General features: G+C 58.4%; 407 protein-coding genes, 3 tRNA genes, 1 other RNA gene and 10 pseudogenes (2 of these 421 running past the window's edge). 209 read left to right on the top strand and 212 right to left on the bottom strand.

What is annotated here, in order from left to right:
* Window positions 1–821 carry the 5' portion of a 5-guanidino-2-oxopentanoate decarboxylase gene (locus tag ACA064_RS06020; RefSeq protein WP_497672567.1) on the bottom strand. Its footprint begins 817 nt before the window's first position, so 821 of the gene's 1,638 nt are visible here — the first part of the coding sequence; it begins with the start codon at window positions 819–821; its stop codon lies off the left edge, out of view.
* Between the two features lie 157 nt (window positions 822–978).
* Here ACA064_RS06020 and ACA064_RS06015 point away from each other — a divergent pair, with 157 nt between their 5' ends.
* Entirely contained in the window at window positions 979–1,857 is an 879-nt protein-coding gene (locus ACA064_RS06015; protein WP_497672566.1) for a LysR substrate-binding domain-containing protein, read from the top strand.
* Between the two features lie 208 nt (window positions 1,858–2,065).
* Here the strand turns inward: ACA064_RS06015 and ACA064_RS06010 are convergent, their stop codons facing one another.
* Complete coding sequence (locus ACA064_RS06010; protein WP_497672565.1) at window positions 2,066–2,950, bottom strand: MBL fold metallo-hydrolase; 885 nt, start codon at window positions 2,948–2,950, stop codon at window positions 2,066–2,068.
* 114 nt (window positions 2,951–3,064) lie between these two features.
* Between ACA064_RS06010 and ACA064_RS06005 the strand changes: the two genes are divergently transcribed.
* Window positions 3,065–3,970, top strand: a complete 906-nt coding sequence (locus tag ACA064_RS06005) for a LysR family transcriptional regulator (protein ID WP_497672564.1) — start codon at window positions 3,065–3,067, stop codon at window positions 3,968–3,970.
* 137 nt (window positions 3,971–4,107) lie between these two features.
* Window positions 4,108–4,287 carry a hypothetical protein gene (locus ACA064_RS06000; RefSeq protein ID WP_497672563.1) on the top strand — a complete coding sequence of 60 codons (180 nt, stop codon included), beginning with the start codon at window positions 4,108–4,110 and terminating at the stop codon, window positions 4,285–4,287.
* An 8-nt stretch (window positions 4,288–4,295) separates the two neighbouring features.
* Here ACA064_RS06000 and ACA064_RS05995 read toward each other — a convergent pair whose 3' ends face one another.
* The gene (locus ACA064_RS05995; RefSeq protein ID WP_497672562.1) at window positions 4,296–5,192 is read right to left on the bottom strand and encodes a helix-turn-helix domain-containing protein; all 897 of its coding nucleotides are present in this window, start codon (window positions 5,190–5,192) and stop codon (window positions 4,296–4,298) included.
* A gap of 239 nt (window positions 5,193–5,431) precedes the next feature.
* Here ACA064_RS05995 and ACA064_RS05990 point away from each other — a divergent pair, with 239 nt between their 5' ends.
* A complete protein-coding gene (locus tag ACA064_RS05990) occupies window positions 5,432–6,943 on the top strand; it encodes an MDR family MFS transporter (RefSeq protein ID WP_497672561.1) in 1,512 nt (503 codons plus the stop codon).
* 20 nt (window positions 6,944–6,963) lie between these two features.
* On the opposite strand, the gene ACA064_RS05985 is transcribed toward ACA064_RS05990, so the two are convergent.
* The 3 genes from ACA064_RS05985 to ACA064_RS05975 all read right to left on the bottom strand — a co-directional run bounded on the left by ACA064_RS05985 (window position 6,964) and on the right by ACA064_RS05975 (window position 9,914).
* Window positions 6,964–7,821: an ATPase gene (locus tag ACA064_RS05985; protein WP_497672560.1), complete on the bottom strand. Its 858-nt coding sequence runs from the start codon at window positions 7,819–7,821 to the stop codon at window positions 6,964–6,966.
* Between the two features lie 105 nt (window positions 7,822–7,926).
* Window positions 7,927–8,919: an NAD-dependent epimerase/dehydratase family protein gene (locus tag ACA064_RS05980; protein WP_497672559.1), complete on the bottom strand. Its 993-nt coding sequence runs from the start codon at window positions 8,917–8,919 to the stop codon at window positions 7,927–7,929.
* Window positions 8,920–9,002: 83 nt separating this feature from the next.
* Window positions 9,003–9,914: a LysR family transcriptional regulator ArgP gene (locus ACA064_RS05975; RefSeq protein ID WP_497672558.1), complete on the bottom strand. Its 912-nt coding sequence runs from the start codon at window positions 9,912–9,914 to the stop codon at window positions 9,003–9,005.
* 96 nt (window positions 9,915–10,010) lie between these two features.
* On the opposite strand from ACA064_RS05975, the gene ACA064_RS05970 reads away from it, so the two are divergent.
* The 10 genes from ACA064_RS05970 to ACA064_RS05925 all read left to right on the top strand — a co-directional run bounded on the left by ACA064_RS05970 (window position 10,011) and on the right by ACA064_RS05925 (window position 24,188).
* The gene (locus ACA064_RS05970; RefSeq protein ID WP_497672557.1) at window positions 10,011–10,412 is read left to right on the top strand and encodes an ACT domain-containing protein; all 402 of its coding nucleotides are present in this window, start codon (window positions 10,011–10,013) and stop codon (window positions 10,410–10,412) included.
* A gap of 5 nt (window positions 10,413–10,417) precedes the next feature.
* Complete coding sequence (locus ACA064_RS05965) at window positions 10,418–11,020, top strand: LysE/ArgO family amino acid transporter (RefSeq protein ID WP_497672556.1); 603 nt, start codon at window positions 10,418–10,420, stop codon at window positions 11,018–11,020.
* Between the two features lie 175 nt (window positions 11,021–11,195).
* Window positions 11,196–11,792 carry a superoxide dismutase gene (locus ACA064_RS05960; protein WP_497672555.1) on the top strand — a complete coding sequence of 199 codons (597 nt, stop codon included), beginning with the start codon at window positions 11,196–11,198 and terminating at the stop codon, window positions 11,790–11,792.
* Window positions 11,793–12,246: 454 nt separating this feature from the next.
* Window positions 12,247–14,298, top strand: a complete 2,052-nt coding sequence (locus ACA064_RS05955; RefSeq protein WP_497672554.1) for a putative bifunctional diguanylate cyclase/phosphodiesterase — start codon at window positions 12,247–12,249, stop codon at window positions 14,296–14,298.
* A 177-nt stretch (window positions 14,299–14,475) separates the two neighbouring features.
* Window positions 14,476–15,822 (top strand): imelysin family protein, encoded by a 1,347-nt coding sequence (locus ACA064_RS05950; RefSeq protein WP_497672553.1) that lies wholly within the window; start codon window positions 14,476–14,478, stop codon window positions 15,820–15,822.
* Window positions 15,823–16,114: 292 nt separating this feature from the next.
* A complete protein-coding gene (locus ACA064_RS05945) occupies window positions 16,115–17,542 on the top strand; it encodes a di-heme oxidoreductase family protein (protein ID WP_497672552.1) in 1,428 nt (475 codons plus the stop codon).
* 41 nt (window positions 17,543–17,583) lie between these two features.
* Window positions 17,584–18,648, top strand: coding sequence for an imelysin family protein (locus tag ACA064_RS05940; RefSeq protein ID WP_497672551.1), 1,065 nt, complete (start codon window positions 17,584–17,586; stop codon window positions 18,646–18,648).
* Window positions 18,649–18,662: 14 nt separating this feature from the next.
* The gene (locus tag ACA064_RS05935) at window positions 18,663–19,760 is read left to right on the top strand and encodes a DUF1513 domain-containing protein (protein ID WP_497672550.1); all 1,098 of its coding nucleotides are present in this window, start codon (window positions 18,663–18,665) and stop codon (window positions 19,758–19,760) included.
* A 236-nt stretch (window positions 19,761–19,996) separates the two neighbouring features.
* Window positions 19,997–21,148 carry an efflux RND transporter periplasmic adaptor subunit gene (locus tag ACA064_RS05930; protein WP_497672549.1) on the top strand — a complete coding sequence of 384 codons (1,152 nt, stop codon included), beginning with the start codon at window positions 19,997–19,999 and terminating at the stop codon, window positions 21,146–21,148.
* Between the two features lie 13 nt (window positions 21,149–21,161).
* Window positions 21,162–24,188, top strand: a complete 3,027-nt coding sequence (locus ACA064_RS05925; RefSeq protein WP_497672548.1) for a multidrug efflux RND transporter permease subunit — start codon at window positions 21,162–21,164, stop codon at window positions 24,186–24,188.
* 232 nt (window positions 24,189–24,420) lie between these two features.
* Here ACA064_RS05925 and ACA064_RS05920 read toward each other — a convergent pair whose 3' ends face one another.
* The 4 genes and pseudogenes from ACA064_RS05920 to colR form a co-directional block, all read right to left on the bottom strand.
* Complete coding sequence (locus ACA064_RS05920; protein ID WP_497672547.1) at window positions 24,421–24,648, bottom strand: hypothetical protein; 228 nt, start codon at window positions 24,646–24,648, stop codon at window positions 24,421–24,423.
* Window positions 24,648–24,758, bottom strand: a pseudogene (locus ACA064_RS05915) (lipopolysaccharide kinase InaA family protein); the annotation flags it as partial. The pseudogene ACA064_RS05915 and the gene ACA064_RS05920, both read right to left, overlap by 1 nt.
* Window positions 24,759–24,984: 226 nt before the next feature.
* Window positions 24,985–26,265, bottom strand: a complete 1,281-nt coding sequence (locus ACA064_RS05910; RefSeq protein WP_497672546.1) for a sensor histidine kinase — start codon at window positions 26,263–26,265, stop codon at window positions 24,985–24,987.
* Window positions 26,255–26,938: a two-component system response regulator ColR gene (gene colR, locus ACA064_RS05905; RefSeq protein ID WP_497672545.1), complete on the bottom strand. Its 684-nt coding sequence runs from the start codon at window positions 26,936–26,938 to the stop codon at window positions 26,255–26,257. The genes ACA064_RS05910 and colR overlap by 11 nt, the downstream gene beginning before the upstream one ends.
* Window positions 26,939–27,145: 207 nt before the next feature.
* Here colR and ACA064_RS05900 point away from each other — a divergent pair, with 207 nt between their 5' ends.
* Window positions 27,146–27,889 (top strand): phosphatase PAP2 family protein, encoded by a 744-nt coding sequence (locus ACA064_RS05900; protein ID WP_497672544.1) that lies wholly within the window; start codon window positions 27,146–27,148, stop codon window positions 27,887–27,889.
* A gap of 176 nt (window positions 27,890–28,065) precedes the next feature.
* On the opposite strand, the gene groL is transcribed toward ACA064_RS05900, so the two are convergent.
* The 4 genes from groL to ACA064_RS05880 form a co-directional block, all read right to left on the bottom strand.
* On the bottom strand, window positions 28,066–29,709 hold the full coding sequence (gene groL, locus ACA064_RS05895; RefSeq protein ID WP_150643677.1) for a chaperonin GroEL: 1,644 nt from the start codon (window positions 29,707–29,709) through the stop codon (window positions 28,066–28,068).
* Between the two features lie 49 nt (window positions 29,710–29,758).
* Window positions 29,759–30,052 (bottom strand): co-chaperone GroES, encoded by a 294-nt coding sequence (locus tag ACA064_RS05890; RefSeq protein WP_429545740.1) that lies wholly within the window; start codon window positions 30,050–30,052, stop codon window positions 29,759–29,761.
* Between the two features lie 255 nt (window positions 30,053–30,307).
* Window positions 30,308–30,781, bottom strand: a complete 474-nt coding sequence (locus ACA064_RS05885) for an FxsA family protein (RefSeq protein WP_497672543.1) — start codon at window positions 30,779–30,781, stop codon at window positions 30,308–30,310.
* Window positions 30,782–30,847: 66 nt separating this feature from the next.
* Window positions 30,848–31,579: a HugZ family pyridoxamine 5'-phosphate oxidase gene (locus ACA064_RS05880; RefSeq protein ID WP_497672542.1), complete on the bottom strand. Its 732-nt coding sequence runs from the start codon at window positions 31,577–31,579 to the stop codon at window positions 30,848–30,850.
* A 165-nt stretch (window positions 31,580–31,744) separates the two neighbouring features.
* Here ACA064_RS05880 and ACA064_RS05875 point away from each other — a divergent pair, with 165 nt between their 5' ends.
* On the top strand, window positions 31,745–32,503 hold the full coding sequence (locus tag ACA064_RS05875) for an SDR family oxidoreductase (RefSeq protein WP_497672541.1): 759 nt from the start codon (window positions 31,745–31,747) through the stop codon (window positions 32,501–32,503).
* Between the two features lie 100 nt (window positions 32,504–32,603).
* On the opposite strand, the gene apbC is transcribed toward ACA064_RS05875, so the two are convergent.
* Complete coding sequence (gene apbC, locus ACA064_RS05870) at window positions 32,604–33,698, bottom strand: iron-sulfur cluster carrier protein ApbC (RefSeq protein WP_150643673.1); 1,095 nt, start codon at window positions 33,696–33,698, stop codon at window positions 32,604–32,606.
* A 291-nt stretch (window positions 33,699–33,989) separates the two neighbouring features.
* Between apbC and metG the strand changes: the two genes are divergently transcribed.
* The 8 genes from metG (at window position 33,990) to ACA064_RS05830 (ending at window position 40,878) form a co-directional block, all read left to right on the top strand.
* The gene (gene metG, locus ACA064_RS05865) at window positions 33,990–36,035 is read left to right on the top strand and encodes a methionine--tRNA ligase (RefSeq protein ID WP_497672540.1); all 2,046 of its coding nucleotides are present in this window, start codon (window positions 33,990–33,992) and stop codon (window positions 36,033–36,035) included.
* A 136-nt stretch (window positions 36,036–36,171) separates the two neighbouring features.
* Window positions 36,172–36,759 carry an Rnf-Nqr domain containing protein gene (locus tag ACA064_RS05860; protein ID WP_497672539.1) on the top strand — a complete coding sequence of 196 codons (588 nt, stop codon included), beginning with the start codon at window positions 36,172–36,174 and terminating at the stop codon, window positions 36,757–36,759.
* Window positions 36,756–37,760 carry an electron transport complex subunit RsxB gene (gene rsxB, locus ACA064_RS05855; RefSeq protein WP_497672538.1) on the top strand — a complete coding sequence of 335 codons (1,005 nt, stop codon included), beginning with the start codon at window positions 36,756–36,758 and terminating at the stop codon, window positions 37,758–37,760. The genes ACA064_RS05860 and rsxB overlap by 4 nt, the downstream gene beginning before the upstream one ends.
* Window positions 37,747–38,736 carry an RnfABCDGE type electron transport complex subunit D gene (locus tag ACA064_RS05850; protein WP_497672537.1) on the top strand — a complete coding sequence of 330 codons (990 nt, stop codon included), beginning with the start codon at window positions 37,747–37,749 and terminating at the stop codon, window positions 38,734–38,736. Before rsxB ends, ACA064_RS05850 begins: the two co-directional genes overlap by 14 nt.
* Window positions 38,733–39,344, top strand: coding sequence for an RnfABCDGE type electron transport complex subunit G (locus ACA064_RS05845; RefSeq protein WP_497672536.1), 612 nt, complete (start codon window positions 38,733–38,735; stop codon window positions 39,342–39,344). Before ACA064_RS05850 ends, ACA064_RS05845 begins: the two co-directional genes overlap by 4 nt.
* Window positions 39,337–39,927, top strand: a complete 591-nt coding sequence (locus ACA064_RS05840; protein ID WP_497672535.1) for an Rnf-Nqr domain containing protein — start codon at window positions 39,337–39,339, stop codon at window positions 39,925–39,927. The genes ACA064_RS05845 and ACA064_RS05840 overlap by 8 nt, the downstream gene beginning before the upstream one ends.
* Before the next feature lie 25 nt (window positions 39,928–39,952).
* The gene (gene nth, locus ACA064_RS05835) at window positions 39,953–40,591 is read left to right on the top strand and encodes an endonuclease III (protein WP_497672534.1); all 639 of its coding nucleotides are present in this window, start codon (window positions 39,953–39,955) and stop codon (window positions 40,589–40,591) included.
* Between the two features lie 107 nt (window positions 40,592–40,698).
* On the top strand, window positions 40,699–40,878 hold the full coding sequence (locus ACA064_RS05830) for a PA3496 family putative envelope integrity protein (protein WP_497672533.1): 180 nt from the start codon (window positions 40,699–40,701) through the stop codon (window positions 40,876–40,878).
* A gap of 257 nt (window positions 40,879–41,135) precedes the next feature.
* Here the strand turns inward: ACA064_RS05830 and ACA064_RS05825 are convergent, their stop codons facing one another.
* The gene (locus tag ACA064_RS05825; protein ID WP_497672532.1) at window positions 41,136–41,762 is read right to left on the bottom strand and encodes a response regulator; all 627 of its coding nucleotides are present in this window, start codon (window positions 41,760–41,762) and stop codon (window positions 41,136–41,138) included.
* A gap of 572 nt (window positions 41,763–42,334) precedes the next feature.
* Between ACA064_RS05825 and ACA064_RS05820 the strand changes: the two genes are divergently transcribed.
* A complete protein-coding gene (locus ACA064_RS05820) occupies window positions 42,335–43,081 on the top strand; it encodes a hypothetical protein (protein ID WP_497672531.1) in 747 nt (248 codons plus the stop codon).
* Window positions 43,082–43,180: 99 nt separating this feature from the next.
* Here the strand turns inward: ACA064_RS05820 and ACA064_RS05815 are convergent, their stop codons facing one another.
* Both ACA064_RS05815 and ACA064_RS05810 read right to left on the bottom strand, forming a co-directional pair.
* Window positions 43,181–44,398 carry an argininosuccinate synthase gene (locus tag ACA064_RS05815; RefSeq protein WP_497672530.1) on the bottom strand — a complete coding sequence of 406 codons (1,218 nt, stop codon included), beginning with the start codon at window positions 44,396–44,398 and terminating at the stop codon, window positions 43,181–43,183.
* A 128-nt stretch (window positions 44,399–44,526) separates the two neighbouring features.
* Window positions 44,527–45,435, bottom strand: coding sequence for a flagellar protein MotY (locus ACA064_RS05810; protein WP_497672529.1), 909 nt, complete (start codon window positions 45,433–45,435; stop codon window positions 44,527–44,529).
* Between the two features lie 172 nt (window positions 45,436–45,607).
* On the opposite strand from ACA064_RS05810, the gene pyrC reads away from it, so the two are divergent.
* Together pyrC and rnt are read left to right on the top strand one after the other, a co-directional pair.
* Complete coding sequence (pyrC, locus tag ACA064_RS05805; protein WP_497672528.1) at window positions 45,608–46,654, top strand: dihydroorotase; 1,047 nt, start codon at window positions 45,608–45,610, stop codon at window positions 46,652–46,654.
* Window positions 46,651–47,328: a ribonuclease T gene (gene rnt / locus ACA064_RS05800; protein WP_150643661.1), complete on the top strand. Its 678-nt coding sequence runs from the start codon at window positions 46,651–46,653 to the stop codon at window positions 47,326–47,328. The genes pyrC and rnt overlap by 4 nt, the downstream gene beginning before the upstream one ends.
* 75 nt (window positions 47,329–47,403) lie before the next feature.
* Here rnt and ACA064_RS05795 read toward each other — a convergent pair whose 3' ends face one another.
* Complete coding sequence (locus ACA064_RS05795; protein ID WP_150643660.1) at window positions 47,404–48,006, bottom strand: peroxiredoxin; 603 nt, start codon at window positions 48,004–48,006, stop codon at window positions 47,404–47,406.
* 311 nt (window positions 48,007–48,317) lie between these two features.
* Here ACA064_RS05795 and ACA064_RS05790 point away from each other — a divergent pair, with 311 nt between their 5' ends.
* Together ACA064_RS05790 and bfr are read left to right on the top strand one after the other, a co-directional pair.
* Window positions 48,318–48,536 (top strand): bacterioferritin-associated ferredoxin, encoded by a 219-nt coding sequence (locus ACA064_RS05790; RefSeq protein WP_497672527.1) that lies wholly within the window; start codon window positions 48,318–48,320, stop codon window positions 48,534–48,536.
* 199 nt (window positions 48,537–48,735) lie between these two features.
* A complete protein-coding gene (gene bfr, locus ACA064_RS05785) occupies window positions 48,736–49,206 on the top strand; it encodes a bacterioferritin (RefSeq protein WP_497672526.1) in 471 nt (156 codons plus the stop codon).
* A 144-nt stretch (window positions 49,207–49,350) separates the two neighbouring features.
* Here the strand turns inward: bfr and grxD are convergent, their stop codons facing one another.
* The 3 genes from grxD to plzR all read right to left on the bottom strand — a co-directional run bounded on the left by grxD (window position 49,351) and on the right by plzR (window position 52,353).
* The gene (grxD, locus tag ACA064_RS05780; RefSeq protein ID WP_150643657.1) at window positions 49,351–49,692 is read right to left on the bottom strand and encodes a Grx4 family monothiol glutaredoxin; all 342 of its coding nucleotides are present in this window, start codon (window positions 49,690–49,692) and stop codon (window positions 49,351–49,353) included.
* A gap of 124 nt (window positions 49,693–49,816) precedes the next feature.
* Complete coding sequence (locus ACA064_RS05775; RefSeq protein WP_497672525.1) at window positions 49,817–51,925, bottom strand: molybdopterin oxidoreductase family protein; 2,109 nt, start codon at window positions 51,923–51,925, stop codon at window positions 49,817–49,819.
* Between the two features lie 137 nt (window positions 51,926–52,062).
* Window positions 52,063–52,353, bottom strand: coding sequence for a PlzR type 4 pili assembly inhibitor (gene plzR / locus ACA064_RS05770; RefSeq protein ID WP_497672524.1), 291 nt, complete (start codon window positions 52,351–52,353; stop codon window positions 52,063–52,065).
* A gap of 416 nt (window positions 52,354–52,769) precedes the next feature.
* Here plzR and argF point away from each other — a divergent pair, with 416 nt between their 5' ends.
* Together argF and ACA064_RS05760 are read left to right on the top strand one after the other, a co-directional pair.
* A complete protein-coding gene (gene argF / locus ACA064_RS05765; protein ID WP_497674176.1) occupies window positions 52,770–53,690 on the top strand; it encodes an ornithine carbamoyltransferase in 921 nt (306 codons plus the stop codon).
* The gene (locus ACA064_RS05760) at window positions 53,687–54,796 is read left to right on the top strand and encodes an ABC transporter ATP-binding protein (RefSeq protein WP_497672523.1); all 1,110 of its coding nucleotides are present in this window, start codon (window positions 53,687–53,689) and stop codon (window positions 54,794–54,796) included. Before argF ends, ACA064_RS05760 begins: the two co-directional genes overlap by 4 nt.
* A gap of 130 nt (window positions 54,797–54,926) precedes the next feature.
* Here the strand turns inward: ACA064_RS05760 and ACA064_RS05755 are convergent, their stop codons facing one another.
* Together ACA064_RS05755 and ybaK are read right to left on the bottom strand one after the other, a co-directional pair.
* Window positions 54,927–55,709: a PhzF family phenazine biosynthesis protein gene (locus ACA064_RS05755; protein WP_497672522.1), complete on the bottom strand. Its 783-nt coding sequence runs from the start codon at window positions 55,707–55,709 to the stop codon at window positions 54,927–54,929.
* 90 nt (window positions 55,710–55,799) lie between these two features.
* Window positions 55,800–56,270, bottom strand: coding sequence for a Cys-tRNA(Pro) deacylase (ybaK, locus tag ACA064_RS05750; protein WP_497672521.1), 471 nt, complete (start codon window positions 56,268–56,270; stop codon window positions 55,800–55,802).
* 379 nt (window positions 56,271–56,649) lie between these two features.
* Between ybaK and ACA064_RS05745 the strand changes: the two genes are divergently transcribed.
* From ACA064_RS05745 to ACA064_RS05695, 11 genes and pseudogenes are all read left to right on the top strand, one after another.
* Window positions 56,650–57,501, top strand: a complete 852-nt coding sequence (locus ACA064_RS05745; protein WP_497672520.1) for an MIP/aquaporin family protein — start codon at window positions 56,650–56,652, stop codon at window positions 57,499–57,501.
* An 82-nt stretch (window positions 57,502–57,583) separates the two neighbouring features.
* Window positions 57,584–59,089, top strand: a complete 1,506-nt coding sequence (gene glpK, locus ACA064_RS05740; protein WP_497672519.1) for a glycerol kinase GlpK — start codon at window positions 57,584–57,586, stop codon at window positions 59,087–59,089.
* 95 nt (window positions 59,090–59,184) lie between these two features.
* Window positions 59,185–59,940 (top strand): DeoR/GlpR family transcriptional regulator, encoded by a 756-nt coding sequence (locus tag ACA064_RS05735; RefSeq protein WP_497672518.1) that lies wholly within the window; start codon window positions 59,185–59,187, stop codon window positions 59,938–59,940.
* A gap of 340 nt (window positions 59,941–60,280) precedes the next feature.
* The gene (gene glpD, locus ACA064_RS05730; RefSeq protein WP_497672517.1) at window positions 60,281–61,819 is read left to right on the top strand and encodes a glycerol-3-phosphate dehydrogenase; all 1,539 of its coding nucleotides are present in this window, start codon (window positions 60,281–60,283) and stop codon (window positions 61,817–61,819) included.
* A 448-nt stretch (window positions 61,820–62,267) separates the two neighbouring features.
* Entirely contained in the window at window positions 62,268–63,182 is a 915-nt protein-coding gene (locus ACA064_RS05725; protein WP_497672516.1) for a glutamate/aspartate ABC transporter substrate-binding protein, read from the top strand.
* Between the two features lie 193 nt (window positions 63,183–63,375).
* Complete coding sequence (locus ACA064_RS05720) at window positions 63,376–64,122, top strand: amino acid ABC transporter permease (protein ID WP_497672515.1); 747 nt, start codon at window positions 63,376–63,378, stop codon at window positions 64,120–64,122.
* On the top strand, window positions 64,122–64,793 hold the full coding sequence (locus ACA064_RS05715) for an amino acid ABC transporter permease (protein ID WP_497672514.1): 672 nt from the start codon (window positions 64,122–64,124) through the stop codon (window positions 64,791–64,793). The genes ACA064_RS05720 and ACA064_RS05715 overlap by 1 nt, the downstream gene beginning before the upstream one ends.
* On the top strand, window positions 64,790–65,524 hold the full coding sequence (locus tag ACA064_RS05710) for an amino acid ABC transporter ATP-binding protein (protein ID WP_497672513.1): 735 nt from the start codon (window positions 64,790–64,792) through the stop codon (window positions 65,522–65,524). The genes ACA064_RS05715 and ACA064_RS05710 overlap by 4 nt, the downstream gene beginning before the upstream one ends.
* A 170-nt stretch (window positions 65,525–65,694) precedes the next feature.
* A complete protein-coding gene (aauS, locus tag ACA064_RS05705) occupies window positions 65,695–67,596 on the top strand; it encodes a two-component sensor histidine kinase AauS (protein WP_497672512.1) in 1,902 nt (633 codons plus the stop codon).
* Between the two features lie 44 nt (window positions 67,597–67,640).
* On the top strand, window positions 67,641–68,918 hold the full coding sequence (gene aauR / locus ACA064_RS05700; protein WP_497674175.1) for a two-component response regulator AauR: 1,278 nt from the start codon (window positions 67,641–67,643) through the stop codon (window positions 68,916–68,918).
* Between the two features lie 30 nt (window positions 68,919–68,948).
* Window positions 68,949–69,056: pseudogene (locus ACA064_RS05695) on the top strand (GlpM family protein); the annotation flags it as partial.
* A gap of 151 nt (window positions 69,057–69,207) precedes the next feature.
* On the opposite strand, the gene ACA064_RS05690 reads toward ACA064_RS05695, so the two are convergent.
* On the bottom strand, window positions 69,208–70,242 hold the full coding sequence (locus ACA064_RS05690; protein WP_497672511.1) for an alpha/beta fold hydrolase: 1,035 nt from the start codon (window positions 70,240–70,242) through the stop codon (window positions 69,208–69,210).
* A gap of 332 nt (window positions 70,243–70,574) precedes the next feature.
* Window positions 70,575–72,887 (bottom strand): 5-methyltetrahydropteroyltriglutamate--homocysteine S-methyltransferase, encoded by a 2,313-nt coding sequence (metE, locus tag ACA064_RS05685; protein WP_497672510.1) that lies wholly within the window; start codon window positions 72,885–72,887, stop codon window positions 70,575–70,577.
* A 106-nt stretch (window positions 72,888–72,993) separates the two neighbouring features.
* Here metE and metR point away from each other — a divergent pair, with 106 nt between their 5' ends.
* A complete protein-coding gene (metR, locus tag ACA064_RS05680; protein WP_497672509.1) occupies window positions 72,994–73,911 on the top strand; it encodes a transcriptional regulator MetR in 918 nt (305 codons plus the stop codon).
* 44 nt (window positions 73,912–73,955) lie between these two features.
* Here metR and ACA064_RS05675 read toward each other — a convergent pair whose 3' ends face one another.
* From ACA064_RS05675 to nosR, 4 genes are all read right to left on the bottom strand, one after another.
* Entirely contained in the window at window positions 73,956–74,462 is a 507-nt protein-coding gene (locus tag ACA064_RS05675) for a GNAT family N-acetyltransferase (protein WP_497672508.1), read from the bottom strand.
* 48 nt (window positions 74,463–74,510) lie between these two features.
* Entirely contained in the window at window positions 74,511–75,149 is a 639-nt protein-coding gene (locus tag ACA064_RS05670) for a LysE family translocator (protein WP_497672507.1), read from the bottom strand.
* A 25-nt stretch (window positions 75,150–75,174) separates the two neighbouring features.
* The gene (locus tag ACA064_RS05665; RefSeq protein WP_497672506.1) at window positions 75,175–75,612 is read right to left on the bottom strand and encodes an NUDIX hydrolase; all 438 of its coding nucleotides are present in this window, start codon (window positions 75,610–75,612) and stop codon (window positions 75,175–75,177) included.
* 121 nt (window positions 75,613–75,733) lie between these two features.
* Window positions 75,734–77,089 (bottom strand): response regulator c-di-GMP phosphodiesterase, NosR family, encoded by a 1,356-nt coding sequence (nosR, locus tag ACA064_RS05660; RefSeq protein WP_497672505.1) that lies wholly within the window; start codon window positions 77,087–77,089, stop codon window positions 75,734–75,736.
* Window positions 77,090–77,350: 261 nt separating this feature from the next.
* Between nosR and ACA064_RS05655 the strand changes: the two genes are divergently transcribed.
* Genes ACA064_RS05655 through ACA064_RS05635 form a run of 5 tightly spaced genes read left to right on the top strand, consistent with a single transcriptional unit; the run spans window position 77,351 to window position 85,755 of the window.
* A complete protein-coding gene (locus ACA064_RS05655) occupies window positions 77,351–79,651 on the top strand; it encodes a GGDEF/EAL domain-containing response regulator (protein ID WP_497672504.1) in 2,301 nt (766 codons plus the stop codon).
* On the top strand, window positions 79,651–81,525 hold the full coding sequence (locus tag ACA064_RS05650; RefSeq protein WP_497672503.1) for a putative bifunctional diguanylate cyclase/phosphodiesterase: 1,875 nt from the start codon (window positions 79,651–79,653) through the stop codon (window positions 81,523–81,525). Before ACA064_RS05655 ends, ACA064_RS05650 begins: the two co-directional genes overlap by 1 nt.
* A gap of 60 nt (window positions 81,526–81,585) precedes the next feature.
* Window positions 81,586–82,545: a cytochrome-c peroxidase gene (locus ACA064_RS05645; protein ID WP_497672502.1), complete on the top strand. Its 960-nt coding sequence runs from the start codon at window positions 81,586–81,588 to the stop codon at window positions 82,543–82,545.
* Window positions 82,542–84,389 (top strand): DAHL domain-containing protein, encoded by a 1,848-nt coding sequence (locus tag ACA064_RS05640; protein WP_497672501.1) that lies wholly within the window; start codon window positions 82,542–82,544, stop codon window positions 84,387–84,389. Before ACA064_RS05645 ends, ACA064_RS05640 begins: the two co-directional genes overlap by 4 nt.
* Window positions 84,349–85,755 carry an ATP-binding protein gene (locus tag ACA064_RS05635; protein WP_497672500.1) on the top strand — a complete coding sequence of 469 codons (1,407 nt, stop codon included), beginning with the start codon at window positions 84,349–84,351 and terminating at the stop codon, window positions 85,753–85,755. The genes ACA064_RS05640 and ACA064_RS05635 overlap by 41 nt, the downstream gene beginning before the upstream one ends.
* Before the next feature lie 9 nt (window positions 85,756–85,764).
* Here the strand turns inward: ACA064_RS05635 and ACA064_RS05630 are convergent, their stop codons facing one another.
* From ACA064_RS05630 to ACA064_RS05620, 3 genes are all read right to left on the bottom strand, one after another.
* The gene (locus tag ACA064_RS05630; RefSeq protein ID WP_497672499.1) at window positions 85,765–87,264 is read right to left on the bottom strand and encodes a glucosyltransferase domain-containing protein; all 1,500 of its coding nucleotides are present in this window, start codon (window positions 87,262–87,264) and stop codon (window positions 85,765–85,767) included.
* Between the two features lie 28 nt (window positions 87,265–87,292).
* Window positions 87,293–88,246 carry a glycosyltransferase family 2 protein gene (locus ACA064_RS05625; protein WP_497672498.1) on the bottom strand — a complete coding sequence of 318 codons (954 nt, stop codon included), beginning with the start codon at window positions 88,244–88,246 and terminating at the stop codon, window positions 87,293–87,295.
* A gap of 345 nt (window positions 88,247–88,591) precedes the next feature.
* On the bottom strand, window positions 88,592–90,013 hold the full coding sequence (locus ACA064_RS05620; RefSeq protein WP_497672497.1) for an amino acid permease: 1,422 nt from the start codon (window positions 90,011–90,013) through the stop codon (window positions 88,592–88,594).
* Between the two features lie 621 nt (window positions 90,014–90,634).
* On the opposite strand from ACA064_RS05620, the gene ACA064_RS05615 reads away from it, so the two are divergent.
* The 4 genes from ACA064_RS05615 (at window position 90,635) to ACA064_RS05600 (ending at window position 98,410) form a co-directional block, all read left to right on the top strand.
* Window positions 90,635–91,093, top strand: a complete 459-nt coding sequence (locus tag ACA064_RS05615; protein ID WP_497672496.1) for an REP-associated tyrosine transposase — start codon at window positions 90,635–90,637, stop codon at window positions 91,091–91,093.
* A 202-nt stretch (window positions 91,094–91,295) separates the two neighbouring features.
* Window positions 91,296–94,409 carry a transglycosylase domain-containing protein gene (locus tag ACA064_RS05610; RefSeq protein WP_497674174.1) on the top strand — a complete coding sequence of 1,038 codons (3,114 nt, stop codon included), beginning with the start codon at window positions 91,296–91,298 and terminating at the stop codon, window positions 94,407–94,409.
* Window positions 94,410–94,799: 390 nt separating this feature from the next.
* On the top strand, window positions 94,800–97,442 hold the full coding sequence (locus ACA064_RS05605) for a dermonecrotic toxin domain-containing protein (protein ID WP_497672495.1): 2,643 nt from the start codon (window positions 94,800–94,802) through the stop codon (window positions 97,440–97,442).
* 161 nt (window positions 97,443–97,603) lie between these two features.
* Window positions 97,604–98,410: a hypothetical protein gene (locus tag ACA064_RS05600; protein ID WP_497672494.1), complete on the top strand. Its 807-nt coding sequence runs from the start codon at window positions 97,604–97,606 to the stop codon at window positions 98,408–98,410.
* Here the strand turns inward: ACA064_RS05600 and ACA064_RS05595 are convergent.
* Window positions 98,382–98,675 (bottom strand): annotated as a pseudogene (locus ACA064_RS05595) (pilus assembly protein PapC); the annotation flags it as partial. The gene ACA064_RS05600 and the pseudogene ACA064_RS05595 overlap by 29 nt on opposite strands.
* Window positions 98,676–98,794: 119 nt before the next feature.
* A complete protein-coding gene (locus ACA064_RS05590; protein ID WP_497672493.1) occupies window positions 98,795–99,289 on the bottom strand; it encodes a CS1 type fimbrial major subunit in 495 nt (164 codons plus the stop codon).
* A gap of 593 nt (window positions 99,290–99,882) precedes the next feature.
* Here ACA064_RS05590 and ACA064_RS05585 point away from each other — a divergent pair.
* The gene (locus ACA064_RS05585; RefSeq protein WP_497672492.1) at window positions 99,883–100,455 is read left to right on the top strand and encodes a PadR family transcriptional regulator; all 573 of its coding nucleotides are present in this window, start codon (window positions 99,883–99,885) and stop codon (window positions 100,453–100,455) included.
* A complete protein-coding gene (locus ACA064_RS05580; protein WP_497672491.1) occupies window positions 100,452–101,240 on the top strand; it encodes a siderophore-interacting protein in 789 nt (262 codons plus the stop codon). Before ACA064_RS05585 ends, ACA064_RS05580 begins: the two co-directional genes overlap by 4 nt.
* A 35-nt stretch (window positions 101,241–101,275) precedes the next feature.
* Here ACA064_RS05580 and ACA064_RS05575 read toward each other — a convergent pair whose 3' ends face one another.
* Together ACA064_RS05575 and ACA064_RS05570 are read right to left on the bottom strand one after the other, a co-directional pair.
* Window positions 101,276–101,941: a Pr6Pr family membrane protein gene (locus ACA064_RS05575; protein WP_497672490.1), complete on the bottom strand. Its 666-nt coding sequence runs from the start codon at window positions 101,939–101,941 to the stop codon at window positions 101,276–101,278.
* A gap of 9 nt (window positions 101,942–101,950) precedes the next feature.
* Window positions 101,951–102,181 (bottom strand): VF530 family protein, encoded by a 231-nt coding sequence (locus tag ACA064_RS05570; RefSeq protein WP_419116318.1) that lies wholly within the window; start codon window positions 102,179–102,181, stop codon window positions 101,951–101,953.
* Window positions 102,182–102,551: 370 nt separating this feature from the next.
* On the opposite strand from ACA064_RS05570, the gene ACA064_RS05565 reads away from it, so the two are divergent.
* The 7 genes from ACA064_RS05565 (at window position 102,552) to cmoB (ending at window position 112,329) form a co-directional block, all read left to right on the top strand.
* A complete protein-coding gene (locus ACA064_RS05565; RefSeq protein WP_497672489.1) occupies window positions 102,552–103,934 on the top strand; it encodes a carbohydrate porin in 1,383 nt (460 codons plus the stop codon).
* A 106-nt stretch (window positions 103,935–104,040) separates the two neighbouring features.
* The gene (locus ACA064_RS05560) at window positions 104,041–106,464 is read left to right on the top strand and encodes a glucose/quinate/shikimate family membrane-bound PQQ-dependent dehydrogenase (RefSeq protein WP_497672488.1); all 2,424 of its coding nucleotides are present in this window, start codon (window positions 104,041–104,043) and stop codon (window positions 106,462–106,464) included.
* 307 nt (window positions 106,465–106,771) lie between these two features.
* Window positions 106,772–109,189 carry an endopeptidase La gene (gene lon / locus ACA064_RS05555; protein ID WP_497672487.1) on the top strand — a complete coding sequence of 806 codons (2,418 nt, stop codon included), beginning with the start codon at window positions 106,772–106,774 and terminating at the stop codon, window positions 109,187–109,189.
* 214 nt (window positions 109,190–109,403) lie between these two features.
* The gene (locus ACA064_RS05550) at window positions 109,404–109,796 is read left to right on the top strand and encodes a protease inhibitor I42 family protein (protein WP_497672486.1); all 393 of its coding nucleotides are present in this window, start codon (window positions 109,404–109,406) and stop codon (window positions 109,794–109,796) included.
* A gap of 2 nt (window positions 109,797–109,798) precedes the next feature.
* Window positions 109,799–110,434 carry a lysoplasmalogenase gene (locus ACA064_RS05545; protein ID WP_497672485.1) on the top strand — a complete coding sequence of 212 codons (636 nt, stop codon included), beginning with the start codon at window positions 109,799–109,801 and terminating at the stop codon, window positions 110,432–110,434.
* Between the two features lie 159 nt (window positions 110,435–110,593).
* Window positions 110,594–111,373: a carboxy-S-adenosyl-L-methionine synthase CmoA gene (gene cmoA / locus ACA064_RS05540; protein ID WP_497672484.1), complete on the top strand. Its 780-nt coding sequence runs from the start codon at window positions 110,594–110,596 to the stop codon at window positions 111,371–111,373.
* On the top strand, window positions 111,370–112,329 hold the full coding sequence (gene cmoB, locus ACA064_RS05535; protein WP_497672483.1) for a tRNA 5-methoxyuridine(34)/uridine 5-oxyacetic acid(34) synthase CmoB: 960 nt from the start codon (window positions 111,370–111,372) through the stop codon (window positions 112,327–112,329). The genes cmoA and cmoB overlap by 4 nt, the downstream gene beginning before the upstream one ends.
* 84 nt (window positions 112,330–112,413) lie before the next feature.
* Here cmoB and tadA read toward each other — a convergent pair whose 3' ends face one another.
* Window positions 112,414–112,911, bottom strand: coding sequence for a tRNA adenosine(34) deaminase TadA (gene tadA / locus ACA064_RS05530; protein ID WP_497672482.1), 498 nt, complete (start codon window positions 112,909–112,911; stop codon window positions 112,414–112,416).
* Window positions 112,911–114,284: a multicopper oxidase family protein gene (locus tag ACA064_RS05525; protein WP_497672481.1), complete on the bottom strand. Its 1,374-nt coding sequence runs from the start codon at window positions 114,282–114,284 to the stop codon at window positions 112,911–112,913. The genes tadA and ACA064_RS05525 overlap by 1 nt, the downstream gene beginning before the upstream one ends.
* A 220-nt stretch (window positions 114,285–114,504) precedes the next feature.
* Between ACA064_RS05525 and ACA064_RS05520 the strand changes: the two genes are divergently transcribed.
* Together ACA064_RS05520 and rlmF are read left to right on the top strand one after the other, a co-directional pair.
* Window positions 114,505–117,351, top strand: coding sequence for a valine--tRNA ligase (locus ACA064_RS05520; RefSeq protein ID WP_497672480.1), 2,847 nt, complete (start codon window positions 114,505–114,507; stop codon window positions 117,349–117,351).
* A gap of 297 nt (window positions 117,352–117,648) precedes the next feature.
* Entirely contained in the window at window positions 117,649–118,662 is a 1,014-nt protein-coding gene (gene rlmF / locus ACA064_RS05515) for a 23S rRNA (adenine(1618)-N(6))-methyltransferase RlmF (RefSeq protein ID WP_497672479.1), read from the top strand.
* 80 nt (window positions 118,663–118,742) lie between these two features.
* On the opposite strand, the gene ACA064_RS05510 is transcribed toward rlmF, so the two are convergent.
* Window positions 118,743–119,024, bottom strand: a complete 282-nt coding sequence (locus ACA064_RS05510; protein ID WP_150640524.1) for an HU family DNA-binding protein — start codon at window positions 119,022–119,024, stop codon at window positions 118,743–118,745.
* Window positions 119,025–119,419: 395 nt separating this feature from the next.
* Between ACA064_RS05510 and yejK the strand changes: the two genes are divergently transcribed.
* Together yejK and ACA064_RS05500 are read left to right on the top strand one after the other, a co-directional pair.
* Window positions 119,420–120,424, top strand: a complete 1,005-nt coding sequence (gene yejK, locus ACA064_RS05505) for a nucleoid-associated protein YejK (RefSeq protein WP_497672478.1) — start codon at window positions 119,420–119,422, stop codon at window positions 120,422–120,424.
* Entirely contained in the window at window positions 120,424–120,774 is a 351-nt protein-coding gene (locus ACA064_RS05500; RefSeq protein WP_497672477.1) for a glutaredoxin family protein, read from the top strand. Before yejK ends, ACA064_RS05500 begins: the two co-directional genes overlap by 1 nt.
* 150 nt (window positions 120,775–120,924) lie before the next feature.
* Here the strand turns inward: ACA064_RS05500 and ACA064_RS05495 are convergent, their stop codons facing one another.
* The 5 genes from ACA064_RS05495 to ACA064_RS05475 all read right to left on the bottom strand — a co-directional run bounded on the left by ACA064_RS05495 (window position 120,925) and on the right by ACA064_RS05475 (window position 124,759).
* Complete coding sequence (locus ACA064_RS05495) at window positions 120,925–121,860, bottom strand: glutathione S-transferase family protein (RefSeq protein WP_497672476.1); 936 nt, start codon at window positions 121,858–121,860, stop codon at window positions 120,925–120,927.
* Between the two features lie 216 nt (window positions 121,861–122,076).
* Window positions 122,077–122,397, bottom strand: a complete 321-nt coding sequence (locus ACA064_RS05490) for a GIY-YIG nuclease family protein (RefSeq protein WP_497672475.1) — start codon at window positions 122,395–122,397, stop codon at window positions 122,077–122,079.
* Between the two features lie 53 nt (window positions 122,398–122,450).
* Entirely contained in the window at window positions 122,451–122,921 is a 471-nt protein-coding gene (locus tag ACA064_RS05485; protein ID WP_497672474.1) for a nuclear transport factor 2 family protein, read from the bottom strand.
* A 103-nt stretch (window positions 122,922–123,024) separates the two neighbouring features.
* A complete protein-coding gene (locus ACA064_RS05480) occupies window positions 123,025–123,660 on the bottom strand; it encodes a response regulator (RefSeq protein ID WP_497672473.1) in 636 nt (211 codons plus the stop codon).
* A 226-nt stretch (window positions 123,661–123,886) separates the two neighbouring features.
* On the bottom strand, window positions 123,887–124,759 hold the full coding sequence (locus tag ACA064_RS05475; RefSeq protein WP_497672472.1) for a response regulator: 873 nt from the start codon (window positions 124,757–124,759) through the stop codon (window positions 123,887–123,889).
* A 398-nt stretch (window positions 124,760–125,157) separates the two neighbouring features.
* On the opposite strand from ACA064_RS05475, the gene ACA064_RS05470 reads away from it, so the two are divergent.
* The 7 genes from ACA064_RS05470 (at window position 125,158) to ACA064_RS05440 (ending at window position 132,342) form a co-directional block, all read left to right on the top strand.
* Window positions 125,158–125,781 carry a DUF1120 domain-containing protein gene (locus ACA064_RS05470; RefSeq protein ID WP_497672471.1) on the top strand — a complete coding sequence of 208 codons (624 nt, stop codon included), beginning with the start codon at window positions 125,158–125,160 and terminating at the stop codon, window positions 125,779–125,781.
* 28 nt (window positions 125,782–125,809) lie between these two features.
* Complete coding sequence (locus tag ACA064_RS05465; protein ID WP_497672470.1) at window positions 125,810–126,421, top strand: DUF1120 domain-containing protein; 612 nt, start codon at window positions 125,810–125,812, stop codon at window positions 126,419–126,421.
* A gap of 85 nt (window positions 126,422–126,506) precedes the next feature.
* Window positions 126,507–127,133 carry a DUF1120 domain-containing protein gene (locus ACA064_RS05460; RefSeq protein ID WP_497672469.1) on the top strand — a complete coding sequence of 209 codons (627 nt, stop codon included), beginning with the start codon at window positions 126,507–126,509 and terminating at the stop codon, window positions 127,131–127,133.
* Window positions 127,134–127,176: 43 nt separating this feature from the next.
* Window positions 127,177–127,881: a fimbria/pilus chaperone family protein gene (locus ACA064_RS05455; protein WP_497672468.1), complete on the top strand. Its 705-nt coding sequence runs from the start codon at window positions 127,177–127,179 to the stop codon at window positions 127,879–127,881.
* A 191-nt stretch (window positions 127,882–128,072) separates the two neighbouring features.
* Entirely contained in the window at window positions 128,073–130,511 is a 2,439-nt protein-coding gene (locus tag ACA064_RS05450; protein WP_497672467.1) for a fimbria/pilus outer membrane usher protein, read from the top strand.
* A gap of 11 nt (window positions 130,512–130,522) precedes the next feature.
* Entirely contained in the window at window positions 130,523–131,665 is a 1,143-nt protein-coding gene (locus ACA064_RS05445) for a DUF1120 domain-containing protein (protein WP_497672466.1), read from the top strand.
* A 26-nt stretch (window positions 131,666–131,691) separates the two neighbouring features.
* Window positions 131,692–132,342 carry a DUF1120 domain-containing protein gene (locus tag ACA064_RS05440; protein ID WP_497672465.1) on the top strand — a complete coding sequence of 217 codons (651 nt, stop codon included), beginning with the start codon at window positions 131,692–131,694 and terminating at the stop codon, window positions 132,340–132,342.
* Here the strand turns inward: ACA064_RS05440 and ACA064_RS05435 are convergent.
* From ACA064_RS05435 to ACA064_RS05410, 6 genes are all read right to left on the bottom strand, one after another.
* Entirely contained in the window at window positions 132,333–133,655 is a 1,323-nt protein-coding gene (locus ACA064_RS05435; protein ID WP_497672464.1) for a CynX/NimT family MFS transporter, read from the bottom strand. The genes ACA064_RS05440 and ACA064_RS05435 overlap by 10 nt on opposite strands.
* Window positions 133,645–134,304: a FadR/GntR family transcriptional regulator gene (locus ACA064_RS05430; protein ID WP_497672463.1), complete on the bottom strand. Its 660-nt coding sequence runs from the start codon at window positions 134,302–134,304 to the stop codon at window positions 133,645–133,647. Before ACA064_RS05430 ends, ACA064_RS05435 begins: the two co-directional genes overlap by 11 nt.
* A gap of 265 nt (window positions 134,305–134,569) precedes the next feature.
* Complete coding sequence (locus tag ACA064_RS05425) at window positions 134,570–135,334, bottom strand: amino acid ABC transporter ATP-binding protein (RefSeq protein WP_008053474.1); 765 nt, start codon at window positions 135,332–135,334, stop codon at window positions 134,570–134,572.
* 10 nt (window positions 135,335–135,344) lie between these two features.
* Entirely contained in the window at window positions 135,345–136,442 is a 1,098-nt protein-coding gene (locus ACA064_RS05420; protein WP_497672462.1) for an amino acid ABC transporter permease, read from the bottom strand.
* Window positions 136,443–136,452: 10 nt separating this feature from the next.
* On the bottom strand, window positions 136,453–137,634 hold the full coding sequence (locus ACA064_RS05415) for an amino acid ABC transporter permease (protein WP_497672461.1): 1,182 nt from the start codon (window positions 137,632–137,634) through the stop codon (window positions 136,453–136,455).
* Between the two features lie 65 nt (window positions 137,635–137,699).
* Entirely contained in the window at window positions 137,700–138,728 is a 1,029-nt protein-coding gene (locus ACA064_RS05410) for an amino acid ABC transporter substrate-binding protein (protein WP_497672460.1), read from the bottom strand.
* 469 nt (window positions 138,729–139,197) lie between these two features.
* On the opposite strand from ACA064_RS05410, the gene ACA064_RS05405 reads away from it, so the two are divergent.
* The 5 genes from ACA064_RS05405 (at window position 139,198) to ACA064_RS05385 (ending at window position 144,419) form a co-directional block, all read left to right on the top strand.
* Entirely contained in the window at window positions 139,198–139,854 is a 657-nt protein-coding gene (locus ACA064_RS05405) for an alpha/beta hydrolase (RefSeq protein ID WP_497672459.1), read from the top strand.
* A 92-nt stretch (window positions 139,855–139,946) separates the two neighbouring features.
* Window positions 139,947–141,434, top strand: a complete 1,488-nt coding sequence (gene rhlB / locus ACA064_RS05400; RefSeq protein WP_497672458.1) for an ATP-dependent RNA helicase RhlB — start codon at window positions 139,947–139,949, stop codon at window positions 141,432–141,434.
* Window positions 141,435–141,563: 129 nt separating this feature from the next.
* Window positions 141,564–142,511 (top strand): ornithine cyclodeaminase family protein, encoded by a 948-nt coding sequence (locus ACA064_RS05395; protein ID WP_497672457.1) that lies wholly within the window; start codon window positions 141,564–141,566, stop codon window positions 142,509–142,511.
* Window positions 142,512–142,562: 51 nt separating this feature from the next.
* A complete protein-coding gene (locus tag ACA064_RS05390) occupies window positions 142,563–143,690 on the top strand; it encodes an NAD(P)/FAD-dependent oxidoreductase (protein ID WP_497672456.1) in 1,128 nt (375 codons plus the stop codon).
* Between the two features lie 90 nt (window positions 143,691–143,780).
* Window positions 143,781–144,419, top strand: a complete 639-nt coding sequence (locus ACA064_RS05385; RefSeq protein ID WP_497672455.1) for a helix-turn-helix transcriptional regulator — start codon at window positions 143,781–143,783, stop codon at window positions 144,417–144,419.
* Window positions 144,420–144,509: 90 nt separating this feature from the next.
* On the opposite strand, the gene ACA064_RS05380 is transcribed toward ACA064_RS05385, so the two are convergent.
* The 6 genes from ACA064_RS05380 to ACA064_RS05355 form a co-directional block, all read right to left on the bottom strand.
* Window positions 144,510–145,286 carry an ABC transporter substrate-binding protein gene (locus ACA064_RS05380; protein ID WP_497672454.1) on the bottom strand — a complete coding sequence of 259 codons (777 nt, stop codon included), beginning with the start codon at window positions 145,284–145,286 and terminating at the stop codon, window positions 144,510–144,512.
* A 293-nt stretch (window positions 145,287–145,579) separates the two neighbouring features.
* Window positions 145,580–146,032, bottom strand: a complete 453-nt coding sequence (gene moaE, locus ACA064_RS05375) for a molybdopterin synthase catalytic subunit MoaE (RefSeq protein WP_497672453.1) — start codon at window positions 146,030–146,032, stop codon at window positions 145,580–145,582.
* A 2-nt stretch (window positions 146,033–146,034) separates the two neighbouring features.
* Entirely contained in the window at window positions 146,035–146,277 is a 243-nt protein-coding gene (locus tag ACA064_RS05370; protein WP_497672452.1) for a MoaD/ThiS family protein, read from the bottom strand.
* A complete protein-coding gene (gene moaC / locus ACA064_RS05365; protein ID WP_497672451.1) occupies window positions 146,277–146,747 on the bottom strand; it encodes a cyclic pyranopterin monophosphate synthase MoaC in 471 nt (156 codons plus the stop codon). The genes ACA064_RS05370 and moaC overlap by 1 nt, the downstream gene beginning before the upstream one ends.
* 193 nt (window positions 146,748–146,940) lie before the next feature.
* Window positions 146,941–148,332, bottom strand: coding sequence for a PhoH family protein (locus tag ACA064_RS05360; protein WP_497672450.1), 1,392 nt, complete (start codon window positions 148,330–148,332; stop codon window positions 146,941–146,943).
* Window positions 148,333–148,693: 361 nt separating this feature from the next.
* On the bottom strand, window positions 148,694–149,818 hold the full coding sequence (locus ACA064_RS05355; protein WP_497672449.1) for a polysaccharide deacetylase family protein: 1,125 nt from the start codon (window positions 149,816–149,818) through the stop codon (window positions 148,694–148,696).
* 301 nt (window positions 149,819–150,119) lie between these two features.
* Between ACA064_RS05355 and yaaA the strand changes: the two genes are divergently transcribed.
* The 15 genes from yaaA to ACA064_RS05280 all read left to right on the top strand — a co-directional run bounded on the left by yaaA (window position 150,120) and on the right by ACA064_RS05280 (window position 169,975).
* A complete protein-coding gene (yaaA, locus tag ACA064_RS05350; RefSeq protein WP_497672448.1) occupies window positions 150,120–150,899 on the top strand; it encodes a peroxide stress protein YaaA in 780 nt (259 codons plus the stop codon).
* An 811-nt stretch (window positions 150,900–151,710) separates the two neighbouring features.
* Complete coding sequence (locus tag ACA064_RS05345) at window positions 151,711–153,027, top strand: nucleotide sugar dehydrogenase (protein ID WP_497672447.1); 1,317 nt, start codon at window positions 151,711–151,713, stop codon at window positions 153,025–153,027.
* A gap of 99 nt (window positions 153,028–153,126) precedes the next feature.
* Complete coding sequence (gene alg8 / locus ACA064_RS05340) at window positions 153,127–154,608, top strand: mannuronan synthase (RefSeq protein WP_497672446.1); 1,482 nt, start codon at window positions 153,127–153,129, stop codon at window positions 154,606–154,608.
* A gap of 47 nt (window positions 154,609–154,655) precedes the next feature.
* Window positions 154,656–155,828: a PilZ domain-containing protein gene (locus ACA064_RS05335; RefSeq protein ID WP_497672445.1), complete on the top strand. Its 1,173-nt coding sequence runs from the start codon at window positions 154,656–154,658 to the stop codon at window positions 155,826–155,828.
* A gap of 9 nt (window positions 155,829–155,837) precedes the next feature.
* Window positions 155,838–157,298: an alginate biosynthesis TPR repeat lipoprotein AlgK gene (gene algK / locus ACA064_RS05330; RefSeq protein ID WP_497672444.1), complete on the top strand. Its 1,461-nt coding sequence runs from the start codon at window positions 155,838–155,840 to the stop codon at window positions 157,296–157,298.
* Window positions 157,295–158,779: an alginate export family protein gene (locus ACA064_RS05325; protein ID WP_497672443.1), complete on the top strand. Its 1,485-nt coding sequence runs from the start codon at window positions 157,295–157,297 to the stop codon at window positions 158,777–158,779. The genes algK and ACA064_RS05325 overlap by 4 nt, the downstream gene beginning before the upstream one ends.
* A gap of 26 nt (window positions 158,780–158,805) precedes the next feature.
* Window positions 158,806–160,383 carry a mannuronan 5-epimerase AlgG gene (algG, locus tag ACA064_RS05320; protein ID WP_497672442.1) on the top strand — a complete coding sequence of 526 codons (1,578 nt, stop codon included), beginning with the start codon at window positions 158,806–158,808 and terminating at the stop codon, window positions 160,381–160,383.
* A gap of 11 nt (window positions 160,384–160,394) precedes the next feature.
* On the top strand, window positions 160,395–161,843 hold the full coding sequence (locus ACA064_RS05315; protein ID WP_497672441.1) for an alginate O-acetyltransferase: 1,449 nt from the start codon (window positions 160,395–160,397) through the stop codon (window positions 161,841–161,843).
* A gap of 35 nt (window positions 161,844–161,878) precedes the next feature.
* On the top strand, window positions 161,879–162,988 hold the full coding sequence (locus ACA064_RS05310; RefSeq protein ID WP_497672440.1) for a mannuronate-specific alginate lyase: 1,110 nt from the start codon (window positions 161,879–161,881) through the stop codon (window positions 162,986–162,988).
* 268 nt (window positions 162,989–163,256) lie between these two features.
* Window positions 163,257–164,816 (top strand): MBOAT family O-acyltransferase, encoded by a 1,560-nt coding sequence (locus ACA064_RS05305; RefSeq protein ID WP_497672439.1) that lies wholly within the window; start codon window positions 163,257–163,259, stop codon window positions 164,814–164,816.
* A gap of 11 nt (window positions 164,817–164,827) precedes the next feature.
* A complete protein-coding gene (locus ACA064_RS05300; RefSeq protein ID WP_497672438.1) occupies window positions 164,828–166,003 on the top strand; it encodes an alginate O-acetyltransferase in 1,176 nt (391 codons plus the stop codon).
* Window positions 166,004–166,019: 16 nt separating this feature from the next.
* Entirely contained in the window at window positions 166,020–166,685 is a 666-nt protein-coding gene (locus tag ACA064_RS05295; protein WP_497672437.1) for an alginate O-acetyltransferase AlgF, read from the top strand.
* A 224-nt stretch (window positions 166,686–166,909) separates the two neighbouring features.
* The gene (locus ACA064_RS05290; protein ID WP_497672436.1) at window positions 166,910–168,358 is read left to right on the top strand and encodes a mannose-1-phosphate guanylyltransferase/mannose-6-phosphate isomerase; all 1,449 of its coding nucleotides are present in this window, start codon (window positions 166,910–166,912) and stop codon (window positions 168,356–168,358) included.
* 291 nt (window positions 168,359–168,649) lie between these two features.
* Window positions 168,650–169,114 carry a multidrug transporter gene (locus ACA064_RS05285; RefSeq protein WP_497672435.1) on the top strand — a complete coding sequence of 155 codons (465 nt, stop codon included), beginning with the start codon at window positions 168,650–168,652 and terminating at the stop codon, window positions 169,112–169,114.
* 36 nt (window positions 169,115–169,150) lie between these two features.
* A complete protein-coding gene (locus tag ACA064_RS05280) occupies window positions 169,151–169,975 on the top strand; it encodes an SDR family oxidoreductase (RefSeq protein ID WP_497672434.1) in 825 nt (274 codons plus the stop codon).
* A gap of 219 nt (window positions 169,976–170,194) precedes the next feature.
* Here the strand turns inward: ACA064_RS05280 and ACA064_RS05275 are convergent, their stop codons facing one another.
* The 4 genes from ACA064_RS05275 to ACA064_RS05260 are packed head-to-tail and all read right to left on the bottom strand — an operon-like array spanning window position 170,195 to window position 174,976.
* Complete coding sequence (locus ACA064_RS05275) at window positions 170,195–171,058, bottom strand: efflux RND transporter periplasmic adaptor subunit (RefSeq protein WP_497672433.1); 864 nt, start codon at window positions 171,056–171,058, stop codon at window positions 170,195–170,197.
* A gap of 10 nt (window positions 171,059–171,068) precedes the next feature.
* Window positions 171,069–171,269 carry a DUF1656 domain-containing protein gene (locus tag ACA064_RS05270; protein WP_497672432.1) on the bottom strand — a complete coding sequence of 67 codons (201 nt, stop codon included), beginning with the start codon at window positions 171,267–171,269 and terminating at the stop codon, window positions 171,069–171,071.
* A complete protein-coding gene (locus ACA064_RS05265) occupies window positions 171,259–173,454 on the bottom strand; it encodes an FUSC family protein (RefSeq protein WP_497672431.1) in 2,196 nt (731 codons plus the stop codon). Before ACA064_RS05265 ends, ACA064_RS05270 begins: the two co-directional genes overlap by 11 nt.
* A gap of 10 nt (window positions 173,455–173,464) precedes the next feature.
* Entirely contained in the window at window positions 173,465–174,976 is a 1,512-nt protein-coding gene (locus ACA064_RS05260; RefSeq protein WP_497672430.1) for an efflux transporter outer membrane subunit, read from the bottom strand.
* 180 nt (window positions 174,977–175,156) lie between these two features.
* Here ACA064_RS05260 and ACA064_RS05255 point away from each other — a divergent pair, with 180 nt between their 5' ends.
* From ACA064_RS05255 to ACA064_RS05245, 3 genes are all read left to right on the top strand, one after another.
* On the top strand, window positions 175,157–176,125 hold the full coding sequence (locus ACA064_RS05255) for a LysR family transcriptional regulator (protein WP_497672429.1): 969 nt from the start codon (window positions 175,157–175,159) through the stop codon (window positions 176,123–176,125).
* A gap of 188 nt (window positions 176,126–176,313) precedes the next feature.
* Entirely contained in the window at window positions 176,314–177,288 is a 975-nt protein-coding gene (locus ACA064_RS05250; RefSeq protein WP_497672428.1) for a 2-hydroxyacid dehydrogenase, read from the top strand.
* A 136-nt stretch (window positions 177,289–177,424) separates the two neighbouring features.
* Window positions 177,425–177,934 (top strand): DUF2165 family protein, encoded by a 510-nt coding sequence (locus ACA064_RS05245; protein ID WP_497672427.1) that lies wholly within the window; start codon window positions 177,425–177,427, stop codon window positions 177,932–177,934.
* A gap of 101 nt (window positions 177,935–178,035) precedes the next feature.
* Here ACA064_RS05245 and ACA064_RS05240 read toward each other — a convergent pair whose 3' ends face one another.
* Complete coding sequence (locus ACA064_RS05240; protein ID WP_497672426.1) at window positions 178,036–178,938, bottom strand: DMT family transporter; 903 nt, start codon at window positions 178,936–178,938, stop codon at window positions 178,036–178,038.
* A gap of 139 nt (window positions 178,939–179,077) precedes the next feature.
* Here ACA064_RS05240 and ACA064_RS05235 point away from each other — a divergent pair, with 139 nt between their 5' ends.
* Window positions 179,078–179,953, top strand: coding sequence for a helix-turn-helix domain-containing protein (locus ACA064_RS05235; RefSeq protein WP_497672425.1), 876 nt, complete (start codon window positions 179,078–179,080; stop codon window positions 179,951–179,953).
* A gap of 34 nt (window positions 179,954–179,987) precedes the next feature.
* Here the strand turns inward: ACA064_RS05235 and dacB are convergent, their stop codons facing one another.
* The 6 genes from dacB to ACA064_RS05205 form a co-directional block, all read right to left on the bottom strand.
* Complete coding sequence (gene dacB / locus ACA064_RS05230; RefSeq protein WP_497672424.1) at window positions 179,988–181,445, bottom strand: D-alanyl-D-alanine carboxypeptidase/D-alanyl-D-alanine endopeptidase; 1,458 nt, start codon at window positions 181,443–181,445, stop codon at window positions 179,988–179,990.
* 229 nt (window positions 181,446–181,674) lie between these two features.
* Window positions 181,675–184,113, bottom strand: coding sequence for a TonB-dependent siderophore receptor (locus tag ACA064_RS05225; RefSeq protein WP_497672423.1), 2,439 nt, complete (start codon window positions 184,111–184,113; stop codon window positions 181,675–181,677).
* Between the two features lie 232 nt (window positions 184,114–184,345).
* Window positions 184,346–185,335 (bottom strand): FecR family protein, encoded by a 990-nt coding sequence (locus ACA064_RS05220; RefSeq protein ID WP_497672422.1) that lies wholly within the window; start codon window positions 185,333–185,335, stop codon window positions 184,346–184,348.
* Window positions 185,332–185,907 carry an RNA polymerase sigma factor gene (locus tag ACA064_RS05215; protein ID WP_497672421.1) on the bottom strand — a complete coding sequence of 192 codons (576 nt, stop codon included), beginning with the start codon at window positions 185,905–185,907 and terminating at the stop codon, window positions 185,332–185,334. Before ACA064_RS05215 ends, ACA064_RS05220 begins: the two co-directional genes overlap by 4 nt.
* A gap of 414 nt (window positions 185,908–186,321) precedes the next feature.
* The gene (locus ACA064_RS05210; protein WP_497672420.1) at window positions 186,322–186,729 is read right to left on the bottom strand and encodes an HPF/RaiA family ribosome-associated protein; all 408 of its coding nucleotides are present in this window, start codon (window positions 186,727–186,729) and stop codon (window positions 186,322–186,324) included.
* Window positions 186,730–186,938: 209 nt separating this feature from the next.
* Window positions 186,939–187,886 (bottom strand): LysR substrate-binding domain-containing protein, encoded by a 948-nt coding sequence (locus ACA064_RS05205; RefSeq protein ID WP_497672419.1) that lies wholly within the window; start codon window positions 187,884–187,886, stop codon window positions 186,939–186,941.
* 135 nt (window positions 187,887–188,021) lie between these two features.
* Here ACA064_RS05205 and ACA064_RS05200 point away from each other — a divergent pair, with 135 nt between their 5' ends.
* The 3 genes from ACA064_RS05200 to ACA064_RS05190 all read left to right on the top strand — a co-directional run bounded on the left by ACA064_RS05200 (window position 188,022) and on the right by ACA064_RS05190 (window position 191,491).
* Complete coding sequence (locus tag ACA064_RS05200; protein ID WP_497672418.1) at window positions 188,022–189,398, top strand: L-serine ammonia-lyase; 1,377 nt, start codon at window positions 188,022–188,024, stop codon at window positions 189,396–189,398.
* 63 nt (window positions 189,399–189,461) lie between these two features.
* Window positions 189,462–190,763 (top strand): serine/threonine transporter, encoded by a 1,302-nt coding sequence (locus tag ACA064_RS05195; protein WP_497672417.1) that lies wholly within the window; start codon window positions 189,462–189,464, stop codon window positions 190,761–190,763.
* Between the two features lie 401 nt (window positions 190,764–191,164).
* The gene (locus tag ACA064_RS05190) at window positions 191,165–191,491 is read left to right on the top strand and encodes a DUF3509 domain-containing protein (protein WP_497672416.1); all 327 of its coding nucleotides are present in this window, start codon (window positions 191,165–191,167) and stop codon (window positions 191,489–191,491) included.
* Window positions 191,492–191,495: 4 nt separating this feature from the next.
* Here ACA064_RS05190 and ACA064_RS05185 read toward each other — a convergent pair whose 3' ends face one another.
* Both ACA064_RS05185 and ACA064_RS05180 read right to left on the bottom strand, forming a co-directional pair.
* Window positions 191,496–191,996 (bottom strand): phosphate-starvation-inducible protein PsiE, encoded by a 501-nt coding sequence (locus ACA064_RS05185; RefSeq protein ID WP_497672415.1) that lies wholly within the window; start codon window positions 191,994–191,996, stop codon window positions 191,496–191,498.
* A gap of 206 nt (window positions 191,997–192,202) precedes the next feature.
* On the bottom strand, window positions 192,203–192,517 hold the full coding sequence (locus ACA064_RS05180; protein ID WP_497672414.1) for a hypothetical protein: 315 nt from the start codon (window positions 192,515–192,517) through the stop codon (window positions 192,203–192,205).
* A 577-nt stretch (window positions 192,518–193,094) separates the two neighbouring features.
* Between ACA064_RS05180 and ACA064_RS05175 the strand changes: the two are divergent.
* Window positions 193,095–193,349 (top strand): annotated as a pseudogene (locus ACA064_RS05175) (YebG family protein); the annotation flags it as partial.
* 198 nt (window positions 193,350–193,547) lie between these two features.
* On the opposite strand, the gene ACA064_RS05170 reads toward ACA064_RS05175, so the two are convergent.
* The 4 genes from ACA064_RS05170 to ACA064_RS05155 all read right to left on the bottom strand — a co-directional run bounded on the left by ACA064_RS05170 (window position 193,548) and on the right by ACA064_RS05155 (window position 197,869).
* Window positions 193,548–194,657, bottom strand: a complete 1,110-nt coding sequence (locus ACA064_RS05170; protein ID WP_497672413.1) for a dihydrolipoamide acetyltransferase family protein — start codon at window positions 194,655–194,657, stop codon at window positions 193,548–193,550.
* A gap of 16 nt (window positions 194,658–194,673) precedes the next feature.
* On the bottom strand, window positions 194,674–195,660 hold the full coding sequence (locus ACA064_RS05165) for an alpha-ketoacid dehydrogenase subunit beta (protein WP_497672412.1): 987 nt from the start codon (window positions 195,658–195,660) through the stop codon (window positions 194,674–194,676).
* On the bottom strand, window positions 195,653–196,750 hold the full coding sequence (gene pdhA / locus ACA064_RS05160) for a pyruvate dehydrogenase (acetyl-transferring) E1 component subunit alpha (RefSeq protein WP_497672411.1): 1,098 nt from the start codon (window positions 196,748–196,750) through the stop codon (window positions 195,653–195,655). The genes ACA064_RS05165 and pdhA overlap by 8 nt, the downstream gene beginning before the upstream one ends.
* 99 nt (window positions 196,751–196,849) lie before the next feature.
* Window positions 196,850–197,869 (bottom strand): Leu/Phe/Val dehydrogenase, encoded by a 1,020-nt coding sequence (locus ACA064_RS05155; protein ID WP_497674173.1) that lies wholly within the window; start codon window positions 197,867–197,869, stop codon window positions 196,850–196,852.
* A 182-nt stretch (window positions 197,870–198,051) separates the two neighbouring features.
* On the opposite strand from ACA064_RS05155, the gene ACA064_RS05150 reads away from it, so the two are divergent.
* Window positions 198,052–198,855, top strand: coding sequence for a SirB1 family protein (locus tag ACA064_RS05150; RefSeq protein WP_497672410.1), 804 nt, complete (start codon window positions 198,052–198,054; stop codon window positions 198,853–198,855).
* A 64-nt stretch (window positions 198,856–198,919) separates the two neighbouring features.
* Window positions 198,920–199,747, top strand: coding sequence for a class I SAM-dependent methyltransferase (locus tag ACA064_RS05145; RefSeq protein ID WP_497672409.1), 828 nt, complete (start codon window positions 198,920–198,922; stop codon window positions 199,745–199,747).
* Window positions 199,748–199,970: 223 nt separating this feature from the next.
* On the opposite strand, the gene maiA is transcribed toward ACA064_RS05145, so the two are convergent.
* Genes maiA through hmgA form a run of 3 tightly spaced genes read right to left on the bottom strand, consistent with a single transcriptional unit; the run spans window position 199,971 to window position 203,237 of the window.
* The gene (gene maiA, locus ACA064_RS05140) at window positions 199,971–200,612 is read right to left on the bottom strand and encodes a maleylacetoacetate isomerase (protein ID WP_497672408.1); all 642 of its coding nucleotides are present in this window, start codon (window positions 200,610–200,612) and stop codon (window positions 199,971–199,973) included.
* Window positions 200,613–200,624: 12 nt separating this feature from the next.
* Complete coding sequence (fahA, locus tag ACA064_RS05135) at window positions 200,625–201,929, bottom strand: fumarylacetoacetase (RefSeq protein WP_497672407.1); 1,305 nt, start codon at window positions 201,927–201,929, stop codon at window positions 200,625–200,627.
* Between the two features lie 3 nt (window positions 201,930–201,932).
* Window positions 201,933–203,237: a homogentisate 1,2-dioxygenase gene (gene hmgA, locus ACA064_RS05130; RefSeq protein ID WP_497672406.1), complete on the bottom strand. Its 1,305-nt coding sequence runs from the start codon at window positions 203,235–203,237 to the stop codon at window positions 201,933–201,935.
* Window positions 203,238–203,400: 163 nt separating this feature from the next.
* Here hmgA and ACA064_RS05125 point away from each other — a divergent pair, with 163 nt between their 5' ends.
* Window positions 203,401–204,198 carry an IclR family transcriptional regulator gene (locus ACA064_RS05125; RefSeq protein ID WP_497672405.1) on the top strand — a complete coding sequence of 266 codons (798 nt, stop codon included), beginning with the start codon at window positions 203,401–203,403 and terminating at the stop codon, window positions 204,196–204,198.
* A 27-nt stretch (window positions 204,199–204,225) separates the two neighbouring features.
* Here the strand turns inward: ACA064_RS05125 and ACA064_RS05120 are convergent, their stop codons facing one another.
* The 5 genes from ACA064_RS05120 to ACA064_RS05100 form a co-directional block, all read right to left on the bottom strand.
* Window positions 204,226–206,634 (bottom strand): dermonecrotic toxin domain-containing protein, encoded by a 2,409-nt coding sequence (locus ACA064_RS05120; protein WP_497672404.1) that lies wholly within the window; start codon window positions 206,632–206,634, stop codon window positions 204,226–204,228.
* Window positions 206,635–206,796: 162 nt separating this feature from the next.
* Complete coding sequence (locus ACA064_RS05115; RefSeq protein WP_497672403.1) at window positions 206,797–209,340, bottom strand: LuxR C-terminal-related transcriptional regulator; 2,544 nt, start codon at window positions 209,338–209,340, stop codon at window positions 206,797–206,799.
* Between the two features lie 148 nt (window positions 209,341–209,488).
* Window positions 209,489–211,015, bottom strand: a complete 1,527-nt coding sequence (locus tag ACA064_RS05110; RefSeq protein ID WP_497672402.1) for a glycoside hydrolase family 10-like protein — start codon at window positions 211,013–211,015, stop codon at window positions 209,489–209,491.
* Between the two features lie 359 nt (window positions 211,016–211,374).
* Entirely contained in the window at window positions 211,375–212,742 is a 1,368-nt protein-coding gene (locus ACA064_RS05105) for a DUF1329 domain-containing protein (protein ID WP_497672401.1), read from the bottom strand.
* 22 nt (window positions 212,743–212,764) lie between these two features.
* Window positions 212,765–214,558 carry a DUF1302 domain-containing protein gene (locus ACA064_RS05100; RefSeq protein WP_497672400.1) on the bottom strand — a complete coding sequence of 598 codons (1,794 nt, stop codon included), beginning with the start codon at window positions 214,556–214,558 and terminating at the stop codon, window positions 212,765–212,767.
* Between the two features lie 996 nt (window positions 214,559–215,554).
* Between ACA064_RS05100 and ACA064_RS05095 the strand changes: the two genes are divergently transcribed.
* From ACA064_RS05095 to ACA064_RS05050, 10 genes and pseudogenes are all read left to right on the top strand, one after another.
* Window positions 215,555–217,798, top strand: coding sequence for a pyocin-S2/colicin E7-DNase domain-containing protein (locus tag ACA064_RS05095; RefSeq protein WP_497672399.1), 2,244 nt, complete (start codon window positions 215,555–215,557; stop codon window positions 217,796–217,798).
* A 1-nt stretch (window position 217,799) separates the two neighbouring features.
* Complete coding sequence (locus ACA064_RS05090; protein WP_497672398.1) at window positions 217,800–218,057, top strand: bacteriocin immunity protein; 258 nt, start codon at window positions 217,800–217,802, stop codon at window positions 218,055–218,057.
* Window positions 218,058–218,222: 165 nt separating this feature from the next.
* Window positions 218,223–218,753 (top strand): hypothetical protein, encoded by a 531-nt coding sequence (locus ACA064_RS05085; protein ID WP_497672397.1) that lies wholly within the window; start codon window positions 218,223–218,225, stop codon window positions 218,751–218,753.
* 18 nt (window positions 218,754–218,771) lie between these two features.
* Window positions 218,772–219,104: a bacteriocin immunity protein gene (locus ACA064_RS05080; RefSeq protein ID WP_497672396.1), complete on the top strand. Its 333-nt coding sequence runs from the start codon at window positions 218,772–218,774 to the stop codon at window positions 219,102–219,104.
* Window positions 219,105–219,251: 147 nt separating this feature from the next.
* Window positions 219,252–219,527: pseudogene (locus ACA064_RS05075) on the top strand (bacteriocin immunity protein).
* A gap of 123 nt (window positions 219,528–219,650) precedes the next feature.
* Window positions 219,651–219,914 carry a bacteriocin immunity protein gene (locus ACA064_RS05070; protein ID WP_497672395.1) on the top strand — a complete coding sequence of 88 codons (264 nt, stop codon included), beginning with the start codon at window positions 219,651–219,653 and terminating at the stop codon, window positions 219,912–219,914.
* 105 nt (window positions 219,915–220,019) lie between these two features.
* The gene (locus ACA064_RS05065; protein WP_497672394.1) at window positions 220,020–220,256 is read left to right on the top strand and encodes an immunity protein; all 237 of its coding nucleotides are present in this window, start codon (window positions 220,020–220,022) and stop codon (window positions 220,254–220,256) included.
* A 158-nt stretch (window positions 220,257–220,414) separates the two neighbouring features.
* Window positions 220,415–220,672, top strand: a complete 258-nt coding sequence (locus ACA064_RS05060) for a bacteriocin immunity protein (protein ID WP_497672393.1) — start codon at window positions 220,415–220,417, stop codon at window positions 220,670–220,672.
* 112 nt (window positions 220,673–220,784) lie between these two features.
* Window positions 220,785–221,057 (top strand): bacteriocin immunity protein, encoded by a 273-nt coding sequence (locus tag ACA064_RS05055; RefSeq protein ID WP_497672392.1) that lies wholly within the window; start codon window positions 220,785–220,787, stop codon window positions 221,055–221,057.
* A 266-nt stretch (window positions 221,058–221,323) separates the two neighbouring features.
* A complete protein-coding gene (locus tag ACA064_RS05050; protein WP_497672391.1) occupies window positions 221,324–222,094 on the top strand; it encodes an N-acetylmuramoyl-L-alanine amidase in 771 nt (256 codons plus the stop codon).
* 72 nt (window positions 222,095–222,166) lie between these two features.
* Here ACA064_RS05050 and ACA064_RS05045 read toward each other — a convergent pair whose 3' ends face one another.
* The 5 genes from ACA064_RS05045 to ACA064_RS05025 all read right to left on the bottom strand — a co-directional run bounded on the left by ACA064_RS05045 (window position 222,167) and on the right by ACA064_RS05025 (window position 226,244).
* Window positions 222,167–223,078, bottom strand: coding sequence for an SDR family oxidoreductase (locus tag ACA064_RS05045; protein WP_497672390.1), 912 nt, complete (start codon window positions 223,076–223,078; stop codon window positions 222,167–222,169).
* Between the two features lie 267 nt (window positions 223,079–223,345).
* Window positions 223,346–224,251 (bottom strand): alpha/beta fold hydrolase, encoded by a 906-nt coding sequence (locus ACA064_RS05040; protein WP_497672389.1) that lies wholly within the window; start codon window positions 224,249–224,251, stop codon window positions 223,346–223,348.
* Complete coding sequence (locus tag ACA064_RS05035; protein ID WP_497672388.1) at window positions 224,248–225,030, bottom strand: class II aldolase/adducin family protein; 783 nt, start codon at window positions 225,028–225,030, stop codon at window positions 224,248–224,250. Before ACA064_RS05035 ends, ACA064_RS05040 begins: the two co-directional genes overlap by 4 nt.
* Before the next feature lie 151 nt (window positions 225,031–225,181).
* The gene (locus tag ACA064_RS05030; protein ID WP_497672387.1) at window positions 225,182–225,868 is read right to left on the bottom strand and encodes an LrgB family protein; all 687 of its coding nucleotides are present in this window, start codon (window positions 225,866–225,868) and stop codon (window positions 225,182–225,184) included.
* The gene (locus ACA064_RS05025; protein ID WP_497672386.1) at window positions 225,858–226,244 is read right to left on the bottom strand and encodes a CidA/LrgA family protein; all 387 of its coding nucleotides are present in this window, start codon (window positions 226,242–226,244) and stop codon (window positions 225,858–225,860) included. Before ACA064_RS05025 ends, ACA064_RS05030 begins: the two co-directional genes overlap by 11 nt.
* A 97-nt stretch (window positions 226,245–226,341) precedes the next feature.
* Here ACA064_RS05025 and ACA064_RS05020 point away from each other — a divergent pair, with 97 nt between their 5' ends.
* Entirely contained in the window at window positions 226,342–227,238 is an 897-nt protein-coding gene (locus ACA064_RS05020) for a LysR family transcriptional regulator (protein WP_497672385.1), read from the top strand.
* Here the strand turns inward: ACA064_RS05020 and ACA064_RS05015 are convergent.
* Window positions 227,219–227,677 carry a flavodoxin gene (locus ACA064_RS05015; RefSeq protein ID WP_497672384.1) on the bottom strand — a complete coding sequence of 153 codons (459 nt, stop codon included), beginning with the start codon at window positions 227,675–227,677 and terminating at the stop codon, window positions 227,219–227,221. The two genes, ACA064_RS05020 and ACA064_RS05015, sit on opposite strands and share 20 nt — an antisense overlap.
* Window positions 227,678–227,832: 155 nt before the next feature.
* Here ACA064_RS05015 and ACA064_RS05010 point away from each other — a divergent pair, with 155 nt between their 5' ends.
* Complete coding sequence (locus ACA064_RS05010; RefSeq protein ID WP_497672383.1) at window positions 227,833–228,306, top strand: PAS domain-containing protein; 474 nt, start codon at window positions 227,833–227,835, stop codon at window positions 228,304–228,306.
* A gap of 54 nt (window positions 228,307–228,360) precedes the next feature.
* Window positions 228,361–228,966 (top strand): hypothetical protein, encoded by a 606-nt coding sequence (locus ACA064_RS05005; RefSeq protein WP_497672382.1) that lies wholly within the window; start codon window positions 228,361–228,363, stop codon window positions 228,964–228,966.
* A gap of 13 nt (window positions 228,967–228,979) precedes the next feature.
* On the opposite strand, the gene ACA064_RS05000 is transcribed toward ACA064_RS05005, so the two are convergent.
* Complete coding sequence (locus ACA064_RS05000; RefSeq protein ID WP_497672381.1) at window positions 228,980–229,939, bottom strand: MerR family transcriptional regulator; 960 nt, start codon at window positions 229,937–229,939, stop codon at window positions 228,980–228,982.
* 210 nt (window positions 229,940–230,149) lie between these two features.
* Between ACA064_RS05000 and ACA064_RS04995 the strand changes: the two genes are divergently transcribed.
* From ACA064_RS04995 to ACA064_RS04970, 6 genes are all read left to right on the top strand, one after another.
* A complete protein-coding gene (locus tag ACA064_RS04995) occupies window positions 230,150–230,728 on the top strand; it encodes an antibiotic biosynthesis monooxygenase (RefSeq protein WP_497672380.1) in 579 nt (192 codons plus the stop codon).
* A 129-nt stretch (window positions 230,729–230,857) separates the two neighbouring features.
* Complete coding sequence (gene folM / locus ACA064_RS04990) at window positions 230,858–231,568, top strand: dihydromonapterin reductase (RefSeq protein ID WP_497672379.1); 711 nt, start codon at window positions 230,858–230,860, stop codon at window positions 231,566–231,568.
* Between the two features lie 21 nt (window positions 231,569–231,589).
* Window positions 231,590–232,150, top strand: a complete 561-nt coding sequence (gene folE, locus ACA064_RS04985) for a GTP cyclohydrolase I FolE (protein WP_497672378.1) — start codon at window positions 231,590–231,592, stop codon at window positions 232,148–232,150.
* Window positions 232,151–232,152: 2 nt separating this feature from the next.
* Window positions 232,153–232,524 (top strand): dihydroneopterin triphosphate 2'-epimerase, encoded by a 372-nt coding sequence (gene folX / locus ACA064_RS04980; protein ID WP_026140129.1) that lies wholly within the window; start codon window positions 232,153–232,155, stop codon window positions 232,522–232,524.
* A 113-nt stretch (window positions 232,525–232,637) separates the two neighbouring features.
* Entirely contained in the window at window positions 232,638–232,934 is a 297-nt protein-coding gene (locus tag ACA064_RS04975) for a DUF1244 domain-containing protein (protein WP_497672377.1), read from the top strand.
* Window positions 232,927–233,265 carry a HopJ type III effector protein gene (locus tag ACA064_RS04970; RefSeq protein ID WP_497672376.1) on the top strand — a complete coding sequence of 113 codons (339 nt, stop codon included), beginning with the start codon at window positions 232,927–232,929 and terminating at the stop codon, window positions 233,263–233,265. The genes ACA064_RS04975 and ACA064_RS04970 overlap by 8 nt, the downstream gene beginning before the upstream one ends.
* A 176-nt stretch (window positions 233,266–233,441) precedes the next feature.
* On the opposite strand, the gene trxB is transcribed toward ACA064_RS04970, so the two are convergent.
* On the bottom strand, window positions 233,442–234,404 hold the full coding sequence (gene trxB, locus ACA064_RS04965) for a thioredoxin-disulfide reductase (RefSeq protein ID WP_497672375.1): 963 nt from the start codon (window positions 234,402–234,404) through the stop codon (window positions 233,442–233,444).
* A 312-nt stretch (window positions 234,405–234,716) separates the two neighbouring features.
* Here trxB and cysZ point away from each other — a divergent pair, with 312 nt between their 5' ends.
* Together cysZ and ACA064_RS04955 are read left to right on the top strand one after the other, a co-directional pair.
* Window positions 234,717–235,472 (top strand): sulfate transporter CysZ, encoded by a 756-nt coding sequence (gene cysZ / locus ACA064_RS04960; protein ID WP_497672374.1) that lies wholly within the window; start codon window positions 234,717–234,719, stop codon window positions 235,470–235,472.
* 40 nt (window positions 235,473–235,512) lie between these two features.
* Complete coding sequence (locus tag ACA064_RS04955; RefSeq protein ID WP_497672373.1) at window positions 235,513–236,730, top strand: glycosyltransferase family 4 protein; 1,218 nt, start codon at window positions 235,513–235,515, stop codon at window positions 236,728–236,730.
* Between the two features lie 106 nt (window positions 236,731–236,836).
* On the opposite strand, the gene ACA064_RS04950 is transcribed toward ACA064_RS04955, so the two are convergent.
* The 3 genes from ACA064_RS04950 to ACA064_RS04940 form a co-directional block, all read right to left on the bottom strand.
* Window positions 236,837–237,940 carry an NADH:flavin oxidoreductase gene (locus ACA064_RS04950; RefSeq protein ID WP_497672372.1) on the bottom strand — a complete coding sequence of 368 codons (1,104 nt, stop codon included), beginning with the start codon at window positions 237,938–237,940 and terminating at the stop codon, window positions 236,837–236,839.
* 205 nt (window positions 237,941–238,145) lie between these two features.
* Window positions 238,146–238,628 carry a glutathione peroxidase gene (locus ACA064_RS04945; protein ID WP_497672371.1) on the bottom strand — a complete coding sequence of 161 codons (483 nt, stop codon included), beginning with the start codon at window positions 238,626–238,628 and terminating at the stop codon, window positions 238,146–238,148.
* Window positions 238,629–238,762: 134 nt separating this feature from the next.
* A complete protein-coding gene (locus ACA064_RS04940; RefSeq protein WP_497672370.1) occupies window positions 238,763–239,248 on the bottom strand; it encodes an FKBP-type peptidyl-prolyl cis-trans isomerase in 486 nt (161 codons plus the stop codon).
* On the opposite strand from ACA064_RS04940, the pseudogene ACA064_RS04935 reads away from it, so the two are divergent.
* The 4 genes and pseudogenes from ACA064_RS04935 to ACA064_RS04920 form a co-directional block, all read left to right on the top strand.
* Window positions 239,217–239,556 (top strand): annotated as a pseudogene (locus ACA064_RS04935) (DUF3565 domain-containing protein). The gene ACA064_RS04940 and the pseudogene ACA064_RS04935 sit on opposite strands and share 32 nt — an antisense overlap.
* Before the next feature lie 57 nt (window positions 239,557–239,613).
* The gene (gene pta, locus ACA064_RS04930) at window positions 239,614–241,713 is read left to right on the top strand and encodes a phosphate acetyltransferase (RefSeq protein WP_497672369.1); all 2,100 of its coding nucleotides are present in this window, start codon (window positions 239,614–239,616) and stop codon (window positions 241,711–241,713) included.
* Entirely contained in the window at window positions 241,714–242,622 is a 909-nt protein-coding gene (gene yihG, locus ACA064_RS04925; protein ID WP_497672368.1) for a 1-acylglycerol-3-phosphate O-acyltransferase, YihG family, read from the top strand.
* Between the two features lie 307 nt (window positions 242,623–242,929).
* Window positions 242,930–243,102 (top strand): annotated as a pseudogene (locus ACA064_RS04920) (IS630 family transposase); the annotation flags it as partial.
* A gap of 82 nt (window positions 243,103–243,184) precedes the next feature.
* On the opposite strand, the gene ACA064_RS04915 reads toward ACA064_RS04920, so the two are convergent.
* The 9 genes from ACA064_RS04915 to ACA064_RS04875 all read right to left on the bottom strand — a co-directional run bounded on the left by ACA064_RS04915 (window position 243,185) and on the right by ACA064_RS04875 (window position 255,075).
* Window positions 243,185–244,444 carry a TolC family outer membrane protein gene (locus ACA064_RS04915; RefSeq protein ID WP_497672367.1) on the bottom strand — a complete coding sequence of 420 codons (1,260 nt, stop codon included), beginning with the start codon at window positions 244,442–244,444 and terminating at the stop codon, window positions 243,185–243,187.
* Between the two features lie 121 nt (window positions 244,445–244,565).
* The gene (locus ACA064_RS04910) at window positions 244,566–246,647 is read right to left on the bottom strand and encodes a peptidase domain-containing ABC transporter (RefSeq protein ID WP_497672366.1); all 2,082 of its coding nucleotides are present in this window, start codon (window positions 246,645–246,647) and stop codon (window positions 244,566–244,568) included.
* A 441-nt stretch (window positions 246,648–247,088) separates the two neighbouring features.
* The gene (locus tag ACA064_RS04905) at window positions 247,089–247,322 is read right to left on the bottom strand and encodes a hypothetical protein (RefSeq protein WP_497672365.1); all 234 of its coding nucleotides are present in this window, start codon (window positions 247,320–247,322) and stop codon (window positions 247,089–247,091) included.
* Window positions 247,323–247,405: 83 nt separating this feature from the next.
* Window positions 247,406–248,557 (bottom strand): cupin domain-containing protein, encoded by a 1,152-nt coding sequence (locus ACA064_RS04900; protein ID WP_497672364.1) that lies wholly within the window; start codon window positions 248,555–248,557, stop codon window positions 247,406–247,408.
* Window positions 248,558–248,575: 18 nt separating this feature from the next.
* A complete protein-coding gene (locus ACA064_RS04895) occupies window positions 248,576–249,850 on the bottom strand; it encodes an HlyD family secretion protein (protein WP_497672363.1) in 1,275 nt (424 codons plus the stop codon).
* A 901-nt stretch (window positions 249,851–250,751) separates the two neighbouring features.
* Window positions 250,752–252,650: a sulfate adenylyltransferase subunit CysN gene (gene cysN / locus ACA064_RS04890; RefSeq protein ID WP_497672362.1), complete on the bottom strand. Its 1,899-nt coding sequence runs from the start codon at window positions 252,648–252,650 to the stop codon at window positions 250,752–250,754.
* A 53-nt stretch (window positions 252,651–252,703) separates the two neighbouring features.
* Complete coding sequence (locus ACA064_RS04885; RefSeq protein ID WP_497672361.1) at window positions 252,704–253,045, bottom strand: four helix bundle protein; 342 nt, start codon at window positions 253,043–253,045, stop codon at window positions 252,704–252,706.
* Between the two features lie 58 nt (window positions 253,046–253,103).
* Window positions 253,104–254,021 carry a sulfate adenylyltransferase subunit CysD gene (gene cysD, locus ACA064_RS04880; RefSeq protein WP_497672360.1) on the bottom strand — a complete coding sequence of 306 codons (918 nt, stop codon included), beginning with the start codon at window positions 254,019–254,021 and terminating at the stop codon, window positions 253,104–253,106.
* Window positions 254,022–254,316: 295 nt separating this feature from the next.
* Entirely contained in the window at window positions 254,317–255,075 is a 759-nt protein-coding gene (locus ACA064_RS04875; RefSeq protein ID WP_497672359.1) for a Nif3-like dinuclear metal center hexameric protein, read from the bottom strand.
* A 102-nt stretch (window positions 255,076–255,177) separates the two neighbouring features.
* Between ACA064_RS04875 and algW the strand changes: the two genes are divergently transcribed.
* From algW to ACA064_RS04860, 3 genes are all read left to right on the top strand, one after another.
* Window positions 255,178–256,341 (top strand): Do family serine endopeptidase AlgW, encoded by a 1,164-nt coding sequence (gene algW / locus ACA064_RS04870; protein WP_497672358.1) that lies wholly within the window; start codon window positions 255,178–255,180, stop codon window positions 256,339–256,341.
* An 84-nt stretch (window positions 256,342–256,425) separates the two neighbouring features.
* A complete protein-coding gene (locus ACA064_RS04865; RefSeq protein WP_497672357.1) occupies window positions 256,426–258,531 on the top strand; it encodes a TonB-dependent siderophore receptor in 2,106 nt (701 codons plus the stop codon).
* A 12-nt stretch (window positions 258,532–258,543) separates the two neighbouring features.
* Window positions 258,544–259,263 (top strand): DUF4198 domain-containing protein, encoded by a 720-nt coding sequence (locus tag ACA064_RS04860; RefSeq protein WP_497672356.1) that lies wholly within the window; start codon window positions 258,544–258,546, stop codon window positions 259,261–259,263.
* 135 nt (window positions 259,264–259,398) lie between these two features.
* On the opposite strand, the gene hisC is transcribed toward ACA064_RS04860, so the two are convergent.
* From hisC to ACA064_RS04810, 10 genes are all read right to left on the bottom strand, one after another.
* Complete coding sequence (hisC, locus tag ACA064_RS04855; RefSeq protein ID WP_497672355.1) at window positions 259,399–260,451, bottom strand: histidinol-phosphate transaminase; 1,053 nt, start codon at window positions 260,449–260,451, stop codon at window positions 259,399–259,401.
* Window positions 260,448–261,773 carry a histidinol dehydrogenase gene (gene hisD, locus ACA064_RS04850; RefSeq protein ID WP_497672354.1) on the bottom strand — a complete coding sequence of 442 codons (1,326 nt, stop codon included), beginning with the start codon at window positions 261,771–261,773 and terminating at the stop codon, window positions 260,448–260,450. The genes hisC and hisD overlap by 4 nt, the downstream gene beginning before the upstream one ends.
* A 168-nt stretch (window positions 261,774–261,941) precedes the next feature.
* Window positions 261,942–262,577, bottom strand: coding sequence for an ATP phosphoribosyltransferase (hisG, locus tag ACA064_RS04845; RefSeq protein WP_007901570.1), 636 nt, complete (start codon window positions 262,575–262,577; stop codon window positions 261,942–261,944).
* Window positions 262,578–262,715: 138 nt separating this feature from the next.
* Window positions 262,716–263,981, bottom strand: a complete 1,266-nt coding sequence (gene murA, locus ACA064_RS04840; protein WP_497672353.1) for a UDP-N-acetylglucosamine 1-carboxyvinyltransferase — start codon at window positions 263,979–263,981, stop codon at window positions 262,716–262,718.
* A gap of 22 nt (window positions 263,982–264,003) precedes the next feature.
* Window positions 264,004–264,243 (bottom strand): BolA family protein, encoded by a 240-nt coding sequence (locus ACA064_RS04835; protein ID WP_497672352.1) that lies wholly within the window; start codon window positions 264,241–264,243, stop codon window positions 264,004–264,006.
* 115 nt (window positions 264,244–264,358) lie between these two features.
* Window positions 264,359–264,664 carry an STAS domain-containing protein gene (locus ACA064_RS04830; RefSeq protein ID WP_497672351.1) on the bottom strand — a complete coding sequence of 102 codons (306 nt, stop codon included), beginning with the start codon at window positions 264,662–264,664 and terminating at the stop codon, window positions 264,359–264,361.
* Window positions 264,661–265,314: an MlaC/ttg2D family ABC transporter substrate-binding protein gene (locus tag ACA064_RS04825; protein ID WP_497672350.1), complete on the bottom strand. Its 654-nt coding sequence runs from the start codon at window positions 265,312–265,314 to the stop codon at window positions 264,661–264,663. Before ACA064_RS04825 ends, ACA064_RS04830 begins: the two co-directional genes overlap by 4 nt.
* A gap of 11 nt (window positions 265,315–265,325) precedes the next feature.
* Window positions 265,326–265,793 (bottom strand): outer membrane lipid asymmetry maintenance protein MlaD, encoded by a 468-nt coding sequence (mlaD, locus tag ACA064_RS04820; protein ID WP_497672349.1) that lies wholly within the window; start codon window positions 265,791–265,793, stop codon window positions 265,326–265,328.
* Window positions 265,793–266,590, bottom strand: coding sequence for a lipid asymmetry maintenance ABC transporter permease subunit MlaE (gene mlaE, locus ACA064_RS04815; protein WP_497672348.1), 798 nt, complete (start codon window positions 266,588–266,590; stop codon window positions 265,793–265,795). Before mlaE ends, mlaD begins: the two co-directional genes overlap by 1 nt.
* The gene (locus tag ACA064_RS04810; RefSeq protein WP_497672347.1) at window positions 266,590–267,399 is read right to left on the bottom strand and encodes an ATP-binding cassette domain-containing protein; all 810 of its coding nucleotides are present in this window, start codon (window positions 267,397–267,399) and stop codon (window positions 266,590–266,592) included. Before ACA064_RS04810 ends, mlaE begins: the two co-directional genes overlap by 1 nt.
* A gap of 276 nt (window positions 267,400–267,675) precedes the next feature.
* On the opposite strand from ACA064_RS04810, the gene ACA064_RS04805 reads away from it, so the two are divergent.
* From ACA064_RS04805 to ACA064_RS04760, 10 genes are all read left to right on the top strand, one after another.
* The gene (locus ACA064_RS04805) at window positions 267,676–268,650 is read left to right on the top strand and encodes a KpsF/GutQ family sugar-phosphate isomerase (RefSeq protein WP_497672346.1); all 975 of its coding nucleotides are present in this window, start codon (window positions 267,676–267,678) and stop codon (window positions 268,648–268,650) included.
* Window positions 268,650–269,174 carry a KdsC family phosphatase gene (locus ACA064_RS04800; protein WP_497672345.1) on the top strand — a complete coding sequence of 175 codons (525 nt, stop codon included), beginning with the start codon at window positions 268,650–268,652 and terminating at the stop codon, window positions 269,172–269,174. Before ACA064_RS04805 ends, ACA064_RS04800 begins: the two co-directional genes overlap by 1 nt.
* An 8-nt stretch (window positions 269,175–269,182) precedes the next feature.
* Entirely contained in the window at window positions 269,183–269,755 is a 573-nt protein-coding gene (gene lptC / locus ACA064_RS04795; RefSeq protein ID WP_497672344.1) for an LPS export ABC transporter periplasmic protein LptC, read from the top strand.
* On the top strand, window positions 269,742–270,287 hold the full coding sequence (gene lptA, locus ACA064_RS04790; protein WP_497672343.1) for a lipopolysaccharide transport periplasmic protein LptA: 546 nt from the start codon (window positions 269,742–269,744) through the stop codon (window positions 270,285–270,287). Before lptC ends, lptA begins: the two co-directional genes overlap by 14 nt.
* Window positions 270,287–271,012 carry an LPS export ABC transporter ATP-binding protein gene (gene lptB / locus ACA064_RS04785; protein WP_497672342.1) on the top strand — a complete coding sequence of 242 codons (726 nt, stop codon included), beginning with the start codon at window positions 270,287–270,289 and terminating at the stop codon, window positions 271,010–271,012. The genes lptA and lptB overlap by 1 nt, the downstream gene beginning before the upstream one ends.
* Before the next feature lie 227 nt (window positions 271,013–271,239).
* On the top strand, window positions 271,240–272,733 hold the full coding sequence (locus ACA064_RS04780; protein ID WP_497672341.1) for an RNA polymerase factor sigma-54: 1,494 nt from the start codon (window positions 271,240–271,242) through the stop codon (window positions 272,731–272,733).
* A gap of 118 nt (window positions 272,734–272,851) precedes the next feature.
* On the top strand, window positions 272,852–273,160 hold the full coding sequence (gene hpf, locus ACA064_RS04775) for a ribosome hibernation-promoting factor, HPF/YfiA family (RefSeq protein ID WP_003178005.1): 309 nt from the start codon (window positions 272,852–272,854) through the stop codon (window positions 273,158–273,160).
* A 12-nt stretch (window positions 273,161–273,172) separates the two neighbouring features.
* On the top strand, window positions 273,173–273,637 hold the full coding sequence (gene ptsN, locus ACA064_RS04770; protein ID WP_497672340.1) for a PTS IIA-like nitrogen regulatory protein PtsN: 465 nt from the start codon (window positions 273,173–273,175) through the stop codon (window positions 273,635–273,637).
* Window positions 273,638–273,639: 2 nt separating this feature from the next.
* On the top strand, window positions 273,640–274,497 hold the full coding sequence (gene rapZ / locus ACA064_RS04765; RefSeq protein ID WP_150640645.1) for an RNase adapter RapZ: 858 nt from the start codon (window positions 273,640–273,642) through the stop codon (window positions 274,495–274,497).
* A gap of 15 nt (window positions 274,498–274,512) precedes the next feature.
* Window positions 274,513–274,788 (top strand): HPr family phosphocarrier protein, encoded by a 276-nt coding sequence (locus ACA064_RS04760; protein WP_150640646.1) that lies wholly within the window; start codon window positions 274,513–274,515, stop codon window positions 274,786–274,788.
* 192 nt (window positions 274,789–274,980) lie between these two features.
* Here the strand turns inward: ACA064_RS04760 and ACA064_RS04755 are convergent, their stop codons facing one another.
* From ACA064_RS04755 to pmbA, 6 genes are all read right to left on the bottom strand, one after another.
* Window positions 274,981–275,874 carry a ZIP family metal transporter gene (locus ACA064_RS04755; RefSeq protein WP_497672339.1) on the bottom strand — a complete coding sequence of 298 codons (894 nt, stop codon included), beginning with the start codon at window positions 275,872–275,874 and terminating at the stop codon, window positions 274,981–274,983.
* Between the two features lie 30 nt (window positions 275,875–275,904).
* Window positions 275,905–276,516: a superoxide dismutase gene (locus ACA064_RS04750; RefSeq protein WP_497672338.1), complete on the bottom strand. Its 612-nt coding sequence runs from the start codon at window positions 276,514–276,516 to the stop codon at window positions 275,905–275,907.
* A gap of 1 nt (window position 276,517) precedes the next feature.
* A complete protein-coding gene (locus ACA064_RS04745) occupies window positions 276,518–276,979 on the bottom strand; it encodes a DUF2753 family protein (RefSeq protein ID WP_497672337.1) in 462 nt (153 codons plus the stop codon).
* A gap of 27 nt (window positions 276,980–277,006) precedes the next feature.
* Window positions 277,007–278,383, bottom strand: a complete 1,377-nt coding sequence (locus tag ACA064_RS04740; RefSeq protein WP_497672336.1) for a class II fumarate hydratase — start codon at window positions 278,381–278,383, stop codon at window positions 277,007–277,009.
* Complete coding sequence (locus tag ACA064_RS04735) at window positions 278,376–278,771, bottom strand: FagA protein (protein ID WP_497672335.1); 396 nt, start codon at window positions 278,769–278,771, stop codon at window positions 278,376–278,378. The genes ACA064_RS04740 and ACA064_RS04735 overlap by 8 nt, the downstream gene beginning before the upstream one ends.
* Before the next feature lie 177 nt (window positions 278,772–278,948).
* Window positions 278,949–280,295, bottom strand: coding sequence for a metalloprotease PmbA (gene pmbA / locus ACA064_RS04730; RefSeq protein WP_497672334.1), 1,347 nt, complete (start codon window positions 280,293–280,295; stop codon window positions 278,949–278,951).
* 108 nt (window positions 280,296–280,403) lie between these two features.
* Between pmbA and yjgA the strand changes: the two genes are divergently transcribed.
* Window positions 280,404–280,925 carry a ribosome biogenesis factor YjgA gene (yjgA, locus tag ACA064_RS04725; RefSeq protein ID WP_497672333.1) on the top strand — a complete coding sequence of 174 codons (522 nt, stop codon included), beginning with the start codon at window positions 280,404–280,406 and terminating at the stop codon, window positions 280,923–280,925.
* A 56-nt stretch (window positions 280,926–280,981) separates the two neighbouring features.
* On the opposite strand, the gene tldD is transcribed toward yjgA, so the two are convergent.
* The 8 genes from tldD to mreB form a co-directional block, all read right to left on the bottom strand.
* Complete coding sequence (gene tldD / locus ACA064_RS04720; RefSeq protein WP_497672332.1) at window positions 280,982–282,424, bottom strand: metalloprotease TldD; 1,443 nt, start codon at window positions 282,422–282,424, stop codon at window positions 280,982–280,984.
* An 18-nt stretch (window positions 282,425–282,442) separates the two neighbouring features.
* Window positions 282,443–283,291: a carbon-nitrogen hydrolase family protein gene (locus ACA064_RS04715; RefSeq protein ID WP_497672331.1), complete on the bottom strand. Its 849-nt coding sequence runs from the start codon at window positions 283,289–283,291 to the stop codon at window positions 282,443–282,445.
* Window positions 283,292–283,349: 58 nt separating this feature from the next.
* Window positions 283,350–287,153 (bottom strand): YhdP family protein, encoded by a 3,804-nt coding sequence (locus ACA064_RS04710; protein WP_497672330.1) that lies wholly within the window; start codon window positions 287,151–287,153, stop codon window positions 283,350–283,352.
* A 76-nt stretch (window positions 287,154–287,229) separates the two neighbouring features.
* Window positions 287,230–288,687, bottom strand: a complete 1,458-nt coding sequence (gene rng / locus ACA064_RS04705) for a ribonuclease G (RefSeq protein WP_497672329.1) — start codon at window positions 288,685–288,687, stop codon at window positions 287,230–287,232.
* A gap of 57 nt (window positions 288,688–288,744) precedes the next feature.
* Window positions 288,745–289,350: a Maf family protein gene (locus ACA064_RS04700; protein WP_497672328.1), complete on the bottom strand. Its 606-nt coding sequence runs from the start codon at window positions 289,348–289,350 to the stop codon at window positions 288,745–288,747.
* 43 nt (window positions 289,351–289,393) lie between these two features.
* Window positions 289,394–289,882, bottom strand: coding sequence for a rod shape-determining protein MreD (gene mreD, locus ACA064_RS04695; protein WP_412071618.1), 489 nt, complete (start codon window positions 289,880–289,882; stop codon window positions 289,394–289,396).
* Window positions 289,882–291,033 carry a rod shape-determining protein MreC gene (gene mreC / locus ACA064_RS04690; RefSeq protein ID WP_497674172.1) on the bottom strand — a complete coding sequence of 384 codons (1,152 nt, stop codon included), beginning with the start codon at window positions 291,031–291,033 and terminating at the stop codon, window positions 289,882–289,884. The genes mreD and mreC overlap by 1 nt, the downstream gene beginning before the upstream one ends.
* A 140-nt stretch (window positions 291,034–291,173) precedes the next feature.
* Window positions 291,174–292,211, bottom strand: coding sequence for a rod shape-determining protein MreB (gene mreB / locus ACA064_RS04685; RefSeq protein WP_002555108.1), 1,038 nt, complete (start codon window positions 292,209–292,211; stop codon window positions 291,174–291,176).
* Window positions 292,212–292,425: 214 nt separating this feature from the next.
* Here mreB and gatC point away from each other — a divergent pair, with 214 nt between their 5' ends.
* The 7 genes from gatC (at window position 292,426) to ACA064_RS04650 (ending at window position 299,534) form a co-directional block, all read left to right on the top strand.
* Window positions 292,426–292,713 (top strand): Asp-tRNA(Asn)/Glu-tRNA(Gln) amidotransferase subunit GatC, encoded by a 288-nt coding sequence (gatC, locus tag ACA064_RS04680; protein WP_003197816.1) that lies wholly within the window; start codon window positions 292,426–292,428, stop codon window positions 292,711–292,713.
* Window positions 292,714–292,729: 16 nt separating this feature from the next.
* Window positions 292,730–294,181 (top strand): Asp-tRNA(Asn)/Glu-tRNA(Gln) amidotransferase subunit GatA, encoded by a 1,452-nt coding sequence (gene gatA, locus ACA064_RS04675; protein WP_497672327.1) that lies wholly within the window; start codon window positions 292,730–292,732, stop codon window positions 294,179–294,181.
* 10 nt (window positions 294,182–294,191) lie between these two features.
* The gene (gene gatB / locus ACA064_RS04670) at window positions 294,192–295,637 is read left to right on the top strand and encodes an Asp-tRNA(Asn)/Glu-tRNA(Gln) amidotransferase subunit GatB (protein ID WP_150645169.1); all 1,446 of its coding nucleotides are present in this window, start codon (window positions 294,192–294,194) and stop codon (window positions 295,635–295,637) included.
* A gap of 260 nt (window positions 295,638–295,897) precedes the next feature.
* Window positions 295,898–296,269 carry a septal ring lytic transglycosylase RlpA family protein gene (locus ACA064_RS04665; RefSeq protein ID WP_497672326.1) on the top strand — a complete coding sequence of 124 codons (372 nt, stop codon included), beginning with the start codon at window positions 295,898–295,900 and terminating at the stop codon, window positions 296,267–296,269.
* Between the two features lie 49 nt (window positions 296,270–296,318).
* Window positions 296,319–297,386 carry a calcium/sodium antiporter gene (locus ACA064_RS04660; protein WP_497672325.1) on the top strand — a complete coding sequence of 356 codons (1,068 nt, stop codon included), beginning with the start codon at window positions 296,319–296,321 and terminating at the stop codon, window positions 297,384–297,386.
* On the top strand, window positions 297,383–297,763 hold the full coding sequence (locus ACA064_RS04655; protein ID WP_497672324.1) for a carboxymuconolactone decarboxylase family protein: 381 nt from the start codon (window positions 297,383–297,385) through the stop codon (window positions 297,761–297,763). The genes ACA064_RS04660 and ACA064_RS04655 overlap by 4 nt, the downstream gene beginning before the upstream one ends.
* A 277-nt stretch (window positions 297,764–298,040) precedes the next feature.
* On the top strand, window positions 298,041–299,534 hold the full coding sequence (locus tag ACA064_RS04650; RefSeq protein ID WP_497672323.1) for a PhoPQ-activated pathogenicity-related family protein: 1,494 nt from the start codon (window positions 298,041–298,043) through the stop codon (window positions 299,532–299,534).
* On the opposite strand, the gene ACA064_RS04645 is transcribed toward ACA064_RS04650, so the two are convergent.
* The 5 genes from ACA064_RS04645 to kdgD all read right to left on the bottom strand — a co-directional run bounded on the left by ACA064_RS04645 (window position 299,531) and on the right by kdgD (window position 306,227).
* Window positions 299,531–300,472, bottom strand: coding sequence for an AEC family transporter (locus ACA064_RS04645; RefSeq protein WP_497672322.1), 942 nt, complete (start codon window positions 300,470–300,472; stop codon window positions 299,531–299,533). The two genes, ACA064_RS04650 and ACA064_RS04645, sit on opposite strands and share 4 nt — an antisense overlap.
* A 215-nt stretch (window positions 300,473–300,687) precedes the next feature.
* Window positions 300,688–302,241: a galactarate dehydratase gene (gene garD / locus ACA064_RS04640; protein WP_497672321.1), complete on the bottom strand. Its 1,554-nt coding sequence runs from the start codon at window positions 302,239–302,241 to the stop codon at window positions 300,688–300,690.
* A 10-nt stretch (window positions 302,242–302,251) separates the two neighbouring features.
* Complete coding sequence (locus ACA064_RS04635; protein ID WP_497672320.1) at window positions 302,252–303,739, bottom strand: MFS transporter; 1,488 nt, start codon at window positions 303,737–303,739, stop codon at window positions 302,252–302,254.
* Between the two features lie 75 nt (window positions 303,740–303,814).
* Window positions 303,815–305,260 carry an aldehyde dehydrogenase family protein gene (locus ACA064_RS04630; protein WP_497672319.1) on the bottom strand — a complete coding sequence of 482 codons (1,446 nt, stop codon included), beginning with the start codon at window positions 305,258–305,260 and terminating at the stop codon, window positions 303,815–303,817.
* A gap of 55 nt (window positions 305,261–305,315) precedes the next feature.
* Window positions 305,316–306,227 (bottom strand): 5-dehydro-4-deoxyglucarate dehydratase, encoded by a 912-nt coding sequence (gene kdgD, locus ACA064_RS04625; RefSeq protein ID WP_497672318.1) that lies wholly within the window; start codon window positions 306,225–306,227, stop codon window positions 305,316–305,318.
* A gap of 236 nt (window positions 306,228–306,463) precedes the next feature.
* Between kdgD and ACA064_RS04620 the strand changes: the two genes are divergently transcribed.
* Window positions 306,464–307,828 carry a phospholipase gene (locus ACA064_RS04620; RefSeq protein WP_497672317.1) on the top strand — a complete coding sequence of 455 codons (1,365 nt, stop codon included), beginning with the start codon at window positions 306,464–306,466 and terminating at the stop codon, window positions 307,826–307,828.
* A 14-nt stretch (window positions 307,829–307,842) separates the two neighbouring features.
* On the opposite strand, the gene ACA064_RS04615 is transcribed toward ACA064_RS04620, so the two are convergent.
* From ACA064_RS04615 to ACA064_RS04600, 4 genes are all read right to left on the bottom strand, one after another.
* Complete coding sequence (locus tag ACA064_RS04615) at window positions 307,843–308,592, bottom strand: FadR/GntR family transcriptional regulator (protein WP_497672316.1); 750 nt, start codon at window positions 308,590–308,592, stop codon at window positions 307,843–307,845.
* Window positions 308,593–308,812: 220 nt separating this feature from the next.
* Window positions 308,813–310,543 (bottom strand): ABC transporter ATP-binding protein/permease, encoded by a 1,731-nt coding sequence (locus tag ACA064_RS04610; protein WP_497672315.1) that lies wholly within the window; start codon window positions 310,541–310,543, stop codon window positions 308,813–308,815.
* An 85-nt stretch (window positions 310,544–310,628) separates the two neighbouring features.
* Window positions 310,629–311,189 carry a response regulator transcription factor gene (locus ACA064_RS04605; protein ID WP_150645248.1) on the bottom strand — a complete coding sequence of 187 codons (561 nt, stop codon included), beginning with the start codon at window positions 311,187–311,189 and terminating at the stop codon, window positions 310,629–310,631.
* Entirely contained in the window at window positions 311,182–312,444 is a 1,263-nt protein-coding gene (locus ACA064_RS04600) for an ATP-binding protein (RefSeq protein WP_497672314.1), read from the bottom strand. The genes ACA064_RS04605 and ACA064_RS04600 overlap by 8 nt, the downstream gene beginning before the upstream one ends.
* 231 nt (window positions 312,445–312,675) lie before the next feature.
* Between ACA064_RS04600 and ACA064_RS04595 the strand changes: the two genes are divergently transcribed.
* On the top strand, window positions 312,676–313,392 hold the full coding sequence (locus tag ACA064_RS04595) for an SIMPL domain-containing protein (RefSeq protein WP_497672313.1): 717 nt from the start codon (window positions 312,676–312,678) through the stop codon (window positions 313,390–313,392).
* Window positions 313,393–313,567: 175 nt separating this feature from the next.
* On the opposite strand, the gene ACA064_RS04590 is transcribed toward ACA064_RS04595, so the two are convergent.
* Window positions 313,568–313,954 carry a DUF6124 family protein gene (locus ACA064_RS04590; RefSeq protein ID WP_497672312.1) on the bottom strand — a complete coding sequence of 129 codons (387 nt, stop codon included), beginning with the start codon at window positions 313,952–313,954 and terminating at the stop codon, window positions 313,568–313,570.
* A 1,092-nt stretch (window positions 313,955–315,046) separates the two neighbouring features.
* On the opposite strand from ACA064_RS04590, the gene ACA064_RS04585 reads away from it, so the two are divergent.
* From ACA064_RS04585 to ACA064_RS04540, 10 genes are all read left to right on the top strand, one after another.
* Entirely contained in the window at window positions 315,047–316,672 is a 1,626-nt protein-coding gene (locus ACA064_RS04585) for an ABC transporter substrate-binding protein (RefSeq protein WP_497672311.1), read from the top strand.
* 304 nt (window positions 316,673–316,976) lie between these two features.
* The gene (locus ACA064_RS04580) at window positions 316,977–318,578 is read left to right on the top strand and encodes an ABC transporter substrate-binding protein (protein ID WP_497672310.1); all 1,602 of its coding nucleotides are present in this window, start codon (window positions 316,977–316,979) and stop codon (window positions 318,576–318,578) included.
* Between the two features lie 169 nt (window positions 318,579–318,747).
* Complete coding sequence (locus tag ACA064_RS04575) at window positions 318,748–320,124, top strand: OprD family porin (RefSeq protein WP_497672309.1); 1,377 nt, start codon at window positions 318,748–318,750, stop codon at window positions 320,122–320,124.
* Between the two features lie 79 nt (window positions 320,125–320,203).
* A complete protein-coding gene (locus ACA064_RS04570; RefSeq protein WP_497672308.1) occupies window positions 320,204–321,799 on the top strand; it encodes an ABC transporter substrate-binding protein in 1,596 nt (531 codons plus the stop codon).
* Window positions 321,800–321,872: 73 nt separating this feature from the next.
* Entirely contained in the window at window positions 321,873–322,883 is a 1,011-nt protein-coding gene (locus ACA064_RS04565; protein ID WP_497672307.1) for an ABC transporter permease subunit, read from the top strand.
* A 10-nt stretch (window positions 322,884–322,893) separates the two neighbouring features.
* On the top strand, window positions 322,894–323,805 hold the full coding sequence (locus tag ACA064_RS04560; protein WP_497672306.1) for an ABC transporter permease subunit: 912 nt from the start codon (window positions 322,894–322,896) through the stop codon (window positions 323,803–323,805).
* 10 nt (window positions 323,806–323,815) lie between these two features.
* Window positions 323,816–324,784, top strand: a complete 969-nt coding sequence (locus ACA064_RS04555) for an ABC transporter ATP-binding protein (RefSeq protein WP_497672305.1) — start codon at window positions 323,816–323,818, stop codon at window positions 324,782–324,784.
* Window positions 324,784–325,755 carry a peptide ABC transporter ATP-binding protein gene (locus ACA064_RS04550; RefSeq protein WP_497672304.1) on the top strand — a complete coding sequence of 324 codons (972 nt, stop codon included), beginning with the start codon at window positions 324,784–324,786 and terminating at the stop codon, window positions 325,753–325,755. The genes ACA064_RS04555 and ACA064_RS04550 overlap by 1 nt, the downstream gene beginning before the upstream one ends.
* 306 nt (window positions 325,756–326,061) lie before the next feature.
* Complete coding sequence (locus ACA064_RS04545) at window positions 326,062–327,039, top strand: IS5 family transposase (protein ID WP_497669155.1); 978 nt, start codon at window positions 326,062–326,064, stop codon at window positions 327,037–327,039.
* Window positions 327,040–327,232: 193 nt separating this feature from the next.
* A complete protein-coding gene (locus ACA064_RS04540) occupies window positions 327,233–327,574 on the top strand; it encodes a hypothetical protein (RefSeq protein WP_497672303.1) in 342 nt (113 codons plus the stop codon).
* Window positions 327,575–327,842: 268 nt separating this feature from the next.
* Here ACA064_RS04540 and ACA064_RS04535 read toward each other — a convergent pair whose 3' ends face one another.
* Both ACA064_RS04535 and ACA064_RS04530 read right to left on the bottom strand, forming a co-directional pair.
* Window positions 327,843–328,055, bottom strand: a complete 213-nt coding sequence (locus ACA064_RS04535) for a hypothetical protein (RefSeq protein ID WP_497672302.1) — start codon at window positions 328,053–328,055, stop codon at window positions 327,843–327,845.
* 402 nt (window positions 328,056–328,457) lie between these two features.
* A complete protein-coding gene (locus ACA064_RS04530) occupies window positions 328,458–330,041 on the bottom strand; it encodes a peptide chain release factor 3 (RefSeq protein ID WP_497672301.1) in 1,584 nt (527 codons plus the stop codon).
* 328 nt (window positions 330,042–330,369) lie between these two features.
* Here ACA064_RS04530 and ACA064_RS04525 point away from each other — a divergent pair, with 328 nt between their 5' ends.
* The 5 genes from ACA064_RS04525 to ACA064_RS04505 all read left to right on the top strand — a co-directional run bounded on the left by ACA064_RS04525 (window position 330,370) and on the right by ACA064_RS04505 (window position 335,538).
* Window positions 330,370–331,086 (top strand): ABC transporter permease, encoded by a 717-nt coding sequence (locus tag ACA064_RS04525; RefSeq protein ID WP_497672300.1) that lies wholly within the window; start codon window positions 330,370–330,372, stop codon window positions 331,084–331,086.
* Between the two features lie 20 nt (window positions 331,087–331,106).
* Window positions 331,107–332,024, top strand: a complete 918-nt coding sequence (locus ACA064_RS04520) for a glycine betaine ABC transporter substrate-binding protein (RefSeq protein ID WP_497672299.1) — start codon at window positions 331,107–331,109, stop codon at window positions 332,022–332,024.
* 17 nt (window positions 332,025–332,041) lie between these two features.
* Window positions 332,042–332,695, top strand: a complete 654-nt coding sequence (locus tag ACA064_RS04515; protein WP_497672298.1) for an ABC transporter permease — start codon at window positions 332,042–332,044, stop codon at window positions 332,693–332,695.
* Entirely contained in the window at window positions 332,692–333,849 is a 1,158-nt protein-coding gene (locus tag ACA064_RS04510; protein ID WP_497672297.1) for an osmoprotectant ABC transporter ATP-binding protein OsmV, read from the top strand. Before ACA064_RS04515 ends, ACA064_RS04510 begins: the two co-directional genes overlap by 4 nt.
* A 525-nt stretch (window positions 333,850–334,374) precedes the next feature.
* Complete coding sequence (locus tag ACA064_RS04505; protein ID WP_497672296.1) at window positions 334,375–335,538, top strand: type III PLP-dependent enzyme; 1,164 nt, start codon at window positions 334,375–334,377, stop codon at window positions 335,536–335,538.
* A 121-nt stretch (window positions 335,539–335,659) separates the two neighbouring features.
* On the opposite strand, the gene ACA064_RS04500 is transcribed toward ACA064_RS04505, so the two are convergent.
* The 4 genes from ACA064_RS04500 to ACA064_RS04485 form a co-directional block, all read right to left on the bottom strand.
* Window positions 335,660–337,981: an alpha-xenorhabdolysin family binary toxin subunit A gene (locus tag ACA064_RS04500; RefSeq protein WP_497672295.1), complete on the bottom strand. Its 2,322-nt coding sequence runs from the start codon at window positions 337,979–337,981 to the stop codon at window positions 335,660–335,662.
* Window positions 337,982–338,481: 500 nt separating this feature from the next.
* Window positions 338,482–339,444, bottom strand: a complete 963-nt coding sequence (locus tag ACA064_RS04495) for a hypothetical protein (protein WP_497672294.1) — start codon at window positions 339,442–339,444, stop codon at window positions 338,482–338,484.
* 285 nt (window positions 339,445–339,729) lie between these two features.
* The gene (locus tag ACA064_RS04490; RefSeq protein WP_497674171.1) at window positions 339,730–340,434 is read right to left on the bottom strand and encodes a tetratricopeptide repeat protein; all 705 of its coding nucleotides are present in this window, start codon (window positions 340,432–340,434) and stop codon (window positions 339,730–339,732) included.
* Between the two features lie 57 nt (window positions 340,435–340,491).
* Window positions 340,492–341,172: a Fe2+-dependent dioxygenase gene (locus ACA064_RS04485; RefSeq protein WP_497672293.1), complete on the bottom strand. Its 681-nt coding sequence runs from the start codon at window positions 341,170–341,172 to the stop codon at window positions 340,492–340,494.
* A 205-nt stretch (window positions 341,173–341,377) separates the two neighbouring features.
* On the opposite strand from ACA064_RS04485, the gene ACA064_RS04480 reads away from it, so the two are divergent.
* Entirely contained in the window at window positions 341,378–343,627 is a 2,250-nt protein-coding gene (locus tag ACA064_RS04480) for a TonB-dependent receptor (protein ID WP_497672292.1), read from the top strand.
* A gap of 153 nt (window positions 343,628–343,780) precedes the next feature.
* Window positions 343,781–346,309, top strand: a complete 2,529-nt coding sequence (locus tag ACA064_RS04475; protein ID WP_497674170.1) for a PepSY domain-containing protein — start codon at window positions 343,781–343,783, stop codon at window positions 346,307–346,309.
* A gap of 103 nt (window positions 346,310–346,412) precedes the next feature.
* Here the strand turns inward: ACA064_RS04475 and ACA064_RS04470 are convergent, their stop codons facing one another.
* From ACA064_RS04470 to ptsP, 4 genes are all read right to left on the bottom strand, one after another.
* On the bottom strand, window positions 346,413–347,954 hold the full coding sequence (locus ACA064_RS04470) for an alkaline phosphatase D family protein (protein ID WP_497672291.1): 1,542 nt from the start codon (window positions 347,952–347,954) through the stop codon (window positions 346,413–346,415).
* Between the two features lie 171 nt (window positions 347,955–348,125).
* Window positions 348,126–349,865 carry a PTS fructose-like transporter subunit IIB gene (locus ACA064_RS04465; RefSeq protein WP_497672290.1) on the bottom strand — a complete coding sequence of 580 codons (1,740 nt, stop codon included), beginning with the start codon at window positions 349,863–349,865 and terminating at the stop codon, window positions 348,126–348,128.
* Between the two features lie 11 nt (window positions 349,866–349,876).
* Entirely contained in the window at window positions 349,877–350,818 is a 942-nt protein-coding gene (gene pfkB, locus ACA064_RS04460; protein WP_497672289.1) for a 1-phosphofructokinase, read from the bottom strand.
* Window positions 350,818–353,679, bottom strand: coding sequence for a phosphoenolpyruvate--protein phosphotransferase (ptsP, locus tag ACA064_RS04455; protein WP_497672288.1), 2,862 nt, complete (start codon window positions 353,677–353,679; stop codon window positions 350,818–350,820). The genes pfkB and ptsP overlap by 1 nt, the downstream gene beginning before the upstream one ends.
* Window positions 353,680–353,973: 294 nt before the next feature.
* On the opposite strand from ptsP, the gene cra reads away from it, so the two are divergent.
* A complete protein-coding gene (cra, locus tag ACA064_RS04450) occupies window positions 353,974–354,969 on the top strand; it encodes a catabolite repressor/activator (protein WP_497672287.1) in 996 nt (331 codons plus the stop codon).
* Window positions 354,970–354,971: 2 nt separating this feature from the next.
* Complete coding sequence (locus ACA064_RS04445; RefSeq protein ID WP_497672286.1) at window positions 354,972–355,763, top strand: TatD family hydrolase; 792 nt, start codon at window positions 354,972–354,974, stop codon at window positions 355,761–355,763.
* 2 nt (window positions 355,764–355,765) lie between these two features.
* Here the strand turns inward: ACA064_RS04445 and ACA064_RS04440 are convergent, their stop codons facing one another.
* The 4 genes from ACA064_RS04440 to ACA064_RS04425 all read right to left on the bottom strand — a co-directional run bounded on the left by ACA064_RS04440 (window position 355,766) and on the right by ACA064_RS04425 (window position 361,787).
* Window positions 355,766–356,470: a methyl-accepting chemotaxis protein gene (locus ACA064_RS04440; protein WP_497674169.1), complete on the bottom strand. Its 705-nt coding sequence runs from the start codon at window positions 356,468–356,470 to the stop codon at window positions 355,766–355,768.
* Between the two features lie 1,641 nt (window positions 356,471–358,111).
* A complete protein-coding gene (gene ampE, locus ACA064_RS04435) occupies window positions 358,112–358,948 on the bottom strand; it encodes a regulatory signaling modulator protein AmpE (RefSeq protein ID WP_497672285.1) in 837 nt (278 codons plus the stop codon).
* Window positions 358,948–359,505, bottom strand: coding sequence for a 1,6-anhydro-N-acetylmuramyl-L-alanine amidase AmpD (ampD, locus tag ACA064_RS04430; RefSeq protein WP_497672284.1), 558 nt, complete (start codon window positions 359,503–359,505; stop codon window positions 358,948–358,950). The genes ampE and ampD overlap by 1 nt, the downstream gene beginning before the upstream one ends.
* 62 nt (window positions 359,506–359,567) lie before the next feature.
* A complete protein-coding gene (locus ACA064_RS04425; protein WP_497672283.1) occupies window positions 359,568–361,787 on the bottom strand; it encodes a DUF1631 domain-containing protein in 2,220 nt (739 codons plus the stop codon).
* 263 nt (window positions 361,788–362,050) lie between these two features.
* Between ACA064_RS04425 and nadC the strand changes: the two genes are divergently transcribed.
* The gene (nadC, locus tag ACA064_RS04420) at window positions 362,051–362,899 is read left to right on the top strand and encodes a carboxylating nicotinate-nucleotide diphosphorylase (RefSeq protein ID WP_497672282.1); all 849 of its coding nucleotides are present in this window, start codon (window positions 362,051–362,053) and stop codon (window positions 362,897–362,899) included.
* Window positions 362,900–362,980: 81 nt separating this feature from the next.
* Here the strand turns inward: nadC and ACA064_RS04415 are convergent, their stop codons facing one another.
* The 17 genes from ACA064_RS04415 to rlmE all read right to left on the bottom strand — a co-directional run bounded on the left by ACA064_RS04415 (window position 362,981) and on the right by rlmE (window position 379,043).
* The gene (locus ACA064_RS04415; RefSeq protein ID WP_497672281.1) at window positions 362,981–363,286 is read right to left on the bottom strand and encodes a DUF6388 family protein; all 306 of its coding nucleotides are present in this window, start codon (window positions 363,284–363,286) and stop codon (window positions 362,981–362,983) included.
* 134 nt (window positions 363,287–363,420) lie between these two features.
* Window positions 363,421–363,496 (bottom strand) — tRNA-Thr (locus ACA064_RS04410).
* Window positions 363,497–363,746: 250 nt separating this feature from the next.
* Window positions 363,747–365,852 carry a polyribonucleotide nucleotidyltransferase gene (gene pnp, locus ACA064_RS04405; protein WP_497672280.1) on the bottom strand — a complete coding sequence of 702 codons (2,106 nt, stop codon included), beginning with the start codon at window positions 365,850–365,852 and terminating at the stop codon, window positions 363,747–363,749.
* A gap of 194 nt (window positions 365,853–366,046) precedes the next feature.
* Window positions 366,047–366,316, bottom strand: coding sequence for a 30S ribosomal protein S15 (gene rpsO, locus ACA064_RS04400; RefSeq protein ID WP_003197723.1), 270 nt, complete (start codon window positions 366,314–366,316; stop codon window positions 366,047–366,049).
* Window positions 366,317–366,433: 117 nt separating this feature from the next.
* Entirely contained in the window at window positions 366,434–367,351 is a 918-nt protein-coding gene (gene truB, locus ACA064_RS04395) for a tRNA pseudouridine(55) synthase TruB (protein WP_150641024.1), read from the bottom strand.
* Between the two features lie 3 nt (window positions 367,352–367,354).
* Complete coding sequence (gene rbfA / locus ACA064_RS04390; protein ID WP_007942872.1) at window positions 367,355–367,756, bottom strand: 30S ribosome-binding factor RbfA; 402 nt, start codon at window positions 367,754–367,756, stop codon at window positions 367,355–367,357.
* Window positions 367,757–367,915: 159 nt separating this feature from the next.
* Window positions 367,916–370,432 carry a translation initiation factor IF-2 gene (gene infB, locus ACA064_RS04385; protein ID WP_497672279.1) on the bottom strand — a complete coding sequence of 839 codons (2,517 nt, stop codon included), beginning with the start codon at window positions 370,430–370,432 and terminating at the stop codon, window positions 367,916–367,918.
* A gap of 27 nt (window positions 370,433–370,459) precedes the next feature.
* Entirely contained in the window at window positions 370,460–371,941 is a 1,482-nt protein-coding gene (gene nusA, locus ACA064_RS04380; RefSeq protein WP_497672278.1) for a transcription termination factor NusA, read from the bottom strand.
* Window positions 371,942–371,988: 47 nt separating this feature from the next.
* Window positions 371,989–372,447 (bottom strand): ribosome maturation factor RimP, encoded by a 459-nt coding sequence (gene rimP / locus ACA064_RS04375; protein ID WP_497672277.1) that lies wholly within the window; start codon window positions 372,445–372,447, stop codon window positions 371,989–371,991.
* Window positions 372,448–372,589: 142 nt separating this feature from the next.
* A tRNA-Met gene (locus ACA064_RS04370) sits at window positions 372,590–372,666 on the bottom strand.
* 95 nt (window positions 372,667–372,761) lie between these two features.
* A tRNA-Leu gene (locus ACA064_RS04365) sits at window positions 372,762–372,847 on the bottom strand.
* A 28-nt stretch (window positions 372,848–372,875) separates the two neighbouring features.
* Window positions 372,876–373,259, bottom strand: a complete 384-nt coding sequence (gene secG / locus ACA064_RS04360) for a preprotein translocase subunit SecG (protein ID WP_150641020.1) — start codon at window positions 373,257–373,259, stop codon at window positions 372,876–372,878.
* 4 nt (window positions 373,260–373,263) lie between these two features.
* Window positions 373,264–374,019: a triose-phosphate isomerase gene (gene tpiA / locus ACA064_RS04355; RefSeq protein ID WP_497672276.1), complete on the bottom strand. Its 756-nt coding sequence runs from the start codon at window positions 374,017–374,019 to the stop codon at window positions 373,264–373,266.
* A gap of 66 nt (window positions 374,020–374,085) precedes the next feature.
* Window positions 374,086–375,426 carry a phosphoglucosamine mutase gene (glmM, locus tag ACA064_RS04350; RefSeq protein WP_497672275.1) on the bottom strand — a complete coding sequence of 447 codons (1,341 nt, stop codon included), beginning with the start codon at window positions 375,424–375,426 and terminating at the stop codon, window positions 374,086–374,088.
* A gap of 16 nt (window positions 375,427–375,442) precedes the next feature.
* The gene (folP, locus tag ACA064_RS04345; protein WP_497672274.1) at window positions 375,443–376,294 is read right to left on the bottom strand and encodes a dihydropteroate synthase; all 852 of its coding nucleotides are present in this window, start codon (window positions 376,292–376,294) and stop codon (window positions 375,443–375,445) included.
* Window positions 376,295–376,302: 8 nt separating this feature from the next.
* Complete coding sequence (ftsH, locus tag ACA064_RS04340) at window positions 376,303–378,210, bottom strand: ATP-dependent zinc metalloprotease FtsH (protein ID WP_497672273.1); 1,908 nt, start codon at window positions 378,208–378,210, stop codon at window positions 376,303–376,305.
* A gap of 200 nt (window positions 378,211–378,410) precedes the next feature.
* Window positions 378,411–379,043 (bottom strand): 23S rRNA (uridine(2552)-2'-O)-methyltransferase RlmE, encoded by a 633-nt coding sequence (rlmE, locus tag ACA064_RS04335; RefSeq protein ID WP_003177853.1) that lies wholly within the window; start codon window positions 379,041–379,043, stop codon window positions 378,411–378,413.
* A 105-nt stretch (window positions 379,044–379,148) separates the two neighbouring features.
* Here rlmE and ACA064_RS04330 point away from each other — a divergent pair, with 105 nt between their 5' ends.
* Window positions 379,149–379,457, top strand: coding sequence for a YhbY family RNA-binding protein (locus ACA064_RS04330; RefSeq protein WP_150641015.1), 309 nt, complete (start codon window positions 379,149–379,151; stop codon window positions 379,455–379,457).
* 8 nt (window positions 379,458–379,465) lie between these two features.
* Here the strand turns inward: ACA064_RS04330 and ACA064_RS04325 are convergent, their stop codons facing one another.
* The 8 genes from ACA064_RS04325 to grpE form a co-directional block, all read right to left on the bottom strand.
* Complete coding sequence (locus tag ACA064_RS04325) at window positions 379,466–379,870, bottom strand: MFS transporter (RefSeq protein WP_497674168.1); 405 nt, start codon at window positions 379,868–379,870, stop codon at window positions 379,466–379,468.
* A 28-nt stretch (window positions 379,871–379,898) separates the two neighbouring features.
* Window positions 379,899–380,375, bottom strand: a complete 477-nt coding sequence (gene greA / locus ACA064_RS04320; protein WP_497672272.1) for a transcription elongation factor GreA — start codon at window positions 380,373–380,375, stop codon at window positions 379,899–379,901.
* Entirely contained in the window at window positions 380,372–383,593 is a 3,222-nt protein-coding gene (carB, locus tag ACA064_RS04315; RefSeq protein WP_497672271.1) for a carbamoyl-phosphate synthase large subunit, read from the bottom strand. Before carB ends, greA begins: the two co-directional genes overlap by 4 nt.
* Window positions 383,594–383,734: 141 nt before the next feature.
* Window positions 383,735–384,871, bottom strand: a complete 1,137-nt coding sequence (carA, locus tag ACA064_RS04310; RefSeq protein ID WP_497672270.1) for a glutamine-hydrolyzing carbamoyl-phosphate synthase small subunit — start codon at window positions 384,869–384,871, stop codon at window positions 383,735–383,737.
* A 257-nt stretch (window positions 384,872–385,128) separates the two neighbouring features.
* Window positions 385,129–385,932: a 4-hydroxy-tetrahydrodipicolinate reductase gene (gene dapB, locus ACA064_RS04305; protein ID WP_497672269.1), complete on the bottom strand. Its 804-nt coding sequence runs from the start codon at window positions 385,930–385,932 to the stop codon at window positions 385,129–385,131.
* Window positions 385,933–385,942: 10 nt separating this feature from the next.
* Window positions 385,943–387,067 (bottom strand): molecular chaperone DnaJ, encoded by a 1,125-nt coding sequence (dnaJ, locus tag ACA064_RS04300; RefSeq protein ID WP_150641009.1) that lies wholly within the window; start codon window positions 387,065–387,067, stop codon window positions 385,943–385,945.
* Between the two features lie 323 nt (window positions 387,068–387,390).
* The gene (gene dnaK / locus ACA064_RS04295) at window positions 387,391–389,307 is read right to left on the bottom strand and encodes a molecular chaperone DnaK (RefSeq protein WP_497672268.1); all 1,917 of its coding nucleotides are present in this window, start codon (window positions 389,305–389,307) and stop codon (window positions 387,391–387,393) included.
* A 102-nt stretch (window positions 389,308–389,409) separates the two neighbouring features.
* Window positions 389,410–389,976 carry a nucleotide exchange factor GrpE gene (grpE, locus tag ACA064_RS04290; RefSeq protein ID WP_497672267.1) on the bottom strand — a complete coding sequence of 189 codons (567 nt, stop codon included), beginning with the start codon at window positions 389,974–389,976 and terminating at the stop codon, window positions 389,410–389,412.
* Window positions 389,977–390,227: 251 nt separating this feature from the next.
* On the opposite strand from grpE, the gene recN reads away from it, so the two are divergent.
* On the top strand, window positions 390,228–391,901 hold the full coding sequence (recN, locus tag ACA064_RS04285; protein WP_497672266.1) for a DNA repair protein RecN: 1,674 nt from the start codon (window positions 390,228–390,230) through the stop codon (window positions 391,899–391,901).
* Window positions 391,902–391,958: 57 nt separating this feature from the next.
* Here recN and fur read toward each other — a convergent pair whose 3' ends face one another.
* Window positions 391,959–392,363 carry a ferric iron uptake transcriptional regulator gene (gene fur, locus ACA064_RS04280; protein WP_150641005.1) on the bottom strand — a complete coding sequence of 135 codons (405 nt, stop codon included), beginning with the start codon at window positions 392,361–392,363 and terminating at the stop codon, window positions 391,959–391,961.
* Between the two features lie 98 nt (window positions 392,364–392,461).
* Here fur and ACA064_RS04275 point away from each other — a divergent pair, with 98 nt between their 5' ends.
* Window positions 392,462–392,989 (top strand): outer membrane protein assembly factor BamE, encoded by a 528-nt coding sequence (locus ACA064_RS04275; protein WP_497672265.1) that lies wholly within the window; start codon window positions 392,462–392,464, stop codon window positions 392,987–392,989.
* 64 nt (window positions 392,990–393,053) lie between these two features.
* Here the strand turns inward: ACA064_RS04275 and ACA064_RS04270 are convergent, their stop codons facing one another.
* Genes ACA064_RS04270 through ACA064_RS04260 form a run of 3 tightly spaced genes read right to left on the bottom strand, consistent with a single transcriptional unit; the run spans window position 393,054 to window position 395,206 of the window.
* Entirely contained in the window at window positions 393,054–393,368 is a 315-nt protein-coding gene (locus tag ACA064_RS04270; protein ID WP_497672264.1) for an RnfH family protein, read from the bottom strand.
* Window positions 393,361–393,795, bottom strand: a complete 435-nt coding sequence (locus ACA064_RS04265) for a type II toxin-antitoxin system RatA family toxin (protein ID WP_497672263.1) — start codon at window positions 393,793–393,795, stop codon at window positions 393,361–393,363. The genes ACA064_RS04270 and ACA064_RS04265 overlap by 8 nt, the downstream gene beginning before the upstream one ends.
* Before the next feature lie 7 nt (window positions 393,796–393,802).
* Window positions 393,803–395,206, bottom strand: coding sequence for a sodium-dependent transporter (locus tag ACA064_RS04260; protein WP_497672262.1), 1,404 nt, complete (start codon window positions 395,204–395,206; stop codon window positions 393,803–393,805).
* Between the two features lie 118 nt (window positions 395,207–395,324).
* Between ACA064_RS04260 and smpB the strand changes: the two genes are divergently transcribed.
* Complete coding sequence (gene smpB / locus ACA064_RS04255; protein ID WP_150641000.1) at window positions 395,325–395,807, top strand: SsrA-binding protein SmpB; 483 nt, start codon at window positions 395,325–395,327, stop codon at window positions 395,805–395,807.
* Between the two features lie 141 nt (window positions 395,808–395,948).
* Here the strand turns inward: smpB and ACA064_RS04250 are convergent, their stop codons facing one another.
* Window positions 395,949–396,716: an FCD domain-containing protein gene (locus ACA064_RS04250; protein WP_497672261.1), complete on the bottom strand. Its 768-nt coding sequence runs from the start codon at window positions 396,714–396,716 to the stop codon at window positions 395,949–395,951.
* A 262-nt stretch (window positions 396,717–396,978) separates the two neighbouring features.
* On the opposite strand from ACA064_RS04250, the gene ACA064_RS04245 reads away from it, so the two are divergent.
* From ACA064_RS04245 to ACA064_RS04200, 10 genes are all read left to right on the top strand, one after another.
* Window positions 396,979–398,673, top strand: a complete 1,695-nt coding sequence (locus ACA064_RS04245; RefSeq protein ID WP_497672260.1) for a lactate permease LctP family transporter — start codon at window positions 396,979–396,981, stop codon at window positions 398,671–398,673.
* Between the two features lie 156 nt (window positions 398,674–398,829).
* Window positions 398,830–399,654, top strand: coding sequence for a (Fe-S)-binding protein (locus ACA064_RS04240; RefSeq protein WP_497672259.1), 825 nt, complete (start codon window positions 398,830–398,832; stop codon window positions 399,652–399,654).
* On the top strand, window positions 399,651–401,105 hold the full coding sequence (locus tag ACA064_RS04235; protein ID WP_497672258.1) for a LutB/LldF family L-lactate oxidation iron-sulfur protein: 1,455 nt from the start codon (window positions 399,651–399,653) through the stop codon (window positions 401,103–401,105). The genes ACA064_RS04240 and ACA064_RS04235 overlap by 4 nt, the downstream gene beginning before the upstream one ends.
* Window positions 401,105–401,776, top strand: a complete 672-nt coding sequence (locus tag ACA064_RS04230) for a LutC/YkgG family protein (protein WP_497672257.1) — start codon at window positions 401,105–401,107, stop codon at window positions 401,774–401,776. The genes ACA064_RS04235 and ACA064_RS04230 overlap by 1 nt, the downstream gene beginning before the upstream one ends.
* Window positions 401,773–404,583: an FAD-binding and (Fe-S)-binding domain-containing protein gene (locus ACA064_RS04225; protein ID WP_497672256.1), complete on the top strand. Its 2,811-nt coding sequence runs from the start codon at window positions 401,773–401,775 to the stop codon at window positions 404,581–404,583. Before ACA064_RS04230 ends, ACA064_RS04225 begins: the two co-directional genes overlap by 4 nt.
* 191 nt (window positions 404,584–404,774) lie before the next feature.
* Window positions 404,775–405,053, top strand: coding sequence for a PA2433 domain-containing protein (locus ACA064_RS04220; RefSeq protein ID WP_497672255.1), 279 nt, complete (start codon window positions 404,775–404,777; stop codon window positions 405,051–405,053).
* 97 nt (window positions 405,054–405,150) lie between these two features.
* Window positions 405,151–405,544, top strand: a transfer-messenger RNA (tmRNA) gene (gene ssrA, locus ACA064_RS04215).
* A 183-nt stretch (window positions 405,545–405,727) separates the two neighbouring features.
* Window positions 405,728–406,189, top strand: coding sequence for an isochorismatase family protein (locus tag ACA064_RS04210; protein ID WP_497672254.1), 462 nt, complete (start codon window positions 405,728–405,730; stop codon window positions 406,187–406,189).
* A 208-nt stretch (window positions 406,190–406,397) separates the two neighbouring features.
* Window positions 406,398–406,685 carry a PA2433 domain-containing protein gene (locus ACA064_RS04205; RefSeq protein WP_497672253.1) on the top strand — a complete coding sequence of 96 codons (288 nt, stop codon included), beginning with the start codon at window positions 406,398–406,400 and terminating at the stop codon, window positions 406,683–406,685.
* A gap of 213 nt (window positions 406,686–406,898) precedes the next feature.
* Window positions 406,899–407,177, top strand: coding sequence for a PA2433 domain-containing protein (locus ACA064_RS04200; protein WP_497672252.1), 279 nt, complete (start codon window positions 406,899–406,901; stop codon window positions 407,175–407,177).
* A 383-nt stretch (window positions 407,178–407,560) separates the two neighbouring features.
* Here the strand turns inward: ACA064_RS04200 and ACA064_RS04195 are convergent, their stop codons facing one another.
* The 3 genes from ACA064_RS04195 to ACA064_RS04185 form a co-directional block, all read right to left on the bottom strand.
* Window positions 407,561–407,995: a hypothetical protein gene (locus ACA064_RS04195; RefSeq protein ID WP_497672251.1), complete on the bottom strand. Its 435-nt coding sequence runs from the start codon at window positions 407,993–407,995 to the stop codon at window positions 407,561–407,563.
* A gap of 877 nt (window positions 407,996–408,872) precedes the next feature.
* Window positions 408,873–410,072 (bottom strand): type II toxin-antitoxin system HipA family toxin, encoded by a 1,200-nt coding sequence (locus tag ACA064_RS04190; protein ID WP_497672250.1) that lies wholly within the window; start codon window positions 410,070–410,072, stop codon window positions 408,873–408,875.
* Complete coding sequence (locus ACA064_RS04185) at window positions 410,069–410,320, bottom strand: helix-turn-helix domain-containing protein (protein ID WP_497672249.1); 252 nt, start codon at window positions 410,318–410,320, stop codon at window positions 410,069–410,071. The genes ACA064_RS04190 and ACA064_RS04185 overlap by 4 nt, the downstream gene beginning before the upstream one ends.
* Window positions 410,321–410,545: 225 nt before the next feature.
* On the opposite strand from ACA064_RS04185, the gene ACA064_RS04180 reads away from it, so the two are divergent.
* The 5 genes from ACA064_RS04180 to ACA064_RS04160 all read left to right on the top strand — a co-directional run bounded on the left by ACA064_RS04180 (window position 410,546) and on the right by ACA064_RS04160 (window position 414,770).
* A complete protein-coding gene (locus tag ACA064_RS04180) occupies window positions 410,546–410,791 on the top strand; it encodes a DUF3079 domain-containing protein (protein WP_497672248.1) in 246 nt (81 codons plus the stop codon).
* Between the two features lie 64 nt (window positions 410,792–410,855).
* Window positions 410,856–411,659, top strand: a complete 804-nt coding sequence (locus ACA064_RS04175) for an alpha/beta fold hydrolase (protein ID WP_497672247.1) — start codon at window positions 410,856–410,858, stop codon at window positions 411,657–411,659.
* A 163-nt stretch (window positions 411,660–411,822) separates the two neighbouring features.
* The gene (locus ACA064_RS04170; protein ID WP_497672246.1) at window positions 411,823–412,257 is read left to right on the top strand and encodes a hypothetical protein; all 435 of its coding nucleotides are present in this window, start codon (window positions 411,823–411,825) and stop codon (window positions 412,255–412,257) included.
* Complete coding sequence (locus tag ACA064_RS04165) at window positions 412,254–413,738, top strand: ATPase domain-containing protein (protein WP_497672245.1); 1,485 nt, start codon at window positions 412,254–412,256, stop codon at window positions 413,736–413,738. The genes ACA064_RS04170 and ACA064_RS04165 overlap by 4 nt, the downstream gene beginning before the upstream one ends.
* Before the next feature lie 9 nt (window positions 413,739–413,747).
* Window positions 413,748–414,770, top strand: a complete 1,023-nt coding sequence (locus tag ACA064_RS04160) for a sensor histidine kinase (protein ID WP_497672244.1) — start codon at window positions 413,748–413,750, stop codon at window positions 414,768–414,770.
* 52 nt (window positions 414,771–414,822) lie between these two features.
* Here ACA064_RS04160 and ACA064_RS04155 read toward each other — a convergent pair whose 3' ends face one another.
* On the bottom strand, window positions 414,823–415,656 hold the full coding sequence (locus ACA064_RS04155; RefSeq protein ID WP_497672243.1) for a phosphatase PAP2 family protein: 834 nt from the start codon (window positions 415,654–415,656) through the stop codon (window positions 414,823–414,825).
* A gap of 34 nt (window positions 415,657–415,690) precedes the next feature.
* Window positions 415,691–416,365 carry a lipopolysaccharide core heptose(II)-phosphate phosphatase PmrG gene (gene pmrG / locus ACA064_RS04150; RefSeq protein WP_497672242.1) on the bottom strand — a complete coding sequence of 225 codons (675 nt, stop codon included), beginning with the start codon at window positions 416,363–416,365 and terminating at the stop codon, window positions 415,691–415,693.
* Window positions 416,366–416,526: 161 nt separating this feature from the next.
* Between pmrG and ACA064_RS04145 the strand changes: the two are divergent.
* A pseudogene (locus tag ACA064_RS04145) lies at window positions 416,527–417,696 on the top strand (methyl-accepting chemotaxis protein); the annotation flags it as partial.
* Between the two features lie 42 nt (window positions 417,697–417,738).
* Complete coding sequence (locus ACA064_RS04140; RefSeq protein ID WP_497674167.1) at window positions 417,739–418,602, top strand: methyl-accepting chemotaxis protein; 864 nt, start codon at window positions 417,739–417,741, stop codon at window positions 418,600–418,602.
* Window positions 418,603–418,847: 245 nt separating this feature from the next.
* Here the strand turns inward: ACA064_RS04140 and ACA064_RS04135 are convergent, their stop codons facing one another.
* Together ACA064_RS04135 and ACA064_RS04130 are read right to left on the bottom strand one after the other, a co-directional pair.
* A complete protein-coding gene (locus ACA064_RS04135; RefSeq protein WP_497672241.1) occupies window positions 418,848–419,267 on the bottom strand; it encodes a type II toxin-antitoxin system VapC family toxin in 420 nt (139 codons plus the stop codon).
* The gene (locus tag ACA064_RS04130) at window positions 419,264–419,509 is read right to left on the bottom strand and encodes a FitA-like ribbon-helix-helix domain-containing protein (protein WP_150642442.1); all 246 of its coding nucleotides are present in this window, start codon (window positions 419,507–419,509) and stop codon (window positions 419,264–419,266) included. Before ACA064_RS04130 ends, ACA064_RS04135 begins: the two co-directional genes overlap by 4 nt.
* A 261-nt stretch (window positions 419,510–419,770) precedes the next feature.
* Between ACA064_RS04130 and ACA064_RS04125 the strand changes: the two genes are divergently transcribed.
* The gene (locus ACA064_RS04125; RefSeq protein WP_497672240.1) at window positions 419,771–420,154 is read left to right on the top strand and encodes a DUF6124 family protein; all 384 of its coding nucleotides are present in this window, start codon (window positions 419,771–419,773) and stop codon (window positions 420,152–420,154) included.
* Window positions 420,155–420,316: 162 nt separating this feature from the next.
* Here the strand turns inward: ACA064_RS04125 and ACA064_RS04120 are convergent, their stop codons facing one another.
* From ACA064_RS04120 to ACA064_RS04110, 3 genes and pseudogenes are all read right to left on the bottom strand, one after another.
* On the bottom strand, window positions 420,317–420,685 hold the full coding sequence (locus ACA064_RS04120; RefSeq protein ID WP_497672239.1) for a glyoxalase superfamily protein: 369 nt from the start codon (window positions 420,683–420,685) through the stop codon (window positions 420,317–420,319).
* Window positions 420,686–420,864: 179 nt separating this feature from the next.
* Window positions 420,865–422,322: an N-acyl-D-amino-acid deacylase family protein gene (locus ACA064_RS04115; protein ID WP_497672238.1), complete on the bottom strand. Its 1,458-nt coding sequence runs from the start codon at window positions 422,320–422,322 to the stop codon at window positions 420,865–420,867.
* Window position 422,323: 1 nt separating this feature from the next.
* A pseudogene (locus ACA064_RS04110) lies at window positions 422,324–422,468 on the bottom strand (MurR/RpiR family transcriptional regulator); the annotation flags it as partial.
* A 58-nt stretch (window positions 422,469–422,526) separates the two neighbouring features.
* Between ACA064_RS04110 and ACA064_RS04105 the strand changes: the two are divergent.
* Entirely contained in the window at window positions 422,527–422,922 is a 396-nt protein-coding gene (locus ACA064_RS04105; RefSeq protein ID WP_497672237.1) for a lysozyme inhibitor LprI family protein, read from the top strand.
* A 345-nt stretch (window positions 422,923–423,267) separates the two neighbouring features.
* A pseudogene (locus tag ACA064_RS04100) lies at window positions 423,268–423,756 on the top strand (SulP family inorganic anion transporter); the annotation flags it as partial.
* Window positions 423,757–423,914: 158 nt separating this feature from the next.
* Here the strand turns inward: ACA064_RS04100 and ACA064_RS04095 are convergent.
* The 3 genes from ACA064_RS04095 to mdaB form a co-directional block, all read right to left on the bottom strand.
* Window positions 423,915–424,808 carry an NAD-dependent epimerase/dehydratase family protein gene (locus ACA064_RS04095; RefSeq protein WP_497672236.1) on the bottom strand — a complete coding sequence of 298 codons (894 nt, stop codon included), beginning with the start codon at window positions 424,806–424,808 and terminating at the stop codon, window positions 423,915–423,917.
* Window positions 424,809–424,911: 103 nt separating this feature from the next.
* Window positions 424,912–425,823 carry a LysR substrate-binding domain-containing protein gene (locus tag ACA064_RS04090; protein WP_497672235.1) on the bottom strand — a complete coding sequence of 304 codons (912 nt, stop codon included), beginning with the start codon at window positions 425,821–425,823 and terminating at the stop codon, window positions 424,912–424,914.
* Between the two features lie 201 nt (window positions 425,824–426,024).
* Window positions 426,025–426,615: an NADPH:quinone oxidoreductase MdaB gene (mdaB, locus tag ACA064_RS04085; RefSeq protein ID WP_497672234.1), complete on the bottom strand. Its 591-nt coding sequence runs from the start codon at window positions 426,613–426,615 to the stop codon at window positions 426,025–426,027.
* A gap of 200 nt (window positions 426,616–426,815) precedes the next feature.
* Here mdaB and ACA064_RS04080 point away from each other — a divergent pair, with 200 nt between their 5' ends.
* The gene (locus tag ACA064_RS04080) at window positions 426,816–427,130 is read left to right on the top strand and encodes a putative quinol monooxygenase (protein WP_497672233.1); all 315 of its coding nucleotides are present in this window, start codon (window positions 426,816–426,818) and stop codon (window positions 427,128–427,130) included.
* Here ACA064_RS04080 and ACA064_RS04075 read toward each other — a convergent pair.
* Window positions 427,120–427,884, bottom strand: coding sequence for a sulfite exporter TauE/SafE family protein (locus ACA064_RS04075; RefSeq protein WP_497672232.1), 765 nt, complete (start codon window positions 427,882–427,884; stop codon window positions 427,120–427,122). The genes ACA064_RS04080 and ACA064_RS04075 overlap by 11 nt on opposite strands.
* A gap of 236 nt (window positions 427,885–428,120) precedes the next feature.
* Here ACA064_RS04075 and ACA064_RS04070 point away from each other — a divergent pair, with 236 nt between their 5' ends.
* Window positions 428,121–429,005, top strand: coding sequence for a LysR substrate-binding domain-containing protein (locus tag ACA064_RS04070; RefSeq protein WP_497672231.1), 885 nt, complete (start codon window positions 428,121–428,123; stop codon window positions 429,003–429,005).
* Window positions 429,006–429,040: 35 nt separating this feature from the next.
* On the opposite strand, the gene ACA064_RS04065 is transcribed toward ACA064_RS04070, so the two are convergent.
* Both ACA064_RS04065 and kynU read right to left on the bottom strand, forming a co-directional pair.
* Window positions 429,041–430,453 carry an amino acid permease gene (locus ACA064_RS04065; RefSeq protein ID WP_497672230.1) on the bottom strand — a complete coding sequence of 471 codons (1,413 nt, stop codon included), beginning with the start codon at window positions 430,451–430,453 and terminating at the stop codon, window positions 429,041–429,043.
* Window positions 430,454–430,504: 51 nt separating this feature from the next.
* Complete coding sequence (gene kynU, locus ACA064_RS04060; RefSeq protein WP_497672229.1) at window positions 430,505–431,755, bottom strand: kynureninase; 1,251 nt, start codon at window positions 431,753–431,755, stop codon at window positions 430,505–430,507.
* A 198-nt stretch (window positions 431,756–431,953) separates the two neighbouring features.
* Here kynU and ACA064_RS04055 point away from each other — a divergent pair, with 198 nt between their 5' ends.
* Complete coding sequence (locus ACA064_RS04055) at window positions 431,954–432,427, top strand: Lrp/AsnC family transcriptional regulator (RefSeq protein WP_150642429.1); 474 nt, start codon at window positions 431,954–431,956, stop codon at window positions 432,425–432,427.
* A gap of 140 nt (window positions 432,428–432,567) precedes the next feature.
* Here the strand turns inward: ACA064_RS04055 and ACA064_RS04050 are convergent, their stop codons facing one another.
* The 8 genes from ACA064_RS04050 to ACA064_RS04015 all read right to left on the bottom strand — a co-directional run bounded on the left by ACA064_RS04050 (window position 432,568) and on the right by ACA064_RS04015 (window position 439,882).
* Window positions 432,568–433,347: a 1,6-dihydroxycyclohexa-2,4-diene-1-carboxylate dehydrogenase gene (locus tag ACA064_RS04050; protein ID WP_497672228.1), complete on the bottom strand. Its 780-nt coding sequence runs from the start codon at window positions 433,345–433,347 to the stop codon at window positions 432,568–432,570.
* Between the two features lie 27 nt (window positions 433,348–433,374).
* On the bottom strand, window positions 433,375–434,388 hold the full coding sequence (benC, locus tag ACA064_RS04045) for a benzoate 1,2-dioxygenase electron transfer component BenC (protein WP_497672227.1): 1,014 nt from the start codon (window positions 434,386–434,388) through the stop codon (window positions 433,375–433,377).
* A 10-nt stretch (window positions 434,389–434,398) separates the two neighbouring features.
* Window positions 434,399–434,887, bottom strand: coding sequence for a benzoate 1,2-dioxygenase small subunit (gene benB, locus ACA064_RS04040; RefSeq protein WP_497672226.1), 489 nt, complete (start codon window positions 434,885–434,887; stop codon window positions 434,399–434,401).
* Window positions 434,887–436,245: a benzoate 1,2-dioxygenase large subunit gene (gene benA, locus ACA064_RS04035; RefSeq protein WP_497672225.1), complete on the bottom strand. Its 1,359-nt coding sequence runs from the start codon at window positions 436,243–436,245 to the stop codon at window positions 434,887–434,889. Before benA ends, benB begins: the two co-directional genes overlap by 1 nt.
* 140 nt (window positions 436,246–436,385) lie before the next feature.
* Window positions 436,386–437,339, bottom strand: a complete 954-nt coding sequence (locus ACA064_RS04030) for an AraC family transcriptional regulator (protein ID WP_497672224.1) — start codon at window positions 437,337–437,339, stop codon at window positions 436,386–436,388.
* Between the two features lie 109 nt (window positions 437,340–437,448).
* Entirely contained in the window at window positions 437,449–438,378 is a 930-nt protein-coding gene (gene catA / locus ACA064_RS04025) for a catechol 1,2-dioxygenase (protein ID WP_497672223.1), read from the bottom strand.
* A 52-nt stretch (window positions 438,379–438,430) separates the two neighbouring features.
* On the bottom strand, window positions 438,431–438,721 hold the full coding sequence (gene catC / locus ACA064_RS04020; protein WP_007936026.1) for a muconolactone Delta-isomerase: 291 nt from the start codon (window positions 438,719–438,721) through the stop codon (window positions 438,431–438,433).
* 12 nt (window positions 438,722–438,733) lie between these two features.
* Window positions 438,734–439,882 carry a muconate cycloisomerase family protein gene (locus tag ACA064_RS04015; RefSeq protein WP_497672222.1) on the bottom strand — a complete coding sequence of 383 codons (1,149 nt, stop codon included), beginning with the start codon at window positions 439,880–439,882 and terminating at the stop codon, window positions 438,734–438,736.
* Window positions 439,883–440,018: 136 nt separating this feature from the next.
* Here ACA064_RS04015 and ACA064_RS04010 point away from each other — a divergent pair, with 136 nt between their 5' ends.
* The gene (locus ACA064_RS04010) at window positions 440,019–440,894 is read left to right on the top strand and encodes a LysR family transcriptional regulator (protein WP_497672221.1); all 876 of its coding nucleotides are present in this window, start codon (window positions 440,019–440,021) and stop codon (window positions 440,892–440,894) included.
* On the opposite strand, the gene ACA064_RS04005 is transcribed toward ACA064_RS04010, so the two are convergent.
* Complete coding sequence (locus tag ACA064_RS04005; RefSeq protein WP_497672220.1) at window positions 440,891–441,901, bottom strand: AraC family transcriptional regulator; 1,011 nt, start codon at window positions 441,899–441,901, stop codon at window positions 440,891–440,893. The genes ACA064_RS04010 and ACA064_RS04005 overlap by 4 nt on opposite strands.
* 524 nt (window positions 441,902–442,425) lie before the next feature.
* Here ACA064_RS04005 and antA point away from each other — a divergent pair.
* From antA to ACA064_RS03985, 4 genes are all read left to right on the top strand, one after another.
* Complete coding sequence (gene antA / locus ACA064_RS04000; protein ID WP_497672219.1) at window positions 442,426–443,814, top strand: anthranilate 1,2-dioxygenase large subunit; 1,389 nt, start codon at window positions 442,426–442,428, stop codon at window positions 443,812–443,814.
* A gap of 2 nt (window positions 443,815–443,816) precedes the next feature.
* Entirely contained in the window at window positions 443,817–444,308 is a 492-nt protein-coding gene (gene antB / locus ACA064_RS03995) for an anthranilate 1,2-dioxygenase small subunit (RefSeq protein WP_497672218.1), read from the top strand.
* Window positions 444,309–444,326: 18 nt separating this feature from the next.
* Complete coding sequence (gene antC / locus ACA064_RS03990; protein WP_497672217.1) at window positions 444,327–445,349, top strand: anthranilate 1,2-dioxygenase electron transfer component AntC; 1,023 nt, start codon at window positions 444,327–444,329, stop codon at window positions 445,347–445,349.
* A gap of 84 nt (window positions 445,350–445,433) precedes the next feature.
* Window positions 445,434–446,837, top strand: a complete 1,404-nt coding sequence (locus ACA064_RS03985) for an amino acid permease (RefSeq protein ID WP_497672216.1) — start codon at window positions 445,434–445,436, stop codon at window positions 446,835–446,837.
* Between the two features lie 178 nt (window positions 446,838–447,015).
* On the opposite strand, the gene kynA is transcribed toward ACA064_RS03985, so the two are convergent.
* Window positions 447,016–447,870 (bottom strand): tryptophan 2,3-dioxygenase, encoded by an 855-nt coding sequence (gene kynA, locus ACA064_RS03980; RefSeq protein WP_497672215.1) that lies wholly within the window; start codon window positions 447,868–447,870, stop codon window positions 447,016–447,018.
* Window positions 447,867–448,532, bottom strand: coding sequence for an arylformamidase (kynB, locus tag ACA064_RS03975; RefSeq protein WP_497672214.1), 666 nt, complete (start codon window positions 448,530–448,532; stop codon window positions 447,867–447,869). The genes kynA and kynB overlap by 4 nt, the downstream gene beginning before the upstream one ends.
* Before the next feature lie 301 nt (window positions 448,533–448,833).
* Between kynB and ACA064_RS03970 the strand changes: the two genes are divergently transcribed.
* Window positions 448,834–449,178 (top strand): cupin domain-containing protein, encoded by a 345-nt coding sequence (locus ACA064_RS03970; RefSeq protein WP_158830155.1) that lies wholly within the window; start codon window positions 448,834–448,836, stop codon window positions 449,176–449,178.
* Between the two features lie 283 nt (window positions 449,179–449,461).
* Here ACA064_RS03970 and mmsB read toward each other — a convergent pair whose 3' ends face one another.
* Window positions 449,462–450,349 (bottom strand): 3-hydroxyisobutyrate dehydrogenase, encoded by an 888-nt coding sequence (gene mmsB / locus ACA064_RS03965; RefSeq protein WP_497672213.1) that lies wholly within the window; start codon window positions 450,347–450,349, stop codon window positions 449,462–449,464.
* Window positions 450,350–450,363: 14 nt separating this feature from the next.
* Window positions 450,364–451,890 (bottom strand): CoA-acylating methylmalonate-semialdehyde dehydrogenase, encoded by a 1,527-nt coding sequence (locus ACA064_RS03960; RefSeq protein ID WP_497672212.1) that lies wholly within the window; start codon window positions 451,888–451,890, stop codon window positions 450,364–450,366.
* Window positions 451,891–452,053: 163 nt separating this feature from the next.
* Between ACA064_RS03960 and ACA064_RS03955 the strand changes: the two genes are divergently transcribed.
* Window positions 452,054–453,001, top strand: coding sequence for a LysR family transcriptional regulator (locus ACA064_RS03955; RefSeq protein ID WP_497672211.1), 948 nt, complete (start codon window positions 452,054–452,056; stop codon window positions 452,999–453,001).
* 25 nt (window positions 453,002–453,026) lie between these two features.
* Here the strand turns inward: ACA064_RS03955 and dgcN are convergent, their stop codons facing one another.
* Entirely contained in the window at window positions 453,027–454,295 is a 1,269-nt protein-coding gene (gene dgcN, locus ACA064_RS03950; RefSeq protein ID WP_497674166.1) for a diguanylate cyclase DgcN/YfiN, read from the bottom strand.
* 373 nt (window positions 454,296–454,668) lie between these two features.
* Here dgcN and ACA064_RS03945 point away from each other — a divergent pair, with 373 nt between their 5' ends.
* The 4 genes from ACA064_RS03945 to ACA064_RS03930 all read left to right on the top strand — a co-directional run bounded on the left by ACA064_RS03945 (window position 454,669) and on the right by ACA064_RS03930 (window position 459,083).
* The gene (locus tag ACA064_RS03945) at window positions 454,669–455,520 is read left to right on the top strand and encodes a sugar phosphate isomerase/epimerase family protein (protein WP_497672210.1); all 852 of its coding nucleotides are present in this window, start codon (window positions 454,669–454,671) and stop codon (window positions 455,518–455,520) included.
* 12 nt (window positions 455,521–455,532) lie between these two features.
* The gene (locus tag ACA064_RS03940) at window positions 455,533–456,591 is read left to right on the top strand and encodes an isopenicillin N synthase family dioxygenase (protein WP_497672209.1); all 1,059 of its coding nucleotides are present in this window, start codon (window positions 455,533–455,535) and stop codon (window positions 456,589–456,591) included.
* Window positions 456,592–456,635: 44 nt separating this feature from the next.
* Window positions 456,636–457,433 (top strand): ABC transporter substrate-binding protein, encoded by a 798-nt coding sequence (locus tag ACA064_RS03935; protein ID WP_497672208.1) that lies wholly within the window; start codon window positions 456,636–456,638, stop codon window positions 457,431–457,433.
* A 108-nt stretch (window positions 457,434–457,541) separates the two neighbouring features.
* Window positions 457,542–459,083 (top strand): amino acid ABC transporter permease/ATP-binding protein, encoded by a 1,542-nt coding sequence (locus ACA064_RS03930; protein ID WP_497672207.1) that lies wholly within the window; start codon window positions 457,542–457,544, stop codon window positions 459,081–459,083.
* Between the two features lie 200 nt (window positions 459,084–459,283).
* Here the strand turns inward: ACA064_RS03930 and recD are convergent, their stop codons facing one another.
* Together recD and recB are read right to left on the bottom strand one after the other, a co-directional pair.
* Window positions 459,284–461,371: an exodeoxyribonuclease V subunit alpha gene (recD, locus tag ACA064_RS03925; protein ID WP_497672206.1), complete on the bottom strand. Its 2,088-nt coding sequence runs from the start codon at window positions 461,369–461,371 to the stop codon at window positions 459,284–459,286.
* A protein-coding gene (gene recB / locus ACA064_RS03920) for an exodeoxyribonuclease V subunit beta (protein WP_497672205.1) crosses the window boundary here: on the bottom strand, window positions 461,368–461,373 show its 3' end. Its footprint extends 3,687 nt past the window's final position; the window shows 6 of its 3,693 coding nt (coding positions 3,688–3,693); the start codon falls outside the window, past its right edge; it ends in the stop codon at window positions 461,368–461,370. Before recB ends, recD begins: the two co-directional genes overlap by 4 nt.

Below are 461,373 nucleotides of genomic sequence, written 5' to 3'. Positions count from 1 at the left end.
AGTTCAGTGCCGATCGCCAACACCACGTCGGCGTCAGCCACCAAGGCGCGGGTCGCGACCAGCGATTGCGTAGAACCGATCAACAGTGGATGGCGCGAGGGCAGCATGCCCTTGGCGTTGATGGTCAGCGCTACCGGAGCGTCTAGCAGTTCGGCCAGTTTGGTGAGTTCGGCTGCCCCATCGATGGCACCGCCACCGGCGAGGATCAACGGACGTTTGGCAGTGGCCAGCAGTTGGCCCATTTGCGCGATGGCTGACGGCGCTGCACCCGCGCGGTTAATGCTTACCGGCCGGCTGGAGAGCAGTTCATCGGCGTCTTCGACCAGTACGTCGAGCGGAATTTCGATATGCACCGGACGCGGACGCCCAGCCTGGAACAAGGCGAACGCCCGCGCCAGCACGCCCGGCAGTTCGGCGGCAGACATCAGCGTATGAGAAAATGCCGCAACGCCACTGACCAATGCGCTCTGGTTCGGTAGCTCATGCAGCTTGCCGCGCCCGCCGCCCAACTGGTTGCGCGATTGCACGCTGGAGATCACCAGCATCGGGATAGAGTCGGCATAGGCCTGGCCCATGGCGGTGGTGATGTTGGTCATGCCAGGGCCGGTGATGATGAAGCACACCCCCGGCTTGCCGCTGGTGCGAGCGTAGCCGTCGGCCATGAAACCAGCGCCCTGTTCGTGGCGTGGCGTCACATGGTTGATGCTCGATCGGGCCAACCCGCGATACAGCTCGACGGTGTGTACGCCCGGAATGCCGAACACCTGTTCGACGCCATAACCTTCGAGTAACTTGACCAATACTTCGCCGCACGTCGCCATTTCTGCTGCCCTTCTTATTTGTTGAAACTGCACCCCGATGGCGTTTTCAGGCACGCGACGGGGCACAAAGGTGACTCAATTGGACCCGTCGGCGTATAGCGGTGACAAACCAAAAATAGTCATACTAGGCATGTCCTCCACTCATGCCTGAGCTCCCATGAAACGTCTTCCGCCCTTGCCCGCTCTGCATACATTCATGATCACCGCCCAGTGCTGCAACTTCACTCGGGCGGCGGATCTGCTGCACATTACCCAGGGAGCGGTGAGCCGACAGATCGCCGGGCTGGAGAGCCATCTCGGTTATGCATTGTTTCAGCGTCAGGCCCGCGGCCTGAGCCTGACAGCACAAGGACGTGAGTTGTATCCGCGCATTCAACAGGTGTTCAACCTGATCGACGAAGCCGTCGAACATGTCGGTGCCAAGCGCGAAGCCCTGCAATTGAAGGCGCCAACCTGCATGATGCGCTGGCTGCTGCCGCGCCTGTTGCAGTGGCAAAAGGAACGCCCGGACGTGCCGGTAGAGCTGACAACCACCGTGCAGCACGAGGTGGATTTTCGTCGCGAAGAGTTCGATGCGGCGGTGGTGTATGGCACAGCACCGAGCAATGCGGCCTTCCATCACTTGTTCGATGAACAGCTGACACCGGTCTGTTCGCAGCAGCTGCTCAACGGCACGACGCCGCTCAAGACCCTCACCGACCTGGAACAGCACATGTTGCTGCATCCGACTCGCGACGAACGGGATTGGGAAGCCTGGCTCGAGGCCGCCGGAACCAAAGTCAGCAACATCGGCAAAGGCCAGCATTTCGATACCCTGGACCTGGCGATGTCCGTCGCCTCTCAAGGGACAGGGGTAGCGATCGGCGATTGGTCGTTGATCGGCGAAGACCTGAGCGCCGGACGGCTGGTCACGCCCTTCGAGCTGAAAGTGCGCACCGGCCAAGCCTATTACCTGGTCTATCCGCAAAGGCCGGAACCGTCGGCGCCGTTGCGAGAATTGATGGATTGGCTGGTGGAGCAGGCGCAAGAGCGGTGATCATCCGGGAGGGGATAATCACTTACTGTGGCGAGGGGGCTTGCTCCAATGCCAGTTAAGGACATGAGGTCTCTATTGTAGGGGCGAGCTTGCTCGCGATGGACTCAAGAGCGGCGCGTTTATTCAGAAAACACGCGTTATCGTTAACATCCATCGCGAGCAAGCTCGCTCCTACAGGGGCGGGCAAGCCCCTCGCCACACAATCAGCTCACCACTTCATTTCACCTTTGGCGACCTTGGCGCTCAGCGCCAGGGAGCTTTCTTCGCCGAGGTCCGGGTAGCGCTTTTTCATCGCGGCTATCAGCTCGGCCGAGTTGCTGGCCTTGGCGGTTGCTTCATCGAAACCTTTGATGTAGTCGGCGGTGAAATGCACGGCAGCCACGGAACGGCTGCTCTCACCCAGGTAGTGACCGGGGATGATGGTTTTGGGCTGCAAGTCTTCGATGGTTTTCAGGGTGCCGAGCCAATCGGTATGGGACTGCGGGGTCTGGGTATCGGCCATCCACACATGGATGTTTTCTGCCACCACCACACCGCCAACCACAGCCTTGATCGAGGGGATCCAGACGAAGGTGCGATCCGGTTGCTTGCCGTCGAGGCCGATGATCTCCAGTGGCTGCCCTTCCAGGATCAAGCTGTGACCCTGGAGCACCTGCGGCACTATGGTTTTGTTCGGGATGTCGGCGCCCATTTTCGGGCCCCAGAACGCCAGTTTTCCGGCAACGGTGGCCTTGATGTGGTCGACGGTCGGCCTGGAAGCCAGCACCTTGGCATTCGGGAAGGCCGCGGTCAGGGTATCGAGGCCGAAGTAGTAATCCGGGTCGCCGTGGCTGATGTAGATGGTGGTCAGTTGCTTGCCGCTGGCGCGGATTTTTTCCACCACTTGCTCGGCCTGGGATTTGCCGAACTGCGCGTCCACCAGAATCGCTTCTTTCTTGCCGCTGACCAGCACCGAGGTCACCGGGAAGATTGCAGCGTTGCCAGGGTTGTAAACGTCCAGGGTCAGCGCCGGTTCGGCTGCCGCGGCGTGGGCGACGAAGCCCAGGGTCGCGGTGGCCAGCAAGACACGCTTGAGTGAAGCAATTCCGATCATGTGTAATTCCTGAGTTCTGTGCGCCGTGATTGACGATGAACAGAGCTTAGTTGCGTCACTCGATACAAAAAATGCGATGCTTGGGCATAGTTTGTTTCTGAAAGCGGGCAAATAATGGATCGTCTTCAAGCAATGCGGGTCTTCGTTACCGTGGTCGACCTCGGCAGCCAGTCGGCCGCCGCCGATCATCTGGACCTCTCGCGGCCTGTGGTTTCGAGGTATCTGGCGGAACTGGAAGATTGGGTCGGCGCGCGCCTGATGCATCGCACCACCCGCAAGTTGAGCCTGACCGCCGCTGGCACTGAAACACTGCCGCGCTGTCGGCAGCTGCTCGAGTTGTCGAGCGATATGCAGGCTGCGGTCAGCGAGCCGGACGATGCGCCGCGAGGCTTGCTGCGGATCAGCGTTAGCACTTCGTTTGGCCAGGCGCAATTGGCCGACGCCATGGCCGCGTACGTCAAACGTTATCCCGGCGTCAGTGTCGACTTGCAGATGCTCGACCGCACCGTCAACCTGGTGGATGAACGCATCGACCTGGCGATCCGCACCAGCAACGACCTCGACCCGAACCTGATTGCCCGCCAACTGACTGTCTGCCGCTCGGTCATCTGCGCCGCCCCCGAGTACCTGCGCCAACACCCGATACCACAGCGGGTGGAAGAGCTCAGCCAGCACAATTGCCTGACCCACTCCTACTTCGGCAAAAGCCTCTGGCACTTCGAGCAGGACGGCGAACAGGTTTCGGTGCCGGTGCAGGGCAACATCAGCGCCAACGAGGCCAGTACCTTGTTGCGGGCAACCATGGCCGGCGCCGGGATTGCGATGCTGCCCAGCTATCAGGCCGGTGTGCATATCCACCGCGGTGAACTGATCCGCCTGCTGCCCGACGCCGAGCCCCGGCAAATGAACATGTACGCGGTCTATGCCTCACGCAAGCACATGCCCGCCACATTGCGCAGCATGCTGGATTTCCTGGTGCTGAGGTTTCCGCTGGAGCCGGAGTGGGATGTGGGGCTTTGAAGCAGCGGCAAGCGGCAAGCTATAAGCCCCAAGCTCAGAGCGCCCTGCTTGAAGCTTGAAGCTTGCAGCTGCACCTCTCTGACCTATGCTGATAGTAATACCCCCGCCCAAGGGGTATTCGTTCAGAGGTCAACACCATGAACATCAAGACCAGAAGATACCTCGCGATCTTCATCACCTGCGCCGCGACGCTCACGCTGTACGGAACTGCTGCCTACCGTGTCGAACAGGCCCGTCAGCAGCCAGGCATTTCCTCAGCCGCCTGCAACTTCGAGCGCTGCATCCCGCACAACGCGACGCTGAACGCACTCAAATAACCAGTGTCTCAGGCCCGGTTATCCTGATCGGCCTTCAACCTGTCCCGAAACGCTTTGGGCGAGATCCCTACTCGCCGACGAAACAGTCGCGTAAAGTTGGTCGGGTCAGAGAATCCCAGGAGCTCGGACATTTCATAGATTGTCATGCTGGTGTAGGTCAGCAGCCGCTTGGCCTCCAGCAACTGACGCTCATGCATGATCTGCAAGGCCGGCTGACCGGCCAGCTCACGGCAAGTGCCGTTGAGATGCGAGACGGAAATCCCCAGTTTGTGCGCCAGGTCTTCGACCTTCACGTGCTCGCGATAGTGCTCTTCAACCAACTGGATAAAACCATTGAGGTATTCGCGCGCACGTTGCGGGCGCTGACTCGCGGCACGGCGCTGTAGCACCTGGCGACTGACCCACACCAGGATCACGCTGACCAGCGAGTGCATGAGCATTTCCCGCGCGGGCTGATGGCCCACATACTCGCTTTGCAATGCTGAAAACAGACTGTTCAGGTAGTGACTGTCGGCAGCTGCCGGGTAGCTTTCGGCCACCGCCAGCGCATTCACCGAATTGCCCAGCTGTGCCTGAAGGTGCGCCACCAGCGGTGCGGCCAGGGTCACGACATAGCCTTCGACGTCTTCGCAAAAGCGAAAGCCATGCACTGACAAGGGCGGCAGAATCTGGATCGCCGACTCTGCAAGCAGTGTGCGCTTGCCCTCGATCTCAAGTTCCGCCTGGCCCTTATGGAGGAAGAGCAATTGACACAGATCGGCATGCCGGTGGGGTTTGATTTCCCACTGGTGCTCACTGCTGCGTTTGGAAATGGTTTCACAGTGCAGTAAATCCGGTGTCGGCCAGTCCAGGCTTTCGCCATAGAGTTTGAACACCGGAATCGAAGGAAGGGCAGGCTTGTTCATAACTGCAGTCCAGGCCTCAGAGAGTTGGGCGATAATCGCACCGATTGGTGAAATGTACAGCTATCGGCTCAGTTTTCACCTTCATTTGACGGGCTCTGAAGCGAAAAATGCAAGTACTCAAAACCCTAAATCGACTCGGCTTCCTTACGAAGCTATCGAGTAGGAGCCTATCGAGTACACTGGCAGTACTCCCGCTCGCCTATTAACCTGCGGGTCAACCACTGCTCGCAGGTTTCACCGTGACCAATCTCAATCAGCCAGGCAAACCGGCCATTCGCAGCGTACTGATCGCCCTGATGCTGGCGATCTTCCTCGGTGCGCTGGACCAGACCATCGTCGCCGTGTCGATGCCGGCCATCTCGGCGCAGTTCAAGGATGTCAGCCTGCTGGCCTGGGTAATCTCCGGCTACATGGTGGCGATGACCGTGGCGGTGCCGATCTACGGCAAGCTCGGCGACCTGTATGGCCGGCGCCGGCTGATGCTGTTCGGCATGGGCCTGTTCACCCTCGCTTCATTGTTTTGCGGCATGGCCCAGAGCATGGAGCAGCTGGTGCTCGCGCGGATCATTCAGGGCATCGGTGCCGGCGGGATGATTTCGGTCAGTCAGGCGATCATCGGCGACATCGTGCCACCCCGTGAACGCGGACGTTATCAAGGCTATTTCAGCAGCATGTATGCGGTGGCCAGTGTCGCCGGCCCGGTGCTGGGCGGTTACATGACCGAGTACCTGTCCTGGCGCTGGGTGTTTCTGATCAACCTGCCGCTGGGCCTTGGGGCCTGGCTGATAGCCAGTCGCACACTGGTCGGCTTGCCGGTGCCACAACGCAAACCGGTCATCGACTACCTTGGCACGCTGCTGATGATCATCGGCCTGACCTCGCTGTTGCTAGGTATCACCGAGATCGGTCAGGGCCATCATTGGCGCGACAGCGAAGTGCTTGGTTTGCTGGCTGCTGCCTTGGTGGCGCTGACGCTGTTCGTCTGGCATGAACAACGGGCAGCCGAGCCCCTGCTCCCCATGCATCTGTTCGCCAACCGCAACGCGGTGCTGTGTTGGTGCACGATTTTCTTCACCAGTTTCCAGGCCATCTCCCTGATCGTGCTGATGCCGCTGCGCTTTCAGAGCGTTACCGGGGCCGGGGCCGACAGCGCCGCGCTGCACCTGTTGCCACTGGCGATTGGTTTGCCGATCGGTGCCTATTTCGCCGGACGCCAGACCTCGGTGACCGGTCGCTACAAACCGATGATTCTGGCCGGCGCGCTACTCACCCCCCTCGCGATTCTCGGCATGGCTTTCAGCCCGCCGCAAGCGCTGGTGTTGAGCAGCCTGTTCATGCTGCTGAGCGGGATCGCCAGCGGCATGCAGTTCCCCACCTCACTGGTGGGCACGCAAAATTCGGTGGAGCAACGGGACATCGGCGTGGCGACCAGCACCACTAACCTGTTCCGTTCCTTGGGCGGCGCCATGGGTGTGGCGTTGATGTCGGCGTTGCTGCTGGCGCTGCTGCAAGACTCCAGCTTTGCCCACCTCGCCGGCTCGGCGCTGATCGCTGAGGGCAGCTCGGGGAATGTGCTGCTCGATGGCTTGAACGCGGCCGCGGGTGACGCACAGAACGCTTTGCGCGCCGAACTGTTACTGACCTTCCGGCATTTGCTGATGGTCAGCGCGGCAGTGTCGCTGCTGGGACTGGCCGCAGCGATTGCCATGCCTAATAGGGTATTGCGGGGGCGGGAGGATAAGGTCAGGTAGGGAGACCGCCAACCACCCCATCAAGGTCGGGCGCTGATCTGCTGTTGCAGATTGCGGATCTGGCTTTGCAGGGTGTTGATATTGCGCGTGACCTGACCACGGAAGGCGTCGAACTCGGCGGTATTACCACCACCCTGCGGCGCAGCTGGACGGTTATCCTGCTGGCTTTTGAGGACGATCATGTCCTGCTCCAGGCGCTCGATGGCAGCGCTCGGGTTGCCTTGTTTTTTCAACGCGGCGATCTCGGCGCTGAGACTTTTGAGTTCCGCGTCGACTTTACTGGTGTCGGCCGGGGCGCTTTTCAGCGCGGCCAGCTCGCTGCTCAGGGTTTTGACCTGGGTTTGCAGTTGAGTATTGGCGGCTTGCTGTTCGGTAGTCTGCGCGGTCATTTGCGCCAGACGTTTGTCCAGGTCAGTGGCCTGGCCTGCGACGCCCTGTTGTTGCTTGTTCTGCTCAAGCAATAGCTTGCTCTGCTCAAGTAATTTGCTTTCAAGCTGCTTGATCTGCAGTTTCAGCGTTTCGCTGCCGCTGTTGACAGTGGATTCACTGGCGACCACCTTGCCGGAAATAGCCTGCAGACGCCCCGCCGCTTCCTCGCTGATGCGGGCGAAACTTTCCTGGGTCGCGACCAGTTGCTGTTCCATCAGCGAAATCTGCTGGAAGCTCCACCAGGCAAGGCCGGCGAAGGCAAAAAACAGCGCGCCGACCAATGCCCACAGCGGGCCGGTGCTCGGGCCTTTGACCTTGACCAGTTGAGTGGGCCGCGAATGCACACTGGTACGCTCACGAGCGGCAGGGGTGCCCGGAAAATCATCGTCCAGAGCATCGGCCCGCAGGCTTGGAACATCATCGAAGTCGTCGTTAGCATCGTTACGCATGGGTCAACCTTTCTGTACCGCGGTAATGGCTTAATGCTGCGAGTATAAACCGCTACCTGCAGCACTGATCGACCCTGAACCCCAAACTCGGTTCAGTGTTTATTTTCAACGAATGTCCTGAGCCTTCCACCAACCGCAGAATTCATCAAGGGCCGTCCACAGGCTGACCCTCGGTTCATAGTCCAGGTAATGGCGGGCGCGGCTGATGTCCAGGGTGAAGTTTTTGCTCATCACCTGCATCCCCAGGCGCGACAGCGTTGGCTCCGGACGTCCTGGCCAGAGCTTGCAGAAACCTTCGTTCAGCGCCGCAATGCTATAGGCCAGACCATAGGAACGGTAGCGAGTCACCTGTGGAACTTGCATCTGGCGCATCACATAGTTCACCACATCCCACAGCGGCACCGGCGCTCCGTTGCTGATGTTATACACCTTGCCCAGGGCCGGACCGCTGGCCAGCAAACTGCTGAGCAAGGCTTCATTGAGGTTCTGCACGCTGGTGAAATCGACTTTGTTCAGTCCATTGCCGACAATCGCCAAGCGCCCTTTGCGCTGCATGTTCAGCAACCGCGGAAAGATGTTCATGTCCCCGGCACCCGTGACAAAACGTGGGCGCAGGGCCAGCACTTCGAGACCGAACTCCTGGGCGCCGAAGACCTTTTGCTCGGCCAGGTATTTGGTAGCAGCGTAGGGATGCTTGAAGCGCTTCGGAACCTGCTCTTCGGTCAGCCCCAGATGATCGCGACCATCGAAATAGATCGAGGGTGACGACAGATGCACCAGCCGTCGAACGCGCTGTTTCAGGCAGGCCTCGACCACATTCTCGGTAACCAGCACGTTGGCCTGATGGAAGTCCTGATAACGTCCCCACAATCCCACCGCGCCAGCACAGTGCACCACCGCGTCGACGTCACGGCACAAGCTGCGAACCAGTTGCGGATCACTCAAGTCACCCTGGACAAACTCGGCACCGCGACGCACCAGATGCTCGACACCCTCGGCCCGACGCCCGTTGACCCGCACCTCCAGGCCCTGCTCCAGGGCGAAACGCGAAAAGCGCCCGCCAATGAAGCCGCTTGCGCCGGTGACCAGAATTTTCATGTATTGCTCCTAGAAATGCAGTGACAAGCCACAAGCTGCAAGCTTCAAGCCGAAGCAAATCTCAAGCTCCTGGCTTGCAGCTTTCAGCTTGACGCTTGTGCTGCTCTTAAGGGCACCAGCCATTGCTTTGATGATCGCGCCAGATGCTCGGTCAGCTGCCCGAGCAATTGCCCGCCGTTGCGCCAATAATGCCAGTACAGCGGCACATCGATCGGCTTATCTGGCAAAAGCTCCACCAACACCCCGCGTTCCAGCTGCTCGTGGACCTGCAATTCGGGCACCAGCCCCCAGCCGAGTCCTGCCTCGGTCAATCGAATAAAGCCCTCGGAAGACGGGCACAAATGGTGTTCAAAACCGCCGTCGACGCCCAATGAGGCCAGGTAGCGATGCTGAAGAAAGTCATCCGGGCCAAACACCAGGGCCGGTGTGTGCGCCAACTGCTCGGCGCGCACGCCTTGCGGAAAATGTCGGGCGATGAAGGCCGGGCTGGCCAAGGCACGATAACGCATGGCCCCCAGCAACAGACTGCGCGCCCCAGCCACCGGTCGCTCGCTGGCACATACGCAGGCGGCCACTTCCCCGGCGCGCATGCGCTTGAGACCAACGGTCTGGTCTTCCACCACCAGGTCGAGCAGCAGATGCTGCTCGGCGCAAAAATCCCCCACAGCCTCAGCCCACCAGGTCGCCAGGCTGTCGGCGTTGAGGGCAATGCGCACACGTTCCGGCAAACCTTCTTCATCCAGCGCCGGCACCAGCGTTTGCAGATCACGTTCGAGCAACCGCACTTGCTGCACGTGGTTGAGCAGGCGTCGACCAATCTCGGTCGGCGCGGGCGGCGTAACACGTACCAGTACCGGCTGGCCGACCCGCGCCTCCAGCAGTTTGATCCGCTGCGAGATGGCCGATTGCGACAAACCCAGGACCTGGGCAGCCCGTTCGAAGCCGGCCTGTTCGACCACTGCGGCGAGGGCGGAGAGCAACTTATAGTCGAACATCAGTTTTCCTAATGAGCGATCAGCAATATTGGTTTTTCTTATACAACTTTCACCCGGAGAATAGCCAGCAAGCCTCTTCGACCAAGGACAATTTTCATGGCTGGTGAAACCTCTCTGGCAACCCTGCTGCGCAGCATGAGCCCGCAATTGAACGACGGCGAGTACGTGTTCTGCAGCATCCGCGACGGCCATCTGCCCACGGGCTGTGAAGTCATCGGCAGCTTCCGCGAGCAGGAAGGCCTGACGGTCATCCTCGAACGCGAGCAAGCCGAAAAAGCCGGCTTCAGTTTCGATTATGTAGCGGCCTGGATCACCTTGAATGTGCACTCGGCACTCGAAGCCGTCGGCCTCACCGCTGCATTCGCCAGTGCCCTGGGCCAGGCCGGGATCAGTTGCAACGTGATTGCCGGTTACTACCACGATCATTTGTTTGTCGGCCAGGCCGATGCCCAACGCGCCATGACGGTGCTGCGGCAATTGGCGGCGGGCGCGGAGTAAACCCTATGTGGCAAAGCTATGTGAACGGCCTGCTGGTCGCCGCGGGACTGATCATGGCGATCGGCACGCAAAACGCGTTCGTGCTGGCGCAGAGCCTGCGTCGCGAACACCACCTGCCAGTGGCCGCGCTGTGCGTGACTTGCGACGCCTTGCTGGTCGCTGCCGGGGTCTTCGGCCTGGCGACCCTGCTGGCGCAGAATCCGCTGTTGCTGGCGATTGCCCGCTGGGGCGGAGCAGCATTTTTATTGTGGTACGGCAGCCTGGCGCTGCGCCGGGCGTGTTCCCGGCAAAGCCTGCAACAGTCCGGAAACCAGACCGTGCGCTCGTTGCGTGCAGTGATGCTCAGCGCCCTGGCGGTGACCTTGCTCAATCCTCATGTGTACCTGGACACCGTGTTGCTGATCGGCTCACTCGGGGCCCAGCAAACCGTGCCCGGCGCCTACGTAGTCGGCGCGGCCAGCGCCTCATTGTTGTGGTTTTTCACCCTGGCCCTGGGTGCGGCATGGCTTGCACCGTGGCTGGCGCGGCCGAGTACCTGGCGAATTCTCGATCTGATGGTAGCGGTCATGATGTTCACCGTAGCGTTCCAGTTAATCAGCGCCGGGTGATTATTCCAAAAGGCTCTGGAACCTCTATTCCACACAGTTGTTGCGTGGTTATGCCGCACCCCCGGTGCTATGATCCAAAACCTGCGCCGCAAAGAGTACAAACTCTCCGGCGCTAGTCTGGCCGCCCGTGATCGGCCGTGCGCTCACCGCAACTGACCTGATTAGGAGAATCATCATGGCTTTCGAATTGCCGCCGCTGCCTTACGCACACGATGCCCTGCAGCCGCACATTTCAGAGGAAACTCTGCAGTATCACCACGACAAGCACCACAACACCTACGTCGTGAACCTGAACAACCTGGTGCCAGGCACCGAGTTCGAAGGCAAGACCCTGGAAGAAATCGTCAAGACTTCTTCGGGCGGTATCTTCAACAACGCCGCTCAGGTCTGGAACCACACCTTCTACTGGAACTGCCTGGCGCCAAACGCTGGCGGTCAACCAACCGGCGCACTGGCTGAAGCCATCAACGCGGCTTTCGGTTCGTTCGACAAGTTCAAAGAAGAATTCAGCAAAACTTCCATCGGCACCTTCGGTTCCGGTTGGGGCTGGCTGGTGAAAAAAGCTGACGGTTCCCTGGCCCTGGCCAGCACCATCGGCGCCGGCAACCCACTGACCAGCGGCGACACCCCGCTGCTGACTTGCGATGTCTGGGAACACGCCTACTACATCGACTACCGCAACCTTCGTCCAAAGTACGTCGAAGCGTTCTGGAACCTGGTCAACTGGAAATTCGTTGCTGAGCAATTCGAAGGCAAGGCCTTCACTGCTTAAGCTTCGCGCCAGTCAAAAAACCCGGCTTTTGCCGGGTTTTTTTATGGGCCTTTGTCGGAGTACATATCTGTTCCTGGGGTAACGGCGGCTGACGATTTTTTCGAGTACATATCCGTTCCTGCAGCAACGGATATGTACACCGACCCTCAAGAGCCAGGCCGGCTACCAGGCCGCCTATATCGCGAGCAAGCCCGCCCACAAGGATCCAATTTTCCCTTGCCCCAACGCCATGGCACGCTAACATCATAGATCTGGGAAAAACTCTCGCGCGCCCCTCAAGTTGTACAGGGTTGCTACCGACACAGTACCAATCGCCTGAATAAGCCAGGAAACAGCATGTTGGCCAAGCATACAGACGAAATATCCAGTGCTTGATTGTCCCTTTGACTGCCAACACGGGATTGCCAATACTCATGGCACTTGACGCTACCCGCACGGAACAAGGAATAGCCCTTTGAAGCTGGAACTCAAAAACAGCTTGTCGGTGAAGTTGCTCCGGGTTGTGCTGCTGTCGGCATTGATCGTTGGCGTGGTTCTGAGCTGCGCGCAGATCGTTTTTGATGCCTACAAGACGCGGCAAGCGGTGGCCAGCGATGCCCAGCGAATCCTCGACATGTTCCGCGACCCATCGACCCAGGCGGTGTACAGCCTCGATCGGGAAATGGGCATGCAGGTGATCGAAGGCCTGTTTCAGGATGACGCGGTGCGCATGGCGTCCATCGGCCATCCCAATGAAACCATGCTCGCGGAAAAAAAACGCGAACTGCAGCAGTCAGCCAGTCGCTGGCTGACCGACCTGATTCTCGGCAAGGAACGCACCTTTACCACGCAACTGGTAGGCCGCGGCCCCTATAGCGAGTATTACGGCGACCTCAGCATCACCCTCGATACCGCCACCTACGGCCAGGGGTTTATCGTCAATTCGGTAATCATCTTTATTTCCGGAGTGCTTCGCGCCATGGCCATGGCCCTGGTGCTGTATCTGGTTTATCACTGGCTGTTGACCAAGCCGCTGTCACGGATCATCGAACACCTCACCGCGATCAATCCCGATCGCCCCAGCGAACACAAAATCCCGCAGCTCAAGGGCCACGAGAAGAACGAACTGGGCATATGGATCAGCACCGCCAATCAATTGCTCGAGTCCATCGAGCGCAACACCCACCTGCGCCATGAAGCGGAAAACAGCCTGCTGCGCATGGCCCAGTACGACTTTCTTACCGGCCTGCCGAATCGTCAGCAGTTGCAGCAGCAACTGGACAAGATCCTGGTGGATGCCGGACGTTTGCAACGCCGGGTCGCGGTGATCTGTGTCGGCCTTGATGACTTCAAGAGCATCAACGAGCAATTCAGCTACCAGACCGGCGACCAATTGCTCCTGGCCTTGGCCGACCGCCTGCGCGCGCACAGCGGTCGCCTGGGCGCCCTCGCCCGCCTGGGTGGCGATCAGTTCGCCCTGGTGCAGGCCGATATCGAACAGCCTTATGAAGCCGCAGAGCTGGCGCAAAGCATCCTTGATGACCTGGAAGCGCCGTTCGCCCTCGATCATCAGGAGATCCGTCTGCGGGCCACGATCGGGATCACGCTGTTTCCGGAGGACGGCGACAGCACCGAGAAGCTGTTGCAAAAGGCCGAACAGACCATGACCCTGGCCAAGAGCCGTTCGCGCAACCGCTACCAGTTCTATATTGCCAGCGTCGACAGCGAAATGCGTCGCCGCCGGGAGCTGGAAAAAGACCTGCGCGAGGCCCTGACACGCGAGCAGTTCTACCTGGTCTACCAACCGCAGATCAGCTACCGCGATCACCGCGTGGTCGGGGTTGAAGCGCTGATTCGCTGGCAGCACCCGGAACACGGGTTGGTGCCTCCGGACCTGTTCATCCCGCTGGCCGAACAGAACGGCACCATCATCGCCATCGGCGAATGGGTACTCGATCAGGCCTGCCGTCAGCTACGGGAATGGCATGATCAGGGGTTCGCCGATTTGCGCATGGCGGTCAACCTGTCCACCGTGCAATTGCACCACGCCGAGCTGCCCCGGGTGGTCAACAACCTGATGCAGATGTATCGCCTGCCGCCGCGCAGTCTGGAACTGGAAGTCACCGAAACCGGCCTGATGGAAGATATCAGCACCGCCGCCCAGCATCTGCTCAGCCTGCGCCGTTCCGGGGCGTTGATCGCCATCGACGACTTCGGTACCGGCTACTCGTCCCTGAGTTATCTGAAAAGCCTGCCGCTGGACAAGATCAAGATCGACAAGAGTTTCGTCCAGGACCTGCTGGATGACGACGACGACGCCACCATCGTCCGGGCGATCATTCAATTGGGCAAGAGCCTGGGCATGCAGGTGATTGCCGAGGGCGTGGAAACCGCCGAGCAGGAGTCCTACATCATCTCCGAAGGCTGCCACGAGGGTCAGGGCTATCTCTACAGCAAGCCCCTGCTGGCCAGGGAATTGAGTGTTTATTTGAAGCAGGCCCAACGCAGTAACGCCGCGATCTTGTGACACACGCTGCTACAGAGCCGAACGCAGTCTTCGGCAGCGGCTACAAAGTGCCATTACCGCGTGAATAAGAAATAATTACAAACGCAACCCTTTACACATAATGCAAATCTTTCGCATTATGTTGCAGTTTTGCGCGCCCGCGCGCCTGTCCATCTCTCTCGAAGCAGGATGTTCGCCATGATTCGTATGCCTCTGGCTACCGCCAGTCTGTTGGCCATCGCTATTTCCCTCGCCGGTTGCGGCGAAGGCAAAGACAAGGCCGCCGCTCCGCAAGCGCCTACTCCGGCTGCCAGCACCGCAGCCCCGGCGGCTCCTGCTCCTGCTGCCGGTAAAGTTGATGAAGCCGCAGCCAAGGCCGTTGTCGCGCATTACGCCGACATCGTCTTCGCCGTCTACAGCGATGCCGAATCCACCGCGAAAACCTTGCAAACCGCGATCGACGCATTCCTTGCCAAGCCGAACGCCGACACCCTGAAAGCCGCCAAGGCTGCCTGGGTCGCAGCGCGCGTACCGTACCTGCAGAGCGAAGTGTTTCGCTTCGGCAACACCATCGTCGACGATTGGGAAGGACAGCTTAACGCCTGGCCGCTGGACGAAGGCCTGATCGACTACGTCGACAAGAGCTACGAGCACGCACTGGGTAACCCGGGCGCGACCGCCAACATCATCGCCAATACCAAAATCCAGGTCGGCGAAGACAAGGTCGACGTGAAAGACATCACCCCGGAAAAACTCGCCAGCCTGAATGAGCTGGGCGGTTCCGAAGCCAACGTTGCCACCGGCTACCACGCCATCGAATTCCTGCTCTGGGGCCAGGACCTGAACGGTACCGGCCCTGGCGCCGGCAACCGTCCAGCGTCCGACTACCTGGAAGGCAAAGGCGCCACCGGCGGTCACAATGATCGTCGTCGTGCTTACCTGAAATCCGTCACCCAACTGCTGGTCAGCGACCTGGAAGAAATGGTCGGTAACTGGAAGCCGAATGTGGCCGACAACTACCGCGCCACTCTGGAAGCCGAACCCACCGATACCGGCTTGCGCAAAATGCTCTTCGGCATGGGCAGTCTGTCCCTGGGTGAACTGGCGGGCGAGCGCATGAAGGTTTCCCTGGAAGCCAACTCGCCGGAAGACGAACACGACTGCTTCAGCGATAACACCCACTACTCGCAGTTCTACGATGCCAAAGGCATTCGCAACGTGTACCTGGGCGAATACACCCGTGTCGATGGCACCAAGATGACCGGCGCCAGCCTGTCCTCGCTGGTCGCCAAAGCCGACCCGGCCGCCGACACCGCGCTCAAGGCCGACCTGGCCGCTACCGAAGCCAAGATGCAAGTGATCGTCGACCACGCCACCAAGGGTGAGCACTACGACCAGTTGATCGCCGCAGGCAACACCGCCGGCAATCAGATCGTTCGCGACGCCATCGCTTCGCTGGTCAAGCAGACCGGTTCGATCGAACAGGCTGCCGGCAAACTGGGCATCACCGACCTGAACCCGGACAACGCTGATCACAAGTTCTGATCAAGCGTTGTTTGAATGAATAGAGAGGCGACCTTCGGGTCGCCTTTTTTGTGAACTCTTGTAGGAGCAGCCGGGCGGCGTTCCGTTTGCTCGCGATGGTCGTTAACGATAACGCGTGCTTTCTGAATAAACGCGCCGACCTTGAGTCCATCGCGAGCAAGCTCGCTCCTACAAGTATCACAGTGCCTCCAAACACTGCTCCACATCAAACTAAACGCTAATTCCTCTTATTCAAATTCCCCTGCCCTGTTAGACTTTGCGCCCTTGTTTTGCTCGTCTTGCAGGATGTCTGATGCTCTCGCTGCCGCTTCGTTTGTCCACTCTGTTGCTGGCCTTCGGCCTGAGTGCCTGCGATGACGTCCCGCATTTCACCAAGGCCGAACCGGGTGAAGCCAGCTCCGGTGGCAGTGCGACAGTGCGCAAGACCGATCAGAACGCCTTCTCCCTGCCTTCGGCTAACTTGTCGCCGACCCGGCGTCTGGATTTCAGCGTCGGCAACAGCTTCTTTCGCAGCCCCTGGGTGATTGCCCCAGCGACCACTACCGCACGCGACGGGCTGGGCCCGCTGTTCAATACCAACGGCTGCCAGAACTGCCACATCAAGGACGGCCGCGGTCACCCGCCAGCCCCTGATGCGAGCAATTCGGTGTCGATGCTGGTCCGCCTGTCGATCCCCAATGACCCGGCCTATGCCAAAGTCATCGAGCAGCTCGGTGTAGTTCCGGAGCCGGTCTACGGTGGGCAACTGCAGGACATGTCGGTTCCCGGCGTCGTGCCGGAAGGCAAAGTCCGGGTCGACTACGAGCCGATGCCGATTCGCTTCAAGGACGGCACTGAAGTCGAACTGCGCAAACCGAAACTGCAAATCAGCCAGCTCGGTTACGGGCCCATGCACCCGGACACACGCTTCTCCGCCCGAATCGCACCGCCGATGATTGGCCTGGGGCTACTCGAAGCCATCTCTGATGCCGACATTCTGCGCAACGCCGACCCGCAAGATGACGACAACAACGGCATCGCCGGGCGACCGAACCAGGTCTGGGATGACGCGCAACAGAAAACCGTGCTCGGACGCTTCGGCTGGAAAGCCGGGCAGCCCACGCTCAATCAGCAAAACGTCCACGCGTTTTCCGGTGATATGGGCCTGACCACCAGCCTGCGACACATTGATGACTGCACCCAGACCCAGACTGGCTGCCTGCAGGCGCCCAATGGCAATGGCCCGGACGGTGAACCGGAGGTCAGTGACAATATCCTGCGCCTGGTGCTGTTCTACAGCCGCAACCTTGCCGTCCCGGCCCGCCGCGATGTGAGTTCGCCGCAGGTGCTGGCGGGCAAAAGCCTGTTCTATCAGGCCGGCTGCCAGTCCTGCCACACGCCGAAATTCACCACCGCGGCAAATGCCGCAGAGCCCGAACTGGCCAATCAGGTGATTCGTCCGTACAGCGACCTGCTGCTGCACGACATGGGCGATGGCCTGGCAGACAATCGCACGGAGTTCCAGGCCAGTGGCCGCGACTGGCGCACGCCGCCGTTGTGGGGCATCGGCCTGACGCAAACAGTCAGTGGCCATACCCGGTTTCTGCATGACGGCCGGGCCCGCAACCTGCTCGAAGCGGTGCTCTGGCACGGCGGCGAAGCCCAGGCGGCACAGCAGCAGGTTTTGTCTTTCAATGCCGAGCAGCGCGCCGCGTTGCTGGCATTCCTGAATTCTCTATAACGCTTTCTCTAAGCTTTCCACCCAAAGAACGGGAGCCCGACATGTTCCGCCCCAAACTGTTGTTCACCAGCCTTGCCGCGCTCGCCCTTGGCGCCTGTTCACCGCAGGATCCCCAAGCAGTCACCTCCGCAGCCATTGCCAAGCAAGTGATCCTGCCGACCTACAGCCGCTGGGTCGATGCCGACCGCCAATTGGCGATCAGCGCACTGGCGTTCTGTGAAGGCAAGTCAGACCTGGACACCGCGCGCGCCGATTTCCACCACGCACAAAAAGCCTGGGCCGAACTGCAACCGCTGCTGATCGGTCCGCTGGCCGAGGGTAACCGGGCCTGGCAAGTGCAGTTCTGGCCAGACAAGAAGAACCTGGTCGGCCGTCAGGTCGAGCAACTGGTCAGCGCGCAGCCGCAGATCGACGCCGCCGCCCTGGCCAAATCCAGCGTTGTGGTGCAAGGCCTGTCGGCCTACGAATACATCCTGTTCGACAGCAAGGTCGACATGGCCGACAGCGCGCAGAAAGCCCGCTATTGCCCTTTGCTGACGGCCATTGGCGAGCGCCAGAAGCTCCTCGCCGAAGAGATTCTGTCGCGCTGGAACACCAACGACGGCATGCTCGCGCAGATGAGCAAATTCCCGAACCAACGCTACGCCGATTCACATGAAGCCATCGCCGATCTGCTGCGAGTGCAAGTCACCGCGCTGGACACCCTGAAGAAAAAACTCGGCACCCCGATGGGCCGCCAGAGCAAGGGCATTCCACAGCCATTCCAGGCCGATGCCTGGCGCAGCCAGTCTTCGCTGCTCAGCCTGGAAGCCAGCCTCTCCGCGGCCAAAACCGTGTGGGTCGGGGTCGACAACAAGGGCCTGCGCGGCCTGTTGCCTGCCGAGCAGAAGCCGTTGGCCGAGAAGATCGATGCCGCCTATGCCGCCTCGCTGAAACTGTTCGCCAGCAGCCCGCGTTCATTGACTGAAATGCTCAGCGACGATGCCGGTCGCCAGCAACTCAACGACCTTTACGACAGCCTCAACGTGGTCCATCGCCTGCACGAAGGCGAACTGGCCAAGGCGCTGGGCATCCAACTGGGCTTCAACGCCAACGATGGTGACTGATGAGGGTTAGCTCCATGCTGCGACGCCAGGCTTTGACTCTAGGCAGTTTGTTGCTGGGTGCAGTGACGCTGGGCGGCTGGACGCTGTTTCGGCAAAAGGACCAAAGCCCGTTGCTGCTCTCGGCGCGCAACGATGGCGAAGGCCAGCACTATACCGTCGGTTATCGACTGGACGGCAGCCAGGTATTCGCTACCCGGGTCGGCCAGCGCTGCCACGACATCATCAATCATCCGACGCTGCCGGTCGCCCTGTTCGTCGCCCGGCGCCCCGGGACCGAGAGTTACCTGATCGATCTACGCGACGGCACGCTGTTGCAGACTGTGGTCTCACAACCGAACCGGCATTTCTACGGTCACGCGGTGATACACAAGAGCGGTGACTGGCTCTACGCCACTGAAAACGACACCACCGATCCGGGTCGCGGCCTGCTCGGCGTGTATCGCTTCGAAGGTGAACGATTGGTTCATTCCGGTGAGATTTCCACCCACGGCATCGGCCCGCATCAAGTGTCGTGGATGCCCGACGGTGAAACTCTGGTAGTGGCCAACGGCGGAATCCGTACCGAGGCCGAAAGCCGGGTCGAGATGAACCTCAATGCCATGCAGCCAAGCCTGGTACTGATGCAGCGCGACGGCAGATTGCTGAGCAAGGAAACCCTCGCCCAATCGATGAATAGCGTGCGACATCTGGGTATTGCCAGCGACGGTACTATTGTCGCCGGCCAGCAGTTCATGGGCGATGCCCACGAGTCTTCCGAGCTGCTGGCGATCAAGCGACCCGGCCAGCCCTTTGTGGCGTTTCCAGTTGCCGAACAGCAGTTGCAGGCCATGGGACACTACACCGCCAGCGTCGCCGTGCACAGCGAGTTGCGCCTGGTGGCGCTCACCGCACCGCGGGGTAATCGCTTCTTTATCTGGGATCTGGACACCGCTCAACTGCGCCTCGATGCGCCGTTACCCGACTGCGCCGGAGTCGGTGCCGTGGCTGATGGCTTCGTCGTCACCTCGGGTCAGGGGCGCTGCCGATTCTACGATTGTCGCCAGGCACAGCTGGTTGCAAAGCCCCTTGAACTACCCGCAGGGCTTTGGGATAACCACCTTCATCTGATTTAAGATTTTTCGGCGTCAACGAGGCCGCCAAGATCGCAGCCTTCGGCAGCTCCTACGCGGACCGAGGCGCGCCTCGATACCGAGTCAGATCCCATTCCGTAGGAGCTGCCGAAGGCTGCGATCTTTTAGGGCTCTATGCACAATCCTCAGACGAGCATATAGAATCACCTGCACGCCTGGCGTAATGTCCCTCCTATCTCATCTTGTCTGTTTCAGCTTTTTTTCCAAGGAACCGGAATATGCTGCGCCGCCGCATGCTGATCATGTTGGGTGTTGTCCTGCTTATCGTACTGATGCTGGCCGGCTATAAAGCCTTTTCCATCTATCAGCAGATCCAGGTGTTCTCTGCGCCCCAACCGCCGGTGAACGTGGCGGTGGCCACTGCCACTGAACGTCCGTGGCAAAGCCGTCTACCCACGGTCGGCACACTCAAGGCGTTGCAAGGGGTCGATCTGAGCCTGGAGACTGCCGGGACGGTCAAGGAAGTGCAGTTCCAGTCAGGGCAGAAGGTCAAGATCGGCCAACCGCTCCTGCAACTCGACAGCGCCGTGGAAAGCGCCCTGCTGGAAACCGCCGTGGCCGACCTCGGCCTGGCTCAACTCGACTACGGCCGAGGCAGTCAGCTGGTGGGCAGCCAGGCCATTTCCAAAGGCGAATTCGACCGGCTCACGGCACAACTGCAAAAGAACAAGGCCACGGTCAATCAGCTCAAGGCTTCACTGGCGAAGAAACACATCGTCGCGCCCTTCAGCGGCACCATCGGCATCCGCCAAGTGGATGTCGGCGACTACCTTGCCAGTGGCACAGTGATCGCCACCTTGCAGGACCTGAGCAGCCTCTATGTCGACTTCTTCGTGCCGGAGCAGGCGATACCGAAAATTGCCTTGGGACAACCGGTTCAGGTCAGCGTCTCGGCCTACCCGACGCAGAACTTTCCCGGGACCATCAGCGCGATCAACCCGAAAGTCGAAGACAGCACCCGCAACGTGCTGGTGCGCGCGACCCTGGCCAACCCGGATGGCAAGTTGCTGCCAGGCATGTTCGCCAGCCTGCAGGTCCTGCTGCCGGACCCTCAACTAAAGATCGTGGTACCGGAAAGCGCGATCACCTACACCCTCTATGGCAACTCGCTATTTGTGGTGGCGCAGAAAAAAGCCGCCGACGGCAGTGTCGAGAAGGACGCCAACGGGCAACCGGTGCTGATCGCCGAGCGACGCTTTATCGAGACTGGCGAGCGGCGCGACGGGCTGGTGCTGATCACCAAAGGCCTGCAGAACGGCGAACAAGTGGTCAGCGCCGGGCAAATCAAACTGACCAACGACGCCCACATTGCCATCAGCCCCGACAAGAATTTGCCAGTCGAACAGAACAGCCAGCCGCGCGCCGACTGATCAAGGAATCTCCATGGCTTTTACCGATCCGTTTATCCGCCGCCCAGTGCTCGCCAGCGTGATCAGCCTGTTGATCGTGCTGCTGGGCTTCCAGGCCTGGAGCAAGCTGCCACTGCGCCAGTATCCGCAGATGGAAAACGCCCTGATCACCGTGACCACCGCCTACCCCGGGGCCAATGCCGAAACCATCCAGGGTTACATCACCCAACCGATGCAGCAGAGCCTGGCGAGTGCCGAAGGCATCGACTACATGACCTCGGTCAGCCGGCAGAACTTCTCGGTGATTTCGATCTACGCGCGGATCGGCGCCAACAGCGACCGGCTGTTTACCGAGCTGCTGGCCAAGGCCAACGAGGTCAAGAACCAGCTGCCTCAGGATGCCGAAGACCCGGTGCTGAGCAAGGAAGCGGCGGACGCCTCGGCACTGATGTACATCAGTTTCTTCAGCAATGACCTGAGCAACCCGCAGATCACCGACTATCTGTCACGGGTGATCCAGCCGAAACTGGCGACCTTGCCGGGCATGGCCGAAGCGGAGATTCTCGGCAACCAGGTGTTCGCCATGCGCCTGTGGCTGGACCCGGTCAAGCTCGCCGGCTACGGCCTCAGCGCCAGTGATGTGACCGATGCGGTACGTCGTTACAACTTCCTCTCCGCCGCCGGCGAGGTGAAAGGCGAATACGTGGTCACCAGCATCAATGCCAACACCGAGCTCAAGTCCGCCGAGGCCTTCGCCGCGATCCCGCTGAAAACCGAGGGCGACAGTCGGGTGCTGCTCAGTGATGTGGCGCGAGTGGAAATGGGCGCCGAGAACTACGATACCGTCAGCTCTTTTGGGGGCACGCCGTCAGTGTATATCGGCATCAAGGCCACCCCTGCCGCCAACCCGCTGGACGTGATCAAGGAAGTGCGCAAAATCATGCCGGAGCTGGAAGCCCAGCTGCCACCGAACTTGAAAGGGGAGATCGCCTACGACGCTACGCTATTCATTCAGGCGTCGATCAATGAGGTAGTGAAAACCCTGTTTGAAGCGGTGCTGATCGTGATCGTCGTGGTGTTCCTGTTCCTCGGCGCGCTGCGTTCGGTGCTGATTCCGGTAATCACCATTCCGCTGTCGATGATCGGTGTAATGTTTTTCATGCAACTGATGGGTTACTCGATCAACCTGCTGACGCTGCTGGCAATGGTGCTGGCCATCGGGCTGGTGGTGGACGACGCGATTGTGGTGGTGGAGAACATCCATCGGCACATCGAAGAAGGCAAGACACCGCTCGACGCCGCCATCGAGGGTGCCCGGGAAATCGCCATGCCGGTGGTCTCGATGACCATCACGCTGGCGGCGGTCTACGCGCCAATCGGTTTTCTCGAAGGCCTGACCGGGGCGCTGTTCAAGGAGTTTGCGCTGACCTTGGCCGGGGCGGTGGTGATCTCCGGGATTGTCGCCCTGACCCTGTCGCCAATGATGTGCGCCCTGCTCTTGCGCCACGATGAAAACCCGACCGGCCTGGCCCACCGCCTCGACCTGATTTTCGAGGGTTTGAAGCGCCGCTATCAGAGCCTGCTTCATGGCACCCTCAACACCCGGCCAGTGGTACTGGTGTTCGCCGTTATCGTTCTGTGCCTGATCCCGGTACTGTTGAAATTCACCACGTCGGAACTGGCGCCGGACGAAGATCAGGGCATCGTCTTCATAATGGCCAACGCACCACAGCCCACCAACCTCGACTACCTCAACACCTACACCGACGAATTCGTCACCATCTTCAAGGAGTTCCCCGAGTACTACTCATCGTTCCAGATCAACGGCTTCAACGGGGTGCAATCGGGGATCGGCGGTTTCCTGCTCAAGCCGTGGAGCGAACGCAGCCGGACCCAGATGGAAATTCTTCCCGAAGTTCAAGCCAAGTTGGGCGCCATCACCGGGCTGCAGATCTTCGGCTTCAACCTGCCATCCCTGCCGGGTACCGGAGAGGGCATGCCATTCTCGTTCATCATCAACACGCCGAATGATTACGAGTCGCTACTGCAAATCGCCGATCGAGTGAAAAAACGCGCGGTGGAATCCGGCAAGTTCGCCTTTCTCGATATCGACCTGGCCTTTGACAAGCCTGAGGTGGTGGTCGATATCGATCGAGCCAAAGCCGCGCAGATGGGGGTTTCGATGCAAGACCTGGGGGGCACTCTGGCGACATTGCTCGGTGAGGCGGAAATCAACCGCTTCACCATCGAAGGCCGCAGCTACAAGGTGATCGCCCAGGTAGAACGCGCCTACCGCGACAATCCAGACTGGCTGGACAACTACTACGTGAAAAACACCGCGGGAGAAGCGCTGCCACTGTCCACCCTGATCAGCGTTTCCGACCGCGCTCGACCGCGGCAGTTGAATCAGTTCCAGCAGTTAAACTCGGCGACGATCTCGGGTGTGCCGCTTGTCAGTATGGGCGAGGCGATCGAGACCGTGCGCCAGATCGGCCAGGAGGAAGCCGGGCCGGGCTACGCCTTCGATTATGGCGGCGCTTCGAGGCAATTCGTTCAGGAAGGCAGCGCGTTGTGGGTGACCTTTGGCCTGGCGCTGGCCATCATCTTCCTGGTGCTGGCGGCGCAATTCGAAAGCTTCCGCGACCCGCTGGTGATCCTGGTGACCGTCCCGCTGTCGATCTGCGGTGCGCTGATCCCGCTGTTTCTGGGCTGGTCGAGCATGAATATCTATACCCAGGTCGGACTGGTAACCTTGATCGGGCTGATCAGCAAGCATGGCATTCTGATCGTCGAGTTTGCCAACCAACTGCGCAAGGACAAGGGGCTGACAGCTCGGGAAGCCGTGGAAGAAGCCGCGGCGATTCGCTTGCGCCCGGTGTTGATGACCACAGCGGCGATGGTGTTCGGCATGGTGCCGTTGATCATCGCCACCGGCGCGGGCGCGGTCAGCCGGTTCGATATCGGCACGGTGATCGCCACAGGGATGTCGATTGGTACGCTGTTCACCTTGTTTGTGTTGCCTTGCGTTTACACCTTGCTGGCCAAGCCGGATAAACGCTGAGGCCTGAATCAAGATCAAAAGATCGCAGCCTTCGGCAGCTCCTACGGGCGGCGCGTTTATTCAGAAAACACGCGTTATCGTTAACGCCCATCGCTAAATCAAGATCAAAAGATCGTCCGAACGCGGCCCGAACCTTCGGCAGTTCCTACGGGTGGGGTCCGGGTACACCCAAAAATTCATACAAACCAAAAGGCCTCGCAATACGAGGCCTTTTATTTGGGCTTCATTTTTTTCAACTCTGTGGCCTCATTCCTTGAGAAAGACCGAACATGAACAGCAGAAAATCCTGGTCGGGTTCTGTTACCACGGATGCCTTGGCTGCCCGTGGCAAGGGGCAATGCGCGTCGCTGTGCATTGCGCTGAGGACCTGCGTGCGGGGCTGCTCCCAAGCGGCCACCGCCCAAGAAGTAACTGCCAAGGCTCCAATCAAGAACAAACCTCGAGCAACTTCTAGTTTCATTACTCTAAACCCTTGATAGCGCTGCCAAACACCGCCCTATAAAAGTAGTTGAGTTTTTGCCAGTCCGCAGGACGCCACGACGAATGGCGACGCAAATACTCGCGGGCATGCTGTTCGAGGTATTTGTCGGAAAATTCAAGTTTGATCGGGGTCGCCATCATCAGGGTCTCTTGTAACTGATGGCTCACCTTAGGCCGTGGCATGTCGCCGTCAGGTCATCTGGTTGTGAAAACTTCGTCCCGTCGGGATCTTACAAGCGGCCGGTAATGGCTCAATGCCACTACCGGCTAAGGCCGGGGTCATTGCAGGCCAGGAGGAACCGGGCAGAAGAAGGGGTCAGGGCTTGAATGGATGGAGCTGAACATGGAAACGACAACCATTGGGTTGCATGGTGCTGAGGCTGACGCACCAGCCCTGGTTTTCACAGATCCGCTGCACCAGTGACAGGCCAAGGCCCAGGCCCTCACCCCGCTTCTCGTTACCACGCACGAACGGCTCGAACATCGCCTCGCGTTTCTCTTCGGGAATTCCCACGCCGCTGTCCTCGACCACAAAGCCGCTCGGCTCCAGCGTCAGACGAATAAAACCGGTTTCGGTGTAGTGCAATGCGTTACGCAACAGATTGCTCATGACTGCGTGCAGGAATGTCGCGTTGTAGCGGGTATCGAGCGGGCTCCCCTTCTCATAGATCAACTCGAGCCCCTTGGCTTCGATGGGTTCGCGCCACAGCGCAGTCAGATCTTCGGACACCTGACTCAAGGTCAGTTGCGGCGACATGCTGGCATCTTCGCGTTGGGCCCGGGCCAACATCAGAAAGGTCTGCACCAGTTCGCGCATTTCTTCACAGGCGCGGGCAATCCGTTCGACCTGGGCCCGCCCGCGCTGGTCGATGCCGGGGTTTTCCAGCAGAAGTTCGCAAGAGCTGGCCACCACCATCAACGGCGTACGCAATTCGTGACTGACGTCGCTGGTAAACAGTTGCTCTCGGCTCAATGCCTGGCGTAAACGCCCCAGGGTGGCGTCGAAGGCTACCGCCAGCTCACCCACCTCATCCGCGGCGTAGTCCGGCGCCAAAGGCGGTGCCAGGCCCAGCAACTGATCGCGATGTCGTACCTGGCGGGCCAGCCGTACCACCGGAGCCATGACCTTGCGTGCCAGAACCCAACCGAGGAACACTGCCAGCGCCAGACTCAGCACAAAACCGACCAGCACTACGGCGAACAGCACCCGTTCACGCTCTTCGAAATCGCTCTGGTCCTGCAACAACACATAACGTCGACCGTCGACTATTTCGACCATGGCGTGATACGACAGCTGGTCGCGAAACACCTCGTGAAATCCCGTATCCAGATGGCGCAGATCCTTGGGCACGTCAAAGTCGCCGGGGCCGCCGCTGAAGTAAAATATTTGGTCCGGCTCCGGCCGGTGGCTCCAGTCGGCGACGCTGTCCATCAGCAACAGACGCTGCAGGTCGCCGCCCAGACCCGCGGAAATCAGCTTCTCTTCCACCAGGTGCACGGTCGCCACAATACCCATGGCGAATGCCCCTGCAACCAATGCACTCATTAACGCAAAAGCGATGATGATCCGTTGGGCAAGGCTCTGTCTAAACTCCATCACGACTCTCGGCCAAGCGATAGCCGACGCCATGCACGGTCTGCAGCAGCGGTTTGGCGAAAGGCTTGTCGATCACCTGCCGCAGCTGGTGAACATGGCTGCGCAGGCTGTCGCTGTCCGGGCAGTCATCGCCCCACAGGGCTTCTTCGAGTATCTCGCGACGCAGCACGTGCGGACTCTTCTGCATCAGCACCGCCAGCAGCTTGAGGCCCACCGGATTGAGCTTGAGCAGACGCCCCTCGCGGGTCACTTCAAGGGTGTCCAGGTCATAGCTCAGATCGCCCACTTGCAGTGCGCGGCGACCGCCACCCTGAGCACGACGCATGACCGCCTCGATCCGCGCCGCAAGCTCCGACAGCGCAAAGGGTTTGACCAGATAGTCATCGGCACCGGACTTGAAGCCCTGCAGTCGATCATCCAGTTGATCGCGAGCGGTGAGCATGATCACCGGGGTGTCGCGCCGGGCATCCTCACGCAGTCGTTTGCACAGGGTGTAGCCATCGATGCCGGGCAGCATGATGTCGAGCACGATCAAGTCGTAATGCTCGGTCGCCGCCAGGTGCAAGCCTGACAGTCCGTCCTGCGCGCAATCCACGGTATAACCTTTAAGTCCCAGGTAGTCGGCCAGATTGGCGAGGATATCGCGGTTGTCTTCAACCAATAGAATTCGCATGGGCACTCCTCCGTACACAGTAACAGCCGTCTTGGCTCGCGCAGCTTAAGGCCAAGTGTGGCCCACGGCTAGCGCCAGAGACTGTCGGTAAGTCATTGAAACGACTTAACGAGTTTTTCACTATCGATTCACAACCTGACGACAGGGCCCGGTTCAGACTCCGCGCGCAGCCGCTTCCCGAGCACGTTTATCCAAGAAGGATTTTCCATGACCTCAACTGCTGCCCGTCCAGCCTCACGGCCGCTCGATTTCCGGGTATGTCTGGGTGTACCCGCCATTGCGGGAATCATCTTGCTCTTGCTGGAATTGACGTCTTGGGACATGGTCCTCGCGAAGCTGTTTTACAACCCTGTCACAGGCAGTTTCATCGGCAGGCACAGTTACTTTCTGGAGGACATCCTGCATGACCGAGCCAAGCAGGTGGTCATCGGCTTCTCGGTGTTGGCGATTATCGGCTTCATTGGCAGCTTTTTTCTGCCGCGACTCAAACCGCTCAAACGTGAGTTGGGCTGCCTGGTGCTGTCGCTGGCCCTGGCGACGTCTTTCGTCACCCCGCTCAAAGCCGTGACGGCGGTGCAATGCCCCTGGAGTCTGAAGGAGTTCGGTGGCAAGGAAACCTACAGCGAGTTGCTCAGCCCACGCCCGCAGACCGACAAACCCGGTCGTTGCTGGCCCGGAGGTCATGCGGCGACGGGGTTCACCTTATTTGCGCTGTTCTTTGTGTTACGTGACCGACGCCCGCGAATGGCGCGCAATGCGCTGATTTTCGCATTCAGCCTGGGCACGGTGTTTTCCATTGGCCGGATGATGCAGGGCGCGCACTTCTTTTCCCACAACGTCTGGACGGCGATTTTCTGTTGGTTGATATGCCTGGGGTCTTATTACTACGTCCTGTATCGGCCGGCCTCGAAGGCTGAACAAGCGGCTCAAGCAGAGCCTGTCGGCGCCTGACCTTTCAAGATCAAAAGATCGCAGCCTGCGGCAGCTCCTACGCCGATTGGGGTGTACGCCGCCCCTGTAGGAGCTGCCGCAGGCTGCGATCTTTTCGGGGCTGCACAAATCCCGGACATTAAAAAACCCCGCTGGCTTAACGCCAACGGGGTTTTTCAGTACAGGGTAAGGCTGGCTTACATCATGCCGCCCATGCCACCCATACCGCCCATGTCTGGCATGCCGCCGCCAGCTGGTTTGTCGTCTGGAGCATCAGCGATCATGGCTTCGGTGGTCAGCATCAGGCCACCAATGGACGCCGCAGCCTGCAGAGCAGAACGAGTCACTTTGGTAGGATCCAGGATACCCATTTCGATCATGTCGCCGTATTCGCCGCTGGCTGCGTTGTAACCGAAGTTACCCGAACCTTGCTTGACCTTGTCGACTACTACGCTTGGCTCGTCGCCGGAGTTGGCAACGATCTGACGCAGTGGCGATTCGATAGCGCGACGCAGTACAGCAATACCGACGTTCTGATCAGCGTTGTCGCCTTTCAGTTCGCTGATGGCTTGCAGAGCGCGAATCAGCGCTACGCCACCGCCAGGTACCACGCCTTCTTCAACGGCTGCACGAGTAGCGTGCAGGGCGTCTTCAACGCGGGCTTTCTTCTCTTTCATTTCAACTTCGGAACCAGCGCCAACCTTGATCACTGCAACGCCGCCGGACAGTTTGGCCAGACGCTCTTGCAGTTTTTCACGGTCGTAGTCGGACGAAGTGTCGGCCACTTGCTGACGGATCTGCAGAACGCGAGCCTGGATATCAGCCTCAACGCCGGCGCCGTCGATGACGGTGGTGTTTTCCTTGGTCACGGCTACGCGTTTGGCATTACCCAGGTGTTCCAGGGTAGCGCTTTCCAGGCTCAGACCGATCTCTTCGGAGATAACGGTACCGCCGGTCAGGACAGCGATGTCCTGCAGCATGGCCTTGCGACGGTCACCAAAGCCTGGAGCCTTGACGGCAACCACTTTGACGATACCGCGCATGTTGTTCACAACCAGAGTCGCCAGGGCTTCGCCTTCAACGTCTTCGCTCACGATCAGCAGTGGACGGCCGGCTTTGGCAACGGCTTCCAGTACTGGCAGCAGTTCACGGATGTTCGAGATTTTCTTGTCGACCAGCAGGATCAGCGGACCGTCGAGCTCGGCAGTCATGGTCTCTGGCTTGTTGACGAAGTACGGGGACAGGTAGCCACGGTCGAACTGCATGCCTTCAACAACCGACAGTTCGTTTTCCAGGCCCGAGCCTTCTTCAACGGTGATCACGCCTTCTTTACCGACTTTTTCCATGGCTTCAGCAATGATGTCGCCGATGGAGTTGTCGGAGTTGGCCGAGATAGTGCCGACCTGAGCGATGGCCTTGGTGTCAGCGCAAGGCTTGGACAGGGCTTTCAGCTCTTTGACAATGGCGATGGTCGCTTTGTCGATACCGCGCTTCAGGTCCATCGGGTTCATGCCGGCAGCGACGGCTTTCAGGCCTTCGTTGACGATCGATTGAGCCAGAACGGTAGCGGTGGTGGTGCCGTCGCCTGCGTCATCGTTGGCACGGGAGGCAACGTCTTTGACCAGCTGCGCGCCCATGTTTTCGAAACGATCTTTCAGCTCGATTTCTTTGGCAACGGACACGCCGTCCTTGGTGATGGTCGGAGCGCCGAAGCTCTTCTCGATGATCACGTTACGGCCTTTAGGGCCCAGGGTCGCTTTTACTGCATCAGCCAGGACGTTGACACCGGCGAGCATTTTCTTGCGGGCGGAGTCGCCGAATTTAACTTCTTTAGCAGCCATGATCGATATTCCTTAAATACTTTGTAGTAGCGGGAAAATGAGCGGGGAATCAGCCTTCGACAACAGCGAGAATCTCGTTCTCAGCCATGATCACCAGGTCTTCGCCGTCGACTTTCACAGTGTTGCTGCCGGAGTACGGGCCGAATACAACCTTGTCACCCACTTTCACGGCCAGCGCACGCACTTCACCGTTGTCCAGCACTTTGCCTGGGCCTACAGCGAGGACTTCACCCTGGTTTGGCTTTTCAGCAGCCGAACCTGGCAGAACGATACCGCCAGCGGTTTTCTTTTCTTCTTCGCTGCGACGGATTACGACGCGGTCATGCAGAGGACGAAGCTTCATTGTCGATCTCTCCTAATTGTGCTTTTCATCGGCCGGTGTATTCCCGGCGGGTTAACAAATCCGGCGTTGCCGGTTGCGGCTCGCAAAGCGAACCGCGGAAGTCTGTCTGGTGTTGCCACCAAAACCTTGCGGTGACCGTTACATAAGGGCGCATAAGCTTATTACAAGGGCTGATGAGCGAATTTTTTTACCTGGAGCCTGGGTCTGAAAAACAAACATGGCACCCGCAGGTGCCATGTCGAAGAGCAAAACGGGTTACGGGTCGCGATGCTCGAACTCACCTTCGATCACGTTCGGCTGGCGCCCAAGGGGCTGTTGCGGGGTCGGCCCGCCGCGAGCCTGCATATCCTCGGCAAAAGCACGCTGACGAATCGCCTGCTCCTCGGCACGTTTGCGCATCTTGTTGGCCAGCAACCGCCGAGTGATCGGCAGCAACATGATCAAACCAAACACGTCACTGATGAAACCCGGCAGGATCAACAGACCGCCACCCAGGGCCATCATCAGGCCTTCAAGCATTTGCTGGGCTGGCAACTCGCCACGATTCAGGCTTTCACGTGCCCGCAGGGCCGTGGCCAGGCCGGCGACGCGCAATACCAGCACACCGAGCATCGAGCCAAGAATAATCAGCAGCAAGGCCGGGAAAAAGCCGATGGCCGAGCTGACTTTGACAAACACAAACAGCTCTAGCACCGGAAACAGCAGAAAGAGCAACAAAAAAGCGCGCATCAAATGGTTCCTCAACGGAAGAATGCCTTCCAAGTACACATTAGATGACGTCGCTGTTTCGTGAATTCAAGCGTCAGCAGCTGCATTTTTTGGCCAATGCTCGGCGTGAGCCAGAAAAACCAAGGCTTCGCGCACTTGTGTCGGCGTATTACAAGGCTCCTGAAAGGGCAGCCAGTACAACCCCTGTCCGATACGCAAGTGCATGCCTTCGGTGTCAATTCCGGCCAACTGCGCCGGTACGGTGTTCGGTAAACCGGCCAATTCGACGTAATGGGCAATGGCCTTGGCGTGGTCGTTGTTCATGTGTTCGACCATGCTCGCTTCCGCCTTGCCGGCAAACGGGTTGGCCAAGGTGACTTGATCGATCCAGTGAATCGCGCCGAAACCACCGATGTAGCGATGACGGACTGGCTTGAGCACCCAAAAGTCGAAGTCATGGGCCTTGTGATAGCTCTGCGAATCGGGGAAGTAGCGGTAATAACGCTCGGCGGCGGCTTCGATCGCCTCGGGATCACTGAGCTTTTCAGCCTCGGCCAGATAGGTCAGGCGCCCGACAGCTTGCACATCCTCAGCCTCACGCTCGCCTACCAACAGTGAGCATTTGGCGTCCTTGAGCAAATTGTGGGTGTGCTGGGCGATCCGGCTAATCAGGATCAGCGGCCGCCCCTGCTGGTCCAGGCAATAAGGAACCACTGAGCCAAAAGGAAAACCGGGCATCGCCCTGGAATGCGTCGACAACATCCCACGGTATTCCTTGAGTAACAATTCTCGGGCATTCTTAGTGGCTTCAACGCTCAATTTATGACTCCTTATATAGTATCCGTCGAAAAAACGGACTGGCAGCTGGTGAAAGTCTCCAGTGACGCCATCGAGGCAGTTCTCATATGCAGCCAAGCCATATCAGGCACGCAGGAGAGGCTATATAAAAGGGAACCACTTTGATCTGCTATCGGGGGCATGCGAATGGAACTCACTGACAAAGTAATCATTATCACCGGCGGTTGCCAGGGATTAGGCCGCTCCATGGCGGAGTATTTCGCCGCCAAGGGCGCGAAGCTGGCTCTGGTCGACCTGAATCAGGAAAAGCTCGATCTGGCCGTGGCAGCCTGCCAGGCTGCTGGCGTCGAAGCTCGTGCTTATCTGTGCAACGTCGCCAATGAAGAACAAGTGAGCTACATGGTCGCTCAGGTCGCCGAAGATTTCGGGGCGATTCACGGCTTGATCAACAATGCCGGAATCCTGCGCGATGGCCTGTTGATCAAGGTCAAGGACGGTGAAATGAGCAAAATGAGCCTGGCCCAATGGCAGTTAGTGATCGACGTCAACCTGACCGGCGTATTCCTCTGCACCCGCGAGGTGGCAGCGAAGATGATTGAGCTGAACAATCACGGCGCAATCATCAATATCTCGTCGATTTCCCGTGCCGGTAACGTTGGCCAGACCAACTACTCCGCGGCCAAGGCCGGGGTCGCCGCAGCCACCGTGACCTGGGCCAAGGAACTGGCGCGCTACGGGATTCGCGTAGCGGGCATCGCGCCGGGCTTTATCGAAACCGAGATGACTCTGAGCATGAAGCCTGAAGCCCTGGAGAAAATAACTTCGGGCATTCCGCTCAAGCGCATGGGCAAGCCTGAAGAGATCGCTCACTCGGCGGCCTATATCTTTGAGAACGACTATTACACCGGCCGGATCCTGGCACTGGATGGCGGATTGCGCATTTAAAGCGCATTTAAAAGGCATTTAAAGCAAGATCAAAAGATCGCAGCCTTCGGCAGCTCCTACGCGCCTGTGGGCGCTGCGATCTTTTAGGGGGCGTCGCGAATCAATCGTCGCTGATGGTGATATTCGGCATCGCCGGCGCTGCAGCTTCCTGCAACACGATCCGCGCGCCGACGTGACGGGCCAGTTCCTGGTAAACCATGGCAATCTGGCTGTCAGGTTCGGCGATCACCGTTGGCTTGCCACCGTCGGCCTGCTCGCGAATCACTATCGACAGCGGCAGCGAGGCCAATAGTTCGACACCATATTGGGTGGCCAGCTTCTCGCCACCGCCTTCGCCAAACAGATGCTCGGCGTGCCCGCAATTGGAGCAGATATGCACAGCCATGTTTTCCACGACACCCAGCACCGGAATGTTGACCTTGCGGAACATTTCCACGCCCTTGCGCGCATCCAGCAGTGCCAGATCCTGTGGCGTGGTGACAATCACCGCACCGGCCACCGGGACCTTCTGCGCCAGGGTCAGCTGGATGTCACCGGTGCCTGGCGGCATGTCGATCACCAGATAATCCAGATCGCCCCAGGCCGTCTGTGTCACCAGCTGCAACAGCGCGCCCGAGACCATCGGGCCGCGCCAGACCATCGGCGTGTTGTCGTCGGTCAAGAAAGCCATGGACATGACCTCGACGCCGTGGGACTCGATCGGCACGAACCATTTCTGGTCCTTGATTTTCGGGCGGGTGCCTTCCGGGATACCGAACATGATGCCCTGACTCGGACCGTAGATGTCCGCGTCGAGAATCCCGACTTTGGCGCCTTCACGAGCCAGCGCCAGCGCCAGGTTGGCGGCGGTGGTGGATTTACCCACGCCACCCTTGCCGGAGGCCACTGCCACCACGTTTTTTACATTGGCCAGCCCCGGTATCTGCGCCTGAGCCTTGTGCGCGGCGATTACGCTGGTGATCTCGACTCTGGCCGTCGTCACCCCGTCCAGACCCTCGATGGCCATTTGCAGCATCTGCGCCCAGCCGCTCTTGAACAACCCGGCGGCATAGCCCAGTTCCAGCGCAACGCTGACGCGATCACCCTGGATATCGATGGCGCGGACACAACCGGCGCTGACCGGATCCTGGTTCAGATAAGGGTCGGTGTATTGGCGAAGGACGGCTTCCACCGCTGCGCGATTGACGGCGCTCATGGGCAACTCCGATAGCAAGGCTTTAGAAAATCAGGGGGTATCCTACCTGTTCTGATGGGTGGACGGCATGCCCAAAGATCGCAACCTGCCACAACCCCCCCGTAGGAGCTGTCGAGCGCAGCGAGGCTGCGATCTTGTGTAGGAGCTTGTAGGAGCTGTCGAGCGGAGCGAGGCTGCGATCTTTTATGGGAACCACCAGTCTGATCATCAGAGGAAACAGCCTCAAGGGTGAAAAATATGCGCCAGCGCTTTATAGTGCTCGACCTCCGTTTCATCAAGTAGCCGAGCCCCATGTCCGAGCCACGCAAGATCCTCGTCACCAGCGCCCTGCCCTATGCCAATGGTTCAATCCACCTTGGCCATATGCTTGAGTACATCCAGACCGATATGTGGGTGCGCTTCCAGAAGCATCGCGGCAATCAATGCATTTATGTCTGCGCGGACGACGCTCACGGTTCGGCGATCATGTTGCGCGCGGAAAAGGAAGGCATCACCCCGGAACAACTGATCGCCAACGTCCAGGCTGAACACAGCGCCGATTTTGCCGAGTTCCTGGTGGACTTCGATAACTTCCACTCGACTCACTCCGAAGAAAACCGCGAGCTGTCGAGCCTGATCTACCTGAAGCTGCGCGACGCCGGGCACATCGCCACGCGCTCGATCACTCAGTATTTCGACCCGGAAAAGAAAATGTTCCTGGCCGACCGCTTCATCAAGGGCACCTGCCCGAAATGCGGCACCGAAGACCAGTACGGCGACAACTGCGAGAAGTGCGGCGCGACCTACGCGCCAACCGACCTGAAAGATCCGAAGTCGGCGATTTCCGGCGCCACGCCGGTCCTGAAAGACTCGCAGCACTTCTTCTTCAAGCTGCCGGACTTCCAGGAAATGCTGCAGAGCTGGACCCGCAGCGGCACCCTGCAAGAGGCCGTGGCCAACAAGATTGCCGAATGGCTGGACGCCGGCCTGCAACAGTGGGACATCTCCCGCGATGCGCCGTACTTCGGTTTCGAGATTCCCGGTGAGCCGGGCAAGTATTTCTACGTGTGGCTGGACGCGCCGATCGGCTATATGGCCAGCTTCAAGAACCTCTGTGCCCGTCGTCCGGAGCTGGACTTCGATGCGTTCTGGGCCAAGGATTCCAGCGCCGAGCTGTACCACTTCATCGGCAAGGACATCGTCAACTTCCACGCACTGTTCTGGCCGGCGATGCTCGAAGGTGCGGGCTACCGCACGCCCACCGGCATCAACGTGCACGGCTACCTGACGGTCAACGGGCAGAAGATGTCCAAGTCCCGCGGCACCTTCATCAAGGCCCGGACCTACCTCGATCATCTGTCACCGGAATACCTGCGCTACTACTATGCAGCCAAGCTTGGGCGTGGTGTCGATGATCTGGACCTGAACCTCGAAGACTTCGTGCAGAAGGTCAACTCGGATCTGGTCGGCAAAGTCGTCAACATCGCCAGCCGTTGCGCCGGCTTCATTCATAAAGGCAACGCCGGCGTGCTGGTGGCCGACAACGCAGCGCCGGAACTGACCGAAGCCTTCCTCGCGGCGGCGCCGAGCATCGCCGAAGCCTACGAGGCCCGCGACTTTGCCCGCGCCATGCGCGAAATCATGGGCCTGGCCGACCGCGCCAACGCCTGGATCGCCGACAAGGCTCCCTGGTCGCTGAACAAGCAAGAAGGCAAGCAGGACGAAGTTCAGGCGATCTGCGCCCTGGGCATCAACCTGTTCCGCCAACTGGTGATCTTCCTCAAGCCGGTGTTGCCATTGCTGGCCGCTGATGCCGAGGCGTTCCTGAACGTCGCGCCATTGACCTGGAGCGATCACCAAACCCTGCTCAGCAACCATCAGCTGAACGAGTTCAAACCCTTGATGACCCGGATCGACCCGATAAAAGTGCAAGCCATGACCGACGCCTCGAAAGAAGACCTGACCGCCAGCCAGACTGACACCGGCGCGGCCCAAGGCAACGGCGAACTGCTCAAGGATCCACTGTCTGCCGAGATCGAGTTCGATACCTTTGCCGCCGTCGACTTGCGCGTTGCCTTGATCCTCAAGGCCGAAGCCGTGGAAGGTGCAGACAAACTGCTGCGCCTGACCCTGGATATTGGTGACGAGCAGCGCAACGTGTTCTCCGGCATCAAGAGCGCCTACCCGAACCCGGCCGAGCTGGAAGGTCGTCTGACCATGATGATCGCCAACCTCAAGCCACGCAAAATGCGCTTCGGGATCTCCGAAGGCATGGTGATGGCGGCAGGTCCCGGCGGTGAAGAGATCTACCTGCTGAGCCCGGACAGCGGTGCCAAGCCAGGTCAGCGGATCAAGTAAGCGACACTGCTCGATCAATCCCACCGCCACGTTGTTTTGTGGCGGTGGGATTTTCATATCTGGCCCACCCTCCGTCCTTGCCGGATAATGCCTAATCTGTAGGCAGACAGACCTGCTCGCACAACCCGGCACGATCATGACCGACCTGCTTCTCACGCTTCTCAGCGCTGCCCTGATCAATAATTTCGTATTGCACTGGCCGCTGGGCGTCGATCCACTGCTACAGGCTACTGGCGAACCGGGGGCCGAGCGTCGGCAGGTGCATGCCCTGGGTATTGCTACAACCTGTTTGATGCTGATCAGTTGCGTACTGAGCTATGGGCTCTACCACTACTTGCTGGCCCCCTTGGCTCTGACCTCGCTGGGTTTGTTCATCTTTGTGCCTCTGAGCGTCGTGTTGATCAAGCCGATACTGAGCCTGCTTTCACACTGGCTTCCACAGCTGTCGTTCAGCGGCCTGTGGCCCCTGCTGCTGGGCAACGCCGGCGTCCTCGGCCTGGCCCTGCTCAGCACCCGGGACGACAAGGGGCTGGGCTATACCGCTGCGTTGAGCCTCGGCGCGGGCCTGGGTTTCTGGTTGGTATTGAGCCTGTTCAGCGATTTGCGTCAACGCACCTCCAACAATGATGTACCCCTGCCCTTTCGCGGCTTGCCGATCGAACTGATCAGCGCCGGGCTTATGGCAGTGGCATTTCTCGGTTTCAGCGGGCTGATCAAAACATGAGTCTGATTCAACGCATCGACGCCCTGTTGCCGCAGACCCAATGCGGTAAGTGTGGCCACCCCGGATGCAAACCCTATGCTGAAGGCATTGCCAGCGGCGAGGCGATCAACAAGTGCCCTCCCGGCGGCAAGGAGACCATTTCGGCGCTGGCCGAACTGCTGAAAGTACCAGTGCTGGAACTGGACGCGGAACGTGGCCCGGCGCCGGCGCAAATCGCCTTTATTCGTGAAGCGGAATGCATCGGCTGCACCAAATGTATCCAGGCCTGCCCGGTGGATGCGATTGTCGGCGCGGCCAAATTGATGCATACGGTGATCATCGACGAATGCACTGGCTGCGACCTGTGCGTGGCGCCCTGCCCAGTGGATTGCATCGAAATGCATCCGTTGCCACTGGCCAGCGTGCTGCCGATAGTCGGCGGGCTGGCATTCAGCCTTGAGGAACAGCGCGCCCGCAACGAAAAGCGCAATCACGCGCGGCAGCGTTTCGAACAACGCAATGCTCGTCTGCAGCGCGAAGAACAGCAAAAGCAGGCCGAGCGCCTGGCGCGGGCCCAGCGTCCAATGCAGCACAACGAAGCGCCCGTCAATCCCGTTCAAGCCGCCATCGAGCGAGTCCAGGCGCAGAAAGCCGCCGCTGCCGATGCCGCCTTGAAAAAGGCCAAAATCGATCTGGCGATGAGCCGCGCACAACTGAACAAGTCGCTGAAAGCCTTTGGGCATCCACCGACCTTCGAACAGCAAACACAGCTGATCACTCTGCAGCAACAATTCGAGCTGGCCGAACAAGCATTGGCACAGCTTGAAAGCAATACAGCGCCCGCGCCACAGCCGGTTCTGCTCAAGGATGCCGAGCTTAAACGGGCGAAAATCCAACTGGCGATGCGCCGCGCCGAACTGAAAAAAGCCCAAAGCAGCGAAGCCCCCAGCGAGCAGATTGCGGCTCTGGGCCAGGCGTTGGCTGAAGCCGAGCGCCAGGTAGATGCCTATGACGCCTCTTGAAACGGTCGACGAGCGTCTTCAGCAGGCAATGAAGCTGGTGCTGCTGGCAACCCTGCCGGGCATCTTCGTTTTACTTTGGTTGTATGGCTGGGGCGTGCTGATCAACCTGCTGCTGGCCGGCTGCACAGCCCTGGCCGTCGAGGCCGCCGTCCTCAGCTTGCGCAAGCGCCCGCTGAAACCCGCCCTGAGCGATGGCAGCGCCTTGGTCAGCGCGACATTGCTGGCTCTGGCGTTACCGCCCTACTGCCCCTGGTGGTTGACCCTGAGCGCAACCGCGTTCGCGCTGTTTTTTGGCAAACATCTGTATGGCGGAGTCGGCAAAAACCCGTTCAATCCGGCGATGCTGGGCTATGCGCTGGTCCTGGTGTCGTTTCCACAGCAAATGACTCATTGGCCGGCGTCCCATGGCATGGATCTACTTGGCGGCTTGCAGCAGATTTTCGGCTTCAGTACCCAGCCTGCGGATGCCTGGGTTCAGGCCACGGCGCTGGACAGCTTGCGGATCAATAAGAGCCTGACCATGGATGAACTGTTCGCCGGCAATGCCGCGTTCGGTCACTGGGGTGGCAAAGGCGTCGAGTGGGTCAATCTGGCGTTCCTCGCCGGTGGCGCATTTTTGCTGCAACGCCGGGTATTCAGCTGGCATGCGCCGGTCGGTATGCTGGCCAGCCTGTTTATTATCAGCCTGCTTTGCTGGAACGGCTCAGGCTCCGACTCCCACGGCTCGCCCCTGTTTCACTTGCTGACGGGCGCGAGCATGCTCGGTGCATTCTTCATCGTCACCGAACCAGTCTCGGGCGCCAAAAACCCAAAGACCAGGTTGCTGTTCGGCGCGGGCGTTGGTCTGCTGACCTATCTCATTCGTACTTGGGGAGGATATCCAGACGGCATTGCGTTCGCCGTGCTGTTGATGAACCTCGCAGTGCCCGCGCTGGAGCGCCTCTTCGCCGCGCAACCAGAGCCATCTGTGCCATGAACCGAAACGTCGGTGTATTGATCCTGGTAGTGCTGGCGGGTCTGGGGGGGACCGCGACCTTTCTCGCGCAGCAGATTGCCGCGCCGCACATCGCGGCAGAACGACGTACGATAGAAAATCGTAACCTGCTGCAAATGCTGCCCCCAGGCAGCTACGATAATCAGCCACTGGATCAGCCGCTGTCGATTCACAACGTGCCGCTTGGCAGCAGCACACTGCTTGGCGGCTATCTGGTGACTCAATCCGCTGAACCCAGCGCGGTCATCCTGCGCAGCCAGACAGTGGGCTATGCCGGCCCCATCGAGCTGTTGATCGGAATCGGAGCCAACGGCAAGCTGCTGGGTGTGAAAGCCCTCAAGCAAACAGAAACCCCAGGGCTGGGAGGCAACATCGCCGTGACCCCTAACCCTTGGCTACAGGGCTTTGTCGGGAAATCGCGCAATGAGCCAGCCGACTCGGGCTGGGCTCTGAAAAAGGATAATGGCCAGTTCGATCAAATGGCCGGCGCCACGATCACCTCAAGGTCGGTGATAAGCGCCATTCATGATGCGCTGCGTTATTTCGACGAGCATCAGGCGCAACTCACAGGAAAGCCTGCTCATGACTGAGTCCTCGACATTGCGCAATTCGCTGATGCTCGCGCCACTGATTGGCGTCACTGACAGCCTGGTCAAGGCCATCGGTTTGTGGCTGATGTTCGTTCTGATCATCACGCTCCATGGCATGGCCATGAAAGCGGTTCGCCGCTGGCTCGGCCCGAACTTGCGTCTGGCGGCCAGTATCCTGCTGGCCACCACTGTTGTCAGTTGTGCAGGGGTGGCGTTGCAGGTCTGGTCTTTGCAGCTGTATCAAAGCCTGGGAATCTACCTGGGGCTGATCGCGCTCCAATGCGTACTGCTCGAACTCGGCGGTTTTATCGAACACAGCCCAATGTCTGAGCGTTTGCGACTGTCTGCCCTGTTCGGTGCGCTGTTGCTTGCACTGGGTACTTTGCGTGAGGCCTTCGGTAAGGGCTCCCTGGGCAGCCACCTGGAATGGCTGGCCGGATCCATCGACACTCACTGGCAGCTCTGGCTATGGGCACAAGACACAGGGCCGCGCCTGCTCACGCTCGCGCCGGGCGGCTTTATTCTGCTTGGACTGTTGATCGCCGCAAAACAGGCCTGCGCCGCTGTCTCAAAACCACACTGACCGCCTTCAAGGAAACGCTTTACCCATGAATGCCGCAAAACGTCTGGAAATATTCCGCCGGCTTCACGAAGACAATCCGGAACCGAAAACCGAACTGGCCTATTCCTCGCCGTTTGAACTGTTGATAGCCGTGATCCTCTCGGCCCAGTCCACCGACGTCGGCGTCAATAAGGCCACCGCGAAACTGTTCCCGGTCGCCAATACTCCCGAAGCGATCTATGCCCTGGGTATCGAAGGCTTGTCGGAATACATCAAGACTATCGGCCTGTTCAACAGCAAGGCCAAAAACGTGATCGAAACCTGCCGGCTCCTCGTGGAACGACATGGCAGCCAGGTCCCGCAAACGCGAGAAGAGCTGGAAGCGCTTCCCGGAGTCGGTAGAAAAACCGCAAATGTGGTGCTTAATACTGCCTTCCGCCAGCTCACCATGGCCGTCGACACCCATATTTTCAGGGTCAGCAACCGTACGGGCCTGGCGCCAGGGAAAAATGTCGTCGAGGTAGAAAAAAAACTGATGAAGTTCGTACCCAGGGAGTACCTGCTCGACTCCCACCACTGGCTCATCCTCCATGGCCGCTATGTATGCCTGGCCCGCAAGCCACGCTGCGGCAGCTGCCGGATTGAAGACCTGTGCGAATACAAGCACAAGACCTCTGACGATTGAGGGACTATTAACTTTATTAATAAGCCGATTGAAAAAATCTTTTTTACCCGACACCGGTTTATCGATATAAGGAGCGCCAATGGCAGTCAAAGCCTGGAGTTAACCTTATGAGCACTGGCAAACAGCAACTGGACGTAGAAGACGACTTCACCGCCGTTGAAGCAGATGATGCCGAGCCCGTGGTGGAGGTGGCGAAGACCAACCTGAGCAAACGCCGGACCATTGACAACCTTCTGGAAGAGCGGCGCCTGCAAAAACAACTGGCCGATTACGACTTTGACCTTTAGCACCTGAAAGCCTCCCGAAACGGAGGCTTTTTTGTTGGTTATCCAGCACCTTGACCAGCAATCATTTGTTTCGCCACAGGCGGCCTGAGGGCCGACGACGCAGTGACCGGCACATCAAACAGACGATGTTGGGTGGACAATCAGCGAAAGCATCGTTTGTGAGTGCTCAAGGAGGCACGGACAAACCGGTTTTGGGCAGAACGGAAAGTGCTGTCACCCGCCGCCGCAACATTTTTACCCTTCTTGGTATTCGAAATTCAAACCAACCCATTGCGTTGCGCAAGCTCGATCAGGTCAACCAATGATCGAGCATTGAGTTTTAACAGCAAGCGGGTCTTGTAGGTACTCACGGTTTTATTGCTGAGGAACATTCCATCAGCGATTTCCTTGTTGGTCTTTCCTCGTGCGAGCTGCTGTAACACCATCATTTCCCGACCAGACAGACGATCCACCATGTCTGCTTCGCTGGCATTGCCCAAACTCGAGCGCACGGTATGCAACGCCTGATTGGGGAAATAACTGTAACCGGAGAGTACCGCCTTGATCGCACTCAGCAACTCGGTGAGGTCTTGTTGCTTGCACACATAGCCCGCGGCACCGGCCTGCATACAGCGCATGGAAAAATGCCCGGGTGCCTGCGAGGTCAACACCAGTACCTTCAAAGGCATAGGGTTTGAAGTGAGACGCGCGATGACTTCCAACCCATCCAGTTTTGGAATCCCGATATCCAGAATAATAATATCCGGCATATGCTCACGGGCCAGTTGCAACGCATCCACGCCATTCCCCGTCTCCGCAATGACTTCATAGCCATGACGCTCCATCAGCATACGTACAGCAAGACGGATGACGGGATGATCATCCACGATCAGCACTTTATTCATGGGCAGTCCAATTTTCGCTGTTCGAATTTTTAGAGTCAGCACAATAGCCTAGTCATTTCCCCCTTGGCATCGGCCCCCACCCGCTCATCAGCACCCAGAGACCTTCCCTACAGATAACGCGGATTAGGCCTACAAAAAAACACTATAAAAGGATGTGTCTTCAAGCTTAATCGACTTGCCAGTCACCCCTGACCAACGTCCTTTCCCCCTGATCCTCCCTGTGAAAGATACCCTGAACCCTGCACCCGCATTACCGTTGTTGTTTTACAGAATAATTATTACAGAAACTTACCCCTGCAATGCTCTAGCGAGAAGAAATGAAGAGATACATTTGAGCTATATCGCTGAAATTGATAGCAGAGGTTACATGCCTAAACAGACCCCATCCTAAAAAATCCCGGCGCTTGTTATTTGAGTCTAGAATCCTTAAAAGCATCCACATTACTCACCAACTTTTTCGTCCACCAATAACAACTGGTAACTCACACTCAATCCTCCACAAGGTCGATAACATACTGACCCACTCATTGATAATCCAGGAAATAAAAAGCACTACGTCAAGGTGAAAGCCAATGAATAGACAAAGCAAAATAACCAACCCAATGACCATCATCGCCATCTTCGCCGCCGTAACAGAAGCCTCCGCAGCCGTATCGCTTCCGTTCCTCGACGACGGTGATCGGGATATATACCTCTGGTTTCTGATCAGCTTTCCGTTCTGCCTGATAGTTCTTTTCTTTATCACGCTGAACTTCAATTACAAAGCGCTGTACTCGCCTTCTGACTTCGGTAAAGGAAAGCACTTCCTGCGGCTCATCAACGAAACCGTTCGCCTGAAAGGAGCCAGATCTTCACCCTCTCCCCCTGAGCATTTTGCGCAAGACAATGACCGCTCCCCCCGAAAAAAGGACCCTATTCCAAAGGGAAAGCTGCATAAATGCCAGCCGCAGAGCTTTATTCAGCTACCGCCGATGCGCCACGCCTCATCAGACAACGCACAAGCTCCACCGATTCTCATTAGTCTGCTTGCAAGGCAAGGCGTTCAGCAAAGCTTCCAACTGCATCACAAACTGCACGGTTTGCATATCATCGACATCCGACGAATCGAGACAAAGAAAGGTTTTGAATTCTTGCTCAGCGAAATGGCCCAGGCACTCAGTAACCCGCCAGACGCTCCCGACCTTATTGTTTTTCTTGCCAACCAGAAATCGACCAGGCTGATAAACCAGAGCGAACTCGACAAACTGAGTCCTGGCAAATTAAAACGATCTTATATGGTCTACAACTTGAGCACTCTAACCCTGACCAGAGCCTCATAAAACTGCTTTGCACCAACACCGATCAGGCCTGACACCGAACATGCAAAAAAAATGGCCCTGCTTTTATGCAGGGCCATTTCTTGAATCGCACTCAAACAATCAGAACAATTTCCGACCTTTGTTTGCGGCAATACGCATGCGCAACGCGTTGAGTTTGATGAAGCCAGCCGCATCCGCTTGATTATAAGCGCCGCCATCTTCTTCAAAAGTCGCAATGTTTGCGTCGAACAATGACTCATCGGACTTGCGGCCGGTGACAATGATATTGCCTTTGTACAATTTCAGACGAACCACGCCATTTACGTGGGCCTGAGAAGCATCGATCATCTGTTGCAGCATCAGACGCTCAGGGCTCCACCAGTAGCCGGTATAGATCAGGCTGGCGTATTTAGGCATCAACTCGTCTTTGAGGTGAGCCACTTCGCGGTCCAGAGTGATCGACTCGATCGCACGGTGACCACGCAGCATGATGGTGCCGCCTGGGGTCTCGTAGCAGCCGCGAGACTTCATGCCGACGTAACGGTTCTCGACGATATCCAGTCGACCGATGCCGTTTTCACCGCCAATGCGGTTCAGCGTCGCCAGGACTGTGGCCGGAGTCATTTCAACGCCGTCCAGAGCAACGATATCGCCATTGCGATAGGTCAGCTCAAGATAGGTTGCGACGTCCGGTGCGTCCTCCGGCGACTTGGTCCAACGCCACATGTCTTCTTCGTGCTCGGTCCAGGTGTCTTCCAGCACGCCGCCTTCATAGGAGATGTGCAGCAGGTTGGCATCCATCGAGTACGGGGATTTCTTCTTGCCGTGGCGCTCGATCGGGATGTTGTGCTTTTCAGCGTAATCCATCAGCTTTTCACGGGACAGCAGATCCCATTCACGCCACGGAGCAATCACCTTGACCCCAGGCTTCAACGCATAAGCGCCCAGTTCAAAACGAACCTGGTCGTTGCCTTTACCGGTTGCGCCATGGGAAATGGCATCGGCACCGGTTTCGTTGGCGATTTCGATCAAACGCTTGGCGATCAACGGACGAGCGATGGAGGTACCCAGCAGGTACTCACCTTCGTAAACGGTGTTGGCGCGGAACATCGGGAACACGAAATCGCGGACGAATTCTTCGCGCAAATCGTCGATGTAGATCTCTTTGACGCCCATGGCTTGTGCCTTGGCGCGTGCAGGTTCGACTTCTTCGCCCTGACCCAGGTCAGCAGTGAAGGTCACCACTTCACAGTTATAAGTATCCTGCAGCCACTTGAGGATCACCGAAGTGTCCAGGCCGCCGGAATATGCCAGAACGACCTTGTTTACGTCCGCCATGCCATCACTCCACGGGGTTTTCGGAAAGCCGTCAAGTCTACCGTTCTAACAGGATAATTTACAGAGGCGCGACAGCTTATGACGACGAAGCGACAGATTATGTCGAGTGCGCGACCACTACAGCCGTTTCAGGAAGTCGCGGCGGTATTACTCGCGGAACTGACCTGAGGTGCCGGCTTTTCGCTGGGCGTCACACGCTCAAGATGAACATTGACCCGGCGGTTCTTCGCCCGATTGGCGGAGTTGGTATTGGGTGCCAAAGGGTAGCGTTCGCCATGGAAACGCAAGGTGATTTGCGCCTCGGGGACGCCATTGGCCTTGAAGAAGTCCATGACCGCCAGGGCTCTGCGTCGCGATAGATCGCGATTGGTCAGGCGGTTGCCGCCGTTGTCCGAGTGCCCGTCGAGCTCAATGTGATTGACCGTCGGATCAGCCTTGAGGAATTCCAGCACGTTCTGCAACCTGGCCTTGGCCTGCGCATCCAGCTCGATCCCGCCGCCAGGAAACCCGACCTGGGCCTGCTTCACTTGCTCGAAGTTCATCGGTAACAGCTTGGCGGTGCAGGCTTGATAGTCACCATAGGCCTTACTGAATTTGACTGGCAACAAACGGACCTCAGAAACGCCGCCATCACGGGAATAATGACGTACCAAGGGGCTACGACCGTCCAGCAAACCACTGAACAGTCGGCCGGCCTGAGTCTGGGAACTGTTGAAGAGCACATCACCGCTGCCGACTTGCACTGCCCCCAGGTTAATATCACCACGCCCCGGCTGCCAGGGCGCAGCCGCCGCCAACAGGGTGGCCGAGCCGCCGCCGAGCGAGTTGTTAAAAGCCTTCAATCGAAAAATCGCCTGCTCACCAGCGCGCCGCACGAACTCCCCCGAGCCGAAGTCGGTGATAGGCTGGGTCAGGCGGCACTCGAACTTGTCGCCTTCGACTGTCCACACGATGCTCTCCAGACGTGTCTGGTAAGTCAGAGCCATCGCGGGCAGGCTGGCAAACACACTGAGCAAGGCTAAATAACGCTGGCGCACGGGGGGCTCCACTGGCTTCTACACAAAAGACCGACACACAGGTTTACGGCCTATCACTTGTTTACTGCACACCTACGGGATATCGGAAGCTTGCTGCAAAACTTGATAGCGAGTGCCTGAGAGAGTCTTTTCCGGTAGCATTCCCCTCAGTTTGACCCGCCTGGAATTCCCAATGTCCGACCGCCTGACCCTGCTGCGTCCCGACGACTGGCATATACATCTTCGCGATGGTGCTGTGCTGCCCAATACTGTCGCCGATGTTGCGCGCACCTTTGGCCGCGCCATCATCATGCCCAACCTGGTACCACCGGTGCGTAATGCCGCTGAAGCCGACGCCTACCGTCAGCGCATCCTCGCTGTACGTCCGGCCGGCAGCCATTTCGAACCACTGATGGTGCTCTACCTGACCGATCGCACTACCGCTGCAGAGATCCGCGAGGCCAAGGCCAGTGGTTTCGTGCATGCCGCCAAGCTCTATCCGGCCGGCGCGACCACCAACTCGGACTCCGGTGTCACCAGCATCGACAAGATCTTTCCGGCACTGGCAGCCATGGCCGAAGTCGGCTTGCCCTTGCTGATCCACGGGGAAGTCACCCGTGGCGATGTCGATGTCTTCGACCGTGAAAAGCTGTTTATCGACGAACACCTGCGCCGGGTCGTGGAACACTTCCCGACACTCAAGGTAGTGTTCGAACACATCACCACTCGTGAAGCCGTGCAGTTCGTCAATGAGGCCCCGGCCAACGTTGGCGCGACCATCACCGCTCATCACCTGTTGTACAACCGCAATCACATGCTGGTTGGGGGGATTCGTCCGCACTTCTATTGCTTGCCGATCCTCAAACGCAATATTCACCAGGAAGCGCTGCTCGACGCCGCCACCAGCGGCAGCGAGAAGTTTTTCCTTGGCACCGATTCGGCCCCGCACGCCCAACACGCCAAAGAAGCGGCTTGTGGTTGTGCCGGTTGCTACACCGCTTATGCAGCGATCGAGATGTACGCCGAAGCCTTCGAACAGCGCAATGCGCTGGATAAGCTCGAAGGCTTCGCCAGTTTGCACGGCCCGCGTTTCTACGGTCTGCCGGTAAACACCGATCGCATTACCCTGGTTCGAGAAGAATGGACCGCCCCTACCAGCCTGCCCTTCGGCGAGCTGTCTGTAATCCCGCTGCGCGCCGGTGAAAAACTGCGCTGGCGTTTGCTGGAGAAACACTCGTGAGTGAAGACCATTTCGACGACGAACAAGACGGCCAAAACGGTGGTGGCGGTTCGCGCCATCCGATGGCAGCCAGGTTTCGTGGTTACCTGCCGGTAGTCGTCGATGTTGAAACCGGTGGTTTCAACTGTGCCACCGATGCCTTGCTGGAAATTGCCGCCGTCACCATCGGCATGGACGAAAAAGGCTTTGTGTACCCTGAACACACCTATTTCTTCCGGGTCGAGCCTTTCGAAGGCGCGAACATCGAAGCCGCGGCCCTGGAGTTCACCGGGATCAAGCTCGATCATCCACTGCGCATGGCGGTCAGCGAAGAGACAGCCCTGACCGATATCTTCCGTGGCGTACGCAAGGCCCTGAAGGCCAATGGCTGCAAACGCGCGATTCTGGTGGGGCATAACAGCAGCTTCGACCTGGGCTTCCTCAATGCCGCTGTCGCGCGCCTGGACATGAAACGCAACCCGTTTCACCCGTTCTCGAGCTTCGACACTGCCACCCTGGCTGGCCTGGCTTACGGTCAAACCGTGCTGGCCAAGGCTTGCCAGACTGCCGATATCGATTTCGACGGCCGTGAGGCCCACTCGGCGCGCTACGACACCGAGAAGACGGCCGAGCTGTTCTGCGGCATCGTCAATCGCTGGAAACAAATGGGTGGTTGGGAAGACTTTCACGACTGATCAGTTCGTCTGATCCAATCGCGCCCATAAAAAAACCCGGCCTCTCAGCCGGGTTTTTTATACCTGACGCGTGGCTTACAGCTTGCCAGCGTTTTCGGTCAGGTAAGCTGCGACGCCTTCGGTCGAAGCGGTCATGCCTTTGTCGCCTTTTTTCCAGTTGGCAGGGCAAACTTCGCCGTGCTCTTCGTGGAATTGCAGAGCGTCGACCAGACGGATCAGCTCTTCCATGTTACGGCCCAGCGGCAGGTCGTTGATGATCTGCGAGCGGACAACGCCTTTGTCGTCGATCAGGAACGCGCCACGGAAAGCTACGCCGCCTTCGGACTCAACGTCGTAGGCCTTGGCGATTTCGTGCTTCATGTCAGCAGCCATGGTGTATTGAACCTGGCCGATACCACCATTGTTCACCGGGGTGTTGCGCCATGCGTTGTGAGTGAAGTGCGAGTCGATCGACACCGCGACCACTTCAACGTTACGCGCCTTGAAGTCAGCCATACGGTTGTCCAGAGCGATCAGCTCGGACGGGCAAACGAAGGTGAAGTCCAGTGGGTAGAAGAACACCAGGCCGTATTTGCCTTTGATGGCCGAGGACAGGGTGAAGCTGTCAACGATTTCGCCATTGCCGAGTACGGCCGGTACGGTGAAGTCAGGGGCTTGTTTGCCTACGAGTACGCTCATTGGATATCTCCTGGTGTAATAACGTGAAGAACTGGGTTCGCACCAGCCTGTCACCCTCAGGCGACAGCCCTGTGACACGAACCCGCTTCGCAAGGGCCGACCATCATACACCGCGTTTTTGACCTGTCCTTAACGGTTTTTTCGAGGCGGGTAAAAAGGCCGCACTGCGTTTCCCCCACAGTTTGAAGGGGAAACCATTCGTCAGTCACATGCCCCTCTGACGCCACGCGCGCCGAAACCACTTTGACAATCATTCTCGTTAACATTAAGATCCATCGCAAATGAGCCACAACCAGCGACGGTTCTCACTTATGTATGTATGCCTCTGCACAGGCGTCACCGACGGGCAAATCCGCGATGCAATCTTTGAAGGTTGCTGCAGCTACCGTGACGTGCGCCAAGCCACCGGCGTTGCCAGTCAATGCGGTAAATGTGCCTGCCTTGCCAAGCAAGTGGTACGCGAAACCCTGACCGAACTGCAAAGCAGCCAGGCGGCGATCCCCTACTCTGTAGAATTTTCCGCCGCTTGAATAACGAATTTTAAAGAACCGGACTTAGTGTCCGGTTTTTTTATGTCCGGAAATCAATCGCTTAGCACCGCGATGCGGAACAAAAACATTCTTATTCCGATTAATTTTCATATATTATTCAATAACTTAGGTTTGACACTGGTAGTTGTGCGGCCCAAACTATATTCATATACCGCGAATATAGGGCAGGATTCCCATCATGAAAGGCGACGTTAAAGTCATCCAGCATCTCAACAAGATTCTTGCCAATGAGCTGGTCGCGATCAATCAATACTTCCTGCATGCGCGTATGTATGAAGATTGGGGCCTGGCCAAGCTCGGCAAGCACGAATATCACGAATCCATCGACGAAATGAAGCATGCCGACAAGCTGATCAAGCGCATCCTGTTTCTCGAAGGCCTGCCGAACGTACAAGACCTCGGCAAGCTGCAGATCGGTGAACACACCAAGGAAATGCTTGAGTGTGACCTGCGCATCGAAAAAGCCGGCCACGCCGACCTCAAGGTTGCCATCGCGCATTGTGAAAAGACTGGCGACTTCGGCAGCCGTGAACTGTTGGAAGACATTCTCGAATCCGAAGAAGAACATATCGACTGGCTGGAAACCCAACTGGGCCTGATCGATAAAGTCGGTCTTGAGAACTACCTGCAATCGCAGATGGGCGAATAAACTGGCGCCCTGATCTCGATACGGCAAAAGTCCCGATGCAATAAAAAGCCCCGCCCTCTTTCGAGAGGCGGGGCTTTTTTTACATCGTCAAGATCAAAAGATCGCAGCCTGCGGCAGCTCCTACGGGAGAAGCTGCGGCGGGATTCAGGCTTCGGTCTTGTTTGCTGCGGCTTTTTCGACAGCCGCTTTGATCGTGGCCTGCAATGAACCGTCAGCGGCCATTTCAGTCATGATATCGCTACCGCCGACCAGCTCACCACCAACCCACAGTTGCGGGAAGGTTGGCCAGTTGGCGTACTTTGGCAGGTTGGCGCGGATTTCCGGGTTCTGCAGGATGTCCACGTAAGCGAACTTCTCACCACAGCCCATGACGGCCTGAGCGGCTTTCGCGGAGAAGCCACATTGTGGGGCATTCGGCGAGCCTTTCATGTAAAGCAGAATGGTGTTGTTGGCAATCTGCTCTTTAATAGTTTCGATGATATCCATGGAGCACCTCGGCTGAACTTTCCGACTCAGTTGTCGGCACGGTGGCGCATTGTAACGGAAAGCCGAGCGCCATGCTCGGTCTCCCCGATAGAGATGCACTATCGCGCATTTTACTCCATAGCGATCAGGCTGCCGCTACCTTGACCGGTACCCCGTTCAACGCCGCATTGCCCGACAGCTCATCGATTTGCAACTCATCCGTCAGGTCATTGGCGCTGGCACCCGGCTGGCCGCTGGCGATCCCCATTTGCACACCGGGCCGCGCATGCCCCCAACCATGGGGCAGGCTGACCACTCCGGGCATCATTTCAACGCTGGCCAGCACCTCGACTTCGATGGCGCCGACTCGTGAGCTGACACGCACCCGCTGCCCATCGTTGAGACCGCGGCTGGCCAGATCCTCAGGGTGCATCAACAATTGGTGACGCGGCTTGCCTTTCACCAGGCGGTGATAGTTATGCATCCAGGAGTTATTGCTGCGCACATGTCGACGACCGATCATCACCAACTCATCAGCCATTGGCGCCTGCAACGCGGCAAACCGCGCCAGGTCCGCCAGAATCGCCGCTGGCGCTGCCTGGATGCGCTGATTGGCGGTCTTCAAACGCGACCCGAGATTGGCCTTGAGCGGCCCCAGATCGATCCCGTGAGGATGGTCGAACAAGGTTGCGACCGACAGCTTATGCGCCGAAGCATCGCCATACAGGCCCGCACGCAGCCCGCGATCGATCATTTTCGCCGGGGCAATGGTCGGCTTGAGCTCTTTGCCAGTCTTCGCGGCGAAGGCCTGAGCGAGGCCGACAAATATCTCCCAGTCGTGCAATGCGCCTTCAGGCTTGGCCAGAATCGCCCGATTGAAGCGAGTGACGTTACGCACCGCGAACATATTGAAGGTGGTGTCGTAGTGATCATTCTCCAGCGCCGAAGTCGACGGCAGGATCAGGTCGGCGTAACGGGTTGTTTCATTGATGTACAGGTCAATGCTGAGCATGAACTCCAGCCCGTCCAGCGCCTGCTCCAGTTGCCGACCATTGGGCGTCGACAGCACCGGGTTGCCGGCCACGGTGATCAGTGCGCGTACCTGCCCTTCCCCTTCGGTCAGCATTTCTTCGGCAAGGGCCGACACCGGTAACTCACCGCCATACTCCGGACGCCCCGAGACCCGGCTTTGCCAGAGATTGAAATGCCCGCCCGAAGTGGAAGCCACCAGATCCACCGCCGGCTCAGTGCACAAGGCACCGCCCACCCGGTCGAGATTGCCGGTCAGCAGATTGATCAACTGCACCAGCCAGTGGCACAGGGTGCCGAACGACTGGGTGGAAACCCCCATCCGGCCATAGCAGACAGCTGTGTCCGCCGCTGCGAAATCCCGCGCCAACTGGCGGATCTGCTCGGCCGGCACGGCACAGAGCGGGCTCATCGCTTCGGCACTGAACGCTGCGATCGCCAGGCGCACCTCATCAACGCCATCCACCGGCAAATGGCTCTCGCGAGTCAGGCCTTCAGCGAACAAGGTGTTGAGCAATCCGAACAACAGCGCCGCATCGCCACCCGGGCGAACAAATATATGCTGATCGGCAATCGCTGCTGTTTCGCTACGCCGCGGATCCACTACAACCACCTTGCCGCCCCGCGCCTGGATCGCTTTCAAGCGCTTCTCCACATCCGGCACGGTCATGATGCTGCCGTTGGAGGCTAACGGATTGCCTCCCAGGATCAGCATGAAGTCGGTGTGATCGATGTCCGGAATCGGCAGCAAAAAGCCGTGGCCGTACATCAGGTAACTGCTCAGGTGATGAGGCAGCTGGTCGACCGACGTGGCGGAATAGCGGTTGCGGGTTTTCAGCAGGCCGAGAAAGTAATTGCTGTGGGTCATGAGCCCATAGTTATGCACGCTGGGATTGCCCTGATAGACCGCCACGGAGTTTTGTCCATGACGCTCCTGAATCACCGCAAGGCGCTCGGCGACCAAGGCAAACGCGGCATCCCATTCGATCGGCTGCCACTCGCTGCCCACCCTGAGCATGGGCTGGCGCAGGCGGTCCGGATCGTTCTGGATATCCTGCAGCGCTACCGCCTTGGGACAGATATGACCGCGGCTGAAGCTGTCCTGCGGATCACCCTTGATCGAGGTGATCTGCACGCCAGCGCCGTCGACCGCAGTGGTTTCGATGGTCAAGCCGCAAATGGCTTCACACAGATGGCAGGCACGGTGGTGGAGAGTCTTGGTCATGGCCAGTCTCTATTTTATTCGGGGCAACCAGCGAGGTTGCGGGAACAAAACTATGGTGCCAGACCGGCCGCTGCGCCAGCGACGTTCGTCTTGTGAATCGAAGGGCATCAGGCCAACCAATGTCGACCCGCCAAGGTTTAGCTCAGTGGCGGCCCGGGCGAACGCTGCGACTGGAGTTCCTCAATGGTTTCGATCTGCTCATGAGCCACATGAACCCCGGTGAGTTCGCCGATCAGTCGCCAGTGCTCGTCGAGCCCGGAACTGATGGTCGCCATGCGATCGATCATGCGTCGACCCGCGGCCCGGGTTACGCCGTCTTCACTGCGCAGCAACTCGAAGGACATCGAGGTCATGGAGGCGGTCAGGTGGGTCAGGGAACGTGCCGTGTGCCCCAGTAGTTCCATCAATTGCTGTTCTTTTGCTTCCATTGCAGAAACTCCCTGTTTCACTTCGTGAGACCTTTATAGACCAACAGCTTATATCAGCAAATGTTTGCATTGGGTGTGCCCAGTAGATCCAGCGCGCAAAAGCCTCGGCTGACGAGTCGAAAACCGACCGTCTGGCTGCTTTGTCCGCGCCGTTCGATTGCCAAGGCGCGCGAGGGCAGTGTACAAATGACGGGCTACTGTAAGGAAACAGGCTTCAAAAGCGCTACCGCGACATCCTCGTAGCCCCTCTGACCTCCCCTAAGCACTGTAGCCCTATTGGTAAGACGCGACATTTAATTATAAGATCGCGCCTTCCCCTATTTCGTCGCCCCGCGCGGCTTTCGCCGCAGGTCTCGCCCGTTTCAATCAAACAAGGCTTTGAGTATCTGCGGTCTGTTGCAAAAAGGTAGTTAATGATGAGCGCAAGGCACTTTCTCTCCCTGATGGATTGCACGCCCGAAGAGCTGGTCAGCGTGATTCGTCGCGGCATCGAGCTGAAGGACCTGCGTAATCGCGGCGTACTGTTCGAGCCATTGAAAAACCGCGTCCTGGGGATGATTTTCGAGAAGTCCTCGACCCGTACCCGGATCTCGTTCGAAGCCGGCATGATCCAGCTGGGTGGCCAGGCGATCTTCCTCTCGCCCCGTGATACCCAGCTAGGCCGTGGCGAGCCGATCGGCGACGGCGCCATCGTCATGTCGAGCATGCTCGACGCGGTGATGATCCGTACCTTTGCCCACAGCACCCTGACCGAATTCGCTGCCAACTCCCGCGTGCCGGTGATCAATGGCCTGTCCGATGACCTGCATCCGTGCCAGTTGCTGGCCGACATGCAAACTTTCCTCGAACACCGCGGTTCGATTCAAGGAAAGACCGTGGCCTGGATCGGCGACGGCAACAACATGTGCAACAGCTATATTGAAGCGGCCATTCAGTTCGACTTCCAGCTGCGTATCGCCTGCCCCCCAGGTTTCGAGCCGAATCCGGAGTTCGTGGCCAAGGCCGGCGATCGGGTGACTATCGTCCGTGATCCGCAGGACGCCGTGCGCGGCGCCCACTTGGTGAGCACCGACGTCTGGACCTCCATGGGCCAGGAAGAGGAAACCGCCAAGCGCCTGGCCATGTTCGCCCCCTTCCAGGTAACTCGTGCCCTGCTCGACCTGGCTGCGCCGGACGTGCTGTTCATGCATTGCCTGCCCGCCCACCGAGGCGAAGAAATCAGCCTCGACCTGCTCGACGACCCGCGCTCCGTCGCTTGGGACCAGGCGGAAAACCGTCTTCACGCACAAAAAGCCCTACTTGAGTTCCTGGTCGAGCCGGCGTACCACCACGCATGAGCCAGCCACTACTGCTTAACCTGCGCAACCTGGCGTGCGGATACCACAACCAGCGGGTCGTACAGAACCTCAACCTGCACCTCAACGCCGGAGATATCGGTTGCCTGCTCGGTTCGTCCGGTTGCGGCAAGACCACCACCCTGCGGGCGATTGCCGGTTTCGAGCCGGTGCACGAAGGGGAAATCACGCTGGCCGGTGAAGTCATCTCCAGTGCCGGTTTCACCCTGGCGCCCGAGAAGCGGCGGATCGGCATGGTGTTCCAGGACTACGCGCTGTTTCCGCACCTGAGCGTGGCCGAGAACATCGCCTTCGGGATCCGCAAGCATCCGCAAAAGGACCGCGTGACCGCAGAGTTGCTCGAACTGGTCAACCTGAAAACCCTCGGCAAGCGCTTTCCTCACGAGTTATCGGGCGGCCAGCAGCAGCGTGTCGCACTGGCTCGGGCCCTGGCGCCGGAACCGCAATTGCTGCTGCTCGATGAACCCTTTTCCAACCTCGATGGCGAACTTCGCCGCAAGCTCAGTCATGAGGTGCGGGACATTCTCAAGCTGCGTGGTACCAGCGCGATCCTGGTGACCCATGACCAGGAAGAAGCCTTTGCCGTCAGCGATCATGTCGGCGTGTTCAAGGAAGGTCGACTGGAGCAGTGGGACACACCCTACAACCTCTACCACGAGCCGTTTACGCCCTTTGTCGCGAGCTTCATCGGCCAGGGTTATTTCATTCGCGGCCAGTTGCAGACCCCGGAATCGGTGCAGACCGAACTCGGTGTACTGCTCGGCAATCGCGCCTACACTTGGCCGATTGGCTGCGCTGTCGACGTGTTGCTGCGTCCGGACGATATCGTCTATGCGCCGGACAGCGAGCTGAAAGCGCGGATCATCGGCAAGACCTTCCTCGGTGCTTCGACCTTGTATCGCCTGCAGTTACCAACCGGCAGCCTGCTGGAGTCGATCTTCCCGAGCCATGCCGATCATCTGGTGGGTGCCGATGTCGGCATTCGCGTGGCGGCAGAGCATCTGGTGTTGTTCCAGGCGTCCGGCAGCACGGCAGCGCAGATTCCACCCGCGGATTCCGGGGTTCGCCGGTACAGCGCCGCCAGCTGAGATACCCCCCTTGTAGGAGCGAGCTTGCTCGCGATGGACGTTAACGATGACGCGTGTTTTCTGAATAAACGCGCCGCCCTTGAGTCCATCGCGAGCAAGCTCGCTCCTACAGGTGAGGCGGTGCGATCAGCTACCCCAACATCAACTTCCCACTGGCCACCAGCGTCGCATTGCCGCCGATCTTCACCCGACTCCCTTCCAGTCGGCAGAACAACTCCCCGCCCCGCGCCGAACATTGATACGCCGTAAGGCTCGTCTTGCCCAAGCGTCGCGACCAGTAGGGGATCAGGCTGCAATGGGTCGAACCGGTCACCGGGTCTTCATCTATCCCGATTGCCGGGGCGAAATAGCGCGAGACAAAATCATGCCGGCTGCCTCGCGCCGTAACGATCGCACCGGGCCAAGGCAGCTTTGCCAAAGCGGCCATGTCCGGCTTGCAATCAAGCACGGCCTGCTCCGACTCCAGGACCACGAACAACTCGTTGGAACCTAATACATCCACCACTTCCAGACCCAGCGCCCGCTCCACATCCAGCGTCACGCCCACCTCGCTAGGCACCATCGCCGGGAAATCCAGCCACAGCCGATCACCTTCCTTGCTGACGCTCAACGGGCCGGACTTGCTGATGAAGTCCAGTTGCTCGACCTGCTCCTGATACACCTCGAACAAGACGTGGGCACTGGCCAGCGTGGCATGCCCACAGAGTGGCACCTCAGTTGTGGGTGTGAACCAGCGGATATGCCAGCCCTGGCCTTCGCGCACCAGAAAAGCGGTTTCGGCCAGATTGTGCTCGGCGGCGATTTTCTGCATCAGTTCATCGGCGAGCCACGCATCGAGTCGATAGACCATTGCCGGGTTGCCACTGAATGGCCGCTCGCTGAACGCGTCGACCTGATGAAACTCAAGTTGCATGACTATTCCTCTCCTTGAATATGCGACAGCGAGCATGCGCCCGGATACGGACCAGGGCTAGCTTTACGCCATACAGCGCCAGCTCAAGCATCAGGCCCGACCAATATCGGCGAACCTGGCCTGGGTATGTTCGGCCAGCACCACTGGCGCCAGTTCGACCTCAAGGCCTCGCCGCCCGGCGCTGACAAAAATACTGGCGAAGGTTTGCGCGCTGTTATCGACGAAAGTCCGCAACCGCTTCTTCTGCCCCAACGGGCTGATCCCACCCAGCAGGTAACCGGTCGCCCGTTGCGCGGCAGCCGGATCGGCCATCTCGACCTTCTTGACTCCCGACGCTTGGGCCAGTGCCTTCAAATCCAGACTTCCGACGACCGGCACCACCGCCACCAACAATTCACCCTTTTCGCTGCTGGCCAACAGTGTTTTGAACACCCGGGCCGGATCGAGCCCGAGCTTTTCTGCGGCCTCCAGGCCGTAGGAAGCTGCCTTCGGATCATGTTCGTAACTGTGCACTCGATGTTCAGCCCGAACTTTTTTCAACAAATCCAATGCAGGTGTCATGGCGGCTCCGGATGTGACCAATGGAGAAAAACGCTGATCCAGGATTCTAGGTCATCAGCAGGCAAAAGGCTCTATTGCGCAGTCATCAAGCGGTCCACCGGTTGAACCCATTAGCCAGCACACCGCTCATCGCAGACGTTTCGTCATAGCTGCAACGCGATCATTCACAGGACTAATAGTTAAAATATGACTGATGGTTCACTTTCGACCTTTGACAGAAGCGTTTGTTGTCTATATTTTTTCGAATCTGAACATGCTTACCCAGCTACAGCGCTGTACCAGCAGTAACCCGAGACAAGGATGGGGATTCTTGCCTTGGAGAAGATCGCGCTCTGACCATTTCGAGAAGCGCCACACAACAACAAAAACGAGGTTTTCAATGACGACTGCTTTACAACAACCTCCACTCTCGAGCCAATGTATGGCCGAGTTCCTGGGCACTGCCTTATTGATTTTCTTTGGTACCGGCTGCGTCGCCGCGCTCAAGGTCGCGGGTGCCAGCTTTGGTTTATGGGAAATCAGCATCATCTGGGGGATCGGCGTAAGCATGGCGATCTACCTGACCGCCGGCATTTCCGGCGCTCACCTCAACCCGGCTGTCAGTATTGCGCTGTGCATTTTCACCGACTTTGAAAAGCGCAAACTGCCGTTCTACATCCTCGCCCAAGTCGCCGGAGCCTTTTGCTCGGCGTTGTTGGTTTACACGCTTTACAGCAACCTGTTCTTCGATTACGAACAAACCCATCACATGATCCGAGGCACCCAGGCCAGCCTGGAACTGGCGTCGGTGTTCTCCACCTACCCGCATCCCGCCCTGTCCACCGGCCAGGCGTTCCTGGTCGAGGTGATCATCACCGCAATCCTGATGGGCGTGATCATGTCCCTGACCGATGACAATAACGGCCTGCCGCGCGGCCCGCTGGCGCCCTTGCTGATCGGCCTGCTGATTGCCGTTATCGGTAGCGCGATGGGTCCGCTGACCGGTTTTGCGATGAACCCGGCGCGGGATTTCGGTCCTAAACTGATGACCTTCGTCGCCGGCTGGGGTGAAATATCCTTCACCGGCGGGCGCGATATCCCGTACTTCCTGATTCCGATTTTTGCACCGATCATAGGTGCCTGCCTCGGCGCTGCTGCCTATCGCGGGCTGATTGCCCGTCATCTACCCAGCGCCACACCTGCTACAACGGATGTCGAACACCTCGTCAACGGCAAGGTCCGGGCATCTTGATACAGGCTGCGTGAACGCCACTGCCCTCCTGCGGCTTTCACGCTCGCTGAATTTAAACCCTATTTAGTCCAAGGCAATCGACATGACCGACATTCAGAATAAGAACTACATCATTGCCCTCGATCAGGGTACGACCAGCTCCCGGGCGATCATTTTCGACCGCGACGCCAACGTGGTCTGTACCGCTCAGCGCGAATTCGTCCAGCATTACCCGCAGCCCGGCTGGGTCGAACACGACCCGATGGAAATCTTCGCCACCCAGAGCGCGGTGATGGTCGAGGCCCTGGCGCAAGCCGGCCTGCATCACGACCAGGTGGCCGCCATCGGCATCACCAACCAGCGTGAAACCACCGTGGTCTGGGACAAGACCACTGGCCGCCCGATCTACAACGCGATCGTCTGGCAGTGCCGACGCAGTACCGAGATCTGCCAGCAGCTCAAACGCGACGGTCATGAGCAGTACATCAGCGAAACCACTGGCCTGGTGACCGACCCGTACTTTTCCGGCACCAAGCTCAAGTGGATTCTCGACAACGTCGAAGGCAGCCGTGAACGCGCCCGTAACGGCGAACTGCTATTCGGCACCGTCGACAGCTGGCTGATCTGGAAATTTACCGGTGGCAAGACCCACGTCACCGACTACACCAACGCCTCGCGCACCATGCTCTTCAACATCCACACCCTGGAGTGGGATGCGAAGATGCTGGAAGTGCTGGATATCCCGCGCGAGATGCTTCCCGAAGTGAAGTCCTCCTCGGAAATCTACGGCCACACCAAAAGCGGCATCGCCATTGCGGGCATTGCCGGCGACCAGCAGGCCGCGCTGTTCGGCCAGATGTGCGTCGAACCCGGCCAGGCGAAAAACACCTATGGCACTGGCTGCTTCCTATTGATGAACACCGGCGACAAGGCAGTGAAATCCAATCACGGCATGCTCACCACTATCGCTTGCGGCCCACGGGGCGAAGTCGCCTACGCGCTGGAAGGCGCGGTGTTCAACGGTGGCTCCACCGTACAGTGGCTGCGCGACGAGTTGAAAATCATCAATGACGCTCATGACACCGAATACTTTGCCGGCAAGGTCAAGGACAGCAATGGCGTGTACCTGGTCCCGGCCTTCACCGGCCTGGGCGCTCCCTACTGGGACCCCTATGCCCGCGGCGCGTTGTTCGGCCTGACCCGCGGCGTACGCGTGGATCACATCATTCGCGCAGCACTGGAGTCGATTGCCTACCAGACTCGCGACGTGCTCGACGCCATGCAACAGGACTCCGGCGAACGCCTCAAAGCTTTGCGTGTTGACGGCGGCGCAGTGGCGAACAACTTCCTGATGCAGTTCCAGGCAGACATTCTCGGCACTCACGTCGAACGCCCGCAAATGCGTGAAACCACGGCGCTGGGTGCTGCCTATCTGGCGGGTCTGGCCTGCGGTTTCTGGGGCAGCCTGGATGAGCTGCGCGGCAAGGCGGTGATCGAGCGCGAGTTCGAACCACAGCTGGCCGAAGCCGAGAAGGAAAAACTCTACGCCGGCTGGCTAAAAGCCGTGAGCCGCACCCGAGATTGGGAACCCCACGAAGAAGCCAAATAAGCCAGCGCAGGGACTCGTATCTGTATGTAACTGGCCGGGAGTAGATTCCTGCGGCATCATGGGCGCATTTTGCACGGCAGCCCCAAGGAAGCCCCATGAATCTGCCTCCCCGTCAGCAGCAAATCCTCGAACTGGTCCGCGAACGCGGCTATGTCAGCATTGAGGAAATGGCTACGCTGTTCATCGTTACACCGCAAACCATCCGCCGCGATATCAATCAATTGGCGGAAGTAAACCTGTTGCGTCGCTATCATGGCGGCGCAGCTTACGATTCGAGCGTAGAAAACACTGCCTACGCCATGCGAGCCGATCAAATGCGCGATGAGAAACAACGCATCGCCGAAGCCATCGCCGCGCAGATCCCCGATCATGCCTCGCTGTTCATTAATATCGGCACCACCACCGAATCCATCGCCCGGGCGCTGCTCAATCACACCCAGCTCAAGGTGATCACCAACAACCTGCACGTCGCCTCGATCCTCAGTGCCAAGGATGATTTCGAAGTTCTGCTGGCTGGCGGCAATGTACGCCGCGACGGCGGGGTCGTCGGCCAAGCCAGCGTCGACTTCATCAACCAGTTCAAGGTCGACTTCGCCCTGGTCGGCATCAGCGGCATCGATGAAGACGGCAGCCTGCTGGATTTCGACTATCAGGAAGTTCGGGTTTCCCAGGCGATCATCGCCAATGCCCGGCAAGTGATACTGGCGGCCGACTCCAGTAAATTCGGACGCAACGCCATGGTTCGCCTGGGACCGATCAGCCTGATCGATTGCCTGGTGACCGATCAGCCACCCGTGCCGGCGCTGGCGCAACTTTTGAGTCAGCACAAGATTCGGTTGGAAGTGGTTTAACGCTCTAGACCGGGCATGCTCCCTTGTGGCGAGGGAGCTTGCTCCCGCTCGGCTGCGAAGCAGTCGTAAGACGGCCTATGCGTTCTCCCTGAAAGATCTCGATTGCAGGTTTTAGGGCTGCTGCGCACCCCAGCGGGAGCAAGCTCCCTCGCCACAAAAACCTCATACCTCCAAATCCCTCTAAATCACTCTAAATGTTCGAAAATTTTCCTTTTGATGCTCTTCGATCAGTATTTTCAATCGAACTTGGCTGGCCGCGCCCGTCTTTATGCGCTACTATTTTCGAAAATGAACACTAATGTTCGAATTCAAATATTATAAAGAACCCCGAGGCCAGCCGATGCCCACTTCTACCTTGCCTACGCCCCCTATCGCCGAGGTCTACGATATCGCCGTCATCGGTGGTGGGATTAACGGTGCAGGGATTGCAGCTGATGCCGCCGGTCGCGGCCTGTCGGTGTTCCTTTGCGAGAAGGACGACCTGGCCAGCCACACCTCTTCGGCCAGCAGCAAGCTGATCCACGGCGGCCTGCGTTATCTCGAACATTACGAATTCCGCCTGGTGCGTGAAGCCTTGGCCGAACGCGAAGTGCTGCTGGCCAAAGCCCCGCACATCGTCAAACCGATGCGTTTCGTGCTGCCGCACCGCCCGCACCTGCGTCCGGCCTGGATGATCCGTGCCGGCCTGTTCCTTTATGACCACCTGGGCAAGCGGGAAAAACTCGCCGGCTCCAAAAGCGTGAAATTCGGTGCCGACAGCCCGCTCAAGGCAGAAATCAGCAAAGGCTTCGAATACTCCGATTGCTGGGTCGATGACGCCCGCCTGGTGGTCCTGAACGCCATGGCAGCCCGCGAAAAAGGCGCTCACGTTCACACCCAGACCCGCTGCCTCAGCGCCCGGCGCAGCAAAGGCATGTGGCAGCTGAACCTGGAACGTACCGACGGCAGTCTGTTCTCGATCCGCGCCAAAGCACTGGTGAATGCGGCCGGCCCGTGGGTCGCCAAGTTCATCCGCGATGACCTGAAGCTGGAATCGCCGTACGGCATCCGCCTGATCCAGGGCAGCCACCTGATCGTGCCGAAACTCTATGACGCGCCGAATGCTTTCATTCTGCAGAACGAAGACCAGCGCATCGTGTTCGCTATTCCGTACCTGAACCATTTCACCCTGATTGGTACCACCGACCGCGAATACACCGGCGACCCGGCCAAAGTGGCGATCACCGAAGGCGAAACCGATTACCTGCTCAAGGTGGTCAATGCGCACTTCAAGAAGCGACTGAGCCGCGAGGACATCCTGCACAGTTATTCCGGCGTTCGCCCACTGTGCAACGACGAATCCGACAACCCTTCGGCCGTGACCCGCGACTACACCCTGGCCTTGTCCGGCAGTGCTACAGAAGCGCCGTTGTTGTCGGTGTTCGGTGGCAAGCTGACGACTTATCGCAAACTGGCCGAATCGGCCCTGGCACAACTGGCACCGTTCTTCAAAGACATCAAGCCGAGCTGGACCGCGCAATCGACCCTGCCCGGCGGCGAAGACATGACCACCCCGCAGGCATTGAGCGAGGCCATCCGCAGCCGGTTCAACTGGGTGCCGAGCGAAATCGCCAGCCGTTGGGCCACCACCTATGGCAGCCGCACCTGGCGCCTGCTCGAAGGCGTGCAGAAACTGAGCGATCTGGGCGAACACATCGGCGGCGGTCTCTACACCCGCGAAGTCGATTACCTGTGCAGCGAAGAGTGGGCGACCACAGCGCACGACATTCTGTGGCGTCGCAGCAAGCTGGGGTTGTTCACCACCCCGGCGGAGCAGGAAAATCTCAAGGATTACCTGAACAAGGTCGTACAGAAGCGCAGCAAGATCGAAGCGGCCTGATCGGGAATCCGGTTAAAGCCAAGCCCCTGAATCTCACGGTTCAGGGGCTTTTTACATTCTGTCATCCACCACATATCCATGTGGGAGCGAGCCTGCTCGCGAAAGCGGAGTGTCAGGCAACATCAATGTTGGATCTGTTGGCCTCATCGCGAGCAGGCTCGCTCCCACAGGGGATATGTATAAGGCATGGGATTTACATTCGGTTTTCCGAACGCGACTTGCCGGTCAATTCGGTTAACCGGATTATCCAGACCCCATTTCTTCGCCATAAATACTTAATCCCCTGATAAATCAAGGCTTTGACCAAATACGCCTGGCCTGGCACGACTCATGCTCTACACTCTTGGACGAATGCCTGATGCGCCCCCCATCAGGAGCCTCAAGGTATTTGCAGTACAGAAGGGCCAACGAACTGGCCCCATATAAAAACAATGTCGAGGAAAATTTGATGCGCATCGTTCCCCAGCTTCTGGGCGCAGCTATCGCTGTTGCTCTGATCAGCACTCCAGTTTTCGCAGCCGAGCTCACCGGCACACTGAAGAAGATCAAAGAGTCCGGCACCATCACCCTCGGGCATCGTGACGCTTCCATTCCGTTTTCCTACATCGCGGACGCTTCCGGCAAACCGGTTGGCTACTCCCACGATATCCAGCTGAAAATCGTCGAAGCCATCAAGAAAGACCTGGGCATGCCAGACCTCAAGGTCAACTACAACCTGGTCACCTCGCAAACCCGTATTCCGCTGGTGCAGAATGGCACCGTGGACGTCGAGTGCGGCTCCACCACCAACAACGTCGAGCGTCAGCAGCAAGTTGCCTTTTCCGTCGGCATCTTCGAAATCGGTACCAAGCTGCTGGCGAAAAAAGATTCGCCATACAAAGACTTCCCTGACCTCAAAGGCAAGAACGTCGTGACCACCGCCGGCACCACGTCCGAGCGCATCCTCAAGTCGATGAACGCCGACAAGCAGATGGGCATGAACGTTATCTCGGCCAAGGACCACGGCGAATCCTTCCAGATGCTGGAAAGCGGCCGTGCGGTTGCCTTCATGATGGACGACGCTCTGCTCGCCGGTGAAATGGCCAAGGCCAAGAAACCCGCCGACTGGGTCGTGACCGGTACTCCACAGTCCTTTGAAGTCTACGGCTGCATGGTCCGCAAGGGCGACGAGCCGTTCAAGAAAGCCGTCGACGACGCCATCGTCGCGACCTACAAGTCTGGCGAAATCAACAAGATCTACGAAAAGTGGTTCATGCAGCCAATCCCGCCTAAGAACCTGAACCTGATGTTCCCGATGAGCGAAGAGCTCAAGGCCCTGATCGCCAATCCGACCGATAAAGCGGCTGACGAAAAGAAATCCTGATTTCTGACTAACCTTATCTCCTGAGAGGGCCACTGCCCTTTCAGGAGGTGGTCACTCCCTGCTGGCATTTTTTGGAAACACTCGAACCGGTGATTGTCGAGCCGCTCGTGTGTGCCTGACCGTAAAGGTCGGGCGGGAATGGATTTTCCCCTGGCGGGCATTTGTACATCGATCGATCTGAGGGGAGACCCTAATGAATTACAACTGGGACTGGAGCGTGTTCTTCAAGTCCACCGGCGTGGGCAGCGAGACCTATCTCGACTGGTACGTCACCGGTTTGGGCTGGACCATCGCCATCGCCATCGTGGCCTGGATCATCGCCCTGCTGCTGGGCTCGATTCTAGGCGTCATGCGTACCGTACCGAATCGTGTCGTATCGGGCATCGCGACCTGCTACGTGGAACTCTTCCGTAACGTGCCGCTGCTGGTTCAGCTGTTCATCTGGTACTTCCTGGTACCGGATCTGCTGCCGCAAAACCTGCAGGACTGGTACAAGCAGGACCTGAACCCGACCACCTCCGCCTACCTGAGCGTCGTCGTCTGCCTTGGCCTGTTCACCGCCGCACGGGTTTGCGAACAAGTGCGTACCGGTATCCAGGCGCTGCCGCGTGGCCAGGAATCAGCCGCCCGTGCCATGGGTTTCAAGCTGCCACAGGTCTACTGGAATGTGCTGCTGCCCCAGGCCTACCGGATCATCATTCCACCGCTCACCTCGGAATTTCTCAACGTTTTCAAGAACTCCTCCGTGGCCTCGCTGATCGGCCTGATGGAGCTGCTCGCGCAGACCAAACAGACCGCCGAGTTCTCCGCCAATCTGTTCGAAGCCTTCACCCTGGCAACCCTGATCTACTTCACGCTGAACATGGGCCTGATGCTGCTGATGCGCATGGTCGAGAAGAAAGTCGCGGTGCCCGGCCTGATTTCCCTGGGGGGTAAATAATGGAATTCGATTTCAGTGGAATCCTCCAGGCCACACCGGGCCTGTGGAACGGCATGGTAATGACCCTCAAGCTGATGGTCATGGGCGTCGTCGGCGGGATCATCCTCGGCACGATCCTGGCGCTGATGCGCCTGTCCCACAGCAAGTGGCTGTCGAACATTGCCGGCGCCTACGTTAACTACTTCCGCTCGATCCCGCTGCTGCTGGTCATCACCTGGTTCTACCTGGCGGTGCCGTTCGTACTGCGCTGGATCACTGGCGAAGACACCCCGATCGGCGCGTTCGCCTCGTGCATCGTGGCCTTCATGATGTTCGAAGCGGCGTACTTCTGCGAAATCGTCCGGGCTGGCGTGCAGTCGATCCCCAAAGGCCAGATGGGCGCTGCCCAGGCGTTGGGCATGGGCTACGGCCAAATGATGCGGCTGATCATCCTGCCGCAAGCGTTCCGCAAGATGACCCCGTTGCTGCTGCAACAGAGCATCATCCTGTTCCAGGACACCTCGCTGGTCTACGCGGTCGGCCTGGTGGATTTCCTCAATGCCTCGCGCGCCAGTGGCGACATCATCGGCCGCTCCAATGAGTTCCTGGTCTTCGCAGGTCTGGTGTATTTTATAATCAGCTTTGCCGCCTCGCAGCTGGTCAAGCGTCTGCAAAAAAGGTTTGCCGTATGATCTCTATCAAGAATATCAACAAGTGGTATGGCGACTTCCAGGTACTGACTGATTGCAGCACCGAGGTCAAAAAAGGCGAAGTGATTGTGGTGTGCGGGCCGTCCGGCTCCGGCAAATCCACCTTGATCAAGTGCGTCAACGCCCTGGAACCGTTCCAGAAAGGCGACGTTGTGGTCGACGGCACCTCCATCGCCGACCCGAAAACCGATCTGCCAAAACTGCGTTCGCGGGTCGGCATGGTGTTCCAGCATTTCGAACTTTTCCCGCACCTGAGCATCATGGAAAACCTGACCATCGCACAGATCAAGGTGCTGGGTCGGAGCAAGGAAGAAGCCTCCAAGAAAGCCCTGCAACTGCTCGAACGCGTTGGTCTTTCGGCCCACGCCAAAAAGCATCCAGGGCAACTCTCCGGTGGTCAGCAACAGCGTGTGGCGATTGCCCGCGCGCTGGCGATGGACCCGATCGTCATGCTGTTCGACGAACCGACCTCGGCGCTGGACCCGGAGATGGTCAACGAAGTACTCGACGTGATGGTGCAGCTGGCTCACGAAGGCATGACCATGATGTGCGTAACCCACGAAATGGGCTTTGCCCGCAAAGTGGCGGACCGGGTGATCTTCATGGACCAGGGCAAGATCATCGAAGACTGCAGGAAAGAAGAGTTCTTCGGTGACATCAACGCCCGCGCCGAGCGTACGCAGCATTTCCTCAATAAGATTCTGCAGCACTAAAAGCTACACGACCGCCCCTGTAGGAGCTGCCGAAGGCTGCGATCCTTTGATGTTTGGTGCCAGTTCAGGCAACGATTTGCCTGCTGAAAAGATCAAAAGATCGCAGCCTCCGGCAGCTCCTGCACGGGATCCTCAGGGCTTGTAGTTGTGGTTGACCCAAGGCATCTGTGATGAAATGCGACCCCACTCTCTATCGCGCCGCGCCGCCATCACTTGCCGTGAAACCCCGCCTGATTCGCCACCTGTTCCTGCCGCCACTGGTCATCGCGTTGATGATCGGCCTGGGTTATCTCGGCTTCTGGCTCAGCGAGCACTACGGGATCCGCACCCTCAGCGAGAACGGCGAGCGACAGCTGGAACTGCACGCCCGCGCCGTCGAAAGCGAGATCAGCAAATACACCTACCTGCCCAGCCTGCTGGAGCTCGAATCCAGTGTCTCGAAGCTGTTGGCCGATCCGTCTGCGGAACATCGGCAGACAGTCAATGATTACCTCGAAGGCCTGAACCGGCGCAGCCGCAGTCGGGCCATCTACGTTATGGATACCACCGGCCGGGTCATGGCCACCAGTAACTGGCGTGACTTCGACAGTTACCTGGGTGAAGACCTGTCCTTTCGCGCCTATTTCCAGAACGCTGTGCGCGGTCAGCCGGGGCGCTTCTATGGAATCGGCAGCACCAGCGGCGAACCCGGTTACTACCTGGCCCACGGCCTGGAAGAACAAGGCAAGATCATCGGCGTCGCGGTGGTCAAAGTGCGTCTCGAAGCCATGGAAGAACGCTGGCAACGGGCGCGTCTGGAGGCCTTCGTCAGTGATGAGAACGGCATCATCATCCTTTCCAGTGATCCGGCGCGAAGACTCAAGGCGGTCCGCCCGCTCAGTGATGACACCAAGGAGCGCCTGGCGCGCAGCCTGCAGTATTACTGGTTCCCGCTCAATGAACTGCAACCGCTGGCGCGCGAACACCTGGCCGAAGGTGTGGAGAAGCTGACCTTTCCAGCCAACACCGAACTGGAGTCGGATGAACAGGCAATCAGCTACCTGTCGCAGACCCGGCCGCTCAGCGATACGCCGTGGAACTTCACCCTGCTGACGCCCTTGCAGGACCTGCGTCGCGAGGCGATCAATCAGGGGATTCTGGTGGCCGTGGCGTTTGCCCTGGTGGCGTTTTTGCTGATTGCCTGGAACGAACGGCGCAAGGTCATCGCCACCCGTCTCGCCGCCCGTGAAGCCCTGCAGGAAGCCAACAATCAGCTGGAACGCAAGATCGCCGACCGCACGGCCGACCTGCGCGCCAGCAACGAACGGCTCAAGGGGCAGATCCGCGAACGTCGGCAAGCCGAAGAAACCTTGCGCCGCGCCCAGGATGAACTGGTGCAGGCCGGCAAGCTGGCGGCCATCGGCCAGATGTCCACCAGCATCGCCCACGAACTGAACCAGCCGCTGGCGGCCCTGCGCACGCTGTCGGGCAATACCGTGCGCTTCCTCGAGCGCGGCGCGCTGGACACTGCCAGTGCCAACCTCAAGACCATCAACGAGTTGATCGACCGCATGGGCCGCATCACCGCCAGCTTGCGCTCCTTCGCCCGCCGCGGCGATGACCAGGGCCAGGCCAGCCTTGGCAAGGCCATCGACGCCGCCTTGCAGCTGCTCGGCAGCCGTCTGGAAAGCAGCCCGCTGCAACTGCACCGCGATTTCAGTGACGTGCAGGTGCAGATTGATCAGACCCGGCTGGAACAGATTCTGGTCAACCTGATCGGCAACGCCCTGGACGCCATGCAGGCGCAACCACTGCCGGAGTTGTGGCTGGAAGGCGAAACCAGCGACGGCAAATATCGCCTACGGGTGCGCGACAACGGCCACGGCATTGACGCCGAGACGCGCAAGCATCTGTTCGAACCCTTCTTCACCACCAAACCCGGCGAACAAGGGCTGGGCCTGGGCCTGACGCTATCGGCAAGCCTGGCCGCGGCCACTGGCGGTAATCTGGGCGTCGAACACCCGGCCAGCGGTGGTACCGCCTTCGTCCTCAGTTTACCGTTGGTAAGCCCTACTCAAGTCGAGCCGCTATGAATACCAACCTCACCGTGCTGATCGTCGAAGATGATCCCCATGTCCTGCTCGGCTGCCAGCAAGCCCTGACCCTGGAAGATATCCCCTGCGTGGGTGTCGGCAGCGCCGAGGCAGCCCTGGCGCAAGTTGGCGACAACTTCGCCGGGATCGTTATCAGCGACATTCGCTTGCCGGGCATCGATGGCCTGGAACTGCTGACCCGCCTCAAGGCCCGCGATCGTAGCTTGCCGGTGGTGTTGATTACCGGCCATGGCGATATCTCCATGGCCGTCGACGCCATGCAAAAAGGCGCCTACGACTTCATGGAGAAACCCTTCTCTCCCGAACGACTGGTGGATGTGGCCCGGCGAGCCCTGGAGCAACGCAGCCTGGCCCTTGAGGTCTGGTCACTGCGTCGGCAACTGGCCGAACGCGACTCGCTGGAAGGCCGGATCATCGGGCGCTCGCCGGCCATGCAGAACCTGCGCGAGCTGATCGCCAACGTCGCCGACACTTCGGCCAATGTACTGATCGAAGGCGAGACCGGCACCGGCAAGGAACTGGTCGCACGCTGCCTGCATGACTTCAGCCGGCGCCAGTCCGCGCAATTCGTCGCGCTGAACTGTGGCGGCCTGCCGGAGAACCTGTTCGAGAGCGAAATCTTCGGCCATGAGGCCAACGCCTTTACCGGTGCCGGCAAACGGCGGATCGGCAAAATCGAACACGCCCACGGCGGTACGCTGTTCCTCGATGAAGTGGAAAGCATGCCGCTGAACCTGCAGATCAAACTGTTGCGGGTCCTGCAGGAAAGAACCCTGGAACGCCTTGGATCGAACCAGAGCGTCGCCGTCGACTGCCGGGTGATTGCCGCGACCAAGTCCGATCTGGACGAGTTGAGCAAAGCCAGTCAGTTCCGCAGCGACCTTTATTACCGCTTGAACGTGGTGACTCTGGAACTGCCACCACTGCGCGAACGTCGTGAAGATATCCTGCAATTGTTCGAACACTTCCTGCAGCAGTCGTCCCTGCGCTTTGACCGCATCGTACCGGAACTGGACAACCAGACCCTGTCGAATCTGATGAGTCACGACTGGCCGGGTAACGTGCGTGAATTGCGTAACGTCGCCGAACGTTTTGCCCTCGGCCTGCCAGCCTTCAAAAAGTCCGGCAGCAATGCCAGCCAGGGTTTGGGGTTTGCCGAAGCGGTCGAGGCTTTCGAGCGCAACCTGCTGAACGACGCCTTGCAACGCAGCGGCGGCAACCTGACCCAGGCTAGCCTGGAACTGGGCATGGCCAAGACCACGCTGTTCGACAAGGTCAAGAAATACGGCTTGAACCACTAACCCTGTGCCTGCGAGAAGCCTGTGGATTTATTGTTGAAAGCTGCATTGGGCGCCGCCGTGGTGCTCATTCTGGCCGCGCTGGCGAAAACCAGAAACTATTACATCGCCGGGCTGGTGCCACTGTTTCCGCCTGTGGCGAGGGGGCTTGCCCCCGCTGGGTTGCGAAGCAGCCCCAAAACTGCAAACCGGTTCTGCCAGACACACCGCAGATGCCGGTTTTACGACTGCTTCGCAGCCGAACGGGGGCAAGCCCCCTCGCCACAAATGCGCGCAAGGCAGGACCTTCGGGTTACAACAGATTCGCCTCCACCACCGGATCAACCTGCGCCCAATGCGAAGCATCCTCGCGATGGCTCTGCAGATAGGGCAACACCACCCCCAGCAATGGCGCCTTGAACGCCTCCTGAAAACGATGGGCCAACCCCGGAATCAGCCTCAACTGACTGCCCTGAATATGCGCCGCCAGATGCACGCCATGCATCACCGGCAACAGCGGGTCGGCGGTGCCATGCACCACCAGGGTCGGAACCCGCAACTGATTGAGCAGTGCCACCCGGCTCGGTTCGGCGAGGATCGCCATGATCTGACGCTTCACGCCTTCCGGGTTGAACGCCCGATCATAAGATACCTGCGCCTGGTGCAGCAGCTCCTGACGATCATCCACCACCTGCGGACTGCCCAGGGCCGCCAGCAGATCCGCCTGCTGCTCAAGCGCCACCTCGCGATTCGGTGCACTGCGCCGTGAAAGCAATTGCACCAACGCCGCGTTCGGCGCGGGCAAGCCTTCGGCGCCGGAGCTGGTCATGATCAGGGTCAGGCTTTCCACCCGCTGCGGCGCCATGGCTGCCATGTGCTGGGCAATCATCCCACCCATGCTCGCGCCCAGCACATGGAACTGCCGCACCTGCAAGGCATCCATCAGGCCCAGCGCATCATCGGCCATGTCAGTCAATGTGTACGGCGCCGACACCGGCAAACCAAGCTTGTAGCGCAACACCTCAAAGGTCAGGTTGGCGTTGACGGGCGCCTGACGCCAGGTGGAGAGTCCGACATCCCGGTTGTCATAGCGGATCACCCGAAAACCCTGTTGACACAACGCGACCACCACCTCGTCCGGCCAATGGATCAACTGCCCGCCCAGGCCCATCACCAGCAGCAACGCCGGATCCGAGGCACGGCCGATGCTCTGGTAAGCCAGGCTGACCTGATTCAGCTGGACCCGTTGGGTCGGGACATTGACATCGCATCGAGACGCCGCAAAAGACGCCGGGCCGAACACCAGCGAGAGCAGCAAAAACGCCGTTTGAAAAAACAATGCACGCATGAAGAAACACCGAAACGCAGAACCCCAGTAGAGCGCGAGTCTGATGAACTTTGAGCAAGCGCGCTGCCACAGTTGTGTGACAGTTTGATGAAGAGCGCTGAGTGGTCGCTAATTTGGCGGAACAGGCCGGAACCGCGTTTTCGTTCATCGCGAGCAAGCTCGCTCCCACAGGTTCTGTGTCGATCACACCATCATGGTCCTACACAGAGCCCATGTGTGAGCGAGCCTGCTCGCAATAGCTGCCTCACGGCCAATACAAATCCTCCTATTGCCCCCAAAACAGAACCCGCCCTCCTCTCTCGAGGGTGGCGGGTTTGGTGTTTCGGGGTGCTTTACGCCAACTGACTGCGCAACTGCCGCGCCGCCGCGACCATGTTCACCAGCGCCGCCTCGGTTTCCGGCCAGGCCCGGGTTTTCAGGCCGCAGTCCGGGTTGACCCACAGCCGTTCAGCGGGGATGCGTTTGACGGCTTTGGTCATCAACTTGACCATTTCGGCGGTGTCCGGCACCCGTGGCGAGTGGATGTCGTAGACGCCCGGGCCGATGTCGTTCGGGTAATCGAACGCTTCGAAGGCCTCGAGCAATTCCATGTCCGAACGCGAGGTTTCGATGGTGATCACATCGGCGTCCATGGCCGCGATGGACTTGATCACGTCGTTGAATTCGCTGTAGCACATGTGGGTGTGGATCTGGGTTTCGTCGCGTACTCCTGAAGCGGTCAGGCGGAACGCCTCCACCGCCCAGTCCAGGTACTCCTGCCATTGCGCACGGCGCAGCGGCAGGCCTTCGCGGAAGGCTGCTTCGTCGATCTGGACGATCTTGATTCCGGCCTGTTCCAGGTCGACCACTTCATCGCGCAGTGCCAGCGCCAGTTGTTGCGCCTGGATTATGCGCGAGACGTCTTCGCGCGGGAAGGACCACATCAGCATGGTCACCGGGCCGGTCAGCATGCCCTTCATGACTTTGTCGGTCAGGCTCTGGGCGTACTGAATCCAGTCCACGGTCATGGCGTTCGGGCGGCTCAGGTCGCCGAAAATGATCGCCGGTTTTACGCAACGCGAACCATAACTCTGGACCCAGCCGAAGCGGGTGAAGAGGTAGCCGTCGAGTTGCTCGGCGAAGTACTCGACCATGTCGTTGCGCTCGGCTTCACCATGCACCAGCACGTCCAGCCCCAGGCGTTCCTGGACTTGCACGGCGTGGCGGATCTCGCTGTGCATGGCGTCGGTGTAATCGTTGGCCGACAGTTTGCCCTGCTTGAAGACCTGGCGGGCCAGGCGAATCGACGCGGTCTGCGGAAACGAACCGATGGTGGTGGTCGGGAACGCAGGCAGTTGCAGGCGAGCACGTTGCACCTCGATGCGTTCGCCAAACGGCGATTGGCGCTGGCTGTCGGCGGCGCTGATGGCGGCAATGCGCGCCTGAACTTCAGCTTTGTGAATCCGCGACGACTGGCTGCGGCTGGCCTGTATTGCACGGCTTTGAGCTAATGCTGCCTGCACTGCCGGGGCTTGTGGATTGTTCAAGGCATCGCGCAACACAGCAATCTCGCCACACTTTTGCACGGCAAAGGCCAGCCAGCTTTTCAGCTCGGCATCGAGTTTGTCTTCGCGGTCCAGATTCACCGGACTGTGCAGCAGCGAGCAGGAACCGGCGACCCAGAGGTTGTCGCCAAAACGCTGTTGCGCGACTTGCAGTTGTTCCAGCGCCTGCTCCAGTTCGCAGCGCCAGACATTGCGACCATTGACCAGGCCCACCGAGAGCACTTTGTAGGTCGGCAGACGATCGAGTACCGCTGCCAGCTGCTCCGGAGCGCGCACCGCGTCGATGTGCAGGCCATCCACCGGCAGGCCGACGGCCAGCCCGAGGTTGTCTTCCAGACCACCGAAGTAGGTCGCCACGAGTTTCTTCAGCGGCGAGTATTGCAGGATGTGGTAGGCCCGTTCGAAGGCGTTTTTCCATTCCTGAGGCAGGTCAAGGCTGAGGATCGGCTCATCGATCTGCACCCACTCCACGCCTTGGGCTGCAAGGCGACCAAGGATTTCGCCGTAAATCGGCAGCAGCCGTTCCAGCAATTCGAGCTTGTCGAATTCGTTGCCTTTGGCCTTGCCCAGCCACAAATAGGTCAGCGGGCCGATGATCACCGGTTTGACCTTGTGACCCAGCGCCAGCGCTTCGTCGACTTCCTCGAACAGCTGTTCCCAGCTCAGCTTGAATTGCTGATCAACGCTGAATTCCGGGACCAGGTAGTGGTAGTTGGTGTCGAACCACTTGGTCAGTTCCTGAGCGTATTGCGCCTTGGCATGCTCGCCGCCGCAGCAGGCCGTAGTGGCGCCGCGAGCCATGGCAAACAGAGTGTCGAGGGTCGGCAGGCCGCGAGCATCCCTGGCGCTGTCGAAACGCTCGGGGATTACACCGAAGGTCAGCGAGTGGCTCAGTACCTGGTCGTACCAGGCGAAGTCGCCGACCGGCAGCAAGTCGATGCCAGCGTCTTTCTGCAATTGCCAGTGTCTGGCACGCAGTTCACGGCCGACGGCTTGCAAGGCGATCTGGTCAAGGTCGCCCTTCCAGTAGGATTCGAGGGCTTTTTTCAGTTCGCGGTCAGCACCGATACGCGGGAAACCAAGATTGTGGGCCAGGGCCATGACGACATTCCTCCATAAAAGATGGCGCTATTGTCGACACTCCGGACAACATGAGACAAACTCAACCTTTTCGTGTTGATCACAAATTTTCCTCATGGAGGCCCCGGTGCTGGAAATCCGTCACCTGAAGACCCTGCACGCCTTGCGCGAATCAGACAGCCTGGTGGAAGCCGCCGAGCGCTTGCACCTGACCCAGTCCGCGTTGTCCCACCAGTTCAAAGAGCTGGAAGAGCGCATGGGCATGCAACTGTTCGTGCGCAAGACCAAGCCGGTGCGCTTTACCAGTGCCGGGCTGCGTCTGTTGCAGTTGGCCGACGCCGCTCTGCCGCTGCTGCGCGGCGCCGAACGGGATATCGCGCGGTTGGCCGGCGGCACCGCCGGGCGTCTGCATATGGCCATCGAATGCCACAGCTGCTTTCAGTGGCTGATGCCGACCATCGACCAGTTCCGCGACGCCTGGCCGGAGGTCGAGCTGGATCTGGCCTCGGGATTCTCCTTTGCCCCGTTGCCAGCCCTGGCCCGGGGCGACCTGGATCTGGTGGTGACCTCTGATCCGATGGAGCTGGCGGGCATTACTTATGTGCCGCTGTTCACTTACGAAGCAATGCTCGCGGTGGCCAATCAGCATCGACTGGCGAGCAAACCGTACATCGTTCCGGAAGATTTGCTCAGCGAGACCCTGATCACCTACCCGGTGGAACGGGATCGACTGGACATCTTCACCCGCTTCCTGGAACCGGCGGATGTCGAACCTGCGCAAGTGCGCACCTCGGAACTGACGGTGATGATGATGCAACTGGTAGCCAGCGGCCGTGGCGTATGCGGCATGCCCCACTGGGCGCTGCATGAATACAGTTCACGGGGTTACGTGAAGGCCAAGCGCCTGGGCGAGAAAGGTTTGTTTGCAACGCTCTACGCCGGGATTCGCGCCGACATGCTGGATGCGCCGTACATGCGTGACTTCCTGCTGACCGCCAAAGACACCTCGTTCTCGACCCTGGATGGGGTGAGTGCGGTGCGGTAAGAACAGGCAATGAGAACACCCCCCTGTGCCGCAATATCGGTGTGTTAATCCAACCCCAATTCCCGCCACATATGAAGCTTGTCGAGGTATTCGACCCCCACCCTCACCGCCAGCGGTTCCAGGCCGAATTGCACGAAACCGCAGCGTTGATACAGGGCAAGCGCCGCGGCATTGCCGGTGGTGACGGTCAGTTGAATGAGTTTCAAGCCGTTATGGGTCCGCGCCTCGGCGAGGGCGGTTTGCACCAGTTGATAACCCAGGCCGTCATGGCGAGACCCGGCCGATACATACAGGCCAAACAGTGTGGCCTTGTGCCGGGCTTTTTCCCGGGGTTCGAAAGCCAGACCGACGATGCCTACCAGGTTGTCACCCTCAAACGCTCCTAGCAGCAGATCCAACGGGCTGGTCAGGCGGGACTCCCACCAGGCCAACGGCATTCCTGCACGCTCGGCGACGCTGGAGGTGAACGCCTCGGGATGCAGGCTGTAGGCTTCAAGCATCAGCTCCCGATACTGGTCGGCGTGTTGTGAGTTGAGGCGCTGGATGGTCATGATGTCTTCAAACCGCTGATGAAAAAGGTTCCTGAGGTTGTCCCTCGATCAAGCACTACGACGTTGTTCAAGCATCAGACGCACCGCGAGCGCCGCCAGCACAAAACCCATGAAATAACGCTGAACCGCCAACCACAGCGGGTTATGCACGAACCACCCGGCAATCCCGGCAGCGAACAGTGCGATCAGCAGGTTGACCGAAAAGCTCACACCGATCTGGGTCAGGCCCAGGAGAATGCTCTGGGTGAACATCGAACCCTGTTCGGGGTTGATGAACTGCGGAAATACCGACAGATAAAACACCGCGATTTTCGGATTCAGTGCGCTGGTCAGGAAGCCCATCAGAATCAGTTTCCTGGAAGAGTCCGGCGGCAGTTGTCGGGCCTCGAACGGCGAGCGCGCCCCAGGCTTGAGCGCCTGCCAGGCCAGCCACAGCAGGTACAGCGCGCCTGCCCATTTCAGCACTTCATAGGCCATTGGCACGGCGAGAAATACCGCCGTCAAACCCGCTGCCGCAGCGAACAGATGCACGAAGAAACCCGCCACGACACCCAGTAACGAGGTGACGCCAGCCTTGCGACCCTGGCAGATCGATCGGGAAATCAGGTAGATCATGTTCGGCCCTGGCGTGAGCACCATCAGCAGTGCGGCGGCGGCGAACAGCAATAAATCTTGAACGGGTATCATTGAGCAGTCCTTTGTCCTTTGAAGATCAGGCCATCGTTGTTTGCGATGCTCGATAAAACGGCAGGATCAGGTCCCGTGTCAATGGCGCCAGCACCAGGCCGCCATCGCTGGCCGGATCGATCCAGACCACCTCTTCGATCTCCGCGGCGGGTGCCACGGATGAGTCAATGTTCAGCTGGAACATCTCGGCCTGCACCGCACACCCCGGTTCGTTGGCAGCCGGGGCCGAGAAGCTTCCAAGATAGCTCGCTTGAGCGATATCGATACGCAAGCCGAGTTCTTCTTCCAGCTCTCGAGCCAGCGCCACGACCGGCTGTTCATGGGTTTCGATCTTGCCGCCGGGCTGCATGAAGGCCTGAGTGCCGCGTTTACGCACTAGCAGGGTTCGACCGTCCGGGCCGATCAACAGCGCGGCGGCAATGCGGATGATGGAGGGGCCTGGTGCGCAGGAGGAAAGCGTCATGGAAGGAAAATGCCCTTGGATGCAAAGGCGCAAGGATCCCATGAGTTTCCGTTCGTCGGCAATTGAGGAACTGCTGGATCGTGCGCCTGCTTCACAAGCGCCACCCGGGACAGTGCCATTTTCAGCCTGCCGATTCCAGAAGCTCGACCTCCTCTGGCACTTTCACAAAGACACTGTACTTGGCCCCCTCCATCTCCTCAAAGGCAATCAACTTGTCCACCAGTGGCACGTTCAACGTCTTGCCGGCATTGAGCAGCAACATGCCGTTGTCGGCATTGAGGTTGCGCGCCAGCACCATTCCGGGCGCCAGATCGCGGGTGCCGAGCACTTTGACCAGAGGATCGCCGACGGTGACATCGCTCAAGTACGCGGCGCAGACTTGAACGAAATCCTCCACCATCTCCGGATCGTAAAGTTTGCCGGCGTACTTGCGGATGAACACCAGCGCTTCATCGCTGTTCATCTGCCGCTCGAGGATCAGGCCGCGCTGCAGTTCGATAAAATCCACCGCCAGTTTCAGCAGCCGCGAACCCAAAGGAATCGCCTCGCCCTTGAGGTGATCGGGAAACCCGCTGCCATCCCAGCGCTCCTGATGGTGGAGGATCAAGCGGGCCGCATCCTTCATCGGTTCCAGGGTCATCAACAGCGATTCGCTTTGCTTGGGATAGTCCCGATAACGCTCACGATCTGTGTGGTACAGCAAGTCGGAGGGCGCAGTCATCATGCTGTCGCTCCAGCTCAGCTTACCTATGTTGTAGAGCGCCGCGGCCATGGCCAGATCGCGACTGCTGGCCTCGTCCAGTCCATGGGATTTGCAGTAGACGCGCACCAATTCGATGATCTGCCGATTGGTCTGCTTGGCTTTGGGCAAACGCAGATTGGCCAACAACGAGAACACTTCGGTGCCCGTGACATAACTGTGCTTGAGCTCTTCATAGGCCAGGTCGAGCATGTCCGCCGTTTGCTGCAATTCTGCGGTGCGCGCGACGACGTGCTTCTCCAGCGTGGTATTGAGCGATTTCAGCTGCTCGTTCTGCTGCCGGGTCAACTGTTCCAGGCGCTGGCGTTCACGCTCGGAGTGCTGATGGGCCAGGGACTGGCGCAAAGTCAGCAGCATTTCTTCATCGTTCCAGGGTTTGCTGATATAACGATGGATCTGCCCTTCGTTGATCGCTTTGATGATCATCGCCAGATCGGCGTAACCGGTCAGCAAAATGCGCGTGGTCGAGGAATGACGCCGATGGATTTCCGCCAGCAAGGTGGCGCCATCCATACCGGGCATACGCGCATCGGTCATGACCAGGTCAATCGCCTGCTGTGCCATTATCTCCAGGGCCTGTGCGCCACTATTGGCTAACAGTACGTCGTAGGGCTGGCTGCGCAGCAAGCGGCGCAGGCTGTTGAGGATGGATTCTTCATCGTCAACGAGCAGCACCTTGGGTCTATAGTCCGAAATCGTCGCAGCTTGCTCATCCATGGCACTACCTCATCTCAACACTGGGACATTGATTCTTTCGGCAATCTAAGGAAACGTCCGATACTCCCTGAGCCTGAGCTACAGACTAGACGATTTCACTGTTCGATGGCGATTTGACCTCAAGCATTCGACGAATCGTCGAGAGCAGGGCTATGCTCCAAGCTGCAAGGATCCAATGCCCGCGTTTGCATGCCGAACACTCAGGAAGGGATGCCATATGAATCTATCGCACATGACGGCTGTTTTCGTCGGTATACGCCGATGAAGGCTTCGCAGGAGCGGGTAAACCGACGAATCCTGATCGTCGATGACACCGCTTCGATTCACCAGGACTTTGGCAAGATCCTCTGCCCGAAAACGCTCGATGAGGACGAACTGAGCAGCGCCGAAGAGGCCCTGTTTGGCTCTCCGGTGGCGGTTGCCCAGCAGAACTTTGTCCTCGATTCAGCCTTTCAGGGTCTCGAAGCGTTGGCCAAGGTGGAGTTGGCACTGGCCAACGATGCACCGTATGCCATGGCCTTCATCGATATGCGCATGCCGCCCGGCTGGGACGGGCTGGAAACCATCGAGCGGCTCTGGCAAGTCGACCCCAGGCTGCAAGTCGCGCTGTGCACTGCGTATTCCGACTATTCCTGGGAAGACATCGCCGAGCGTCTGGACCTCGGAGACCGGTTGCTGATCCTGAAAAAACCCTTCGATGCCATAGAGATTCGCCAGATGGCCAGTGCGTTGACGGTCAAATGGCAGATGACCGAAGACGCCGCGTTGAAGATGAACCTGCTCGAACAGGCGGTCGAGGAGCGCACCCGGGAACTGTCCGACGCCAATATCATTGTGCAGAACAGCCCGACCATCCTTTATCGCCTGCGCGGTGAGCCGTCGTTCCCGCTGATGTACATCTCCCACAACATCACCAAGTTCGGTCATGTGGCGGCACAACTGGTGGCGTCAGCCAATTGGGCCAAGGAGCTGATTCACGCCGATGATCAGCAGAAGGTCGACGACGCCATGGCCCGGGTACTGGACAAGCACGCCGCAGGCGCGTCCATCGAGTTTCGCCTGCGCACCGGTGACGGTGCCTGGCGTTGGGTCGAAAACCGCTATATCCCGGTGCGCGATGCCGAGGGTCGGTTGCTGGAGGTCGAAGGGATCATTATCGACATCACCGAACGCAAAGTGGCCGAGGAGAAGATCTCCCTGCTGGCGCGCACCGACGGCCTGACCGGCCTGGCCAACCGCGCCACCCTGATCGAGCGCCTGCACCAGGCCTTCGCCGCGGCCCGACGCGGCGCAACGCCCTTTGCGATGTTCTATCTGGATCTGGATCACTTCAAACGGATCAACGACACCCTTGGCCACCCCGTGGGTGATCTGTTGTTGCAAGAAGTCTCCCGGCGCATCAAGGCCTGCGTGCGCGAAAACGATGTGGTGGCACGCCTGGGCGGCGACGAGTTTGCAATATTGCAACTGGACGTGGCCGATCCGACCCAGTCCGCAGCCCTGGCCGCGAAGGTCCGCGATGAACTGGTCGTGCCGTACTCACTCAGTGGCAACGACGTGCGGGTGTCGGTCAGCATCGGCATCAGTACCTATACGCCGGATAGCAGCAGCGCCGACAACCTGCTGATCCAGGCCGATATGGCGCTGTACCGCTCGAAGGAGAAGGGTCGCAACCAGTACCACTTCCACTCCGAGGAGATCAATCAGGAGGTGGTTGAGCGCATTACCCTGGCCAACGACTTGAAACAGGCCATCGAACTGGACGAGCTCGAATTGCACTATTTGCCTGAAGTCGATCTGGGTTCGGGAAAAATCCTCGGCATGGAAGCCCAGGTACGCTGGAATCACCCCGAACGCGGGCTGCTCGAAGCTGATGTGTTCCTGCCTGCCGCGGAAAAAACCGGAACCATCATTGCCCTTGGACATTGGCTTCTGGATAAGGCCTGCCAGCAGATGCGCCAATGGCGCGACCTGGACATGGCCCCCCCACTGATTGCGATAAAACTCTCTCTGGCCCAGCTAAAAAGTGGCCCGGAATTGATCTATGACGTTCTCAGGACCACAGCCCGCTGGAATCTGTGCCCTTGGGATCTGCGTTTCGACGTCACCGAAGCGACCCTGGCCCAGACCAAATGGACCCACAACGATGTGCTGCCACGCCTGCGCGAACTCGGGGTGAAGATCGCCATCGACGATTTCGGCACCGAATACTCCTCGTTCGACTACCTCAAGACCTATCAGGTCAATCACCTGAAAATCGCCCAAACGTTCATCGACAGCGCCACGCGGGATCCGGCCAGCGCCACGACCTTGCGCGCCATCATCAATTTCGCCCGGGATGTCGGCATCGGCATCATCGCCGAAGGTGTCGAAACCCAGGAGCAGCGAAGCTCGCTGATGTCCACCGGCTCGCCGATGAATGCTCAGGGTTACTACTTCAGCAAGGCCGTCAGCAGCCAGCAGGCCGCACAACTATTGATAGCCGGCAGCATCATCCCGCCTGCTGTCGACACCACGAGCCTTGCGCTCGAGGATTTGCCCCGCTCTTCGGAGGCCACGTGATGAAATCATCTTTCGCCCTCACCAATCGGCGCATCCTGATCATTGACGACACACCTTCGATCCATGAGGACTTTCGCAAGATCCTCAGTCCGGACCCGGCCAGTGAACTGACCCTGGCCTATTCCGAAGAGGCGCTGTTCGGCACTGTGCAACCCGCGCGGCCGACCTATCAGCTGGACTCGGCCTACCAGGGCCAGGAAGCCCTGGAACTGGTCGAACGAGCCTTGGCCGAGGGCCGGCCCTATGCCCTGGCATTCATCGATATGCGCATGCCGCCAGGTTGGGATGGCCTGGAAACCATCGAACGCCTGTGGAAGGCCGACCCCCACCTGCAGATCGCACTGTGCACGGCGTACTCCGACTACTCCTGGGAAACGATGACCGAACGGCTGGATTTCAGCGACCAGTTACTGGTGCTGAAAAAGCCCTTCGACAGCCTGGAAATACTGCAGATGGCCAGCGCCCTGACCTGGAAATGGCAGATGGCTCAGGATGCGGCGATAAAAATGCACAGCCTGGAGCGAACCATCGAGGAGCGTGTCCACGAATTGCTCAAGGTCTCTCACCTGCTGCAGTACGACGTGCTCACTGAATTGCCCAACAGCACCCTGCTCGGTGACCGGTTGACCCAGTCCCTGGCGCTTTCCCGGCGCCATCACAAACAGCTGGCAGTGATGTTTCTGGGGCTCGATCGTTTCAAGCGTATCAACAACGCGCTCGGCCATCCGATTGGCGATGAAATGCTCAAGCAGGTCGGCCAGCGGCTGGTGGCGACTGTGCGTGAATCCGATTCGGTGTTTCGTTACGGCTCCGACGAGTTCGTGGTGATCCTCGCCGATATCCATCATCCCCAACAGACCAAAGGCATCGCCGAAAAACTCCTGAGCGCCGTGAGTACCCCGCAGCACATCGCCGGGCATGACCTGAGCGTAACCGCGAGCCTGGGTATCAGTATTTATCCCGAAGATGGTTTCGATGCCCTGGCGTTGATCAAGAAAGCCGAAACCGCCATGCGCAACGTCAAGGAAAGTGCGCCGAACGATTTCGGCTTCTTCATCGACGACATGAATCAGCGCGCCCGTGAACAGCAAAGCATCGAGTCCGGCATCCGCCTCGCCCTGGAGCGCAAGGAGTTCGTCCTGCACTACCAACCCAAACTCGATCTCAAGTCGGGCAAAGTGGTAGGTGCCGAAGCGTTGATCCGCTGGATGAAACCCGGACACGGCTGGGTCTATCCGTCGGACTTCATTTGCGTCGCAGAAGACAGCGGCCTGATCGTCCCGTTGAGCAAATGGGTATTGGCCGAAGCCTGCCGGCAGGCCTGCGCCTGGCAGGCGGCAGGGCTGCCGTCGATCAGCATGTCGGTGAACATTTCCGCGATCGATTTTCGTCAGCGTGGGTTTGTCGACGGTATCGTGCAGATACTGGAACAAACCGGCCTTGATCCGTCGTTGCTGGAACTGGAGATTACCGAAAGCGTGCTGATGCAAAACGTCGATGCCACCGTGGCGACCCTGCGAACCATCAAGGCCCTGGGCGTACGGCTGGCCATCGATGACTTCGGCACCGGCTACTCCAGCTTGAGTTACCTGCGCCGGTTTCCCATTGATGTATTGAAGATCGACCAGTCCTTTGTTCGCGGCCTGAGCACCGACAGCAATGACGCCGCCCTGGTCAGTGCCATTATCAGTCTGGGTAAAAGCCTCAACCTGAACATCATTGCCGAAGGTGTGGAAACCCTCGAACAACTGGACTTTCTCAAGGCGCATCAGTGCGAGGAAGGCCAGGGATACTTCTTCAGCAAGGCCGTAGAGGCTCAGGCCTTCGCCAAGCTCATGACCACACAAGGACTGCGCGCATCGCCGGACGAATAGACCAACACGAGGCACGTTCAGGTCTCACGACACTCAGGCACCCGGCCAAGGAATCATCAGATGTCGCCATATGCAACCCTGCTGTTCTTCACCCTATTGCTCGGGGCTTGCATGAACGCGAGCGCCGATCCACTCAATGAACCGCTCAAACCACTGCCGCCGGTTCCTCACCAGGATCCCCAGCGTGTCGAGTTGGGTCGACAGTTATTCAACGACACACGTTTATCGGTCAATAACAGCCTGTCCTGTGCCAGTTGCCATCGCCTGGAAAAAGGCGGTGCCGATGACAAGCCGTTTTCTCTCGGCTTCGATGGCAATCCGTTGGCGGTCAACACCCCCAGCGTGTTGAATTCCAGCCTGAACTTCAGGCAGTTCTGGAACGGTCGGGCCGATACCCTGGAAGCGCAGGCCCATGACGTCGTGCAAAGCCCCACCGAGATGGCCAGCAGCTGGGAACACGTGGTCCGGACACTGTCCGCCGACCCGGCCTACCGCTCGGCCTTCACCACGGCTTACCCCGACGGTCTGACGGCAGCCAATGTGCAAAACGCCCTGGCGACCTTCGAACGCACCCTGCTCAGCGGCAATTCACGCTTCGACCAGTACCTGTTGGGTGATACCGACATTCTCACCCGGGAAGAAAAATACGGTTACCAACGCTTCAAGGACTATGGCTGCATCGCCTGCCATCAGGGAGTGAACATTGGCGGCAACATGTTCCAGAAGTTCGGAGTGATGGGCGATTACTTTCAGGCCCGGGGCAACCCGACCGAGTCCGATCTGGGACGTTATCTGGTGACCAAGGATGAAGAGGACCGCAATGTGTTCAAGGTTCCCAGCCTGCGCAATGTCGCGTTGACCGCACCGTACTTTCACGACGGGTCGGCCAGGACTCTTGAGGATGCGGTGGACGTGATGTTCAAGTATCAGCTGGGGCGCATCCCTTCCGAACAGGACAAGGCCTTGATCACTCAATTCCTCAAAACCCTGACCGGTGAATCGGGAGGCAAACGGCTATGAGAAATTCTCGCCGGTTCAGCCAGCTGTTGCTCACGAGCATGAGCGTACTGCTCGCCTCAATACTGGTGTTCCTCTACCTCAAGTCCAATGCCGATCAAACCTCGACCTATACCGAATCACGGGACTTGATCCGTCAGATAAATCAATTGGATGCGCAGTGGGAAACCGAAATCCTCAAGGCCAGGATCGCTATCAGCCACAATTATGATCCCCTGGTTTTACCGCTGACCGAAATGACCAGCCTTTGGGCCAGGTTCGAGACGATGGAATCCAGTCATGGCCGCAATGACTCGCCGCAATGGCATGCCAGCCATGAAGCCTATCTGAATGCGATCAAGGAAAAGACCCGGTTGGTGGAGCGGTTCAAATCCCACAACGCCGTGTTGCGTAACTCCCTGGCGTTTCTACCGACCGCCGCGGACGATATTCAAGGCCCGCTCGCCCGCCTCGAGGACGCTGACAAACTGCAGCTGCAAAATGTCGCCACCGACACTTACGACCTGATGCTCAGCAGCCTTGAGTTTGCGCAAGTCACTTCCGATGACAAGGCCGCCGACATCCTGGTTGGCCTCAACAAACTGGCGGTGAACAAGGAGCGTCTACCGGCGGAGTTCCATAGCCCGGTGGAGATTCTCAGCAATCACATCGCCCTGGTCCTGCGCGAACAACCGGTGGTCAACGGCTTGCTGGAGCGGATCGCCGCGATTCCGGTAGCCGAGAGCCTGGATGCAATCACCAACCAGCTCAATAGAGACCAGCACCGGGCCGACGCCATCAAACAGAAATATCATTTTTACCTGCTGGTGTTCTCGTCGCTGCTGGTGGCCTTGCTGTTGTACCTGGCCAGTCGGCTGCTGCGCAGCTTTACCGAGATCAACCGCGTCAACAAGGCGTTGCAAGCAGCCAATGAAAGCCTCGAACGACGGGTTGAAGAACGCACCCGCGAACTCAAGGACACCCAGAGTGAACTGCTGGACACCGCGCGCCAGGCCGGGATGGCCGAGATCGCGACCAACGTGCTGCACAACGTCGGTAATGTGCTCAACAGCGTGAACATCTCCGCCGACCTGGTCACCCGCAAGCTGCGCACCAGTAAAACGCTCGGGTTAGGCAAAGCCATGCAGTTGATCAATGCGCACCCGCACGACCTCGGCGAGTACATAACCCAGGACGAAAAAGGCAAGCTGCTGCCGGGCTACCTGAACCAGTTGGTCGAGGCTATCGCCACCGAGCAACTGAGCATCGCTGACGAACTGGCACAATTGAGCAAAAGTGTCGATCACATCAAGGACATCGTCGCCACCCAGCAGTCCTACGCCGGCGCCTCCAGTCTGGTGGAACCGCTGTACGTCAGCGAGCTGCTCGAAGACGCCTTGCGCATGAACTCCGGCGCCCTGACCCGGCACCATGTGACGGTGGTCAAGGACTACAGCGATGTGCCGCGAGTGATGGGCGATAAACACCGGCTGCTGCTGATTCTGATCAACCTGATCAGCAACGCTAAATACGCGATGTCCGACCTCAGTGATCGGCCGCGGCAAATGACCCTCGGGGTGAAGGTCGTCGACCACGCCACCTTGCAGGTCAGCGTCAAGGATGAAGGTGAGGGAATCGCGCCGGAAAACATGACGCGGATCTTTGCCCACGGCTTCACCACCCGCAAGGAAGGTCACGGTTTCGGCCTGCACAGCTGTGCCCTGGCCGCCATCGAGATGAACGGCCATCTCGCCGCCTACAGCGACGGGCCGGGCAAGGGCGCGCTGTTCACCTTGCAAATCCCGTTGATAACCGCAGAGGTCAAGCATGAACAATCTGTCGAACCGGCGTATTTTGCTGATCGATGACACGCCTTCGATCCATGATGACTTTCGCAAGATCCTCACCCCTGCAGTGCAACACAACGTCGACCTGGACGACATGGAAGCGGCGTTGTTCGGCAGCGAGATCAAGCGCACCGGCACCGCGTTCGAACTGGATTCGGCCTATGGCGGCCAGGAAGGATTGAGCAAGCTGCGTGAAGCCTTGAACAACGATCGGCCGTACGCGCTGGCCTTCGTCGACATGCGCATGCCCGAGGGTTGGGATGGCGCGCAAACCATCGAACAGCTGTGGAAGGCCGACCCGCATCTGCAAGTAGTAGTCTGCACTGCGTATTCCGACTACTCCTGGGAAGAACTGCTGGAGCGTTTGCAAGCCCACGACCGATTGCTGATCCTGAAAAAGCCCTTCGATAATATCGAGGTTCAGCAGATGGCCAATACCCTCACCACCAAGTGGGAAATGACCGAGCGCGCACAGATGCAGATGAGCCATCTGGAACAGATGGTCGAACAATGGACTCGGGAATTCAGACTAGCCAGCGAGGCCCTGCAGCGGGAAACCGATGAACGCAAACTGTTGGAAAACCAGCTGATGCAATCGGAGAAGCTGGCCTCCCTGGGCCAGTTGGCAGCCGGCGTCGCCCATGAAATCAACAATCCCACGGGCTTTATCTCTTCGAACCTCGGCACGCTGGACGGCTACTTTAAAAACCTGCAGGAAATGCTTAATGCCTATCAGGATGCCGAAGAGGCTATCGGTTCCCAAGAGCTCCTGGACCGCCTGAAAAGCCTGCGAGAACGGATTGAACTGGACTTTCTCAAGGAAGATATCCCGTTGCTGATCAAGGAGTCCAAAGAAGGCATCGGTCGCGTCGGGCAGATCGTCAAGGACTTGAAGGACTTTTCCCGGGTCGACTCCAACCAGGACTGGCAGTGGGCCAACCTGCAACAGGGCATCGACTCGACCCTGAACATCGTGGCCAATGAGCTCAAGTACAAGGCCAACGTCATCAAGGAATACGTGCCGGTGCCGGAGGTCGAATGCCTGCCTTCGCAAATCAATCAAGTGTTCATGAACCTGATCGTCAACGCCGCCCAGTCCATTGGACCGGAACGCGGCACTATCATCATCCGCAATGGGGTTGAGGGAGACACTGTCTGGGTGGAAGTGGCCGATAACGGTGCAGGCATTGCGCCGGAATGCTTGCAGAAAATCTTCGATCCGTTCTTCACCACCAAACCGGTCGGACAAGGGACGGGGCTGGGCCTGTCGCTGTCCTACGGCATTGTGAAAAAACACCGTGGGGAAATTACCGTGAGCAGTGAAGTCGGTGTCGGGACAACGTTTCGGGTGGCGTTGCCGGTAAGGCAGTTGAAAGCGAATGCCTGAAAGCTACGATCAACGCTTTTCGAAGCGGGACGGCTCTTTCATGACGATAAAACCATAATCCCCTACCAGGTAGATGTTATAGAACTTGCTATCCACCACTGGTGGATACCCTCTGTAACCTACCCGCGTCGCGTTCCGCCGTTCCTTTTCGGTGACCACATTGGTGATGCCTACCCTGGGCAGATTCTCACACAACATGAAAAAATCCACGTTGAGGATGTACTCCAATACTGGCATCAATTCAAAGGAGCCTCTGGCCCCCGGCAGCCAGTGATCGGAATAGGTAATCGACATATATATTCGCCTGGCTTCGCGCAGTTGCCGATGGGACGCAATGTCGTGTCCAAGGGAAAACAGCATGCTGTCGGCGAATTCTTTCTGCACGTTCAGAACACGTCCATAGGCAAAGGACAGCGAAAGCATGCTCAGCAGAGGAATCGCCAGCAGCATACCCAGGCGCGGATGAATCGCCCTCAGCCATAGATGACTCAGATAAAACAAAAACACCAACAGCACCGCAAACCCCATCAAGGTTCTCGCGCCTTCATTGAAATCCCTGAACACCAGCGCGGCTCCCGAAACCAGCAGCACCAGCGCAGGCAGGGTCAGGAGACAGATCAAACCGAGCAATACTTTCTTCGGGGCACTGTCTTTTCGTTTCCGCACCGTCAGCCCTACCCGCACGGCCCCGGCTGCGGCACAAAAAAGCACAGCCCACAGCAACCAGAAATTTGCTCCATGGAACAGCAGTGAAATTTTGCTGTTCAGAATCGCGATATTGGCTTCAACCTGGTCAACTCCATTCATCCCCCAGTCCAGCAGCGGCAGGCGCTCCTGAATGATGAACGGATAAGCGAGCAGATAATAAACCAGCACCCCCACTAGCAGCTGCGCAAGCTTGCACTTGATCAACGAACACAACGAATCCCATGACGCCCCCTCATTGACCGCTCTGATCAACTCGACACAGCAAAGTCCCAGAAATACATTGATGCTCAACTGATAAAGCCCCAATCCCAGCGTTATTAACATCCCCGGCACCACGACTTGCAGCACTACCGACTTTCCACGAAAAGTAATCGCATAAATAACCGCCACCAGACTCAAGGTCATGGCGGGCCCATCATATTGATAGGACAGGTTCTGCAGAAAAAACGGGTTATACCAAAGGGGCAGCAGTACAAAACAGCATGAAACAGTCGGTTCTTTGTAGTAATGCATCGTCAGGCGAGTCAACGCCAGGGCGATGGCCAGCGCTGCAATTAACAAGGGCAATGGAAAAATATTCGGTGCACCCGTGGAAAACGTCAACGCATTGTAGAAAACCTCGGTAAACAATCGTCCTTGATTTGCCCAAGCCATTCCAGCGGACAAAGATCGCCAGTTATCATCGATATAGTAGTGGTCTGCCAACACCAGAGGAACGATGTAGATAAAAGCGGCAAATAAAAACAACAGCAGTACTTCACGCGCTATCAACTTCTTGTCGAAATACCTCGCCAGCCTCATGTCAACGCCCCTTTCTCAGCCCTGAACCTCACTGAGTTTTTTTTAGTCCCAATCTGCTTTTGCCTCCGACAATATCTTTCACCACATACCTTGGCCGATGTTTTGATTCGATGTAAATCCGCCCGATATATTCTCCAAGGATGCCTATCCCAATGAGCTGTACGCCGCCCAAAAAAAGAATGGCGGTCATCAACGAAGGGTAGCCCGGCACATTGTTGCCAAAGAAAATCTTGTCCAACACCATATAAATGGCATAAAAGATCGCAAACAACGAAATCATGCCACCGACATAAGTCCATAACCGCAGCGGCACGGTACTGAAGGAAGTAATACCTTCAAGGGCCAGATTCCACAGCTTCCAACCATTAAATTTACTCTTTCCGGCCACCCGTACAGCCCGTTGATATTCGATGACCACTGTATTGAATCCCGCCCACGACAGGACGCCCTTCATAAATAGCTGATGCTCTGGCAGCGTACGGATTACATCCACGACCTTGCGGTCCATCAACCGAAAATCGCCGACGTTCTCTTCGATCCGGGTGTAGGCGATCCTGTTCAGCAGGTGATAGAACAGCGCCGCGCCATGCCGTTTCAGGTAGCTGTCGGCCGTGCGGTCACGGCGTTTGGCAAGAACCACATCCGCCCCGTTCTGCCATTCCTGGATCAACCGGGGAATCACGCTGATCGGGTCCTGCAAATCGACATCCATCGGAATGACCGCGTCACCGCTGGCGTACTCGAGCCCGGCAAATAACGCCGGTTCCTTGCCGAAGTTGCGCGAGAAATTGATCACCAGCACATCGTCATCGACCAATGCCAGGGCTTTGGCCTGCTCAGCGGTCTGGTCGGAACTGCCGTCGTTGACGAAAACGATCTCGACCTCGCAATCGTCGAGCGACAATTGCTGACGGACAGCCTGATAAAACAGGTTGATCGCCTGTTCCTCATTGAACACCGGAACGATCAGCGAGACTTTCACGCCTCACGCTCCCGAAAAATGAAACACTTCGAGTAAAAGAAAGGTTTTATACCCATGGCGCTTATTTCCGGCCTGTCTGCTGACACCTGTTCAATGAATACAGGCATTGATACATGTCCATTCGAACGGCATCTTCGTGTTCGAAGAAGACATTCCTGACGCACCGTTCCTTGCGAACACTGCTGCGGTTTTCAGACCGGGTGGGCTATATGCAAGCTAGGCAGCGTTGGATCACTTGTCTAATTTCGGTGCTGCGAACAGACCGGTGGGCCGGCGATCTTTTGATCCAGAAATGCAAAAGCCCCGATCATCCGACCGGGGCTTTTGCTTTTGCAGCGCTACAAATCAAGAAGCTGTACGCACCGCGCCTTGCACGGCATTGGTCGGTTGCAGCTTGAAGGCGTAGAACACCACCGTCAGCAGCACCAGGAATGCCGGGCCGACATACAGGGCGATGCGGGTGTCCGGGAAGTAAGCCATCAGGCCGACCACCAGCGCCAGGAATGCCAGTGCCAGGTACGAGCTTACCGGGAACAGCCACATGCGGTATTTGAGCCCCGCACGTTCAGCCGGGCTCAGGCCTTTGCGGAACTTGAGCTGAGCCAGCAGGATCATCGCCCAGGTCCAGATCGCGCCAAAGGTGGCGATGGCGGTGACCCAGACAAAAACCTTCTCCGGTACCAGGTAGTTGAGCAACACGCCCAGCAGCAGTGCACCAATCGACAGCAGCAAGGCGCGACGTGGCACGCCGTTGCTCGAGGTCTTGGCGAAGCCCGCCGGAGCCTGGCCGTTCTGCGCCAGGCTGTAGAGCATGCGACCGGTACTGAAGATGCCACCGTTGCAAGACGACAGTGCCGCGGTGATCACCACGAAGTTGATGATACCGGCGGCGGTCTTGATGCCCAGGCGCTCGAAGGTCATCACGAACGGGCTGCCTTGGGTGCCGATTTCATTCCACGGGTAGATCGACAGGATCACGAACAACGCACCGACGTAGAACAACAGGATGCGCCAGAACACCGAGCCGATCGCATTCGGGATGGTCTTCTGCGGGTTCTTCGCTTCACCGGCGGTCAGGCCGATCATCTCGACGCCCAGGTAGGCGAACATCACCATTTGCAGGGACATCAACACACCCTGCACGCCATTAGGCATGAAACCGCCGTGGCTCCACAGGTTGGAAATCCCCAGCGCCACGCCGTCGTTGCCGAAACCGAAAGCAATCACGCCAATACCGCCGACGACCATCGCGATGATGGTGACGATCTTGATCAGGGCGAACCAGAACTCGAACTCACCGAAGGCCTTGACTGCAATCAGGTTGATCGAGCCCATGCTTACCAGGGCCGCCAGCGCCCAGATCCAGCGCGGCACATCGGGGAACCACACGCCCATGTACACCGCCACCGCAGTGATTTCCGCAACGCAGGTCACCAGCCACAGGAACCAATAGTTCCAGCCAGTCAGGAAGCCCGCCAACGGGCCGAGGTAGTCTTGCGCATAACGGCTGAAGGAACCGGCTACCGGGTTATGCACGGCCATCTCACCGAGGGCGCGCATGATCACCAGAATCGCCAGACCGCCGATGATGTAGGACAGCATGATTGCCGGGCCGGCCATCTCGATGGCCTTGGCCGAACCGAGGAACAGACCGACACCGATACAGGCGCCGAGCGCCATCAAGCGAATATGCCGTTCGCCGAGTTCGCGTTTGAGCGGGCCGCCCTGAGCGGTCTCGCCTTGGGGCAAGTGGTTGCCGACTGGCATAGGGATACAACCTCATCTTGTTATTGGATATGAACCACCGAGCGTTCAGCGTACGGGCGGATAACCTGTACGCGCTCAACCGGGCCGACCTTGTGGGCCGACCAGTCTTGTAGGACAAAACCTACGAGATCAGCGGGGCGTGCAGTATAAAAAGCTCTGGAGAGGGTCTTTCACTATATAAACGATTAGATTCAGCGAGAACTCGCGGTAAAAGCGCCTCTGACGGAGGGGCATTACCTGGATTTTGAGCGTCATCCCACCTTAAAACCGGCGCGAAGTATTGCACAGCAATGGTGCATCGTCATGTCCCTACCCATGCTGTTTTTACCTATTAAAGGCTCTACCTCAATACTTTCAGGTTCAGGCGACGCTAATCCCTGTGGCGAGGGGGCTTGCCCCCGTTCGGCTGCGCAGCAGTCGCAAAACCTGCATCCGCGATTTGTCTGAATAAAATGCATCAACCTCATTGGGACCGCTGCGCGCTCCAACGGGGGCAAGCCCCCTCGCCACAATGAATCTCTAGACAGTCTTGAAATATCCACACACCAGTCCGAACGTCAGCCCAAGCCCTGGGCTGCTAGCGTCAAACACTGACCATCATCTGATCAAGGAAGCAAAGGATTGCCTTCCAGACCAAACTCACACCGCCTACGCCTCGGTCGACACTCGGAACAAGGTCGGGCCTACCTGATCACCATCGTCGTTCACCACCGCCGACCGTTATTTTCCGATTGGCGGGTGGGACGTCTGGTTGTTGCTGAACTGAAACATGCACACGACCAGGGCTGGGTCGACTCAATGGCCTGGGTGGTCATGCCAGATCACCTGCATTGGTTGTTTCAGCTGAGGGAAGGAACTCTGGGGCAGGCAATCGGAAGCACAAAATCACGCAGCGCCTTGGCCGTCAATAGAACAACGAATAACCAAGGGCCTTTGTGGCAAAGCGGCTATCACGACAGAGCCGTGCGCGATGGCGAAGATATACGGCATATGGCGCGCTACATCGTCGCCAATCCCTTGCGCGCGGGGCTGGCAGAGAAGATCGGCGACTATCCGCTCTGGGATGCTTGCTGGCTGTGACAGTCCCGCACATTCCCGAGCCATGACTCAACCCTGTGGCGAGCCCCCTCGCTACAAAATTAATCTCCACCCTGAAATTTGTGCCAACCTGCAGGCCTTCGTCGAAAGACTACAGGCATCCTTCACAAATTTTTCACCGACCCCAACCACGGGCTAAGCTTCAAACAAGTCAGATCAATCTGCGTGAATGGATCAATTGACTATGGGCGCTTTGCGGCAAACCGATTCGAGTACAACTGTAGTGCCTACCGATAATGTGGATGAAGCGCCTTTACCAAAAAAATCACGACTTCGCCGGTACTGGTGGCGGATGTTTTGGTTGTTGCTGCTGATTACCCTGATCGCCTTGGGTTTCGCCGCCACCAAGGAGATGCGCACCTCGAAATTGCAGGCCCGCGAGTTCAGCAAATTCGCCGCGTCTTTGAGTTACTCGATGCAGCCGGGGCCCAGCGACTCGATTTTCTATCCGGGTGCCGGTCCGTTCGATAAACGCCTGGGCTACAGTTCCCTGGGTGAGTTCCTGCCACGGTTGGTCAAACGTGATTACCTGATTCAGTCACAAACGCGCTTTTCCGAGGACTTGCTCGACTACAGCGAAAAAGGCTTTTTCGTACCCTATGCGGAAAAAATCCAGGCCGGATTGTCGATTACCGACTGCCGCGCCGCGCCGTTGTACCAATATCACTACCCACAACAGCTGTATTCGAGTTATGCCGATATCCCGCCGCTGGTGGTGCACAGCCTGTTGTTTATCGAAAACCGTGAACTGCTCGATCCGCAACAGCCTCTAGCCAACCCCGCGGTGGACTGGCCGCGGTTTGGCATGGCGGCCTGGTCGCAAGTGGCAAAACTGCTTCACCTGCCCGGCCAGACGGCGGGTGGCAGCACCCTGGCCACCCAGCTTGAAAAGTATCGTCACTCACCCGATGGCCTGACGGTTTCCGGTGGCGAGAAGATCCGCCAGATGATTTCCGCCAGCGTGCGTGCCTATCAGGATGGCCCGCAAACCCTGGAGGCGCGGCAGAACATCGTCCGCGATTACCTCAACAGCGTGCCGCTTTCAGCGGTGCCCGGCCATGGTGAAGTGCATGGCATGGCCGAAGGTCTGCGGGTCTGGTATGGCGCGGATTTCAATCAGATCAACGAGCGCCTGGCCAGTACCGCCAGTGATCCGCAGAGTCTGGCACAACGCGGCCTGGCTTTGCGTGAGGTGTTGTCGCTGATGATCGCCCAGCGTCGGCCTTCGTATTATCTGACGCGGGGCCACAACGATCTGGCGCAGCTCACCGACAGCCACATTCGGTTGCTGGCGCAGAACAACGTGATCGATCCCGCATTGTCCGCCGCGGCCCTGGCCAGCAAAGTGACGTACCGCGACTGGCAGCAACAGCCAACCATCCAGCCGATCGAAACCAACAAAGGCATCAGCGTGGCCCGCAGTCGACTGGCCGGGCTGCTCAATCGCCCGCTCTACGATCTGGACCGCCTCGACCTGTCGGCCACCAGTACCCTGCAAGGCGAATTGCAAACCCAGGCTACCCAATACCTCAAACGTCTGTCCGATCCGGCCTACGCCGCCGAAATCGGTCTGATCGGCGAACGCCTGCTGACGCCCACCAGCACCACGCAAGTGCGTTACAGCTTCACCCTGTTCGAACTGACTCCCGACGGTTCGCGGGTCCGGGTACAGACCGACAGCACCGACCAACCGTTCGATATCAACGAAGGCAGCAAGCTTGAGCTGGGCTCCACCGCCAAGCTGCGGGTGCTGACCACCTACTTGCAGATCGTCGCGGAACTGCACGATCGCTATGGCGCGCAACCCGCTGCGGTATTGAAGAAAACCGAAGTCGCCGACCAGGACCGAATTACCCGCTGGGCGGTGGACTATCTGATCCAGAACAACGACCGCAGCCTGTCGAAAATGCTCGGCGCGGCCCTCGATCGCAAATACTCGGCCAGCCCCGGCGAAGCTTTTTTCACCGGTGGCGGGCTGCACACGTTCAACAACTTTCGCAAGGAAGACAACGGCCGCTTGCCGACCTTGCGCGACGCCATACGCGAGTCGATCAACCTGCCGTTCATTCGGTTGATGCGTGATCTGGTGCGTTACAGCACTTACTCGGGGCCCAATAACAGCGCCCTGTTGCTCAAGGACGACGGCCAGCCGCGGCGTCAGGAATACCTGGCCAGATTCGCCGACCACGAGGGCACCTCGTTCCTCTTGCGGTTCTGGAAGAAGTATCAGAAAAAGGACACCCAGACCCGCCTCAACACCTTCCTCGACGGCATGCGCCCGACGCCGATCCGTCTCGCCGCCGTGCATCGTTATTTGCTGCCGGATGCCAGTCAGGAGAGCTTCAACAGCTTTGTGCGCTCGCATCTCAAAGGCGTCAAACTCAACGAAAAACTCACCGATGAACGCCTGGAACGGCTCTATCTGAATTACGGCCCAGGTCGTTATGACCTGCCCGACCAGGGCTTCATCGCCAAGGTCCACCCACTGGATCTATGGATGCTGGGTTATTTGCTCAACAATCCTGATGCCAAATTCAGCCAGATCGTCAAAGCCAGTGAATTCGAGCGCCAGGAAGTCTATAGCTGGCTGTTCAAAAGTCGCCACAAAGGCGCCCGCGACAGCCGTATCCGGACCATGCTGGAAATCGAAGCCTTCCTCGACATTCACCAGCGCTGGCAGAAAGTCGGCTATCCGTTCGACCACCTGGTGCCGTCTCTGGCCACGGCCATCGGCAGCTCCGGCGATCGCCCGGCAGCCTTGGCGGAACTGGTCGGGACCATCCTCAATGATGGCGTGCGTCAACCAACCCTGCGTATCGACAGTCTGCATTTCGCCGCCGGCACACCCTATGAAACCAAACTGATCAACGACCCGGACAAAGGCAAACGCGTGATGCCTTCCGAGGTCGCCGCGGCTCTGCGCGAGGCGTTGTCACAAGTGGTGGATGCCGGTACCGCCAAACGGGTATCCGGCAGTTTCAAACTGCCGGACGGCACCTTGCTGGCCATGGGCGGCAAGACCGGCACCGGCGACAACCGGATCGAGGCCGTCGGTTCCGGCGGGCGGATTCTCAGCTCCAAATCGATCAACCGGACCGCGACATTCGTGTTCTACATTGGCGATCATCACTTCGGCACCATGACCGCATTCGTTCCCGGGCGCACGGCCGAAGCCTTCAAGTTCACCTCGGCATTGCCGGTACAGGTACTCAAGGGCATGGCGCCGATTCTCAACCCTTACCTGCAGCCGGAGAGCAATACTCAGTGCCTTCCCGTTGAGGTAGCGCGAGGGGGGTAACAGTAGCCATTGTCCTGCCCGCTTGCTTTGTAAACCCTATTCACTATAGAGGTGGTAATTAGTTATTTTCCGCATTTCAATATTCAATGTTTTATAAGCAAAAACCATTATTCAACAACCGATTTTCAGCCTTTTATTTTGCGCACTGGGGGATAGGCTGGACACTCCCATCCATGCTCAAGGTTCATCACAATGTCTGACTTACAAGGACGTATATCCACCCGTCAAGGCTCTGACACACACGACAATAAAGGCCCTCACTACAACCTCATCACGGGCAAGATTGATCCTGCCTTCAAAAGCGCCACACTAAGGCGAGTCCGGGAGCTGAGTGCAACCCGCTTGGGTCATCAAGACTGGTACACAAGCGCATCTTCTGCTCACCACGCCATGCTGCAAGATGCCAACATCAACCTCTGGACCTCACAAAACAACGTAGATCGACTGCTTGAGGAACTGCAAGGCATCTATGAATTTGCCAAGCCGTTGCTCAGCGCCGCCCTGAAAGAACAGTACGGGGTCGATGATGATGTGCAGACTACTTATTTACGCCTGTATATCCCCAAAGACCGACCTTGGTACGTTATTGACATCTCGGGAGGCGTTATCACCCGAACCGTTTCGTTATTGGACGCCGCACTGCACAACTTTGCAGCGTCTGAAACATACGAAGAAGCCGACTCCGAGTTCATCAGCAAGCCCGATGAGCGCGGGCTGTTCGATATCAAACCGATCAAAAGAAAAATGACCATCAGTCAGTTCCAGACACTTTGTCGTGAACTGGATATCGGCGCCCGTTATACCGAACACCTGGAAAGCATTTTGCTTGCCGGCGATGCGGTAGCAAAGACCGCTTTAAAATACAAAGTCACTGAAAGCCAGAAAACCGCCTTTAAAGCCGCTGCCCATCTCGCCTTGATGACCAAGGATATTGCGCCCGACACCCATCAGCTGATATTGGCCATGCTCGACGGCCAGCGAAACCTCACCCTTAAAGGCAAGGTGGTGCAGTTCGCCGAACTATCAATATTGGATGCCGCCTTGACCGGCATCGTGCTGATTACCCCAGACCTGGAGCGAAGCCGTAACGTCGAAGGGCTGATCGCGTATGTGCCCAATGACCCCGAGCATCCGCTAAAAGAATACGCTTCGGTGACCGATTTCTTGAATGAACTGACCCGCCAATTGCGCGACAACGCCTTCATCGAGTCGACGCAGATGACCTACCGCCAATACTTCAGCCAGTTCGTCGATCAGCAACAGCGAGGGCACTTTTTCGCCGGGCTCCAGCAACGCCTGTTCCAAGTGCAATGGCATAAAAAAGAAGACCTGGACCAACGCCCGACGTGGCGAGAAGAACCCGTGACCAACCCCAAGCTGCAATTCAGCGTCACACCGATCACCGGCGATTTCTGGGGGCATCTCTATCAGCGAAAACTGAACAAGATTCTCAATGACGCACGAGACATAGCGATCTCCACTGCCGATACCGATAGCAAAGCCCGCTGGGCCTGGTGGGACAACTTCAAAAAAATCGTCTCGGACATCTTCAACGTCGCGCTAATGGTCGTCACCCCCTTCGTGCCGTATCTGGGCGAATTGATGATGGCCTACACCGCCTATCAAATAGCCAGCGAGCTGATGGAATCCATCGTTGATCTGGCCGAAGGCCTGTGGGTCGAAGCCGTCGAACACTTCGTTGGCGTGCTGACGGATGTCGTTCAGTTGGGGGCCTTTATCGCAGGCGCCCAGCTTGGCCAGATGGCTCGCCTGAAGCTCTCGCCCTTCGTCGACGGCCTGAAACCCGTCGAGTTACCCGATGGCCAGACCCGCCTGTGGAATCCCGATCTCAAGCCCTACGAACAGCCGAACCTCAAGTTGCCAGCCGACTCCAGCCCCAATGAGTTGGGGCTGCACTCACACGAAGATCAGGACATTCTGTCGTTGGATGGCAAACACTACGCAGTGCAAACAGACCCGAAGACCGGCAACCATCGGATCAAGCATCCGACCCGCCCCGAGGCCTATTCACCCGAACTGAAACACAATGGCCTTGGCGCCTGGACCCATGAAGCCGAGAACCCACGGACCTGGGAAGGCCCGACGCTGATGCAGCGTCTGGGCCACAGCGTAGGCGGCTTGAGCGATGCCGAGCTTGAGCAGATCCGCACCGTCAGCGGTACTCAAGAGAATGCACTGCGCAAAATGCATGTTGAGAACGCCCCGCCACCGCCGCTGCTGACCGACGCCCTCAAGCGCTTCAAGATCGACCAGGAGGTGGAGCAGGCGATTGAACTGATCCGTGCAGGACGCCCCCTCGATCCGTCCTGGTATTGGTTCGAATCCCTTGCACCCCACCTGGAGGGCTGGCCTTCGGATAAAGCGCTGAAAGTGTATGAAGACTCCAGCAAGACCGGAAACTTTCGCCTGTATGGAAAGGTCGACGCGCCAGAGGATCACACGCTCACCTCCAGCCTCCCGCAGGTTTTGAATGGTACGTTTGCGCAAAGCATCGTGGACTTTCTGGACGAGGAGGAACTTGAGACGCTGCTCGGCAAAAAGGTGCCCGAGGATGAGCAAGTGCAAGCCCTGCGCGATCGGTTGGCTGACGAGGCGGACAGTGACAAGACTGACATCTCCAAACAGCTGTACGAATTCAGGGGAAAATCAGATAACCCCCACATTCAACTGCTACGGCGCACATTCCCGGAACTCCCGCCCAATGTTGCAGAACAATTGCTGCGTAGCGCCAGTGACGCCGAACTTGAAAGCATGACGAAAGAACAACGACTACCGTTACGCTTGAAAAACCAGGCCCGCGAAGCGGCGTTCGAAGCACGGACCAGCCATGCCTATGAAGGGTTTTATGACGATGCCTACCTTACACCTGATACCGAAAGGCTGACCCTGAACGCACTCAGAATCCATACCGACACCTTCAGCGATTTGCGTATCGAAGTCCGTGGGGCACCTATGACGGCCCCCTGCGATGCAGCGTTGGCGGGGCAGAGGCTTCGACCGTCCGGCTACTGATCAGGGATGGCCGCGCACAGTACGAAGTCCGCGACTCTGCCAATACGAAACTGCATGAGGCCGACGACTTCTATAATTCGATCCTCCAGGCCTTGCCCACCGACAAGCGCACAGCATTGGGCTACAGCACAGGACAGGGGCCTCTCTTCAAGCAATGGGTGATGGTCAAAACCGAAGCGCCCGCCGAACGGCGGACGATTCTCGCAGAGCCGCCGATCCGCCCTGTTCCGGACCCGGAAACAGTCATCCTGCTGCGCGGTCCAGGGCTTTCCAAAGCGGGGATGACCCTGGAGCAAAGGGTGCAGGATCTGTATCCCCACCTGAGCGAACGCGAGGTGAATGCCTTCGTTCAATCCTTGAACGCTAAAGATGAGCCACGGACGGCCATGAAAGCACTGGAGGACGAGCTCGATGAACTGCGCCAAACGCTCAGCTCATGGGAGGGCGGGCCTTATGACGGCTCAAATGAAGAACTTGATCCCCGGTGGGTCGAATTCATGCACAGAGGAGGACGCTTCATCGCCGACAGGCTTTTGGAGTGTTTCGAAAGGAAATCAACCTCGTTCGGTGAACGCAGCACACAGCCTGACACCGGCTATGCACTCGATTTGTCACAGGATCTTAGCCTGCATAATCTGGAACGATGGTGGAAAGAACTGCCTGATCTCAAGAAGTACCTCGACAAGGTAACGACCTTGAGCGTCGACAAGTCGCTTTTATCTCGTGCCCACAGACCCACGGATTTGTTCAAGAGCTTCCCCAATCTTCGCCGGCTGAGTGCCAATAAATGCGGATTGAGCGGCCTGCCCGAAGGCATCGAAAAGATGCATTTACTTGCCGAACTTCACCTCTCCGACAACCGGATCAGGTTGACCGCAGAAAGCGTCGAACAGCTCAAAAACCTGACGTACCTGGAAGTCCTCAAGCTGGACAGCAAGAGGTCCAGGTTTCCCGCTCACTGGCGCTGAAGTTGCTGTCACCGGTATCAGTAAACTCGATCAGAGTGATGCGATCATCACGGGACAATACAATCATCGCCTCGCCGAGAAATTGTTGATCAAGTTCCACCCGAACCGCCAAAGGCACATCGAAGAAGTGCTCTTCGAACTCGGACGGCAAACCTTTGGCCTGAGCGAGCAAACTGCGCGGTGTTGTTCCGGCAGCAGGCGCGGCGAGTGCACTGGCGCATAAAAAAAAGGCAAGTGCAGCCGCGATGGGAGTCATCGGGAACATGAACGAAATACTCTATTGGCGAACGATCAAGTCGGTAAAAGTCCGGTCGACAGGGGGAGATGGACTGTCGACCGGATCAGGCTGCCTTGTGAGATTTACGCTCAAAGGCATTCAGAACATCAAGGAGTTGGTACTGCGTCAAATACCATAGTCACTGCACCGGTGTATTCACCGGTCTTATACCCACCGCTTACCGGCTTCACAGGAGTGATCACCATTTCGACACGTTTGCCCGGGGTGGATTCGACCTCACCCACCACTTCCTCCGGAGTCGCGACGCTCAGGGTCTTGCCATTGAAAGTCACGGTCAAAGGCAGTTTATCCGTGCCGTTATCCAGGAAGGCTTCGCTTTCCAGGCTGGCAGCAATCGAGCCATTGGTGTTTTTGGTATCGAACATCGCACGCAACGAACTCAGTTCATCGGCAACCGGATTGTAGCTCAACACTTGATCTTTAACGATCAGGTCCGGATCCACTGGCAGCACGTGGAAAACCTTGGTTGGAATCGATGCAACCAGATTAATCGAATGACGCGCTTCACCTACAGCAAAAGCCATGGAAGAACTCAGTGCCAGAACGGCCAGAGGAGTAGCGATTGCGATTTTCTTGAACATTGTTAAACACCTGTTTTTTTCAGATTAGTTGATAATTAAAAGTCCGAATAAGCCTAGGCTTCCCCTTCTTTTAACGAAAGGCGCTGACAAGCCAATACTTCGTAGAGCCGAGACGGCCATTTACTTGAACTTTCAACGCCGGAACATCATCCATCAACCCACCATCAAAGTAAGCAGGCAAGTTCCGGCGAATGCGTAGTTAGATCGACCTATCGGCAGAATGAAAAAACCAGAAAAAACAACAAACCCGATGTTTAACCGTAAGAGGCTGGCTACAGACAGATTAACAGTAATTCCATTACAGACCAGTAGCACCTTGGAACTTCCGTAAGACTAGTACCACACTCCAAATAAATAAAGGCCGAACTCGATGCATTAGAGAGTTAACACTAAATCGTTCTCTTTTGAATATGAAGAAAGCATTAAGTTTTAGCCGCGATAATTGTTCGACAATCAAACAATATCCAGACTTGATGTATTCGCCCGCTCGAGGAACCGGGTTGCATTCGCCATGCACCGTTGGTCCTGTCCTCTTGCTTTTTCGTTAAGATATATCTTAAGTTGTATCTAAACCCGACGAGAGAGAGAAAAAAATGAGAGAGCATCATCCCCATCGCGAGCACGGTGACGGCCGCGACGGCTTCGAAAAGCGCCCAGGCCGTGAGCGCGGCGGCCGTGGACCGCGGGTCTTCGCCCCCGGTGATTTGAAATTACTGCTGCTGGCGCTGATCGCCGAACAGCCGTGCCACGGCTACGACTTGATCCGCCAGATCGAAAATATGTTCGACGGCGCCTATAGCCCTAGCCCTGGTGTGATCTACCCAACCTTGACGTTTCTTGAAGAGAGCGAACTGATACTGGGTGACGCCGAAGGCGGAAAAAAACGTTACAGCGTGACCGACGCCGGTCGTCTTTCTTTAAGCGAGCAAGCGATCGCCCTGGACGGCGTGCGCATGCGCATCGAGGTCAGCAAGCGCTCATTGCGTGGACATGATCGCCCGGCCGAAATCCATGAAGCCGTGCACAACCTGCGGCATGCCCTGCAATTGCATCACGGACGCTGGAGCCCGGAAGAAATCCTTCGGGTTCGTGACCTGCTGAACAACACCGCCAAAGCCATTGTCGACGGCCCTGCGGTTCAACCTGCACCGGAGCAAGGCGAATGACCACCGTCACCGTACAAACTATTCATCGCGTCAACCATGAGATCAAACGTCGTCGCCTGGAAGTGCTGCGGGTAGTGGACCTGACCCCACGCATGCGCCGAATCACCCTTGGTGGGCCGGAGCTGGCCGGATTTGTCAGCCTGGGTACCGATGATCATATGAAGTTACTGTTCCCGCAGACCGCTGAAGAACACGCCGCGCTGGAAACCCTGGTGCTCGGTGCCGGCAAAGAGGGCGCCCCGGCGCCCGCCATGCGCAACTACACGCCACGGCGCTATGACCTGCGAACCCTGGAGCTGGACATCGACTTCGTGCTGCATGGCGACGGCCCGGCTTCGACCTGGGCCGAACAGGCCAAACCCGGTCAGTACCTGCACATAGCTGGGCCGCGCGGGTCGATGGTGGTACCGGACATCTTCGACAGCTACCTGCTGATCGGCGATGAAACCGCCCTGCCCGCCATCGCCCGCCGCCTGGAAGGCCTGCCTGCCAATTGCCGCGCGCTGGTGGTGGTGGAAGTGGAAAACGCCGCCGAACAGCAAACACTGGAAAGCGCCGCACAGGTCGAGGTGATCTGGGTGCTGCGCGAAGGTGGCACTCAGGATTTGCCGAGCACTGTGCAGCAGCTGCAAATGCCCCCAGGCGAGTTGTATGCCTGGGTGGCGACCGAGATCATGGTGTCCCGGCGGATTCGTCGGGTGCTGTTGGATGAGCACCGGCTCAATGAAACATTCGTGAAATCCGTGGGGTATTGGCGGTTGGAGGGTGGTGAGGAGGAGGAGTGATTCGCCCTCAGTGAAGAGCGGGCCTTTGTGGCAATTCAATCTGCGCTGAAACGCCGCCCCCGCCACCGATCCACCCCCACCACCAACAACGAAACCAGCACAAATCCAACCAGTATTCCGGCGGCGTTGATAAACACCTGTGGATAACCCAGGCGGGCCACATCGATAAAAGGGTACTGGTACTGCCCCAGCGAATGGCCACGAAACAGGGCGTAGCCGAAATACACCAGCGGGTAGATCACCCACAAGGCGATGTGCCTGAGACGCAGCGTCCCTTTCGGCACACAGAACCACCAATAGCCAATAAACAACAGCGGCATCAGGTCATGCAGCAACTCATCGGCAAGGAACTGCCAGCCCTGCGGTTGCCACAAATGTCGCAGCAACAGGCTGTAGGCCAGGCCGACCAACGTAATGCTCGCCGCGATCCCGCTGCTGACCCACGGTTGCAGAAAGAAATCCCGCCCCTTCGACGGGCGCGGGTTCAGCTCATAGGTCAGCACGACCGCCACCAAGGTATTGCTGAGCACGGTAAAGAAGCTGAAAAAACTCACCAGTCCGCCCAGCAGACTGGCTTCGAAGCTCCAGCGACTGTAGAGAATCAGATACAACTGAATGCTCAATCCCGCCCAGCCGAGGACCGCGGCCGTCGCAATAAAACCCCGCATCGTGTGGGAGTAGGTAGCCGGCTCGGCGTGCATCCTGGTGTCCTAGATCGGGCGTTTGGTGCGTTGCAGCTTCACGTACAAGCCTTCGACTTTCTCACGGGCCCAGGGAGTTTTACGCAGGAAGGTCAGGCTCGACTTGATACTCGGATCACTCTTGAAGCAGCGAATATCGATGCGCTCGGCCAGCCCCGACCATTCATAGTGCTCAACCAGCGCGGTGAGGATCTGTTCCAGGGTCACGCCGTGCAGAGGGTTGTTGTTCGGTGCGGTCATGCCAGGCCTTTGAGCGAAGAAGGAAAAGGAAGCCGCGCACCTTAGCCGATGTGCTAGACGGTTAACTATAGGTGAACCAGAAAAGATCGCAGCTTGCGGCAGCTCCGGATTGCGTTCACACATTAATAACGGATGTACCCGGTCTGTGTAGGAGCTGCCGCCGGCTGCGATCTTTTGACTATTACCAAATCCGAAATGATCCATGTCAATAAAAGCGCTTTCTCTCTCGCCGACAGAGCTTTATCCTTTCAACCCTTGAAGCTGAACCGCTTCATCTTCCTTTTTTAAATCAGTGGCATGCCGTTCCCGAATCGAGAGCGAACAGCCTCTATTTCTACCCATTCCCAGAAAAAGATCTAAACCCGCCTCCATGCACGACTTCCAGAAACTCAAAGACAGCGCTGTCCGAAGCCATTTTGCCGGCCGAAAAACCCTGAACCTGCTCGGCGGCCTCACTGCCTTCGGCCTCGCCACCTGCACCCAGGCGGCCCCGGCATTCGACAGCGACTCCCCCTGGATGCTCGGCGATTGGAACGGTACTCGTACGGAGCTCGCGGAAAAAGGCTACGACTTCAAAGTCGATTACACCGGTGAAATGGGCTCCAACCTGCATGGCGGTTACGACCACGACCGCACTGCGCGCTACAGCGACCAGTTCGGCCTCGGCACACATCTGGACCTGCAGAAAATTCTCGGCTGGGAGGACGCAGAGTTCCAGTTGACCGTTACCGAGCGCAACGGCAACAACATCAGCAATGACCGGATCAATGATCCACGAGTCGGCGGCTTCACCTCAGCGCAGGAAGTCTGGGGTCGCGGCCAGACCTGGCGGCTGACGCAGATGTGGTATCAGCAGAAATTCTTCGACCAGAAACTCGACATCAAGGTCGGCCGTTTCGGTGAAGGCGAGGACTTCAACAGCTTCCCCTGCGACTTCCAGAACCTGGCGTTCTGCGGCTCGCAAGTCGGCAACTGGGTCGGTGACATCTGGTACAACTGGCCAGTCAGCCAGTGGGCACTGCGAGTCAAATACCACCTGACGCCGGAACTCTACGCGCAGGTCGGCGCCTATGAGCAAAACCCATCGAACCTTGATCGCGACAACGGTTTCAAGCTTAGCGGCAGCGGCACCCAGGGCGCGATCCTGCCGGTCGAGCTGGTCTGGACTCCGAAGCTCAATGGCCTGCCCGGGGAATACCGCGCCGGTTACTACTACAGCAATGCCAGCGCCACCGACCTTTATAAAGACCGCAACGGTCAGCCCGCCGCCTTGAGCGGTGAGGCCTATCGCAGCAGTTCGAGCAAGCACGGCGTCTGGCTGGGGCTGCAGCAGCAACTCAGCAGCCACGCCAGCGACCACTCCCGGGGCTTGAGTGTGTTCGCCAATGCGACCATGCACGACAAGAAAACCAATGCGATCGACAACTATGTCCAGGGCGGCGTCGTCTACAAGGGTCTGTTTGATGCGCGGGCCAAGGACGATATCGGTTTCGCCATGGCGCGGGTCCACGTCAACCCGGCCTACCGCAAGAACGCCGAGGCCAGCAATCAGGCCCGCCTCGTCAACGATTTCGACGACCCGGCCTTCCTGCCGCCGCAAGACACCGAGTACAGCGCCGAGCTCTATTACGGTGTGCACCTGACCAACTGGCTGACCGTGCGCCCGAACCTGCAGTACATCCGCCACCCCGGAGGTGTCGATCAGGTCGATGACGCGCTGATCGGCGGGATCAAGGTGCAAAGCTCGTTCTGACAACCTCATCCGAACCAAACAATTTTAGCTGAACCAAGCCCGCGCCTGATCGTCATCTACAGTGAACTTGCGCGGGAATACTCTTAACGTCACGGAGAACCACACTATGAGCACTGATGGTGCTTTGAGTCGAAGCCGTCTGCTGCCGAGCCTGCTCGGTATCCTGCTTCTGCTAATGGGCCTGGCCTTGCTGGCCGGGGGGATCAAGCTGAGCATGCTCGGCGGCTCGCTGTATTACCTGCTGGCCGGGATCGGCCTGGTGCTCACCGGGCTGTTGCTGCTCGCGGCCCGCCGCGCGGCACTGAGCCTGTACGCACTGGTGCTGTTCGCCAGTACGGTGTGGGCGCTGTGGGAAGTCGGCCTGGACTGGTGGCAACTGGTGCCGCGTCTGGCGCTGTTGTTTGCCTTGGGTATCGTTCTGCTGCTGCCGTGGTTCCGCCGTCCGTTGCTACGCGGTCAGACCGCCACCCTGGGCAGCAAGGCGCTGAGCGCTGCGGTGGTTATCGCCGGCGTTACCGCGCTGGCCAGCCTGTTCAGCAACCCCGGTGAAATCAAGGGTCAGCTGGATCGCGACGGCGTTCCCGGCATGAGCAACACCGCCCCGGCCATGCCCGACGGTGACTGGAATTCCTACGGCCGTTCGGCCCACGGCGACCGTTATTCGCCACTGGCGCAGATCACTCCAGAGAACGTCAGCAAACTGGTGCCGGCCTGGACTTATCGCACCGGTGACCTGCCAGGACCGAACGACCCGGGTGAAACCACAGCGGAAAACACCCCGCTCAAAGCCAACGGCATGCTTTACGTCTGCACGCCCCACAGCCAGGTGATCGCCCTGGACCCGGATACCGGTAAGGAAATCTGGCGTTTCGATCCGAAGCTCAGCACGCAGAATGCGGCGAACTTCAAGGGCTGGGCGCACATGACCTGCCGTGGCGTGTCGTACCACGATGACGCGGCCTACGCGGCCACCGAGCAAAGCCCGGTCACGCCGGATGCCAGCGCAACTGCAGCGCCAGCGAGCAACGTCTGCCCGCGGCGGATCTTCCTGCCGACCGCCGACACCCGTCTGATCGCCCTCGATGCCGATACCGGCAAAATGTGCGAAGACTTCGGCGACAAGGGTCAGGTCGATCTGCGCAGCAACATCGGCAGCTTCACCGCCGGTGGTTACTACTCCACCTCACCACCTGCCGTAACCAAAAATCTGGTAGTGATCGGCGGTCACGTCACCGACAACGTCTCCATCGACGAGCCCAGCGGCGTGATCCGCGCGTTTGATGTGCACACCGGTCGTCTGGTGTGGAACTGGGACAGCGGCAATCCGGATGACACCACGCCGATTGCCGAAGGCCAGGTCTACACCCGCAACTCGCCGAACATGTGGTCGATTTTCAGTGTCGACGAGAAACTCGGCATGCTCTACCTGCCGATGGGCAACCAGACGCCGGATCAATGGGGCGGCGATCGCACCCCCGAGTCGGAAAAGTACAGCGCGGGTGTCACCGCGCTGGACATCGACACCGGCCGCGTACGCTGGACCTTCCAATTCACCCATCACGACCTGTGGGACATGGACGTCGGCGGTCAACCGACCCTGATGGACCTGAAAACCGCTGACGGGGTGAAACCGGCGCTGTTGGCCTCGACCAAGCAAGGCAGCATCTACGTGCTCGACCGCAGCACCGGTCAGCCTATCGTGCCGATCAACGAAGTGCCGGTTCCACAGGGCGCTGTTGAAGGCGACCACACCTCGCCGACCCAGCCGATGTCGGAGCTGCACATGATGCCGCCGGTGCTCGAAGAGCACGACATGTGGGGCGTCACCCCGTTCGATCAGATGCTCTGCCGGATCGACTTCAAATCCCTGCGTTACGACGGCATCTACACCCCGCCCTCGCTGCAAGGTTCGATCGTTTATCCGGGCAACTTCGGGGTATTCGACTGGGGCGGTATCTCGATCGATCCGGTGCGCCAGATCGCCTTCCTCAACCCCAGCTACATGGCCTTCAAATCGAAACTGGTACCCGCCGCTGAAGTGGCCGGCGGCCCGGGTCGCAAAAGCGAAACCGAAGGCGTACAGCCGAACAAGGGCGCGCCTTACGGTGTGATTCTCGAAGCCATGCTCTCGCCCATGGGCCTGCCGTGCCAGGCGCCGGCCTGGGGTTACGTGTCGGCGGTCGACCTGACCACCAACAAGGTGATCTGGAAACACAAAAACGGCACCGTGCGTGACAGCGCACCGGTTCCGATCCCTCTGAGCATGGGCGTGCCAAGCCTGGGCGGGACCTTCACCACTGCCAGTGGCGTAGCCTTCCTCAGCGGCACCCTCGACCAGTACCTGCGCGCCTACGACGTGAAAAACGGCAAGCAACTGTGGGAAGCTCGTCTGCCAGCAGGCGGTCAAACCACACCAATGACCTACACCGGTAAAGACGGCAAGCAGTACGTGCTGGTCGTCGCCGGCGGCCACGGCTCGCTGGGCACCAAACAGGGCGACTATGTCCTGGCGTTCAAACTGCCGGATTAAGGGTTACTGGCGGTAAAAGACAAAGGCGGCTATCGAGAGGTAGTTGCCTTTTTTTGTGAGTACATAAACCAGAGACTTTCGGCGAGTGTGAGATCGCCAAGATCGCAGCCTGCGGCAGCTCCTACACGGGCTCCGTGCACCCGCAAATTATCAGGTGTATTCAAAACCCTGTAGGAGCTGCCGCAGGCTGCGATCTTTTGGGGGCACCCCTGAATACCTCCCATGAAATACCCGTTAACACCCCTCACCATTGAAACCACCGCCCACCTGCCCCATCTAACCTCCATACCCAATGCGCAGGTGCCCCATGAGCGACCAGCAAGAATTCCCGGAAAACCCCAGCGAATACGCCGATCCAGAAAACGCCGAACACCACTCCACGGGCACCGGCCTGGCCTTGCCCGGGCAGAATCTGCCGGACAAGGTCTACATCATCCCGATCCACAATCGGCCGTTCTTCCCGGCGCAAGTGCTGCCGGTGATCGTCAATGAAGAGCCTTGGGCCGAAACCCTGGAGCTGGTGAGCAAATCCGATCATCACACCCTGGCGCTGTTCTATATGGACACGCCCCAGGAAGATCCACGGCATTTCGACACCTCGAGCCTGCCGCTCTACGGCACGCTGGTGAAGGTCCATCACGCCAGCCGCGAAAACGGCAAATTGCAGTTCGTCGCCCAGGGCCTGACCCGCGTACGCATTCGCACCTGGCTCAAACACCATCGCCCGCCGTATCTGGTGGAAGTCGAATACCCGCACCAGCCGAGCGAACCGACTGATGAGGTCAAGGCTTACGGCATGGCGCTGATCAACGCGATCAAGGAACTGCTGCCGCTCAATCCGCTGTACAGCGAAGAGCTGAAGAATTACCTCAATCGCTTCAGCCCCAATGACCCATCGCCGCTGACCGACTTCGCCGCCGCGCTGACCTCGGCCACCGGTAACGAACTGCAGGAAGTGCTCGACTGCGTGCCGATGCTCAAGCGCATGGAAAAAGTCCTGCCGATGCTGCGCAAGGAAGTCGAAGTCGCGCGTCTGCAGAAAGAAATCTCCGCCGAAGTAAACCGCAAGATCGGCGAGCATCAGCGCGAGTTTTTCCTCAAGGAACAGCTCAAGGTCATCCAGCAAGAGCTGGGTCTGACCAAGGACGACCGCAGCGCCGACATCGAGCAGTTCCAGCAGCGGCTGGAGGACAAAGTCCTGCCACCGCAGGCGCAAAAGCGCGTCGAAGAGGAAATGAACAAGCTGTCGATCCTCGAAACCGGTTCGCCGGAATACGCAGTGACCCGCAACTACCTGGAATGGGCCACCGCAGTGCCGTGGGGCGTGTATGGCGAGGACAAACTCGATCTCAAACACGCGCGTAAAGTGCTCGATCAACACCACGCCGGGCTCGGCGACATCAAGACCCGGATTCTCGAGTTCCTCGCGGTGGGCGCCTATAAAGGCGAGATCAGCGGTTCCATCGTGCTGCTGGTCGGCCCGCCGGGCGTGGGCAAGACCAGCGTCGGCAAATCCATCGCCGAATCCCTCGGGCGGCCGTTCTATCGCTTCAGCGTCGGCGGCATGCGCGATGAGGCGGAGATCAAGGGCCACCGCCGGACCTACATCGGCGCCCAACCGGGCAAGCTGGTGCAGGCACTTAAAGAAGTCGAAGTGATGAACCCGGTGATCATGCTCGACGAGATCGACAAGATGGGCCAGAGCTACCAGGGCGACCCGGCCTCGGCGCTGCTGGAAACCCTCGACCCGGAACAGAACGTCGAATTCCTCGATCACTATCTGGACCTGCGCCTGGACCTGTCGAAGGTGCTGTTCATCTGCACCGCCAACACCCTGGACTCGATTCCCGGCCCGTTGCTGGACCGGATGGAAGTGATTCGCCTGTCGGGCTATATCACTGAAGAAAAAATGGCTATCGCCAAGCGTCACCTATGGCCCAAACAGCTGGAAAAGGCCGGCGTGTCCAAAGGCAGCCTGTCCATCACCGACGGCGCCCTGCGCGCGGTGATCGATGGCTATGCCCGCGAGGCCGGGGTGCGGCAGCTGGAAAAACAGTTGGGCAAACTGGTGCGCAAATCAGTGATGAAGCTGATCGACGAGCCAAACACGGTGATCAAGATCGGCAACAAGGAGCTGGAGGCCTCCCTCGGCATGCCGGTGTTCCGCAATGAACAAGTGCTGTCCGGCACCGGGGTGATTACCGGGCTGGCCTGGACCAGCATGGGCGGTGCCACCCTGCCGATCGAAGCCACGCGGATCCACACGCTCAATCGCGGTTTCAAACTCACCGGCCAACTGGGTGAAGTGATGAAAGAGTCGGCGGAAATCGCCTACAGCTACGTCAGCTCCAATCTGAAGTCGTTTGGCGGTGATCCGAAATTCTTCGACGAAGCCTTCGTCCACCTCCACGTTCCGGAAGGCGCCACCCCGAAAGACGGCCCGAGCGCCGGCGTGACCATGGCCAGCGCCTTGCTGTCCCTGGCCCGCAACCAGCCACCGAAGAAAGGCGTGGCCATGACCGGTGAATTGACGCTGACCGGGCATGTGCTGCCCATTGGCGGCGTGCGCGAGAAAGTGATTGCGGCGCGGCGGCAGAAGATCTTCGAATTGATCCTGCCGGAGCCCAACCGCGGTAGCTTTGAAGAACTGCCGGACTATCTGAAAGAAGGCATCACCGTGCACTTCGCCAAGCGCTTTGCGGATGTGGCGAAGGTGTTGTTCTGATAGATCTGCGGTGCCCGGGCTGACGCTATCGCGAGCAAGCTCGCTCCCACAAGGATTGCGCTGAATCTGTGGGAGCGGGCTTGCTCCGGGCGGCGTTCCGACGATGACCTCATCGCTGTCGATGATGAACCGTCGCCCGCCGCCCCTTGTCACACTTTGTCTCATCTTCGGTTATGCTCGCCGTTCGTCGTGAATGACCGGAGCTTCCTGACCCATGTCCCCCACTCGCTTGCTTCTCCCCCTCAGCCTCGCCCTGCTCGCTGCCTGCGCAAGCCAATCCAGGCAGAACCTCACGGTGGAAAAACAGAGCGAATGCCCGGTGCAGTTGAAGACCGGACAGAACCTGATCCTGATCCTGCCGAGCAATCCGACCACGGGTTATCGCTGGGCGATTCAGGATTCCGCGGGTGGCGTGTTGCACCGCCTCAGCCCCGAGGTCTACAGCAACCCCGAAGACGCCGGGCTGGTGGGCAGCGCCGGGCAATCGACCTGGCGTTTTCAGGCCACGACAGCGGGCAGCGGGCGGTTGCGCCTGACCTATCAACAGCCATGGGCGCCGGAAGTCGAACCGGTGGAAACCTTCGATTGTGCAATTGCAGTTAACTGATCGTGGGTTGGCTGATCCTGGCGCTGATGGGCGCGGTGACGTTCATCTATGGGTTGAGTGTTCACGCCAGCTTGCTGTGCCTGGTGGTCAAATCCATGCCGGTGCTGGCATTGCTTGGCTGGCTGCACGATGCACCGCCCAGTGAATATCGGCGCTGGATCAGCCTCGGCCTGATTTTTTCCCTGGTGGGCGATGTGTTGTTGGCATGGCCGAGCGATTTATTCGTGTTCGGCCTCGGGGCGTTTTTAATTGCGCACCTGGCCTATCTGAAAGCCTATTTGAGTGACTGCCGTCGGCTGGCGCTGTTGCCGCTGGTGTTGGCGCTGGGAGTCGGCGCGGTGTTGCTGGGCGTATTGATTGCCCATGGCCTTGGCCCGTTGCTGATTCCGGTGATTGTCTATGGCCTGGCCATCAGCGCCATGCTCTGGCGCGCGCTGGCGCGGCTGGGCAGCGATGTCCCCAGGCGCTCGGCGTTGCTTGCGGCAGGCGGTGCCGTGGCGTTTGTATTCTCCGACAGTGTGATAGGTATCAGCCGTTTTGTGATGCCGTTCGAAGCCGCGCCCTACCTGATCATCCTCAGTTACTGGTTGGGGCAATGGGGGATTACGGCCTCGGCGTTCGCGCAGAAACCGCGCTGATCCCTGTAGGAGCGAGCTTGCTCGCGATGGTCGTTAACGATAACGCGGGTTTTCTGAATAAACGCGTCGCCCTTGAGTCCATCGCGAGCAAGCTCGCTCCTACAAGGGGCGCCGCGGTTTATCAGACAATCCGCGCATCCCCCCGCCAAGTTGGCTAAAATGCCAGCCTTTTCCACCTATGCCGCTGGAACCGCCGTGAGCAAAGACCCCGATCGCCTTTTCGCCCAGCCCCTGCCTCAGGTGCCGGACTTCGCCTTCAATGAGGACGTGGTGCGGGTATTCCCGGACATGATCAAGCGTTCGGTGCCGGGTTATCCGACCATTGTCGAGAACCTCGGGGTGCTGGCGGCGCAGTTCGCCCAGCCCAACAGCGTGCTCTACGACCTGGGTTCGTCCCTCGGCGCCGTGACCCAGGCCCTGCGCCGTCACGTACGCACCGACGGTTGCCGGGTGATCGCGGTGGATAACTCGGCGGCGATGGTCGAACGTTGCCGCGAATACCTCAACGGCCAGGACTCGATGTTCCAGGAGTTGCTGCCGGTGGAAGTGATCGAGGGCGATATCCTCGCACTGCAATTCCAGCCGGCCTCGGTGGTGGCGCTGAACTTCACCCTGCAATTCATCGCCCCGGACCAGCGCCTGGCGCTGCTGAGCCGCATTCGCCAGTCCCTGTTGCCAGGCGGCGCGCTGATTCTCTCAGAGAAATTGCGCTTCAATGACCCCGAAGAACACGCGCTGCTCACCGACCTGCATGTCGCCTTCAAACGCGCCAACGGCTACAGCGAACTGGAAATTGCCCAGAAGCGCAGCGCCATCGAAAACGTGATGAAACCCGACAGCCTGGAAGAACACCGCGAACGCCTGCTGGCGGCCGGGTTCTCGAAAGTCGTGCCGTGGTTCCAGTGTCTTAACTTTGCCTCGTTGATTGCCTTGCCATGATTGATCTGTCCCCCCTCGCCCGCCGTCTGGCTGGTACCCCGCTGGCCGAATGGGCCAACACCCTGCAAGCGCAACTCGATACAAAGATGGAAAAAGGTCACGGCGACCTGGAGCGCTGGCAAAGTGCGCTGGATGCCCTGCCCAAGATCCAGCCGAGCGAGATCGATCTGCTTAACGGCCTGAAGCTCGACACCGACTGCGACGAGCAAACCCGCGCGCAGATGCGCAGTGCGCTGATGGGCCTGTCCCCGTGGCGCAAGGGGCCGTTCGATCTGTTCGGTGTGCACGTCGACACCGAATGGCGCTCGGACTGGAAATGGGAACGGGTCGCCCCGCACCTGGACCTCAAGGGCAAGCGCATCCTCGATGTCGGCTGCGGCAACGGCTACTACATGTGGCGCATGCTCGGCGCCGGTGCCGACAGCGTGATCGGCGTCGATCCGAACTGGCTGTTCTTCTGCCAGTTCCAGGCGGTGCAGCGTTATCTGTCAGAGCCGTCAGCCTGGCATCTGCCGTTTCCTTTCGAGGACTTGCCAGCCAACCTGGAAGGCTTCGATACGGTGTTTTCCATGGGCGTGTTCTATCACCGACGCTCGCCAATCGAGCATTTGCTGGCGCTCAAGGATTGCCTGGTCAAGGGCGGCGAACTGGTGCTGGAAACCCTGGTGGTGGAAGGCGACAAGCACCAGGTACTGGTGCCGGAAGACCGCTACGCGCAAATGCGCAACGTCTGGTTCCTGCCGTCGGTACCGGCCCTGGAGTTGTGGTTACGGCGTGCCGGGTTCAGCGATGTGCGGTGTGTGGATGTCAGTGTCACCAGTGTCGAGGAACAACGTGCCACTGAGTGGATGAAGTTTCAGTCGCTGAGCGACTACCTTGATCCGGATGACCACAGCAAAACCGTCGAAGGTTTGCCGGCGCCGATGCGCGCGGTGATAGTGGCTCGTAGGAGCTGACGAGTAAAACGAGGCTGCGATCTTTTGATCATGAGGATCTAAAGCAAGGTCAAAAGATCGCAGCCTCGCTCTGCTCGTCAGCTCCTACGGGGTTGGTTTTGCTCTTCGCGCCTTGAAAAACTCGCTCAACACCGCACCGCACTCCTCGGCCAGCACCCCACCGTCGAACAGCACCCGATGGTTGAGGAAGCCCTGGCTGAAGAATTGCCCCTGGCTTTGCACGATCCCGGCCTTGGGTTCCAGCGCCCCATACACCACCCGGGCGATTCGCGAATGCACGATCAACCCGGCGCACATGCTGCACGGCTCAAGGGTGACGTACAGCGTGCTGCCCGGCAGGCGATAGTTGCTCGCCGCTTGCGCCGCGGCGCGAATCGCGACCATCTCGGCATGGGCACTGGGGTCGCTGCCGCTGATCGGGCAGTTGAAGCCGCGACCGATGATTTCACCGTCCTGCACCAATACCGCGCCCACTGGCACTTCGCCCAGAGCGGCGCCTTGGGCCGCGAGGATCAGGGCTTCGCGCATGAAGTCCTGGTCGCGACTGCGATCGATGATTTGCGCTGGACGCATCTGACGCATCAGGAGACCTCGATCGCGGCCATCAGGCCGGTTTCCATATGGTCGATCACATGGCAATGGAACATCCACACCCCCGGATTATCTGCCACCAGCGCCACCCGGGCGCGCTCGTTCTTGCCCAGCAGGTAGGTGTCGGTGAAGTACGGGGTGATCTTCTTGCGGTTCGAGGCGATGACCTTGAAGCTCATGCCATGCAAGTGAATCGGATGCTGATACTGAGTCATGTTCTTCAATTCGAAAATGTAGCTCTTGCCCTTTTTGAGCGTGGCGATCGGGCGGTCGGCGCAGGTTTTGTCGGTGATGTCCCAGGCCTTGCCGTTGATCTGCCACAGGCTCGGTGGCCTATTCTCCACGTTCACCGAGACCGAGCCAACCCACTCGAAGTTGAAGTTGAGTTTCTCGGCGTTGGCGATATCCGGTTCGGAGACCGGGTTGGCCGGCAGCGCGGGTGGCCACTCGGTCGGGGCATCGTTGTGGGCCACCGAGCGGAAAGTGCCAAGGCGCACCGGGCCGTTGCGCAGCGACAGCTCCTCACCGACCGGCGGCGCCTTGATCGCCAGGCAGATCCGCATGCCAGGGCCCAGCCAGTATTCCTTGCCCAGCGGCCGCGGTTCGATGGGATTGCCATCCAGCGCGTAGATCTGCGCTTCGACGCCGGGGATGTTCAGGCGGTAGGTCAGGGTGTTGTCCAGATTAAGCAAGCGCACCCGGGTGATCTGCCCGGCCGGCAGGTCGATCACCGCTTGCGCTACGCCGTTGACGGTCGCCAGGCGCCCGGCCGTACCGCCACGGGCCGCTTCACGGGGAATGCTGAAGGGCAGGTACGCGCCTTGTTCGTCGACATGCCAACTCTTGAGGCTCAGGGTCCGCTCGTATTTGAAGCCGGTGGGTTCGCGCTCTTCGATGATCAGCGGTCCGACCAGCCCGCGACCCAGTTCTTCGCTGCTGTTCACGTGAGGGTGATACCAGTAGCTGCCGGCGTCCGGCACGCGGAATTTGTAGTCGAAATATTCACCGGGCAACACCGGCAACTGCGAGACATAGGGAACGCCGTCCATCTCCAGCGGCAGGCGGATGCCGTGCCAGTGAATGGTGGTCGCCACCGGCAAATGGTTGATGAAACGCACCCGCAGCCACTCGCCTTGGCGCACTCGCAACTCGGTGCCCGGCGCCGAGGGACCGAAGGCCCAGGCCTCGGTCTTGTGCCCGGGGACCAGTTCAACGTCCAGCGGCGCGGCGATCAGTTGGTAATCGTGCCCCGCATCGGCGTCGGCCATCTTCCCCAGCCAGTAACGCGACGCACCGCCTGCCCCGACGCCAACCACCACCAGGCCGGCCAGACCACCGAGTATTTGTCGACGGGTAAAGGACATGGACTCAACTACCTCACGTATCCGCAACAGGCCTGCGCCTGCAAAAAGCGAATACGATACACCCGCAGTTGAGAAACAGTAAGGGTGGCGCGGCGACGGGACGCAGGGGCAACAGTCGCAATTTCATCCCCCCATCATCACCTCGGGCTACGCCCGGTGGAACATCCCCGCTATACTTGCCGGCTTTTCCTGAATAAATGCCAATAGGGTCCCGCCGCGCATGGATAAGACCTACCAGCCGCACGCCATTGAAACTTCCTGGTACAACACCTGGGAGTCCGAGAACTATTTCGCTCCGCAAGGCGCGGGCGATTCCTACACCATCATGATTCCGCCGCCGAACGTCACTGGCAGCCTGCACATGGGCCATGGCTTCAACAACGCGATCATGGACGCGCTGATCCGTTTCCGCCGCATGCAGGGTCGCAACACCCTGTGGCAGCCGGGCACCGACCACGCCGGTATCGCCACGCAAATGCTGGTGGAGCGCCAGCTCGAAGCCCAAGGCCATAGCCGCCATGACCTGGGCCGCGAGAAATTCCTCGAGAAAGTCTGGGAATGGAAAGATCAGTCCGGTGGCAACATCAGCCGCCAGATCCGCCGCCTTGGCTCGTCCGTAGACTGGAGCCGCGAGCGCTTCACCATGGATGACGGTCTTTCCGAAGCCGTTAAAGAAGCCTTTGTGCGCCTGCACGAAGACGGCCTGATCTACCGCGGCAAGCGTCTGGTCAACTGGGACACCAAGCTGCACACGGCGATCTCCGACCTCGAAGTGGAAAACCACGACGAAAAAGGTTTCCTGTGGAACCTGCGTTACCCGCTGGCCGATGGCGCCAAAACCGCTGATGGCCTGGATTTCCTGATCGTCGCCACCACGCGTCCGGAAACCATGCTCGGCGACGCCGCTGTCGCGGTGAACCCGGAAGATGAACGCTACAAAGCGCTGATCGGCAAGTTTGTCGAGCTGCCACTGGTTGGCCGCCGCATCCCGATCATCGCCGACGATTACTGTGACCCCGAATTCGGCACCGGCTGCGTGAAAATCACCCCGGCCCACGATTTCAACGACTATGAAGTCGGCAAGCGCCACAACCTGCCGCTGCTGAACATTTTCGACAAGAATGCCGCTGTATTGCCGGCCGCGCAGGTGTTCAACCTCGACGGCAAGCTTAATGAACAAGTCGATGGCAGCCTGCCAGCCAAATACGCCGGCCTCGACCGCTTCGAAGCACGCAAGCAGATCGTGGCCGACCTCCAGGCTCTGGATTTGCTGGTGAGCGTTGATGATCATGCCCTGAAAGTGCCGAAAGGCGACCGCTCCGGGACCATCATCGAGCCGTGGCTGACCGACCAGTGGTACGTCTCCACCAAGCCTTTGGCGGAGCCGGCGATTGCCGCCGTTGAAGACGGCCGGATTGCCTTCGTGCCCAAGCAGTACGAAAACATGTACTTCTCCTGGATGCGCGATATCCAGGATTGGTGCATCAGCCGTCAGCTGTGGTGGGGCCATCGGATTCCGGCCTGGTACGACGAGTCGGGCAAAGTCTATGTCGGTCGCGACGAAGCCGAAGTGCGCGCCAAGAACAACCTTGGTCCGGACATTGCGCTGCAACAGGACAACGACGTACTCGACACCTGGTTCAGTTCGGGCCTGTGGACTTTCTCCACCCTGGGCTGGCCGGAGCAAACCGAGTTCCTGAAAAAATTCCACTCCACCGACGTGCTGGTGACGGGCTTCGACATCATTTTCTTCTGGGTCGCCCGGATGATCATGCTCACCATGCATTTGGTGAAGAACGAAGACGGCACACCACAGGTACCGTTCAAGACCGTCTACGTGCACGGTCTGGTCCGCGATGGTCAAGGCCAGAAGATGTCCAAGTCCAAGGGCAATGTCCTGGACCCGCTGGATATTATCGATGGCATCGACCTGGAAACCCTGGTGCAGAAACGCACCCAGGGCTTGATGCAGCCAAAACTGGCGAAGAAGATCGAGAAGCAGACCCGCGACGAGTTCGCCGAGGGCATCGCCAGCTACGGTACCGACGCCCTGCGCTTCACCTTCTGCTCGCTGGCTTCCACCGGTCGCGACATCAAGTTCGACATGGGCCGCGTCGAAGGTTATCGCAACTTCTGCAACAAGATCTGGAATGCCGCGCGCTACGTGCTGGATAAGGGCGAGGACTGCGGCCAGAACGGCGAAGCCTTCGAGCTGTCCCTGGCCGATCGCTGGATCATCTCGCAGCTGCAACGCACCGAAGCCGAAGTGACCCGCCAACTCGACCAGTTCCGTTTCGACCTGGCCGCGCAAGCCTTGTACGAGTTCATCTGGAACCAGTATTGCGACTGGTACCTGGAACTCTCCAAGCCTGTGCTCTGGGACGACAACGCACCGGTGGAACGTCAGCGCGGCACCCGTCGCACCCTGGTTCGGGTGCTGGAAGTCGCTCTGCGTCTGGCGCACCCGTTCATGCCGTTCATCACCGAAGAAATCTGGCAGCGCCTGGCGCCGCTGGCCGGCGTTGAAGGCAAGACGATCATGCTGCAACCGTGGCCAGTGGCCAACGAAGAACGCATTGATCCGGCAGCCGAAGACGACATCGAATGGCTCAAGAGCCTGATGCTTGGCACTCGCAACATTCGTGGCGAAATGAACATCGGCCCGGGCAAGCCACTGACTCTGTTCCTGAAAAACGTCAGTGCCGAAGATCAGCGTCGCCTCACCGAGAACGATGCCCTGCTCAAGAAACTGGCCAAGCTCGAGTCGATCACCATTCTCGCCCCTGGCGCCGAAGCACCGCTGTCCGCTACCGCTCTGGTCGGCGAGATGGAAGTGCTGGTGCCAATGGCCGGCTTGATCGACAAGGCCGCGGAACTGGCGCGCCTGGACAAGGAAATCCAGCGTCTGCAAGGCGAAGTGCAGCGGGTCGGCGGCAAGCTGTCCAATGCCGCCTTCGTCGACAAGGCCCCGGCCGAAGTCATCGACAAGGAACGCGCCAAACTGGCCGAAGCCGAACAGGCTCTGGGCAAGCTGGCCGAGCAGCATGCGCGGATTGCCAGTTTGTAACCGCAGATCGCAATGAAAAAGGGAGGCCCATGTGGCTCCCTTTTTTTGTCAGTAAAATCGGCACGACCTGCTTTTTGTAGGAGCGAGCTTGCTCGCGATGGTCGTTAACGTTTACGCGTACAACCTGACGAAACGCGTCAGTTTCAAGTCCATCGCGAGCAAGCTCGCTCCTACAGGGGGGTTGCTTACAGCCCAGGGGTGCGATTGGCGAAGCCTGCGATCTTGGCGATCTCGCAGCAGACGATAGATGTGGGACAATACCCGTCACTTTGAGCCAGCCCCGAATCGACTTCGCCCATGACCACCCCCAGAACACCACACAAAAAGCCCCTGTCAGCGACTCCCGCCAAGGCCGCCGTGCCTCGCGAGAAGGCCACCCTGCACCCACGCAATCGCCACCAGGGCCGTTACGACTTCCCGGCGCTGATCAAAACCACGCCGGAATTGGCGCAGTTCGTGATCCTCAATCCTTACGGCAAGGAAAGTATCGACTTTGCCAGCCCGGACGCGGTTCGGGTGTTCAACCGGGCTTTGCTCAAATCGTTTTATGGCATCGCCCATTGGGATATCCCCGCCGACTACCTGTGCCCTCCGGTTCCAGGCCGGGCCGACTACGTGCACTTCCTGGCCGACTTGCTGGCCAGCGGCAATGAAGGCGTGATCCCTCGTGGGGCTGCGGTGAAGGTGCTGGACATCGGCATGGGCGCCAACTGTGTGTATCCGCTGATCGGTCATAGCGACTATCGCTGGCAGTTCCTCGGTTCGGAAGTCGACCCCAAGGCCATCGCCGCGGCAAAAGCCATTATCCAGTCCAACGGTCTGAACAAAGCCATCAACTTGCGCCTGCAAACCAACCCCAAGCAGATCCTGCTGGGCTTGCTTGAACCCGGCGAGCGGTTTGACCTGACCATGTGCAACCCGCCCTTCCATGCGTCCATGGACGAGGCCACCCGTGGCAGCGAGCGCAAATGGCGCGCCCTGGGCCGTGCCGACCCGAAACGCAAACTGCCGGTGCTGAATTTCGGCGGTCAATCGGCAGAGCTGTGGTGTGAAGGCGGCGAAGCACGGTTTGTGACGCAACTGATCGCCGAGAGCGCGCATTTTCAGCAAAAAGTGCTGTGGTTCAGCACCCTGGTGTCGAAAGCCTCTAACCTGCCGGCGATCCAGACGGCGCTGAAAAAGGCCGGCGTAATGGAGAGCCAGGTGGTGGAGATGTCCCAGGGTCAGAAGCAGAGCCGCTTCGTCGCCTGGACTTTCCAGACCAAAACCGAGCAACAGGCCTGGCGCCAGCGCTGGGCTCGCAAGGACTGAATAGGTGACGCCTGGGTAAAGCCCAGGCAACAAAAAACCGTGCCCGGATCGCTCCGGAGCACGGTTTTTTTTACTGTTTCTTACTTGTTAACAGCATCAGTCAGGCCTTTAGCCACGACCAGCTTGATAACTTTCTTGGCAGCGATTTCGATGGCAGCGCCAGTCGATGGGTTACGGCCAGTACGGGCAGGACGCTCGGTCACTTTCAGTTTACCGATACCTGGCAGAGTGATTTCGCCGCCATTTTCCAATTGATCAGCAACGATTTGGCCCAGTTGGTCCAGAGCGTTACGCGCGGTGGTTTTCGGCGCGTCGATGGCTTCAGCGATATCAGCGATCAGTTGGTCTTTAGTCATAGCCATGGTGGTGTTCCTTCCCTATCAAATTCATTTGGATTGCAGAGTGCAGTGTCAGCCATCGAGCCAGGTCGCCTGGACCTGGCACCCGATTACAAACCGCGACGAATCGGGGATGTAGATAACAAATTCAGGGTTTGGTTCGACCTGACAAATGCTGAATGCACGCTTAACGCCATTACTGAGCGCAAGACCGGGCAAAACTAGCACAGAGACGGGGAAATATCCGCCTCTACCTACCCATTTGCTCAGCTTTATCGCACTAAAACCGTAAAATTTTGCATAACAGCGCTCAGACAAGCTCAAAACACTGGTCGGACAGCGCCAAAACCAGCAGGTGCGGTACACTGGCCGCTTTTTCGGGGCGCTCCACCCTCCCCATTCAACCAGCCGAGAAGCCCATGCCGATCCGTCATTGCATCGTCCACCTGATCGACAAAAAACCCGACGGTACCCCTGCAGTTCTCCACGCTCGCGACTCCGAACTGGCGCAGTCCCAGGCCATCGAGCACATGCTTGCCGACCTCAACGAGAGCTACAACGCCAAGCAAGGCAAGGCCTGGGGCTTGTTCCATGGGGAATCCGGGGCGCACCCTTTCAGCGGCTGGCTGAAGGAATATCTCGACGGCGGCAAGGATTTCACTGCCTTCAGCCGTGTCGCGGTCGAACACCTGCAAAAACTGATGGAAGAGTCCAACCTCTCGGTGGGTGGTCACGTGTTGTTCGCCCACTATCAGCAAGGCATGACCGACTACCTGGCCATCGCCCTGCTGCACCACAGCGAAGGTGTGGCGGTGAACGCCGAGCTGGACGTGACGCCATCGCGCCACCTCGATCTGGGCCAGTTGCACCTGGCGGCGCGCATCAACCTCTCCGAGTGGCAGAACAACAAGCAATCCAAGCAGTACATCTCGTTCATCAAAGGCAAGAACGGCAAGAAAGTCTCGGAGTACTTCCGCGACTTCATCGGCTGCCAGGAAGGCGTCGACGGCCCGGGCGAAACCCGCACACTGCTCAAGGCCTTCAGCGACTTCGTCGAAAGCGAAGACCTGCCGGAAGAGTCCGCCCGGGAAAAGACCAAGACCCTGGTGGATTACGCCAGCAGTCAGGCGAAAATGGGCGAGCCAATGGGGCTGGAGGAGCTGTCCGAGCTGATCGACGAAGAGCGTCCGAAAGCCTTCTACGATCACATCCGCAACAAGGACTACGGCCTGTCGCCGGAGATCCCGGCGGATAAACGCACCCTCAACCAGTTCCGCCGCTTCACCGGCCGCGCCGAGGGTTTGTCCATCAGCTTCGAAGCGCATCTGCTGGGTTCGAAGATCGAATACGACGAAGAAGCCGGCACGCTGATCATCAAGGGCCTGCCGACCCAACTGACCGACCAGCTCAAGCGTCGCAATTAATGTTTAACGGGATGCTGAAGAAATTCCTGCTGATCCTGCTGGTGGTTGTGGTTTACCAGAACTGGGGCAAGATCGAGCGGCTGTTCAACCCGCAGGCGCTGGTGTCCGAGCAGACCCAGGCCAACGCCAGAGTCGTGCTCTATGCCACTGACTGGTGTGGCTACTGCAAGCTGACCCGGCGTTTTCTCGAGCAGCAAGGCATCCCGTACAACGAGTTCGACATCGAGAAGAATGCCGAGGCACGCAAGGCCTACGAGGCCCTGGGTGGACGGGGGATTCCGCTACTGGATGTCAACGGCACGTTGATTCGGGGTTATAGCCCTGAGGCAATACTGGCAGCATTGAAGTAAGAGCCGCCGCACCAGACCGGGCGTACGCAACACCCTGTAGGAGCTGCCGCAGGCTGCGATCTTTCAGCGGATTGCGGGTTTTTCGAACGGACGCGAAGATCAAAAGATCGCAGCCTTCGGCAGCTCCTACGAGTTGGATTTGTGAGCGCCCTAAAGAGCTTCAATCCGAAAGCCAAACCGCGGAAAGTGCACATGCACCACCCCGCCACGCTCATCCTCACGGCGCAGGATCAGCTCTTCGCTGCCGGCAAACAGCAACTCGCCAGCAACCGGATCGACGCCATAGTCCGTCGCGGCAATCACTACCTGCTGACCGGCCTTGAAGCCCTTCGGATCCTGGAAAACCTCGTCGGGCAAGACTGCCGGCTCGGTCTGGCGGGCAATCTCCAGGGCTTCGCTCGAACTCATTTCGTTTGAGGCACCATGACCGAAGCTCAAGACCCGAGCCAGCCACGAGGAGACCGCCGGGTAAGTGTCGACAAAAGGTGCAGTCACCGATGTCGCCTTGAGAAACCACAAGCTGTGCGCCAGGGCGAAGTCGGCAATCGACGGTTCACCGAACAGGAAGTCCCCCTCCTCTCGCTGCAGTTGCTGCTCAAGCCGCCCCATGATCGTCGGCCATTGATGCTTGGCCTGCTCTGCCGACAAACGCGTGGCACTGCCGCCAGCGAACAAACCTGTACGGTCAGCGACAAAATATTCAACGGCTTCGGGTGCCATTTTGGCGAAACGTACGGCGATGGATTCCGGCTGGAACACCAGGCTCACCGCATGCTGGAACACCACCGAATCAGCCCAGGCAGCAAAAGCCGCAACCACCAGTTCCTTACCTTCCGGAAACAGCGCAGGAGAGGATTTTTCCTGTTCGAGGCGACGGGCGATCAGCGCGGTATCGCAGTAGATGTCGGCGCCGACCTGCAGCACCGGAGTCTTGCGATAACCGCCGGTCAACGCCGTCAGATCCGGCTTGGGCATCACCGGTGGGATGTTCACCGAGCGCCAGGACAGCCCCTTGAAACCCAGCAAAAGACGGGCTTTTTCCGCAAAAAGCGAGGTGGGGTAATGGTGAAGAATCAACTCTGACATGCTGCAGTCCGCCGGCTGAATAGGAACAACCAGCTTAACGCGCAAAAGGTAAGCAGCCTACCCATCTGCCTGATGGGTACTTATCAGGCAGATTGATGAGGTAAAGACATGCCAGTGGCAGGCCCACCATCACAATCTAAACAATACCGTGCATGAAAAACTCAACGGGCACCCTGAAGAAATCTGAAAAACCCTTTAAAGATGGAAGACTTGAAGTCAGCTTGAGGCGCCGACCGAGCCACTGGCCACCAAACATTCCTTGGCGCTTTTCTTGAGTTTTTTGATCAGGCGTTCCTGACGCAGGGCTTCACTCTTGTCGCGGCACATTTCTGTGTAGACCAGGGCCACCGCAGGGCTGGACAGGAAGAAGCGCGCGCCCTTGCCGCTCTGATGGGTGGCGAAACGGCGCACCGGATCATCGCTGATCCCGCAATAGAGTGAACCATTAGCCGCGCGCACCAGATAGACGAACCACGGTTTGCTGACCGGAGTTGGGGCTTCGATGCTGCTGACTGAGGTGGGGAGGCTGCTGTTCACGTGACGATCTTGCAGTGCGGAAAACCAGCGGCGATCTTAGCAGAGGCTGGTCCTTAACGACTGGTCTGGAACGCCCTCAAACCTTTCAACGCCTGTGCCCGGACGGCATTTCTCACCAGTGGCGTCCAGCCCAGCAACAAGCCTTTGGTACCCAGCGCCTGCCGCGACCAGCGCCACAAATCGAAGCGGTCATGGTGCTCGCAGATCTTGCCGTCGCGGAAAACGAAGCGTGCCTGGATATCGTTGACCACGATGTTGCCGGTCTGGCTGAACAGGTAGGTCGCCACCCAATGGGCACTGCCGGTGCGCTCGTCACTGCGCACGTTGTCGAAGCTAAGGGTGAAGTTTTTCGCCCGAGTGGTCAGCATGCGCCACATGTCGCTGGCATCGCGGCCGCGCAACTCGCCAAACGCCGGATCACTGAACACCACATCCTCGGTGTAACAGGCGCTCATGGCCTCGGCGTCCAGCCGCTGGAAAGCTTTATAGAACTCAGTGATCAATGCGTTATGGGCATCACTCATGGCCAGGCTCCGTTAAACCGAAAATATAGCCGCACGATAATCCGCCCGCGCCATCAAGGCTACCGGCATTCGCGGAGCAAATACCGAGTGCGCGCCTCGAGTGCTAGGGGACCATGCCGCTGCTACGGGCATAGGCGAACAAATCCACATCAGTGGAGATGCACAAACGTTGCATGGCCGTGCTTTTTTGCTTGCTGATGGTGGAGATGCTGCGGTTGACCCGCGCCGCAATCTGGCTGACGGTCATGCCGCTGGCGAGCATCCTGACCACTTCGCGCTCCTTGCCGGACAGCTGCGGTACTGAGTGCTGATCGCCATTACCGGCTTGCACCAGTTGCACCCGCAGGCACTCGCTGACAAAGGTCTGGCCCTCGCTTACGGCCTTGATCGCCTGCGGCAGTTCCCTGGCCGAGGCGCTTTTGGCCACGATGGCCTTGGCGCCATGGGCGAAGGAGGCCCGCAGCGTGGCGACGTTGGCAAACATGGTCACCAGAATCACCGGCAACGCCGGGTATTTGCGCCTCACCAGGCTCAGCAGATCGTAACCGTCAGCCTGCTGGTTGCCCGGCATGACGAAGTCAGTCACCAACACATCGCAGGGGGTACTGTCGATCAGGGTCAGCAGTTGATCCGGGCCATCGGCCTCCCCTACCACCTTGCACCAGCCGTTCGCTTCGATAACTACCCGTTGCCCGATACGCACGATGGGGTGATCGTCAGCAATAATTACACGGAGCATGGAAAACCACTCATGAGGGCAATTTGAACTCGGGGAAAATACCCCCGCAAACGTTCCGCAACAACCGCCAATAATGGCTTGCTCCACGCTTCGCCCAGCATTTAAAGGCGCTCGGCCTCAGCCCCACAAAACAACCAGATAATACCTACAACAATAGCCAGCATTACAGATAGACAAACTCCTACTTCAACCCGTAGTGCGCACCCATAGCGCGGCCATGAAGGTCTCAGAGCGCCTTCAGGTGCGTCAGGTATCGGCACACCTCCTGGCGCAGCCACCTCAAGGACTGACTATTGGCTGCCACGCCTTCCCGGGCCACGGCAGCGATCAATTGCCTGCCACGGTATTCCAGGCGCGCATCCCCCAGAAACGCAACGCTGCCCACCAACCGATGCAGATGCTGCGTGGCACCCTCTGCATCCTGGCTGATCTGTGTCTGAGCCAGGGCTGCCAGATCCTTCTGCGCTTCATGTACCAAACTGAACAACAGACGTTGCACCACTTCCCCGCAACCGAAGGTTTCGATGAGGCTGGCACGGGTTGGCCAGGATGCAGTCGATCGGCGACGGGTGTCGTGCGCAGCAGCCTCGGCGTTAGGTAACCAGGACTCCAGCACTTCATGTAGTTGCTCGAACGTCAGTGGTTTGACCCGCCAGTCATCCATGCCGGCCTCGATGCAGCGCTGTATTTCAGCCGGCCCCAGGCTCGCGCTCAGGGCAATGATCGGCACACGCCCATCCTGCGCGGCGCTTTCCCGACGGCGTATTTCGCGGGTCATGGCGTAGCCATCCATGACCGGCATCTGGCAGTCACTGAGCACCAGGTCAAAATGCCTGAGGGACATGGCCGTCAGCGCCGCCTGCCCGTCGCCGAACACTTCGCAGCCTGGCCCGAGCTTTTGCACGAGCCAGCCCAGCAGGATTCGATAAGCCGGGTGATCTTCGACCACCAGCACCCTCAACTGTTGCCAACCCGTTATCTGGAATGGCGGCCGCGACGAAGCCTGCCCGGGACCTGTGCCTGAAGGAATGCCCGGCTGCATGGTCACCTCGCTTGTGGCAGTGAAATCGTCAAGGCCGCTCGACTCACCAGCGATCATCTGAACATCACTTGGAGGGGGACTGGAGCAATTAAGAGAGGCACAGTGACTTATCTTCTTGAATGATTTATGACAGCCAACCCCCTCAAAAAATAATCACCTGCATTCTTGTTGGCGATACAACAACTACGAAAATCCAAAACTTCCCACACAGAAACATTGAAATTCCGACAAACCATCGGTGGGGACCGGGGGGCCGGCCCAATGTCGTATTTGTTGTATTTCCTCTGCGTTTGCCAGCCGATAAATTGGCCCTCACCCCGTCAGAGGGTATGGACTCGCCGCCCGCGACAGCCCCGCACAGCCATGACAATCCGCCTCGTCATCCGTCAATCGTCGAGGTACTGCATTGCCATGGCACGCATTTATTAGCCAGCCTTGCATTGGAACAATCTGAAATGATCAAGTCCCTAGCCCTGTTGAGCACCGCCCTGTTGCTTGCCGCTGCCTCACCTGCCTTCGCCGCCAGCAATGTGGATCTGACCGTCAAGGGTTCGATCACGCCCAATGCCTGCGACACGATGATTTCCAATGGGGGGGTCGTCGACCACGGCAAGCTGACGGCCAGGGACCTCTCGGCGGATGCACATACGCCATTGCCCATCCAGCCCTTGTTACTGAGCGTGCGCTGCGAAGGGCCGACCCTGTTCACCTTCAACATGATCGACAACCGCGCCGGCTCGTCGGCGCTGCATAACAGCCTGCATGGCCTGGGCGTGATCAACGAGACCGAAAAGCTGGGCAGCGCGGCCTTCTCGCTGACCAGCCCGGTGGCGGATTCGGTGGCCGTGCGCACCATCATGTCGACCAATGGCGGCGCCAGCTGGACCCCCGCCTCCTACCTGGGACACGCCGCACTGACCGCTATCGCCTCGGCGGACGACACCAGCCGGCCCATTGCGGTGAAAGACTTCGATGCGGGTATCAACGTGCGCACCATGATCGCCCGCACCGATGGCCTGACCCTGACCGACGAAGTTCCCATCGACGGCCACGTCACCCTGCAACTGACTTACCTCTAACCCATCCCTGAACGGAGTTTGACCCACCGTGAACAAGACCCTTTCTGCCCTCGCCGTCAGCCTGCTGCTGATCAGTTCCCCTACTGCCTTCGCTGCCTCGACCGTCGACCTGACGGTCAAGGGCCTGATCACCCCCAGCGCCTGCACTCCCAATTTGTCCAATGGCGGCGTCATCGACCATGGCAAGATTTCCGCCAAGGACCTGTTGCCGAACAATCCAACCCATATCGGCTCCCACACCCTGACCATGACCGTGAGCTGCGACGCGGCGATCCCGTTTGCGCTGCACTCGATTGATAACCGTGACGCAAGTACAGGTAGTGCCTACAGCCTGGGTATGAACAACGGCAAGAGGCTGGGGTGGTTTAGTGTGATGTTGAGCAACCCGGTGGCCGACAGCATCGCCGTGCAGCCCATTGCTTCCGAAGACAGTGGCACCACGTGGTACCGCGAAAAATTCTGGGACGCCGGCCTGTACATGTCGGTGGCCGCCATGGACGACGACAGCCAACCCCTGGCAGTCAAGGACCTGACCGTAGACCTGGTTGTATCAAGCTCAATCGCCCGCACCGATGGCCTTGACCTGAGCAACGAGGTAACCCTCGACGGATCGGCCACCTTCGAAGTGAAGTACCTGTAAAACCATGACCGCCCATGCCTTGCGTCCTGCCAGGCATGGGATTTTTCGTATCGGTCGTATTCACCTCTGCCAGTGGCCCCCACCGATGAAGTTGTTCACTCGTTTTTTAACAGCGTTGTTTTGCCTGACGAACCTGCCTTGGGCCTTTGCCGCCTCGGCGGTCGACATCACCGTCACCGGACGGCTGACACCTCATGCCTGCAGCATCGAGCTGTCTGACGAGGGCACCGTGGATCACGGCAAAATTCCCGCCCGCAGCCTGAACCCGGACGAATTCACCGTACTGCCCAGCCGCTCGCTGGAGCTGAGGGTCCACTGCAACAGCCCGATGTTGTTTGCATTGGTGGGCATCGACAACCGGGCGGACTCCTCGTTGGCTCCCGACTATTTCTACGGCCTGGGGAGAAACATCCACGTACCCGCCGAACGCCTCGGTTCCGTGGCGCTGTCCTACCGCAACCCGGTCGGCGACGCACAGCCAATGCAAGTACTGGCGTCGAGCAACAACGGCGAAACCTGGGGCCCGGACGCCAATGCCTACCCCAAGTACTACATGGGCTTTGCGCTGCCGGGCGACCGTCAGCCGGACTTCATCAGCCAGTTGACCACCCAGCTTCGCGTCGACACCGCCATCAATTTTTCGCAGTACCTGACCCTGGACCAGGAAGTACCCCTCGACGGCTCCATCGTCCTGGATTTGCGCTACCTCTGACCCTGGCGATGGACTCATCTCATCCCACTGGAAAACATCCGTCATGACGACGAAACGTTTAACAATCGCTGTCTGCCTCAGTGCCCTGGGCCTGTTGCTCAGCACTCACGTACTGGCCGACGGAATGGTTCCGGACACCTCCGTGGTGATTGTTCACGAAGCCGACGGCGAAGCGTCAGTTTCCGTGACCAACACCGACAGCCAACTGGCGCTGCTGCACGTCACCCTGGAAAACATTCCGGAAGATGACGAGTCGCTGCTATTCGTCACCCCACCGCTGGCGCGGGTGGAGGCCGCCAAATCGCAACTGGTGCGCTTCATTCTGCAAAGCCCACAACCGCTACGCACCCAACGGCTCAAGCGGGTAATTTTCGAAGGCATGCCACAGGGCCGGCCAGCCACCGAAGCCGGGCACGCCCGGGTCGGCGTGACGGTACGTCAGAACCTGCCGGTGATCATTCATCCCAGGGGCCTGAAGCGTAACCCCACGCCCTGGACCGACCTGACTTGGTCGTTGCGGGGCGGCCAATTACAGGTGAGCAACGACACCCCCTATGTGGTGCGCCTGGCCCAGGACCTGAGCCTGCTGCCCGGTAAGGGCAAGGCGATGCTGCCCCGCACTTATGTGCTACCGGGAGAAACCCTGAGCGTCCCCACGACGGGCGGGGCCGCCACGTCGGTGAGATTTCAACCGGCCACCCTGTATGGCTTTGCTGTGAAACCCCACGAAGCGCCCATCAGTCTTTGAAACATAGGGCTCTACACTTTTTTGCTGACTGAAAAACCTTGTCCCCTCGCCACAAGGTTTGAAAGCAACACAGGTGCCGCAGGACTGCCAGGCACCTGAATAACGAAGTGACGACGCCATGACCGTCACCAGGATGCATACCACGGCCGAAACGGGCTCGGCCCAGCGCCTCCATCATCAGAGTGCCATTCGTGAAAACAGTATTGAGTTACCGTGACGGCGAAGCCGTGCCCGCCGTGTCCCCGCGTTTCATCTGGCCGGCGCTGTTGCTGGCCAGTGCCTTTCTGTCCAGCGAGGCCAGGGCTGAAGCCCCACCGCAAGCCCGCTTCGATGCTCAGACCCTGCAACGACGCGGCATCGACCCTCAACTGGCCAGCCTGCTGCTCGATACGCCGCGCTTTGCTGCCGGTCGGCATGCCATCAGCCTGACCGTCAACGGTCAGCGCCGTGGACGGCTGGAGGTGAGTTTTGATCAGCAGGGCGTCCTGTGTTTCGACCAGAAATTGCTGGACACCGCCAATCTGGTGATACCCGACGACGGCGGGACCTGTCATGACTTTCTGACACGGTTTCCACAAAGCCTGGTGGAACCTGATCCGGCCACGTTGACAGTGGCGCTGGTGGTGCCGACCGAGGCCCTGCGCCCTGTAGAACGCGATGTGTCCGGGTATGAAACCGGCGGTTTCGCCGGATTGCTCAACTACGATCTCACCGGGTTTTACAACCAGTACGGTGAAGACTCCAGCCGGTTTGGTTCGGCCAATACCGAAATGGGTTTCAACGCCGGCGACTGGATCGTACGCAGCCGCCAGGTGCAGACCTGGCAGGACGGGCTGTCGCGCACCATCCATCTGGAGGCCTTTGCCCAACGTACGTTTGCCAGCCATCAAGCGGTGCTGCAGGCTGGCCAGATCAACCTCTACAACCCGGTGCTGTCCGGCGCCCAGATCACTGGCGTCCAGGTACTCACCGAACAGGCCCTCCAAGACCAGGGCCAGGGCGCGACCATCAACGGGATTGCCAACAGCCCGGCGCAGGTCGAGGTCCGCCAGAACGGCGCATTGATTCACTCCACCGTGGTCCCGGCCGGGCCATTTTCCCTGAGCGATGTCCGGCGCCTGAACAGCCGTTCGGACGTCGAAGTCACGGTCAAGGAAAGCGCCGGAGGGGAACGGCGCTTTACCGTGCCGGCGGCCATGCTCGGTCTGGGCCTACCGGCACCGGGCTACTCGGTGGCCGCCGGGCGGGTGCGCAATATTGGCGATGCCCAGGGCGACGATCCCTGGGTGATCAGCGCCGGCTGGAGCGGCGCGGTGCACCCGCAAGTGAGTCTGGGCAGCGGCATGCTGATGTCCAGCGAGTATCGCGCAGGCGGCCTGAGCCTGGGCTGGCTGCCGTGGAGTGACAGTCAAATCCAGCTGTCCAGCCAGGCCTCCGACGCACAGGTCCGGGAAAAAGTGCGCGGGCTGCAAACCGACTTGTCCTGGTCCCGGCAACTGAACGACCAGTGGTCATTCAGCGCCAGCACCTCCTGGCGCACCCCGGGCTACCGCGAACTGGAAGAGGCGACCTACGAGCCTGAAACCCGCCAACAGCGAAGCTCACGCTATCGCGACCAACAAAGCGCCACGGTGGGCTGGTCCCATCCCTGGCTCGGGGCCTTCAGTGCCGGTTTTTCCCGCTCCAGCACCTTCGACGGCGACAGCAGCAGCCGCGCCCTGGCGTCCTGGGGCACCAGCGTTAGCGGGGTGTCGCTGTCGGCCAGCGCCGAGTGGCAGATGGGCGGGCGTCAGCAGCAAGACAATGCCGTCTACCTGAACGTCAGTGTGCCCCTGGGCGAGAGCCGCCGGGCACGGGGCTGGGTGCGCAACTCGGGCGGTGAACACCGCACGGGCCTGGGCGTGACCGAGCAGATAAACGATCAATCCAGTTATCGGGTCAGCGCCGAACACGACACCCGCGACCAACAAGTGGAAACCACCCTGGGCATCTCGGCGCTGCCGCGCTACAGCCAGCTCGACCTCAGTTACAGCCGCTCCGATGCAGAACGTTCGAGCTATCAGGGCGGTGCCCGGGGTGGCGTGGTCGTGCATGGTGGCGGTGTCACGTTGTCGCCATATCCGGTGCGCGACACCTTTGCCGTGCTCTCGGTCAGCGACATGGGCGGCATCAAAGTCAGCACCCCCAGCGGCCCTGTCTGGACCGACTGGCAAGGTCAGGCGGTGGTGCCCCAAGTGGCCGCGTATGGGCGCAGCCCGGTTGAGGTCCAGACCCGTTCGCTGCCGCGCAATGCCGATATCAACAACGGTCTGGCGGTGATCTGGGCCGGACGCGGCGCCGTGGACCGAATCGAGTTCGGCCTGGTGCTGACCCGCCGCGTCTTGCTCACCGTCAGCACCGACCAGGGCGCACCGCTGCCCCGTGGTGCCACCGTCAGCACCGCCAATGGCGAGTTCATCACCCTGGTCCAGGAAGGCAGCCAGGTGTTCCTGCCCAACGTCCTTGAACAACCGGCATTGTGGGTCAACCCCCCCGGAATGGAGCGCTGCCTACTGCAGTTCGATCTGCCGCAAAAGGGTGATCCAGAGGTGTATTTCGAAACCGTGCCAGCCCGTTGCACCAAGCCTTGAGGAAGACTTCCATGCCCCTTGATCCCTCCTTGCAACGGCTAAGCGCCTTGTTGCTAATGCTTGGCCTGGCCGGCAACGTCCACGCCCAGGACGAATGCCAGCTCAGCCTCAACGAATCGCTGCTGGATTTCGGCCTGATGAGCCGTGTCGCCAAGAGTGCCAGCGCCCCCCAACAACCGCTGGGTGAACGGCGCCTGAGCCTGGCCCTCAACTGCCCGCAACCGGGGGACATGAGCCTGTTCTATAACGCCTTGGCCGCTAGCGCGCAGCGGCTGCAATTCACTGGACAGGGCAGTTACGATATCCAGGTCAGCGACGCAGTCCTGGACGGCCAGGCCGTGGAATTGGGACTGGTGCCCGCCATCGGCCAGCCGCCCGCCGCCAGCGGTGCGGTGCTGAACTGGCGCACGGGCTACGGGATCGCGCCGGTTCAAGGCGCCGCCGTGCTCTCGGGCAAAAGCCTGTCCCTGCAACTGACGGTCAACGCCTGGGCTGATACCGCCGCCACCCACGTGCGGGATGCAACCACCTGGGAAGTCTCCGGACTGTTCGAGGCCCGCCACAGCGCTCGCTTCCGGGAACTGACCCTGCGTGCCAGCTTCGCACCGGCCGCCTGTACGCCACGCCTGTCCAACGGCGGCCTGGTGGACTACGGCACGCTGCTGGCCAAGGACTTGAACGTCGACAGCGAAACCCCGCTGCCCACCAAAACCCTGCTGTTTTCCGTCAGCTGTGACGCCGCCACCCCCTTCGCCCTGCTCATGCACGACAACCGCAATGGCTCGGCTACCGGCGGCACCGACGAGACCGCCTACGGCCTGGACCTGGACAACAGTCAGAACAAGATTGGCCGCTACTACCTGAACATCGACCCGGCTGACTTCACTGCCGATGCCTTGCCGACGCTCTATCGCACCGACTCCACCAGTGGCGGTGTGGCCTGGAGCAGCGCCAGTTCCCGGCAGATTCCCATGGCGGCCAACAGCTACCTGGGCTTTACCGACAGTGCCGGCAGCACCAGCGGGCCAGTGGCAATCCAGAACCTCGCCGGAACGGTCCGCATCAAGGCCTTCCTGGCGCCCAGCCAGTCCCTGGACCTGCGCGACGTTGTGCACATCAACGGCTCCGGCACCATAGAAATCATTTATCTGTAACCCCATCCACAGAAGAGTCTGCGACCATGAAACCCTACTGCATCGCCCTTTCCACCCTGTTGCTGCTGCCTGCTGCACAAAACGCCCTGGCAGCCTCGACAGTAGACCTGACCGTCAAAGGCCTGATTACGCCGCTCGCCTGCACCCCGCTGCTGTCCAGCGGGGGCCTGATCGACTACGGCAAAATTTCCCGACAGGACCTGAACCTCGACAAAGGCACCCGCCTGCCCGTCAAGTACCTGCAAGTGAGCGTCGGCTGCACCGGCATGAGCCGCTTTGCCCTGCGCATGCGCGATAATCGCGACGGCTCGGCCATGGTCAACAGTGAGATTTACTATGGGCTGGGGTTCGATAACAGTGGCAACCGCGTCGGCCTGTACTCCATGAGTTTCGATCCGACGCAAACCGTCGTCGACAGCCTGACGCGGGTCTACGGTACCGAGTCCACCACCGGCGGTCTGGCCTGGCGCACCGCCAACTTGAAACCCATCGATATGGGCGCCACCAGCTATCTGGGCTTCACTGATACCGAAGGCAGCACCGCAGGGCCGTCGGCGATCCAGAACCTGAGCACCACGGTCAAGGTCGAGGCGGTCATCAATGCCAAACAGAACCTGGACCTGAGCACCGACATCCTGCTGGACGGCTCCGCTACCCTTGAGGTGGTCTATCTGTGACCTTGAAGTTTCTCGCTGGTGACCTGCACATACAACGCACGTCCGGCCCCGAGACCGGCGGTGATCGCGCCCAGGCCGATCACCGCGAAAATCCAGCCCACGGCTGCCCAGCCGCCGGTCCAGTCATGCACCAGGCCGACCGCGAAGGGCCCGAGGGACGCCAGGGTGTAACCAAAGCCTTGGGCCATGCTCGACAGATTGGCGGCCACATGGGCATCCCGCGAGCGCAGCACGATCAAGGTCAGTGCCAGGCTGAAGGCACCGCCCTGCCCCAGGCCGAGCAAAATCGCCCAGCCCCACAGACCTTCGATCGGCGCGTAAAGGCAGCCGAACAACCCGCCGAGGGTCAGGCACATGACGATGACAATCGCCAGCCGCTGATCCTTGCCCCGCGTCGCCAGCCAGGGCGCGGCCAACGAACTGGCCAGTTGGACGATGACCGAGCCTGACAGCACCAGGCCCGCCTGAGTGGGTGTCAAACCACGGCCGATCAGGATCGATGGCAGCCAGCCAAAGACGATGTATGCCAGCGAGGATTGCAGCCCCATATACAGCGTCACTTGCCAGGCCAGCGGATCACGCAGCAGTCCGCGCACCCGATAAGCCACGTGGTGGGCACCGTGTTTGCGTCCGACTTGCGGCAACCAGAACGCCGCGGCTACTAGAGCAGGCAGCATCCAGAAGCCCAGGCCCATGGTCCAGCCACCCTCGAAATGCTGGCTGAGCGGCACCGTCGCCCCCGCTGCCATGGCCGCGCCGAGGCACAACGCCATGGTGTAAACACCGGTCATAGTCCCGGCGTGTTTGGCGAAATCGCGTTTGACGATGCCCGGCAGCAACACACCGATCACCCCAATACTGGCACCGGCGAGAATGCTGCCGGCAAACAAGCCGGTTTCACCGAACGAACTGCGCAGAATGATCCCGCAGGCCAGGGTCAGCAAAATGCCCAGCACCACCCGCTCGGCCCCGAAACGTCGCGCCAGAAGCGGCGCCAGCGGGGCGAACAGACCCAGACACAGCACCGGCAAGGTGGTCAGCAAACCCGCTTGCGCCGCCGACAGGCCGAGGCTTCTGGATACATCGCTGAGCAACGGCGCCATGCTCGACAGCGCCGGGCGCAGGTTCAATGCAACCAGAATCAACCCCAGCAACAACAGCCATGGGCGGCGCAGAACTGGATGACTTTGCTGGACCTGTTCGTCATCGGCCTCGGCATCGATCAACAGCTCTTCGAGCTCTGTCGTGCGCTTAGGTAATGTGATTTTTCCGGTCTGTGGGGTAGACATGGAATTCCCGGTTTCAAGGTTCATTGATCAGCGTCCGGCAAATGGCCTTGGCCCGTTCCGGATCGCGCTGCTCAACGGCATTGAGTAGTTCGATGTGCAGGTCGAACACTTCCTGGCGCCGCGCAGTGATGCTCAGGGTCTGGCGCAAATGCGCGCCAACGATGCTGGAGAAGTAGCGGTATAACTCGCTCAAGGTCGGGTTGTGTGCTGCGTCCACCAGTCGACGATGGAACACCAGATCACAGGCGATATAGCTATCGAGATCGCCGTGGTAATGACTACCGCTGACGCCAAGGGCTTCATGCAGCGCTTTAAGGTCTTCATCCGTACGCCGCAGCGCCGCCAGGCCGATGGCCTCGACTTCAAGAATGTGCCGGGTCTCACGGGCCTGTTCATGGGAGCAGCGTGAAAGCGCCTTCATGGTGTCCAGCGGATCGACGACCGCCCGCAGGTAACTGCCGTCGCCCTGACGAATCTCGATCAACCCGGAAAACGCCAACACGCGCATGGCTTCGCGCACGGTGTTGCGGCTGATGCCCAGCTCAATCGCCAGCTCCGGCTCGGTGGGCAAGCGCTGGCCGATGGTCCAGGTGCCGTTGTTGATGCGCAAGCGCAACCGCTCCAAGGCCTGATCGACCAAAGATCGCTTAATTAATGGAGAAATATCGGACATAGGATTCGCCTTTTCATCCAATCATAGGATGAATTTTCTGACATGTTAGTCAGGTTTATCAGCGAGTACAACTATAGGCGCTGCCGCAGGCTGCCATCCTTCCAGCGGTTAATGGAGTGCCGGGGCTAACGTAAAGATCAAAAGATCGCAGCCTGCGGCAGCTCCGGGGGTTATGTAGGCCCGACCCAGTGTGGTTGTCGCCCTAAAACTCAGGAAAAAATAAACCCGGCACATGGCCGGGTTTATTGATGTTGCCGCTAACCCATCAATGCAAAATCTGGCTCAAGAACAGCTTGGTCCGTTCATTCTGCGGGTTGTCGAAGAAGTCGTTCGGCGCGGCCTGTTCGACGATTTCGCCCTTGTCCATGAAGATCACGCGGTTGGCCACGGTACGGGCGAAGCCCATTTCGTGGGTTACGCAGAGCATGGTCATGCCGTCTTCGGCCAGGCCGATCATGGTGTCCAGAACCTCTTTCACCATCTCCGGATCGAGTGCTGAAGTCGGTTCATCGAACAGCATGATTTTCGGCTTCATGCACAGTGCCCGGGCAATCGCCACGCGCTGTTGCTGACCACCGGACAGCTGCCCCGGATACTTGTGCGCCTGCTCCGGAATGCGCACGCGCTCCAGGTAGTGCATGGCAATTTCTTCGGCCTTGCGCTTGGGCATCTTGCGCACCCACATCGGCGCCAGCGTGCAGTTCTGCAGGATGGTCAGGTGCGGGAACAGGTTGAAGTGCTGGAACACCATGCCGACTTCACGACGGATCGCTTCGATCTGCTTGAGGTCGTTGGTCAGCTCCACACCATCGACCACGATGCGGCCCTGCTGGTGTTCTTCCAGACGGTTAAGGCAGCGAATGGTGGTCGACTTGCCGGAACCGGACGGCCCGCACAGGACGATACGCTCGCCCTGCTTGACGTTCAGGTTGATATCTTTCAATACGTGGAACTGGCCGTACCACTTGTTCACGCCCTGCATCTGAATAATGCCTTCAGGGCTCACAGGCTGTTTGATTGCTTCGCTCATCAGAGAACTCCTAACGCTTGTGGCCAGTGTCGAGCTTGCGTTCCAGATGCATGGAATAGCGCGACATACCAAAACAGAAAATCCAGAACACCAGGGCTGCGAATACATAGCCTTCGGTGGCCATGCCCAGCCATTTCGGGTCGGCGGCGGCTTGCTTGACGCTATTGAGCAGGTCGAACAGGCCGATGATGATCACCAGGCTCGTGTCCTTGAACAGCGCAATGAAGGTGTTGACGATGCCCGGAATTACCAGCTTCAAGGCTTGCGGCAGAATCACCAGGCCCATGCTGCGCCAGTAACCGAGGCCCATCGCCGCAGCCGCTTCGTACTGACCTTTGGGAATCGCCTGCAGACCGCCGCGCACCACCTCGGCCACATAGGCCGACTGGAACAGAATCACCCCGATCAGCGCCCGCAGCAGCTTGTCGAAGTTCATGCCTTCGGGCAGGAACAGCGGCAGCATCACCGAGGACATGAACAGCACGGTGATCAACGGCACGCCACGCCAGAACTCGATGAAGGTCACGCAGACCACTCGAATCGCCGGCATGTTCGAGCGACGCCCCAGCGCCAGCATGATCCCCAGCGGCAAGGCGCCGGCAATGCCGACCGTGGCGATCACCAGGGTCAGCATCAGGCCGCCCCATTGGCTGGTCGCTACTTCGCTCAGACCGAACCAGCCACCGTGCAGCAAGGTGTAGGCAATGATCGGGTAGAGCACCAGAAAGCCCAGGCCGTAGATCGCCTTGCGCGGGAAGCGCGAGATGAACAACGGGGCCACGCCAATCACCGCCAGCCACACGGTCAAGTCGACCCGCCAGCGCAAGTCGGTCGGATAGTAGCCGTACATGAACTGGCCAAAGCGCTGCTGGATGAATACCCAGCAGGCGCCTTCCTTGGTGCAGTCGGCGCGCGTGGTGCCGACCCAGTTGGCGTCGATAATCGCCCAGCTCAGGATCGGCGGCACTATCAGCCAGATCAGGTAGAAGGCGAACAGCGTCAGCAGGGTGTTGATCCAGCTGGAGAACATGTGCGCCCGCATCCACGCCACGATACCGATGCTGCTGCTCGGCGCTGGCAGGTCAGGTTTGAAAATATGAGTCGTCATGTGCGCTTCCTCACCGCTCGATCAGCGCAATGCGCTTGTTGTACCAGTTCATCAGCAGGGAAATGCTGATGCTGATCGCCAGGTACACGCTCATGGTGATGGCAATAACCTCGATTGCCTGCCCGGTCTGGTTCAGCACCGTACCGGCAAACAGCGAGACCATTTCCGGATAACCGATACCGGCGGCCAGCGAGGAGTTCTTCGCCAGGTTCAGGTATTGGCTGGTCAGCGGCGGAATGATCACCCGCAGCGCTTGCGGGATAATCACCTTGTGCAGGGTCGGACCGTTGCGCAGGCCAAGGGAACGGGCGGCTTCGGTCTGGCCATGGCTGACCGACATGATCCCCGAACGCACGATCTCGGCGATGAACGCCGCGGTATACACCGTCAAGGCCAGGGTCAAGGCCAGCAGTTCCGGGATCAACACCCAGCCACCGACGAAGTTGAAACCCTTGAGTTCCGGCATTTCCCAATGCAGCGGAGCGCCAAAGATCAGTGCGCACAGTGCGGGGATCACCAGGAATAGCGCCAGGCCAACCCAGAACTTGTGGAACGGTACACCGGTCGCTTCGAAACGCTTGTTGGCCCAGCGGCACATCAGCACGACGGCAATGATCGCCACCAAGACACTGACCATGAACGGCCAGAACCCGTCGGCGGTCAGGGCTGCCGGCATGTTCAAGCCACGGCTGCTGACAAAGAAGGTGTCGCCGAAGTTATGACTGTTGCGCGGCCCCGGCATGGTCAGGAACACCGCGAAATACCAGAACAGAATCTGCAGCAGCGGTGGAATGTTGCGAAAGACCTCGACGTAGACGGTCGCCAGCTTGCTGATGATCCAGTTCTGCGACAGCCGCGAGACGCCGACAATGAAGCCGAGGATCGTCGCCAGGATGACGCCGATGAAGGTCACCAGCAGGGTATTGAGCAGGCCGATGACAAACACCCGGGCATAGCTGTCCGATTCGGTGTAGTCGATCAGGTGCTGAGCGATGCCGAAACCGGCGCTGCGCTCGAGAAAGTCGAAACCGGAGGTAATGCCCCGGTGTTGAAGGTTGGTTTGGGTGTTATCGAACAGATACCAGCCCATTGAGACCACCGCGACAATCGTGATGATCTGAAATGCCCACGCACGCACTCGTGGATCGCTGAGGCTGAGCCTCTGCTTTGGTGCGCCGATTGAATTTTGCATGAAGTGCCCCAGAAATAATGGAACAGAACATCACCCGGTGGTTGGCCCACCGGGTGACAGGACCATCAGCGCACTGGTGGTGCGTATTGAATGCCGCCGTTGTTCCACAGAGCGTTCAGCCCGCGGTCGATGGCCAGTGGAGTGCTTTTGCCGAGGTTTTTCTCGAACACTTCGCCGTAGTTGCCCACTTGCTTGACGATCTGGACGACCCAGTCCTTCTTCACTTTCAGGTCTTTGCCATATTCACCGTCAGCACCCAGCAGACGAGCAACGTCCGGGTTCTTGGTGGCTTTGGCTTCAGCTTCAACGTTTTTCTGGGTGATGCCCATTTCTTCAGCGTTGAGCATGGCGAACAGGGTCCACTTGACGATGCTGAACCACTCTTCGTCGCCTTTACGCACGACCGGGCCCAGCGGCTCCTTGGAGATGGTTTCCGGCAGAACCACGTAGTCGCCCGGGGTCGCCAGCTTGCTGCGCTGTGCGTAGAGCTGGGATTTGTCGGAGGTCAGCACGTCGCAACGACCGGATTCCAGCGACTTGGCGCTTTCATCGGAGGTGTCGAAAGTGATCGGGGTGTATTTCAGACCGTTGCCGCGGAAGAAGTCGGAAACGTTCAGCTCGGTAGTGGTACCGGCTTGAATGCAGATGGTTGCGCCGTCGAGTTCTTTGGCGCTCTTGACGCCCAGTTTGTTGTTTACCAGAAAGCCGATGCCGTCATAGTAAGTCACGCCGGCAAACACCAGACCCATGCCCGAATCGCGGGAACTGGTCCAGGTGGTGTTACGCGACAGCACGTCGATTTCGCCAGACTGCAGCGCGGTAAAGCGCTCCTTGGCGTTCAACTGGCTGAATTTGACCTTGGTCGCGTCGCCGAATACGGCAGCGGCCACAGCGCGACAGACGTCAGCGTCGATGCCGATGATTTTGCCAGTGGAATCCGGAACCGAGAAGCCCGGCAGACCGTCACTCACGCCACACTGTACGAAACCTTTTTTCTGCACTGCATCCAGGGTTGCACCCGCCTGAGCGAACCCACTGACACCGAGCACTGCGGCCGCAGTCACGATGGCCAGGGTGGATTTCAACATCTTCATTCAAACCTCCAGTTTTTGCTCTTGTTGTGTCGGAGCTTGAGCCTTGCCGCACCCTTATGAGGCGCTGTTGACCCGTGTTGGCTTTTTTTAGGGTCAAGCGGCGTAAGGCCTTCGCTATGAGTCTAGTAGGAGAAAATCCATATAATGGAAAACTCACTTCTCACCAATCGGCCGAACGGGCTGTAGCCCTTTCATGTTCGCGAAGCCCGTAGCGGCCTTTGGCGAACGTCCATCACCGGATTTTTTGCTATCCCACAACCGAAGGTAGACTGATAGTGTTACCGCTCGGCGCAGGATTACTTGCACAACTTTCCCCATAGCAAAGGCCGTACCATACCGGCCCCTAAGGCGTTTAAGTGGCAGGTCAATAGCAAAACTTGCAGCCTTGCGACATCTTCTTAACTGATCAACCAGCCGCGCACTTTGACCTCGCACACAATGAGAGCGCACGCACAATTTTGGAGCAGACATGACCCAGACCTTGATTCTTCAGCCCATCAAGCCCGTCGACGCCTGCGTAATCTGGCTGCACGGCCTGGGTGCCGACCGCTACGATTTCCTGCCGGTGGCCGAAGCGCTGCAAGAAAGTCTGCTGACCACCCGCTTCGTTTTGCCTCAGGCACCGACCCGCGCCGTGACCATCAACGGTGGTTACGAGATGCCGAGCTGGTACGACATTCTGGCCATGAGCCCGGCCAGGGCCATCAGCCGCGAGCAGCTGGATGAGTCCGCGCAAACCCTCGTCGATTTGATTGAAGAGCAGCGCGCCAGCGGAATAGACGCCTCGCGGATTTTTCTTGCCGGTTTTTCCCAGGGTGGCGCAGTGGTTTTACACACTGCGTTTCTGAAGTGGCAGGGTCCTTTGGGTGGCGTAGTTGCCCTCTCCACTTATGCACCGACCTTCGGTGACGAACTGCAATTGTCTGCCAGCCAACAGCGGATTCCGGTGTATTGCCTGCACGGTCATTACGATGAGGTGGTACAAAACGCCATGGGCCGAACCGCCTACGAGCATTTGAAGCGACTTGATGTCACCGTGACATGGCAGGAATACCCAATGGGTCACGAAGTGTTACCCGAAGAAATTCGTGACATAGGCGTCTGGCTCGCCGACCGGTTACGTTGAAAACCGAAACTTCCTGTAGCCGTATGACCAATGAACTACGCCGCGCCCGATTCTTGCATTACACTGCCCGGCACTTAACCAATTTGAATGAGATGACCGTGCTCAAAGCACTCAAGAAAATGTTCGGTAAAAGCGAGGCTGAGCAGCTCGCGCCTGGCTCCATTGCACCTTCCCACAGCTCCGGAACCCGCACCGACGCTAATCAGCCGGGGCGCGCAGTGTCTGGGGCCGCCCCCAAGAAAGAGCCGGTGAGTACAGCCGTCGCTCAACCTGTAGCGGTTCCTGTCGATGAACAACCGCGCAGTGAAGAAGCCAAACCTGCGCAACCTCGCCGCCCACGCGCGCCGAAACCGCCAGTCATGCCCTGGAAACTCGAAGATTTCGTCGTCGAACCCCAGGAAGGCAAAACCCGCTTCCACGATTTCAAGCTGTCGCCAGAATTGATGCACGCGATCCAGGACCTGGGTTTCCCATACTGCACGCCGATCCAGGCCGAAGTACTGGGCTTCACCCTCAAGGGTATGGACGCCATCGGGCGGGCCCAGACCGGCACCGGTAAAACCGCGGCGTTCCTGATCTCGATCATCACCCAGTTGCTGCAGACCCCACCGCCCAAAGAGCGTTACATGGGCGAACCGCGAGCGCTGATCATCGCTCCGACCCGCGAACTGGTGGTCCAGATCGCCAAGGACGCGGCCGATCTGACCAAATACACCGGCCTGAACGTGATGACGTTCGTCGGCGGCATGGACTTCGACAAGCAGCTCAAGCACCTCGAAGCCCGCCACTGCGACATCCTCGTAGCCACCCCTGGCCGCCTGCTGGACTTCAACCAGCGCGGTGATGTTCACCTCGACATGGTCGAAGTGATGGTGCTCGACGAAGCCGACCGCATGCTTGACATGGGATTCATCCCACAAGTGCGTCAGATCATTCGCCAGACCCCACCGAAAAACGAGCGTCAGACCCTGCTGTTCTCCGCGACCTTCACCGAAGACGTGATGAACCTGGCCAAGCAATGGACCACCGACCCGGCCATCGTTGAAATCGAAGCGATCAACGTCGCCAGCGACATGGTCGAGCAGCACATCTATGCCGTCGCCGGCAGCGATAAATACAAGCTGCTCTACAACCTGGTGAACGACAACGGCTGGGAACGGGTGATGGTCTTCGCCAACCGCAAGGATGAAGTGCGACGCATCGAAGAACGCCTGGTGCGTGACGGCGTCAACGCTGCGCAGCTGTCCGGCGACGTGCCGCAGCACAAGCGCATCAAGACCCTGGAAGGCTTTCGCGAAGGCAAGATCCGCGTACTGGTGGCCACCGATGTTGCCGGCCGCGGGATTCACATCGACGGCATCAGCCACGTGATCAACTTCACCCTGCCGGAAATGCCGGACGATTATGTGCACCGCATCGGCCGTACCGGTCGGGCCGGCGCCAGCGGCGTATCGATCAGCTTTGCCGGTGAAGATGACTCTTACCAGCTACCGTCCATCGAGGCGCTGCTGGGTCGCAAGATCAGTTGCGAAACCCCACCGACGCATCTGCTGCGCGCAGTAGAGCGCAAGCGCCCGTAAAAACCGGCGCAACCCAAGAAACGCAGTCCGGACACGGCCTGCGTTTTTTTTCGTCTGGATATTGTCAGTCAGAACTAAAAGTCCATAATGGACAAATTAGTTTACTTTCATTTCCACGGGAGCATCCGCATGTCCAGCACGCCTTATGTGATCGCCCAGGCCCAGGCCCGCCAGCTACTCGAGCAAGTCGACGTGCCGCAGATCCTGCGCAAGCTGTTCCGTGACTTGGCCGCCGGGCAAGCGGTGCAACCTGCACAGCAGTTGGTGGAGTTCCCCCAAGGTGCTGGCGATTTCATCAACTACCTCGGAGTGCTGGCCGAAGACCGCGTCTACGGGGTCAAAACCTCGCCCTATATCGTTCGTAGCAAAGGCCCGCTAGTGACGGCCTGGACGCTGTTGATGTCGATGGAAACCGGCCAGCCATTGCTGCTCTGCGACGCTGGTGAACTGACCACCGCCCGCACCGCCGCGACCACTGCGGTGGCGGTTGATGCACTCGCCGCGCCCGAGGCCCGGCGCTTGGCGATCATCGGCAGCGGTCCTGTAGCCCAGGCTCACCTGCACTACGTGAAAAACCTGCGCGATTGGCAAAGCATCAGCCTCTATTCGCCGAGCCTGGCCGGCAAAAACCCCGCGGAGCTCGCATCGCTGCGCGCACTTGACCCACGCCTGCAGATCGTTGCCAGCCGCGAGGAAGCGCTCAGCGACGCCGACGTGATCATGCTCTGCACCTCCTCGGCCGGCCCAGTGATCGACCCGCTTGCATTGAGTAAACCGGCACTGATCACCTCCATCAGCACCAACGCGCCGCGAGCTCATGAAGTGCCGCCGCACGCCTTGAATGAAATGCAGGTCTATTGCGACTATCGTCAGACCACCCCCGGTTCGGCTGGAGAAATGCTGATCGCCAGCGAGCAGCATGGCTGGGATAAAGGCTCCATTCGCGGCGATCTGCCAGAGCTGCTCAGCAACCAGACACCGCGTCCAGCCTACGACCGTCACGTATTCTTCCGCTCCATCGGCCTGGGCCTGGAAGACATTGCACTGGCCAATGCGCTCTACCATTTGCAGCGCTAACACCTAAATACCTCCTAAATCTTCGACATTTGCGCCCCACAGGAGACGTTCATGACCCAGGCAGATTTCATCATCATCGGCGGCGGTATTGCCGGTGCATCCACCGGTTACTTCCTGTCGCGTCACGCTCGGGTGATTGTGCTGGAGCGTGAATCGCATCCGGCCTATCACTCCACCGGGCGTTCCGCAGCCTTGTACACCGCCGCCTACGGCACGCCCCAGGTCCGTTCATTGACTCTGGCCAGCCGGGACTTCTTCGATGCGCCGCCAACCGGCTTCTGCGAGCACCCGTTGCTGACCCCGCGCGGGGAAATGACCGTGGACTTCACCGGCGACCCCGAAGAGCTGAACAATCAATACCTGAGCGCCAAAGCCAGCGTGCCTGAAATGCAGCTGCTCAGCGCCGACGAAGCCTGCACGCGGTTGCCGATCCTGCGCCGGGATAAGGTCCACGGTGCAATCTACGACCCAAGCGCCAGCGATATCGACACCGACGCCCTGCATCAGGGGTATCTGCGCGGTATCCGGCGCAATCAGAGTGAAGTGCATACCGACTGTGAAGTGCAGAGCCTGACCCGTGACGCCCATGGCCAATGGCAGGTGAAAACCACCCAACAAACCTTCAGCGCTCCAGTGGTGATCATTGCGGCTGGCGCCTGGGCCGACAAAATCGGCGAGATGGCCGGGGCCAAGGCGATCGGCCTGCAACCCAAGCGCCGGGCGGCGTTTATCTTCGCCGGGCCCGAAGGGGTGGATATCCATGACTGGCCGATGCTGGTCAGTCTCGACGAGTCGTTCTACATGAAACCGGATGCTGGGATGTTCCTCGGCTCCCCGGCCAACGCCGACCCGGTCGAGCCCCACGACGTGCAGCCCGAAGAGCTGGATATCGCCATGGGTATTTACCAGATCGAGGAAGCCACTACCCTGACCATTCGCCGTCCGACCCGCACCTGGGCCGGGTTGCGCAGTTTTGTCAGCGACGGCGATCTGCTGTGCGGCTTCGATCAGCAGGTGCCCGACCTGTTCTGGGTTGCGGCCCAGGGCGGCTATGGAATCCAGACCTCACCGGCCATGGGCCAGGCCGCTGCCGCACTGGTGCGTGGCGATGCCTTGCCGGAACAGCTGACACGCTTTGGCCTGAACGCCGCCATGCTGTCCCCCGCTCGCCTGGGTTAAAACACCCTGAGGTGACGACCCGCCTTGATTGCGGCAAACTCCCAGCGCCCTTTTCGATAGGGCGCTGAACGCTGCCTGGAGCAACACCCTATGACACCACCTCGACAAGACCCCGCCCTGGACAACTTCCGGGCGATTGCCGACGCCATCGCCACGCTGTTTTACCCCCACGCCGAGGTGGTGCTGCACGACCTGCGCACGCAAAAGATCGACTACATCGCTAACAACTTGTCCAAGCGTGAAGTGGGCGACGATGCTGCACTGGAGGACATGCTCAGTGAAGACGTCAGTGAACGGAACATTGGTCCCTACGAAAAGCTCAACTGGGACGGTCAGAAAATCCGCAGCCTGAGCAGCGTGCTGCGCGACAGCAACGGTCAGCCGCTGGCCGTGCTGTGCATCAACCTGAATATCTCGCTGTTCGAAAACGCCAAGGCCGCGCTGGATCTGTTCCTCTCGCCGAGCAAGCTGATTGCGCAACCGGACTCACTGTTTCGTGACGACTGGCAGGAGCGCATCAACACCTTCTTGCACGCGTGGCTGCGCGAACGTCAACTAAGCCTCAACCTGCTGACCCGCGAGCACAAACGCGAGCTAGTGCTGGCCCTGCACGCCGAAGGCGCCTTCAAAGGCAAAAGCGCCTCCAATTACGTGGCCAACGTACTGAATATGGGTCGGGCGACGGTGTACAAGCATTTGAAGGAATTGAAGGAAGTGAAGGAATTGTGAAGGGTTGAAGATCAAAAGATCGCAGCCTGCGGCAGCTCCTACGCGCCTGTGGGCGCTGCCAGGCACCATTGCAATACCTGGCGCGCACGATCAATCGCCGTAGATATCCGACTTGAAGTACTTGGCCTGGATTTTCTGGTATTCGCCATTGGCGCGAATGTCGTCGATGGCTTTGTTCAACTGGCTCACCAGCTCGGTATTGCCCTTGCGCACGGCGATCCCGGCGCCCTCACCCACGTATTTCGGGTCTTTGAGTTCCGGGCCGACAAAGGCATAACCGGCGCCGCGCGGCATCGACAGGAAATCATCCAGAGGAATGGTATCGGCGAAAATGGCGTCCAGGCGACCGGACGCGAGGTCCATGTAGATCTCTTCATTGTTGCCGTAACGCTTGACCGTGATCCCTTTGGATTCGAAGACTTCAGTAGCGTAACGATCAGTGGTGGTGGCCCGTTGCACGCCAACCGTTTTGCCTTTGAGGCTGGCGTACTGATCGTCAACCACAGCGCCTTTCTTCATCACCAACCGCGACGAGGTGAAGTAGTACTTGTGGGTGAAGTCGACGGAGTTCTTGCGCTCCGCGGTGATGGTCATCGACGACAGCGCGGCATCGATTTTCTTCACTTTCAGCGATGGAATCAGGCCATCGAACTCGCTCTCGATCCACTCGCACTTGACCTGCATCTGCGCGCACAGCGCATTGCCGATGTCGTAGTCGAAGCCGCTGATCTTTCCTTCGGAAGTCTTGAACGCAAAGGGCGGGTACGCCGCTTCAATACCGATGCGCAAGTTTTTTTCAGCGGCGAACAAGCTGCTGCATGCCAACAGACTGAGGGCCAGGCCACTGATGAGGGTGAGTTTCTTCATGTTCGTTTTCTCGCGGGTTGTTGTTGGTTTGGCAAGATGAAGAAGGGCAGCTGCAAGCTTGAAGCTTGAAGCTTGAAGCTTGAAGCTTGAAGCTTGAAGCTGCTTTATTGTACTTATAATTCCATACTGGACTTTTATGTATTGATCGTCAATCGAGTGGCCGCACTTCGTTCTTCCTTTGGTCGCGAGGATGGATTGGGGTGAATCAGGAAGATATAGGGTGTGGCTGATGGCCTCATCGCGAGCAGGCTCGCGATGACTGACTTACAGCCAACGGAGAATAGCCAGCCTGTTCATTTGCTCCAGCGCTCCACCGCTGCATGATCGCTGTCCTTGCCTTCCACCCAGCGAGGCCCGTCGCTGGTGTTTTCTTTCTTCCAGAACGGCGCGCGGGTTTTCAGGTAGTCCATGACAAAGGCACAGGCGTCGAACGCAGCCTGACGGTGGGCGCTGGCGGCGCCGACGAATACGATCGGCTCGCCCGGTTCCAGGGCGCCAATCCGGTGCAGCACTTCAAGCTTGAGCAGCGGCCAGCGCTGCTCGGCTTCCACGGCGATCTTGCCAAGGGCTTTTTCGGTCATGCCCGGGTAGTGTTCAAGAAACATTCCGGCAACCTCAAGGCCATCGTTGAAGTCACGCACGTAGCCGACAAAACTCACCACCGCACCGACGCCGACATTCGCCGCGTGCATTGCGTTGACTTCAGCGCCCGGATCGAACGCCGTGGATTGCACGCGAATCGCCATGCTCAGCCTCCGGTCACGGTGGGGAAAAACGCTACTTCATCGCCGTCGGCCAGAGGCTCGTCGAGCTGGCACAGGTCTTCATTGCGCGCACACATCAGGTTCTGTTCGCTCAGCACCTCGGCACCGTCACGCTGCGCCAGCAGCAGCCGCACATCATTGACCGAGGCGAAATCGCCTTCGACGTTCAGCGAGTCCACACCCAGTGCCTCGCGGTAGCGGGCAAAAAACTTCACCGTCACATTCATTATTCGGATACCTGATAGTGGCCGCTCTTGCCGCCCAGTTTCTCCAGCAAGCGCACGTTCTCGATGATCATGCCGCGATCCACGGCCTTGCACATGTCATAGATCGTCAGCGCGGCGACGCTGGCGGCAGTCAGTGCTTCCATTTCAACGCCGGTCTGCCCGGCGAGCTTGCAGCAGGCGACGATGCGCACCGCGTCTTCACCTTCGGCACTGAGTTCGACCTTGACGCTGGTCAGCAGCAGCGGATGGCACAGCGGGATCAAATCCGAGGTTTTCTTCGCTGCCTGAATCCCGGCGATCCGCGCCACGGCGAACACATCACCCTTGGGGTGACCGCCGCTGACGATCATCTGCAGGGTTTCGGGGAGCATGCGCACAAGCGCTTCGGCCGTGGCTTCACGTGACGTCACGGCTTTTTCGGTGACGTCGACCATATTGGCGCGACCTTGGGAATCGAGATGAGTCAGCACAGGGGTACTCCTGGAGGCAGCTGCAAGCCTTAAGCTACAAGCGGCAAGTAAAGCGCCGTTTGCCTGTTGCTTGAGCTTAAAAGGAGTATTTAAGCAGCCGCAAGCTACAAGCTACAAGCTACAAGCGTCGAGTAACGATCACTCGGTCCGCTTGCAGCTTGAAGCATGAAGCATGAAGCATGAAGCTTGAAGCTTAAAGATGCGATTCGGCGTATTCGGCCAGAATCGAACGTGGTACCCCTTGCAGGGTGATGTGTACCCCATTGGGGAAGTCTTTGAAACGTTCGGTCAGGTAGGTCAGCCCGGAACTGGTTGCGGACAGGTAAGGGGTGTCGATCTGCGCCAGGTTGCCCAGGCACACCACTTTGGAACCGGCACCGGCACGGGTGATGATGGTTTTCATCTGGTGCGGGGTGAGGTTCTGGCATTCATCGATCAGGATCAGACTCTGCTGGAAGCTGCGGCCTCGAATGTAGTTGAGGGATTTGAACTGCAACGGCACTTTGCTGAGGATGTAGTCGACGCTGCCATGGGTGCTCTCGTCATCCATGTGCAAGGCTTCGAGGTTGTCGGTGATGGCGCCCAGCCAAGGCTCCATTTTTTCCGCTTCGGTACCGGGCAGGAAGCCGATCTCCTGGTCCAGTCCCTGCACGCTACGGGTGGCGATGATGCGCCGGTAACGCTTGCTGACCATGGTCTGTTCGATGGCGGCAGCCAGGGCCAGGATAGTTTTCCCGGAACCGGCAGCACCCGACAGGTTGACCAGATGGATATCCGGATCGAGCAAGGCGAACAGCGCCAGGCTTTGATAAACGTCACGCGGTTTCAGACCCCAGGCTTCCTGGTGCATCAGCGGTTCCTGATGCAGGTCGAGAATCAGCAGTTTGTCTACCTCGATCTCCTTGATCCAGCCGACAAAACCCTGTTCGTCAATGATGAACTCGTTGATGTGCACCGCCGGCAGGTTGTCGATCAGCTGCACCTGGTGCCAGGTGCGACCGTGGTCCTGACGGGTTTCGACCTTGCTCACACGGTCCCAGAACGACCCCGTCATGTTGTGGTAACCGTTGGGTAGCAGCGACACATCGTCGACCAGTTGGTCGGTGCTGTAGTCCTCGGCTGCGATCCCGCAGGCCCGGGCCTTGAGGCGCATGTTGATGTCTTTGGTGACCAGCACCACGGGCAACTCAGGGTCGCGCGCATGCAGGTCGATCAACTGGTTGATGATGATGTTGTCGTTCAGATGCTCGGGCAGAATGATGTTCGGTTCGGCACGCTTGCTCATCAGAATTGACAGCAAACCCTTGGGCCCGCTTTTGCCACGCTGGATCGGCACACCGAGCTCGACGTCTTCAGGGCTGGCGTCGCCCAGGGTCTTGTCGATCAGGCGAATGGCCTGACGGCATTCCGCGGCCACGCTGTGATGCCCGCTCTTGAGCTTGTCCAGCTCTTCAAGCACGGTCATAGGGATCGCAACGTGGTGTTCTTCGAAGTTCAGGAGAGCGTTTGGATCGTGAATCAATACGTTGGTATCGAGTACATAAAGGATTGGCTGGTTGGAAGGGCTACGTCCGTGATCATCCATACTCGGTCACCTTTGTGGGAGCCAGTCGACGCAATACCGTGACAGTGCTGCGCCTCGAAATAGCCACCGAATTCACCAGGCGTACTCAAATGAACAGCACGACTCAAGTGAACTGCACACAAGGGGTCTTGGAAGACGCCACCTGTGTTGCAGGTTTCGGCGGTCTGTCTTCGTAATACTCCAAAACCCATGACAGAAAAAAGTACTTTGACGTTTTTTTGAAGTTTATTTTTCAGAGTGACCAATAGCACTTGGCGGACTGCCATCACCCGTATAAAGTCGGAAGTCCGCCTGTAATGAAATCTTCGTAAAAATCTCGTTTTTCAGCCTTTCCCCCAGCATTTGCTGGCCTTTGGTCCTTTCAACGAAAAGCGTCCTGGCAATCCTCCCAGCCAATCCCGCTTTGTGCGGTTTGTGTGATCAACCAGGGCATCGCGGTTTTCACCGAGTCCTGTTTAACGTTGAAATTGATCACCCCGCGCCGCCACAGCAGCATCAGGGTCAACACCCGCTCGCCACTCTGTCGAGCCTTGAGCTTGCCGCCTGCGTCCTGTGGATCGATGTCCCACAAGGCCACCTGCAATCCCTGAGCCTTGAAAAAACCTTCGCCGTCGGCACGACGCTGGCCATAGGGCGGGCGGAACAGCGGCACGTAATTCTCCGGCAGCTTGCCTTTGAGCAGTTCGACGCTGCGCTGGATCGAGTATTGCCAGTCCTGCCAATGACTATGGGAACGGTATTCCCAGCCCTGCACACCAACGCACTGTTGCGAATACAGCGCCTGCAGATCGGCCACCGAGTGCTGGGCCAGCCGCGTCTGAATATCGCTGCCCAGCACAAAGAAGGTCCCGCTCAGGTTCGACTGGCGCAGGTAGTCGGCCAGCCAGGCGCTGTTATCCGGCGAGGCGGCGGCAGCGCTGTCGAAGGTCAGTAAAAACAACCGGTCATTAAGCTCATCGCCATTGCGCTCATAGTCGCCGAAACGATCGATTTCGCTGCTGGCTTGCGGGAACAACGCCGCCTTGTGCAGCTGTTCGTCCAGATAGCGCTCATGAAACATCCGGCTCGGTTCGGCCCAGCGTATGTAGAAGGAATCGGTTGCGACCTGAAACTTGCCAGCCTGTTCGCGCAGGCCGTCCAGGTCTTCGACCAGATAACAGAAGGAGGCGTCCTGATCGCAGCTTTGCTGGGCGAAGTTGTAGTTGGCGAGCAGCCGCTGCCACATACGCTGACGAACGCGATCGATCGACTGCAGATTAATCATCCGCAACCCCAGCCGCTGCTTCAATGCCGCCTCTTCCAGTGCTTCACTGGCGAGCAAGGCGCGGGCGAAGGTGAGGATTTCCGCTCGCGATGCCACGTCGAACAAGGTCGGACTGCTGAGCTGCTCCGGCCAGGTGCTGCGGTCCAGCGTGGCGACGTCATTCGGCGCGGCGATAGCGCCGAGACTGAACAGCCAGGCCGAAAAAAGCAAAGCGATACGCAAAGGGATGTCTCCATAACAAAACCCGCGGCGCACTATAGCTGATCTGGTGCACTACCCCCGGCCCTGTTGGCGCGCCCGAAAAGATCGCAGCCTTCGGCAGCTCCTACGCGTGGACCGAGTACATTGGGCCATTCTGGTGAACAACGCATACGTCCACGGTTAAAGGTGAACACCGTCCCGTAGGAGCTGCCGCAGGCTGCGATCTTTTCAAATGACGCCATCGATCCCTCTATAACCTCCATTACTGGAGTCAACTCGGTCAACCCCCTAGAATCCCCCGACGATTTCAGGAGACGACTTCATGCTGATGGTGATTTCCCCAGCCAAGACCCTCGATTACCAGACCCCGCCGGTGACCCAGCGCTATACCCAGCCGCAATACCTCGATCACTCTCAGGAGCTGATCCTGCAGTTACGCGAGCTGAGCCCGGCGCAGATCAGTGAGTTGATGCACGTCTCCGACAAGATCGGTGGCCTCAACGCCGCACGCTTCGGCAGCTGGACCCCGGCCTTCAGCCAGGCCAACGCCAAGCAGGCGCTGTTGGCGTTCAAAGGCGATGTGTATACCGGCATGAATGCCGAAACCTTCAGCGAGGCGGATTTTGAATACGCCCAGCAACACTTGCGTCTGCTGTCGGGCCTGTACGGCCTGCTGCGCCCGCTCGATCTGATGCAACCGTACCGGCTGGAAATGGGCACCAAGCTGGCCAATGCCCGGGGCAAGGACCTCTACGCTTTCTGGGGCACCCGGATCAGCGAGTGGCTGAACGAAGCCCTGGCCGAGCAAGGCGATGACCTGCTGCTCAACCTGGCTTCCAACGAATACTTCTCGGCGGTCAAACGCTCGGCCCTGAACGCGCGGATTATCAATACCGAGTTCAAGGACCTGAAGAACGGCCAGTACAAAATCATCAGCTTCTACGCGAAAAAGGCCCGCGGCATGATGAGCCGCTTCGTTATTCAAGAGCAGATCAACGACCCTGCCGCGCTCAAGCAATTCGATGCCCAGGGTTATCGCTTCAGTGCCGAACAGTCGAAACCCGACACCCTGGTTTTTCTGCGCGACCACGCCCCCGAATAACGCACTCTTTCGGCGCACGTCACTTATCAGGCACGTGCGCCGACCGCTATTCCCCTCCGATTTCCCCCGCCGAATACGCCATTTTTCTGGCGTCAAAAATATCTCTCAACCATTTTGAACTTTTCATTCAGGCGAAATTTGTCACTTTTTTTCGTAGTGGCACCTATTTTTTTTGAGGGTAGTGGCATATGCCCATCCAAAGCGATGAATCCCCCGTCTACACAGGGCCATACGGCAAATGATGGCAATATGAAAGCGGTGCCATCTTTGGCAATATTTCAAGGAATTTCAGATTTCAGGATGGGCGGGCAGGAACTATGTCCAGATGAGTCGTTCATACCACCGGTAACGATTATCTTTGGGAACGTACGAGATAACTTACGTAGCAAGGCGGTCACCGTAGCGAAGTTGTCACATGAACTTCGACACTATGATCCCTGGTGTGGAATAAACGTGAAGGACGGGAGATAAGGCAACATCACTATCCCCTATAAGGCCATGGCCGCGCCCCTATAATTGCGCTCACCTGAGTGCATAACCACTTGATTTTAATGGCTTTAAGTCAATTATCGAGTGCGAGAAATTCTTTGCACGAATGTCTTCCCGAGGAAGACCGGCTGCATATCAGGGCAGGTCATAACAACAAGGCCAAGTTTCGCACACCTTGAGTGCTTATTTAGACACTCGGAACTTATGTATGCCTGCACACGGCCTGTGGCGCCTGACGGTCACACTTTCGAGTGCACTATGACCGCTGAACATCATTAATTCCGGCCATCTAATGGCGTAATAAATTACAGAGGTAAATGCGATGCGCATCAGCATATTTGGTTTGGGTTACGTCGGTGCAGTATGTGCCGGCTGCTTGTCTGCACGGGGCCATGAGGTCGTTGGCGTAGACATCTCCAAAGACAAGATTGACCTGATCAACGCCGGCAAATCGCCGATCGTCGAACCGGGTCTGGGCGAACTGCTGACCCAGGGCATCGAGACCGGTCGTCTGCGTGGCACCACCAACTTCGCCGAAGCGATTCGTGACACCGACCTGTCGATGATTTGCGTTGGTACGCCGAGCAAGAAAAACGGCGACCTGGAACTCAACTACATCGAAGCGGTATGTCGCGAGATCGGTTTTGTCCTGCGTGACAAGACCACCCGTCACACCATCGTGGTCCGCAGCACCGTATTGCCGGGCACCGTGAAGAACGTGGTGATCCCGATTCTCGAAGACTGCTCCGGCAAGAAAGCCGGCGTCGACTTCGGTGTCGCGGTCAACCCTGAGTTCCTGCGCGAAAGCACCGCGATCGCTGACTACGACCTGCCACCGATGACCGTGATCGGCGAGTTCGACACCGCTTCCGGTGATGTTCTGCAATCGTTGTACGAAGAGCTCGACGCTCCGATCATCCGCAAGGACATCGAAGTCGCCGAGATGATCAAGTACACCTGCAACGTCTGGCATGCGACCAAAGTGACCTTCGCCAACGAGATCGGCAACATCGCCAAAGCGGTCGGTGTCGATGGTCGCGAAGTGATGGATGTGGTCTGCCAGGACAAGACGCTCAACCTGTCCCAGTACTACATGCGCCCGGGCTTTGCATTCGGCGGCTCTTGCCTGCCAAAAGACGTCCGCGCCCTGACCTACCGCGCCAGCACTCTGGACGTCGATGCGCCGCTGCTCAACTCGCTGATGCGCAGCAACGTGTCCCAGGTGCAGAACGCCTTCGACATCGTCTCCAGCCATGACAAACGCAAAGTCGCCCTGCTGGGCTTGAGCTTCAAGGCCGGCACCGATGACCTGCGCGAAAGCCCGCTGGTAGAGCTGGCGGAAATGCTGATCGGCAAAGGCTACGACCTGAGCATCTACGACAGCAACGTTGAATATGCCCGTGTCCATGGTGCGAACAAGGATTACATCGAGTCGAAGATCCCTCACGTCTCGTCCTTGCTCAACTCGGATTTCGATGCAGTGATCAACAACTCCGACGTGATCATCCTCGGCAACCGTGACGAGAAGTTCCGCGCCCTGGCCGAGAACGCACCTGCCGGCAAGCAGGTCATCGACTTGGTCGGCTTCATGTCCAAAGCCACCAGTGTAAGTGGCCGGACCGAAGGCATCTGCTGGTAAGACAGCCGCAAGCTTCAAGCTTCAAGCCACAAGCTCAAAGCTCCTCCCTTGGGGCTTGAGGCTTGGGGCTTGCAACTGACTTTTAGACGGATACAAATTATGCACAGGCTAAAGCACGGCCTACTTCAGGCGGCCGGTTGGCTGTTTTATCTAAGTTTATTGTTGGGCATCGCTGCTGCGTTGCCTACGTCCACATTCGACTCCGAGTCGAAGGACTTCATCTTCCTGATTGGCGTCGTGGGCATCTGGCGCTACTCCATGGGGGCCACGCACTTTCTGCGCGGCATGCTGTTTCTGTACGTGGTCTACCCGCACCTGCGGCGTAAAGTGCGCAAGCTCGGCAAGGCGTCAGACCCGTCCCACGTGTTCCTGATGGTCACCAGCTTTCGTATCGATGCGCTGACCACCGCCCAGGTCTACAGCTCGGTGATCCGCGAAGCCATCGAATGTGGCTTCCCGACCACCGTGGTCTGTTCGCTGGTGGAAATGTCCGATGAGCTGCTGGTCAAGAGCCTCTGGGCAAAACTGAACCCGCCGGCCCACGTGAAGCTCGACTTCGTGCGTATCGCCGGGACCGGCAAACGCGACGGCCTGGCCTTCGGTTTCCGCGCCATCTCCCGCCACCTGCCGGATGACCGCGCAGTGGTTGCAGTGATCGATGGCGACACCGTGCTGGCCCCGGGCGTGGTGCGTAAAACCGTGCCCTGGTTCCAGCTGTTCGGCAACGTCGGCGGCTTGACCACCAACGAGTTCTGCGAAGTGCGCGGCGGCTACATCATGGCCGAGTGGCACAAACTTCGCTTCGCCCAGCGTCACATCAACATGTGCTCGATGGCGTTGTCCAAGCGCGTGTTGACCATGACCGGACGCATGTCGGTCTTTCGCGCCACTGTGGTCACCGACCCGGACTTCATCGCCGACGTCGAAAGCGACTCGCTGCAACACTGGCGCCTGGGTCGCTTCAAGTTCCTCACCGGCGACGACAAGTCCAGCTGGTTCAGCTTGATGCGTCTGGGTTACGACACCTTCTACGTTCCGGATGCGGCGATCAATACCGTTGAACATCCACCGGAAAAGAGCTTCATCAAGGCCAGTCGCAAGCTGATGTTCCGCTGGTACGGCAACAACCTGCGGCAGAACTCCCGCGCACTGGGCCTGGGCATGAAACGCCTTGGCTTGTTCACTTCGGTAGTGCTGTTTGACCAACGGGTGTCGATGTGGACTTCCCTGCTTGGACTGACGGTCGCCATTATCGCCAGCTTCAAATACGGCATGGCCTTCATCCTGGTGTACCTGCTGTGGATCGGCATCACCCGGTTGATTCTGACCCTGCTGCTGTCCTGCTCGGGGCACAAGATCGGCCCGGCCTATCCGATCATTCTTTATTACAACCAGATCGTCGGCGCGCTGGTGAAGATCTACGTGTTCTTCCGCCTCGATCAACAGTCCTGGACCCGCCAGGACACCAAACTGACCCGTGATCTCGCCAGCTTTCAACGTTGGTTCAACACTTGGTCGTCTCGGACCATGACCTTCTCCGCCGGCAGCATATTCGTTGCCGTGTTGATGATGATGGTCTGACCCTGCCTCGCCTGAATTAACTAGGAATTACATCGATGAACAGCCCAATGAATACCGCCTCAAACTCCAACGTGGTGCATGAATCCGAAGCCCAGCGCCAGCACGCCCGGGTCAAAATCCCGGCCAAGCTGCGCTTCGTCGACAGCGCCGGTGCTGCCACGATCGCGCGGGTCGAAGACCTGTCCGCCGGCGGCCTGAGCTTTAACGCCGGGCCGCAAAAGGACCTGAAGATCGGCGCGGTACACAAGGCTCGCCTGCAATTCGTCATCGACAACCTGGGCCTGGCCATGGACGTCGAGCTGCAGGTCCGCTCTTACGATCGTCAGTCCGGCCGCACCGGTTGCCAGTTCCAGAGACTGGACCAACAAGACATCTCGACCCTGCGCCACCTGATCACCTCGCACCTGAGCGGTGACATCGTCACCATGGGCGAAGTACTCGCCACCCTGCAGCGCGACAACTTCACCAAGGCGCGCAAGGTCAAGGACGGCGGCCACGGCATGACCGCCCTGGGCCGCATGCGTGCGGTGACCTTCAGCCTGGCGATTTTCCTCGTCGGCCTGGCAGCCTTCGGCTTCATCTTCAAGTCGGTCTACGGCATGTACTTCGTCAGCCACGCCCAGTCCGGTGTGGTCAGCGTACCTGCGATGAACGTCACCATGCCCCGCGACGGCACCGTGCAAAGCCTGATCCAGGCTGACGGCGTTGCCGCCAAAGGCGCTCCGCTGGCGACCTTCAGCACCAGCATGCTCGACGTGCTCAAGGGCCATCTGACCGAAGACCAGTTGCAGCCGTCCAAGGTTGAAGAACTGTTCGGCAAGCAAATGACCGGCACCATGACTTCGCCTTGTGATTGCACCGTGGCGCGGCAGGTCATTTCCGACGGCCAGTACGCCAGCAAAGGCGACGTGATCTTCGAACTGGTGCCGCGTAACACCCAGGCCAACGTTGAAGCACGCTTCTCCTATCGCCAGTTCGGCGACGTGCGTCCAGGGACTGCGGTGAACTTCCAGGTGGCCGGTGAAGACCAGATACGCCGCGGCACGATCGTCAGCAGCGCCAGCCTGAACAGCGCCGACCTGTCGTCTGACATCCGCGTGAAAATCAAGCCCGATACAGCGCTGGACAGCACCTTGGCCGGCAGCCCGGTTGAAGTGAGCAGCGATCGCGGTCCATCCCTGAACTGGCTTGTCGATAAAGCCACGGCCGCCGGTCTTTAAGCGGAGGAAATGCCTGTGATTAGCTTACCTACCCTGCCACTGACTAGCGCTCATCCCTGTGGGAGCCTTGCCCGCGAAGCTCTTACAGGCTCGCGTTCACTGCTCTGCTCCCTGGCCATCGCCATCAGCCTGGCCGGTTGCGCCGGCCTGCCTGACCAGCGTCTGGCCAATGAAGCCATGAAGCGCGGCGACACTGCGCTGGCGTCGCAAAACTACCAGCAGCTGGCAGACCTGGGTTACAGCGATGCACAGGTCGGTCTGGCTGATATCCAGGTAGACAGCCGCGACCCGGCGCAGATGAAACAGGCCGAAGCGACTTACCGCTCGGCCGTCGACAGCTCGCCACGGGCTCAGGCCCGTCTCGGTCGTCTGCTGATGGCCAAGCCAGGTGCCACCGAAGCTGAACACCACGAAGCCGAAGGCCTGCTGAAAAAGGCCTTCGCCAATGGTGAAGGCAATACGCTGATTCCGCTGGCGATGCTGTACCTGCAATACCCGCACAGTTTCCCGAACGTCAATGCCCAGCAACAGATCAGCCAGTGGCGCACTGCCGGTTACCCTGAAGCGGGGCTGGCTCAGGTGCTGCTCTATCGCACCCAGGGCACCTACGACCAGAACCTGGGCGAGGTCGAAACCATCTGTAAGGCGGCACTGCACACCACCGACATCTGCTACGTCGAGTTGGCCACCGTCTACCAGAAACGCGCCCAGCCCGAACAACAGGCCGAGCTGCTTAAACAGCTGCAAGCCGGTTACAGCGCTGGCACGGTTTCGGCACAGCGGATGGACAGCGTCGCTCGGGTCCTCGGTGATGCCACCCTCGGCGCCCCCGACGAAAAAACCGCGCAGACGCTGCTCGAACAAATCGCCCCGGTCTACCCCGCTTCCTGGGTCAGCCTGGCGCAACTGCTCTACGACTTCCCGGAACTTGGCGACGTCGACAAGATGATGACGTATCTGGACAACGGCCGCGCCGCCGACCAGCCGCGAGCCGAACTGCTGCTGGGCAAACTCTATTACGAAGGTAAGTGGGTCCCGGCCGACGCCAAACAGGCTGAAGCGCATTTCCAGAAAGCAGTCGGCCGTGAAGTCGCCGCCGATTATTACCTGGGCCAGATCTATCGCCGTGGCTACCTCGGCCAGGTCTACCCGGACAAAGCCCTGTCGCACTTGCTGACTGCCGCCCGCAATGGCCAGAACAGCGCCGACTTTGCCATCGCCCAGTTGTACTCCCAAGGCAAGGGCACCCGACCTAACCCGGTCAATGCCTATGTCTTCAGCCAACTGGCCAAGGCCACGAACACCCCGCAAGCCACTGAGCTTGCACAAACACTCGAAGCCCAGCTGCCGCCTGCCCAACGAGCCGAGGCCCAACGCCTGTTGCAACAAGAGCAGGCCATGCGTAGCGGTTTGAGCAAGGACACGTTGGACCTGCACGCCCTGCAAGAAGAAGGCGAGGAATCCCTATGAAGTTGAATCCATTTGTGCAAGCTGGCATTGGCCTGGGCTTCGCCCTGTTGTGGTCCTGCCCGACTCTGGCCGCCCTGACCGACGAGAAGAACTACGGTCTTGACGTGAAAGCCACCGGCCAATCCGAAGATGACCGCGACCTCGGCACCCAAAAGGGTGGCGACGTCAACGGCGTCGGCCTCGACCTGCGTCCCTGGGTCTACGGCGAAAGCGGCAGCTGGAGCGCCTATGCCATGGGCCAGGCCGTGACCTCGACTGACATCATCGAGACTGACACTCTGCAACAGTCCGACAGCGACGGCACCCAGACCACCGACAGCGGTGATCGCAAGAGCAAAAAGAACTATCTGGCGATGCGTGAATTCTGGGTCGGCTACAGCGGCCTGACGCCTTACCCCGGCGAGATCCTGAAACTCGGTCGTCAACGCCTGCACAACGACGATGGCCAATGGCGTGACACCAACATCGAAGCCCTGGCCTGGACCTTCGACACCACCTTGTTGAAAGCCAACGCCGGTGTCGCCGAGCGCTTCAGCGAATACCGCACCGACCTGACCGAACTGTCGCCCAAAGACAAGGATCGCCTGCATGTCTTCGGCGATATCTCGACTCAATGGACACCCGGCAATTGGGTCGGCGTGCGCGGCCACCACACCCATGATGACGGCAAGCTCGACTATCCGACTCCTGGTGTAGCCGCCGACTCGCTGGACAAGAAAGAGAACGGCGACCTGACCTGGCTCGGTCTGGAAGCCAACAGCGACGCCTACAACTACCGCAACACCAACACCCTCAACTACTGGGGCAGCGTCACCGGCATGTCCGGCGACCGCGACACCGTCAACCAGCTAGCTGCCGATGGCTCCGCCCCGGCACAAGCCAAAACCAGCGGCAACGTCGACGGCTGGGCCACCGATATGGGCCTGCGTCTGCGCCTTGATCCGAACTGGCAAGTCGGTGGGGCTTACGCCCGCGCCAGTGCCGATTACGAACAGAACGGCCTGGAAAGCAACCGTTCGAGCTACACCGGTACTCGCTCGCGGGTTCACCGTTTCGGCGAGGCCTTCCGTGGCGAAATGAGCAACATGCAATCCGCCACCCTGTTCGGCTCCTGGATGCAGAACGATGAGTACGACGCCAGCCTGGTCTACCACAAGTTCTGGCGCGTCGACGGCAACAAGCAAGTCGGCAGCAACGGCATCAACGCTGTACAGAATGACGAAGACAGCACCACCGGCGTGGCTTCGACCATGGCCCTGCCACTGGAAGACGGCAAGAAAGACCTCGGTCAGGAAATGGACCTGGTGGTCACCAAGTACTTCAAGCAAGGCCTGCTGCCGGCTGGCTTGAGCCAGTCGATCGATGAACCTGCGGCGCTGGTGCGCTTGCGCGGCGGCGTGTTCAAGCCCGGCGATGCCTATGGCAAAGACGTCGACTCGTACATGCATCGTGCCTTTGTCGATGTCGTCTGGAAGTTCTGATGCGAAGTGCCAAAGGAGTGCGTGAGATGAATAGTCAAGCCATCAAGGGCTCGATCAGCCTGTTGGCCGGCGCACTGCTGCTGGCCAGTGCGACAGTCTTTGCCAGTGTCGAACCGGTGAACAAGCCGGCGACCGTGGCCAAGGGCCTGCAACAAGCGAATACCTACACCGTCACCAGCGCGCCGATCGAGCCGCTGGAGCTGGCCAAGCCGAAACTGCCCGACCTTTCCGGCTACACCGCCGAGGCCGTGGCGGCGAAGATCGTGCGCAGTAAAGCGGGCAAGGTCAGCGTTCGACGGATGATGCAGGAGAATGCGCTGAAGGATTTCATCGGCGGCGACAACAAGATGGCCGAGTGGGTGGTGCGTCAGCACGGTATCCCGCAGGCGATCTTTATCGACGACGGTTACATCAACCTCAAGGACCTGAGCAAGAAGCTGCCCAAGCAGTACTTCAGCGAAACCTCGCCGGGTGTGTTCCTGGCGAAATTGCCGATCGTGGTCGGCAACAAAGGCATCCTCGAAATCGACAAACAGACCCAAGAGCTGCGTCTGTCCCAGGAAGCCGGTTCGTTCCTGGTCAACGATGGCCAGCTGTTCGTGCGTGATACCAAAATCACCGGCTGGCGCGAAAAGGAAAACTCCCCGGCGACCTTCCGCTCGCCGAAAGAATTCCGTCCGTTCCTGCTGTCCTGGGGCGGCACCCAGACTTACATCGTCAACAGCAAAATGGCCAGCTTCGGCTATGCCAACAGTAAGTCTTACGGTGTGAGTATTTCCCAGTACACGCCGAACATGGCCAAGGTGCTCAAGCGCGACGAACCTACCGGCTGGATCATCGGTTCGGAATTCTCGGACATGTGGTACGGCTTCTACTGCTACGAGACCGAGGACTTCGTGGTCAAGGGTAATACCTACCGCGACAACATCGTCTACGGCATTGACCCCCATGACCGTTCCCACGGGCTGATCATCGCCGATAACACGGTGTACGGGACCAAGAAGAAGCACGGGATCATTATTTCCCGTGAGGTCAACGACAGCTTCATCTTCAACAACCGTAGCTACGAGAACAAGTTGTCAGGCCTGGTGATCGACCGTAACAGCGTCAACAACCTGATCGCCGACAACGAGATCTATCGCAACGAGACCGACGGCATCACGCTCTACGAGAGTGGCAACAACCTGCTGTGGGGCAACAAGGTGGTCAGCAACAAGCGCCACGGCATTCGTGTGCGTAACAGCGTGAACATTCGCCTGTACGAAAACATCTCCATGAACAACGGCCTGACCGGTGTGTACGGGCACATCAAAGATTTGACCGAGACCGATCGCGATATCCATCTCGATCCGTTCGACACCCAGGTCTCGCTGATTCTGGTGGGCGGTGAGCTCGCCGCCAACGGCAGCGGCCCGCTGTCCATCGACTCGCCGCTGAGCGTCGAGTTGTACCGGGTATCGATGCTTGCTCCGACCAAATCCAGCGGCATCAGCTTCAACGGGATTCTCGGCGAGCGCCAGAATGAAATTCTCGACCTGCTGGTACGCCAGCAGAAAGCTGTGCTGATCGACCCTGTCGAACGCCAGACCGATATGCGGGACTGAGGATGACCTTTATGCACCCACACTTGATCAAACTACTCAGCCTTTCGGGCCTGACCGCGGCGATTCTCGCCGCCAGCGCAGGCGCACGTGCCGATGAGGCCCAGGCGCCGAATTTCACGGCCGAGCCGTGCTGCAACCTGTGCCCGGCAGCGCACGACGCGAAGAACTACACCACTCGCTATCAGCAGAACTTCACCACGCTGGTGCAGGCTCAGGGCGACTGGTTGTTCCGGACCCAGGAAGACCTGCGTACCGAGTTCGACACCACGCCCGCCGGCTACAAGCGCATGCAGCAATTGCACGATGCGTTCAAGAGCAAAGGCGTGGAACTGGTGGTGGTTTACCAGCCGACCCGTGGCCTGGTGAACCGCAGCAAGCTGAACCCGGAAGACAAGGCCAGGTTCGATTTCGACAAGGCGCTGCGCAATTACAAAACCATGCTCGGGCGTTTCGCCGCGATGGGTTATGTGGTGCCGGACCTGTCGCCGCTGACCAATGAGCAATTGCCCGACGAAACGACCGCCCACGACTTCTACTTCCGTGGCGATCAGCACTGGACCCCTTACGGCGCCCAGCGTACAGCGAAAATCGTCGGAGAGAAGGTCAAGCAAATCCCGGCCTTCGCGGACATTCCCAAGCGCGAATTCGAGTCCCATAAGTCGGGTCGCATGGGCAAGACTGGAACGTTACACAACATGGCTGGTCAACTCTGTGGCACTAGCTACGCGATCCAGTACATGGATCAATTCACCACCGAGCCAAAAGGCGAAGCGGCTGACGGCGATCTGTTCGGCGAATCCGGAAATCCGGAGATCACCCTGGTCGGTACCAGCCACAGTGGCAAGAACTACAACTTCGCCGGTTTCCTGGAAGAAGCCATCGGCGCCGACATTCTTAACGTGGCATTCCCCGGCGGTGGCCTGGAAGGTTCGATGCTGCAGTACCTGGGCAGCGAAGAGTTCCAGAAAAAGCCGCCGAAAATTCTCATCTGGGAATTCTCACCACTTTATCGCCTCGATCAGGAAACCACTTATCGGCAGATGATGGCGCTGCTCGACAACGGCTGCGAAGGCAAAGAAGCACTGATGAGCGGCAGCACCACCCTCAAGCCCGGCAAGAACGAGCTGATGGTCAACAGCAAGAACATGGACCTGCGTAACAGCACTCATCAGGTCGACATCCGCTTCGCCGACCCGTCGGTGAAAACCATGCAAGCCACCCTCTGGTACATGAACGGGCGCCACGAGGACATCAAGATCGAAAAACCGGAAACATCCGACACCGACGGGCGTTTCGCCTTTGAACTGCGCACTGACGAAGATTGGGCCTCGCAGACCCTGCTGGCCGTAGAGGTCCAGGGTCCGGAAGCGGGTGCCACTGCGCAGAAGGTCGAAGCGAAAGTATGCAAACGCAACGTGTTCCCAAGCGCTGAGCAACGTACCGCTCAGGCAGGGCAATGAGGTTACCAATGCACACTGGAACTCGAACACTGACAATGAAAAAACTGCTGGCGCCGACTCTGCTGGGGCTGGCGATTTTCGCCGGCACCGCACAGGCCGCCGCACCACTGCGTCCGCCTCAGGGCTACTACGCGCCAGTGGAAAAATTCAAGACCGGTGACAAGGCTGAAAGCTGCGAAAGCATGCCAGCGCCTTATACCCAGAAACTGCAATTTCGCAGCAAATACGAAGGCTCCGACAAGGCTCGCTCGACGCTCAATACAGCATCGGAAAAAGCCTTCCGTGGCGCCACTGCCGACATCACCAAACTGGAGCGTGGCATTAGCAAACAGGTGATGCAGTTCATGCGCGATGGCCGTCCGGAACAGCTTGAGTGCACCTTGGGCTGGTTGACGGGTTGGGCCAAGGCCGATGCGCTGATGTCCAAGGACTTCAACCATACCGGCATGTCGATGCGCAAATGGGCACTGGGCAGCATGGCCTCGTCCTATGTTCGCTTGAAGTTTTCCGACAGTCATCCGTTGGCGAACCACCAGCAAGAGTCGCAACTGATTGAAGCCTGGTTCAGCAAAATGGCCGATCAGGTGGTCAGTGACTGGGACAACCTGCCGTTGGAAAAAACCAACAACCATTCGTATTGGGCAGCCTGGTCAGTCATGGCCACTGCGGTCGCGACCGATCGCCGCGACCTGTTCGACTGGGCAGTGAAGGAATACAAAATCGGCGCCAACCAGGTCGACGCCGACGGTTTCCTGCCTAACGAGCTCAAGCGTCAGAAGCGTGCCCTCGCTTATCACAACTACGCCCTGCCACCGCTGGCGATGATCGCCAGTTTTGCTCAGGCCAATGGTCTGGATGTGCGTCCGGAAAACAACGGTGCGCTGAAACGCCTGGGTGACCGAGTGCTGGCCGGGGTCGAGGATCCTGATGAGTTCGAAGAAAAGAACGGTGAAGAACAGGACATGACCGATCTCAAGATCGACTCGAAATTCGCCTGGCTCGAACCCTTCTGCACCCTCTACACCTGCCCGGCCGATGTGCTTGAACGCAAACGCGAGATGCAACCGTTCAAGACCTTCCGCCTCGGTGGTGACCTGACCAAGGTCTTTGACCCGAGTCATGAGAAAGGCAACAAGGGTTCGTAAGGCTGAACGCTTTCCCCTGTGGCGAGGGGGCTTGCCCCCGCTGGGGTGCGCAGCGCCCCCAAAACCTGCCAACGCGGTGCTTCAGTCAGAACGCGCAAGCAGGTTCTACGACTGCTTCGCAGCCGAACGGGGGCAAGCCCCCTCGCCACAGGTAAGCGCCTGGCATTAGCGCCAGGTCAGTTTCAAAGCAATACAACCGCCCGGTTTTTCGTGGGGGGGTTTGGGGGGGCTTCGGCCCTTAACTGTTGGATAAACACGGAGAGTCGGGATGGTTTTTTCATCCAATGTGTTCCTGTTTCTGTTCTTGCCGATCTTTCTCGGCTTGTACTATTTGAGCGGGCAACGCTATCGCAATCTGCTGCTGCTGATTGCCAGCTACATGTTCTACGCCTGGTGGCGAATAGACTTCCTGGCGCTGTTCATGGCCGTCACCCTGTGGAACTACTGGATCGGCCTGAAAGTCGGAGCTGCCGGAGTTCGCACCAAACCTGCGCAACGCTGGCTGTTGCTCGGCGTGGTGGTGGATTTGTGCATCCTCGGCTACTTCAAGTACGCCAACTTCGGCGTGGACAGCATCAACGCGATGATGACTTCGGTCGGTCTTTCGCCGTTCATCCTGACCCACGTGCTGTTGCCGATCGGGATCTCGTTCTACATCTTCGAGTCCATCAGCTACATCATCGACGTCTACCGCGGCGACACCCCGGCCACCCGCAACCTGATCGACTTTGCGGCGTTCGTGGCGATCTTCCCGCATTTGATCGCAGGCCCTGTGTTGCGTTTCCGCGACCTGGCCGATCAGTTCAACAACCGCACCCACACCCTCGACAAGTTCTCCGAAGGTGCCACGCGGTTCATGCAGGGCTTCATCAAGAAGGTCTTCATCGCCGATACCCTGGCGGTCGTGGCCGACCATTGCTTCGCCCTGCACAACCCGACTACCGGGGATGCCTGGCTCGGCGCGCTGGCCTACACCGCACAGCTGTACTTCGATTTCTCCGGCTACAGCGACATGGCCATCGGCCTGGGCTTGATGATGGGTTTCCGCTTCATGGAAAACTTCAAGCAGCCGTACATCAGCCAATCGATCACCGAGTTCTGGCGTCGCTGGCACATCAGCCTGTCCACCTGGCTGCGTGACTACCTGTACATCACCCTGGGCGGCAACCGTAAAGGCACGCTGACCACCTACCGCAACCTGTTCCTGACCATGTTGCTCGGCGGTCTGTGGCACGGCGCGAACATCACCTACATCATCTGGGGTGCCTGGCACGGCATGTGGCTGGCGATTGAAAAGGCCCTGGGCCTGAACACCTCGCCGTACAGCTTCAACCCGATCCGCTGGGCGCTGACCTTCCTGCTGGTGGTCATGGGCTGGGTGATCTTCCGTTCGGAAAACCTGCACGTCGCCGGCCGCATGTATGGCGCCATGTTCAGCTTCAACGAATGGTCGCTGTCGGAACTCAACGCGGCGAGCCTCACCGGCCTGCAAATCGCGACCCTGGTGGTGGCTTACGCAACCCTGGCGTTCTTTGGCCTGCGGGACTTCTACAGCAACCGGCCGAAAGCCAAGCCTGCCGTGGACACCGAAGCCGATGGCCCGGCCACCGCGCAACCTGGCCTGATCAAAGCCGTACCGGGTGATGCCGCAGACAGCATTCACCAGCCGGGCTACACCGTCGGCACCGATGCAATGGTGCAACCTGCCTATTGGGCCGCCGATTGGCCGCGCTACGCAATGCGCGCCCTGGTACTGCTGCTGTTCGTCGCATCGATTCTCAAACTCTCGGCGCAAAGCTTTTCGCCGTTCCTTTACTTCCAGTTCTGAGGGAGCCGACCATGACCCGCTCATTACGCATCCTCTATGTCGTCCTGTTTATGGCCGTGCTGCTCGCCTTGGGCGTCTGGTCGACGCGCAGTTTCTTCGGCTTCAGCACCACTGCCGAGACCACGGTGCTCAACGGTCGCTGGACCAAGGCCGTCGAGACTCACTACGACGAAGAGTTCCCGATCAAACGCCTGGGGACCAACCTCTGGGCGGCGCTGGATTTCAAGCTGTTCAACGAAGGTCGTCCGGGTGTAGTGCTCGGTCGCGATCAATGGTTGTACAGCGATGAGGAATTCAACCCGATCGTCAACGAAGACCAGAACCTGCAAGGCAACTACGCGCTGGTCGAAGGCGTGCGTCAGGCTCTGAAAGAGCGCGGCGTGAAACTGGTAATGGCGATTGTTCCGGCCAAGGTGCGCCTGTACCCGGAACACCTGAGCGATGTGCGCCCCGCCAGCATCCATGCCGATCTGTACCAGGACTTCCACGCCCATGTCGCGGCGAACAAGATCCTCGCTCCCGACCTGCTCGGCCCGATGCAACAGGCCAAGCAAAGCGGTGAGCAAGTGTTCCTGCGCACCGACACCCACTGGACTCCGACCGGCGCCGAGATCGCAGCCAAGCAATTGGCCGCGGCGATTGCCGAGAAAACCCCACTCAGTGGCGAGCCGCAACGCTTCGTGACCGAAGCCGAGAAAACCGAACAGCACAAAGGCGACCTGACTCTGTTCCTGCCGCTCGATCCGCTGTTCAGCAATCTTATGCCGCCACAAGAACCGCTGGAAAAACGCACCACTCGAGTTGCTGAAGACCAGCCTGTTGCTGATGACGCCCTGTTCGCCGAAAGCGAAGTCCCGGTGGCATTGATCGGCACCAGCTACAGCGCCAACCCTAACTGGAATTTCGTCGGAGCCTTGAAAGAGGCCCTGAAAAGTGACGTGGTGAATTACTCGGAAGACGGCCACGGCCCGATTCTGCCCATGCTCAGCTACCTGAAAAGCGCTGCCTTCAAAGACAGTCCGCCACAGGTGCTGATCTGGGAATTCCCGGAACGCTATCTGCCCGTGAACAACGAAATCGGCGATGCCGACCCACAGTGGGTCGCAGCACTCAAAGAAGCCGGTACGCGCCAACAAAACCTTGCTACAAACACCAAATCCGAGACGCCCGATCGGGCGCAAAACTGAAAGAGAGGTACTACACATGACTTTCACGACTACTCCTCGTCGTCTCGCCGTTCGCTCCTTGAAAGCAGTCGCCCTCGTTGCCGGCGTCAGCCTGTTGTCGATGCAAGCCTTCGCCGGTGACGCCGCGCTCTACGGCCCGACCGCACCGAAAGGCTCCAGCTTCGTGCGTATCTACAACGCCAGCAACCAGGAAGTCAGCGCCACTGTTGGCACCACCAACCTCAGCGAAGTCGCTCCGTTGGCAAGCAGCGACTTCAGCTTCATGCCTGGCGGCGACTACAGCGCCAAGGTCGGCAGCCAGACCCTGCCCGTGAAACTGGCCGGCGACCACTATTACACCCTGGTCAACAACGCCGGCGGCAAGCCACAATTGATCGAAGAACCACCGTTCAAAAACAAGCAGAAATCCCTGGTACGCGTACAGAACCTCAGCGACAAACCGCTGACCCTGAAAACCGCCGACGGCAAGACCGAAGTGATCCCGACCGTGGCCGCCAAAGGCCGTGGCGAGCGTGAAATCAACCCGGTGAAAGTCAGCTTCGCCCTCTATGACGGCGAAAAGAAAGTCGGCGAAGTGAAACCAGTGGCGCTGGAGCGTGGTGAAGCCGCAGTGCTCTACGTCACCGGCAGCGGCACCAGCCTGTCGCCAGTCTGGGTAAAACGCCCGGTTTCGACGCGCTAATCAATTTTGTCGAATAGCCCAATGAACTGACACCGATCCCGTAGGAGCTGCCGCAGGCTGCGATCTTTTGATCTTTGGCGTTATTGAAATCGCCAAAAGATCGCAGGCTTCGCCAGCTCCTACAGGGATTCGGGTTGTCCGGGTTATCCGACACGGACCAAGAACAAGAGTGAAACGACAGAACGCAGTAGCTCTGACCCATACGATTTTCAAGGAGTAACAACATGATTCCGGTGATCTTGTCAGGTGGTAGCGGCTCACGTCTTTGGCCGCTTTCGCGTAAACAATTCCCCAAGCAGTTTCTCGCCCTGACCGGCGAACAAACGCTGTTCCAGCAGACCCTCGAGCGCCTGGTGTTCGACGGTATGGACACACCGATTGTGGTCTGCAACAAGGAACACCGCTTCATCGTCAACGAGCAACTGAACAACCGCAAACTCGACACCCAGCGCATCCTGATGGAACCGTTCGGCCGCAACACTGCGCCGGCCGTGGCCCTGACCGCGATGATGCTGGTCAACGAAGGCCGTGACGAGTTGATGCTGGTACTGCCGGCTGACCACGTCATCGAAGACCAGAAAGCCCTGCAACGCGCACTGGCCCTGGCCACCGTGGCTGCGGAAAATGGCGAGATGGTGCTGTTCGGCGTACCGGCGACCAAACCGGAAACCGGCTACGGCTACATCAAGTCGACCAACGATTCGCTGCTGCCCGAAGGCGTCAGCCGCGTGTCGCACTTTGTTGAAAAACCAGACGTGAAACGTGCCACCGAGTTCGTTAACGCCGGCGGTTACTTCTGGAACAGCGGCATGTTCCTGTTCCGCGCCAGCCGCTTCCTCGAAGAGCTGAAAAAGCACGATCCGGACATCTACGACACTTGCCTGCTGACGCTTGAGCGCAGCGAGCAGGATGTCGACACTGTCGACATCGACTCAGCCACCTTCGCCTGCTGCCCGGACAACTCCATCGACTACGCGGTGATGGAAAAAACCCAGCGCGCCTGCGTCGTACCACTGACTGCCGGCTGGAGCGATGTCGGCTGCTGGTCGTCACTGTGGGAAGTGAATGAGAAAGACGCCAACGGCAACGTCACCAAAGGCGACGTGGTCATCCAGGACAGCAAAAACTGCATGATCCATGGCAACGGCAAACTGGTGTCGGTAATCGGCCTGGAAAACATTGTGGTCGTCGAAACCAAGGACGCCATGATGATCGCCCACAAGGACAAGGTCCAAGGCGTGAAACAGATGGTCAACACCCTCAACGAGCAAGGCCGCAGCGAAACCCAGACTCACTGCGAAGTCTATCGTCCGTGGGGCTCGTACGACTCGGTGGACATGGGCGGCCGCTTCCAGGTCAAGCGCATCTCGGTCAAGCCGGGCGCGTGCCTGTCCTTGCAGATGCACCACCACCGCGCCGAACACTGGATCGTGGTCAGCGGCACCGCCGAAGTGACTTGCGACGAGAACGTGTTCCTGCTGACTGAAAACCAGTCGACTTACATCCCGATCGCCTCGGTCCACCGCTTGCGCAACCCGGGCAAGATTTCGCTGGAAATCATCGAAGTGCAATCGGGCAGCTACCTGGGCGAAGACGATATCGAGCGTTTTGAAGATATCTACGGTCGCACCCCGGTCGAACGCGGCGTCTCGGTGAAAACCATCGCGCAGTGATTGATCGGTAATACCGCTAGACAAGAAGCCCCCGTCCAGCCGACTGCGTTCCTATCCGCAGTTGGTGGGGCGGGGGCTTTTTTTTGTGAAACAGTTAGCAAACAAGATCAAGATCAAAAGATCGCAGCCTTCGGCAGCTCCTACGGGGGGAGGCGTACACCCGTGATGTGATGGATGGAATGGACCTGTGTAGGAGCTGCCGAAGGCTGCGATCTTTTGATCTTGCCCTTCCCCATCGCCAATCACACCCTGGCTTATGTAGGATGACTTTTTTATCCCGAGATTAACCTCATGTTCATCGGCGTCCTGCTGGTCATTACCTGGCTGATACTGCTGGTGCGTTATCCGGAGAAAGCCTTGCCGGTGTCGCTGGCGGCGGCGATTGGTCTGGGTCTGGTGGCGGTGTGGGTGATCTGGCTGGATAACCGTGAGGTCAAGCAATTGGCGCGGCTGGAGTTGCGCATCAGCTATGCGCCCGAGCACTGCCCGGCGGATCGCCCGTTGCTGCTTAAAATGAACAACGGCAATGATGTACCGTTGACCGAGTTACGCTGGCGGATCGCTGCCTACGCTCCCGGTGACACGGTGAACCTGGCGGAAAATCTCTACGCTGCCCCACGCTACCGTGGCCCCGGCGAACTGCAGGCTGGCGCCTCGTGGGAAGACTGCTTGCCGCTGCCGCCGCTGCGTCCCGGTTATCGCCCACAATCCCTGGAGTTTCGCGCCGAGCGTTTGCAAGGTAGTTTCTCCGACTGAGCCACTCCTTCTCCCCTCTTGCACAAGGACCGCGCCATGCCTCTCGCGTTAATCACCGGTTGTTCCAGCGGCATCGGCCGCGCTTTGGCCGATGTGTTCAAAACTGCCGGTTATGAAGTCTGGGCCACCGCGCGCAAGGCCGAAGATGTAGCGGTACTGGCTGGCGCCGGGTTCATCGCGGTGCAGCTGGACGTCAACGACGGTCCGGCACTGCAAGCCTTGAGCGAGCGCATCAACCAGCAACGCGGCGGCCTGGATCTGTTGATCAACAACGCTGGCTATGGCGCCATGGGGCCGTTGCTCGACGGCGGTGTGGAGGCGCTGCAGCGCCAGTTCGAAACCAATGTATTCGCGGTGGTCGGGGTGACCCGGGCGCTGTTCCCGGTACTGCGCCGCGCCAGGGGGCTGGTGGTGAATATCGGCAGTGTGTCCGGGGTGTTAGTGACGCCGTTTGCCGGCGCTTATTGTGCTTCGAAAGCTGCCGTGCATGCCTTGAGCGATGCCCTGCGCATGGAGCTGGCGCCGTTCGGCATCCGTGTGATGGAAGTCCAGCCTGGCGCCATCGCCTCCAGCTTCGCCAGGAACGCAGGGCATGAGGCCGAACAGTTGATCACCGAACAATCGCCCTGGTGGCCGCTGCGCGAAGGCATCCGCGCCCGGGCCAAGGCCTCCCAGGACAACCCGACACCGGCCAGTGAATTTGCGGCTGGGTTGCTCAAGGCTGTGCAACAGAAAAAGCCGCCGCGTTTGCTGCGTTTGGGCAATGGCAGCCGGGCGTTGCCGCTGTTAGCGGCGTTGCTGCCCAAGGGATTGTTGGAGGCGGGGTTGATGAAGCGGTTTGGGTTGGGCAAGTCGTTATAGGGGCGGTTCAAAGGGGTGACTAAAAAAGGTTGGGTTACCCCATACTTTGTGGCGAGGGGGCTTGCCCCCGTTGGGTCGCGCAGCGGCCCTAAAACCTGCAACTCCATAGTGTCAGGCACATCGCATTCACAGGTTTTACGACTGCTGCGCAGCCGAACGGGGGCAAGCCCCCTCGCCACAACAAGCCCCCTCGCCACAGGGAACGCGTCGGTCTGACGATTATTGCTCCGCTTCCTGCTTCACCACCACCGTGCAAGTAATCCCCGCCGCCAGCAGCACGCCGTCCGGCACTTCATCGATGTGGATTCGCACCGGCACTCGCTGGGCCAGGCGCACCCAGTTGAAGGTCGGATTGACGTCGGCGATCAGTTCGCGGCTTTGCGGGTTGTCGCGGTCGTAGATGCCGCGGGAAATACTTTCCACGTGCCCCTTGAGCACTTCGCCGCTCATCAGCTGCATATCGGCTTTGTCGCCGACCCGCACGTGGGGCAGCTTGGTTTCTTCGAAGAAGCCGTAGACCCAGAACGAGTTCATGTCGACTACGGCCATTTTTGCTTCGCCGATGCGTGCGTAGTCACCGCGATGGACGTTGAGGTTGGTGACGTAGCCGTCCACCGCCGCCAGCACTTGGGTGCGTTTGAGGTTCAGCTGCGCGGCTTCCAGTTGCGCTTGCGCGTGCTGGTAATCGGCCAGGGCCGAGTCGGCGATGTTGCTGGCGTCGTCGCGGTTTTCTTTGGAGATGACCAGGCTGTCCATGTCGGCGCGGCGGTGAGCATTGACCTTGCGCATCTCCCATGTGGCCTTGCGTGAGGCTACCAGCGACTGTGCCTGTTTCACCGCAATTTGATAATGCTCGGGGTCGATCTGCATCAGCAGGTCACCCTTTTTCACCAATTGGTTGTCACGCACCGGGACGTTAACCACTTCACCGCTGACGTCGGCGGCGACGTTGATGATGTCGGCGCGCACCCGGCCGTCGCGGGTCCAGGGGGTGTTCATGTATTGCACCCAGAGGGTCCGGCCGATCCACAGGGCAAGGGCCAGCACCAGCAAGGTGGCGAGCAGGCTGAAAAGCTTTTTCATCAGGTCGTTCTCAACGGTAAACAGTGAGCGCCAAGGCGCCGAAAATGCAGGTGAACAGGCTCAGGCGCAGCAGCGCCGGATGCCAGAACAGGCGGTACAGATCGAAGCCTGCCAACAACCGGTCCAGGGCCCAGGCAAGCAGAGCCGCGATGAAAAACATCAGGGTCATGGTCGGCATGTACACGCCATGGAAGGCGATTTCACGAGGCATGTTCTAGTCCTTGGGGCTCGGCGGGCGCAGCGAACGCCGCCAGCGGTGATTGCGGGTCGAGCAATGAAGTGCGGATGAAATGCAGGTAGCTCTTCACCCGGCGCAGGGCCGAGGTATCGAAATGCGGCGCGAAGGGTTCGTCGGTGGCCTGCACCCGGCTGATGGCGTGGTCGACCGCGATCAAGGCGCGTTCGAGATTGCTTTGGCTCGGCTGGATAAACAGCCGCACCAGCGAGCGGCCCATGACCCGGATCGCCTGACGCCACGGCTGGGACTCTGCGTAGGCCGGATGCACCGGAAGGATCGCCTGCTCCTTGCGCAACTCGATGATCGCGTGGCCGACTTCCAGCACCACGAACATCCAGCGCAGCAAGTCACGCTGCACCTGGGGTTGCCCGGCGGCAAGGCCATAGGCCTGATGCAGCAAATCCCGGGTGCGGCTTTCGAAACTCGACCCCAGCCCCTTGAGCTTGCCGCTGATGGCGTACACCACCTGCTCGCGCAAGTCCTGTTCCAGTCGACGCCACAACCAGCGGCTGTTGGGCGGCAGAATGATCGCCCCGGCGGCGGCGCAGACCAGCATGCCCATGACCATGGCGATGTAGTCGTTGATAAAGGCGTAGGGGTTGTAGACGGTCAGGTTGTCCGGCACCGAACCAGTGCTGAAAAAGATCAGCAGGCCCAGGCCGACCCCGGCGTATTGCGGGCGCGAGGAGAGGAACGAGCCGAGCACGATCACCGGCGCCAGCATCACGCAGAGCAAGGGAAAACCATCGATCCAGGGAAACACGAAAAACATCTCGACGAAGCCCACCAGTGCACCGATCAAAGTGCCGCAGGCCATCTGAAAGGCCATGCGTTTCGGGTTCGGGGTGGCCGCCGACAGACCAACTGTAGCGGCCGCGATCAGGGTCATGGTCGCGCCGCTGGGCCAGGCGGTGGCCACCCAGTAACTGCCGAGCACCACCAGGATGAAAGCCGCACGAAACCCCGAGGCTGCCGCAGCCAGCCAGTTGGTCTGCGGGGTAAAGGGTTCGTCCCATTGCTCCCGTTGGTGGCTGTGTTCGGCCAACGAGGCGTGGGTCTGTGCATAACTGTGCAGGTCGTCGACGAAACGGTAGAGCAACTCATAGGCCGTGTGAAAATCCAGCTGCTCGGCGTCACTCGGCGCACTTTCTTGAAAGATCGCCCGCAGGCTGCGCACCCGCGCGGGCAAACCTTCTTTATAGATCGCCAGTTGCGTGACCAGGCGTGCCGCATCGGCACTGGTCAGCGCCCGGCCGGAAAAGCCGTCGAGCACTTCGGCCAGATCCTGCAACCCCGGCTTGATTGCCGCCACCGCCTGCTCCGTACCGCCGCTGTGTAATCGCTCAAGCAATTGGTGCAAGGCGTTAAAGCGGGTAGTGATGCCCATGAACTCGCTGTTCAAGCGACTGAGTCGGCCGTTGCGCTGCCGCATGTGGGGATCTTCGAACACGGTGACACTGCGCAGTCCTTCAAGGCCGACCGCCTCGGCGATAAAGCGCACATTGCTGTTTTCGAAGGCATCGCGCTGACTGCGCCCGCGCAGGCCATCGGTGACGAACAGCGCGAATACCCCGAAGCGCTGGTACAACGCGTTGCGCATTGCCGCACTGGCGGTTTGCGGCAGGATCGCGGCGCTGACCAGGGTGGCGCAGAGTATCCCCAGGGAGATTTCCAGCACCCGCCATACCGCGGCCATAAAGGCGCTTTCGGGATGGGCCAGCGCCGGCAAACCGATCATTGCCGCGGTATAACCGGCCAGCACAAAACCGTAGGCGCGAAAGTTGCGATAACGCGCAGCGCCAGCCGAGCAGATGCCAACCCAGATCGCCAGCGAGCCGAGGAACAGTTCGGTGTTCTGCGCAAACAAGGCGATCAGCGCGACCATCACCGCCGAACCGGCCAGGGTGCCGAGGAAGCGGTAGAAGCTCTTGGCCAACACCTGACCGCTCTGCGGTTGCATCACGATAAACACCGTGATCATCGCCGTGCGCGGCTGCGGCAGTTCCAGGCGCATGGCCAGCCACAGGGTCAGAAACGCCGCGATCAACACCTTGAAGATATAGACCCAGGTCACGCCATCGCTGCGTGCCCAGTCGAAAAAACCACGGCGCCATTCAAGGGAATACAGCCAGCGCAGCGGTGCAGGCAAGGGAGTCATTGCATCCTACTCAGTGATCAAAGACGGCTAAGACCGCCGGGGTCTTGCTTGGCATGGTTTTGCTGTCATCCGGTACGTCGTTGCCGGCACCGAGCCCGCCACCCAGTGCGGTGACCAGTTCGGCATGGGCACTCAGGCGCGCGGCCTGGACCTGCTGCTGGATCTGCTGCTGATGGAACAACAGGCTTTGGGCATTGAGCACGTTGAGGTAGTCGGTGAGCCCGCGCTGGAAGGCGATCATCGCGATGTCGTAGGTCTTCTGTGCCGAGGCCACCGACTCGGCGGCGAAGCCTTGCTGCTTGTCCATCGACTCACGGCGGATTAACTGGTCGGAGATGCTTTTCAGCGCGTTGACCAGGGTCTGGTTGTATTTGGCGACGGCAATGTCATAACCGGCCGAGGCCTCGCCCAACTCCGAGCGCAGGCGGCCGCCGTCGAAGATCGGCAGGGAGATCGCCGGGCCGACGCTGTAGTTGAGCTTCTTGCCCGTCAGAAATTCCAGAGCACCACCACCGGTGGCCATAAAACCAAGGCTGCCGATCAGATCGACGTTGGGGTAGAAACCGGCATGAGCGACATCGATGCCCCGCGCCTGAGCCGCGACTTGCCAGCGACTGGCGACCACGTCGGGACGCTGACCAAGCAGTTCGGCGGGCAAGGCTGAGGGCAACTTCAAAGCTGCACCCAGCGCCAGCGTTGGCCGTTGCAACTGCGCGCCCTCCCCCGGACCTTTGCCCGCGAGGGCCGCGAGTTGGTTGCGACTCAGGGCAATTTCTTCGTCCAGCGCATCCAGTTGCCGATGGGTTTCCGGCAACGGAGTCTGTGCCTGACTGACTTCAAAGTGGGTGCCGATGCCGCCGTCCAGGCGTTTTTGCGCCAGGTCGAGAATCTGCTGTTGCTGCTTCAAGGTGGCGTTGACGATATCGCGCTGGGCGTAATGCAACGACAACTGGATATAGGCGCGAACCACGTTGTTCTGCAATTCCAGCCGGGCCATGCGCGCTTCGGCGGCGTTCATGTGGGCCATGTCCACGGCGCGTTCGGTGGCGTTGCGTTCACGGCCCCAGAGGTCAAGGGCGTAACTGAAGCCCAGCGCGGCATTGTTGTCCCAGGTGGTCGAATTGGCCAGTTCACCGGGGCCGTAAAACTGGTCAGTGGGCCAATTGTGGCGCTTGAGTGTGGATTCGCCATTAATCTGCAACGACTCGGCTGCCTCGGCAATCCCGGCCATGGCCCGCGCCTGGCGCACCCGGGCAGCGGCCATGGCCATGCTCGGGCTGCCTTGTACGGCGAGGTCGATCCAGCGATTCAGTTGCGGGTCGCCATAGGCCTGCCACCATTGGACGGTTGGCCAGTGGGCATCCTGTGCGGCGCTCTGGATCGCCTCGTCAGTGGCCAAGGTATTGGCGGCGAGGGTCTTGCCTTGCGGGGCAATTCCTCCGGTTCCGATGCAGCCGCTGATTGCTAACGATAAAACCCAAACACTTAGAGTCTTCAGCTCTCTGTTGATGCGACGCGGCACTGCTGCAATTTCCTGGAGTGGGGGGGCTCTGTAGGTGGAACAATTCTAGGGGGCAGTCGGGATCGCGATAAGCCGGGATTCCTGTGAATCTTTGTTACCGTTAACGCGATAATCCGTTGGTCGGGTCACAGTAGCCCGTTACTTCGTGTCACAATTTGGCATCTCCCTTGAGAGTTCACCATGGACACCTTGCAAAATATGCGCGCCTTCAGTTGTGTGGCCGAAGCCGGCAGCTTCACTGCCGCCGCCGTGCAGCTGGACACCACCACCGCCAACGTCTCGCGCGCGGTCTCCACCCTTGAGGCCCATCTGCAAACCCGCTTGCTCAACCGCACCACTCGGCGTATCGCCCTCACCGAGGCCGGCAAACGCTATCTGCTGCGCTGCGAACAGATCCTTGCCTATGTCGAGGAAGCCGAAGCCGAGGCCAGTGATGCCCATGCGCGCCCGGCCGGACAGCTGAAAGTGCATACCATGACCGGCATCGGTCAGCATTTCGTTATCGACGCCATTGCCCGCTATCGCAAGACTCATCCGGACGTGACCTTCGACCTGACCATGGCCAATCGCGTGCCGGATCTGCTGGACGAGGGGTACGACGTGTCCATCGTGCTCGCCAGCGAACTGCCAGACTCAGGCTTTGTTTCCCAGCGCCTGGGCATCACTTACAGCATCGTTTGCGCCTCCCCGGCCTACGTCAAAGCCAACGGCTGCGCGCACAAGCCCAGCGACTTGCTGAACCACGCCTGCCTGCGCCTGGTGAGCCCGGTGATTCCGCTGGAAAAATGGACGTTCGACGGCCCCGAAGGCCAGGAAATGGTCACCATCAACAGCTCGCCGTTCCTGGTGAACTCCGCCGACGCCATGAAAACCGCGATCACCAGCGGCATGGGCGTGGGTGTGCTGCCGGTCTACGCGGCCATCGAAGGCCTGCGCAACGGCACTTTGGTGCGGGTAATGCCCAACTACCGCTCGCAAGAGCTGAACCTGTACGCCATCTACCCGTCACGCCAGTACCTGGATGCCAAGATCAAAACCTGGGTCGAATACCTGCGCGGTTCGCTGCCGGAAATTCTTGCTGCGCATCAGGCGGAGCTGACGGCGTATGAGTTGAGTGGCAGTTTGAGTGGGGCGCGGTTGGCTAATTAGAATTATGTCGCCGCAAAAAGATCGCAGCCTGCGGCAGCTCCTACGGGATTTGGGTTCGCTGAAGAGCCGCGGCTGTACTCGGTCGGTGTAGGAGCTGCCGAAGGCTGCGATCTTTTCTGTCCTCGCGCACCCCGGCCAAGAATGATAGCTTGCTTGGCATTCTCCTCTGCCCGACGAGCCCTTCTCCCATGAAAAAGACTGTACTTGCCTTCAGCCGTGTTACCCCCGAAATGGTCGAACGCCTGCAACAGGACTTCAACGTGATAGTGCCAAACCCCAAATTGGGTGACATCAACGCACAGTTCAACGAAGCCCTGCCTGATGCTCACGGTCTGATTGGCGTCGGTCGCAAACTGGGCCGCGCTCAACTGGAGAACGCTGCGAAACTGGAAGTGGTCTCCAGTGTTTCGGTCGGCTATGACAACTACGATCTGGCCTACTTCAATGAACGCGGGATCATGCTCACCAACACCCCGGATGTGCTCACTGAAAGCACCGCCGACCTGGCCTTTGCACTGTTGATGAGCAGCGCCCGGCGCGTCGCCGAACTGGACGCCTGGACCAAGGCCGGGCAATGGCAAGCCACCGTTGGTGCGCCGCTGTTCGGCTGCGATGTGCACGGCAAGACCCTGGGCATTGTCGGTATGGGCAACATCGGCGCGGCCATTGCGCGCCGTGGACGTCTGGGTTTCAACATGCCGGTGATCTACAGTGGCAATAGCCGCAAGGCGGATCTGGAACAAGAACTCGGCGCGCAATTTCGCAGCCTCGATCAGTTGCTGGCCGAAGCCGACTTCGTCTGCCTGGTGGTGCCACTCAGCGAAAAAACCAGACACCTGATCAGCCATCGCGAACTGGCGTTGATGAAGTCGAGCGCAACTCTGGTGAATATTTCCCGGGGCCCGGTGGTCGACGAACCGGCGCTGATCGAAGCCCTGCAAAACAACCGGATTCGCGGCGCCGGGCTGGATGTTTATGAGAAAGAACCGCTGGCCGAATCGCCGTTGTTCCAGCTGAAAAATGCCGTGACCTTGCCGCATGTCGGCTCGGCCACCCATGAAACCCGCGAAGCCATGGCCAACCGCGCCCTGGCCAACCTGCGCAGCGCCTTGCTCGGTGAACGGCCGCAGGATCTGGTCAATCCGCAGGTGTGGAAGAGCTGAATACGGCCTCCCACCTCTTTTGGCATCAAAGTGAGGTGGGGCTTCAGGCTGGGGAAACAGCCTGCAACCCATGAAATCCCGAGTCAATCCTTGCACGTTCTAAGCTGTTGTTTTGGAACATGAGAAGGAACTCATCATGAAAAATATCACCACTGGCGGCCTGATCAGGCGCAGCAAATTGTTGATCGTATTGTTCGTCGGCATTTTTGGCATCTTGATCGTCTTCGGCAATCTGACCGACTACACCACCAACTTCCAATACGTCCAGCACATCCTGAGCATGGACACTACCGACAAGAACAGCTCATTGATGTATCGCTCCATCACCCTCCCGATCCTGCATCACCGGATCTACTGGTTGATGATTACGCTGGAAACCAGCTTCACGGTGTGCTGCCTGATCGGCGCCCATCAGCTCTACAAGGCTCTGAATGGCTCCAGTACGGAATTTCATGAGGCCAAGAAATTTGTCGTGGCCGGCTTTATGGTCGGTGTTTTCATCTGGTACTTCTGCTTTCAGGTGATAGGTGGCGAGTGGTTCGTCATGTGGCAGTCCGAAGAGTGGAACGACCTGGGCACCGCCGAGCGACTGGTGGATTTCCTGATGATGGCCTTGGTCTTCATTGTCTTGAAGATCGACGACTGACGCCATCAACCCTCGGGCTCTGTTTGTAACGGGACTCCTGTCCACCACGTCCCGGTACAAACAGGATCACGGGGTATACATTTGCTGATCGCCATCCTTTCTCAAACCAACTTGCCGCTACTCTGCATGATCAACGGCCTGGGCTTGCGAAATACCAACACATTACCGAGCATCACCAGCACCAACCCGGCCAACGCCGGTGCCGTCCACTGGTAACCCTCAACGAACGCCGAAACATTCAGCGCCACCACCGGGAACAGCACAGTGCAATACGCTGCGCGCTCCGGACCCATGCGTCCGACCAGGGTCAGGTAGGCGGTGAAGCCGATCACCGAGCCAGGAATGACCAGATACAGTAGTGAGCCGACGTAGCGAGTGTTCCATTCCATCTCGAAGGGAATGCCTTTGACCAGGCAGTACGCCGACAACATCGCCGCCCCATAGGCCATACCCCAGGCATTAGTGGTCAAGGGCTTGAGACCGGCCTTCTGTTGCAGGCTCGACAGCATGTTGCCGGCCGAGAAGCACATGGTCCCAAGCAGCGCCAACCCCAGACCGAGCAAGGTTTGCGGACTGGCGGTATGACCGACCAGCTCCGGCCAGAACAGCAAGCCCAGACCGAACAAGCCCAGGGCGCCGCCCATCAGCACGTTGCGGGCGATTTTCTGCTTGAAAAACACCCGGGCATTCAAGGCATTCCACAGCGTCGCGGTAGAAAACACCACGGCGACCAGGCCACTGGGAATCCATTGGCTGGCGTAGAGAAAACATATGAAGTTCACACAGAACAGGCATAACCCCTGGGCGAGGCAGATCAGGTGACCGCGCCGATTCATGACCTGCAGGCGACGGCTGAGCAGCAGCATGACGAATAGCACCAGCGCGGCCAGGCCGAAGCGATAGACGATCGAAACGGGAATCGCCACCACGCCCAGTTGCAGCTTGAGGGCGATCCAGGTGGTGCCCCAGATCAGCACGGTGAGCAGGTATAACGAGATGTTCATGACGAGGGCTCCTGACTATGGCTACCAGTCTCAGGCCATGACGCCCTGGCGTGCTTGCATAAACTTGCGCTTTTGTCGGGTCACCGGCTCACAGCGTCAGGGCGACGGAGTAGGATGCAAGGCGTTGGAGAAAACGATCATGTCCACACTGGAAAACCTGCAAGTCTTTCAAGCCCTGAACCGCTCGCCCCATGCTCGTCTGGAGCACAGCGCCGAGCTCGGTGACGGCATGGCTGCAGCCCTGTGGAGCAACCATCACGACGCCCAGGACTACCAGGCGCCGAGCCATCACACCTTGTCCTGTTACATCGCTGGCGGCACGGGGACCTTTCGCCGCGAGCATCCCGGTATCAAAGGTGGCCCGGACAAACTGTGCATTCTGCCGGCCGAACATCAGTCCGCCTGGGTGATCAATGGCGAAATCCGCCTGGCTCACCTGTACTTCAGCCCGGAACAATTTGCCCTCGGTTGCGTCACCCTGCTGGACCGCGAACCCCGTGAACTGCAATTGCAGGAAAGCACCTTCCTCGAAGACCCGACTCAGGCCCGGCGGTTTCGGCAGTTGATTCAGCTCAACTGGGACGAACCCGGCGAGCGCCTGCTGACCAGCAGCCTGGCCCACGAACTGCTCAGCCATACCTTGCTCAGCCAGGTCGGCCTGCGCCAGGGTCTGCGCCTCAAGGGTGGCCTGGCTGCGCATCAACGGCGGCAACTGGTGGAACATATCGACAGCCAATTGGCCGAGCCCATCAGCCTTGGTCAGCTGGCGGGTTTGTGTGCGTTGTCCGAATACCACTTCGCCCGAATGTTCCGTGAAAGCTTTGGCTTGCCACCCCATCAGTATGTGTTGGCGCGGCGACTGGCCCATGCGCGGCAATTGCTGCGCAGCACTTCACAGCCGCTGGGCGAGATTGCCCTGGCCTGTGGTTTTGCCAGCGCCAGCCATTTCACCAATCGTTTCAGGCAAGCGGTGGGTGGAACGCCTGGGGAGTATCGGCAGGCGTTTTTGCGATAAATCAACAGATCGCCGGCCCGAGCCTGGGACAGGCTCAATCCCCCCACTGCGCCAGGGCAACGGCTACTCTGTCTTCCAGAGCCTTGATCCGGACGCCGTCGGCAAGGTAATTGTTCGAGACCATGGCAAATACCAAAGACCGGCCATTGGCACTGCCGACATAACCGGACAACGATGAGACAGACCCCATCGAACCCGTCTTGGCGTGCAGGTTATTTTCGGCAGGAGTGTCGCGCAGGCGATTGCGCAAGGTGCCTCCCAGCATCCGTTGCGGATTGCCGGCAATCGGCAGTGCTTCGTACCAACTGTCGAACCAGGGCTGTTTGCGCACGACCAACAACAAGTCAGTCAGGCTGTGCGTGGAGATCAGGTTGCGGCGCGACAGACCCGATCCGTCGACCTGGACCAGCAGCTCACTGTGAAGCCCCTGACGCTGCAGGAAGTCGTTGACCGCCGCCACACCAGCGCTCGCCGTACCGACATTGGCGGTCTTGCGACCCATGGCCTTGAGCAGCACTTCAGCGATGCTGTTATTCGACAGTTTGAGCATGGGCAAGAGTAATTGAGCAAGCTGTGGTGACTCATGACTCGCCAATGGTATGGCGCCTGGTGCGGTTACCCCGCCGATCAAGGTCTGACCGCGAATCTCGATCCCCTGCTCGGTCAGCGCCAGCTTGAAAACATCTGCGACCAACCGGGTCGGTTCCCAGACGCTGACCCATTTACGACTTTGTTTGCCCGGCGCCAAGGTGCCACCTACGGTCAATAGATTGGTCCCATGTTGGCGGTTCACGGCAATGCTATCGGTCGGTCCGATTGTCGCCCGATTGTGCAGCGTCAGTATGCGGTTTTGCGGACTGATACTGACCAGCGGCGGCTGACCTTCAGTTTCGGATGCATTGACCGTGACAATCACCGTCCCCGCATCGAAATCATCATCGGGCGAAAGGCTGAGCGCCGAAATCTGCGCACCGTAGTACTGCTCTTCATCGTCATGGGCCCAGTCGACTCCAAGTCTGATGGCATCGAATGCAGTGTCATCGATCACCAGATCGCCACTGACGCTTTTGATGCCCTTGCGCGCCAACGCCATTGCCAAATCGCGATAGTCCTGTGCCTGGATGCTCGGATCACCAGAACCTCGAAGGTAGAGGTTGCCGTTCAGCTGAGCACCCATCTGCCGGCCATTGCTCAGCAGTTGCGTGGTAAACCGGTAATCGGCGCCCAGCACATCCATTGCCGCAGCCGCGGTCAGCAGCTTGAGACTCGACGCCGGCAGCAGGCGCGTATTGCCATTGTGCTGAAAGAGCGTTGCACCGCTGTTCGCATCGCGAACGGTCAAAGAACTGATAGCTCCATCCAGGGCCGGATCGGCCAACACGCGTTCAAGGGCCCGTGTTGACTCGGCCTTCGGGACATTGGCACACGCACTGAGCAATAAACTCGACGCAATCAGCAGCCCCCTGACGTTAATACGTTGTCCTGTTTTCATAAAAATCCTTTTTCGTTTTTCATCCTGATAGCCGGGAAATACCCACTGAAGATCGCCCCGGCCAACGACCGCAACGTCTGGCGTGACTCTTCATGAACCAGCGCCAGGCCCTCAGATAACAATCAACGCATTCTCGCTGTCAACGAAGGACTTTCCTTGAAATCATTTCCACGCAACAAGCTCAACTCAGCGGGCTGAAAAAGTGACTCGCTGAAACAGCGGGCTACCCTCAAAACTCCAACGTACTCGATAACGTCACCTGCCGCGAATCACCCATGGAGACAAAGAACCGGCTGGCTGCCGAGGTGTAGTAGGTACGGTCGAACAGGTTCTTCACATTGAGCTGGAACTTGACCTTTTGCCCGTCGAGTTGGGTGTCGTAGGTGGCGAAGGCATCGGCCACGGTGTAGCTCGGCAGGTCGAAGTCGTTCACCGCGTTACCGGCCCGCTCGCCGACATACCGCGCACCGGCGCCGACCCGAAGCTGGTCGCCGCCGAGGAGGCTGCCGAAGTCGTAGACCGCCGACAGCGAGCCACTGTTCTTCGCCACGTTTTGCAGGCGCTTGCCTTTGTAAGTCGGGTCTTCGATGACTTCGGCATCGGTGTAGGCATAGCTGCCGATCATGCTCCAGCGATCACTCAATTGGCCGCTCAAATCCACTTCCAGACCTCGGGAGCGTACCTCACCGGCGGCGCTGTAGATCGTTGTCGGGCCTTCGGAATTGGCCACCAGCACGTTGCGTTTCTTGATGTCGAACAGCGCGATGTTGCCTGTCACGCGGCCTGGCATGTCGAGTTTGGCCCCCAGCTCCCAGGACTTGGCTTCTTCCGGTGCAACGGCGCCGTCGAGTACCACAGTGCTGCCGCTCAGCGGTGCGATAGTGGAGTTGGGTTTGAACGATTCGGTGTAGCTGCCGTAGAACGACAACTCATCGGTGTAGCGATACACCAGCCCGGCGCGCGGCACCCATTTCTGCCCGTTGCTGTCGGTGTTTGCCTTGAACGGCCGTCCCTTGCCGGCGTACTGGTCGTATTCCTGGAAGCGCGCACCGCCCACCAGGATCCACTGATCGGTGAGGTGGATCGAGTCCTGCAGGAATACCGAATCGCTGCGCAGCAAATCGGTCTGGGCACTGTCGGCAGGGCTGACAGTGCTGCCTGCCACTTCACGGCCGTAGACCGGATCGGCGTAGCTGAAGGTCGTCAGGCTTTTCTGGCGGATCAGGTCGGCACGGTAGATCTTGCGGTATTCATCATCGATACCGAACACCAGATCATGTTGCATACCGGCGACATCGACCTTGCCCTCAAGGCTGGCCGTGGTGAAACGGTCGGTACTGATGGCGTCCTGGGTGCCGTCCATGCTGCGGGTCAGCGTGCCCCCTTGGGTATTGATGGCCGTGACCCGGACCTGGCTGGCGTCGTAGGTTTCACGGTTCCAGCTGTAGCCGAAGTGCGCGTTCCAGCTGTCATTGAGCTGGTGATCGGCTTCGAAGTGATACAGGTCCGAGCGCCCTTCCATGTTGTTGAATGGTTCATCCAGGCGTCGCTCACGGGGGATGTCCAACGGATGATTGGTATCCGGGTCGATGGCCGTGCCACGGTCGAACGGCGAGAGAAACTCGCGGTGTTCATAAGCAAATAACAGCTTGGTGCTTTCGCCGAACCAAGCCAGGGATGGCGCGATCAGGCTCTCGCGATGGGTGCCGAAATTGCGCCAGTAGTCTTCGTCTTCATGGTCCAGGACCATTCGGTAAGCCAACCCGGAATCCCCCAGCGCACCCGTGCTGTCGAAACTGCCGCCGCTGCCATTCTTGCCGTCGCCATAAGTCGAACCGCGCACAGTCAAGGCGTTGTATTGCGCCAATTCAGGCTTCTTGCTGACCATGTTCACCACCCCGCCCGGGTCTTGAATCCCATAGAGCAAGGAAGCCGGCCCCTTGAGCACTTCGACCCGATCCACAGAAGCGTTCAGGCCACGGCCCTGCACTACCGGCATGCCGTCGCGCATGATAGATCCGTTGCGGTTGTCACCAAACCCCCGGGTCATCACCGAATCCTGAGTGCTGCCCAAGGTATTGCCCTGGGTGATGCCGCTGACATTCGCCAGCGCGTCATCGAGATTGCGCGGCGCCTGGTCGCGGATCACCTGGGCCGGAATCACGTTGACGGTCTGGGGGATTTCCAGCAGCAATGCCTGGGAACGCATCACCGAACTGGTGGGTGGCGGCTGATAGCTCATCGGTTGCTGGACGATCGAGGTGATAGTGGTCGCCCCCAGGTTCAGCGCGCCTTCGGTAGGCTGCGGTTCGAGGGCCAGGGTATGGGCGTCGGTCTGGCGGAAGGTGAAACCGGAGTTGCTCAACAAGCGTTGCATGGCCTGCCCGGCACTCATCTGGCCGCTGACCGCAGGCGCCGTGATGCCGAACGGCGCTTCATCGGTGTAGACCACGCTGATGCCGGTGACCCGGCTGAAGTCACTCAATGCCTGAGGCAGCGGCTTGGCCGCTATGGCGAAGTTGAATTGCGCGCGCTGCTGGGAACTGCCTGCATCCGCGGCCAGGGCCACGTTCAAGGGTGACAAGGCCAAAGCCGAAACGGCCAGTGCCCCGGCACCGAACCATTGTTTAACCGAACCACTTGCCGCCGACGTTGCCCTGGACTTCATGCTCATGACCTGTGTGTAGAAATGCTACGGATGCGAATGAATCGCACTTTCAAGCACTACACGATTGTCGGGCGGGTTTACCTCACCAGATATTTTAAAATATTTCTTTGGGATAGGTCAGTCCGCGTCGCCTGCAAAAAGATCGCAGCCTGCGGCAGCTCCTACGCCGACCGCGTTCTCCTGTAGGAGCTGCCGATAGGCTGCGATCTTTTGATCTTTTGCGCCTGTTCCATCACCGCAAAATAATCAGATGCCCCAACACACTGTGCTGCTCAAACCCCAACACCCCCTGCAGGGAATTCAACACCGCCTGTGGATCCTTGCTGGGAAAACTGCCACTGACCCGACGAGCAGCCAGTTCATCATTGAGCAGCACAATCCGCCCCGGGTAATAACGCCCCAGATCTTTGACCACGTCGGCCAAGGGTGCCTTGTAGTAATTCAGCCAGCCCTGACGCCAGGCCAGCTGCGCTTCGCTGTCGACGCCATGGAGTATTTGCGCCGAGCCCGCGGCATAGGCCACTTGCTGACCGGCCGTGAGGATTTGTTGCGCTGCGCCCTTGTCAGCGCTCACCCCGACCCGGCCCGACAGCACCGTCACTTGGGCGCCCGCCGGCTGCAGGCGCACCTCGAACTGAGTGCCGAGCACTCGCGCCTCGCCCCCTTCGGCCTCGACCACGAACGGCTCGCCGGTGTGGGTCACGCTGAAAAATCCGGCACCGCGCCGCAGCTGGATATGCCGTTCTCCCCGGCTGAAATCCACGGCAATCGCGCTGTCGGCATCCAGGGTGACCCGGGATTGATCGGCCAGGATGACGGTCCGCACTTCGCCCGGCGCCGAGACATAGTCCGCGCCCAAATCATCGACCCAGCGCGATGGTTGCCAACCGGCGCCCAGGGAAATCATCAGCAGCAAACAGGCGGCCATGGCCAAGGCACCGGACCAGCGTCGCAGCGAAGTGCGCCGAGAACTGTTCATGGCATTGAGGTAACCCTGCAAGGCGAAGGCATCTTCCTGCGCCAGCCTGCTCGCCGGGGCTTCGCTCAACTCCCAGAGCACCTGGGCCTGGGCATAAGCCTCGACGTGGGCCGGATCGGCCTGCAACCAGCGACTGAACGTGACCTGATCGCCGCTGCTCGGCTGATCATGCAACAGGCTCAGCCAGGCCAGTGCGGCCTGTTCCTGGACGGGCGTCGGGGTGACGCGAGAGGTATTGATCACGGTGCTTTCCCTGGCGAGCGTGGTTTCGAAGGTTCTCGCAAGCTTGCCTTGCAGACTTCGAGGGCGCGCATCATATGTTTTTCCACGGCGCTTTGGGACAACCCCATGGCCTGGGCGATCTCGGCGTACTTGCGGCCGTGAATGCGGTTGAGCAAGAAGATCTGCCGCGTGCGCTCGGGCAAGCTGCGCAACGCGGCCTCGACGTAGCGCAGGTCATTACCAGCCTCGAGCGCCGCTTGCGGTTCAGTACGCTGGTTGCCCTGTTGCTCCGGCAACCAGCCTTCATTGACCCGCACCCGCGCGCCTTCGCTGCGCAAATGATCAATAGCAATGTTGCCCGCACAGCGCAGCAGATAGGTACTGAGTTCTTCGACCTGCACCAGCGGTCGGCGCCAGAAACGCAGGAACAAATCCTGCACCAGATCAGCCGCCGTCGCCCGACAACCCACCCGGCGGCTGACCAGCGCTTCCATCTGCGGGCGCTGGGACAAAAACACCTGCAGGAAATGCGCACGCCCGCCCGAGGTTTCAGCGCTGTCAGCGTCCCGGGATTCGGGGGGCGTAGTGATCATCAAAAGCGGACTCGATTAAAGAGAGGCATCCAGCGGCGGACTGTTGCCAGACCTGGATCAATAAGCGCCAATACTAATGATAAATATTCTCATATACAAAATATTTCTGGCACCTCGATCAACTGTGGCGAGGGAGCTTGCTCCCGCTGGGTTGCGAAGCAGCCCCAAAACCTGCAACCCATGTATTTCAGACACACCGCATCAGCCGAATTACGACTGCTGCGCCCGAGCGCGGACCGGCCGGCGGGGGCAAGCTCCCTCGCCACAGGTGCGATGCTCGTCTCAAAATCCTTGATTGACTGGCATTAGGGCGTGCCCGCGAATGTTTTCAAATCGAACAGCCATTGCCCAAAAAAAAACGGGCCTGCAATTGCAGGCCCGTTTTCATTGGGTGGTATAGGTGTGTGTCAGGCTTCAGCTATTGAGTGCGGCCTGTTCATTTTCCAGGAATTCTTCTTCAAGCAGCGCGTCTGCCTGGCCTCCATCTTCATTTGCCGCCGTTGCGGCGCGTTTGCTGCGCAGTTTGCCGAACATGTGTTCCAGCGCATGATCGAGCTTGGTGGCTGCACCTTCGATCGCCAGTTCCAGCGTATCGGCTTTATGGGTGACCGAAACCGGTTGATGGCCTTTTGGCCGCGCCTCCAGCTGGCAGCGCATATCGTGGGGACCGGGTTTGTCGCCGTTCTCGTCCCGCAGGTGAACCTCGATCCGGGTCAGGTCTTCTTCGTATCGTTCGAGCGTGCTCTCAATGGTAGTACGTACCCACTCCTCCAGTCGGATGCTGCTTTGAATATGGTTATCGCTGTTGACTTGGATTTGCATAGTTCATCCCTTATTTCAGCTAGCTCGCGAGAGGCTCCCCGGTTGCCCGTTGGGCGTGATCACCGTGACCTCTTACTTACACAATCGGTCTGCTCGCAGAACAATTCAACCCCTAAAAAAAGATAAATATGGATTCGCAAAAAAGCCGGACAAAGGGCAAATGCGCTGTTAATGTCGGGAGTTGGGTCGCACCGCCCCCTCCCCATTCCTCACAACTGCCCCTCGCCCAAAGGGTGCAGGCTGCGAAAGATCCCCGCTTCCTCCACCAGCCAGTCATGCACCGCGCGCACGCCCGGATGGCTCAGCGCACCCGGCGCATAGAGCAATACATAACGCTTGTGATTGGGTACCGCGAGGCCAAAAGGCACGATCAAAGTACCGCGCTCCAGTTCGTCATTGAGCAGGGTACGGCGGGCAATGGCCACGCCCATGCCGGCAATCGCCGCCTCAATGGTCAGGTGGTTGCGATTGAAAGTGTGCCCGCGCCGCACATCCGCGCCTTCGAAGCCGATGGCGTTCAGGTAGAACTCCCACTCCGCGTATTCATAACTGCCGCGCCAGGCGGTGATGTCGTGCAGCAACGGAAAATGCACCAGGGCCGCTGGTCCGTGCAGCGGCGGTCGGCCGCGCAGCAGGCTGGGAGCACAGACCGGGAAAATCTGCTCATCGAGCAAGGCTGTGGATAACAAGCCGGGATAACTGCCGTCGTTGAGGTCGATGGCCAGATCGAAATCGCCTTCATGCAACGGCACGCTACTGTCCTCGGCCACCAGACGCAGTTGAATATCCGGGAATCGCTGCTGCAAACGCGGCAGACGCGGGGTCAGCCATTTGCTGAGGAACGACGGAATCGAACGCACCCGCAGAATCCCGCTGATCATTCCGGCGTCCAGTCGTCGCAATTCTGCATCGATGCTGCCGTAGGCCTCGTTGACCGTAATGGCCAGTCGCTGGCCTTCAGCGCTCAACTCCACCCCCCGGGCGCGACGGTGAAACAGGCGAAAACCCAGCCGTTCTTCCAGTTGCCGAATCTGCTGACTGACTGCACCCGGTGTGATGTGCAGTTCTTCGGCGCAACGGGTGAACGACAGGTGCCGCGCGGCACAGGAAAACACATGCAGCCAAACGTAGGTCTGGGCGTGCAATTGACGACTCATCGTTTAGTCCTGCTAAAGGCTGTCTTAGGAAGTTTCGTTGGTCAGTGCAGACCGAGGGAGGCAGTATCGCCGACATTGCGCTCGTCCTACAAAAAATGGCAGCGATTCCTACTCCATTGCTTGTAAGGGTTTAGCATGGCTATCAGTGTTTTCGATCTATTCAAAGTCGGTATCGGGCCGTCCAGCTCCCATACCGTCGGGCCTATGCGGGCCGCCGCGACCTTTGCCCAATCGCTGTTTGACCAGGGGTTGCTGGACGAGGTCCGGCGGGTGGAAATCCGCCTGTACGGTTCACTCTCCGCCACCGGCGTTGGCCATGCCACCGACCGTGCCTGTGTGATGGGGCTGATGGGCGAATGGCCCGACAGCATTGATCCGACCAGCATCGGCCCGCGCATTCAGCTGCTGCATGAGTCCGGAGAACTGTCGCTGGCCGGTCGCTCGACCATCGCCTTCAATTGGCAGCGCGATCTGCTATTGCTTGACGAAAGCCTGCCCTACCACCCGAACGCTATGTCTCTGACGGCTTTTGGTGAAACCGGCGAGCTCTGGGAACAGACCTATTACTCGGTCGGCGGCGGTTTCATTGTCGAAGCGGCCGAAGCCGAATCCGGTGTTTCCCCTGCCGGCGATATCGAGTTGCCCTACGATTTCTCCAGCGCAGCTGAACTGCTCTCCCTCTGCAACCAGCATGGCCTGCGGGTTTCCGAACTGATGATGGCCAATGAACGGGCCTGGCGCAGTGACGCTGAAATCCGCAGCGGTCTGTTGCATATCTGGTCGGTGATGCGCGAGTGCGTCGAACAAGGCCTGCGCCACGAGGGCATCCTGCCGGGAGGCCTGAATGTGCCGCGCCGCGCCGCGAAATTGCACCGCAGCCTGCTGGAAATCGGCAAACCGAATGTCATCAGTTCGACCTTGTCGGCGATGGAGTGGGTCAACCTGTTTGCCCTGGCCGTGAACGAAGAAAACGCCGCCGGCGGGCGCATGGTCACCGCGCCGACCAACGGCGCCGCCGGGATCATCCCGGCCGTGCTGCATTACTACATGAAGTTCAATCCCGAAGCCTGCGACGACGATGTCGTGGCGTTCTTTCTCGGCGCTGCGGCGGTGGGCATCCTGTGCAAGAAAAACGCTTCGATCTCCGGTGCCGAAGTCGGCTGCCAGGGTGAAGTCGGCTCGGCCTGCGCCATGGCCGCCGCCGGGCTCGCCGATATCCTCGGCGCCACCCCGGAGCAACTGGAAAACGCCGCCGAGATCGGCCTGGAACACAACCTCGGACTGACCTGCGACCCGGTCGGCGGGTTGGTGCAAGTGCCCTGCATCGAACGCAACGCAATCGCCGCCGTGAAGGCGATCAACGCCACGCAAATGGCCCTGCGCGGCGATGGCAAACACTTCATTTCCCTGGACCGGGTGATCCGCACCATGCGCGATACCGGCGCCGATATGCATGACAAATACAAAGAGACTTCACGGGGCGGCCTGGCGGTGAGCTGGGTGGAATGCTGAGGCGCATTCCCTGAGCGCCATACCCGCGTGAGCCCGAGCAAGAACAATAACGAGGCGATACCGATGACCGATGTACGTACACCTGCTGCCGATAATCCCGCTGTAGAGGTTTCACGAGACACTGTTGCGACCAGCAAAAGCTGGAGCAAACACGACACCACCTGGATGCTCGGGCTCTATGGCACCGCGATCGGCGCGGGCACCTTGTTCCTGCCGATCAACGCCGGCGTGGGCGGTTTATGGCCACTACTGGTGCTGGCAGTGCTGGCCTTCCCGATGACGTTCTTCGCCCACCGGGGCCTGACCCGCTTCGTATTGTCCGGGCGTTCCGGCAACATCACCGAAGTGGTTGAAGAGCACTTCGGCGTTGGCGCCGGCAAGCTGATCACACTGCTGTATTTCTTTGCGATCTTCCCGATCCTGCTGGTGTACAGCGTCGCGCTGACCAACACCCTGAGCAGCTTCATGGAGCATCAACTGCACATCACCCCGCCACCACGGGCGATCCTCTCGCTGCTACTGATCCTCGGTTTGATGGCCATCGTGCGCTGCGGCCAGAGTGTGATCGTCAAGGCCATGAGCGTGCTGGTCTACCCATTCGTCGCCGCCCTGCTGCTGCTCGGTTTGAGCCTGATCCCCAACTGGAACGGTTCGTTCTTTGCCTCCGCTAGCGAAGGCATGCCGCTGCCCATGTTTTTCAAAACCCTGTGGCTGGCGATTCCAGTGATGGTGTTCTCGTTCAACCATTCACCGATCATTTCCGCATTTGCAGTCGACCAGAAGCAGCGTTACGGCGAGCAGGCCGAAAGCAAGAGCAGCGGCATCCTGGCGATCGCCCACAGCATGATGGTACTGACGGTGATGTTCTTCTGCTTCAGCTGCGTGCTGGCGTTGTCACCGGCTGACCTGGCGGCCGCCAAGGCGCAGAACATCTCGATCCTGTCCTACCTGGCCAACCACTTCCAGACCCCGGTCATCGCCTATGCCGCGCCACTGATTGCACTGGTAGCAATCACCAAATCCTTCCTCGGCCACTACATCGGCGCCAGCGAAGGCTTCCAGGGGTTGATCGTGAAAAGCCTGCGCAGCCGTGGCCGGGTCATCTCGGCGAGCTGGCTGAACCGTGCGACTGCGCTGTTCATGGTGCTCACCTGCTGGGCCGTGGCGACCTTCAACCCGAGCATCCTCGGAATGATCGAAACCCTTGGCGGGCCAATCATCGCCTGCCTGCTGTTCCTGATGCCAATGTATGCGATTCACCGGGTGCCGGCGCTGCGCCAGTACTCCGGGCAATTGTCGAATGTGTTCGTGGTCGTGATCGGTTTGGTGGCGTTGTCGGCGATTATCTTCTCGTTTATGCCCTGAAACGGGCACAGCATGAAAGGCGGGCCAGTGAGCCCGCCTTTTTATTGAGATGAAGAAAAGGAGCGCGAACGCAGCCCCCTGTGGCGAGGGAGCTTGCTCCCGCCGGCCGGTCCGCGCTCGGGCGCAGCAGTCGTAAAAACCTGCACATGCGGTGTGCCTGGTAGAACCGGCTGGCAGGTTTTAGGACCGCTATCACGCTCCAGCGGGAGCAAGCTCCCTCGCCACCGGTCTGCGGCAAACTGAGCGAACGGCGGCACGGCATGCCCTTTGCTTTGAACACTCATGAGGAAAATGGACTTGTGAAACCTCAGCGAACGACCTGCCGGTGGTCTGGAAATACGAACTAATCCTGATTACCACTGGTCAATGACTGCAATGTTCCAATCAGGCGGTAACGCAATATGGACAATCCATTTCAGATTATTACCGAAGCCTTTGCCCCGCAGTATCAGGTCAACCTGAGCATTCAGGGGCTCGACGGGCGCATCATGCTGACTCTTTCCAACTCCGGCCAGGTGGTGGCCAAGCGCATGATCAGTGCCGAACAGCGCAATGATCCGCAGCGTCTGACACGGCTGGTGCAAAGTATTCAATTTGGCATCGCCATCGAGCATGGCCACAGCGCCATGGAGATTCTCGAGGCCATGACCGACAGCGACACCCTCAAACTGCCGCTACCGCGCAAAGGTCGACTGGCCAGCCAGCCCTCCCGCGCGATAGGGATTTGAAGCGTTAAAGCTCGCCCTTTTCCACTTCCAGATACTCAGTCGAACCCGCGGCGCCCTTGCGTTGCGGGCGTTCGACTTTCACCGAAGGGAACTGCGACGAGGCGTAACGCACCACCAGAATCGCAAACGCCAGCAGCAAAATCCCACCGCACAGATAAATAATTCCCAGGTCTGGCGGACTGTGGTGCGAAACGTTGGAAATCAGCAGACGGGTCAGCGCGGTGATCGCCACATAGATCAGGAAGCGCACCGGCATGTGGTTGGTCTTGAAGTAAATGCCAACCATCGCACCCAGCTCGAGGTAGATGAACAACAGCAGAATGTCATCGATCTTGATATGACCCTCTTCAATCATTTGCAGAAATTCCATCACCGCCGCCCAGGCCGTTACCGCACCAATGGCGAACAGCGCCAGGTAGTGGAAGGTCTCGACAAACAGATTGCCCAGGGATTCGGCCACTTCATGGACGTTTTGCCGCAGGTTCTCGGCCCAGTTGATTTTCACGATAGTACTTCCTTAGGTCGGTTCGACCGGATCATGCGGGTTTGACGTGACGGTTGATATACATGCAGAAAAAAGGCCAGAGATTGATAAGTGAGAGGGTGGCGGGTTGGCATGAGGCACTTTCTGGGGTGTATGTCTGACGCTACGCGGACAAGGTCCAATGCCGATCAGTTAACGGAAATCTATCGACTGGTGATTAATTGTGCCTATTTCGAAACCTGCGCCTGTAACCGCCGACCGAGCACATCCAGCAAATCACACCCATCGCGCAGCGCAATGGCACACAGCCGGGCAAAGTCGTGGAGGATCACCGCATCGGTATGAATCTCCTCGCGCATCGCCAGGTTCTCCATCAACTGAGCGACGGCGCGGATACGGTAATCGGCAGCGTCCTGCAGCACATCGAGGGGCGCCTGGGTGTCGACGAGCAGGGTCGGGATATCGCAATCGTTGCTGGTGAGGGGCATGTAGCGATGGGTGGAATCTGTGGCAAAGGGTGGATCGGGGGTAAGTGTTTTCATTTGAGAGCTCCAGTTACGCATGGGAGCTGCCAACGGCCTTCCTACGGGCTTGGGTGGCAGCTATACGCGGGGTAGGAATACCGAGCACTAGAGAGACTCGGCCACGTCGAAACGTGCCCGCGTACAGCCGCCGAAACGGATCTTACGGACGCACGTTAGGCGCCGCAATCAGCATCGACGCGAACGAGTCTCTGGTGCTTAAAGGGTTCCTACACCCTGTCACTGAATTTGCAGTGACACCCAAAGATTATCGATGCAGCCAACCTCCCGCCAGTTCATACAAACCGCCACAACTTGCGGGAAATGTCCGATGACTACGTCCAGAAATGTGACCCATTGTAGGAGCGAGCTTGCTCGCGATGGACTCAAGGACGGCGCGTTCATTCAGAAAAAAAGCGTTATCGTTAACGTCCATCATCGCGAGCAAGCTCGCTCCCACAGGTTGCAGGCAAACCCTAAAACACAGCTACATTGAAAAGCCACTACCCAAAGCGCCGAGATTCGCTTATGCTTTTAGCTGTATAAAAATACAGTAGTCGCAAAAGACAACTTATCGTGAAGGCATGTGAGGTGGTAAATGGCCGTCGAAGTGGTATACCGCAGCAGCCGAGATCTGGAGCGTTTGTTCATGGATAAAGCCGAAGCTGACCGTCATGACAAAATGCTCGAGCTGGCCGAGTTGCTGGCTGAAGTGTTGCAAAAAGCCGTTCCGTCGCTGACCGAGCAGCAAGTGGAAGAAGCCGGGATCTACATGGCGAAAAACCGCGATGTGTTCGCCAAGGCATTCAAGAGCCAACCGGACGCCCTGTCCGAATTGCTTAACGCGCCGGCCGTAGCAGCTGAGCCGGTTGAAGCGCCGGAAGTGACTGAAGCAGCCGAACCGGTTGAAGCGGTTGAAGCGACAGAAACAGCTGAGCCCGTAAAGCCCGCGAAAGCCGCCAAGTCAGTCAAGTCCGCCAAGTAAGCAACTCCCGAATTGAATAGGCCCTGATTCACTGACTCAGGGCCTTTTTCATGCTTGTGGAAAAAGCTAATCCTCAGGTTTTTCCAGCTCCTCGACCAACGCCTTGAAGAACCGCGCCGCCTCGCCGCCATTCACCGCCCGGTGATCGAAGGTCAAGGACAGTGGCAGGATCGGATGCACTACGACCTTGCCGTTCATTGCGACCGGTTCGTCACGAATGGCGCCGGCGGCGAGAATTGCCACTTGTGGTGGCACCACCACCGGGTTGGCGTACCGCCCGAACAAGGTGCCGAAATTGGACAGGGTCAAGGTCGCACCCATCATTTCCTGGGGCGGTATCGAGCGCGCCTGCACGTCGGCGCGCAATCGATTCATGCCCTCTTTGAGGTCTGCCGAGGCACGCTTGCCGACATCGCGCAGCACCGGTACGAACAAACCGTCCGCGGTGTCCACGGCGATGCCCAAGTCGAGTGTCTGGTGCTGCTTGATCGACAGCGACTTGCCGTCGAACGCGCTGTTCAAACCCGGTTCTACCTCACAGGCGGCGGCCATGGCCTTGGCCAGGCGAATCAACGGATCCCGCGCCTGGCCCCAGCGATGCAAGTCGGCATCGCCGAAGATCGTCACCGGCACCACTTCGGCGTGGGACCTGGCCATGTTCAGTGCCATGCTGCGACGCACGCCGCGCAACTTCTCGCCGCCAAATTTTTCGCGTTCGGTCCGGGATGCGCGCTCGACGTCGCTGCGGGTGATCAGGCCATCGGCACCGGAACCGTTCAGCCCGCTCAAGTCGACGCCCAGTTGCCGAGCCAGTTGCCGCACCGCCGGGGTGGCGCGAGTCGCCATATGCTCGCGGGTCGACGGTGCGGCACCGACGAAAAACTGATCGTCCTGGCTGCTACCACCCCCTTCCAGGCGCCCGACCACCGTGCCTGCATCCGCCTCGCCTTCATAACCGAGCAACGGCTCGCCGACGTGCAGGATGTCGCCTGCTGCGCCGTAGGTTTTCGCCACCACCCCGTCATAGGGCGCGGGAATATCCACCAGCGCCTTGGCGGTTTCCACCGAGACCAGCAATTGATCGACCTTGACCGTATCTCCGACCTTGACGTGCCATTTGACGATTTCCGCTTCCTGAAGACCTTCGCCCAGATCGGGCAGTTTGAAAAATTTCATCACTCCCTCCTCGGGCTCAGGCGAAATTCAGAACGCTGTCACAGGCGTGAAGAATGTCTTCAACACCGGGTATATACAGTTGCTCGAGCCGATACAGCGGAGGCGGGATATCCGGTGCAGTGACCCGCAGGATCGGTGCCTGCAATTCCAGCAACGCCCGTTCGTAGAGGCTGGCAGCGATTTCCGCGCCGACACCGCAGGAGCGCGGCGCTTCATGGACGATCACGCACCGGCCGGTCTTGCGCACCGAAGCCTCCAGGGTGTCGAGGTCCAAGGGTTTGATGCAGGCGACGTCGATCACCTCCGCCGACACGCCCTGCCTGGCCAGCGCGTCGGCGGCCTGCAGGGTTTCCGTGACGCTGGCACCCCAGCTGATCAAGGTGATGTCGCGGCCTTCGCGCAAGGTGAAACAGCTATCGAGCGGCAGACGTTTACCGTCATCGATCAGCGGTTGCGGGTTCATTCGGTAGAGTCGGGCCGGTTCCAGAAACACCACCGGATCCGGATCATCAATGGCCGCCAGCAGCAGGCCATAGGCTCGGGCCGGCGACGATGGGATCAGCACTCGCAACCCCGGTATATGCGCGAACAGCGCCTCGGTACTTTCGCTGTGATGCTCGGGCGCTCGAATCCCGGCACCCATAGGACTGCGCAGCACCATCGGACAGGTGATCCGCCCCCGCGTGCGGTTGCGCATGCGGCTGGCGTGGGACACCAGGTGCTCCATGGTGGCGTAGATGAAACCCATGAACTGGATTTCCACCACCGGTTTCAAGCCTTGAGCGGCCATGCCTATCACCAGCCCGCCGAGCATGGTTTCGGCCAGCGGCGTGTCGATTACCCGCTTGAAGCCGAAGGTGTCCCGTAGCCCCAGGGTGGCGCGAAACACCCCACCATTCACGCCGACGTCTTCACCGAGGACGATGACATTTTCGTCTTCGCGCATGGCTCGATGCAGAGCCAGATTCACCGCCTCCAGCAGGCTGACTTTGCCATTACTCATGAGCCGAACCTCCCGCGCGTCGGGCAACCCGTTCGAGAAACCATTCGCGCTGTTCAGCCAGGGCCGCCGGCCATTGAGCATAGATGTAGTCCATCAACGCTTCGGGCGGTTGATTGCCGGCCGCGTCGAAGTTATCCACTGCGCATTGCACCAGCCCCTGGCACTCGGCAATCAGCGCCTGCTCGCGACCTTCGTCCCAGATGCCCTGCCCGACCATGAAGGTTTGCAGGCGCTTGATCGGTTCTTCAAGCCAGGCGTGCTTGACCTCCTCGGCGGGACGATAGCGCGTGGCATCGTCTGCGGTGGTGTGATCGCCGAGGCGATAACTCACGCATTCCAGCAACACCGGGCCCTTGCCATGACGCGCCCGCTCCAGGGCGATTTGCACACGGTCATAGACTGCGAGAATGTCATTGCCGTCGACCTGTTCGCCGTGGAACCCGGCACCAATCGCTTTCTGCGCCAGGGTCGGCGCGCCGCACTGAATCCGCCGCGGCACCGAGATCGCCCACTGGTTGTTGTTGATCACGAACACCACCGGCAACTGCCAGGCGCCCGCCACGTTAAGCGCCTCGAGAAAATCGCCTTTGCTGGTACCGCCGTCACCGCAGGTGGTCACCACCACCCGGTGTTCGCCACGAATTTTGAACGCGCTGGCGACACCGCAGGCATGCAGCGCCTGGGTCGCAATCGGTACACAGATCGGAAAGTCCTGAGCCACCGCCGGCTCGGCAAAATTGCTGCCACGTTCGTCACCGCCCCAGTACAGGAGGATTTCTTCCATCCGCACTCCGCGCATCAACTGCACGGCAGTGTCGCGGTAATACGGCACCAGCACATCTTCGGCGTGCATCAGGCTGCCGAGCGCCACGCCGATCGCCTCCTGGCCGAGGGTCGGCGCGTAGGTACCGATGCGCCCGGTGCGTTGCAGAGCGACGGCTTTGTGATCGAACAGGCGAGTCAACACCATCTGCCGGTAGAGGCGCGTCAGCAGGTTGAAATCATCCGCCCAGGCAGGCAGCTCACCGAGCAATTGACCATCGGGGGATAAATAACGGGTGTAGGGAAGATCGACCTTGTTATGAGGCATGGCACAGCTCCTCGCACGCCGGATAAGCGTGAAGCTGATAAGCCCGGCGCTCGTGACGCTGGGCTGTGGAGCAAGTTGGCCAGGGTCGGGCCTTTGCTCCTAGGGGTACAGCAGACGCTCCGCCAACTCGTCCGCCACCCGCGCCGGGGAGCGTTTTTCGGCCTGGGCATGAGCGAAAACTTCGGTCAGCCGCGCGCCGATTTTCGACAGGTGCGCGGTAATCACCGGCAACTCCTCGCCGTGATGTTTCAACGAAACGTAAATCAGCCCGCCGGAATTGATCACGTAATCCGGCGCATACAGAATTCCGCGACTCTCCAGTTGATCGGCGACTTGCAGGTTGGTCAGTTGATTGTTCGCCGAACCGGCTACCGCCGCGCAGCGCAATTGGGCGGCGCTGTGGCTGTTAAGCACGCCGCCCAGGCCACAAGGCGCGAGAATGTCGCAGGGAGTGCTGAGCAGTGATTCGTTGGCAATCGGATGGGCACCGAGTTGCTCCATGGCCAATTGCACTTTGCCGGGGTCGATGTCGCTGACCAGCAACTCGGCACCGGCGGCATGCAACTGTTCGGCAAGCGCGAAACCGACATTGCCCAGACCCTGAACGGCAATCCGCAAGCCCTCGAGGTTATTGATGCCCAGGCGGGCGATGGCGGTGGCGCGGATTCCGGCGAATACACCCATGGCGGCATGCGGCGAAGGGTCGCCCGCTGCAGTGGTGCTGGTGACATGTTGGGTTTGTTGGGCGATGCAATCCATATCGGCAACCGAGGTGCCGCTGTCGATGGCGGTGATATAGCGACCGTCGAGTTGTTCGACGCAGCGACCGAAGGCTTCAAACAATGCGGAACGGCTTTCGACATGAGGCGGACGCATGATCACCGCTACGCCGCCGCCCTGGGGCAGTCCGGCCAAGGCAGCCTTGTAACTCATCCCCTGAGCCAGGCGCATGGCATCCGCCACGGCACTTTCGTCGTCGGGGTAGGCAAGGTATCGACAACCGCCAAGGGCAGGTCCCAGGCGACTGCAATGAATAGCAATCACCGCCTTCAAACCGGTCACTGGGTCAACACTCAGGTGCAGCGATTCAAGGCGGGTGCTTTGCATGAGAGCAAACATCATCGGGCTCCCGAATCAAGCTTCTAGTCGCCAGTATAGGCTTGTGGCGAAAGATTGCAGAAACGCACAGGAATAAGCCGAGGCGGCTTTCACGCTTTAGGAAATAACCTGCAACCTCATGTGTATAGCACTGGACGAAAGCCGGAGACGGGGCTAAAACGAGGCAGTGACCGGAGATTTTAATGACCCCGCGCCAAGCGTTTTTCGCCTGTCTGCAACGCTCCCCGCCAGCGCTCTTTGAAGCGGCGGTGTGGATAGCTGTCGAGCATGATCCGGCGGTAGAACCAGCGGCGCTGTTGCACAAATTCAAGGAGCTGGAACAACGGGTCAGCTGCGGCTTACCCCTGCTGCCGGTGAGCGAACTCGGGCAACCCCTGCTGCGCCGGATGAATGACCTGAGGTTTGCCCAGGATGACGCCACCCCGCTACGGCCCCAGGCCGCATTGGTCAATAAAGTCCTGGAACGCAAACGCGGACAGCCGCTGGCTTTGGGATTGATCGCCCTCGAGTTGGCCAGGCGCCTGGAGATACCGCTGGTCGGGGTCAACTTCCCTGGGCATTTTCTACTGCGCGTGCCGGGCGCCGATCATCTGCTCGACCCTTGTGGTGGGCGGCGCCTGTACCCCAATGACTGCCGCGACCTGCTGCAACGCCAATATGGCCAGAACATGAAGCTCAGCGCCGAGCATTTGCTCAGCGCAGAGCCGGTGCAGATGCTGCAGCGCCTGTCACGCAACCTGCGCCAACTGCACCTGGCCAACGACGATAACCTCGGCGCCTTGATCGACGCCGAGCGCGTGCTGGAACTGGGCAACGCCAGCGCCTCCGACTACCTGGCCCGCGCCAGCCTCTACCAACGACTCGATTGCCCGAATGCCGAACGCTTCGACCTGGAGCATGCGTTGTTGCTCAGTGAGGATCCGATCCAGCGGTTGCGGCTGACCGAACGGCTGGGGCATTTGCCGCCGAATTCGATTGTGCATTGAGTAGCGTTTCGTCGCCCTTCCCGCTTTTCCGTACACTGCCTGTCCACCCATGGATGAGGCTGTCATGAACGTTCCTTCCCCCGCTGAACGGTTTCTGCAGGATTTTCACCAACGTCGGCCCGGGACAACCAGTGCTGCATTTGCCCATCTCAGCACCTCGGGTAAGGTGGTCTCCTCGTACGCAACGCTGGCATCGCTCATTCCCACTTCAAGCGCGACGCTGACAGTGTTGGATCTCGCCTGCGGTAACGGACACTTGCTGGCATTGCTGGCGAACCGACAACAACCGGCATTGCAATTGATCGGCGTGGACATGAGCCAGGCCGAACTGGACGTAGCGCGCTCGATCCTGCCTGACAATGTGCTCCTGCTGAAAGAACGGGCTCAGGCACTATCGACGGCAACAGGCAGTGTTGATTTTGTTCTCTCCCATCTGGCCCTGATGCTGATGGATGACCTGGAACAAGTCCTGATCGAGATCCGCCGCGTTCTGCGCGATGACGGGAAGCTGGCAGTGATCGTGGGACGAGGTTTCTTGTTGGGAGAGGTCGGTACTTTGTATCTGGATGCTTTTCGAGCCATCGCCCAGCAAGATGCGCTGGCGCATTTGCCAATGGGCGATCCACGCACACGAACCCAGGCGGGATGGCTCGAGTTGCTGAATGCAAGTTTTACCTGTGTGGAGTTTGAAGATATGGATGTCGAGTGGTATCCGCAATTCGACGAGCTTTGGGCATCACTGAGTGATACCTACGATGTGGATCGGCTAACGTCCGCCGCCCAAGCCCGGTTGAAGGAACGTCTCAGAACTTCTACCAATCATCTGCAACGGGAAGACGGCTCCATTCCTACCGGATGGGGGCTGCGCCTGATCCAGGCCAGCGTCTCCTGATTGTATTTCACACCTGTAAACGATGTCTGCGGTTTAAAACGTAAAGGAGTTCCCGGTTTGAACCCGGGCAAGCCCTAATGCCAGTCAGTTAAGCAAAAGGTACGCCCCTGTAGGAGCGAGCTTGCTCGCGATGAACGTTAACGATAACGCGTGTTTTCTGAATAAACGCGCTGCCCTTGAGTCCATCGCGAGCAAGCTCGCTCCTACAGGGATCAGTGTCCGCTCAAGTTGCTGGAGTATCCGGTTGCTGTGCCGGATGCGCCTTGAAAAACGCCGGATGCTGGGCCGCCAATGCTGCCACCCGGCGAATCCGCGGGTAGCTTTCAAGGGAGATATTGAACCGCTCGGCCGCATACAGCTGCGGGATCAGGTAAACCTCCGCCAATCCCGGCTCATCGCCGAAGCAGTAACCCTGGTTGCCGATCAAGTGTTCGACCGCCGCCAGCCCCTGGGTGATCCAGTGGCTGATCCACTGCACCACCTGGACCTCGTCGTGGCCCCATTGGCGCAGCAGGTTGAGCACGCTGACGTTGTGCAGCGGATGAATGTCGCAACCGATCAATGCCGCCACCCCACGTTCGTGAGCGCGGGTCGCCAAGTCTTTGGACAGCAGCGGCGGCTGTGGATAACGCTCTTCGAGGTACTCGATGATCGCCGGTGACTGGATCAGCAAATCGCCTTCATCGGTGCGCAAGGCCGGCACACGGCCCTGGGGGTTGATGCCCAGGTATGTGGACTGCCGATGCTCGCCGCCCTGGGGGGCGATCAGGTTGATCGGCAGTGCCTGGTAATCCAGGCCTTTGAGCGCCAGCGCAATGCGCACCCGATAGGAAGAGGTCGAGCGGTAGTAAGTATAGAGTTCCATGGCTCGAACCCCTTAACGTGCCGGGAGGATTTTGCCGCGGCATTCGCCGAAGCCGATGGAGGCAACACCGTCTGCGTTGCAACGAGCACGCAGGATGATTTCGTCGCCATCTTCGAGGAATTTGCGCACCTCGCCCGACGCCAGTTCGATCGGCTTTTTACCGCCCTCGGTGATTTCCAGCAGGCTGCCGAACTGACCATTCTCAGGCCCCGAGAGAGTGCCCGATCCGAACAGGTCACCGGCCTGCAACTGGCAGCCGTTGACGCTGTGGTGCGCGACCAACTGCGCTACGGTCCAGTACATGTGTTTGGTGTTGCTCAAGGTCAGACGATGGGCCGGCAGGTTCTGCTCACGCATCGACTCGGTCAGCAGCAGCACTTCCAGTTCGATGTCGAAGGCACCGCCAGCCTGATCGCGCTTGTCGAACAGGTACGGCAACGGTTGTGGATCACCTTCCGGGCGAGCCGGCTGGGCACGGCGGAATGGCTCCAGCGCTTCGGCGGTCACCACCCACGGCGAAATGCTGGTGATAAAACTTTTCGACAGAAACGGACCCAGCGGCTGGTATTCCCACGCCTGGATATCCCGTGCCGACCAGTCGTTGAGCAAGCAAAAACCGGCGATGTGTTCGGCGGCATCACCAATGGCGATCGAGTCGCCCAGGTCATTGCCCTGACCGATCCAGATACCCAGTTCCAGCTCATAATCCAGGCGCGCGCACGGGCCGAAAGTCGGCTCGGACTGGCCGGCCGGCAGGGTCTGGCCTTTTGGTCGACGCACATCAGTACCGGACGGACGAATAGTCGATGCGCGGCCGTGGTAGCCGATCGGTACGTATTTGTAGTTCGGCAGCAGCGGGTTGTCGGGACGAAACAGCTTGCCGACGTTTTGCGCGTGCTCGATGCCAACGTAGAAATCGGTGTAGTCGTTGATCTTTGCCGGCAGGTGCATTTGGCAGTTCGCCGCCAGCGGCAGCAATTTCGCGCCCTGGGCTTCGATCTTGCCATGCAGGGTGCTGCCTTCGGCGAACAGCTCCAGCAGACGTTCGCGCAACGCGACCCGGGCACCGCGACCCAGATCGAAAAATGCATTCAATTGGCCGCCGCGGGTGGTTTCGACCGCCGTGCGTGCGGCACCGTCAAACAGACCGGCATCCAGCGCCGCCTCCAGGTCGAAGATGTGCTCACCAATTGCCACGCCGCTGCGCGGGGCACCGCCCTTGATGCTGAACACACCCAGCGGCAGATTCTGCAGCGGGAAGTCGGCGTGGTCGTTGGCGGAGGCAACCCAGCTACGAGTAATGGTTGGCTGATTCATCGGTTATCTCCGGTTCGGATTGAAAGTAGCGGGCAACGAGGCCCAGCAAGCATCATAGTTGTTCTGCAACTGCGGGCAGTCGAGAGCGAAACGGCTCGGGCGCAGCACCTGGCTGGTCTCGAACATGAAGGCCATAGTGTTGTCGATCTTGCTCGGTGAAAGCTCGGCGGCAATTGCCTTGGTGCAGGTTTCGCCATCCGGTCCGTGGGCGCTCATGCAGCTGTGCAAGGACGCGCCGCCCGGCAGGAAACCCTCGGCCTTGGCGTCGTAGGTGCCTTGGATCAGGCCCATGAATTCGTTCATCAAATTGCGATGGAACCAGGGTGGACGGAAGGTGTTTTCGGCCACCATCCAGCGTGGCGGGAAGATCACGAAGTCGAGGTTGGCCAGACCATGGACGCTGGTAGGCGACGTAAGGACGGTGAAAATCGACGGATCGGGATGGTCAAAGCTGACCGTGCCGATGGTGTTGAAACGCCGCAGGTCATACTTGTATGGCACGTTGTTGCCGTGCCAGGCGACCACATTCAGCGGCGAATGATCGAGTTCGCAGCCCCAGAGTTCGCCGAGAAATTTCTGCACCAGGGTGGTCGGCTGCTTGAGGTCTTCGTAATGGGCGACCGGGGTCAGGAAATCCCGAGCGTTGGCCAAGCCGTTGCTGCCGATCGGCCCCAGGTCCGGCAGGCGCAGCGGCGCACCATGGTTCTCGGCGATGTAACCGCGAGCCTGGGCATCGAGCAACTCGACGCGAAACTTCAGACCGCGAGGCAGTACGGCGATTTCCAGCGGTTCCAGTTCCAGTACGCCCAGTTCAGTGACGATGCGCAGACGGCCCTGTTCCGGCACCAGTAGCAATTCGCCGTCGGCATTGAAGAACACCCGCTCCATGGAACGGTTGGCGCGGTAGTTATAGATGCTGATCCCGGCCGGTTTTTGCGCCGTCGAGTTGGCGGCCATGTTCACCAGACCGTCAATGAAATCGGTCGGCTCGCAAGGAATATCCAGTGGATTCCAGCGCAGGCGATTGGGCGTCACCTCACCCAGCGAGCCACCGGCCAGCTGCCGATCGAGCTTCACAAAAGCCGGATGATTGGCCGATGGTTGTATGCGATACATCCAGGTGCGACGCGCTTCGCTGCGGACCATGGTAAAGGCGGTGCCGGAGAACAGCTCGGTATAAAGGCCGTAGGGCGCTTTTTGCGGGGAGTTCTGGCCGACGGGCAATGCACCGGGTAGCGCTTCACTGCTGAATTCATTGCCGAAGCCTGACTGATAGGCCAGCGCGGGCGTCGAGGAATCGAGGGTCATGGAGCCTCCTGAAAATGGAGTAGGCAGTGGGCCGCATCTCCAACAAGATGCCTCGGCACGCTGCATTATTTTTATCGTAATCCAATTACGCATAACGTAATTTGATTGAGATTGACCGTCAAGCTATAAAGACGCCCATTCGTCTCGGGATCACACCGCCTCTATGGAAAAGCCGCGCAGCACCAGCGACAGCAACGGGAAACAGAAAGTCCGCTCGGCCGAGGTCGGCACCGATATCCTCAAGGCCCTGGCGCAACTGTCACCCTCGACTTCCTTGTCACGCCTGGCCGAACACGTGCAGATGCCGGCGAGCAAGGTTCATCGCTATTTGCAGGCACTGATTGCCAGCGGCTTTGCCGAACAGAACAGCGCCACCAACCATTACGGGCTGGGCCGGGAAGCCTTGCGTGTGGGTCTGGCCGCTCTAGCCAGTATGGACGTGCTGAAAGTCGCCGCCCTGCCACTAGCCGAGTTGCGCGACGAGCTGAACGAAACCTGCTTCCTTGCGGTATGGGGTAACCAGGGCGCGACCGTGGTGCACATCGAGCCGGCCGTGCGGGCGGTGACGGTGGTCACTCAATTGGGATCGGTATTGCCATTGCTCAGTTCATCGACCGGATTGGTGTTCAGCGCGTTCCTGCCTGACCGCGAAACAGTCGAGTTGCGAGAACAGGAGTTGAAGGCAAGCGACAACCATCTGCTGGCCGATGACCAGGCTTACGCGGCGCTCTGCGAACAGATTCGTGCGCGCGGTCTGCATCATGTCCATGGCTTGCTGATGCCAGGTGTGGACGCCTTGTCGGCACCGGTATTCAACGCGGTCGGGAACGTGGCGGCGGTGCTCACGGTGGTAGGCCCGACTTCGTTGTTTCATGCCGATGAACATGGCCCGGCCGCGCAACGCTTGTTGGCAGCGACCCGAGCAGTGAGTTGGCGGATGGGGTATGAGCCGACTATTTGACGCAAATGGCAGCACGTTATGCGCGAATTACCGGATCAAGGTTTTACTTTTGGCCGAGTTGGAGTCATCGAGAACTTCCTGGATGACCTCCAGCACTCGCTGATGCAAGCGTTGTTGCCCGGAAGCCTGGGCGATGAATTTTTCCGCCGTATTCAGATCCCCAAGCAGTTGAATCAAGGTTTTTTGAACCCCGCTGATTGGCTTACCCTTGATCCCGGCATGGCCCAGTAATGCCAGGTCAATCAATGCGTCGATGAAATGGCTCAAGGCTTTGGCCCGGTCACCATCGTTATACGCCTCGGCGCCCTCCAGCAGACTCTTGGTAACCAACACCGCACTGAGTGCCAGTCCTATTGGTGGATATACCACACTGATAGCGGTCGCCGCAGCAGTGACTGCCTTGAAGACCAGGCCCGAAATGATTTCGGCGAGGCTCTCAGTCTTGGCATCGACATCAGCAATGATTCGATAAATCAAACTTTCATAAGTAGCCGCAAGGTTCCTCACGCGGCTGTTGCGCTCCAGAACCGGTGCCTCTGTAAAATTGCTGTTTAATTCCAGCTCCGTGATGTATGAGCCCACCACCCGTTGATCTGTGTACCTGACCCGTCGGTAGAAATAATCCCCGAGACCGCGCTCCTTGACTGCCAGGACGAACTCCGCCATCGGTCGCAAGCAACGACCGTCGGGAGCATCGGGGGTATACAGGAATTCCTCGACCAGCTTGTCCTTGACCAGTCTGAAGACGAATACGCCCTCAACCAAGCGACCCTTGATATGGAATTTGAACAGAGCATTGTGCAGCACTTGATGCGGGTACTCGCCCATAGGGTTCATCGGTATCGTATCGATTGAACTCAACGTATGGACGAGCTCTCGTAACAGCTCATACTTCTCCTTGAGCAGCCGGCCTTGAAACAACTCCGACATTATTGCCACTTGCATCTGTCGCTGCTGGATATCGAAATGAATACTTCGCTTGAACGCCGTCTCGGAATTATTCATATCCAGATAAACCGAGCGAAGCATATCGATGTACTTCTCTCCCGGCCGTAGCGTACGAGACCAGTTTGCTATTCCCTGAATAGTCAGCACATTTAGCGGTGGGTGGTCATTGGTCAAAATGAACCGTGGATAAAGGGGATTTCGAGGGTTGTCGACGACTTCGAATTTGTACTCCTTGATGATCAGCTGCGTTAGCGTCATCTTTTCATTCGGGCTCATCTCCACGACGATATGGTCAGGATTCAACGGCGTGTATTCGCCGTGTTCGGCCAATAATTGTCCCAGGCGTTCTTTGATCAGGTTGTAGCAGAATTTCTCATAGGAGATGAATCCCCCCTCGCGCACGGCGACAGTATGCAGAGCCCTGAGTTCGGTGCTGAGTCGGGCGAAGTGCTGTCGCTGAACATCGGTCGCAGTGCGATATCCGTAGGGAATCGTGGACTCTTCGTTTGAAACCAGCCAGGCACGGACATTGGAAACACTGCTATTCAGGACTGCATTGTCGGTATACGGATTGGGGGCTGGAATCACGCCGATCCAAAGGGTGGGCTTGGCTTCGACCTGTTTCAGGTAACCGGTGATTGACTCGCGATCCATGGCATGGGATTGCCAGGTCAGATAGTCACGACCTTTTTGCGTCTCGGTCCACTCGCCTATCGTAACGCCTACGCCGTTCAAGTTGACGCACTGATACCAGTCTCTGCCCCCCGGCGAACCCGGCGCGTAGAGAAGCCAGTCGCCCTGACCGTTGCGATCACGGACAACCATCAAGTCCTTCAGCGGGCGGTCCTTTTCGCGAAGTTGCAGGCACTCCAGCGTCAGGTCGGCATCACCGGAAATGGCGCCCATGATCCGGTCGAAGTTCTCGCCAAGGTGCCCCTGAAGCTTCGCCGCAAACGCTGTCAGTACCAGCCGCTGTTTCAACACTTCAGCCATGGCCTGGATGACCGCCGGGCGCAGGTGAAGCGATCTGATTTTTGCGCCATAGACCGCGCGGACATCCCGCTCCAGCAGATCTTCGACCCATTGTCGGGTCAGGCCAGTCGGCAAGTCATCGCCCTTGAACGTGATTTCGTAGCGATGGCCCTGATCATGCAGACCATAGAGGAATAACTCGGTGAGGGTTCGTTCATCTTGCTGAACCACTGTTTTACTGCCCACTTCAAACACGTGGCTATTGGTGGTCATGATTCGGTCAGGATCCAGATCGCTGCCAAACTCACTATTCAGGAGGTAGCTTGCAACGTATCGTGCATAAACCCTGACAGAGGAAAAGTGCCCTAGTAGCCTGGTAAGTTCAGCCTCGCTGGACTCCAGATCGCGCTCAAGCGCGAGATAATGTTGTCGATCGGTAGAGTTCGCGCGTTCAAACCATTCGGGTCGAGCGTCCATGCTCACGGAGTATTGAGTCGTGATGATGTTCAACTTCACTGTCCTTATGTCGCTGAATATAGATGGCGTGCGCCATTTCGTTGAAGACGCAAACCTAATCCAGGACATACAAAAGCAAAACCCTCGAACCCATACCGAATATGTACAGATAACTCCCTGTAAAACTTAAACTTTACGAACCTCATCAACAGCCAAAAAGCTTCAGGCCCACAACCCTAGCAACTTGGCCTTGGCAACGGCTTGAGTTCTGCGTTCAACACCTAATTTTCCATGTATACGTCGGGCATGGGTTTTCACCGTATGCAATGAGATAAAGAGTTGCTCGGCAATTTGCCGATTGGAGTGACCCAGGGCAATAAGTTTGAGCACTTCAAGTTCACGCTGACTGAGGGGATTGTCGCTGAGCGGCAAGCACGGCTGAGGCTCCCGGGTTCCTTCCCCATGACTCAAGTCAGCGAGCAAATTCGGTTGGCGCAATCGCAGTTCGTGGAGCGCCTGCTGCAGATTGCAACGGCTCACCAAGGCCAGGCCGGCTTCCAGAGACCTTCTGGCCAGGACCGCATCCGCGCAAAGCCATGCGACCTCCGCCAGCGCCAACTGCAACTCAGCCTCAAGGCCCAGCATGCCTCGGCGCTGTGCGGCATCGAGCAAGACACCAAGCTGAGCAACAGGGTCTTGCGCTCGCTGTAGATACACCTCAGCCAACACCAGCAAATACTCAACACGCGGAATCAACTCCAGGGTCGCCGGAGGCGCCTGACGCGCAAATGGCCCGCGGTAATGACGCAGCACCCGGCTCAGGGCTTCATGGGCCAGTTCCGGACGCCCTTGCTGCAACCAGAAGTGACTGCTGACTTGCAGCAGTACCCCACGATAAACCGTTTCGGGGATATGCCGCTGTTGCATCAGCCGATCAGCATCGCGCAATCGCACAAAGGCCTGAGCGTAGTCGCGCTGATTGGCCGCCAACTGCGCCTGGCCGAGAAAGCCATACAAGGCGAGCTTGTCCTGGCTGTGCACACACTCTTGCAGCCCCGACTGAAAGTGCTGCGCGGCTTGCGCATCCTGTCCCTGGCGCAACGCCAGGCGCCCGCGACGCAAGGCAATCCGCCCCAGCAATGGCGTGGGGCGGTTGACTTGCTCGTCAAGCAGCTCATAGACAGTGTCCAGCAGACTTTCCGCTCGCTGAGGAGCCCCGCGCTGCTCCAGCAGCTGCGCGTGATCCAGTTCCAGCAAACCCTCGAATGACAACGAGCCTTGGGCGCGCGCCAGACACAGTGCTTCACGATTGATCGACTGCGCCACATCCAGCTCGCCGTTGAGCAATGCCTGCTGGGTCAACCCGGACAGACACAACAAACGTGCAGCCCAGGCCGACGCCGGAAGCTCGGTCAGGGCATCGAGAAAGTGCGCCCGCGCAGGCTCGTGCCGACCCAGCAGGTGCAACAACCAGCCCTGCTGAGCCTGCCAACGCGCTACCAGGTGCCGCTGCAAGGTGGCCGACGGCTGTGGAGCGAACCGCGCCAATTGGTCGATGCAGGCGGCGGCCTGTTCGAAGCGACCGGCAAAGAGCAATGCCGCGGTAATCAGCCCGACCAGCTGCGGGGTGCCGAGCATCAGTTCGTCACCTTGCTGCTCATGCAGGCGCAACAGCAGCACCACGTTCTGCTGTTGAAACAGGTGCTCGAAGCTGAAGTGCTGCAGCAAGCTGACCGCCACTTCATACTCCTGGGCCAGCAAGGCCTGCTCAAAGGCGGCTTGCCAGTCTTCCTGAGTGACAAACCACTGGCAGGCACGGCGGTGCCAGGATCGCCCGCCTGGCCACTCTTCGTCACGCATGCGCCGCGCCAACGGTGGAAAGACTTGTAGCCAGTCCGCCGAAGCGTCCCAGGCTTCAATGAAGCACCCCGAGGCCTGCAACGAGCGCAACCACTGAGCGCCCTCGCCTGCGCCAAACAGATGCTCGCACAGGCTCGCGTTAAAACGCGGCAGATGGGCCAGCACGCGCCAGGCCTCGGCCAACTCCGGCGACAATCCGCTGAACAGTTCATGCTCCAGATAGTCGAGCAGAGTCCCGGAGCGGGTGAATTTTCCGCCCGTTGTGTCCAACAGGGCAATCCGCACCCCGACACACCAGCCGCCGCTGAGCTGGAAAATCTGCGCAGCCGTTTGCGCGCCAGGGTTGGACGGCGATGCCTGCTGCAGCTGCTCGATTTCAGCCTGATCGAAGGCCAGGTCCACAGGGCTGCACTCGTACAATTCGTCATCCAGCAGCAGGCGCGGCCAGTTGCATTGCGCACGCCTGCGGCTGCTCAGCCACCAGGTCAGTGCCGGACTGCTGACAGCCAGCAGTCGATCGAGCAGCACGTCCAGTTCCGCTGCGGGCTCGCGGCAATAGTCGTCGAGAAACAGCCAGGTCGGGGTCTGCAAGCGACTCAGATAATTGAGCAAGGAGGCCTCATCGGCCGATACCAATCCCAGCGCCTGAGCCAAGAGCTCACACAATTGCGCGCTCGTTTGCCGTTGTCCTGCCAGCGGCAACCAGCCGATTTTGCACTGGGCCGGGGCCTGCAACAGGCATTCGCCGAGCAATACGCTTTTGCCGCTGCCGGGCGGTGCGCAGAGCAACTTGACCCTTGCCGTCGAAGCCAGCAAGGCGCTGCTCAAACGTGGACGGTACAGGTGCACGGAGGGCAAGCGAGGCAGAAACCCGGGAGGATCCAGACGTGCGGTCATGGCGGTCATTGCGGCATGCCTTTTCTTGATTTTATCCGGCCACCCTAGCCCGCTTGCCCGAGCGGATTGAACAAGTATTCAGTGTGTTGATTGGCCCCCATAATAAAAGGCGACCCGTGGGTCGCCATGGACTCAGTCCTTTAACTGCCAGAGCGTCTCAGGACGCAATTGTAGCGGCGCTCTCGAAATGTCCTCGGTCCAGCGCCGTGACCGCATAGGTCACCTCACCGTTGCGCTGCACCGGGTCGGTCCAGACATGCAGGCATTCGTCTCGCCTGACTGTTACCACCAATCGATCCGCTCGCCCGGTATCCACCGGCTCCCCTTCAGGGAACTTGTAGAGGGCGTAATACCAGGTCTTGCCCGGTGGATTGGCGGCACTCTCATGCCATTTGACTTGTGTGCCCGCCGACGTCCTGACCTTCTGAACACAGGCAGGTGAAGCTGGCGCGCTACCTTCCTTCCAGGGCATGGTCGGCACCAATGCCACCGACCTCCATACATCCTCACGGATTCTGGCGATGGCAGGCAGAACCGCTGGCTCACGCAAGAACAGGTGACGAAACAGCAAGCTCCCCTGAATCTGTGGGATATCGATATTCCAGGCCAGTTGTTTATTGATTTGCGAGACGCCATTGTCCTGCGTCCATTCCGGCTCTGTCTGACTTGGCACAGCCACTTTGTAAAGTGCCTCACCAATGTACAAATGCACGTTTTTCCCCTGTACGGTATCGGCCCACCAGCGGGTCACGATATCGAATTGTGCCGCTTTCAAAGCAAAGCTCCAATAAACTTGCGGGGCGATGTAATCGATCAGCTCCTCATGGACCCAGCGGCGTGTATCGGCAAATCCCGCATCAAAATTTGGAATACCGGCAGAGGTATCCGAACCTTGCGGATCATCATTTTTATTACGCCAGACTCCCGCCGGACTGATACCAAATTTAATAGCGGAATCGAACTGTCGCAACGACTGAGACAATTCATTAATCAACTGCAAAGTATTGTTACGACGCCAATCCGCCTTATTGGAAAAACCCTGCCCATGCAGGGCAAATGTGGCGTCATCGTTAAGTTTCGAGCTGGATGATTCATAGTAGAAATAGTCATCGAATTGGATACCATCGACATCGTAATTGCGCGCCACTTCCATTACGCCTTCGATGATCCAGGCTCGCACTTCGGGAATCCCCGGGTCGAGCACAAAGCGATCGGAGGCGACACCGATCCATTGCGGATGGGCGATGTAGACACTGGCGGGCGCCCCCGGCAAGACGCTGGTCAATTGATCGATGGTGCTTTGGCGGGTGTTCATCGAAACCCGGTAAGGGTTGAACCAGGCATGCAGTTCGAGGTTTCGCCGGTGGGCTTCGTCGATCACGAACTGCAGCGGATCGAAGCCTGGATCCTTGCCAAGCGTTCCGGTCAGGTACGACGACCAAGGCACAATGGAGGAACGATAGAAGGCATCCGAACAGGGTTTGACCTGAAAAAAAACCGCATTCATCCGCAGGTTGACTGCCTCGTCCAGCATGGCGATCAACTCACTCTTCTGAACCCTCACCCGTTCTGTCTCGTCAACGATTGTACTGGAAGCAGTAGAGGGCCAATCGAGATTAATAACCGTGGCGATCCAGCTTCCGCGCAGATGGCGTTTATGTTGCATTTGGTTCTGAACACTCATGCTTTGTTGCTCCTACGAACCTGTCGGCGCCTTATTCCAGCGATAACGCGACATTAGACGATAGACCCACTACATGCTCAGAGAGTAATTCAACCTTGGCGATACCACCCGTTCAATTTCGCGTGAATAATTTAAATAATATTTCAACCACCCCCAGCAAAAAACCCGGATGAATTTTCGGCCCTATGCGACAACCGTAAAACAACTCACAAACCTTAATAAACCTCCGACCAACTCACTCAGCACTAGTGAATCTATTATTCGAACTTAACATTCAAATATAGAAACAAAAAAGGCCCCGTTCTTCGCTCGTGCCAATGGGTACGAGATGAACAGGGCCTACATGGCGCGTGTAAGATCTAACGCACGCCCTCGCTGCGCAGGGCTGATGGTGTGTAATCCGCCGACTTGGCCGCGAAGCCGAATTCGAAGCTGTGCTTCTCTTCGTTCTTCATCCCGAGGGCAATGTAACGACCGGCAATAATGTCGTAGAGCGCTTCAAGGGTGTAAGCCGGCACCTGGTGATCGTAGTAGAACTGCTGGTGCCCTTCGGCCACTCGCCAGAGTTGGCCACGACCGTCGTAATGGTCCACCAGCGCCACCTGCCAGCTGTCCTCGTCGATGAACATATGACGCTTGGCGTAGATGTGCCGCTCGCCCGGCTTGACGGTACCGACCACTTCCCAGACCCGATGCAGTTCGTAACGGGTCAGGTCCTGGTTGATATGCCCGGCCTTGATCACGTCGTCGTACTTGAGGCTCGGCGAATCGAGTTTGTAGGCGTTGTACGGAATATACATTTCCTTCTTGCCGATCAGCTTCCAGTCATAACGATCCGGCGCTCCAGAGAACATGTCGAAGTTGTCCGAGGTGCGCAGGCCATCGGCGGCAGTACCCGGCCCGTCGTAGGCCACTTGCGGCGCACGCCGCACCCGGCGCTGACCGGCGTTGTAGATCCAGGCCAGACGCGGTTCCTTGACCTGGTCGAGGGTCTCGTGGACCAGCAACACGTTGCCTGCCAGGCGCGCCGGAGCAGTCACCGACTGCTTGAAATAGAGCAGTACGTTGGCGCCTTTATCCGCGTCCATATCGGGAATTTGCCCGGGCACCGCGACTTCTTCTTCGAAACGGATGGAGGTATAGCTGCCGTTGGTCTGCGGTGTCGCCTGGGTAATGATGCGCTTGAGGTTGCCACCGCGATAACGGGTGACATGGTTCCACAGCACTTCGACGCCGGCCTTCGGAATCGGGAAGGCGTAGTAACGGGTGCCCGTGAAGTTGACCAGACCGTTGCCGTCGTTGATCGAGGTCACATTCAGGGCGCTGCGTTTGGCCGCGTCGTAGACATCAGCCGGTAACGCCACGGTGCGGTGGCTTGGATAAACCGGGATCTTGTAGGTTTCCGGATAGCGTTTGAACATCGCCATTTGCCCGTCCGAGAGTTTGTCCTTGTACTTGTCGGCGGTGGTAGCGGTGATGGTGAACAGCGGTTTTTCATTGGCGAACGGGTCAGCCAGGAAACCTTTGCTGTCCACCGCGCCGGCATTTTTCGGAATGCCGCCGGTCCACGCGGGAATCGAACCGTCGGCATTGCCGGCCTTCTCGGCCCCCACTGGCGTCAGTGTGGTACCCAGCTTCGCGGCCTCTTCGGGCGAGACCGCGGCCATTACGTTGGCAGCCAACAGGCTCAAAGCCAGGGCGCCGCATTGCAGAATCATTTTGCGCATGTTGTTGTCCTTCTCAGCCAAATCAGAAGTTCACGCCGAAGCTCAAAGCGACGAAGTCACGGTCAGTCAGGGTGTTGTAGTCGCCACCGAAAAAATCGGTGTAACTGAGGTTGGCGGTATAGGTATTGCGATAGTCGGCGTCGACCCCGAGGCTGACTGCCTTGGCGCCTTCGTTGAACAGTCCGTTGGGCCCATAACCATTGACGTCGTGGGACCAGGAGAGGTTGGGCTTGAGGTTGATCCCGGCAATCGCGTTGTTGTAATCGAGGATCGCCCGGGCGCGGTAACCCCAGGAGGTGGAAGTGACAAAACCTTCTGTATCGCCACGAAAACCGTACTGGCCATAGACCGAGTCGCGGCCATAACGCAGTTCATTCCTGGACTCCAGACCACCGACATGCACCACCGCCGCCTCGCCGACCAGGGTCAGGCGATCGGCACCCAGCACTTGATCGAAGAACTGCGTCAGGGTGCTTTGGATCTGGGTGACTTCCTTGCGTCGGTAACCGGTGTTGTCGGCCCCCGGTGTAGTCTGGATCGGCGATGCGGCACCACCGGCAATCGGGTTGAGCAGGGCCAGGGTCAGGTCGTTGGTGTTGACCTGTACCGGAGCGTTGGGGCGATAGCTGATTTCCCCGGTCCAGGCAGTACCGGTGGGCAAGGTGGTGGAGAAGCTGGCGCCATACAGGCGAATGTCTTCCGGGTATTCGAGGTAATACTGACCGCGCCCGAGCATCACGCTTTGCGCCAGCCCCGAGCCGCTGCCCGGCGCCAGGCGGTTGGCGACACTGATCATTCCCGGCAGGGCGGCCAGCGTCGAGCGTCCGGCGGTTGTGGTACCGACCGTTGGCGTGCGGCTGTGATAGTTCATGAAGTACAAGCCGTACTCGGTGTCGTCACCCAGCCAGCGCAACGCCGTGCCCCATTGCCCGGAATCACGGGCATCGCGGTCGCCGCCCCGGGGTACGACAACGCCCTCGGAAGTGACATCGAAGCCCTGCCCGAACGCCGCCGCCACCGGTTGCAACGGCGCGATGGCCGGGCTGCCGACGGTGTAATTGCTGTCGCAACCGTCCTGAACCACATCGTTACCAAAGAAGGTCCCGCAGTTATCGACGACAGTCTGGTCCCACTCAAGCTGGTAGAAGCCTTCTATCGTCAACTGGTCAGTCAGGCCTTGAGAAGCGAACAGCATATTGACCGGAATCAGACCTTCCTTGATTTCCGCGCCAGGGCGGCGGAAAGCGGAAACGTCGATCGGGTTGATGCTGTTGATCGAGTTGCCGATGAAGGTACTTTCGCCCCAACTGACCACCTGTTTACCGGCGCGCACCGTGCCGGGCAAATCGGCGATGGAATAGTTGTGATAAACGAAGGCATCGAGAATCTGCGCCCCGGAAGACTTGGCACCCTCTTTGCGGTTGTGGTTGCTGATTTGCTTGAACTCGCGGTCTTCATCCTGAAGTTCGAAGTCATACCAATACTTGCCGCGGACAAACACACCGGTGTCGCCATATTTGAGTTCGAGGTCGTGCAGGCCCTTGAAGATTTTCGAGAAGGTCTCGCCCTTCTTGAAATTCAAACGCCCATCGTCCCCGGTCGATGACTGGCCTTTGCCACCATTGGTAATGCCAACCAGATCCTCGTCGGCATCACGCAGCCCCCAACTCGCGCCCACCGACAGCGAAGAGTCGAACTGCCCCTCGATTTCCCCGATGTTGAATGAAACAGCCTGCGCTTGGGCACAGCAACCCAAGGCAACCGCAGCGGCCAGCGCCTGCGGCTTGAAGATGGCGCGCATTGTTGTTTTTGTCATGCGTCTTCCCCGGTGAGTGACAGAAGGCCTCACCCTACTGCCGGCACCCAACAGCGATAAGCGCACCAAGGAGGTATTCGCGGTGTAGCTCTAAAGGATTACAGGCCGTGCAGGGCGGGGTTTTGCGCGATGCATCGACGGGCTGGATGGAGGGTTATCAGGGGGATGGATAGCGCGAGGCAAAATAGGTTTCGTAGCAGCTGCCGAAGGCTGCGTTCGGCAGCGAAGCTGTCGTCAATAATAACTGCCTGGTGAACCTGAAAACGTCAGTGACTGGTTTTTCGAGTGCTCCGCACTCGGACGCAGCCTTCGGCAGCTGCTACGGGATCGACTGTTACTCAGGATGCAACAGTGCATGTCATAAATCGCTATTTTTCCTTGGGAAATAAACACCTATTCTTGTTGGGCTTTCACGGCAAATCACCAGAAAGCGCAAATATTCAAGTGTGACCACGCCACTTGATGATCGTCAGATTTCAGACCGATTGAAAAGTTTGTTTCAATTCGTCATCCCTGAGTTCACTGACGTTGATTTATAGCTCCTGATCTAACGTCTTACTTTAGCCACTGCTTATGCGGTGGCTTTTTTTTGCCTTACATCTTTACGCCGTGGTTTTCTGATCTGATTTTCCTCGCCCCTGCTTTTAACCACGTGCCCAGCGCTCCTAATACTTGGTCAACTTCCAAACAACAGGACCTTTCCTTCAAAACATAAAGAAACAACTTACTTGCATTCTGAATAGCCGCTCAACATCGCAAATTCTCAAGCACCCATACACTCGCAAACACGAAATAACCTACACGAATCTCGGACCCAAACCTCGCTGCATTCCCTTAATATAAACCACCTGTTCAGCCACTTACTTTTTGAAACTCAACACCAACAACAGACAAACACCCAAGAGCGTTCGACTGCATTATCAAAGACGCCAATTACATTCGAATACCGTGCATAAGCCATAAAAATAATCGTAAAACCAACAATGGAGTATGGTCATGACTGACCGTAATGGACCGCCAGAATACGTCAAAGGGAAACTCGACCTTGAAGCGATATACGTTGGTGCACAGCCCAAGCCCGGCAAAGACAAATTGGGTGGTGGTTTCAATCCCAACCAGATAGGTCCCCGTGCATCCCCAAACATGGCCGGCGTGGACCCCAACATCACAGCCCTGAAAGGCCAGACATTCTCCCATATGCAGAGCACTGCCAAGGCTCTGCAAAGTGAGTACGAAGCAAAGTCCCGTGAACTCCCGCAGTCCATTGAGGCTGACCTTGCTGCTGTAAGAGCCGAAGTACCAAACCCGGTGTTGCCACCGGCAGCGACAATACAACGCGAGCTCGGGTTCAGAAATACGCTGATCAATCGAAAAACCGCAGAATTCCAGCAACAAACTCAGATCGCCAATAATTTTTATGGAAGTGATCCGTTCAATAAACAATGGAACGACTTTTTAAACAGCGCTGCAAAAATAGAACGAGTAGTCACCCCCACGAGCAAGTCCACCCAATCATGGACTCAGTCCTACAAGGCAGCTTATTCAGCCCAGCTTTTAGCTGAGACTGTGCAACTTTTAAACAATCAGTCTGTTCACGTGCAAAATTCCCTTGTCGCGGCACAAGCCGAGGAGCAGGCACGGGCCGAAGCCGAAGCACAACGCATCACGGCTGAAAACGCACGTATTGCAGCAGAAGCCGAAGCCCAACGCATCGCGGCCGAAGCCGAAGCCCGACGCATTGCTGCCGAAGATGCCCGTGTCGCGGCCGAAGCCGAAGCCCAACGCATTGATGCCGAAAATGCCCGTGTTGCGGCCGAAGCCGAAGCCCAACGCATTGCTGCCGAAAATGCCCGTGTCGCGGCCGAAGCCGAAGCCCAACGCATTGCTGCCGAAAATGCCCGTGTCGCGGCCGAAGCCGAAGCCCAACGCATTGATGCCGAAAATGCACGTGTCGCGGCCGAAGCCGAAGCCCAACGCGTTGCTGCTGAAAATGCCCGTGTTGCGGCAGAAGCCGAAGCCCAACGCGTTGCTGCTGAAAATGCCCGTGTTGTGGCAGAAGCCGAAGCCCAACGCATCGCGGCTGAAAACGCACGTATTGCGGCAGAGGAACAGGTTCGTCAGGAAGCCATCAAGGCTGCCAATACCTTCCCCGCAGCTGGTGCGGCCGCAGCTTCCGGGCCGGTCTTCGCAGTCGCAGCCGGTTCAGTTGCCACAAGCCTGGAGACCTCAATTGCACTCCAGGCTGCTTTGCGCGGCGCCGTGGCCGCAGTGGTCGGTACAGCTGCAGCGCCTGCAGTGGTGGCAGGGGCAGCCGTGGCCGTGATCGCCTTGGTGCTAATCCGGGCAGGTTCAGGCAAGAGTGATTCGCGCTATGCCATGAGCGTTCCTCTATCGGAACTTGCACCGGACCATGGTCAGGATTTGCAAGCCATTGCCGCCGCTGGGGGAGAAGTTGACCTGCCAGTGCGTATCAGTTCAAAGGCTGCGGGAGAAGGATCTGAAGTTTTTATCACCGCAACCGATGGCGCAAGGATTCCATCGAAAGTGAAGGTCAGATTCGCCACCTTCGACGCGCAAACAAATCTGTACACCGTCACCACTTCGAACTCACCGCCGAGAATCCTGACCTGGACGCCATCGGTGACACCGGGTAACAGTTCGACTGCATTACCCACAGCGCAGCCCGACATCCCGGTTTACGCCGGCGCTACGGTCACCCCTGTCGAAGGTCGGATCGATACCTTCCCCGGCGTCGAAGAAGGAACCTTCGATGATTACGTGATTATTTTCCCGCTAGACTCGGGGATGACTCCGGTCTATGTCATGTACAAGGACCGTCGTGAAGAACCCGGAGTTGCGAGCGGGAACGGGCAACCGGTTTCAGGCCTCTGGTTAGGCGCTTCGACTCAAGGGGAAGGCGCTCCCATTCCTTCGCAGATTGCGGATCAGTTGCGGGGCAAAGAGTTCAAGACGTTTAGAGCCTTTCGAGAGACTTTCTGGAAGGCCGTGGCAAATGACCCATTTTTAGTTGGACAGTTTACCCGACTCAACAAACTTGATATGAAAAATGGCCTATCGCCGAGTGCCCTCCCTTCGGAGCAAGTGGGTAAACGGGGGAAATTTGAGATTCACCACGTTAAGCCTCTCAAGGAAGGCGGCCCGGTCTACGATGTAGATAATCTTCGTGTGCTGACTCCAAAGCAGCACATCGAAGCCCATTCCAAAAAAGGAGGGATGTAATATGAACCTTAAAAACAAATTGGAAGAGTACACAGAATCCGAGTACCTAAATCTTATAAATTGTTTATTTGAAGGAAAGTACTCATCAGAGGAAGAACACGATGCAATTGTTGAAAACATCGTAACCACTTCAGAGCACCCAAACCGTTCAGGGGTCTTATATTATCCAGAAGAAGGTGTTGAAGACAGCCCAGACGGCGTGCTTAAAGCCATCAAGGATTGGCGAAGTGCGAATGGCAAACCGGGATTTAAAACCTGACACATTTGACAAAACACAAAAAAACCAACACTCCGCTATCGGCTTCATACTGGTAGCGGAGTTGGGCAGAGGACGATCAATCATTGATGTATAACAAAAAAGCAATAAAGGCCGCAGACAGACAAGAAAAGTATTTTATAGAAATTTTCTAAAAGACACCAACAAATGAGCATCATCGAGCAGATAGTCAAGAATGAAACGGTTGAAGATATCGTCTCTGTTTTTGTGCTTAATTCCTCACTGCCATCGCTTGATAGAATGTTTGGGCGCTATCGATATGAGGTCATTGCAAATGGAGAGCTACTGAAAACCTACGCAAGGCTTTTCGAAGAGGCTGTATTGGCAAGAGGAGAGGGTCCCGTCGCCATCAAAGGCCCAAACTGGAAAAAACCTAAATTCAAACAGAAAAAAGATACATCTGACTTTTTGAGCCTACCAATGAACATTATTAAGCAGATAGTTACAAATGAGTCACTAGAGGATATCGTGTCCTTCTTTGCACTAGCTAAAGCACCGCCACACTTAGACATGATGATCAGACGATACAATTACGGAGCCATCCAGCACGGAGAACTTCAACAAGTCTATGCACGACTTTTCGAAGAAGGCGTTCTGATCAACAGTGAAAAAGGACTGGCTACCAAAGGTCCAAACTGGAAAGAACCTAGGTTCGTGACAGAAAAAAAATATGTCTGAATTTTAGAATTTACCCAGTTGCTGAAGGCCAACGGCTTGGCAATAATCCCTCTAGAAAACATCGCCTCAAAACCGACAATAATGAACCTGAAAAATAAACTCGAAGAATACACTGAATCCGAGTACCTGAATCTTCTAGATTGCTTATTTAAAGGAAGCTATTCATCAGAGGAAGAGCTCGATGCAATTGTTGACAACATTGTGAGCACATCTGAACATCCAAACGGCTCAGACATTTTATATTATCCGGAAAAAGGTATTGAGGACAGCCCCACGGGCGTCATTAATGTCATTAAGAAATGGCGAACCGCTAATGGCAAGCCGGGATTTAAACCAACACAATTCGGATGAATGCAATAACATCGTACAAAAAAAACATGACGCATCGCTAACAAAAACTCTGGTCTCAACCAGTCAAACCCACATACAACAATCAGTGAAAAAAATCGCCAGGATCTAAAAACAATGAAACATATCCTAAAACCGGGGACATTTGAAATCAAACTGAAAAATAAACTCGAGGAGTATACCGAAGCTGAGTTCTTAGAGCTTTTAGAAGAGCTTTTTTAGAACAAGCACAATCTCGAAGGTGATGAGCTTGGTAATCATATCAGCAAACTGGCTGCACATTTTGATAAAGTAACAGAACACCCGCGGAAAAATGGCGTTATTTTTTATCCAGAAAACGGTGTGAAGGACGACCCCAAAGGTGTGCTAAGAGTCGTCAAGGAGTGGCGAGCCGTTAACGGCAAACCGGGTTTTAAAACCGAATAACTTTTATACGTCAAATAACACCTAGATCCACCGCCGGCCTCGCACTGGCAGCGGAGTTTGGCATTCGCTATTTACTTACAATACCCTCTCACACTAAAACCCCTTCAAAATGTAAATTATGACATGAAGCTTAAAACCAGATTCGAAGAATACACTGAATCCGAATATCTGATTCTTATAAACTGTTTATTTGACGGAAAATACTCATCAGAAAGCGAACACGACAATATTTTTGAAACCATAGTCAGCACTTCTGAGCACCCCTATGCTTCAGATATATTATGCCACCCTGAGAAAGGAGTTGAAGACAGCCCAATCGGCGTAATAAAAATCTTAAAACAATGGCGAGCAGCCAACGGAAAACCCGACTTCAAAGCAGAAAAATAGACAGTAAAGTCGAGCGCAAGCAATCACTCGCGCTCGACTCCTTTGTTCCTTACAACGAAGTTGCTCTGCAAATTCCCCATCATTTCCGTCAAAAGGAGTATTCGAATGAACACTATCGAGCAAATTGTAAGAAATGAGCCGATTGCAGATGTTGTGTCAGCTTTCGGAATCGGGTTCGCCTACCCATCGCTCGACAGAATGTTCCGTCGCTATCGATTTGAAGTCATAGCAAATGGCGAACTACTGAAAACTTACGCAAGGCTTTTCGACGAGGGTGTATTGGCAAGAGGCGAAGGCCCCATTGCATCAAAGGCCCAAACTGGAAAGAACCTAAATTCGTGACAGAAAAAAGATACGTCTGACTTTTTTGAACCTACCAAGCCGCTACAAATCGGCGGCTTGGTAGTGTGCGCCCTAAACGATATTGCACTTTGAAAACCTACGCATTATGACACCAAAACAACATATTGAAGTCCACTCAAGCAAAGGGAGAGAATAATATGGAGATCAAAGAAAGCCTGGAAGATTACACAGAAACAGATTTTCTCGATCTTTTGAGAAAAATATGGGCTGTAGACGTACCTGAAGAAGAACACAACAAGTTGATACGCCATGTGACCAGGCTAGCAGAGCATCCATCTGGAACTGACTTATTGTTTTACCCTGAGGAAGGAACTGAACATAGCCCCGAAGGTATTATAACGGTCATTAATAAGTGGCGCGCAGCCAACGGCAAACCGGGCTTTAAGCCGGCATAATTTTGACAGATCGCAATAATATCCGATACTCCTCTATCTGCGTCACACTGATAGCGGAGTAGAGAAATGGCAATTTAGGTGTCACCCAAAACGACAAAAAAAAGAAAGTAACATGGCAATCAAAAAGCTTTCCGAATATACCGAATATGAGTTTCTGCTGCTTGTCAAAAAAATCTGTAGTTCGGAATACCCAACTGAAGATGAACAAATACGAGCCGTACTCGATTTTGAGCGATTGACGGAGCACCCCGACGGCTCTGATTTGATTTACTACGCTCCGTCAGAGCGAGAATCAACTCCAGAAATTATTCTCGAAAAAATCAAGGTGTGGAGAGCAGCGAACGGAAAGCCCGGTTTCAAAATTGCGACAAGTCAGAATACTTGACTTAAAATTGAGCCAACTTTAGATGCCGTCTCTACTTTCGCGATCAGCCTCGCCTATCCGTCGTTCTACAGAAGGCTGCAGATCAGCGGTCCTGGCAGTAAACGCCCAGAGAATATCGTTTCAAAACCTACAACTATTAAAGAAATCGGCTACAGAACAAACCTCCATCTCTTGTTCAAGTGCCTACTAAGCTTAAAAAAGGCACACATCCATGCATATCAAACAACCTGACATGCCATCTATCAACATCTCCACGAGTCTTTTTCATGAAACCCATCAACTACAACAGCTACCGTTCCATTAAAGGTTTCAACAACCGAATTCGTTTCCTGGTCATGCATTACACCGCCGCGAATTTCTCTGCTTCGAAAAACGCACTGACCGGCCCCAGCGTCAGCGCCCATTATCTGGTGCCCGATATCACCGATCCGAGTTACTTGCAGGCGGGTTTTAGTGATCAGCAGATTTTCAGTCTGGTGGATGAGACTGATCGCGCCTGGCATGCGGGCGTCAGTGCGTGGGGCGATCGAAGTAATCTGAACGACACGTCCATAGGGATTGAGATCGTCAACCTGGCCACGGATAACAATGGCCAGTTCACCTTCCCGCCTTATCAGCCACAACAGATAGCGGCGGTTGAGCAGTTGGCGTTGAATATTCTGAAACGCTACCCGGATATCAGCCCGGTCAACGTCGTGGGCCATTCGGATATTGCTCCCGGCAGGAAGAGTGATCCGGGGCCGATGTTTCCTTGGCATCAGCTGTATTTAAAAGGTATCGGCGCCTGGTTTGACGAAGACAGCCAGAACAGCTTTCTCAAGGACTACGGCCTCAAAGGCCTGCCCTCTCGCGGGGATCTGCTCGCCAAGTTCAAGAAGTATGGCTATGACATTTCGGGCGCCACCACTGCGGCGGGCTTTCAGCAGTTGGTTCGTGCCTTCCAGTTACACTTTCGTCCGGCAAAGTATGACGGCGTTCTGGATGCTGAAACCGCGGCGAACCTTGCGGCGCTGGTTCACAAATATTTCCCGGCATGAGAAATGCCAAGGCTGCCACAGGTCCTGCGGGGCCCTGAGCAGCCTTCAGCGGTATCGACTAAAAGCCTGGAGTCAGACCGAATACTTCTGCAGATGCGCCATCATCTCCTTCAAGGCCTCGATATTGTCCTGCGGATGCGCCGCGCCTTCGAAGTCGCAGATCTGTTGCCATTGGGCTGCTACGTCTTCAGGCGAGAAACCGGCGCGAGGATCGAACCCGGCGCCGAGGCTGCGTTCCCAGCGGACTTTGCCCATCCAGCCGCCGCCCACTTCAAACAGTCCGGAAGTTTCCTGGCAGTTCTCGCTGGCCAGGTATACCACCAGCGGGCTGACCAGTTCTGGCTTGAGCTGTTCGAAGACTTGCGGCGGGATCAGGCCTTCGGTCATGCGCGTACCGCCAGTGGGGGCGATGGCATTGACCAGGATGTTGTTCTTGCGGCCTTCGATGGCCAGGGTGCGGGTCAGGCCGTAGAGGCCTAGTTTGGCCATGCCATAGTTGGACTGGCCGAAGTTGCCATAGATGCCTGAGGTCGAAGCGGTGAAGATGACCCGGCCATAGTTTTGCTCGCGCATATGCGGCCAGGCGGCGCGGGTGACTTTGTAGGCGCCTTCGACATGTACGCGGTAAACCAGGTCCCAGTCGCTGTCGTCCATTTTGTGGAAGGTTTTGTCCCGCAGGATTCCGGCGTTGTTGACCACCACATCAACGCGGCCGAAGGTGTCCAGAGCGTGCTGGACGATCTTGTCGCCGTCGGTCACCGAGTCGTGGTTAGCCTGGGCGGTGCCGCCGGCTTCACGAATCTCTGCCACCACACGATCTGCCGCTGAAGCGTTGGCACCTTCGCCCTGCGCCGAGCCGCCGAGATCATTGACCAGCACTTTGGCGCCGTGCCTGGCGAACAGCAGCGCGTGGGCCCGTCCCAGACCGCCGCCTGCACCGGTGACGATGACGACTTTATCTTCGAAGCGCACAGACTCATTCATACAGAACTCCAGCAGGGCCAATGGACAATACGTTGAGTGTCAGCCACAGGCTGGCTGGTCACAATAAACACGACGCGAGCTGAATGGTGCGCGATAAGGCAGGGGGATGATCCTGTGGCGAGGGGGCTTGCCCCCGCTGGGGCGCGCAGCGGCCCTAAAACCTGCAATCACATTTTGACAGGCACACCGCATTCACAGGTTTTGCGGCTGCTGCGCAGCCGAACGGGGCGATGCGGCGTTCCGACAAGCCCCCTCGCCACAACCACTTCAGAAACAGGCCCTTTTTCGCGGCAGAGAGACCAGCAGCTCACGAAAATCCAGGTAGTGTTTGAGCACCTGCCCCGGGGCTTCGGACTGTGGATAATGACCGATGTCCGCCAGCAATACGGTGTCCGGATTGGGGATCAATTGCCGATAACGCTCGACCATGTGCGCGCCGGAAATCGGATCGACTTCGCCATCGATGACCCGCAGCGGCACCTCGCCGCGCTGCATGGCACTGACCCAGCGCTCGCGCTGCACGCGACGCTCCGGGATATAGCCGATCAGTTTGTGCAGGATTCGCGGCCCGTGGTTATTTTCGATCAGGCTCCAGAAGTCATCCACTGCACTTTCGCTGGGCCGGGTCTGCGGGCCGAAGATCTGGCTGAAACTCCTGACCAGCCCTTCACGACTGAACGCGCGGCCGATCATCCAGCCCAATGGGCTGAGCAAAAGTTTTTGCATCAGCACCGGGCGATGGGTTTCCGGAAACAGTCCACCGTTGAGGAATACGCAGCTGGCGATATCGATGCCGGCTTCGTAATGCCGGGCGAGCAGTTCCTGGGCCACGCTATCGCCATAATCATGGGCCAGCACATGCACTGGCTGCTCGATAGACAAATGCTTCAACAGCGCCTGCTGCAAATCCGCCTGCTCCAGCAGGCTGTATTCGTGATCCAGCGGTTTGGCCGAGTCGCCGAAACCGAGCATATCGCAGGCGATCACCCGGTAGCGCTGGGCCAGCGGCTGCCAGAGGTAATGCCAATCCCAACTGGCGGTCGGGAAGCCATGAATCAGCAGCAGCGGTTCACCCTGCCCCGCCGTCCAGTAGCGAATGGTCTGGCCGCGAAACAGAAAGCTCTGCCCGCGTTTGCGCCAGGCGCACAGAGGAATCTCGGCGAGCGGCGTCAAAGTTTATACCCCGGGTCTTGTTTATCCAGTTTGCGCAGCAACGCCGGCCAAGCCAGCGTGCCACCCATGCCTTGAGCGCTTTTGGTGACCCCGGCGATCATCGCCTTGGCCCCTGCCAGAATCTGCGGTTCGATGACGATCAGCTCGGCCGCGCCGCTCTGTGCCAACACCTGGATATCGCAGGCACGCTGGAAGGTGAACATCATCAGGAAGGTATCGGCGATGGTGCCGCCACAGGTCAGCAGGCCGTGGTTGTGCAGCATCAGGAAATTGTTTTCGCCCAGATCGGCTTGCAGCCAGGCCTTTTCTTCATGGTTCAGCGCAACGCCTTCATAGGCGTGATAGGCCAGGCTGGAAAGCACGAATAGCGATTGCTGGCTGATCGGCAATACGCCCTGCTTCTGCGCCGAAACCGCGACACCCGCGGCGGTGTGGGTATGCAGGACACACACCACATCGTGACGTACTTCGTGTACGGCGCTATGGATGGTGTAACCCGCGGGATTGATCTCGTAGGGGCTGTCCATCAGCTTGTTGCCGGCCTGATCGACCTTCACCAGGCTGGACGCGGTGATTTCGTGAAACATCAAACCGAAAGGATTGATCAGAAAATCTTCAGTGCCTGGAACCTTGGCTGAAATGTGCGTGAACACCAGATCGTCCCAACCGTGCATGGCCACCAGCCGATAGCAGGCGGCCAAATCTACCCGGGTCTGCCACTCGGCGGCACTGACCTGGTCTTTCACATTCTGTGTCGATTGGACGGGGACTACGCTCACGGCAAGGACCTCGGCAAGTTTTGATTTTTATTGTTTTGTTAATCTCCGACCAGTCTAGCCAGCCTCTCGGTTTGGGGTAGTTGCATTGGCAGCCAGCTTACTGGCCGAGCGAGTCAGACCTGAGTCAGGTATCAATAAGTTCAACTTAGTATCAAAGCATAGACGCCAATAAAGGCGCCGCAAACAGATTCAACAGCCCGGTCAAGACCATCACCAATCCCGCCACCGAACCTTCTTCGCCCCCCACTTCGTGTGCCCGACTGACTCCCGCACCATGGGCGCCGACGCCAAACAACGCACCGCGAGCCAAGGCACTGCGCAGCGGCAGCCACTTCAGTAAAACGCCGCCAAGCAGGGCGCCGAAGACCCCGGTGAACATCACGAATATGGCAGCCAATTCCGGCACGCCACCGAGGTCATGGGCCAACGGCATGGCGAAGGGTGTGGTGATCGAGCGCGGCACCAGCGACATCGTCACCGAGCTGTCCAGCGCCAGGGCTTTGGCCAGGCCAAATGAGCTGCCAATCGACGCCATGCTGCCGGCCAGCATGCCGAGCAATAACGCCAACCAGTGGCGAGTCAGCAACCGCCGTTGCTGCCAGATGGGTACCGCGAAAGCGACCGTTACCGGCCCCAATACCAGCATCAGCCAGTGAGTATTACTGGAGTACTCGGCATAGGCGGTGTGCAGCGGCACGGCAAGCGCCAGGAGCAGTGCGGGCACCAGAATCAGCGGCGACAGCAGGTAACGGCCGCTGCGTCTATAGAGCCAGCGGCTGAACAGATAGGCCAAAAGCGTAAAGGCCAGCCAGAACATTGGCATCAGCTCAAGCTTCATGACGCATCCGCAAACGACACACCAGTTCCACGGTAAATGCAGTGACTAGCATCACCATCAAGGTGCTGATGCCAATCACCAGCATGATTCGCCAGCCGTCCTGGCGCAGCAGCGCGCCGTAATCGAGCAGGCTCATCAGTGCCGGAATAAAGAACAAGAGCATTTCTGCCATCAGCAGCCCGGCGCCCAATTGCAAGGCTGCCGGTTTGACCCAGCCAAAGGCAAAAGACAGCAGCAACAGCGCCAGGCCGATGACCCCGCCGGGAATCGGCCAGGGCAACCAGAGCGCCAGTTGACAGCCCAGCAGGTAAATAGCCAGCAGCACCGCCAGTTCGCACAGGAGTCGACCCAGGTATTTCAAAGTGGAGCCTTTCATGGTCTTTGGTCCTCGCAGGTGCTCATTTTAGAGAAGCACCCGCCATCCCCGAAGCGAATTGTTAGACTGGCTGTCATTCCAGACTGGAATCACGGATATGGAATTCAAACAACTGCGCAGCTTCGTCGAAGTGATTCACCAGGGTGGATTCACTCAGGCGGCGAAGACCTTGCATATCAGTCAGTCGGCCGTCAGCAAGCAAGTCGCGCAGCTGGAACACAGCCTCGGCACGCAATTGCTGGAACGCCTGGGTTCGCAGATTCACCTCACTGCCGCCGGCAAGGTAGTCCTGCAGCGTGCCGAGGGCATGCTGCGTCTGCGTAACGAGTTGCTCAGCGAGCTGGATGACCTGAGCCAATTGGCCCGCGGAGAGTTGCGACTGGGATTGCCGTTGCTGGGCAGCGACGCGCTGTTCGCCAGCCTGTTTGCCGAGTACCGACGGCGTTACCCGAATATCACTGTACAGTTGCTTGAAGGCGGCAGCCTGAATATCGAACAGGCGGTATTGAGTGGGGAGCTGGAGCTGGGCGGCAGTCTGCTACCCAAGGAACCGCAGTTTGCCTTTCAGCCATTTTGCGACGAGCCGCTGGATGCCTTGCTGCCGGCTGATCATCCGTTGGCCATGAAGACAGAGATTGGCCTCGAAGAGCTGGCAGACACGCCCTTCCTGCTCTACCAACGCAGTTTTGTCCTCAACGACCGCTTGCTCCAGGCGTGCCAGCAAATGGGCTTCACCCCGAAGGAAGGCGGCCGCAGCGGTCAGGCGGACTTTCTCGCGGCGCTGGTGGCCGCAGGCCAAGGCGTGGTGTTGCTGCCCAGGGTGGTTGCCCGCGGTTTGGTCAGGCCAGGCGTCGTACGCCTGACATTGAAGGCGCCCGAGTCTCTGCGCTGGGACATCGCCTTCATCTGGCGTCAGGGTGCGTATTTGTCAAAAGCCGCGCAGGCCTGGCTGGCCTTGTTGCGCGAGTATCCGGTCAGTCGCGAAGCGCCTTGATCAATTGCGCCAGCCAAGGCTCGGCATCGGTTTCCGGGGTGACGCTTTCGCTGGCGTCCAGTCGCAACATTTCCTGGACTTCACGCAGGCCCAGGTCGGCGAAGAACAGTTCACGCATCTGTTCGCCGCCACCGCAAAAGGTATCGCCGTAGCTGGAATCGCCCAAACCTATTACCGCGCCAGGCAGCCCGCGCCAGGCTGCTGGTAATTGATCGCGAATCATCGAATACAACGGTTGTAGATTGTCCGGTAACTCACCCATGCCGGTGGTCGAGGTCACCGCCAGAAAGGCCTCGGGGCCAAAGGCCAGGACATCGGCCAGGCTCGCCCGCGGGTTGTGCCAGGCCTCGAATCCCGCATCATTTAAAATTTTTGCGGCATGTCGGGCGACTTCTTCAGCCGTGCCGTACACCGAGCCGGAAAGGATGGCGACTTTCATCAATCTGATCCTGAAACTGAGTAAAAGAACAGGATATTAACAGCACACGCAAGAAAACCTGCAGGTGGCGCTCGATTCACGCTAATGGCAAGTGGACAGCAGGCAATGATGTCTTAGAATGCTCCGCCCCAATCGACTCAGGACGGACTCTATCGATGATTAATGCTCAATTGATGCAGATGGTGATCAACGCCTCCAACGACGGAATTGTGATCGCCGAAAAGGAAGGCGAGGACAAGATCCTGATTTATGTAAACCCGGCGTTCGAACGTCTGACGGGCTACAGCAACGAAGAAATCCTGTATCAGGACTGCCGCTTTCTTCAATCCGGCGATCGCGACCAACCGGCACTCGAGTTGATTCGCAAGGCGCTGAGTTCGGGTACAGCTTGCCGCGAAGTTTTGCGCAACTACCGTAAAGACGGTACGCATTTCTGGAACGAGCTGTCACTATCGACAGTGTTCAATGACGGCGACAATCAGACTTATTTCGTTGGCGTGCAGAAAGATGTCACCCTGCAGGTCAAGGCTCAGCAGCGCGTAGAACAGCTGGAAGCGCAATTGGCCGAGGTTAAAGCCGAACTCGAAGCCCTAAAGGCGACGAACGGTCCAAACAAATCCGCGAATTAATTGTCATTAACTACAATCACCAATGACTTTGTAACTCTTTTTTTCGAGCCTGCCATGCACCGCAACACGCTCCTGACCCAGGATGAGCTGGATTTTATCCAGACGATGCAGCACAACCCGCAACTTAACGTGCGGGATGCGAACTCGAGCCTGCTGGTCAACGGTGGCTCACAGATTCGCGATTTGCTCACGCGCCTGGCTGCTCAAGAGCAGGTCACCATCCAGGCGACCTTCGAAAACCAGCAAATAACCTTTCCGCTGCACTTGGTGGAAGACGAGTTTCACGCGCTGCATTTACGCCTCGGCGTACCCAGCATTTATGAAGACGGGCCATTGGTCCGGCCATGGCGCTTGATACTGGAAGAGCCGGTCGCTCTGGAAAATGCCAAGGGCGTTCCGGGCACATTGTGGGTCCACGAAGTGTCGTTCAAAGGGATGTTGCTGGAGATTCGCAACCGCACCAAACCACCGAAGCACTTCGCCCAATGGTTCAGCCCTTCAGGTTATGAACGTATCGCCCTGCGTGGCACCTTCGAACGCGAAACCGAGCAGGGCTATTACGCCTATCGCTTGAACCAGGGTGACAAGGACGAAACCGAGCGCCTGCGCCAGTACATCCTCCAGCAGCATCGACTGACCCACCCCGCACTACACGCCTGAGGACTATTCCTTCTCAGGTATCCAATGTGCCCATCAGGAACTGCTGAAGGCGCTGCTGCATCAACTGGCCATCGCTGCCTAGACACCCAATCGACGACCCCGCCAGACTCTCCTGCGCCAGATCCGCCACATCACCCGCCAGCATGACCGGGCAATTCAGGGCCATGGCCAGACGACCCAAGCGCCTGGGCAACTCGGCGGCAGGTGCATGGTTGGAAAACAGCACCAAACCTTGGGGCTTCATCTTTTCGCAGACCAGGCTCAACTCATCGTACGGCTGCCCCACCGTCAGCACCCTGACTCCAACCTCAGTGCTGCCCATGAATAAGGCAGCTACCAACAATTCAAGCTCGCGACACTGTTTTACCTTGGCTGTCAGCAGCACCCGCTTCGGTTGCGAGCCGCGTAGCAAGAGTAAACGTTGCACCACCCGAGCACGTAAAAAGCCATCCAGGAACAACCACTCGCTGGTCTGACCAAATTCATCCTGTTGTTGTACCAACTGTTTCCACAAAGGCATCAGGATGTCCTGATACACGACAGTCTGTGCGTAAGTGGAAAAAATCCGCCCATACAGCCGCTCCAGCTGCAGGTCATCGAATGCGCTGACAGCAATCTTGAGTTGCATCTGCCATTGCTCGTATTCGCTTTGGGCGCCTTCACCGGGATTGTCATCGGACAGCGGCTGTACTGCGCTGGTTTTAGCCAGGATCTTAGCGACTTTGCTGACCGCAACGCCGCGCTCGATCCAGCTGAGGATACTGCGCACTTTCTCGATATCGGTCATTGAGTACAACCGATGCCCACTGTCAGTGCGGGTAGGGACAATCAAACCGTGACGTCGCTCCCAGGCTCGCAGGGTGACCGGGTTGACGCCGGTCAGCCGTGCCACCTCCCGGATCGGGAACAGTTGCTCCTGCTCAAGATTGCGGGAGGTCAATGAATCCGGGGCAATTTCAGTAATGTAGGTCATCTGAATACTGAGTATCGGCCAAATTGGATCCTATTCTACGCGTGATCAGCGCCGTTCATCCAAGAAATTGATAGTCGGACAACATCGCTGGTGTATTCGAAGAAATCAGGAATAATCCTTGCTTGTACTTGAACGCAGACCACCCACCCCCGGTCTGCGTGCCGTGCGCGCCCTATCCGGGAGCGCACGCTTGCTATACGGAGATACACAATGTCTGCCTCACCCGTCACTTTGATGGTCGCGCGTCGTGTCGCCAATGGTCGTTATCAGGATCTGATCGCCTGGCTTGGCGAAGGCGAACAACTGGCCACCGACTTCCCCGGCTACCTCGGTTCTGGCGTGCTTGCCCCGCCCCCTGGTGATGACGAATTCCAGATCATCTTCCGCTTTGCCAATGAACAGACCTTGCATGCTTGGGAATACTCCGCCTCGCGCAGTGCCTGGCTGGTGCGAGGCAGCGACCTGTTCGCGCATCCTTCGGAGCATCGGGTCAGCGGCATCGATGGCTGGTTTGGCGCCGTCGGTCAACGTCCACCCCGCTGGAAACAGGCAGTAGCAATCTGGCTGGCGTTCTTTCCGGTCTCGTTGCTGTTCAACTTTTTGCTGGGTCCGTTAATGGGTGAGCTGGACCTGTTGAGCCGAGTGCTCCTCAGTACCCTGGCCCTGACACCATTGATGGTTTATTTCTTTATCCCACTGTCCACGCGCCTGCTGGCAGGCTGGTTGAACACTGCGCCTGCACGATCATCGCCCGGTGCAACTTGTGGGCTTGCCGGCGAAGAACGATAACTGGTCCTGCCTGACACACTGCGGCGCTTGTTTTGCGGACAAGTCCCAAGCCCGCTCCCACAAAGGCTCCATGGCTGTACCCCCATGGTCGCTGGTATAGTTTTCCCTTACCTGCGAGCCGAGCCGTCAATGAATCTTTCTCCTGCCCCGATCCTGATCACCGGTGCCGGCCAGCGCGTCGGCCTGCATTGCGCGTTGCGGCTGCTGGAGGAAGGTCATCCGGTGATCATCAGCTACCGCAGCGAGCGGCCTGGCGTGCAAGCCTTGCGCGAACGTGGAGCCATTGCGTTGTTTGCCGACTTCTCCAGCGAAGCTGGCATTCTGGCGTTTATCGCCGAACTGAAAACCCACACCGATCGCCTGCGGGCGATTGTGCATAACGCCTCAGCCTGGCTGGCCGAAACGCCCGACAACGAAACCGCCGCATTCACCCGGATGTTCAGCGTGCATATGCTTGCACCCTATCTGATCAACCTGCATTGTGCTGACTTGCTGGAACGCTCGAAGCCGGCGGACATCGTGCATATCAGCGACGATGTGACCCGCAAGGGCAGCAGCCGGCACATTGCCTACTGCGCCAGTAAAGCCGGGCTCGACAGCCTGACCCTGTCCTTTGCGGCGAAATACGCCCCGCGGATCAAGGTCAATGGCATCGCCCCGGCCCTACTATTGTTCAACCCCGAGGACGACGTGGCGTACCGCGCCAAGGCACTGGCCAAGTCCGCGCTGGGCATCGAACCCGGCAGCGAAGTGATTTACCAGAGCCTGCGCTATCTGCTGGACAACCCTTATGTCACAGGAACGACCCTGACAGTCAATGGCGGACGGCATCTCAAGTAAGCCGTCCCGCGAGGATGTTGTATGACGTTATCCCTACCCCAGAATTACCGCGAGATCCTGATCGGCCTGGGTGAAAATCCGGATCGCGAGGGCTTGCTCGACACCCCCGCCCGCGCAGCCAAGGCCATGCAGTACCTCTGTCATGGCTATGAGCAAAGCGTCGAGGAGATCGTCAACGGCGCACTGTTCGACTCCGATAACGACGAGATGGTGATCGTCGACAACATCGAACTCTACTCACTCTGCGAACATCACATGCTGCCCTTCATCGGCAAGGCGCATGTGGCTTATATTCCAACCGGCAAGGTGCTGGGGCTGTCGAAGATCGCGCGGATTGTCGATATGTTCGCCCGCCGCCTGCAGATCCAGGAAAACCTCACCCGGGAAATCGCCGAGGCGGTTCAGCACGTGACCCAGGCCGCCGGCGTCGCGGTGGTGATCGAGGCCAAACACATGTGCATGATGATGCGCGGCGTCGAGAAGCAGAATTCGACCATGAACACCTCGGTGATGCTGGGCGCCTTCCGCGATTCGAGCAACACTCGCCAGGAGTTCCTGCAATTGATTGGACGGAGCAAGTAGCAATGCCACAACTTCAACCAGGAATGGCACGTATCCGGGTCAAAGACCTGTGTTTGCGTACCTATATCGGGATCAACGAGGACGAAATCCTCAACAAGCAGGATGTGCTGATCAACCTGACCATCCTCTATGCCGCGCAGGATGCCGTGCGCGACAACGACATCGACCACGCGCTGAACTACCGCACCATCACCAAGGCGATCATTGCCCACGTCGAGGGCAACCGTTTTGCCTTGCTCGAACGCTTGACCCAGGAACTGCTCGATCTGGTGATGAGCAACGAATCGGTACTTTACGCCGAAGTCGAAGTCGACAAGCCCCATGCCCTGCGTTTTGCCGAGTCGGTGTCGATCACACTCGCGGCGAGCCGCTAAGCTTCAAGCTTCAAGCTTCAAGCTTCAAGCTTCAAGCGGTAAGCTACAGGCCACCACAATCCTTATCTTGCAGCTTGAAGCTTGTCGCTTGAAGCTGTCTCGCAGAGACCTCTATGACCGAGCAACAACGCCTCGAACTCGAAGCCGCCGCCTTCCGCCGCCTGGTCGCGCACCTGGACAGCCGCAAGGATGTGCAAAACATCGACCTGATGAACCTCGCCGGTTTCTGCCGCAACTGCCTGTCCAAGTGGTACAAGGCCGAGGCCGATGATCGCCAGATCGAGGTCAGCATGGACGACGCCCGTGAAGTGGTTTACGGCATGCCATACGCCGAGTGGAAAGCCAAATACCAGCAAGAAGCCAGTGCCGAACAGCAAGCGGCGTTCGCCAAAGGAAAAACCCATGACTGATCTGAACACCCTGCGCGCCAGCCTGAAAAGCGGCGCACACGCCTTTGCCGAGACCCTGGCGTTTATCGCCGCCGGCTACGATTACCAGCCTCAGGCCTTCAACAACGGCGGCGTAGAAAACGCTGCCGGGCAGAACGAAGGTTCGTGCAAGACCCTGGGCCTGGCGCTGCTGGAAGGTTTGAGCGACGAAGAAGCCTTGCTGGCGTTCGGCGAGCATTATCGCTCGGTGGTAGCGACCCCGGATGGCAGCGACCACGGCAATATCCGTGCGTTGATCGCCCATGGGTTGGCCTCGGTGAAATTCGAAGCACCGCCACTGCAGCGCCGCTGATCCCCTGTAGGAGCGAGCTTGCTCGCGATGGTCGCTAACGATAACGCGTCCTTCCTGAATGTATGCGTCGAGCTCAGGCTCATCGCGAGCAAGCTCGCTCCTACAGAGATCAACCGCGCCACTGAACTCGGCGCATAAAAAAACCGGCTTTCGCCGGTTTTTTCATTTCATCAGACTCAGTGCCTGGCGTTCTGCAGGTCGTCCAGATAACGCTCTGCATCCAGTGCAGCCATGCAACCGGCACCGGCCGAGGTGATGGCCTGACGGTAAACGTGGTCAGCCACGTCACCGGCGGCAAAGATACCTTCGAGGCTGGTCGCGGTGGCATTGCCTTCACGTCCGCCCTGCACCACCAGGTAGCCGTCTTTCAAGGTCAGCTGACCTTCGAACAACGAAGTGTTCGGGGTGTGGCCGATAGCGATGAACACGCCGTCAACTTTCAGCTCGTCGAAGCTGCCATCGTTGTTCTTCAGGCGCGCACCGGTCACGCCCATCTTGTCGCCCAGCACTTCGTCGAGGGTCGAATTCAACTTGAGGACGATCTTGCCCTCGGCAACCCGCGCGTGCAGTTTGTCGATCAGGATCTTCTCGGCGCGGAAGGTTTCGCGACGGTGAATCAGCGTGACCTTGCTGGCGATGTTGGCCAGGTACAGCGCTTCCTCAACAGCAGTGTTGCCGCCGCCGACTACCGCCACTTCACGGTTGCGGTAGAAGAAACCATCGCAGGTAGCGCAGGCCGAAACGCCTTTGCCCATGAAGGCTTCTTCCGAAGGCAGCCCCAGGTAACGGGCGCTGGCACCCGTGGCGATGATCAGCGCATCGCAGGTGTAAGTGCCGCTGTCACCGGTCAGGGTGTAAGGCTTGGCGGCGAAGTCGACAGCGTTGATGTGGTCGAACACGATTTCGGTTTCAAAGCGCTCGGCATGCTCTTTCATGCGGTCCATCAGCGCCGGGCCGGTCAGGCCATGGACATCGCCCGGCCAGTTGTCGACTTCGGTGGTGGTGGTCAGCTGGCCGCCGGCCTGCATGCCGGTAATCAGCAAAGGCTTGAGGTTGGCACGCGCGGCATAGACCGCAGCGCTGTAACCGGCAGGGCCGGAACCGAGAATAATCACTCGCGAATGACGTACATCAGACATGACTCACTCCTATTGACCGGCCCGGGAGATCTGGCGCGGAACGCCGGAAACCGGCTGGAATAAAAAAGGGACTGCGAAAGCACTTGGGGAAGGCTTTAACTCGACAGTCCTGAAAAATATGGGTGCAGCGTATCGAGGGGGCGAAGATTAAGGAAATACGCAATAACAATCCAGCTCATAGGCGGTCTCTATCTCCAGGAAGTTGATTCAAAGCCACCTTTGTTACAGCTGATGTCGACACCATTGCCGCGCTTTCGCCTGCCGTGCAAAGCCGGTAAGGTCGGCGCGTTTCCCCATTGCAAGGACTCTGTTATGCCCGCCCCCGTTCTGTCCGGCCCGCAATACCTGCGCGAAGGCCTGAAGCTGGTCTTGAGCCCCGGCCTGCGTTTGTTCGTCCTCTTACCGCTGGCGATCAACCTGGTGCTGTTCGTCGGATTGATCTATCTGGCCAGCCATCAGTTCAGCCTGTGGGTCGATACCCTGATGCCTTCGCTGCCCGATTGGTTGAGTTTCCTCAGCTATCTGCTGTGGCCGCTGTTCGTGGTATTGGTGGTGCTGATGGTGTTCTTCACCTTCACCATGCTGGCCAACGTCATCGCCGCGCCGTTCAACGGTTTTCTCGCGGAGAAAGTCGAAGTGGTGGTGCGCGGCACCGATGACTTCCCGGCCTTCAGCTGGGGTGAGTTGATTGCCATGGTCCCCCGCACCCTGGCGCGGGAAATGCGCAAGCTCGGCTACTTTCTGCCGCGAGCCATTGCGCTGTTCATCCTCTCGTTCATTCCCGTGCTCAACCTGATCGCCGCGCCACTGTGGCTGCTGTTCGGGGTGTGGATGATGGCGATCCAGTACATCGACTACCCGGCGGACAACCACAAACTCGGCTGGAACGAGATGCTCGCCTGGCTGCGGGAGAAACGCTGGCAGAGCCTGAGCTTCGGCGGGATTGTCTATCTGGTGCTGCTGATCCCGGTGGTCAACATCCTGATGATGCCGGCAGCGGTGGCCGGCGCGACCTTGTTCTGGGTGCGGGAACGTGGGGCTGAGAGCCTGGTGGTCAATCAGCGCTGACCTCGTCATAAATCCATCATCGTGCTGACACAATGACGACATGGCCTCAGCCGACACTGGGGTCATGACGACAGCTCTGCGTATCTCTCTGATCACCGAAACCTTCCCTCCGGAAATCAACGGCGTGGCCAATACCCTTGGGCGCTTTTGCGATGGCTTGCGCGCGCGCGGGCATCGGGTCGAACTGATCCGGCCCCGTCAGGCCCGCGATCAGGGCCAGCCGAGCGACGAGCAACTGCTGCTCTGTCGCGGTTGGCCGCTGCCCGGCTATCCCGGCCTGCAATGGGGGATTTGCTCAATGCACAAATTGCTGCGGCGCTGGAAACGCCAGCGGCCTGATGTGCTGTACATCGCCACCGAAGGTCCATTGGGCCTGGCGGCACTGCGGGCTGCTCGACGCCTGGGCATCTCGGTGGTCAGTGGCTTCCACACCAACTTCCAGCAGTACACTCGCCAATACGGCCTGGGCCCGTTGACCCGGCTGCTGACGCACTATTTGCGCTGGTTCCACAACCGTTCGCAATTGACCCTGGTGCCCAGCGCCAGCCAGCGCATGGAGCTGGAGCGCCGCAGCTTCGAACGCCTGGCGCTGCTCTCCCGTGGCGTCGACAGCCAGCTGTTTCACCCGGCCAAACGTCTGGATGCACTGCGACAAGCCTGGGGCCTGGAGTGCGACGATATTGCCGTCATCCACGTAGGACGCCTCGCTCCGGAGAAAAACCTCGGATTGCTCAAGCGCAGTTTCGAAGCCTTGCAGGCGACTTATCCACAGCGACGGATGAAATTGGTAGTGGTCGGTGATGGTCCGCAACGCGCAGCGCTGGAGCAGGAATTGCCGGAAGGGATTTTTTGCGGAACCCAACGCGGCGAAGCACTGGCCAGCCACTATGCGTCGGGGGATCTGTTTCTGTTCCCGAGCCTGACCGAAACTTTCGGTAACGTAGTGCTAGAGGCGCTGGCCTCTGGCCTGGCGGTGGTGGCGTACGATCAGGCGGCGGCGGGCCAACACATTCGCCATGGTTACAGCGGCGTACTGTCCATGCCCGGCGACGAGGATGCATTCTGCGATGTGGCGTGCTGGTTGCTGGAGGAGCGCGAAACCTTGCGGCGGGTACGCCTCAATGCCCGTCAGCATGCCAGCCGGCAAGGCTGGGCGGCGGTGATTGAACAGTTGGAAAGCCAATTGCGTGGGGTTTGTCAGGAAGAGCAGGTGTGTGGCGAGGGGGCTTGCCCCCGCTCGGCTGCGAAGCAGTCGTAAAGCGGTAAATGCGTTGCACCTGACACAATGCGATTACCGATTTCAGGGCTGCTTCGCACCCCAGCGGGGGCAAGCCCCCTCGCCACAGGATTTGCCCAGACGCTGCTTAAACCAGGCTCATCAAGGCCTCACGGCTGAACGGCAGGATGTCCTGCTCGCGGCCTTCGCGCACTTTCAGCGCCCAGTCCGGGTCGACCAGCAACGCGCGGCCGACGGCAACCAGATCGAACTCATCATTGTTCAGACGCTCCAGTAGTTTCCCCAGGCTCGCCGGTTGCGCGACCTTGTCGGTGTTGACCATGAACTGCAGGAACTCGCCATCCAGGCCAACGCTGCCCACGGTGATGGTCGGCTTGCCGGTCAGCGTGCGGGTCCAGCCGGCCAGGTTCAGTTCGGAACCGTCGAACTCCGGCTCCCAGAAACGTCGCGTCGAGCAGTGGAAGATATCCACACCGGCGTCGGACAGCGGTTGGAGGAACTCACCCAAGGCTTCCGGGGTTTGCACCAGACGAGCCGTGTAGTCCTGCTGCTTCCATTGGGAGAAACGGAAAATGATCGGAAAGCCCGGGCCGACCGCAGCACGCACTGCCTGGATCAGCTCGATGGCGAAACGTGAACGATTGGCCAGGCTGCCGCCGTATTCGTCGGTGCGCTGGTTGCTGCCGTCCCAGAAGAACTGGTCCACCAGATAGCCGTGGGCACCGTGAATCTCTACGCCGTCCATGCCAATACTCTGAGCATCTTTGGCAGCCTGGGCGAACGCGTCGATGACGTCCTTGATGTCTTGTTGAGTCATGCCATGCACGACGACCTGACCGTCCTTGAGCTTTTCCGAAGGACCATAGCCCGGCACGCTGGCATCCGGCTCGGTGCCGATGCGCCGAACGCTACCCACGTGCCACAGCTGCGGAACAATCTTGCCGCCTTCGGCGTGTACTGCATCGACGACTTTCTTCCAGCCGGCCAGCGCGGCTTCACCATAGAAATGCGGAACGTTGGGGTAACCATTGGAAGCCTTGTGCCCGACGGTGGTGCCTTCGGTGATGATCAGGCCCACGCCAGCGGCGGCGCGACGACGGTAATACTCGATGACTTTCGAGTTCGGCACGCCGCCCGGAGAGAACGACCGGGTCATTGGCGCCATGACGACGCGGCTCGGCAGTTCGAGATTGCCGAGGTGGAACGGTTTGAACAGGGCTTTGACGGGCATGGGGCGCTCCACGAAAACAGTATCGACGGGACGGATATTTTATGACGGCGATAATATGCAGAGTGGCAAGGCTTGAGAAGCACTATTGATTTTGGTGATTAAAGGGTAGAAGGCGGGGATGCAGGAAGAGCAAAAAGATCGCAGCGCCCACAGCCGCGTAGGAGCTGCCGAAGGCTGCGATCTTTTGATCTTTGCTGTTTGCGTTTCAGCTCAGCGCTTTTTCGATCGCCTGAATAACTGCCGGATCATCGGGAGTGGTCCGTGGCGAGAAACGCGCCAGCACACGTCCGTCCTTGCCCAGCAGGAATTTCTCGAAATTCCAGGTGATATCGCCCGGGAACTCCGCACCCTCGCCCGCCAGCAGGCGATACAAGGAGTGACGATCATGACCGTTGACCTCGAGCTTGCTGCTCAAGGGAAAGGTCACTTCGTAGTGGGTGCTGCAAAACTCTTGAATCTCTGCCTCGGTGCCTGGTTCCTGCCCGGCAAATTGATTGCACGGCAAGCCCAGCACACTGAAACCTTGATCCTTGTAGCGTTGATAAAGCGCTTCAAGCTCTTTGTATTGCGGCGTCAAGCCACACTTGGAGGCGACGTTGACCACCAGCACGACTTTCCCTTTCAACGGTGCGAGAGGTAGGTCCTGGCCATCCAGAGCTTTCAATGTTAGGTCGTGAAAAGCACTCATGACGAACTCCAAATTTCCCGTGTTCTTCTTGAAACAGCCACTCGACTGTGCAAGCGCTTTGCAGTCAGGAACAGCCGCGGACTAAAAAGGCGCCCTCAGGCGCCTCTCAAGTTTTCTGAGCTTAGCGCAGAAAATCAGTGGTGGTGACCACCTTCGCCATGGACGTGACCATGGGCGATTTCTTCCTGGCTGGCCTCGCGGATATCAACGATTTTGACCTGGAAGTTCAAACGCTGGCCAGCCAACGGGTGGTTGCCGTCGACGGTAACGTCGTCGCCTTCCAGATCGCGGATGGTGACGATCTGCATTTGGCCGTCCGGAGCGGATGCGTGGAACTGCATGCCCACTTCCAGTTCGTCGACGCCTTCGAACATGCTGCGACTCAGGGTGCTGACCAATTCGGCAGAGTATTCGCCGTAGGCCTCTTCAGGTTCTACGGCCACCGTCAGTTCATCACCGACTGTCTTGCCTTCCAGAGCCTTCTCCAGGCCCGGAATGATGTTACCTGCGCCTTGCAGGTAGACCAGCGGCGCGCCGCCGGCGGAGCTGTCGATGACCTCACCAGCGTCGTTGGTCAGGGTATAGTCGATGGAGACAGCCTTATTGGCGGCGATCAGCATGGGGGCGAGACCTTTTGCAAAAGAATGAAGAATGGTCAAGTTTAGCGAAGCAAACGCCCGAAAGCGAACACAACCCGGACGGACGGGTCCCTGCGAAAGGCTCGACCGTCACAGGCTTTCGTCAAGATGAAGAAGGACACTGGGTTGCCGAGCTTTCCTGCGGCCATACCCAACACCTGCGCCACCAGCCACCGTGGCAATCCCGGGCCTGGGTCACGGATCCTGTGCAACGTCAGAAAAAAATAGGTCAGCCCTTTGCCTGCGGTTGGTGTGCTCAAGGCCCGGATAGCGATAACCTTAGCGATTGATATCCGGTAGATGGCCAGCCATAGGCCTCACCCTTGCGCACATTCCGAGAATCTCGCATGCAGACTTTTTTTATCGCGCCCACCGATTTTGGTGTGGGTCTGACCTCCATCAGCCTCGGGCTGGTACGTACCCTTGAACGGGCCGGGCTGAAAGTCGGCTTTTTCAAACCCATTGCCCAGCCGCATCCTGGCGACCTGGGGCCTGAGCGTTCGACTGAACTGGTGGCCCGTACCCATGGCTTGAAACCACCAAAACCGCTGGTCCTGGCCCATGTCGAACGGATGCTCGGTGATGGCCAGCTCGATGAGTTGCTGGAAGAAATCATTACCCTGTACCAGGAAGCGGCCATCGGCAAAGACGTGCTGATTGTCGAAGGCATGGTCCCGACCCGCAGCGCCAGCTATGCCGCGCGGGTCAACCTGCACCTGGCGAAAAGCCTGGATGCCGAGGTGATCCTGGTGTCCGCGCCGGAAAACGAAGTGCTCACCGAACTGTCTGGACGAGTCGAGTTGCAAGCCCAGTTGTTCGGCGGGCCAAAGGACCCGAAAGTCCTCGGCGTGATCCTGAACAAGGTCCGCACCGATGAAAGCATGGAGGCCTTCGCCGCGCGCCTGAAAGAACACTCGCCATTGCTGCGCAGCGGCGACTTCCGTCTGCTCGGCTGCATCCCCTTCCGGCCGGAACTGAACGCCCCGCGCACCCGTGATGTGGCCGACCTGCTTGGCGCCCAGGTGCTCAACCCCGGTGACTACGAAACCCGGCGCATGAGCAAAATCATCATCTGCGCCCGGACCATGCGCAACACGGTCGAGCTGCTCAAGCCCGGCGTACTGGTGGTTACCCCGGGGGATCGCGACGACATCATCCTCGCCGTCAGCCTCGCAGCCATAAATGGCGTGCCGCTGGCCGGCCTGCTGCTGACCAGTGATACCCTGCCCGACCCACAGATAATGGATCTGTGCCGGGGCGCCTTGCAGGCCGGCCTGCCGGTACTATCGGTGAGCACCGGTTCCTACGACACCGCCAATCAGCTGAACGGGTTGAACAAGGAAATCCCCATCGATGACCGCGAGCGCGCGGAAATCATCACCGACTTCGTCGCCGGTCATCTGGATGCGAAATGGCTGCATCAGCGCTGCGGCACGCCACGGGAAATGCGCCTGACCCCGGCGGTGTTCCGTTATCAGCTGATCCAGCGCGCCCAGGCCGCCAACAAACGCATTGTCCTGCCAGAAGGCAGCGACCCACTGACGGTTCAGGCCGCAGCCATCTGTCAGGCCCGCGGCATTGCCCGTTGCGTGCTGCTGGCCAAGCCCGACGATGTACAAGCGGTGGCCCGCGCCCAAGGCATCGAGCTACCCGAAGGCCTGGAAATTCTCGATCCGGACCTGATTCGCGGACGCTATGTCGAACCGATGGTGGCCCTGCGCAAAACCAAAAGTCTCAACGCGCCGATGGCCGAGCAACAACTGGAAGACACCGTGGTGATCGGCACCATGATGCTGGCGCTGGATGAAGTGGACGGCCTGGTCTCAGGAGTCATTCATTCCACCGCCAACACCATCCGCCCGGCCCTGCAGCTGATCAAGACCGCACCCGGCTGCACCCTGGTCTCGTCGGTGTTTTTCATGCTGTTCCCCGAGCAAGTGCTGGTCTACGGCGATTGCGTGATGAACCCGCATCCAAGCGCCACTGAACTGGCCGAAATCGCCCTGCAAAGCGCCGACTCGGCGGCGGCATTTGGTATCACCCCACGGGTGGCAATGATCAGCTATTCCAGCGGCGAATCGGCCAGCGGCGAAGAAGTCGAGAAAGTCCGCGAAGCCACCTTGCTGGCCCATGAAGCACAAAACTCGCTGCTGATCGACGGCCCGTTGCAGTACGACGCAGCAGCCAATGAAACCGTCGCCCGGCAACTGGCGCCCAACAGCCAGGTCGCAGGCCGAGCCACGGTGTTTGTGTTTCCCGACCTGAACACCGGCAACACCACCCACAAGGCCGTGCAGCGCAGCGCCGATTGCGTCAGCCTCGGACCGATGCTGCAAGGCCTGCGCAAGCCGGTGAACGACCTGCCGCGCGGCGCGCAAGTCGACGACATCGTCTACACCATCGCCCTGACCGCGATTCAAGCCGCCAATCGACCAATGGAAGTTTAAATGCTGGATTCTCTCCCTGCACCCGTGCGCGGCGTGATCGCCTCGCTGTTGTTGGCGCTGAATACGATCCTTTGCTGTACGCCACTGTTCGTGGTGGCGATCTTCAAACTGCTGTTGCCCTTCCCTGCCGCCCAACGCTTTACCGACTGGCTGATGGGCCATATCCACGAAGCCTGGATCAGCAACAACAAGGCCTGGATGGACTTGCTCGGGCACACACGCTGGAAGCTCAGCGGGCTCGAAGGTCTGGACTATCAGCATTCGTACCTGATCACCAGCAACCACCAGAGCTGGGTCGACATCATGGTGCTGCAGTACGTGCTGAACCGGCGTATCCGACCATTGAAGTTCTTCCTCAAGCAGGAGCTGATCTGGGTCCCGGTGATTGGTCTGGCCTGGTGGGCGCTGGGCTTTCCGTTCATGAAGCGCTACTCCAAGGCCTATCTGGCCAGGCACCCGGAGAAGAAAGGCAAGGACCTGGAAACCACCCGCAAGACTTGCGACAAGTTCCGCAATAACCCGGTGGGGATATTCAACTTCGTTGAAGGCACGCGCTTCACCGAAGGTAAACACGCGCAGCAGAGTTCCCCGTTCCGCTACCTGCTTAAAGCCAAGGCCGGTGGTATCGCGTTTGTGCTGGATGCCATGGGTGAGCAGCTGGAGTCGATCGTCAACGTCACCATCCATTACCCGGCCGGACGCCTGGGGTATTGGGATTTGCTGTGTGGCAAGCTGGACGAGGTGGTGGTGCATTTCGAAGAGGTGCGGATTCCCCCACAGTTCATCGGTAAGAACTACGACCAGGACGATCAATACCGCCTGGAGTTTCAGCAGTGGATCAATGTGCTGTGGGAAAACAAGGATGCATTGCTGGCGCAGATGCGTCGGGAGTATCCCGGCAAACGCTAATCTCCTGTGGAGAGCGGGCTATTTTGGTGTATTAGCCAATCTGAATCGTGGCGCGTTCTTCGATGCTGAGTTCGGTTTAATACATGGCGACACCTAACCGGAGAGTGAGGTGTTGCACTCAGCTTTCGCGGCCGCCCGGGTTATTTTCGAGTCAAGCTGATGATCTGGCTGCGCGCGGGCGCGTTTTGTCGCTCAGGATGACTCGGATTTTGGTTTTTAGAGGAGCCCACTAGTGTACTGTCTCGAAAATAAAGTTTCCGCATGATCGGCTATGCTTTCTATGCCATCACTCAGCGGAGGCATGTCCGTGAACTCCCAAGATATTGCCCTCACTACAGAGGAGCACGCCGAACTCAGTCGCCGCATCAGGTCCGCCACTATCAACCAGCGTGACGGTCGTCTGCACGGGTGATTTTGTTGGCTGCCCAAGGCCACTCCCGAGTCGAAATAGCCCGTTTGGTCGGTATTCGCACGCAATCACACGATTATATTCGCCACGGCACCGTCACCTTGTTCACGGCGATGGATTATTTATTTATGAGACAGCACACTAGCTCTACAGCTATTTATCAACCAACCAACTATCGATATAACTAACATCGGCGACAGAGAGCGTTCCGGAGGCCTCCTTCAATAAAACAGTGTTGAAAACATAGCTGTATACCGAGTTTAACTTTTCCCTTTTCGCCTGAAAGAGCAAACGCTGTGAAATTAACACATCAGAAAAATTTCTTGCGCCTATCTTGTAGCCTGCCACTGTTGCCCTGAGTCCTTTTTCGTTCGAGTGAATAGCACGCTTGTAGGTTCTAATACTTTCGGCATCAAAAGCAACTGCTGAAAATACGGTTGCTACACTTGTAGCAAGCTCACGACGCATCAAGCTTTCTAGTTCTGCCGCTTGAGAGAAATCTTCATTTGCCCTGCGCGAAACTGCAGACGTTCCTCCTCCAGCATATATAGGGATAGAAACACTTAAAGAGGCTATAGCTCCAGTTATGTCAAGTTCACTATTTTGAAATCTGCTAGAGTTTTTACTGTTGCTTTCTCTATATCCCAGATGGCCGCTTACCTTAGGTAAGTGCTCAAACAATGCACCCCTTGAAGCAAAGTATAAAGACGCAGTATTCAGAGCTTTTGATTTCAACCTCGGATTGTTTTCTAGTGAAATGCGCACCCATTCATCACTGTTACGTGGCATTGGCAAAACCACTGGTAAGTCGTCAGATATTTTCTGACGGCTATTGAAAACCTCTCCGGTTATAACCTTGACCTGCGCATTGGATATAACCAAATTATTTCTTGCACTAACAGTTGTCGCCTCGGATAAATTATAAGCTGCCTCCGCCTCATGTACATCTATGATTGAGGCTACGCCAGAAGCTAGCCGCCGCTTTGCCAAGTTAAGATATTCCGCATAGGCAGCTTGCTCTTCGAGATAAAGTTGAAGCTGCGACTCTGACTTTAAAGTAGATAGATAGCTTTGAACGACCCTAACGATCATATACAACTGGGCTACATCATAATCAAGCTTACCTTTGTCACTTAACGTTGACGTTCTTTTAAAGTTGTACCAGGCAGGAACATCTATGATTTTTTGAGACAAACTTAGACCATGACTATCTTTTCTCTCATTTGAACTTTTGGCAAAGTTTGCGCTTTGATAAAAGGTTTCATTTTTTTCGTGTGAAAAGGTGGAAAGCGTGTCAATTTTAGGGAAAAGAACAGCCCGACCGATCTTGACAAGCTCTTTGGAGCTCCTGTAAGCCGCATGATCACTACGCAGTTGAGCATCACTAGTTAAAGCAAGATAGTACAGCTCCATGAGTTCGCCTCCATAGGACGGTGAAATACGCAAGACCAACAAAATAAATAAAACGGAGGGAAGGACAAATGAAAACTTAGTAACCCTTAAACTTGACATTTCCTTACTCTCACCAGGCGACTCAAGAAATCCTGAACTTAAATTCTGAGCTTGCGGAAGTCATATCAATAATTCGGTCAGCCATCGCAATCGTTTCAGGTCTATGTGCTATTGCGATCCTCGTTATTTTTAGGCAGCATATCGCCTCATTGACTAACCGTTCCCGCTCAATATCTAAATGACTAGTTGCTTCATCAAGCACAAGCACGCTAGGAGAGCTATAAAGAGCTCTAGCTAGTAAAACTCGCTGTTTCTGCCCACCGGACAAACTGCTCCCCATATCTCCAACCAAAGTTAGATAACCCATCGGCATCTTCACGATTTCACTGTGAACTGCAGAAAGGCGAGCCGACCGCTCGATTTTCGCAACATCAATGACGTCACTAAATTTAGCTATATTGTCCTGCAGAGATCCAGAAAACAAAAGATCCTCTTGCATTACAGCGCCAGTAATTTTTCTCCAAGCACCCAATCCAACTAACGTCAATGGCACTCCATTTATAAAGATCTCACCTTCTGTAGGAGGGAGCAATCCAAGTAGAATTTTAGCAAGCGTGGTTTTACCACATCCTGACGGGCCAATGATCGCTACATGTTCCCCAGCATTTATTGTAAAGATTAATTCTTTTAACACCCAAGGCGAGTCAGCTCCATAACGATAACCAATATTTCTAAATTCTATTTCAACAAGACGATCAATAACATGCTTTAGCGAACGATCTGCTCCCTGCCCGGTTTCTAATTTTTCAGGCGCTGTTAATACTATGTCAGCTAAACGCTCTACGTGCAGACTCAACATTTTCAACGCCATTACATTATCTATCAGGCGCTGCATACGCGATGAAAAATCATCTTTGTAGGCTGTAAAAGCCATAAGCATGCCTACGGTCAAAACACCATCAATAGCCATGTAAGCTCCATAGCCCAATACTGCAATGGACTCCATAGCAAAGACAATCCCGTATCCAGCGGAAAACCCGATACTCATTTTCTGCGATAGGACACGTCGGTTTGCACCATCAACAAATAGGTTAAGCCATCTTGATCTACGCTGATCTTCCAGGCCACTTAGCTTAACGGTTTGGACCGCGCGAACACTTTCTAGAAAATGCGAATTCGCTTTCGCTTCGTGAACGAGAGACTCATCATTAAGCTGATGAAATCGACCGTGTGGCAAAATTCTTATTAATGCATACAACACTACAGCAAACAGCACTATTGCGCTAAGCTGAGGGCTGTAAATGAACATTACTGCGATGATGGTCAAACCAAAAGCCGCATCTAGAAAAATATCAACTATTTTCCCTGTAAGCGTCTGCTGTATGCTCTTCATCGAGTCAAATCGGGAAACAACATCTCCGACATGCCGCAATTCAAACCAGTTTAAGGGGAGCTTTAGTAGATGTCCGGTTATACGGCCAGCCCACTGAAGGTGAAACTGTAATGACAAAACCACTGACAACCAGCTTCTTAAGGCCTCCAATCCTATCCTTATTATTGATATCAGAATAAAACCTATACATAGGATAGTTAAAAAGCCCTTATCTCCGGAAACTATTGCACCATCTACAACCCATTGAATAATCATTGGCGATAAAAGAGAAAATATCTGCAAAGCAATCGCTAGCACCGCCATCTGCACTAAGCTACGACGAAGGCCAGATATTTTACCGATAAGAGATTTGACTGAAATAGGCGGGCGAGGTTTCTGCGCGCTAAACTCGTGTGATGGTCTAAGTTCAATCGCCACCCCTGTGAATTTTGAACTGACTTGTACGTAAGTTAACGATTTCTCTCCTTTTGCCGGATCGAAAATTCGTATTCCCTTTCGCGTGGTGCCTAAAAGCACAACAAAATGGCTCATTTCCCAGTGGAGAATGCAGGGGGTCTGTAAGCTAGATAACTCTTCTAGCTCTAACCTTAATGGACGAGCGGCTAACCCAAGTGTTGCGGCGATACGCACTAATTCAGGGAGTGTCGAACCTTGCAATGAGATAGCAAATCTAGTTCTGAGCTCACTCATTTCGAACGCCGAACCATATTTTTCAGATATATAGCCGAGACAACATAGTCCGCACTCGGTAATGGTGCTTTGTAAATACATTATACTATTGCCTCTAGCGACATTCGTAAGCGCATATAGATCAAAGAGAGAAACCATGCAACCTGGATTTTATCCAAAGAAGGGTTGCACGGTTTTTTTGCTTTTATATATTTTGTGTGTGATAGCTTGCTATCAACATAGCGTTAAGCGACGCATAGATACTCCTTGAAAGACGAAACTCCGTAGCACAACACAATAAATATTGCCGAATAAAACGCGACAATTACATTAACCTCTCTTCTTGTTGGGGGAGATGGTCGTAGAAATCTCCTCCTTGTGAAAATCGCTACAATAACTATTACAAGTAGGCACGTTAAAAATACAAACATCTGCTGTCTCATCCCACGGATACCTATTTTTTTTGCGATTTTGGAGGTTTACAATGGAAATCCTCCCTAGCTATCTGATACGCTTGGGTTAAAGAAGCTTACTTAAAAATTATTATTGCGAGTCAGCTTCGAATGCCTCATCCAGTTCCCGAGCGTACTTACCGTTATTAACCAAGCCGTCACCAATAAAGAATCCACCAGCAAATCCCAAGACCAATCCAACTCCAGCGACGACTACACCGACAGGGGTCACAGAAAGAATCGTGTATCCAGCACCAACAAGCACCACACCAAACCCTGCTTCATCAAATTGCATACCACCACTTACACCGTCCATTTCTGACATGGATAATTCTCGCATATTGCATCTGCCCTATTAATGGTAATCAGCTCCCTAAATAAATTAGGGTCGCGTTGTATTAGTTGCGTTCAGTACACCTCAATCACATCTAATTCCGATAGCTTTTTTAGTATATTTTCTTCAGTAGAACTTAGAACCTTTTTCACCATCAAATCACTGGACTCCGTTGAACGATCGAGGACTATCAATTCTGTTATTAACTGCTCGGTGGCAGCGTCCAGCTTTAGCTTTATACCATTGGCAATTATAAATCCTCCTGCAGTTGGAGTGTTCCTTGATGAGTTTATAGTGACATTCGTAAATACTTTTTCTTCTGCGAAGTGTTGTCTGGAGATATCTGAAATATGAAACCGAGACCCCATTCTTTCATTCTCTCTAATGAGGCCAAAGAACTCATCCAACGTACCTTCCTGGGTAAGTATTGAAGATACTCTCTCAGCAAATATTTTTAATACAGCAGTACTATCAACTCCCTCATGCAGCATTTCTCGACCGCATTTATCTAAAGGTAGGTACTTACCACACGCCCATATTAGATAGTCCATAACTTTTGCAGGAAACAAGCCGACGGTGATATGAAAGCTTTCCTCTCCTTCGATAGGTAAAGCTTCATGCCACCATCCTCGCGGCAAATACAGAACATCTCCTTCATCTAAAACTATTTCTATCTCCGGAACAGAAGGGCATTCGTCAACGAATTCCTTGCTACCCTGATGAGGCAAGGGATTTTCAAAGGTAGGCGCGTATATCCGCCATAATTTCTTGCCAATTAGCTGAACAGCAAATACGTCATGGGTATCCCAATGTTTACCGAATGATCCGTCACCTCCAAATGCAACATAGCCGTTTGCATTTGTTTTTACACCAACAAACTGAGAAAGCTCTTTGCAGAGATCATTGATCTCTGGAATATGATTATTGATCTTATTCAGTACTAATGTTGCTCCAGATTTCAGATTTTTGTATAGCGCATCTTTAATCACCCGTTGTCTCTGAGTAGTGATATCCAGAAACGTCTCTACATACTCCTTGCTATCGACCCGACCGTTTTTGTACAGCAGCATAGAGCCATCATCGGGAGACCAGCTGAACAGTGCGCTATCCAGTAAAGGCCAAGTGAAATTCTCGACATGAGCTCCGTTCTTTAATAGGTAATATTTCTTCTCATGAAATTCAGAAAAAAAAATCTGCTTATTTACTTCAAATTTAAAATGATACATAGCAAACCTCCCCCTTGCTTATTCGAGTCGACGTAGCGTATATAGCGGCTCTAAAAGCCACTCTATCAACAATCGCTCTTCCTGTTTTATATCTGCAGCCAGCATCATTCCAGATACCAATTCTTTGGTTTTCCCCTTATACATTATTGTTTGCGAGTCTATTTCAACTGTGACTCTATATTTGCTCTCCGCACTCGTAGCATTGAAAATATAAGGCATGCTATTGTTGTCTATTGGGCTTTTTGCCGCCTCTGAAACATACCCTATATACTGACCAAACTTCTGATAAGGGAAAGCTTGATAGCGCAGTTTAACTTCCTGCCCTACTTCGATGAACCCTACTTCGCTAGAGGGTACAAACAGCTGTGCATTTAGTTTGGCATCTTGTGGAAGGATTACAGCTAGAGATTGATTAGTTGGTGCCTGTCCGTTCGCTCCTGTGATTGCAGTGACTTTTCCACCTATAGGTGCTACCACTAGCCATTCACCCTGCGCAAGCTGCTCCGCCACCTTTTGCTTGCGTAGAGATATCTCTCGCTCAATATTATTGATCTTTATCGCTGTAAGCTCTGGTGCCTGGAGGGCTTCACTTATCACTTTCTGAATTGCGCGCTGTATTTCTGTTCTTTGCCTTTTATATGTAATTAGCTGAATATTTAGTGCCGAAAGGCCGTCAGCTTGTTCCTGCACAGTTTGATTTGAAACCACTAGAGTCTTATTGAGCTCGGTATAATCGCGTAATCTGTTTTCTGCGAGCCTCATCCTTTCGCCATTCAGTTTTATTTGTATATCAACAAGCTCTAGATCTTGCTGCATTGATTCTTGTTGCTTTTTTCTATCTAGCTCATCCCGCTCAAATATGTGCTTGACTTGCTCTCGCTCAGTTTCAAGTGACGTCATTTGCTCTGTGAGTGCCTCTCGCATTCGCTCCGTGAATGCCTCACCCTTCTTTAGTAGAGTATTATCATTTAAGAATCGCTCGCTGGATATAACAAACAAGACATCGCCCTGCTTTACAACTTGCCCCTCAACTACTCGAACTTCTTTAATCCTTCCTGCAGCTGGGGATATAATCGGAATTGCGCCACCTCCTAACACTAGAATGCCTTCAGCGCTGGCGCGCTTAGCATATGTAGCAGTACAAAGAAACACCAATGTTAGGAGTATGATGACGACTACAATCCAAAAAACACCCCAAGAGGCAAAAGATCTGGCGATTAGTATCTCTCCCTCTAAACGATCAGATTGAGCGACTAAAACTTCGGTTCGGTATAAACTCATTTGTTCATGCACACAAGATATCGACCTTTCATGGTCAATTATATTGGAAGTCTTAGCGATGATTCGGGCTTGATCGTTTAACCAAGCACGCGCAAGCGCATTATTATATTTATAATATGAAAACTAACGAGGTGGCGCGCTGCACATATTGACATTATTGCGCTTTGAGGGATTGAGATGAGAGGAATCTCCTATAATTTTCATTGCGTCAGTCCTTTTAGTATTTTGTTTTAATATCACGAAGCCAATGGCTGGTTATTGTGAAATATGAGTAAAGATGGTTTGGATTCGTAATGAAAAACAAGTTCAAAGACACTAGCTACATACCCAGAAGGGATGGAGAATTTTTTTACGCATACCATAGCTCCCAGAGTGTCAACCTAAGTCAATATTCTCCCACGCTGGACAGAAACAAGTTCCATGGATTCAGGAGTTAGGGAAGGTCTTAAGTACCCACCGTTTTTTTTGCATCGGGGCTCAATCGTTCTGTTCGTATGAGGTGAGTACTTCATCAAATTTTGAAGTCTTTTTCAGAGTTCCCCTAGACATCTGCTAAGAAGACTACCCTCGTATGCAAATAAATATCAGTTACCAGTTTCCGATACTCCTGTAGTCCATGTCCGATAGCGTTAATGACGCTGTCAGTTTTGAAGAATCAGACCACAAATACGCAGTTCAGAATTAGCGGATGCTTTGCTGGCGTAGATGCATCGGGAGTATGCTAAGTCTTGAGGTGGCTGTACCGGCCTCATCGCGAGCAAGCTCGCTCCCACAGTTGATCTTTAGTGAACACAGAATTTGGGTACACAGAGAACCCATGTGGGAGCGAGCCTGCTCGCGATGGCGATCTAAAGGACACAAAAAAACCCGCCGATGATCACTCATCGACGGGTTTTTTATTTGCAGCTAACGCTTAGATCGCGCCGCGGCTACGCAGCAGTTCCAGCACTTGCTTGACGCTCTCTTCCAGCGACAGCGACTGGGTGTCGACCACAAGGTCGGCGTCCAGCGGCACGTCGTATGGGAAGGAGTCGCCTGGGATGTTATCCCCGCCCGCCGCGTACAAACCTTGCGGATCACGTTCGGCACAGACCGTCGGCGAAGCCTGCACGTACACGGTCAGCAAGCGATCGCCGCCGATCAGCGCCTTGGCCTGTTCGCGGCCTTCGGCGTCCGGTGCGACGAAGGCGGCCAGGGTCAGCAGGCCTGCTTCGTTGAACTGACGCGCGACGTGAGCGGCACGCCGCCAGTTCTCGGTACGCCCGGCACGAGTGCTCGGCAGCCCTTTGTTCAGGTCATGACGCAGGTTCTGGCCATCGAGTACAAACACCGCGCGGCCCATGTCGAACAGTTTGCGTTCAACCGCATAGGCCAGTGTGCTTTTGCCCGCGCCGGACAAGCCGCTGAACAATACGGTGGCCGGTTGCTGGCCGAAACGCTGGGCGCGCTCTTCAACCGCGACATGCGCCAGCTTGCCGTGGTGAGTGACGCTGTCGTGCGCCACAGGCTGGGCGATGATCATGCCCGCTGCGACAGTGCCATTGGTCAAGCGATCGATGACGATGAACGAACCGGTGGTGCGGTTGCTGGCGTAACCATCCAGGGCGATAGCCGTATCGAGACTGATCTTGACTCGACCGATCTCGTTCAGCTGCAACGAACTGGCAGGACCTTCGGCCAAAGTGTTCACATCGACGCGGTTGACGATGCTGGTGATCGAACCCGGCACGTAGCTGGTAGCGCGCTTGATGTCGTATTTCTTGCCCGGCAGCATCGGTTCTTCGGCCATCCACACCAACATGGCGTCGAAGGCGTCGGTTACTTGCGGCACGTTATCGGCATGCACCAGCAAGTCGCCACGGGAGATATCAATCTCGTCTTCCATGGTCAGCGTCACCGCCTGCCCAGGACCGGCATGCTCCAGCTCACCGTCAAAGGTGACGATGGACTTGACGCGGCTGCTCTTGCCCGACGGCAGAACCACGACTTCATCGCCTTTGTGCACGATGCCGCTGGCCAGGGTACCGGCGAAGCCACGGAAGTTCAGGTTCGGACGGTTGACGTACTGCACCGGGAAACGCAAGTCGGTGTAGTTGCGGTCGTTGGCGATCTCGACAGTTTCGAGAATCTCCATCAGTGACTGACCGGTGTACCAAGGCGAACTCTCGCTCTTGTTCACCACGTTGTCGCCCTTGAGCGCCGACATCGGAACAAAGGCCATGGTGCTCGGCTTGAACGCGATGCCTTCGGCGAACTTCAGGTAATCGGCCTTGATCGACTCGAAGACTTTTTCATCGAAGCCGTTGAGGTCCATCTTGTTGATGGCGACGACGATGTGCTTGATGCCCAGCAGCGAGGCGATAAAGCTGTGACGACGGGTCTGGGTCTGCACGCCGTAGCGAGCGTCCACCAGGATGATCGCCAGGTCGCAGGTCGATGCGCCGGTGGCCATGTTACGGGTGTACTGCTCATGGCCAGGGGTATCGGCAATGATGAATTTGCGCTTGGCGGTCGAGAAATAGCGGTAGGCGACATCGATGGTGATGCCCTGCTCGCGCTCGGCCTGCAGACCATCAACCAGCAACGCCAGGTCGATATCATCGCCCGTGGTGCCGACTTTTTTCGAGTCGCGGGTGATGGCTTCCAGATGGTCTTCGTAGATCATCTTGGAGTCGTGCAACAGGCGCCCGATCAGCGTGCTCTTGCCGTCGTCGACGTTGCCACAGGTAAGAAAGCGCAGCATTTCCTTGCGTTCGTGCTGGCCCAGATAGGCGAGGATGTCCTCGCTGATCAAATCAGATGCATGGCTCATTGCATTCAAGCTCCGAGCTGTAAGCTTCAAGCGGCAAGCTTGTCGGCGTACAGCTAGTCAGAAATTTTGTTGATCAACCCGCTCAGCATTTTTGAAAGCTCGCGAGATTCTGAAATCCAAATTGTCGCCAAGGGTTCTCTGATGTAACCAATTTCACTGCCGATAATGATCTGGGTCCGCAACTCGCCACAGGATGCCTTGGCGATCGAAAGGAACCGACATTTCTCTTTTGCAGTGAGCCGCTCCATACCCTCGGCAATATTGCTGGGAATCGAAAGCCCTGAACGAGTGATCTGACTTTTAAACGCCTGATCACTGCACCCAGACATCTCCCTATAGAGGTTGACCGCTAACGCTTTGGCTCTTTGCCAAACCATCAATTTCTCGAAATCCATTTCGATAACCTGCTTTTGATTCGCTTGCAGCTTGCCGCTTGAAGCTTGCAACTGCTTATTAGAAATAACCCTGACGTTTCTTTTCTTCCATGGAGCCGGCGCCATCGTGATCGATGACTCGGCCCTGGCGTTCGGAAGTTCGCGTCAGGAGCATTTCCTGAATGATGTCGGTCAGGCTGGTGGCCTCGGACTCGACCGCGCCGGTCAACGGGTAGTCGCCCAGTGTGCGGAAGCGGACTTTCTTCTTGACGATACGTGCCTTGTCTTCATCGCTCAGGTGATTGAGCAGGCGCTCGTCGTCGATCATGATCCAGGTGCCGTTCATCTCGATGACGTCGCGTTCGGCGGCGAAATACAGAGGAACGATCGGGATACCTTCGAGGTAGATGTACTGCCAGATGTCCAGCTCGGTCCAGTTCGACAGCGGGAAGACCCGGATCGACTCGCCCTTGTTGACGTTGCCGTTGTAGACGTTCCACAACTCGGGACGCTGGTTTTTCGGGTCCCAGCGGTGCTTGGTGTCACGGAAGGAATACACGCGCTCTTTGGCGCGAGACTTCTCTTCGTCGCGACGGGCTCCACCGAAGGCGGCGTCGAAGCCGTATTTGTCCAAAGCCTGCTTGAGGCCTTCGGTCTTCATGATGTCGGTGTGCTTGGCACTGCCGTGGGTCAGCGGGTTGATACCCTGCGCTACGCCCTCGGGATTGACGTGCACCAGCAGATCCAGGCCCAGTTCTTCGACCATGCGGTCGCGGAAGCTGTACATTTCCTTGAATTTCCACTGGGTGTCGACGTGCATCACCGGGAACGGCAATTTGCCCGGGAAGAACGCCTTGCGCGCAAGGTGCAGCATTACGGCGGAGTCTTTACCGACGGAATACAGCATCACCGGGTTATCGAACTCGGCGGCGACCTCGCGGATGATGTGGATGCTTTCGGCCTCCAGCTGTTTCAGATGCGTCAGTTTGTCGACCATAGCTACTCACGAAAACGATCTTATGGACGGCCAGCGGGCCGTGTTCGAGCGAGGCATGCTAGCACAGCGTCCACTTCTATTGAGGAGGCCAGCTAGATCGAAAGAGTATATGAATATACTCGGGTGTTTGGGGCTCCCACCCAAGGAACTGCGTAAGAGCTGCGTAGGAGCTGTCGAGTGAAACGAGGCTGCGATCTTTCCAGGCCCACTTGAGTCTTGAGTCCCAAGCGAAAGATCAAAAGATCGCAGCCTGCGGCAGCTCCTACAGAGGGTGCTCGCATCGACCCCCTGAAAATCAAATCGGATTCGGGCAATCGATGAAGATGTGCTCGAGGGCAAAGCGCCGCGCCAGGTAATCCCCCAGCGCCTGCACGCCGTAGCGCTCGGTGGCGTGGTGGCCGGCGGCGATAAAGCTGATGTCGTTTTCCCGGGCGCTGTGGAAGGTCTGCTCAGAGGCTTCGCCGCTCAGGTACAGGTCGACACCAGCCAGCACCGCTTGATCGATATAACCCTGGCCACCACCGGTGCACCAGCCGACGCGCCGGATCATCTCGCTGCCTTCAATCAGCAGCGGCTCACGGCCCATCACTTCCTGTACGCGCCGGGCGAAATCCCGAGGGGTCATCGGTTCGCTTAGCGAGCCGACCAAACCGACGACTTTAAGGTTATCCGGATCCAGTGGGCCTTCGACAGTAATATCCAACTGCCGGGCAAGCTGCACGTTGTTGCCGACTTCCGGGTGCAGATCCAGGGGCAAATGATAGGAAAGCAAACTGATGTCGTGCTTGAGCAAGGTTTTCAGCCGGCGCTGTTTCATGCCGGTGATGCACGGATTCTCGCCCTTCCAGAAATAGCCGTGATGCACCAGCACCAGATCAGCCTTGGCCTCCACCGCCGCGTCGAGCAACGCCTGGCTGGCGGTGACGCCGCTGACGATGCGCATGATCTGCGGCCGGCCTTCGACCTGCAAGCCGTTGGGGCAGTAATCGGCAATCCGCGAACTGCTGAGGTAGCGGTCCGCTTCTTCTACCAGGGTGTTCAGGGCAACGGCCATAAAAGACTCCTAAATATCCCGTTCAGAGGCGCTCGCACGCCTCTATAATGCGCGACATTATGGGCGGTCTCATACCCCCTGCAACCTCTCAGGACTTGCTTAATGCTTAAGGCGCTGCGTTTTTTTGGCTGGCCGCTGTTGGCTGGCGTGCTTATCGCGATGCTGATTATTCAGCGTTACCCGCAGTGGGTCGGGCTGCCAAGCCTTGACGTCAATATGCAACAAGCCCCGCAAACCACCAAGGTTCAACAGGGCCCGGTGTCCTACGCCGATGCGGTGACCATCGCCGCGCCTGCGGTGGTCAACCTGTACACCACCAAGGTCATCAACAAACCCAGCCATCCATTGTTCGAGGATCCGCAGTTCCGCCGGTTCTTCGGCGATAACCTGCCCAAGCAGAAGCGCATGGAGTCCAGCCTCGGCTCGGGGGTGATCATGAGCCCGGAAGGCTACCTGCTGACCAACAACCACGTCACCAGCGGCGCCGACCAGATCGTGGTGGCGCTCAAGGATGGTCGCGAAACCCTGGCCCGGGTGATCGGCAGCGACCCGGAAACCGACCTGGCGGTGCTGAAAATCGATCTGAAGAACTTGCCTTCGATCACCGTCGGCCGCTCCGACAACATCCGCATCGGCGATGTCGCGCTGGCCATCGGCAACCCGTTCGGCGTCGGCCAGACCGTCACCATGGGCATTATCAGCGCCACCGGGCGTAACCAGTTGGGCCTGAACAACTACGAAGACTTCATCCAGACCGACGCCGCGATCAACCCGGGCAACTCGGGCGGGGCGCTGGTGGACGCCAACGGCAACCTGACCGGGGTCAACACGGCGATCTTCTCCAAGTCCGGCGGCTCCCAGGGCATCGGTTTCGCGATCCCGATCAAGCTGGCCATGGAAGTGATGAAGTCGATCATCGAGCACGGTCAGGTCATCCGTGGCTGGCTCGGCATTGAAGTGCAGCCATTGACTCAGGAACTGGCGGAATCCTTTGGCCTCTCCGGGCGTCCGGGCATCGTGGTAGCCGGGATCTTTCGTGACGGTCCGGCGCAGAAGGCCGGCCTGCAACTGGGTGACGTGATCCTCAGCATCGACGGCGAACCGGCCGGCGACGGGCGCCGTTCGATGAACCAGGTGGCGCGGATCAAGCCGACCGACAAGGTCAGCATCCAGGTCATGCGCAACGGCAAGGAGCTCAAGCTCACCGCGGAGATTGGTCTGCGACCCCCCCCTGCAACTACTCCCGTAAAAGAAGAAGAAGAATAAACCCTCGCCCGGCATGCCGGGCTAAAGGCATACATTCCTATTTGATATGTTATATTGTTTCAATATCGCTATTGGAACGATGTCATGACGCCTCGCAAAACTATCTCCCTGGCAGGACTGGCCCTCGGCCTGCTGGGGGATCCGGTGTTCGCCGAAGAGCCACAAACCCTCGAACTGGACGCCATCAGCGTCACCTCCGACCACGAATCGCCCACTGGCCCGGTCCAGGGCTATCGCGCCACCCGCTCCTCCAGTGCGACCAAAACCGACACGGCGATCAAGGACATTCCACAATCCATTAGCGTGATTCCCGCCAGTGTGCTCAATGATTTGGGCAGCACCAGTGTCGAACGCGCTCTGGAATTTGCCGGCGGCGTCTCGAAACAAAACAACTTCGGCGGCCTGACCCTGTACGAGTACAGCGTGCGCGGCTTCACCACCTCGGAGTTCTACAAGGACGGCTTCAGCGCCAACCGCGGTTACCCTACTACCCCGGATGCCGCCAGCATCGAGCGCATCGAAGTGCTCAAAGGCCCGGCAGCCAGCCTATATGGCCGTGGCGATCCCGGCGGCACTGTAAACATCGTCACCAAGAAGCCACAGCCTGAAGCCTTCACCACACTGCAAACCAGCGCTGGCAGTTGGGACCGCTACCGCACGGCCGTCGACGTCAACACGCCTCTCGATGCGCAGGGTGATGTGCTGTCCCGGGTTAACCTCGCGGTGGAGGACAACCACAGCTTTCGCGATCATGTCGACAGCAAACGAGTGTTCGTCGCGCCGTCGTTCAGCTGGCAACTGAACCCGGACACCAACCTGCTGGTGGAGAGCGAGTTCGTTCGTCACAGCTCCACATTCGACCGCGGCATCGTCGCACCGAACAACAAGTGGCGCGGTGTATCGCGCTCGACCTTCCTCGGCGAGCCCAATGACGGCGACATCGATAACCACAACAACATGCTTCAAGCCGCCCTCGAACATCAGCTCAACGACAGTTGGAAGCTGCGCCTGGCCAGCCATTACAAGGAAGGCAAACTCCAGGGCTTCGCTTCCGAGGCTCGCCCGCTGAATGCAGATGGCCACACCGTCAATCGTCGCTACCGCGAGCGCGATAGCAATTGGCACGACAGCATTACCCAGCTGGAACTGCGCGGTCTGTTCGACATCGGCAGCTGGCAGCACGAGCTACTGATCGGCAGCGAATACGAGAACTACCGCAAGAACGAGCGGGTCACCAGCATCGCCGGCGGCCCATACGCCATCGACATCTACCACCCGATTTACGGCCAACCGAAACCCGATGGCGCACGCTCGGGCACGGATTTCTTCGAGCACGTTGAAAGCCAGGCGCTGAACCTGCAAGACCAGATCGTTTTCACCGAGCGCCTGCGGGGCATGCTCGGAGCACGCATCGAACACTTCGAGCAGAAGATCGACGACCACGCGAGGAACGCCAGCACCCGGCAAACCCATGACGCCCTGACCCAGCGGGCCGGCCTGCTCTACCAGCTGACGCCGCAAGTAGGGCTATTCGCCAACGCCTCTACTTCGTTCAAACCGAACAATGGCCTGGACGCCGCTGGAAAATCCTTCGACCCGGAGGAAGGTGTGGGCTACGAAATCGGGATCAAAAGCGAGCTGTTCGACGACCGCCTGAGCGCCACCCTCGCCGCCTTCCATATCGAGAAAGAAAACGTGCTGGCCCTCGACCCGGGCACCGACACCAGCCGTGCCATGGGCAAGGCCCGCAGCCAGGGTTTCGACCTGCAAGTCGCCGGGCAACTCAGCAATGCCGTGCGAGTGATCGGTGCCTTTGCCTATATCGATGCCGAGGTTACCCAAGGCGACGAAGCCATCCCCACCGGCAGCCGGATTCTCGGCGTGGCCAGGCACAGCGGCAGTTTGCTCGGAGTCTATGAGTTTCAGGAGGGCCGGTTACGCGGGTCGGACCTTGGCGCTGCGCTCACTTATGTCGGCGATCGTTCGGGTGAAGCCGGCGGCAATTTCGAGCTGCCGGCCTATCACACCGTCGACCTGCTGGCCCATTACAAGGCCAGCGATCACCTTACCGTGGGGCTGAACCTGAACAACCTGTTCGACGAGAAATACTACGAGCGCGCCTACAGCAATTACTGGGTTAACCCCGGCGAACCGCGCAATTTCACCGTCAGCCTGACACTCAATCTGTAAAAGGAAGTCACCATGCAACACCTCAAATCACTGGCGCTACTCGGACTGTTGTTCGCCACCCAAGTCTCGGCCCACGGCCTGTGGACCGAACAGCGGCGCGGCAATATCGAAGTCATCTACGGCCATGGCGCCGAAGACAATGCTTTCAAGGCGCAGAAAATCAGCGGCGCCTGGGCCTATGACCTCGGCGGCAAGATGATCCCGGTCAGCGTGCGGCGCCTGGTCGACCATGGGCGCCTGCAACCGCTGAAACCGCCGGCGGTGCTGGCGGTGGCGCTGGATAACGGCATGTGGTCGCAGACCGCCGACAAGCAATGGATTAATCAGGGTCGCAGCAAAGTGCCGGGGGCCGTCGAGTCGACCCAAACGTTCAAATACAGCTTGGCGATTTATCAGTCGGGAGCGAAGTTGCCCAGACTTGATCAGATCAAATTGCTGATTCTGCCAGAGGTTGATCCACTTACCGTCGGGCCGGGCCAGTCATTGCCGGTGCGGGTGTTGCTCGATGGCAAGCCGGCGGCCGGGGTGAAGTTGATTGGCGATTATCGCAATGCACCCAATACCCTGAGCACCGAGACAGATGCCGAAGGTCGGGCGCAGGTGCTGGTGCGTAATGAGGGGTTGAACGTGATTGCGGCGCAGATGGAAATTCCGCTGAAGGACAATGCCGATGTGGCGACGCGGGGAGTTTTCAGTTCGCTGACGTTTCTTGGGGAGGCGCATCACGAGTAAGGCTTGGGGTCGGTGGTGCCCCCATCGTGAGCAAGTCGGATCGCCGCACCGCCGCTCCCACACTGGATCTGGGCTGACCACAAATTTGTGGCCAACCGTAAACCCTGTGGGAGCGGGCTTGCTCGCGATAGCGGTTTAAAGGTCGCCGAGGCCGTCGATCAGTGCCTGGTTCTGCTCCGGCGTGCCGATGCTGATCCGCAGGAACTGGGCAATCCGCTCCTGTTTGAAGTGCCGGACGATCACACCCTGCTCGCGCAGTTTGGCCGCCAGCCCAGCTGCGTCGTGCTGCGGATGCCGGGCGAAAATGAAGTTCGCCGCCGACGGCAGCACTTCAAACCCCTTGGCCTGCAACTGCCCGACCAGCTTCTCACGACTTTCGATGACCAACCGGCAGGTCTTGTCGAAGTATTCCCGATCCTCAAATGCCGCAGCTGCACCTACATTCGCCAGGCGATCCAACGGGTAGGAGTTGAAGCTGTTCTTGATCCGCTCCAGCGCCTCGATCAGGTCCGGATGGCCGACCGCCAGACCGACCCGCAGGCCGGCCAGGGAACGCGACTTGGACAAGGTCTGAGTCACCAGCAGATTCGGATAACGATCCACCAGGCTGATCGCCGTCTCACCGCCAAAGTCGATGTAGGCTTCGTCGACTACCACTACCGAATCCGGGCTGGCCTTGAGGATTTGCTCGACGGCGTCCAGCGCCAACAGGCAACCGGTCGGGGCGTTCGGGTTAGGGAAGATGATCCCGCCGTTAGGTTTGGCATAGTCGGCCGGGTTGATCTGGAACTGCTCATCCAGTGCCACCGTCTCGAACGCAATGCCATACAGGCCGCAGTACACCGGATAGAAGCTGTAGCTGATGTCCGGGAACAGCAGCGGCTGATCGTGTTGCAGCAGACCGTGGAAGACATGCGCCAGCACTTCATCGGAACCATTGCCGAGGAACACCTGGTTGCTTTGCACGCCGTAGTATTTGGCAACGGCTTGTTTGAGCCGGTCGCTGTTCGGATCCGGGTACAGACGCAGGTTGTCGTTCAACTCGGTCTGCATCGCCGCCAAGGCTTTAGGCGACGGCCCGTAAGGGTTTTCATTGGTGTTGAGCTTGACCAGTTTTGCCAGCTTCGGCTGCTCCCCCGGCACGTAGGGCACCAGTTCCTTGACGAAGGGACTCCAGAATTTACTCATGCTTTTTTCCCTTCTTCAACGATGCGGTATTCAGCGCTGCGGGCGTGGGCGGTCAAGGACTCGCCGCGGGCCAGCACTGAAGCGGTCTTGCCCAGTTCGGACGCGCCCTGTTCCGAGCAGAAAATGATCGAGGAGCGCTTCTGGAAGTCATACACCCCCAGCGGCGAGGAGAAGCGCGCTGTGCCGGAAGTCGGCAACACGTGGTTGGGACCTGCGCAGTAATCGCCCAGCGCCTCGCTGGTGTGGCGGCCCATGAAGATCGCGCCGGCGTGGCGGATCTGCGGCAACCAGGCTTGCGGATCGGCGACCGACAATTCCAGGTGTTCCGGCGCAATGCGGTTGGCCACTTCGATGGCTTGTTCCATGTCGCGGACCTGAATCAGCGCGCCACGGCCATTGATCGAGGTTTCGATGATTTCGGCGCGCTCCATTGTCGGCAGCAGTTTGGCGATGCTTGCCGCCACCTTGTCGAGGAACCCGGCATCCGGGCTGACCAGGATCGCCTGGGCGTCTTCGTCGTGCTCGGCCTGGGAGAACAGGTCCATGGCGATCCAGTCCGGATCGGTCTGACCGTCGCAGACCACCAGGATCTCGGACGGACCGGCAATCATGTCGATACCGACCTGGCCGAATACGTGACGCTTGGCGGTGGCCACATAGATGTTGCCCGGGCCGACGACTTTGTCGACCTTGGGCACGCTTTCGGTGCCGTACGCCAACGCGGCAACCGCCTGGGCGCCACCGATGGTGAACACCCGGTCGACGCCGGAGATGCAGGCCGCGGCCAGCACCAGTTCATTGATTTCACCGCGCGGGGTGGGAACGACCATGACCACTTCGGCCACGCCCGCGACCTTGGCCGGAATCGCGTTCATCAACACCGAAGACGGATAGGACGCCTTGCCACCCGGTACGTACAGACCGGCGCGATCAATTGGCGTGACCTTCTGGCCCAGTACCGTACCGTCGGCTTCGGTGTAGCTCCAGGATTCCTGTTTCTGTTTTTCGTGATAGCTGCGAACTCGCGAAGCGGCCTTTTCCAGGGCTTCACGCTGGGGCGCGGTGATTCGGGTCAGGGCCAGTTCCAGACGCTCGCGAGGCAGGATCAGATCCGCCATGGACGCCACTTCCAGTCCGTCGAAACGCTCGGTGAACTCCACCAGCGCGGCATCGCCACGCTCGCGCACAGCCTTGATGATGTCCAGCACCCGCTGATTGACCGAGTCGTCAGACACACTTTCCCAGCTCAGCAGTTGATCCAGATGATGTGCGAAGTCCGGGTCAGCAGCGTTGAGTCGGCGAATTGCAGTGGGAGCGGTCATGGCGAAGGCCTCGATAATTGGCGAATGCTCAAATGGGCAAAGCTTACGAATGCAAACCGTGTTTGCAAAAGCTCAGGCGCCGCAAGACTACCAAGCCATCCGCGTGGGCACCTGAGAATTCTGGCTATGACACGGATAGATGGGCGCGACCGGGGTCGCGCGGGTGGCTCAGCCGCGGTGTCGCGACTCTACCGCTTTACGCAGGGTATCGATCAGCGCCTGGATACGGGCGTGCTGCATCTTCATGGAAGCCTTGTTGACGATCAGCCGGGAGCTGATGTCGGCAATGAAGTCCTGAGGTTCCAGGCCATTGGCGCGCAGGGTGTTGCCGGTATCGACCACATCGATGATCTTGTCCGCCAGGCCGATCAGCGGCGCCAGCTCCATCGAGCCGTAGAGCTTGATGATGTCGACCTGACGGCCTTGTTCTGCGTAGTAGCGCTTGGCAACGTTGACGAACTTGGTCGCCACCCGCAGACGGCCCTTGGGCTCGACGTCACCGACACGGCCGGCGGTCATCAGCTTGCACAGGGCAATTCGCAGGTCCAGGGGCTCGTACAGGCCCTGGCCGCCGTATTCCATCAACACATCTTTACCGGCTACACCGAGGTCGGCGGCGCCATGCTCGACATAAGTCGGTACATCAGTGGCACGCACGATCAGCAAGCGCACATCGGCCTGGGTCGTGGGGATGATCAGCTTGCGGCTCTTGTCCGGATTCTCGGTCGGCACAATGCCCGCTTCAGCCAGAAGCGGCAGGGTGTCGTCGAGGATGCGGCCCTTGGACAGTGCGATGGTCAACATGGGAAACGTAAGTCCTTATCAGGATACTCATGCCCGGTCGCAAACGGCGCCGGACACACATCGAGCCTGAAAAAGCTCAGGCTCGATTTGGAACGAAAACCAGCTGTCGGGCACCTCCCTGTGCCCTTGACGCAGAAACTAGCCCGGTACGCGGCGGATCTTCGCGCCGAGCATCTGCAGTTTCTCTTCGATGCACTCATAACCACGATCTATGTGATAGATGCGATCGATCAGCGTGTCGCCTTCGGCGACCAGTGCCGAAATCACCAGGCTGGCCGAAGCCCGCAGGTCGGTAGCCATGACTGGCGCGCCCTTGAGTTTCTCGGTACCGGTAACGATCGCAGTGTTGCCTTCGACCTGGATCTTGGCGCCCATGCGGTGCAATTCATACACGTGCATGAAGCGGTTTTCGAAGATGGTCTCGATCACCGCACCAGTGCCTTCGGCAATGGCGTTGAGCGAGATGAACTGCGCCTGCATGTCGGTCGGGAACGCCGGGTACGGAGCTGTACGGATGTTGACGGCTTTTGGCCGCTTGCCGTGCATGTTCAGCTCGATCCAGTCTTCACCGCAGGTGATTTCGGCACCGGCTTCCTTGAGTTTCTCCAGTACGGCTTCAAGGATGGTCGGATCGGTGTCCTTGACCTTCACACGGCCGCCGGTCACGGCAGCAGCGACCAGGTAGGTACCGGTTTCGATGCGGTCCGGCATCACTTTGTAGATCGTCGGGTGCAGACGTTCCACGCCATCGATGGTGATGGTGTCGGTACCGGCGCCGGAGATCTTGGCACCCATGGCGATCAGGAAGTTCGCCAGGTCGATGACTTCAGGCTCGCGAGCGGCGTTTGCCAGAACGCTGCGGCCCTTGGCCAAGGCGGCTGCCATCATGATGTTTTCGGTACCGGTCACGCTGACGGTGTCGAAGAAGAAATGCGCACCGCGCAGGCCGCCTTCAGGCGCCTTGGCCTTGATATAGCCGCCTTCGACGTCGATGACCGCGCCCATGGCTTCGAGACCACGGATGTGCAGGTCGACCGGACGCGAACCAATGGCGCAACCGCCAGGCAGTGCAACTTCCGCTTCACCAAAACGGGCAACCATCGGACCCAGAACCAGGATCGAGGCACGCATGGTTTTCACCAGTTCGTACGGAGCGATCAGGGTCTTGATGGTGCGTGGATCGATTTCGACGCTGAGTTTTTCATCAATCACCGGCTCGATGCCCATGCGACCAAACAGCTCGATCATGGTGGTGATGTCGTGCAAGTGCGGCAGGTTGGCAACCGTCACCGGGCCATCGCACAGCAAGGTTGCAGCCAGAATCGGCAGGGCCGAGTTCTTTGCCCCGGAGATACGGATTTCGCCATCAAGACGAGCACCGCCGGTAATAATCAATTTATCCATAAGAATCTCGTCGCCCTTGGGATCAGGTGCGCTCGGCCCAGGCCGCGCTGCTGAAAAATTTCATAGTGACCGCGTGGATGCTGCCATCGGCGATCCATGGGTTCAAATGGGCATAGACGCTCTGCTGACGCTTGACCGGGCTCAAAGCCACCAATTCGTCACTAATCACGTTCAGCTGAAAATTGCAGCCTTCGCCCTCAACTTCTACCAGAGTTCCGGGCAGCTTTCCCTCGAGAAAGCTCTTCACTTCTGTGGCCTGCATGCTCAACCTCAATCGGCGCCAAGTGCGCGCGGGTCGGACATCATACAAAAAAGCCCCGCGCCTGCGAACCCCGCCAAGCAGGACTCTGACGGGGGGGCCTCTCTATAGATGATAGTTAGGGATGCGCCAACAGCTCGGTCAAACCGCTGACCTGAGCAATTTCACGCATGTCGTCGGGTAACGCGCGGATGCTCAGCGCCTTGCCGGCCGCCTGCGCATCCCGCATGAAGGCCAGCAACAGCGACAGACCGACACTGCTGGACTTTTCCACCGCCGAGCAATCGACAATCAAGGACGCTGCCGTGCTGGCGTTGATCAAGGCCTGGCCTTCCTTGCGCAGACCGGGACCGGTGCGAAAATCCAGTACGCCACTGAGCAACAGCTCGCCAGTTGGGGTCATACGGACTGCCGACTCAGTCATTGCACAGTCTTCTCGGTGGATTCTTCAGTCTTTTCCTTGGCTTTGGCGACTTCACCGGCCCAACCATCGATGGTCTTGTCCAGGTCATTGCCATTGCGCTGCATGGCGTCAGCGAACTGATCACGGAACAGCTTGCCAATGTTGATGCCGTTGATGATCACGTTGCGGACTTTCCATTCACCGTTGATTTTGGTCAGGGTGTAGGAAACCGGGTAGATCGAACCGTTATTGCCCTTGACTTGCATATCGACGCTGGTGCGATCCTTCCCTTCATCCTTGGCAGGGGAAACGGTGATGCCCTGGTTGTTGTATTCGAGCAAGGCGTTGCCATAGAACTGCATCAGGCTGCGCTTGAAGTTGTCCTGAAAGCGCGTCATCTGTTGAGGCGTGGCTTTACGCGAATACTTGACCGTCATGATGCTGCGGGAAATGCCATCGGCATCGATCGCCGGGCCGACGATACCGTTCAGGGCATCGTAGAACGCACTTGGGCTTTGCTTGTACTTCTCTTTATTGGCTGCCAGGTCGGCCAGCAACCGGGTAGTGGTGTCCTGTACCAGATCGTGCGCGGAAGGCGCAGCCACGGCGTTAGCCATCAACGGCAGCGCCGCGAGTAATACCAACAGGCCACGTCGCAAGGTAGAGATCATGAAAAAACTCCTCATTTGGCGTCTTTGCTAACGGTATTGAGCAGGAATTTACCGATCAGGTCTTCGAGCACCAACGATGACTGGGTGTCATGGATGGTGGAACCATCCTTGAGCAGGGTCTCCTCCCCGCCCACGCTGAGGCCGATGTATTTCTCGCCCAACAGGCCAGAAGTCAGGATCGAAGCAGTGGAATCAGTCGGCAGATTATCTACCCGCTTTTCCAGCTGCAGCGTGACTCTCCCTGTGAAACTGTCGCGATCCAGATCGATAGCCGTGACCTTGCCGATAGTCACACCGGCCATGGTCACTTTGGATCTGACCGTCAAACCGGCGATATTGTCGAAATACGCATAAAGTTTATAGCTGTCGCTGCTCGAGGTCGGGGACAGACCACTGACCCGCAACGCAAGTAACAGCAAAGCCAGGATGCCAGCCAGCAAGAAAAGGCCGACACCGATTTCCAGGGTGCGGTTTTGCATCAGAAATCTCCAAACATCAAGGCGGTCAAAATAAAATCCAGGCCGAGAATGGCCAATGAGGCATACACCACGGTCTTGGTGGTGGCACGGCTGATCCCCTCGGATGTGGGCTCGCAGTCATAGCCTTGGAATACGGCAATCCAGGTCACTACAAAGGCAAAAACGATGCTTTTGATCACACCATTGAGCACATCGTCGCTGAAATTCACGCTGTTTTGCATGTTCGACCAGTAGGAACCTTCATACACGCCAAGCCAGTCGACAGCCACCCAGGAGCCACCCCAGATCCCTACCACGCTGAAAATGATCGCCAGCAGCGGCAGGGAAATGAAACCGGCCCAAAGGCGCGGGGCAATGATGTATTTGAGCGGGTCCACACCAATCATTTCCAGACTGGAAAGTTGCTCGGTGGATTTCATGTTGCCGATTTCGGCGGTCAGGGCCGAACCGGCACGCCCGGCGAACAACAAAGCCGTGACCACCGGCCCCAGTTCGCGCAGCAAGGTCAGCGCAACCATCTGCCCGACCGCCTGCTCCGAACCGTAGCCGGACAGGATGTTGAAGCCTTGCAGCGCCAGCACCATGCCGATGAACACCCCGGAGACCACTATGATCACCAGGGACATCACGCCCACCGAATGCAGTTGTTTGACCAGCAGGCCAAACCCGCCGCCAACCGAACCGCGACCAAGCAATGCATGAAACAAAAACAGTGTCGAACGCCCGAGCACTTCGACTATATCGATTGCCGAGCGACCGAAGAGGCGAATCCTCTCAATCAGTGATTTCCTGCGCATCAGCGCTTCCCCAGAAGATCTGCGCGGTAATCCGGCGCCGGAAAGTGAAACGGTACCGGGCCATCCGGTTCGCCGGTCATGAATTGACGAATGCGTGGGTTATCGGAGTTCATCAACTCTTGCGGAGTCCCCTGCCCCAATACCTGTTCATCGCCGACCACATACAGGTAGTCGGCAATGCTCGCGGTCTCGGCCAGGTCGTGGGAAACCACGATACTGGTGATCCCCAGGGCATCGTTGAGCAGACGGATCAGGCGCACCAGCACGCCCATGGCGATAGGGTCCTGACCGACAAAGGGCTCGTCATACATGAGGATCTGCGGATCGAGCGCAATGGCTCGCGCCAGCGCGACGCGACGCTTCATGCCGCCCGACAACTCGTCCGGCATCAAATCGATGGCGCCACGCAACCCCACCGCCTGCAATTTCAGCAAGACGATGTCGCGGATCATTTCATCCGGCAACTGGGTGTGAACGCGCAATGGAAAGGCGACGTTCTCGAAAACATCCAGATCCGTGAACAGTGCACCGCTCTGAAACAACACGCCCATTTGCTTGCGTGCGTCGAACAGATCGCTGCGCGAAAGCTTCGGCAGGTTCTGGCCATTGACCCAGACTTCGCCGCTGCTGGGCCGCAACTGCGCGCCCATCAGGCGCAGCAGTGTGGTTTTGCCGCAGCCGGAAGGTCCCATGATGCCGGTGACCTTGCCCCGCGGAATGCGAATATCGACGTTATTGAAAATGCTGCGCGTACCGCGCTTGAAGGACAGTCCCTTCAGCTCGACCGCGTAGGCGTTATCGGCACTCATCTAAACTCCTTGCGATGCAGCCTCTCACTTGGACGCCTGGCTCCCTACCAAAAGCACAAAGATCCCGGGCAGGCCGAACAGGCGGCGAACTATATCACTGCTGACGCAGAGCGCCCAAGGCCGAAGCCAAGCCTGTTCAGCAAGCGGACAGGCAAAAAGCGGCCCAATGGAGCGGTTCGGCAGAACCTCTCACATAAAGCCTGACGAACTTGTGTGAGGGAATCGATCATTACCGTTATAATCGCCGCCTTTTCATCAGGGTATTCGACTTCTGTCATGAGCCAATCCAGCGACCTGATTCAATCAGCACAACGCACCATCCGCCTCGAACTTGAAGCCGTACAAGGCTTGCTGGCCCATATCGACGCAGATTTCGTACGCGCTTGCGAGATGATTCTGGCCAGCAAAGGCCGTGTGGTGGTGGTCGGCATGGGCAAATCCGGGCACATCGGCAGCAAAATAGCAGCCACCCTGGCCAGCACCGGCACCACCGCCTTTTTCGTCCATCCGGCTGAAGCCAGCCACGGTGACATGGGCATGATTACGCGCGATGACATTATCCTCGCACTGTCCAACTCCGGTTCCACCAATGAAATCATCACGCTGTTGCCCTTGATCAAACGCCTGGGTATCCAGTTGATCAGCCTGACCGGCAATCCCGACTCGGCGCTGGCCAAGGCTGCCGAGGTCAATCTCAATGTCAATGTCGAGCACGAAGCCTGTCCGCTGAACCTGGCGCCGACTTCTTCGACCACCGCCGCGCTGGTCATGGGCGATGCACTGGCTGTCGCCCTGCTTGAAGCTCGGGGCTTCACCGCCGAAGATTTCGCCTTTTCCCATCCGGGCGGTGCCCTGGGTCGTCGCCTGCTGCTGAAAGTGGAAAACGTCATGCACGCCGGTACGGAGTTGCCGCACGTGCAGCGCGGCACCTTGCTCAAAGATGCCTTGATGGAAATGACTCGCAAAGGTCTGGGCATGACCGTGGTGCTCGAGGCCGACGGACGCCTGGCCGGGATATTCACTGATGGCGACTTGCGCCGCACACTGGATCGCACCATTGACATCCACAGCACCATCATTGACGAAGTGATGACTGCTCATGGCAAGACCGCACGGGCCGAGATGCTCGCCGCCGAAGCCCTGAAAATAATGGAAGACAATAAAATCAACGCCCTGGTGGTGGTCGACAGCGAAGACCGGCCGGTTGGCGCCTTGAACATGCACGATTTGCTGCGTGCGGGAGTAATATAATGAGCACCGATCTGTTGCAGCGCGGCAAACACATCAAACTGGCGGTTTTCGACGTCGACGGCGTGCTGACCGATGGCCGCCTGTACTTTCTCGAAGACGGCAGCGAATTCAAGACATTCAACACACTCGACGGCCAAGGCATCAAAATGCTTATGGCATCCGGCGTGCAGACGGCTATTATCAGCGGCCGCAAAACCCCGGTGGTCGAGCGCCGCGCAAAAAACCTCGGAATCCCTCATCTTTATCAGGGCCGCGAAGACAAGTTGGTAGTGCTCGACGAGCTTCTCGCGCAACTCAACCTGAGCTATGAACAAGTTGCCTACCTCGGTGACGACCTGCCTGACCTGCCGGTGATTCGTCGCGTGGGTCTGGGCATGGCAGTGGCCAGCGCCGCCAGTTTCGTCCGCGAACATGCACACGGCATTACCCAGGCCCGTGGCGGTGAAGGGGCTGCACGCGAATTCTGCGAGCTGATCCTGCGCGCCCAAGGCAACCTTGAAGCAGCCAACGCCGCTTACCTGTAGAGCCACCTATGCTGAGCAAAAAAGTTCGTAATATTTTGATGTTCACGGCCATTGCCGCGCTGTTTGCGGCCGTTGGCTACTGGAACATCAGCCCGGAACGCTTCATGGAGCGCCCGCCGACTGTCGTCGACGCAACGGCCATTGACTACTACGCCATCAATGCCCACAGCGTGCAGTTTCTGCCTGATGGCAAGTTGCAGTACGAAATGACTTCGGACAAGGTCGAACATCTGAAAGCAACCGATGTGACCTTGCTGACCAAGCCCGACCTGAACCTGTATCGCGGCACGGCTTATCCCTGGCACGTCCAGAGTGAGCGTGGCGAGGTCAATTCTGGTGGCACTGAAGTCGAATTGATTGACTCGGTACGTATCGCACGTACCGACGATAAAAACCGCACGACGATTATTACCAGCAGTCGCATGACGGTATTCCCTCAGCAGGAATATGCGCAGACCGAGCAAGCCGTTAGAATCGACGGCGCTGGTGGCGTGTCGACTGGCAATGGCATGAAAGCGTATTTGAAAGAAAGCAGGATACACCTGCTATCTAACGTAAGAGGACAGTATGAGTCTCGTTAAAACCCTCCCTATTTTGCTCAGCCTGAGCGCAGCACTGGGAAGCGCGAGCGCCTGGGCTCTGCCGACTGATAGAGATCAACCAATCCGCATTCAGGCCGACGACGCCCAACTGGACGACAAGCAAGGCATTGCCACCTACAAGGGCGATGTCATCATCACCCAGGGTTCGATGAAGATCACCGGCAACACCGTGACCATCACCCGCGCGCCTTCGGGCGAAGTCGACGTGGTCACCTCCGTCGGCAACCTGGCTTACTTCGAACAGCTGCAGAAGGCCGGTGATCCGGAGCCGGTCAAGGCCTATGCCGTGACCATCCAGTACCACGCATCGAAAGATCGCATCGTGCTGATCGACAAAGCCAAAGTGATCAACGAAGGCAATACCACCGAAGGCGAGAAAATCGTCTATGACACCGTGAAGCAGGTCGCCAATGCCGGCCGCGCTACCGGTGCCTCGGTGACCACGCCACGTCCGCGAGTCGACATGGTGATCCAGCCGAAGAAGAAAACCGACGAGCAAAAGGCCCCGTAATGGCAACTCTGAAAGCTCAGCATCTGGCCAAGAGCTACAAGAGCCGCCAGGTCGTGCGCGACGTCAGCCTGTCCATCGACAGCGGTCAGATCGTCGGCCTGCTCGGTCCGAACGGTGCTGGCAAGACCACCTGCTTCTACATGATCGTCGGCCTGGTCCAGGCCGATCAGGGTCGGGTACTCATCGACGATCTGGACGTCAGCCACCAGCCAATGCATGGTCGGGCACGGGCTGGCATCGGCTATCTGCCGCAAGAAGCGTCGATCTTCCGCAAACTCTCGGTCGCCGACAACATCATGGCCATCCTCGAGACCCGCAAGGAGCTCGACAAGGCTGATCGTCGCAAGGAGCTGGAAAGCCTGCTGGAGGAATTCCACATCCACCATATCCGCGACAATCTGGGCATGAGCCTGTCCGGTGGTGAACGCCGCCGGGTGGAAATTGCCCGGGCCCTCGCTACATCGCCGAAATTCATCCTGCTCGACGAACCTTTCGCCGGCGTAGACCCGATTTCGGTAGGCGACATCAAGCAGATCATTTACCACCTGAAGGCCAAGGGCATCGGCGTTCTGATCACCGACCACAACGTCCGTGAAACCCTGGATATCTGCGAGACCGCCTACATCGTCAACGACGGTCAACTGATCGCCGAAGGCGACTCCGAGACCATCCTGGCCAACGAACTGGTCAAGGAAGTGTATCTGGGCCATGAGTTCCGCCTGTAAGCCTTGAGGTGTGGGGCCAGTGGCAGGCGTTTTGGGGCAAACACTCGATTCAGGTGTTCAGCCATTGCCGGAGCGCCAGTGTCAACAAAACCTTATACTTTTTTATTGTTACAGCGCTCTAGGCAAACACTGCGATTTCAGGCATATAATTTGCTTATGTTTGGCGCTCCGGCGCCCTGTAGTGGATGGCGCATGCGCGCCGGCGAATAAGGTGTTAAGCCCCTGCCATGAAACCATCGCTAGTCTTGAGAATGGGCCAGCAGCTGACGATGACACCTCAGCTGCAACAGGCCATCCGCCTGCTCCAATTGTCGACCCTGGACCTGCAACAGGAAATCCAGGAGGCCCTGGAGTCCAATCCGATGCTCGAACGCCAGGAAGATGGCGACGACTTCGATAACGCCGACCCTCTGGCCGACAACGTCGAGCAGAAACCCAATGCCGATGTTCAGGAACCCTCCTACCAGGAAACCGCCCCGACGGTGGACAACCTCGAGGAAGGCGACTGGAACGAACGCATCCCCAATGAACTGCCGGTCGACACCGCCTGGGAAGACGTTTACCAGACCAGCGCGAGCAGCCTGCCGAGCAACGATGACGACGAGTGGGATTTCACCACCCGCACATCGGCCGGTGAGAGCCTGCAAAGCCATTTGCTCTGGCAACTGAACCTGGCACCGATGTCCGACACCGATCGCCTGATTGCCGTGACCCTGATCGATTGCATCAACAATCAGGGCTACCTGGACGAGACTCTCGAGGAAATCCTTGAAGCCTTCGACCCGGAAATGGACGTCGAACTGGACGAAATCGAAGCCGTCCTGCATCGCATCCAGCAATTCGAGCCGGCCGGGATAGGTGCGCGAAACCTGAGCGAGTGTCTGTTGCTGCAACTGCGGCAACTGCCGGCCAAGACCCCTTGGCTGACCGAGGCCAAGCGCCTGGTCACCGACTTCATCGATCTGCTCGGCAGCCGCGACTATAGCCAGCTGATGCGTCGCATGAAGCTCAAGGAAGACGAGCTGCGGCAGATCATCGAGCTGGTGCAAAGCCTCAACCCGCGCCCTGGCTCGCAAATCGAATCCAGTGAAGCCGAATACGTCGTCCCCGATGTGATCGTGCGCAAGGACAACGAGCGCTGGCTGGTGGAGCTGAATCAGGAATCCGTGCCGCGCCTGCGGGTCAACCCGCAGTACGCCGGGTTCGTCCGCCGCGCCGACACCAGCGCCGACAATACTTTCATGCGCAACCAACTGCAGGAAGCGCGCTGGTTCATCAAGAGCCTGCAAAGCCGCAACGAAACCCTGATGAAAGTCGCCACCCAGATCGTCGAGCACCAGCGCGGCTTTCTCGAATACGGCGATGAGGCGATGAAACCGTTGGTCCTGCATGATATCGCCGAAGCGGTCGGCATGCACGAGTCGACGATTTCCCGGGTGACCACGCAAAAATTCATGCATACCCCCCGGGGTATCTACGAACTGAAATACTTTTTCTCCAGCCACGTCAGCACCTCTGAAGGCGGTGAATGCTCGTCCACAGCGATTCGCGCGATCATCAAAAAACTGGTTGCGGCGGAAAATCAGAAAAAGCCGTTGAGTGACAGCAAGATCGCTGGTTTACTGGAGGCACAAGGCATTCAGGTAGCCCGCCGCACCGTCGCCAAGTACCGCGAATCCCTTGGGATTGCGCCTTCGAGCGAACGCAAGCGGTTGATGTAACGGGCCACGCCACCAGCGTTCCAGGGTGTGTTTGAGAACTCTGACGGTTTTCGGACACAGCCTAGTGGCAGGCAAGCCAGCCTGCCGCCTTATGCACTGGCAACGAAGGAGAAGCTGTATGCAAGTCAACATCAGTGGACACCAACTGGAAGTAACCGAACCTCTGCGCACCTATATCGGCGAAAAACTCGACCGATTGGAGAGGCATTTCGACAAGATCACCAACGTGCAAGTCACGATGAATGTCGAGAAGCTGCTGCAGAAAATCGAAGCCACGCTGCATATTCCCGGCGGAGAAGTGGTCGCCAACGCTGAGCATACGGACATGTATGCCGCTATCGACCTGCTCACCGACAAGCTTGATCGCCAACTCAAAAAGCATAAGGAAAAGACCCAGAGCCTCCTTCAGGGCGCAACCGGTCGCTAACATCCCCTACCCATGATCCGACTTGAAAACATCCTGACCCCCGGCCGTTCTTTGGTGAACGTGCCGGGCGGCAGTAAAAAGCGCGCACTCGAGCAAATTGCCAACCTTATCCACCGCGAAGTGCCGGATCTGGAGATGCAAGATGTCTTCGAGAGTCTGATTGCCCGTGAAAAACTCGGTTCCACCGGGTTTGGCAACGGCATAGCCATCCCACACTGCCGTCTCAAGGGCTGCACGTCGCCCACCAGTGCCTTGATGCACCTGGACGCCCCCATAGATTTCGACGCCATCGATGGCGCCCCGGTCGACCTGCTGTTTGTCCTGCTGGTCCCGGAAGCGGCTACCGATGCGCACCTGGAACTGCTCCGGCAGATTGCCAGCATGCTTGACCGCAAGGAAGTGCGCGAAAGACTTCGCAGCGCCGCAACCAACGAAGCCCTGTACCAGGTTGTCCTGGATGAGCAGAACGGTCCCTAATCATGCGCTTGATCATCGTCAGCGGCCGATCCGGCTCAGGTAAAAGCACCGCCCTCGATGTACTGGAGGACAGCGGCTATTACTGCATCGATAACCTGCCAGCAGGCTTGCTCCCGGAGTTGGCCGAGCGCGCGTTGATCCATACGGAACTGGCGCAGCCGCTGGTCGCCGTTTCGATCGATGCGCGTAATCTGCCCAGCCACCTGACACGCTTTCCGCAATTGCTCGAAGAAGTGCGCGGCCGGCACATACAATGCGATGTGCTGTACCTGGACGCCGACGAAGAAACCCTGCTCAAGCGCTTTTCGGAAACCCGTCGGCGCCACCCGCTGAGCAACGCCAATCGATCGCTCGCCGAAGCCATTGACGATGAAACCAACCTGCTCGGGCCGATTGCCGACCTCGCAGATCTCAAGATCAACACTACCCATCTGAACCTGTATCAACTGCGCGACACCATCAAGTTGCGCCTGCTGAATCAGCCGGAGCCGGGCACGGCGTTCCTGGTCGAGTCTTTCGGTTTCAAGCGCGGTATGCCGGTCGATGCCGATCTGGTGTTCGATGTGCGCTGCCTGCCCAATCCGTACTGGAAACCCGAGTTACGTGAGCAGTCCGGGCTGGATCAGCCGGTTGCCGACTATCTGGCCGCGCAACCGGATGTAGAAGAAATGTTCCAGGATATCTCCGCGTATCTGCTGAAGTGGCTGCCTCGTTTCGCCGCCAGCAACCGCGCCTACGTCACCATCGCGATTGGCTGCACCGGCGGGCATCACCGCTCCGTCTACCTGACCGAACGTCTGGGTCAGGTCCTGCAAACATCCCTGAAGAACGTCCAGGTTCGCCACCGCGACCTAAGCTAAAGGATCCACACCGCGATGCCCGCTCTGGAAATTGAAATCATCAACAAGCTGGGTCTGCATGCCCGGGCTTCTGCAAAATTTGTTGGAGTCGCCGGTCAGTTCAAGGATTGCACGATCAGAGTAGGACGCACCCCAGAATCCACGATCGACGGCAAAAGCATCATGGCCATGATGATGCTGGCTGCGGGCAAAGGAACGAAAATCCACCTGAGCACCGAAGGTGAGCAGGAGCAGGAAGCGCTGGACGCACTGGTCGATCTGATCAACCGCTACTTCGACGAAGGCGAGTAATACACAACCTGTATTGAGCGGGCTTTTTTGTGGCGAGGGGGCTTGCCCCCGCTCGGCTGCGAAGCAGTCGTAATCCGGTGTATGCGATCTACCTGAGAGACCGCGGTGTTAGTGTTTGGGGCCGCTTCGCGACCCAACGGGGGCAAGCCCCCTCGCCACAAAAGCCCCCACAGCAAGCCCCCTCGCCACAATTCACCCCAACGCCGTATCCATCACCATCATCAGACAAAACCCGATCAACAGCCCCAGACTGGCCAGCTTGTCGTGACCATTACGTCGCGACTCGGGGATGATCTCGTGAGTCACCACCAACAGCATGGCACCGGCAGCCAGCGCCAATCCCAGCGGCAAGAGCATCTCGGCCAGGCTCACCAGCCAGGCACACAACAGCGCGAAGACCGGTTCAACCAAACCTGAAGCTGCACCGATCAGGAACGCCTTGACCCGTGACATCCCTGCCCCGGCCAATACCAACGCAATCACCAAGCCTTCCGGCACATCCTGCAATGCAATACCCATGGCCAGGCTGTCGGCATCGGGCATTCCGCCCCCGGCCGACACGCCAACCGCCATGCCTTCCGGAATGTTGTGAGCAATGATTGCAAACACAAACAACCAGATCCGTGGCGGAATAACCGGGCGTTCAACGGTGCCCACCAGCATTTGCGGGGTCGCCCCGGACACCTTGCGATCCACCAGAAACAAACCGAACGCCCCCAGCATGATGCCGAAACTGATCAATCCACTGGCAGCCCATGGCGTCAATCCAAGATTCTCGGCCGCCGAGATGCCCGGGACAATCAGCGAAAACGCGGTGGCGGCCAGCATCACGCCAGCACCGAAACCCAGCAAGGTATCGCTGACGGCCATCGGCATTCTGCGAATGACCAACACCGGAACCGCACCCAACGCCGTGCCGAGGGCGCAGATCGCGCCCCCCTGCAACGCGCGCAACAAACGCGGTTCAAGCGCCAGCCAGTCCAATCCTTGGGCGACCAACAACGCCATTCCCGCCAACAGCAACAGTGAACCCAACGCATAGCGAAACATCCGCCCACTGCTGATCGCCAGTGTTTCAGTGCCCATAGTCGGCCTTAAATCTTTAGTCATGAGGTCTTAAACAAGAGCTGCCTGGTAGCGCTGCGCGACTTCAGGCCAATTGATCACGTTGTAGAAGGCGTTGATGTATTCCGGGCGACGGTTCTGATACAGCAAGTAATAGGCGTGCTCCCATACGTCCAGTCCAAGGATCGGCGTATTGCCATTCATCAACGGGCTGTCCTGATTACCGCTGCTTTCCACCATCAGCGTCTTGTGCGGCGTTACGCTCAGCCAGGCCCAGCCGCTGCCAAAACGCGTGAGTGCGGCCTTGGTGAAGGCGTCCTTGAAGCTGTCGAAGCCGCCCAGCTGTTCATTGATCGCATCGCCCAGCACACAGTCCGGCTTGCCGCCGCCCGTAGGCGCCATGACCGCCCAGAACAACGAATGGTTGGCATGGCCGCCGCCCTGATTGATCACCGCCGCGCGCAATTTTTCCGGTAGTTGCTGAACGCTGGCGACCAGTTTTTCCACAGACCAGTCAGCCCATTCGGTACCTTCGACAGCCGCGTTAAGGTTGTTGATGTAAGTCTGGTGATGCTTGCTGTAGTGGATCTCCATGGTTTGTGCATCGATGTGCGGTTCCAGCGCGTCATAAGCGTATGGCAAGGCAGGCAAGCTAAAGGACATCTCAATGTGCTCCGTAATGAGGGCCATTCGGGATCGATGCATCGTGCGCATGGGCCGAAGCCGATTGCGCCACGTTGCTGTGCAGCAAGCGGTTGGTTCGCGGGTATTCGCCATGCTCACTGATGAAATTGAGTAATTCGACGTAAGTCTTGCTGCTCTGACGTAACGCGGCCTCACGCAGTGCTGGTGCCAGCCGTGCGTCCTGGAGGGTCTGCAACAGCCGCTGGTGAATCAAACAGAGGTACTCCACGCTTTCTTCCGGCTGGTTCAGGCGCAAATGCAGGTCTGCCAGGTTGTGATGGGAGATCACGCAGGCCGCCACCGCTTCCTCGGCATCCGGCCAGCGCTCGAATAACACCTGGGCCAGGGCTAAAGCCTGCAGGTAGTGCTCGCGGGCATCCACCAGCTCGCCCTGAATGAAGCAGCGATTGGCCCTTTCGATCGTGCGTTTCCAGTGCTCCATGGTGAGTCTCCAAAGCTGAGTCGGTGATTACACGCCACCCGCCGTGAGCTTTTCCGGATCCAGCAGGACTTCCAGTTGGCTGCGCGACAGTTCGGTGTGTTCCAGGGCCACATCGATAACCGGTCGCCCCTGCTGATAGGCCTGCTTGGCGATCTCTGCGGCCTTTTGGTAACCAATGATCGGGTTGAGCGCAGTGACCAGGATCGGGTTGCGCGATAGCGCTTCCTTGAGCTTGGCTTCATTGACCTTGAAACTGGCAATGGCCTTGTCCCCCAGCAAACGACTGGAGTTGGCCAGCAACTCAATGCTGCTCAGCAAGTTCTGCGCGATGATCGGCAGCATCACGTTCAGTTCGAAGTTGCCCGACTGCCCGGCCACCGTGATCACTGTGTCATTGCCGATCACTTGAGCGGCGACCATCGCAGTGGCTTCCGGGATCACCGGATTGACCTTGCCAGGCATGATCGACGAACCCGGCTGCAACGCTTCCAGTTCAATTTCACCGAGACCAGCCAAGGGCCCGGAGTTCATCCAGCGCAAGTCGTTGGCGATTTTCATCAGCGACACGGCAGTGGCCTTCAGCTGGCCGGAGACGGCTACCGCGGTATCCTGAGAACCGATCAGCGCGAACAGATCCTTGCCTGGTGTGAATTGCACCTGGGTCAAAGCAGTGAGTTGCTGGCTGAAACGTGCGGCGAATTCAGGGTGGGCATTGATTCCGGTGCCGACCGCGGTGCCGCCTTGAGCCAGGGACTGCAGGCTCGGCAACAAGTCCTGCAGGTGGCCGATATTGGCCTTGAGCTGTTGGCCCCAGCCGTTGAGCACCTGACTCATGCGCACCGGCATCGCATCCATCAGGTGCGTGCGCCCGGTCTTGATAAACGGGTGAACCTGCCCGGCCTTGTCCTCGATCACTTCGACCAGATGCACCAGCGCCGGCAATAGCTGCTCGTGCAGCGCCAATGCGGCGCTGACATGAATGGTGGTCGGGATGATGTCGTTGCTGCTCTGCCCACAGTTGACATGGTCATTCGGGTTGACCGCCTCGCCCAACAAGCGACTGGCCAGCGTCGCGATGACTTCGTTGGCATTCATATTGGAACTGGTGCCGGAACCGGTCTGGAAGATATCCACCGGAAAATGCTGCATGTAGTCGCCTTCGAGCAACCCTTGAGCCGCGTCGACAATGGCTTTGCCCTGAGCCTCGCTCAGCTGTTCAAGTTCGACGTTAGCCCTGGCCGCCGCGGCCTTGGCCAGGATCAGCGCGCGAATGAACTGGGCGGGCATGCGCTGCTGGCTGATCGGGAAGTTATTTACTGCACGCTGGGTTTGCGCGCCATACAAGGCATCCACTGGCACCTGCAACTCACCCATGCTGTCGCGTTCGATACGGGTATTACTCATCGGGAAATCCTTGCAGCAGTTCTATGAGAGGAATGGAGGGCTGCAACGAGCAGGTCGCCAGTTGCCAGGAATAGCTTTGCCAGCGCTTGAGCCGACACTTGCACAGGGACAATCGCTCCAGATCACGCAACGGTCGCCAGGCCTGATCCAGGCACAGACTGCGCCAATGCCAGGGCAGCGCTGTGTCACTCGCAGTGTCGAGCAGCAGGCGGAACGCGGTCTCGGCGACAATCCAGGGAGAGGTGGCCGTGCAACAGGCCAGATAACGGCCTTCAGCCAGGTAGTGCTCAATCAGGCGCGGTTCGTCAGGATCCAGCGCGCAACGGATCTGACGACTCATCCAGCGCCAGCTTTCAAGGTAAGGCTGCTCGTGCAAGGCAGAACTCATAACCTGGGCTCATTCGATAATGAGATTTATTATTATATGATATTGAGAATCAACACAACCCCGTAGGAGCTGTCGAGCGAAGCGAGGCTGCGATCTTTTCGGCTCACCCAATTCCCCCCAAAAAAAAAGGCGCGTCACCCACTAGGTGACACGCCTTCCTTTTGAAGCTGTAGCCGTTTAGCTACCCGCGACCGTCATCCGCTCGATCAACACCGACCCCGTACGAATATTGCTACGCAATTCCAGGTCATTACCCACCGCGATAATCTGCTGAAACATGTCGCGCATGTTGCCGGCGATGGTCACTTCCTGCACGGCGAACTGGATCTCGCCGTTTTCCACCCAGAACCCGGCCGCACCACGGGAGTAGTCGCCCGTCACCATGTTCAGGCCCTGCCCCATCAACTCGGTGACCAACAGCCCGCGCCCCATGCGACGCAACAACGCCGCCTGATCTTCCTCGCCATGGGTGACGAACAGGTTATGCACGCCGCCAGCGTTAGCGGTGCTCGGCATGCCCAGCTTGCGACCGGAGTAAGTGCCCAATACGTAAGACACCAAATGGCCGTTTTCCACGAAAGGTTTGGCATAAGTGGCCAGACCGTCGCCATCGAACGCCGAACTGGCCAGACCACGCATCAAATGCGGGCGCTCATCCAGGGTCAGCCACTCTGGGAATAGCCGCTGCCCCAGCGTGCCTTCGAGGAACGATGATTTGCGGTACAGGTTGCCGCCGGAAATCGCGCCGAGGAAGCTGCTGAACAGACCGCCGGCCAATTCTGCGGAAAACAGCACCGGCACTTCGCAGGTCGGAACCGGACGTGCGCCCAGGCGGCTGGCCGCCCGTTGCGCGGCACGCTGGCCGATACTGACCGGATCAGCGAGCAGTTCGCCCTGGCGATTCATGTCATACCAGTAATCGCGCTGCATCTGACCGTCGGCTTCGGCAATCATCACGCAGCTCAGGCTGTGCCGGGTTGAGGCGTAACCGCCGACAAATCCGTGGCTGTTGCCATACACGCGGCAACCCTGATGGGTGCTCAAGGTGGTGCCATCAGCATTCTTGATCCGGCTGTCGGCGGCAAACGCCGCCGCTTCACAGGCCAGAGCCTGCTCGATGGCTTGTTCCGGGGTAATGTCCCAGGCATGAAACAGGTCGAAATCCGGCAAGTCCTTGGCCATCAAGGCGGCATCGGCCAGCCCTGAACACTCGTCTTGCGAAGTGTGTTTGGCGATGGCCAGTGCCGCGGCGACGGTTTCGCGAATTGCCTCCGGACCGCTGGCCGAGGTGCTGGCCGAGCCTTTGCGCTGGCCGACATACAAGGTGATGCCAAAGCCCTGGTCACGGTTGAACTCAACGGTTTCGACTTCCCGCTGACGAACCGTGGTCGACAGACCCTGCTCCAGAGACACCGCGACTTCGCAGGCGCTGGCGCCCTGGCGCCTGGCTTCGGCGATGATCTGCTCGACTTGTTCCTGCAGTGCCGGCAAAGCTTGTGGGCCGACGCTTTCTGCTGCACTCATGGTGTTCTCCACTCAAATTCTGCTTTCGGTTAAGGCCTTCGAGCGACCGGGCCGGACAAGCGGCCCCCGACTGGTTATCATGGCGGCGTTTCTTTGCGGACTGCCACCATGGTTGATTCTTACGACGACTCCCTCGATGGGGAGAAAAGCAAATCCCAGGTCAAACGTGAGCTGCATGCTCTGGTTGATCTTGGCGAGCGCCTTACAACACTCAAGCCTGACTTGCTGGCAAAACTGCCATTGACCGACGCTTTGCGCCGGGCTCTGAACGATGCGCCCAAGCACACCGCGAATATCGCGCGTAAACGGCACCTCATGTTCATCGGCAAACTGATGCGCGATCAGGACACTGACGCGATTCTGTCCTTGCTTGATCAACTCGATGCCTCCACTCGCCAGTACAACGAACGTTTCCACGGTCTGGAACGCTGGCGCGATCGCTTGATCGCGGGCGATGACGGCGTCCTGGAGAAGTTCGTCATCGACTACCCGGACGCGGATCGCCAGCAACTGCGCTCCCTGATCCGTCAGGCCCAGCATGAACTTGCGCAAAGCAAGCCACCTGCTGCCAGCCGAAAAATCTTCAAGTACATCCGTGAGCTGGACGAGACTCAACGCGGTCTGCGTTAGTCTTCGACCCCGGGTGGGTTGCGCCGCATTGCGGTTCTCCCACCCAAGGCTCCACCTCACCCGCCCGTGCCACCCACGGTGATCGCGTCGATCTTCAAGGTTGGCTGGCCGACACCTACCGGCACCGACTGTCCATCCTTGCCACACGTCCCTACCCCGCTGTCCAGCGCCAGGTCATTACCGACCATCGACACCCGGCTCATGGCTTCCGGCCCGTTACCGATCAAGGTCGCACCTTTGACCGGAGCGGTAATCTTGCCATCTTCGATCAGATAGGCCTCGCTGGTAGAAAACACGAATTTTCCGCTGGTGATGTCCACCTGACCACCGCCGAGATTGGCGCAGTAAATGCCCCTCTTCACCGAAGCAATGATTTCCGCCGGATCGCTTTCGCCCGCGAGCATGTAGGTGTTGGTCATCCGCGGCATCGGCAAATGCGCGTAAGACTCGCGACGACCGTTACCGGTGCGGGCCACGCCCATCAGGCGGGCATTGAGCTTGTCCTGCATATAGCCTTTGAGCACGCCGTTTTCGATCAGCGTGGTGCACTCGGTCGGAGTGCCTTCATCGTCGATGCTCAGGGAGCCACGGCGACCGGCCAGAGTGCCGTCGTCGACGATGGTGCAGAGTTTGGAAGCAACCATTTCACCCATGCGGCCGCTGTAAGCCGAGGCGCCTTTACGGTTGAAGTCGCCTTCCAGACCGTGACCTACCGCTTCATGCAACAGCACGCCAGACCAGCCGGAACCGAGGACCACCGGCAAAGTGCCAGCCGGTGCTGGAATCGCTTCGAGGTTGACCAGCGCCTGGCGCAGCGCTTCACGGGCATAACCCATGGCGCGGTCTTCGCCGAGGAAGTAGCGGTAGTCGGTACGTCCGCCGCCGCCGTGACCACCGCGTTCGCGGCGACCATTCTGTTCGACGATGACGCTGACATTGAAGCGCACCAGCGGCCGTACGTCAGCCGCCAGGCTGCCGTCGGTGGAGGCCACCAGAATCCGTTCCCAGACCCCGGCCATGCTCACGGTGACCTGCTGGATACGCGGATCGAGGGCGCGGGTCGCCACGTCGATGCGCTTGAGCAGTTCGACTTTCTCGGCGCGAGTCATCACCTCCAGTGGATTGTCGGGCCCGTACAACTGCGCAACATCCTGGGTGGTGAAGGCCTGCACTGTACCGTTCTGCCCGGCCCGGGAGATCGACCGTGCTGCGCGAGCCGCCGCGCCCAGGGCTTCAAGGGTGATGGCGTTACTGTAGGCAAAACCGGTCTTCTCGCCCGATTGCGCACGCACGCCAACCCCTTGGTCGAGGTTGAAGCTACCCTCCTTGACGATGCCATCTTCCAGTGCCCAGGACTCGGAAATCTGTCCCTGGAAATACAGGTCGGCGGCATCGATGCCTGGCCCGGCCAGATCACCGAGCACTGCTTGCAGGCTTTCGATGGTCACGCCGCCGGGTGCTAAAAGGTGTTCACTGACTGAGGTCAACAACTCGCTCATATGCTTTACGCCTTAAATTCATCGTTCTGAGGCAGGTCGCTGCGCGCCCTGCGAGAAAAAGCGCCGGTGGCTGGCCACTGGCATCCGCGCCCGGATGGACGCCTGTTCGCTGCTATCGCGTTCGGCCAGCAGCACGGCCTCGCCTTGATCCTGTTCGGCCAGCACACGCCCCCAAGGGTCGATAATCGCGGCATGGCCAAAGGTATCTCGCGGGCCCGGGTGAGTCCCACCCTGGGCGGCCGCCAGTACATAACACTGGGTCTCGATGGCCCGCGCCCGAATCAGCACCTCCCAATGAGCCGCACCGGTCACAGCGGTAAATGCCGAGGGCGCGGTAATCAACTCGGCACCGGCGGCGCGCAACTCAGTGTACAACTCGGGAAAACGCAGGTCATAACACACCGACAGCCCGACCCGGCCGACGGGCGTGTCAGCCACCACCACCGAGCCTCCATAAGCATAGTCATCGGATTCACGATAACGACCGCGGTGATCGGCCACGTCCACATCGAACAAATGCAGTTTGTCGTAGCGCGCCACCGTCTCGCCGTGTTCGTCGATCAGCAACGAGCAGGCATTGGCCTTGGCCGTCGGTTGATCCACCGGCGGCAACGGCAAGGTGCCAGCCACTATCCATAACTTGAGGTCGCGAGCGGTCTGTTTCAACCAAGGCAGGATCGGACCCTCGCCCCGGGACTCGGCACGGCCAAGGTCGGCAACGTCCCGGCGACCCATGGCCGCGAAGTTTTCCGGCAGTACCGCGAGCCGGGCACCGCCGGCCGCGGCCTGCTCGAGCAAGCGTCGGGCCTGAGCCAGATTGGCCAGCACGTCGCTCTGGCTGACCATTTGAATCACCGCAAGAGACATGGCGTATTCCTTGAAAGGGATGCCGCCATGCTACTCCATAGGCATGTATCGTGGTTTTTCAAAAAGGCTTGTCGTAGGTGATTTTCGGCTCTTTCCACGGGCCTTTGACGGTGTATTTCACGCTGGCGAAACGTGCCACGCGATCACCAATCAACTTGTCGATCAGGAACAATGCACCGCCAATCGCCGGAGCACCGACGATCAAGGCGGCGATCGGCAAGTTGTTGGTTACGGGCAAGGTCACCAGCAACTTGGCATCGACCTGGTCAGCGACCATGTCCAGCGTGCCATTGAGTTCCAGATTGCTCGAGGGCCCGGTCAGGGTGATCGGTTTTTGGGTGACGTATACCCCATTGGTGGCCACCAGCAGCCCCTTGACCCGGTCGTAGCTCAAGCCTTTGCCGAACAGGTCAGAGAAATCGAGACGCAGGCGCCGGCCGATCGAGTTGAAGTTCAGCAGACCGAACACTCGCAATGCCTGCGCACCGCCCTCGACTTCAACGAACTGACCGCTGCGCAGTGTTGCATCGAGACTGCCGGAAAAGCGCTTGAGCCCGACCCAGGCCGGCGAACCCGGCCAACGACCGTCGACATCCATGTGGAAGTCGCGGCTGGTCACGGTTGGAGCAAAGCCCCAGCCCTTAAGCACATCCGCCAGGTTTTTACCGCCCAGACGGCCCTTGTACCAACTGCTGCTGGTCCCTGGCTGGCCTTCCCAGCCACCGGAGCCCTGCAACACCATGCCCTTGAGGCCCAGGTCCAGATTGTTGAGTGCAATACCCTTGGCGGTTGGACGCACTTTGAGCGACCAGCCACCGACCAGATCCTTGCCCTGAAACAGCTGGCTGATGGTGATATCCAGCGCAGGGATTTTCGTCGGATCGACCGAAGCCAAGGGGTCCGGCGCATTTTCGTCGGCCTGAACCGTCGGATCTACCGCCGGCAAACGTACGTATTGCAGGTCGATCATCACAGGCGCGGCTTTGGCGTCAGGGATGCCGACACTGCCCTTGGCCTGCTGGCTATCGATCTGCAACGCCCAGGTCGCCGGTTTGCGATTCAATTGCAATGCAACCTGATCGAAGGTGGTACCAAAACCGGTAAGCTTGCCTACTTTGATGTCGGCACTGCTCAACAGTTGTTTGGCGCTGCCCCCGGGATCTTGCCCGGCATAACGATCGACCAGGGCTTTCCACGGTTCTATATCCAGCTCAGACAGCACGCCGCGGACCCGCAAGCCTTTGGCGCCCGGTAACTGTGCATCGCCGTCGCCCAGTAACAGCTCACCGCGACCATCGGCGATGTTGCCGGGTGGCGCCGCGAAGGTGAAGTTGGCCAGGTCGCCATAGTCGGCCCAGTAACGCCGCTCAGGCCCTTGCAGGGTCATCCGGAACACCGTGTCACGGCTTTCGCCGGTCGCCAGACCGAAAGGCGCGGGCAAATCCACCGCGACGCCCTTGAGGCTGGAGTTGACCATCAGTTGGCTGTCGGCGCCATCAAGGGTCAGCTGCAACTGATAAGGCAGATCGCCGGAAACCGGCAGCGGCTGGCTGACTTTCAGCCAGTCGGTGAGTTTCTTCACCGCCACCTGGCCCTTGGCGACCACGCGAGTTTTTAGGCTCCCCGGGCTGCCGTCGGCAAAGATCTGCGCGGTAATCGGCCGTTCGAAGGCTTGTGCAGTGATGCCCTGGCCACTCAGGCCCTTGCTGCTGTCAAAGCGGAAATCACCCTTGAGCTGACTGAGTTCAAGCTCTGGTTCGCTCAGTTTCAGCCGCGCCTTGGCGGTCTTGAAGTCCACCAGGATCTTCGGCAACTCGCCTTTGGCCAAAGGAATATCCAGTTTCAGCTTGCCCTGCAGATCCCCTTCGCCCTGCCAGCCGGCAAAGGCCGAAGCGGTGCCGATCGGCGCTTCCTGGAGAATTTTCAAACCGTCGCCCAGGCCTCCGGCAAACGCTCCATCGAGAAACAGATGGCTGGTTTGTCCGTTGGGCACATGGGGAATGTTGACGTAGATGTCGCGAACCTGGGTGTCGAGCAACTGGCCTTTACTGGCGAGGATTCGTACGCCGCTGTCTTCGACAAAGACATCGCCGCTGACCTTGCTGACGTGCGGCCAACCCGGCTGGAAGGCCAGTTCGGCGTCATGCACCTTGAAGAACAGACTGATGCTGCGCGCCGTTTCGGCGGCGCCATGGTTCAGCGAGCCCTGGTACTGGAAGAAGCCCTGGTCCACTGCGCCCTTGAGAATGGCCGTGCGCAGCCACTCATCCAGGGCGGGGCCGAGCATCGTCGGCAAGTACTTGGCGGTGTAACGACCGTCACCGTCGACCAACCCGACCCGCAGGTCCATGTAGTCTTCCTGGGCGGGATCGAAATACAGGCGAATCAGGAAGTCGCCGGCAATCTTGCCTTCTTCGCCGAGCACTTTCAGATACGGGGAGATCAGCGTCAAACTGTCTTTGTCGAGCTTCCAGGTCAGCCGCGCATTGGCCTGGATGTACTGCCATGGCTTGGCGAAAATCGGGTCCAGGTGCAGGGAAAAATCCTTGCTGTCCATGCGCAACTCGCCCTGGCCGAGGTCACCACTGATGCTGCCGGTGACGTTTCGGGCCGCCGGGGCACCGTGATAGGCGTTGAATCCGACCCGCTCGAGATTGGCGGCGAAACTCAAACGCTGGTCACCAGTGGCCAACGGGCGGTAATCGAGCAGGACGTTGCGCAGGGAGCCGGTCACCTTGAGGTTGTCGATCACCTCGGCGACCTTGTCCGGCACCGGGACCAAGGCATCCAGCACTGGTGTGAGCGGGGTCAGATCGAGGCGATCCGCTTGCAGGTGCCAGCGCTCCTCGGACTTCTCCGCTGCGGTCAGTTGCTGGAGTTGCACATGGGACTCCCAGCGAGTTTCGCCGAGGTTCATGGCCAGCGAATCGACCTTTACGTTGAGGCCTTCAGCGCTGCGCTGGAGCCAGGCGTTGAGCGCCAGATTGTTGATCTTGACTGGCTTGCGCTCGGCATAGGCACCGTTGACTTGCGGAGCATTCAGGCGCAGGACTGCACTTTGCACGGTGCCCTGGCCCCAGTTCAGCCAGAACTCGCCACCGGCCTTGAGTTCGGAAAATTTCCACTGTCGGATCAAGCGCGCCGGCAGCCAGCGCGCCCAGTCACTTTGCGGCAGGCTCAGGTAGGCATCGGCTTCGCCATCGCGCCACTGGCTGGCGCGCAGGCGAGTGCGCAGGTTCAGGGCCAGGGGTTGGCCGTCAGGCAGGGTAAGGCGGGCGTCGAGACGCTGGCGAGTAGCGCCGGTTTCAAGATTCAGGCCGACATAGGTCAGGGTCAGCGGGGTTTCATTGAACGGTTGCAAGGTGACCTGGCTGTCCAGCACCGACAGCTCAGCAACCATTTGCAGGCGATTGAGCAGTTGCTCGGGATCGAACGGCTTATCCTGCGACAGCGGCAACCCGTCAAGCGCCCACTGGCCATCCTGGTTTTCCTTCAGGTTCAGTTTCAGACCGTTGAGTTCCAGATGGGCGATGCGGACTTCGCGCGCCATCAGGCTGGCCCAGACATCCGGCACCACCCGTACCTGATCCAGGCGCAACGCGTTGGCGCCCTCGCCCACCATTACGTCATGCACCAACAGAATCGGTGCCAGGTCGCTCCAGGTGCCTTCGAGACTGCCGATGTGCAGCGGCATGGCCAAGGCTTCACGGGCCTTGGTCTCGACTTCGACGCGATACTCGGCCACCAGCGGCGTCAATTCACGGCCAAGACTGACGTACAGCGCAGTCAACACCAACAACAACGCGCAAAGCCCCAGGGACCATCGGGTCAGAGCAACGAAAAAGCGTATCAGACGCTCCATGTCAGGTGGCCCCCGAGGCAATAGTCATGCAAAACGCTGAAATCAGTCGCTTTCAATAAAAGTAAAGCACGCCGATTCAGAGCAGCACCACGTCGTATTGTTCCTGGGAATACATGGTCTCGACCTGGAAGCGGATGGTCCGTCCGATAAACCCTTCCAGCTCAGCGACGTTGCCAGACTCTTCGTCGAGCAGCCGATCAACTACTTTCTGGTTAGCCAGTACTCTATAGCCAACCGCCTGATAAGCCCGCGCTTCGCGCAGGATTTCGCGGAAAATTTCGTAGCAAACCGTTTCCGGAGTTTTCAACTTGCCGCGGCCCTGGCAGCTGCTGCACGGTTCGCACAACACCTGCTCGAGACTTTCGCGAGTGCGCTTGCGGGTCATCTGCACCAGGCCCAACTCGGTGATTCCGATGATGTTGGTCTTGGCGTGGTCACGTTCCAGCTGCTTTTCCAGGGTGCGTAACACCTGACGCTGGTGCTCTTCATCTTCCATGTCGATGAAATCGATGATGATGATCCCGCCCAGGTTGCGCAGGCGCAGCTGGCGGGCAATCGCGGTCGCAGCCTCGAGGTTGGTCTTGAAGATCGTCTCTTCGAGGTTGCGATGGCCAACGAACGCCCCGGTGTTGACGTCGATGGTGCTCATGGCCTCCGCCGGATCGACCACCAGATAGCCGCCGGATTTGAGCGGCACCTTACGCTCCAGGGCTTTTTGGATCTCGTCCTCGACACCGTACAGGTCGAAAATCGGCCGTTCGCCAGGATAGTGCTCGAGGCGGTCGGCGATTTCCGGCATCAATTCGGCGACGAACTGCGTGGTTTTCTGGAAGGTTTCCCGGGAGTCAATGCGGATTTTCTCGATCTTCGGGCTGACCAGATCACGCAAGGTGCGCAAGGCCAGGCCCAGATCTTCATAAATCACGCTCGGTGCGCTGATGGTCTTGATCTGCTCCGCGATCTGGTCCCACAGCCTGCGCAGGTAACGGATGTCCATCAGGATCTCATCGGCCCCGGCGCCTTCGGCAGCGGTACGCAGGATGAAGCCACCGGCCTCCTTGATGCCTTCCTTCGCCACGCAGTCGCTGACCACCTGTTTCAGACGCTCGCGCTCGGCTTCGTCTTCGATCTTCAGGGAAATGCCGACGTGGGCAGTGCGCGGCATGTACACCAGATAACGCGATGGAATCGACAACTGGGTCGTCAGGCGCGCGCCCTTGGAACCGATCGGATCCTTGGTGACTTGCACCACCAGGCTCTGTCCTTCATGGACCAGGGCGCTGATACTTTCCACCACCGGGCCTTCACGCATGGAGATTTCCGAGGCGTGAATAAAAGCCGCGCGGTCCAGGCCGATATCGACGAATGCCGCCTGCATGCCCGGCAGAACCCGGACCACCTTGCCTTTGTAGATATTGCCGACGATGCCGCGTTTCTGGGTGCGCTCGACATGAACCTCTTGCAGAACACCGTTTTCAACCACCGCCACGCGCGATTCCATCGGCGTGATGTTGATCAGGATCTCTTCACTCATGGCAGGGTCTCGCTCAGGCGTATTCACGATAATGGCCGCGTCAGTCAGGTACGGCGCTTAGCGCACGGTAAGGTTTTGCCAACAGGGTATGCCGAAATGGCCAAGCAGTTCTGCGGTTTCGCACACGGGCAGGCCAACGACCGCTGAATAACTGCCATTGAGCCCGGCGACAAACACCGCGCCAAGCCCTTGAATCCCGTAACCGCCGGCCTTGTCCTGCGGCTCGCCGCTGGCCCAGTAGGCCGCTGCTTCTTCGCGGTTGATCGGCCGAAACCGCACCAGGCTGCGGACCACCCGCGACTCGCAACGTTGCCCGTCGAGCACGGCGATCGCGGTCAGGACTTCATGTTCACGGTCGGACAGCGCCATGAGCATGGCCAGGGCATCGGCTTCATCGACAGGTTTACCGAGAATCTGCCCATCGAGCACTACGGCGGTATCGGCACCCAGTACGCAAACTGCTGGCGCGGGCTCGCTAAGCGCAAGCACCGCGCGCCCGGCCTCAGCCTTGCCGCGCGCCAGACGCTCGACATAGGCCGCAGGGGATTCATCATTCAAAGGGGTTTCATCGATGTCCGCGCTGATGACGGAAAACGGCACGCCGATCTGCGTCAGCAGTTCGCGTCGGCGTGGTGAGCCGGAGGCCAGATAGAGCAGGTTCATCAAGACATCTCCCTGTCGAGGTGCGGGCAAATGCCTGACCGAATCAATTGATTTTGTAGCGGCGACTCAATCCACGCAAACCGAAGCTGATCCACGGCCAGAGCAGTGCGCTGACCAAAGCTGGCAATACCAGCGCCAGGGTCGGTTGGCGGTTGCCGGTCAGGGCGCTGAGCCACAGCTGAACCAACTGGGCCAGGCCGAAGATCACCAGGATGACCAGGCATTGCTGCCACATCGGAAACATGCGCAAGCGCTGCTGCAACGACAGCACCAGAAAGGTGATCAGGGTCAGGATCAAGGCGTTCTGCCCCAACAACGTGCCGTAGAGCACATCTTCCGCCAGGCCCAGGCACCATGCGGTGACCATGCCGATTTTCTGTGGCAATGCCAACACCCAGAAGGCCAGCAACAATGCCAGCCACAGTGGGCGCAGGATTTCCATGAACTGCGGCAACGGCGAAACGCTGAGCAACAGACCTATAGCAAACGTCAGCCAGACTATCCAACCGTTACGGGGCCGAGTACTGGGCATTATTGTCTCTCCCGAGCAGGTGTCGTCGGTGCCGCAGCGGGCGGTTTGGTCGCCGCAGGTTTGGCAGCAGCCGGTTGCGCCGTGGGTGGTTTGGCAGCAGGTGGTTTTCCTGCTGCAGGTTTGGCTGCGACCGCAGGAGCACCCGGCTTGGCCGGCGTCGCGGGCGCTGGCGTGGTGGCCGGCGCAGCGGCGGCAGCGGCTGGCGCAGGCGCCGGGACAAAGGGCACGACAGACTTGGGAATGGTTGCCGGAATGATCGGGGCTGCGCCGCCTTGCCGATCCTGCGCTTCCTGAGCCTGGGCGGCGGCGTTGGCGCGCTCTTCGACAGTGCGGGTATCGCTGAACACCAGCAATAGATAACGGCTGCGGTTCAGTGCGGCGGTCGGAACGGCGCGCACGATAGCGAAAGGCTGGCCGGAGTCATGAATCACTTCCTTGACCGTTGCGACCGGGTAGCCCGCTGGAAAACGCTGGCCGAGCCCGGAGCTGACCAGCAAGTCGCCTTCCTTGATATCCGCGGTGTCCGCCACATGGCGAAGTTCCAGGCGCTCGGGATTACCGGTGCCGCTGGCAATTGCCCGCAACCCGTTACGGTTCACCTGAACAGGAATACTGTGGGTCGTGTCGGTTAACAGCAAAACCCGCGAGGTGTAGGGCATCAACTCGACCACCTGGCCCATCAAGCCTCGGGCATCGAGTACCGGCTGACCGAGAACCACGCCATCGCGCTCACCTTTATTGATGATGATGCGATGAGTAAAGGGGTTGGGGTCCATGCCGATCAACTCGGCCACTTCGACCTTTTCGTTGACCAACGCAGAAGAATTGAGCAACTCGCGCAGCCGGACGTTCTGCTCGGTCAAGGCCGCCAGTTTTTGCATGCGGCCCTGCAACAGCAGGTTCTCGGTCTTGAGTTTTTCGTTTTCGGCGACCAACTCCGTGCGGCTGCCAAATTGACTGGCGACACCTTGCCATAGCCGCTGCGGCAGGTCGGTGATCCAGTAGGACTGCATCAACACCAGCGACATCTGGCTACGCACTGGCTTGAGCAGTGTGAAGCGGGCATCGAACACCATCAGCGCGACCGATAGCACGACCAGCACCAACACGCGCACGCCCAGTGAGGGGCCCTTGGTGAAAAGCGGTTTAATAAGCCGCTCCTCCCAGGCAAATGTTCTCGTTATTCATACGGCATCAAACCGGCCTGGAACATATTGACAGAAGATAAACGCCAACAGGCAGCACTGCAAAGTGCTGCCTGGGAGCGGAACAGCATAGATATCCCGCGAAATTACTCGCTGGAGAGCAGATCCATGGTGTGCTTATCCATCATTTCCAACGCCCGGCCACCGCCGCGGGCAACGCAGGTCAGCGGGTCTTCGGCAACAATCACCGGCAGACCGGTTTCCTGGGCCAGCAACTTGTCGAGGTCGCGCAGCAAGGCGCCACCACCGGTCAGTACCAGGCCACGCTCGGCGATATCGGAAGCCAGTTCCGGAGGCGATTGCTCCAGCGCACTTTTCACAGCCTGAACGATGGTGGCCAGGGACTCTTGCAGAGCTTCCAGCACTTCGTTGGAGTTCAGGGTGAATGCGCGTGGAACGCCTTCGGCCAGGTTACGGCCGCGAACGTCGACTTCACGGACTTCGCCGCCCGGGTAGGCCGTACCGATTTCCTGTTTGATGCGCTCTGCGGTGGACTCACCGATCAGGCTGCCGTAGTTGCGACGCACATAAGTGATGATCGCTTCGTCGAAGCGGTCGCCGCCAACCCGTACGGATTCGGCGTATACCACACCGTTGAGGGAGATCAGCGCGATTTCAGTGGTACCACCACCAATATCGACCACCATCGAACCGCGGGCTTCTTCAACCGGCAGGCCGGCACCGATGGCAGCAGCCATTGGCTCTTCGATCAGGAACACTTCACGAGCACCGGCACCGAGAGCCGATTCACGAATGGCACGACGCTCAACCTGGGTGGATTTGCAGGGAACGCAAATCAGTACACGAGGGCTAGGCTGCAAAAAGCTGTTTTCGTGAACCTTGTTGATAAAATACTGCAGCATCTTTTCGCAAACGCTGAAGTCGGCGATCACGCCGTCCTTCATCGGACGAATGGCAGCAATGTTGCCCGGTGTACGGCCGAGCATACGCTTGGCCTCGGTGCCGACGGCAACGACACTTTTCTGATTACCGTGCGTCCGAATGGCCACAACCGATGGTTCATTCAGGACGATACCGCGCTCGCGCACGTAAATAAGGGTGTTGGCAGTGCCCAGGTCAATTGAAAGATCGCTGGAAAACATGCCACGCAGTTTCTTGAACATGGGGAAAGGACCCTAGGCAACGCGTGGGTAAAAAAGTGCGGCAAACTCTAACAACGACAGGGATTTTGGGCAAGGCGCCAATATGTTAAATTGGCCGCTTTTCTGTGCACCAACCCCCACAATCGCGGCCTTATGACCGTAGAAATGCGGTAGTGTTCCGACAATCTAACACACGGATAGCATCCGTTCTGTTTTCCTTCCACTGGAGAATCCCATGGCGCTTGAACGCTCCGACGTGGAAAAAATCGCTCATCTGGCCTGCCTTGGCCTCAATGAAGCCGATCTTCCACACATCACTTCGGCCCTGAACAGCATTCTCGGGCTGGTCGATGAAATGCAGGCTGTGAATACCGACGGTATCGAGCCTCTGGCCCACCCACTGGAAGCCAGCCAGCGCCTGCGCGCAGACGTGGTGACCGAAAGCAATCATCGCGAGGCCTATCAGTCCATCGCGCCAGCGGTCGAAAACGGCCTGTACCTGGTTCCGAAAGTCATCGACTAAAGGGAAAGAGCCTGCAATGCATCAAATGACTCTGGCCGAGATCGCCCGCGGACTCGCCGATAAAAAGTTTTCCTCCGAAGAGCTGACCAAGGTTCTGCTGGCGCGTATCGCCCAGCTCGACCCACAGCTCAACAGTTTCATCAGCCTCACCGAAGAGCTCGCGCTCCAGCAGGCCAAGGCCGCTGACGTACGCCGCGCGAACGGTGAGAGCGGCGCCCTGCTCGGCGCGCCGATCGCCCACAAGGACTTGTTCTGCACCCAGGGCATTCGCACCAGCTGCGGCTCGAAGATGCTCGACAACTTCAAGGCGCCGTACGATGCCACCGTGGTTGCCAGGCTCGCCGCTGCCGGGGCCGTGACCCTGGGCAAGACCAACATGGACGAATTCGCCATGGGTTCGGCCAACGAGTCGAGCTACTACGGCGCAGTGAAAAACCCGTGGAACCTGGAACACGTACCGGGCGGCTCGTCCGGCGGTTCGGCCGCCGCGGTGGCGGCTCGCCTGTTGCCGGCGGCCACGGGCACCGACACGGGTGGTTCGATTCGCCAACCGGCGGCGCTGACCAACCTCACCGGCCTGAAGCCGACCTACGGCCGCGTTTCGCGCTGGGGTATGATCGCTTATGCCTCAAGCCTCGATCAGGGTGGCCCATTGGCGCGCACCGCCGAAGACTGCGCGATCATGTTGCAAGGCATGGCTGGCTTCGATCCGCAGGATTCCACCAGCATCGACGAGCCGGTGCCGGATTACAGCGCCAGCCTCAACGGTTCGCTGCAGGGCCTGCGCATCGGTGTGCCGAAGGAATACTTCAGCGCAGGTTTAGACCCGCGCATCGCCGAGCTGATCCACAACAGCGTCAAGGAGCTGGAGAAGCTCGGCGCGGTCATCAAGGAAATCAGCCTGCCGAACATGCAGCACGCAATTCCTGCGTATTACGTGATCGCCCCGGCGGAGGCCTCCTCCAATCTGTCGCGTTTTGACGGCGTGCGCTTCGGCTATCGCTGCGAAGACCCAAAAGATCTCACCGACCTTTATAAGCGTTCGCGCGGTGAAGGTTTCGGTGCCGAAGTGCAGCGCCGGATCATGGTCGGTGCCTACGCGTTGTCGGCCGGTTACTACGATGCCTACTATTTGAAGGCGCAGAAGATTCGTCGACTGATCAAGAACGACTTCATGGCGGCCTTTAATGAGGTCGACATCATCCTCGGCCCGACCACGCCTAACCCGGCCTGGAAACTCGGCACCAAAAACGACGATCCGGTCGCCGCGTATCTGGAAGATGTCTACACCATCACCGCCAACCTCGCCGGTCTGCCGGGCTTGTCCATGCCAGCCGGTTTTGTCGATGGCTTGCCGGTCGGCGTGCAATTGCTCGCTCCGTATTTCCAGGAAGGCCGCCTGCTCAATGTGGCGCACCAGTACCAGCTGAACACTGACTGGCACACTCGCACCCCTACCGGCTTCTGAGGAGAACACTATGCAATGGGAAGTCGTGATCGGGCTGGAGATTCATACCCAGCTCGCCACCCAATCGAAGATTTTCTCCGGTAGCGCCACCACGTTCGGCTCCGAGCCCAACACCCAGGCCAGCCTGGTAGACCTGGGCATGCCCGGCGTACTGCCAGTGCTGAACCAGGAAGCGGTGCGCATGGCGGTCAAGTTCGGCCTGGCCATCGATGCCGAAATCGGTCAGCACAACGTGTTCGCCCGTAAAAACTACTTCTACCCGGACTTGCCCAAGGGCTACCAGATCAGCCAAATGGAACTGCCGATCGTCGGCAAGGGCTACCTGGACATCGCCCTGGAAGACGGCACGGTCAAACGCGTCGGCATCACCCGCGCGCACCTGGAAGAAGACGCCGGCAAAAGCCTGCACGAAGAATTCAACGGTGCCACCGGCATCGACCTGAACCGTGCCGGCACGCCGCTGCTGGAAATCGTTTCCGAGCCGGATATGCGCAGCGCCAAGGAAGCCGTGGCTTACGTCAAGGCGATCCACGCGCTGGTGCGTTACCTGGGCATCTGCGACGGCAACATGGCCGAAGGTTCGCTGCGCTGCGACTGCAACGTCTCGATCCGCCCCAAAGGTCAGGTCGAGTTCGGCACGCGCTGCGAAATCAAAAACGTCAACTCGTTCCGTTTCATCGAGAAGGCGATCAACACTGAAGTGCGACGCCAGATCGAACTGATCGAAGACGGCGGCCGGGTCATTCAGCAGACCCGCCTGTACGATCCGAACAAAGACGAAACCCGCGCCATGCGCAGCAAAGAGGAAGCCAACGACTACCGTTACTTCCCCGACCCGGACCTGTTGCCGGTGGTCATCGAGGATTCGTTCCTCGCCGACATCCGCGCCACCCTGCCGGAACTGCCGCCGCAGAAACGCGAGCGCTTCCAGGAGCAGTTCGGCCTGTCGGTCTACGACGCCAACGTGTTGGCTTCGAGCCGTGAGCAAGCGGATTACTTCGAGAAAGTCGTGAGCATCGGCGGCGACGCCAAACTGGCGGCCAACTGGGTCATGGTCGAGCTGGGCAGCCTGTTGAACAAACAGGGCCTGGAAATCGACCAGGCTCCGGTTTCGGCCGAGCAGTTGGGCGGCATGCTGTTGCGCATCAAGGACAACACCATCTCCGGCAAGATCGCCAAGATGGTCTTTGAAGGTATGGCCAATGGCGAAGGCAGTGCCGACGAGATCATCGAGAAGCGCGGCCTGAAGCAAGTGACCGACAGCGGCGAAATCTCCAGAGTGCTCGACGAGATGCTCGCGGCCAACGCCGAACAGGTCGAGCAATACCGCGCGGCAGATGAAGCCAAACGCGGCAAGATGTTCGGCTTCTTCGTCGGTCAGGCGATGAAAGCCTCGAAAGGCAAGGCCAACCCGCAACAGGTCAACGAACTGCTGAAAAGCAAGCTCGAAGGCTGATTGGTATGGAGCCAGAACTAAAGTCTGGCTCAACCCCTGTGGGAGCGGGCTTGTTGTGGTCACAGAGCTTTTGTGGCGAGGGGGCTTGCCCCCGTTGGGTCGCGAAGCGGCCCCAATAGCTGGACTCGCGTAGTATCTGACAAACCGAGTCTTCAAGTTTTGGGACTGCTGCGCAGTCCAACGGGGGCAAGCCCCCTCGCCACACCAAGCCCAATTTCCACACAAGCTCCCTCGCCACATTTATTGTGGGAACCCTTCAAATGAAGCGTCTGCTTAGCGCCTGTGCCTTGCTCTCTCTGCTGGCCGGTTGTGCCAGCCATGACATCGATCCGCGCGGCTATGATGAAACGGGCCGCGCGTCCTATTACGGCGCCAAACACCAGGGCAAACGCACCGCCAGCGGCGAACGTTTCAACCAGCATGGCTTGACCGCCGCCCATCGCGGATTGCCGTTTGGCACTCGGGTAAAGGTCACCAATCTGGGTAACGACAAAACCGTGGTGGTGCGCATCAACGACCGCGGGCCGCACAGCCGTGGCCGCCTGATCGACCTGTCACGCGAGGCTGCCGAACGACTGGGCATGTTGCGCAGCGGTACCGCACGGGTTCGCGTGCAAGCCTTGAACAACTGAGCAAGGAGCCCAGGCCATTTTCGGATTAGCCGACTTACCACTGCTGAGCGTGGTTCAACTGCTCAGCGGCCTGGCACTGTTGATCGCCGGTGCCGAACTGCTGGTGCGCGGCGCTGTGCGCCTGGCTGCCCGGCGCAAAGTCCGCCCGCTGATCATCGGTCTGAGCATCGTCGCCTTCGGCAGCAGCGCACCACAGCTGGTCGTAGGCCTGCAAGCGACCCTCTCCAACAACACCGACATTGCTGTTGGCAGCGTGATCGGCAGCAGCATCTTCAACGTCCTCGTCACTCTCGGCCTGTCGGCACTGATCATTCCGTTGCGGGTTTCCCGGCAACTGGTGCGGCTGGACATTCCGATGATGATCGGCGCCAGCCTGCTGGTGTTCCTATTGGCGTTCAACGAACAACTGACGCCGCTGGATGGCCTGCTACTGTTGACGGTGCTGGCGCTGTACCTCGGGCTGTTGCTGCGTCAGTCGCGGCAGTCTACTCGCCCTGGAAAAACCCACGACGACGCTCCCGCCAAGGCTCGTGCGCCATGGTTCAGCAGCCTGGTGATGATGTTGTGCGGCCTGGCACTGCTGATGTTCGCCGGTCATCTGCTGCTGGGGGCTGCGGTCGAAGTCGCTACCGACCTGGGACTGTCGGAACGGGTCATCGGGCTGACCATCATTGCCGTCAGCACTTCGCTGCCACAGTTCGCCACCTCGCTGATCGCCGCCTGGCGCGGCCAGCGCGATATCGCCGTGGGCAATGTGATCGGCAGTAATCTGTTCAACCTGCTGGGGGTGCTGGGCTTCACCGCGCTGGTCGCGCCAACACCTTTATCGGTGTCGCCCAACGCGCTGGATTTCGATCTACCGGTGATGCTCGGGGTCGCCGTGCTATGTCTGCCGGTGTTCTATTCGGACTACCGGATTACTCGCGCTGAAGGTTTGCTGTTTCTGGGTCTGTACCTGGCCTACGGCCTGCACGTGGTGTCGTTCACCACCGGCATGCCACTGGCCGGCAAGCTCGAACACTTGATGCTGTTTTTCGTCCTGCCGGCGCTGGTGGTGTTTCTGCTGTTCACCTCCCTGCTCACCTGGCGCCGCCAACACAAGAGAGAATCGCTATGACCGACCCAAAAAAAACCGGTATTGAAATGCGCCGCCAAGTCATGGGCGATGCCTTCGTCGACCGTGCACTGGGCAACGCCACCGAGTTCACCCAACCGCTGCAGGACTTCATCAACGAGCACGCCTGGGGCAGTGTCTGGAACCGCGAAGTCTTGCCACTGAAAACCCGCAGCCTGATCACCCTCGCTGCCCTTACGGCGTTGAAGTGTCCACAGGAGCTCAAAGGTCACGTTCGCGGCGCACTGAATAACGGCTGCACCGTGGAAGAGATTCGTGAAGCGCTGCTGCACTGCGCGGTGTATGCCGGTGTACCGGCGGCGGTCGATGCGTTTCGCGCGGCGCAGGAAGTGATTGATGAGTATCAGAAACCGCAATGACGACACTGAACTAAAATTTCTTTCTTAAATGCATCATTCGACGGTTGGATGATAACTATCACCAACCTGTCGAACAGCCTTTAATGACTGCGCCATTACACACCTGACGGAATTTTTCTACTTTTACTTACAAACATTTCGATAAGAAATAGCCCTTCGCAACAACTTACACCTGCGCCTTTTTACGACACAATGCACTGCGCATCCTCAAGCGTAGTGAGTGGCCCCACAGTTACGTCCATTATCAATTCGCACCTATAAATACCAAGAGGTCTCTATGTTGCGATCTGGCGTTCGTGTCATGCTATCGAATCTATTACTGCTGAGCCTGCTCGGCAGCGTCACGGTACAAGCCGCGACGTCGGTCCCGGCATGCTTCGAGGCCAGCTCTTACGACTTCAGTGAAGTCCTGAGTTGCTATAAAAAGGCTGAATCCTCAAAACCTTTACTTTATACCGTAAAAGGCACACAACTGTTTCCGGACATTGAGAAGCGCAGCTTTGAACTTGCCTCTCAGGAGTGGTCGCCACAGAGACTGGTCAGCCCTGAACAATGGAAACACGATGTCGATATTTATATTCCCCGCGACGCCCTGAACGGCCGGGCATTGTTAGTGGCGAATAACGGAACCAACATTGCCATGGGTAACAAGGGCATGTCCGAGCCTTCGGATTTCACCGAAGCCATGGCACTTGAAGTTGCCCGCAAAACCCGCACGATCGTCATTTCAGTCAGCAATATCCCCAATCAGTACTTGACCTACACCGATGATGGCATCGCCCGTAAAGAAGATGCCAGCGTCGCCCACAGCTGGAAATTGTTTCTCGACGATCCTGAAGCTCGCCCGTTCATATCGCTGCACCTGCCGATGATGATGTCCGTGATCAAGGCGATGGATCTTGCACAAAAAGAATTACAGCCTTGGCAGATCAAGCACTTTATCGCCAGCGGCGCGTCGAAACGCGCATGGGCCGCCTGGCTATCTGCAATTGCCGATGAGCGAATCAACGCCATCGTGCCGTTTGCTATCGACATCCTGGGTATGGATAAAGTGCTCGAACACACCCATCAAACCTACGGAAAAAGCTGGCCGTTAGCGTTTTATGACTATCACCACGAAGGTATCACCCGACAATTCGCCACCGAGAACTTCGCCAAACTGCTGAAAATCGAAGACCCGTTGAGCTATCTGGACAGTGCCTACGCAGAGCGATTATCGATACCGAAATATATCGTCAATGCCAGCAGCGACGACTTTTTCGTACCGGACAATGCAGACTTCTATTTCGACCAACTGCCCGGCCCGAAAGCCTTGCGGGTCGCACCCAATGCAAGCCATTACGGGATCAAACAATTTATCGAAAACTCGCTGATTCCAGTGATCAATCGCTGGCAGCAGGACCGCTCGCTACCGACCATTACGGCGCGCTCGACAATAAGTCAGACTCAGGAAACCATTTCGCTCCATTTTCCCGAAGCACCGGTCAAGGTGACTCAATGGACTGCCCTGAATCCAATAGCTCGAGACTTTCGGTACCCGTGTGGCATTCGTTATGAGTCCAACGAAGTCATCCCTGTCGACCCGCTCAACGCTCAGGTGCTCATCGACACGCCTGATATTGGATGGAAGGCCACATTTATCGAAGCGACATTTGCCGATGGTTTTATCGCCACCACACCGGTACAGGTAACACCCAAGCGATATCCAACAGTCGTACCTCCGGTAATGGAGCCGGCTTGCAAGACCCTGATCGATGAAGGCGACCGTTAAATCCACCCACCCCACTGCAACAAAAAGATCCCGATATTGGTGGTCACCGCCGCCATCAGCGTGGTGATCACGATGATCGCTGCCGCCAACTCGTGATTACCATTGGCCTGTCGGGCCATGACAAAGCTGGCGGCGGCCGTCGGGCTGCCGAAGTACAGAAACAGAATCCCCAACTCCGCGCCGCGAAACCCGCACAACCAGGCGCCAAGGGTTGCCAGCACTGGCAAACCGATCATCTTCACCAGGCTTGCGCTCAACGCCATCTCACCACTCTTGCGCAGCGCCGCCAGTGACAGGGTGCCGCCAATGCAGATCAGTGCCAGAGGCAACGTCATCTTCGCCAGGTAACCGCCGGAGGTTTCCAGCCAGTCGGGCAGGCCGATCTGGAAATAGGCGAACGGCGCTGCCCCAACCACGCTGATGATCAACGGGTTACTGACCACGCTTTTGCAGATGCTCCACGGATCGGACTTGATCCCCGGACTGTAGACCGCCAGCACAATGCTTGAGAGGGTGTTGTAGAGCAGGATTACCAGCCCGGCGAGAATCGCTCCGAGAGAAATCCCGTAATCCCCATACATGCTCGCGGCCAGGGCCAGGCCGATGACCCCGTTATTGCCACGAAACGCACCCTGGGTATAGATCCCGCGGTCTTCCAACGGGCAACGCCAGATCGCCCAGCCCCAGGCAATGGCGAAACCAGCCAGGGTAGCGACGGAAAAATAGATCAGCAATGACGGCTGCAACGCCGAATGCAGATCGGCATGCAGGATGCCGAGAAACAGCAACGCCGGCATGGTGACGTTGAACACCAGGGCCGACGCGGTGTGGATAAAGTTGTCGTTGATCCAGTCAATGCGCTTGAGCAACACCCCCAAAAACAACATGGCAAACACTGGTGCAGTGATGTTCAGTGTTTCGAGGAATATTGCCAGCATGCCGGGTGAGCCTTGTGGCTGTCGTTAGGGGGCTAATGATAAGCCAGCAAGGGTCGCCAAATGACATTTGGTTCGGGATTTATGCCCCAAAGATCAAAAGATCGCAGGCTTCGCCAGCTCCTACACCAATCCTGCACACTCGCGAAGTTGCGGGTGGACACAAATCCTGTAGGAGCTGCCGCAGGCTGCGATCTTTTCGACCAGGCGACCCGGTCTCAGGTAATCGGCGCCGGATTGAACAGCGTAATGTCGTTATGCAGTTTGTGCTGCTCGGCCCAGGTCTGTTTCTTGCCGCTGGCCACGTCCAGATAGAAGTGGAACAACTCCCAGCCGAGTTCCTCAATGGAAGCCCGCCCTGTAGCAATACGCCCGGCATCGATGTCGATCAGGTCCGGCCAGCGTTGGGCCAGTTCGGTGCGGGTCGAGACCTTCACCACCGGCGCCATCGCCAGACCATAGGGCGTGCCGCGTCCGGTAGTAAACACATGCAGATTCATCCCCGCCGCCAGTTGCAAAGTGCCGCAGACAAAATCACTGGCCGGCGTCGCGCAAAAAATCAGCCCTTTACGCTTGAAGCGTTCACCCGGGCCAAGCACCCCGTTGATCGCGCTGCTGCCGGACTTGACGATGGAGCCCAGGGACTTTTCGACAATGTTCGACAACCCGCCCTTCTTGTTGCCCGGCGTAGTATTGGCGCTGCGATCGGCTTCACCCTTGGCCAGGTAACGATCGTACCAGTCCATTTCGCGCACCAACTCCTGGGCGACTTCTTCGGTTTCGGCGCGCGAGGTCAGCAAGTAGATGGCATCGCGCACTTCAGTGACTTCAGAAAACATCACCGTCGCACCCGCTCTTAACAGCAAGTCCGAGGCATACCCCAGCGCCGGGTTGGCGGTGATCCCGGAAAACGCATCACTGCCACCGCACTGCATGCCCAGAATCAGCTCGGACGCGGGCACGGTTTCGCGACGACGTTGATCGAGTTTCTTCAAGCGGGTCTCGGCCAGTTCCATGATCTGCTCGATCATCTCGGTGAAGCCGTGACTGGAATCCTGCAAGCGATACAACCACGGCTCGCTGAGATCCACCGAGCTGTCGTTGTCATGCATCACCTGGCCGGCTTGCAACTTCTCGCAGCCCAGGCTGATGACCAGTGCTTCGCCGCCCAGATTCGGGTTGCGCGCCAGGTTGCGTACGGTGCGGATCGGGATGTAGGCATCGGTGGCGGTAATCGCCACGCCGCAGCCATAGCTGTGGGTCAGGGCTACCACGTCATCGACGTTCGGGTACTTGGGCAGCAGCTCGTCGCGGATGCGCTTGACCGCATGATTCAGCACTCCCGTGACGCACTGCACAGTGGTGGTGATGCCGAGAATATTTCTCGTGCCGACGGTGCCGTCGGCGTTGCGATATCCCTCGAAGGTAAACCCCTCGAGCGGTGCCTGTGCAGCGGGCACATCGGTGGACAGCGGCAGGCTGTCCAGCGGTGGCGCGGTGGGCATGCGCAGTTGATCTTCCTTGACCCAACTGCCACGCGGGATCGGCTGCAACGCATAACCGATAGTCTGGCCGTAACGAATCACCTGGCCGCCTTCGGGAATATCCACCAGCGTCACCTTGTGGCTCTGCGGGACGAAATCCACGGTGACCAGACCGTCCGGGAACTCGGTACCGGCCGGCACCCCCTGGTCATTGACCACTATCACGACGTTGTCCAGTTCGTGCAGACGGATGTAGCGCGGCGAGTCGGAATGTTCAATCAACTGCATGACGCCGCCCTCAGGAATGAGCTTGAGAAAGTTTGGTGAGTTCAGGATCGGCACTCGGCGGCTCTTTGAGCACTACACGCTTGATCGGCCCGACGATCACCAGGTAACTGAACACTGCCAACAGTGCGTTGCAACCGACGAACACCAGCGCCCATTTGAACGAGCCCGTGGAGCTGATGATGTAACCGATGACGATCGGTGTGGTGATCGACGCGATGTTGCCGAACGTGTTGAACAGGCCACCACTCAGGCCGGCGATCTGTTTCGGCGACGTGTCGGACACCACGGCCCAGCCCAGTGCACCCACACCTTTGCCAAAGAACGCCAGCGCCATGAAGCCGATGACCATCCATTCAACGTCCACATAGTTACAGGCCACGATGCTGCTGGAGATCAGCAAGCCAGCAATGATCGGCGCCTTGCGGGCGAAGGTCAGGGAATGGCCCTTGCGTAGCAGATAGTCGGAAATGACCCCGCCCAGCACGCCGCCGATGAAACCGCAGATGGCCGGCAACGACGCGATGAAACCCGCTTTGAGGATGGTCATGCCGCGTTCCTGAACCAGGTACACCGGGAACCAGGTCAGGAAGAAGTAGGTGATGCCATTGATGCAGTACTGGCCAAGATACACACCGAGCATCATGCGGTTGGTCAGCAGCTGGCGCAGGTAGTCCCATTTCGGGCCATCGTTGCGTTTGCCTTTGCCTTTGTCCTGATCCATATCGACCAAGCCGCCGTTGTCGGCGATGTGCTTGAACTCAGCCTCGTTGATCATCGGGTGCTGACGCGGACTGTGGATAACTTTCAGCCAGATCAGCGAGAAAATGATACCGATCACGCCCATAACGATGAACACGTGCTGCCAGCCGAAGGAGTAGACGATCCAGCCCATCAGCGGCGCGAACAGCACCGTGGCGAAGTATTGCGCCGAGTTGAAAATCGCCGAGGCCGTACCGCGTTCAGCGGTGGGGAACCAGGCCGCAACGATACGCGCGTTACCCGGGAAGGATGGCGCTTCGGCCAGCCCTACCAGAAAGCGCAGCATGAACAGCGCAACGATCGCGGTGGAAACACCGAACTCACCGACATAGCCTTGCAGCACGGTGAACAACGACCAGGTGAAGATGCTCAGCGCATAGACTTTTTTCGAGCCGAAGCGGTCGAGCAGCCAGCCTCCGGGGATTTGCCCGGCCACGTAGGCCCAGCCAAATGCAGAAAAGATATAGCCGAGGGTGACGGCACTGATGCCGAGGTCTTTTTGCAGGCTCGAGCCTGCGATGGCGATGGTGGCGCGGTCGGCGTAGTTGATCGTGGTCACCAGGAACAGCATGAGCAAAATCAAATATCGGACATGCGTTGGCTTGGTCGCTTGCATGTAGAGGTACTCCCACTGATTATTTTTATGCGCGGGTGAATCTTGTATTCCCTTGTAGGAGCTGCCGCAGGCTGCGATCTTTTGATCTTGATTCCTGGCGCCCTTGATGGCGCTGAAGATCAAAAGATCGCAGCCTGCGGCAGCTCCTACACAGGTTGTGCGGTGTTCATTGCCGACGTAGTTGCCAGCATTGTGTAGTCAGGAACCGACGTAGGCGGTTTTTACGACGGTGTAGAACTCTTGCGCGTAGCGACCTTGCTCGCGAGATCCATAGGATGAACCTTTTCGTCCACCAAACGGAACGTGGTAATCGACGCCGGCGGTCGGCAGATTGACCATCACCATCCCGGCCTGGGAGTGGCGCTTGAAGTGGTTGGCGTATTTCAGTGAGGTAGTGGCGATGCCTGCCGACAGACCGAACTCGGTGTCGTTGGCCATGGCCAGCGCTGCGTCGTAATCCGCCACCCGGATGATGTTGGCCACTGGGCCGAAAATCTCTTCGCGGCTGATGCGCATCTCGGCTGTGCTATCGGCAAATAGCGTCGGCGCGAGAAAGTAACCCTCGGTATCGCAAGTCACCAAGCCACCGCCGCTGACCAGACGCGCACCTTCGGATTGACCGATGTCGATGTACTTCAGATCCTGTTCCAACTGCGCCTGCGAGACCACCGGACCGATATCGGTTCCGGATTTCAACGCATGGCCGACCTTGATCGACTTCATGCGCTCGGCCATGGCTTCGACAAATTTATCGTGAATCCCGGCAGTGACAATGAAACGGCTGGAGGCCGTGCAACGCTGACCAGTGGAGTAGAACGCGCTCTGTACCGAGAGCTCGACCGCTTGCTTGAGATCGGCATCGTCGAGAATGATCTGCGGGTTCTTGCCGCCCATTTCCAGTTGCACTTTAGCCTGGCGCGATACGCAGTTGACCGCGATCTGCCGACCGACGCCCACGGAACCGGTAAAGCTGATGCCGTCGACTTTCGGGCTATTGACCATGGCGTCGCCGATCACTCGGCCACTGCCCATCACCAGGTTGAACACGCCGGCCGGGAACCCCGCGCGGGAGATGATTTCCGCCAGGGCCCAGGCGCAACCCGGCACCAGTTCGGCCGGTTTGAGCACCACGCAATTGCCATAGGCCAAAGCCGGAGCGATCTTCCAGGCAGGAATCGCAATAGGGAAGTTCCACGGGGTGATCAGACCGACCACACCCAACGCTTCGCGGGTCACTTCGACATTGACACCCGGGCGCACCGACGGCAGGTAATCGCCCGACAGGCGCAGGCATTCACCGGCGAAGAACTTGAAGATATTGCCGGCGCGACTTACTTCACCAATGGCCTCGGGCAGGGTCTTGCCCTCTTCCCGGGCCAGTAGCGTGCCGAGTTCTTCACGACGGGCGAGGATCTCGCTGCCGACTTTATCCAGCGCATCACTGCGGGCCTGAATACCCGAAGTGGACCAGGCCGGGAACGCGGCGCGAGCCGCATTGATGGCGGCATTGACCTGGGCCAGATCAGCCTTGGCGTATTCGCCGATGACATCCGACAACTCGGACGGATTGATATTGGTCGAGTAGTCGGCACCAGCGACCCATTGGCCGCCGATGTAGTTATCGAATCGTTTGACATCTGACACGAGCAATCTCCTTACGCAAAAGGCCGCTGATTGCTCAGCGACCCTGGTGAATTGTTTACTGCGCGCCTTGCTTGTCGATCAGCGCAGCCAGTGCTTCGTATTCTTCCGGCAACAGATCAGTCAGCGGGGTACGGACCGGACCTGCGTCGTAGCCAGAAATTTTTGCCCCGGCCTTGACGATGCTCACTGCGTAGCCGGCCTTGCGGTTGCGAATGTCCAGGTACGGCAGGAAGAAGTCGTCGATGATCTTGCCGACTGTGTCGTGATCTTCCCGGGCAATGGCGTGATAAAAATCCATCGCGGTTTTCGGGATGAAGTTGAACACCGCCGAGGAATAAACCGGTACGCCCAGCGCCTTGTAGGCGGCGGCGTAAACCTCCGCGGTCGGCAGGCCACCGAGGTAACTGAGACGATCGCCGAGGCGACGGCGGATCGACACCATCAACTCGATATCGCCCAGACCATCCTTGTAGCCGATCAGATTCGGGCAGCGCTCGGCCAGGCGTTCCAGCAACGGAGCGGTCAGACGGCAGACATTGCGGTTGTAAATGATCACGCCAATTTTGACCGACTTGCACACGGCCTCAACGTGGGCGGCAACGCCGTCCTGGCTGGCTTCGGTCAGGTAGTGCGGCAACAGCAGCAAGCCTTTGGCACCCAGGCGCTCGGCCTCTTGGGCGTACTCGATGGCCTGGCGAGTCGAGCCACCGACACCGGCGAGGATCGGCACGCTGGTGGCGCAGGTGTCGACGGCGGTCTTGATCACTTGCGAATACTCGCTGGCCGCCAGGGAAAAGAACTCACCAGTGCCACCCGCCGCGAACAAGGCCGAGGCGCCATACGGGGCCAGCCATTCGAGACGTTTGATATAGCCCTCGCGGTGGAAATCACCCTGGGCATTGAAATCGGTAACCGGAAAGGACAGCAGACCGGAAGAGAGGATGGACTTCAGTTCTTGTGGATTCATTATTCGAACACCCTGGGAAGCACGTTGTGATGAAAAGGTACGTCAGCCACTGCTGATGTCGTACGTCATCGTACAACCTAAATAATAATCGTCAACTGCATTTCATCGCCGGAGATGAGATTGGGGCAGCAACAATTACCTTCTTGACGTAGACAGGGTTTCATCTATGATCGATATTAACTGTATATACATACAGTTAATCGTGAGAATACCTACGGCCTATCAAGGAGCTGGAAATGTCCGGTCTACCCATCCTCCCGCAGGAACGCGTGAGCCAGGACGGCAAAATCATTGCTGACCTGGATAGCCTTTTTACCGAGCACGACATTCCGGTTGAGGCTGATGGGGACACCGTGAGTCTGTTCGCCGACGATAACCCCGGCGGCCACTTTTTCCCGCCAGGAATGATCTCCGACCTGCCAGACAGTGACCTGAAAGCCTCGCCACCACTGAGATTCGAGGGTGCAGAGCACACCGCGATTGGCGACAGTACCTTGCTGCGCCTCACCAAAGCCACGCCGGGTATTCCCGCCGGGCAAGTGCCATTGCGCCTGCCCAACAGCCTGGCACTGACCTATGGGCAGATCGTTGCCCTGGGGGGTGATTTCTATGGCATCCCTGAGCAACCGATATGCGAAGGAGCAACGCCTGTCGATCGACTTCAGCGTTTTCTGGCAGCCTTCAATTCTCTGGCGGTGCAGCCCATGGCAAAGGACGAAGCCAGGCAAATCCTCAGCGTCATGCAGCAGGCAATCGTCGCCACTAACCTGGCCATCAGGGACGGCAAACAGCCCCACGACGTCTACGAATTCCTGGGAGATACGTTGTCCGAAGAGTCGAACGAGGTCACCGGCGGTGGCAGTTTTATTTCCCCGCTGTTCCCGTTGGGGCGCTACCTGAAGCTGGCAGCGAACAACCTCGACCACTTTGGTGAATGGGCGCTGCTGGCTTATGTGGCCGGTCATACTGCGGCATTGCATCAGGCGGTGCTGGCCCATAACAGCGGCGATGATATGCAACTGGAACTGGCCTACGCCATGAACGCCTTCGCCGACCATTTCCTGACCGATCTGTTTTCCGCCGGGCACCTGCGCATTCCGCGCAAACAGCTGGCGGCAGTCGTCACCCCGAGCGATCTGGGCTCACTGCTCACTCGCTTCATGCACGATGAAGACAGCAAGTTCGGGCTCAATGTCAGCAATGCCCGGGGCGACAAATGGCATGCCTACGGCGACAAGCGCTACTTCGACACCCTCGACAGCGCCAACTGCAGGCTGGTCAAACTGGCCGTGCAGCAATCGGTGGATGAAGTCTTCGATACGTTCATCAGCGGCACCTTGCCTGCGCCTGAAAACTACATCGCGCTCGAGTACATCCCTGACCTGAAAGCCATACTGAACCCTTCCGGCAATTTCTCACCGCTGTTCGTCATGGAAGGGGACCAGGTGCTGCGCCGCCGCGACGTCAATAATCTTGACGACCAGAAACGGATCGGCGATTGGTGGGGTTGGAGTACCTATCTACTGCTCAAGGACTACAAGCCGAACAACACTAGCTCGGCACTTGGCACAAATTATGTACACAGCACAGAACCATTGTAGGCAACGTAAACACCTTAGCCCCGCTGCGCCTGCGCCTCTTCATGGGCATGGCGCAGCCGTTCGCGGCTGTTGGTCAGGTGCAGCCGCATCGCCGCTCGGGCTGCGTCCGAATCCTGGCGGGCAATCGCGTCATAGATCTCTTCGTGCTCGCGGCTCAGGCGATTCATGTAGTGCTGTTGGTCATCATGGGCCAGGCGCGCCGAGTTGAGCCGGGTACGCGGAATGATGCTGGTGCCCAGGTGGGTCATGATGTCGGTGAAGTAGCGGTTGCCAGTGGCCAGGGCGATCTGTAGATGAAACTGGAAATCCGAGGCCACCGCGTCGCCGGCACGGGCTGCGCTTTCGTTCAATGCATCCAGTGCCGCACGCATCAACGCCAACTGCTCGCTGCTGCGACGTTGTGCCGCGAGGCCCGCGGACTCCACTTCCAGGCTGATGCGCAGTTCAAGAATCGCCAACACATCGCGCAGGGTCACCACGGTCGCCGGATCGATGCGAAAGCCGCTCGGGCTTGGGGTGTCCAGCACAAAGGTGCCGATACCGTGACGGGTCTCGACCTGGCCTGCGGCCTGCAAGCGGGAAATTGCTTCGCGCACCACGGTGCGGCTGACGCCATGCGCCTCCATGATCGCCGACTCGGTGGGCAACTTGTCGCCACGTTTGAGCAAACCGTCGCGAATCTGCTCGGACAGTACCGTCACCAGTTCCTGCGCGAGGCTGCGGCGCTTGCGGGGAAGGCGTGGCGCGTCGATCTGGTTTTCCATGGTGAACATCTATCTCGGGTTCAAAAGAATCGCTTTCGCGGGCAAGTCCTAATGCCATGTAGTAGCGAGCTTGCTCGCGATGGACGTTAACGATAACGCGTGTTTTCTGAATAAACGCGTCGCCCTTGAATCCATCGCGAGCAAGCTCGCTCCTACAGGCAATAGGGCAAACCCGCTTCCACATTGCCCGCATCATAGCTTACCTGAGTTGTACGATCACCTACGCCGCTGTCACTGTCTGCTCGACCAGGTGACCGCCCTCGATGCGCACATGCCTTGGGTGGAAACGCTTGAGGCTGCTGCGATGTCCGACACTGACGATGCTCAGACCCGGCAATTGATTGATCAAGGCTTGATAGAGCACCGCTTCATCCTCTTCATCCATCGCCGAGGTGGCTTCGTCCATGTACAGCCATTGCGGCGCATAGAGCATCGCGCGGGCAAAGGCCAGGCGCTGCTGTTCACCCGGCGACAGCATGCGCTGCCAGTGATTGCTCTCGTCCAGGCGCGGGATCAGGTGCGGCAAGCGGCAGATTTCCAGCACTTGCACGTAACGCTCGTGCGGGTAAACCTCCCCCGGCTGTGGATAACTCAGGGCTTCGCGCAGGCTGCCGATCGGCAGATAAGGCTTTTGCGGCAGGAACAGATAACGCTGGGCTGGCACCCGGATATTGCCGTGGCCATCAGGCCAGAGCCGGCCCATGGCCCGCAGCAAGGTACTTTTGCCACTACCGGAACGGCCGCTGAGCATCAATCGCTCCCCCGCCGCAACGCTCATGTTGGCGTCGGTCAGCAAGTGACGGCCATCCGCCAGATCCAGCCCCAGGTTGTGCACTTTCAGCTCATTGCCCTGGCTCTGCACATCGATCGCCGGTGGCCGGTTTTCGTTGTCGGTCATGGCCTGACGAAAGCTCAGCAAGCGGTCACAGGTAGCGCGCCAGGCCGCGAGGTCGGAATACGCGGTAATGAACCAGCTGAAGTTCTCCTGAACGTTGCCAAACGCCGAGTTGATTTGCATCAGTTCCCCGAGCTGGATCTTGCCGCTGAAGTAGCGCGGTGCAGCGACAATGAACGGGAAGATGATTGCGATCTGTCCGTAACCGGCGGTGAAGAATGTCAGGCGTTTGGACACCCGCATGATGTCCCAGAAGTTGTGCCAGACCATGCCGAAACGGCTGCTCAAGCGCTTGTTCTCGTTCGGTTCGCCGTTATACAGCGCAATGCTTTCAGCATTTTCGCGAATCCGCACCATGGAAAACCGCAGGTCGGCTTCAAAGCGTTGTTGTCGGTTGTTCAAGCCGATCAAACGCTTGCCGATCAGGTGTGTCAGCCAGCTGCCGATTACCGCGTACACCAACGCACACCAGAACATGTAGCCGGGAATGGTGTAACCGAAGACTTCGATACTGCCTGACACCCCCCAGAGGATGATTGAGAACGACACCAGGCTGACTACGGTGCGGATCAGCCCTAGCCCAAGGTCCAGAGTGTTGGTGGTGAAGCTGTTGAGGTCTTCGGAAATCCGTTGGTCCGGGTTATCGGTGTAACCGCCCCGCTCCAACTGGTAGTAATTCTTGTGGCCGAGCCAGCGGCTGAAATGTTGTTCGGTCAGCCAGGCCCGCCAGCGGATGGTGAGCATTTGGGTCAGGTACAGCCGATACACCGCTCCGAGAATCGCCACCGCGGCGATTCCGCAGAAATACAGGATCAGTTGCCAGAATGCCGCTTCGTCCTTCTGTTGCAGCGCGTTGTAGAAGTCCTTGTACCAACTGTTGATCCACACCGAGATCGCCACGCTGAACAACGACAGCGCGATCACCGCAATTAACAGCGTCCAGGCCTTGCCTTTCTCCTCACTGCGCCAGTACGGCGTGGTCATCTTCCAGACCCGCCGCAAAAACTGCCCACGCACAGCATCATTGACCGCGGAATACTCAGCGTTCTGATTCATTGTTCAGGCTCGATAGGGTAAAGAACACGCTTCGAACCGATCATAGTTGATCGGCTCGGGTTGTCGCGAGTCTGGAGATATCCGTTCAGCGGCGAACCGGACGCTTCTGCAGTTTGCGCTGCAGGGTGCGGCGGTGCATGCCCAGGGCGCGGGCAGTGGCGGAGATGTTGCCTTCGTGTTCGGTCAGCACGCGCTGGATGTGCTCCCATTGCAGGCGATCCACCGACATCGGGTTTTCCGGCACCAGGGTGTCGAGGTCGGCATGCTCGGAAAGCAGCGCGGCCAGCACGTCATCGGCGTCCGCCGGTTTGCACAGGTAATTGCAGGCGCCGCGCTTGATCGCTTCGACGGCGGTGGCGATGCTCGAATAGCCGGTCAGGATCAGCACGCGCATTTCCGGATCGAGCTCGAGCAGCTTGGGCAGCAGCACCAGTCCGGAATCGCCGTCCATTTTCAGGTCAAGCGCAGCGTAATCCGGAATGTCCTGCTGGGCGATGCTCAGGCCTTCTTCGGCGGAACCCGCGGTACTCACGCGAAAACCGCGGCGGCTCATGGCGCGCGCCATGACGCGGGTAAAGGTAGCGTCGTCGTCTACCAGCAATAAATGCGGCAGTTCTTCGCCTTCGACTTGGATCTCGTCACTCATGTTCGTCTCCTCGGGCAACACGGGGCAGGCGCAGCTCGGTAAGCGTGCCACCTTCCTCATGACTGTAGAGTTTCACTGAGCCGCCAGCGCGTGTCACGCTGGCCTTGCTCAAAAACAGGCCCAGGCCGAAACCTTTGCCCTTGGTGGTAAAAAACGGTTTACCGATCTGCTCGGCAATCGCCAGCGGCACACCGGCGCCGTGGTCGCGAATGCTGATGGTGAGATTGTCGGCATCCCAGTCCACTCGCACTTCCAGACCTTCCGGGCAGGCGTCGGCGGCGTTATTCAGCAGGTTGAGCAAGGCCTGGGTCAAATCCGGCGGCGGTGCCAGACGCGGCACAGTGCCCTGGCCCAGGCGCTGGAGGCGATAACTGGCCTCCGGACGCATCAGGTGCCAGCGATTCAGGGCTTCGTCGAGCCAGTCGGTGACGTCCTGCATGTCCACCGCCAGCCGGCGATTGGCTTCAGCGGCGCGGACCAATTGCTGCAAGGTCTCCTTGCACAGCTTGACCTGGTCCTGGAGCACGCTCAAATCGTCCTGCAGCAGCGGGTCGTGATGATCCTGACGCATTTCCTTGAGCAGCACGCTCATGGTCGCCAATGGTGTACCCAACTCATGGGCAGCACCAGCGGCCTGCGTGGCCACGGCCAGCAATTGTTGATCGCGCAGACCTTCTTCGCGGCGGATCGCCCGCAACTCTTCCTGACGCCGCAGCTCCTCGGCCATCTTCGCCGCGAAAAAGGTAATCACTGCCGCGGCAAGGGCAAAGCTCAGCCACATGCCGTAGATCTGCATCTTTTCCCGGGCGATCGGGAACGTCTCCAGCGGGTAGAACTGCGCCAGCAGCAAGGTATAGAGCGCCAGGGCAATGCCGGAGAGGATCAGCGAATAGCGCCAGGGCAACGTCACCGCGGCAATGGTCAGCGGCACCAGATAATAGGAGACGAAGGGGTTGGTCGAGCCACCGGAGAAATACAGCAAGGCGCTGTGGATAAACAGGTCGCAGGCCAGTTGCACGGCGTATTCCAGCTCCGTCACCGGCCACGAGGTGCGCAGGCGAATGGCGGTCAGGGCACAGAGCACCATGGAAAACCCGAGGGTTATCGCCAGTTGCAGCCAGGGCAAGGGCAGCAGATCGAACCAGTAGGCAAGCCCCACCGAACCGGCTTGAGCGGCCAGTACCAGGGTGCGAATGAAGGTCAGACGCCAAAGGTTCTGGCGAGTGGCGGAAAGCAGTTGAACGGGGGCGAGCATGAGCTCTCCTGATGAGCGCTCCAGGCGGATCGCGACGAGTATAACCAAGCAGCGCCTTCCACAGGCAAACTGCGGCAAACAGCCACAGGGGAGCAGCGGCAAGCCTAAAGCTGCAAGCTGCAAGCTTTTACTTGCCGCTTGTAGCTTGAAACTTGCAGCTGCCTCATAGAGTCTGATGGTTTCACGCAGGTTCGGACCCTAATCCCTGCGGACCGTACTCAAGGAGATTCCATGCACACATTCAGCCGCAGCGCCGCCCTTCTTGCCCTCAGCGTCGGCGCCCTCGCCAGCCTGCCGGCATTGGCCGCCGACGAGCTTCATTACAACCAGATTTCCCTGCGCGCCGAAGTCAGCCAGGAAGTGCCTCGCGACCTGATGATCGTGACTCTCTATAGCGAAGAGCAGAACACCGACCCGGCCAAACTCGCCGCGGACATCAGCACCACCATGAACAAGGCGCTGGCCCAGGCCAAACAGGTCAAGGAAGTGACCTTGCGCCAGGGCAGCCGTAATAGCTACCCGATCTACGACACCAAGGGCCAGAAAATCACCGGCTGGCGCGAACGCGCCGAACTGCGCCTGGAAAGCCCGGACTTCGCTGCCCTGTCGAAACTGACCGGTGAACTGCTTACCGAGCTGAAAATGGGCGGCATGGATTTCGCCATCGCCAACGCGACCCGCAAGACCAGCGAAGATACCTTGCTCAAAGAAGCCGTCGACGCCTTCAAGGCCCGCGCGCAACTGACCACCGATGCACTGGGTGGCAAGGGCTACAAAATCGTCAACCTGAACCTCAACAGCAACGGCTACCCGCAACCCTACATGCGGGGCCCCAGCATGATGAAAGGCGCCAGCCTGGATTCAGCGCCGGTGACCCCGGAAATCGAAGCCGGCACCAGCCAGGTCAGCATGACGGCCGATGGGGCGATTGAAGTGTTGATGCCTTAAGCAATGATGTGCCAGTCAGTCTTGTACTGACTGTGCCACCGTCATCGCGAGCAAGCTCGCTCCCACATTGGATCTGAGCCAGTCCACACATTGTATGTACGGCATATAACCTGTGGGAGCGAGCTTGCTCGCGATTGGGCCTTCAACTCAACAAATGCTCACCTGACACACTGCACTACAGATTGACCCGGCACCCCTGATCCACCTGATCCAGAGCCTTGTCCACCAACAACTTGCTCAACTCGATCATCTGGTAAACCCCGAGCACCACACTTCGACGCGAGTCTTCGAGATCGAAGGCAAGATCGCAGGTAATGGCAGTGGCACTGGCGAGGGTTTCGGAAGCATTGGCCAGCAGCATTTCAGTGTCGAGATTGGAGGCAACGGTGAAGATATTGACTGGCTGGGCGCCAGCGAGTCTGGGCTTGTCGATTGGTGGCGAAAGGTAATGATCAAGGGCTCGGTCGGCTGCGGCGCGGTCCTTGAGCAGGTCTTCGGCGCCCAGGGCGTCCGAGATGGGTGTGATTTTGTTGAAAGGCGGGTCTGGGACGATCTTGTCCATGTATTGAGCTCCTACTTACCAATGGGAGCCATCATTTGCCGTTTCCACACGGCAAATAGGTGGCAGCTGTACGCGGGGTGGAAAACCGGTTAGTAGGCACCCGGCCAGACCGAAATCTGCCCACGCACAGCCGCCGTAACGCAGTTTGCAGACGAAAGAAGACATCGGCAACGTTTACGATGGTGAGGTTATGCGGCTACTAAGGTTCCAGGTTTCCACACCTGATCGCTGATACGCAGCGACAGCCAAAGGTTATGCGCCGCCCCAAACCCAACGCAACCGCCAAAATCCGTCGGAAAATTCCTCCACAAAGCCTCGACCTACAGCGCTTTCTGTAGGAGCTGCCTCAGGCTGCGATCTTTTGATCTTCGTTGCGTACCATTTCATCAGGAGGAACAAGCCCCCACAAACAGGCCGGCCGGTCGGCCGCCTCGCTTTTGCTTTGGCTTTTGATCTACCCGCCCCTTCGGCAGGCCGAGTGGAGGTGTTCATCAGGGGGGTGGCGCGAAGCGCCGTCAGCGAAGCTGACTCCGCCGCGGCGCGGCGTCCCCTGATGGACGCCGGAGCGAGGGAACACCGAGCCTTAGCGAGGTGCCGTACGCCGGGGCGAGACCTTTTGGGTACTTTTGGGGCGTTTGCCAAAAGTGCCTCGCCGTAAGGGCGAAACCCTAAGTGGCCGTTACCGCAGCAACGGATATGTACACCGACCCTCAAGAGCCAGGCCGACTGTCAGGCCGCCTTATCGCGAGCAGGCTCGCTCCCACAAGATCAAGATCAAAATCAAAAGATCGCAGCCTGCGGCAGCTCCTACAGGTCAGGTATCTATAGGTAACACCCTACGCCCCCGTCAGGTGCGACCTACACTCCACCGCCCCCTTGTAGCGCACCAAATGCACCGAAAAAACCACGCGCAAACGGTCAAATGCGTCAATACTTACACTGATGCGACATTCCTGTACGTTCGTGCCACTGTTTAAGGCTTGTAGCCACTCCGGATCTTGCATTGGGTATGGGCCCTGCATAAGTATCCGCAGGCACGACTCACGAGGTCGTCCTCTAAATCAAAAAATGACAACAAATCATGAGGCCACCATGCTCAAACACGCGGTCATTCCGTTTTTAGTCGGCGCAGGCTTGTTAGCTAGCGCACCATTCGCCCAAGCGGCGACTAACCTGGTGTTCTGCTCCGAAGGGAGCCCGGCCGGCTTTGATCCAGGTCAGTACACCACCGGAACCGACTTCGACGCCTCTGCAGAAACCATGTTCAACCGCCTGACTCAGTTCGAGCGTGGCGGCACCGCCGTTACTCCGGGTCTGGCAACCAGCTGGGACATTTCCCCGGACGTGCTGACTTACACCTTCCACCTGCGTGAAGGCGTCAAGTTCCACACCACCCCGTATTTCAAACCGACTCGTGAGTTCAACGCCGACGACGTGCTGTTCACCTTTAATCGCATGATTAACAAGGATGACCCGTTCCGTAAAGCGTACCCGACCGAATTCCCGTACTTCACCGACATGGCCATGGACACCAACATTGCCAAGGTCGAGAAGGTCGACGATCACACCGTCAAGTTCGTGCTGAACAGCGTTGATGCTGCCTTCATCCAGAACCTGGCCATGAGCTTCGCCTCGATCCAGTCAGCCGAGTACGCCGCCCAGCTGCTCAAGGAAGGCAAACCAGGCGACATCAACCAGAAGCCGATCGGCACTGGCCCGTTTGTGTTCAAGAGCTACCAGAAAGACTCCAACATCCGCTACACCGGGAACAAGGACTACTGGAAGCCTGAAGACGTCAAGATCGACAACCTGATCTTCGCCATCACCACCGACCCATCGGTACGTATCCAGAAGCTGAAGAAAAACGAGTGCCAGATCACCCTCTTCCCTCGTCCGGCCGACCTTAAGGCACTGCGCGAAGACAAGACCCTGAAGCTGCCAGAACAGGCCGGTTTCAACCTGGGTTACATCGCCTATAACGTAATGCCCGTGCTCAAGGGCCGCACCGACAACAACCCATTGGCCGACCTGCGGGTCCGTCAGGCGTTGGACATGTCGGTGAACAAGTCACAGATCATCGATTCGGTGTACCAGGGCGCCGGCCAACTGGCCGTCAACGCCATGCCGCCAACCCAGTGGTCCTATGACACCACCATCAAGGATGCCAAATACGACCCTGAGAAAGCCAAAGAGCTGCTCAAGGAAGCAGGCATCAAGGAAGGTACCCAGATCACTCTGTGGGCCATGCCGGTTCAGCGTCCGTATAACCCGAACGCAAAACTGATGGCTGAAATGCTGCAGTCGGACTGGAAGAAAATCGGTCTGAACGTCAACATCGTCAGCTACGAATGGGGCGAGTACATCAAGCGTTCCAAGGGCGGCGAGAACCAGGCGATGATCATCGGCTGGAGCGGCGACAACGGTGACCCGGATAACTGGCTCAACGTGCTGTTCGGCTGCGACTCCCTGGCCGGTAACAACTTCTCCAAATGGTGCAACAAGGACTTTGACAAGCTCGTCAAAGATGCCAAGAAAACACCTGACCAGGCCAAGCGCACCGAACTGTACAAGCAGGCGCAACACCTCCTCAAAGACCAGGTTCCAATGACACCTATCGCTCACTCGACGGTGTTTCAACCCATGCGCACGACTGTGCAGGACTTCAAGATCAGCCCGTTTGGCTTGAACTCCTTCTACGGCGTCAGCGTCAGCAAATAAGGTCTGGCAACGGCGGCTTCCTTGAGGTCGCCGTTGCTTTACCCGCCAGGACCGCAGGAATTTGCCTACATCCAGAACCTCTGCGTACTACCGCAGCGGCCCTAGGACAAGTCGACTTTTCCTACGCGTCTTTAAGACCATATGCATTTACTGTCCCGCCCGCGGCTCATACCGTCGAGGCACGGCAGTCCTGCGTTTTTGGCTGGCACTGCTGTACGCGATGACTTGGGATCAATGACTTCTCCCTGCCCCTCCGGACAGGGAGAAGTCATTGAACAAAAAACAATAAGGGAGAGGGAGCGTCATGCGTCATTCCTTGGTTTTATCCGCATTACTAGGCACCGGCCTGTTGGCCGGCGCATCGATCAGCCAGGCCGCCAGCAACAGCCTGGTGTTTTGCTCTGAAGGCAGCCCGGCCGGTTTCGACACCGCGCAGTACACCACTGCAACCGACAACGATGCCGCCGAACCGATCTACAACCGGCTGGCCGAGTTCGAAAAAGGCGCGACCAGTGTCGTCCCGGGCCTGGCTACCCGCTGGGATATTTCCGAGGACGGTCTGACATACACTTTTCACCTGCGCGAAGGGGTGAAATTTCACACAACCAAGTACTTCACACCGAGTCGCGACTTCAACGCCGATGACGTACTGTTCACCTTCAACCGCATGCTCAATCCCGAGCAGCCGTTCCGCAAGGCTTACCCCACCGAGTTTCCGTATTTCAACGGGATGAGCCTGAACAAGAATATCGCCAGAGTCGAAAAGACCGACCCGCTGACCGTGGTAATGACGCTCAACAGCGTAGACGCCGCCTTCATTCAAAACATCGCCATGAGTTTCGCTTCGATCCTCTCGGCCGAATACGCCGATCAGTTGCTCACGGTCGGCAAACCCAGCGACATCAATCAGAAGCCGATCGGTACCGGCCCCTTCGTGTTCCAGCGTTATCAAAAGGACTCGCAGATCCGTTACGCCGGTAACAAACAGTACTGGGACCCGAGCCGGGTCAAGCTCGATCAGTTGATTTTCGCGATCAACACCGACGCCTCGGTACGCGTGCAGAAGCTCAAGGCCGGTGAATGCCAGATCACCCTGCACCCGCGCCCGGCCGACGTCGACGCGCTGAAAAAAGACCCGAAACTGCAACTTATCGAGAAGCCCGGCTTTAACCTTGGCTACATCGCCTACAACGTGCGGCACAAACCCTTCGACCAGCTCGAAGTGCGTCAGGCGCTGGACATGGCGGTAAACAAACAAGGCATCCTCAACGCTGTGTATCAGGGCGCCGGGCAACTGGCGGTCAACGCCATGCCGCCCACCCAATGGTCCTATGACGAGACCATCAAAGACGTCGCCTACAACCCGGAAAAAGCCAAAGAGCTGCTCAAGGCCGCCGGGGTCAAGGAAGGCACCGAGATCACCCTCTGGGCCATGCCGGTGCAACGCCCATACAACCCCAACGCCAAACTGATGGCTGAAATGCTGCAGTCCGACTGGGCCAAGATCGGACTCAAGGTCAAAATCGTCAGCTATGAATGGGGCGAGTACATCAAACGCACCAAGAACGGTGAGCACGATGTCAGCCTGATTGGCTGGACCGGCGACAATGGGGATCCGGACAACTGGCTCGGCACCCTCTACAGCTGTGACGCTATTGGCGGCAACAACTACTCCATGTGGTGCGACCCGCAATACGACAAGCTGGTCAAGCAAGCCAAGATCGTGACGGATCGCGAACAACGCACGGTCCTCTACAAACAGGCTCAGCAGTTGCTCAAGCAACAAGTCCCGATCACCCCTATCGCCCACTCGACGGTCAACCAGCCGTTGAGCGCCAAAGTCGAAGGGTTCAAGGTCAGCCCCTTCGGCCGTAACGTCTTTTCGGGCGTCGGCATCACTCCATAACCCGGCAACCAGAACCCGGAGAGCGAATTTCGCTCTCCCGCAGGCGTGCAGCCTGAATTCGACAAAACTGTCGCCAGCAAACGTTTGCGATACCTTGATCGAGTTCAAATTCAATAGCCGGATCACCAAAAAAAGACCGGCATAAAAAAGAAAGTCAGGAGCTTCACCCATGAAACTGAGTAGCACCGCGCTATTAGCCTTGGCCATCAGCAGCGTGATGGCCACGGCCCACGCAGAAAGCGTTAGCCAGGAATTCGTTCCAACCCAACTCAACAGCACCAACGCTCAAGCAGAATCCAAGGGCTTTGTCGACGGCCAGAGCCTGTCGGGCACGACCCGTAACTGGTACGCCAACGAGCTCAAGCGTCGTGGTGGCACCTTCAGTTATCAGAAACACGGTGAAACCCAGACCACCCCGCGCCGCATCAACTGGGTTCAGGGCACCATCCTCAACTACAGCTCCGGCTTTACCCAGGGCACTGTGGGTTTCAGTACTGAAGTCGCGGCCTATAACGCGCTGGTCCTGGATCGCAGCCGCAAGGACATTGCCAACGGTTCCAACCGCACCCTGGCCCATTCCGACGGTGATGCCGTAGACCAGTGGAGCAAACTCGGCCTGGCCAACGTCAAGGCGCGGGTTTCCAATACCACTCTGACCGCCGGTCGCCAGAACTTCAGCAGCCCGATCGTCGACGTGATCGGCAACCGTCCGCTGCCTTCCAGCTTTGAAGGCGTGGCCCTGCACAGCGAAGAGTTCGACAACCTGTCGTTCGACCTTGGCACTTTCGACCGGGTGTCGCCGCGTACCGAGCAAAGCCTGTCGAAATTTCGCAGTGAATATTCGGCCACCGGTGTCGAAACCGACCATGTACACACCGCCGGCCTGAACTACCAGCCGCTGAAAAGCCTGAAGACCAGCCTGTACGCGGCCAATGTCGAAGACTTCTGGAATCAGTACTACTTCGGCGCCGTTCACGAACTGGGCGACAGCTCGGTCCTGAGCCTGACCACCGGCCTGAACTACTACAAAACCGTCGATGAAGGTAAAAAGAAGATGGGAGAGATCGACAACGATACCTTCTCCCTATCGTTCGGCCTGACCCACCAGGCTCACAGCCTGACGTTCGCCTACCAGGAAGTTAACGGTAACGAGTACTTCGACTACCTGCATGAAACCAACGGCATCTACCTGGCCAACTCCCTGCTCTCGGACTTCAACGGCCCGAACGAGAAGTCCTTCCAGATCGCCTACGGTATCAACATGGCCGAATACGGCGTACCGGGCCTGAAGTTCAACATCTACCAGGCTCGCGGCTGGGGCATCGACGGTACTCACTACAAAGGCACCGCCTATGATGTGAATGGCCTGGATGGCGAACACCACTATGAATACGGCATCGGTACTTCCTACGCCGTGCAGAGCGGCCCGCTGAAAGCCACCGCGATTCGCGCGACCTACACCACTCACCGCGCCAGCGAAAACCAGGGTGACGGCAACATCAACGAATTCCGTCTGGTCACCACCATTCCATTCAACATTCTCTAAGCACCAGCTGAACGGCTGATTTATTGAAGAATCAGCCGTTCAGGCTTTTCTGGTTCAATCGATTGCAGAGGGGTTATTGATGAATAAGCTTGCGTTACGAGCGGCGATTGCCACCGCGGTGCTGAGTGTCGCTGTCGGCGTCTCGGCCAAACCCTTGGTGGTTTGTACCGAAGCCAGCCCGGAAGGCTTCGATATGGTCCAGTACACGACTGCAGTCACAGCCGATGCGGTGGCCGAAACCATCTTCAATCGTCTGGTGGACTTCAAGCCCGGCACCACTGAAGTGGTACCGGCACTGGCCGACTCCTGGGAGATCAGCGCGGATGGGCTGAGCTACACCTTCCACCTGCGTAAAGGCATCAAGTTCCACACCACCGAATACTTCAAGCCGACCCGCGAGATGAATGCCGACGACGTGCTCTGGAGTTTCCAGCGCCAGCTGGACCCGAAGCATCCGTGGCATGACAAATCGAGCATAGGTTTCCCGTACTTCGAAAGCATGGGCTTCAAGGAATTGCTCAAAAGCGTCGAGAAAGTCGACGACCACACAGTGGTATTTACCCTGACCCGCCGCGAAGCGCCCTTCCTGGCCGACATCGCCATGGCGTTCTCCTCGATCTACTCCGCCGAATACGCCGACCAGTTGCTAAAGGCCAACAAGACCAACGACCTGAACAGCAAGCCAATCGGCACCGGGCCGTTTGTCTTCGTGCGTTATGCCAAGGACGCCCAGGTCCGTTTCAAGGCCAACCAGGATTATTTCCGTGGTCCGCCGCCGAGCGAAGCGCTGATCCTGGCAATTGCTACCGACAACAACGTGCGCCTGCAGAAGCTCAAGGCCAATGAGTGCCAGATCGCGCTGTATCCAAAACCCGATGACATCCCGAGTATCAAGGCCGACCCTAATCTCAAGGTCGACGAACTGGCGGCCATGACCACCAGCTACACCGCCATGAATACCACCCGCAAATACATGAGCGACGTGCGGGTCCGGCAGGCGATCAATATCGCCTTCGACAAGGAAGCCTACGTCAACAGCCTGTACGGCAAGGGCAATGCCGTGGTCGGGACCGGCCCTTATCCGCCAACCCTGCTAGGCTTTAACGACACACTGAAAAACCCGCCGCGCGACCTGGACAAGGCCCGCGTGCTGCTCAAGGAAGCCGGCGTGCCGGAAGGCACGGTGCTGACCCTGTTCACCCGCAACGGTGGCGGCCCGACCAACCCCAACCCGCTGCTCGGCGCACAAATGATGCAGTCGGACCTGGCACGGGTCGGCATCAAGCTCGACATCCGCGTCATGGAATGGGGCGAAATGCTCAAGCGCGCCAAAAATGGCGAACATGACATGGTCTCGGCCGGCTGGGCCGGTGACAACGGTGACCCGGATAACTTCCTGACCCCGAACCTGAGTTGCGATGCAGCGAAAAACGGCGAAAACTACGCCCGCTGGTGCAACAAACAGTTCCAGGACGTGATCGACAGGGCCCGCGCGGGAACCGATCCGGCAGAACGTGCTGCACTGTATGAAAAAGCTTTGGTGACTTTCGATCAGGATCAACCATGGATCCCCATGGCCTACCCGAAAATGTTCACCGCAATGCGCAAGAACGTCGAGGGCTATCACATTAGCCCCCTGACCACTAATAACTTCGCTACCACCCTGGTGAAGTAGATAAGAAACGCCCGTCATCGTTGATCCCGACGGTGCCGGGCACGCCTAACCGGCTGATGAGGTACACCAGAAGATGTTTAGTTTTATTGCCCGCCGCGTGGGGTTGTTGATCCCCACCTTCTTCGGCATCACCTTGCTGACCTTCGCATTGATTCGCATGATTCCCGGCGACCCCGTGGAAGTCATGATGGGCGAACGTCGGGTCGACCCTGAGATGCATGCCCAGGCAATGGAACGCCTTGGTCTGAACAAACCGCTGTATGCCCAGTACCTGGACTACATCGGCAAGCTCGCCCATGGCGATCTTGGCGAATCCCTGCGGACCCGTGAAAGCGTCTGGAGCGAGTTCACCTCGCTGTTCCCGGCGACCCTGGAACTGTCCATGGCCGCCCTGCTGTTCGCCGGCATCCTCGGGCTGCTGGCCGGGGTGATTGCCGCCTTGAAGCGAGGATCCCTGTTCGACCATGGGGTGATGGGCATCTCCCTGGCGGGGTATTCGATGCCGATTTTCTGGTGGGGCCTGATCCTGATCATGTTCTTCTCGGTCTCCCTGGGCTGGACCCCGGTTTCCGGGCGGATCGACCTGCTGTACGACATCGAGCCGAGAACCGGCTTCATGCTGATCGATACCCTGCTGGCCGATGACACCGGGGCTTTCTTCGACGCCCTGCATCACCTGATTCTGCCGGCCATCGTGCTCGGCACCATCCCGCTGGCGGTGATCGCGCGGATGACCCGCTCCTCGATGCTCGAAGTGCTGCGCGAAGACTACATTCGCACCGCCCGGGCCAAAGGCCTGTCGCCAGCACGCGTGGTGTTCGTCCACGGCCTGCGTAACGCCTTGATTCCGGTACTGACGGTAGTCGGCCTGCAAGTCGGCACCCTGCTGGCCGGTGCGGTTCTGACCGAAACCATCTTCTCCTGGCCCGGCATCGGCAAATGGCTGATCGAAGCCATTGGCGCCCGGGATTATCCGGTGGTGCAAAACGGCATCCTGTTAATCGCGTGCCTGGTGATTCTGGTCAACTTCGTGGTGGACATCCTCTACGGCTTTGCCAACCCACGCATCCGTCATCAGCGCTGAGATCATACTAATGAGCACTCTAACTACCTCAGTAGCAGTCGACCAAAGCCTGCTGTATCCGTCTCCGTACAAAGAGTTCTGGCATGCCTTTTCGAGGAACAAAGGGGCCGTCGCCGGCCTGATGTTCATGATCCTGGTGGTGTTCTGCGCCCTGTTCGCCCCCTGGGTCGCACCGCACAATCCGAGCGAGCAATACCGCGACTTCCTGCTGACACCGCCGTCCTGGCTGGAAGGTGGGCAGATTCAGTTTCTGCTCGGTACCGATGAGCTGGGACGCGATCTGTTGTCGCGCTTGATCCATGGTTCACGCCTGTCGCTGATGATCGGTTTGTCATCGGTGGTCATGTCAATGATCCCGGGCATCATGCTGGGTCTGTTCGCCGGGTTCTTCCCGCGCGTGCTCGGCCCGACCATCATGCGCCTGATGGACATCATGCTGGCCCTGCCATCCCTGCTGTTGGCAGTTGCTATTGTCGCCATCCTCGGCCCTGGCCTGATCAATACCGTGATCGCCATCGCGATCGTTTCGCTGCCGTCCTATGTTCGTCTGACCCGCGCCGCGGTGATGGGTGAACTGAACCGCGACTACGTGACCGCCGCGCGCCTGGCCGGTGCCGGTCTGCCACGCCTGATGTTCATCACCGTGTTGCCTAACTGCATGGCACCGCTGATCGTTCAGGCGACCTTGAGTTTCTCTTCGGCAATTCTCGATGCCGCGGCCCTGGGCTTCCTCGGCCTTGGCGTACAACCGCCGACCCCGGAGTGGGGCACCATGCTGGCTTCGGCTCGCGACTACATCGAACGCGCCTGGTGGGTGGTGAGCCTGCCTGGTTTGACCATTTTGCTCAGCGTGCTGGCAATCAACCTGATGGGCGACGGTCTGCGCGATGCGCTGGACCCGAAACTCAAGAACGCCGCCTGAGGAGATTCCCATGTCACTGCTAGAAATCAAGAATCTCAACGTGCGCTTTGGCGACGCCAACGCGGTACCGGTGGTCGACGGACTCGACCTGTCCGTGGACAAGGGCGAAGTACTGGCCATCGTCGGCGAATCGGGTTCCGGCAAGTCCGTGACCATGATGGCGCTGATGGGGCTGATCGAGCATCCCGGAATCGTTACCGCTGACTCCCTCGTCTTCGACGGCAAGGACATGCTCAAGCTCAATGCCCGCCAGCGTCGCAAAATCGTCGGCAAGGACCTGGCAATGGTCTTCCAGGACCCGATGACCGCGCTGAACCCGAGCTACACCGTGGGCTTCCAGATCGAGGAAGTGCTGCGCCTGCACCTGAAAATGTCCAGCAAGGACGCCCGCAAGCGCGCCATCGAACTGCTGGAAAAGGTCGAAATCCCTGGCGCCGCCAGCCGCATGAATGCCTATCCGCATCAACTGTCCGGCGGCATGAGCCAGCGCGTGGCGATTGCCATGGCCATCGCCGGTGAACCGAAACTGCTGATCGCCGATGAACCGACCACCGCCCTCGACGTGACCATCCAGGCACAGATCATGGAGTTGCTGCTCAACCTGCAGAAAGAGCAGAACATGGGCCTGGTTTTGATCACCCACGATTTGGCCGTGGTGGCCGAAACCGCCCAGCGGGTATGCGTGATGTACGCCGGCCAAGCCGTGGAAGTCGGGCAAGTGCCCGGGCTGTTCGACGTGCCGGCGCATCCATACAGCGAAGCATTGCTGGCAGCGATTCCGGAACACAGCCTGGGCGCCGAGCGCCTGGCGACCCTGCCGGGCATCGTTCCGGGTCGTTATGACCGTCCGCAAGGCTGCCTGTTGTCGCCGCGTTGCCCCTATGTGCAAGACAACTGCCGCACGCAACGCCCGGGCCTGGACCCTAAAGCCCACAGCCTCGCCCGTTGCTTCTACCCCTTGAATCAGGAGGTGGCGTAATGAGCGTCGTTCTCACCGCCCGCGACCTTACCCGTCACTACGAAGTATCCCGCGGCCTGTTCAAAGGCACCGCCCTGGTTCGTGCCCTCAATGGCGTGTCGTTCGAACTGGAAGCCGGCAAGACTCTCGCTGTGGTTGGCGAGTCGGGCTGTGGCAAGTCGACCCTGGCCCGCGCCCTGACGCTGATCGAAGAGCCCTCCTCCGGCTCCTTGAAAATCGCCGGGCAGGAAGTCACCGGCGCCGACAAGGCCCAGCGCAAGCAACTGCGCAAAGACGTGCAGATGGTGTTCCAGAGCCCCTACGCCTCGTTGAACCCACGGCAGAAAATCGGCGACCAGCTCGCCGAACCGCTACTGATCAACACCAAACTGAGTGCCGCCGAACGTCGCGAGAAAGTCCAGGCGATGATGAAGCAGGTGGGCTTGCGCCCTGAACACTACCAGCGCTATCCGCACATGTTCTCCGGTGGCCAGCGTCAGCGGATTGCCCTGGCTCGGGCGATGATGCTGCAACCCAAGGTGCTGGTGGCGGACGAACCGACATCGGCCCTCGACGTGTCGATTCAGGCCCAGGTACTCAACCTGTTCATGGACCTGCAGAAAGAGTTCAACACCGCCTACGTGTTCATCTCCCACAACCTGTCGGTGGTGCAACACGTTGCTGACGATGTGATGGTGATGTACCTCGGTCGTCCGGTGGAAATGGGTCCGAAGGAGGACATCTACAGCCGCCCTCTACACCCGTACACCCAAGCGCTGCTGTCGGCCACACCCACCATCCACCCGGACCCGAACAAGCCGAAGATCAAGATCGTCGGCGAACTGCCCAACCCGCTCAACCCACCGTCCGGCTGCGCCTTCCACAAGCGCTGCCCGTATGCGACCGAGCGCTGCAGCACCGAAGAGCCGGCCCTGCGCCTGCTCGACAGTCGCCAGGTGGCTTGCCACTACGCCGAGCAATTCGTCGTTTGAACCGGGCATAAAAAATACTCTCGGAATCAGTCCGGGAGGTTTTTTTTCAAGTGTCGATCAACCCCTTCCGCAGGGCCGCGTACCGGTCTGGCTGGAGGGGTTTCCTATATATTACTTAAACAAAGTAGTTTTCTTACAGAATGAAAAGAAACAATACTTCAACAACAAAAGAAAACATCCACAACCTGTAACAAGCCATGGCGCGAGCTGTCTTTTAGTTACCGAAATAGCTTTAGGGAAACTCTGAAAAAGACTTCCATCTCTGGTGAAATACCCATCTCACACGAATCGAACGGTTGAGCCCCGATGAAACAGATGTCCTTCGCCGATGCCGAGTATGCCGGTAAACGTAAGCAGACCCGCCGCGAGCGCTTCCTGATCGAGATGGATCAAGTCGTGCCCTGGAAGGGTTTGATTGCCTTGATCGAACCGCATTATCCGAAGGGTGAAGGTGGTCGTCCGGCGTATCCGTTGCTGGCCATGTTGCGGGTTCATCTGATGCAGAACTGGTTCGGCTACAGCGATCCGGCGATGGAAGAATCGCTGTATGAAACGACGATCCTGCGCCAGTTTGCAGGGCTGCATCTGGATCGAATTCCTGACGAAACCACGATTCTCAACTTCCGCCGCTTGCTGGAGAAACATGAGCTGGCGGGTGGGATTTTGCAGGTTATCAACGGTTATCTGGGTGACCGTGGATTGATGTTGCGTCACGGAACGATCGTGGATGCGACGATCATTCATGCACCCAGCTCAACCAAGAATAAAGACAAGAAACGCGACCCCGAGATGCATCAGACCAAGAAAGGAAATCAGTACTATTTTGGAATGAAATCCCACATTGGCGTTGATGCGGATTCGGGCTTGGTTCATAGCGTTGTCGGTACTCCCGCCAACGTGGCGGACGTGACACAAGTGGATCAATTGCTTCACGGAGAAGAAGTTCACGTCTGTGGCGATGCCGGTTACACCGGGGTGCAGAAACGCCCAGAACATCAGGATCGCAAGATGATTTGGTCGATTTCTGCCCGGCCCAGTTCGTACAAAGAGCATGGCAAAGACACGGTGATCGGTAGCGTGCTACGCGGGATTGAGTATGCGAAAGCGCAAGTCAGAGCCAAGGTTGAGCATCCGTTTCGAGTGATCAAGCGCCAGTTTGGCTATACGAAAGTGCGCTTTCGTGGTCTGGCGAAAAACATCGCTCAGCAGACGACGTTGTTCGCCTTGTCGAACCTGTGGATGGTGCGAAAACGATTGTTGAATGCAGGAGAGGTGCGCCTGTAATGCGGGCTAATCGCCCTGAAACAGCGCGATTAGAGGAAAAATCATGAATTAAAGAGTGGAAAGGTCCGATTTTCGACCGAATCAGCGTTTTTTGAACCTCTCACAGAGAGGGCATCAAAAATCGGTGGGTACTTCAGACCTTCCTTAGCCTGATTAAACTCATTGAATCATCCCCACCAAAAGGAATAAACCAATGAGTTCAATGTCAAAGTCTTTAGAGCTGATGATTGAGGAGATTTACACGGATGGCGAGGTTTCGATGGAAGAATACAAAAGACTGCAGGCCGAAGCCGATCGCCGCTGGGAAGCAGTCACCGAGGAGCTCGGGCCGAACACCACATTGACTGCTTTTCAAAACGCCATGGATGTCGCGATGCATCTTTTATATCTCAGCGTCGAACATGCACAGAAACAAGAAGTCACGGATCTCGGGGAAGCCTATGTAAAAGATGCAATCCATGCGCAAGTCGAATACCTGCGAGCGGGCACCGAGCTGACACTCAAACTGTTGAGGGCCGGTCAAAACAGACTATAAGTATTCGTTCCTGCGTGACGCAGTATCTCCATAACATCGCGCTGCTCACCACCATAATTATTCCCACTTGATAGTGGGAATAATCAACTATCTAACCTGTTAATGGATTTGCAGAAATAGTTAAACACCGGCAATTCGTCGACGGCGCAGCCTGAAAAAACGTGCCCCGGTAAACGGGGCGTGTTGTTGCAGAGTTGACCAACCCCCTTCTTCCTGGATTGCTCAGCAATTTGGAAGAAGGGGTTTTCTTTTGTCCGTCATTTACATTCTATGTCTGGCTATCGCCCTCATCCTCCTCGGTGTCTGGATCGTCAGTGGTCGAGTCGTCATCTTCCGCTGCAATCATTACGCTGTACGCCCCGTGCCCGTTCGAGGCCTGCTCCTCATGTTCCGGACACTCCGCCCAAGCCGCCGACGCCGTACCGAGGGTTAGCAGCACCAATACTTTCAGCAACAACACACCGCGTAGAAAAATGCTCATAGCCGATTCCATCCTTTCAAGGTGAAGCCTCAGAGCCTGACGGCGACAAACCTGGATGCCGTGGCATTGTGTGAAACTCAGTTGCGATCGAGCGGGTTCTCCAGATAGGACGCTGATGAACCCCAGGAAATGCCATTGGCAGGCAGATTGGTTTTGAATAAGGGTTATGCCAAACAGCGATTTCAAATGCTGTGATGACCTGTGGCGAGGGCCCTGCTCTTGTAGGAGCGAGCTTGCTCGCGATGGACTCAAGGGCGGTGCGTTTATTCAGAAAACACGCGTTATCGTTAACGTCCATCGCGAGCAAGCTCGCTCCTACAATATAGACCTCAGGGAATTTCGCCGGCCAATAAAAAACCCCGCAGCTTTCGCAACGGGGCTTGGGGTGTTACCGCTCAGCGCTTAGTGATGCTCACGAGTCGCGCGGAATTTCACGTCTGGCCAGCGCTCTTCCATCAGCGCCAGGTTGACCCGGGTCGGGGCCAGGTAGGTCAGGTGACCACCGCCGTCGATCGCGAGGTTTTCCACGGCCTTGACGCAGAACTCTTCAAGTTTCTTCTTATCGCTGCAATCGATCCAGCGGGCGGAATACACGGTGATCGGCTCGTAGGCGCATTCGACCTTGTATTCCTCTTTCAGGCGGCTGGCGACCACATCGAACTGCAGCACACCGACGGCGCCGAGAATGATGTCGTTGCTGCGTTCCGGGAAGAACACCTGGGTCGCGCCTTCTTCGGCCAGCTGTTGCAGGCCTTGGCGAAGTTGCTTGGACTTGAGCGGATCCTTCAGGCGTACGCGACGGAACAGCTCCGGAGCGAAGTGCGGGATCCCGGTGAAGCTCAGCGCTTCGCCTTCGGTGAAGGTGTCGCCGATCTGGATCGTGCCGTGGTTGTGCAGACCAATGATGTCGCCAGCGAAGGCTTCTTCCAGTTGCTCACGCTCGGAGGAGAAGAACGTCAGTGCATCGCCGATCCGCACGTCCTTGCCAGTTCGGACGTGGCGCATTTTCATGCCTTTGTCGTACCTGCCGGAGCAGATCCGCATAAAGGCGATCCGGTCACGGTGTTTCGGGTCCATGTTCGCCTGGATCTTGAACACGAAGCCGGCGAATTTCTCTTCAATCGGCTCGACCGTGCGCTCGTTGGCGACACGCGCCAGTGGCTTGGGCGCCCAATTGACCACGGCGTCGAGCACGTGATCGACACCGAAGTTGCCCAGAGCCGTACCGAAGAACACCGGGGTCAGTTGGCCGTCGAGGAATTCCTGCTGATTGAATTCGTGGCAAGCGCCCTGGACCAGCTCCAGTTGATCGACAAAACGGTCGTACTCGTCGCCCAAATGCGCACGGGCTTCGTCGGAGTCGAGCTTCTCGATGATTTTCACATCGGTACGCTCGTGGCCATGGCCCGCGGTGTACACGATAATGTAGTCGTCGGCGAGGTGATACACACCCTTGAAGTCGCGGTAGCAACCGATCGGCCAGGTGATTGGCGCGGCCTTGATCTTCAGGACCGCTTCGATCTCGTCGAGCAGTTCGATCGGGTCGCGGATGTCCCGGTCGAGTTTGTTGATGAAGCTGACAATCGGCGTGTCACGCAGACGGCAGACGTCCATCAAGGCGATGGTACGTGGCTCTACGCCCTTACCACCGTCGAGGACCATCAAGGCCGAGTCGACCGCCGTCAGGGTGCGGTAGGTGTCTTCCGAGAAGTCTTCGTGGCCCGGGGTGTCGAGCAGGTTGATCATGTGATCGCGATACGGGAACTGCATGACCGACGTGGTAATGGAAATACCACGCTGCTTTTCCATTTCCATCCAGTCGGAGGTGGCATGACGGTCCGACTTTCGGGATTTCACCGTACCGGCAATAGCAATGGCCTTGCCCATCAGCAAGAGTTTCTCGGTGATGGTGGTCTTACCCGCATCCGGGTGGGAAATAATGGCGAAAGTGCGGCGTTTCGCGACTTCGGCGGCCTGTTTGGTCATGGGAAATCGCCTGGCAGGTGATTCAAAAAAGGGCGGCGATTATAGCCCAAACTCAGCCCAGAACCGAACCATTGAGCACATTGGGGGTGGCGAAATGCCGCACATAAGGGGAACCTTTTGCCCAGTGGAGCCGTCCACTCTCTTGTTACCACCTCGTTTCAGGGGCTGAAATATCAGCAAATCATCCTGACGAGGCTGCGCTTATGGCTCGACTTGTGCCGCTTTGCCGGCCCTTGCGAGCTGCTTTTCGCGAACGACTCTCCCGGCAGCCAGGAATGGCAGTGCCGCATGGGAGAGCGTCCGCCGACTGAAATAAAGGAGTCCGCCTGTGGCTATTCGCTATGGCAAAGGGTTGTTGGGGTGCGCGGTTGTTTTCGCCCTCCTGGCCCTGCTGGTCCACTGGATCGGCATCAATACGATTGAACATTACCGCGACGATTTATTGTTTTATCTGCAAGCTCATCTGATTCTAGTCCTTGTCTCCATGCTGGCTGCCCTCGTTGTAGGCATTCCCGCCGGTATTTTGCTCAGCCGACCGAATATGGTCACTCGTGCTGAACGCTTCATGCAGATCTTCAACATCGGCAACACCGTCCCACCTCTCGCCGTACTGGCCATTGCCCTGGGGATTCTCGGGATTGGCAGCGGACCGGCGATCTTCGCCCTGTTCCTCGCCTCGCTGTTGCCCATCGTGCGCAACACTTATGAAGGACTGAAAAACGTACAAGCTTCACTCAAGGAAGCCGCCGTCGGCATCGGCATGACCCCGGGCCAAGTGCTCTGGCGGGTCGAACTGCCCAACGCCGTGCCGATCATCATCGGTGGCGTACGTGTGGCGCTGGCGATCAATGTCGGTACCGCGCCACTGGCGTTCCTGATCGGCGCCAACAGTCTGGGCAGCCTGATTTTCCCTGGCATTGCCCTGAACAATCAGCCGCAACTACTGCTCGGCGCGGCTTGCACCGCCCTGCTGGCACTGCTGCTCGACGGCCTGGTGACACTCGCCAGCCGCCTCTGGCTCGAACGCGGTCTGCGCCCGTCTTAAGCCTGAGCAAAGGAATTTACATGAAGACTGCTTTTATAAAGACAATGGGCTTGATACTAGGCTGCATCCTGCTGTTCGCAGGAATCGCCCAAGCCGCCGAAAAACCGGTGATCCGCATCGGCGCTCGGGTTTTCACCGAGCAAACCCTGCTGGCGGAAATCACTTCCCAATACTTGCGCACCAAGGGTTATGACGCCCAGATTACCGGTGGTCTGGGTAGCAACCTGGCCCGTGGCGCTCACGAAAGTGGTCAGCTTGATCTGATGTGGGAATACACCGGTGTTTCGCTGGTGGCTTACAACCACGTCACGGACAAACTCGACAGCGCTCAGTCCTACGCTCGGGTGAAAGAACTCGACGCGCAAAAAGGCCTGATCTGGCTCACTCCGTCGAAATTCAGCAATACCTACGCCCTGGCGCTGCCGGAAAAAACCGCGAAGGCTTACCCGCAGATCAACACCATCAGCGAGCTGAACACAGTGCTGCAGGCTGAGGCGAAGACCAATCACCTGATGGCCCTGGACACCGAGTTCGCCAACCGTTCCGACGGTCTGGACGGCATGGTGAAGCTTTACGGCATGAACCTGACCCGTAAAAACATCCGCCAGATGGATGCCGGGCTGGTCTACACCGCTCTGCGCAATGGTCAGGTGTTCGCCGGTCTGGTCTACACCACTGACGGCCGACTGAACGCCTTCAAGCTCAAACTGCTGGAAGACGACAAGCATTACTTCCCGGACTACACCGCAGCTCCCGTGGTGCGCCAGGTCTATCTCGACGCCCACCCGAAACTCGCGGAAGAACTCAAGCCGCTGGCCGAACTGTTCGACGACGTAACCATGCGCGAGCTCAACGCGCGGGTCGATGTCGATCACGAAAGCCCTTCATCCGTTGCCGCAGATTTCCTGCGCCAGCATCCCTTGCTTTCTAATAAGTAGCCGGAGGAAGAAAAGACATGGAATTTCTGAACGCCTTTTCCCATCTGGACTGGCCGCTGGTCCTGCAGCTGACCTGGCAACACATCACCCTGGTCGGGATCGCCGTGACCCTGGCGATTGTCGTTGGCGTGCCTCTGGGCATCCTGATGACACGCTTCCCAACCCTCGCCGGTCCGTTGCAAGCCAGTGCCACAGTGCTGCTGACCGTTCCGTCGATCGCGCTGTTTGGCCTGCTGTTGCCGTTCTACTCGAAATTCGGCCAGGGCCTGGGGCCGATGCCAGCGATCACCGCGGTGTTTCTCTACTCACTGCTGCCGATCATGCGCAACACCTACCTCGCCCTGACCGGCGTCGACCCGGGCATTCGTGAAGCCGCCCGCGGCATTGGCATGACCTTCGGTCAGCGCCTGCGCATGGTCGAACTGCCGATTGCCGTACCGGTGATCCTCGCCGGGGTGCGCACCGCCGTGGTGATGAATATTGGTGTCATGACCATCGCCGCGACCATCGGCGCCGGTGGCCTCGGTGTACTTATTCTCGCGTCAATCAGCCGCAGCGATATGTCGATGCTGATCGTCGGCGCCGTGCTGGTCAGTCTCCTGGCCATCTTCGCCGACCTGCTTCTGCAATGGCTGCAACGCACGCTGACTCCAACAGGACTCCTGAAATGATCGAACTTCAAAACCTCAGCAAGACCTTCCAAAGCAACGGCAAAGACGTGAAAGCCGTGGACTCGGTGAACCTGATCGTCAATGAAGGCGAGATCTGCGTATTCCTCGGGCCTTCGGGGTGCGGCAAAAGCACCACGTTGAAGATGATCAACCGTCTGATCAAGCCGACCTCGGGCAAAATCCTGATCAACGGCGAAGACACCACCGACCTCGATGCCGTGACGCTGCGCCGTAACATCGGCTATGTGATCCAGCAGATCGGTCTGTTCCCGAACATGACCATCGAGGAAAACATCACCATCGTTCCGCGTCTGCTCGGTTGGGACAAGCAGAAATGCCACGACCGCGCCCGCGAACTGATGAGCATGATCAAGCTCGAACCCAAGCAGTACCTGAACCGCTATCCCCGTGAATTGTCCGGTGGCCAGCAACAGCGGATCGGTGTGATTCGTGCCCTGGCGGCCGATGCTCCGCTGTTGTTGATGGATGAACCGTTCGGCGCGGTCGACCCGATCAACCGCGAAATGATCCAGAACGAGTTCTTCGAAATGCAGCGAGCGCTGGGCAAGACCGTGATCATGGTCAGCCACGACATCGACGAAGCGATCAAACTCGGCGACAAGATTGCAATCTTCCGTGGCGGCAAGCTGATTCAGTTCGATCACCCGGATACCTTGTTGGCGCATCCAGCGGATGATTTCGTCAGCAACTTCGTCGGCCAGGACAGCACCCTCAAGCGTCTGCTGCTGGTCAAAGCCGAAGACGCGGCGGACAACGCGCCATCGGTCAGCCCGGAAACTCCGGTAGCCGAAGCCCTGGAGTTGATGGACGAACTGGACCGTCGCTACGTGGTGGTCACCTGCGCCGAGAACAAGGCCATGGGCTACGTGCGCCGCCGCGACCTGCACCGCCAGACCGGCACTTGCGCGCAATACCTGCGTGAATTCAATGCCACCGCGGCGTTCGACGAACATTTGCGCATCCTGCTGTCGCGAATGTACGAGTTCAACCGTTCGTGGTTGCCCGTGATGGATGCCGAGCGGGTGTTCCTCGGCGAGGTGACCCAGGAATCGATTGCCGAGTACCTAAGCTCCGGCCGTTCGCGCGGTGGCAAGACCAGTATTGTTTCGCCGGCAGAAACTGCGGCGGCCTGATCAGGACCTCAATCAAGCAAGCAGCCTTGTCCCCCTGTGGCGAGGGGGCTTGCCCCCGTTCGGCTGCGAAGCAGTCGTAAAATCGGTGAATGCGGTGTGCCTGATACAACGCTTTTGCAGTTTTTAGGGCCGCTACGCGCCCCAACGGGGGCAAGCCCCCTCGCCACAAAATCCCATCGAAAATCCTCCATCGGGGAACATCAGCCTGTCATCTGGGTCCGTTACATAAGTGACTGATCCGGTGACTGACCCCGACCACACGACGGACGCGTGTAAAAACGCGACATTTTTTGTTGATCTCAAGCCTCTCACGTCCTAAAGTTCGCGCCGAACGTCCATGCTGGAAACGATCCATCCGGCTCAAGTACTGACGACGAGACAGCAAGGTCACCCGTAGCGCACTGCACGGATGACCTTTTTGCTTTCGGCGACATGCCTTGGGAAGTAGGCGAACCAAAGTGGGGATACGGAGGACGTTCATTTGCACCCATTGTTAATTTCAGTTTGCCAGTAGGAGTTCCCAGCATGTCGATCAAGGTCGAAGATTATTACGCACGCGAAACCTTCGATAAAATGAAGGCCTTCGCCGACAAGCAAGAAACTCCATTCGTGGTCATCGACACCGCGATGATCAGCAAGGCCTACGATGACCTGCGTGCCGGCTTCGACTTCGCCAAGGTTTATTACGCGGTCAAGGCCAACCCGGCCGTTGAAATCATCGACCTGCTGCGTGACAAGGGCTCGAACTTCGACATCGCTTCGATCTACGAGCTGGATAAAGTGCTGAACCAGGGCGTCAGCGCTGATCGCATCAGCTACGGCAACACCATCAAGAAATCCAAGGACATCCGCTACTTCTACGAGAAGGGCGTGCGTCTGTACTCCACCGACTCTGAAGCCGACCTGCGCAACATCGCCAAGGCCGCGCCAGGTTCGAAAGTCTATGTACGGATCCTCACCGAAGGCTCGACCACGGCTGACTGGCCATTGTCGCGCAAGTTCGGCTGCCAGACCGACATGGCCATGGACCTGCTGATCCTCGCTCGCGACCTGGGCCTGGTGCCTTACGGCATCTCCTTCCACGTCGGCTCGCAACAGCGCGACATCAGCGTCTGGGACGCGGCGATCGCCAAGGTCAAAGTGATCTTCGAACGCCTGAAGGAAGAAGACGGCATCGAGTTGAAACTGATCAACATGGGCGGTGGCTTCCCGGCCAACTACATCACCCGTACCAACAGCCTGGAAACCTACGCTGAAGAAATCATCCGTTTCCTCAAGGAAGACTTCGGTGATGACCTGCCGGAAATCATCCTGGAGCCAGGCCGCTCGTTGATCGCCAACGCCGGCATCCTGGTCAGCGAAGTGGTACTGGTCGCACGTAAGTCGCGCACCGCCGTCGAGCGTTGGGTCTACACCGATGTGGGCAAATTCTCCGGCCTGATCGAAACCATGGACGAAGCCATCAAGTTCCCGATCTGGACCGAGAAGAAAGGCGAGATGGAAGAAGTGGTCATCGCCGGTCCAACCTGCGACAGCGCCGACATCATGTACGAGAACTACAAGTACGGCCTGCCGTTGAACCTGGCCATCGGTGATCGCCTGTACTGGCTGTCCACTGGTGCCTATACCACCAGTTACAGCGCTGTCGAGTTCAATGGCTTCCCGCCGCTGAAGTCGTTCTACCTGTAAAACGCTAGTCTCTGAAAACGCAAAGGTCCATGACGTTGTCATGGACCTTTTTTTTAGGTTGGCCCTGGCCTGTGAGTCAGACAGAGACCGCCGTAAGCGCTACCGGATACTCGTGCAAATTTCAGCGGGGCAGCGATAACGGTGTGATGAAGGCGTTGAATGTATTTACCTCTTTGGTAAACGCACCAGAGCCCGCTTCCTGATTATTTTGTGTGAGAACCTTGACCCGGGCCGGAAACTGCACGAAACCGCTGATTGCGTTGCGCAATTCAGGGACAAAACGCTGGCGCTGGTCATCCAGCGACTCAACGGCCTCAATGAACTTTGCCTTATCATCTAACAACTTGATGCGCTGTTCGTTGGCGCTCACTTCTTTTACGGCATTCTGCACCTTGGCAAATGCCACATCGCGCGCTCGAATCAAGTCATAGAAGCGCCATTCTCGACCGAGTTCCTCGATCGTTGCCTTTAATTGGTCAAGGGCCATTTTTACCAGCATCAGTTCAGGTGAGGAGACGCCGATTTCCTTTAACTTCCCCAGATCAAGGGGAGTGTCGTCGCCGATTTTTTCGGGGCCTTGGTTACTGAGCGATTCAATACCCTTCGTCAGCACTTCGAGCTCGTTTTCGCTAGCCAACAGTGCCTTTTCCAGCGACACCTGTTGAGCGAGCGCAGTCTCTTTTTCCTGCTCCGCATCGCGGGTATGACCTTTCATCACATTTCGGTCGATACCTGTTTCAACCTTGACCAGCAACTTGCTCAGGTCCCCGGCACCTTTGCTCGAGAGGGCAGTGCCATTCGCCAGCACTTGTGCGCACTCATTCTTGATTTCTTCGATAACATCCGCGCCCTCCCCGTCACTGATTGCCTCAGCCAGCTCAGCTTCGAACATATTGAGTTTCTTCACAGCGAGTTGCAGTTGGTCTTTTACCTCCGCTGCCGTACGCTGAAGCTCCGCCGCGCAGTCACTGACACCGTTGACCATATCGATAATCCGCTGATTGACATCAGGCAAATATTCGGTGCGTACGTGAATCACTCGCGCTTGATTCAATAGTTGCTTCATGTCTTTATGACTGTTGGCCATTTCGCCGAGATTAACGGATGGATAATCCTGCTTCCCGCTCAAACCCATCACTTTAATGTTACTCATCGCTCTCATCCTAAAGTTGCTCACAGGCGATCCCTGTCCGCTGGTCTTATTTTTGTAATCACTTAGGTATTCTTCATCGGCGTCCTTGAACACTTTGTTCAACGCGTTCGAGTCAACAAGGATTTTCTTCCACGGCTCGGCCACCAGCCTGAAGTGCGTCATGAATCGGCGCAGGCTCAATGTATCGGTAATATTTTTCGCCTCATCGGAAGAATTGTTGACGTAGCGCTGCAAGGTATTCCAGACAAACTGCAAGTTCTTTGTAGCCACTTCAGCATCGACGGAGAGAATCACGAGCGCGCTCAAGTCATTCCTGATGCGGCTCAATGACGCCAGCGTTTGGTTTTTTGCGGCGAGTTTCTGGATTTCGGCTTCTTGCTCTGCATTAAGAGCATCCCGTTGTTTGCGGATATTTTCTGCTTCGACCCCCTGATAGATTGCCATGACCAGGCCGGCAACCTGCATACTTACTGCCGACTCTATCGCTTTACGAACCGTGTCCTTGTACTGCTTGTTTTTTAACTCGAGTTCTTCTGCACGCTTATTGATACTCGCTTGCAATTGTTTGACCAAATCTGGCAACGAATTAACATCAATCAATCCCGCCCTGAGCTGGATTTCCGGAATCACTTTCTCGCTGAGCTCTCTGGAAAAACTATCAAGGCTCTTTTTGATGCCGGCGACACGACTTCGATTAGTTTCGATCTTTTTTAAAATTTCGCCGAGAAAATATTTAACATCAACGACCGCTGCGGATTCGAGTTCGATGCCAGGAAACCGGCCACCCAGTTCTAACTTCAATTCATTCAACTGTTCGAGGGTTGTGACATTGCGATCATCCAGCAACTTCATTCCTCTGGCTTCTTCCCTGATTTCTTCCATCGTCGCAAGATAAACCTGCATGTCCGCCGCGAAGGCATGGAGATCAGTACCGGTCAGCATGATGTCCTCGCGAAGTGGTGCCCAGCGCTTTGCATGGGCAGATACGGTATTGAAGGTCCTTACAAAGTCCGGAACTTGCAGGCCTTTACCGCCCCCCTCTTCATCGCCAAAGCCCAGATAATGGCGAACATCCTGTTCTGCCGTGGGCAGCGCCAGCCCGGCGGCTTCATATTTACGCAGGTCAATCAGTTCCTTTTTGGTCAATAGCAACCCCGTGTCACGGGTCACTTCGTCGGAGTCGGCGACCGACACGTCGGTCAGTACCTTTGGGGCTTGCGAGGCGAGCAAAATAACATCATCTATTGTCGCACCCGACAGCTTTTCATCCCATACAGCCTGTTTAGACATTATTATTCCCTTAATAATTAAAATTAAACAACATCATATCCACACACTACAGCACTCAACATTAAAACTATCAGCTACATTAAAAGCATAACAAGTGCCACTCGACCCGTCAAAACATCACAGAGCGGCAATACATTCAAAAAGCTTCAGACATTTAAAACAACATACAAACCATGAACTTACAACAAGCAACCACAAATATCATTTCAACAGCCATTTATCCAGATTGTAATACTTGCGCATGTATTCACACTGGGCATCCCTGAATACTTTGATCAGCGCATCCGAATCGACACCAATAGTTTCCCACGAAGCTACGACCAGCCTGAAATGCGTCATAAACCTTCGGAGACTCAGCGCGTCCGTTATACGGCCAACTTCTTCAGCGGAGTGATTGATATAACGATGCAACACATTCCAAACGTATTGCACGTTGCGAGTCGCTGCCTCAGCATCGATTGATACCAATCTGAGGGCAACCAGGTCATGCCTGACACAACTCAACGAAGCCAATGTCTTGTTTTTGGCGGCCAGTATTTCAATCGCTTTCTTTTGTTGCCGGCTGAACTCGTACAGTTCCTTGCGTATTTTTCCAACTTCCACGCTACGATAGATCGCCACACCCAGGCCAAAAACCCACAGTGCTGCCGAGTTGATGGCCCTGTCGACGGCGGCTTGTAGTCTCGCTGCCTGGTTTCAATGAGCGCTTGACGGTTATCGATGCCAGCCTTGATTTCCTGGATGACGCCAGGCAAGTCGCTCGTATCGATAAGGCCAACTCTTAACTCAATTTCCGGGATGACCACTCGCGCCAACTTATCGGAGAATGAATCCAGGGCGCCCTTGATCATTACGACACGCTCCCGGTGCCTACTAATTTGCTGGGAAATCACTCCCACATAATATTTTAATTCATCCAGTGTATTGGCTTCCAGTGCGAGACTGGGCAACCAACCACCGAGTTCCAGCTTCAGTCTTTCCAGCTCTCGCGGGGTATCGACATGGTGTTGCTCCAACAACTTCATGGCTTTGACCCGCAGCGCCATTCCCTCCATCATGCCGCTGATCATCACCATGGCTTTAGCGAACGAATTAAGATCGGTGGCGGTCAGTTGAATATTCTCGTAGAGAGGCAACCACTTGCCCGCATGCTTGCGAATCAGTGTGAATGTTCTTTCAAAATCAGTGTCCCTCAACCCGCGGCCACCGCCTTCGGCATCACCAAACCGCAAATACTTTCTCACAGTTGCCAGATCGTGGGGCAAGCTTAACGCCGAGCTTACATATATTTTCAGATCGACGATCTGATGCATGGTCAACAGCAGGCCAGCATCCCGGATGACATCACCCGATTTGCCAACTGAAACTTCGGTCAACTCTTTCGGCACTTGTGCGGCCAGCTTTGCCAGTTCATTGGACGTAACGCTTTTTAATGTATCCTCCCAGACAGCTATTTCAGTCATCCATGACTCCTCAACTACTCAACTATCAACCTTACCAGACAAGCTCAGCTTAACTTGGTAACCCGTCGATATAACAAACAACTTGAAATCGTAGTAACTGCAGAGTAGTTGCGCACAATTCGAATCGCCAACTTCTTCCCGAGTTTGATCAATGCAAGAAATTTCGATCCATGGCGACAGCACATACAACAAACTGATGACCACTAGCGTGGTCAATTGAATTAATTGCCGATTGATCCAATCCACAAAACAACCGGCGCCCCGGATGACTCTATATACTCAGCGTCACGCCTGTTTATCTAGCTGCACCGCTCGCTCAAGATAGGCATGCGCGAGGGATTGCAACTGGGGATCGTTCGCCCTGGACAACCACAAGCCAGAGATATGGAGGAAGTTCCGATTACCTCCCGCCAGCGCCGCGTGCAACCACTCAAATCCCTCGGCGAGTCGGCCGTTTTCGACAAGCACAGCGCCGTAACTGAATTGCCCACGAAAATCCCCACCCTCAGCCGAACGCCGATACCACTCAACTGCCGCAACCGGATCGGCCGGACAAAACTGTCCTTCTTCCAGATAACGCCCCAAAAGATTCATCGACTTCGCATGCCCGAGTTCGGCGGCACGCCGATAGCAGGCCAGCGCTTGCGGCTGATCCTCGACCACACCACGACCGGTGGCGAGCAGATTGGCGTAGTTATACAAACCCCAATCCAGCCCTGCTTCAGCAGCCTGTCGGTAATGCGACGCCGCGATAACCGCATTGGCTGTGCAACCCCAACCATGCTCGTGACAACGACCAAGCATGTTGTGCGCCATCAGGTGGCCGCCATTGGCTGCGATCTCGAACCAGCGCAGGGCCAGTGCCTGATCCTGGGCGATGCCCTGCCCATCGAGAAGAATCTGCCCGAGCAAGGCCTGGGCATCGAGGACGCCTTCTTTCGCCGCAATCAAAATAGCCTGGGCCGCGCGAGCCGGGCTTTCTTCGAGCATGGCCTTGAGCCGGTCGCCATCGAGGACTTCCTCGCGACGCAAACGGAAGTCCGACACTTACACCTCGACCCAGCGACGCAACAGGTTGTGATAGGTGCCGGTGAGGCGGATCAACGAGGGGTGATCGGGCATGTCCTGGGTCAGTTGCTGGATGGCACCGTCCATCTCGAACAGCAACGCGCGCTGGCTGTCTTCGCGCACCAGACTCTGCGTCCAGAAGAACGAAGCGTAGCGCGCGCCGCGAGTAACGGGGTTGACCTTGTGCAGGCTGGTGCCCGGGTAAAGCACCATATCGCCCGCCGGCAACTTGACCTGCCGGGTGCCAAAGGTGTCCTGGATTTCCAGTTCGCCGCCGGCGTATTCGTCCGGGTCGCTGAAAAACAGCGTGGACGACAGGTCGGTACGCACCCGTTCGGCGCTGCCATTGGGCTGGCGCACCGCGTTGTCGATATGAAAGTCGAAACTGCCACCGGCGGTGTAGCAATTGAGCAGTGGCGGGAAGACTTTGTGCGGTAAGGCCGCCGACATGAACAACGGATTTTTCCACAGCCGCTCAAGCATTGCCGCGCCGATTTCCTGCGCCAACGGGTGCCCTTGGGGCAACTGCAAATTGTGCTTGGCCTTGGCCGACTGGTAGCCAGCGGTGATCTTGCCGTCCGCCCAGTCCGCCTGCTCCAGGGCCTCACGGATGCGCAACACTTCTTCACGGGAGAACAAGCCGGGAATATGCAGCAGCATGGAGCGACACCTGAGAGCGAAAGGAGCGCAATGGTATTGATTCTTATTGTCTTTGTAAAACCCGGAGACGAATGAGCGAGCAAAAACCGTAAGGGTAAATTGTAAAGAATGTAAATTCAGTGCGAATAGCAATGTATCGCAATTGATACCGATACGTGTTTACCCTATATTCCGCGGCCTCAAATCCTTGGGGAGGGGAATTCACATGTCACGCCAACCATCACAGTTACCTGTCAGCTCACCGCGTCTACTCGCGTCTGCAATTGGCGTGGCCATCACCGCCACCTCCGCAGCCCACATGGCTCAAGCGGCGGAAAGTACCGACGAAAAAGCACCGCGTAACGAGATTTCGCTGGATGCCACCAGCGTCGTTGGCGAACAGGACGACACGTCCTACAAGACCGACACCTCTGCCTCCAGGAAATTTACCGCGCCACTGCGTGACACGCCAAAAAGCGTCACCGTCATCCCGCAGCAGGTTATCCGCGATACCGGCGCTACCAGCCTGGTCGACGCGCTGCGCACCACTCCGGGCATCACCTTCGGTGCAGGCGAAGGCGGCAACCCGGCAGGTGACCGCCCGATTATCCGCGGCTTCAACGCGGAGAGCGACGTGTTCATCGACGGTATGCGTGACCCCGCTTCGCAAAGCCGGGAAATCTTCAACATCGAATCGATTGAGGTCAGCAAGGGCCCTGGCTCCGCGTTCACCGGTGCCGGTTCGACCGGTGGCAGCCTGAACCTGGTGACCAAGACCGCCAAGCTGGGCAACTCGTACAACGGCGGCTTTACCTATGGTTCCGACCAGACCAAGCGCACCACGCTGGACCTGAATCAGCAAATGACCGATACCTCGGCCTTTCGCCTGAACCTGATGAAACACGAAGCCAACGTGGCCGGTCGCGACGATGTCGACGTCAGCCGTTGGGGCGTTGCGCCGTCCTTCGCCTTCGGCCTGGGCACCGATACCCGTCTCACCGTCGGTTACTACCATGTGGAAACCGATGATATGCCGGACTACGGCATCCCGCTGACGCTGAGCCCCAACCGCAGCAAATATGTGGTCGACAAGCCAGTGAACGTGGACCGCGACAACTTCTACGGCCTGAACAGCCGTGACTATCGCGAGTCCACCAATGACAGCGGCACGATCAAGCTCGAGCACGATCTGAATGACAACCTGACCCTGTCCAACAGCTTCCGCATGTCGCGCTCGACCCTCGACTACGTCGTCACCAACCCGGACGACAGCAAAGGCAACGTGGCTAATGGCACGGTGCTTCGCAACACAAAAAACCGTAATTCGACTTCCTCCGGCTGGGTCAACCAGACCGACCTGAGCGCCAGGTTCGACACCGGTTTTATCGAACACAGCCTGGTTACCGGCATTGAGTTTTCCTACTCGGACACGCATAACCGCCCATACGTTGTCACGTCTGCCGCCGGTACCTCGACCACCTGCTCGCCACGATTGCTGGCCAGTGGCGATTGCACCAGCCTGAACAACCCGAGCCCGGGTGACAGTTGGTCGGGCACCATCACCGAAGGCCTGGCCTTTACCGATACCGACACCAAGACCGGCGCGGCCTATGTGTTCGACACGCTGAAGTTCGACGAGCAATGGTCGCTGAATCTCGGCCTGCGATATGACAACTACAAGACCACCTCCAGTGGTTTCGCCACCCGCGCTCCAGCCGGCAACTTCTCCCGCGAGAACACCAGCGATCTGGTGAACTACCAAGTGGGTCTGGTCTACAAACCACTGCCTAACGGCAGCGTTTATGCCGCGTATTCGACCTCCAGCAATCCGGGCGGTGAAACCAGCGGCAACGGTAGCCTGGAACTGACTGCGGCCAATAGCGATCTCGATCCGGAACGCAACCGCAACTACGAGATCGGCACCAAGTGGGACTTCTTTGGTGACGACCTGTCGGTGACCGCTGCGCTGTTTCGCACCGAGAAAACCAATGCACGGATCGACGATCCGGATGGCGCCACCACTCAAGTGCTTGATGGTGAGCAAGAGGTCAACGGCTTGGAGCTGACCTACGCCGGCAAGATCACCCACAACTGGAGGGTCTACGGCGGCTACACCTACATGGAAAGCGAGGTGGTGAAGACCACCCGGCCAATCGATGAAGGCAACCACATGCCAAGCACCCCGAGGAACAACTTCACCTTCTGGTCGACCTATGACCTGATGCCTGAGTTGACCGTTGGCGCAGGTGCCACCTTTGTTGACTCGCAGTTTGGCAACGTCGCCAATTCGGTGGAAATCCCTTCCTACTGGCGCTACGACGCGATGGCGACTTACCGCCTGAGCAAAAACATCGACTTGCAGCTCAACGTACAAAACCTGACCGACAAGCGCTACTTCGATCAGATACTGCAGAATCATTACGCCCACGTCGCCGCTGGCCGTACCGCATTGCTGAGTACCAGCTTCCACTTCTGATAGAAGCGCAAGTTCGCCAAGCCCTGCTCATGGTCATGAGTGGGGCTTTTGTGCGTATTGCCCGAGGGATTGATCAGAGGCCGACGATCCCACGTCCACACACGGCATAATGCGCGCCGTGACGATTATTTTTGAATGAGTAAGGCGGTCGACGTGTTGAAGAAAACACTGTTCCAGCTGCACTGGTTTTTCGGCATCAGTGCCGGACTGGTCCTGGCCTTGATGGGCATCACCGGTGCCACGGTGTCGTTTCAGGATGAAATCCTGCGCGCACTCAACCCTTCTGTGCTGCAAGTCGAGAAGCGCGCTGCCGGTGTGCTGCCGCCTGCCGAGCTGGTGGCAAAGGTCGAGGCTGGCGAAGGCAAGCAGGTCTCGATGCTCTGGGTCGAGGCCGACAGCGGCAACGCTGCGCGGGTAATCTTCACCCCGCCGCCGGGCGAGCGCCGTGGCCAGATGCGCTACTTCGACCCCTACACCGGCGACTTCATGGGTGATGCAACGGGCCAGGATTTCTTCGGGCTGATGTTGCAGTTGCACCGCTTCCTGGCGATAGGCGACACCGGTCGGCAAATCACCGGCGCCTGCACACTGATTCTGATTTTCTTTTGCCTGTCCGGCCTCTATCTGCGCTGGCCGCGTCAGGTCGCCAGCTGGCGCGCCTGGCTGACTTTCGACTGGGCAAAAAAAGGTCGCAGCTTCAATTGGGACCTGCACGCGGTGACGGGCACCTGGTGCTTGGTGTTCTATCTATTGGCGGCGTTGACCGGTTTGTCCTGGTCCTACGAGTGGTACAACAAAGGCCTGAACAAACTGCTATCCGATTCGCCCAACAGCCAGATGCGCAAAGGCGGACGTGGCCCTGCCCCTACAGGCCCGGCACCGACCGCCGATTATCAGGCAATGTGGAGCAGCATCTACAGCGCCGCCGGCCCGGACTTGAGCGCCTACAACATCCGCATGCCGCCAGTGGCCGGGCAACCCGCCACGGTTTTTTACCTGCTGAAAAACTCGGCCCACGATCGTGCACTGAACCAGATCACACTTGATCCGGTCAGCGGCACCATTAGCAAACATGAGCGCTACGCCGACAAGAGCTTCAAGGCGCAACTGTTGACCAGCATTTATGCGCTGCATGTCGGCAGCTACTTCGGGATCGTCGGGCGGATCCTGGTGACCCTAGCGTCGCTGAGCATGCCGCTGTTCTTCATCACTGGCTGGTTGCTGTACCTGGATCGTCGACGCAAAAAGCGCCAGGTAAAAAATGCCCGCAAAGATCTCGTTCAAATCAACAGCGATGCACCGGCGTGGCTGATCGGTTTTGCCAGCCAGAGCGGTTTTGCCGAACAGCTGGCGTGGCAGACTGCCGGTCAGTTGCAGGCTGCCGGAGTACCGGTGAAAGTCCAGCCGCTGGCGGATGTCAGCGAGCAGGATTTGCGTGATTCCAGTAATGCACTGTTCGTGGTCAGCACCTTCGGCGACGGCGAAGCGCCGGACAGCGCCCGGGGCTTCGAGCGCAAGGTGCTGGGTCGCGCGTTAGTGCTCGATAGCCTCAACTACGCAGTATTAGGGCTCGGCGACCGGCAGTATCAGCACTTCTGCGGCTTTGCCCGTCGCTTGCACAGCTGGCTCGCCGAGCATGGCGGCAAGACCTTGTTCGCTCCGGTGGAAGTCGATAGCGGCGACCCCTATGCCCTTCGACACTGGCAACAGCAGCTCGGCCAACTGACCGGGCACGCTCCGGTGGACACCTGGCAAGCTCCGAGTTTCGACAACTGGACGCTGAGCCAGCGCACGCTGCTCAACCCTGACAGCAGTGGTTCCGGTGTGTACTTGCTGGGGCTGACAGCGCCGAACACCAGCAGCTGGTTGGCCGGTGATCTGGTAGAAGTGTTGCCACGCAACTGTCCGTGGGCGATCGAGCATTTCCTCGATGGGCTGGGCATACGCGCAGAGACAAAGGTGCAGTTCAATGGCCTGGAGGAAACCCTCGAACAGGCCCTGGCCAGCCGCCAACTACCCGAAAACCGAACGCACCTGGTGGGCTTGCACGCGCAAGCGTTGGTAGACGCGCTGATACCTTTAGCCATGCGTGAGTATTCCATCGCCTCGATCGCCGCCGACGGCCTGCTGGAGCTGATCGTGCGTCAGGAACAACGTGCCGACGGCAGCCTGGGCACGGGTTCCGGCTGGCTGACCGAACATGCGCCACTGGGTTCGGCCATTAGTTTGCGGGTGCGGCGTAACAGCGGTTTCCATCTGCCCGCAGAGCCCGTACCTATGATCCTGCTGGGCAACGGCACCGGCCTCGCTGGCCTGCGCAGTTTGCTCAAGGCGCGCATCGCCGACGCCCAGCAACGCAACTGGCTGATATTTGGTGAGCGCAACCTCGAGCACGACTTCCACTGCAAGGACGAACTGCAGGAATGGCTGATAGGCGGCGATCTGGCGCGCCTGGACCTGGCATTCTCGCGAGATCAGGCAGAGAAGATCTACGTGCAGGATCGCCTGCGTGAAGCATCCGGCGAGTTGAAGAAATGGTTGGCCGAAGGCGCGGCGATTTACGTCTGCGGGAGTTTGCAGGGGATGGCGACGGGGGTGGATCAGGTATTGAATGAGGTGCTGGGTGTTGATGAGGTTGAGAGGCTGATTGAGCAAGGGCGTTATCGGCGGGATGTATATTAAAGCGTTGATGTGCCCGCTTAATAACGGCTACGTATGGAATACAGCTTATGCGGGCAAGCCCCCTGTAGGAGCGAGCTCGCGAATGTCCGAAGGACAAATTGCATCAAGCCGGCTGCAGCTTCTGCTCAAACACCGCCACCCCATCCAGGTCCCGCAGGATGACGCTCAGTTCGGCGGTCTGTCCGTCGATGTTCACTTCTCCAAAGAACTGAAACCCGGCAAACGGCGAGGTGTTTTGCGCCGGTGGGGCTTTTTCGAACACCACTTCGGGGCCGAAGGTTTTGTCCAGGGTATCGGGCCCGAAACTGCCGGCGTTCAAGGGGCCTGCGACAAATTCCCAGAAGGGTTCAAAGTCCTGAAATGCCGCCCGGTCCGGATGGTAATGGTGCGCTGCGCAGTAGTGCACATCGGCCGTCAGCCACAGGTAATTGCGCACCTGCTGCGCCCGCAGGAATCCCAGCAGCTCGGCAATTTCCAGTTCTCGCCCCTGAGCCGGGCCCGGGTCGCCGTTGGCCACCGCCTCCCAGCGCGTTACGCCGGGGCTCACTTCACCGTCCGGGACTCCGAGGCCGATCGGCATGTCGGCGGCAATGACTTTCCACTGGGCGCTGGAGCCCTTCAACTCGCGCTTGAGCCAATCCAGTTGCTCGCGGCCGAGGAAGGGTTTCGCGTCACCGAGGTTGTCGTCGTTGCCACCGCGATAGCTGCGCATGTCCAGCACGAACACCTCCAGCAGCGGTCCGTAACTCAACTTGCGGTAGATCCGCCCACCCTGATCGGCGCTCTGCAAACGCATCGGTGCATATTCGAGCCAGGCCTGGCGAGCGCGCCCTACCAGGCTGTGGATATCTTTGCTGTGGTAGCGCCCATCCAGCTGTTTGCCGGGCGACCAGTTATTGACCACTTCGTGATCGTCCCACTGCCAGATCTGCGGCACTTCGGCGTTGAAGCGCCGGATGTTCTCATCCATCAGGTTGTAGCGGTAGTTGCCGCGATATTCATCGAGGGTCTCGGCGACTTTGCTTTTTGCCTCGGTGGTGAGATTGCGCCAGATCCGGCCGCCCTCGGTGCTGATTTGCGCCAGCACCGGTCCGTCGGCGTAGATGCTGTCGCCGCAGTGGATAAAGAAGTCCGGCAGGCGCAAGCGCATCGCATCATAAATGCGCATGCCGCCGATGTCGGGGTTGATGCCGAAACCCTGGCCGGCCGTATCGCCACTCCAGACGAAGCGAATATCGCGCCGCTGCTGCGGCACACTGCGCAGGTGGCCGAACCAGGGTTCGCTGGCCACGCCGCTCTGGGCATCTTCGAAAAATACCCGATAGAAAATCGCTTGATCGGCGGGCAAGTCAGTGAGTTCGACACGCGCGGTGAAGTCACTGCGGGCATCGGCCAGTGGTGAGACGAAACGTCGAGGGTTACTGAACAGGCTGCGAGTGTCCCACTCCACCACCATCCGCGCCGGGCGGTCGCTGCGGCTCCAGATCATCGCCCGGTCGCCCAGCAAGTCACCGGACTGCACACCATCAGTGAGTTGCGGACGATCCTTGACCGAAGCAATCACCGCCGGTGCCAGGCCGGGTAACAACAGCCCGGCACCTACGGCTTGCACCAGGCGACGGCGGCCGAGATCGAATTCGCTCATGGTGTTTGTCCCTCGACCATCCAAAAGGAAAGCTTAGGCATGGAGCGATGAATGGGGTGTGACAGCAAAAAGATCGCAGCCTGCGGCAGCTCCTACGCCGATCGCGCACACCCACAATATTGCAGGTGTGCACAAATCCTGTAGGAGCTGCCGCAGGCTGCGATCTTTGCTTTAGGCCTTGACCGGCTCCAGGATCAACTCGACCTCTTCAGTCCGCTTGATCAGCGCATACGTCACCGCTGTCAGCAAACTCCCGGCAACAATCGCCAACAGATACAACAATGCATGGTTGATGGCGTTCGGGATCAGCATCACAAACAGCCCACCGTGAGGTGCCATCAGCTTGCAACCGAAGTACATAGACAATGCACCCGTCAACGCACCGCCGGCGATACTCGCCGGGATCACCCGCAAGGGGTCCTTGGCGGCAAACGGAATCGCCCCTTCGGAGATAAAGCACAGTCCGAGCACAAACGCCGCCTTGCCGGCTTCACGCTCGGCCTGGGCGAACTTGCGGCGGGCGATGAAGGTGGCGATACCCATGCCAATCGGCGGCACCATACCGGCAGCCATGGTCGCGGCCATCGGCGCATAACTTTGCGAGGCCAGCAGGCCGACCGAGAAGGCATAGGCGGCTTTGTTGATCGGTCCACCGAGGTCGACGCACATCATGCCGCCGAGCAACACCCCGAGCAGGATCGCGTTGGTGGTGCCCATGCTGTCGAGGAAGTGAGTCAGGGCTTCGAGCATCCCGGCGACCGGTTTGCCCACCACATAAATCATCACCAGGCCGGTGAACAGACTCCCCAGCAACGGGATGATCAGGATCGGCTTCAAGGCTTCGAGACTTTGCGGCAAACGCACCCAGCGATTGATCGCCTGGACCGCGTAACCGGCGATAAAGCCGGCAATGATCCCGCCGATAAATCCCGCACCCAGAGTGCTGGCCAGCAAGCCACCAATCATCCCTGGCGCCAGACCCGGACGGTCGGCGATCGAGTAGGCGATGTAACCGGCGAGCAACGGCACCATCAGTTTGAACGCGGTCTCGCCACCGATCTGCATCAGCGCAGCCGCCAGCGTGCCAGGCTCCTTGAACGCGGTGATACCGAAAACGAACGACAGGGCGATCAGCAAACCGCCGGCCACCACCATCGGCAACATGAACGACACACCGGTCAGCAGGTGTTTGTAGACCCCGGTCTTCTCTACCTTGGCCGGGCCATGGGCACCGGTCGCAGCGCTTTCCTGTTTACCCTCGGCCAGCGCCTTGTTCAGCGTGGCTTCGGCCTGTTTCAAGGCGATGCCAGTGCCACAGCGGTAAATCTTCTTGCCGGCAAAACGTTCGGTGGCGACTTCGATATCCGCCGCCAGCAACACCACATCGGCATCGGCAATTGCCGCCGCGCTCAAGGGAGTCCGTGCACCGACCGAGCCCTGGGTTTCCACTTGCAGCTCATAACCCAGGCGCTTGGCCGCTTGCTGCAAGGCCTCGGCGGCCATAAAGGTATGAGCGACACCGGTCGGGCACGCGGTCACGGCCACCAGCCGCGGCGCGCTTTTGCTGACGGCGACAGGCTCGGTAACCACTTGGGGCGCGACATAGATCTGCGCCTCCTCGGCACCACGGCGCAGCACTGCTTCGACATCCTGCAGCGCCTGAGCCGGAGTGCTCTGGAATACCCTTTTGCCAACAAAGCGCGACATATCCAGCGGCGTGCTGCTGACCACCAGCAGCCACTCGGCGGCCTCGATAGTCGCGGCGGACAACTGCCGTTCAGGGTGCGCGGCGTCATGTACTTCGACACCGGTGCTCCAGCCCTGGCGTTGCGCTGCTGCATCAAGCAATCGCGCGCAAAGCACACTGGTGACCATGCCGTTCGGACAGGCAGTAACAATGGCTAATTTCATTACAAACCCTCTTATTGTTCTGTCAGGGGGTGAACACGCACGCCCTTTTCGAGTTGCGCCAGGTGCGCGGCATCGCTGATTCCGAAACCGATCTGGGTCACGGCCATGGCGGCAATCGCGGTGGCCGTGCGCAAAGTCTGTTCAGGGGTGTGCGCGCTGAGCAAACCGTGGAGCATCCCTGCCAGCAACGAGTCGCCGGCACCGACGGTACTGGCGACGCTGACGCTGGGCGGCAATGCCTGCAAGGCAGTACCGACGCCGAACCAGTTCACCCCGTCGGCACCGTGGGAAATCACCACATGCTCGATGCCTTGAGCCTGTAACCGGCTCGCCGCTTCGGCTTGTGCCGCCACCGACAGCACCGGGTAGTCCAGCGCCTCGGCCAGCTCTTCGGTGTTGGGCTTGATCAGCCATGGACCTGCCGCGAGCCCTGCACGCAATGCTTCGCCGCTGGTATCCAGGGCGACTTTCAAACCAAGGTTCTTCAGGCGAATCAACAGTGCCTGAAACCACTGTGGGCTGACCCCCTGCGGCAAACTACCGGCGACCACCACTGCGGCATGCCCGGCGGCAATCCGATCGAGACGATCGAGCAGCGCTTGTTGAGCAGCTTCACTGACCAGCGGCCCCGGCCCGTTCAGATCGGTGATACGCCCATCGCCCTCAGCCAGTTTGATATTGCTGCGGGTTTCTCCGGGCACTCGAATGAATTCGTCGGCAAATCCGCGCCGAGTAAACAGCGCTTCGAAGGCCTGTCGATTGTCCTCACCGAGGAAACCGCTGACGGTCAATTGATGCCCGAGATCCGCCAGCACCTGCGCCACGTTCACGCCCTTGCCGGCGGCGTGGGTGTGCATGGCGTCGCTGCGGTTGACCTGACCGGGTTCCAGCTTCGTCATCTGGACGGTGAGGTCCAGCGCCGGGTTCAGGGTCAGGGTCAGAATTTTAGCCATTACAAGGCCTCCACAAGTGCGCGTACTTCATTGGCGCTGCCCACGGCCAAGGCCTGCTGAGCGAGAATTTTGGCCTGGCTCAGGCTGAGTTCGCGAACCCGCGCCTTGACCTCGGGAATACTGCGCGCCGACACACTCAACTCATCCACTCCCAGTCCGACCAGCACCGGTACGGCCAGCGGGTCCGCCGCCAGTTCACCGCAGACGCCGACCCATTTGCCATGGGCATGGGCCGCGCGCACGGTGATGTCGATCAACATCAAGACCGCCGGGTGCAAGCCATCGGCCTGGGCCGACAGGGTCGGATGCCCGCGGTCGATGGCCAGGGTGTATTGGGTCAGGTCGTTGGTGCCGACGCTGAAGAAGTCGACTTCCTTGGCCAGTACCGGGGCAAGCAGCGCCGCCGATGGCACTTCGATCATGATCCCCAGTTGCAGGTCGGCGACCGGGATTTCGAGACGCAGGCGTTCGGTCATGTCCCGGGCCTGGCGCCATTCATCGACACTGCCGACCATTGGGAACATGATCCGCAGCGGCCGGTTATCAGCGGCTCGCAGCAAGGCACGCAACTGGGCTTCCATGACCTGCGGACGTTGCAGGGTCAGCCGAATACCGCGAACTCCGAGGAAAGGGTTTTCTTCCTTGGCGATCGGCCAGTAAGGCAACGGTTTGTCACCGCCGACATCCAGGGTGCGGACCACCAGAGGTCGCCCGGCCAGGCCATCGAGTACCCGGCGGTATTCGGTTTCCTGGGTCGCTTCATCCGGCGCTTGCGGATGGGCCATGAAAATCAGTTCGGTGCGCAGCAGGCCTATGCCTTCGGCGCCATGCTCGACTGCGCTGGTGACACCGGAGCTTTCACCGATGTTGGCGAACACTTCAACGGCGTGGCCATCGGTGGTCAGCGCCGGTTCGTGACGCCGGGCGGCAGCGGCCTGCAGGCGTTGCTCGCGGGTGTCGCGCTCTTCAATGGCGCGCTGCAAGGTCGCGGCATCGGCGTCCACATGCAGCCGCCCGCGCTGACCGTCGAGCAACAACGGCGTGCCCGGTGCCAGCAGCAATACCGCGGCGCCAGCACCGACCAGCGCAGGAATGCCCAGAGCCCGGGCGACAATCGCGCTGTGGGCAGTGGCGCCACCGCGGGCGGTCAGAATGCCGGCGACCCGCGTGGGATCGAGACGTGCCACGTCCGATGGGCCGACCTCATCCATCACTAGAATGTAGGCTTGCTCAGGTTCGGCCGGGGTTTCGACGCCACACAACTGCGCCAGCACCCGGCGTCCGACATCCCGCAAATCCGCAGCACGCTCGGCCAGCAAGGCATCCTGCAGCGATTCCTGTTGGCTGGCCGCCGCCTCGATCACCGCCATCCACGCCGCCTCGGCGCTTTCGCCCTGTTTCAGGCGGGTGTCGACTTCGTCGGCCAGCTCCGGATCGTCGAGCATTTCCTGGTGGGTGATGAAAATCTCCCGGATAGCCTTGGCCTTGCTGCGCTGAATCAGCCCTTCGATGTCGCTGCGAACTTCCGTCAAAGCTTGCTGCAGACGCTCGCGCTCGATGGCGGCGGATTCGCCGCGTAACGGGTAGTCGATCGGTTGCAGCACTTGAATGTGCGCCGGGCCGATGGCGATCCCCGGCGCGGCGGCGATGGCCTGAACCTGGCTGCCCGAGGCCGGAGCCAGCAGCACCTGAGTGACTTCCGCAATAATTTCACGGGGTGCACTGACCGCCGGCAACGGCTCGACTTCTTCGCCAAGCCCCTCTTCGATGGCCGCCAGCAAGGCTGGCAAGGCATCGGCGGCAATGCTCGGCTCAGCGATGAACTCAAGGACCTGGCCACGATGGGCGCCGAGGCTGAGCAACTTGCTCAGGCTCTTCACCGACACCGCACTGTCCTGGCCATCGACGATCCGCACGCGAATCTCGCCTTCAAAACTTTTCGCCAGTTGCGCGAGAATCTTCGCCGGGCGCGCATGCAAACCATGGGCATTGGCCAAGGCAATCCGGGCGCTTGGCCAGTCGGCCGGCACTTCGCCGCCGAGCACTTCCAACACCGCACGACTGCTGGTGGCACGCCCCAGTTCATGGCCGCGGCCTTCAATCAGCAAGGCACACAGGCGTTCGAGCAAGGCTTGATGGGCTTCCCCCAGGCTGGCCAGGCAAAACAGGCCGCTCAGCGGTTGGCCGAGGTAGCGGATCGGCTTGTCCGGCGTGACGAAGGCCAGGCCCGGACGCTTGACTGTCTGTTCGCTGTGCAACCACCACAGGCCATCGCCCAGTGGCAGCGCGTCAACCTGCTGCAACACCGCAGAAAACCCATTGCCGACGCAGTCGGCCTGGCGCAGCAAACGCGCGCCGCGCCAGACCAGCTCTTCGAAATCATCGGCGGACACGCCCAAGCCGATCATCTGCGCATCCAGCGCCAGCTCTTGCGGCGCACCTTGCAGCAGCTTCAGCAAGGCCTCGGCGGAACTGGCACGGCGCAGAGCCTGGCCCAGATCGGTTTCACCGAGGGCACGGGTGAGCAATTGCAGCAGATGCAGGTGTTCATCGGATTTGGCGGCAATGCCGATCGCCAGATAGACGATCTGGCCATCGCCCCAGTCCACCCCATCAGGGAACTGCATCAGACGCACGCCGGTGGTGAACACCTTGTCGCGGGTCTCGGGAGTGCCATGGGGGATCGCAATACCTTGACCGAGAAAGGTCGAGCCCTGGGTTTCTCGCGCCTGCAAGCCGCTGAGGTAACCCTCTTCGACCAGGCCATCAGCGACCAATTTCTCGGCAAGCAGATGGAGTGCCGCGGACTTATCCACAGCCGACTGGCCCATGGATATCTGCTCTATGGTGAGCTCGAGCATGCTTTCTCCTATTTAGCGCAAGGTAGGCGCTAGGTATTGTTTTGAATGAATCAGCTTATGGTTATTGTCAGAACAGCCTCGGGCGGCTTCCTGGCAGAGCAGCCCAATTCGTTTGCACCCCTGAAAATACGCCTGCTGAAACGTTTAATCTATATTATTTGCCACGTTACTCGATTATCGCTCATCCTTGAAGCCCTACCCGTCGGTTGCAGTAATGACGATGGTCCCCTGCCCAGATCGGTTACGATCGGACAAAATGGCGGGGCAAGCTCCAAAACAACAAGGAATCCCGGGTTGAAACTCAGTGATATCGCCCAACTGGCCGGTGTGTCTGTGACCACCGCCAGCTACGTCATCAACGGCAAGGCCGAACAACAGCGAATCAGTCGCAGCACCGTCGAGCGCGTGCAGGCGGTGGTCGAACTCCATGGCTTCACACCTAACCCGCAAGCGGCCGGGCTGCGCAGCCGGCATACGCGCACCTTGGGTTTCATTCTGCCGGACCTGGAAAACCCCAGTTACGCGCGGATTGCCAAGCTGCTCGAACAAGGTGCCCGCGCCCGCGGCTATCAATTGCTGATCGCCAGCTCCGACGATGCACCGGAAAGCGAGCGCCAATTGCTGCAACTGTTTCGCGCCCGGCGCTGCGACGCGCTGTTCGTCGCCAGCTGCCTGCCGCCAGACGATGACAGCTATCGCCAGTTGCAGGCCAAGGGCCTGCCGATCATCGCCATCGACCGGATCATGGAGCCCGAGCATTTCTGCTCGGTGATCAGCGATGATCAAGAGGCCAGCCTGCAGCTCACCCGCAGCCTGTTGCAGCCCCTGCCACGGCAGATTGTCCTGATCGGCGCGCGACCCGAGCTGAGCATCAGCCAGGAACGAGCCGCTGGCTTCAAGCAGGCATTGTCCGGGTTCGATGGCGAGATCCTGATCGAACACGGCGAAGCGTTCAGCCGCGACTGCGGACGGCAATTGATGGAAGAGTTGCTACAACGCCTCGGCCACTTGCCAGATGCGCTGGTCACTACTTCCTACGTGCTGCTTCAGGGTGTGTTCGATGCACTGCATGATTTCCCGCTCAAATCCCGACCGCTGCGCCTCGGTACCTTCGGCGACACCCAGTTGCTGGACTTCTTGCCGCTGCCGGTGAACGCCATGGCCCAGCAACACCAGCTGATCGCCGACAAAGCCTTGCAGCTGGCCCTGGCAGCGATTGAAGAGCAGCATTACCAACCCGGCGTACAGGCCATCGCCCGGACCTTCAAGCAGCGCATTCACGAGGCGTGAACGTGGAGCTGATCGACAGCCACACCCATCTGGACTTTCCGGATTTCGACGACGATCGCCAGGCGCTACTGGCGGACTGCCGCGCCCTCGGGGTGCGGCGAATAGTGGTGTTGGGGGTTTATCAGCGAAACTGGCAGCGCGTCTGGGATCTGGTGCAGAGCGATCCGGACCTGTATGCCGCATTCGGCTTGCACCCGGTATACGTCGATGAGCATTGCCCCGCCCACCTGACTGAACTCGGCGACTGGCTCACGCGCCTGGCCAGCCACCGCCAAGTGTGCGCGGTGGGTGAGATCGGTCTCGACTATTTTCTCGAACACCTCGACCGTGCACGGCAACAAGCGCTGTTCGAAGCACAGTTACAACTGGCGGCCGACTTTCAGTTGCCGGCGCTGTTGCATGTCCGTCGTAGCCACGCGGCGACCATCGCCACCCTCAAGCGTTTTCGCTTGAAGCGCGCGGGCATCATCCACGCCTTCGCCGGCAGCCAGGAGGAGGCCCGCGAATACCTCAAGCTCGGTTTCAAACTCGGACTGGGCGGCGCCGCGACCTGGCCGCAGGCGCTGCGCATGCACAGAGTCCTCAAAGACTTACCGCTGGATGCCGTGGTGCTGGAGACCGACTCGCCGGATATGGCACCCGCCATGTACCCCGGCCAACGCAACAGCCCGCAGCACCTGCCGGCGATTTGTATGGCGCTGGCCGAGATCATGGCCGTCAGCCCACAGCAACTGGCGGCGGCCAGCACTGCCAACGCCTGTGCCGTGTTCAACTGGCCCCTGGGTCAGGGCTAAGCTCAAACCCGGAACGCGCTGATCAACTGCTTCAACTGCACCACCTGCGCCGACAACTGACGACTGGCGTTTTCGGTCTGGTGCGCGCCTTCGGCGGTGCGCTCACCGGCGCGGTTGATCTCGACGATGTTTTGATCGATATCGTGGGCCACTGCGGTTTGCTGCTCGACCGCCGCAGCGATCTGCTGGTTCTGATCGACGATCATCCCGACTGCGCCGAGGATGTTTTCCAGCGCTTGTTGAACCTTTTCCGACTGACTGACCGTGCCGTTGGCCATCTGATGGCTGATGCCCATGGCTTTCACCGCCGCGCCCACCCCGCTGTGCAGCTTGGCAATCATCTGCTCGATTTCTTCAGTCGATTGCTGAGTGCGCTTGGCCAAGGTCCGGACCTCGTCGGCCACCACCGCGAAACCGCGACCCTGCTCACCGGCACGCGCCGCCTCGATGGCGGCGTTGAGCGCCAACAGGTTGGTCTGCTCGGCGATACTTTTGATCACTTCCAGCACACGACTGATGGACTGGCTATCGCTGGCCAATTGGTTGATCACCAACACTGACTGGTCGATCTCGCTGGCCAACTGGGCAATGCTGCCCTGTTGCGACTCCACCAGGCCACGCCCGTTGATGGTTTCGTCGTTGACACTGTGGGCACTGCTGACCGCCGCTGCTGCGTTGCGGGCGACTTCCTGGGAGGTCGCCGACATCTGATTCATCGCCGTCGCCACCTGCTCGATCTGGCTGCGCTGACCGGCCACTGCCTGATTGCTCTGGGCCGATACCGATTCCACCTGGCCGGCCTGACGTTCGACTTCACTGACGGTCTTGCCCACCAGTTCGATCAGGTCATGGATCTTCGCCACGGTGCCATTGAACACATTGCCCAACTCACCCAGCTCATCGCGACTTTGGGCTGTGAAGGAGACGGTCATGTCTCCCGCCGCGACCTTGTCCATTACCTCCCCCAGACGTTTGAGTGTGGTGCGGGTCGAATAATAGAAACCGCCGTAGAGGTAAACGATCAACAGGAACACTGCCGCCAGGGCCACCACCAGCAACACCATATGCGTGCGGTTCTGCTCCAGACGTTGCTGCAGCTCCACGCCCAGGAACTTCAACGTGGCTTCATTCAGTTGATAAGTCTGTGCCATCAGCCCGCTGACCTGATCGTAAAAGCCTTGCCAGGGAGCATCCAGCGTATCGACCATCACTACCTGCTCTTCGAACAGCTCGCTGCCCTGTTTGAGGGTGCTTCTGCTGACGTTGGCCATTGGCTCCAGGGCTGCATGGGCGGCTTTGCTCGAGCCCAGTGCATCCTGCAATTTCAAGCCATACTCGGCCTGAAGCTTTTCAATTTGCTGTAACAGTTCATCGAAGCGAGTGCTCGAGGACGAGTTGAGAAAGCCCTGGCCCAGGGAATAACTGCCAATGGCCCGGCCTTCACCGAGGATTTGCGTGACTTGCGGCGTGACACTGGTGATCAGCTCACTCAACTGGCGCATGTCGCTTTGGTTGTCGCGGCTCAAGCCCGATTGGCTGGCGATGATCTGGCTGAAAATCTGTGCGCTGCCAAGCAACTTGCCGATCAACGCGCTTTTGCTTTGCAACGAGGTCTCGGCTTGCTGCGCCTTGAACGCCGCAATCATTTCATCGCGTTTGCCATCGAAGACGCTGATCTGTTCGGGGTCGATGGTCACGGCCGCCAACCCCTGCATACGCTTCAGGACACTCTGTTCAAGCGCAGCGATCTTCGACTCGACATCCCCGGCCTTGCCGGACTGACCGAGGGTGACGTTGATCTGCACCAGGTTATTCAAGGTTTCCAGATCACGTCGCAGCGTCAGGCTGCTACCCAGCAGATCAAGGCTTTGCAATTCAACCTGGGTGCCCTGGAATTCGCGATAGGAGTCACGGACCAGATAGAAGTTGGTCACCAGCATCGGCAGGAAAAACAGGACACTGATCAGGCTGAACTTCATGCCGAAGCTCAAGCGGTTCATCAGCGCGACGGCGGGATAGAGCAAGCTCTTCACAAGAAGTCTCCCTTACCTATTATTGTTATGGGCAGTCGCACAAAGGCAGCCAAAAGCCACTATTTAGCGCAGGTGCTTGTATAACTTAAATCGGCAGAGAGTTTTGTAACTTAAGGTTAACCAGGTGAGAAACGGTCCCTTCGAGGGTGGTGAGGTCCCTTGCCCCCGTTCGGCTGCGTAGCAGTCGTAAACCCGGTGCACGCGGTCAACCGGAAAAAATGCGGTGACTGGTTTTAGGACCGCTTCGCGCTCCAGCGGGGGCAAGCCCCCTCGCCACAACAAGCCACCTTCGCCACAATGTTCACCACAGTGTCGTCAGAACAACACTGTCCACAATGCAAAACCGGCATACCAGAGCACAGCGGCCCGGAGCAGCAGTTCCCACAACCCGTCCAGACTGCTGATGCCGTCAGCACCGACTATTGGGGCCGGGATTTCGCCGGCCACCAGGCCGACTTTTTCCACCAGCTGCGTGGCGCTGATATTCCAGTTGAGCAACTCATGCAACATCACTCGGCCGACCGCAACAAAGTTGCCGACCAGCGCGAAACTTGCCGCCAGCAACCGCACCGGCAACCAATCGAAGGCATGGCGCATTTGCGCGGCGGTTTCGACCAGCTGCGGATTTTTCCCGTGCTCGGCGGCTAACGCCAGCAAGCGATAGCTCAACGCCGCGACCGGACCCAGAAGGAAGTACCAGAAAATCACCGCAAAAAAGCCCTGATAGGCCTCCCACAGCAAGTACCCTTGAACCCGCCCCAGCAACTGCTCGCCGCTGTCGGCGCAGATATCCAGGTCGCGCTTGGCGACATGAGCGGCGGCTTGCAGGTCTTCACGACGCCAGGCATCACGAAACGGCCCCAGCCCGCCCAACAGATCCCCGCGCCCAAGACTGTAAATCACCACCAGCAAATGGATTGGCAAAGCCAACAAGCCATAGAAAACTGGGTCCAGCACCACCAGTAGCAACCCCAGCACTGCGACCGGCAATAACACCAGCAGCGTCAACACCAGCCAGGGCCGATTCGCCAGTCGAGGACTGACCTCCAGCTTGGCCAATTCGCGCAGCCATCCGCCGTCGCGCTGGACCCGATGACGCAAGGCCGAGAATTTCTCGACCCAGACCGTCAGCAGCAACACCAGAAAACTCATTATTCTTCCCCTTTACCCAAGCCTGCGCGATAGCGTGTCCAGTCGAACGCCGGCCCCGGATCGGTCTTGCGCCCCGGGGCAATATCACTATGGCCGCAAATGCGCTGCAGCGTGATCGCCGTGAAGGCTTTCCGTAATTGCCGGGTCAAGGCAATCAGCGACTGATATTGAGCATCGGTGAACGGCAGTTCGTCCGTGCCTTCCAGTTCGATGCCCAAGGAAAAGTCATTACAGCCTTCCCGTTCATCGAAGCGTGAGACGCCCGCGTGCCAGGCACGCTCAAGACAGGAGACAAACTGAGTGATCGTGCCGTCACGTTCGATCAAGAAATGAGCGGACACCCTAAGGTCGGCTATCCCTGCAAAATAGGGATGCTCAGTGACATCCAGGCGATTCTGGAAAAACTCCTGCACTTTGCCTGTCGCGAACCGGGCCGGCGGCAGACTGATGTTATGGATCACCAGCAGAGAGATCTCATCCGTGGGGCGCCCATTGAAGTTTGGCGACGGGCAATGACGCACACCCTGAAACCAACCGCTAGCGGGGTCCAACTGCATACAGGTTCCTTCAACGACGACTTCGATAGCCCAGTATGCCGTGATCGGCACCCAGGTTGCGATCACTTGCCACGATTGAGTCGGCGCAGGTCGCCGAGTACCGACTCCAGTGCCCGGTCGAACAGCAAGGTATCATCGAGTTTTCGCACAGCACCTCGGCGGAACTCCAGAGCCAGCGCGATACGGGTTCGCTCAAGCACTTTCATGCCCGTCCGGTTGACAAAAACATAGTTGCCCGTTGACTGGATAATCGCCGCCAGCTTGCACCGCAGGGTGTTTTCATGGTCTTCCTGGAACTCGACCCAAGACCCCGGACGCAACTGGCCGACCTGAAGCAGGCCGGCGTCATCCTCGGCCAGGCGTACCGCAGCCACTTCGATCGGCCCCTCGTCGGCAGTCTTCAGGACAATCTCCTGGCGCACCTTGATCATCGCCGGAAAACTTTCGTCGTGTGCACTGGCCGGGCCCTGCTCAAGCGGCTCGAACACCTGCACATGCAACTTTTCCAACTGACTGAAAAACTCGCCGGTGGCAAAAGGATCGAACGCCGCGCTGCTCAAGCCATCACGGAGCGCCTTGAGCAGGCCTGGCACCAGATTGAGCAGCTGCAGACCCGCCTCTGCGTTCTCATGGCGCTGAACGCTCCAGATCAACTCATCCATGGTCCGCAAACCGGCCTGCCACTCGGCCGACTGTTCGCCGTGCTTGAGGCAGGCCAGCAACAACACCTTGCTCCAGGCCTCCTGCAAAAAATCAATGACCACTTGCGGCAAAACTTTGCCCAATAACCGCTGATTCAGGGCTTGCTCGACGCACTGACGAGCTTGTTGCGTCTTCGCCCGGCCTTCTTCGGCGTCACACGTGCGCTGCTCCAGTAGCTCGCTGCGACGGCGCTCATTGCCAGTGAAAGCGAGAAAGTCGACCAGCAGTTCAGAGAAGATCGCCGGATCATCGGCAAAATCATTCAACAGCCGCTGTACCACCTGTTCGATTCGCAGATACAGGCTGTCGCGCTGGTGATCATCGCACTCGCCCCAGCCCAGGGCGGCAGCGGCGATTTCATTGAGCAGGCGCCGGGCCGGATGACTGGCGCGGCTGAAAAAGCTCTTGTCCAGTACCGCGACTTTCAGCATCGGGATCTGCAAGCGACCGATGAGCGCCTTGAGCGAATCGGGCAGATTTCGATCATCGAGGATGAATTCGAAGAGCATTGCCATCAGGTTGATCACGTCTTCGTCAGCCACGCCGACAACCCGGGACTTGCCGCTTTTGACGCTGCCCCGGGTCAGCAGTTGTTCGAGCTGATTGCGTAGATCGAAATCATCCTGGGCACCGGGTCCAGGAACGTACTGTTGCAGATGCGAGAGCATCCGCAGCAGATCCCGGGTCGAAATAGGCTGCGCCTGCGCACAGGCTTCCAAGGTCGGAGCTACGCTGCCCCTGACGTGAAAAAGCAGCTCCTGCAACGCCGCGAAGACATCCTGCACGCTCTTGTCGATCTGTGCACCGCTGGACCTGGGCGTGCCGGGTTCGGTCTGCCCGGCGCCAGGACCAACGGCTGTTCGGTCCGAAGCCCGGCAGGCCGGGGCGGGTTTGAGCTGGGGCAATACACCGGTGGTGATCAACAGTTGATTGGCTTCGGTATAGAGGTGATCAGCCTCACTGAGCACATACTTGTCGAACAGTTTGAGGATAATCAGCTTGACCTTGATCTCCATCCCCAGATTGCGCCCGGCCTGCAAGAAATACTCACAGAGCATGGCCGGGCCCATCGGGTTGTGCAGATTCTCGAGAGGCTTGCCAAGCAAAGCGCTCAAGCGTGCAGTCAATTGGCCAAGGGTAAAACCGTCGCGACTGAGCACCTTGGTAACCATGGCGTCCAGCGCCACGGTTCTTTCAAGTTCATCATCGGGATTGTGCACTAATGGGTCGTAGGTCAGGGCCTGGGGCAACGGCGCTTGCGTCTGGTCATATTGAGTGAGGCCGGCAAAGGCCTCGAAGAATTGCTCGAGAAAACCACGCTCCATGCTTTTGCGCTTGAGCCGCAAGTCGCGCATGGCTTTGAAGAAGGTGTTCTGATCAACAGTGTTCCGGGTTGTGTCAGCCATTTCGAACAAGGTGTCGTCGGCGTTATCGAACAACGCCTGCAAACCATGCCTGAGCTGCTGTGCGGCCTTGTCGCGAACCTGAAGCAGAATGACAGGCAGGAGAGCGAGCGGCGAAGGGCTCGCCTGATCAGTACCAGCCCTGCGCAAAGGCACTACATTCCCGTCATTGTGCATCCAAGCCTCCTGTAACGGTGATTCGATACGTCAAAGCCATGACGTCAATAACAAGGCGGATTATCTTGCAAAAGATACCGCCTGTACCAGCAGACCCTGCATTTCATTTTGAAACAGGCTTTGAGCTCAGACACTCGTCGGGGCCAAACGGCTCGGATGATGCGACCAAATGCAGACTTCAGAGCGAAGTGAAAGTGTTTGGCGCCTTGGGTTAGCTCGCGGCATGGCCCTATAATCGAGCCACTTTGTTTGTGGAGCCCGTTATGCCGAATCTACGTCTCGCCGACCTGACCGCCGAAATCGAAGCCAACGTGCGCCGTGCGTTGCTTGAAGACATCGGTAGCGGCGACATCACTGCGCAACTGATCCCGGCCGAACGCCTGGCCAAAGCCACCATCATCACCCGCGATGCAGCCGTCATCAGCGGCACCGCCTGGGTCGATTCGGTGTTTCGGCAGCTGGACCCGCGGGTTGCGGTGCATTGGCAAGTAGCTGACGGTGAGCGAGTAAGCCCCAATCAGGTGCTGTTTCATCTCGAGGGCCCCGCTCGTTCGCTGCTCAGCGGTGAACGCTGCGCGCTGAACTTCCTGCAGTTGCTGTCCGGGGTTGCCACCCGGGCGCAGTATTACGCCGACTTCGTCGCCGAAACCCAGGTCAAACTGCTGGATACGCGCAAAACGCTGCCTGGGCTGCGTCTGGCACAGAAGTACGCCGTCACCTGCGGTGGCTGCCACAACCATCGCATCGGCCTGTACGACGCCTTCCTGATCAAGGAAAACCATATCGCCGCCTGCGGGGGCGTTGCGCAGGCGATCAGTGCCGCCCACAAGATCGCCCCGGGCAAGCCGGTGGAAGTCGAAGTGGAGAGTCTTGAGGAATTGAAGGAGGCGCTCGCTGCCGGTGCCGACATCATCATGCTCGACGAACTGAGCCTCGACGACATGCGTGAAGCGGTGCGTCTCAACGCTGGCAAGTCCAAGCTGGAGGCAAGCGGCGGGATCAACGAAAGCACCTTGCGGCCGATTGCCGAAACCGGCGTGGATTACATCTCTATCGGGGCAATGACCAAGGACGTGAAGGCAGTGGACCTGTCGATGCGCCTCAGTATCTGAGGAGCAGTTGCAAGCCTCAAGCTTCAAGCTTCAAGCTGTTCCGCGCCTGGCTTGTCGCTTGAAGCTTGAAACTTGTAGCTGCTACACCACCAGATTGTTCATCTCGCAGTACTCTTCCCACTCGACGCCCAATACCTCTGCCGCTTCCTTGTGCAGAACCAGGCGCGCGGCCTCGAACTCTTCGGGGCTCGAGGTGTACTTGAGCGTCAGTTCCCACGGCTGCAAGCCCTGAGCTTCTGCCTCGTCCTCGAACGCCCACTGGATCTGGTCTTTCTGATCGTCGGGACTCAAGTCCTTGATCTCTTCCAGCAACTGGGGCGCATCAAGCACGTACTTTTTGAGGGCTTCTTCGTGTCTGGCTTCTTGGGTCAATTCTTTAACGGTCATGTCGTTCTCGCTGATCTGGGGAATGGAAGATGGATCTGGATCATCAAGGATCTCTCTGACGCAAAAAAACCGTTTAAAGCCCGGTTTATCTGGCCTTCAGAACCATTCGGGATCATCTGAAAACAAAGTGTCGCTGGTGCCCGAGACAGGAATCGAACCTGCGACCTTCGCGTTACGAGTGCGCTGCTCTACCGACTGAGCTACACGGGCGCTGGGCTAAACCTAGCACTGACTATGGGGTCAAGCAACCGGAGCAAGCGTCTCAATTTCCTTCGGGCAATAATAAGAGTCTGGACCACCGCCAAGATCGCAGCCTGCGGCAGCTCCTACAATAACCGGGCGATGCGTATTCCCCCGTAGGAGCTGCCGCAGGCTGCGATCTTTTGACTTTCCTGCACACAGCAAAACGCCCCGAACCAGTCGGGGCGTTTGCTTGATCAACAGCTGAGCGTGGGGGTAATTAAACGCCCGAAGCCTTGGCTGCTGCTACGTCCTTGATGGACAGCTTGATACGGCCGCGGTTGTCCACGTCCAGTACCAGCACTTCCACTTCCTGACCTTCTTTCAAGATGTCGGTCACTTTCTCTACGCGAGCGTCGCTCAGCATCGAGATGTGAACCAGACCGTCTTTGCCTGGCAGGATGTTGACGAATGCGCCGAAGTCGACGATGCGCTCAACCTTACCCACGTAGATCTTGCCGATTTCGGCTTCAGCGGTGATGCCCAGAACGCGCTGACGAGCTGCTTCAGCCGCTTCCTTGGTTTCGCCGAAGATCTTGATCGAACCGTCGTCTTCGATGTCGATCGAAGCCTTGGTCTCTTCACAGATCGCACGAATGGTCGCGCCGCCTTTACCGATGACATCACGGATTTTGTCGGTGTCGATTTTCATCGCGATCATGGTCGGAGCATTTTCCGACAACTCGGTGCGGGACTGAGCAAGGATCTGGTTCATCTGGCCGAGGATGTTCAGGCGCGCTTCCAGGGCTTGGCCCAGAGCGATTTCCATGATTTCTTCGGTGATGCCTTTGATCTTGATGTCCATCTGCAGCGCGGTAACACCTTTGGCGGTACCGGCTACTTTGAAGTCCATGTCGCCGAGGTGGTCTTCGTCACCCAGGATGTCGGTCAGGATGGCGAACTTCTCGCCTTCCTTAACCAGACCCATGGCAATACCGGCAACCGGAGCCTTCATTGGCACACCGGCGTCCATCAGAGCCAGGGAAGCACCGCAGACCGAAGCCATGGAGCTGGAACCGTTGGACTCGGTGATTTCCGACACAACACGGATGGTGTATGGGAACACGTCGGCAGCAGGCAGCATGGCCTGAACCGAACGACGGGCCAGACGGCCGTGACCGATTTCGCGACGACCGGCACCACCCATGCGACCACACTCGCCTACCGAGAACGGAGGGAAGTTGTAGTGCAGCATGAACGGGTCTTTTTTCTCGCCTTCCAGGGTGTCCAGCAGCTGTGCGTCACGGGCAGTACCCAGAGTCGCGACTACCAGAGCCTGGGTTTCACCACGGGTGAACAGAGCCGAACCGTGGGTCTTCGGCAGAACGCCGACTTCGATATTCAGCGGACGAACGGTCTTGGTGTCACGGCCGTCGATACGTGGCTTGCCGTTAACGATGTTTTCGCGAACGGTGCGGTATTCGATTTCGCCGAAAGCGGCTTTGACTTCAGCGGAAGTCGGCTGGCCTTCTTCGCCCGACAGCTTGGCAACGATCTGCTCGCGCAGCTCGCCCAGGCGTGCATAACGCTCGTGCTTGACGGTGATGGTGTAAGCCTGGGAGATCGCTTCGCCGAACTCGGAGCGGATAGTGCCCAGCAGTGCGGTGGCTTCGGGCTGTGGAGCCCAGGTCCAGGTCGGTTTGGCAGCTTCGGCGGCCAGTTCTTTGACAGCCTGGATAACCACCTGGAACTCGTCGTGGGCAAACAGTACAGCGCCCAGCATCTGGTCTTCGGTCAGCTCTTTGGCTTCCGATTCAACCATCAATACCGCTTCCGAAGTACCGGCTACAACCATGTCCAGGCTCGAAGCCTTGAGTTGCTCGTAAGTCGGGTTCAGCAGGTAGCCGGTGCTTTCGTGGAACGCAACGCGGGCAGCGCCGATCGGGCCATCGAAAGGAATGCCGGAGATTGCCAGCGCAGCGGAAGTACCGATCATTGCAGCAACATCTGGATCAGTCTTTTTGCTGGTGGACAGAACGGTGCAGACAACCTGCACTTCGTTCATGAAGCCTTCCGGGAACAGCGGACGGATCGGACGGTCGATCAGTCGCGAAGTCAGAGTTTCTTTCTCGGAAGGACGGCCTTCGCGCTTGAAGAAACCGCCAGGGATCTTACCGGCAGCGTAAGTCTTTTCCTGGTAGTGAACAGACAGAGGGAAGAAGCCCTTGCCTGGATCTGCTTGTTTGGCACCGACTACAGTCACCAACACGCTGACGTCGTCGTCAACGGTGACCAATACTGCGCCGGAGGCTTGACGGGCGATACGGCCGGTCTCGAGGGTAACGGTCGACTGACCGAACTGGAATTTTTTGATTACCGGGTTCACGGTGTCCTACCTTCTTTGTGGCTCTTGGGGAACTTGTCTTCTTGCGAAATTCTTGGGCAATGCCGGGAATCGGCCCAACGCCTGTCCAGGGTAAAACGACTATCCAGATAAAACTTGAGGCTGGGAGCCTGCCATGCGCCGACGGGAAACCCGCTGACGCACAGCAAACAACCAACCTCTAGCGCAATCGCTTATTAGCGACGCAGACCCAGGCGAGCGATCAGAGCGCTGTAACGGCTCACGTCCTTGCCTTTCAGGTAGTCCAGCAGCTTACGACGCTGGTTTACCATGCGGATCAGACCACGACGCGAGTGGTGATCTTTACCGTTGGCCTTGAAGTGACCTTGCAGTTTGTTGATGTTGTGGGTCAGCAGTGCAACTTGCACTTCTGGCGAACCAGTGTCACCAACAGCTTGCTGGTAGTCAGCTACGATTTGAGCTTTTTCTTGAACGTCGAGAGCCATGAGGCAATCCTTTTATCAGGAAACTGTTTCAGAAAAACAGCTTCAACAGGCCAGGGACAAATCCCTGTATCTAAAAATGAGTAGTGACCGTGCCTGTTAACAGCCACCCTCGTTCGGTCATTCTGACCGAATCAGTCGACGCGGCGCGATGCGCCCGTCTTCGCTCACTTCACCGATACCGATGAAACGACCGTTATGATCCTGTACCCGTACCATGCCGAACTTCGGTGCATCCGGGGCTCGTACCGGCTGGCCGTTAAGCCAGTAGAACGAGCTGTGCTCCGAGAACTGCAACAGCGGCCAATCCAGCAGGCCGCTGTCCGATGGCATCAGGAAGCGATCGACCGCTTCATTGCCGCCTTCGGCATGTACTGCTTCCAACTCTTCCAGCGTGACCGTCTGGGCCAGCGTGAAAGGCCCGGCCTGGGTACGTCGCAGTTCAGCAACGTAAGCGCCACAGCCGAGTTGCTCACCGATATCCTCCACCAGAGTGCGGATATAGGTGCCTTTGCTGCAATCCACTGCCAGCCGGGCAGTATCACCCTCGAACGCTAGCAATTCCAAGCGCGCAATAGTAACAGAACGCGGTTCGCGCTCCACCACTTCACCTGCACGGGCCAGCTTGTACAGCGGCTGGCCATCACGCTTGAGGGCCGAGTACATCGGCGGTATCTGACTGATTTGACCGCGAAAATTCGGCAAAACAGCTTCGATATCGGCGCGACCGACGGTCACCTCCCGCGTTTGCAAAACCTCACCTTCGGCGTCCGCCGTGGTGGTGGTTTTACCCAATTGCGCCAAGGTTTCATAGGCCTTGTCCGAATCGAGCAGGTATTGCGAGAACTTGGTAGCTTCACCAAAGCACAACGGCAACACGCCAGTGGCAAGCGGATCAAGGCTGCCGGTATGCCCGGCCTTCTCGGCATTGAGCAGCCAGCGGACCTTCTGCAATGCCGCGTTGGAGGTGAATCCCAACGGTTTGTCGAGCAGGATGATGCCACTGACGTTACGACGGATACGTTTGACCTGAGCCACCGATTACTCCTTGGCGTCTTCTGGTTCAGCCGCGACCGGGTGCTGGTTGTCCTCAGCCACGGCGCGTTCGATCAACGCCGACAGATGGGCACCACGCACGACGCTTTCGTCGTAGTGGAAGTGCAGCTGTGGAACGCTGCGCAGCTTCATCTCGCGAGCCAGCTGCATACGCAGGAAGCCGGCGGCCGAGTTGAGCACCTTGATGCTCTGGGCGATATCTTCGGCGTTGTCCTGGCCCATCACGGTAATGAAGATCTTGGCGTGACCGACGTCACGGCTGACTTCAACAGCGGTAATGGTGACCAGACCGACGCGCGGGTCTTTGACTTCACGACGGATCAGTTGTGCCAGCTCGCGCTGCATCTGATCGCCGATACGTTGGGTACGGCTATATTCTTTTGCCATGTATCGTTACCTGTCACTGACCCACGGTGAAACCCGTGTGGTCTGAAAGCGGCAAACGCCCGGCCAGGCAGAAGCCGGACCGGGCGTTGCGTTTAGAGTCCCGAGTGAGCGCAGCGCATTTGCACGCTATGACCCACCATGGCTCTTGGAGCTCGCGACTTAGAGGCTGCGAGCAACCTGGACCTTCTCGAAGACTTCGATCTTGTCACCCGGCTTGACGTCGTTGTAGCTCTTGACGCCGATACCGCATTCCATGCCGGCACGCACTTCGGACATATCGTCCTTGAAGCGGCGCAGGGACTCGAGTTCGCCTTCGAAAATAACGATGTCTTCGCGCAGTACACGGATCGGACGGTTGCGGTGAACCACACCTTCCAGAACCATACAGCCGGCGATCGCACCAAACTTCGGCGAACGGAACACGTCGCGGACTTCAGCAATACCCAGGATGTTCTCCCGGACGTCGCTGCCAAGCATGCCGGTAAGGGCTTTCTTGACGTCTTCGATGATGTCGTAGATCACGTTGTAGTAACGCATATCCAGACCTTCCTGCTCGACGATCTTGCGAGCGCCAGCATCGGCACGCACGTTGAAGCCGAACAGTACCGCATTGGAGGCCAGTGCCAGGTTGGCGTCGCTCTCGGTGATACCACCGACACCGCCACCGACTACGCGCACTTGCACTTCGTCGTTACCCAGGCCGCCGAGGGCGCCCTGCAGAGCTTCCAGCGAGCCACGGACGTCGGATTTGAGGACGATATTAAGCGTCTTCTTCTCTTCCTGACCCATGTTCTCGAAGATGTTTTCCAGCTTGCCAGCGTGAGCACGAGCCAGTTTGACTTCGCGGAACTTGCCTTGACGGAACAGGGCAACTTCGCGCGCCTTCTTCTCGTCAGTCATTACGCTCAGTTCGTCGCCAGCTTCCGGCGTACCGTCCAGGCCGAGAATCTCGACCGGGATCGATGGACCGGCTTCCTTGATCGGCTTGCCGTTTTCGTCAAGCATCGCCCGGATACGGCCGAAGTTCGAACCGACCAGGACCATGTCGCCTTGACGCAGCGTACCGTCGGAAACCAGAACGGTTGCCACCGGGCCACGACCTTTGTCGAGACGCGATTCAACCACAACGCCACGACCAGGAGCGGACGGGGTTGCTTTCAGTTCGAGAACCTCGGCTTGCAGCAGGACTGCTTCCAGCAGGTCGTCAACGCCAGTACCCATTTTCGCGGAGACTGACACGAACGGAGTATCACCACCCCATTCTTCGGACGTAACACCGTGGACAGACAGTTCGCTACGAATGCGATCGAGATCGGCACCCGGCTTGTCGATTTTGTTCACTGCAACGACCAGCGGAACACCGGCGGCCTTGGCATGCTGAACAGCTTCGATGGTCTGCGGCATTACGCCGTCGTCCGCCGCAACTACCAGGATCACGATGTCGGTCGCCTTGGCACCACGAGCACGCATTGCGGTAAACGCGGCGTGACCCGGGGTGTCGAGGAAGGTGACCATGCCGCGTTCGGTTTCAACGTGGTAAGCACCGATGTGCTGGGTGATACCACCGGCTTCGCCAGCAGCTACCTTGGCACGACGGATGTAGTCGAGCAGCGAGGTTTTACCATGGTCGACGTGGCCCATTACGGTCACGACCGGTGCACGGGAGAACGCTTCACCTTCGAACTTCAACGATTCTGCCAGGGAATCTTCCAGGGCGGTGTCGCTGACCAGGGTCACTTTGTGGCCCAGTTCTTCAGCTACCAGCTGAGCAGTTTCCTGATCGAGCACCTGGTTGATGGTCGCCGGAGTGCCCATCTTGAACATGAACTTGATGACTTCAGCAGCCTTGACCGACATCTGCGCGGCCAAGTCGCCCACAGTGATGGTCTCGCCGATCTGCACGTCACGAACCACTGGGCCGGTCGGGCTCTGGAAACCGTGGGCGTTACGTTTCTTCAGCTTGGCCTTGCCGCGACCACCACGACGGAAGCTATCGCTTTCTTCGTCGGTAGTACGAGGGGCAACGCGTGGAGCCGGAGCCTTCTCTTTAACGGTGGCACGATGCGGAGCATTGCTCTTGCGCTCGCCATCGCCGCGACGACTGCTGTCGTCACTGCGTGGTTTGTCCGGGCGACGTTGCTCATCACGCTTGCGAGTGTCGGCAGCCGGTGCAGCAGCCACTACAGGAGCGGCCTCATGCACAGGTGCGGCGACAGCAACAGGCGCTACAACAGCGTCATTTGCGGACGATTGCGCAGTAGCAGGCTGGCGACGCGCTTCTTCTTCGGCGCGACGCTTGGCTTCTTCTTCAGCCTTCTGACGAGCAGCATTTTCTACTGCGCGACGTTCATCCAGTTCGCGTTTGCGCTCGGCTTCGATTTCTTCCGGGCTGCGCTGTACGAAGACTTTCTTCTTGCGCACTTCAACGCTGATACTTTTGCTACCGGCAACACGCAGGGTGCTGGTGGTTTTGCGCTGCAGAGTGATCTTGCGCGGTTCTTCCACTTTCGCCTTGTGACTGCTCTTCAAATGAGTCAGCAGAGCCTGCTTCTCATTATCGGACACGCCTTGCTCGGCGGCGGTGTGCGGCAGACCTGCCTCACGCATCTGCTGCAACAGGCGCTCTACCGGTGTTTTGACCTCATCGGCCAGTTGTTTCACCGTGACTTGCGTCATGCATTTCTCTCCTCAGGCCGCGCCTAATTACTCGAACCAATGGGCTCGGGCGGCCATGATCAACTTGCCGGCACGATCATCGTCAATGCCGTCGATGTCGAGCAGGTCGTCAATAGACTGCTCGGCCAGGTCTTCGCGGGTAATTACGCCGCGCACCGCCAGTTCCATCGCCAAATCCTTGTCCATACCCTCAAGCGAGAGCAGGTCTTCGGCCGGATGGGCGTCTGCCAGCTTTTCCTCAGTAGCGATGGCTTTGGTCAACAAACGATCCTTGGCCCGAGCGCGAAGCTCGTTGACGGTGTCTTCGTCAAAGCCATCGATGTTGAGCATTTCTTCCAGCGGTACGTAGGCAATCTCTTCCAGGCTGGTAAAGCCTTCATCAACCAGTACCTGCGCCAGATCTTCGTCGACTTCCAGCTCGTCGATGAAGTTGCGCAGGATGTCGCCGGTTTCTGCTTGCTGCTTAGCCTGGATGTCCGATTCGGTCATCACGTTCAGGGTCCAGCCAGTCAACTGGCTAGCCAGACGCACGTTCTGACCACCGCGACCGATGGCCTGAGCCAGATTGTCTGCGCCAACGGCGATGTCCATTGCATGGGCATCCTCGTCAACGATAATTGCCGCAACTTCCGCCGGGGACATGGCGTTGATCACGAACTGCGCAGGGTTATCGTCCCACAGGACGATGTCCACACGCTCACCGCCCAACTCACCCGACACTGCCTGGACGCGCGAACCGCGCATACCGATGCAAGCGCCTTGCGGGTCGATGCGTTTGTCTTTGGAGCGGACCGCGATCTTGGCGCGCGAACCCGGATCACGGGCTGCTGCCATTACTTCGATCAGGCCTTCGGCGATTTCCGGCACTTCGATGCGGAACAACTCGATCAGCATTTCCGGCGCGGTACGCGACAGGATCAGCTGCGGGCCGCGGTTCTCGGTGCGGATTTCCTTGAGCAGCGCACGAAGACGCACGCCCACCCGGAAAGTCTCGCGGGAGATGATGTCTTCACGAGCCAGCAACGCTTCAGCGTTGTTGCCCAGATCGACGATCACGTTGTCCCGAGTCACTTTTTTCACGGTGCCGGAGATGATTTCTCCCAGGCGCTCGCGATAGGCATCAACGACTTGAGCACGCTCGGCTTCGCGGACTTTCTGCACGATGACTTGCTTGGCAGTCTGTGCAGCGATGCGGCCAAACTCGATCGAGTCGATTTTTACTTCAACGATGTCGCCAGCTTTAGCGCCAGGCTGGGCTTCCTGAGCCTGCTCGACCCACATCTCGACAGCCGGATCGTCCAGATCTGCTTCTTCGACTACCGCCCAGCGACGGAAAGTTTCATAGGCACCGGTGTGGCGGTTAATTTCCACACGCAGGTCAACTTCGTCTTCGAAACGTTTTTTGGTAGCAGTGGCCAGAGCCAGCTCCAGCGCTTCAAAAATAACGTTCGCCGGTACGCCCTTTTCATTGGATACCGACTCAACAACCAGCAGTACTTCTTTGCTCATCGTACGCCTCGCCTTTCGCAAGCCATTGGATCCGCGGGATCCGCGTCTCAGTCAAAACTGGGAATAATGTTGGCCTTGTCGATCATATCGATCGGCAACAGGAACTCATGATCTTCAACCAGCACCACAACATCCTGTTCTTCTACGCCGCGCAGAAGGCCTTGAAAATTGCGTCGACCTTCGAAAGGCGAGCGCAGCTTGATCTTCACTTGTCCACCGGCAAATTGTGCAAACTGCTCAAGAGTGAACAGTGGGCGTTCCATGCCTGGCGAGGAAACTTCAAGGGTGTACTCAACGGCGATCGGATCTTCAACATCCAGAACACCGCTGATCTGACGGCTGACGATGGCGCAGTCATCCACCAGAACACCGCCTTCTTTATCGATATAAACGCGTAGCAGTGAGTGGCGACCTTGAGCTGAAAACTCAATACCCCAGCATTCATAGCCAAGGGCCACGACCACCGGGGCCAGCAAGGCCTGCAACTGTTCTAGCTTGCTCGACACCTGAACCCCCTCGTGCATGTTTGTGCATGCTGTATAAATAAAAAAAAATGGGCGAAGCGCCCATCCCTGAAACGCCGTCGAATAACGCCGTTATAAAGTGTCCAGCTAACAAAAAGCCCCTGAAAAGGGGCTCCGCTAAAACTGGTTGCGGGGGCCGGATTTGAACCGACGACCTTCGGGTTATGAGCCCGACGAGCTACCAGACTGCTCCACCCCGCGACAAAGCTGGGGCGGAAGTATACGACCGATCCCTTGCAGGGTCAATCGAACCTCCACCTACAAGAAAGCCCGCAACAGCGGGCTCTCCTGATAATTGGTACCGAGAAGGGGACTCGAACCCCTACACCCTATGGGCACAACCACCTCAAGGTTGCGTGTCTACCAATTCCACCACCTCGGCAATACTGCAATACTACCTGAAACCCTTCTTACTTTTGCTCTTGAGCTGGAGGTACGTCAGTCGCATTAGGTGCCGACTTTTGCTCTTGAAGCACCGGGACATCATCAGAAGCCGGTTTTTGTACTGGAACTTCCAACACTGCTGGATTTGGCAAACCTACTTGAGTCAGCTCATGAGCTTTCTCTTTAGCAAAGTAACCTAACCCTAAGCTGGTTATGAAGAAACCTGCGGCAAGTATACCAGTAAACTTACTAAGAAAGGTAGAGGAACCTTGGCTTCCGAACACAGTATTTGAAGCACCTGCTCCGAAAGACGCGCCAGCGTCCGCACCTTTACCCTGCTGCAGCAAAACCAGAGCAATTACGCCCAATGCACCCAGCAGATGAAAAACGACTACGACTGTTTCCAGCATTTTTTCAGTTTCCCGCGGCGCGACAGATCGCACCGAACTCATCTGCATTCAGGGAAGCTCCACCAATGAGCCCCCCATCGATATCCGGCATGCCGAACAGTTCGACCGCATTGGCCGCCTTCACGCTGCCGCCGTATAGAAGCCGCACACCTTGTGCGACTTCAGAATTTGCTGCCGCCAACTGCGCACGGATGGCTGCGTGCACATCCTGCGCCTGTTGCGGTGAAGCAGTCAGTCCGGTACCAATGGCCCAGACCGGCTCGTAAGCGATGACTGCCTTCGCAAGCGCATCGATACCCAACTCTTCAATGATACTACTCAGCTGACGCCCGACAACTTCCAGCGTCTTTCCGGCTTCGCGCTGTTCGAGGGTTTCCCCTATACACAACACCGGAACCAGACCACATGCCTGGGCTGCCGCAAACTTGCGATTGAGCACATCGCCCTGCTCACCCAAGATCAGGCGACGTTCGGAATGCCCAATCAGCACCAGGGAACAGCCTGCATCCACCAACTGACTTGGCGCAATCTCGCCAGTCAAAGCACCTTGCTTGGCTTCTATCGCAGAATTCTGCGCGCCGACCGAAATCGACTTGCCTTTCAAGCCATCAATCACTTGATTGATGAACAAGCAAGGCGGGAATACCGCAACATCAACACCGCTTGGCAAGGCCAGATGACTAAGGCCATTGATCAGCTCAGCGACGCTGGCGCGGGTACCGTGCATCTTCCAGTTACCAGCTACCATAGGGCGACGCATGCTGTACCTCGTCGGTCAAAGTGGGCGCAGATGTTACCCAACCGCATCAACACTGGCAAGCCGAAATCAGGCAGAAACTTCAGCAACCAGTTTTGCCAACTCATCGGCATAACCGCGAACCTGGGTTTCGTCATCACCTTCTACCATCACACGAACCAATGGCTCGGTGCCGGATTTGCGCAACAGCACCCGTCCACGCCCAGCCATCTGCGTGGTAACACGGTCACAAGCTTCTTTTACCTGCGCGTGTTCGACCGGATTCACGCCGCCCGAAAAACGCACATTGACCAACACCTGAGGACACTTGCGCAACGCCTGACGGGACTGCGCAAGGCTCTCGTCACGGCTCTTCAAGGCCATCAACACCTGCAGGGCCGCAATGATCGCGTCACCGGTGGTGGTGTGCTGGAAGCAGACGATATGGCCGGAGTTCTCACCACCGACCTGCCAGTTGCGCTCCAGCAGCTCGGCAATCACATAGCGGTCACCGACATTGGCACGGACGAATGGAATACCCAGGTCAGCCAGAGCCAGTTCCAACCCCAGATTGCTCATCAGAGTCCCGACTACACCGCCCTGCAACTTGTTACGCTCATGCAGATCGCGGGCAATGATGAACAACAATTCATCGCCATCGACTATCGCGCCCGTGTGATCGACCATCAACACCCGATCGCCATCACCATCGAAGGCGATACCCAGATCGGCATGCTCGGCGATTACGGCCGCCTGCAGTTGACTCATATGAGTCGAACCACAGTTGTCATTGATGTTCAAACCATTGGGTTGAGCGGACAGCACGGTAACTTGGGCACCCAACTCGCGAAAAACGCTTGGCGCCACCTTGTAGGTCGCACCGTGGGCACAGTCGAGAACAATCTTCAGACCGGAAAAGCTGGTACCGGTCGGCACACTGCTTTTACAGAATTCGATATACCGACCCGACGCATCGTTGATCCGCGAAACCTTGCCGATCTTGCTCGACTCGACCACCGTCATCGGCGCATCGAGCAACTCTTCGATCATCAATTCGATGTCGTCCGGCAGCTTGGTACCCTGCCCGGAAAAGAATTTGATGCCATTGTCATCATGCGGGTTGTGCGAAGCACTGATCACGATACCGGCCTCGCCCTGGAAGGTACGGGTCAGGTAGGCGATAGCCGGTGTCGGCATCGGCCCCAGCAGCATTACATCAGCTCCGGCAGCGGACAAGCCGGCCTCCAGGGCAGACTCGAACATGTAGCCGGAGATCCGCGTGTCCTTGCCCACCAACACCTTACAGGCGCCCTTGCTACTGCGAAAAGCCATGCCCGCAGCCCAACCGAGCTTGAGCATGAAATCCGGAGTAATAGGAAACTCGCCGACCCGACCACGAATGCCGTCAGTGCCAAAATATTTTTTAGTCATAAGTGCTCCTTCATTCTTATTCGGCTGATTCTACCGCTGCGATCATCCGTACCACATCTACTGTTTCGGCCACGTCGTGCACGCGCAGGATCCGCGCGCCCTTGACCATGGCCAGCGCCGCGAGAGCCAGACCGCCATGCAGTCGCTCTCCGACAGGACGATTCAACGCCATGCCTATCATGCTCTTGCGCGAAACCCCGACCAAAAGAGGTCGGCCCAGAGCATGCAGAGCTTCCATATGCTTGAACAGACTCAAATTGTGCTGCAGGTTTTTCGCAAAACCGAAGCCTGGATCGAGAATGATCCGCTCGGCCGGGATTCCCACCGACTCACACTGAGCCATGCGCTCGGCCAGGAACGTGCCCACCTCGCGGGTCACGTCCTGGTACTGCGGATCGTCCTGCATATCCCCCGGCTCGCCGAGCATATGCATCAAACACACCGCAAGGCCCGTGGCCGCCGCCGCATCAAGCGCTCCATCACGGCGCAATGCGCGCACATCATTGATCAAACCCGCACCCAGTCGCGCAGTTTCACGCATGACCGCGGGCGTCGAGGTATCGACCGAGATGATCACATCCAGTTCACGATGGATCCGCTCGACAATGGGCGCTACGCGCTCGAGCTCTTCGGTTGGGGAAACCACCCGCGCGCCAGGCCGGGTCGATTCACCACCGACATCGATCAGCGTAGCACCCGCTGCAACCATTGCTTCGGCATGGCGCAAGGCCGCATCGAGCTGGCTGAAACGGCCACCATCGGAGAAGGAATCAGGAGTGACATTAAGAATACCCATCACATGCGTGTGGGCCAAATCAAGAACCCGGTTGCCGCAAGGCAACCGGGTCGAGGACTGCACAAAAGTCATTTCAAACCTTAGACGTCAGCAGCTGGACCGCCGATTGGGGTTTCCGGACGTTCGCCCTGCACCACCGGAGGTGTTCCGGAGTTACCGGTACCGCCCGACCAGTCGCGAGGCTCGCGTGGAGTCCGACCTGCCATGATGTCGTCGATCTGCTCGGCATCAATGGTCTCGTACTTCATCAAGGCATCCGCCATGGCGTCGAGCTTGTCGCGGTTATCGGTAAGGATCTGCTTGGCCGTGCCATAGCACTGGTCAATGATGCCGCGCACCTCGGAATCGATCAGTTTCGCGGTCTCGCCCGAGAAACTGGCGTGCTGGCTGCCGCCGCGACCCAGGAACATTTCCCCTTCCTCTTCGGCGTACATCAGCGGACCGAGCTTTTCCGACAGGCCCCATTTAGTCACCATGTTCCGCGCAATCTGGCTGGCGCGCATGATGTCGTTGGAGGCACCCGTGGTGACACCGTCGAAGCCCAGGGTCATCTCTTCAGCGATACGGCCGCCGTACAGCGAGCAGATCTGGCTGATCAACGCACGCTTGGACAGGCTGTAGCGATCTTCTTCCGGCAGGAACATGGTGACACCCAGCGCGCGACCGCGAGGGATGATCGAGACCTTGTAGACCGGGTCATGCTCAGGCACAACGCGTCCGACGATAGCGTGACCCGCTTCGTGGTAGGCGGTGTTCTGCTTCTCTTTCTCGGACATGACCATGGATTTGCGCTCTGCGCCCATCATGATCTTGTCCTTGGCCAGTTCGAACTCTTTCATCTCGACCACGCGTTTGCCCGTACGAGCAGCAAACAGCGAGGCTTCGTTCACCAGGTTGGCCAGGTCGGCACCGGAGAAGCCCGGAGTACCACGTGCGATGACCGCCGGAGCGACGTCATCGCCCATTGGCACTTTACGCATGTGCACTTTCAGAATCTGTTCGCGGCCACGAATGTCCGGCAGACCTACAACAACCTGACGGTCGAAACGGCCTGGACGCAGCAATGCCGGATCGAGCACGTCAGGACGGTTGGTTGCGGCGATGACGATGATGCCGTCATTCATCTCGAAACCATCCATCTCTACCAGCAACTGGTTGAGAGTCTGCTCGCGCTCATCGTGACCACCGCCCATGCCGGCGCCACGGTGACGACCGACGGCATCGATTTCATCGATGAAAATGATGCAGGGTGCGTGTTTCTTGGCCTGCTCGAACATATCGCGAACACGGCTCGCACCGACACCGACGAACATCTCGACGAAATCGGAACCGGAAATGGTGAAGAACGGCACTTTGGCTTCGCCGGCGATAGCCTTGGCCAGCAAGGTTTTACCGGTACCTGGAGGGCCGACCATCAGCACGCCGCGTGGAATGCGACCGCCCAGGCGCTGGAACTTGCCCGGATCGCGCAGAAACTCGACCAGTTCGCCCACTTCTTCCTTGGCTTCATCACAGCCGGCAACGTCGCCCAGGGTGGTTTTCACCTGGTCTTCGGACAGCAGGCGCGCCTTGCTCTTGCCAAAGCTCATCGGCCCGCCCTTGCCGCCCGCACCGCCCTGCATCTGGCGCATGAAGAACATGAACACAGCGATGATCACCAGGATCGGGAAGCTTGCGACCAGGAGCTGGGTCCAGATGCTTTGCTGCTCAGGCAGCTTGCCTTCGACCGCCACATTGTTTTCCACCAGGTCGCCGATCAGGCCATTGTCCTGAATCGCCGGACGAATGGTCTTGAAGCTTTCGCCATCGGCGCGCTTGCCGGTAATCACATAGCCGTCTACGGCTACGCGCTCGACCTTGCCATCCTTCACTTGCTGGATGAAGTCGGAATAGTTGAGGGTCTGTGGCTCGTTAGGGCTGGAGAAGTTGTTCATCACCGTCACCAGGACCGCCGCGATGATCAACCACAGGATCAGATTCTTTGCCATATCGTTCAATTAACTACCCTCTGAAGCAAGCTCCGCTGTTGGCGCGCGCTTCGCATGATATTCACCGGCCTAACTTACTACATTACCTACAGCTCTGGCAGGCGCTGTCTGTAACCCTTTGTGAAACACTTTCTACACAATATTCGCTATTGCTCACGGGGCGAAATACGAAAAACCTATCGCCCCGGTCGAAAAACCTCTTATTCCTCACTACGCCCGCGGAAACCACGGCCCAGCAAGTACTGCTCACGGGAGCGATCGCGCGACGATTTCGGCTTGCGCGTCGTGACCTTCTCGAACTGCTTGCGAACGCTCTTGTGGTATTCATCGAAGCCTTCACCCTGGAAGACCTTGATCAAAAAATCACCACCTGGCTTCAACACCCGAGTCGCAAGGTCAAGTGCTAACTCGCACAGGAACATCGATCGCGGCATATCTACAGACGCCAATCCACTCATATTGGGGGCCATATCGGAAATCACAAGGTCTACCTCATTTTTTCCGACAGCTTCGAGAATCTGCGCCAGCACGGCATCTTCTGTGAAGTCGCCCTGAATAAAGGTCACGTCAGGGATGCTATCCATTTCCAGAATGTCGGAAGCGATCAACGTACCTTGCCCACCAATCAGACGACTGGTCACCTGGGACCAGCCACCTGGGGCCGCGCCAAGGTCGATCACGCTCATTCCCGGACGGATCAAACGATCCCGTTCCTGGATTTCCAACAACTTGTAGCTGGCACGGGAGCGATACCCGTCTTTTTGCGCCATTTTCACGAATGGGTCGTTGAAATGCTCTTGCAGCCATTTAAGACTTGTCTTGGAACGGGCCACGGGCCACCTCAAAAATAAAACGGGTCGTGATTAACTGGGCGGTCCCGGACTCGCTCGGGTAAACTGGCCGCCGCTTTTTACAAGATCAGACACAGGGGTCAGATTATGCCGCTCACTCAAGAGCAGAAGAAACAGTACAAATCCATTGGCCACCATCTGAAACCAGTATTGACTGTGGCTGATAACGGTTTGACTGAAGGTGTGTTAGCCGAACTGGAACGCGCATTGAGCGATCACGAGCTGATTAAAATCAAGCTCAACATCCTCGAACGCGAATCGCGCCTCGGTGCCGTTGCCGAATTGTGCAAGGTCGGCAAGGCGGATCTGGTGCAAGTCATCGGCAAAATGGCATTGATTTACCGCAAGAACTTCAGCGTCAACAAGCTGCTGTCGAACGTCCATCGCAACAAGTGATCTCAGGGTCAAGGGTGTGCTTCGCGCACCCTGCCGCTCCATCCCGGCACTGGTTGCAACACCAGCACAAGACCGGAAAACCCCAAAACCAGATAACTGAACAACTGCCAGCGATGCGCTTGCGGCAAGCCGATGCGCACGGCGAAATACATCCCACACCCATACAGCGCCATCAGCAGCAGTTGCCCGCGAATATCCCGCCAAAGACTCGACAGGCCCAGGGCCCGTATCAGCACCAGAACCTGCAGAATCACGCACACCGCTGCAAAGCCTGCCAGCAGCGCACTCAGCAGATTGCCAATTTCATCGATCAACAGCGGCGCCAGGCCAATTTGACCCAGCACCGGCAGCAGACCAATGTGCAGCAGCCACACGCCGCCAACCCACAACATCTGGGTCAGCTGCCAGAGCATGGCGCCCGCACGCAGCGGGCGCCCCACTTCAAATGTGACGAACTTCGACAATCTCATACTCGATAACGCCGCCAGGCGTTTTAACTGCCACCACATCACCCTCTTCCTTGGCAATCAAGGCGCGAGCCAGAGGCGAGCCGACCGAAATCTTGCCCTTTTTGAAGTCAGCCTCGTCTTCACCAACGATGTGATAGGTCACGCTTTCATCGGTTTCGACGTTGGCGATTTCGACGGTGGTGCCGAAAATCACTTTGCCGGTATGAGGAATGGTCGTGACATCGATGATCACCGCGTTCTGCATGCGGCCTTCGATATCACGGATCCGCGCCTCGACCATGCCCTGCTGCTCGCGAGCAGCGTGGTATTCGGCGTTTTCTTTCAGGTCACCCAACTCGCGGGCCGTACCGATGTCCTGGCTAAGCTTCGGACGGACGACCTTGGTCAGATGAGCGTGTTCTTCTTCCAGGGCTTTTGCGCCCTTGACGGTCATTGGGTATTTGATCATGCCTTCAATCCTGCGTGTAAATCCTGCAAGCGACGCACGGTCTTCTCGGGACCGAACTTGAGCGCTTCGCAGATGGCTTCGCCAGCAGCAATGGTAGTGGTGCAGTAAATCTTGTGCTGCAAGGCATTACGACGAATGGAGTACGAATCAGCGATCGATTGACGCCCTTCAGTGGTGTTGATGATCAGCGTGACTTCGTCATTCTTGATCATGTCGACCACGTGCGGACGACCTTCGGTCACCTTGTTCACACGACGCACTTTCAGGCCAGCGGCTTCAATCACCTTGGCAGTACCGGCCGTGGCGACCACCTGGAAACCCAAGTTGATCAGATCACGGGCCACACCTGCAACCAGCGGCTTGTCATCGTCACGCACGCTAATGAACGCGGTACCACCGGTCGGCAGCACTTCGCTGGCACCCATCTGGGCCTTGGCAAAGGCTTCGCCGAAGGTATCGCCGACGCCCATCACTTCACCGGTGGACTTCATCTCAGGGCCGAGGATCGGGTCAACGCCAGGGAATTTGGCGAATGGGAACACCGCCTCTTTCACACTGTAGAAGTTAGGAATGATTTCCTTGGTGAAGCCGATTTCCTTCAGGGTTTTACCGGCCATGACGCGAGCCGCGATCATTGCCAGGGAAACACCGATGCACTTGGAGACGAACGGCACGGTACGCGAAGCGCGCGGGTTGACTTCGATGACGTAGATATCTTCGCCTTGCAGCGCCAACTGCACGTTCATCAAACCGACCACACCGAGTTCCAGGGCCATTTTCTTGACCTGCTCGCGCATTTCGTCCTGGATGTGCGCAGGCAACGAGTACGGTGGCAGCGAGCAAGCGGAGTCACCGGAGTGCACGCCTGCCTGTTCGATGTGCTGCATGATCGCGCCGATCACTACGTCGGTGCCGTCGCAGACTGCGTCGACATCCATTTCAATGGCGCAGTTGAGGAAGTGATCCAGCAGCACCGGGCTGTCGTTGGACACTTTCACCGCGTCGCGCAGGTAACGCTTGAGTTCTTCTTCTTCGTAGACGATTTCCATCGCCCGACCGCCCAGTACGTAGGACGGACGCACCACCAGCGGGTAACCGATCTTGCCGGCGGCGCGAATGGCTTCGTCTTCGCTGCGAACGGTAGCGTTCGGCGGCTGACGCAGGTTCAGGCGCTCGACCATTTGCTGGAAGCGCTCACGGTCTTCGGCGCGGTCGATGGCGTCAGGGCTGGTACCGATGATCGGCACACCGGCTTCTTCCAGGGCGCGAGCCAGTTTCAGCGGAGTCTGACCGCCGTACTGAACGATCACACCTTTGGGCTTCTCGACGCGGACGATTTCCAGCACGTCTTCCAGGGTTACTGGCTCGAAGTACAGGCGATCGGAGGTGTCGTAGTCGGTGGATACGGTTTCCGGATTGCAATTGACCATGATGGTCTCGTACCCGTCTTCGCGCAGCGCCAGTGCCGCGTGAACACAGCAGTAGTCGAACTCGATGCCCTGGCCGATGCGGTTCGGACCGCCACCCAGGATCATGATCTTGTCACGGGTCGACGGGTTGGCCTCGCACTCTTCCTCGTAGGTCGAATACATGTAGGCGGTATCGGTCGCGAACTCGGCGGCGCAGGTGTCGACACGCTTGTAGACCGGATAGACCTCAAGCTTGTGACGATGGCGACGCAGGGCCTTCTCGGTCACGCCCAGCAACTTGGCCAGACGCGCATCGGAGAAGCCTTTGCGCTTGAGGCGGTACATCACGTCACGGTCGATAGTGGCCAGACCGAGGGTCTTGATCCGCTCTTCTTCCTTGACCAGATCTTCGATCTGCACCAGGAACCAAGGGTCGATCATGTTCATGCCGAAGATGTCTTCGACGGTCATGCCGGCACGGAAGGCATCCGCGACGTACCAGATACGCTCGGCGCCCGGCACGGTCAATTCGCGCTTGAGCACGCCCATGCTTTCCGGGTTGCTCAGGTCGAGTTTCGGATCGAGACCGGAAACGCCCACTTCCAGGCCGCGCAGGGCTTTCTGCAAGGATTCCTGGAAGGTCCGGCCGATGGCCATGACTTCACCGACCGACTTCATTTGCGTGGTCAGGCGCGCGTCGGCCTTGGGGAATTTCTCGAAGGCGAAACGTGGCAGCTTGGTCACGACGTAGTCGATGGACGGCTCGAAGGACGCCGGGGTCTTGCCGCCGGTGATTTCGTTCTGCAGTTCGTCGAGGGTGTAGCCGATCGCCAGCTTCGCCGCGACCCGGGCAATCGGGAAGCCGGTGGCCTTGGAGGCCAGTGCCGAGGAACGGGATACCCGCGGGTTCATCTCGATCACAACCATGCGACCGGTGTCCGGGCAAATACCGAACTGCACGTTCGAACCGCCGGTTTCCACGCCGATCTCACGCAGTACCGCCAGGGAGGCGTTACGCATGATCTGGTATTCCTTGTCGGTCAGGGTCTGTGCCGGCGCAACAGTGATCGAGTCACCGGTGTGCACGCCCATCGGATCAAAGTTTTCGATGGAGCAGACGATGATGCAGTTGTCCTTCTTATCGCGGACAACCTCCATCTCGTACTCTTTCCAGCCGATCAGCGATTCGTCGATCAGCAGCTCTTTGGTCGGCGACAGGTCCAGACCACGGGCGCAGATTTCTTCGAATTCTTCGCGGTTGTAAGCGATACCGCCACCGGTGCCGCCCATGGTGAAGGACGGACGGATGATGCACGGGAAGCCAAGCTTCTCGAGCACCACGTTGGCCTCTTCCATGCTGTGGGCGATACCCGAACGCGGGCAGTCCAGACCGATGGACTTCATTGCCTTGTCGAAACGCGAACGGTCTTCAGCCTTGTCGATGGTGTCGGCGTTGGCGCCGATCATTTCCACGCCGAACTTCTCCAGAACGCCTTCGCGCTCCAGGTCCAGGGCGCAGTTCAGAGCGGTCTGGCCGCCCATGGTCGGCAGCAGCGCGTCAGGACGTTCCTTTTCGATGATCTTGGCAACGGTCTGCCACTTGATCGGCTCGATGTAGGTGGCGTCGGCCATGTCCGGATCGGTCATGATGGTCGCCGGATTGGAGTTCACCAGGATGACGCGGTAACCCTCTTCGCGCAGGGCTTTGCAGGCCTGGGCGCCGGAGTAGTCGAATTCACAGGCCTGGCCGATAACGATCGGGCCAGCGCCGAGAATCAGGATGCTTTTTATATCTGTACGTTTTGGCATTAGTTGTCACTCAAATCCGCAGGTCCGACGGCAATCCCGGAGGAGAGGCCGCCTTGAACATTTTCCGAGGTGCCTGAGGGAAATTCGCCGGGGTTACCGGGCTCGCCTCAGGCGCCTTTTCGCTACATTCTCAAGGCGCGATTAGCGGCGCTTGGCCATGGCGTCGATGAAGCGATCGAACAATGGCGACACGTCATTCGGGCCCGGACTCGCTTCAGGGTGACCCTGGAAGCTGAATGCGTTCTTGTCGGTGAGCTCGATGCCTTGCAGGGTGCCGTCGAACAGCGATTTGTGGATCGCCCGAACGTTGGCTGGCAGGGTCGCTTCGTCCACCGCAAAACCGTGGTTCTGGCTGGTGATCATCACGACACCGGAGTCCATATCCTGCACCGGGTGGTTGGCACCGTGGTGGCCGTGACCCATTTTCACAGTCTTGGCGCCGCAAGCCAGGGCCAGCAACTGGTGACCGAGGCAGATGCCGAACACCGGGATCTCGGTTTTCAGAATGTCCTTGATCGCCTGGATCGCGTAGTCGCAAGGCTCCGGATCACCAGGACCGTTGGACAGGAACACGCCGTCCGGCTTGAGTGCCAGGGCTTCGCTGGCCGGGGTTTGCGCCGGCACCACGGTTACACGGCAACCGCGCTCGACCAGCATGCGCAGGATGTTGACCTTGACGCCGTAGTCGTAGGCAACCACGTGGTACGGCAGCTCGGAGGCGTCGATAGTCGCGTGGCTGTCGGTTTTCAGATCCCAGACAGTGGAGCGCCACTCGTACTGCTCTTTGGTGCTGACGACTTTCGCCAGGTCCATGCCTTTGAGGCCAGGGAAACCACGCGCAGCAGCGATGGCTGCTTCGTCGGAAATGTTGTCGCCGGCCATGATGCAGCCGTTCTGCGCGCCTTTCTCACGCAGGATGCGTGTCAGGCGGCGAGTGTCGATACCGGCGATTGCCACAACATTGTTGGCTTGCAGGTAATCGGACAGTGACATCGTGTTACGCCAGTTGCTCGCCACCAGCGGCAGGTCACGGATGACCAGGCCAGCCGACCAGACGCGGTCGGACTCGGCATCTTCCGGCGTGGTGCCGGTATTACCGATGTGCGGGTATGTCAGGGTAACTATCTGTTGGGCGTAGGAAGGATCGGTAAGGATTTCCTGATAGCCGGTCATGGCGGTGTTGAACACCACCTCACCAACGGTTTGACCGTCGGCTCCAATGGCTTCGCCGCGAAAAATGCTGCCATCAGCAAGGGCGAGTATGGCTGGCTTAGTCAAGAAGACCTCCCGTAAATAAAGCCTGAAAGGGCGATCGCAGGTTGCAAAAAAGCGGAATGACGTATAGACACGTCACCCCGCTTCTTCATCGAATTATCTGCGCGCTTTTAGTGGACACACTAAAGCTGTAGCTTACAGAAAAAGGCTTTTTTGGTCTACCGCTAATGAGCCCTAAAGGCAGAGGAATGCGACAGAACATCGCTTAGCGGGATAAAACAGGGCTCAAGCACTTGCCTGAACCCTGTTTTGGATGCATCTCAGCGCAGATCAAGCACATCCTGCATATCATACAGGCCGGCCTCACGACCATCCAGCCACAACGCAGCCCGCACCGCACCCTTGGCAAAGGTCATGCGACTGGAAGCCTTGTGAGTGATCTCCAGGCGCTCACCGTCGGCTGCGAACAGCACGGTGTGATCACCGACGATATCGCCAGCACGAATGGTGGCAAAACCGATGGTCTGCCGATCACGCGCACCGGTCTGGCCTTCACGACCGTAAACCGCCACTTCCTTGAGGTCGCGCCCCAGGGCATCGGCAATCACTTCGCCCATGCGCACTGCAGTGCCGGACGGCGCGTCGACTTTATGCCGGTGATGCGCTTCGGTGATTTCGATATCGACGTCATCACCCAGCACCCGGGCCGCGGTATCGAGCAGTTTCAGGCAAAGATTGACACCTACGCTGAAGTTTGCGGCAAAGACGATTGGAATGTCTTTGCCCGCTTCGGCCAGCAACTGCTTCTCTTCGACAGTGAAGCCGGTGGTGCCGATGACCATGGCCTTGCCGGCCTTGCGGCAGAACGCCAGGTTCTTCAGGGTCACCGTCGGGTGAGTGAAGTCGATCAGCACGTCGAACTCATCGACCACCCGATCCAGATCACCCGACAGCGGCACACCGATACGACCCAGCGCAGCCAACTCGCCCGCATCAGCGCCGACCAGCGAACTGTCCGGGCGATCCACAGCAGCGGTCAGACCGGCACCCGGCGTTTGCTGCACGGCTTCGATCAAGGTCTTGCCCATGCGCCCAGCAGCGCCCATCACAGCTATACGTCGCATGCCTTGCTCCTTACAAATCGCCGAAGAAACGCTTCACGCCTTCGAACCAGCCGGTGGTTTTCGGTGAATGGCTGTTGTCGTCGGCCAGGGAACTGCGGAACTCTTCCAGCAACTCACGCTGACGACGCCCCAGATTGACCGGAGTCTCGACTGCGACACGGCACATCAAGTCGCCGGCACCGCCACCACGCACTGGCGCAACGCCTTTGCCACGAACCCGGAACTGCTTGCCGGTTTGCGTGCCTTCAGGAATCTTCAGCTTGACCCGACCATCCAGGGTCGGAATTTCCAGCTCGCCACCCAGGGCCGCGTCAACGAAGCTGATCGGCACTTCGCAGAACAGATGCTTGCCGTCGCGCTGGAAGATCGCGTGCTCACGCACATTGATCACCACATACAGGTCGCCGGTCGGCCCACCCTGGGCACCCGCCTCGCCTTCGCCAGACAGGCGAATACGGTCGCCGGTATCAACACCAGCCGGCACTTTTACCGATAGGGTCTTGGACTCTTCGACGCGACCTTGCCCATGGCAGGAGTCGCACGGATCGGCAATGATCTTGCCCTGGCCATGGCAGCGCGGGCAGGTTTGCTGCACCGAGAAGAAACCTTGCTGCATGCGTACCTGACCGATACCGCCACAGGTCGGGCAGGTGATAGGCGAGGAACCTTTCTTGGCCCCGGAACCATCGCACGGCTTGCAATTGACCAGTGTCGGAACGCGGATATTCACGGTCGTGCCGCGCACCGCTTCTTCCAGGTTCAGCTCCAGGGTGTAACGCAGATCGCTGCCGCGCTGCGCGCCGCCACGAGCACCACCGCGCGCCCCACCGAAGAAGTCACTGAAGACATCACCAAAGATGTCCGAGAAATTCTGACCGCCAAAACCGGCACCGCCGCCGCCCATGCTCGGGTCAAGGCCCGCATGACCGTACTGATCGTAGGCCGCGCGCTTGCTGGAATCGGACAGTACTTCGTAGGCCTCGTTAGCCTCTTTGAACATATCTTCCGATGCTTTGTCATCGGGATTACGGTCCGGGTGGTGCTTCATCGCCAGGCGACGGTAAGCCTTCTTCAGGTCCGTCTCGCTGGAGCCGCGCTCCACACCCAACACTTCGTAATAGTCACGCTTTGCCATAAGTCTTTGCACTCTTAAGGACGTTCGGCAAACCCCTCCTGAGCCTCGCCAAACTCGTTGAGCCCCAATACAGGCCCGGACCCAACTCACGTCAATTCAACGATCCTGGTCTTTGATTTGCAGCCAGAAAACTGGCCAGCGGGTGCGATAACTATCGACCGGAAAGCAGGAGCATCCCCGACCGTACCGCCAGCACCCGAGCGTTGTCGCATGCTGTAAAAATTCGCTTACTCCAGACGCGCCAACGCGGGAGCAAGCTCCCGCGCGGCGACATCCTACCAGTCACCACTTAATCGCAGTCAACCGGCCGACCAACAAGCTACTTATTTGTGGTCTTTGACTTCTTCGAACTCGGCATCGACAACGTCGTCAGCTTTTTCAGCCGATTCAGCTGGCTTGGCCGCCGCGTCTGCAGGATTGGTTTGCTCGGCATACATTTTCTGAGCAATCGGAGCCGACAACTTGGACAGCTCTTCAACCTTGGCTTCGATCAGCGCCTTGTCGTCGCCTTTGACAGCAGCTTCAAGGGCAACCAGCGCCGCTTCGATCGAGGTTTTCTCTTCCGCGGTCACTTTGTCGCCAGCGTCCGCGATCATTTTGCGAGTCGAGTGAACCAGCGCGTCGCCCTGGTTACGGGAACTGGCCAGCTCTTCGAACTTGCGATCTTCGTCGGCGTTGACTTCAGCATCACGAATCATCTGCTGAATTTCTTCCTCGGACAGACCGGAGTTGGCCTTGATCACGATCGACTGAGTCTTGCCGGTGGCCTTGTCTTTGGCGCCTACGTGCAGGATACCGTTGGCATCGATGTCGAAGGTCACTTCGATTTGCGGCACGCCACGTGGAGCCGGTGGAATCTCGGCCAGGTCGAACTTGCCCAGGGACTTGTTCTGCGCGGCTTGCTTACGCTCGCCTTGCAGTACGTGAATGGTCACTGCGCCCTGGTTGTCATCGGCAGTCGAGAACACCTGGGATTTCTTGGTAGGAATCGTGGTGTTTTTCTCGATCAGCGCAGTCATCACGCCGCCCATGGTTTCGATACCCAGAGTCAGCGGGCTGACGTCGAGCAGCAGAACGTCTTTCACATCACCGGCCAATACCGCGCCCTGGATAGCAGCACCCATGGCTACCGCTTCGTCCGGGTTAACGTCTTTACGTGCTTCTTTACCGAAGAACTCGGTCACCAGCTTCTGAACCAGTGGCATACGGGTCTGACCGCCGACCAGGATCACGTCGTTGATCGCGCCAACGTCGATACCGGAATCCTTGAGCGCAATGCGGCAAGGTTCGATAGTGCGCTGCACCAGGTCTTCAACCAGCGCTTCGAGCTTGGCGCGGGAGATTTTCACGTTCAAGTGCTTTGGACCGGTCGCATCTGCAGTGATGTACGGCAGGTTGACGTCGGTCTGCAGGCTCGAAGACAGCTCAATCTTGGCTTTTTCAGCAGCTTCTTTCAGGCGCTGCATTGCCAGCGGGTCACCCTTGAGGTTCATGCCGCTTTCTTTCTTGAATTCGTCAACCAGGTAGTCGATCAGACGAATGTCGAAGTCTTCACCGCCAAGGAAGGTGTCACCGTTGGTGGACAACACTTCGAACTGGTGCTCGCCATCGACTTCCGCGATTTCGATCACGGAAACGTCGAAAGTACCGCCACCCAGGTCATAAACGATCACGGTGTGATCGCCCTTGGCCTTGTCCATACCGTAAGCCAGAGCGGCTGCGGTCGGTTCGTTGATGATACGTTTTACGTCCAGACCGGCGATGCGACCGGCATCTTTGGTAGCTTGACGCTGGCTGTCGTTGAAGTACGCCGGAACGGTGATCACCGCTTCGGTCACGGTCTCGCCGAGATAGTCTTCGGCGGTTTTCTTCATTTTCTTCAGGATTTCAGCCGAAATCTGCGGAGGCGACATTTTCTGGCCGTTGACTTCGACCCAGGCGTCACCGTTGTCATTCTTGACGATCTTGTAGGGGACCATCTGGATATCTTTCTGCACGACTTCTTCGTCGAAACGACGACCGATCAAACGCTTCACCGCGTACAGGGTGTTGTGCGGATTGGTCACTGCCTGACGTTTGGCCGACTGACCAACCAGGATTTCACCGTCGTTGGCATAGGCAACGATCGACGGCGTGGTACGCGCGCCTTCAGCATTTTCGATAACTTTGGCTTTGCCGTTTTCAAGCACGGAGACGCAGGAGTTGGTGGTCCCCAGGTCGATACCGATGATTTTGCCCATGTTAACTCTCCCTAAACTTTGGATTTGGTTGCCGCAGCAGTGGTGGCTAACTGCGGTAGCACTTAAACGCTTGACTTCTAAATGGGGGTCTTGCTGCTAATTTCAAGCCTGTTCGTCAATCGAAGGCGAAACCGCTGCAGGCGCCTTGCTGACCACAACCATGGCCGGACGCAGCAAGCGACCATGAAGCTGATAACCCTTTTGAAACACCTTGAGCACACTGTTCGGTTCGACGTCGGCGCTTTCCTGCATGGCCATCGCCTGGTGCTGCGAGGCATTGAAGGGTTCACCTTCCGGGTCGATCGCCTCCAGGTGATAACGCTTCAGGGTGTCCTGGAACATTTTCAGGGTCAGCTCGATCCCTTCACGCATCGGGCGAATGCTTTCGTCGTCGGGGCTGGACAGCTCCAGACCACGCTCGAGGCTGTCGATAATCGGCAGCAGATCGCCAGCAAATTTTTCCAGCGCGAACTTGTGGGCTTTCTCCACGTCCTGCTCGGCGCGACGGCGGACGTTCTGCAGATCGGCAGCAACACGCAAAGCCTGATCATGGGCGCCAGCCAGTTGCTCTTCGAGCAGTTGCACACGAGCCACCAGGTCATCACCCGAATCCTGGGGAGCCTGATCGGCGTCGAGGTTTTGCGTATCCAGCGTCTGTTCGTCAGCCATAGATTTCTCCTTTCAATTTCGTCCGCGAGCTCAACTCGCGCTTCTGCCCCGGTATATGGGGTCGCAATTTTCAGGTTCAAGGGCTGGCAGAGTGGCAAAAGCCCTTAACCCTTCAAATCGCCCGGACATTGCCATTCCCGAGTGAGCTAAAAAATATTGATATCCAAGCAAATCGAGCTAAGGGAAGGCATTGTCAGCCAGAATCAAAACACTGTATAAATAACCAGACCTAACGCCTGGGAGCGGCCTCTATGCTGGTGCACCTGTCTGTACATAACTACGCCATCGTTGAACATCTCGATCTGGAACTGGATCGCGGGATGAGCGTAATCACAGGCGAAACCGGCGCCGGCAAGTCGATCATGCTCGACGCCCTGGGCCTGACCCTCGGTGATCGCGCCGACAGCGGCGTGGTTCGTCCGGGTGCCGACAAGGCCGACATCCTGGCCACTTTCGATCTGGCGGACATTCCGGAAGCCAGCGCCTGGCTCGCCGAGCGCGACCTCGACAACGACGGCCCGTGCATCCTGCGCAGGGTGATCACTGCCGAAGGGCGTTCACGCGGCTATATAAACGGCAGCCCCTGCCCGCTCGGCGACCTGAAAGCCCTCGGCGAACTGCTGATTGACATTCACAGCCAGCATGAACACCAGTCCCTACTGAAAACCGACACCCATCGTCGCCTGCTCGATGAATACGCCGGCGCCACGGACCTGGCTCGCCAGGTTCATCTCGCCGCCCAGCGCTGGCGCCAGACCCGCCAGGAACTGGAACGACTCTCCAATTCAGGCGATGAACAGCGCGCCCGGCACCAATTGCTCAGCTACCAACTCGAAGAGCTGGAAAACCTCGGCCTTGGCGAGAATGAACTGGAACAGCTGGAGCAAGAACACAAGAACCTGACCAATGCCGAAACCCTGCTGGGGATTTGTCGGCAGGTGGTCGAACAGTGCAGCGAAAGTGATTCAGGGAATGTGCTCAATGCCCTGACGGTCAGCCTCAATCGCCTCTCGAGCGTGAACAATTCGACAGGCGCCCTGGGCGAAGCCACCGATCTGCTGACCAGCGCGCAGATTCAGGTTGAAGAAGCCGTCGGCGAACTGAATCGGTTTCTCGACCACTTCGACGCTGATCCGGCGCGCCTCCAGCAACTCGAGGAGCGCCTCGATTCGATCTACACCCTGGCCCGCAAACACCGCATCCAGCCCACCGAAGTGGTTGATATGCAGCAAAAGCTACTGGACGAGATCGAAACACTGAACGCCAACGACGAATCCACCGAGCGATTGGCTGACGAACTGGCGTCCTACGCCCGGCATTACCAGGAGAAAGCCAGGGCGCTGAGCGATTTGCGCCAACAAGCGGCAGGCAACCTGGCCAGTGCCGTCGAAATCGAGATCCAGCGCCTGGGCATGCCCGGCGGACGCTTCACTATCGAGCTGCACCCCAACAGCAGCAATGAGCTGCTACCCCATGGCCTGGAGCAAGTAGAGCTGCTGGTCAGCGCCAACCCCGGACAGCCGCTCAAGGCACTGGCCAAAGTGGCGTCCGGCGGTGAGCTCTCGCGGATCAGCCTGGCCATCCAGGTCATCACCGCGCAAACCTCTCGCGTGCCAACACTGGTGTTCGACGAAGTGGACGTCGGTATCGGCGGGCCAACTGCCGAGATTGTCGGCCAACTGCTGCGTCGGCTTGGCGAGCGCGGGCAGGTCCTGACCGTCACCCACTTGCCGCAAGTGGCCGCCCAGGGCCATCAACACCTTTTCGTGCACAAGGTACGCGGCAGCGATGCCACCCACACGGCGGTGTCCAAACTGGGCAAGACCAAACGGGTCGAGGAAGTGGCGCGCATGCTGGGCGGCATCGATCTGACCAAGGAGTCCCTGGCGCACGCAAAAAAAATGGTTATCGTCAGCAAAATTTAGGACGGCAGAACGCACGAAGGCGACCCTGAGGTCGCCTTCGATCATATTGCAGCTTGCTTACTTTTTCTTGCGCACGTACAGCACCAGATTATGGTCGACCATCTCGAAGCCATGCTTCTCGACGATCGCTTTTTGCAGCTTCTCGATTTCTTCGTCGAAGAATTCGATCACTTCACTGGTCTCCACGTTGACCATATGGTCATGGTGCTTGCCGTCATCCAGTTCGAATACCGCGTGACCGCCATCAAAATTATGGCGAACCACCAGCCCAGCGGCTTCAAACTGAGTCAGAACACGGTAAACCGTGGCCAGACCGACATCCTCGCCAGCTTCCATCAGCGCCTTGTAAACATCTTCGGCACTCATGTGTCGCTGCTCAGCGGAATCGAGCATTTGTAGAATTTTGACCCGTGGCAGGGTCACTTTCAGGCCTGCTTTACGTAGTTCGCTATTTTCAACCATGGTCAGCTTTCTCGCGGATGCTGCTTCGCAGCTTCTCTTAATGCGGGTATGATCGGGGTTTACGTTGTCCCAGCCAAGATAGTGGAAGTCGCCCACCGATGCAAAAAACCAAGCTCCTGCTAACCAGTTTCACCTTCGTGGGACTGCTCGCACTCGCCGGTTGTTCATTCCCCGGGGTTTACAAAATCGACATCCAGCAGGGCAATGTCGTCACGCAGGACATGATAGACCAGTTACGCCCGGGAATGACCCGCCGGCAAGTACGGTTTATCATGGGCAACCCTCTGCTGACCGACACATTCCATGCCGATCGCTGGGATTATCTATATAGCCTGCAGCCTGGAGGCGGTGAACGCCAACAGGAACGCATCAGCGTCATCTTCAATTCCAATGATCAACTCGCCAGTCTGTCAGGTGATTTCATGCCGGGCGTAAGCCGTGACGAAGCCATCCTTGGCAAGGAAGCTGCCACGCCGGCGACTGCCCCGGCGGAAAACGTCGAAAAACCGAAACCAGAGAAACCGGTCAAACCAGGCTCGCTGCTGGATCAGATCCAGAAGGATGTGGACGGTGTAGAAACCGTTCCGGTCCCGACTCCAGATGCACTGGAAACCTCGCCGCAATAATTTGCGACACAACAAAAAGCCCGGCATGTCCGGGCTTTTTGTTGCCTGCGATTTTTGATGAAGACTATTGATCTCGTGCTTTGGCTAATGCAGCTTTGGCGGCCCGCAATCGGCGAACTTCTTTCGGGTCCGCCAGCAGCGGGCGATATATTTCGATTCGATCACCTGCCTGCACCGCACGACTGTCCGGATCAGTGACCACTTTGCCGAAGATCCCCAGAGGACAGTTCGCCAGATCCAGCTCGGGAAACCGAGCACCAATGCCCGAAATCAACAAGGCCGCACGCAGCGTAGTCCCCACCGCAACACTCGCCTTGAGCAAGACCTGACGGTCGACCGCGGCATACACCACCTCGACCTCAATCAATGACTCAACCATGCAACTGCTTGGCGCGCTGGCAGAAAGCGTCGACCAGGGTGTTGGCAGCCTGGTTGAACAACGGCCCCAAGGTTGCCCGGACGATGGGACCTGCATAGTCGAAGGCCAGATCCAGACTGATCTTGCAGGCCTTCTCACCCAATGGCTTGAACACCCAGACTCCGTGCAGCTGGTTGAACGGGCCTTCTTCCAGATTCATTTCAATCGAATGCCCCGGGACCAAGGAGTTGCTCGTAACGAAATGCTGGCTGAACCCGCCTTTGGCGACAGCAAGACTGGCGCGCATATGTTCGTCGCTGGCTTCCAGCACTTCGGCAGAAGAGCACCAGGGCAAGAACTCCGGGTAACGCGCCACATCATTGACCAGGTCATACAGGGCTTGCGCCGGATAAGGCAGCAGGGCCGAACGTTGAATATGTGTCGTCATGTCAGCGTCACTTCCACAGCTGGGCGGCAAACACTACAAGAATGCCGATTGGCGCCACATAGCGCATCAAAAACAAGGTCAGGGTGAACAGCAGCGGGCTGCGGATCGACAGCTCATCACGGACAGCCTCGCGCCCCATCACCCACCCGGCAAATACCACGAAACACAAACCACCGAGAGGCAACATGACTCGCGAGGTGAAGAAATCGATTACCCCAAAGAAGTCCAGACCGCTGGCCGCACCCCATTGATAGAGATGAAAACCTGCATCATCGTTCACGAAAAACTTGGCTTGCTGCCAGATATTGAACGAAAAAACCGTCCCCAGACCCACAAACCAGCAGATAAACGCCAGCCAGAACGTCACCCAGCCGCGGCGGATTCTAGTCTGTTCAACCAGATACGCCACCATCGGCTCCAGCAGCGAAATCGCCGAACTCCAGGCGGCGATGGCCACCAGAATGAAGAAAATCACGCCCATCAATTGCCCGAATGCCACATTACCAAAGGCGAATGGCAAGCTGACGAACATCAGCCCTGGCCCTTCACTGGGGTTCAAGCCCGCGGCAAAAACAATCGGAAACAAGGCCAGCCCCGCCAGCAGCGAGACAAAGGTATCCAGTAGCGCCACGCCGACAATAGTCCCGGAAATCGACGAGCTCTTCGGCATATAAGCGCCGTAGATCATGATCGAGCCGACCCCCACGCTCAGCGAGAAAAACGCGTGGCCCATGGCGGGCAGCAAGCCATCGAGCAGCTTGTCCGGATTGAAGTCGAACATGAAATGCACACCTTCCATGAAATGCCCGGTGGTCAGGCTGTAGCCCAACAGGATCACCAGCATCACAAAGAGCAGTGGCATCATGATCCGCAGGCTGCGCTCCAGCCCGGCAACCACACCCTTGGCGATCACCACCGCCGAGAGCAGCATAAAAATCGTATGCCAAAGTGTCAGGCGCCAAGGGTCGGCTATCACTCCACCGAAATACGCCCCGACCTGATCGGCCGTAACTCCCTGGAAGTCGCCACGGCCCATATCGATGATGTAGTCCAGCGACCAGCCGCCCACTACGCTATAGAAAGACAGGATCAGCAATGCAGTGATCATTCCGGCGAAAGCGCCCCAGGACCACTTGCCAGAGTGCCCTGCCTCCAGCGCCAGCACCTTCAGGGCATTGGCCGGGCTTTGCCGGGCGCGTCGACCGATCAGGGTTTCGGCGAGCATTACTGGCACGCCGATCAGCGCGATACAGGCCAGAAACACCAGTACGAACGCACCACCGCCGTAGACGCCGACCATGTAGGGAAACTTCCAGATACTACCCAGGCCCACGGCCGATCCGGTTGCAGCGAGTATAAAGACCCAGCGGCTAGCCCATCCGCCGTGGACAGAAACCTTGTCTGTCGACATCGTTAACACGCCCAAGCGATCAAAAAAGAGGGCGCATTGTCCGGGATTCACTCAAGGTGCTCAAGCACGCAGCTTCACCGTAGCCGACTGGCGTGCAACTCCCTATAATGCCGCCCCTATGGCTAAACAAAAGAAACACCCAACAGGGACCATCGCGCAAAATAAAAAGGCGCGACACGATTACTTCATCGAACACCGTTTCGAGGCTGGTCTGGTCCTGGCCGGCTGGGAAGTAAAAAGTCTGCGGGCAAGCAAGCTACAACTGGTTGACAGTTACGTACTGCTCAAGGATGACGAAGCCTGGCTGCTCGGCAGCCACATTACGCCCCTGATGACCGCCAGCACCCACGTCATCGCGGATCCGACCCGCACCCGAAAATTGCTGCTCAACCGGCGCGAGCTGGAAAAGCTGGCCGCTGCCGTGCAGCAAAAAGGCTATGCCTGCGTGTGCCTGTCCTGGTACTGGAGCAAGCACATGGTCAAGTGCGAGATCGCTCTGGGCAAGGGCAAGAAGGAATACGACAAGCGCGATACCGAACGCGAGCGCGATTCCAATCGCGAGCTGCAGCGTGCGGTGCGTAACAAGGGTAAGGAAGATTAGTCTTTCGCCCTGACCCGTGGCGCGACCGAAAAGATCGCAGCCGGCGGCAGCTCCTACGCCGACCGCGTTTCAGCCGATTTATCGGTTGTACGCAAATCCGTAGGAGCTGCCGCAGGCTGCGATCTCTTGCGTTCCCGCTGATTACATCCCCTTGCGCCGCTCCGCCCGAGCCGTGCGCAGCACTTCCTGGCGTACTTCCTCCAGCACTTCCTGCACATACAGAATATGTCGGCTGGAGACTTCCCGCGCCTGCTCCGCGCGCCCTTCGATAATTGCCTGATACAAATCCCGGTGCTGACTGATCAGCATGTCGCGGGTTTCGGTACGCTGCTTGTACATGCCGCCGATGTTGGTCACTACGTTGCGCTTGAGCAAATCGAACAGACCGCGAATGGTGTGCAGCAACACCGCGTTATGACTGGCCTCGGCAATCGCCAGATGAAATTTCGCGTCAGCCGCGCCCTCCTCCAGCCGACTCACCTCATCCGAGCGCGTGTAGCAGTCCTGCAACTCGTCGAACGCGGCAGTCAAGCGCTCGCGATCGACCTCGGTCGCCCGCATTGCCGCGTAATAGGCACAAGACGCTTCGAGGGTATGCCGAAACTCCAGCAGATCGCGTTGCGCTTCGGGGTTGTTTTCCAATAGATAAAGCAATGGATCGCTGAAGGTCGACCCCAGGGATTCCACCACATAATTGCCGCCGCCCTGGCGACTGACCAGCAACCCTTTGGCCGCCAGCTTCTGGATCGCCTCGCGCAATGACGGGCGAGACACGCCGAATTGCTCAGACAGCGTTCGTTCGGCCGGCAGCCGCTCGCCAGCCTTCAGCGTGCCCTCGAGAATCATCCCCTCGAGCCGCTCGACAATATCGTCAGACAAACGGCGCTGATGAATTTGATTAAACCCCATAACTCATTCTCCACGATCCCGACTTCTCGTCGGGGGTCTCTATTCTGGCCTATTGGCGCCGCGCCAGCACCTTCCAGCCGACGTTCGATTGACCCGATCAGCAGGCATTGGCGCCGGGCATTCGACAAAAGTCGTAGGGCGACAAATTGACACAACACTCATAAGGCTTTTAACCTAGCCAACAGCGATTGTAAATTGGTATTACCAATTTACCAAGAACGCTTATCAGTGCATGACCAACAACAATTAGGGGCCACCCCATATGCAAACCTGGCAACAGCTCTACAGCCCGCTCGGCAGTCTCGGCTGGTCCGCTCTCGCGGCAGTCATCCCCATCGTATTTTTCTTCCTGGCCTTGGCCGTGTTCCGTCTCAAAGGACACGTCGCCGGGAGCATTACCCTGGTGCTGGCTATCCTGGTGGCGATCTTTGCCTTCCAGATGCCGGTCGACATGGCGTTCGCAGCTGCCGGCTACGGCTTTGCCTACGGTCTGTGGCCCATCGCCTGGATCATTGTCGCCGCGGTGTTCCTCTACAAACTGACGGTCAAGAGTGGTCAGTTCGAAGTGATCCGCAGCTCGGTGATGTCGATTACCGACGATCAACGCCTGCAGGTACTGCTGATCGGCTTCTGCTTCGGGGCCTTTCTTGAAGGTGCCGCCGGTTTCGGCGCTCCGGTAGCCATTACCGCTGCACTGTTGGTCGGCCTGGGCTTCAATCCGCTGTATGCCGCCGGCCTGTGCCTGATCGCCAACACCGCGCCGGTAGCATTTGGTGCCTTGGGGATTCCGATCATCGTCGCCGGGCAGGTTACCGGCATCGACGCGTTCAAGATCGGCGCCATGACCGGTCGCCAGTTGCCGCTGTTGTCGCTGTTCGTGCCGTTCTGGCTGGTGTTCATGATGGACGGCCTGCGCGGCGTGCGGGAAACCTGGCCGGCGGCACTGGTGGCTGGGCTGAGCTTTGCCGTCACCCAGTACTTCACCTCGAACTTCATCGGCCCGGAACTGCCGGACATCACCTCGGCCCTGGCCAGCCTGATCTCCCTGACGCTGTTCCTGAAAGTCTGGCAGCCAAAGCGCGCCGCAGGCCAACACATCGTCGGTGCCGTCTCGGCTTCCGTGGTGAGCGCCAGCGCCGGCGGTTTCGGCCTGCCACGCAGTACCGTGGCTTCGCCTTACAGCCTCGGTGAAATTTTCAAGGCCTGGTCGCCGTTCCTGATCCTCACTGTACTGGTCACCATCTGGACCCTCAAACCGTTCAAGGCAATGTTCGCCGCCGGCGGCTCGATGTACGGCTGGGTGTTCAACATCGCTATCCCGCACCTGGACCAGTTGGTGATCAAGGTCGCGCCGATCGTCGCCGCACCGACCGCAATCCCGGCCGTGTTCAAGCTCGACCCGATCTCGGCGACCGGCACGGCGATTTTCTTCTCCGCGCTGATCTCGATGTGGGTGCTGAACATCCACGTCAAAACTGGTCTGACCACTTTAAAAGAAACCTTCTACGAGTTGCGCTGGCCTATTCTGTCCATCGGCATGGTGCTGGCCTTCGCCTTCGTTACCAACTACTCGGGCATGTCGTCGACCATGGCGCTGGTACTGGCCGGCACTGGCGCAGCGTTCCCGTTCTTCTCGCCGTTCCTCGGCTGGCTGGGCGTGTTCCTGACCGGCTCAGACACCTCGTCCAACGCGCTCTTCAGCTCACTGCAAGCCACCACCGCCCACCAGATCGGTGTCAGTGATGTCTTGCTGGTAGCGGCGAATACCAGCGGCGGCGTGACCGGCAAGATGATTTCCCCGCAATCGATCGCCGTGGCCTGCGCCGCGACCGGTCTGGTGGGCAAGGAATCCGACCTGTTCCGCTTCACCCTCAAGCACAGCCTGTTCTTCGCCACCATTGTCGGCCTGATCACCCTGGCCCAAGCCTACTGGTTCACCGGCATGCTGGTGCACTAACTAAGTGCCACACTTCTTAGGGTAAAAACCGACGCCGGGCCACGACCCCGGCGTCAGCTATTCACAACCCGGTCTGCAAGGCTGCTGAAAGCTTCACGCTTTATATTTCAGCCGCTGCCGCAGACGGATAACCGGGCCCACCCGGAGACACGCCTGATGAGCGAGCTTTTTTACAACGCCGTGCCGAACGCGACCCGCGTCGCACCGCCAATCCCCGAACAGCGCCAGTACCCCAGCGAAAAACCGCAGCGGGTCTACCTGTTCGGTACCTGCGTGGTCGACTTGTTCTACCCCGAAGCCGGGATGGACGCGATTCACTTGCTCGAGCGCGAAGGTATTCGTGTCGAGTATCCGCAAGGGCAAAGCTGTTGCGGACAACCGGCCTACACCTCGGGTTACACCGAGCAGGCACGGCAGGTGGCGCGCTCGCAACTGGCGCTGTTCAGCGGGGACTATCCGGTGGTGGTGCCTTCGGGCTCCTGCGCGGGAATGCTGCGGGAACACTATGCCGACTTGTTCAAGGACGAGCCGGACACGCTGCAACAGGTTCAGGCCCTGGCGGCACGAACTTATGAACTGGCCGAGTTCCTGTTGTTTGTCTGCAAGGTGCAGCTCAAGGACAGCGGCCAGCCGGTGAAGGTGGCGTTGCACACCTCGTGCTCGGCGCGGCGGGAAATGAACACCCACTTGCACGGGCGTGAGTTGTTGTCACAGCTGAGCAACGTGGAACGGGTAGAACACAGCCACGAGAGCGAATGCTGTGGCTTTGGCGGGACTTTCAGCGTCCGAATGCCGGACATTTCCGGCGCAATGGTCATCGACAAGACTCGCGCGCTGAAGGAATCCGGCGCGCACCAGGTGCTGAGTGCCGACTGCGGCTGTTTGATGAACATCAATGGCTCGCTGGAAAAACAGCAAGAAGCGTTGCGCGGCCAACACCTGGCCAGCTTCCTCTGGCAGCGTACCGGAGGTACTCGATGAACACTTCGACGCTGATTCCAACGGTTGCCATTGAAGAAGATTTTCGTGCCCGGGCTCATGAGGCCCTGGCCGACCCGCAACTGCGAAACAACTTTCGCAGCGCGATGGATTCACTGATGAGTAAACGTGCGGCGTCGTTCAGCGACGCTCACGAACGGGAACATTTACGAACGCTGGGCAATGCCGTCCGCGCTCGTGCGTTATCCAAGCTGCCCGATCTGCTCGAGCAGCTTGAACAGAACCTGACCCGCAACGGTGTGACAGTGCACTGGGCGGAAACGGTGGACGAGGCCAATGGCATCGTCTTATCGATCATCCGGGCTCACGAGGCGCGGCAAGTGATCAAGGGCAAATCGATGGTCAGCGAAGAGATGGAGATGAACCATGTCCTCGAGGCTCAAGGCATTGAATGTCTGGAGTCGGACATGGGCGAATTCATCGTCCAGCTCGACCACGAGAAGCCTTCACACATCATTATGCCGGCGATCCACAAGAATGCCGGTCAGGTCGCGTCCTTGTTCCACGACAAACTTGGCGTGGAGTACACCAAGGACGTTGACCAACTCATTCAGATCGGCCGCAAAGTCTTGCGGCAGAAATTCTTCGAAGCAGACATCGGCGTCTCCGGCGTCAACTTCGCCGTGGCCGAAACCGGCACCCTGCTGCTGGTGGAGAACGAAGGCAACGGCCGCATGTCGACCACCGTGCCGCCAGTGCATATTGCCGTCACCGGGATCGAGAAAGTCGTCGAGAACCTGCGCGACGTGGTTCCCCTGCTCTCGCTGCTGACCCGCTCGGCCCTCGGCCAGCCGATCACCACCTACGTCAATATGATCTCCGGGCCGCGCAAGGCCCATGAACTCGACGGCCCGCAAGAAGTACACCTGGTGCTGCTGGACAACGGTCGCAGTCAGGCCTTTGCCGACAGCGAACTGCGCCAGACCCTGAACTGCATCCGCTGCGGCGCCTGCATGAACCATTGCCCGGTTTACACCCGCATCGGTGGGCATGCCTACGGCGAGGTCTACCCCGGCCCGATCGGCAAAATCATCACCCCGCACATGGTCGGCCTGGCGAAAGTTCCCGATCATCCGAGCGCCTCGTCTTTGTGCGGCGCCTGCGGTGAAGTCTGCCCGGTGAAAATTCCAATCCCGGCATTGCTGCGCCGACTGCGCGAAGAAAACGTCAAAGCCCCGGACAGCCCCAATCAAGTGATGCGCGGTCAGGGCAGCAAGTACTCGCGCAAGGAACGCTTTATCTGGAACGCCTGGGCCCGGCTCAACGCCTCGCCGACCTTGTATCGGTTGTTCATCTTCTGCGCCACCCGCCTGCGCGCCCTGACGCCAAGTAACGTCGGCCCCTGGACGCAAAACCACAGCGCGCCGAAGCCTGCCGCCCGTTCACTGCATGACATGGCCCGCGAACACCTGGCCAAACAGGGAGATCGTTGATGAGTGCCAAGCAGAATATCCTCAACAAACTGCGCAACAGTCTGACCGGCACTACGCCGCTGGCCGACAACTTCGACGAAGCGCTGGTCACCGAGCCCTGGACCTATCCACCGGAGCAGCGCATCGCTCAACTGCGCAAACTGATGGAAGCGGTTCACACCGAAATCCACCTGACCTGCGAAACGGCCTGGCCGGAACTGCTCGCGCAATTGCTGCATGATCGCCAACTGCCCAGCCTGCTGATCGCACCGACGACGCCACACGGCCAGCGCGTGACCGAGCATTGGGCACAACATCCGACGCTGCCCACACTCAAGGCCTACGATCGCCCCGTGGAAGAATGGAAAGCCGAGTTGTTCAACGACACCCCGGCCAGCCTCACCACCACCCTCGGCGCCATCGCCGCCACCGGCAGCCTGATTATCTGGCCGACCCGCGAAGAGCCGCGCTTGATGAGCCTGGTGCCGCCGGTGCATTTCGCCCTGCTCAAGGCCAGCGAAATCCATGACAACTTCTATCAAGTGCAGCAGCAATTCAATTGGGCCCAAGGCATGCCGACCAACGCCTTGCTGGTATCCGGCCCGTCGAAGACTGCCGACATCGAACAAATCCTGGCTTACGGCGCTCACGGCCCGAAAGACCTGGTCGTGCTGATCCTGGAGGACCAATGAGTCTACCGGCCGCTTTTCTGCGTGATGCACAGCAACTGATTCCCCAGGATCGACGCTTCGACGACCCGCTCTCGACCCTCGCGTTTGGCACCGACGCCAGCTTCTATCGCTTGATTCCCAAGCTGGTGATTCGCGTCGAGTCCGAAGACGAAGTGGTCGCCCTGCTCAAGCTGGCGCAACGTGACCAGGTTCCAGTGACCTTCCGCGCCGCTGGCACCAGCCTCTCGGGTCAGGCCATCAGCGACTCGGTGCTGATTGTGCTCGGCGATAACTGGAACGGTCGCGAAGTCCGTGGCCAAGGCACGCAGATCCGCCTGCAACCGGGTGTCATCGGCGCTCAGGCGAATGCCTGGCTGGCACCGTTCGGGCGCAAGATCGGCCCGGACCCAGCCTCGATCAACGCCTGCAAGATCGGTGGCATTGTGGCCAACAACGCCAGCGGCATGTGCTGCGGCACGGCGCAAAATACCTATCACACCCTGGCGGGGATTCGCCTGGTGCTGGCGGACGGCAGCTGTATCGATACTGAAGACGCGGCCAGCGTCGCAGCCTTGCGTGACAGTCACGCAGACCTGCTGGAACGCCTGGCAACCCTCGGTCGCGAGACCCGCGCCAACAGCGAACTGGCGGCAAGGATTCGCCACAAATACCGCCTGAAAAACACCACCGGCCTGTCACTCAATGCCCTGGTGGATTTCGATGAGCCGCTGGATATTCTCAGCCACTTGCTGGTCGGCTCCGAAGGCACCCTCGGCTTTATCAGCGCGGTGACCTACAACACCGTGATCGACCATCCGAACAAAGCCTCGGCGCTGATCGTCTTCCCCGATGTCGAGACCTGCTGCAACGCCGTCAGCGTCCTGAAAAGCCAACCGGTCTCGGCGGTCGAACTGCTGGATCGCCGCAGCATGCGCTCGGTGCAGGACAAACCCGGGATGCCGGCCTTCGTCCGGCAACTGTCGGACAACGCTTGCGCCTTGCTGATCGAATCCCGCGCCGCCACCTCAAAGCTGATGCAGGAACAACTGACGCAGATCATGGCTTCGCTGGTCGCGTTCCCGGTGGAAAAACAGGTCGACTTCACCGAAGACCCGGTGGAAAACGCCAGACTCTGGGCGATCCGCAAAGACACCTTCCCCGCTGTCGGCGCGGTGCGCAAAACCGGCACCACGGTGATCATCGAAGACGTGACCTTCCCGGTCGAACAACTGGCCCTCGGCGTGAACCGCTTGATCGAGCTGTTCGACAAGCACCACTACGACGAAGCGATCCTGTTTGGCCATGCCCTGGAAGGCAACCTGCATTTCGTCTTCACCCAAGGCTTCAACAGTCCCGAAGAAGTCACGCGCTACCAGGCCTTCATGGACGACGTCGCACAACTGGTGGCAGTGGAGTTCGGCGGCTCGCTGAAAGCCGAACACGGCACCGGCCGCAACATGGCACCCTTCGTTGAACTGGAATGGGGCAGCGATGCGTACCAGTTGATGTGGCAGCTCAAGCGCCTGCTCGATCCAAACGGGATTCTCAACCCGGACGTGGTGCTCAGCGAAGACCCGCAGATCCACCTCAAGCACCTCAAGCCGCTGCCCGCCGCCGACGAGATTGTGGATAAGTGCATCGAGTGCGGTTTCTGCGAACCGGTCTGCCCGTCAAAAGGCCTGACCCTCAGTCCGCGTCAGCGCATCGTGATCTGGCGCGACATCCAGGCGAAAAAACGCGCCGGCATCGACACCGCCGAGTTGGAACAAGCCTACGAGTATCAAGGCCTCGACACCTGCGCCGCCACCGGCCTGTGCGCGCAACGCTGCCCGGTCGGGATCAACACCGGTGATCTGGTGAAGAAACTGCGCAGCCGTACCGCCACTCACACCAAAACCGCTGACTGGCTGGGTACGCACTTTGAAACCGCGCTGCAAGGTGCGCGCTTCACCCTGCATGCGGCCAACGGTGCGCGGATGTTGTTGGGTGCTCCGCGGCTGGCGAAGATCTCTGCGGCAGTGACCAAAATGTCCAAAGGCAAGGTTCCGCAATGGACCAACGCCATGCCGCAACCGGAACGGCCCATTCGCTTCAGCCCGACGGTGACGGATCAACGTCCAAGGGTGGTCTATCTGGCGGCCTGCGTCTCGCGGATCATGGGGCCAGCTGCGGGCGACAAGGAACAGATGTCGCTCTATGACAAAACCCGCGGCCTGCTGGAAAAAGGCGGCTACCAGGTGGTGTTCCCTGACAATCTGGACAGCCTGTGCTGCGGTCAACCGTTTGCCTCCAAAGGTTATGCGGAACAAGCCGAACACAAACGCCAGGAAATGATTGGCGCGCTGCTGCACGCCAGCCGCGGCGGCCTTGACCCGATCTACTGCGACACCAGCCCCTGCACCCTGCGCCTGGTACAAGACCTCGGCGAGGTGCGGCTGGATATGTACGACCCGGTGCGTTTTATCCGCACGCACTTGATGGACAGGCTCGACTTCACCCCTCAGGAAGAATCGATCGCAGTGCACGTTACCTGCAGCACCCAGCATCTCGGGGAAAGCCAGGCACTGATCGATCTGGCCCGGCGTTGCAGCAAGAACGTGGTCATCCCCGAAGGTATTCACTGCTGTGGCTTTGCCGGTGACAAGGGTTTCACTACGCCGGAATTGAATGCCCACTCGCTGCGCACCTTGAAGGACGCGGTGCAGCATTGCAGCGAAGGCATTTCCACCAGCCGCACCTGCGAAATCGGCCTGAGCCAGCATGGCGGGATCGACTATCACGGGTTGGTCTACTTGGTGGACCGGGTGACTCAAGCACGCTCCGCATGAGGGCGAGCTGTTAAAAAGGGGCGATTTCGCCCCTTTCTGCTCTTTGCTTTTTCATTCAATCGGCAAAAAATACTGAATTGCTGCGTGCGGCTATAGTCATTTAGTCAGGCCCTGCGATCGGGCTTATAACAACCTCGGCAAGCCGCCCCATCTACCGGCAGCACCGAGCCCTCATGCATAAGGAGATCCCCATGAAGCGTTCTGCAATAGCTGGATTGTTCATCACTGCTGCAATGTTGGCCTCACCGGTGTTTGCTGCGGACAAAGATCTTTGTGCTTCAAATTTGCAACAACTGGAAGACGCGCTCGCCACCCTGCCCACCACCTCAGAGGGCGCCACGGATAACGTCAAAGCGGCGCTCAAACGCGCACAAGATGCCCAGAAAGCTGGCGATGACAAAAAGTGCATCGAAGAAACAACCATGATGCTGGAGAAAATCCAGACAAGATCTCCTGCCAACAAAGGCTGACGCACTGACAGGCCAACCTTCGGGTTGGCCTTATGGCCCGCGTTGACGTACACTACACGTGCTTGCTGCTCGAATTGATTCACAGAGCAGTGAGTTCGGGGCCGTTTAGGATTCGACGCCGGTTGCGAAACTTTAGGTGCATGCCGAGTTGGTAACAGAACTCGTAAATCCACTGTTGCAACTTCTTATAGTTGCCAATGACGAAACCTACGGGGAATACGCTCTCGCTGCGTAAGCAGCCTTAGCCCTTCCCTCCTGGTACCTTCGGGTCCAGCAATCATCAGGGGATGTCTGTAAACCCAAAGTGATTGTCATATAGAACAGAATCGCCGTGCAGTACGTTGTGGACGAATCGGCTAAAACTTACACAACTCGCCCAATGCACCCTGCCCGTCGGGTCGCTGAGGGTTAACTTAATAGACACGGCTACGCATGTAGTACCGACAGCGGAGTACTGGCGGACGGGGGTTCAAATCCCCCCGGCTCCACCAAACGAAGCATCAACGAAGCCCGCCTTGTGCGGGCTTTGTTGCATCTGGGGACAACACAAACCCCTGTAGCGGCGGTGCGGCGATCCGACTTGCCCCCGAAGAGGCCCGCCCGGCTGGCACAAAACCCGACACTGCATGAACGGCACCCCGCCCCATTCCCGTCCCAAGCTCGAAGCCCCCCCCATGCGCCAAGCCCTTCTGATCATCGACGTCCAATCCAGCTTCTCCCCACCGCAATGGCTGATCGAAGGCATCCAGACACTGCTCGGCACTCTGCCCACCGTCGCCACCATCGAACGCCACGACGAATCCATTACCCCCTTCCAGAAACAACTCGGCTGGCATCCCGCGCCGGACGACGACAGCCTGGTCCAGGCCGATCGTATCTTCATCAAACACGGCTACGCGCCCTCCATGGAAACCATCCAATACCTGAAAAGCCTGAATGTGGATCGCGTCCGGGTGTGTGGCCTTCAAACCGAGACCTGCTGTCTGGCCGCCGGGTTTGCGCTGTTCGATGCGGGGCTGCAACCGACCTTGATTACGGATTTGACGGTGGGTTCGTCACTGGATCGCACAGGTGGATTGGGGATCAGGCTTTGGCAGCATCACTTCAAGCACACAGTCGAGTTGAGCGAGGTGTGAGCGGAAATTGACGTACAGAGATCAAGAGCAGACGACCCCTTTTCTGGGCCAATGCCGGTTTATTCTTCTTATCTCGAAATCAAAACCGAATTCCTGCGCATGGTTATAGTCTTTTGCTTAGGCCCCATTGAATGAGGCTTATAACCGACCTCGGCCAGCCCGCCAGTTGATCGGCAGCACCGAGACCGTCAGTAACCAGGAGATACCCATGAAGCGTTCTGCACTGGCTGGACTGTTCATTACCGCTGCAATCTTGGCCTCCCCGGTGTTTGCTGGCTCTCAGGATGATCTTTGCAACATCAACCTGCAAAAAATCAGAGACGCCAAGGTAAGCACCGCGCAAATGAGCGAGGGCTTGAAATCCGATATCGATGCCACTATTCATCAGGCCACGGCTGCTAAAGCCAAGGGCACCGAGGACGGGGCCAAAGAATGCATTGCCCTGACCACCCAGGCGATGCAGAAAATCCAGAACAACACCAAAGGCGGTCAGTAAGCGAGAGTGAAGGCCAATCGTCGTATTGGCCTTCTGCCCAGCTACGCATGTAATACCGACGGCTGCTTATCTACTTTTTTGAGGAAAGAACAGAATTCCTGCACGCCGCTGTAGTCTTTTGTTTAGGCCCCGGCAAAGGTGGCTTATATCCGATCTCGACAGAGCCGCCCGAACGCTCGGCAGCACCGAGACCTTCAGCTCAAGGAGATACCTATGAAACGTACCGCACTCGCTGGTTTGTTCATTTGCGCTGCAATGTTGGCCTCTCCTGTATTCGCTGCGGACAACAACCTCTGTACCGCAAAGCTGCAAGAACTCAGAGACAAGGTCACCTCGTTGCCGGCGACGTCCGAGAGCGCAGTGCTGGAGATCAAAAGGCTGCAGGCCAGTGCTCAAGCGTCCCAGTCCGCCGGTGATAATGATAAATGTGTCACCGAGGCCACACAGGCGCTGGCACGCGCCGACAAACTGTCAAGCGAGCCCAATCCGTAATCAAGTCCGGCCGGCCTGCGGATTGGCCTTCTGACCTGCGTTGCGTATCCGGCGCGGGACTTGCTGCTTGACTGGATTCACCAGACAGCGAGTTCGAGGGCCTGCGTAAGCAGAGTCTCAACTCCCGTAGGGGGAATCAAATGACAAAACCGAACCAATGGCCTTAACCGAATGTTTATCAACCTGATCGATAAAGTCGGCGTGATCAAAATGCTTTCTTCACGACGGCATCCCACCTAAAGCACAGAGTAGAGTTTAGAGGGTGTGAAGGGGGCCGTTGGGACGATCGGGGCTTTTAACCCGGTCGGAGCACGATTGAGTGAGCAGGTTGTTACCTGTCTAATCGTGGTCTGCCCCCGTTTTTCCGCTGACAACAAGCGTCGTCAATATAGCAAGAGGCCCGCAGCACGAGCGCGCAAAGCCATCACCAGGTTCGCTGGCAGTTTTTTGATCTCCTCAGACCAAAACGCCAAATGCCCGCGAAACTCCTTCGATTCATCATCACATTTTGACAAGTCAGCGAGCAAAAAACTGTATCGATCCAGATAGGCCGCAGACAAATCGTCTGCCAAGGCTCTTGCAGGCTCTCCCGCCATTGCCAGACACCATTGCGCAATTTCGACCACCCGCTCGCCTGGTGTTAACGGCGTGACACCATGTATGAAATTCAGAATGTATTTGTTGTAGAGCAGAGCACCTTGCTCGGGTTCATCCGTGGGATTACCCGGACAAAGTCGTCGTTCCCAGGGCAGGACATAGACCTTTTTGTCCATCACAGCCTGGAGTACATAGTCCGATGGTTTGACCAAACGCGGCATGACTTTCTCCTGGGAAAAAAATACGGTTCAACTATGGTAGCTCATCCATGGTGGCCAATAGCCTCTACGGCAAAGTCACACCGGGACATACCCGATCGGCGAATCTGGAATTGCCCGGGGTCAGGTTTCGTTACCCCAAACAAGGCTTTCCAGGTCCTGGCGATGCTCGCTTTCAGCATCTACAGCCAGAACCAAACCATCCCGCTCCTCCTCTCTGATTTCCCCCAGAACAGACTGCACGCAAAATACGGGCCAGCAATCACTCTGACTCTGTCCTGATGGTGACTTGGAAACTACTCGATGGCACACGCTCAGACTATAGGCAATGCCTGAAAGATTGCTAATAGCCATTACTCAAAAAATGCCCGAAGAGTTACTTATAACCAGAGAGACGCTCATTTGAATCGCTAACTAAGAATGGCTACACCCTTCTGAATGAGAAACCTGAAAGGCTCACACTTGGCATGAGGTTTTTACTTACCCAACAGTTGGGAAACAACCCAATGTATGAGGTCCGTGCCCCCCTTGTGCAGGCTGTGTTGTATCTGGAGTTTTGGATCAGCGGCCCATGGACTCATACGATTTGCCGTGGAAGCTACCATGCTGGGAGCGGCGGTGCGGCGATCCGACTTGCCCGCGAAGAGGTCCGCCAAGCTGTTGGTTCACGCCAGCGAGACGCTTGCGTCACTCAATATCATGACCGCGGACCTGTCCTACGAACTCGAAGACCGACTTTGCTCGGGTGCTTGCTATTTCGTTGCGTGATGGCTGCGATTTGATGGACCTCATCGGGAGACGATTGCAGGTGCCGGTTTAGTCGTCGTAAAAACAAGCGGCCTCAAGGCCGCTTGTTTTTTTAAGTGATCGATATGAGTACTTACCTGAAGGTCAAGGAAAATGGCTCTGCTGCCTTTTGAATGGCCTTCACCACATGCGGTGCCTGCTCCTGATGGTGAGGGTAACGCTTGAGCACAACTTCAAGTGCAGCCAGCAGCTTCTGAATGCGTTCTCTGGGTCGATCGATTTCGCAGGTTTGCGCGAACTCCAAAAGCCCTTGGCGTGATGCGAACAGCGACTTGTTACCCACCAGATCCAGAGCCAAAACATCTTCCGGGATATAGGCAGTCGTATTGACGATGTCGTAAGCCGGAGCCAAGCGTGCATCGCGTTGGGTAGGATCTGAATAGAGCAAACCAAAGTTCTTCAAATGGGCATCGCCATTCCCGACGATGCAGCTCAATGCCACGCTATCGAATAGCTGATCAAGTGAGCTTCGCAGGTGCTGCGTAGAGCAGAACAATCGAATCGCCTTGGCGATTGCCGCATAGCTTTTGCTGTATTTCTGTTCGGCCGAAAGCCCCATCAAGGCCGCCATGTCCTCAAAACCAATCGGATTTAACTGATCGTCTCGATCAAAGCGGCGCATGACAAAAAGCCTGGCATTGTCCGAGAGATAAAACTCCGGTACGGGTATACCCGCCTCCTTGGCGATGGACATGCAGAGGAACTCATTGATTGCCAAGCCTGGAAACTCGTCTCGGCCGCTCTTGATGATCAAGTCTGAGGTTTTCGAGGTGACTCTTTGCAGCGCCGGTTCGGACTGCTCTGGCACCAACACCTTGGGTTGGACGCCTGAAATACCGGCTCGCATAATGTAGCGGTCGAGGAGATCCGCAAAAATATCTTCCGTACCATCCCATGTCAGAATTTCTTCGAGCTTTTCCCCCGGGAACTGCTGCTCTCCAAGTAATGTATCAACGGCTTGCGAGCGCACCTGGACCCGCCCAATCGGCGAACTACTACCGGAAAGGGCCAGTAGCAGCATGGGATCGACATTTACGGTTTTGGCCAAGCGGTTGCGCAGTTGCTCCAGTACGTAACCTTCCGGCAAATTCATTTGAAAAATAGGGTGCAACTCTCGCCGACGAAACTCATCAGTGCGCACAGGCATGAGCAGACTAATCGCCGTGTTGGTAAATGCATCTTCGTGGTAGCGGAAAATGTAATCCGCCGCGCTGACCAGGATGCGACCGCTGTAACCCTCTGGAGTACTGACTTTCAGCGAGGTCATTTTCATTCGAACAGATCCTGAACCTCATCCAATGTCGGCATAACTGCTGGAATGACAGCGAGCTCACAATCCAAAGCACCCAATACTCGCGCATAAGCGCTCATGCCCACAGAAAGCGTGCCTTTTTCAACAGCAATCACCTTTTGCCGCGTCAAACCAGCGATACGCGCAAGACCTGCTTGTGTCAGTCCCCGGCTCAACCGCTTTTCACGTATCTGAATACCCAGGCGACTGATGAGCAGATCATAGTCCATGTTCTATTATCGTTACATTGAAATTTAAATGTATCGTATACAGGACATATCAATATGTCAAAAATGATCACGACTCGAGCCATATCGATGTCAGGTGCAAAGCTGTCGTTCAACCCAACTGCGTAACGCACACAATCAATTACCCATTCTTGATCACCATCAACTGCGTATCCATTCAGCCCCTGTAGGCTGAAAGCCGCTCCTACACGTCACCTGGAGATCGGCATGGCCAAGAATTTCCCCATCCACCCGAAACATCCCGAGCGCATCTGCTGGGGCTGCGACAGGTATTGTCCGGCGAGTTCTCTGGCGTGTGGCAATGGCTCTGACCGCACCATGCATCCGGCCGAGATGATCGGCGATGACTGGTATTTGCACGGGGACTGGGGCATCGATCCGGCCACCGTGAAGCAAAAGCCAGTAGACGATCCGAGCAGCGGTGTCATCCAGCTGGTAGAGGTTGATAAATAGCACTGTCCTCTTTTCCCGTTCAGGCAAATAATTGTCCGCAATTCCCCTCCTCCCGGAGGTCTGCGTGGAACTCATCGAAGCTTTTTTTCAGGAGTCTGGCGTGGGCGCTGGCCCGGGCGTGGTGTGTTTCCATGCCAACGCGAGCAGTTCGGCGCAGTGGCGAGGGCTGTTGGAGCGCCTGGCTCCACGGTTTCATGTACTGGCTGCCGATTCATTTGGTGCAGGCAAGAGCCCTGCATGGCCATCCGACCGGATCATCACCCTCAGCGACGAAGTTGCGCTTGTAGAGCCGGTGCTCGCCAGAGCGGGCACACCTCTCACACTGGTGGGTCATTCCTATGGCGCCGCAGTCTCGCTGATTGCCGCCTTGCGCAATCCCGACCGGGTGCGTGCCATCGCGGTGTATGAGCCCACGCTGTTTTCGCTGCTTGACGCGCAAATGCCCCCACCCAATGAGGCGGACCTGATACGCGAAGTCGTTGCCGACGCCGGTCGAGCCCTCGATGCAGGTAACCAGGATGCCGCTGCCGAGCGATTCATTGATTACTGGATGGGTTCTGCAGCGTGGAAGCGAACCCCGCAGCCACGCAAGCAATCCATCACCGCCGCAGTGGTCAATGTGCGCGGCTGGGCCCACGCGTTGTTGAGCGAGCCGACGCCACTAGAGGCTTTTCGCTCGCTCGACATTCCAGTGCTCTACATGACAGGCAATCACTCGCCGGCGTCGTCACTAGGAGTTGCACGGCTGCTCGCCGGTGTTCTACCTAAAGTCGAACTGGTGCAGTTCGAAGGACTCGGCCATATGGGTCCCGTTACTCATCCAGACGTCGTCAATCAGGTCATTGCACAATTTATCGAACGGAGCTGAGCCTTCTGTTGGCCCCAAACGAAAGGTTTCGCGTTATGTAACCTGCTGTCGACTCAACATCAGGGTCAGCAGCAGGAAACCTGCGCAAATCAGCTTAAATCAGTCTCGAGCACACGCCTTTGGGTGTACCATCAGGACCTGTCCATCCAGATATCAGTTAGCCATGCACACGGATAGCGAAGAGGGCAGTCAGATCGTAGCTTCTCTGGCGCACCGCGTTGGCCACAACGCTGACATTGCCCAGGTCGCCGATGCGATCGTTGCGACATTGCAAGAAATGGATGCAGCCCTTACGCCGATTATCGGACAGCAAGGGGTTACCGCGCTTTATCGCCGCAGTCTCCATCTGTGTGCCTCCATCCATCCACGCCTGGCCGGCACCTATGAAAGTGTGCAGCCCGGCATGGATCTGACGGAACTCAAATCCGTACTTGTTCAGCAAAGCGAAGCCGAAGCATTATTTTTCGGTGAGGCGTTTCTAAAAACATTCTACGAATTGCTGACCACACTGATCGGGCCCTCACTCACCGCACGATTGCTTAGTGTTGTGTGGGAAAATTCTTTGAGCGGCAGCCCCGCGCAGGATACTTCGTCATGACCACCAAAGTGACAATCAACCGCTTGGCCACTGGCGTGCCAGGACTGGACGAGGTGCTTGGCGGAGGATTGCCGGAGTTTTCGTTCAACCTGATCGCCGGGCCTCCCGGCTGCGGCAAGACCACCCTGGCGCATCAGATGATGTTCGCCCTGGCCACACCCGAACGTCCGGCGCTGTTTTTCACCGTGCTCGGTGAGCCGCCGCTGAAGATGCTGCGCTACCAACAGCAGTTCGACTTTTTCGACAGCGAAGCGATCAACCACTCGGTCCGCTATATCAACTTGGCTGACGACACGCTGGCGGGCGACCTGGATGAGGTGCTGCGGCGCATCGTCGCCGCAGTCGAAACCCACGGTCCGGCACTGGTGTTCGTCGACTCGTTCCGCTCGGTAGTGCTCGCGAGCCGAACCCAGGACAATCCGAATAACAACCTGCCGCAGTTCATTCAGCAGCTGGGCATGCTGATGACTACCTGGCAGGCGACGACCTTCCTGATTGGCGAATACTTCACCGAGACCGACACCAACCCGATTTTCACCGTGGCCGACGGCCTGATCTGGCTGCGCCAGAGCGTGCAGCGCAACTCCATGGTGCGCAAAATGGAAATCATGAAGATGCGCGGCCAGCCGACATTGCCGGGGCTGCACACCTTCCGCATCGGCACTTCGGGCATCAAGGTCTTCGCACCGGCAGCGGTGTATGACGCGAAGCCGATCGAACCGTCCGATGGCACGCCGCCTTCGCGCCTGAAAATGGGCGTGCCGCGGCTGGATGAGATGCTCGGTGGTGGCCTTCCCCGTGGCTATTCGTTGCTGGTGGCCGGTCCTTCCGGCTCCGGGAAAAGTATCCTGGCGGCCACCTTCCTGGCTGAAGGTGCCCGCAATGGTGAAACCGGTGTAATCGCGGTGTTCGAGCAACGCCCCAATCATTTGCGAAGTGCCACGCTGACTCAGCTGATCCAAAGCGGTCAGGTCGGGCTGGTAGACAGTCGTGCACCAGACCTGTCCATCGACGAAATCGTCCAGTTATTGTTGAGCGAAATCACTCGCCTGAAGGCGACCCGAGTGGTCATTGATTCACTTTCGGGCTTCGAGCTGGCACTGGCACCGACCTTCCGCGAAGACTTCCGCGAGTCGTTGGCCCGCATGGTCACCGCCTTGACCAGTGTCGGTGTCAGCGTATTGATGACCTCCGAACTTGAAGACCGCTACACCGATCTGCGTTTCAGCCCCTACGGCACAGCCTTTCTCACCGACGCGATCATCGTTCAACGTTATATTGAAGTGGAAAGTCGCTTGCTACGCATCATGGCTGTGGTCAAAGTAAGGGCCAGCGCCCATTCCGATGAGCTGCGCCTGTATCGCATCGACGAAAACGGTTTGCAGATCGGCGAAATGCTTGCAGATCAAGAAGGCTTGCTGGGTGGCCGGCCGACCAAACAGAGTTCAGGTGTGGCCCACCCCGGAGATAAAAAAGCTTGAGTCCACACAATGAATGAGGCCGATGGCAAGAATGAGGGAGCGATAGCCAGTGCCGCGCGCGAACTCTTCCTGCTTGGTCAAAAAACCGTTGAAGCGCGGGCTGTGCTGGCCGCGCTGCAACGAGAGCTGGTCGATGCCAACAATCGTCTGGGCGACAACCAACAGATCGAGCAACTGATCGAGGCCAATCAACAGCTGGTATTGGCAATGCTCCTGGCGCAGTCAGATGCACAATCGCCGCTGCCCTCGGAACAACAACGCCTGTACCTGGAACTGCGCGAAGCCAACGCACAACTGGTGATCGCCGCACTCAGTGCACAAAACCTTCAAGCTTCGGCCGAACAGGCACTGGACCAGCAACGGGATATTCTCGCCCTGGTCGCCCATGAGCTGCGCAACCCCTTGACCCCCATCAGCATGATCGCCGGGCGCCTGGTGCGGGTGCCGAGCGAAGAGTTACCGCGGATGCAGGCACTGATCGAAGGCCAGGTTCAGCACATGTCACGGCTGGTCGACGACCTGCTGGACGTATCCCGCGCCAGCACCGGCAAGTTGCGCCTCGATTGCGGTGTCGTGGACATGGTGCAGATCATCCATGAAGCCATCGCAGTGTGCAGCCCAGTGATGAGCGCTCACCAGTTGCATTTCAGCGCCCGACTTCCGGAGGGGACGCTGACGGTGAACGGCGACCCGGTGCGCCTCACTCAGATTCTGGGCAACCTGCTGGGGAATGCGGCCAAATACACCCCTGCGGATGGCATCGTCAGCCTGTCCGTAACGGTCGAAGCCGACACTCTGGTGATGAACATTTGCGACAACGGCATCGGCATTTCGGCAAAGGCACTGCCGTTTGTTTTCGACCCCTTTGTCCAGGACGTGCACGCCGTCGGCTTCAACGGAGCCGGTTTGGGTATCGGCCTGACCGTGGTCCGCGAACTGGTCGAAGCCCATGGCGGCACGGTGATCGGCCTCAGCGACGGTGATGGCAAGGGGAGCGAGTTCATCGTCCGGTTGCCATTAACGGGGCATTGACCTTTACCCGCGAAAACACCGTCCCGTCAGTGATACCTCCTGCCCTGGCCCCTCAGCCAATCGACTGCGGCTGAGCACCCTCCAGCGGATCTTCATTCTTTTGCAGAACCGGCAGCTCAAGCCGCGCTCGCCCGTAAAACGCCAGCGCCGTCAGCAGGCAGGCGAGCCAGACGAAGATCCCCGCCCAGAAGGTGTGGGACATGTAGTGCCAGCCCTGCAGCACCCGGGTGGTGCCATAGACAAAGCCGAGCAACAGCGAGCCATGCAGGATTGCTTTGGAATGCCGCCAGCGATAGCGGCGAGCCACGAAGTACAAGGCGAGCATGGTGAAGCCACCCGAGGCATGACCACCTGGCCAGCAGCGGCCCGGGCCTGCGACTTTCAGCAGGTCGAAATTCTGGTACCACTCTTTGTGTTCGATCTTGCCGGCGTACTGGGTGGTTTCAACCGGGCAGTACACGCTGGTGTGGCCTTTCAGATAATGGATGACCCCGGTACAGATCGAGAAGGCAAACACCACGTAGAGGAAGTCCCGGCGGTGCCTGGTCGCAAACCTGAGCAGTGGAGCAATCCGCACCGTCTCCAGGAACACGATGACCCTGGCATGTTTCTCGGCCTTCAACCGCGGCCAGAGAAACGATAACAGCGCACCGATAATCGCCGCTTCGCCTGTCCAGTTCGGAATGATCCGTGCCCATTTGTGGGTGATTTGTTCGAACAGGCGAACTTGGTTCAACGGAAACAACTTAGTCGCCGGATCGTAAAAAAGATCACTGAAGGCAATATCCAGAGTGGTCAGATCAAACAACAAAAACACTACGGCAGCGCAGAACAACGGGATACCGAAATTCATCCAGTAAAATCGGTAGCGAGAAGAAGTCAGCATCTTTTTTCCTGTTTGAAGAGACAAACCCGCCTAGTTATCTGGTAACTATTGAATGCCAGTCGCTGGCTTCAATGAAACCGAGCATCTGCGGCTTCCCAGCCTTTCCCGCGGTTGAAACAAACAGCGATGCGCCGTAACCCAGCGTCGACGAAGAGAACTTCATGTCGCTTTCCAGCTGCGACATGCATTCACTGTGCGTCACCAGGATCAGGTTCCGGCCAGGCACCTTGTGGCCGAGGGCATCACTCAGCATGCGACCCTTACACCGGATCAGCCAGTCCTGGCCTGAACTGACCTTATTGAACATGTAGGAAGAGGTCTGCGCCGCTCGGGTCAACGGGCTGTTGTAGATATCCGCCTGGCTCAGACCCAACTGTCCAAACTGCGAACCGATCGTCGCGGCGACGCTGCGCGAGCGCTCGGTTATACCGTCGGCACTGCCAAGGCAGGCGGCGCGGGAGTGGTCACAACGCTCGACGTGACGAACCAGCACAATCATTTCGCCCTTGACCCAATCCGCCTTCAGCTGCGCTATTACCGAGGCGTTGCCATTGGCCAGATCGGGAACTGCCGCGGGTTTTAGAAGAAACAGGGTCAGTGCCAGAACAAACACTGCGGACACCAATATGACGGCCGCATTCCTATACCTGGCAACCCCACTCAAGCCCAGTGAACGTCTGACACCAATAAGATTGAGCCTTAATTCCACAACCAACCCACCACTTTGGCCAAAAACCTGGCAATGAACCGCATTCCACAGTGCTCACCACTGTGCGCTTGAGAATGTCTGCTTTTTGAGGTGATAGACCGGCACCCACCGCTCAACGGCTGAGCGAAACTTTAGGGGGCGGGAGGTCGGGACAGAGTGAAATGAATGTGAAAAAAAGCTTGAGAGACCGGACAAAAACCGTTTCAGCTCTCGCGTTTGCTGCCGATACCCCCCTACGACAAACCTTGCTGGCTACCAAAAACAACAACCTTCCAGCCACTGACGATCAACACTCGCAATGTTCCTGGAGGAATTCGATGAATAGCTGGTTCGGCAACATCAGCGTCAACCTGAAACTGGGCCTGGGTTTCGGCCTGGTACTGGCACTCACCACCCTCCTCGCCCTGACTGGCTGGACCAGCCTTGGCGGGCTGATCGACCGCAGCAACTGGATGAGCGATATCACCCAGCTGAACGCCGGTCTGACCAAACTGCGCATCAGCCGCTTGCAGTACATGCTGGCCAATGGCGACGAAACCGCCGCGCAGAATGTGCAAACCACCCTCGATGGTTTCGTTGCCCAGCAACAGTCGCTGCTCAGTAGTTTCAAGAGCCCGGAAAACCTCAAGCTGCTCAGAGAGCAAAGCGCGACCATCAGTGCCTACCAGCAATCGTTGAACAAAATGCGCAACGCCTACCGCACCAGCACCGCTGCCCGCCAGATCATGGGCGACAACACCGAAAGCGCCAATGGACTGATAAACGCGATCAACACTCGTGTGCAGCAGATGCCCTTGAGCGACCAGCGTTTCGAACAGTTCCAGGCCATCTCCCAGGCCCGGGAAGAATTTCAGCTCGCCCGTTATGAGGTGCGCGGCTACACCGCCAGCAGCAACCCGCAAACCGAGCAAAAAGCCGTCGCACAACTGGACGCGGCCATCGCCAGCCTGAAAGGCCTGAATGTGCATTTTGCTGACACCCAGCAAGACGCCCTGCGTCAGCTTGAAGGTGCCCTGACCCGCTACCGCAGCGCGCTGTTGGACTACAAAACGGCGAACAGCGAAGCGATTCAGGCGCGCCAGGAAATGACCGAACAAGGCAGTGAGATCGTCGCTCAGAGCGATGCGCTGTACCAGATCCAACTCGATCGACGCGATGCCGAAAGCGCTCGGGCGCGGACGTTGCAACTGGTCAGCACCCTGCTGGCGTTACTGGTCGGCGTGCTGGCCGCGGTGATCATCACCCGGCAGATCACCCGCCCTTTGCGCGAAACACTGGCCGTGGTTGAACGTATCGCCTCGGGCGACCTGACCCACGATGTGCGCGTCACCCGTCGCGACGAACTCGGCGTGTTGCAGCAAGGCATCGCGCGCATGGGCGTGACCTTGCGCGACTTGATCAGTGGCATTCGCGACGGCGTCACGCAGATCGCCAGCGCCGCCGAAGAACTGTCAGCCGTCACCGAACAAACCAGTGCCGGGGTCAACAGCCAGAAGATCGAGACTGATCAGGTGGCCACCGCCATGCACGAAATGACCGCCACCGTGCAGGAAGTCGCGCGCAACGCCGAGCAAGCCTCGCAAGCCGCTGCGGCCGCCGACGGCGAAGCCCGCGAAGGTGACAAAGTGGTCGCCGAAGCCATCGCCCAGATCGAGCGCCTGGCCACTGAAGTCGCGCGCTCCACCGATGCCATGGCCTTGCTGCAGCAAGAGAGCGACAAGATCGGCAGCGTCATGGATGTGATCAAGGCCGTGGCCGAACAAACCAACCTGCTGGCGCTCAACGCCGCTATTGAAGCAGCCCGCGCCGGTGAAGCCGGGCGGGGTTTCGCCGTGGTCGCCGACGAAGTCCGCGGCCTGGCCCAGCGTACGCAGAAATCCACCGAAGAAATCCAGGGACTGGTCGCTGGGTTGCAGAATGGCACGCAGCAAGTGGCCACGGTGATGAACAACAGCCGCAGCCTGACCGACAGCAGCGTCGAATTGACCCGCAAGGCCGGCACCTCACTGGAAAACATCACCCGCACGGTGTCGAATATCCAGTCGATGAACCAGCAAATCGCCGCAGCCGCGGAACAGCAAAGCGCCGTGGCCGAAGAGATCAGCCGCAGCATCATCAATGTACGCGACGTCTCCGAACAGACCGCCGCCGCCAGCGACGAAACCGCTGCATCGAGTGTCGAACTGGCGCGGCTGGGCAACCAGTTGCAGATGATGGTCAGTCATTTTCGGGTGTGATACTGGTGCAGGCAAGCCCATTCCCACAGGCTTGCGCGATCAACTGTGGGAGCGTGGCTTGCCCGCGATGGACTGCGAAGCAGTCCCAAAACCTGCTTCCGCGTTCTTTCAGGTAGAACGCGGACTCAGATTTTACGACTGCTTCGCAGTCGAGCGGGAGCAAGCTCCCTCGCCACAATTGTTGTGCCTGTCACCTCACCGTCGTTGTTACGGGAAGCACGCCTGGCAAGGATATTCTTGACTGTTCAAGCGCCCCACGGATTGATGACAGGCAAGCCGGAAAACTCGAAGTCGCGCACATTGCGCGTCGCAATCGATGCTCCATGTACTCGACAGATCGCCGCAATCTGCGCGTCCGCCATGGAGACTGCGCGCCCGTTGGCCTCACTACCGGCCACCAACATGGCGTATTCAACGGCCCCATAAGCGTCGAAGGGCAGGATCTTGCCAGCAAAATCCTCTTCGAACATCGCCATCGCCTGGGCCTCCAGTCCTTGTTTGCGCTTTCCTGCGGGGAGACGAGCGATACCATGGAGAATTTCGGCCACGGTGATCGCGCTGATGGCCAGATCCATTGCGGGTTGTGCATCAACCCAAGCCAGTACTTGAATCGCGGGTTCAGCGCGCATGAACTCCGATAGAACATTGGTATCCAGCACAATCATTCGGTGAGATCCACGGCAGTGGCTTTCTCATGACGAGCAGGCAGGTCGAGCTCAACCCCTCCACTCGCGCTGAATCGAGCGCGAATCCGGCTGCCTAGGCCTCCGGCACGATTGACCTGGGCCAACGCCCGCCCGAGGATCAGGCGTGCTTCTTCCTCCATCGAGTGGCCATGGTGAGCCGCCTCGATGCGCAGTTGCTCTTTAATCTGGTCGTCCAGATTGCGAATAGTGATACTGGCCATTAATGCGTCCCTCATGCAATCAATGAAATCATTGATTGAGCCTAGCACATTTCTTTTGCGTTGCCTTCTAGACACAGTACAACGGCATGGCCTGAATTTTGGAGCGATCAAACTCGCGTAGGAACTCAGAAATTTCCGACAGGTTTTTGAGGTTGCGTTGACCTGTGCCCGTGACTAACCTTCGCCGGTCGCTGCATATCAGCGTCCGGGCGTCGCGGCCCGCTTTTACTTGGTAGCTCCCTTCAAACCTGGAGTACCACCATGCACAAAGCCATCCCTGATCTTCCTGAAACCCCAAACGTTTCCCCCTACGAATCTCTCGATTCCAACAAACTTCACGAGGCTGCAAACCGTGCCCTCGATCATTACCTGACGCCACCAATCGACAACCCCCGAACCACCACCGTCGACCGTCCGCTACCCGTCTTTGCCGTCGCCCCCGGCATCAACACCGATGCCCTGTTGCCCAACGCCTACGAAACCTTCTGCTCGGCCACCACCCTGGTGTTGGATCTTGGCGATGACCTGGACGGCAAAGACCGCAACCTTGCCTTGGCGATTCATCAGATGATGGAGCTGGGTTTGTTATTGATCGACAAGGCACTGGATAACGAGCATTCGGTGGGGCATCGGGGCAAGGTGTAGATCGGGGTTTGGCAGCTGAATCATTGGTGAATTGGAGACCCCATCGCGAGCAAGCTCGCTCCCACACTGGATCTGCGTCGGATCAAATGATGTGATCGACACATAACCTGTGGGAGCGGGCTTGCTCGCGATGACTATCTAGCAGGCGCCCTATAACTTCGGTCAGACACTGATCGCATTGGTAAACACCAACCGATTGCCGAATGGATCGCTGATGGTCATGTCCCGGCTGCCCCAGGGCATTGTCTGGATCTGTGGCTTGGCGAAACGATAGTGCCTGGCCGACAATTGCTGGTGGAACGCTTCCAGCTCATCAGTCTCAATGCGCAACGCCGCTCCCGGCGAGCTGTCGCCGTGGTGCTCGGACAGATGCAGCACGCACGCGTCTCGCGAGATCTGCAGGTACAGCGGGAAGTTTTCTTCGAAACGATGCTGCCAGTCGAGGGTGAAACCGAGGAAGTCTACGTAGAATTCCAAGGCTTTGGCTTCGTCGAAAATCCGCAGGATGGGGGTGGTTTTTCCAAAACTCATGATACTGCTCCCTGATTGAAACGTGGTCATCCTATACAGGCTGAGTGCCGAGTACGAGCATGGGTTCCGGCAAGCAAAATCAAAAGATCGCAGCCTTCGGCAGCTCCTACGGGATTTGTGTTCACGCAGAATTCGTGGTGAACGCGGTCGTTGCAGGAGCTGCCGCAGGCTGCGATCTTTTAATGAAACCCCCGCCGCAAATCCCCTGCCCGGGCCAAAAACCTTCCCGCACGCCGTCCATTGGCTATGCCATCTGCATAACTGCACACGCCATTGATCCATACCCCATCAATACCTTCAGCCGCCCTTTGCGGGTCCTCGAAGTCGGCCACGTCGCGCACCCGTAGCGGGTCGAAGAGCACCATATCCGCCCAATGCCCTTCGTGGAGTTCACCCCGTTCCACCAGGCCAAAACGTGCAGCCGAAAGACCGGTCATTTTGTGTACGGCGGTGTGCAGCGGGAACAGTCCCACATCACGACTGAAATGCCCGAGCACCCGCGGGAACGCCCCCCACAAACGCGGGTGGGGGAACGGATCTTCCGGCAGGCCGTCGGAGCCGATCATCGATAACGGATGCGACAAGATGCGCCGCACATCGGTTTCGTCCATGCCGTAATACACAGCGCCAGCCGGTTGCAGGAGGCGGGCGGCGTCCAGCAGCGGGAGGCCCCATTCGGCGGCGATGTTCAGCAGGTCGCGGCCGCTCACTTCAGGATGAGGTGTTGACCAGGTGATGGTGATGCGAAAGGCGTCGGTGACCTGCTTGAGGTCCAGGGTCGAAGAACTGGCCGCATAGGGATAACAATCGCAGCCCACCGGATGGCTCAGCGCGGCACGCTCCAGGGAGGCGAGCAGTTGCGGGCTTCGGCCCCAATTGCCGGCACCGGCGCATTTGAGGTGGGAGATGATCACCGGGGCTTTGGCATGTCGGCCGATCTGGAAAGCCTCATCCATCGCTTCCAGCACCGGCTCGAATTCGCTGCGCAAATGGGTGGTGTAGACCGCGCCAAACGCCGTCAGCTCTTCGGCCAGTTGCAGCACTTCATCTGTCTCGGCGCAAAAAGCGCTGGCGTAGGCCAGACCTGTGGATAAACCCAAAGCGCCCGCCTCCAGACTTTCACGCAGTTGCTCTCGCATGGCGCTGATTTCGCTGGGAGTGGCGCTACGAAACAGGTCATCCATATGGTTGCTGCGCAACGCCGTGTGACCGACCAGCGCCGCCACATTCAGGGTTGGGTTCGCCGCTTCGATCGCGGCGCGGTAGTCGCGAAAGCGCGGGTAGACAAAAGCACTGGCGGCACCCAGCAGGTTCATCGGGTCCGGCGGCTCGCCGCGCAAACTCACGGGGGATGCACTGATCCCGCAGTTGCCGACGATCACCGTGGTCACACCCTGGCTGAGCTTGGGCAGCATCTGCGGCTGGCGAATCACCACGGTATCGTCGTGAGTGTGCACATCGATAAACCCCGGCGCCAACACGCGACCGCCAGCATCGATTTCCTCTTCGGCACAGGCTCCATTCAAACTGTCGATGCGTTGAATGCGGCCATCCAGAATCGCCACGTCGGCAAAGTAACCGGGGGTGTTAGTGCCGTCGATGACCAGAGCATTGCGGATCAGCGTGTCGTACTTCATGTCAGTCTCCCAGCGGCAGGCAATCGGCGCCGCCGCGGTAGTCGTCCAGCGCCAGTATGATCCCGGCGCCGACGCTCTTGATTATCTTCAGGCTGAACCAGAGCCAGCTCGGTGGCAAGTACGTCGATGGCTAGCAGCATGCCGTAGCACGGCTTAGACTGCGGATCTTACGCTTTATGACCTATTGACCAGGAAAGGCCAACCATGAACCCCCGCTCTCTATTTGCCACCTGTGGCCTGTTAGTGACGTTTTGCGGCTCGGCTTATGCCGCTGACAATGCTGATAGTCCTGCCTACAACAAGTGCATGGAGGCGTCGGGAGGCGTAACCGTCAACATGCTCGATTGCACCGCTGCTGAAATCAAACTGCAGGATGCCCGGCTGAACAAAGGTTACAAGGCGGCCATGGCGACGCTGGAGGCCGACAAGAAGAGCCAGCTGCAGAACGTCCAGCGAATGTGGATCAAGTATCGTGACGCCAACTGCGGATTGGTCGGCAGTTTGACTGGCGGGACCATCGACAGTATCAACGCCGGTTCCTGCGTTCTGGAGATGACCAGGACCCGGGCCCGGGAGCTGGAGAATCTGGTCGGGCCTTGAGGAACAGGAGTGGCGAGGGAGCTTGCTCCCGCTGGAGCGCGATATAGGTCCCAAAATCGGCTACCGCATTTTTTCAGACAAAACGCATCAGCCGATTTTACGACTGCTTCGCAGCCGAGCGGGAGCAAGCTCCCCCGCCACAGGGTTAGCGCTCGACACTTATTGGTTGGTCGCACCCCCTTCCCCACTCCCGTAAACTAGCGCCCTTCGCAATCCCCCGCTCTACCGTAGACACCTCGATGCGTTCAACAGTCAAACAACACTGGTTCTCCAACATCCGCGCCCACGTGCTGGCCGGTCTGGTGGTCGCGCTTGCGCTGATCCCCGAAGCCATTGCCTTTTCGCCTGGCCAATATCGCCACCGGTTTGCTCGGTGGCATGGGCGGTTGCGCAATGATCGGCCAGTCGGTGATCAACGTGAAATCCGGTGGCCGCACGCGGCTATCGACCTTGATTGCCGGGGTCGCCTTGTTGTTCATGGTGGTGTTTCTCAGCGACTGGGTAAGCCGCATTCCGATGGCCGCGCTGGTGGCGGTGATGATCATGGTCTCCATCGGCACCTTCCGCTGGGACTCGTTGCGCAATCTCAAACGCTATCCGCTGTCGACCAATATCGTGATGGTGGTCACTGTGGCGGTGGTGGTCGGCACACACAATCTGGCGTATGGGGTACTGGCCGGAGTGCTGCTGGCAGCGATGTTTTTCGCCCTCAAGTTGCGTAGCGCTGGCGTCGAGGTTGAAGTGCTGGGATTGAATGAAGCGAGCGCGACCCTGGTGGATCGCTTTGGCGTGCATGACAAGCCGGAGGGGATTGAGCGGTTGTTGGAGCATTGATCCGGGTTAAGCCCAAGCTTGCGGTGAAGCTGAATCCGCCATCGCGAGCAAGCTCGCTCCCACATTAGATCGCGTCATTCCAAAAAATATGGGCTGGCGCTGGAGCTGTGGGAGCGAGCTTGCTCGCGATGGCCTCACCGCGATCTTATGCGAACGCCTTACACCATCTCGTTACGAATCCACTCCACCACCGATGTCCGCTTCGGCGCCCAACCGAGCATTTCACGGGCATGCTTGCCGCGCACCCGGCTGTTGGAGCCCAGGCCATAGTTGGCCATTTCATAACCCCACTCGGCTTCGGCATCGGCCAGCGGCCAGTCTTGCGGTTGACCCAGTTTCAGCGCCTGAGCGATGGCCGTGGTCATCTCGATGAAGGACGCTTCGCCGCTTTCAACGAAGTAAAAAGTGCCGGGCACATTCTTCTCCAGCGCCAGCAGGTACAGCGCGACCACGTCTTCGATATGCACGTTGGACCAGATGTTCTGACCCGGGCCGACATGCCGGACCACGCCACTTTTACGCGCCTGTTTGAGCAAGCGCGGCAATTGCACGCTGTCGCGTTTGACGCCGAGGCTGTGGCCATAGATCAGCGTGTTGCAGATCACCGCCGAGTTCACGCCTTCGCGCGCCGCGGCGAGGATCAGGTTGTCGATGGCCACGCGAGCAGCCTTGTCGACGGTCGGTTCCGGCAGCTTGTCCTCGTAGTAGATGACATCGCTGGATTTGCCGCCGCTGGCATCGCCGACAATACTCGAACCGCTGGTGTGCAGGAAGGTTTTGTTCGTCCCGCGCAGCGCTCCGAGCACGGCTTCTACTGCTGAGCGATGGTCGCTGCTGGCGGCATTGATCACTGCGTCAGCGGCGCGAGCCTGTTCGGCCAGCAGGTCGCTGTCGTCGAGGGTACCGATCACTGGGGTAATGCCCAATGCGGTCATTTCTTTAGCTTGTTCGGCACTGCGCACCAGGCCGGTGACTTGATGGCCGGCCTTGACCAGACCGGTGGCGATGGAGCCACCGATAAAACCTGCGGCGCCGGTTACGAATACTTTCATGGAGAGGACTCCTGCGTGAGTAAGTGATGGAACGAGTATCGAGGACTGATCCCTGCTGAAAAAGTCCGGATTGCCCAATTCAATCTTGCGCAGAGCTCACGAATCAGCCTTCGAACACCGTCATGGCGTAGGCCGCCAGCTTGCTCTGGATGAAATCGAGGAAGCATTGAATGCGCAATGCCAGCTGCGAGTTACGGTAGTACACCGCATTGATCGGCTGGCGATAACCGCTATTGGCTTCAGCCAACAGCACCGTCAAGCGACCGGCCTTGATGTCATCGATGGTCATGAAGTGCGACAGGCAGGCAATGCCCTGCCCCTCCAGCGCCAGATGGCGCAGGGTCTCACCGCTGGATGCAGAGATTCCTGGTTGAATCTGCCAGCGGTCCCCCTGGGCATGCCGCAATGGCCAATGATTGAGGCTTTCGGTCTGGGTAAAGCCCAGCAGCGAATGCCCGGCCAGTTCCGAGACGGTCGTCGGTGTGCCGTGCTTTTCCAGGTATTCAGGGCTGGCAAGAATGTTCAGCGGGCTGCAACCCAGGGAACGGGCATGCAGTGTCGAATCTGCCAAGGACCCGATACGAATGGCAATATCGGTGCTTTGTTCGAGCAAATCGATTATCAGGTCATTGCTGTTGAGTTCGAGTTGGATGTCCGGGTACAAACGGCGAAATTCGTCGATGTACGGGACAATGGCATGGAGCATGAACGGCGAGGCGGCGTTGATCCGCAAGCGACCCGAGGGCGTTTGCTGACGCGAGGATAAGCGCTCTTCGAGGTTATCCATCTGTTCGAGAATCAGCTTGGCGTGCTCGAAGAAGTACTTGCCCTCTTCGGTCAGGTCCATGCGCCGCGTGGTGCGGTTGATCAGCGTGGTATCCAGCTTGGCCTCGAGCCGCGACAGCGTACGGCTGACCGCCGAGGGTGTTTGCCCGACCTGCTCGGCCGCCGCGGAAATCGACCCGCACTCGATTACACAGACAAAAATCTGCAACTCATCGGATCTGGCTTTCACGTGTGTCCTCTTTATCGGTTAGCCTGCAAGACTGGCTGCGTGATTAAAATAGCCAAGATCGCAGCCTGCGGCAGCTCCTACAGGGGATCTGGGTACACCCATAAGGCCGCAGGTCCACACGGTCGGCGTAGGAGCTGCCGCAGGCTGCGATCTTTTCAGAGGTAAACCCGATACTAGCCGCAAGTCACACAAAAGGAACGCTTACCGCGGCAGGTTGAAAACTTCTTTCAGATGCTGCTCGTAACGCGCCACGTCGGCCTCGATGGCTGGACGCTTCATCACGTCAACACACAGGAACGTCGGCAGACCGGTCATGCCGAGGAAGGTGTTGGCCTTGTGGAACGGGAAATACACCGCGTCCACACCCTTGGCTTCGAAGAAGTCGGTCGGGTCGTCGAAGGCTTGCTGCGGCGCATTCCAGGTCAGCGAGAGCATGTATTGCTTGCCCTGCAACAGGCCGCCGCTGCCGTATTTCTGCGAGGCATCGGAACGGGTGCGACCGTCGCTGGCGTACAGGCTGCCGTGGCCCTCGGTGAAGACTTCGTCGATGTATTTCTTGACGGTCCACGGCGCGCCCATCCACCAGCCCGGCATCTGATAAATGATTACGTCGGCCCAAAGGTATTTGGCGACTTCTTCCGCGAGGTCGTAACCCTCGTCGATGTGGGTGACTTTCACATCGACACCGCCGCGATCCAGCACGCTCAGCGCGGCGTCATGCAGCGTCGAGTTGTAGCGGCCGTCGGAGTGGGCGAATTTCTTGCCACCATTGAGCAACAGGACTTTTTTCATGGGAGGCCTCATCAGGGTCCAATCGGCAGCGCTGTGGATAAGTCGCCGGATTGAGAAGGTTAAAAAATGATGACGGCAGGGTATCGACACGGAACTGAGGGAATAAGCCAGGAACAGGCAAAATACATTTGATCTACACGCACGAATCACCAGCAGATTGTTGTCGTAGACTTCTCAACCCCAGACTTGAGGAGATCTACATGAGCGAGTTGCACGGCTTCATCCTGCACGCCCAGACCAAACCGGAAAAAGCCGAAGCCTTCGAAGTGCTGTTTCGTGCTTACGTGGAACCGAGCCGCGCCGAGCCCGGCTGCATCGAGTACCACATGCTGCGCGACCAGCAGGACCCGACTCTGTTTATCTTTTACGAAATCTGGCAATCCCAGGCGCATCTGGATGTGCATTCGAACTTGCCGCACATGAAGCAGTTCTTCGAGCAGCGCATGGATTACCTGGAACGCGATTTCGATATCCGCCGGATCGACATGCTCAGCCCGTCGTCCGCTAGCCGCTGATCAACAGGTGGCCGCCGAGTAATCCGAGGCCAATGAAAAACACTCGCTTGAACAGCACGGCACTGATTCGCTGGCGCAGCCACTGCCCCAGCAGCATGCCCAGCAACGCCGGCATCAGGGCGAGCAGCGAAGCACTCAGCTCGCCGCCGCCCAACGCCCCGCGCCAGAGCAGACCGGCGGCCAGCGCCAATGTCGAAACAGTGAACGACAGGCCCAGCGCCTGTACCAGTTCATCCTTGCTCAACCCCAGCGCCTGAAGGTACGGCACGGCCGGAATCACGAAGACTCCAGTGGCCGAGGTGATGATGCCAGTCAGCACGCCGCAGAGCGGGCCGAGCCAACTCTCGGTGCCGGGGCCCACACGCAGTGTCGGCAAGAACAAACCGCTCAACGCATACAACAGTAACGCCGCCCCCAGCGCCCGCACCACCCAATACCCACCATCGATCCCCAGCCACAACGTCCCTGCCGCGGTGCCGATAAAAATCGCCAGCAGCATCGGCCACAACCGTTTGACCAGCCCACTCAAATGCCCGCCAAAGGCCAGTTGCCAGACATTGGTCACCGTCGCCGGGATGATCAGCAGCGCCGCAGCCTGCGCCGGTAGCATAGCCAGACCGAGCAGCCCCATGGCGATGGTCGGCAAGCCGAGGCCGATTACACCTTTGATCATGCCAGCCAGCAGGAAGGTGCCGATGACCAGTAAAGACAAGGCCAGGCCGAGGTTTTGGTAGAACGCGACGAGAGTATTCATGGCGTTATCCTGAGGCCTGCCATCCATCTTGGAAATTCGCCATATACTGAGGCTGCCTCTTGCTCAGCAATAGGCTCAGGATTTTGTTGAGGCTGCCGACGCCATCGCGAGCAGGCTCGCTCCCACATTGGATTTGCAGTGTGTGCACAATTTGTACCCGGCATAAATTCCTTGTGGGAGCGAGCCTGCTCGCGATGACTTTGGTACAGGCACCTCACCTTCTCAGGCACTCACTCATGCACTTCGACCTGACCGACCTTCGGCTTTACCTGAACATTCTCGAAGCCGGCAATATCACCGCCGGCGCCGCCCGCAGCCATCTGTCGCTGGCGGCGGCCAGTGCGCGAATCCGGGCGTTGGAAGCTTCGCTGGGCACGCCTTTTCTGGAGCGTGGGCGGCGTGGCGTCAGCCCTACTCCGGCCGGCAAGGCCCTGGCGCAACATGCCCGGGTGCTGCTGCAACAGACCGAACGCATGCAGCAGGATCTGGCCGAATACGCCAAGGGCGTCAAAGGTCAGGTGCGACTGTTGTGCAACACCACAGCGATCACCGAGTACCTGCCGGAATTGCTCGCCGACTTTCTGCGCAGCCACCCCAACCTCGACATCGACCTGCAAGAATTGCCGAGCCAGCGCATCGCCCACGCCTTGCGCCAGGGCGCGGCCGATCTGGGCATTGTCTCCGACGCCGTGGACACCCACGACCTCGAAACCCTGCCCTTTCGCGACGACCCGCTGGTGCTGATCATGCCGCCCGATCATCCCCTGGCCGACGGCGGGCCACCAAGCTTCAGCGATACCTTGCTCCACGATTATGTCGGCCTGGCCGCCAACAGCGCACTGGCGGTGTACCTGGAAGAACAGGCGCTGCACACCGGCATCCGCATGCAAATCCGCATCCGCGCCGAAGGCTTCGACGGGGTAATCCGCATGGTCGCTCGCGGCGCCGCAGTGGCGATCGTGCCGCTGGCGGCGATCCAGCGCTGGACGGGCGATCAGCCGTTGAAAAGCGTCGCACTGCAGGAAGACTGGGCTCAGCGAAAGTTGCTGCTGTGCGCGCGTTCATTCGACACTCTGCCCGGTTATGCCAGGGCCTTGCTTGAGGCCTTGCTCAGCGAGTAGCGCAAGCTTGACTCGGGAATGCACCTCCCTTGTTGCTAAACCTTCGGCAGCGGATTCAGCGCTACGTTTACCTTGGGTTTTCTAAAGAAGATCCCGTAAACCAGCGTGAGAATCAGCAGGAAAGGCACACCGAATACCAGGGTCATCTTGAAGGCTTCGGTGAAGTAGGTGGTGATCATCACCGCGCCCATCAGTACCAGCCCGAGCAAGGTGCTGTAGGGGAACAGGCGCATGCGGAAGGACAGTTGTCGCTCGCCGTTGCGCTCGTGGTAACGCCGGAAGCAGTAGTGGGTCAGGAAGATCATGAACCAGGTGAAGATCGCGCCGAACATCGAGATCGCCATCATCAAGGTGAAGGAGCTTTCCGGGTACAGCACGTTAAGCAAGGTGGCCAGGGCAATGCCTGAACTCGACAGCAACAAGGCATTGAGCGGGATCCCGGTCTTGCTCAACACTCCCATGGAGTTCGGTGCATAACCGCCACGGGACAGGCTGAACATCATGCGGGTGGTGATGTACAGCTGACTGTTCATCGCCGACAACGCCGCGATCAGGATCACGAAATTCATCACCCCGGTTGCACCGGGAATGCCGATGGTCTGCATGACCGTGACGAACGGGCTCTGGGCATGGCCGGCCTGGACCCACGGCACAATCGCCAGCATCAGCGCCAGGGTCAGCAGGTAGAACACCACCAGCCGCACGATGGTCGCGCGAAAGGCCTTCTTCACCGCCCGCTCCGGGTCCTGCGCTTCACCGGCGGCCACCGCGATCATCTCCACGCTCAGGTAGCTGAAAATCGACACGATTACCGCAATCCACATCCCTTGCAGACCATTGGGAAAGAAACCGCCGTGGGCTGTGTAGTTGTGCACGCCGTAGTCCGGGTTGCCGGAACCGTACACCACGTACACCGCGAGGATGATGAAGCCGACAATCGCGCCGATCTTGATGGTCGAGAACCAGTACTCGAAGGTGCCGAAGGTCTTCACGCTGATAGCATTGAGCAGGATCAGGATGCTGGAGAACGAGAGGATCCAGATCCATTCAGGCACGTTGGCAAACCAGTACTTCATGTACATCGCCACCGCCGTCACTTCCGTGCCCACCGCCAGCACGATCGCCGCCCAATAGGCGTAGCGCACCAGGAACCCGGCCAGCGGGCTGACATAGAATTCGGCATAGGCGCCGAACGAGCCCGAGGTCGAATGGGCCACGGTCATTTCCGCCAGGCAGCCCATCAACAGCAAGGTGATGATCGCGCCAATGGCATAGCTGAGCAGTACGCTCGGCCCGGCATAACCAATGGCGTAGGCACTGCCCATGAATAGCCCGGTGCCGATCGCCCCACCGATGGCGATCATGCTCATTTGCCCCGAGGTGAGCTGGCGTCTGAGGCCGTGTTCCCGCTTGGATATGGTTTCAAAACCAGTGTCGGTCGTGGTCACTCTGGGTGCCCCCTTATTATTGTGATTGCACAGATGTTTGCGGCAGACCGGTCAGGTCACGCTGTGGCGGATCTGGAACTGCTCCTGGGACCAGATCTTCTGATCGAGAATCTCGCCGAGGATCTGCACCGCATCCCAGACTTCGGTGAAGCTGGTGTACAGCGGGGTGAAGCCGAAGCGCATGATTCGCGGCTCGCGGTAATCACCGACTACCCCACGGGCGATCAAGGCCTGGATCACCGCATAACCTTCGGGATGTTCGAAGCTGACATGGCTGCCACGCCTGGCGTGTTCCCGCGGGGTGATCAGGGTCAGCGGGTGAGCGGCGCAGCGCTGCTCGACCAGCTTGATGAACAGGTCAGTCAGGGCCAGGGACTTGCTGCGCAGGCTGGCCATGTCGGTCTGGGCAAAAATATCCAGGCCGCATTCGACCATGGCCAAGGAGGTGATCGGCTGAGTGCCGCACAAGTAGCGAGCGATGCCGCTGCTCGGCTCATAGCGCGATTCCATGGCGAATTGTCGCGAATGGCCGAACCAGCCGGACAGCGGTTGCGTCACCAGATCGCACAGCTCAGGCGAAACCCAGACGAAGGCTTGCGAACCGGGACCGCCATTGAGGTATTTGTAGGTGCAGCCAATAGCGTAGTCGGCACCGGCCTGATGCAGATCGACCGGCACCGCGCCGGCGGAATGCGCCAGGTCCCAGATGGCCAGCGCGCCACACTCGTGGCTCAGTGCGGTCAGGGCCTGCATGTCGTGCATGTACCCGGTCTTGTAGTTGACGTGGGTGAGCATGACTACCGCAGTGTCCTGGTCAATCGCTTGCGGCAGCTCTTCGGGGCTGTCGACCAGACGCAGGGAGTAACCCTGTTGCAGCATCTCTGCCAGACCTTCGGCGATGTACAGATCGGTCGGGAAGTTGCTGGTCTCGGTGACGATCACCCGCCGGGTCGGCGCCCGTGTGGCCTGCACCCGCAGGGCGGCACTGAGCACCTTGAACAGGTTGATCGAGGTGGTGTCGGTCACCACCACTTCACCGTCACCAGCACCAATCAGCCCCGCCAGTCGATTACCCAGACGCTCAGGCAGGTCGCGCCAGCCAGCACTGTTCCAACTGCGGATCAGGCCATTGCCCCATTCCTCGGCGATCACCGCCTGAGCCCGCGCCAGCGCTGCGACCGGGCGCGCACCGAGGGAGTTGCCGTCGAGATAAATCACCCCTTCGGGGAGCGCAAACTGCTGACGCAAAGGAGCCAGAGCATCCTGCGCATCAAGCGCCAGGCAAGCGATTCTTGTAGTCATTGAGTGTCCTGTTCGTTGTATGACGATCCGTCCGGGCAGAGCGTTTCAGTGCCAGGTTTCAAGCTTTATTTGCGCCTGAACGATGGGCAGATAATGAACGAAGTAATGCAGAATTTTCGTGCAAAGTGAGCAGTCATATAGTAGTTATCTCGAATAAAATTCGAATCCAACTGCAAAAATCGCGGATTTATTCAAGCCATGACTCTCGACTCGACAGACCTGCGGATCCTGCATCACCTGCAACAGGATGGCCGTATCAGCAATCAGGAATTGGCGGAGAAAGTCGCGCTGTCGCCTTCGGCCTGTTTACGCCGTTTGCGCCTGCTGGAAAGTGAGGGAATCATCACTGGTTACCGCGCGGTGCTGAACGCCGAAAAGCTGGGTATCGAGCTCGAAGCCATCGTCCATGTGTCATTGCGACAGGACGTCGAGGACTGGCACGAGACCTTCATCAAGAAGGTCCAGTTGTGGCCGGAAGTGGTCACCGCCTACGTGATTACCGGGGCGAGCAACTATGTGCTGCGGGTCCAGGCGCGCAACCTCAAGCACTTCTCGGATTTTATCGTCAACCAGCTGAACCGCACGGCGGGGGTGACCGATATCCGCTCGGAAATCGTCCTGCAGAAAATCAAGGAAAAGGAGGCGTTGCTGGATTTGGTGGTGCGAAAGTGAGGGCAGCGCCAGCAGGGAGATCGCCAAGATCGCAGCCTGCGGCAGCTCCTACAGGGGATTTGCGTACACCAGTGAGGCCGCAGGTGAACACGGTCGGCGTAGGAGCTGCCGCAGGCTGCGATCTTTTCAGCAGCAGGTGATCACCCCTGATCACCGCCACCCACCGGCAGTGTCATGCCAGTGATGTAGGACGCTTCGTCCGAGGCCAGGAACAGGATCGCCGCCGCTTGTTCATCGATCGTGCCGTAGCGCTTCATCAGCGTGCTGTCGCAGGTCTGGTCGACGATCTGCTGGTACCAGATTTTTTCCTGGGGCGTCTGCTCGGTGCTGTTGCGCGGGATGCGTCGTGGTGGGGCTTCGGTGCCGCCAGGCGCGGTGGCATTGACCCGGATTCCGCGCTCGGCGGTTTCGAATGCCAGGCACGCCGTCAGCGCATTCACCCCACCCTTGGCCGCACCGTAGGGCACGCGGTTGATGCTGCGGGTGGCAATCGAGGAGACGTTGACGATCGCCCCACTGCCCTGCTCCAGCATGTAGGGCAACGCGGCATGACAGCACCAGAGTGTCGGAAACAGCGAGCGCTGCACCTCGCTCATGATCTCGTCGGGTTTGTAATGTTCGAACGGCTTGGCCCAGATCGTCCCGCCGACGTTGTTGACCAGGATATCCAGCCGGCCGAAGCGAGCAATGGCCTCGGCCATCACCCGGCTGCACTCGGCGTATTGCTCGAGGTCGGCGGTCAGCGCCAGCACTTCGCTGCCGGCGGCCAACTCATCGCGCAACTCGAACACCAGCTCCGAACGATCGACCACCACCAGTCGCGCCCCTTCGGCCGCCATGCGTTCGGCAACCCGTCGGCCAATACCCTGGGCGGCGCCGGTGATCAATGCAACCTTGCCGGTGAAACGTGAAATGCTCATGTCAGCTCCTCAACCTTGGGATGGGATTCAGGCCGCGCTGGCGGCGAATTTCTCGTAGTAGAAGTTCGCTGGCGCAATGCCCTGTTCGGCCAGGTAACGGCTGACCCCGTCGACCATCGGCGGTGGCCCGCAGAGGTAGACGTCGACATCTCCAGCGTTGAGATGCTGTGGTTCGATATGTTGAGTGACGTAGCCCTTGAGCGGATGCCCGCTGTCCGGATTGGCGACACAGGCGCTGAAGCTGAAGTTTGGAATGCTCGCCGCGAAGGCTTGCAGGCGCTCCATCTCCACCAGGTCGTGGTCGTTGGTCACACCGTAAATCAGGTGCAACGGATGCTCGCTGCCCTGCTCGGCAATGCGTTCGAGCATTGCGGTGAAGGGCGCCAATCCGGTGCCGCCGGCCAGCAGCAACAACGGCCGACGGATTTCCCGCAGGTAGAAGGAACCCAGCGGTCCGGCCAGGTTGATCGAATCGCCAGCCAAGGCCCGCCCGGTAAGGAAGCTGCTCATCAACCCGCCCGGCACATTGCGGATCAGGAAACTGACCTCGCCGTCGCGCTGCAACGAGCTGAAAGAATAGGCGCGAGTCTGTTCGCTGCCAGGCACCTGCAGGTTGACGTATTGACCCGGCAGGAATGCCAGTTTGCTCAGGGCCTCGCCCTTGATCGACAGCGAAAGAGTGCTGTCGGAGAGCTGGCGGATCTGGCTGATGGCCGCGTTATAGCTGCTCTGCTGGGTGCGACAGACATCCGAGGACACCGGTACTCGCACCACGCAGTCGCTTTGCGCGCGCATCTGGCAGGTCAGCACATAACCCTGTGCCGCTTCATCCTCGCTGAGGGCGTCTTCGATGTATTCATCGCCCAGATCATAGCGACCGGCTTCGGCAAAGCATTTGCAGGTCCCGCAGGCGCCGTCACGGCAGTCCAGCGGAATGTTGATGCCTTGGCGATAGGCCGCGTCGGCAACGGTTTCGCCGACATCCGCGGCAATGAAGCGGGTCACCCCGTCTTCGAAATTCAATGCAATTTGATGGCTCATGGCGACGGCCTCACAGATGGTAGATGTCGATGACCTGACGGACGTAATCGTTCTTCAGGATGACTTTCTTGGCCTTGATCAGTGGGGTCTCGCCACGCACGTCGAGGGTGTAGAAACTAGTTCCGAAATAGCTGTCCACGGTCTTGTAGCGAAAGCTCAGGGTGTGCCAATTGAAACGCAGCTTGCACTGGCCATCGGCGACTTCCAGCACTTCGATATTGCTGATGTTGTGGGAGGTCCGGGTGTCCGGCACGCTGGCGCTGGAGCGCTCGGTCTTGATCCGGAAGATCCGGTCCTCGAGACCACTGCGGTTGCCGTACCAGATCAGCGAAATTTCCCGCTGCGGGTCTTCGGTGAGTTCATCGTTGTCGTCCCAGGACGGCATCCAGAAACTCGCGTCAAAGGCGTACAGCTCCAGCCAGTTGTCCCAGTCCTTGTCGTCCAGGTAGCGCGCTTCGCGGTAGAGAAAGTCGCGCACCGCGTCGTGAGAAATGCTCATCACACGGCCTCCACGGGAATGGTTTTCGACTGCTCGGCGGCCAGCGCCTTGAGCATGGTCTCCTGCCAGTACTTGTGTTGCAGCACGAACAGACCTTCGTCTTCGGTGCGCACGCCGCTGAGCAGCGGATGCAGATCGATTTCCTGTGCTGCCGCATCGGCCCCTTCGACCCAATGCATGGCGCCACGCGACATGTCGTTCCAGCCACCGCTGCCCTGATAACCGACCTGGCAGGAGCGGAACTCTTCGAGGTCATCGGGAGTGGCCATGCCACTGACGTTGAAGAAATCCTCGTACTGGCGAATGCGCTTGGAACGGGCGTCGTCGCTCTCGCCTTTAGGCGCAATGCAGTAGATGGTGATTTCGGTGCGATTCACCGAAATCGGCCGGGCGATGCGGATCTGCGAGCTGAACTGGTCCATCAGATAGACGTTGGGGTACAGGCACAGGTTGCGCGAGTTCTCGATCATCCAGTCGGCGCGAGCCTTGCCAAAGTCCTGGGCCAGCTCATCGCGACGCTCGTACAACGGACGGTCTTCCGGGTTCGCCCAACGGGTCCAGAGCAGCATGTGGCCCTTGTCGAAGGAATAGAAACCACCGCCCTGCTTGGCCCAGCTGCCGGCACTCATGGTCGGGTTGCAGTCGCCGGCCTCACGCTGTTTGCGCTGGTTCTGGGTGGCCGCATAGTTCCAGTGCACGGAACTGACGTGATAACCGTCGGCACCGTTCTCGGCGGTGAGTTTCCAGTTGCCTTCGTAGATGTAGCTGGACGAACCGCGCAGCACTTCCAGGCCATCGGCGGACTGATCGACGATCATGTCGATGATCTTCGCCGACTCGCCGAGGTGCTCGACCAGCGGCACTACGTCGGCCTTCAGGCTGCCGAACAGAAAACCGCGATAGGACTCGAACCGCGCGACCTTGGTCAGGTCATGGGAGCCTTCGCAGTTGAAGCTCGACGGGTAGCCCGCTTCGGCCGGGTCCTTGACCTTGAGCAGCTTGCCGGAGTTGTTGAAGGTCCAGCCATGGAACGGGCAGGTATAGGACGCCTTGTTGCCGGTCTTGTGCCGGCACAGCATCGCACCGCGGTGACTGCAGGCGTTGATGAAGGCATTGAGTACACCGTCCTTGTTCCGCGCGATAAAGATCGACTGGCGGCCCATGGTGGTGGTGTAGAAGTCGTTCTTGTTGGGGATCTGGCTCTCATGGGCCAGGTACAGCCAATTCCCTTCGAAGATGTGTTCCATTTCCAGATCGAACAACCGCGGGTCAGTGAACATCTCGCGCTTGCAGCGGTAGACGCCTTGATCCGGGTCTTCTTCAAGCAGTGAATTAAGGTATTCAGGTCGCAATGACATGGTCACAGCCCTCCGTTGTTATTATTCAGGCAAGGCTCATGCTAGGGAGGTGGCGCAAACGGCAATATCCGCTGAGTGCAGATCGCTATCCGTTTTCTGCACGGGGGACGGGGGGAGATTCAGAGGGGTGGCGCGATGATTCAGTGGCGACGCTTGAGGGTGTCCGACGGCAATTCGCCGAACTGCTGACGATAGCTTTGCGAGAACCGTCCCAGGTGCAGGAAGCCATAGTCCATGGCCAGCTCCGTGACGTTACGCACGTTGCATGTCTCATCGCTGAGACAGGCATGCACCCGTTCCAGCTTCTTCAGGCGAATGTAGTTGTTCGGCGTGGTTCGGGCATGGCGCTCGAACAGCGAGTACAGCGAACGCAGGCTCATGCGGGCCTGAAAGGCCAGCTCTTCACTGCCGATGTCCTGTTTCAGGTTCTGCTCGATATAGTCGACGATGTGCTCGAAGGTGGCGTCCCGCGAACTCAGGTGGCTGCGCTGGATGTTGGACTTCATCAGGCTCAGCATCTTGCTGGCGACTATCTGGGCGTAATGCTCCTGGACCTTGAGCATCGGTTCGCTCGCCTCGGCCTCCATGCAGACCATGGCCAGCAAATTGACGAATCCTTCCAGCTCACCAAGGTTGTAGCGATTCTGCGAAAAGCGCACCCCAGGCCCCGGGTACACCCAGCGCTGCTCCAGGCAGGCCGATTCCAACAGGTTGGTGGGGATTTTCAGAATGAATTTTTCGCAATCGGCGGAATAGGTCAGATCGACCGGATCATCGGGGTTGATCAGCAGCAGTTCGCCAGGCGCCAGGTAATGTTCCTGTTTATGCCCGCGCCACAGGCAATTGCCCCTGAGCAAGACTTGCAGGTGGTAGATGGTTTCCAGTGCCGGTGAGGTGACGTGAACGCTGCCGCCATAGCTGATGCGGCACAGGTCGAGGCTGGCAAATTTGCGGTGATTGAGGCTGGCCTGCGGGCTTGACGCCTTGGGCAGGTGGATGCAATGCACGCCGACATGTTGATTGACGTAACCGGACACCGCATAGGGGTCGGCACGTTCAAACACCAGACTGCGCTCGCTCAGCAGACTTTCCATAACCGGTCACTCTTATTGTTCTATGCCGTGATTCTAAGCCGTTCGGTAGCATAAATAATGCCGCGAGATAAACGGTCGGTTATCTCGCGGCGGCTGCGCGGCAGGGCTGTCAGTCTTCCAGGGCGCGGACTCGCTCCATACGCTTCTGTTCCACCGGGGCAACGGCAGGCTGCAAGGTGAAGTCGAAGTCGATCTGCGCGAAACGCCCTTCGACACCCAGCTCGCGGGCCATTTCCTGGTCCTCGCTGAAACGGATATCGGCGATCAGCTCATCACGGGTCGCGTAGGCGAAATCGTCGTGCAGGTACGGATCACCCGCCAGGTTGATCTGCGTGGTCAGGTGACGATGACCAGGCGCCGAGATGAAGAAGTGGATATGCGCCGGGCGCTGGCCGTGGCGACCCAACTGATCCAGCAGTTGCTGGGTCGGGCCAGTCGGTGGGCAACCGTAGCCGGACGGCACGATGCTGCGGAAGCGGTAACGACCCTGCTCGTCGGTCTCGATACGTCGGCGCAGGTTGAATTCCGACTGCGAGCCATCGAAGTAGGAGTAAGTACCGCCGGTGTTGGCCTGCCATACGTCGACGATAGCGCCGGCCAGCGGTTTGCCTTCGGTATCGCGGACCTGGCCTTGCATGAACAACACCACGCCCGGATCGAGACCGTCATCCAGTCGCGCTTCGTGTTTCGACAGCGGCGCGCCGGCAACATACAGCGGCCCTTCGATGGTCCGTGGCGTACCACCGGCCTTGCCGGCCTGCTCGTCCTCGGCATCCATCAGCAGGTCCAGGTAATGCTCGAGGCCTAAACCTGCCACCAGCAATCCGGCTTCCTGGTTTTTGCCCAGTTCATTGAGGTAGTTGACCGCTTTCCAGAACTCTTCCGGGGTCACTTCCAGGTCTTCGATGATGTTCACCGAATCGCGCAGGATCCGGTAGATCAGCGCTTTAGTCCGAGGATTGCCGCCATCGTTGAAGTTGCCACTGACTTCTTCGAGAAACTTCTGGGCGCTGGCAGTGTGGGAAATTCTGACTGACATGATTCATTCCTCATCTTGTATTTATTAGGTTAGAGCACAAAGGTCACAGGACTCAGCGATCGTCTTCGCGAATCGACGAAGGATGCCGGCACAGTGCATTCACTTCGATGGCCATGTACGGATAGAGCGGCAGTTGCATCAGCAGGTCATGCAGCTCCTGCACGCTGTCGACGTCAAATACGCTGTAGTTGGCGTAGAGACCGGCGATCCGCCACAGGTGCCGCCATTTGCCTTGCTCTTGCAGTCGTTGGGCCAGGGCCTTTTCGTCGGCCTTGAGCTGCGCGGCGCGCTCTGGATTCATGTCGACCGGCAGGTTCACGGTCATTTTTACGTGGAACAACATGGCAATATGTCCTCAGGCGTGAGAAGTGGTCAGGGAAGACTTGTCGCGGCGGAAGAACGCCAGGCGCTCCTCGTCAATGCTCAGGCCCAGGCCCGGCTCGTTCGACACGTGCAGTTGGAAATCGCGGTACACCAACGGTGTGGCCAGGATGTCTTCGGTCAGCAGCAGCGGGCCGAACAGCTCGGTGTCCCACGCCAGCTTGGCCAGGGTCAGAAAGGCATGGGCCGAGGCCAGCGTGCCGATCCCGCCTTCGAGCATGGTGCCGCCGTACAGGCCGATCCCCGCAGCTTCGGCAATCGCCGCGGTACGCAATACCGCGCGCGGGCCACCGTTCTTGGCGATTTTCAGGGCAAACACCGAGGCCGCGCCTTCGCGGGCCAGGTTGAAGGCGTCTTCGACACATTCGATGGATTCGTCGGCCATGATCGGCGCCGGGCTGGACAGGTTGAGCCGGGCCATCCCGCTACGGTTGTTGCGCGAGATCGGCTGCTCGATCAGATCGATACCGTTGTCGCCCAGGATCTGGCAGGCGCGCAGGGCGACGGCTTCATCCCAGGCCTGGTTGACATCAACCCGCACGCTGGCGCGATCACCCAGGGCCTTTTTGATGGCGATGACATGGGCCAGGTCCTGATTCACTTCGCCAGCGCCGATCTTCAGCTTGAAGATCCGGTGGCGGCGCAGATCGAGCATCTGTTCGGCTTCGGCGATGTCTTTCTCTGTGTTGCCGCTGGCCAGGGTCCAGGCCACCGGCAGGGCATCACGGACCCGACCACCGAGCAACTCGCTGACTGGCAGGCCAAGGCGTTTGCCCTGGGCATCGAGCAAGGCGGTTTCGATACCGGATTTGGCGAAGGTGTTGCCACGGATGCTGCGCTCAAGTCGCAGCATGGCGGCGTTGATGTTGCAGGCATCCTGACCGATCAGCAGCGGTGCGAAGTGGCGATCGATGTTGGTCTTGATGCTGTCGGGGCTTTCATTGCCATAGCTCAGGCCACCGATGGTGGTGGACTCACCGATACCTTCGATACCGTCGGCGCAACGCACACGAATGATTACCAGGGTCTGGTTCTGCATGGTGTGCATCGCCAGCTTGTGCGGGCGGATGGTCGGAAGATCGACGATGATCGTCTCGATCGATTCAATGGCGCTAGCGTGCATGTCGATACCCGTCAGGTTCTTTGCTTGTTTCCCCCGATTCTGGTCGCCATTGTTTGTAGGTTCCAATATAGAATTGGTCTCGATCCATACCCTGAGGGTATGCAGCGTACCGAACCATTGTCTTTGAGGAGTCTCCATGGAGCTTCGCCATCTGCGTTATTTCCAGGTTCTGGGGGAGACCCTCAACTTCACCCGCGCCGCCGAGCGTCTGCATATCGCCCAGCCGCCTCTCAGCCGGCAGATTCAGCAGCTGGAAGACGAGTTGGGCGTGGTGCTGCTGGAGCGCGGTCGGCCGCTGCGATTGACCGAAGCCGGGCGTTTTTTTTATGAACATTCCAAGGTCCTGCTCGAGCAACTGGGCAAAGTCTGTGACAACACCCGTCGCATCGGGTTGGGCGAGAAGACCTGGCTGGGCATCGGCTTTGCCCCTTCGACCTTGTATGGCATGTTACCGGAGCTGATTCGTCGGCTGCGCAACAACGACGCCCTGGAGCTGGAACTGGGCCTGTCGGAAATGACCACCCTGCAACAGGTCCAGGCACTCAAGGCCGGCAGGATTGACGTCGGCTTCGGCCGCATCCGCATCGACGATCCGGCGATTTCGCAGCGGGTACTGATCGAGGATCGACTGGTTGCAGTCCTGCCCGCCGGTCACCCGTTGCTGGCCGGGCCGACGACTCTTGCCGAACTGGCCAAGGAGCCTTTCGTGCTCTATCCGGGAAACCCCCGACCGAGCTACGCCGACCATGTGATCGCGCTGTTCGATGCTCACGGGCTGAGTATCAAGGTATCGCAGTGGACCAATGAGCTGCAGACCGCCATCGGCCTGGTCGCGGCCGGCATGGGCACCACGCTGGTGCCGGCTTCGGTCCAGGTGCTGCACCGCGCCGATATCGGCTATACCCCGTTGATCGAGGCCACCGCCACCTCGCCGATCATTCTCAGTCGCCGGGTCGCGGACCAGTCGCCGGGGCTCAATCATTGCCTGCAGTTGATTGAAGAATTGCTCTAGAGCTGCATGCGCCGGGCCTCGTGACGCTGCACGGTCATGCTCGGTGACTCGTCGAACAACTTGCGGTACTCGGCGGAAAACCGACCAAGGTGGGTGAAGCCCCAGCCCATGGCGATCTCGGAGATATTGCGCGCCGAGCCGTGCTCAAGAATGTCCTGACGCACGGCGTTCAAGCGGTATTTTTTCAGGTAGACCATCGGCGACAGGGCGAAGTACTTCTTGAACGCCTCGAACAGCTTGAAACGCGAGACGCCGGCAGCAGCTTCGATGTCTTCCAGATGCAGCGCTTCCCGGGCGTTGTCGTGAATGTACTGCTTGGCCCTGATCAGGTAGTGCGGCAGCTTCACCCCCAACACATCCCGCAGCTCTTCGGAGTAGTTGTTCGGCTGGGCGAGGATCAAGCCTTTGATCAATGAGCTTTCGATGTCCCGTGTGAAGGCGACCTGCTCATAGAGTTCACTGCTGCGTTCCAGCTCGGCGATGAAATAACGCGCCATGCGCCACCACGAGGCCGAGGCGCCATCGACCGCATCCATCACCGGCTCAAAACGCAGCGGCGCATCCAGCGGTCGCTGCAGCATGCCTTCCAGGGACTCGCTCATGGCGGCGCGGGTGATCACCACCTGGACTTTGCGACAGTCGCCGGAAATCGCCAGCATCTGGCTCTCGTTCGGGGAAATGATCACCCCTTGATCGCGATTGGATTTCAACAGCGTGCCGTTCTTGCTCAACTCCTGCTCACCCACCAGCGGCAGGCTCAGGCTGTAGCTGCTGAAGTGCTCGGCGTCTTCGATGTCGACGGTGACATCGGTACCGTATTCGATAGTGCCCAGGGTCGTGGCCATGGACTTGAACACATTGGCGCTGTGATGGAAGCGGATCCGCTCGGGGGTCGAGGTTTGCAGTCGGTGCGGCCCGCAGATGCCGGACATCCAGCTCCGCGCACCCTCGAGGTCATAGCGATCGATACGAATGTCGCGAAACTGCGGATCAGCGTTGCTACTCATCACGGCGCACCCACGGCAATATTTTTTTAGCGCGCTCTAACGGCACGCATCAGGCTTGAAAAGAGCAAGTTCCAAGCCACAAACCGGCGGTGCCAACCCAGTGGATAGCAATCATCGACTAAGCGGATAACGCGGCTGGTTTGAAGCTGGGGTACGCCATCGGCGCCCCGCAAAACAGTACCTGATTGCTGCAAACAGGGGCAGCCGTTTATCGCTTGGTGCAAGGGCTTGAGTAGTAGCTGCTCAGTTCGGTGCACGGGGGTGTTACCCGGCGCGCGCGAGATCGCCAAGATCGCAGCCTGCGGCAGCTCCTACGCCGACCGAGTACACCCGTGAATGGGCAGAAACACGCGACCCCGTAGGAGCTGCCGCAGGCTGCGATCTTTTGGGGCCACCCCATTGCTCGACTGACCAGCCGCCGAACTTTATGGACTGCCTTCGCCGATTAACCGGATAGACCCCTGCCCGCCCGAATCTCTCTAATGAGCGCACCGATTGGCCTGAATAAAAAAAGGTACACACCCATGAGTGGCGCAAAAAACGTCGAGCAGTGGAAAGCGTTTATTGAAGGCTGCCTGGACTTCCGTCCGGCAGACGGCGTGTTCCGGATTGCCCGTGACATCTTCACCGAGCCGCAGTTGTTCGATCTGGAGATGGAGCTGATCTTCGAGAAGAACTGGATCTACGCTTGCCATGAAAGCGAGCTGGCCAACAATCACGACTTCATCACTATGCGTGCCGGGCGCCAGCCGATGATCATTACCCGTGACGGCGACGGACAGCTCAACGCCTTGATCAATGCCTGCCAGCATCGCGGCACGACCCTGACCCGGGTCGGCAAGGGCAATCAGTCGACCTTCACCTGCCCGTTCCACGCCTGGTGCTACAAAAGCGACGGTCGCCTGGTCAAGGTCAAGGCGCCCGGCGAATACCCGGAAGGTTTCGACAAGGCCACTCGCGGCCTGAAGAAGGCGCGCATCGAGAGTTACAAGGGTTTTGTGTTCATCAGCCTGGATGTGCACGGCGCTAACAGCCTCGAAGACTTCCTCGGCGATGCCAAAGTGTTCTTCGACATGATGGTCGCGCAGTCGCCTACTGGTGAGCTGGAAGTGCTGCCCGGCAAATCGGCCTACACCTACGACGGCAACTGGAAACTGCAGAACGAAAACGGCCTCGATGGCTATCACGTCAGCACCGTTCACTATAACTACGTGGCCACCGTGCAGCACCGCCAACAGGTCAACAGCGAGAACGGCACCAGCAGCGGCACCACCCTGGACTACAGCAAACTCGGTGCCGGCGACGCCAACACCGATGACGGCTGGTTCGCCTTCGACAATGGCCACAGCCTGCTGTTCAGCGACATGCCGAACCCGGCAGTGCGCTCCGGATACGCCACGATCATGCCGCGGCTGATCGAAGAACATGGCCAGCAAAAGGCTGAATGGATGATGCATCGCCTGCGCAATTTGAACATTTATCCCAGCCTGTTTTTCCTCGATCAGATCAGCTCGCAGCTGCGCATCATTCGCCCGGTGGCCTGGAACAAGACCGAAATCATCAGCCAGTGCCTCGGGGTTAAAGGCGAGTCGGACGCCGACCGCGAGAACCGGATTCGGCAGTTCGAAGACTTCTTCAACGTGTCCGGGCTCGGCACCCCGGATGACCTGGTGGAATTCCGTGAAGCCCAGCGTGGTTTCCAGGCTCGCCTGGAGCGCTGGAGCGATATTTCCCGCGGCAGCCATCAATGGGCTACCGGCGCCACGCCCAACAGCGAGTCGATTGGCATCATGCCGGCGATGACCGGCACCGAATTCACCCACGAGGGGCTTTATGTCAACCAGCACAGCAACTGGCAGAGGTTTCTGCTCGATGGCCTGGAAGCGAAATCCCTGAAGCTGCGTGAGGTGTGAAAATGAATGCGCAATTGCAGTACCAGATCGAACAGTTTTTCTATCGCAAATCCGAGTTGTGCGACGCCCAGGACTGGGACGCCTACATCCAGCTGTTCGACGAGAATAGCGAGTTCCACCTGCCGCAATGGGACTCGGAGCACGTCTACACCCAGGATCCCAAGCGCGAGATGTCGCTGATCTATTACCCGAACCGTTCGGGCCTGGAAGACCGGGTGTTCCGCCTGCGCACCGGCAAGGCCGCCTCGGCGACTCCGATGCCGCGCACGCTGCACCTGGTCAATAACCTGCGCATCGGCGAACTCGAGGGTGGTGAGCTGGAGGTGCGGCTGAACTGGCACACGCTGTTCTATCGCCTGGCCACTTCCGAGCAGTTCTACGGCCGCGCGACCTATCGCCTCAAGCCCCACGCAGACAGCTGGCTGATCACCCGCAAGCATGTGCTGCTGCTCAACGACACCATCAACTCGGTGCTCGATTTCTACCACCTCTGAATCCATGGAGACCAGGGCATGAATCACAAGGTCGCGTTCAGCTTTGCCGACGGCAAAACGCTGTTCTTTCCCGTACAGGCCAATGAAATACTGCTCGACGCCGCCGTGCGCAACGGCATCAATATTCCACTGGATTGCCGCGAGGGCGTCTGCGGCACCTGCCAGGGCCGCTGCGAATCGGGCGATTACAGCCAGGACTATGTGGATGAAGAGGCACTCTCCAGCCTGGACCTGCAACAACGCAAAATGCTCACCTGCCAGACCCGGGTGAAATCCGACGCGACGTTTTATTTCGACTTCGCCTCCAGCCTGTGCAATGCCTCAGGCCCTGCACAACTGAGCGGTAAAGTTACTGAAGTCAGTCAGGTCTCGGCGAGCACGGCGATCCTGCATCTGGATCTGGGCACGGCCGATCAACCACTGGACTTCCTCCCGGGGCAATACGCCCGGCTGCTGATTCCGGGGACAGCGAGCAAGCGCTCCTATTCATTCGCCAACCGACCGAGCGCCCGCAATCAACTGCAGTTCCTGATTCGTCTGTTGCCCGACGGGGTGATGAGCAATTACATCCGTGAACGCTGCCAGGTGGGCGACGAAATCGGCCTGGAGGCGCCTCTGGGTGCATTCTATCTTCGTCACATCGCCAGGCCGCTGATCCTGGTGGCCGGTGGCACCGGGTTGTCCGCGTTGCTGGGCATGCTCGACGAAATTGCCGAACGCCGCTGCGAGCAACCCGTGCACCTGTACTACGGCGTACGGGATGCTGCCGATCTGTGCGAAAGCGTGCGAATCGAGGCCTATGCCGAACGCATCCCGGGGTTTCGCTACACCCCGGTGGTCAGTGAGCCCGCGCCCGGCTGGGGCGGAAAGCGCGGCTACATCGCCGAGCATTTCGACGCCAGCGAACTGCGCGACGCAGCAGTAGACATGTACGTCTGCGGGCCACCGCCCATGGTCGAGTCGATCAAGAGCTGGTTGCAGAGCCAGAAGCTCGACAGCGTGCACCTGTATTACGAGAAATTTACCGAGAGCAATGTTTGAATACTCAAAAAAAGCGCCGGGATTGAATAAACTCACGCAACGCAACCAAACCTAGCCTGACCATAACAACTAGAAGGGATCCAGATGGCGGATGAAATCTTGCAACAGGGCGAGCTCAAGCGGGGGTTGAAAAATCGTCATATTCAGCTGATCGCATTGGGCGGAGCCATTGGTACCGGGCTATTCCTGGGTTCCGCCGGAGTACTCAAGTCAGCCGGACCGTCGATGATCCTCGGCTATGCGATTGCCGGGTTCATCGCCTTCCTGATCATGCGCCAGTTGGGCGAGATGATCGTCGAGGAACCGGTGGCCGGCTCCTTCAGTCACTTCGCCCACAAGTATTGGAGCGGTTATGCCGGCTTTCTGTCCGGCTGGAACTACTGGGTGCTCTATGTACTGGTCGGCATGGCGGAACTGACGGCCGTGGGCAAGTATGTGCAGTTCTGGTGGCCGGAGGTCCCCACCTGGGTCAGTGCGGCGGTGTTCTTCGTGCTGGTCAACCTGATCAACATGATGAACGTCAAAGTCTTCGGCGAGATGGAGTTCTGGTTCGCGCTCATCAAGGTCGTGGCAATCATCGGCATGATTGTCTTGGGCTGCTACATGCTGTTCAGCGGCACCGGCGGCCCGCAGGCCTCGGTCAGCAACCTGTGGAGCCACGGCGGTTTCTTCCCCAATGGCAGCAGCGGTTTGCTGATGGCGATGGCCTTCATCATGTTCTCCTTCGGCGGCCTGGAACTGGTCGGCATCACCGCCGCCGAAGCCAGCGAACCGAGGAAGGTGATTCCCAAGGCGATCAACCAGGTGGTTTATCGCGTGCTGATCTTCTACGTCGGCGCACTCACCGTGCTGCTGTCGCTGTATCCGTGGGATCAGTTGCTGCAGACCCTGGGCGCTTCCGGCGATGCCTACAGCGGCAGCCCGTTTGTGCAGATCTTCTCCCTGATCGGCAGCGATATCGCCGCGCATATCCTTAATTTCGTGGTGCTCACCGCGGCACTCTCGGTCTATAACAGCGGCGTCTACTGCAACAGCCGCATGCTCTACGGCCTGGCCGAACAGGGCGACGCGCCCAAGGCGCTGATGAAACTGAACAAACAGGGTGTGCCGTTGCGGGCGTTGGGCATATCGGCGTTGGTCACTATGTTGTGCGTGGTGGTTAATTACGTTGCCCCGCAGAATGCGCTTGAGTTGCTGTTCGCGCTGGTGGTTGCATCGCTGATGATCAACTGGACGCTGATCAGCCTGACCCATCTGAAGTTTCGCAAAATCATGGGCCAGCAAGGCATAGTGCCAAGCTTCAAGTCGTTCTGGTTTCCCTTCAGCAACTACCTGTGCCTGGCCTTCATGGCGATGATCATCTGCGTATTGTTGATGATCCCGGGGGTACGCGCCTCGGTTTTTGCCATGCCGGTGTGGGTGTTGGTTATTTACGGTTTCTATCGGATGCGGGTGGCCAGGAGTCGGACTCTGCCAGTGACTCAATAGCGTCAGGCCCGAAAAGATCGCAGCCTGCGGCAGCTCCTACAGGGTGTATGCAAATCCCCGTAGGAGCTGCCGCAGGCTGCGATCTTGGCTATCTGGCCCGCGCCGAAAATCTTTGGCGGTCACACAAATAAAAACGGCCCGGCATTCGATAAATGCCGGGCCGTTTGTTTATCCGGGGTCAGAGCGTTGAGCGAACTCGCCACAATTCCGGGAACAGCACGGTATCGAGCATCTTGCGCAGATAGCCGACGCCTTCGGTGCCGCCGGTTCCCGGTTGGAAACCAATGATTCGCTCCACCGTGGTCACATGCCGGAAGCGCCATTGACGGAACGAGTCTTCAAGGTCGATAAGCTTCTCGGCCAATTGATACAGGTCCCAGTATTGCGAAGGATCGGTATAGACCACGCGCCAGGCCGCTTCGACCGAGGCGTCATGCACCGTAGGGCTGCTGGGGTCGCGCTCGAAGCGTTGCGGATCGATGGTCAGGCCAGCATCGACCATCAAGCGGATCGCTTCGTCATACAGTGAAGGGGTGGCGATCGCCTTTTCAAGTTCTTGCAGCAGCTCCGGCCGGTGGGCGTGGGGACGTAGCAGGGTCGCGCTTTTGTTGCCCAGAATGAACTCGATTTCGCGGTACTGGAACGACTGGAAGCCCGAGGACTGCCCCAGAAATGGCCGTATGGCGTGGTACTCGGTGGGGGTCATGGTGGCCAGCACTGTCCAGGCATGCACCAGCTGATCGAAAATCCGCGAGACCCGTGCCAGCATCTTGAAAGCAGGCGGCAACTCTCCCAGCCTCAGGTGTTCGCGAGCGGCCTTGAGCTCATGCAGCATCAGCTTCATCCACAGCTCCGAAGTCTGATGCTGGATGATAAACAGCATCTCGTTATGATCCGGAGACAAGGGGTGCTGAGCGCTGAGAATACGGCCGAGATCCAGGTAGTCGCCGTAGCTCATGGAATCGGAAAAATTCAGCTCGGCGTTATGCCATTCCTCTTTCTGGTTGGCAGGTGAATAGGGACATTGGCTCATTGAGCAGGCTCCTCAAGTGGCAGTTTATTCAGTGGACGCAAAATCGCCCTGACCGGACTGGCGTCCAGATTGGCGAAGCGCAGCGGCAGCGCGATCAATTCATAGTCCCCTTCCGGGACCTCATCGAGCACGATGCCTTCGAGGATCGCCATGCCGTGGCGGGCCACGGCATTGTGTGAATCCATGGTCTTGGATTGCTGCGGATCGAGCGACGGCGTATCGATGCCGATCAAACGCACGCCGAGGCTCGCCAGCAGATCGACAGTTTCTTTGGCGACTGCGGTGAAGTCCGGGTCCCAAGTGGTCAACGGCGCTTGGCGATAGGTGCGCAGCAGCACGCGTTCAGGCAGGTCTTGCAAACGACCTTCAAGCTGCTCAGGGTGCACCAGCTGGCCGCTGTCCAGGCAATGCAACACACGGCAGGGACCGATGTAGATATCGAGCGACACATCGCCAATGGCCGCACCGTCAGCGCTGTAGTGCAGCGGCGCATCGACATGGGCACCGGTGTGAGGCGACAGGGTGATGCGCCCGACATTCACCGGACACTCGGGTCCGTACTGCCAGACGCGCTCCTCCTGAAATGGTGTGTCACCCGGCCAGGTCGGTGTCGCGATACTCAAGGGCGGGCTGATATCCCACCACGACATGGTTTTTTTCATTGCAAAGTTCTCGGCCTGTTCCGAAGTGAATGATACGAGTGATACCTGTGAATATTCTTGCGAATGCCTTCGGGAAGGCTCAATTTTTTCGCACATACTGCCAAGAATCAGGCATTTACCGAGAGGAAATTTCAATGAAAAGAACAGGCGGTTCAACAGCCTGATTTCCTCCGCCGAACGATGGCGTGGATGCATGACGGTCGCTGCGTTTCTGGACAGCTCAGTGTCGAGCACAGACAACTGGCACCTCGCCAAGCGCTATAGGGTGCGACTTCAGTTCTCCCTACCGCTCGGAGTCATCATGTCCGCACCGATTACCGTTCTTCGCGACACCCACCCCTTGCCTGTGCTCGATGCCTGCAAATGGGAAAAGCTCGAAGGCGACCCACACACCGTCAACCTCAACGCCTATACCAGCGAAGACGGCAGCAAGATCATGGGCACCTGGATCTGCACCCCGGGCAAATGGCGGGTCGAGTATGTGAAGTGGGAATACTGCCATTTCCAGGAAGGTTACTGCGTGATCACCCCGGACGGCATGGCGCCGATCCATCTGCGGGCGGGTGATATTTTCGTCATCGAGCCGGGGATGACGGGTACTTGGGAAGTGGTCGAGACAGTGCGCAAGTATTTCGTGTTTGCCTAGATCTTTCGTCTGGCGAAAATTTGTGGCGAGGGGGCTTGCCCCCGCTGGGGCGCGGAGCGGCCCTAAAATCTGCAACTGTGGTTTTTCAGGTAGATAGCGTCCGCAGGTTTTACGACTGCTTCGCAGCCGAACGGGGGCAAGCCCCCTCGCCACAGGTATAGCGCTCGCTTGGGGCAATGTATCTGGCCAACCAAACGCAAAGAATCCGAGAGCCCACCCTATGTGGGCTCTCGGAAGATTGCTACCGGGTTGCCTGCGAAAAGATCGCAGCCTCCGGCAGCTCCTACAGGGGTTTGCGATAGCTGTTGATGATCGCCGAGAAGTCCTTGCCACCTTCCCCACGCTGACTCATCGCCTGATACAGCTGCTCGGCCACTGCGCCGAGTACCACCGGCTGGTGCGCCTTACGCGCGGCTTCAGTCGCCAGGCCCAGGTCCTTGAGCATCAGCTCGGCACCGAAACCGCCGGTGTAACCGCGCGAGGCTGGCGCCGTTTCGACGATGCCCGGCCATGGGTTGTACATCTCCGAACTCCAGCAACGCCCGGTCGAGCTGTTGATGATGCTGGCCAGCACCTGGGTGTCGATTCCCAATGCGTCGCCCAACGCCATGGCTTCGCTGACGCCGACCATGGAAATCCCCAGCAGCAGGTTGTTGCAGATCTTGGCGATTTGCCCGGTGCCGACTTCACCACAAAGGACAATGTTGCGGCCCATTTGCGCCAGCACTGGTTGCAAGGTGGCGAACAGCCCCGGCGTCGCCCCGACCATGAAGGTCAGGGTGCCTGCCTGGGCGCCACCGGTGCCGCCGGAGACCGGTGCATCGGCCATGTCCACGCCTTGCCTGGCCGCAGCTTGCGCTACATCGCGAGCCGTTTGCGGGTCGATGGTGCTGCAATCCACCGCTGGCACACCCTTGGCGATCCCGGCCAGCACGCCGTCTTCACCCAACCAGACACTGCGCACATGGGCGGCGGCCGGCAACATGGTGATGACCAACTCGGTGCCCTGAGCCGCTTCACGAGGTGAAGTGCTGATGGTGCCACCCAGCTGAGCCAGTTCGGCGAGCACGGCCTGGTTCAGGTCGAACAGGTTCAGTTGGTGACCGGCCTTGATCAGGTTGCGCGCCATCGGCGCGCCCATGTTGCCCAGACCGATAAATGCAATCTTCATGCTCTTCTCCTTGATCAGCGCAGATGGATGGTGGTGTTAACACCGTCGTTTACGCTCTCATCGTCGAACCAGCGACTGGTGACTGTCTTGGTCTGAGTGTAGAACTGAACCACTTGTTTGCCGTACGGGCCGAGGTCGCCAAGCTTGGAACCACGGGAACCGGTGAAGCTGAAGAACGGCACCGGCACTGGAATCGGGATGTTGATGCCGACCTGGCCAACATCGATTTCAGTCTGGAATTTACGCGCTGCTGCGCCGCTCTGGGTGAACAGGCCGGTGCCGTTGCCGAACGGGTTGCTGTTGACCAGCGCAATGGCTTGATCAAGGGTATCGACTTCCAGCACCACCAGTACCGGACCGAAGATTTCCTGGGTGTAGATCTGCATGTCGGTGGTCACGCCAGAGAACAGGGTCGGGCCAATGAAGTTGCCCTGTTCGAACCCCGGAACCTTGACGTCACGGCCGTCGAGTTCCAGTTTCGCGCCTTCCTTGATCCCCGCTTCGATCAGCGACAGCACACGTTGCTTGGCCTTTTTCGAAATCACCGGACCGACATCGGTGCCTGGCTCGCTGCCGGCATTGACGGTGAGTTTCTGCGCCAGTGCCTTGAGGTCCGGCAGCCATTGCTTGGCCGCGCCCACCAGCACCACGACCGAAGTCGCCATGCAGCGTTGGCCGGCAGCGCCGAACCCGGCACCGACCAAAGCGTTGAGTGCTTGTACGCGATTGGCATCAGGCAGCACCACCGCGTGGTTTTTTGCGCCCATCATCGATTGCACGCGCTTGCCGTGTTTACCGGCCAGGTCGTAGACATGGGTACCGACCGCGGTCGAACCGACGAACGACACGGCTTTGATGTCCTTGTGGGTGCACAGCGCATCCACCACGTCCTTGCCGCCATGCACTACGTTGAGCACGCCCGGTGGAACGCCGGCTTCCAGCGCCAGCTCAACCAGCAGCATGGTCGACATCGGGTCCTGCTCGGAAGGCTTGAGCACGAAGGTGTTGCCGCAGGCGATGGCCATCGGGAACATCCACAGCGGAATCATCGCCGGGAAGTTGAACGGGGTGATCCCGGCGCAGACACCGATCGGCTGACGCAGGGTGTAGGTATCGACGCCACCGGCGACGTTCTCGGCGAATTCGCCCATCTGCAGGCTGCCGATGGAGCAGGCGTGCTCGACCACTTCCAGGCCACGGAAAATATCGCCTTCAGCGTCGGCAATGGTCTTGCCCTGCTCGGCGCTGAGGACTACCGCAATACGTTTGGAGTGTTCGCGAATCAACGCCTGGAGCTTGAGCATGATGCGCATCCGCGCGCCGATCGGCGTCAGCTTCCAGGTCTGGAAGGCGCGATGGGCGGCGCCGATCGCGGCGTCGACTTCAGCGGCGGTAGCGAACGGGACTTTGGCCAGCACTTGTTGGGTGGCCGGGTTGACGATGTCGTGCCACTCGGTGGTCTGCGACTCGACCCATTCGCCGTCGATCAGCAGCTTGACCCGTTGCAGGGTGGTTTCGTCTGGCGTGAGAGATGCGTTCATGATGGTCTCCTGGCTTCTTGTTATTGAAGAGAGTGGTGATGCAGACAGCCAAGGCGTGTTTTCGCCTTGAAATGAGGCATGCGTCCTGAATTGGTTATCGGACTGTTTTTGGAGTATAGATGTGCAAACTTCTAATAAGAACGCACATAAAAGCCGGTCCAACATGCAAAAAAACATCACGTCTTTAAGTTCTTTGAATTGGGACGACCTGAAGTTCTTCCTCGAGGTCGCCCGTACACGCAAGGCCAGCACGGCCGCCAAGCGCCTGGCGGTGGACTACACCACGGTGTCGCGGCGCATCAGTTCACTGGAAGGTGCACTGGGCACCCTGCTGTTCGAAAAATCGCGAACCAACGGCTTTGTGCTGACTGCCGAAGGTCAACGTCTGCTGGGCTATGCCGAGTCGATCGAAAGCACGCTGCATATGGCCTGCGAGCAGGTCTCGGGCTCCGGGGTTGCGCTTTCGGGCCATGTGCGCATGGGCTGCACCGAAGGGTTTGGTAGCTTCTTCATCACCCCGCAGCTGAGCCACTTCGTCGACACCTACCCGGCGATCTCGGTGGACATCCTGCCGCTGCCGCACTTCATCAGCCTGTCCAAGCGCGAGGCGGATATCGTCATCGCCCTCGAACGCCCGGAGCACGGGCCGTACGTGTGCTGCAAACTCTGCGACTACCGGTTGCAGCTGTACGCGACCCAGGATTACCTCGACAAACACCCACCGATCCGCCGCCCGGCCGACTTGGGCAAGCATCAGTTCATCAGCTATGTCGACGATCTGGCGTTCAGCTCGGAGCTGCTTTACCTGGCGAACGTATTGCCCGGCGCCAGCGCCACCCTGCGCAGCACCAGCGTGATTGCCCAGTATGTCGCCGCGCAACAGGGCCGCTCGCTGGCGATCCTGCCGTGTTTTCTCGCCGCCCAGGACCCGCGCCTGCTGCCGGTGCTGCCGGAAGAGATCAACATCACCCGGCAATTCTGGATGTACTGCCGCGAGGACCTGCGCAAGCTCAAGCGGATCACCCTGTTGTGGGACTACATCCGTAGCGTGACCGAGGAGAATCGAGGGCTGTTGATGGGCGAAACCCGGTCGATGCTGTTCGCCGACTGATCGGCGCTCAGCACAATCAAGGGGATTAGCCCCCGGTTTGAACATTGGCAGCCGGGAGGTCCGCCCCCGCAGTGTGTTGCCCGCCTCGGGAAAGGCATTTGGCTTGATACATCGCCGCATCGGCGGCATTGAGCAGGGCGCCTGGGGAAGCGCCATGATCGGGGTAGATGGCAATGCCGATACTGAGAGAGGTCAGGATTGAGGTGCTGCCCGACAGCCGCACCGGCAGGTCCATGCTGGCAATAATCTTCTCGGCAATGCGCTCGGCGTCCTCGTTCTTGTGCAGGGACGTCAGCAGAATGGCGAACTCGTCACCGCCCAGGCGCGACACCAGATCCTCTTCACGCAACTGCGCTTTGACCCGAGTGGCGACGGCTACCAACACCGCATCACCGGCTGCGTGGCCGAAGTTGTCGTTGATGCCTTTGAACCGGTCATTGTCGAGAAACAACACCGCGACCCGCTCGTCGAATTTCTTCGCATTGCGCAACGCACGAATCAGCCGGCCTTCGAAAAACGCCCGGTTCGGCAGGCCGGTGAGACTGTCATGGCTGGCCTGGTGGGCCAGGGACTGGTTTTCGTTTTGCAGCTGCGTCTGCCAGGTTTCCATTTCATCGAGCAAGGCATTGAAGTCGTTGCCCAGGCTATCGAACTCGGCAATCTCGAGCACTGGCACACGCCGGTCGAAGGTTCGTTCGATGCGCGCCGCGTGGGCGGCACTGACCAGGTGGCGCAGCGGAGCGATGAGTCCTCGAAGCTGACGGCGCGCCAGATACAACGCAACCCAGGCACTCACGGTGGTACACAACAAAATGCCGGCCAGACCGCTGAGAAAAAAGCGCAGCAGACTGCCGCCGTGTCCAATGAGCAGGATGCTGCCGATTTCCCGGCCCTGATGAAGGATCGGCTGGGTGATCGGTTTTTCCAGAAAGGCCCGGGCGATCTGCGTTTCCAGCCTGGAGAGCAGTCCGGATTCCGGGCGCTGCCAACGCGTCAGCAATCGCCCGCGCGCGTCGAAGATCTCGGCCTGCGCGACCTCTTCGGTAGAGGCGATCAACGCCAGCGCTTCAGTGACCGCGACCTTGTCGTCGGACATCACTGCGGCTTCGACGGTGTAGCTGATCGAGCGGGCAATCAAATGCAGGTTGTGATCGGCATAGCCGCGCAAGGCCAGAACGCCGAGCAGGGTCAAGGAAAGGCTGGCCATGGCCACCGCCACCAACGCAACGATCCAATGTCCGCGGCCTATGACCGAGTGCAATGTAGGACGGCTGTGCTGGCGCAGGAGCTTCATGGGACCGGCGTTACCGTCCACATCCATGCAGGGATTCTCTTCAATCGTCAGGGCGATGCCCAAACGGTAGCACAGCCGCTGAAACCTTCACGAAACTGCGCTGATAGATAGGCGCCTAATTGTTCAGAAAAGTCTGAAGTAACAATTTTGAGTTTCCTATTCTTCCCGGCCCCGCGTCCTGCCTACCATCGGCGCCAACGTACCTGCGGCCGCCAGCGGCCCTGATAACAATAAAAATTAACAACGATCGATTGAGCACGGATACCCAGAGATCCGGCTCATGGAAACCTTTGACTACTGCCGTAACAGCCCGATCCGGTCATCGACCGCCGTCGAGCCTTGAGTAGCTCTAAGGAATCGTGGAGGTTCGCCGATGAAACTTGAAATATTCCGTACCCTCTGGGGCTATACCGCGAGCAAGGCTCAGGCACTCGATGAGTTGCTGCAAGCCGGCTTCGACGGCATGGAAGCCCGCCTGCCAGTGGAACCCCGCGAGCGAGCCGAGTTCGGGGCCTTTTTACAGGCCAATCGAGTCGGTTATATCAGCACGGTGTTTACCGCCTATGACGTGCTGCCGAAGCAATCCGCAGCCCCGGCCGAACACCTCCTTGATCTGGACCGAAAACTCGGCTGGGCCGCCGAACTCAAACCACGCTTCGTCAATGTGCTGGGCGGCAATGACCGCTGGCCTCTGGCGCAGCAGGTGGAGTTCTTCGGTCAGGCCATGACACTTGCGCGCAAGCACGGGCAAATCTGCAGCTTCGAAACCCACCGTTCGCGCTCGCTGTTCAACCCCTGGTTGACCCTTGAGTTGATCCGGCAACTGCCCGACCTGCGCTTCACCAGCGATATCAGCCATTGGATCGTTACCTGCGAGCGCTTGTTGGATGACCCGGAGGATGACCTGAGTGCCTTCGTCGAGCGGGTGCACCATATCCAGGCCCGGGTCGGTTATGACCAGGGCCCGCAGGTTCCCCACCCCGCCGCCCCGGAGTACGCCCGGGAACTGGCCTTCCATCAACAGCACTGGGAAGCCATCTGGCGCTCCCAGCAGGCTCGCGGCTATCAGGTCAGCACCCTGACGCCAGAGTTCGGCGCCGACGGCTATTTGCATCACCTGCCCTTCACCAATGTGCCGGTCGCCGACCTCTGGTCGCTGAATATCTGGATGGCCAGAACCGAGCGCGAACACTTCGATCGCTTCAACCACTCAACCCGCCTGTGAGGTTTTTGCGTCATGCCTGAGAAGATCAATAACAGTCCGGCCCAAGCCAACTTCAACAGGATTCCGGTGGTGGATATCGCCGGCCTGTTCAGCGTCGAACTGGAACATCGCCTGGCCGTCGCCGAGCAGCTCGGAGCGGCCGCCAGCGACGTCGGCTTTCTCTATATCACCAGTCACGGTATTGATCCGCGGCTGATCGCCAACTTGCGCCAGGCTGCCAGGGACTATTTCGCTCAGCCCTTCGACGCCAAGATGCAGCACTACATCGGCACCTCGAAGACCCACAAAGGGTATGTCCCGGAAGGCGAAGAGGTTTACGCCAAGGGCAAACCGGATCACAAGGAAGCTTTCGATATCGGCTTCGAAGTCCCGGCCAACGACCCGCTGGTGCTGGCTAATACCCCACTGCTCGGCCCGAATGAATGGCCGTCGCTCCCCGGTTTCAAGGAAGCGGTGCAGGCCTACTACGATGCGATTTTCGCCCTCGGTCGACGGTTGTTCAGTGGCTTTGCCCTGGCATTGGGCCTGGAAGAAGACTATTTCGACAGCATGGTCACCCGTCCACCCTCCAAGCTGCGGCTGATCCACTACCCCTTCGATGACACGGTCCAGGATGCACCCGGTATCGGCGCGCACACCGACTACGAGTGCTTCACCATTTTGCTGGCTGACAAACCGGGGCTGGAGGTGATGAACGACCTCGGCCAATGGATTGATGCGCCGCCGATTCCAGGCGCTTTCGTGGTGAACATCGGCGACATGCTCGAAGTCATGACCGCAGGCGCCTTCGTGGCGACCGCCCACCGCGTGCGCACGGTGAGTGAAGAACGCTACTCCTTCCCGCTGTTCTACGCCTGCGACTTCCATACCCAGATCAAACCGCTACCCAGCTTTGCCAAAGCCGAACACGACTATGAACAGATCGCTATCGGCGAACACATGTACGGCCAGGCTTTGCAGACTTACCAATACCTGCGCAAGCGGGTCGAAGCTGGCGACATCCAGCTTCCAGAAAAGGCCCGCAAGCCATCGAGCTTCGGCCATTTGAAAAACCAGGCGCAGCCTTCCTGAACCCTGTCGTCGGCCACTACGTCCCTACTCTGGAGTCATCGAACATGTTCACTAAAAACACCGCATCGCGCCTGACCCTGCTCGCCGCCGGCCTGCTCTGCGCCACTGCCAGCCTTGCCACTACCGCAACACCGGGCCAGTTGAAGATCGGCATGGAAATCACCTACCCACCGTTCGAGTCCTACGATGCCGAGAAAAACGTCGTCGGTTCCGACCCGGAGCTCGGCCACGCGCTGGCCAAACATCTGCAAGCGAAAGCCGAGTTCGTCGACACCAAATTCCCTAGCCTGATCCTCGGCCTGAATGCCGGGCGCTATGACGCAATCATCTCCGGCATGTACATCACCCCGGAACGCCAGACTCAGGCCATGACCATTGCCTACGCGAAAACCGGCGCGGCAATCATGGCCCCGAAAGACAGCGGTCTGAATCTGCAAACCCCGGAAGACCTCTGCGGCCTGAAAGTCGGACTGGAACAGGGCACCACCTGGGTTGGCCAACTGCAGAAGCTCTCGACCGAATACTGCGTGCCGAACAACAAGGGCGCCATTAGCGTGAGCGAATACCCGTCGGCACCGGAAGTCACTCAGGCGCTGCTGTCGAAAAACATCCAGGCCCAGGTGGAAATCGCTGGCGCCGCGAAGATGATCGCCGAGCGCACCAATGGTCGAGTGGTGGTGACGACCAAACACCCGATCTATCAGCAAACCCTTGGTATCTTCGTCAAGAAAGGTAACGACGCAGCGTATCAGGCGCTGCTCAAGGCCTTCGCTGAAGTCAAGAAAAGCGGCGAGTACGCGACGATCCTGAGCAAGTACAACCTGGAACCAATAGCTGACTGACGAGCTATTGCGGGCGAACCCGCCCCCACAAGGACTGTCCCCAACCTGTGGGAGCGTGGCTTGCCCGCGCGCCACGACTTCAGCGACATACGGCGGCTTGAGGTGTTTATGCAATTCGATTGGTCTTACTTTTTCTCCCTGTTCTCAATGTCGAGCTTCTGGCATGCCTGTGTCACGGTGATTGAACTCAGCGCCCTGGCGTGGTTCATCGGTATGCTTCTGGGCTTTTTGCTGGCGTCGGCCAAGCTGTCCAGCGCTGCCTGGCTCAGGACACCAGCGTCGGTGTACATCTGGTTTTTTCGCAGTATTCCGCTGCTGGTGCTGGTGGTGTTTGTCTACAACCTGCCGCAGCTGTTTCCGGCCACCGGTTCGGTGTTGTCCAACCCGTTCTATTCCGGACTGTTCGCCCTGGTGGTGACCGAAGCGGCGTATATGGCGGAAATCCATCGCGGCGGCCTGATTTCGGTCGCCAAGGGTCAGAAGGAAGCCGGACGGGCCTTGGGTATTGGTCTGGTGGGGCTGCAACGGCTGATCGTGATTCCCCAGGCGTTTCGTATTTCCTTACCGACGCTGATCAACGAATACATCACCGTGGTGAAACTGACGTCGCTGATCTCGGTGATTTCCCTGACCGAACTGCTCACCGTCGGCCAACGCCTGTATGCGCAAAACTTCCTGGTGATGGAAACCCTGGCGGCGGTGGCGGTGTACTACGTGCTGATCGTCAGCGTGTTCGGCTGGTTACTGCAGCGCCTGGAACACTCCCTGGACTTGAACCAACGCAAGCCGAAAACCCTCGACGACGCCGCCGTCGCCGAACTCAAGTCGACCATCTCGTCGCAGGTCACTGTGGCTCGCACGCAGACTCACTCTGGAGCGGACTCGATCCTGCACTTGCAGGATATTCATAAAAGTTACGGCGACCATGAAGTGCTCAAGGGCATCGACCTGAAGATCGGCAGCGGCCAGGTGGTCTCCATCATCGGTCCTTCCGGCTCGGGCAAGACTTCGCTGATTCGCACCGTCAACGGCCTTGAGAGCATTGATCAAGGTGAAATCATGCTGTTCGGCGAAAGCTTCATCAACGCCGGTGATAACCTTCACAGCAGCAAAGTCCGTCAGGGTGTGCGGCATATCGGGATGGTCTTCCAGAGCTTCAACCTGTTCCCCCATCGCTGCATTCTCGACAACATCACCCTGGCGCCGCGCTTCCACGGCAGTGCCAGAACCTTGAGCGAACAGCGGGCCTATGCGCTGCTGGATAAAGTCGGATTGCTGGCCCACGCCCACAAATACCCGCATCAGCTGTCCGGCGGCCAGCAGCAACGGGTAGCGATTGCCCGGGCATTGGCGATGGAACCGCAGATCATGCTGTTCGACGAACCGACTTCAGCCCTCGATCCGGAGCTGGTGGGCGACGTATTGAACGTGATCCGCGATTTGGCCAAGGAAGGCATGACCATGCTGATCGTGACCCACGAAATGGACTTCGCGATGTCGATTTCCGATCGGGTGATTTTCATGGAAGGCGGGCATATTCAGCTGGATGCAAGCCCGCACGCCATTCGCAATGAGCAGGAGGGGGAGCGGGTTCGACGCTTTATGGGGCTGCCCGCTGCGAGTGAAGTGCCGCTGGCGATGGTGGGGTAGATTGCCAGGTTTGGAGGCAAGCTCTCACTGTGTGGCGAGGGGGCTTGTCGGAACGCCGCATCGCCCCGTTCGGCTGCGCAGCAGTCGTAAAACCTGCGGACGCGATCTGCCTGAAAAACCACAGTTGCAGATTTTAGGGCCGCTGCGCGCCCCAGCGGGGGCAAGCCCCCTCGCCACAGGTTATGCGCCCGGTCCTAATATCACCCGAGTTCCAGCATCAACCCGCTCAAGCGTTTGACCTTGCGCCGCACCGCTTCTTCGAACACGCCGGGTCGTGTCTCGATCAGACTGAACCAGTCCTTGGCGCGGGTTATTCCGGTATAGATCAGCTCTTTGGTCAACACCGGGTTCAGCGCATCCGGAAGAATCAATGCGGTGTGGGCGAATTCCGACCCCTGGGATTTGTGCACGGTCATGGCAAACACGGTTTCCACATCATTGAGCCGACTAGGCAAGACAAAACGCACGCCGCCCTGCCCATCGTTGCGCGGGAATGCCACGCGCAGCACCTGTTTACCTGCCTGTGGACCATCGCGTTCCGGCAGTTTCAGGGCGATGCCAATGTCACCATTCATCAACCCCAGGCCGTAATCGTTGCGGGTCATCAGCACCGGACGACCTTCATACCACTGTTGGTCGCTGTCGATCAGTCGCGCCTTGAGCAGCGCGCTGGTGATGCGCAGATTCAAGCCCTCGACGCCCCAGGGCCCCTTGCGCACTGCACAGAGCAACTGGAACCGGTCGAACGCCTGCAACACCTCGCGCGCCCATTCGGTCCAGCGCGGATCCTCAAGCGCGGTGTCGACTGCCGGGCGATGAGTGCGCAGCAGGCTCAGGTAATGCCGATAACCCTGCGGGCCTTCGCCCTGTCCTTCCAGCACCAGCTGCTCCAGAGCGCGATCCTGCTCGCCCTTGAGTGCCAGCGAAAACACATCGGCATGGCTGCGCGCGTTCAGCAGTTTGCGTGCCTCATCGGCGTGTTGCTGGTTGACCCAGCGAGCCAGCTGGCCAATGCCACTGCCCTCACCGAATCGCCGGGAGTGGCGCAACATCACCACTTGCTGAGCCAATGGATGAGCGCCTTCAGTGTCTTCGTGCAAAGCGCTGGCACTCAGGCTTTCACCGCTGACCGATTCCAGCCATTGGCGAGTCTGCGGGCTGTACCAACCGGCCTCGGCATCGCGGCACAAATCACCGAGTACCGCACCGGCCTCTACCGAGGCCAACTGGTCCTTGTCGCCGAGCAATACCAACCGGGCATGGGCCGGCAAGGCGTCGAGCAGGTTGGCCATCATTTCCAGGTCGATCATCGAGGCTTCGTCGACCACCAGCACATCCAGCGGCAAGCGGTTGCCGGCATGGTGACGAAAATGCCGGGTGCCCGGACGACTGCCAAGCAGGCGGTGCACGGTGGTGACTTCAGTGGGGATCTTGTCCCGCACGTTTTGCGGGACAGCCAGGGTACGGACCTGTTGACTGATGGATTCGGTCAACCGTGCGGCGGCCTTGCCGGTGGGGGCGGCAAGGCGGATGCGCAGCGGTTTGCCGGCTTCCACCGCCGGCGCCTGCAGCAGTGCCAGCAGACGTACCACGGTGGTGGTCTTGCCTGTGCCGGGGCCGCCGGTGATGATGCTGAAGGCTGCGCGAGTGGCCAGGGCGCAGGCGAGTTTCTGCCAGTCGATCGGCGCCTCGCTACCGGCCACACCAAACAAGCTGCTCAACCGTTCCGACAGATGATCGGGTGTTGCTTCTTCCGCCGCCAGACGTTGACGCAGGGCGCTGTCGATGCGCCGCTCGTAAGCCCAGTAACGGCGCAAATACAAACGCTTGCCGGACAACACCAATGGCCGCTGCCGGGCCTCGTCACTGACATCGACGGCCAGCGCGACCAATTTGCTCAAGGCCAGAACCTTGCACCAGTGCGCGCCTTCCAACGCTTCGAGCAGTTGCGAAGGCAACAACATGGCAGCGCTCGGCACCTCGCCTTCCGGCGGCAACGACAGGGCGAAGTCCGGTTCCTTGAGGGTCTCGAACAGATCCAGGCAGACGTGTCCGTGGCCCAGTTGATGGCTGGTCAACGCTGCCGCCAGCAACACCAACGGGTCGCCCTGGGGGTCCAGTTCATGAAGGAAGGCGACAAAGGCCTTGTCCAGCGCTCTCAGCCAGCCGCGTTCGACCCAGCGCTCCAGCAACAGCAGCAGATCCTCGGCTCGACTCAAGGGCGCCAGATCGGCCAGGCTTTCTGCGGCCAGCGACGTCGGCAGCAAATCGGCAAAGGAACGATTCATAG

This window comes from Pseudomonas sp. LBUM1658 (assembly GCF_059716055.1).
This window is presented reverse-complemented; position numbering and strand designations above follow the sequence as displayed.

What these genes read in the sequence shown, in the direction of transcription:
- cmoB (WP_497672483.1), top strand. Translation starts at nt 111,370, where the DNA reads ATGATTGATCTGTCCCCCCTCGCCCGCCGTCTGGCTGGTACCCCGCTG.
- ACA064_RS05795 (WP_150643660.1), bottom strand. Translation starts at nt 48,006, where the DNA reads ATGAGCGTACTCGTAGGCAAACAAGCCCCTGACTTCACCGTACCGGCC.
- trxB (WP_497672375.1), bottom strand. Translation starts at nt 234,404, where the DNA reads ATGTCTGATGTACGTCATTCGCGAGTGATTATTCTCGGTTCCGGCCCT.
- ACA064_RS04505 (WP_497672296.1), top strand. Translation starts at nt 334,375, where the DNA reads ATGTCGATCAAGGTCGAAGATTATTACGCACGCGAAACCTTCGATAAA.
- ACA064_RS04515 (WP_497672298.1), top strand. Translation starts at nt 332,042, where the DNA reads ATGGAATTTCTGAACGCCTTTTCCCATCTGGACTGGCCGCTGGTCCTG.
- ACA064_RS03985 (WP_497672216.1), top strand. Translation starts at nt 445,434, where the DNA reads ATGGCGGATGAAATCTTGCAACAGGGCGAGCTCAAGCGGGGGTTGAAA.
- ACA064_RS05070 (WP_497672395.1), top strand. Translation starts at nt 219,651, where the DNA reads ATGAAGCTTAAAACCAGATTCGAAGAATACACTGAATCCGAATATCTG.
- ACA064_RS04070 (WP_497672231.1), top strand. Translation starts at nt 428,121, where the DNA reads ATGCACTTCGACCTGACCGACCTTCGGCTTTACCTGAACATTCTCGAA.
- ACA064_RS04550 (WP_497672304.1), top strand. Translation starts at nt 324,784, where the DNA reads ATGAGCGTCGTTCTCACCGCCCGCGACCTTACCCGTCACTACGAAGTA.
- pfkB (WP_497672289.1), bottom strand. Translation starts at nt 350,818, where the DNA reads ATGGCTAAAATTCTGACCCTGACCCTGAACCCGGCGCTGGACCTCACC.
- ACA064_RS04605 (WP_150645248.1), bottom strand. Translation starts at nt 311,189, where the DNA reads ATGAGTGACGAGATCCAAGTCGAAGGCGAAGAACTGCCGCATTTATTG.
- ACA064_RS05415 (WP_497672461.1), bottom strand. Translation starts at nt 137,634, where the DNA reads ATGCAAAATTCAATCGGCGCACCAAAGCAGAGGCTCAGCCTCAGCGAT.
- ACA064_RS05760 (WP_497672523.1), top strand. Translation starts at nt 53,687, where the DNA reads ATGAGCCAGCCACTACTGCTTAACCTGCGCAACCTGGCGTGCGGATAC.
- ACA064_RS03970 (WP_158830155.1), top strand. Translation starts at nt 448,834, where the DNA reads ATGTCCGCACCGATTACCGTTCTTCGCGACACCCACCCCTTGCCTGTG.
- ACA064_RS05645 (WP_497672502.1), top strand. Translation starts at nt 81,586, where the DNA reads ATGTCGCCATATGCAACCCTGCTGTTCTTCACCCTATTGCTCGGGGCT.
- ybaK (WP_497672521.1), bottom strand. Translation starts at nt 56,270, where the DNA reads ATGACACCTGCATTGGATTTGTTGAAAAAAGTTCGGGCTGAACATCGA.
- ACA064_RS04585 (WP_497672311.1), top strand. Translation starts at nt 315,047, where the DNA reads ATGCTCAAACACGCGGTCATTCCGTTTTTAGTCGGCGCAGGCTTGTTA.
- ACA064_RS03960 (WP_497672212.1), bottom strand. Translation starts at nt 451,890, where the DNA reads ATGAACGCATCTCTCACGCCAGACGAAACCACCCTGCAACGGGTCAAG.
- ACA064_RS04095 (WP_497672236.1), bottom strand. Translation starts at nt 424,808, where the DNA reads ATGAAAGTATTCGTAACCGGCGCCGCAGGTTTTATCGGTGGCTCCATC.
- ACA064_RS05635 (WP_497672500.1), top strand. Translation starts at nt 84,349, where the DNA reads ATGAACAATCTGTCGAACCGGCGTATTTTGCTGATCGATGACACGCCT.
- ACA064_RS05405 (WP_497672459.1), top strand. Translation starts at nt 139,198, where the DNA reads ATGACCCAGACCTTGATTCTTCAGCCCATCAAGCCCGTCGACGCCTGC.
- ACA064_RS04755 (WP_497672339.1), bottom strand. Translation starts at nt 275,874, where the DNA reads ATGGGCACTGAAACACTGGCGATCAGCAGTGGGCGGATGTTTCGCTAT.
- ACA064_RS05315 (WP_497672441.1), top strand. Translation starts at nt 160,395, where the DNA reads ATGCACCCACACTTGATCAAACTACTCAGCCTTTCGGGCCTGACCGCG.
- folE (WP_497672378.1), top strand. Translation starts at nt 231,590, where the DNA reads ATGACGTTATCCCTACCCCAGAATTACCGCGAGATCCTGATCGGCCTG.
- ptsN (WP_497672340.1), top strand. Translation starts at nt 273,173, where the DNA reads ATGATCCGACTTGAAAACATCCTGACCCCCGGCCGTTCTTTGGTGAAC.
- ACA064_RS05945 (WP_497672552.1), top strand. Translation starts at nt 16,115, where the DNA reads ATGCTCTCGCTGCCGCTTCGTTTGTCCACTCTGTTGCTGGCCTTCGGC.
- ACA064_RS04595 (WP_497672313.1), top strand. Translation starts at nt 312,676, where the DNA reads ATGCACACATTCAGCCGCAGCGCCGCCCTTCTTGCCCTCAGCGTCGGC.
- ACA064_RS04200 (WP_497672252.1), top strand. Translation starts at nt 406,899, where the DNA reads ATGAAACGTACCGCACTCGCTGGTTTGTTCATTTGCGCTGCAATGTTG.
- ACA064_RS04950 (WP_497672372.1), bottom strand. Translation starts at nt 237,940, where the DNA reads ATGCCCGTCAAAGCCCTGTTCAAACCGTTCCACCTCGGCAATCTCGAA.
- cysZ (WP_497672374.1), top strand. Translation starts at nt 234,717, where the DNA reads ATGCCCGCCCCCGTTCTGTCCGGCCCGCAATACCTGCGCGAAGGCCTG.
- ACA064_RS04860 (WP_497672356.1), top strand. Translation starts at nt 258,544, where the DNA reads ATGCAACACCTCAAATCACTGGCGCTACTCGGACTGTTGTTCGCCACC.
- ACA064_RS05275 (WP_497672433.1), bottom strand. Translation starts at nt 171,058, where the DNA reads ATGAAAAAGCTTTTCAGCCTGCTCGCCACCTTGCTGGTGCTGGCCCTT.
- ACA064_RS04655 (WP_497672324.1), top strand. Translation starts at nt 297,383, where the DNA reads ATGACCGACCCAAAAAAAACCGGTATTGAAATGCGCCGCCAAGTCATG.
- ACA064_RS05725 (WP_497672516.1), top strand. Translation starts at nt 62,268, where the DNA reads ATGCGCATCGTTCCCCAGCTTCTGGGCGCAGCTATCGCTGTTGCTCTG.
- ACA064_RS04520 (WP_497672299.1), top strand. Translation starts at nt 331,107, where the DNA reads ATGAAGACTGCTTTTATAAAGACAATGGGCTTGATACTAGGCTGCATC.
- folX (WP_026140129.1), top strand. Translation starts at nt 232,153, where the DNA reads ATGCCACAACTTCAACCAGGAATGGCACGTATCCGGGTCAAAGACCTG.
- ACA064_RS05020 (WP_497672385.1), top strand. Translation starts at nt 226,342, where the DNA reads ATGGAATTCAAACAACTGCGCAGCTTCGTCGAAGTGATTCACCAGGGT.
- ACA064_RS05970 (WP_497672557.1), top strand. Translation starts at nt 10,011, where the DNA reads ATGGCTGGTGAAACCTCTCTGGCAACCCTGCTGCGCAGCATGAGCCCG.
- ACA064_RS05060 (WP_497672393.1), top strand. Translation starts at nt 220,415, where the DNA reads ATGGAGATCAAAGAAAGCCTGGAAGATTACACAGAAACAGATTTTCTC.
- ACA064_RS05015 (WP_497672384.1), bottom strand. Translation starts at nt 227,677, where the DNA reads ATGAAAGTCGCCATCCTTTCCGGCTCGGTGTACGGCACGGCTGAAGAA.
- ACA064_RS05825 (WP_497672532.1), bottom strand. Translation starts at nt 41,762, where the DNA reads ATGAATAAAGTGCTGATCGTGGATGATCATCCCGTCATCCGTCTTGCT.
- pta (WP_497672369.1), top strand. Translation starts at nt 239,614, where the DNA reads ATGCAGACTTTTTTTATCGCGCCCACCGATTTTGGTGTGGGTCTGACC.
- ACA064_RS05370 (WP_497672452.1), bottom strand. Translation starts at nt 146,277, where the DNA reads ATGAATGTGACGGTGAAGTTTTTTGCCCGCTACCGCGAGGCACTGGGT.
- nosR (WP_497672505.1), bottom strand. Translation starts at nt 77,089, where the DNA reads ATGGATGAGCAAGCTGCGACGATTTCGGACTATAGACCCAAGGTGCTG.
- garD (WP_497672321.1), bottom strand. Translation starts at nt 302,241, where the DNA reads ATGCAGTTGATTGAACATTCCGACTCGCCGCGCTACATCCGTCTGCAC.
- ACA064_RS05110 (WP_497672402.1), bottom strand. Translation starts at nt 211,015, where the DNA reads ATGAGTGTTCAGAACCAAATGCAACATAAACGCCATCTGCGCGGAAGC.
- pyrC (WP_497672528.1), top strand. Translation starts at nt 45,608, where the DNA reads ATGTCCGACCGCCTGACCCTGCTGCGTCCCGACGACTGGCATATACAT.
- ACA064_RS04710 (WP_497672330.1), bottom strand. Translation starts at nt 287,153, where the DNA reads ATGGAGCGTCTGATACGCTTTTTCGTTGCTCTGACCCGATGGTCCCTG.
- ACA064_RS04030 (WP_497672224.1), bottom strand. Translation starts at nt 437,339, where the DNA reads ATGGAAAGTCTGCTGAGCGAGCGCAGTCTGGTGTTTGAACGTGCCGAC.
- aauS (WP_497672512.1), top strand. Translation starts at nt 65,695, where the DNA reads ATGAAATGCGACCCCACTCTCTATCGCGCCGCGCCGCCATCACTTGCC.
- rhlB (WP_497672458.1), top strand. Translation starts at nt 139,947, where the DNA reads ATGACCGTGCTCAAAGCACTCAAGAAAATGTTCGGTAAAAGCGAGGCT.
- ACA064_RS05425 (WP_008053474.1), bottom strand. Translation starts at nt 135,334, where the DNA reads ATGAGCGAAGCAATCAAACAGCCTGTGAGCCCTGAAGGCATTATTCAG.
- ACA064_RS04140 (WP_497674167.1), top strand. Translation starts at nt 417,739, where the DNA reads ATGGGCGTGACCTTGCGCGACTTGATCAGTGGCATTCGCGACGGCGTC.
- nadC (WP_497672282.1), top strand. Translation starts at nt 362,051, where the DNA reads ATGCCGAATCTACGTCTCGCCGACCTGACCGCCGAAATCGAAGCCAAC.
- fahA (WP_497672407.1), bottom strand. Translation starts at nt 201,929, where the DNA reads ATGAATCAGCCAACCATTACTCGTAGCTGGGTTGCCTCCGCCAACGAC.
- ACA064_RS05605 (WP_497672495.1), top strand. Translation starts at nt 94,800, where the DNA reads ATGCTGCAAGATGCCAACATCAACCTCTGGACCTCACAAAACAACGTA.
- ACA064_RS05105 (WP_497672401.1), bottom strand. Translation starts at nt 212,742, where the DNA reads ATGCGCAAAATGATTCTGCAATGCGGCGCCCTGGCTTTGAGCCTGTTG.
- ACA064_RS04915 (WP_497672367.1), bottom strand. Translation starts at nt 244,444, where the DNA reads ATGGAGCTGTACTATCTTGCTTTAACTAGTGATGCTCAACTGCGTAGT.
- ACA064_RS05630 (WP_497672499.1), bottom strand. Translation starts at nt 87,264, where the DNA reads ATGAGGCTGGCGAGGTATTTCGACAAGAAGTTGATAGCGCGTGAAGTA.
- ACA064_RS05500 (WP_497672477.1), top strand. Translation starts at nt 120,424, where the DNA reads ATGTTTAACGGGATGCTGAAGAAATTCCTGCTGATCCTGCTGGTGGTT.
- ACA064_RS04235 (WP_497672258.1), top strand. Translation starts at nt 399,651, where the DNA reads ATGAACACTTCGACGCTGATTCCAACGGTTGCCATTGAAGAAGATTTT.
- ACA064_RS04180 (WP_497672248.1), top strand. Translation starts at nt 410,546, where the DNA reads ATGGCCAAGAATTTCCCCATCCACCCGAAACATCCCGAGCGCATCTGC.
- ACA064_RS04125 (WP_497672240.1), top strand. Translation starts at nt 419,771, where the DNA reads ATGCACAAAGCCATCCCTGATCTTCCTGAAACCCCAAACGTTTCCCCC.
- ACA064_RS05755 (WP_497672522.1), bottom strand. Translation starts at nt 55,709, where the DNA reads ATGCAACTTGAGTTTCATCAGGTCGACGCGTTCAGCGAGCGGCCATTC.
- ACA064_RS04250 (WP_497672261.1), bottom strand. Translation starts at nt 396,716, where the DNA reads ATGGGGTTTAATCAAATTCATCAGCGCCGTTTGTCTGACGATATTGTC.
- hmgA (WP_497672406.1), bottom strand. Translation starts at nt 203,237, where the DNA reads ATGACCCTCGATTCCTCGACGCCCGCGCTGGCCTATCAGTCAGGCTTC.
- ACA064_RS05935 (WP_497672550.1), top strand. Translation starts at nt 18,663, where the DNA reads ATGCTGCGACGCCAGGCTTTGACTCTAGGCAGTTTGTTGCTGGGTGCA.
- ptsP (WP_497672288.1), bottom strand. Translation starts at nt 353,679, where the DNA reads ATGCTCGAGCTCACCATAGAGCAGATATCCATGGGCCAGTCGGCTGTG.
- recD (WP_497672206.1), bottom strand. Translation starts at nt 461,371, where the DNA reads ATGAATCGTTCCTTTGCCGATTTGCTGCCGACGTCGCTGGCCGCAGAA.
- ACA064_RS04010 (WP_497672221.1), top strand. Translation starts at nt 440,019, where the DNA reads ATGGAGCTTCGCCATCTGCGTTATTTCCAGGTTCTGGGGGAGACCCTC.
- ampD (WP_497672284.1), bottom strand. Translation starts at nt 359,505, where the DNA reads ATGCAGTTGGACCCCGCTAGCGGTTGGTTTCAGGGTGTGCGTCATTGC.
- ACA064_RS04760 (WP_150640646.1), top strand. Translation starts at nt 274,513, where the DNA reads ATGCCCGCTCTGGAAATTGAAATCATCAACAAGCTGGGTCTGCATGCC.
- ACA064_RS05975 (WP_497672558.1), bottom strand. Translation starts at nt 9,914, where the DNA reads ATGTTCGACTATAAGTTGCTCTCCGCCCTCGCCGCAGTGGTCGAACAG.
- dnaK (WP_497672268.1), bottom strand. Translation starts at nt 389,307, where the DNA reads ATGGGCAAAATCATCGGTATCGACCTGGGGACCACCAACTCCTGCGTC.
- ACA064_RS04015 (WP_497672222.1), bottom strand. Translation starts at nt 439,882, where the DNA reads ATGCACGCTAGCGCCATTGAATCGATCGAGACGATCATCGTCGATCTT.
- ACA064_RS04665 (WP_497672326.1), top strand. Translation starts at nt 295,898, where the DNA reads ATGAAGCGTCTGCTTAGCGCCTGTGCCTTGCTCTCTCTGCTGGCCGGT.
- mreD (WP_412071618.1), bottom strand. Translation starts at nt 289,882, where the DNA reads ATGCCCAGTACTCGGCCCCGTAACGGTTGGATAGTCTGGCTGACGTTT.
- glpK (WP_497672519.1), top strand. Translation starts at nt 57,584, where the DNA reads ATGACCGACATTCAGAATAAGAACTACATCATTGCCCTCGATCAGGGT.
- ACA064_RS05195 (WP_497672417.1), top strand. Translation starts at nt 189,462, where the DNA reads ATGACCGATGTACGTACACCTGCTGCCGATAATCCCGCTGTAGAGGTT.
- ACA064_RS05395 (WP_497672457.1), top strand. Translation starts at nt 141,564, where the DNA reads ATGTCCAGCACGCCTTATGTGATCGCCCAGGCCCAGGCCCGCCAGCTA.
- ACA064_RS05745 (WP_497672520.1), top strand. Translation starts at nt 56,650, where the DNA reads ATGACGACTGCTTTACAACAACCTCCACTCTCGAGCCAATGTATGGCC.
- ACA064_RS04805 (WP_497672346.1), top strand. Translation starts at nt 267,676, where the DNA reads ATGAGCCAATCCAGCGACCTGATTCAATCAGCACAACGCACCATCCGC.
- ACA064_RS05170 (WP_497672413.1), bottom strand. Translation starts at nt 194,657, where the DNA reads ATGAAATTTTTCAAACTGCCCGATCTGGGCGAAGGTCTTCAGGAAGCG.
- ACA064_RS05710 (WP_497672513.1), top strand. Translation starts at nt 64,790, where the DNA reads ATGATCTCTATCAAGAATATCAACAAGTGGTATGGCGACTTCCAGGTA.
- benC (WP_497672227.1), bottom strand. Translation starts at nt 434,388, where the DNA reads ATGAGCCATCAAATTGCATTGAATTTCGAAGACGGGGTGACCCGCTTC.
- fur (WP_150641005.1), bottom strand. Translation starts at nt 392,363, where the DNA reads ATGGTTGAAAATAGCGAACTACGTAAAGCAGGCCTGAAAGTGACCCTG.
- ACA064_RS04750 (WP_497672338.1), bottom strand. Translation starts at nt 276,516, where the DNA reads ATGTCCTTTAGCTTGCCTGCCTTGCCATACGCTTATGACGCGCTGGAA.
- kynU (WP_497672229.1), bottom strand. Translation starts at nt 431,755, where the DNA reads ATGACTACAAGAATCGCTTGCCTGGCGCTTGATGCGCAGGATGCTCTG.
- ACA064_RS05860 (WP_497672539.1), top strand. Translation starts at nt 36,172, where the DNA reads ATGACCGACCTGCTTCTCACGCTTCTCAGCGCTGCCCTGATCAATAAT.
- lptA (WP_497672343.1), top strand. Translation starts at nt 269,742, where the DNA reads ATGAGTCTCGTTAAAACCCTCCCTATTTTGCTCAGCCTGAGCGCAGCA.
- ACA064_RS05325 (WP_497672443.1), top strand. Translation starts at nt 157,295, where the DNA reads ATGAAGTTGAATCCATTTGTGCAAGCTGGCATTGGCCTGGGCTTCGCC.
- ACA064_RS05980 (WP_497672559.1), bottom strand. Translation starts at nt 8,919, where the DNA reads ATGAAAATTCTGGTCACCGGCGCAAGCGGCTTCATTGGCGGGCGCTTT.
- ACA064_RS05380 (WP_497672454.1), bottom strand. Translation starts at nt 145,286, where the DNA reads ATGAAGAAACTCACCCTCATCAGTGGCCTGGCCCTCAGTCTGTTGGCA.
- argF (WP_497674176.1), top strand. Translation starts at nt 52,770, where the DNA reads ATGAGCGCAAGGCACTTTCTCTCCCTGATGGATTGCACGCCCGAAGAG.
- ACA064_RS04230 (WP_497672257.1), top strand. Translation starts at nt 401,105, where the DNA reads ATGAGTGCCAAGCAGAATATCCTCAACAAACTGCGCAACAGTCTGACC.
- ACA064_RS04050 (WP_497672228.1), bottom strand. Translation starts at nt 433,347, where the DNA reads ATGAGCATTTCACGTTTCACCGGCAAGGTTGCATTGATCACCGGCGCC.
- ACA064_RS05550 (WP_497672486.1), top strand. Translation starts at nt 109,404, where the DNA reads ATGTCCCCCACTCGCTTGCTTCTCCCCCTCAGCCTCGCCCTGCTCGCT.
- dgcN (WP_497674166.1), bottom strand. Translation starts at nt 454,295, where the DNA reads ATGAAGCTCCTGCGCCAGCACAGCCGTCCTACATTGCACTCGGTCATA.
- ACA064_RS05265 (WP_497672431.1), bottom strand. Translation starts at nt 173,454, where the DNA reads ATGACTCCCTTGCCTGCACCGCTGCGCTGGCTGTATTCCCTTGAATGG.
- ACA064_RS04780 (WP_497672341.1), top strand. Translation starts at nt 271,240, where the DNA reads ATGAAACCATCGCTAGTCTTGAGAATGGGCCAGCAGCTGACGATGACA.
- ACA064_RS04715 (WP_497672331.1), bottom strand. Translation starts at nt 283,291, where the DNA reads ATGTCTCTTGCGGTGATTCAAATGGTCAGCCAGAGCGACGTGCTGGCC.
- algW (WP_497672358.1), top strand. Translation starts at nt 255,178, where the DNA reads ATGCTTAAGGCGCTGCGTTTTTTTGGCTGGCCGCTGTTGGCTGGCGTG.
- ACA064_RS05965 (WP_497672556.1), top strand. Translation starts at nt 10,418, where the DNA reads ATGTGGCAAAGCTATGTGAACGGCCTGCTGGTCGCCGCGGGACTGATC.
- algK (WP_497672444.1), top strand. Translation starts at nt 155,838, where the DNA reads ATGCCTGTGATTAGCTTACCTACCCTGCCACTGACTAGCGCTCATCCC.
- rpsO (WP_003197723.1), bottom strand. Translation starts at nt 366,316, where the DNA reads ATGGCTCTCGACGTTCAAGAAAAAGCTCAAATCGTAGCTGACTACCAG.
- antA (WP_497672219.1), top strand. Translation starts at nt 442,426, where the DNA reads ATGAGTGGCGCAAAAAACGTCGAGCAGTGGAAAGCGTTTATTGAAGGC.
- algG (WP_497672442.1), top strand. Translation starts at nt 158,806, where the DNA reads ATGAATAGTCAAGCCATCAAGGGCTCGATCAGCCTGTTGGCCGGCGCA.
- ACA064_RS05165 (WP_497672412.1), bottom strand. Translation starts at nt 195,660, where the DNA reads ATGAGTAATGGCAAAGTCAGCCTGCTGGAGGCGGTGAATCTGGCTCTG.
- ACA064_RS05575 (WP_497672490.1), bottom strand. Translation starts at nt 101,941, where the DNA reads ATGCACGCCGAGCCGGCTACCTACTCCCACACGATGCGGGGTTTTATT.
- ACA064_RS05100 (WP_497672400.1), bottom strand. Translation starts at nt 214,558, where the DNA reads ATGACAAAAACAACAATGCGCGCCATCTTCAAGCCGCAGGCGCTGGCC.
- ACA064_RS05270 (WP_497672432.1), bottom strand. Translation starts at nt 171,269, where the DNA reads ATGCCTCGTGAAATCGCCTTCCATGGCGTGTACATGCCGACCATGACC.
- grxD (WP_150643657.1), bottom strand. Translation starts at nt 49,692, where the DNA reads ATGGATATCATCGAAACTATTAAAGAGCAGATTGCCAACAACACCATT.
- folM (WP_497672379.1), top strand. Translation starts at nt 230,858, where the DNA reads ATGAATCTTTCTCCTGCCCCGATCCTGATCACCGGTGCCGGCCAGCGC.
- ACA064_RS04800 (WP_497672345.1), top strand. Translation starts at nt 268,650, where the DNA reads ATGAGCACCGATCTGTTGCAGCGCGGCAAACACATCAAACTGGCGGTT.
- ACA064_RS04130 (WP_150642442.1), bottom strand. Translation starts at nt 419,509, where the DNA reads ATGGCCAGTATCACTATTCGCAATCTGGACGACCAGATTAAAGAGCAA.
- catA (WP_497672223.1), bottom strand. Translation starts at nt 438,378, where the DNA reads ATGTCAGTCAGAATTTCCCACACTGCCAGCGCCCAGAAGTTTCTCGAA.
- ACA064_RS05065 (WP_497672394.1), top strand. Translation starts at nt 220,020, where the DNA reads ATGAACACTATCGAGCAAATTGTAAGAAATGAGCCGATTGCAGATGTT.
- catC (WP_007936026.1), bottom strand. Translation starts at nt 438,721, where the DNA reads ATGTTGTTCCACGTAAAAATGACCGTGAACCTGCCGGTCGACATGAAT.
- ACA064_RS04480 (WP_497672292.1), top strand. Translation starts at nt 341,378, where the DNA reads ATGTCACGCCAACCATCACAGTTACCTGTCAGCTCACCGCGTCTACTC.
- ACA064_RS04155 (WP_497672243.1), bottom strand. Translation starts at nt 415,656, where the DNA reads ATGCTGACTTCTTCTCGCTACCGATTTTACTGGATGAATTTCGGTATC.
- hisD (WP_497672354.1), bottom strand. Translation starts at nt 261,773, where the DNA reads ATGACCGCTCCCACTGCAATTCGCCGACTCAACGCTGCTGACCCGGAC.
- ACA064_RS04120 (WP_497672239.1), bottom strand. Translation starts at nt 420,685, where the DNA reads ATGAGTTTTGGAAAAACCACCCCCATCCTGCGGATTTTCGACGAAGCC.
- ACA064_RS05480 (WP_497672473.1), bottom strand. Translation starts at nt 123,660, where the DNA reads ATGCTCCGTGTAATTATTGCTGACGATCACCCCATCGTGCGTATCGGG.
- gatA (WP_497672327.1), top strand. Translation starts at nt 292,730, where the DNA reads ATGCATCAAATGACTCTGGCCGAGATCGCCCGCGGACTCGCCGATAAA.
- ACA064_RS04875 (WP_497672359.1), bottom strand. Translation starts at nt 255,075, where the DNA reads ATGGCCGTTGCCCTGAACACCCTGGTAGAAGAAGCGGACCGCTACCTC.
- ACA064_RS04190 (WP_497672250.1), bottom strand. Translation starts at nt 410,072, where the DNA reads ATGAAAATGACCTCGCTGAAAGTCAGTACTCCAGAGGGTTACAGCGGT.
- ACA064_RS05025 (WP_497672386.1), bottom strand. Translation starts at nt 226,244, where the DNA reads ATGAAAGGCTCCACTTTGAAATACCTGGGTCGACTCCTGTGCGAACTG.
- ACA064_RS04645 (WP_497672322.1), bottom strand. Translation starts at nt 300,472, where the DNA reads ATGCTGGCAATATTCCTCGAAACACTGAACATCACTGCACCAGTGTTT.
- ACA064_RS04700 (WP_497672328.1), bottom strand. Translation starts at nt 289,350, where the DNA reads ATGAACCTGCTCTATCTGGCCTCCGGCTCACCACGCCGACGCGAACTG.
- ACA064_RS04415 (WP_497672281.1), bottom strand. Translation starts at nt 363,286, where the DNA reads ATGACCGTTAAAGAATTGACCCAAGAAGCCAGACACGAAGAAGCCCTC.
- rng (WP_497672329.1), bottom strand. Translation starts at nt 288,687, where the DNA reads ATGAGTGAAGAGATCCTGATCAACATCACGCCGATGGAATCGCGCGTG.
- ACA064_RS05570 (WP_419116318.1), bottom strand. Translation starts at nt 102,181, where the DNA reads ATGACCGCACCGAACAACAACCCTCTGCACGGCGTGACCCTGGAACAG.
- glmM (WP_497672275.1), bottom strand. Translation starts at nt 375,426, where the DNA reads ATGACTAAAAAATATTTTGGCACTGACGGCATTCGTGGTCGGGTCGGC.
- dacB (WP_497672424.1), bottom strand. Translation starts at nt 181,445, where the DNA reads ATGAAAACAGGACAACGTATTAACGTCAGGGGGCTGCTGATTGCGTCG.
- ACA064_RS04735 (WP_497672335.1), bottom strand. Translation starts at nt 278,771, where the DNA reads ATGAGTTCTGCCTTGCACGAGCAGCCTTACCTTGAAAGCTGGCGCTGG.
- ACA064_RS04115 (WP_497672238.1), bottom strand. Translation starts at nt 422,322, where the DNA reads ATGAAGTACGACACGCTGATCCGCAATGCTCTGGTCATCGACGGCACT.
- ACA064_RS04545 (WP_497669155.1), top strand. Translation starts at nt 326,062, where the DNA reads ATGAAACAGATGTCCTTCGCCGATGCCGAGTATGCCGGTAAACGTAAG.
- ACA064_RS04160 (WP_497672244.1), top strand. Translation starts at nt 413,748, where the DNA reads ATGAATGAGGCCGATGGCAAGAATGAGGGAGCGATAGCCAGTGCCGCG.
- alg8 (WP_497672446.1), top strand. Translation starts at nt 153,127, where the DNA reads ATGCACAGGCTAAAGCACGGCCTACTTCAGGCGGCCGGTTGGCTGTTT.
- ACA064_RS04810 (WP_497672347.1), bottom strand. Translation starts at nt 267,399, where the DNA reads ATGAGTGCCGATAACGCCTACGCGGTCGAGCTGAAGGGACTGTCCTTC.
- ACA064_RS05600 (WP_497672494.1), top strand. Translation starts at nt 97,604, where the DNA reads ATGGTCAAAACCGAAGCGCCCGCCGAACGGCGGACGATTCTCGCAGAG.
- ACA064_RS05420 (WP_497672462.1), bottom strand. Translation starts at nt 136,442, where the DNA reads ATGACGACTCATATTTTCAAACCTGACCTGCCAGCGCCGAGCAGCAGC.
- lptC (WP_497672344.1), top strand. Translation starts at nt 269,183, where the DNA reads ATGCTGAGCAAAAAAGTTCGTAATATTTTGATGTTCACGGCCATTGCC.
- ACA064_RS05720 (WP_497672515.1), top strand. Translation starts at nt 63,376, where the DNA reads ATGAATTACAACTGGGACTGGAGCGTGTTCTTCAAGTCCACCGGCGTG.
- kynA (WP_497672215.1), bottom strand. Translation starts at nt 447,870, where the DNA reads ATGAGCCAATGTCCCTATTCACCTGCCAACCAGAAAGAGGAATGGCAT.
- ACA064_RS05790 (WP_497672527.1), top strand. Translation starts at nt 48,318, where the DNA reads ATGTATGTATGCCTCTGCACAGGCGTCACCGACGGGCAAATCCGCGAT.
- ACA064_RS04510 (WP_497672297.1), top strand. Translation starts at nt 332,692, where the DNA reads ATGATCGAACTTCAAAACCTCAGCAAGACCTTCCAAAGCAACGGCAAA.
- ACA064_RS05475 (WP_497672472.1), bottom strand. Translation starts at nt 124,759, where the DNA reads ATGATCGCTGGTGAGTCGAGCGGCCTTGACGATTTCACTGCCACAAGC.
- ACA064_RS04560 (WP_497672306.1), top strand. Translation starts at nt 322,894, where the DNA reads ATGAGCACTCTAACTACCTCAGTAGCAGTCGACCAAAGCCTGCTGTAT.
- ACA064_RS04830 (WP_497672351.1), bottom strand. Translation starts at nt 264,664, where the DNA reads ATGACTGAGTCGGCAGTCCGTATGACCCCAACTGGCGAGCTGTTGCTC.
- groL (WP_150643677.1), bottom strand. Translation starts at nt 29,709, where the DNA reads ATGGCTGCTAAAGAAGTTAAATTCGGCGACTCCGCCCGCAAGAAAATG.
- ACA064_RS05670 (WP_497672507.1), bottom strand. Translation starts at nt 75,149, where the DNA reads ATGATACCCGTTCAAGATTTATTGCTGTTCGCCGCCGCCGCACTGCTG.
- ACA064_RS05590 (WP_497672493.1), bottom strand. Translation starts at nt 99,289, where the DNA reads ATGTTCAAGAAAATCGCAATCGCTACTCCTCTGGCCGTTCTGGCACTG.
- ACA064_RS05000 (WP_497672381.1), bottom strand. Translation starts at nt 229,939, where the DNA reads ATGACCTACATTACTGAAATTGCCCCGGATTCATTGACCTCCCGCAAT.
- mlaD (WP_497672349.1), bottom strand. Translation starts at nt 265,793, where the DNA reads ATGCAAAACCGCACCCTGGAAATCGGTGTCGGCCTTTTCTTGCTGGCT.
- benA (WP_497672225.1), bottom strand. Translation starts at nt 436,245, where the DNA reads ATGTCATTGCGACCTGAATACCTTAATTCACTGCTTGAAGAAGACCCG.
- yjgA (WP_497672333.1), top strand. Translation starts at nt 280,404, where the DNA reads ATGGTTGATTCTTACGACGACTCCCTCGATGGGGAGAAAAGCAAATCC.
- ACA064_RS05390 (WP_497672456.1), top strand. Translation starts at nt 142,563, where the DNA reads ATGACCCAGGCAGATTTCATCATCATCGGCGGCGGTATTGCCGGTGCA.
- dnaJ (WP_150641009.1), bottom strand. Translation starts at nt 387,067, where the DNA reads ATGGCAAAGCGTGACTATTACGAAGTGTTGGGTGTGGAGCGCGGCTCC.
- ACA064_RS04555 (WP_497672305.1), top strand. Translation starts at nt 323,816, where the DNA reads ATGTCACTGCTAGAAATCAAGAATCTCAACGTGCGCTTTGGCGACGCC.
- ACA064_RS05470 (WP_497672471.1), top strand. Translation starts at nt 125,158, where the DNA reads ATGATCAAGTCCCTAGCCCTGTTGAGCACCGCCCTGTTGCTTGCCGCT.
- ACA064_RS05090 (WP_497672398.1), top strand. Translation starts at nt 217,800, where the DNA reads ATGAACCTTAAAAACAAATTGGAAGAGTACACAGAATCCGAGTACCTA.
- ACA064_RS05280 (WP_497672434.1), top strand. Translation starts at nt 169,151, where the DNA reads ATGCCTCTCGCGTTAATCACCGGTTGTTCCAGCGGCATCGGCCGCGCT.
- ACA064_RS05335 (WP_497672445.1), top strand. Translation starts at nt 154,656, where the DNA reads ATGAATACCGCCTCAAACTCCAACGTGGTGCATGAATCCGAAGCCCAG.
- ACA064_RS05890 (WP_429545740.1), bottom strand. Translation starts at nt 30,052, where the DNA reads ATGAAGCTTCGTCCTCTGCATGACCGCGTCGTAATCCGTCGCAGCGAA.
- ACA064_RS04245 (WP_497672260.1), top strand. Translation starts at nt 396,979, where the DNA reads ATGCAAACCTGGCAACAGCTCTACAGCCCGCTCGGCAGTCTCGGCTGG.
- ACA064_RS05435 (WP_497672464.1), bottom strand. Translation starts at nt 133,655, where the DNA reads ATGAACCTTGAAACCGGGAATTCCATGTCTACCCCACAGACCGGAAAA.
- ACA064_RS04425 (WP_497672283.1), bottom strand. Translation starts at nt 361,787, where the DNA reads ATGCACAATGACGGGAATGTAGTGCCTTTGCGCAGGGCTGGTACTGAT.
- ACA064_RS04260 (WP_497672262.1), bottom strand. Translation starts at nt 395,206, where the DNA reads ATGTCGACAGACAAGGTTTCTGTCCACGGCGGATGGGCTAGCCGCTGG.
- ACA064_RS04835 (WP_497672352.1), bottom strand. Translation starts at nt 264,243, where the DNA reads ATGCAGGCCACAGAAGTGAAGAGCTTTCTCGAGGGAAAGCTGCCCGGA.
- ACA064_RS04225 (WP_497672256.1), top strand. Translation starts at nt 401,773, where the DNA reads ATGAGTCTACCGGCCGCTTTTCTGCGTGATGCACAGCAACTGATTCCC.
- ACA064_RS03930 (WP_497672207.1), top strand. Translation starts at nt 457,542, where the DNA reads ATGCAATTCGATTGGTCTTACTTTTTCTCCCTGTTCTCAATGTCGAGC.
- ACA064_RS04610 (WP_497672315.1), bottom strand. Translation starts at nt 310,543, where the DNA reads ATGAATCAGAACGCTGAGTATTCCGCGGTCAATGATGCTGTGCGTGGG.
- tldD (WP_497672332.1), bottom strand. Translation starts at nt 282,424, where the DNA reads ATGAGCGAGTTGTTGACCTCAGTCAGTGAACACCTTTTAGCACCCGGC.
- ACA064_RS03945 (WP_497672210.1), top strand. Translation starts at nt 454,669, where the DNA reads ATGAAACTTGAAATATTCCGTACCCTCTGGGGCTATACCGCGAGCAAG.
- ACA064_RS05675 (WP_497672508.1), bottom strand. Translation starts at nt 74,462, where the DNA reads ATGACCATCCAGCGCCTCAACTCACAACACGCCGACCAGTATCGGGAG.
- metG (WP_497672540.1), top strand. Translation starts at nt 33,990, where the DNA reads ATGTCCGAGCCACGCAAGATCCTCGTCACCAGCGCCCTGCCCTATGCC.
- ACA064_RS05150 (WP_497672410.1), top strand. Translation starts at nt 198,052, where the DNA reads ATGACCCCGCGCCAAGCGTTTTTCGCCTGTCTGCAACGCTCCCCGCCA.
- ACA064_RS04080 (WP_497672233.1), top strand. Translation starts at nt 426,816, where the DNA reads ATGAGCGAGTTGCACGGCTTCATCCTGCACGCCCAGACCAAACCGGAA.
- ACA064_RS04580 (WP_497672310.1), top strand. Translation starts at nt 316,977, where the DNA reads ATGCGTCATTCCTTGGTTTTATCCGCATTACTAGGCACCGGCCTGTTG.
- mdaB (WP_497672234.1), bottom strand. Translation starts at nt 426,615, where the DNA reads ATGAAAAAAGTCCTGTTGCTCAATGGTGGCAAGAAATTCGCCCACTCC.
- ACA064_RS05580 (WP_497672491.1), top strand. Translation starts at nt 100,452, where the DNA reads ATGACCACCGTCACCGTACAAACTATTCATCGCGTCAACCATGAGATC.
- ACA064_RS05240 (WP_497672426.1), bottom strand. Translation starts at nt 178,938, where the DNA reads ATGAACATCTCGTTATACCTGCTCACCGTGCTGATCTGGGGCACCACC.
- ACA064_RS04615 (WP_497672316.1), bottom strand. Translation starts at nt 308,592, where the DNA reads ATGGAAAACCAGATCGACGCGCCACGCCTTCCCCGCAAGCGCCGCAGC.
- ACA064_RS06010 (WP_497672565.1), bottom strand. Translation starts at nt 2,950, where the DNA reads ATGATCGGAATTGCTTCACTCAAGCGTGTCTTGCTGGCCACCGCGACC.
- bfr (WP_497672526.1), top strand. Translation starts at nt 48,736, where the DNA reads ATGAAAGGCGACGTTAAAGTCATCCAGCATCTCAACAAGATTCTTGCC.
- ampE (WP_497672285.1), bottom strand. Translation starts at nt 358,948, where the DNA reads ATGAGTTTTCTGGTGTTGCTGCTGACGGTCTGGGTCGAGAAATTCTCG.
- ACA064_RS05610 (WP_497674174.1), top strand. Translation starts at nt 91,296, where the DNA reads ATGGGCGCTTTGCGGCAAACCGATTCGAGTACAACTGTAGTGCCTACC.
- ACA064_RS05085 (WP_497672397.1), top strand. Translation starts at nt 218,223, where the DNA reads ATGAGCATCATCGAGCAGATAGTCAAGAATGAAACGGTTGAAGATATC.
- ACA064_RS05455 (WP_497672468.1), top strand. Translation starts at nt 127,177, where the DNA reads ATGACGACGAAACGTTTAACAATCGCTGTCTGCCTCAGTGCCCTGGGC.
- ACA064_RS05385 (WP_497672455.1), top strand. Translation starts at nt 143,781, where the DNA reads ATGACACCACCTCGACAAGACCCCGCCCTGGACAACTTCCGGGCGATT.
- ACA064_RS05620 (WP_497672497.1), bottom strand. Translation starts at nt 90,013, where the DNA reads ATGCCAGTCGGCAACCACTTGCCCCAAGGCGAGACCGCTCAGGGCGGC.
- infB (WP_497672279.1), bottom strand. Translation starts at nt 370,432, where the DNA reads ATGACGCAAGTCACGGTGAAACAACTGGCCGATGAGGTCAAAACACCG.
- ftsH (WP_497672273.1), bottom strand. Translation starts at nt 378,210, where the DNA reads ATGGCAAAGAATCTGATCCTGTGGTTGATCATCGCGGCGGTCCTGGTG.
- ACA064_RS04885 (WP_497672361.1), bottom strand. Translation starts at nt 253,045, where the DNA reads ATGGATTTCGAGAAATTGATGGTTTGGCAAAGAGCCAAAGCGTTAGCG.
- kdgD (WP_497672318.1), bottom strand. Translation starts at nt 306,227, where the DNA reads ATGAATCCACAAGAACTGAAGTCCATCCTCTCTTCCGGTCTGCTGTCC.
- ACA064_RS04240 (WP_497672259.1), top strand. Translation starts at nt 398,830, where the DNA reads ATGAGCGAGCTTTTTTACAACGCCGTGCCGAACGCGACCCGCGTCGCA.
- ACA064_RS04540 (WP_497672303.1), top strand. Translation starts at nt 327,233, where the DNA reads ATGAGTTCAATGTCAAAGTCTTTAGAGCTGATGATTGAGGAGATTTAC.
- ACA064_RS05715 (WP_497672514.1), top strand. Translation starts at nt 64,122, where the DNA reads ATGGAATTCGATTTCAGTGGAATCCTCCAGGCCACACCGGGCCTGTGG.
- maiA (WP_497672408.1), bottom strand. Translation starts at nt 200,612, where the DNA reads ATGGAACTCTATACTTACTACCGCTCGACCTCTTCCTATCGGGTGCGC.
- ACA064_RS04325 (WP_497674168.1), bottom strand. Translation starts at nt 379,870, where the DNA reads ATGCTCTGGCAGCTGACCCAGATGTTGTGGGTTGGCGGCGTGTGGCTG.
- ACA064_RS04265 (WP_497672263.1), bottom strand. Translation starts at nt 393,795, where the DNA reads ATGACGACACATATTCAACGTTCGGCCCTGCTGCCTTATCCGGCGCAA.
- ACA064_RS05920 (WP_497672547.1), bottom strand. Translation starts at nt 24,648, where the DNA reads ATGAAACTAGAAGTTGCTCGAGGTTTGTTCTTGATTGGAGCCTTGGCA.
- ACA064_RS05930 (WP_497672549.1), top strand. Translation starts at nt 19,997, where the DNA reads ATGCTGCGCCGCCGCATGCTGATCATGTTGGGTGTTGTCCTGCTTATC.
- hisC (WP_497672355.1), bottom strand. Translation starts at nt 260,451, where the DNA reads ATGAGTAAATTCTGGAGTCCCTTCGTCAAGGAACTGGTGCCCTACGTG.
- ACA064_RS05205 (WP_497672419.1), bottom strand. Translation starts at nt 187,886, where the DNA reads ATGAGTCGTCAATTGCACGCCCAGACCTACGTTTGGCTGCATGTGTTT.
- ACA064_RS05310 (WP_497672440.1), top strand. Translation starts at nt 161,879, where the DNA reads ATGAAAAAACTGCTGGCGCCGACTCTGCTGGGGCTGGCGATTTTCGCC.
- ACA064_RS05900 (WP_497672544.1), top strand. Translation starts at nt 27,146, where the DNA reads ATGACCTCAACTGCTGCCCGTCCAGCCTCACGGCCGCTCGATTTCCGG.
- antC (WP_497672217.1), top strand. Translation starts at nt 444,327, where the DNA reads ATGAATCACAAGGTCGCGTTCAGCTTTGCCGACGGCAAAACGCTGTTC.
- ACA064_RS05210 (WP_497672420.1), bottom strand. Translation starts at nt 186,729, where the DNA reads ATGCAAATCCAAGTCAACAGCGATAACCATATTCAAAGCAGCATCCGA.
- ACA064_RS05200 (WP_497672418.1), top strand. Translation starts at nt 188,022, where the DNA reads ATGGCTATCAGTGTTTTCGATCTATTCAAAGTCGGTATCGGGCCGTCC.
- ACA064_RS04440 (WP_497674169.1), bottom strand. Translation starts at nt 356,470, where the DNA reads ATGTCGGCGACCTCCCAGGAAGTCGCCCGCAACGCAGCAGCGGCGGTC.
- tpiA (WP_497672276.1), bottom strand. Translation starts at nt 374,019, where the DNA reads ATGCGTCGCCCTATGGTAGCTGGTAACTGGAAGATGCACGGTACCCGC.
- nth (WP_497672534.1), top strand. Translation starts at nt 39,953, where the DNA reads ATGAATGCCGCAAAACGTCTGGAAATATTCCGCCGGCTTCACGAAGAC.
- ACA064_RS05345 (WP_497672447.1), top strand. Translation starts at nt 151,711, where the DNA reads ATGCGCATCAGCATATTTGGTTTGGGTTACGTCGGTGCAGTATGTGCC.
- lptB (WP_497672342.1), top strand. Translation starts at nt 270,287, where the DNA reads ATGGCAACTCTGAAAGCTCAGCATCTGGCCAAGAGCTACAAGAGCCGC.
- ACA064_RS04105 (WP_497672237.1), top strand. Translation starts at nt 422,527, where the DNA reads ATGAACCCCCGCTCTCTATTTGCCACCTGTGGCCTGTTAGTGACGTTT.
- ACA064_RS05225 (WP_497672423.1), bottom strand. Translation starts at nt 184,113, where the DNA reads ATGAAGTCCAGGGCAACGTCGGCGGCAAGTGGTTCGGTTAAACAATGG.
- ACA064_RS04945 (WP_497672371.1), bottom strand. Translation starts at nt 238,628, where the DNA reads ATGAGTGCTTTTCACGACCTAACATTGAAAGCTCTGGATGGCCAGGAC.
- ACA064_RS05250 (WP_497672428.1), top strand. Translation starts at nt 176,314, where the DNA reads ATGAAAAAGACTGTACTTGCCTTCAGCCGTGTTACCCCCGAAATGGTC.
- ACA064_RS05510 (WP_150640524.1), bottom strand. Translation starts at nt 119,024, where the DNA reads ATGGCTATGACTAAAGACCAACTGATCGCTGATATCGCTGAAGCCATC.
- ACA064_RS05145 (WP_497672409.1), top strand. Translation starts at nt 198,920, where the DNA reads ATGAACGTTCCTTCCCCCGCTGAACGGTTTCTGCAGGATTTTCACCAA.
- ACA064_RS04620 (WP_497672317.1), top strand. Translation starts at nt 306,464, where the DNA reads ATGTCCGGTCTACCCATCCTCCCGCAGGAACGCGTGAGCCAGGACGGC.
- ACA064_RS04940 (WP_497672370.1), bottom strand. Translation starts at nt 239,248, where the DNA reads ATGCTGATCGCCGCCAATAAGGCTGTCTCCATCGACTATACCCTGACC.
- greA (WP_497672272.1), bottom strand. Translation starts at nt 380,375, where the DNA reads ATGATCAAATACCCAATGACCGTCAAGGGCGCAAAAGCCCTGGAAGAA.
- ACA064_RS05440 (WP_497672465.1), top strand. Translation starts at nt 131,692, where the DNA reads ATGAAACCCTACTGCATCGCCCTTTCCACCCTGTTGCTGCTGCCTGCT.
- ACA064_RS04210 (WP_497672254.1), top strand. Translation starts at nt 405,728, where the DNA reads ATGCGCCAAGCCCTTCTGATCATCGACGTCCAATCCAGCTTCTCCCCA.
- ACA064_RS04910 (WP_497672366.1), bottom strand. Translation starts at nt 246,647, where the DNA reads ATGTATTTACAAAGCACCATTACCGAGTGCGGACTATGTTGTCTCGGC.
- ACA064_RS04825 (WP_497672350.1), bottom strand. Translation starts at nt 265,314, where the DNA reads ATGATCTCTACCTTGCGACGTGGCCTGTTGGTATTACTCGCGGCGCTG.
- ACA064_RS05010 (WP_497672383.1), top strand. Translation starts at nt 227,833, where the DNA reads ATGATTAATGCTCAATTGATGCAGATGGTGATCAACGCCTCCAACGAC.
- rapZ (WP_150640645.1), top strand. Translation starts at nt 273,640, where the DNA reads ATGCGCTTGATCATCGTCAGCGGCCGATCCGGCTCAGGTAAAAGCACC.
- ACA064_RS05995 (WP_497672562.1), bottom strand. Translation starts at nt 5,192, where the DNA reads ATGAACAAGCCTGCCCTTCCTTCGATTCCGGTGTTCAAACTCTATGGC.
- cmoA (WP_497672484.1), top strand. Translation starts at nt 110,594, where the DNA reads ATGCCAGCCTTTTCCACCTATGCCGCTGGAACCGCCGTGAGCAAAGAC.
- ACA064_RS04500 (WP_497672295.1), bottom strand. Translation starts at nt 337,981, where the DNA reads ATGTCTAAACAGGCTGTATGGGATGAAAAGCTGTCGGGTGCGACAATA.
- ACA064_RS04570 (WP_497672308.1), top strand. Translation starts at nt 320,204, where the DNA reads ATGAATAAGCTTGCGTTACGAGCGGCGATTGCCACCGCGGTGCTGAGT.
- ACA064_RS05125 (WP_497672405.1), top strand. Translation starts at nt 203,401, where the DNA reads ATGGAAAAGCCGCGCAGCACCAGCGACAGCAACGGGAAACAGAAAGTC.
- nusA (WP_497672278.1), bottom strand. Translation starts at nt 371,941, where the DNA reads ATGAGCAAAGAAGTACTGCTGGTTGTTGAGTCGGTATCCAATGAAAAG.
- ACA064_RS05190 (WP_497672416.1), top strand. Translation starts at nt 191,165, where the DNA reads ATGGACAATCCATTTCAGATTATTACCGAAGCCTTTGCCCCGCAGTAT.
- ACA064_RS04590 (WP_497672312.1), bottom strand. Translation starts at nt 313,954, where the DNA reads ATGGACAAGATCGTCCCAGACCCGCCTTTCAACAAAATCACACCCATC.
- ACA064_RS05585 (WP_497672492.1), top strand. Translation starts at nt 99,883, where the DNA reads ATGAGAGAGCATCATCCCCATCGCGAGCACGGTGACGGCCGCGACGGC.
- tadA (WP_497672482.1), bottom strand. Translation starts at nt 112,911, where the DNA reads ATGCGTCAGATGCGTCCAGCGCAAATCATCGATCGCAGTCGCGACCAG.
- mlaE (WP_497672348.1), bottom strand. Translation starts at nt 266,590, where the DNA reads ATGCGCAGGAAATCACTGATTGAGAGGATTCGCCTCTTCGGTCGCTCG.
- ACA064_RS05305 (WP_497672439.1), top strand. Translation starts at nt 163,257, where the DNA reads ATGGTTTTTTCATCCAATGTGTTCCTGTTTCTGTTCTTGCCGATCTTT.
- ACA064_RS05245 (WP_497672427.1), top strand. Translation starts at nt 177,425, where the DNA reads ATGAAAAATATCACCACTGGCGGCCTGATCAGGCGCAGCAAATTGTTG.
- ACA064_RS04005 (WP_497672220.1), bottom strand. Translation starts at nt 441,901, where the DNA reads ATGAGTAGCAACGCTGATCCGCAGTTTCGCGACATTCGTATCGATCGC.
- pmbA (WP_497672334.1), bottom strand. Translation starts at nt 280,295, where the DNA reads ATGAGTGCAGCAGAAAGCGTCGGCCCACAAGCTTTGCCGGCACTGCAG.
- ACA064_RS04055 (WP_150642429.1), top strand. Translation starts at nt 431,954, where the DNA reads ATGACTCTCGACTCGACAGACCTGCGGATCCTGCATCACCTGCAACAG.
- ACA064_RS05430 (WP_497672463.1), bottom strand. Translation starts at nt 134,304, where the DNA reads ATGTCCGATATTTCTCCATTAATTAAGCGATCTTTGGTCGATCAGGCC.
- ACA064_RS06005 (WP_497672564.1), top strand. Translation starts at nt 3,065, where the DNA reads ATGGATCGTCTTCAAGCAATGCGGGTCTTCGTTACCGTGGTCGACCTC.
- ACA064_RS04995 (WP_497672380.1), top strand. Translation starts at nt 230,150, where the DNA reads ATGTCTGCCTCACCCGTCACTTTGATGGTCGCGCGTCGTGTCGCCAAT.
- ACA064_RS04900 (WP_497672364.1), bottom strand. Translation starts at nt 248,557, where the DNA reads ATGTATCATTTTAAATTTGAAGTAAATAAGCAGATTTTTTTTTCTGAA.
- ACA064_RS05950 (WP_497672553.1), top strand. Translation starts at nt 14,476, where the DNA reads ATGATTCGTATGCCTCTGGCTACCGCCAGTCTGTTGGCCATCGCTATT.
- ACA064_RS05875 (WP_497672541.1), top strand. Translation starts at nt 31,745, where the DNA reads ATGGAACTCACTGACAAAGTAATCATTATCACCGGCGGTTGCCAGGGA.
- ACA064_RS04740 (WP_497672336.1), bottom strand. Translation starts at nt 278,383, where the DNA reads ATGAGTAATACCCGTATCGAACGCGACAGCATGGGTGAGTTGCAGGTG.
- grpE (WP_497672267.1), bottom strand. Translation starts at nt 389,976, where the DNA reads ATGGCTGACGAACAGACGCTGGATACGCAAAACCTCGACGCCGATCAG.
- ACA064_RS05285 (WP_497672435.1), top strand. Translation starts at nt 168,650, where the DNA reads ATGTTCATCGGCGTCCTGCTGGTCATTACCTGGCTGATACTGCTGGTG.
- ACA064_RS05665 (WP_497672506.1), bottom strand. Translation starts at nt 75,612, where the DNA reads ATGACGCTTTCCTCCTGCGCACCAGGCCCCTCCATCATCCGCATTGCC.
- ACA064_RS05215 (WP_497672421.1), bottom strand. Translation starts at nt 185,907, where the DNA reads ATGATCACTACGCCCCCCGAATCCCGGGACGCTGACAGCGCTGAAACC.
- ACA064_RS04465 (WP_497672290.1), bottom strand. Translation starts at nt 349,865, where the DNA reads ATGAAATTAGCCATTGTTACTGCCTGTCCGAACGGCATGGTCACCAGT.
- rbfA (WP_007942872.1), bottom strand. Translation starts at nt 367,756, where the DNA reads ATGGCAAAAGAATATAGCCGTACCCAACGTATCGGCGATCAGATGCAG.
- dapB (WP_497672269.1), bottom strand. Translation starts at nt 385,932, where the DNA reads ATGCGACGTATAGCTGTGATGGGCGCTGCTGGGCGCATGGGCAAGACC.
- ACA064_RS05985 (WP_497672560.1), bottom strand. Translation starts at nt 7,821, where the DNA reads ATGCGTAACGATGCTAACGACGACTTCGATGATGTTCCAAGCCTGCGG.
- gatC (WP_003197816.1), top strand. Translation starts at nt 292,426, where the DNA reads ATGGCGCTTGAACGCTCCGACGTGGAAAAAATCGCTCATCTGGCCTGC.
- ACA064_RS04485 (WP_497672293.1), bottom strand. Translation starts at nt 341,172, where the DNA reads ATGCTGCTGCATATTCCCGGCTTGTTCTCCCGTGAAGAAGTGTTGCGC.
- ACA064_RS05820 (WP_497672531.1), top strand. Translation starts at nt 42,335, where the DNA reads ATGAATAGACAAAGCAAAATAACCAACCCAATGACCATCATCGCCATC.
- kynB (WP_497672214.1), bottom strand. Translation starts at nt 448,532, where the DNA reads ATGAAAAAAACCATGTCGTGGTGGGATATCAGCCCGCCCTTGAGTATC.
- ACA064_RS03935 (WP_497672208.1), top strand. Translation starts at nt 456,636, where the DNA reads ATGTTCACTAAAAACACCGCATCGCGCCTGACCCTGCTCGCCGCCGGC.
- ACA064_RS04575 (WP_497672309.1), top strand. Translation starts at nt 318,748, where the DNA reads ATGAAACTGAGTAGCACCGCGCTATTAGCCTTGGCCATCAGCAGCGTG.
- ACA064_RS05690 (WP_497672511.1), bottom strand. Translation starts at nt 70,242, where the DNA reads ATGCGTGCATTGTTTTTTCAAACGGCGTTTTTGCTGCTCTCGCTGGTG.
- ACA064_RS05050 (WP_497672391.1), top strand. Translation starts at nt 221,324, where the DNA reads ATGAAACCCATCAACTACAACAGCTACCGTTCCATTAAAGGTTTCAAC.
- ACA064_RS04745 (WP_497672337.1), bottom strand. Translation starts at nt 276,979, where the DNA reads ATGGAGCACTGGAAACGCACGATCGAAAGGGCCAATCGCTGCTTCATT.
- ACA064_RS05485 (WP_497672474.1), bottom strand. Translation starts at nt 122,921, where the DNA reads ATGAGTGATGCCCATAACGCATTGATCACTGAGTTCTATAAAGCTTTC.
- ACA064_RS05300 (WP_497672438.1), top strand. Translation starts at nt 164,828, where the DNA reads ATGACCCGCTCATTACGCATCCTCTATGTCGTCCTGTTTATGGCCGTG.
- ACA064_RS04565 (WP_497672307.1), top strand. Translation starts at nt 321,873, where the DNA reads ATGTTTAGTTTTATTGCCCGCCGCGTGGGGTTGTTGATCCCCACCTTC.
- ACA064_RS05520 (WP_497672480.1), top strand. Translation starts at nt 114,505, where the DNA reads ATGGATAAGACCTACCAGCCGCACGCCATTGAAACTTCCTGGTACAAC.
- pdhA (WP_497672411.1), bottom strand. Translation starts at nt 196,750, where the DNA reads ATGCCTCATAACAAGGTCGATCTTCCCTACACCCGTTATTTATCCCCC.
- ACA064_RS05290 (WP_497672436.1), top strand. Translation starts at nt 166,910, where the DNA reads ATGATTCCGGTGATCTTGTCAGGTGGTAGCGGCTCACGTCTTTGGCCG.
- rsxB (WP_497672538.1), top strand. Translation starts at nt 36,756, where the DNA reads ATGAGTCTGATTCAACGCATCGACGCCCTGTTGCCGCAGACCCAATGC.
- ACA064_RS04220 (WP_497672255.1), top strand. Translation starts at nt 404,775, where the DNA reads ATGAAGCGTTCTGCAATAGCTGGATTGTTCATCACTGCTGCAATGTTG.
- ACA064_RS04195 (WP_497672251.1), bottom strand. Translation starts at nt 407,995, where the DNA reads ATGCCGCGTTTGGTCAAACCATCGGACTATGTACTCCAGGCTGTGATG.
- ACA064_RS04170 (WP_497672246.1), top strand. Translation starts at nt 411,823, where the DNA reads ATGCACACGGATAGCGAAGAGGGCAGTCAGATCGTAGCTTCTCTGGCG.
- lon (WP_497672487.1), top strand. Translation starts at nt 106,772, where the DNA reads ATGAGCGACCAGCAAGAATTCCCGGAAAACCCCAGCGAATACGCCGAT.
- ACA064_RS04530 (WP_497672301.1), bottom strand. Translation starts at nt 330,041, where the DNA reads ATGACCAAACAGGCCGCCGAAGTCGCGAAACGCCGCACTTTCGCCATT.
- ACA064_RS05410 (WP_497672460.1), bottom strand. Translation starts at nt 138,728, where the DNA reads ATGAAGATGTTGAAATCCACCCTGGCCATCGTGACTGCGGCCGCAGTG.
- ACA064_RS05735 (WP_497672518.1), top strand. Translation starts at nt 59,185, where the DNA reads ATGAATCTGCCTCCCCGTCAGCAGCAAATCCTCGAACTGGTCCGCGAA.
- antB (WP_497672218.1), top strand. Translation starts at nt 443,817, where the DNA reads ATGAATGCGCAATTGCAGTACCAGATCGAACAGTTTTTCTATCGCAAA.
- ACA064_RS05445 (WP_497672466.1), top strand. Translation starts at nt 130,523, where the DNA reads ATGCCCCTTGATCCCTCCTTGCAACGGCTAAGCGCCTTGTTGCTAATG.
- ACA064_RS04270 (WP_497672264.1), bottom strand. Translation starts at nt 393,368, where the DNA reads ATGGTTGAGTCATTGATTGAGGTCGAGGTGGTGTATGCCGCGGTCGAC.
- ACA064_RS05005 (WP_497672382.1), top strand. Translation starts at nt 228,361, where the DNA reads ATGCACCGCAACACGCTCCTGACCCAGGATGAGCTGGATTTTATCCAG.
- ACA064_RS05640 (WP_497672501.1), top strand. Translation starts at nt 82,542, where the DNA reads ATGAGAAATTCTCGCCGGTTCAGCCAGCTGTTGCTCACGAGCATGAGC.
- ACA064_RS04495 (WP_497672294.1), bottom strand. Translation starts at nt 339,444, where the DNA reads ATGACTGAAATAGCTGTCTGGGAGGATACATTAAAAAGCGTTACGTCC.
- ACA064_RS06015 (WP_497672566.1), top strand. Translation starts at nt 979, where the DNA reads ATGAAACGTCTTCCGCCCTTGCCCGCTCTGCATACATTCATGATCACC.
- ACA064_RS05910 (WP_497672546.1), bottom strand. Translation starts at nt 26,265, where the DNA reads ATGGAGTTTAGACAGAGCCTTGCCCAACGGATCATCATCGCTTTTGCG.
- ACA064_RS05115 (WP_497672403.1), bottom strand. Translation starts at nt 209,340, where the DNA reads ATGACCGCCATGACCGCACGTCTGGATCCTCCCGGGTTTCTGCCTCGC.
- secG (WP_150641020.1), bottom strand. Translation starts at nt 373,259, where the DNA reads ATGCTGGAAACAGTCGTAGTCGTTTTTCATCTGCTGGGTGCATTGGGC.
- smpB (WP_150641000.1), top strand. Translation starts at nt 395,325, where the DNA reads ATGGCTAAACAAAAGAAACACCCAACAGGGACCATCGCGCAAAATAAA.
- ACA064_RS05235 (WP_497672425.1), top strand. Translation starts at nt 179,078, where the DNA reads ATGTCCACACTGGAAAACCTGCAAGTCTTTCAAGCCCTGAACCGCTCG.
- metE (WP_497672510.1), bottom strand. Translation starts at nt 72,887, where the DNA reads ATGGCCCTGGCCCACAATCTTGGTTTCCCGCGTATCGGTGCTGACCGC.
- rlmF (WP_497672479.1), top strand. Translation starts at nt 117,649, where the DNA reads ATGACCACCCCCAGAACACCACACAAAAAGCCCCTGTCAGCGACTCCC.
- ACA064_RS05560 (WP_497672488.1), top strand. Translation starts at nt 104,041, where the DNA reads ATGAGCACTGATGGTGCTTTGAGTCGAAGCCGTCTGCTGCCGAGCCTG.
- mmsB (WP_497672213.1), bottom strand. Translation starts at nt 450,349, where the DNA reads ATGAAGATTGCATTTATCGGTCTGGGCAACATGGGCGCGCCGATGGCG.
- cysD (WP_497672360.1), bottom strand. Translation starts at nt 254,021, where the DNA reads ATGGTCGACAAACTGACGCATCTGAAACAGCTGGAGGCCGAAAGCATC.
- ACA064_RS03940 (WP_497672209.1), top strand. Translation starts at nt 455,533, where the DNA reads ATGCCTGAGAAGATCAATAACAGTCCGGCCCAAGCCAACTTCAACAGG.
- ACA064_RS04600 (WP_497672314.1), bottom strand. Translation starts at nt 312,444, where the DNA reads ATGCTCGCCCCCGTTCAACTGCTTTCCGCCACTCGCCAGAACCTTTGG.
- ACA064_RS05155 (WP_497674173.1), bottom strand. Translation starts at nt 197,869, where the DNA reads ATGTTTGCTCTCATGCAAAGCACCCGCCTTGAATCGCTGCACCTGAGT.
- glpD (WP_497672517.1), top strand. Translation starts at nt 60,281, where the DNA reads ATGCCCACTTCTACCTTGCCTACGCCCCCTATCGCCGAGGTCTACGAT.
- ACA064_RS05360 (WP_497672450.1), bottom strand. Translation starts at nt 148,332, where the DNA reads ATGGATGATCACGGACGTAGCCCTTCCAACCAGCCAATCCTTTATGTA.
- ACA064_RS05565 (WP_497672489.1), top strand. Translation starts at nt 102,552, where the DNA reads ATGCACGACTTCCAGAAACTCAAAGACAGCGCTGTCCGAAGCCATTTT.
- mreB (WP_002555108.1), bottom strand. Translation starts at nt 292,211, where the DNA reads ATGTTCAAGAAACTGCGTGGCATGTTTTCCAGCGATCTTTCAATTGAC.
- ACA064_RS05045 (WP_497672390.1), bottom strand. Translation starts at nt 223,078, where the DNA reads ATGAATGAGTCTGTGCGCTTCGAAGATAAAGTCGTCATCGTCACCGGT.
- ACA064_RS04535 (WP_497672302.1), bottom strand. Translation starts at nt 328,055, where the DNA reads ATGAGCATTTTTCTACGCGGTGTGTTGTTGCTGAAAGTATTGGTGCTG.
- ACA064_RS05885 (WP_497672543.1), bottom strand. Translation starts at nt 30,781, where the DNA reads ATGCGCGCTTTTTTGTTGCTCTTTCTGCTGTTTCCGGTGCTAGAGCTG.
- recN (WP_497672266.1), top strand. Translation starts at nt 390,228, where the DNA reads ATGCTGGTGCACCTGTCTGTACATAACTACGCCATCGTTGAACATCTC.
- ACA064_RS04975 (WP_497672377.1), top strand. Translation starts at nt 232,638, where the DNA reads ATGACCGAGCAACAACGCCTCGAACTCGAAGCCGCCGCCTTCCGCCGC.
- ACA064_RS04135 (WP_497672241.1), bottom strand. Translation starts at nt 419,267, where the DNA reads ATGATTGTGCTGGATACCAATGTTCTATCGGAGTTCATGCGCGCTGAA.
- ACA064_RS05830 (WP_497672533.1), top strand. Translation starts at nt 40,699, where the DNA reads ATGAGCACTGGCAAACAGCAACTGGACGTAGAAGACGACTTCACCGCC.
- ACA064_RS05650 (WP_497672503.1), top strand. Translation starts at nt 79,651, where the DNA reads ATGAAATCATCTTTCGCCCTCACCAATCGGCGCATCCTGATCATTGAC.
- ACA064_RS05255 (WP_497672429.1), top strand. Translation starts at nt 175,157, where the DNA reads ATGGACACCTTGCAAAATATGCGCGCCTTCAGTTGTGTGGCCGAAGCC.
- apbC (WP_150643673.1), bottom strand. Translation starts at nt 33,698, where the DNA reads ATGAGCGCCGTCAATCGCGCAGCGGTGGAAGCCGTCCTTCGCCAATAC.
- yejK (WP_497672478.1), top strand. Translation starts at nt 119,420, where the DNA reads ATGCCGATCCGTCATTGCATCGTCCACCTGATCGACAAAAAACCCGAC.
- ACA064_RS05030 (WP_497672387.1), bottom strand. Translation starts at nt 225,868, where the DNA reads ATGAAGCTTGAGCTGATGCCAATGTTCTGGCTGGCCTTTACGCTTTTG.
- hisG (WP_007901570.1), bottom strand. Translation starts at nt 262,577, where the DNA reads ATGTTGACCATCGCACTGTCCAAGGGCCGCATCCTCGACGACACCCTG.
- ACA064_RS05460 (WP_497672469.1), top strand. Translation starts at nt 126,507, where the DNA reads ATGAAGTTGTTCACTCGTTTTTTAACAGCGTTGTTTTGCCTGACGAAC.
- ACA064_RS03955 (WP_497672211.1), top strand. Translation starts at nt 452,054, where the DNA reads ATGCAAAAAAACATCACGTCTTTAAGTTCTTTGAATTGGGACGACCTG.
- plzR (WP_497672524.1), bottom strand. Translation starts at nt 52,353, where the DNA reads ATGGAAGCAAAAGAACAGCAATTGATGGAACTACTGGGGCACACGGCA.
- ACA064_RS04075 (WP_497672232.1), bottom strand. Translation starts at nt 427,884, where the DNA reads ATGAATACTCTCGTCGCGTTCTACCAAAACCTCGGCCTGGCCTTGTCT.
- ACA064_RS04205 (WP_497672253.1), top strand. Translation starts at nt 406,398, where the DNA reads ATGAAGCGTTCTGCACTGGCTGGACTGTTCATTACCGCTGCAATCTTG.
- ACA064_RS04490 (WP_497674171.1), bottom strand. Translation starts at nt 340,434, where the DNA reads ATGCTCGAAGAAAGCCCGGCTCGCGCGGCCCAGGCTATTTTGATTGCG.
- hpf (WP_003178005.1), top strand. Translation starts at nt 272,852, where the DNA reads ATGCAAGTCAACATCAGTGGACACCAACTGGAAGTAACCGAACCTCTG.
- ACA064_RS05940 (WP_497672551.1), top strand. Translation starts at nt 17,584, where the DNA reads ATGTTCCGCCCCAAACTGTTGTTCACCAGCCTTGCCGCGCTCGCCCTT.
- ACA064_RS05850 (WP_497672537.1), top strand. Translation starts at nt 37,747, where the DNA reads ATGACGCCTCTTGAAACGGTCGACGAGCGTCTTCAGCAGGCAATGAAG.
- folP (WP_497672274.1), bottom strand. Translation starts at nt 376,294, where the DNA reads ATGACTTTTGTGCAGTCCTCGACCCGGTTGCCTTGCGGCAACCGGGTT.
- moaE (WP_497672453.1), bottom strand. Translation starts at nt 146,032, where the DNA reads ATGGCGATTCGCGTGCAATCCACGGCGTTCGATCCGGGCGCTGAAGTC.
- ACA064_RS04165 (WP_497672245.1), top strand. Translation starts at nt 412,254, where the DNA reads ATGACCACCAAAGTGACAATCAACCGCTTGGCCACTGGCGTGCCAGGA.
- ACA064_RS05525 (WP_497672481.1), bottom strand. Translation starts at nt 114,284, where the DNA reads ATGTCCTTTACCCGTCGACAAATACTCGGTGGTCTGGCCGGCCTGGTG.
- ACA064_RS05925 (WP_497672548.1), top strand. Translation starts at nt 21,162, where the DNA reads ATGGCTTTTACCGATCCGTTTATCCGCCGCCCAGTGCTCGCCAGCGTG.
- ACA064_RS04330 (WP_150641015.1), top strand. Translation starts at nt 379,149, where the DNA reads ATGCCGCTCACTCAAGAGCAGAAGAAACAGTACAAATCCATTGGCCAC.
- carB (WP_497672271.1), bottom strand. Translation starts at nt 383,593, where the DNA reads ATGCCAAAACGTACAGATATAAAAAGCATCCTGATTCTCGGCGCTGGC.
- ACA064_RS04865 (WP_497672357.1), top strand. Translation starts at nt 256,426, where the DNA reads ATGACGCCTCGCAAAACTATCTCCCTGGCAGGACTGGCCCTCGGCCTG.
- ACA064_RS04650 (WP_497672323.1), top strand. Translation starts at nt 298,041, where the DNA reads ATGTTGCGATCTGGCGTTCGTGTCATGCTATCGAATCTATTACTGCTG.
- murA (WP_497672353.1), bottom strand. Translation starts at nt 263,981, where the DNA reads ATGGATAAATTGATTATTACCGGCGGTGCTCGTCTTGATGGCGAAATC.
- ACA064_RS04970 (WP_497672376.1), top strand. Translation starts at nt 232,927, where the DNA reads ATGACTGATCTGAACACCCTGCGCGCCAGCCTGAAAAGCGGCGCACAC.
- ACA064_RS05840 (WP_497672535.1), top strand. Translation starts at nt 39,337, where the DNA reads ATGACTGAGTCCTCGACATTGCGCAATTCGCTGATGCTCGCGCCACTG.
- yaaA (WP_497672448.1), top strand. Translation starts at nt 150,120, where the DNA reads ATGCTGATGGTGATTTCCCCAGCCAAGACCCTCGATTACCAGACCCCG.
- ACA064_RS05960 (WP_497672555.1), top strand. Translation starts at nt 11,196, where the DNA reads ATGGCTTTCGAATTGCCGCCGCTGCCTTACGCACACGATGCCCTGCAG.
- ACA064_RS05180 (WP_497672414.1), bottom strand. Translation starts at nt 192,517, where the DNA reads ATGAAAACACTTACCCCCGATCCACCCTTTGCCACAGATTCCACCCAT.
- benB (WP_497672226.1), bottom strand. Translation starts at nt 434,887, where the DNA reads ATGAGCATTTCTCACGACGCGGTGCGCGACTTTCTCTACCGCGAAGCG.
- ACA064_RS04955 (WP_497672373.1), top strand. Translation starts at nt 235,513, where the DNA reads ATGGCCTCAGCCGACACTGGGGTCATGACGACAGCTCTGCGTATCTCT.
- ACA064_RS05055 (WP_497672392.1), top strand. Translation starts at nt 220,785, where the DNA reads ATGGCAATCAAAAAGCTTTCCGAATATACCGAATATGAGTTTCTGCTG.
- ACA064_RS05655 (WP_497672504.1), top strand. Translation starts at nt 77,351, where the DNA reads ATGAAGGCTTCGCAGGAGCGGGTAAACCGACGAATCCTGATCGTCGAT.
- ACA064_RS04275 (WP_497672265.1), top strand. Translation starts at nt 392,462, where the DNA reads ATGCAAAAAACCAAGCTCCTGCTAACCAGTTTCACCTTCGTGGGACTG.
- ACA064_RS04905 (WP_497672365.1), bottom strand. Translation starts at nt 247,322, where the DNA reads ATGTCAGAAATGGACGGTGTAAGTGGTGGTATGCAATTTGATGAAGCA.
- ACA064_RS06000 (WP_497672563.1), top strand. Translation starts at nt 4,108, where the DNA reads ATGAACATCAAGACCAGAAGATACCTCGCGATCTTCATCACCTGCGCC.
- ACA064_RS05815 (WP_497672530.1), bottom strand. Translation starts at nt 44,398, where the DNA reads ATGGCGGACGTAAACAAGGTCGTTCTGGCATATTCCGGCGGCCTGGAC.
- ACA064_RS05845 (WP_497672536.1), top strand. Translation starts at nt 38,733, where the DNA reads ATGAACCGAAACGTCGGTGTATTGATCCTGGTAGTGCTGGCGGGTCTG.
- ACA064_RS05495 (WP_497672476.1), bottom strand. Translation starts at nt 121,860, where the DNA reads ATGTCAGAGTTGATTCTTCACCATTACCCCACCTCGCTTTTTGCGGAA.
- ACA064_RS05295 (WP_497672437.1), top strand. Translation starts at nt 166,020, where the DNA reads ATGACTTTCACGACTACTCCTCGTCGTCTCGCCGTTCGCTCCTTGAAA.
- yihG (WP_497672368.1), top strand. Translation starts at nt 241,714, where the DNA reads ATGCTGGATTCTCTCCCTGCACCCGTGCGCGGCGTGATCGCCTCGCTG.
- ACA064_RS05095 (WP_497672399.1), top strand. Translation starts at nt 215,555, where the DNA reads ATGACTGACCGTAATGGACCGCCAGAATACGTCAAAGGGAAACTCGAC.
- colR (WP_497672545.1), bottom strand. Translation starts at nt 26,938, where the DNA reads ATGCGAATTCTATTGGTTGAAGACAACCGCGATATCCTCGCCAATCTG.
- ACA064_RS05775 (WP_497672525.1), bottom strand. Translation starts at nt 51,925, where the DNA reads ATGACCAAGACTCTCCACCACCGTGCCTGCCATCTGTGTGAAGCCATT.
- gatB (WP_150645169.1), top strand. Translation starts at nt 294,192, where the DNA reads ATGCAATGGGAAGTCGTGATCGGGCTGGAGATTCATACCCAGCTCGCC.
- ACA064_RS04185 (WP_497672249.1), bottom strand. Translation starts at nt 410,320, where the DNA reads ATGGACTATGATCTGCTCATCAGTCGCCTGGGTATTCAGATACGTGAA.
- cysN (WP_497672362.1), bottom strand. Translation starts at nt 252,650, where the DNA reads ATGAGCCATGCATCTGATTTGATCAGCGAGGACATCCTCGCCTATCTG.
- ACA064_RS04470 (WP_497672291.1), bottom strand. Translation starts at nt 347,954, where the DNA reads ATGAGCGAATTCGATCTCGGCCGCCGTCGCCTGGTGCAAGCCGTAGGT.